Below are 461,373 nucleotides of genomic sequence, written 5' to 3'. Positions count from 1 at the left end.
TAAACGCGCTGCAAACGCGCTTCATTCCTTCGGCAACAACATTCGAATAGCTTTTCATGAGGCAAGCTTAGTCGTTGAGTTGATGCCTGCAACAGGTTCGAAACGGCGTTATCCCGCCCCCTCAATCCCCCCGCATCTCAGCCTTCAAATTCATAAACTCATGCAGCCCCCACGGCCCCAGTTCGCGGCCATGGCCGGACAGCTTCACCCCGCCAAACGGAGCCCCCGGCACCGATGCCAGCATCTGGTTCACCGCGGTCATCCCCGCCGCGATATCGCGCACCAGCCGCGCCTGTTCCTCGTCGTCGTTGGTCCACACGCTCGACCCCAGCCCATAGGGCACATCGTTTGCCAGCCGGATCGCGTCATCGATCGACTCCGCTCGGAACAGCATCGCGACCGGCCCGAAAATCTCCTCCTTCGCAAACTCCGCCGCGGGATCGACATCGGTCAGCACCCCCGCGCGCATCCACGCGCCCTCACGGTCGATCTTCTCCCCGCCATGCAGCGTCGCGCCAGCGGCAACCGCACGCTCAAGCTGCTCCAGCACCGTATCGCGCTGCTCGACGCTCGACAGCGGCCCCATCTCGAACCCGTCTTCCATCGGATCGCCGATCTTCACCGCCTCCATCGCCGCGACGAACTTCTCGGCAAAGGCGTCGTACACATCGGCATGCACGATCATCCGCTTGGCACAGATACAGCTCTGCCCGGCATTCTGGATGCGCGCCTTCACCGCCGTCTCCACCGCCGCGTCCAGATCGGCCGAGGGCATGACGACAAACGGGTCCGACCCGCCCAGCTCCAGCACGACCTTCTTGAGCGCGCGCCCGGCGGCTTCGGCCACCTTGGCCCCCGCCCCTTCGCTCCCGGTCAGCGTCACCGCGACCACGCGCTTGTCGGCGATGATCCGCGACACCTTGTCCGACTTGATCGGTAAATTCTGGAACAGCCCGTCCGGCGCCCCTGCGGCCTGCACCATTTGCTGGATCAGCGCGGCACACCCCTGCGTCAGCGACGCATGCTTCAACAACCCGACATTGCCCGCCAGAATCGTCGGCGCGAGCCAGCGCACCGCCTGCCAATAGGGGAAGTTCCACGGCATGATCGCCAGCACCGGCCCCAGCGGCAACCAATGCGTCACCACCCGCCCGGTCGGCAGCGCGATCTCCTCGCCCTTCAGAAAGTCCGGCCCATGCTCGGCATAGTAGCGGAACCCCGCGACGCATTTCTCGACCTCGGCCACCGCCGACGCCAGCGTCTTGCCCATCTCCCGCACCGCGGTTTCGGCAAGGTGGTCCTTCCCAGCCTCGAACCGGTCGGCAATCGCATTCAGCAATGCCACCCGCTGCGCCACCGGACTGACCCGCCACGACGCAAACGCCGCATCCGCGCGCACCAGCGCCGCCTCGATCCCATCGCCGTCCAGTTCTTCGAACCGATCGCCCGTTTCGCCCGTCGCCGGATTGATGCTGGTAAACATGCGCGCACTCCTTTGCAGGGCATATGGGAACGCTGGGGCAATCGCGGGAGGTTGAATTGGTTCCGCCGCCATCGCATAGCATCGCCATGACCGACCAGATCGACATCGCCGCCTTGTCCTTTGAGGACGCCCTTCGCGAACTCGAGCGGATCGTCGGACAGCTCGAAACCGGCGACGTCCCGCTCGATCATGCGATTACCCTGTACGAACGCGGCGACGCGCTGCGCCGCCAGTGTCAGGCGCGGCTCGACGCGGCGCAGGCGCGGATCGAACAGGTGCGCGCCGACGCCAGCGGCAACGTCACCGGCACCACCCCCTTCGCAGCAGGATGAGCGCGGACGTGGCCGACGCCAGCCAGACCCTCGAAACCGCGCTGCGCGATGTCGCGGCCGAGATCGACCGTCAGTTCGACCATTTCCTCGCCGTCCCGGCCGACCCGCGCGCCAAGCTCTATGAAGCGATGCGCCACGCCGCGATCGGCGGCGGCAAGCGGCTGCGCCCGCTGCTGACCTTCGCCACGGCGCAGCTGTTCGCGGTCGACCGCCGCTGCACCGCGCGTGTCGCGACGGCGATCGAGGCGATCCATGTCTATTCGCTGATCCATGACGACCTGCCCGCGATGGACGATGACGATATGCGCCGCGGCAAGCCGACGGTGCACCGTGCGTTCGACGAAGCGACCGCGATCCTCGCCGGCGACTGCCTCCACGCACTCGCGTTCGAAATCCTCGCCGATCCCGCCACCCATGCCGACCCGTTCGTCCGCGCCGAACTGATCGCCGATCTGGCGCAGGCGTCTGGCCCGTCGGGCATGGCGGGCGGGCAGATGATGGATCTGGTCGCCGAAAACACCAGCTTCGACCTCGCGACCGTCACCCGGTGCCAGGCGCTCAAGACCGGCGCGCTGATCGCCTGCTCAGTCGAGGCCGGCGCGATCCTCGGCCGCCTGCCACCCGAAGGCCGCACTGGCCTGCGCGGCTATGCCCGCGACATCGGCCTCGCCTTCCAGATCGCCGACGACATTCTCGACGTCGAGGGCGATCAGGACGCGGTCGGCAAACAGCTGCGCAAGGACGAGGCGGCGGGCAAGGAAACCTTCCTCTCGCTGCTCGGCATCGACCGCGCCCGCGAACAGGCGCGGCTGCTGGTCGATCAGGCGATCGAACACCTCCACAGCTACGGCCCCGAAGCCGACCTCCTGCGCGCCATCGCCCGCTTCGTGCTGGAACGCGACCGCTAACCCGTTTTTGGGAGCCTGAACGATGACCACCCGCACCGGCGTCTATCCCGGCACCTTCGATCCGATCACGCTCGGCCATATGGACATCATCCGGCGCGGCGCGAAGCTGGTTGACCGCCTCGTCATCGGCGTGACCACCAATCCGTCGAAAAACCCGATGTTCACGGTCGAGGAGCGGATGGAGATGGTCCGGCGCGAGGTTGCCGACCTCGACGGCGAAATCCATGTCGTCAGCTTCGATTCGCTGCTGATGGACTTTGCCGAGCGTGAAGGCGCGAACATGATCGTGCGCGGCCTGCGCGCCGTCGCCGATTTCGAATATGAATATCAGATGGCGGGAATGAACCAGCAATTGAACGGTCGGATCGAAACCGTCTTCCTGATGGCCGATGTCTCGCTCCAGCCGATCGCCAGCCGCCTGGTCAAGGAAATCGCCCTGTTCGGTGGCGAAATCCGCAAATTCGTCCCCGCGACCGTGCGTGACGAGGTTGTGGCGCGGGTCGAGAAGATCGGCCGCAAGGGCAGCTGACGCAAAAACCGCTTTCCTACACCCCCCCAACCGGCATAGCATCGAATCACGATGATCGGACGCCGCGCATCCGTGGCCCGAAACTGACAAAATCAAGTGCGTTGCCCGTAACTTTGTCAGCTTTCGGTGCGGTCGTGATCGCTGGTGTCGGCGCCCGCCGCATTCACTTTGCTGCAAGCGGCGATTTGCTCTAAGCCGCTTCCGTTCCAGAATCCGGTGGGGATATCGATGCGTTTTGTTGCCCTGTGTGTTGCCCTGCTCGGCGCGCTGTTCGCGATGCCAGCCTCCGCCCAGCATGTTCCGCCCCCGCCCGGCCGCGCCGCACCGCCCGCGACGACGGACAAGGAGAATCTGTGGATTCTCGACCTGTCGACCGGCGGCCGCGTCACCATCTGGCTGCGCCCCGATGTCGCGCCCAAGGCGGTCGAGCGGATCAAGGAGCTGACCCGCAAGCGCTTCTATGACGGCCTGATCTTCCACCGCGTGATCGACGGCTTCATGGCGCAGGGCGGCGACCCCAAGGGCGATGGCACTGGCGGCAGCGAGCTGCCTGACCTGCCCAAGGAGTTCAACTACCTCCCGCATGTGCGCGGCGCGGTTGCTGCGGCACGCGCGGAGGATGAGAATAGCGCGAACAGCCAGTTCTTCATCATGCTGAGCCCGCGTCTTCAGCTCGACCAGAAATACACCGTGTTCGGTCGCGTGCTCGAAGGCATGCAATATGTCGACGCGATCCCGCGCGGCGAGCCGCCGGCGGACCCCGCCCGCGTCGTCCGCGCCTACATCGCCGCCGACAATCCCCCGGCTTTTGTTGCCGCACCGGCGGAAGCACCGGCTGCATTGCCCGCAGGCCCGGCCAAGTGAACCCAAATCCTCCCCGGAACGGGGAGGGGGACCGCCGCGAAGCGGTGGTGGAGGGGGCCCGAGGCAAAGGAATCGCTTCGAGGAGGGCCCCCTCCGTCAGCGCTGCGCGCTGCCACCTCCCCGTGCCGGGGAGGATTGTGAGACTTTTCGAATGAACGTCGACCTGTTCGATTTCGACCTGCCGCCCGAGCGGATCGCGCTGCGCCCGGCGAGCCCCCGCGATTCGGCGCGTCTGCTGCTGCTCGACGGGCAAGCGACCGAAGACTGCAGCGTCGCCGACCTCCCCGCCCTGCTGCGGGCGGGCGACATGCTGGTGTTCAACGACACCCGCGTCATCCCCGCCCAGCTCGAAGGCATCCGGGGCGAGGCAAAGATCGGCGCCACGCTGCACAAGCGCGAAGGGCCGCGCCACTGGATCGCCTTCATCCGCAACGCCAAGCGCCTGAAGCCCGGCGACAGCATCGACTTCGGTAACGGCGTCACTGCAACTGCCGAAGCGCGGCATGACGATGGCAGCTTCACTTTGTTCTTCCCCGGCGACGAACCGGTCGAACTGCTGCTCGAGCGCGCCGGGCGCATGCCGCTCCCGCCCTATATCGCCGCCAAACGCCCGACCGACGCCCGCGACGCCGACGATTACCAGACGATGTTCGCCAACGAACCCGGCGCGGTCGCTGCCCCCACCGCCGCGCTGCACTTCACGCCGGAGCTGATGGCCGCGCTCGACGCCGCCGGGATCGGCCACACCACGCTGACGCTGCATGTCGGCGCGGGCACCTTCCTGCCGGTTAAGGCCGACGACACCGAAGACCACAAGATGCATGCCGAATGGGGCCGCATCGACGCCGCCACCGCCGACCGCCTCAACGCAGTCCGCGCCGCCGGAGGCCGGGTCATCGCCGTCGGCACCACCAGCCTGCGCCTGATCGAAAGCGCGGCAGGCGAGGACAATGTGATCCGCCCGTTCGAAGGCGACACCGCGATCTTCATCACCCCCGGCTACCGCTTTCGCGGCATCGACGGCCTCGTCACCAACTTCCACTTGCCGAGATCGACATTGTTCATGCTGGTCAGCGCATTGATGGGGCTGGAGCGGATGCAGGCCGCCTATGCGCATGCCATCGCGTCGGGCTATCGTTTCTACAGCTATGGCGACGCCAGCCTGTTGTTGCCGGAGGACCGCGCATGATCCTTACTTTCCTGCTCCTCGCCGCCGCGCAGCAATCGCCGGGTGGCGTCCCGAACCGGACGCGCGTGCCGGTCGCTGTCGATCTGAGCGGTCAGCAACAGCCGGCTGGCATGGCAACCCCGATCCCGCTGATGATCGCCGAGCCGGTCGCGATGGCCATCGCCGCGTTCGACGCCGACCATGACGGCATCGTCACCCGCGCCGAATTCGACGCTGGCGTCCGCCGCAGTTTCGAGGTCAGCACCAAGGGCCAGCCCGCAATGGGCTATATTGCGTTCGGCGACTGGTCGGAACGCTGGCTGGGCAACCGCAATGCCCTGCCCAGCCCGTTCGAAGTCGATGGCGACGGCGACAACCGCATCACCCTGCCCGAGCTGCAGGCGCGGTTCGATCTGTTCTTCACCCGCTTCGATGCCGACAAGGACGGATCGCTGCGGCGCAGCGAATTGCTGACGGTCCGGGCCCTGCCCCAGCCCGGTGCGCGTCCCGAGGACGGCGCAAAGCCCCGCGCGCGCAAGCGCTAATCATGTCCTAGCATCTCCCGCCGCACTGCGGCTAAGGTCACCGCAATGCACGGCGCGCACCATCATCACGGCCCGGCCGGGCACGACCATGCGGGGCATGGCCATGGCCACAGCCACGCACCCAAGGATTTCGGTCGCGCCTTTGCGATCGGCACCGTCCTCAATCTTGGCTTCGTGCTGGTCGAGGGGCTGGCGGGGATCGCGACCGGGTCGATGGCGCTGCTCGCCGATGCCGGGCACAATCTCTCCGACGTCCTCGGCCTGCTGATCGCCTGGGGCGGCGCGTCGCTCGCCAAGCGTCCCGCATCGCGCCGCTTCACCTATGGCCTGAGCAGCTCGACCATCCTCGGCGCGCTCGCCAACGCGGTGCTGTTGCTGTTCGCGGTCGGCGCGATCGCGCTGGAGGCAGTGCAGCGGCTCGGCTCGCCCGCCCCCGTTCCCGGCGCAGCGGTGATGATCGTCGCCAGCATCGGCATCGTGATCAACACCGCCACCGCCCTGCTGTTCATGCGCGGTAGCAAGGACGACCTCAACATCCGCGGCGCCTATCTCCACATGGCCGCCGACGCCGCAGTGTCCGCCGCCGTCGTGGTCGGCGGGGCGCTGATCCTGTTCACCGGCAAGGCGTGGATCGACCCGGCTCTCAGCCTGCTGATCGTCGTCGTCATCCTGTGGAGCACCTGGGGCCTGCTGCGCGATTCGGTGGTGATGGCGCTCCACGCCGTGCCGCCCGGGATCGATGCCGAGAAGGTCGAACAAACGCTGGCGACCCTGCCCGGCGTCACGCGCGTCCACGACCTGCACATCTGGCCGATGAGCACGACCCAGGTCGCGCTGACCGCGCATCTCCAGATGCCCGACGGCCATCCCGGCGACGCCTTCCTCAACGATGCCCAGCACCGGCTGGAGCATGATTTCGGCATCAATCACATGACGCTTCAGATCGAGATCGGCGACGGCGATCCGTGCCGGCTGCATGGTGGCCATGGAGCCGGACATGGCTGACCCCGCACCGCTCCGGCTGGTGATCTTCGATTTCGACGGCACGCTGTCCGACAGCGGCGGGTGGTTCCTTTCGGTCGTGGACCATTTGTCCGACCGCTATAATTTCCGCCGCGTCCTGCCCGAAGAGGTCGAGCCGCTACGCAAGATGACGTCGCGCGACGTGATCAGCCATCTGCGCATCCCGCGCTGGAAACTGCCGTTCATCGCGCGCTATGTCCGCAAGTTGTTCGGGCGCAACACCGACAAGGTCCACCTGTTCGCCGGCGTGACCGAAATGCTCGCCGCGATCGAGGCGATGGGCATTCCGCTCGCGCTCGTCACCTCGAACAGCGAGGCGAATGCCCGCGCCGTGCTGGGGCCGGAAAATGCTGCGCGGTTCAGCTGGTGGGCGTGCGGCGCGTCGCTGTTCGGCAAGGCACCCAAATTCCGCTCGGTCCTGAAGCAAAGCGGCATACCGCCCGAACAGATCATCTCGCTCGGCGACGAAACCCGCGACATTGACGCCGCGCGCGAAGTCGGTATCCGTGCCGCCGCCGTGCTCTGGGGCTATGCCGAGCCCGAGGCGTTCGCGCATCTCAACCCCGACCTCGCCTTCGCGACCCCCGGCGATGTCGTCGCCTATGTCGCCCGGTCAGCCAAGATGGACCGCCAGCCATAAGGTCGGCGCGTCGGGGTCGGTCCGCGTCACCCAGTGCCGCACGCCACCGGGGATAAAGACATGATCGCCGGGCGCCAGCGCTACCTCCGCCTGCTCCTCGATCCGCAGCGCCGCACTCCCGCGCAGCACCACCACCCACTCATCGGCGTCCTGCACGAACGGCGCATCCTGAGGCGTCGTCTGCCCATGCGACACGATCCGCTCGATCCGCACCCCACCACGCTCCAGCAACGGGGTGAACACCTCCCCCTCGCGCGCATCGGGTAACGGTGCGAAGAGATTGCCCCCTGTTTCAGCCATTGCCATTGCCCCCTCAACATCGCATCGAACGCCTATGTCCCGTTTCACCTTCACCATCCACGCCACCGACGGCAAGGCACGCACCGGCACCATCGCGATGCAGCGCGGCGAGATCCGCACCCCCGCCTTCATGCCGGTCGGCACCGCCGCCACGGTCAAGGCGATGAAGCCGCAGGATGTCCGCGCATCGGGCGCGGACATCATCCTCGGCAACACCTACCACCTGATGCTCCGCCCGACAGCCGAGCGCGTCGACCGCCTCGGAGGACTGCACAAGTTCATGGGCTGGGACCGCCCGATCCTGACCGACAGCGGCGGCTATCAGGTGATGAGCCTGTCCGACCTGACCAAGCGCAGTGAGGACGGGATCGTCTTCAAGTCGCACCTCGACGGTTCGCGCCATTTGCTCAGCCCCGAACGCTCGATCGAAATTCAGCGGCTGCTCGGATCGAACATCGTGATGGCGTTCGACGAGCTGGTCCCGACCACCTCGACGCGGGAAGTTCAGGCGGCGGCGATGGAGCGGTCGATGCGCTGGGCCAAGCGGTCGCGCGACGCCTTCGACTCAGGCGGTGACCATGCCGCCAACAACGCGATCTTCGGCATCCAGCAGGGCGCGCTTGACGAAGGGATGCGCAAGGCCAGCGCCGACGCGCTGCTCGACATCGGCTTTGACGGCTATGCCGTGGGCGGCCTCGCGGTCGGTGAGGGGCAGGAGGCAATGTTCGGTTGCCTCGACTACGCCCCCGGCCAGCTCGACGCGACCAAGCCGCGCTACCTGATGGGTGTCGGCAAGCCCGACGACATCGTCGGCGCGGTCGAGCGCGGGATCGACATGTTCGACTGCGTCCTCCCCACCCGCTCGGGCCGCACCGGCCAGGCCTTCACATGGGCCGGCCCGATCAACATCCGCAACGCGAAATTCGCCGAGGATCAGAGCCCGCTCGACCCCGACTCGCCCGTCGCCGGGTGGAGCAAGGCGTATCTCCACCACCTCGTCCGCTCGGGCGAGATTCTCGGCGCGATGCTGATGACCGAACATAATCTGTGGTTCTATCAGCGGCTGATGGCCGACCTGCGCGCCGCGATTGCAGAAGGGCGGCTGACCACCTTCGCCAACGCGTTCCGTTCGTCTTATTATGGCGGCCGCGACTGATTGCACCGGCCCCGCCCCTGTCCTACTCCTGTGCCACTAAGGAGTATCCAGTGACCGACAAGACCGACGCCACCGACGAGATCGCCAACGAAATCACTGCCGCTGCCCGCCAGGCGCGCGAGATTGCCGAACGCGCGGAAGGCACGCCCATGCCCGGCGACGCAAAGAAATGGCCGCTGGCGAAGATCGGCATCGGCATCGGCTCCGCCGCACTTGCCGCCGCGGTCATCTACGCCGCACGCAGCCGCAAGAAAGACTGACCTTCATGTCCCCCTCCCGCTCGCGGGAGGGGTTAGGGGAGGGCCTGTCCTCCCGATCCGGTTTCGACAGACCCTCCCCCTGCCCCTCCCGCAAGCGGGAGGGGAGTTTGAAGCCCACCGATCAGGAGACCCAAATGCGCCTGACCCGCACCGCGCTGTACCTCAGCGCCGCCCTGCTCCCCTTCGCCGCGCAGGCACAGCAGGCGGCTCCCGCCCCCGCCGCGCAGCCGCAGATCGCCGTCGCCCCGCTCAACTTCACCGAGCGGACTTTGCCCAATGGGCTCAAGGTCTATGCGATCCGCGACACCAGCACCGCCAACGTCTCGGTCCAGGTCTGGTACGATGTCGGCAGCAAGGACGATCCTGCAGGCAAGTCGGGCTTTGCCCACATGTTCGAACATCTGATGTTCAAGGGCACGAAGAACCTGGTCGATGAACAGATGGACCGCCTGACCGAGGACGTCGGCGGCTACAACAACGCCTCGACCGCGTCGGACTATACCAATTATTTCGAGGTCGTCCCGGCCAACCATCTCGAACGCCTGCTGTTCGCAGAAGCCGACCGGATGGCGAGCCTGGTGGTCGATGAAAAGGTGTTCGCCTCCGAACGCGACGTCGTGAAAGAAGAACTGCGCAGCCGCGTGCTTGCCCAGCCCTATGGCAAGCTGTTCTACGTCTATTTCCCCAACATCAGCTACGCGGTCCACCCCTATGCCCGCCCCGGCATCGGCAGCATCGAGGATCTCGACGCGGCGACGATCGGCGACATCCGCGCCTTCCACGCCACCTATTACCGCCCTGACAACGCCGTGCTGGTCGTCGCGGGCAATTTCGACCCGGCCCAGCTCAACAAATGGGTAGACAATTACTTCGCCCCGATCACCAAGCCCAACCGCCCGATCCCGCGCGTCACCGTCGCCGAACCGCCGCGTACGACCGCGGTGCGCAAGACCGTCTACGAAGCCAACACCCCGCTCCCCGCGGTGCTGCTGAGCTACCAGCTCCCGGCCGATAACCACCCCGACATCGCCGCCCTCACCGTCCTCAACGGCATCCTGTCGGGCGGCGAGAATTCGCGGCTCTACCGCAACCTCGTCTATCGCGATCAGCTGGCGGCACAGGCCAGCACCTTCCTCGATTCGCGCCAGTCGACCGGCGCCTATGCGATGTATGCGATCCTCGCCGGTGGAAAGTCGGCGGATGAGGGCGAAAAGGCGATGCGCCGCGAAATCGCCGAACTGCGCGACACGCCGGTCAGCGCCGCGGAACTGGCAGAGGCCAAGAACGAGATCCTGACCAGCGCGCTCAAGAGCCGCGAGACGGCGGAAGGCAAGGCATCGACCCTTGCCGCGTCGATCATCGTCAGCCGCGATCCCAAGGCGGCGGATCAGCAACTCGCCGCGATCGCCCGCGTTACCGCCGCCGACATTCAGCGCGTCGCCCGCCAATATCTCGGCGACAACCAGTCCGCCGCGATCGTCTACCTCCCCGACGCGATGGCGCAGGGGGCCAAGGGCGACAGCGTCGGCATCGCCGACACCGTCAAGGTCGCACCATTGGTCGTGCCCAAGGACATCGTGATCCACACCGCTGCGAGCGCAGAAACCCGCGTCGCAATCCCCGCCCCCGGTGCGCCGGTCTCGCCGACCATCCCCAACGCGGTCGAAACGAAGCTCGCCAACGGCATGCGCGTGATCGTGGTCGAAAAGCGCGACCTGCCGATCGTCACCGCCACCGTCGTCGCTCCCGCAGGCGGCGCGAGCGATCCCGCGGGCAAGGCCGGCACCGCCGCGCTCGCCGCGTCGCTGCTGACCAAGGGCACCACCACCCGCTCGGCCGAACAGATTGCGCAGCAGATCGAATCGCTCGGCGGGTCGATCGGTGCCGGGGCCGACTGGGACGCCGCGTTCGCGACCGTGACGGTCAAGGCCGATCAGGTCGAACCCGCGCTCACCGTCCTCGCCGATGTCGCGCGCAACCCGGCCTTCGCGCAGGAAGAGCTCGACCGCGCGCGCAAGCAGACCGTGGATGGCGTCACCGTCCAGCTCAAGGATCCCGCTGCCCTCGCCGGCATCGCCGCCAGCCGCGCCGTGTTCGGCGATCGCGCTTACGGCAATCTGCTGTCGGGCACCCCGACCTCGCTGCCGCGCATCACCCGCGAAAGCATCGTCACCGCCTATTCGCGCGCGTGGAACCCCGACCAGTCGGCGCTCGTCGTGGTCGGTGACATCGCGACCAAGGATGCGACGGCAATGGCGCAAACGCTGTTCGGCGACTGGAAGCGGGGCAACCTCAACGTGGTTGCCGCGCCGGTCACCGCGGCACCCAAGCCGCGCGTGATCGTCGTCGACCTGCCCGAAGCGGGGCAGGCGGGCGTCGTCGTCGCGCGTCCGGGGATCGCGCGCAGCGACAAGGATTTCTACGCGGCCCAGGTCGCCAACGCCACGCTCGGCGTCGGCTTCACCTCGCGCCTCAACCGCGAAATCCGCATCAAGCGCGGCCTCGCTTATGGCGCGGGCAGCAGCGTCGATGCACGCCGCTCACCCGGCATCGTCTCCGCCTCGACCCAGACCAAGAACCCCTCCGCGCCCGAAGTGGTCAAACTGATCGCCGAGGAAATGACCAAGCTGGGCGCCGCCCCGGTCCCCGCCGCTGAACTCGATTCGCGCAAGGCGGTGCTGATCGGCAGCTTCGGCCGCCGCATCGAACGCACCGACGGCATCGCCGGCGCGCTCGCCGACTATGTCGCCGACGGCGTGCCGCTCGGCACGCTGCAAAGCTACATCCCGTCGATCCAGAGCGTCGATCCCGCAGCGGTGCAGGCCGCTGCGAAGAAGGTGCTCGATCCCGCCAGCGCCAGCATCGTCGTAGTCGGTGATGCCAAGACGTTCGTCGACGAACTGCGCAAGACCTACCCCCAGCTGGAGGTGATCCCGGCCAGCGCGCTCAACCTCGACAGCGCGACGTTGAAGTGAGCATCTTTAGCCCCTCCCCTTCAGGGGAGGGGTTGGGGTGGGGCCTATCCGCACGCGCTACGGTTTCGACGGCGCAGTCACCAAAAGCTCAGATTTAGCTCATGACCCTCTCGAATGTGCCGCCTACCCGTTGGGCAGGCATTTGGAGGGCGCATGACGGCTGAAGGTATCGAACAATTTAAGCGCTGGCTGAAATGGTATGCCACGCTCGCCGCAGTACCGTTCTGCTTCGGCCTTCTCACAGTTTGGCTCCCATTCTTACTGAGCCTGCTGATGCTGATCGGCTTGGCAGGCGTCTATCTGGTCGGGATTGCCGTTACCGTTCGTTGGTCCATCGCCGCATGGCGCACCATGCCATTGGGCGACACGCCGATGCGTCGCGCCGGAGCGATTCTGATCCCGCCACTGATGCTCGCGCCCGCCATTCTCGCCTTCTTTCCGCTCGGACAAGCAGGCGGACGGATCGGTCTCATCGCGCAGATCGCGATCTATCATGAGCGGTTTGAGGAAATCATCGCCAAGGAGAAGGTCGCCCCATCCGCCGATGGTCGAGGCGAGTTCAAGGGAGTGTCCTACTGGGCCGATCCCGGACCACCGGTGCGTGTCGCCTTCTTTCCCGAGGGGTTGCTCGATAACTGGTCGGCGCTGATCTACGATCCGACTGGCGAGATGATGCAAGCCGATGGATTTGACACCTTAACCGGCAAATTCCGTGCACCCGATAACGTAACCAACCTGTTCGGCGGCGACCTTGTTTGGTGTCGCCCGGTGTGGGGGGACTATTACGAGTGCCGTTTCACCTGACGCCCCCGCATCCCTAACATTACCTTAACTATCAATCGTTTCACCCCGGGACGCGTCCAAATCCGAAGCAGAATTTAAACCCCCGCCACGCTATGGCGCAGGCTCGGGATTCTCCCGGTGGGACGAGCATGCTGCGGCGGATGACACGGGTACAGCTGAGGGGCCTTGCGGCGGCGCTGATTGCGTCGCTGATCGGTGCCGGCTTTTCCGCGCATGCCGGGCTGACCGCGCTGCACGCTTCGCAACAGGGCGCGCGCCTCGCCGGGCCGGAGCCGACCGGCTATGAGGCCGACGACCATTTCCCCGGCGCGGCCTTTTACCAGCTGGCCGATGACGACAGCGCGGCGCAGGCATCGGGCGCGACCGGTACGGTCGAGCTGCCCGACACGCCGGTGCCCGAAGGCGCAGTCGCCGACCCGACGATCCGCCCCGCCCCGCCCTTCGACCTGCGCGGATCGGCGCAGGACAAGGCACGCGCGCTGCAATGCCTGACCACCGCGATCTATTACGAAGCCGCGACCGAGCCAGATGACGGCCAGCGCGCGGTGGCGCAGGTGATCCTCAACCGCGCCCGCCACCCGACCTTCCCGGCCACGGTGTGCGGTGTCGTCTATCAGGGGTCGGAAAAATCCGGCTGTCAGTTCAGCTTCGCCTGTGACGGGTCGATGGCGCGCAAGCCGTCGCGCACCCATTGGGACCGCGCCGCGCGGGTCGCATCAGCGGCGCTGGCGGGCGAGGTCTTCGCGCCTGTAGGCATGGCAACGCATTACCACACCCACGCCGTCACCCCGCGCTGGAACAAGTCGCTGGTGATGACCGGCGTGTTCGGCGCGCATTTCTTCCATCGCTGGAAGGGCTATTGGGGCACCGGCGCCGCCTTCACCCAAAGCTATCGCGGCGGCGAACCCGTACCAGGCCCGAAAACACAGCTCGCAGCTGCGCCCGCGACCGATGGCGCAAAGCCGAACCCGGTGCCGGCGCCCGTCGCGGCAATCGGCGCAGTGCAGAAACCGGGCAATCCGCTGCTCCGCCCCACGCCCTCGGTCCCGATGCCCAGCACCGAACGCCGCGCCCCGCGCCGCGCCGAAGTCGAAAGCGGCGACGTCCTCCCCCGCTATGCCGAGCCGGCGGAGTCGCAAGTGCTCGACCGCTGGAAGGACAGCGGCAAGCCGATCCGCTGACGCGTTTTTATGGTGCGGCACCGGCCGCCGCACCGAAGTGCGAGGGCCGTAATCGTTACAGTTTAGCGCCGAGGCTTAGCGGCGATTCTGCCAGTCGCGACGCTCCCAGCGGATCTTGCGCGCCAGCACGTCGAAGCGACGGTCAAGATCGGCCCGCTCGGCCGTCGTCAGGCCAGGACGGCTCTGGCGATAGCGCGCCTCAAGCGAGACGATCCCGCGAAACTCCGCGCGCAGACGAACTGCCTCGGCGCGGGTCAGCTGGCCGCTCCGCACACCCTGGTCGATCCGGCGATCAAGGACCGCCTGACGCTGATTGATGTTCCACCAGCCATTGCCCGCGCCCTGATTGTCCTGACGCTCAATGCGGATCTTGCGCGACAGTGCGTCGAAGCGGCGGTCAAGGTCGCGACGCTCGGCCATCGTCAGGCCGGGAGCCGAACGGCGATAGCGGATCTCAAGGTCCGCAATGCCGCGGAACTCTGCGCGCACGCGCGCCGCCTCGTTCCGGTTGAGCTGGCCGCTGCGCACACCCTGATCGATCCGGCGATCGAGTTGCGTCTGACGCTGATTGATATTCTGCCATCCGGCCTGCGCAGTCGCAGCGGGAACGGTGGCGGCGGCGATGCCGAGACCGGCAATCATCAGTGCGAACTTCTTCATCGAACGTCTCCTCTTCAAATTCGTCGCCGCATCGGCGGCTGTGCTCTTTATCGGCAGTGGGTGTCGCAGCGATTTGGCGAGAATGTCGTTATTGTGTCGCGGCGTGTCGCACCTGCGACGGCTCCGTTCATAATCGTTAACACGACCCTAGTGTTCTATCTTGCCAAAACACCTTCAAGGAGCCATCTTGACGTCATGCTGAACCTTCTTTCGCTCGTCACCGGTGCCGTCGCGCTGCTCATTGCGCTGATCGGCATCTTGCCCATCCCGCTGTTGCCGCTGGTCAACTGGATCGCATTCCCGATCGCAGTCGTCGGCCTCGTCTTCGGCTTGTTGTCGAGCGGCACGGCCGGCCGGAACCTCAACATCGTCGTGCTGGTGATCAGCGGACTGCGCCTGTTCCTGACCGGCGGCCTCATCTGACCTGACGGACCCGCCCCGGCCATACCGGCCGGGGCGCTCCATCACTTCCGTTAGCGGCAGCGTACGTTGCCGCGATCGATCGACGCGCCGAGCGCCGCGCCACCTGCCGCACCGAGCAGCGTGCCCAGCACGTTCGACCGCCCGTTGGACAGCGTATTGCCCAGCAAACCACCGGCGATCCCGCCAACGATCAGGCCGGTCGTGCCGTCATTGCGGCGGCAATAATAACGTCCGTCGCGCCCGCGATAGATGCGGTCCTGACGGCTCAGGCGGCGCTCCTGATAATAGCGGCCGTCCCGATAATATTCGTCGGCATAATAAGCCCGCTGGCCACGCGCCGGGCGGTTCCAGTCGTAATTGCGATACTGGCGCCAGTCGCGGCGGTCTTCGCGGCGATCCTGGCGCGCGTCGCGCACTTCGCGCTGATATTCGCGCTGGGCGGCACGGCGCTCGGCGGGAGTATCGGCGCGGCGCAGGTCACGGCGATAGTCGCGCTGGGCATCGCGAACTTCTTCGCGATATTCGCGGTTCGATTCGCGCGGCGACTGCTGAGCCATCGCCGGGACCGGGGCCAGAGCCACCGACGCCAGGATGGCAGCGATCAGAGGGGTACGCATGGAACTTCTCCTGCATCTTGAGTGCCGGGGCTAAACGGCTCTGAAGGACAGGAAGTTGCGTGAACGGAAAACTACCCCGCGTTCATCGCCCGGCCAGCTTCACATGCGCGTATCGCCTGGATAGGCAAACAGCAGGTCGGCGTCCGGCGAGGCGGTCAGCACCGCGCTGCCACTGACGCTCAGGCAATCTCCGGCCCGCCACGCGACGCCATCGACCTCGCCAGTCCCGCGCACAGGCACCAGCCACCCAGTCTCCCCGTGCGGCAGCCGAATCATGCGATCCCCGCCGATCCACCGCTCCAGCACGAATTTCGGGCCCTCGACCAGCAGCGTCCGCCCATGCTCGACAATGCCGGGGCTCGGCTGCGGCTCCCATGGCTCGACCACCGCAACGTCAATCCCATCCTCAAGATGCAGTTCGCGCGGGCGGCCATAATCATAGAGGCGATAGGTGGTGTCGCTATTCTGCTGCACCTCGATCAGCGTGATCCCCGCACCGATCGCGTGCACCGTACCCGACGGCGCATAGAAGAAATCGCCCGCGCGCACCGGCTTCCAGTCGAGCAGGTCGACGATCGACCCATCCTGCGCCGCCGCCCGCAACGTCGCGGCATCGACCGGCTCGCGCGGCCCGATCGCAATCGTCGAATCAGGCTCGGCATCCAGAACCAGCCAGCACTCATCCTTCCCGCGCGGCAGCCCGCGGGCATGCGCAGCAGCGTCGTCGGGATGGACCTGAACCGACAGCTTCTCGCTGGTGAACAAATATTTGATCAGCAGGTCCGGCGCGGAATCACCCGGCGACTGAAACCACACCTCCCCCACCGGCTCGCCCTCGGGCGCGGGATCGTCGAAGCCCGGCCACAGCTGATGGCGGCCCCAGGGCTTTTCGACTCGGTGCATGGCGAGCAGTTGCGCGGGCATCGGTGCTTCCTGAATGAGAATGTCGGCGTCTCGCATCAACGCCCGGATTCTGGCGGTCGATCCCGTTCACCGCAAGCACCCCCAAAAAACATTTCGCCAGCGCGCAAGGCTCGGCTAAGAACCGGCGCGATGCGTATGCTTTCCTCCCGCTCGCTCGTGCTCGGCGCACTGGTTCTGGCCCTTCCGATCGCTGGTTGCGCCAGCGGTGGCGGAAAGCGTGCCGACCTTCCCTATGTCGCGCGCGACGTGGGCACGCTGTACACGACGGCCAAGGACCGGCTCGATCGCGGCCAGTACAAGCTCGCCGCTGCGCTGTTCGATGAGGTTGAGCGTCAGCACCCCTATTCGGTGTGGGCGCGCCGCGCGCAGCTGATGGGCGCCTTCGCCTATTATCTCGACAAAAATTACACCCAGTCGATCCAGTCGGCGCAGCGCTTCCTCGCGGTGCACCCGGGCAACCGCGACGCGCCCTATGCCTATTATCTGATCGCGCTCAGCTATTATGAGCAGGTCAGCGACGTGACCCGCGACCAAAAGATCACGCAGCAGGCGCTCGACGCGCTGGGCGAACTCAACCGCCGCTATCCCAACACCCGCTACGCCGCCGACGCGCGGCTCAAGATCGACCTCGTTCGCGATCATCTCGCGGGCAAGGAGATGGAGGTCGGGCGTTACTATCAGGTGCGCGGGCAATGGCTCGCCTCGGTCATCCGCTTCCGCACCGTGATCGACCAGTATCAGACCACGACCCATGCCCCCGAAGCGCTGATGCGCCTGACCGAGAGCTATCTCGCGCTCGGCGTGAAGGACGAGGCGAAGAAGGCCGCGGCAGTGCTCGGTGCCAACTATCCCGGCACCGAATGGTATGAGCGCGCGTACGAACTGGTGCAGAAGCATGGCGAGGCAGTGCCGGTTCCAGCGCTGGTGACGCCCGCGGCTCCCCCGGCGCGTGACGAAACGCCGACCCCAGCGCCCGCCACGAATTGAGCGCGCAGCGCCCCTGAACGATCCCCTCTCCCACAGCGGAACAAAAAGGGGTAATGCGGGCGCATGTTGACCGCGCTTTCCATTCGCGACGTGGTGCTGATCGAGGCGCTCGACCTCGATTTCGGTGCCGGCCTCGGCGTGCTCACCGGCGAAACCGGCGCAGGCAAGTCGATCCTGCTCGACTCGCTCGGCCTCGCGCTGGGTTCCCGCGCCGATAGCGGGCTGGTGCGGCAGGGCGCAGCACAGGCCGTCGTGACCGCCAGCTTCGAACCGTCAGACCTCGCCCCGATCGCCGCGCTGCTCGGCGACAGCGGCCTCGACCATGACCCGTCCGAACCGCTGACGATCCGCCGCCTGGTCAAGGCCGATGGCGGCAGCCGCGCCTATGTCAACGATCAGCCCGCCTCCGCCGGACTGCTGCGCGAACTCGGCGCGCTGCTGCTCGAAATCCACGGCCAGCATGACGATCGCGGCCTGCTCAACCCGCGCGGCCACCGCGCCCTCCTCGACAGCTTCGCCCGCGCCGATACCGGCGCCGTTACCGCCGCCCATCGCGCACTGCGCGACGCCGAAGACGCCCTCGCCGCCGCGCATGCCGAACAGGAAAGCGCCGCGCGCGATCGCGAATGGCTCGAACATGCCGTCGCCGAACTCACCAAACTCGCTCCCGAACCCGGCGAGGAAGCGGTGCTGGCCGAACGCCGCGCGACAATGCAGCGCGGCGAAAGGATCGCAGGCGAGCTTCAGGCGATCGCCGAACTCATCGATGGATCGGACGGCGCGCTCACCCGGCTGCGTCAGGCCGCGCGCATCCTCGAGCGAATCGCCGAGGACCATCCCGCCCTCACCGAAGCCCTCGCCGCGCTCGACCGCGCACTGAACGAGGGCAGCGCAACGCAGGAAGGGATCGATACCGCCGGTGACGCGCTCGCTTTCGACCCCGCCGCGCTGGAGGCGGACGAGGCGCGGCTGTTCGAACTGCGCGGCCTCGCCCGCAAGCACCGCGTTCAGCCTGACGACCTCGCCGAACTGACCGAAACGCTCGCGACACGGCTCGAACGGATCGAAGGCGGCGAAGGTCTGATCACGCGCCTCACCGCCAATCTCACCGCAGCCGAAAAGGCTTATGTCGCGGCCGCGGAAACGCTGTCGGCAACCCGCACCGCCGCCGCCGCACGGCTCGACGTGGCCGTCGCCGCCGAACTCGCCCCGCTCAAGCTCGACGCCGCCCGCTTCCGCACGACGGTCGACCCGCTGCCGCGCGACCAATGGTCGGCATCGGGCCGCGACCGGGTGGAGTTCGAGGTCTCGACCAACCCCGGCGCTCCGTTCGCGCCGCTGATCAAGATCGCCTCAGGCGGCGAGCTGTCGCGCTTCATCCTCGCGCTCAAGGTTGCGCTGGCGGAGGAAGGCGGCGCGCGCACGCTGATCTTCGATGAAATCGATCGCGGCGTCGGCGGCGCGGTGGCCAGCGCAATCGGCGAACGGCTGGCGCGGCTCTCGACCGGCGCGCAGTTGCTGGTCGTCACCCACAGTCCGCAGGTCGCAGCCCGCGGCGCGGCGCATCTACTGATCGCGAAAAGCCACGACGGCCTCGTCACCCGCACCGGCGTGCGCCAGCTCAACGAAGACGAACGCCGCGAGGAGATTGCCCGGATGCTGTCGGGGGCGCAGGTTACGGATGAGGCGCGAGCGCAGGCCGGAAGGCTGCTGGAGGCGGCGTAGTCGCGAACCGATAAACTACCGCGACTGAAAGATGGCTGAATGGCCTACTATGGGTGGTTAGCAGAACGCCGGCTTTTAGCGGGCGGCGGGCGAGCAGCGGACGTTAATGTAGCGCGGTCGCATAGCCGCCACTCCAACGCTGACGGCTCTACAACGCGCCGAAAAGCTGCATCCTTATCATATCGCCGCCAGCATCGAGACAGAGCAGCTTCGCAGCCGCCTCCCGGGCATCTCCAGCCGGTCCTCCACACTCCGCAACGATAGCGGGGATCGCGATTTGGTCACCACCGTCAGGCCGATCGCCTCGGGAGAGAGTTGCAATAACGGAGTGGGCGCGGCTGTTTTCCGCTCGAACTACGGCACATCTGGGCGGACCTGCACCACCTCACTGGGGCGTCACGTTGGTCTGACAGGGCGTTCACCCGCCATGATACGCGCCGCCATCGTCGGCCATGATTCGGAGAACCAACTGCCCGGATCTTCGGCGATAACCGTGGTTCCTTCGGCGAGGCAATCGGTCAGGATGACATCGCAGTGCTGGAGGAAGCGCGTCTCGACCGTCGAATAGAAGGTGCGAAAGACCGGATCCATGCCTTGACCCTTGTGCGGCAGCGTGACCGCGAGGCGATCGCCCAGGATGCGGACAAGCTTGCCCGCCGGATAGACGCCGATGCTGCCCATGAACCGAAACAGCAATGCACGATCGAACTGTCCGTCGGCCGACTCCATCTCCGTGACGGCTTCCAATGGCGATTTGCCAGCGGCGTGTGGGCGGATCGACGTCATGGCATCGTAGGCGTCGCAGATGCTGGCCATCCGCGTCGCTATGCTGATAGCCTCGCCCTTCAGGCCAAACGGATATCCCGATCCGTCGAGGCGCTCATGATGATGCTGGCAGACGTCCAGCGCCACTGCGGGCACCCCGGTTGTAGCCGACAGAATGGAGTGGCCCTGAACCGGATGTCGGCGCATCTCGATCGTCTCAGCCTCATTTAACGGGCCGGCCTTGAGCAGGATGTCCGGGGGGATTGTCGACTTGCCGATGTCGTGGAGAAGCCCTGCCATCCCAAGGTCCCGCGCGGCGTCGGTAGTATAACCGAGCTCGCGGGCAAGATTGATCATCAAGGCGCAGACGGCGACCGAGTGCGTATAAGTCTGGTCGTCCTGCGCTTTCAGCCGGGTGACGCTGATGAAGGCCGCCATATTGTTGAGCGAGCTCGCAATATCGTCGACAACCGCCAGGATCTCGGTGGTGGGCACGCCCTTGCCAAGCCGGCAGTCGGCAAACATCGCGTCGACTATGGTTTTTGAGCGCTGCGCGAGTTCGGTGGCTCGCACCTTATCCGCCCGGCCGAACCGCCCGGAAGCCCGCATGGGAGCAGGGCTAACCGGTGCACGGATGGATTGGGGGGGCGGGGCGTCCCGACCCTTTGCCGTATCGATGATGATCTCGCAATTGCTGGAGCGGATCCGTGTGAGTTCCTGCTCCGACGATATCAGAAGCCGCGATCGCCACAGGGGATGTGAAAGCCAGCCGCCGGAGAACGAGTGGACGTACATACCTAGTGTAGCCTGCTCTGACCTTATTGATTTAAGCAAGGATGCTCTCCGGCGGTACGATTAACGGAACTAAGAATGGCGCATCGCTCTAAACCCATCATCACACCCGACGTCTCGTCTTAGCCCATTGTAGATACGGGTGCTGCTACCTGTTTTTTGCCGGCGCCCAGATGTGGGCAATTTCCTTTATAGACGGGCAGGATGGCATATAGCGCGATTGAACGGCGAGTATTGGAAGTGAGAAGATCGAGCGAGCGAACGGCGCGGGGTCGTTTCCCGACAGACTGCTTTGACGAGACTACGCCCTAATTGCCCTTGTTCGCGATCAGGTCGATCTCTGTCCCGCCATCGCCGCGCGCCGACAGGAATACGACATAGGCCGAAGCGTCCTTCGCGCGCGTCCCGCCCAGCACATGCTGGCCATCCTTCAACTGATGCTCGGCCGAATAGCCGCCACGGACGGCGCGGGTGTAGTACCAGTCGATCATCGTCTGCAGCGGTTGGGGCGTCGAGAAGCTGACGACGCGCAGGCCGCATTGGCCGCCCTCTGCACCCGCCGCTTCGGTCACGCGGGCCTGCGGATGCAGGGGCATGTCGGCGGGGAGGCGCGCGGCCCAGCCGGCGGAGTAGTTCAGCTTTGCCGCGCAGTTGGCGGTGCGGCGGTCCTTTTGGCCCGCCGCGAGGCCGGCCAGCGTCACCGACTTGTCCTGGGCGTCGCAGGCGTCGCACTTGCCCTCGACCGGTGCCGGAGCCTTGAGCAATTCGCCTTCCGCCGGCATCGCCGCCTTGGCTGCGGCGACGGTGTCCGATGGGATCGGCGCCGAATAGGGCTGGCCCGGCGGGCGGATCGCATCCTTGTTCGATTGCTGGGCGAGCTGCGGATCGACCATGATCTGGTCCTGCAGCGCGCCCATCAGCGCCGGATCGGTCGTATTGCCGCCGATCTCATTGTCGAGCGCATCGACATTCCCGGCCTTGCCCCCGCCACAGGCGGCGAGCGCCAGCGGCATCAGCAGGATTGCAATTGCATTGACCCGACTGCTCATCATCACGCTCCGCACTCCGGCGAGTGACGCCGGATTTGGGCCGAAGGGATGACAGGCCAGGGTTAAGGAAGCGTTTTCCGGATCATCACCCCGCCTTGCCGACCCGCGCCTTTTCCGCCGCGATGAACGCGTCGATCTGCGCATCCAGCACATCCAGCGGCACCGCGCCCTGCTCCAGCACCGCGTCGTGGAAGCGTTTGACGTCGAACTCGACCCCCAGCGCCTGTTCGGCCCGCGCGCGCAGGTCGCGGATCTTGATCTCGCCCAGCTTGTAGCCCAGCGCCTGCCCGGGCCAGCTGATATAGCGGTTCACCTCCGCATCGATATTCGCCGCCGACAGCGCGGTGTTGTCGAGCATGAACTGGACCGCCTGTTCCTTGGTCCAGCCCTTGGCATGGATGCCGGTATCGACCACCAGCCGGCACGCACGCCACATTTCGTAGGACAGCCGCCCCATTTCTTTTTCGGGGGTGTCGTAAATGCCCATTTCGATCCCGATCCGCTCGGAATAGAGCCCCCAACCTTCGGTAAACGCCGTGAAATTGGCGAGGTAGCGGCGGAATTTCGACGTCTCCAGCTCCTGCTGCAGCGCGATCTGGTGGTGATGCCCCGGCACCGCCTCATGCGCGGTCAGCGCGGGCAGTTCGTACAGCGGGCGCTGATCGAGCTTCGAGGTGTTGACGTAATAATGGCCGGCCAGCCCCAGCTCGGGATTGCCCGGGCCGTAATAGGCGGTGGTCGTCCCCTCCGCCGTCTCCGCCGGGATGCGCTTGAGGCCATAGGGCAGCCGCGCCATGCGGTTGAAGAATCCCGGCATCTTGCCGTCGATATCCTTGGCCTGCACCGCGGCGGCGGCCATCAGTTCCTCGGGCGTCTTGGCATAGTATTTGGGGTTGGTGCGCAGCTCGGCGACGAACGCCTCACGCGTCGCAAAGCCCGCCTTCTTCGCCACCTCGACCATTTCGGAACGGATGCGCGCGACCTCGTCCAGCCCGATCTTGTGGATCTGCTCCGCCGACAGGTCGGTGGTGGTCAGCTGACGGATGCGGAAGGCGTAGTAGCGCGCGCCATCGGGCTGCGCCGACACGCCCACCGCCTTGGCGCATTTGGGGGCGTAGCTGGTGCGGTAGAACGCCGCTGCCTTGGCATAGGCCGGGTTGATCACTTCGGTGACGGTCTTTGCTGCCCGCGCCTGAAGCGCAGCCCACTCGGCATCGGTCGCATCGACCGGCTTCTTGCGGGCGAAGGGCGCGTAGAAGCGCGATTTGGTTGCATCCTGCTGGATCACACCGGTGATCGTCTGTTCGAAGCCGACCAGGCTGACGCAGGGCTGGATATAGCCGCCCTTCACCGCCTGTGCGGTGATCGCGATCAGCGTGTCGTTGGTGGCGGGAAATTGATCGAGCCGATCGAGATAATGGCTATAGTCGGCCTTGCGCCGGAACGCGGTGCGCTCGCCCTGCCCCGCCGCGCCCTGCCACGGGTTTGAGTAGCTGGTGAACAGGATCGTGCGCTGGCCGAAGCTGTTGCCCTCGATGCTCTCCGCCAGCAGGCGGCGCAGGATCGCCTTGTCGGTGCGTTGCGCCGGGGTGAGGCCGGAATCGGGGATGGCATCGAGCCGTTTCAGAAACACCGCCTCGGCTGCGGCGCGACGATCCTCCGCGGCGAGGCTGACATCGCCGACCGCGATCGGATCGATGTCGACGCCGACTGAGCGGGCAAAGCCGGGATTCTCCTTGAGCACCCAGTCGAAATGTTCGGCGAGCAGGGTACGAAAGTCATCCTGCGGCCCGGCGGCAGCCGGTCCGGCGGCCAGCGCAGCGGCAAGAGCAGCCCCGGCGATTACGCTGCGAACGGCCAAACTTACAGTTTTGACCCCGTGTACGGGGACATGTGCGGAGCGGCGAGCGCGGCGCTGCGTGATACCAAAAATTGCCATTGCGGGAGGCAAGCAGAGGAAATCCAACATTGCAAGCAAGCTGTGCGGTACCGAATCGCACATCTGAAAATTGGTTTGCGCCGTAAACTTGTTTTCAGGCAGCCGATGTCTAGATTTGTTTGGCTGGGGAGGTTTGCGATGAAGAAGTTCGACATCGATCAGATCGACGATGTAATCCACGCTCGCATGCGGCTTGGCATCATGGCTCATCTTGCCGATGCCGAAATTGCCGAGTTCAACGCGTTGAAGACGCTGCTCGGGGCGACGCAGGGCAATTTGTCGGTGCATCTGCGCAAGCTGGAAGCGGCCGGATATATCGCGATCGACAAGGGGTTTTCGGGCCGCAAGCCGCTGACCCGCGTGCGCATGACGCCGGCCGGGCGCAAGGCGTTTGCGGCCTATATTGAAGCGCTGGTCAAACTGATCGCATAAGGAACCTTGCCTCCCGGCGGTCCGTTGCCCCCGCAATCGACAGCCCGCTTCTCTCCGGAGACCTGCCCGATGCCGATCTCGTGACCCCTTCCGCAGCCCCGCGCCGTACGCTCCGCGCGGTCGATGTGTTCGCGCTGACCGTCGGCATCGTGATCGGCGCCGGCATCTTCCGCACTCCGGCGCTCGTCGCTGGCGTGGCGGGCGACGCGACGACGATGATCCTCGCCTGGGTGGCGGGGGGCGTGCTCTCGATCATCGGCGCGCTCTGCTATGCCGAAATGGCGGCGGCCTGGCCGCATATGGGCGGCGATTATCACTATATCGGGCGCGCATTCGGACAGCGGATTGCGTTCCTCTACGCCTGGGCGCGGCTGGCGGTGATCCAGACCGGGTCGCTCGCGCTGCTTGCGTTCATCGTCGGCGATTATCTTCAGATCCTGCTGCCGCTCGGCCCAATTGGCCCTGCGATCTGGGCAGGCATCGCGGTGGTCGCGGTGAGCGCGATCAACTGGCTGGGCGTGCGCTGGGGCACGCAGGCGCAGCGCTGGCTGACGCTGACGGAGGTTATCGGGCTGGTCGCGATCATCGTCGCCGGGTTTTCGCTCGCGCCTGCGGACGCGGTGCCCGCTGCACCGGGCGGCGGCGCGCTCGGGCTGGTGATGGTGTTCGTCCTGCTGTCCTATGGCGGGTGGAGCGAGGCGGTCTATGTCTCGGCGGAGATGAAAGACCCGCCGCGGCGCATCGCCGCGATTCTGTGTGCCGCGCTGGCGTTGGTCACCGCGCTGTATGTGCTGGTCAATCTGGCGCTGCTCAACGGGCTGGGCATGGCGGGGATGGCCGGCAATGACGCGGTGGCGGCGGAAGTCATGCGCCGCGCGTTCGGCCCGGCGGGTGCGGCGGCGATCAGCGCAGCGGTGGCGGTGGCGGCGCTGACCAGTGCCAATGCCACCGCGATTGTCGGGGGACGCACCGCCTGTGCGCTCGGACAGCGGATCAGGCCGCTGCGCTGGCTGGGCCACTGGGACCATCGCCGCGACACCCCCGGCAACGGACTGATCGCGCAGGGCGGAATCGCATTGCTGCTGGTCGCGCTGGGCGGATTTGCCCGCGACGGGTTTCGGGTCGCGGTCGAATATACCGCGCCAGTCTTCTGGCTGTTTCTGTTGCTCGCCGGGCTGTCGCTGTTCGTGCTGCGCCGGACCGAGCCGGCGACGCCGCGCCCGTTCCGCGTACCGCTTTATCCGGTTCTGCCGGGGATCTTCTGCGTCACTACTGCGTATCTGCTCTGGTCGAGCCTCGCCTATACCGGGTGGGGCGCGCTTGCCGGCGTCGCGGTTCTGGTCGTCGGCGCATTGATGCTGTTGGTCGTTACCCCTCAAGAGGAGCTCGCGCCATGAAGCTGTTGATCCTCGCTGCTGCCACCTTCGTCGCCGGAAGCGCGGTCACGCCGCCTCCGGCACCCGTCGCGGTGGCACCGAGCCAAACCCCCGATGTCATCTACGTCCCCACCCCGCCCGCTGTGGTCGAGGCGATGCTGGACATGGTGAAGCTGCGCGACGGCGATGTCCTGTACGACCTCGGCTCGGGCGACGGGCGCATCCCGATCGCCGCCGCCAAGCGCAAACAGGTGCGCGCGGTCGGCATCGACATCGATCCCGCGCGGATCAAGGAGGCGAACGCCAATGCCAAGGCGGCTGGGGTCGCCGGCGAGGTGTCGTTCAAACAGGCCGACCTGTTCACCAGCGACTTCAGCGACGCGACGGTGGTCACCCTCTATCTGCTCGACACGCTGAACGAGAAATTGCGCCCGAAACTGCTTGCTGAGCTGAAGCCGGGGACGCGGATCGTCAGCCACGCCTTCCGCATGGGCGATTGGGAGCCGGAGAAAGAAGAAACGATCGACGGCCGGACGATTTATTACTGGACCGTGCCGGAACGGTAGCTGGCGGGCCATGCCAATCCTCCCCGCCAGGGGGATCGCATATGGTGGGGCGGGTCGATGGCACCTCATTCCTCCCCTGCGCAGCAGGGGAGGTGGCAGCGCGTAGCGCTGACGGAGGGGCCGCCGTCGTCAGACGGCGGAGTTTTGCCGAGCTGGTCCCGGCCGTCTGCGCGGCCGCCCCTCCACCACCCGCTGCGCGGGCGGTCCCCCTCCCCTGAGACAAGCTCAGGGGAGGAATATCTCACACCCAATTCGAGCTTAGACCGCGGTCGCGATCTATATGCGATCCCCCTGCCCTGGCGGGGGAGGATTGGCGGACGATCCTCGGGAATCGACCCGGAGCGGTTTCCGCGCTAGGGCGGCGATATGCATCATCTGTTTCTCGTCATGCTGGGCGGCGCGATCGGCGCCGGCGCGCGGCATCTGGTTGGGCGCGCGGCGCTCGCACTTTGGGGGCCGGGGTTTCCGGTCGGCACGCTCGCGGTCAATGTGATCGGCGGGCTGGCGATGGGGCTGCTCGCGGGCTGGCTGGCGACGCGGGCGAGCGGGGATGAGGCGCTGCGCTATCTGCTCGGCGTTGGCGTGCTTGGCGGCTTCACCACCTTTTCGGCCTTCTCGCTCGAGACCGTGCTGATGATCGAGCGCGGCGACTTCGCGACGGCGCTCTTCTACATCCTCGCCTCGGTCGTGCTCGCGATCGGTGCGCTGTTTGCGGGGCTGCAATTCAGCCGGATGGTGGCGGCATGAGCACCGAGAATGTCCGCCAGTTCACCGTTGCGCTCGACGATGACGGCATCCGGCTCGATCGCTGGTTCAAGCGGCATTTGCCCGACACCAGCTTCAACATCGTCTCGCGCTGGGCGCGGACGGGGCAACTGCGCGTCGATGGCGCGCGCGCGACGCCGGGCGACCGCATCCAGGCGGGCCAGGTGATCCGCGTTCCTCCGGCGGACGCCGCGCAGGCAGCGGCGGTGGCGGCCAAGCCCAAGAAAGCGCGCCCGCAGCTGTCGCCCGAGCAGATGGAATTCGCCGAATCGATGGTGATCCATCGCGATGCGCAGGCGATGGTGATCAACAAGCCGCCGGGCCTTGCGACGCAGGGCGGCACCAAGACGCATGATCATGTCGATCAGCTGCTCGACGGCCTTTATTACGAGCTCGATGTGCGGCCCAAGCTGGTCCACCGGCTCGACAAGGACACGTCGGGCGCGCTGGTGCTGGCGCGGACGGCGCGCGCGGCGGCGTATTTCTCGAAGAGCTTTTCGGGGCGCACGGCGCGCAAGACCTATTGGGCGGTGGTGGTTGGTGTGCCCAGCATCGAGGACGGGTTCATCGAACTCCCGATCGGCAAGCAGCCGGGCACCGGCGGCGAGAAGATGCAGGTCGACGAGAAGGACGGCCAGGCCGCGCGCACCCGCTATCGCGTGATCGACCGCGCCGGCAACCGCGCCGCCTGGGTCGAATTGCAACCGCATACCGGGCGCACCCACCAGCTGCGCGTGCATATGGCGGCGATCGGCCACCCGATCGTCGGCGACGGCAAATACGGCATGGCCGAAGCGTTCCTGTCGGGCAGCATCAGCCGCAAGATGCACCTGCACGCGCGCCGCATCCGCATCGACCATCCCGATGGCGGCAAGCTGGACGTGAAGGCGGACCTGCCGACGCATTTCGCGGAGACGTTGGTCCAGCTCGGCTTCAACCTTGAGGATGGCGACAATCTGCCCTCCGACGAAAAGGCGCCGCCGACCAAGGAGCAGGAAAAGGCCTGGGCCAAGGCGCATGCCAAGACGGTGCGCAAGGAGCGCCGCGGCGAGCGACAGGGACGCCGCGACACGACGGTGAAGAAGGCCAAGCCGGTCAAGAAGGACGACAAGAAGGCGGAAAAGAAGGTCGATAAGAAGCCCGCGCGGAAGCCGATCAAGAAGCCATGATCCGGCTCGCCGTGTTCGACTGCGACGGCACTCTGGTCGATTCGCAGGCCAACATCTGCCGCGCGATGGAGGCGTGCTTCGTTGCGCACCGGCTCGCCCCGCCGACGCGCGAGGATATCCGGCGGATCGTGGGCCTTAGCCTCGTCCCGGCGATCGCGCAGCTGCTGCCCGACGGCGACGATGCGCTGCATGTCGAAATGGCGGAGGCGTACAAGCGGGCTTTCCATGCGATGCGGATCGACGCGGCGCTGGATCCCGAGCCGTTGTTCGATGGCGTGGCCGAGGCGATCGAGGCGCTGAGCGATGCCGGCTGGCTGCTCGGCGTTGCGACCGGCAAGTCGGATCGCGGGCTGGCGCTGATCCTCGAGCATCATCGGCTGACCGACCGCTTCGTCACGCTGCAGACCGCCGACCGGCATCCGTCCAAGCCGCATCCGGCGATGCTTCAGGCCGCCATCGCCGAGGCGGGCGGCGATCCGCTGCGCACCGCGATGATCGGCGACACCAGCTATGACATCGCGATGGCGGTGAATGCGGGGACCCATGCGGTCGGGGTTGCGTGGGGCTATCACGAAGCGCATGAATTGCATGCCGCCGGGGCGCATCATGTGACCACGCACGCATGCGAGCTGCCGGCGCTGCTGGAGGCGTTATGACCGAGGATCCCGCCCGCGGGCGCTACTTCGCGATGGTGTTCGTGCAGATGATCGCGGTGGCGGGCGCGGTGTTCGGCCTCGTTATCCTGGGCCGTACCGAGGATATGTGGCTGCGCATTCTGGGCGCAGCGATCCTGATTTCGGGCCTCTATTGCATCGCCGTGGTGCCGCGGGCGATGGCCCGGCGCTGGCGCACGCCGCCGACGGAATAGGATCATGCGACGGTTCTGGAAGCAGGTCGCGCTGGTCGCGGCTGATGGCGGGCATGACGTGCATCTCGACGGCAAGCCGGTGCGCACCCCCGGTCGCACGCCGCTGACCTTGCCCAATCCGGCGCTGGCGGATGCGGTGGCGGAGGAGTGGCGCGGCGTTGCTGAGACGATCGACCCGCGCGCAATGCCGCTCACCGGCCTTGCCAATGCGGCGATCGACCGGATCGCGCCCGCCCCCGCCGCCTTTGCCGCCGGCCTTGCCAAATATGGCGAGAGCGACCTGCTCTGCTACCGCGCCGACCATCCGCTGGAGCTGCAGCTGCGGCAGGCGGCAAGCTGGGACCCGCTGCTTGGCTGGGCGCGGGAGCGCTATGGCGCGGCGCTGATCCCGACCACCGGCATCATCCATGTCGCGCAGCCGCCAGAGGCCGTGACGGCACTGGCCGAGGCGGTTGCGGCGCGCTCGCCGTTCGAACTGGCGGGGCTGTCGCCGATCGTCACCGTCACCGGATCGCTGGTCGCGGCGCTGGCGCTGCTCGAACGCTCCGCCGACGCCGAAGACATCTGGTCCGCCGCCAATCTCGACGAGGACTGGCAGGCCGAACATTGGGGCGACGACCCGCTTGCGCTCAAGGCACGCGAAGCGCGGCGGGCGGACTATACGGCCGCAGTCACGTTTCTGCATTTGCTCTGATCGCACGGGCTGGTAGCGATGCCGGCCGGCCAGAGGGGGAGCGAAGAGGTGTTCGAGGATCTGCTGGCCGATACGTGGCGCGCGCTGGGCGACATTATGGGCGCGCACGGGCCGGCGGTGAACGCCGCGGCGAGCTTTACCCCGACCGACTACAGCATCCATTTCTTCCTGCAGCTCGCCCTTATCATTCTTGCCGCGCGTGTGGTGGGATGGCTGGGGCAGAAGTTCCTGGGCCAGCCACAGGTGGTGGGCGAGATGATCGCGGGCGTGGTGCTCGGCCCGTCGCTGTTCGGGCTGTTCTTCCCCGAGCTGCAGGCGGCGATCTTCCCCAAGGAAACCAGGAACGTCCTGTATGTCGGCGCGCAGTTCGGCGTCGGCCTGTACATGTTTCTGGTCGGCTGCACGCTGCACCTCGACCATTTCAAGACCAAGGCGAAGAGCGCGGCCAGCGTCTCGATCGCGGGCATCGCGACACCGTTCCTGATGGCCGCGCTGATCACACCGCTGCTGCTGACCGTCCCCGGGCTGTTCGCCGAGGGAATCAGCCAGTGGAGCGCGACGCTGTTCATGGGCGCGTGCATCGCGCTTACCGCCTTCCCGATGCTGGCGCGGATCATCAACGAGCGCGGCCTGGCCAAGACCTCGCTCGGCACGCTGTCGCTGACCGCCGGGGCGTTTGACGACGCGGTGTCGTGGTGCGTGCTGGCGATCGTGCTGGCGACGTTCGGCGGCGGTCCCGGCATCGCGGTGATCGCGATCATCGGGGGCGTCAGCTACGCGCTGTTCATGGTGTTGTTCGGCAAGCGCCTGCTCGCGCCGCTGGGCCGCGCGGTCGAGGCGCGGGGCGAGATGAGCAACACCGTGCTCGCGATCACGCTGATCCTGTTCTGCGCATCGGCATTCCTGATGGACGCGATCGGCATCCATGCGGTGTTCGGCGGCTTCCTGCTCGGCGCATTCATGCCGCGCGGGCTGTTCGTCGATGAGCTCAAGCGCAAGGTCGAGCCGCTGGCGGTAGTGATGCTGTTGCCAATGTTCTTTACCTATTCGGGGCTGAACACGCGGATGGAGATGGTCAACAGCCTGCCGCTGTTCGCCATTGCGCTCGGCATTCTTGCGGTGTCGATCCTCGCCAAGTTCGGCGCATGCTGGGCTGCGGCGCGGCTGTCGGGAGAGGATAACCGCACGGCGCTGGGCATCGGCGCGCTGATGAACTCGCGCGGGCTGATGGAGCTGATCATCATCAACATCGGCCTGCAAAAGGGCGTGATCGGGCCGACGCTGTTTTCGATGATGGTGCTGATGGCGATCGTTACGACGATGATGGCCGGGCCGCTGTTCGAGCTGGTCTATGGCAAAAAGGCGCGCGAGAGCGGAGAGCTGGATGCGATCAGCGGCGAGGACGGGGTTGCGCCAGGTGCCGCCACCCCGTCACGCCTTGCCTGAGCGCAGCTGCGCTCAGGTCTGTGGGGCAGCAGGCTTTGGCAGCATCCACGCGATCACCGCACCGGCAGCAAGCCAGCCAGCAACTTCGCTGATCCAGCTATAGATGAAATAGCCCCACGGCGCGTGGTTGAACACCGGCTGTCCCAGCTGGCTGTAGGCGGTGAAGGCAATTGCGAACAGGCCGACTGCGGTCAGCCGCTGGGCAAAGCTCATGCCGATGGTCAGCCGCGCAAGCGCGAAGGCGAGCAGACCTGCGCACAGGATGCCGAGCACCAGTCCGCCAACCAGAGCGGCGGTGTCGGGCAGCGCGAAGCCATTGGTGTTGAACAACACCATCGCGATCGGCCCTTCGCCATAGGCCTGCGTGCCGAGCGGGGTGCCGGGCCAGGGGATCGGATAGGCGCCGCTGCCATTGGGGCCGAGATGCTGTGCCAGCACCGCCTGAATCGCGACGCTCGCCGAATCGCCGGCGTTGCTGGTCGCCAGCATCGACAAGGGCGTGCCCCAGAAGATGAATCCGACGATCCACATCGCAACGCCGCCCAGCAGGCCGCCCAGCAAGATTCTTGTCATTTCGGCTCTCCCCGTTGTTTCGTTCAGCCTAACGCATTGGAACGCGGGAAGAAGCAGAAAATCAGCGCGTGGCGAGGCCCATTTCGATCGCCTCTTCGGCGCGTTCGCGGATGAAGCCGATCAGGCCGGGCTTGCGTGAACGCTTCTCGCGCTCAGCCTTGAGGATCGTGTGGACCTTCTCGAAGCACGCATCGAGATCGTCGTTGACGACGACATAGTCATAGCCGTCCCAGTGCGACAGCTCACGCTCGGCGCGCTTCATGCGATACTGGATCACATCTTCGCTGTCGGTCGCGCGGGCGCGCAGGCGCTTTTCGAGTTCGGCGAGCGACGGGGGCACGATGAAAATGCGGACGACGTCGCCGCCTTCAAGCTGGAACAGCTGCTGTGCGCCCTGCCAGTCGACATCGAACAAGACGTCCTGTCCATCGGCGAGCATGCGCTTCACCGGTTCGCGCGGGGTGCCGTAGCGATAGTTGAAGACGTGCGCCCATTCGAGGAATTCGTGGCGCGCTGCGGCGGCCTTGAAGTCGTCGGTCGACAGGAAGTGATATTCGCGGCCGTCCTGCTCGCCCGCACGGATCGGGCGCGTGGTCGCGGAGACCGAGACGCCCATGCCGGGCTCGCGTTCGAGCAACTTGCGCGCGATGGTCGACTTGCCCGCGCCCGAGGGAGAGGACAGGACGAACAGTACGCCCCTGCGGTCGAACTCATATTTGGAATCGCGATGCGCCATGCGCGCCATTGGCGCGGAGGGAGCGGTCACGTCAAGGTGACCAGAGCGATTCCCGTCCTGCGTTTGCCCTGAGCTTGTCGAAGGGCTGGGCAAGGCGGTCATCGAACGCGGGCTACGGCGCTTCGACAGGCTCAGCGCAAACGGAGTTCAGTATCGCCGTTTTCTGCCGGTCATAAACGACCACAGCAGGATCAGGCCGCCAACCACCCAGCCGAACGGACCCATGCGCGTCAGCGCGCGCTGGCCCATCGCGCCGATGATCGCGCCCTTCATCCCGCCGCGTCCATCGCGACGGTCAATCGCGCGACCGAGCAACGCGGCGAAGAGCGTGCGAATCATGCCGCGGTCCGCATGCGACGACGCAGATAGCGATAGCCGAATGCTGCTGCGCCGATCACGATCGCAGCGGGAACCACCGTCTTGCCGACGCGCCATGCGGCGATGCCGGCGATCGTGCCGAGCGTACCGCCCTCGCCATCGCTCTCATCGATTCGCTTGCCGATATAGCCTGCCACCAGATCGCCGATCATCGTCCAAACTCCTTGTCACCCGTGGCGAGGTCGAAAACCTCGCCCATGCCGCGCAGGCCGGTCCAGAACGCTGCGCCCGCACATGCGACCGCAACTCCGCCGAGCAGCGCACCGAAGATCGATCCGTCCATTAACCAGCCCTCCGTTGGTGGAGGAAAAGCGCGAGCGCCCAATGGGTTCCGCAGTGCGATGCGAATGGCTCTATCCTCCCCCGCCAGGGGGAGGTGGCGCCGAAGGCGACGGAGGGGGAGGACGGCTGTGCCCTATCGAACGTCATGCTTCCTCCCCCTCCGTCAGCGCTACGCGCTGCCACCTCCCCCTGGCGGGGGAGGGTTATGGAAGCATCCAAAACACCCGCTCAGACCATCGTTTCGGGGCGGACGAGGCGGTCGAAGGTCGCGGCGTCGACCAGGCCGAGCGCGAGGCCGGCCTCGCGCAGCGTCGTCCCCTGCTCATGCGCGGTCTTGGCGATCTTGGCGGCATTGTCATAGCCGATCTCGGGCGCGAGCGCGGTGACGAGCATCAGCGAGCGCTCGACCAGTTCGGCGATGCGGCCTTTGTTCGCGGTCATCCCCTCGACGCAGCGTTCGGCGAAACTCTCCATGCCGACGCTGAGCAGATGGATCGACCGCAGCACATTCGCGCCAATCAGCGGCATGAACACGTTCAGCTCGAAATGCCCCTGCATCCCCCCGACGGTGACCGCCTGATGGTTGCCGATCACCTGCGCAGAAACCATCGTCAGCGATTCGCACTGGGTAGGATTGACCTTGCCCGGCATGATCGAGCTGCCCGGCTCGTTCGCCGGCAACGACAGTTCCCCCAGCCCCGAGCGCGGGCCAGAGCCAAGGAAGCGGATGTCGTTGGCGATCTTGGTCAGCGCCACCGCCAGCGTGTTGAGCGCGCCCGAGAAGAAGACGAGGCCGTCCTTCGCTGCCAGTTGTTCGAATTTGTTGGGTGCGCTTTCGAACGCGGTGCCGGTAATGTCGGAAATGGCGGCGGCCATATCCTCGGCCCAGCCCGCCGGCGCATTCAGCCCGGTGCCGACCGCGGTGCCGCCGATGGCGAGCTTGCGCAGATTGCCGTTCAGCGCCCCCTCGATCCGCGCTTTGCAGCTGATCAGCTGCGCGGCGTAGCCCGAAAACTCCTGCCCCAGCGTCAGCGGGGTCGCGTCCTGCGTATGGGTGCGACCGATCTTGACGATATGCCCCCATGCCTCCGCCTTGGCGACGAGCGCGGTGGTCAGCCGGTCGAGCGCAGGAAGCAGTGCGTCGCGCGTCGCCAGCACGGCCGCGACGTGCAGGGCGGTGGGGAAGCTGTCGTTCGACGACTGGCTCATGTTCACATGGTCGTTGGGGTGGACGGGTGCCTTGCCGCCGCGCGTCCCTGCCAGCCGTTCATTGGCATAGCCGGCGATCACCTCATTGACGTTCATGTTGGTCTGGGTGCCGCTGCCGGTCTGCCAGATCACCAGCGGAAACTGGTCGTCGAGGTGCCCGGTGACGATCGCGCGCGCCGCATCTTCGATTCCCGCGACGATCTCCGGCGCCAGGCCGTGCTTCGCATTCACACGCGCCGCCGCCTGTTTGACGATTGCCTGCGCCCGCACGATGCCCATCGGCATCCGCTCGGTCGGGCCGAACGGGAAATTCTCGATGCTCCGCTGGGTCTGCGCGCCCCAATAGGCGGTGGCGGGCACCTCGATCGCGCCGATCGAGTCGGTTTCGGTGCGGGTATCGCTCATGCAGCCTCCATCATCCCAACCCAAGCTGGGATGCGCGGCCGCAAACGCAAGCCTTACTTCTTTCGCTTGAAGTCCACCGCGACGACGTTCGACCCGTCCTCAACCGGAGTCGCGACGGGGGGTTCGTCGTTTTCGGCTTCGTCATGCGGCTCGGGACCGTCGGGGTCCTCTGCAGCCTGGAAGCGCAGTTCGAAATTGACCGCCGGGTCGTGGAAGCCGGTGATCGCGGCGAACGGGATGATCAGCAGCGAGGGAATCTGGTTGAAGCTCAGACCCACCGAGAAGCGGTTGTCGTCGACCTTGAGGTCCCAGAAACGGTGCTGAAGGACGATCGTCATCTCGTCCGGGAAGCGTTCGATCAGCCGGTCGGGGATGTCCACGCCGGGCGCGCGCGTCTTGAACGTGATGTAGAAATGGTGCGCGCCGGGCAATGCCCCGGTCGCGGCGACCTGGTCCAGCACCCGGCCGACGACCGCGCGCAGGGCCTCCTGCACGATCTCGTCATAGGGAATCAAGCTATCGGGTACATTGCCGGTCATGTGCCCTGACCTAGCGACGCCAGCGGAGCGGTCAAGATTTGTTGCCATTCCCGAAAGTGCAGCGATGATTGCACGCGCCAGCGCAACCGCTATGGGAACCGCCATGCGTACCGCCACGATCAGCCGCAAGACCAGCGAAACATCGGTCGATGTGACCATGAACCTCGATGGCACCGGCACTTATGCGATCTCCACCGGGATCGGCTTTTTCGACCATATGCTCGAGCAGCTGTCGCGCCATTCGCTGATCGACCTCGACGTCAAAACGGTCGGCGACCTGCATATCGACCAGCACCACACGGTCGAGGACACAGGCCTCGCGATCGGCGAGGCGGTGGCCAAGGCGCTGGGCGACAAGCGTGGCATCCGCCGCTACGCCGATGCGCTGTCACCGATGGATGAGACGCTGACCCGCGTCGCGCTCGACATTTCCGGCCGCCCGTTCCTCGTGTGGAAGACCGAGTTCAGCCAGAAGCGCCTCGGCGAGATGGACACCGAGATGTTCGAACACTGGTTCCACAGCTTCGCCCAGACCGCTGGCCTGACGCTGCATGTCGAGACTTTATACGGCAGCAACAACCACCATATTGCCGAAGCCGCGTTCAAGGGCCTTGCCCGCGCGCTGCGTGAGGCGGTGGAGATCGACCCGCGCAAGGCGGACACGATCCCGAGCACCAAGGGAACGCTGTAGGCCATGGCCCGCCTGTCTGCCGCGCCGGTCTGCGTCATCACCCTGGCCTATGTCGCGCCGATCGAGCAGGTCGACGCGCAGATGGCGGCGCATGTCGCCTGGCTGGAAGCCGGTTTTGATGAAGGTCTGTTGCTGATCGCGGGGCGCCAGGTGCCGCGCACCGGTGGCATCATCCTGTGCCGCGGCCATCGCGCCGAGGTGGAAGCGTTTGCCGCGACCGACCCGCTCGTCAGCTCGGGCGTCGCGACGGCGGTCGTGACCGAGATCGCAGCGAGCTTCGCCGCCGACGCGCTGGCGCCGCTGCTGGCATGACCATCGCCCTGATCGATTACGGCGCGGGCAATCTTCATTCGGTCCACAATGCGCTGAAAGCCGCCGGGGCGGTGGGCGTCGCGGTTACCGCCGATCCCGACGCGGTGGCGCGGGCCGATCGCATCGTCCTGCCCGGCGTCGGCGCGTTCGGCGCGTGCGCGGCGGGGCTGCGTGCGATCCCCGGGATGGTCGAGGCGATGGAGCGTCGCGTGCTCGAACAGGGCGCGCCGTTCCTGGGCGTGTGCGTCGGCATGCAATTGCTCGCGACGCGCGGCGAGGAACATGGCAGCCATGATGGGCTTGGCTGGATGGACGGCGTGGTGCGCGAACTGCCGGCGGGCGATGTCCATGTCCCGCACATGGGGTGGAACGACGTGACCCCGCTCACCCCGCATGCGCTGATCGAGCCGGGCGAAGCCTATTTCCTGCACAGCTTTGCCTATTCGGGCAGTGGCGTGCTGGCGGTTACCCAGCATGGCGGGCCGGTGACTGCGGCGATCGGCCGCGACAATATTCTGGGGGTGCAGTTCCACCCCGAAAAGAGCCAGCGTTACGGGCTGGCGCTTCTCCAGCGTTTTCTAGGATGGAAGCCGTGATCGTTTTCCCCGCCATCGACCTCAAATCCGGGCAGGTCGTCCGCCTCGCCGAAGGCGATATGGCCCGCGCCACCGTCTATGGCGACGATCCCGCCGCGCAGGCGGCGCTGTTCGCGCAGGCCGGGGCCGAGTGGCTGCACGTCGTCGATCTCGACGGTGCATTCGCGGGTGAGTCGGTCAACGGCGTCGCGGTCGCGGCGATCGTCGACCGCTTTCCGGGCAAGGTCCAGCTGGGCGGCGGCATCCGCAACCGCGAGTCGGTCGAGCGCTGGCTCGATCTGGGCGTGACCCGCGTGGTGATCGGCACGGCGGCGCTGGAAGACCCCGATTTCGTCCGCGAGACGGCGGCGGCGCATCCCGGCCGCGTGGTCGTGGCGGTGGACGCGCGCGACGGCTTCGTCGCGACCAAGGGCTGGGCGGACGTGTCGAGCGTGTCGATCGCCGAACTCGGCCACCGCTTCGAGGATGCCGGGGTTGCGGCGTTGCTGTTCACCGATGTCGGCCGCGACGGGTTGCTCAAGGGCTGTAATGTCGAGGCGACGGTGGCGCTTGCGGCCGAGGTATCGATCCCGGTGATCGCCAGCGGCGGCGTGGCGGGAATCGCGGATATTCATGCGCTGGTTGGCCAGCCGGGGATCGAGGGGGTGATTACCGGCCGGGCGCTGTATGACGGGCGGCTGGATCTGGCCGAGGCGCTGGCGGTGGCAAAGCTCCCTCTCCCCTTCAGGGGAGAGGGTCGGGGAGAGGGGCAGATGGAATGAGCCCTCGACAGGCCCCTCTCCCCGGCCCTCTCCCCGCAAGCGGAGAGAGGGAGCAGAAGTGACCGTCCGCGCGCGCGTCATTCCTTGTCTCGACGTCGCCGGGGGGCGCGTCGTCAAGGGTGTGAACTTCGTTGATCTGGTTGATGCCGGCGATCCGGTCGAGCAGGCGCGCGCCTATGACGCCGCCGGGGCGGACGAGCTGTGCTTCCTCGACATCACCGCCAGCCATGAGGCGCGCGGCACGATCCTTGATGTCGTGCGCCGCACCGCCGAAGTGTGCTTCATGCCGCTGACCGTCGGCGGCGGAGTGCGCAGCGTCGAGGACGCGCGCGCGCTGCTGCTCGCCGGCGCGGACAAGGTCGCGGTGAACAGCGCGGCGGTCGCGCGGCCCGAGCTGGTCGCAGACATCGCCGAGAAAATGGGCAGCCAGTGCGTCGTCGCATCGGTCGATGCGCGGCAGGTCGCGCCGGGCCGCTGGGAAGTGTTCACCCATGGCGGGCGCAAGCCGACCGGCATCGACGCGGTCGAGCATGCGCTGAACCTCGCGCGGCTGGGCGCGGGCGAATTGCTCGTGACCTCGATGGACCGCGATGGCACGCGCGATGGCTATGACCTGGCGCTGATCCGCACGATCGCCGATCAGGTGCGCGTGCCGGTGGTGGCGTCAGGCGGCGTCGGCGGGCTCGCCGATCTGGTCGCCGGCATTGTCGAGGGGCATGCCAGCGCCGTCCTCGCCGCATCGATCTTCCATTTCGGTCAGGCGAGCATCGCCGACGCGCATGCCGCGCTGGCAGGAGCCGGGATCCCGGTCCGCACCGTCGGTTAATTTGACAGTTACCGGTTGCGGCGTTGGCGCGTTAACCCTCGACTCCCGCTGATCCGGCGCATTTGCACTCGCTGGCAGGCTTCTTGCTCCCTCCCCCGCTAACCACAGGGAACGGGAGAACCCCATGATTTGCACCAGCCTTCGCCTCGCCGCGCTTGCCGCCGCGTTCGCCGCCGCGCCGGCGCTTGCCTATGACAAGCCGCCGACCTCGACTCCGCCGGGATCGTCGTCGGGCGGCGGCACCGGATCGTCGGGCGGCAGCCCCACCTCGATCCCCGAGCCGGCCGCAATCGGCCTGTTCGCACTCGGCATTGCCGGCGCCGCGATCATGCGCCGCCGTCGCAAGCGCGAGGATTGATTTAAACCATTTGGCAGGGTCGCGGGGCTAGGCTTGCGCCCATGTTCCGCGCCCTGCCCCTGATCCTGCTGACCGCCGCCCCCGCATTCGCGGCGCATAGCGGCGAGATCAGCCGCCGGACGATGCCCGAGCTGTCGGACCTGGCGCTCGCCGCGATGGCAGCGGGCGGGCTGTGGCTTGCCCAGCGTGCGATGCGCCGCCGTGCCCGTGCGCGCCGCGAGGCCAGTTCACAGGATTGACACCAGCGCGCGGCTGACCGACTGCGCGACCATGGCCGACGACATCCTCGCGACGCTCGAAACCGTGATCCGCGACCGCCGCATGGGCGATCCGGCGTCATCCTATGTCGCCAAGCTCACCGCCAAGGGCCGCGCCAAGATCGCACAGAAGCTGGGCGAGGAAGCGGTCGAGGCCGCAATCGCCGCGGTGCAGGACGACCGCGCCGGGGTGACCGGAGAGGCGGCGGACCTGATCTTCCACCTGCTCGTCCTGCTCGCCGACATGGACCTGAGCCTCGATGATGTCCGTGCAGAACTCGCGCGGCGCGAGGGGGTGTCGGGGATCGACGAAAAGGCGGCGCGTACTTGATATTCCCTTCCGCGTGCGGAAGGGATGGCCGCACTTGATCTCCCCTCCCGCTTGCGGGAGGGGTCGGGGGAGGGCCTGTTCAATCGCTCGCGGAAGGTTCGGAGGACAGGCCCTCCCCTAACCCCTCCCGCCAGCGGGAGGGGGACTTATGCCCGTCGACGCCACTCAGCCCTATGACGACCAGAATATCTTCGCGAAGATCCTGCGCGGCGAGATTCCGGCCAAGCGCATCTATGAGGACGATTACGCCCTCGCCTTCCCCGACATCGCCCCGGTCGCGCCGACGCATATTCTGGTGATCCCGAAGGGCGCCTATGTCAGCTGGGACGATTTCAGCGCGCGGGCGAGCGATGCGGAGATCGCAGGCTTCGTGCGCGCGGTGGGCAAGGTCGCGCGCGACGCGGGACTCGTCGCGCCGGGATATCGCCTGCTCGCCAATGCCGGGGCCGACGCGCACCAGACGGTCGGGCATCTGCACGTCCACCTGTTCGCGGGGCGCAAGCTTGGGCCGATGCTGGTTGATCCCGGCACCGTCAACGCAATGCTCGCGCGCGGAGACGCGATCGGTTGAGGCACACAAGGGGGCCAATCACGCGCAATGCGTGATGCAACTGAGGGATTGCACCGTCCGGATTTGCGACTAGGCTCGCGCGGTTCGTATCATCGGCGACGAGGCAAAAGCCGCGCCGACCAAGGGGATGATTGCATGATTTTTGGGCGCGTTAAGCCTCTCGACGCCATATTGGCGACTGCGGAGAGCAAGTCTCTGCATCGCTCGCTGGGCGCTTTCCAGCTGATGCTGTTCGGCATCGGCTGCATCATCGGCACGGGTATCTTCGTGCTGACCGCCGCTGGCGCGCAAAAGGCCGGCCCCGGCCTGATGCTGGCCTTTGCGATCGCCGGACTGATCTGCATCGTCGCCGCACTCTGCTACGCCGAAATCGCGGCGATGATCCCGGTCGCCGGGTCCGCCTATACCTATACCTATTCGGTGATGGGTGAGTTGCTTGCCTGGACCGTGGGCTGGGCACTGGTGCTTGAATATGCCGTGGCGGCGAGCGCGGTGTCGGTCGGTTGGTCAGGCTATCTCAATGGTTTGATTACCGAATTCACCGGGGTCGGGCTACCCGCCTTCCTGTCCGGCGCGCCGCTGGCGCTGGGTGGGGTCGAGGGTGGCCTGGTCAACCTGCCCGCAGTGTTCATTGCCCTGCTGGTCACCGGCCTGCTGATGATCGGCACGTCGGAAAGCGCCAAGGTCAACGCGGTGCTGGTCGCGATCAAGGTGTCGGCGCTCACCGCCTTCATCTTTCTGACGCTGCCCGAAGTCGAGATGGAGAAGTTCAATCCATTCCTGCCCGCAGGCGTGTTCGGCGGGCTTGGCACGGGGCTTGGCGCAGTCGGCGCAGCGGCGACGATCTTCTTTGCCTATGTCGGATTCGACGCGGTCTCGACTGCGGCTGAGGAAACCAAGAACCCGCAGCGCAACGTACCGATCGGCCTGATCGGATCGCTGCTGTTCTGCACCGTCTTTTACATTCTGGTTGCAGCCGGCGCGATCGGCACGATCGGCGGCCAGCCGCTGATGGGTCCGAACGGCGTCCCCTTCCCCGCCGGGTCGGAAGAACTCGCGCGTCAGTGCGCGACCTTCTCCGCCAACAACCTGCCGCTCGTCTGCTCGGATGAGGCGCTGGCCCATGTGCTGCGCCAGATCGGTTTTTCGGGTGTCGGCAACATGCTGGGCATTGCGGCCTTTGTCGCGCTGCCCTCGGTCATCCTCGTGCTGCTGTTCGCCCAGACGCGCATCTTCTTCGTGATGTCGCGCGACGGCCTGCTGCCCGAGGGGCTGTCGAAGATCCATCCGAAGTGGAAGACCCCCTATGTCGTCACCGCGATCACCGGCGTGATCGTCGCGACTGCGGCGGCATTCCTGCCGGTGGGCAAGCTCGCCGACATCGCCAATGCCGGCACGCTGTTTGCGTTCATGATGGTGGCGATCGCGGTGATGATGCTGCGCAAGACCGAACCGAACCGCAAGCGGTCGTTCCGCACCCCGGCATTGTGGTTCGTTGGTCCGGCGACGGTCGCGGGCTGTATCTTCCTGTTCGTCAACCTGCCGTTCGAAGCGATGCTGGTGCTGCCGATCTGGGGAGCCATCGGCCTCGTGATCTATTTCCTCTATGGCTATCGCAGGAGCCATCTCGGCCGCGGCGTCGTCGTGGTCCATGAGAGCGAGGTTCAGGACATCGAACCGGGCATCCCGGGGGTGGACGACGAAGACCGCCGCTGACCGGCAAGGGGTCGCGAAAATGCGGGGCTGGAAGCAGATGCTTCCGGCCCCGTTTTCGTTGCAAAGCGCTTGCACCCGCCCCGCACTGCGCTAGCCTCCGCGCTTTCGGGGTAATCAGGGGGATATGATGAGCGCAGCCGCAGATAGTGCGACCGCAACGGTCGGACTGATCGACCATGTGACCAATGTATCGGACTTCATCTGGGGCGGCAGCTGGAATGGCGAGGCGGTGCTGCCGCTCCCGCCGATGGTCGTGATCCTGTTCGGGATCGGCCTGTATCTGATGATCGGGCTGCGCTTCTACCCGATCGTCAAGCTGGGTTCGGCGTTCAAGGGGCTGTTCAAGAAGTCGAGCGGCGGCGCGGGGGAAATTTCCCCTTTCGCCGCGTTGTCGACGGCGCTGTCGGGTCAGGTCGGCACCGGCAATCTTGCCGGCGTCGCGACCGCGATCACCCTTGGCGGGCCGGGCGCAATCTTCTGGATGTGGATTACCGCGTTGATCGGCATGGCACTGGCCTTTGCCGAAGGCGCTCTGTCGATCCGCTTTCGCGAACAGGCGGCGGACGGCACCTATCGCGGTGGCCCGATGAGCTACATCACCTACGGTCTCGGCCCGAAATGGAAGTGGCTGGCGACGGTCTTCTGTCTGGGCACGCTCTTCTCGGCACTGGTCACCGGCAACGGCATCCAGGCGAACAGCTTTGCCGATTCGGTCACCGAACTGACCGGGATGGAGGAATGGGTCGGCGGCCTGATCGCGGCGGTCGCGGTGTTCGTCGTCATCCTCGGCGGGATCAAGTCGATCGGCGCGGTCGCTGAAAAGGTCGTGCCGGTGATGGCGCTGAGCTACATCGCCCTCGCGGTCGTCGCGCTGGTGATGAATGCGAGCGACCTGCCCGAAACCTTCGGTCGCATCTTTTCGGGTGCGTTCAATCCGCAGGCGGCATCGGGCGGGTTTCTTGGTGCGGCACTGATCATGGCGATCCGTGCGGGCGTCGCGCGGGGCTTGTTCTCGAACGAGGCCGGTCAGGGCTCGACCCCGATCGCGCATGCGGTCGCGCAGACCAACGATCCGGCGTTGCAGGGCCGGTTCGCAATGATGGGCACGTTCATCGACACGATCGTGATCTGCACCATGACCGCGCTCGTCCTGCTGACCGTGCAGGGCAATTTCACCCATGCGGGCGCAGCGGTCGAGCATGCCTGGCAATCGGATCTCAGCGGCTTTGCGATGACCTCCGGCGCGTTCGCAGCGGCCTTTCCGACGCTGATCGCGGGCATTCCGCTCGGCACGCTGGTCGCGTCGGTTGCGCTGTTGCTGTTCGTGTTCACGACCTTGCTCACCTGGAGCTATTATGGCGAACGGGCGATCACGTTCGTCTACGACCAGTTTCCGGGCGCAACCCCGCGCGGCGAAAAGCTGCTGCACATCACCTGGCGGCTGCTGTGGTGCGTTGTGATCTTCGTCGCCAGCACAGTCGATCTCGAGCTGATCTGGCGGCTCGGTGACATTTCCAATGCGGCGATGGCGCTGCCCAACCTGCTGGCGCTCGCGTTGCTGTCGGGCGTCGTGTTCAAGCTGGCCAGGGGTCACCGATCGGCGGGCAAGGACCATGGTCGCGAGACACCGGCAGAATTGCGCGACGAACCGGCGGAGTAAGCGCTGGTTCGACCCAACAAAAAAGGCCGGGGGAGACCCCGGCCTTTTTCTTTTCAGCTGCGCGCCAGAACGATCAGCCGAGCTTCGCGGCGACGTCCTTGAGGTCTGCCTCAGGCCGCGCGCCATAGTGCGAGATGATTTCCGCCGCGCACACCGCGCCGAGCTTCAGCGACTTTTCGACATCCCAGCCCTGTGCCTGGCCGTGGAGGAAGCCTGCGGCGAACAGGTCGCCTGCGCCGGTGGTATCGACCACGCGTTCGATCGGCTCGGCCGCGACTGCGACGCGTGCGCCGCCCTGCACCGCAATCGCGCCATTTTCGCTGCGCGTGACGACGAGGGTCGGCACCTGCGCCGCAACCTGCTCAACCGCTGCGTCGAAATCCTCGACCTGCGCGAGCGCCAGCAGCTCATTCTCGTTCGCGAACAGGATGTCGACAAGGCCCTCGGCGATCAGCGCGCGGAAATCGTCGCCATGGCGGCTGATGCAGAACACGTCCGACAGCGTGAACGCGACCTTGCGGCCCGCGTCGCGGGCGATCCCGATCGCGGCGCGCATCGCCTGACGCGGTTCTTCCGGATCCCACAGATAGCCTTCGAGATACAGGATCGCGCCGCTGGCGATCAGGTCGCGGTCGAGTGCTGCCTCAGGCAGGAACTGCGACGCGCCGAGGAAAGTGTTCATCGTGCGCTGGCCATCCGGCGTCACGAAGATCAGGCAGCGCGCCGTCGTCGGCTGGCCCGGGCGGACCGCGGTGCCGAAATCGACGCCGGCGGCGCGCAGGTCATGGCCGAACACCTGACCCAGCTGATCGTCGGCGACCTGGCCGATGAACGCGGTGCGGCTGCCGAGCGCGGCCATGCCGGCAACGGTGTTCGCCGCCGACCCGCCCGAAACCTCGCGGCCCGGACCCATCCTGGAATAAAGGGCATCGGCCTCTTCGGGCGAGAACATGAGCTGCATCGAGCCCTTGGCGACGCCGATCTCTTCGATGAAGCTGTCTTCGGCCTGGGCCAGAATGTCGACGATGGCGTTGCCGATCGCGACGACGTCGTGGGTGGGTGCGGTCACTGCTGTCTCCGGAAAATAGATGTCGCGCGCCTATCCTGCGGCGCGGTGCGGCGCAACTGCGTTGACTTGGGGCAAGCGCACCCGCATCGATGCGCGTGATGATCCAGGCGCTGCTCCTTTCGATCGGCCAGCTATTCGACAAGCGCATCGTTGCGGTGTTCGCCAAGTCGATGCTGGTGACGCTGGCGATCTTTGCCGCACTGGGCGCGGGGCTGTGGTTCGGGATCGAATATCTCGTCGCGACCACTTTCGCCGCCAGCCAGAGCATGGCGAGCCTCGCCGCCGCCGCCGCGTTCCTGATCGCGCTGCTCGGCGCCTGGCTGTTGTTCCGCGTGATCGCGATCGCGGTGATCGGCGTGTTCGCGGACGAGGTGGTCCATGCGGTCGAGGCGAAGCACTATCCCGAACGCTTCGCTGCCGCGCGCGACGTCAGCTTCGCGCGCTCCGCCGCGATGGGGCTGCGCTCGGCGGGGCGGGCGCTGCTGGTCAACCTTGCGCTTTCGCCGCTCTATCTGATCCTGATGGTGACCGGCATCGGCACGCCGATCGCCTTCTTCATCGTCAACAGCTGGCTGCTCGGGCGCGATCTGGGTGATATGGTCGCGGTGCGCCACATGCCGGCGCGCGACGTGCAGCGTTGGCGCGGCTCCACCCGGCTCGTCCGATTTGCAACCGGTGCGGCTGGAACCGGATTGTTCTTCATCCCGTTCGTCAATCTGATCGCGCCGATCGTCGGCGCGGCGATGGCGACGCACATGTTCCACCGGAGAAGCCCCAAGTGAGAGTGATTGCGGCGCTGACCGCCCTTGCCCTGTTGTCCGCCTGTGGCGGCGGCGGCGTCATTCCCCCGCCCGGCCGCGCCGCGCCGGTGCCGGTGCCCCAGCCGGGCATGGCCGCGCTGACCACGGTGATGGGGGCGAGCGCCAATTCGCTGATCGCCCAGTTCGGCCGCCCGCTGCTCGACGTGACCGAGGGCAGCGCGCGCAAGCTGCAGTTCGGCGGGCCGATCTGCGTGCTCGACGCCTATCTCTACCCGCCCAAGTCCGGGCGCGGCGATCCGGTGGTGACCTTTGCCGAGACGCGCCAGCGCGACGGTGCGCCGATCGATCAGGCGAGCTGTGCCGCGGCGATCCGGGCGAGCCGGGCGGGGCGGTAACGTCGGCGAAAGAAGAAGAAGACCCTCCCCAACCCCTCCCGCTTGCGGGAGGGGCTAAGAGTGGCGTTAGGTTCGGACGCCCAGCAGCACGCGACGCATGTCGCCGCGCGCGGTGATCGTCAGCCACAGCAGGTAAGGCAGCAGGAATCCGGCGCCAGCGAAAAACGCGACCAGCGCCAGCGCCAGGCCACCGGCGGAAAAGCCGTTGCGCCACGCCGTCCACAGCGCGGACAGGACGAGGAAGCACATAAAGTCGAGGTTGAACTGCCCCGGCCACGCCAGCTTCGCCATGTCGCCGAAGAACACGGGCAACAGGTCGATGCCGTGTCGGGCAATCACGACGCCGGTGTAGACCACCAGCACGAGCCACAGTGCAATCAGCAAGAGTTGAAACAGGCGCATCGTCACCCCCCCCTATCCGCCGAGCTTCTTGAGCGCCCAGTCTGCTGCCTCGCTTACCACCGGATCGGGGTCGTCCACCAGCGCCGCGACCGCCGGACGCAACGCCGGATCGCCGCTGTTCCCCGCCGCGATCAGGCAGTTTCGCACCATGCGGTCGCGCCCAATGCGCTTGATCGGAGAGCCGGAGAACACCTGCCTGAACCCCGCATCGTCGAGCGCGAGCAGGTCGGCGAGTTCGGGTGCGGTCAGTTCGGCGCGCGGGGCGAAGGCCAAGTTGCGCGCGGCAACCTGCGCGAACTTGTTCCAGGGGCAGACTGCGAGGCAATCGTCGCAGCCATAGATGCGGTTGCCGATGCCTTCGCGAAATTCCTCCGGGATCGGCCCCTTATGCTCGATCGTCAGATACGAAATGCAGCGCCGCGCATCGAGTGTGTAAGGTGCGGGGAAGGCATCGGTCGGGCAGGCGCGCTGGCAGGCGTCGCACGACCCGCAACGGTCCCGCCCCGGGGCGTCGGGTGCCAGCTCCAGCGTCGTGTAGATCGCGCCGAGGAACAGCCAGCTGCCATGCGACCGGCTGACCAGATTGGTGTGCTTGCCCTGCCAGCCCAGCCCCGCAGCCTCTGACAGCGGCTTTTCCATCACCGGGGCGGTGTCGACGAACACCTTGAGGTCGCACCCGGCCTCCTGCGCCAGCCAGCGGCCGAGCGCCTTCAGCGCCTTCTTGACCACGTCATGATAGTCCGCGCCCTGCGCATAGACCGAGATGCGGCCGCGATCTCCCTCCCCCGCCAGCGCGAGCGGATCGTATGCGGGGGCGTAGCTCATGCCCAGTGCGATCACGCTGCGCACTTCGGGCCACAGGCCGGCGGGGCTTTCGCGGTGGTGCGCGCGCTCCTCCATCCAGATCATGTCGCCATGGCGGCCCTCGGCGAGCCATTCGCGCAGGCGCTTCCCGGCGAGCGGGGCAGCGTCAGCCGACGCGAATCCGCACGCGGCAAAGCCCAGCTCCGCCGCCGTTTCGCGAATGCGCTCTTCGAGCGGGCGGGTCAGCATAGCTGCCCCGCGCGGCACCGGCCCGCTCCCCCACCCGGCCACCCATAGGAGAGTTGCGCTGGGTGGCCGGGTGGGGGAGCGGGCCGGTGCCGCTTCCGCGAAGCGGAAAAGAATCGACGTGCCTTGCGCTCATGCATCACCCCCCGCTACCACGGTAAGCCAAGCGAGGGGATTCCAGTTGCATCACGAATTGGCGGTCACCGCCCAAGGCCTCGTCAAACGCTTCGGCGACCGCCGCGTGGTCGATGGCGTCGATATCGCGGTGCCCAAGGGCATGATCTACGGCGTGCTTGGCCCCAATGGCGCGGGCAAGACCACGACGCTGCGTATGCTTCTTGGCATCATCGAGCCGGATGAGGGCGAGCGCACCATGCTGGGCAGCGCGAACCCGCGCCAGATGAGCGACCGGGTCGGCTATCTGCCCGAGGAACGCGGCCTGTACCCCAGCATGAAGGCGACCCACGCCATCGCGTTCATGGGCGCGTTGCGCGGGTTGGACTGGAAGACCGGGCGCAAGCGCGCGGTCGAGTTGATGGAGGCGGCGGGCCTCGGCCACGCCACCGACCAGAAAATCCGCAAACTGTCCAAGGGCATGGCGCAGCTCGTCCAGCTGCTCGGGTCGGTGGTGCATCAGCCCGACCTGCTGGTGCTCGACGAACCCTTTTCGGGCCTCGACCCGGTCAATCAGGAGCGGCTGGAAAAGCTGATCCTCGCCGAGCGGGATCGCGGCGCGACGATCCTGTTCTCGACGCACGTCATGGCGCATGCCGAACGGCTGTGCGACCGGCTGACGATCATCGCGGGCGGCAAGGTGCGGTTCGAGGGCAGCATGGCCGACGCGCGCGCGACCCTGCCGCACAAGGCGCATTATGTGCCGCACCGCGCCGATGCCGGCATCGCGGCGTTGCTGCCCGCCGATGCGGTCGAGGACAGCGCCGGCGGCTGGCGCTTTACCATGCCGGATGAGGGGATCGAGGCGTTGCTGGTCAAGCTGATCGACGCCGGATACGGCATTTCGGGCCTGTCGATCGAACGGCCGTCACTGCACGACGTGTTCGTCAAGATTGTCGGTGCACAGGCATTGGAAGAGGCGGCAGCGGCATGAACGGTTTCACCCGACTGGTGCGCCAGACGATGACGATCGCCCGCCGCGATTTCGTGGCGACGGTGTTCACCCCCACTTTCCTTCTGTTCCTGCTCGCGCCGCTGATGATGCTGGCGTTCGGCACGATCGGTGGCCTCGGCGCCGCGACGATGGCGAAGAGCGGCGATTCGCAGTCGCGCATCGTGATCCTTGCCAGTGGCGAGCAGGCGCGCTCGGCAATCGCGATGGACAAGCAGATGCGCCGCCTGTTCCGCGCCAGCGAGCAGCCGGCCAAGCTGATCGTCGAAGCGCCGAGTGCCAATCCGCGCGCGCAGGCCAAGGCGATGTTCGAGCGCAAGGGCGTCGATACCTATGCCGTCCTCTACGGCCCGTTCGAACGGCCACAGATCCTGCATGTCCAGAATGGTCCGCGCTCGGCCGAATATCTCGCGGAGCTGGCCAATCAGGTCCTGCGCGCGAATCGCGCTGGCACCGATGCGCCGCTGAGCGAAGCGACCAAGACGGTAATCTCCCGAACCACCACCTCGGCGAGCGGGCAGGGTCAGGCGGCGTTCTTCACCGTCTTCGCGCTGTTCATCGTCTCGTTGATGCTCGCGGGGCAGGTTGTCGGCACGATGGCGGAGGAGCGGTCGAACAAGGTGATCGAAATCCTCGCCGCCGCCGTCCCGCTGGAAAGCGTGTTCTTTGGCAAGCTGCTCGGCATGTTCGGCGTGGCGATCCTGTTCCTGCTGTTCTGGGGGACTGTGGTCGTCAATGTCGGCGCGTTCCTGCCCGGCAGGCTCGCAATCGCCTTCTCCGACATCGGCCCGGCGGTCGGCACGACGGCCTATGTGCTGTTGTTCCTTGCCTATTTCGTGATGGCCTATCTGCTGCTCGGCGCGGTGTTCCTGGGGCTGGGCGCGCAGGCGGCGACGCAGCGCGAGTTGCAGATGATGTCGCTGCCGATCACCATCTTCCAGGTCGCGATGTTCGGCTTTGCCTCGGCGGCGGCGGCAAGCCCGGACAGCTGGGTCGCCACCGCGGCGGAGCTGTTCCCGTTCAGCTCGCCCTTCGCGATGGCGGCGCGCGCGGCGAACTCGCCTGAGCTGTGGCGGCATTTCGCGGCGCTCGCGTGGCAGGCGCTGTGGGTGATCATCACGGTGACGATCGCCGCTCGGCTGTTCCGGCGCGGGGTGCTGCAATCGGGGAGTCCGAAGCTGCGGCGGAAGAAGGTGGTGGTAGCATAGCGCATTGCCGGCGACCGGCTTCCAACATAGCGACCAGTATCCACCGACGTGCAGGGGGCAACGATGCGGAATTGGGCGATTGGAAGCGCGCTGTTACTGGCGCTGACGGGTGGCGCGGCGGTGGCGCAGGAGGAGCATCTGGCGCGCAGTCTGCAGAGCTGTGAGAAAAGCTACCAACGGGCCGCTCGTATGGTGTGCAGTGCACCGGGCCAAGCTGACAATCCCGCGCCGTACCAGGATTGTCTCAACAAGATTCGCGAAAATCGCACCCGGTGCATCTCTCAGGCGCATATGCGTAACGACGCCTGGCAGCGGCGGACGCAAACCTTTAGGCGCGCGCCCGGACATCGCGGGCGCGGCTATTGACATTCCTGTAAGTTAATTCACTCTCCCGGAAAGACAGAATCCGGGAGAGTATCGCCATGGCCACCCTTGCGCCCGAAACCACGCCTGCGGTCGATCCGCTCGATGTGACCCGGCCTGAACTCTACAGCGAGGATCGCTGGCACGAACCCTTTGCGCGGCTGCGGGCCGAGGCGCCGGTGTACAAGTGCGAGACTAGCGCGTTCGGCCCCTATTGGTCGATCTCGACCTACAAGCCGATCGTCGAGGTCGAATCGCTCCCCGAACTCTACTCCTCCGAAGCCGGCGGGATCGTCGTCGCCGACCTGATGCCCGAAGACATCCGCATGCCGATGTTCATCGCGATGGACCGGCCCAAGCACACCGGCCAGCGCCGCACCGTCGCTCCCGCCTTCACGCCGAGCGAGATGGTGCGGATGACCGGCGACATCCGCCAGCGCACCGCTGAGATCCTCGACGCTCTGCCGGTCGGCGAGACGTTCGATTGGGTCGACCGCGTGTCGATCGAGCTGACGACGCAGATGCTGGCGCTGCTGTTCGACTTTCCGTGGGAGGAGCGGCGCAAGCTGACCCATTGGTCCGACTGGGCCGGGGATATCGAGATCGCCAAGGATCCGGTGAAGAAGGAAGAGCGCCGCGAAATCCTGTTCCAGTGTGCGGCGGAATTCGGCGCGCTGTGGAACAGCAAGGTGGGCAAGGCGCCGACGCCGGACCTGATTTCGATGATGATCCATTCCGACGCGATGAAGGAAATGGATCAGTTCGAGTTCCTTGGGAACCTGATCCTCCTGATCGTCGGGGGCAATGACACCACGCGCAATTCGATGAGCGCCTATGCCTGGGCGCTGGAGCAGTTTCCCGACGAGCGCGCGAAGCTGGAGGCCAATCCCGAACTGATCGCCAACGCGACGCAGGAGATCATCCGCTGGCAGACCCCGCTCGCGCATATGCGGCGCACCGCGACGCAGGATGCCGAGCTGATGGGGCAGAACATCCGCGCGGGCGACAAGCTGATCCTGTGGTATCTGTCGGCCAACCGCGACGAGAGCGTGTTCGAGCGCCCCAATGACATCATCGTCGATCGCGCCAATGCCCGCCGCCATCTGTCGTTCGGGCATGGCATCCACCGTTGCGTCGGCGCGCGGCTGGCGGAGCTGCAGATCGGCGTGCTGATGGAGGAAATGGCCAAGCGTCGCCTGCGCCCCAACGTCGTGTCGGAGCCGGAGCGGGTCGCGGCCTGCTTCGTCCATGGCTATAAGGCGATGCCGGTGGAGCTTAGCCGGTACTGACGCAATCATCCGGTGCGGCGGGCATGGCGGCGGGTCGCTTGCGGCCCAAGGTCCAGTTGCCCTGCATCCGCACCAGCGGGTTGGGGGCGCACCAGATCTCGCCGCCTTCGTCGAGCGCGGTGACCCAGATCAGGTTATGCTCCGGCCCGTAATCGATGACGGCAAAGGCATAGCCCTTGCCCTTGTCGATCACCTGGACCGGGATCGGTGGATCAAGCTGTTGAAATGCCATATATCGCTCGCCGCTGCCCCCGTGCTGCATGAAAGCCGGGAGCGTGCGTTGGTTCCGGCGGCGGCCTGTCGCATCGGTTGAAACCAAATCGCGTTCCGCCACGTAACTGGTAGTGAAGGGAGAAGCATGATGCGCATTCACCGTCGCCAGTTCTTCGGCGTCGTCGGCTCGGCGATGATCGTCGGATGCAGTTCGGACGAGAGCGAGGCCGCAGCCCAGAAGTTCGAAGTCACCCTGAGCGATGCCGAATGGCGCAAGCGGCTGACCCCTGCACAATATCGCATCCTGCGGCAGGAGGGGACCGAGCGCCCGTGGACCAGCCCGCTCAACAAGGAGAAGCGCGCAGGCGTGTTCGCCTGTGCCGGGTGCGGGCTGCCGCTCTATTCATCCAAGACGAAGTTCGAGAGCGGGACCGGCTGGCCGAGTTTCTGGGCGCCGCTCGACAATGCCGTGCGGACCAAATCGGATTTCTCGCTGGGCATGGCGCGGACCGAAGTGATCTGTCGCCGCTGTGGCGGGCATCTTGGCCACGTGTTCGACGATGGACCGCGCCCGACGGGCAAGCGGCATTGCATCAATGGCGTGGCGCTGAACTTCCGCGCCGCCTGACGCTTACTTCTGCAGCGAGGTTTCGATCCCGAACTTCGACAGGTCGATCTGCGCGATCGTCTCGCCACCGAACGGTGCGGCGTTGTTGCGCGGAGCGTCGCCCGAATAGATGAAGCCGTTGACGGGGTAGGTCGAGGTGCCAAGGCCGTTGTTCGACGCGAACCACACCTTCACCCGGCTCCAGTCGCCCGCTTCCGACACATCGATCGCGATCACGTCCTTCTCGACGCCGCCGCGGCGCGACCAGTTGGCGTGGGTGAGCAGCACCTGGCGCTCGTTCAGCACCTTCGACACCATCGCGACATGGCCAAGGCGCATCTTCTGGGTGGGAGCGAACGACATCACCGCGCCTTCGACCGGGGCGTCGCCACGGGCATAGCGCCCCTCGGCCTGTGCCCACCAGGTGTGCGCATTGCCATAGATTTCGATGCCGGAGACCGCACGGGCAAAGGGGGCACACTGCCAGAACTGGGCCTGAGCCGGCGTGGCGATCGTCGCCAGGCAAAGCGCGGCCATGAGCGCAAAACGCGCTTTCAGCGTCTGAAACATGGTGGAAAACCCCTTCCCCGATCTCTTAGGATGGGGATTGGCAGGGCGGTCGCGGGCTGACCACCCCCCGCACCTGTATATCCGATGAATCGTTTCGTCGGGGCGATGACTTGCGGAACGCGGCGCGTTGCGACGCAACAGACGCTTACGGACGACTACCTATGCCGCGTGAATCCGCGTCGGGCGCGACCAGCCAGCCGCTCCGCGCCCTATGGTGAATGAACCGATCATCCACAACGGGTTCGGTCGCACTGTTCCGGGCGCAACATGGTTTGTTGCGCAAAAGCCGCACGCCGCGATCGTTTCAAAAGTGACTGACTCGGTTCGCCGCAGCCATGTTGCGTTGCAATAGATGCTGTGATCACATGCTTAACGCGAGGCGACGCACTGTTATCGCGTCGTTAACCATGCGGGGGGCATGATCGCGAGTGGGCAAATGAGTGGGGTGGGAGTGTAGTCAATGAGTGCACGGAGCAAGCCGGCCGAAGGGGCCATGACCCTCGCCGAGATGAAGGAATTTGCGGGGTTCGCCGCAGCGACGCAGCGCTATATCCGCCGCGCGCTCGACATCGGCCTCGACCGCGACGACGCCATGGAGCGCTGGTCGCGTGACGTGGTCGAAGCGGCAAGCATCCGTGCCCAGGCGCACATCTATGACCGGCTTCCCGAAATCCGCGCGCTGATCCCCGACGATACCGGCCTCGATGCGATGGAGCCGTTCCTTGCGCCGCTGATCACCGTCACCGCGTTCGACCTGTCGCAGGGGCGGCTGACCAGCTTCTCGGCCTATCGCTTCCTCTATGAGCGGCTGGTCGGGGCCGAGGTACGTCCGTGGCTTCCCGCTGCATTCTGTTCCGCCGCAGCGCTGCCGCATCTCCACCCGGACCTGCGCCGCAAGCTGCTCCAGTCGATCAGCGAAGCCGCCGCGACCGCATCGGGCTGGTCCAACCGCCAGCCGGCCTTTTACCCGCAATGGGTGGAGAAGGTTGAGGCAGGGGCGCTGCCGAATTGAGTTCCGATTGATCCTCCCCCTGGCGGGGGAGGATTTGGGGGCTAACGACACGCCCGCCACCCCATCGCGCCGCGCTCGGCCTGATCGAAGTGAAAATGGTCGCGATGGGCTTCGTTGTAGTCCGGTGACAGCACGGTCGCGAACAGGTCGCAGCCGCCATCGCGCACCGCGCGCAGGAATTGCGCCTTCTTCCCCTCCCCCGCCCAGTCGCCGATCAGGGTGATGCGCGTGCCGTCTGCCAGCCGGAAGGCGGCGATGTCGACGGCGTCGGCGGTGGCGTGCTCGCTCCAGCTTGCGCCTTCGCGATTATACATGCGGCGGCAATTGTAGCTGCCGAAATGCTCGATCTCCGCGACGCGCTGACCGAAGATGCGCTGGGCGGCGGGCTGGACGACTTCCCATTCCCATACCGAGAGTCCCGCCGCGACCGGGCAGGATACGCCCAAGTCAGCGGGCGCAAAACCGATCCGCCGCGCTCCGCCTTTGGTCAAGCGCACCGCGTCGGTATAGCCGCAGCCCTGGCCCTCCGTGCGTGCCGGCAGCGCGGTGTAGCGGATGCCAGCCTTGTCGAGCGCGGCGCGGCAGGCGGGGAAATCATCGGTCAGCGCGGTCAACTTGCGTCCGGTGAACATGCCGACGGGCTGGGACAGATCGACCTTCGTCCAGGGCAGATCCTGTGGCCGGTTGCGCAGCATCGCATAGACGAGCAGCGCCAGCGTCAGCAGCAGCGCGGCGATAACGATCGCGGCGATCGAAGTGCGCAGCGCCTTCATGCCCGCAGCGCGGCGCCCAGCGGTTGCGCGGTGACCGGATAGCCCAGCCCTTCGGGAATGCAGAGATGGTCCACGCCGTCGCGCGCCTCGATCCAGGGGGTGATGGTTTCGATCGGATGCGCCCGCGCGTCGGCGACCGCATCGTTGAAGCTGTTGAACAACGCCAGCCGCTCAAGGTTGCGTCGCGTGGGGAAGATCATCCGCACTTTGCCTGCGTCGGCAGCGGCAAGCGTGTCGCGCGCGCTCGACCAGAAGAGCTCGCTATTTTCATTGCCGTCCACCGCCGGCGCGGGCGCACCATCAGGCCAGCGGGTGAGGTAGAAGCGCGTGTCGAAGATGCGATGCGCGACACCCTGATGCGGCATCCAGCGGGCGAAGGGGACGAGCGCGGCGGCGTCAAACGCACCGCCCGCGATCACCTCCGCGAACGGAGTGCCATCATAGAGCGCACGCCGCGCGGCGGGCAGGTCGGGCAGGTCGACGCCGATCGCGACCCCCGCCTCCTCCACCGTCTCCCGCACCGCCGCCACCCGCGCGGCGAGATCGTCGGGGTCGCCATTGAGGGTCGCGGCAAAAGCGTGATCGCCCGCATCCACCCGCCCGCCGGGAAACACCACCGCCCCACCCGCAAACCGCATCGCCGCCGAGCGTTCGAGCATCAGCAGCTCGGGCGGTCCGTCGCTCCGTTCGCGGAACACGACCAGCGTCGCGGCGGGGATGGAGGTGAGGTCTTCGGGCATTGGGGACGGGTGTATGGCGTGGGGGGCGGATGAGCAATGCGCCGACACGTCCGCATCCACCCTGTTGCAGACCTAGAGGTTCAGGTGCAGCCTGCTGTCCGAAAGTTCTTTGGCTATTCGATGAGATTCGGAGTTGCTTGGATAAAATGGCGGGCACTTGGCAGTTAGCATTTGCGGCGACGTTTGCGACACTCGGTTCGAGTGCTGCTCAGAAAGATCCTATTGATCTGCTAAAGCCGGAAATGTTCGTCCGTTCGGAAGATCAGGAAAGAGCGCGACACATTGGCAAACCGTGTGCGGCGGCTGATGTTGGTCGGGGGTGCCATCGCTATAATGACGCACTTTGGCGGGACACACCGTGTTCCTACTTGATCGATGCCGACACAATCGGTTCACTACCGACCGATCAGTGCTTCAAAATGGAAGAAGCCCGTCGGTTTCGAGGCGTTTGGATCAACGATTTTGAAGGCCAAGCTTTTATTCCCGAAGGCACAAAGCCGCCCGAATGGCCAGCCGATAATCTTGATAAAACGCAATGGCGAAAACAGTTCGATGTTGCTCGCGCCCAAGCTATTTGGCTGGATATGAGCCGAGTTGAGGCAAGCGCTGGGCTTCGGACAAAAGCGCGAAAAGTGCTGGTCGAGTTTATCGGACGAAAGACAGCTTATCCTGGCTTTTATGGTCACATGGGCATGTCAGGACATGAGATAATCGTCGATCAGCTGATTTCTGCGAAGCCCGTTGAATAGAGCACGACTTCCATGTTGAAGTTCCCCATTCCGCTCTCCACTCGGAACGCCCCCTAAATCAACACCGCCTGCTCCCCACCCACCCGCTCGCGCGGCGCAGTCCGGAACGCCGCCGCATGGTCCACCAGCGGAATGTCCGGCCGCCGCCCGCGAAACAGGTCCTCGACCGTCAGGATCTGCATCCGCGCATAGCTCCGCCCGGTCGCCTCGCTATGAAACCGCCCCACCGCCGCCGCTTCGCGGAGCATCGGGGCGGAGGGGGGACAGCGGGTGATGATCACCCCGATCGGCGCACGCTCGCGCTCCATCGCCGAGTGGAGATCACGCACCACGCCCACGCCGACGCGCTCGCCGCTTTTCACCGACACCAGCGCCCGTGCGGTCTCACGGCCTTCGTGACGGAAATAGATGATGCCGTCGATCCCGCCATCCGCGCCCTTGCGCCGCCCGCCGAACGGCACCGCGTCGATCATCGCCACCGCCCACCATTGGAACTGATACGGGTCGCGTCGCGCGAGATCGGCGGCCGAGGCGCAGTCGCGCGGCGTCCCCTCGACCCGCAGCGCCACGCCGGGAAAGGCATCGCGCATCCGCTTTTCGATCAAACCGATAGCGAGGTGCGTGATGTCGATCCCCGCCCAGCGTCGCCCGAGCTTTTCCGCCGCATGCACCGCGGTGCCGCAGCCGCAGAACGGGTCGAGCACCAGATCGCCGGGGTCGGACGAGGCGGCGATGATCCGTTCGAGCAACGCGATCGGCTTTTGCGTGGGGTAGCATAGCCGCTCCTGCGCCTGCGAATTGAGCGCGGGGATGTCGCTCCACAGCGCCTGCACCGGCGACCCGCGCGCCTCGTCCAGATAGCGTTTGAGCCGGATGCCGCCGGTGCGGGTGAAGTGCAGCCGCTCCTCCCGGTCCAGCCGCTCCATCGTCTCGACCGGCATCCGCCAGTATGACGTCACACCCTTATAGGCATAGTGATAGCCACCGCCCGACAGCCCCTTGGCGGTCAGATTGTCGTCCATCCACAGCCGCCCGTCGGGATCGCGGTTGCGGAAGCGGGCGGCATAGTCGGCGTCATAGGGGGTGAAGAGCGGGTTCCAGCGCGGCTTTGCGCCCTTTGAATAGAACAGGATCGTGTCGGTGTTGCGCCCGTAACGGCCGCCATCGCTGTGCGCGGCGGTGCGCTTCCACGTGATCTCGTTGCGGAACCGCTCCGCCCCGAACACCGCGTCGAGCAGCAATTTGAGGTAGTGGCTCGCGGTCGGGTCGCAGTGGAGATAGAGGCTGCCCTCAGCCTTCAACACGCGGTGCAGTTCGATCAGGCGGATCGCCATCATCGCGAGATACGCCATCATGTCGTTGGTGCCGAGCGCGCTGCGGAAGGCGGCGAGCAGGTCGAACGCCTTGCTGTGGCCGCTCCGCATCACCTGATCGAAGGCGTCCGCCGCCGCGTCGTTCCAGTGCCAGCTGTCCTTGAATGCCTCGACCTGCGCATCGGCCTCGCCTCCTTCGGGCGAGCGGAACAGGATGTTATAGTTGGCGCGCGAGTTGAACGGCGGGTCGAGATAGACGAGGTCGACGCACCCGTCCGGGAAACTGGTCCGCAGAACATCCAGATTATCCCCATAGAACAGGGAGTTGGCGACACTCATCCGGTCCTCCCACCGCGTCGTGCGATCGGGGAACATTATCGGAACATGTGCGCGTCGGGGCGATGATCCCATCCGTTGCGGACCCATTTGCTGTGGGTGCAGCTTAGGTCGGCGGCGACGGCGGGGACGAGCGGAGATGGATCGAGAATGGAGCGTAATCGCGCCCGCTTTGGATCGGGTGCGTTAAGATTTTGGCGGCGCGGTCGAGTCGCGCACCGTCAGCGACGGCGTGACCACCACCGGCGTGTCGAGCGCCGCGCGGCAGGAGCGCGCGCCGATGATCAACTCGACCGCGCGCGCGGTCACCGCCGCAATCGGCTGCTCGATCGCGGTCAGCGGCGGGTGGGCGAAGCGGACCACTGGCGTATCGTCGAAGCTGACGATCGACAAATCGCCGGGCACCGCGAGGCCACGCGCCCGCGCCACCTCCAGCGTCGCCATCGCCATCTGATCGTTGCTGGCGATGATCGCGGTCGCGCCGGCGTCGATCAGTTCGGGCGCGCAGACGCGTCCGGATTCGATGCTGAAATCACCCTGCGCCAGCATCCCTTCGGTCGACAGGCCCGCCTCCGCCATCGCCGCGCGCCAGCCATCGACGCGCCAGCCGCTGAGCTCATATTCGAGCGACCCGGAAATGAAGCCGATCCGGCGATGCCCCAGCTCGACCAGATGCCGCGTCGCCATCGCGGCGGCGAGATCGTCGCCCATGGTCAGCCGGAACCCCGGCCCCGGCATCAGCGATCCGATCCGCGCCTGTTCGATCCCCGCAGCATCGAGCAGCGCCATGATCTTGGGATTGGCCGAGTGCGGCGGGGTCAGCAGCACGCCGTCGGGCTGAAGCGCGGCGATTGCGGCGGACAGTTCCCGCTCGATATGGTCGCTATGCGTGTCAACCAGCTCGACGATCAGGCGATAGCCATGTTCGGCGCAGGTCAGCATCCCGCCGAACAGCATCTGATCGACCCAGTCGGTGCCCTCGCGCGACTTCCAGCCGTCGATCGTGCGCTCGCGATCGTTGAGCGCCATGACCAGGTAGGAGCGCGATCCGCTCATCCGCTGTGCAGCGATCGACGGGACATAGCCCAGCCGCGCGATCGATTCCTGCACACGCGCCATCATCTCAGGCCGGACGTTCGGCTCCTTGTTGATGACGCGGCTCACCGTCTGCAGCGAGACCCCGGCGTCCGCTGCGACATGCTTGATCGTGACCGCCTGTTTCCTTCGCGCCATCAGGCAGCTGCGGGCTCAGCGGCGCCGCAATAGCGGGCGACATAGGCGGCATGGTCGGGAAGGCCAGCGACGGTGCGCGTCACATCCTGCCGGATCATGCCGAGCAGGCGGTCGAGCTCATCGTCGTTGAGCTTGCCCGCGATCGGGTGCCATGCGCGCGGCTCGATCCCCTGCCCCAGCATCACCTGCACCCAGCTATTCTCGGCGAACAGCTCCTCGTTCCGGCGGAACACGCGGGCGGTTTCGCGGAACAGTTCGATCTTCTGCGCCAGGCTGTCGGGCACGTCCATCGCGGCGCATTGCCGCCAGAAGGGCGAATCGCGGCGGTCGGTGGCCTTGTAGTGGAGGATCAGGAAGTCGCGGATCTGCTCCATGTCCTGGAACTGCTGGTCGTTGAATTCGGCGATGTCGCGCGGGCTGATCTCCCCCTGCGGCATCATCCGGACGAGGCGCAGGATCGCGCGCTGAATCAGGTGGATCGAGGTGGATTCGAGCGGCTCCATGAACCCGCCCGACAGGCCGATCGCGATGCAGTTGCGATGCCATTGCTTGCGCCGCGCGCCGGTCTGGAAGCGGATCTTGTTGGGCGCGGTCAGCGGCTCGCCCTCGATATTGCCGAGCAGCCGTTCGAGCGCAGCGTCATGGTCGAGATAGCGGCTGCAATAGACGATTCCGTTGCCGGTGCGGTGCTGCAGCGGGATGCGCCATTGCCAGCCGGCGTCATGCGCCATCGCGCGGGTATAGGGCACCGGCGGGCGGACATTGGGCGTCTGCAACGCGATCGCGCTGTCGCATGGCAGCCAATGGGTCCAGTCGTCATAGCCCGCGTGCAGCGCGCCTTCGATCAGCAGCGCGCGAAAGCCGGTGCAGTCGAGGAACAGGTCACCCTCGATCCGGCGGCCACCGTCCAGTTCCAGCGCGGCGATGTCGCCGCTTTCGCCGTTCAGCTCGACGCGCGCGATCTTGCCCTCGATCCGCGTGACCCCATCGGTTTCCGCCATCTGGCGCAGGAACCGGGCATAGAGGCCGGAATCGAGCTGATAGGCGTAGTTGACCTTGTTGTCGGGCAGCTGCGCGAACTTGCTCTGCAACGCGGCGACCAGCTCAAGGCAGTAATCGTCATAGGACTGGGTGTGCCCGCGGCTGCGCCCCTCCAGCCAATAATGCTGGAAGCCGGCCGCCCAATGGTCCTTCCCGGTATAGCCGAAGCTGTGGAAATAGCGGTCGCCCGGCTGTTTCCAATTGTCGAACAGGATGCCCAGCTTGAACGTCGCCTGGGTGGCGCGCATGAACTCGGCTTCGTTGATGCCGAGCAGGCGGTTATAGGTGACCAGCGGGGGGATCGTGGATTCGCCCACGCCGACGGTGCCGATCGCTTCGGATTCGATCAGCGTGACGCTGGCCGTGCGCCCCATGGTGCGGGCAATCGCAGCGGCGGCCATCCAGCCGGCGGTGCCACCACCGGCGACAACAATCTTCTTCATGCGACTTCCTTCATCGGCCAAGCTGCCGCAGCAAATAGGAACGCAGCCGCGACGCGGTCTCGGGCGTCAGCGGGTCGAGCACGCCGCGCCCGCCCTGCGGAATATGCGCGGTCACGCCGTCATCGGCCTCGAACACATAATGGTCGAACAACTCGCGCCAATGCACCTTGGCTTCCGGCGGCAGGTCGCGGATCGACAGGATCGCGTGGTTGAGCGCGTCCTGCGGCTGGCCGAGCCATGCCGGAGTCTCGCGCCACCAATAGTTTACGAGCACGTTGAACGGCTCCAGCCCCTCGACATGGTGATACCACATCGACGGGATGTGCAGCGTGTCGCCGGGTTCCAGCTCCACGGTTTGCGCATGCGCCAGCGCCTCGTGGAAGCGCGGATACTGGGCCAAGTCGGGCGCGTGGAAATCGACCATGCTGATCGTGCGCCCGGCCGGGGTATTGTCGATCGGGCCGAGATAGAGGTTGCGGAACTGGTCGGGCGGAAACAGCGTGAAGCGGCGGCGGCCCACCGCAACACAGGCGAGGTTGGCGGGCGTGTCGTTATGCGCCGCGATCCGCGTGCGCGTGCCGATCCAGATGCTCGCCAGGCACTGGCGATCGCCCAGATCGACATGGTTGGCCTGATGCAGCCCGGGAAAGAAATCATGGATGTCGATCGAGGCGAGATAGATCGGCGGCGCGGCGGGATAGGGTTCGATCGCGTCGATCTGCGCGAAAATCTCGGGCAGCTTGCCGCGCAGCTGGCGGAAATTCATGCCCATGCCGGCATCGTAGAACAGGCGCGGGTCGTTACCCGACGCGCCCACCGCAACGGTGAACGGCACGTCGCGACGATGGTGCAACAGATAGTCGCGCGCAGCCCGGCCCGACTCCAGCCCCGCGCGGACCAACGGCCAGTCCCGCACCAGCCCGCGCACCACGAACGGCGCGGTCGCAGCGCGCAAGTGCGCGTCGAGCGCGGCGGCATCGGCCACCGCGACCTCCGGCACCTGCGCCAGGCCGGTCAGGATGCCGGGATCGGCCTCAGCCATCCGCGACCCGCCGGTTCTTGCGCGCGACCAGCGCGGTGAAGTTGCCGATCGACGCGACCGCCATGAACAGCGGCATCAGATGTCCATCGCGATGCAGATCGGCGAGCGCGTCGCCATCAAGGCCGCGCAGCCGATCCTCGTTCACCGTGTGAAATCCGACCAGCCGGTTGACCGATCCGTTGTCGAGCGTGACCTCAAGTGTCAGCGCTTCGATCAGGTCGTGGCGGCGCAGCGCGGCGAAAAAGTCGGACGACCCCTGCCAGCCCGCGTCCAGCACGCCGAGCTGTTCGGCGATGGTCTCGAGATAAGGGGTCGGGCGGCCGGTATCGTCGAACACGCGCACGCCCTCCGCGTCGGCGATCCGCGGGCTGGCCAGATCGACATGCACCTGTTTGGGGGCATCCGCTGACCCCGATCCACCGATCAGGAATGGCTGAATGTCGATCGCCAGCGGGATATAGGCCGCATCCCACCGGTCGCCTTCAAGGAACAGGTTCTCGCCATCCTCGAACCCGAGCAGCGCGACCGCCAGAAACTCGTCGCGTTCGGTATTGCGACGAAACAGGATCGGGTAGTGCGCCTGCACCTGACGGAACTCGTCGGGCGTGGTCACACAGAACATCACCGCATCGCCCAGCGTGGCATCGCGCTCGCGGCGGACACGCAGGTCGCGATGGTCTTCGGCGGTCAACAGAACATGGTTGGTCATGAGGTCTCCAGCGCCGTGCGTGGCGCGGCGGCGCGCAACGCGTCAAGATAGGCGCGGTTGGTGGGAAGGCTGGCGGCGAGCGTGCGGCCGCGCTGCGCGGCTTGGGCGATGCCGCGCGTCACGGCTTCGGGGTCGCTCGCGATGACGGCGGGCGGCGGGACCGGAAAGCCCATGCCGTACAGCACGAACTGATAGCTGACGGCCGGAAAAATCTCGTCGACCATCGGAAAGTCCGCGATCGAGGGTGGCTGATGCCGCCACAGCTCCAGCAGCTCCGCCAGCCGGTCAGGGATGCTCGCGGGATCGCGATGCGCGCGCCAATAGGGGTCGGTGCGCGTGCTCGGCACATAATGGAGCTTGAGGAACTCGACGATCCGGTCCCAGCGATAGCGGAACAGCGCATTGAAGCGACGCGCATGAATGTCCATCGCACCGCGCGTCGTCGGGAAATTGTCGATCAGCGCATTGAGCGACAATTCGATCAGCACGATCGCCGACGCTTCGAGCGGTTCGAGGAAGCCGGCGGACAGGCCGACCGCGACACAATTACGCTCCCAGAAGCGTTCGCGATGGCCCGAACGGAAGCTCAGCTTGCGCGCGCCCAATTCAGCCGGATCGCGCCCGAGATAGGCGGCCAGCGTCTTTGCGGCCTCGTCGTCGTCCATGAAGGCAGAGGCATAGACGCACCCCACCCCGCGCCGCGTGGGCAGGCCGATGTCCCAGATCCATCCGGCGGCGTGCGCGGTCGCATCGGTCTGTGACGCGATCGGGCTGGCGGGATCGACCGGTACTTGTACTGCCAGCGCGCGGTCGTTGAACAGCACGTCGCTGCGATCGATGAACGGCACGCCGAAATGCCCGCCGAGGAGCATCGAGGCATGGCCGGTGCAATCGATGAACAGGTCACCCGCAATCGCCTCGCCATCGCGGATGCGGACTGCGGCGATGTCGCCATCTTCGGTCGCATCGATCCCGGTGACATGCCCGCGCACATGCCGCACGCCGAGCCGTTCGACCCCGTGGCGCGCGAGCAGCGCGGCGAGCTTCGCGGCGTCGAGATGATAGGCGTAGTTGAGCGCACCGCCATAGCCCGGCATCGCGCGCTGGCGCGGGGCGAGGTGCAGATCGCACACCCCCGGCTGGGGCGAGACCGCAGCCGCAAAGGGCTGGTCACCCGCCGCCTCGCGCCACCCCGCGATCAGCGCGTGCGCGTCGCCGTCGACCGGCGGGCTGAACGGGTGATAATAGGCGTCGTCAGCCGCGCCACTGGCCCAGCCGATGAAACGCGATCCCTGTTTGAACGATGCGTCGCAGGCGGTGAGGAACTCCGCCTCGTCAATCCCGATTCGCTGCAGCGTGTGCCGCATCGTCGGCCATGTCCCCTCGCCGACGCCGATCGTCGGAATGTCGGGGGATTCGATCAGGGTGACGCACACACCGCGCGCACGCGCCGCAATCAGGCACGCCGACAACCATCCGGCGGTTCCCCCACCGACGATGACGATCCGGACCCCTGCCTGTTCCACCACTTTATCCTGTCAGCTCCAATCACGACCGCGCACCGCGCGACCATCCTGCAACTTGTGCATCCCCCAAGAAAAAAGGGCCACCCTCGAATGAACGAGGGTGGCCTTGGGGGGGAGGTCAGAAGTTGAAGCGGACACCGCCCATGTAGCGGGCGAAGCCAGGCTGAGCGAAGGTCACCATATTTTCGTTACGGCGGTGACCGCGGCGCCCTTCGCCGGTCAGGTTGATGCCTTCGACATAGGCGGTGAGTCCGGGAATGAACTCATAGCTGATGCTGGCATCGAACTGGCCATAGGCTTCGACATAGGTCGGGTTGGGGTTGCCCCCAGCGTAGAATTTGTCGCGCCAGTTATACGCGACGCGCGCCTGCAGCCCGCCCTTGTCATAGTAGAGGACCGCGTTGGCGCTGTCGCTCAACCCCGCCAGCGCGAACTGGCCGATATTGGGGTTGGCGGCATTGTCGAACTCGGCATCGCCGCGCACGATCGTGTAGTTGAGCTGCGTACCGAAGCCGGTGTCCCAGAAGGCGTGCTGGATGGCGAACTCAAAGCCATACAGCGTTGCCGTCTGGTCCGAGTTGAACGGCGTGCCGACATTGAAGTCGACCAGGCCATCTTCCGGCAGGCCAAGAATGCGACCGGTGTAGTAGCCGTTCACATCAAGGATCGGATTACCCGATCCGTCTCGTGCGACCTCGACCCCGCTGGTGAAGTTGCGCAGGATGTAATTGCGGATTGCGCCAACATCGATGGTGCCACCAAGCGCCGCCTGTGCAGCACGGAAGCGCGGTCCATCTGCAGGATTGCGCAGATCGAACGCGGAACGCTCCACCTCCTGCGAGTTGATGAAATTGCTCACCTTTTTACGGAAATAGCCGGCCGAGACGTAGCTGGCAGGTGCGTAATACCATTCCGCCGAAAAATCGATGTTCTTCGACAGGAACGGAACCAGGTTCGGGTTGCCCTGAAGCCCGCCACCGCCGGTAATACCGAACTGGCGATTGAGCGTCAGACCACCCTGAAGGCTGGCATAATCCGCACGCGTGATCGTGTGGCTGTACGATGCGCGCAGTTTGACGTTGTCGATCGGCTCGATGTCGAAATCGATCGCCGGCAGCCAGTTGTCATAGCTGCCCTTGGTGGTCTGGAAATCAAGGACCGGATTGCCCTGAGTGTCGAGCTGGTAAACGACGTTGAACTCGCCGACCGCGCCCCACGACGTGCCAATCGCAACCGGCGTCAGCGAGGACGATGCCACCGTCGTCTGATCATAGCGCACGCCCGCGATGATATGCGCATCACGGTCGCCCACGGTGAATTTGGTATTGACCTGAACGAACGGCGAAATCGTCTTTTCGTGAATGCGCCGGTCGGTGTCGTAGTTGGCGAGGCAATTGCCATCACCGCCACAGATGCCGAACCGGTCGTCAAGCAGATCGACCATCCGTTCGAAATCGAACCGCAGATAGGACGGAATCATCCCATCCGAGCCCGAGAGACCCGGGAACTTGTCCGGCAGCGTCACCAATTCGTACAAGTCGTCGGGCAGATCCGCCGGGGTGCCAAGACCACCCCAGGTGTCATTCTGCACGAAGCCATAGGCCGAACGCACCTTGTTCTCGACGAACGAGAAGCCAAAGTCGATCGAGTCGAGGAAGCCGCCATCATGGTCATAACGACCGGTCAGCTGCGCCTGATTGATCTCGTCCTTGAAATAAGCGTTGCGGAACGAGTTGCCGGTCGCGTTGACTAGCGCTGCGTTGAGCGGGTTGATCCCCGGCTGCATCGTGTAGGACAGGACCGGCAGTTGCTGAGTGAAATCAACGGTCTGCGACGCGACGCCAAAGATTGCCGAACCGACCGAGGTGCTGGTGCCGAAGCGATTGGTCGGCTTTGATTCCGCCGTCGAGTGATGGCCGTCGAGCGTGATTGTCACCCCGCCCGGCGCTTCCCACTTGAGGTTACCGCCGAACGACTTGTTGACCGTCTCGTTCGCGGTCAGCGATCCGCTGTACGACAGATCCTTACCCGGGCCGAACCGCTCGGTGTAGAAGACCGGGCCAGCCGCCGGACCGTCCGTCCATTCGGTGCTGGTGTCGCCGAAGTTGAACCAGATGCCGACACTGCTGTCGCGCGCTTCCACGCGGTTGCGCGAATAGGTGAAGTCGAGCGTCGCGGTCAGCGAATCGATCGGGCGATATTGCAGCACGACCTGCCCGTTGATGCGCTCACGCTCAATGTCGGTGAGGTTGTACGCCGCGCTCTGCGGGATTTCATAGACCTCGGTCGCACCGGGGCGGTTGATGACGTTCGGCCCCTCCGGCCCGAGCGTACCCCAGTCATTCTCGTTACCCAGGAACGCGTTGCCAAACCCGACCGAACCGGTGTTCACGCTGGCGTTGCGCTTCTGATAGATGCCCGAGATCAGGATGCCGAACTGATCCGCATCGCCGAACGTCGTGCTGAAGATGCCCGATACTTCGGGCGTGATCTTGTCCCCGCCGTTGGTCGAGGTGTCGAGCACACCCTTGGCCGAGACCGACCCGCGCATGCCGGGACGATCCAGCGGGCGTGGCGTCTTGATGTTGATCGTCGAGCCGATACCACCGGAGGCGACGGCGGCGCGGCCGGTCTTGTAGACCTCAACCCCCGAAATGCCTTCAGAAGCGAGGTTGGCAAAGTCGAACGACCGCGTGGCCGGTGCGCTGGCACCATCGCCGAGCGACGAGGTCGGCATCTGACGGCCATTGAGGGTGACCAGGTTATATTCGGGACCAAAGCCGCGAACGGTGACGGTCGAGCCTTCGCCGTTCGAACGGTCGATCGACACGCCGGTGATGCGCTGAAGCGATTCGGCGAGGTTGGTGTCGGGGAACTTGCCGATATCCTCAGCGGAAATCGCGTCAACCACGCCCTGCGCGTCACGCTTGATGTCCACCGCCGCCTGAAGGCTGGCGCGGATGCCGGTGACGACGATTTCCTCGCCCTCATCGGCCGGTGCAGCCGCGTCAGTTTCTTGTGCAAATGCCGGCGCAGTCACGATTGCCAGCGTCGAAACGCCGATCACCAGTCGCGAAAGCGCGCGCGCCTTAAGGTCACGCATTCCCCAATCCTCCCCATCGAGCGGCACGCCATTCGTGCTCGCGTTGAGAACGTTCACTTGAACCCGTTGTACAACGTTGTCAAGCGGGGTCGGACATGGCATTCGGATGATGAAAGCGCGCAAATCTGCTATTGTGAACGTTCCCAATCTATGCTGTCTGAAGGATCAGTGCAGCTAGCGGGGAAACGCTCGGCGCACGGGTCTGGAGAGGAATTTCGATGTCGAGGATGATCGCCGCACTCTTGTCCGCGGCCGCAATCGGCGCATTCGCGACCACCGCCGGTGTCGCGCAACAGGCTCCGACGGCCTCCGCCAAAGCCGCTGTTACGCCCAAACAGGCCCGCGCCCGTGCCGATTCGATCGTCGCCAAGCTGACGCTCGATGAAAAGATCGCGCTGGTCCATGGCCTGTTCCCGCCGATGGCAGGCGGCAAGACGCAGGACGAACTGATCCCGTCGGCCGGGCATATCGACGGCGTGCCGCGCGTCGGCATTCCGGTCGTGCGCGAAAGCGATGCCTCGCTCGGCGTTGCGAATCAGGTCGAACAGCGCAAGGGCGATGTCGCGACCGCCCTCCCGTCCAGCCTCGCCACGGCCGCGACCTTCGACCCCGAAATTGCCCGCGCGGGCGGCGCGATGATCGGCGCGGAGGCGCGCGCCAAGCGCTTCAACGTGCTGCTGGCCGGCGGCGTCAATCTGACCCGCGACCCATGGGGCGGGCGCAATTTCGAATATCTCGGCGAAGACCCGCTGCTCGCCGGCGAGCTGGGCGGCGCGCATATCGCGGGCGTTCAGTCGAACCGCATCGTGTCGACCATCAAGCATTTCGCGCTCAACGCGCAAGAGACGGGCCGCATGGTCCTCGATGCGCAGATCGATGAGGCGGCACTGCGCGAAAGCGACCTGCTCGCCTTCCAGATCGCGATCGAAAAGGGCAAGCCCGGATCGGTGATGGCTGCGTACAACAAGGTCAACGGCCATTGGGCGTCGGAGAACGCCTTCCTGCTCAACACGGTGCTCAAGCGCGACTGGAACTATCCCGGCTGGGTGATGAGCGACTGGGGCGGCGTGCACACCACGGTGAAGGCGGCCAATGCCGGGCTCGACCAGCAGTCCGGGCAGGAGCTGGACAAGGCGATGTTCTTCGACGCGCCGCTCAAGGCTGCGGTCGAGAAGGGCGAGGTGCCGATGGCCCGCCTCAACGACATGGTCGCGCGGTACCTTACCGGCCTGATCCTGACCGGCGCGTTCGATACGCCCGCGCCCGCCACCGCCCAGCCGATCGATTACGCCGCCAATGCCGATGTCGCCCAGCGCGCGGCCGAGGCCGGCATCGTGCTGCTCAAGAATGACGGCGGCATCCTGCCACTGGCGGCGAGCGCGAAGAAGATCCTCGTCATCGGTGGTGGTGCGGATGTCGGCGTCCTGTCGGGCGGCGGCTCCAGCCAGGTCCGCTCGGTCGGCGGCGCGCCGATCGAAATCCCGCTCGCTTATGGCGGCTCGGCCTCGTTCGCACGGATCACCTACCACGCCTCCTCCCCGCTCGCCGCATTGCGCAAGGCAGTTCCCGGCGCGCAGGTCGACTTCACCGACGGCCGCAACATGAATGCGACGCTTGAAGCCGCAGCCAAGGCAGACATCGTCATCGTCTTTGCCACGCAATGGACGACCGAGGCCGACGACGTCCCCAATCTGCGCCTGCCCGATCATCAGGACGCGCTGATCGGCGGGGTCGCCAAGGCACAGCCCAAGACCGTCGTCGTGCTCAGCACCGGTGGCCCGGTGACGATGCCGTGGATCGAACAGGTCCCGGCGGTGGTGCAGGCGTGGTACCCCGGCCAGCGCGGCGGCGAGGCGATCGCCAATATCCTGACCGGCAAGGTCAATCCCTCCGGCCGCCTGCCGATCACCTTCCCCGCGCGCGAGGCACAGGCGCCACGCCCCACCCCGGTCGGCCTCGATCTGCTCACCGGCCTTGAGCGCGATGCCGCGTCGAACCCGGCAGCGGGCGGCGATTTCAGCCTCAAGACCTTCCCGGTGAAGTATCAGGAGGGCAGCGACGTCGGCTATCGCTGGTATGAGAAGCAGGGCAACAAGCCGCTCTTCGCCTTCGGCCATGGCCTCAGCTACACCAGTTTCGCCTATGCCCAGCCGCAGGTCACGGGAGGCAAGACGCTGACCGTCAGCTTCACCGTCACCAACACCGGCCAGCGCGCCGGCGCCGATGTGCCCCAGCTCTATGTAACCCGCGACGGATCGGGCAAGCCGATGCGGCTCGCCGGGTTCCAGCGTGTGAGCCTGAACCCCGGCGAATCGCGCCGCGTGACACTGACCGCCGAGCCGCGCATCCTCGCCGACTATGACACCAGCCTTCCCGGCTGGCGGATCGCGGGGGGCAGCTATCGCGTCGCCATCGCCCGCGATGCGACGGACCGATCGATGACGCTCACCACCACGCTCGACGCGGCGACGATGAAGCCCTAGCCATCGGCGAACGGTCCGCGCATCCATGCGGCCGAACGGGCGGAGAGGGTGACGACCGATAGCGGTTCAGGCGGCGCGGCACGGCGCGGGATGGGATTCATCCTGCTGGTCGCGCTCGCCAATGCGGGGGGCGTCATCGCCTTCCTGCCGCTGCTCAGCCTGTTGCTGCCGGTCAGGATCGCGGAGATTGCGGGTGAGGCGCGCATCGGCCTGTTCACCGCGACGGTGATCGCCGGGGCGCTGGCCGCCAGCATCGCGAACATCGCCTTTGGATGGGCCAGCGACCGCGCGCTCGCCCGGGGCAGACAGCGGCGCCCCTGGGTCGTGCTCGGCCTGATCCTGCTCGCCGCGTCCTTTGTCGCCGTGGCGCTGGCGCAGACCCCCGCCGCGATCATCCTCGCGATCATCCTGTTCCAGGTGGCGGTCAACGCGCTACTCTCGCCCATGTTCGCGATCATGGCGGATGAAGTGCCCGGCGCGCAGATGGGGCTTGCCGGCGGGCTGATCGCGCTGGGCTCTCCGCTCGCATCGGGGGTCGGCGCGCTGATGATCGGGCTCGGGCTCGCTGGAGTGGGGGCACAGCTCGGCTTCGTCTTCGCCGCGGTGCTGATCTGTGTCGTGCCGTTGCTCCGCGCACCGGCCCGCCCTGCAGCACCCGCGAGCGACGGCGCCCCGGCCCGCCTGCTCGGCCGCGATCTCGCCATCGCCTGGACCGCGCGGCTGCTCGTCCAGATCGCGGGCAACGTCCTCTCGCTCTATCTCGTCTATTATTTCGTCAGCATCGACCCCGATCTGTCCGCCGCGCAGCAAGTTGGCCCGATCGGCCAGTTGATGACGATCGCCTATCTTCTCCCCCTCCCCGTCGCGATCCTTATCGGGCGCTGGTCCGACCGGATCGGGCAACGCAAGCCCTTCCTCCTCGCCGCAGCGACCATCGCCGCGATCGGCCTGCTCGGCCTCGCGCTGGCCCGCGACTGGTCGTTCGCCGCCCCCGCCTTCGCACTCTACGCAATGGGCTCGTCGGTGTTCCTGTCGATCCATTCGGGCTTCGCAATGCAACTGCTCCCCAGCGCACAGAACCGCGGCCGCGACCTTGGCCTCATCAACCTCACCAACACCCTCCCCGCCCTGCTCGGCCCCGCCCTCGCCTGGGCGCTCGCAACACCACATGATTTCGGCCCGGTCATGCTGCTGCTCGCCGCGCTGACCCTGATCGGCGGCGGGCTGGTCCTGGGCATCCGCCAGCAGCGCTGAGGGGGAGGCGAGAAAAAATCGAAGCGCTACACAAATTTGCGGGCGATGGCGGTTGACAGCCGCGGGACGCAACCGTAGTTGCGCTCGCCTACCCCGTGCCCAGATGGCGGAATTGGTAGACGCACCAGCTTCAGGTGCTGGCGATCGCAAGGTCGTGGAGGTTCGAGTCCTCTTCTGGGCACCAGACACCCATTCGCAGCATCTCGCGCGAATGGGCTAAAACCCCGGAAAACCTAGACTTTTTCCCGATCAGGGTCCCGGCGCGTCCGCAATCATTCGCGTGCATTCAGGGGCTATGACAGGCGCCGCTTTGGGCCTGCGGCATTGCACGCTCGGGACCGGTTCAGCGACGCCCGTAGAGGACCCGAAATGACGCTTTAGCCGCTTGGCGGATCGGGTTAGAAACCGGCGATGGAAAGCTCTGAATTCAAAGCGGGCCGAGCCGAGGGTCTTCGGGACGCGCTCGAAATCGTCGAAGCGCTGCTCGCTGCCGAAGAGCTCAAGCTCGACCTGCCCGCGCCCTACCCCACCCGCACGGCGCGGCGTACTCGCTGGCAAGCCTATCGCAATGCGGCGTCGCGGTTACGGACACGGCTTACGCGCACCGCGCGCGAGACCCCGATCTCAAACCAGATCGATGCGAAGCTGAAGAAACTGGGCCTGTAAGCTAGCCGCCAAAAACGGTGCGGGGATGAGTCGCGCTCTCCGCAGCATCTTGTGCAAGCCCGGTAACAATTTCCCGCGCTGTACGTTACGGCGGGGGATTGGCGCGAAACGGAAGGCTGCGAACCATGAATGAGCGGGACTTGCTCAACCTTTCCCGGCGTGGTGTTCTCGCCGCCGGAGCCGCTGGTGTGGCCGCCAGCCAGGTTCGCAATGCGGCGGCGGCGCGCACTCAGGCCGTGGAGAGCAAGATGCCTGTCACTCTGACCGTCAATGGCAAGCTGCGCGAGTTGGACCTCGATGTCCGCACCACCCTGCTCGACGCGTTGCGCGAGCACCTCAAGCTCACCGGCACGAAAAAGGGCTGCGACCATGGCCAGTGCGGCGCGTGCACCGTCATCGTCAATGGTGAGCGGATCAACAGCTGCCTTACGCTCGCGGTGATGCATGACGGCGACGCGGTGACGACGATCGAGGGGCTGGGAACGCCCGAAAAGCTCCACCCGATGCAGGCGGCCTTCGTCAAGCATGATGGCTACCAATGCGGCTATTGCACGCCGGGGCAGATTTGCTCGGCGGTCGCGGTGCTCGACGAGATCAAGCGCGGTATCCCGAGCCATGTCCAGGAGGATGTAGCCGACAAGCCGCGCGCCACGAACATGGAAATGCGCGAGCGGATGAGCGGCAATCTGTGCCGCTGCGGCGCCTATTCGAACATCGCCGAGGCAATGGCGGACGTTGCAGGAGCCAAGGCATGAAGGCGTTCAGCTATGCCCGCGCCAGCTCACCCGCTGAGGCGGCGGCGATGGCGTCGCGGATTCAGGGTGCGCGCTTCATCGCGGGCGGTACCAATTTGCTCGACCTGATGAAGCTGGAGATCGAGGCGCCGACCCACCTGATCGACGTCAACCATCTCGGCCTCGACACGATCGAGTCGACCGACGATGGCGGACTGCGCATCGGGGCGATGGTGCGCAACACCGCGCTGGCCGCCGACAAGCGCGTGCGGCGCGACTATGCCGTGCTGACCCGCGCGATCGTGTCCGGCGCGTCGGGCCAGCTGCGCAACAAGGCGACAACCGGCGGAAACCTGCTCCAGCGCACCCGTTGCCCCTATTTCTACGACCCCAATCTGCCGTGCAACAAGCGCAAGCCGGGCAGCGGCTGTGCGGCAATCGGCGGGTTTTCGCGGCAATTGGGCGTGATCGGCACGTCCGAGGCGTGCATCGCGACCTATCCCGGCGACATGGCGGTGGCACTGCGCGTGCTCGACGCGGTGGTCGAAACGGTGAAGCCCGACGGCACGACCCGCGCGATCCCGATCGCCGACTTCCACCGCCTGTGGGGCGACACCCCGCATATCGAAACCGCGCTTGAGCCGGGTGAGCTGATCACGGCGGTGACGTTGCCCAAGCCGCTTGGCGGCAAGCATATCTATCACAAGGTCCGCGACCGCAGCTCCTATGCCTTTGCGCTGCTGTCGGTGGCGGCGGTGCTGCACAAGGACGGCACCGGCCGCGTCGCATTCGGCGGGGTCGCGCCCAAGCCGTGGCGGGTCGAGGAGGCCGACCGGCTGTTGCCAAAGGGCGCACGCGCGGTCGTTGCCCGCGCCTTTGCCGATGCCCGCCCGACCGAAGAAAACAAGTTCAAGATCACCCTCGCCGAGCGCACGCTCGCGGGCGTGCTTGCCGATGCGAGGAGCTGACCCATGGAGTTCAACGCCCCGGCCGGGACCAATTTGTTCGACAAGGCCAAGATCGTCGGCAAATCGACGCCGCGCATCGACGGCCCGCTCAAGACCACCGGCACCGCCCCCTATGCGGCCGAGCGCCACGACGTCGCCGCCAACCAGGCCTATGGCTTCATCGTCGGATCGGCGATCGCCAAGGGACGCATTACGTCGATGGACACCAGCGCCGCCAAAAGCGCGCCGGGCGTGATCGCAGTCGTCGCTGCGCCGGAGACCAAGCCGGTCGGCAAGCCGCAGTTCAACAATGCGCCGTTGTTCGGCGGCAGCGAGATTTCGCACTATCATCAGGCGATTGCCTGCGTGGTCGCCGAAACGTTCGAGCAGGCGCGCGCCGCCGCAGCGTTGATCCAGACCCGCTATGATCGGGCCGAGGGCGCATTCGACCTCGAAAAGGCGGCACCCGACGCGCCGCTGGCCAAGGGCAGCGGCGACAAGCCCGATCGCAAGACCCAGGGCGATTTCGACGCGGCCTTTGCCGCCGCCCCGGTCAAGCTCGACGCGCGCTACCACACCGCCGACGAAAGCCATGCGATGATGGAGCCGTTCGCGACCATCGCGGCATGGGAGGGCGACCAGCTGACGATCTGGACGTCGAACCAGATGATCAACTGGGCCAAGCGGTCGATGAGCCAGATCCTCGGCATCCCGGCGGAGAATATCCGCGTCGATTCGCCCTATGTCGGCGGCGGCTTTGGCGGAAAGCTGTTCGTCCGCGCCGACGCCGTGCTCGCCGCGCTCGCCGCCAAGGCAGCCGGGCGACCGGTCAAGATCGCGATGCAGCGCCCGCTGATGGCGAACAACGCGACTCACCGCCATGCCACCATCCAGCGGCTCCGCATCGGTGCGGAGAAGGACGGGCGCATCACCGCGATTGCGCATGAAAACTGGTCCGGAAACCTCAACGGCGAGGATGGCGAGAACGGTACGCTGCAGACGCCCAAGCTGTACGCCGGGGCCAACCGCCTGACCGCCAACTATATCGCGACGCTCGACCTGCCCGAGGGCAATGCGATGCGCGCACCGGGCGAGGCGCCGGGGCATATGGCGCTGGAAGTCGCGATGGACGAGCTCGCCGAAAAGCTCGGCATCGACCCGGTCGAACTGCGCATCCGCAACGAGCCGGAGACGGTGCCGAGCAATCCGCAGCGCAAATTTTCCGACCGTCACCTCACCCGCTGCCTGCGCGAAGGCGCCGACCGCTTCGGCTGGGGCAAGCGCAATGCCAAGCCCGGTGTGACGCGTGAGGGGCGCTGGCTGATCGGGATAGGCGTCGCCGCCGGCTATCGCGGTGCCCCGACGATGAAGTCGGCCGCCCGCATCAAGCTGGGCGCGGACGGGCGCATCACTGTCCAGACCGACATGACCGATATCGGCACCGGCAGCTACACGATCATCGCGCAGACTGCAGCGGAGACGATGGGCGTGTCGCTCAACCGCGTGTCGGTCGAGCTTGGCGATTCCGACTTCCCCGCCGCTGCCGGTTCAGGCGGGCAATGGGGCGCGGCGAGTTCGACCGCCGGCGTCTATGCCGCCTGCCTCGTGCTGCGCCGTGCGATCGGCGAAAAGCTCGGCTTCGATGGCGATGCTGCGGTGTTCGAGGACGGCAAGATCAAGCTCGGCAACCGCACCATCGCGCTGCGCGATGTCGGCGCGATGTCGGCCGAAGGCGAGATGAGCTACGGCGCGTTCAAGCGCGACTATGACGTCGGCACCTATGCCGGCCATTTCGCGGAGGTCGCGGTCGACGCCTATACTGGCGAGACCCGGATCCGCCGGATGCTCGCCGTGTGCGACGCGGGCCGCATCCTCAACCCGCTCTCGGCGCGCAGCCAGGTGATCGGCGCAATGGTGATGTCGGCGGGCGCCGCGCTGATGGAGGAACTGGCCGTCGACAAGCGCTTTGGCCTGTTCATCAACCACGACCTCGCCGGATATGAGGTGCCGGTCCATGCCGACATTCCGCATCAGGAGTGCGTGTTCCTCGACACGCTCGACCCGGTGATCGGGCCGTTGAAGGCCAAGGGTGTCGGCGAACTCGGCATTTGCGGACCCGGCGCGGCGGTCGCCAATGCGGTCTATAACGCAACCGGCATCCGCGTGCGCGAGTATCCGCTGACGCTCGACAAATATCTCGACAAGCTGCCCGCGATCGCCTGATCGCAGGCGCGATGTGAACCGGGTCAGCGCGCTTGTCCGGCCGGGCTCGCTCCCGTGCTGACCACGCGTTGCAGGCGCTCGCACAGCCATGCAAGGCCGCGATCCATCGCGCGGGCGCTGTGAAACTGCATCATCTCGCGCATCAGCGGGAGGGGAACCGGCGGCTCCTGAATCAGCAGGTTCAGTTGCGGGGCAAGTTCGCGGGCCAACCGTTCGTGCATCAGCGCGAGACGCGTGGTGCCCGGCAGGATCCACGGCACCTGCGAGAATGCCGCACAGGTGACCTCGACCCGCCGCTGCTCGCCCTGCCCGCGCAGATAGTTGTCGATGAACGTGCCGTCGCGCGACACGCTGGTCGCGACATGGCCGCTGGCGAAATAGGTCTCCGCATCCAGCGGACGCTGCATCGCCGGGTTGCTCGCGCATCCGACGACGACATGCCGCTCCTCGAACAGCAATTCGCGCGGATGGTCGGGGCTCAGAAACTGCTCGGGTGAGATCAGCAGGTCGATCTCGCCATCGTCGAGCAGTTCGAGAATGTCCGATCGCGGCAGCGTGATCTCGATCCGGATATGCGGCGCTTCCTTGTGCAGCATCCGCAGCGCCGGGCCGAGCAGCACGGTGGTGATGTAATCCGACGCGACGATGCGGAACGTGCGCTGCGACTGGGCGGGATCGAAGCGCATCCCGCTCGCCAGGATCGCGCGCATGTTGAGCAGCGCAGCGGACACGTCCGGGGCGAGCGACAGCGCTGCGGCGGTCGGCACCATCCGCTTGCCATGCTGGACCAGAATGTCATCGGCGAAGGATTCACGCAGCCGCTTCAGCGCCGCGCTCATCGCCGATTGGGTGAGGTTCAGTCGCTCCGCCGCACGCGTGACACTCCGCTCCTCGATCAGGACATCGAACGCAATCAACAGGTTGAGGTCGAAATGATCGAGGCGCATGCATCAATTCCATTTGTGAATTTTCGCCAGAACCAGTCGATATGCCGAGTCATCCCGCTTGGCTACTCATTCCGACGGCGAACCGATCGCTGCCAGCGCGGTCACCGGGGACGCCCAACTCAATTTCGCAAGCATGATGCTTGCACATCCATGAAATAATGCCATCACCACCGCTCAATCAGGGAGATGGTGGATGATCGCGACGACGCATGTGGGCAGCCTTCCGCGCGGTGACGAATTGACCCCGCTGCTGCTCGCCCGCGACAAGGGTGAGCCCTATGACGCGGCGCTGTTCGACACGCGCGTTCAGGCGGCGGTCGATGCCGCGGTGGCGCAGCAGGTCGCATGCGGGGTCAGCATCGTCAGCGACGGTGAATTGGGGAAGGTCGGCTATTCGACCTACATGATCGAGCGGCTCGAGGGATTTGGCGGGCATATCGACCGGCGCCCCGCCGCCGACCTCGCCGCCCACCCCGACCTTTCCCGCAAACTGTCTGCGATCATGGGCAGCCAGGAATTTACCCGCGCATCGTGCATCGGCCCGGTGCGGCTGCGCACGCTCGACCCGCTGCACGACGATATCCGCCGCTTCCGCCATGCGCTCGACAAGACTGGCGGCGGCGCGCGCGGGTTCATGAATGCCGCCTCGCCCGGCCTGATCACCGCGTTCCAGGTCAATCGGCATTACCCCTCGCACGAGGCATATCTCGCCGATCTGGTCGATGCGATGCGCCCGGAATATGAGGCGATTGTCGCCGCCGGGTTCGACCTTCAGCTCGACTGCCCCGACCTCGCCATGTCGCGGCACACCGGATTTCAGGACCAGAGCGACGCCGAGTTCCTGGCAACCGCCGCCGCCAATGTCGAAGCGCTCAACGCCGCCACCGCGAACATTCCCGCCGACCGGATGCGGATGCACGTCTGCTGGGGCAATTATGAAGGGCCGCATGATTGCGACATCGCGCTCGACAAGGTGATCGACATCGTCCTCGCCGCGCGCCCGGCGACGATCCTGTTCGAAGCGGCGAACCCGCGCCACGAGCATGAATGGACCGTGTGGCGCGACGCGGCGCTGCCCGACGATAAAAAGCTCGCGCCGGGGCTGATCGACACCTGTTCCAACTATGTCGAGCATCCCGAGTTGATCGCCCAGCGGATCGAGCGTTACGCGCGCATCGTCGGCAAGGACCGGGTGATCGCCAGCACCGATTGCGGCTTCGGCACCTTTGCCGGCTATGGCAAGATCGATCCGGATGTGACTTGGAAGAAGCTGCGCGCGCTGCGTGAGGGCGCGGATCTGGCGGACGCGCGGCTGTGACGCCGGACGCCGCCCGCGCGATCGAGGCCGACTGCGCCAGGCTGGTCGCGCGCTACGCCAACCTCAACGACGCCGCGCGCTGGGCGGAACTGGCCGACCTCTATGCCGAGGATGGCCGGATGAGCCGCCCGACCGCGCCCGATGACTGGATCGCGGGGCGTGGGGAAATCCTGGCGGCGTTCCTCGCCCGCCCCGCACGCACCACGCGGCATATCTGCTCCAATGTCGTGATCGACGTGATCGACGCGGATCACGCGATCGGCGAATCCGCGATGCTGCTGTTCACCGGCGACGGCGCGCCCAAGGTCGGCAGCTTCCACGACCGCTTCATCCGCACCGATGCCGGATGGCGATTTGCCGAGCGCCGGGGTAGTCTGACCTTCTGAACAACGGAAGCCGAATGACCAAACCCACCCAGCCGACGGTCAAGTCCGCGATGCGGACGCTCGACATCATCGAATATGTCGTCGGCAATCCTTCCGGCGTGGCGGCGCAGGACATTGCCGCCGCATTGCAGATCCCGGTCAGCAGCCTGTCCTATCTGCTCGCCACCCTGTGCGAGCGGACCTATCTGCGTCGCGAGGGTCGCCGCTACCTTGCCGGGGCGGGGCTGGACCGGCTGCGCATGCCTGCGAGCGCAATGTCGATCGAGGACCGCGTGGCGCCGCAGGTGCGCGCGCTGCGCCGGTCACTCAACGAAACTACGTCCTTCTTCACCGCCACCGATTGGGAGATTGAGGCGCGCGTGACCGAAACCGCCGAACAAGCGCTACGCTATTCGGTCAGCGTCGGCGCGCGCACGCCGATGCACTGCATGGCGGCGGGCAAGGCAATCCTGTCGAGCTTCGACGAGGCGACGCTGGCGCGCTATTTTGCCGAGGCCCCCCGCCCCCTATTCACCCCGCGCACGGTTGCCGACGAAGCGACGTTGCGCGCGCAGGTGGCGGCGGTGCGCGACACCGGCTTCGCGCTGACGGACGAGGAATATACGCTGGGAGTCTGCGGCATTGCCCGCGTGGTGCGGATCGATGGCGTCGCGGTCGGCGCGCTTGCCGTTGCGCTACCCAAGCTGCGCCACACGGCTGAGGCGCGCGCGCAGATCAAGGACCGCCTCACCGCCGCCTGCGCCGCGATCGACGCGGGGGCGTAAGCGGGGCGAGCAACGATTCCTCCCCTGCCCCGCAGGGGAGGTGGCAGCGAAGCTGACGGAGGGGCCGCCCCGCAGAGGGCGGAATTTTGCCGAGCTGTTCCCGGCCGTCTGCGCGGCCGCCCCTCCACCACGCCCTTCGGGCGCGGTCCCCCTCCCCTGAGACCAGCTCAGGGGAGGAATGAGACGATTATCACCCGCGCGTGCGCCAGCCCTCGGCGTAGGAATCGCGCGCGACTTCGGAATAGGGCGCGGGGGCGACGGTCGCCTTGATCTCGACCTGCACGTGCCGCTCGACCGTCGGCTTGCGCGTGCCGCCATCGGGCTCGCCCCACACGAAGGTCACTTCGGTGCCGGGCTCGGCAACGTCCGCGTCGACCATCGCCAGCGTTAGGAAGCGTCCTTCATTGGCGGTGTAGCCGATCCAGGTCGAAATGCCGACCGGGCGGCCATCCTTGAGCACCGCGTCATAGGGGTGCATCGCATAGACCGCGCTCGGGAAGTCGAGGAACTTCGCGCGATCGCCCTTTTGCAGCATCGAGCTCATCACGCGCAGCATATCCTGCGTATCGAGCGCCAGCGTCACCTTTCGGCGATGCGGCTGGTCCTTCATCCGCTCGAGCGCCTCGCGACCGATGAAATCATGGTCGAACTTGACCATGTGCCCATATCCCAGGTCCCACGGCGTCAGGTAATAATCCTCGATCTTCTCGGACACGAAGCTGCCGCCGACCGATGCCCCCGCCTCGTAGGATTTGGCCGACAGCCAGGCGCGATACTCGGCGAGCGAGTCGCCAGTGTAGATCGCCGGCAGCGGCGAGGGGATCCAGCCCGATTCCAGCGTGTTCGACGCATAGGTGCGCCCGCCGCACAGCGTCAGGCCGAAGTCCTTGCCTGCTTCGATCAGTGCATTGCGGACCGTGTCATAGTCCTTCCACGGGCCGAACAGCTCATAGCCCGGCTGGCCCACCATGCCGTGGCGCAGCGCGCGCACTTCGACGCCGGCGATCGTGATGGGGGCCATGTGGAAGAATTTGAGCTCGGGCGGGGTCGTGCCCATCGCCCGTTCCAGCACCTTCATCGCGTTCGGACCCTGCAGCTGGAAGCGATAATTGCGGCGATTGTCCTTGTCGGGCCGTGCGGCGGTGCGCTCGTCGCGCTCGACCGTCACGTCCCACTTGCCCGATGCTGCGTGGAACTCGACCCATTCGATCGACGGTGCGCGCCCGACCAGCTCGAACGTGTTCTCTTCGAGATAGAACAGGATCACATCGCCGATGACATAGCCATCGGGCGTGACCGGCGCGAACTGCTTGGCGCGGTTCGGCACGAAGCCCTTGAAGCTGTTGGGCGCGAGATAGTGCAGCATCTCGAACGCATCCGGCCCGGTGACAAGCAGGTCGACCATGTGGAAGCTCTGGTTGAACAGCACGGCAGCGTTCGCCCAGGACAGCTGTTCGTCGCGCCAGTTGGAATATTCAGCCGGCACGCCCGGATAGGCGTTGGGGCCAACCTGCTGGTTGCGCAGGAAGTCGACGATATTGCCCTGTTCATCGAGCAGGTTCTGAAGCGTCTTGTCGGTCATGGTCGTGCCTCTCCTAAGGTCAGGTTGTGAGGGGCGTGGCGGGGACGCGCGCGTCCAGCCATTCCCGGATCAGGGTGTTGAAATCTTCGGGCTTTTCGGCGGGTGCCATATGGCCGGCACCGGGAATGACATGGATCCGCGCCCCGGCGATCCGCGCGGCAATCGCTTCGTGCTGAGCGACGCTGGACCATTGATCCTCGGCACCGACCACCACCGCCACCGGACGGGCCAGCGCCTGCAGTACCGCGTCGGTATCGGGACGGTGCAACAGCGCGTGCGTCTGCGCCTCGAACACCGCTTGCCCGCCGCGCAGGCACATCGCCCGCAGCGAAGCCATCAGCGCCGCATCGGCGCGCGCGGCGTCACCGACCATCGGCGGCAGCCAGGCATCGACCAGCCGGTCGAACCCCTCGCGGCGGCCAAGATCGCGCAGCGCATGGCGGCTGTCTGCCTCACCCTCGCGCACGCCATGCACGCCGGTGTCGGCGATCATCAGCCGGGTGACACGATCGGGTGCGCGCGCGACCACCTCCAGCGCGACGCGCGCGCCCATCGAATGCCCGATCAGCGCGAAGCGGGCCGGCGCGAAGGCAAGCACATGCTCCGCCATCGCCCCGATATCGTCCGCACCGCGATAATGGTCGCCGATCGCGCGCGCCTGCGGGAACGCCGCCAGCGTCGCCGCGAACATGCCCGCGTCGCACATCAATCCCGGCAGGATCAGCAGGTCTTCGCGCAAGTCCGTTTCAATCCGCATACGTGAATTATTCGTCTATGCGAATTTGAGTCCGCGCGCTAGACGGCAAATGCCCGCAAAGTTCGCAGGGCGATGCTCCACTTAGGACGAGGATTCCGGTGCCCCCTCCCCTCATCCATCCCAACTGGTCCCGCCCCGCCACCTCGGCGATCGACGGCTATTCGATCGAGATCACCGCCAAGGATGCCGATGCCCTGCGCACGGTCGCGCCGCGCATCCCGCCGGCAACGCCGATCGCCATCGCCTTCCTGCCCGGCGAGACCCTCGACGCCCGGGTGCGCGCCGCGCAGACGATCCGCGCGCTGGGGTTCGAGCCGATGCCGCATTTCTCCGCGCGGCGGATCGGGTCGGGCGCGGAGTTCGAGGATTATCTGGCCGCCGTGGTCGAACAGGCCGGCGTGCAACGCTGCTTCGTCGTCGCGGGCGATCCGTCCACGCCCGCCGGGCCGTTTGCCGACAGCGCGTCGCTGATCGCGACCGGGGCATTCGAGCGCAGCGGGATTCGCGCGATCGGCGTCGGCGGCCATCCCGAAGGCCACCCCAACATGACGCAGGCCGAGTGTTTCGCGGTGCTCGACGGCAAATGCCATGAGATCGCGCGACGCGGCATGGCCCCGCTGATCGTCACGCAATTCGGCTTCGACGCCGATGCCGTGGTCCGCTGGCTCAGCGAGTTGCGCCGCGGGGGGATCGACGCGCCGGTGCGGCTGGGTGTGCCGGGACCGGCCGGGATCAAGACGCTGATGCGCTTTGCCGCGCTGTGCGGCGTCGGGGCATCGACCGCCGTGCTGCGCAAATATGGCCTGTCGCTCGGCAATCTGATCGGAAGCGCTGGCCCCGATCGCTTCGTCGCAATATTGGAAGCCGCGCTGACGCCCGATCACGGGCCAGTGCGACTGCATTTCTACCCCTTTGGCGGGCTCGCGCGCACGCTCGACTGGATCGACGGCTATGCGCGAGCGACAGGACTGGACCCGAGCGCATGACCGAGACCTGCACCATCACGCTCCACTGCACCGACCGGCAGGGCATTGTCGCCGCGGTCGCGGGGTTCCTGACCGACGCAGGCTGCAACATCGTCGAATCGCAGCAATATAATGACGCGATCACCGGCGGCTTCTTCATGCGCACCGTGTTCGACGCGCCAGCGGGCAAGGTCGCCGCGATCGAGGGGCGCTTTGCCGACCTAGCCGCAAACTGGGGCATGGAGTGGAAGTTCCGGGTCAATTCGCGCCCGACCCGCGTGCTGATGCTGGTCTCCAAATTCGACCATTGCCTCGGCGACCTGCTCTATCGCCAGCGCATTGGCGAGCTGACGATGGATGTCGTCGGCATCATCTCCAACCATCCGCGCAGCGCGCTCGCGACGTCGATGATCGGCGACATCCCCTATCACCACCTCCCGATCACCCCCGACACCAAGCCGGCGCAGGAGGCGCAGATCAAGGCGATCGTCGAGGAGACCGGCGCGGAGCTGATCGTGCTCGCGCGCTACATGCAGATCCTGTCCGACGATCTGTCCGCGTTCCTGTCCGGGCGCTGCATCAACATCCACCACAGCTTCCTGCCCGGCTTCAAGGGCGCCAAGCCCTATCACCAGGCCTATCAGCGCGGGGTCAAGATGATCGGCGCGACCGCGCACTATGTCACCGAAGACCTCGATGAAGGCCCGATCATCCATCAGGATGTCGAAGCGATCTCGCACGCCGACACGCCCGACGATCTGGTGCGCAAGGGCCGCGACATCGAACGCCGCGTGCTGGCAACCGCGGTCCGCTACCATCTCGAGGACCGCGTTCTGCTCAACGGCGCGCGGACGGTCGTGTTCAAGGCGTAATCAGCCCGGAGGCCCGCTAGCCTCAGGTTGAAACCCGGCTATGCTGGCCGTCCCATGACGACGACTTGCAGCAGACGGGGGCCGATCGCGGTCAGTCCGACGGAACCGGCCAGCGCGGGTCGGCGATGAGCCTCGGCCTGTCCTCCTTCTTCGCGCTGGCGCTGGTCCTGCTGATGTTCGCGGTGGCAGCGTTCGTCGAACGCAAGCCCGAGGGCATCGACCGGCCCCGGCTGCGTCGCCACGCCTATACGCTGGCGCTCGGGGTCTATTGCACGAGCTGGACCTTCTACGGCGCGGTTGGCAGCGCGGTGCGCGACGGGTGGAGCTATCTGCCGATCTACGCCGCCCCGATCCTGTTGCTGCTTGCTGCGCCGCGCCTGTTGCGCCGCCTTGCCGATGCAGTAGCGGAAGAGCGCGCGACGACGGTCTCCGACTTCATCGCGGCGCGGTTCGGCCACGATATCGTGGTCGCGCGGCTGGTGACGATGATCGCGCTGTGCGGCACGATCCCTTACATCGCGCTGCAGCTGCGCTCGATCGGCGCGGCGCTGTCGATCGTGTCGGGCGCGGATGTCAGTACGCAGACGATGCTGATCGCCGCCCCGGTGCTGGCGGTGTTCGCCGCGCTGTTCGGCGCGCGCAAGTTCGAGCTGGCCGGGCGCAGCGAGGGGCTGCTCTACGCGATCGCGCTGGAGTCGGTGATCAAGCTGATCGCGCTGGTGCTGGTCGCGGGCATCGCGGTCGCGGTGATCGTCAACGCCGACGCGGCGTCGCTCAATCGCGGCCTTGAAGGGTTCCAGCAAAGTTTCCGCGCCGATCGCATCTCACTGGAGGTCGCGGTCATCTTCCTGATCGCGATGCCCGCAATCCTGGTCCTGCCACGCCAATTCTATATGGGGCTGGTCGAGGCGCGCCGGCCCGATGATTTCGTCCGCGCCCGCTTTGGGTTCGCCGCCTATCTCGCAATCATGGCGCTGGTGGTCCTCCCGATCGCGCTGGCCGGAATCATCCTGCTCGACCCCGGCATCTCCGCCGATCTCTTCGTGCTGGAGCTGCCCGCCGCGCGCGGTCAGGCGCTGATCCTGACCGCGGCATTGCTGGGCGGCGTGAGTGCAGCCGCGTCGATGGCGATCGTCGATTCAACCGCGCTGGCGACGATGGTTTCGAACGACCTGCTCTTCCCAACCTTGATCCGCCGCCGGGGCCTCGGTTCAGCCGGGGAATCCGGCGCGATGGGCCAGCGGATGCTGTCGCTGCGCCGCCTCACCATCCTTGCCATCATGGCGCTCGGCCTCGGCTGGGCGCTGCTGGTGTCGTCGCAGGATTCACTCGCGTCGATCGGCCTGATCGCCTTTGCCGCGATGGCGCAGTTCGTGCCGCACCTGCTGCTCGCTGCGACCGGCAAGGGCCGCGATCCGCTGGCGGCCCGCGCGAGCCTGACCATCGGGTTCCTGCTGTGGCTCTACACGCTGGCGCTGCCCCCGGTCCTGCCCGCCAGCTGGATCGCCGCGCTGTCGGGCGGGCCGGCCGACCCGGTCAATCTGCTTGGCATCGGCGCCGCCTCGCCGCTCACCCATGGCGTGATCTGGAGCATCGGCGCTAATCTGATCGTGTTTGCCGCCATCGCGGCGCGCGGGATCGGCGCGCCGCAGCTACCGCGTCTGTTCGGCGCCGAGCGATCAATCAGCAACCAGCGCGACCTGATGCTGCTGACCGGCAGTTTCGTCGGACATGAGCGCGCCGAACGCGCGTTCGAGGACGTCGATCCGCTCGCGCCCGTGGATCGCCGCACCGCCAGCCGCGCGCGCGCACTGATCGCGCAGGTCGTCGGATCGTCCTCCGCCCGCGCGCTGGTCGCATCGGCGCTCGCCGGAAACCGGCTGAGCCTGCAGGATGTCGCCCGCCTGCTGGATGAGGGCGGCGCGAGCCTGCAGTTTTCCCGCAAGCTGCTCGCATCGACCTTCGAGAATATCGATTCCGGGATCAGCGTCGTCGATGCCGAGCTGAACCTCGTCGCGTGGAACAGCCGCTATCTCGACCTGTTCGACTACCCGCCAGAGCTGGTTCATGTCGGCGCGCCGATCGCCGACCTGATCCGCCACAATGCCCGGCACGGCGATTTCGGACCCGGCGATGTCGAATATCATGTCGAAAAGCGCCTTGGCCATTTGCGCTATGGCCAGCCGCACAGCTTCGAGCGCCGCCGCCACGACGGCAAGACGATCAAGACCGTCGGCGGGCCGATGCCGGGCGGCGGCTATGTCATGTCGTTCACCGACATCAGCGAGGAAGCGCGGATGCGCGCCGAGCTGCGCACCACGCTGGAAGAGCTGGAGCGCCGGGTCGAGCAACGCACGAGCGAGCTGAGCGAAGTCAACCGCCGCCTCGCGCTGGCCGACCGCGACAAGACGCGTTTTCTCGCAGCAGCTAGCCACGACTTGCTACAGCCGCTCCACGCCGCGCGCCTGTTCACCGGCGCGCTCGCCCGCGATGCCGCGCCCACGCAGCAGACGCTGGTCGCACAGGTCGAAAACTCGCTCGTCGCGGCGGAGGATCTGCTGCGCTCGCTGCTCGACATCAGCCGGCTGGATGCGGGCGGCGTGACCCCGGAGCCGGTCGCGATCGCGCTCGCACCGTTCCTGTCCGACCTGATCGACAGTTTCCGCCCGACCGCCGCAGCGCAGGGCCTGAAGCTGCGCGCCACAGCGCTGCGCGGCACCGTCCAGTGCGATGCCGGGCTGCTCCGTTCGGTGCTGCAGAACATCATCGCCAACGCGCTGCGCTACACGCAGGCGGGCGGCGTCGTGGTGGGGGTGCGGCGACGCGGCAGCCACTGGCGCATCGATGTGGCCGATAGCGGCGTGGGAATCGACGCCGCGCAAATCCCGCTGATCTTCAACGAATTCACCCGGCTGGGCGCGGTGGAGGTCGAGGGGCTGGGGCTCGGGCTGGCGCTGGTGCGGCGGATCGTCCCGCTGCTCGGCGGCGACATTGCGGTCCGCTCGCAGCCCGGACGCGGCAGCTGCTTCAGCCTGACCCTGCCTGCGCACGACGCTGCCCCTGACGCGCCCGCCGAGCCGGCTCCGGTGACGCAGGGCGCTGAACGCGCGCTCACGGTTCTGGTCGTCGATGACGATGCGCGGATCGTCACGGCGAGCATCGCGCTACTCGAAGCGCTCGGCCATCGCGGCGTCGGTGCAGAGACGATCGGCGACGCCCTGCACCATGTCGACCGGATCGACGCGGCGCTGGTCGATTATCAACTCGCGGGCGGAGAAACCGGCGTGACGCTGATCGCCCAGCTGCGCGCCGCGCGGGCCGACCTGCCAATCCTGCTGGTCACGGCGGAGACGACGCCGGAGGTGCGCGCTCAGGCCGGAGCCCTGGGGGTCGAGATGCTCACCAAACCGGCCACGCCGGCCGCGATCGATGCCTTCCTGCGCCGCGCTTCAGCCCTGTGAGTCGATCCCGAGTGAGCGCGCGACCAAAGCCGCCTGAGTGCGGGTGCGCACATCCAGCTTGCGCATGATCGCGGTCATGTGAACCTTCACCGTCGCCTCGCTGATGTCGAGTCGGTGCGCGATCTGTTTGTTCAGCTGTCCGTCGAGCACCGCGAGCAGCACCTTGAGCTGCATCGGCGTGAAGCCCGCGACGGTCTTGCGCACCTGATCCATCGGCCGGTCGCCAAGCGGCTGCTCCACCGGCGCATCATGGTTGAGCGCGCGCGCAATCGCCTGTTCGATCGTGCCGAGATCGCAGCCCTTGTGCAGGAACCCGACCGCGCCGAACGCGCGCGCCTCAGCCGCTGCCTCCGTGCCCGCGCTGGAGACGACCAGGATCGGCACCTTGGGGCATTCGGCGTGCAGCAAGGCGATCCCGGAATAGCCGACCGCGCCGGGCATCTTCAGGTCGAGCAGGATCAGCCGCAAATCCTGCGCCGAGGCGGCCGCGGCGGCGGCGGTTGCCAGCGTCCCAGCCTCGATCATGCGCGTGCCCGGGATGATCCGCTCGACCGCCAGCCGCAGCGCCTGCCGGAACAGCGGGTGATCGTCCGCGATAAGGACCGACCCGCTCAACCCGCGCGCTTCCGGCCCGACGCGCGGGCTTCCGGCTTGCAAAATACAGGCTGCGCCGCTGGCGTCATGCGTCCCTCCGTCCCCGTCGACCCGATCGACGATCCATAGGGTAGCGAATCGCCGGAGTCATGCTGAACGGGGATGAGATCGCGACAGGTCATGGACTTACGACTATGGTCGCAATCGCGCCGGAATGTAAGTTGTCCTACAATCCAGCTTGCCTCACGTCGTCAGCGACGCATAGAAGGCAGATCGATCGGGAGGGCGAACAGGCCAATGGCTCAGATGGATTACGGACGGATCGCCCACGCGATGATCGCCCCGCGCCTCTGCAGTTCACGCATGCCGACCGAACTGCATTCAACAGATTGAACGAACAGGCGACGTGCCGCGGGTCGTAAAACCATAATCGCGGATGACACCGGTATCAGATCGGCTCAGACACTTAGGGGAGTGACAGCATGAAGAAATTGGCTCTTGCGATCAGGGTCGCGGCGCTCGGTTCAACCGCGCTGATGCCCACGGCCTATGCGCAACAGACCGAAGCCACGCCTGCCGACGAACCCGAGCAGGAAGAGGAAGTGGTCGTCACCGGCATCCGCGCGTCGCTGGAAAACGCGCTCGATATCCGCCGCAAGGCCGATGTGATCCTCGATGGCATTTCCGCCGATGATATCGGCAGCACCCCCGACCTCAACCTGGGTGAGGCGCTGCAGCGCATTCCCGGCGTCCAGATCAACCGCTCCGCCGACCGGCGCGATGCGTCGATCAGCGTGCGCGGCCTGCCCAGCCAGTACACCAAGACCACGGTGATGGGGCAGAGCATCGCGACGCCGACCTTCGGCACACGCGGCAACGGCAATCCGTTCGGCATCTTCGACGCGGCGATCTTCAGCGGCGCGGACGTGATCAAGTCGTTCACCGCCGAGATTCCGGCGGGCGGCCTTGCCTCCAACGTCGACCTGCGCCTGCGCTCCGCCTTGTCGCGCAAGCAGGGGTTCGTCGCCCGCGCCGAGCTGCAATATGAAGAGACGACCGAGGATGCCAATCCCGGTTACTTCCTGTCGGCGGTCAAGCGCATCACCCCCAATTTCGGGGTCTATGCCACCGGCTCCTACGCCAAGCAGAGCTTCCGCCGCGACACGATCCGGGTCAATTCCTACACCTCGTTCAGCGCCGCGCGCCGCGCTCAGCTTGCGGCTGCAAATCCGGGGTTCGACATCCCCCTTACCGACACGAACGGGGTCGTGAACGACATCGTCTTCCCATCGGAAGTGCGGCAGATTTCGCAGACCAATCAGGGCTACCGCCTGTCGGGCGGCGCGGGAATGGAGTGGGAGATTTCCGATGCGCTGAAGGTGCGCGTCGACGGCATCTACACCCGCCGCGACCTGTCCGACGCCAATCTCGACCTGCTGATCGCCTTTCCGCAGGATGCGACCGGCATCGTTACCCCGCTATCGGCCCCGGTCTCGCTGGGCACGTTCGATCGCGGCTCCAATGGCTCGCTCGAGAATATCTATGTCGTCAACAACATCGCCGCGAGCGACTTTGCGATCCCGATCGGCAACCGCAATTTTCCCTCGATCGACCAGAGCTGGGCGATCTACCCCCAGGTCAATTTCCGCAACGATGACTGGGCGGTCGATTTCGTCGGCACCTGGTCAAAGGCGGTCGGCGACAAGCGTGAGTTCCTGTACGAACAGCGCATCCAGCCCAATACCGGCCGTGCCGACGTCAATGGCGACGGGATCGATGACGCGGGCAACGGCGCCTATGCGATCATCAACACCGGGCTTGGCAATTATGGTGACTTCCTGTTCGACCTGACCGTGCCGAGCGCGCTGCTCAATGTCGGCAACGGCACCTACACGGTCAGCGCAGGCAATGCGATTCAGGCGCGCAACTCGACCCGTCCGCAGAACGTGGTCTTCACCGCCAGCGGCAATGGCGTGCGGGTGCAGCGCGATATGCTCGCCGCCGACTTCAAGGTCGAGCGGTTCGTCGAGTTCGGTCCGTTCACCAGCGTGAAGGTCGGCGCCTATTATCAGCAGGAGACTGCGGATCAGACGTTCCAGGAAAACGCCAATATCGGCACGCAGCTCAACAATCTGACCAACAACATCTTCCGCCTGAACGACGCCGTCACCTCCGGCGGCACCTTCTTTGGCGGCGGCGCGCCGGGGGCCGAGTTCGGCAATTTCTACTCGCTCAACATCCGCAACATCGAAGCCGCGATCTACCCGGTCATCAGCACGGTTCCGCCGGGCGTCACCTTCGCGCCGACCGCGGCCCAGCTGGCAGCATTCTTCCCCGAACTGACCCCGGCCGCGCGCAGCCGGATCACCTATGCCAACATCCTCGCACTCGCCCCGCGCAACTCGCTGACCGGGTTCATCCAGCGTTTCCCGCTGAACCGGGTCGAGGGGCAGAACTTCAACTCCACACGCGACAATCTTGAGCTGTTCGCGATGACCAAGTTCGATCTGGAGCAGTGGAAGGGGCTGCCGGTGCGCGGCAATATCGGTATGCGCTATGTCCGATCGAACCTGTCGGGCGTGACCCGTGATCAGGCGCTCGATTTCTACACCGCGCTCGGTTTTACCCAGGCCGATTTCCGGCCCGGTTATTTCCTCCAGCCCGAACCCGCGACGGGCAAGTACAGCGCGTGGCTGCCCTCGGCCAACCTCGTCTTTGAAATCACACCCAAGCTGGTGGCACGCGCGGCCTATTACGAAACCTTCGAAGCATTCGATCTGGTCGAATTCAGCCCGGCCCCCACCCGCATCCTTGAGGATGTCGACCCCGAGGCTGGCGACACGGTCAGCGCGGTGCGCATCGACGTCAACCGCTTCGGGCTTCAGCCGCGCAGCTCGCGCGCGTTCGACTTCGGCGTGTCATGGTACAACCGCCCGGGCAGCGTGATCGCGCTTGGCTATTTCAACAAGCGCGTGACCAACGACATCCTCACCCTCAACAATTTCTGCCCCGCCGGACAGAGCTTCACGATCGAGGGCCAGACCTTCGGCCCGCTGTTCATCGACGGGTCGGGCCGGTGCCGGATCAATCAGGGCAACCCGATCGAAACCGCCAACCAGCGCATCACAATCAACCAGATCGTGAACAACCCCGACGCGATCACCGTCAATGGCCTGGAATTCCAGATCCAGCAGCGCTTCGATTTCCTGCCCGGCTTCCTGAGCAACACCGGCGGCGTGTTCAACTATACCCGCGTGCGTTCGGGCGGGGCCAATGGCACCAAGCTCTACAATGTCGCCAACGACACCTACAACATCATCGGCTATTATGAGGACCGCCTCGTCCAGCTGCGCATGGCGTACAACCACGCCTCGGAGATCGAACTGGCGGGCGGATCGACCTTCACCGGCAGCGCCAGCCGCGTGCGGCCGCGCGGGCAGCTCGACTTTTCGGGCGCGCTCAAGCCGAGCAAATGGCTCGAACTGCGGCTGGAGGTGTACAACATCACCAATTCGCGGCGTGAGGAATATGAAGGCGATCCGCGCCTCAACCGCGTCGCCGATTTCGATGGGCGCACGGGTGCGCTCAGCGTGACGGTGAAGTTCTGATGCGGGGAGCGGCACTGCTCGCGGGAGTGCTGCTAGCAGCCGCACCCGCCACTGCGACCCCGACGCTGGCACAGTGCAAGGGCGCGGAAGGCTACCTCGCCAGCGGGCAGCGCACGTTTCTGTGGCGGCCCGAATGGCTGGCAGCGCAGCGTGCCGCTGCCACAAGCGACCCGGCACTACGCCAGCGGCTGATCCGTGGCGCAGACGCGGCGCTGCGTCGCGGACCGTACAGCGTCACCGAAAAGCCGCGCGCGGCGGGCAGCGGCGACAAGCGCGATTATCTGTCGATCGGCCCCTATTGGTGGCCAGACGCGTCGAAGCCCGATGGCGAACCCTATCGCCGCCGCGACGGCGAGGTGAATCCGGAACGCAATGGCGACCGGTTCGACGTCCAGCGGCTCGGTGCGTTCAGCCGCGATGTCGAGACGCTGGCGCTGGCGTGGCACGCGACCGGCGACATCCGCTATGCCGAACATGCGGCAAAGCTGCTCCGCGCGTGGTTCGTCACGCCCGCAACGCGGATGAACCCCAATCTCGATTATGCGCAGGCGGTGCCCGGCGTCTCGGCCGGGCGTCCGGACGGGATCGTCGAGGCGACGCGCCTCGTTCCGGTGATCGAGGCGATTGGCGTGCTCGGCACCAGCAAGGCGATCACCGCCGAGGACCAGCGCGCGATTGAGGGCTGGTTCGGTGATTTCGCGACCTGGCTGGCGACCAGCCCCAACGGCAAGGGGCAGCGCGCGGCGAAGAACAACCACGGCGTCTATTACGATATGCTGCTCGGCCAGTTCGCGCTGTTCGCGCGGATGGACAGCGTGACCCAACGGCTGGCGCAGGACTTCCTCACCCGCCGCCTCGGCCCCCAGATCGACGCCGCCGGCACCCTGCCCGCCGAAACCGCCCGGACGCGCAGCTGGCATTACTCCGCCTTCGCACTGCGCGCCGGGGTCCAGATGGCGATGCTGGGCGAGTGTGTCGGCGTCGATCTGTGGCAGGGCGATGCGAAAGCCAATCCGCTGCGGCGGGGGGTGGACTATATCGCCGGCTATCGCGCGCGGCTCGACGCCTGGCCGTTCAAGGATATCGACCTCGCCGACCCCGGCCGCCGCGCGCGGGCGATGGCGGAGAGCGACACGATGCTGACCCTCGCGACCTGGGGCTTCCGCGATCCGCGCCTCGCCCCGCCAGAGGTGCCCGCGGCCGATTCCGGCTGGCTGGTCCCCTATCCGCGCTGATCGAATGAGAGTGACGATGACCCGAACCGCCCTGATCGCGCTCGCGCTGACCACCACGCCGGCGCTAGCCGGGCCGCTCACCGTTGCGCCGCATCTGTCGAGCCACATGGTCCTGCAGCACGGCAAACCCGCGCAGGTCCGGGGCGGCGGGGCGCAGCCGGGGGAAGAGGTCGCCGTCACCTTCGGCACAGCCACGGCCCGTGCGCGCGCCGATGCGCAGGGCAATTGGCAGGTCACCCTGCCCTCACTGCCACGCGGCCAGAGCGGCGCGGTCACGGTCCGGTCGGCCAGCGGCGCGTCGCTGCAACTCGACGATGTCGTCACCGGCGATGTCTGGCTGTGTTCGGGCCAGTCGAACATGGACCTGCCTGTATCGGGCAGCGCCAATCCCGACCGCACCGCGCGGGAGAGTACCGGGCTGCCGGTCCGGCTGCTCAAGCTCAAGCGTACCGCCGAGGCAAAGCCCGCACGCGACATCGTGCCGGAACTCGCCTGGTCGCGCGCGGCGCCCGACAATCTCGGCGGCTTTTCCGCCGCCTGCTGGCACATGGCGCGCGAAATCCTGCGCCACGATCCAAAGACCCCGCTCGGCCTGATCCACGCCGCCTGGGGCGGATCGACGATCGAGGACTGGATGTCGCCCGCAGCGTTGCGCACCGCCGGGGCATCGGCCGAGCAACTCGCGTGGCTCGACCGCTATGCTACCGACCCGGCGGCGGCGCTGGCTGCCGCAGTGGACGCGACCGACCGCTGGGCCGAACAGGTCGATCCCGGCTCGGCCGGCGCCGCATGGGCCGCGCCGGGCCTGGACGACAGCGGCTGGGAGCAGATCGCGGTGCCCGGCCAGTGGGAGCGGTCGGGCGTCGATGGCCTTGGCGGCTATGACGGGATCATGTGGTTCCGCACCAGCATCGCGCTGACCGCCGCTGACCTTGGCGATGGCAAGGACGTCGTGGTCCAGCTCGGTCGGATCGACGAACGCGACCGGGTGTGGATCAACGGCGTGCCGGTGGGCGCGCAACTCGTCGCCGCCGAAGCGCGCAGCTACCGCATCCCGGCCGGCGTGCTGCGCGCGGGTGAGAACAGCATCGCCGTGCGCGTGATCGACGAGATGGGCGGCGGCGGGTTCAGCAGCCCGGCCGACGCGCTCGCGCTGGTGCTGCCCGGCGGCGCACGCAAGCCGCTGGCCGGATCGTGGCGCTATCGCCGCGGCACCGCCGACAGCGCGTGGAAGGGCGCCCCGCCTGCAATCCCGTGGAGCATGCCGCGCGGCCTGACGATGGCGTGGAACGGCATGATCGCGCCGCTCGCCGGAACCGGCCTGCGCGGCATCGCCTGGTATCAGGGCGAATCGAACTCCAGCCGGGCCGCCGCCTATGCCGGCGCGCTGCGGGCATGGCGAACCTCATGGCGCGCGCATTTCGCCGATCCCGCGCTGCCGGTCGTGGTCGTTCAGCTGCCCGGCTATGGCCCGCGCAGCATCCGGCCCGTCGATGCCCCCTGGGCGCAGCTGCGCGAGGCGCAGCGCATCGTCGCCAACGAAGACGCCGGGACCGGGCTGGCGGTCGCAATCGACCTGGGCGTCGTCACCGACATCCACCCCGCGCACAAGGACGTGGTCGGCGAACGCATGGGTCAGGAGGCGCTGCGCGTCGCCTATGGCATCGCCCGCCCCGCCGCGCCCCAGCCGCTCAAGGCAAGCCGCACCGGCGAAGGCATCGCCATCACGTTGCGCTCCGCCGACGGACTCGCGGTGAGCGGCGCACTGGAGCCGGTCGGGTTCGAGCTGTGCGATGCGACCGGGGCGTGCCGCTTTGCGCGCGCGACCGTGCAGGGCCAGTCGGTGCTGGTCCTCGACGATGGCCGCCCGGCGAGCGAAGTCCGCTATGCCTGGCAGGGCAGCCCCGCGATCAACCTCTATGCAAAATCCGGCCTGCCGCTGGTGCCGTTCCGCATCACGATCGACTGACGGGCTCCCCTCCCCGCAATCTACCTGTATTTCTACGGGCATCGCATACGCGACTTTGCGGTTAGGATAGCCGGCTCGCGAAGGGGGAGCATGTCGAGAGCGCTGATCATCGAGGACGACGACGCACTGCGCGAAGAGCTGGTCGACCTGCTGGAGACCTGGGGCTTCGAAGCGGTCAGCGTTGCAACCGGCGAAGCGGCACGCGCGGCGGGCGATGGCCCGTACGCGGTGGTGCTGTGCGACTATAAGCTGCGGACCGAAAACGGCCTCGATGTCCTGCGATCGCTGAAGCTGCGCGGGTGCGGCGACGCACCGACGCCGCGCGTCTACCTGATGACCGGCCATCTCGATCTGACTGCGGCCGCGCGTGACGAGATCGCTACCCTCAGCCTCGGGCTGCTGCTCAAGCCGCTGTCGGCGGGCGCGCTGCGCGCCATCGTCACCGGGGACACCGCGTGATCGCGGGATCGCGCCAGTTCAACATCCCCGCGGTTTCCAGCCTGACCGCGGCGGCCGGCTGGATGGTCGCGCTCGCGGTGGCAGTATGGCTGTCGAGCAGCCGGTTCGTGCTGGCGCCGGGGTTCGAATTCTATCTCGGCCCCCTCTTCTATCTGGTCGCCTATCGCTGGTTCGGCATCCGCTGGGGTCTGGTCACCGCAGTGCTCACCATGGCGCCGTCGATCTGGTGGTGGGGGCATCCGGTATCGGTCCTGCTCGCCATCGGGCATGTCCTGGTGGTCGCGCGGTTTCGCCCGCGCCAGTTCAGTTTTTCGACCATCACCTTCTTCTACCAGCTGACCATAGGCACCGCCGTCGCAGGGGGCCTGGTCTACTGGCACTTCAACGCCCCGATCGAGGTGACGTCGGTCGTGCTGCTGCGCAAGATCCTGTGCGAGGTCACGCTGGCCGGGATCGCGGACATCGTCACGCTGCTGATCGTGCGCGACGGGAGCGACTGCCGGTTGCGCCGCGCACGGGTCGTGTCGCTCCAGCTTTCGCTCGACGCATTGGTGTCGGTCGCCGTGTCCGGCGCGGCCACGTTGTTCCTGATGGGCACCCTCACCAATTTCGGCAATCGGCTGACCATTCTTGAGGATCAGATCCGCGCCGTGGTCAGCGAATTGCACGCGAACGCGCCGACCAGGCCGCTGCCGGCCACCATCCACGTGGCCGGGTCCGAAGCTCCGCTCGCGCTGATCGCAGTGCCGACCGCCGAACTTGCCGCCGGCGCGCAACGGCTGGGCTGTTCGCGAACCGACCGCGGCATCGGCGGGCCGGACGATCGCAACACCTTCACCTTCTGGATGCGCGCATGCGTCGTCGCTGAAACGCGCGGTGGCGTGAGTATTCTGGTGGCGACCCGCCCGCTGGTACTGGAGATCTTCCGCACGATCCTCGCCGGACTGTTGCCGCTGATGGCGTATCTGTTGCTGGCGGAGGTCGTGCTGTTCGGATTCCGCCGCTCGCTCTCCCGCTCGATGCGGCTGTGGGACGATGCCGTGCAGGATTTCGCGGGCCGGCGGCGGATCGAGACGGTCGATGCGCCCTTCCTCGAATCCACCGCAGTGCTCAAGATGCTGCGCACCGCGACCGACGAATATCTCGACGCCGATCACGAGCGTGAGCGGCTTGCCCGCACGGTGGACGAACTGCGCAATGCGATCGACCTGCGGCTGATGAGCGGGCTGCGCATCGGCGACGACGCGCTGCATTATCTGGAGCTGACCCCGGGTGCGGGTGCGCGTGATGTCACCCTCCCGTTCAACCCCGCCGATCGCGGCGCGCTGACCTCGCTGCGCGGCACCCACGACATCATGGCCGAGTTCCGCGTGGCGGATTCAGAGGCGCAAAACTGGTTCCTGCTGCTCGCGCATGAGTATGACGCGGTGGCGTGCGAATGGCGCTTCGGCTGCCTCATCCGGTTGCGCGCATCCGAAGCGATGCAGACCAAGATGCTGCACAATGCGCGGCTGATCGAACTCGGCGGCATGGCCTCCGCGCTCAGCCACGAATTGCGCCAGCCGCTGTTCACCATTTCGCTCGCCGCCGAGAATGGCGCGGCGATGCTGCAACGCGATCCTCCCGCCTATGACCGGGCGAAACAGAAATATGTCCGCATCCTCGAACAGGTCGCGCGCGCATCGGCGATCATCGAGCGGACGTCGACCTACGCCCGCGAGGAGCGCGGCGACCGCGAGCCGACCGATCTGGTGCAGGCGATCCACGACGCCGCGCGCTTCATGCGCCCGGTGCTCCACGAACGCGGGATCGAACTGCGCATCGTCGCGCGCGGCACGATTGCCCCGCTGATGCTGCCCCGGATCGGAATCGAGCAGATCATCGTCAACGCGCTGCAGAATGCGGCGGACTCAATCGAGCAGGCGCGCGGCACCGGGGCAGTCGCGACATCGATCCGGATCGAGATCGCCAAGCGCGACGAGCATGTCGAAATCGCGATCCGCGACGATGGTGCCGGCCTGTCCGATTCGCTCGCCGAATCTCCATTCGACGCGTTCAGCACCTCCAAGCCTGCGGGCAAGGGGACCGGCCTTGGCCTTTTCATCTGCCGCCAGATCGTCGACGAAATCGGCGGCCGCATTGCGCTGTCCGGCAATGCGCCGGGGCCGGGTGCCACCTTGACGCTGACCTTCCCGCTTTCCTCACCATGGAGCCTTAAATGACCGCCGACGCGACGCTTGAGGACAAGGACCCGATCTACCTCGTCGATGACGATACCGACCTGCGCAACGAGCTGGCCGACGCGCTGGAGGATGCGGGGCATGTCGTCAGCGGGTTTGCCAGCGGCGAGGCATTTCTGGCGGTCGAGGCCGAGCTGCCCGCCGGCTGTGTCGTGCTCGACCTGACCATGCCCGGCATGAATGGGATGGAGGTCCACACGGCGCTGACCGATCGCAAGAGCGATCATGTCGTGGTCATGCTGACCGGCACCGGCAGTATCGCGACCGCCGTATCCGCGCTGCGCACCGGCGCGATCGACTTTGTCGAAAAGCCCGCCCAGCTCGATCTGCTCAAGTCCAGCATCGAAACCGCACGCGTCCGCCGGATCGCCGCCGCCGCGACCAATGAGCGGCTGACGGCGGCACGCGCGCGGTTCGCCGGCTGCACCCCGCGCGAACTCGACGTGCTGCACGGCATGGTGCTGGGGCTGTCGGCGAAGATGACCGCGCGCCGGCTCGACCTGTCGTTCCGGACGGTCGAAAGCTATCGCGCGAACCTGATGACCAAGCTCGGCGTCCGCTCGCTCGCCGAAGTGGTGCGCATGGCGATCGAGGCGAAGCTCGAACCCGAAGGCGCGATCCTCACCGACTAACGGCGGCCCCCGCAAATTGGTTAACGCACGTTCCCGTAATGCTACGGCGCGTAATTCTCCGAGATGCGCGCCACCGGCTGAAGGTCTATTCCCGTAACTGCGCCAACCCGATCTCTGTCGGGCCGCAGGACAGACCATCAGATCCGGGAGGGGACACCGTGCAGCAGCAATTTGCCACCTATTTCGAACGGCGCGCCCGTCAGGAACTCGGCCTCGCGCTCGGCGCCGTATCCCCGGCCCAGCGCTCAGCCCGCCTCGCCATCATGCGCGAGTTCGAGCGCCGCGCGACTCTGGCGCAGGAACGTCCCGTCTGGCCCTGAAACGCCGAGCGTTCAGCTTGATCGCGTAGCGTCGGTCACCGGATCCAGCTCGCGGGCATCGGGCAGCCGCCCCATTGGCAGCGATCCGGTCTGACGTTCGATCCGGCGGTGCACGACTGGCGCGATGCCATCGATCTGCAGTTCGCGCAGCGCCAGACTGTTCGCATCATCCGCACGCGTGCGGCGCTGATTGTGGCGGACATAGTCGGTCCAAGTCGGCACATGGTACCGCTCGATCCACAGCTCCGGCTCACCCAGATCACGCAGCAACGTCCAGTGCCGCGCGCCGTCGCGCCGGCGAATGCGGCGCCGTTCGCTCATCACGCTCAGGAACTGGGCGATATCGGCTTCGGCGATGCGGTGTTCGATCGTGATCACGATCGGCCCGCTACGCGGTTCGACCGGCACCCGGGTTTCGGGTTCGCGCCAGCTGTCGCGCGGATCGAGATCGAGCTGATTGATCTCCGGCACCGCGAGCCACAGCCCCACCGCGATCCCGACCAATTGCCCCAGCGCAGCGAGGAGCAGCGCACTGGCCAGCCCATGGTGCTGGGCAATCAGGCCGAACACCCAGCTTCCGGCCGCCATCCCGCCAAATGCCGCCATCTGGTACAGCGACAGCGCCCGCGCGACGACCCAGCGGGGTGATGCCATCTGGACGCTGACATTGAAGGTCGAGAGCGCGGTAACCCAGCCAGCACCCGCCAGCACCAGCGCGATCAGCGTCCCCACCAGCCCCGGCTGAAGCGCGACCAGCCCGGCCCCCAGCGCCAGCGCCAGCGCAGCCAGCCGGACCAGCGTCTCGGTCGACACCGCCTGACGCAGCCTCCGCGCACCGATCGCGCCGATCACCGCCCCGGTGCCAAAGCCGCCGAGCAGCAGGCCATAGGTCAGCGGACCGCCGCCGATCAGGTCGCGCGCGATGAGCGGCATCAGCGCCGGAAGTGCGCTCGCCGCGAACCCGAACAGCGCGGCACGCACCAGCACCACGCGAATGCTGGGCGACAGGCGGACATAGCGGATCCCCGCCGCCATCGCGACGCCGAGCCGCTCGCGCGGCAGCCTGCGCGCGGGCAGGTCCGGCTTCCACCGCAACAGGACCGCGATCAGCCCCAGATAGCTGACCGCGTTGACCAGAAACGCCGCCGCCGCCCCCGCCACTGCCACGATCGCACCGCCCAGCGCCGGTCCGGTACTGCGCGCGATGTTGAAGCCCATGCTGTTATAGGCGACCGCGTCGGGCAGCATCGGCCGTGGCACCATGTCCCCCACCGATGCCTGCCACGCCGGTCCGTTGATCGCCGTGCCGCACCCGATCAGAAAGGTGAACGCGAGCAGCGTCCAGGGCGTGATCCAGCCAAGCCACGCGCCGATGGCAAGGCCCGCCGACACCAGCAGCATGAAGCTCTGTGCGGCGAGCATCACCCGACGCCGGTCGAGATTGTCGGCCACCGCCCCCGCCCACAGCGACAGCAGCATGATCGGCAGGCTCACCGATGCCTGCACCAACGCGATCATCTGCGGCGATGCGCCGAGCCCCGTCATCATCCATGACGCCCCGACCGACTGGATCAGCCCGCCGAAGTTCGAGACGAGGCTCGCCATCCACACGGCGCGGAACAGCGAAACAGAAAATGGACCGGAAGACGGTTGCGGCATGACCCCCGCTCAATGCCGCAAATCGGCAAGCGATCCAATCGACTGGAAAATCCTGACAGGCGCGGCGCACGCCGTACGCGCAGACCATGATTGTCAGATGCGGATCGAAGCGCAGTCGCTATGGTCGCTCCAAATGCGCATTCTCCTGACTCTGGCCCTGCTTTCGATCTCGACCGGCGCGCTCGCGGCGGAGCGCGTCGCGGTGCCAGCGGCTGCCGAGGCGAGGCTGGCGGCCCGCGATTTTCCCGGAGCCGGAGCGATCATCCTCCCGGCGTTCGAGCAATGCATGGCGGCGCCCGATCCGGGCGACACCTGCCTCGACATCGTGATGTTCATGATCCGCATGGCCGACATGGCTGGCGATGCGCCCAATTACGACAAACTGCTGGCAGTCGCGCTGCACTATGCCGAACTGGTCCTGCCGCCGCAGGACCGCGAGCTCGCCGATTTGCGCAGCAAGGCCGCCGACCGCCGCTTCGTCGCTGGCGACTATGCGGCGGCGGAATCGCTCTATCGCACCGTGCTGGCGGCGCGACGGGCGGCGGCACCCGTGGACGACCCCGCGCTCGCACAGGCGCTGTCCGACCTGCACCTGACGCTGCGGCTGCTCAGGCGCTACGACGACGCCCTGCCGCTCGCGGTCGAGCGGACCGCGGTTGCGCGCCGCATCGGCGACCCCGCGAAGCTGGCCGACGCATTGTGGCGCGAAGGCCAGACCCTGTTGAACCTGACGCGCTATGCCGAGTCCGAGGCACGGCTGCGCGAATCCGCTGCGCTGGACGCGCGCGCTGGCGAGGGGCGACGGGCGGCAAGGCTGGCGACGCTCGACCTGCTGTCGCTCAGCCTGTTCGAACAGCGCCGCTTGCCCGAGGCCCGCACCGTGGCGGTCGAGGCGCTGGCGCTCGCGATCGCAGTCGAGGGCGCGCGCGGCGACACCACGCTGGACGTCATGGGCGACATCGCGATTTATGACCGCGATCTGGGCGATCTTGATGCCGCAGAAGCCGGACTTCGCGCCGCCATCCTCCGCGCCGATGGGACATCGCATGCGGCGGTCAAGGTGCGCGTCCGGCTATACTCGGCGCTTGCCACCGTGCTCTTGCGGCGCGGCCGCGCGCTCGATGCGGTTCAGATCATGGCCAGGCCGATCGACGAAATGGCGTCGTTGAGCACTGCCGAGCAGAACGACCTGTCCGACGTGCTACAAAACTATGCCGTATCCCTCTCCGAGATCGGACGGCTGGCCGACGCGGAGATCATGTCGCGCCGCGTGCTGACGATCCGCAGGGCGACACTGCGCGCCGACGATCCGCTGATCGCACGCGCACTCAGCACGCTCGGCTATATCCTAGACAAGCTCGATCGGCGCGAGGATGCGCTCGCCGCGCATATCGAGGCGACGACCCTGCGGTTGGGAGAGGGCAAGGATGAGGCCACGCTGGCGCGCGACGATTTGCTGATCGTGTCGGTCGGCAATGTCGCGGTCACGCTGGTGCAACTGGGTCGCCTCGAACAGGCGAAACCGTTTCAGGAACTGGCGTTGCAACTGTCCCAAGCACGCTTTCCCGCCGGATCGTCCGATCTGGCGACGGCGCTCAATCGCTGGGCACAATATCGCAAGGCGATGGGGGTGTGCGACGGGCTCGACGCGGCACGCGAGGCGCGGGCGATCTGGGCCCGAGAAGCCGGCACGGTGTCTCCGAACCGGGTGATCGGAAACATCAATCTGGCGCTGCACCTGCGCCAGTGTCGCGGCGATGCGGCGGAACAGCGGACCTATTGGCGCGACGCGGTGCGCTACCTCCTCGCCGATGCCGGGCAATCAACCGACTATGACGCCCGCGCCAAAACCGTCCTGAGCGACCGCCGCGTGGTGTTTCTCGGCAACGTCGACGCGAACTGGCAGCTGGCGCACGCGACAAAGCGCTAGACTCGGGTCCGCGCCTCTGCGGCGGCGCTGACCGGATTACGTCAGGCCGCGTTATGGCGCCGAGACCGCAACGATCCGGCTGCTCCGCCTGGCATCGGCGGAGCGGGTGCGGAGTTCGACCGGGCCGCGCACGGTCACCGGGCCGCCATAGCGCGTCCACTTCCCGCCGCGCTCGCGATATTCGATGATCACGCCCGGCAGGTCGCTGTTCGCCTCCAGCGTGCCGCCGATGATCCGCGCGCCCGGCGGGGCGACGCGATAGGCGACGCCCATCCGCTCGAGCGGTGCGAACTGCGCCGAAACCCGCCCGGCAAAATCGCGCCACTCGGCGGACAGCGCGGCGCGATCCACGCGCGGGTCATGCCATGCATAGGACTGGCCGGGGCGATAGGCGGGCGTCCACCGCGCCGCCGTCCAGCCGCGCTCGGCCAGCGCGAGCAGGCGGGGGAACAGCATGTAGTCGACCTGCGCGTCGGTGCGCACGGTTTCGCTCCACAGCTGCGCCTGAATCCCGGTGATGCGGCGGCCCGGTTCGCGGATCGGCTTGTCCTCGATCGACTGGGGCTGGGCGCTGATGTTGGGGATCAGCGCGGCATTGGCGGGGAGGTTGTCGGGCATGAAGCCGAACACCTGATGGCTGTCGACCCCGCGCGAGGCCCAGTAATAGCCGCCCTCATCCGGATGCGGCGCATAGGGCATGTCGAAATAGCCAAGGTCGGGGATCGACAGCACCACGTCCCATCCCCGGTTGAGCTGGTCATGCGCCTCACGGATCGCGCCGGTGTGGAGCACGCCCCAGATGTTGGTCAGCACGTTCGCCGGCATCCGCGCCGGATCGGTATGCCCCATGCCGTCGCTCCACCCGCCCGCGCGGATGCCTTTCGCCGCGAGCGTGGTGGCGACGCGCTCGATGAAGCGCGGGGTCAGGTTGCGTGCGTCGCTGCCATTCTCCGCAATCATCGCCTTGCACGCGGGCGAATTGACCCAGGCGCCCGCAGTCTCGTCCGCGCCGAGATGGAAGGTCTTGAGCGGTGCGCCCGCCGCGCCATGCATCGCCGCCAGCGCATCCACCACCGTGTCGACGAAGCGATAGGTGGCGGGGATGCATACGTTGAGCGTGTTGTCGGTATAATGCTGGATGCTGCGATATTTGGTCGTGTCGGCGGGGTCGATCAGGCGATAGGCATCGGCCTCCGCGCGCTTGCCCGCCGCTGCCAGCCGGTCATGGCGCCGCTCCATCGCGACGATCGCGGCGCGCGAATGGCCGGGCATGTCGATCGACGGGATCACCTCGATCCCGCGCGCCGCCGCCGCCCGGACAATTTCGACATAGTCGGCGGTGGTCAGATATCCGTTCACGCCAGACTTGCCGTCCGGCCCCGCGCCGAGTTGCGGGAGCAGGCAGGTTTTCTCCGCCGGATCGTGGCAGCGCACAGACCCGATCTGCGCCAGTTCGGGCAGCGCGGGGATTTCGATCCGCCAGCCTTCGTCCTCAGCCAGATGCAGATGCAGCTTGTTGAGCTTGTACGCCGCCATCGCCTCGACCAGCTTCAGGATCTGGTCGCGCCCATGGAAATTGCGGCCAAGATCGAGATGCAGCCCGCGATGCGGGTAGAGCGGCGCGTCCTCGACGGTGATGGGGCGCAGCTTGCGCTGTTCGAATGCAGCCTGTTGCGCAAGCGAGCGCAAGCCGTGGCTGGCCCCGGCAGCATCAGCGGCGGTGATCGCGATGCCGTCCGCGCGCGCGTCGAGCCGATAGCCTTCGGGCGCGATGCCGCTCGTTGGATCGACGCGGACGCGCAGCGGTAGCGCGCCGGTCTCATCGGTACCGAGCGCGGCCAGCGCGGGGGCGATTGCGGCGCGATCCACGCCGGTGAGCGTCAGCCGAATGCCTTTGGTCAGGTCGACTACCGCACCGTCATGCTGCGCAGCATGGCTCGGGCGCGGGAGGATCACGATCCCGCTGGCGGGTGCAGCCGCACGTTCGGCATTCTGCACGAACGCGCGCTCGGGGGTCAGCCACACCGTCTTGTCGCTGTCGCTTTTGCTCGTCAGCCGCGCCGCGTCGGTCATCGGCGCGACGAAGCGCAATGCGGGCAGGCCGGTATCGGGGTCGATGGTGTCGCGGGTCGCCGCGATCACCCGTGCCTGCCGGCCCTCTGCCACCAGATAGGCATTGGGCATCACCACCGCGCGCGACAGGTGCGAACCGACGCCCCACAGCTTGATCACATGCCGCGCACCCGGCCGCAGCACAGCGCCGGGCTTCAGCGTCAGCTGCTGCACATCGCCATTGATGTTGCGATAGTCGAACAGGTCGCTCTCGATCCGGTCGAGCGGATTGACGAAGCTGAAATAGAGCGAGAGGTCAGCGCCCTTGCGCAGCGAGGGCGGGAGCTGTTCCGGCAAGGTCAGGGTGATCGTCGCGAGGAAGCAGTTCGCAAGTCCCTCGGGACAGACCGGACGGTTGTCGACCACTTCGAACCGGTAATCGAGCCCGGCGGCGAGCTGGTCGAGCGCGGCCTGGGGCGGTGCGTTGCCCTGTGCGACGGCTGGCCCCGCCACGCTCAGCGCCAATGCCCCCATCCAGCCGATTCCGCGCATTCGCCTTGCTCCCTCTCGACGATTTGTATTTAAGTTGTCATATCGTTTGCAGAAGGTCAATCGCGGCAATTCGACCGCTTTGCGAGGGGAGATCGGACAGATGACGATGACAGCCACGATGCGCGCGGCGCTGATGAGCCTGATTGGTTTTGCATTAGTCCTATCCCCCGCACATGCCGCACCGCGCAAGCCGGTGATGGTCGGCTATGTCGCCGCGTTCAAGGGCATCGACATGACGATCGCGCGGACGCGACTGGATGATTACACCCATTTCAACATCGCCTTTGCCAATCCCGACGCGACCGGCGCGTTCGCTCGCGACGGGCAATTGACGTGCATGCCCGCCCCGTTCGGCGCAGCAACCACCGTCGCGGACCTGCGCGCGAAGGTGCAGCAGCTGGGCGCACAGGGTGCGAAGATACTGGTGTCGATCGGCGGCGGGGTCATCCCCGGCTGTTCGGGCGACTGGCGGGCCTTGCTCGCGCCCGAGCGGCGCGATGCGACGGTTGCTGCGCTGGTCGCACTATCCGATACGCTTGGGCTCGACGGGGTCGATGTCGATCTGGAGGGCGAATTGCTGACGGCGATCGACCGGGCGGGGGACTATACCCCGTTCATCGCCGCGCTATCGCGGGAACTGAAGGCGCGCGGCAAGCTGCTGACCTGCGCCACCGCATCCTATGAAGGCGGGATGATCCCGGTTTCGTCGGTCCCGTATTTCGATCTGGTCAACGTCATGTCCTACGACGCGATTGGGCCGGGCTGGGGGCCGGCGGGGGCCGAACATGCACCGCTGGCGATGGCCGAGCGTGATCTGAAGCTGTGGCGCGAACGCGGCGTCGCGCGCGAACGACTGGTGCTGGGCGTCCCCTTCTACGGCTATGGCTTCAACGGCCACGCGGCGAATTGGTCCTATCGCGAGCTGGTCGAGACCTTTCCGGAGGCGGCGAAGGCGGACGTGATCGGGAAGGCTTGTGCCGGTTGTCGCTACGTCACTTATAACGGCCCGACGACGATCGCGGCCAAGGCGCGCCTCGCCATGCGCCACGCCGCCGGGGTGATGGTGTGGGAATTGTCGCACGACAGCGCCGATCACGCGCTCGCCCGCGCCGCGCTCAAGGGACTTTCTGCGAACGAGTCGCGCGGCAGCGATTGACGCGACGATACCAATGCAACACATGTGGGTCGGGCGCCGATGCGCCCGGCCGAAGGTGGAGCAACGTCCTTGTCGCTGATCGAAATTGTGGGACCGCTCCACAAGGATGACCCCACCCCGCTCTATCTCCAGCTGCAAAAGATCCTGCGCGACGCGATCGACGGGCATGTGGTCAAGGCCGACGACGCGATCCCAACCGAGCGCGACCTGGCCGAAGAGTTCGACGTCTCGCGCATCACGGTGCGCAAGGCGATCGACGGGCTGGTCAGCGACGGGCTGGTCGCACGGCGACGCGGCGCGGGCACCTTCGTCACGCGGCCACGGGTCGAGAAGAGCTTCTCGAAACTGACCTCCTTCTCGCAGGACATGATCTCGCGCGGGCGGCGGCCGTATAGCGAGTGGGTGAGCAAGACTGCGGGCACGGTGACGCCGGAGGAGGCGCTGTCGCTCGGCCTGTCGCCGGGTTCGCTGGTCTATCGCTTTCACCGTATCCGCTACGCCGACGACACCTCGATGGCGCTCGAATATGCGACGATCCCGGCTTATTGCCTGCCCTCGGTCGAGGTGGTCGGGGACTCGCTCTATGCGGCGCTCGAGGCCAACGACCATCTGCCCGTGCGCGCGCTGCAGCGGTTGCGGGCGATCGCCTTCACCCCCGAACAGGCCGAAGTGCTGGGGATCGAGCCGGGCGCACCGGGGCTGTTCATCGAACGGCGCGGCTTTCTGTCGGACGGGCGCACCGCCGAGTTCACCCAGAGCTATTATCGCGGCGACGCCTATGACGTGGTCGCCGAACTCAACAGCAACTAGAGCATCGCGCGTAAAATCTGACCCACTTTGCCGTTTGTCCCCGGACTTGATCCGGGGTTGTCGAAGCACCTTTCCTGCGCTCAAAGAGGACAGTCTGCTGCCCTTCGACAAGCTCAGGGCAAACGGCTGTAGAGCGATCCAGATTAAACGCTGAACGCTCTAGCGCGCGAGACTAGCGAGATAGGCGGTGTGCGGGGGCAGTTCGGACAGCTGCTCGGCCACCCGCCCGCGTAAGGTCGCCAGCCTGCGCGCCAGTTCATCGGGCGCAAGGCCATCGGCGATCGGGTGCCAGCTTTGCGCCCGCACCCCCTGCCCCGCCAGCACGCAATACCAGTTGGTCGGGCCGAACAGGTCGCCCGGCTCGAACAGGATGTTGCCGGTCGCGCGGAACACCGCGATCCGCTCGGCCAGGCTGTCCGGGATCGGCGCGGCGGCAATGTCGCGCCAGAAGTCCGTGTCATCGCGCCCGGCCAGCGCATAATGCGCGATGACGAAATCGCGGATGCGCTCGACCTCGTTGATCGTCTCACGGTTGAAGCGCGCGGCGATGCCGGGGTCGAAGCCGTCGCGCGGCAGCAGTGCGAGCAGCCGGATGATCGCGGTCTGGATCAGATGGATCGAGGTCGATTCAAGCGGCTCGAGAAACCCGCCGGCGAGGCCGATGGCGACGCAATTGCGGTTCCAGATCACGCGCCGATGCCCCGCAACAAAACGCAGCCGATTGGGGTCGGCCAACGCCTTCCCGGGAAGCCGATCGGTCAGCTTCGCCACCGCATCGTCGTGATCCAGATGCGCGCTCGAATAGACATAGCCATTGCCGTCGCGATGCTGGAGCGGGATGCGCCATTGCCAGCCTGCCTCACGCGCGGTCGAGCGGGTGAAGGGCGGCGGGTCGCCCTGCCGCTCCGACGGCATCGCCACCGCGCTGTCGCACGGCAGCCAATGGCACCAGTCGACATAGCCGCTGTTCAGCGCGCCCTCGATCAGCACCCCGCGAAAGCCCGAGCAATCGACGAACAGATCGCCATCGATCGTGCGGCCGTCGTCGAGCAGCAACGTATCGATGAACCCATCCTCGGGATCGAGGCGCACCTCCGCCACCTTGCCCTCGACCCGCACCACCCCGCCTGCTTCGGCATGGCTGCGCAGGAAGCGGGCATAGCCGGCGGCGTCGAAATGCACCGCGTGATGCACCGGCCCGTGCCGCGTCGCGGGGGCGAAACGCCCGGCGCGTGCCGCCAGCGTTTCCAGATTATAGGGCGCATGATCGCCTGCGCCGCCCTGCGCCAGATGGCGCAGCCAGTAATGGTGGAAATGGATCCCGCCCATCTCGATGCCGAGATAGCCGAACGGGTGGAAATAGGAGGCGTCGCGCCCACCCCAGCCATCGAACTGGATGCCGAGCTTGATCGTGCCGTTGGTGGCGCGGAGGAACTCAGCGGGGTCGATGCGCAGATAGCGGTTGAAGTCATGAATCGGCGGGACCGTCGCCTCGCCGACGCCAACCGTGCCGATCGCCTCGGATTCGATCAGGGTGATGGCATGGCCCTGCCCCGCCAGCGCGCGGGCGAGCGCAGCGGCAGTCATCCACCCGGCGCTGCCCCCGCCGAGGATGACGATGCGGCGTATGGGCCGGGTCCGCGCGCTCATGCCGATCCTTCCTTCAACTGGGCGAGTGCCTGAGCATGGGTCGGCATCGCGCGCACTTCGGCGGCGATGGCGCGCAGCTGGCGCTGGAACTCCACCATCAACTGCTGTTCGTCGACCAGCATCGCCTGTGGGTCGGGGCTGCGCGGAACGATGCCATGGCCGGCCATGCATAAGGCCCAGCCATCCTCGACATGCGCCTCATGGTCGCCCTGCGCAAACATGCCGCGCGCGGCGAACAGGTCGCGCTTGGCCGCCAGCGCTGGCGAGACGGGGGCGGCACGTGCCGCGTCCCAAAACGCCCCGGTGCGACGGGCGAGGTGGAAATGCTGCGCGGAAAAATCGTCGATCCGCGCGCGCGTGCCCGCCAGTTCTGCGGTGTAGAGCGCCGCCTCCGGCATCGCATCGCGGTCGACCGGCCAGAGCAGGATCAGCTGAGCGATGGCGAGTTGGAGTTCGAGCAGTCCGGCGGCGGCGAAGGTCGCGGACTCGCCATCGGGTTCGGCGATCGTGACGCGGTTGCCGCTCCAGCCGGGCTGACGGCGAGCCTCGACCGGCTGCGGTGTGTCCGCATCGACCGACCCTCCCACAGCCTCCGCCATCGCCGCGCGGGCACCAGCGTCATCCATCTGCGCGCTCGCATAGTGGCATGCGACCGCCAGCCGGTCGCCGAGCGGGGTCAGCATTGTCCACCCCGCATCATGCGCGACGACGCGGCCGTAGAGCGGAACCGGATCGCGCCGCTCCGCCGAACCCAGGATCATCCGGTCACAGCGCGGCGGCGCCCCCGTTGCCGCAGCCGACCAGCCGCCATCAGCATCGACCAGCAGATCGGTGTCGGGCGGCGTATGCTGAGCGGGCTCGATCCGCACGCCTGCGCCGCCGCATGCCTCCCGCAGCAGCGCGGCGTAGCCCGCGGCGTCGAGGTGCCAGCCGTGCTTCACCGCCTGCCGCGTCGCCGGATCGTGCGGCTGACCGATCCGCCCCTGTTTCGCGGCGACGGCGGCGAGGCAGAATTCCTCCAGCGGCACCCCCAGCCCGGCATGCCGCGCGCGCGTCCAGTGCTGGACGAAGGGCCGTCCGGCAAAGGGCGTCCCGGCGTCGCCATAGGCGTGCAGGAACCCGCTCCCGTCCCCCGCCCATCCGGCATAAAGCTGCCCAAGGCTGAGTGTGCCCGCCGCCCGGTCGATCAGCGCCGCGTCGGAAAGGCCAAGCAAGCGGTGGAAGGTGACAAGATCGGGCGGCGCGGCGAGCGCGGCATGCGGCGCGGGCAGCGTTCCAGTGTCGTACCACGTCACCGCGACGCCCAGCCGTCCATAAGCGCGCGCAAGCGCCAGCGCCGCCATCGGCGCAGCAATGCCGCCGCCCAGCACCGCTACGCTCCGCACCGGACTCACAGCGCGGGGGCCGGGCAATAGCGCGCGACGAACTGCGCGTGCGATGGCGCGTCTGCGATCCCCTTCGCCACCGACGCGGCGAACCCGTCGAGCCGCTGCGCCAGCACGTCGTCGGGCATCGCATCGGCGAGCCGGTCGCCGGTTCGCGGCACGATCCCCTGCCCCACGAACACCGCCTGCCAGCTCGTCGGGCCGAACAGGCCGTCGCGATAGGCCGGGACATGCCCGCGATGCCGGAACGCCTCGATCCGCCCGTGGAGCGACTCCGGCAGCTCCATCGTCGTCACCGCTTGCCACAGCGGCGCATCGGCCTCGTTCGCGGCGTAGTGCAGGATCAGAAAGTCGCGGATGCGGTCATATTCGACATCCATCACGCGGTTGAATTCGGCGGGCAGCGCCGGGTCGATCGCGGGGCCGTCGGGCAGCAGCGTCAGCAGATGCATGATCGCCATCTGGACGAGGTAGATGCTGGTCGATTCGAGCGGCTCGAGAAACCCGCCGGCCAGCCCCATGCCGATGACATTATGCGCCCACGCCCGCCGCCGCCTCCCCGCCTTGAACCGCAGCACGCGTGGGTCGGCGAGCGCCGCGCCATCGAGATTGGCGAGCAGGGTCGCCGCCGCCTCATCGTCGGAGATGTGCGCGCTGGCATAGACATAGCCATTACCGGTGCGGTGCTGGAGCGGGATGCGCCATTGCCAACCCGCCGGGCGGCGGGTCGAGCGGGTATAGGGGGTGAAGTCGTCCGACCGCGCCGACGGCACCGCGACCGCGCTGTCGCAGGGCAGCCAGCGCGCCCAATCCTCCAGATCGACGCCAAGCGTCTGGCCGAGCAGCAGCGAGCGAAAGCCCGAGCAATCGACGAACAGGTCGCCGGTCACCTGCGCGCCCGATGCCAGCGTCACGCTCGCGATACCCCCGCTCTCCCCATCACGTTCGACGGTGACGATGCGTCCCTCCACCCGATCGACCCCGCGCTCTTCCGCCCAAAGGCGGAGGAAGCGGGCGTAGAGGAAAGCGTCGAGATGATAGGCGTAGGAAAACGCGTTGCGGACATCCCCCGCCGCACCATTGGGCAGCATGAAGCGATTGGCCCAGGCCATGGCGATGGCGATGCAATAGTCCGGCAGCGGCGCGGCGCGGCCCGCCGCATTGGCGCGCGCCCAATAGCTGAAGAAATCCGCCTCGCCGATCGGACGGCCAAAGGTGCCGAACGGGTGGATGTAACGATCCCCCTGACGGCCCCAGTTCACGAACTCGATCCCCAGCTTGAAGCTCGCCTGGGTCGCCGCCATGAACGCGACCTCATCGAGGCCGAGATAGTCGTTGAAATCCTTCATCTGCGGCAGCGTGGCCTCGCCAACGCCGACCGTCCCGATCTCTTCGGATTCGACCAGCCGGACGCGATAGCGCGCGGGGTCCAGCTTCGCCGCGCACGCCGCGGCGCACATCCAGCCGGCGGTCCCGCCCCCGACAATCACCAGATCGAACCGCTTGGTCATTGCCAAAGCTTACCGCCCCAAGGCGACGGCGCCAGCCCCGTCAGGAACTGGCGCCGCACCCTGCATCAGAAGTTCAACCGCAGGCCAAGCTGGAAGCGCCGGTCGTTCTTGAACCACGCGTTCGGCTTGAGCAGCCCGGCCGAGTCGACCTGCTGGTACAGAACCGTATCGGTGCTGAGCAGGTTCGAGCCTTCGAGGATGAACTCCATTTCCTTGGTCGCGCGGACCCGGATCGACGCGTCGAGATAGCCGGTCGCGCCCTGCCAGATCGGGAAGCCGACACAGCAATCGATCGCGGTGACCAGATATTTGGAGCGCCAGTTATACGCGACGCGCGCCGACACCTTCCCCTTTTCGTACATGCCGACCAGGTTGAAGCTGTGTTCCGACACGCCTTCGAGCGCGCGGGCCTTTACCGTCGTCGCATCATAGGAGATGCCGCCGCCGGACGTTCCAGCACCGGTCTCGTTGGTCAAATTGACCGTCTCGATCCCGTCATTCTTGACATAGGTGTAGTTGGCCTGGACGCCGAGGCCGTCGAACGGTCCGGGCAGGAAGTCGAAGAAGGTCTGGAACGCGACCTCCGCACCATAGATGCCGGCGCCTTCACCATTGACCGGACGGTTCAGGCGCACCTGCTCCGTCACGCCGTTGTTCGCGATGGTCAGGTTGAACTGGCCGGCCTGGATATAGTCGTAGAACTGCTTGTAGAAGCCGGTGACCGTCAGCGATCCGGCACGCGCGAAGTAATATTCAAGCGTCAGATCGACCTGATCCGCCGTGATCGGCTTCAGCCCCGGATTGCCCGACGTCCCGGTATATTGCCAGTTATACGCAGTCGGATTGCCCGCCGCGTCACGCGTGACATTGGGGTCGCTGCGATCCGACAAATTGGGCGACAGCCGGTTGATGTTGAGGAAGTTGCGCAGCAGCCCGATGTCCGGCCGCGACATCGCCCGCGAATAGGCAAAGCGCGACACCAGCTTGTCGGTCAGGTCGAACTTCATGTTGAAGCTCGGCAGTGCGTGGAAATGGTTGACGCGGGTCGTATCGCCCACCGTCGCACCATTGTTGAACGCAATTTCGGTCGGCGTGATGACGCAGCCCGCGGTTGCGGTCGGATTGCCCGCGCCATCGATGCCGCGCACACAGGTCAGATCGGTCGCATTGAACGGGTTGGCAAAGGTCGTCGCACCGACCGTCGCATCCTCTGTCCAGACCAGCCGGACGCCAAGGTTGCCCGAGATCTTCACGCCGCCGATCGCCAGACCGTCGCCGCCGAACTTCGCCATCGCATAGGCGGCGGCGGTGCGCTCGCTCACGCGATGGATTTCGCTGGGCAGATAACAGCCATAGTCGCCGGTGACGGTCTCACCCGCGCGATAGCCCGCATTCGAGCAGACCGGGAAATACTCGCCAACGCCAAGCGCGGGACGCCCCAATGTGCTCGCCAGCGTCGCGCGGTCGACCAGCCGGTCCATGTTGAAGAACACGAAGGAATGCTGGTTGGTCTGATTGCCCGCGAAGAAATCCTGCCCGAAGGTGTGGATCGCGTTGCTGCCACCGGGATAGACTGGCCGGTTAACGTTGAAATAGGGCGCCTGGGTGTAGGTCCAGGTGTTGGCGATATTGGCCCAGTTATACGCACCCCAGCGCACCGTCTGGTCGCGATCGGCATAGCGTGCGCCGACCTTGATCGCATCCAACCAGCTCGATTCCACCGCATATTCGGCGTCGAAGCGCAGCGCGATCTCCTCGCCATCGCTGTCCTCGGTGTGGTCGGTGATCGCGTAATAGTGATAGTTGCTGGCGTTGGTGAGACCACCGGGCGAGAGGTTGATATTGTCCGCAACCGGCGAGAATTCCAGGCGCGGATAGTCGCCGGTCAGGTCGACAAAGGTGTTGGCATAGGTGCGCGACAGGACCGATGCGTTATAGTTGTTGACGCTCGCATCGACATATTGCGCATCGAAGGTCAGGCGCAGCCGCTCGGCAATGTCCCAGCGGAAGTTGAGGCCATAATCCTGCGTGATCTGCTTGTTACGCAGCGCGTTGGCGGACGTATCGACCTGCGGCGCACGGCGGGCGTTGGTGCAGCCTTCCCATGCATAGCAGCGATTGTAGAACGCCTGCCCGGCCTCGTTCACGCCCAGGCCCAGATTGTCGTTGCCTTCGCCGACATAAGGACGCGGTGCCGACCACCAGCCGGACAGGAAATTCCCGTCCGAATCGAACGCGAAAGGTGCCGTGCCCTCCAACGGCGCGACCTGGCTGTTATCGCTGTACCGGAAGTCGCTCGGGCGACCATAAAGGTCCGGGTTGAAGGCGCTGGAGAACACCGAATGTTCGCGCCAGCTATTGTCATATTGCGAGCGGTTATACTGACCGGTCAGCTGCATCTTTTCGTCGAGCGATTTCCACTGCACCGCCGCCGCAACGCCGTACCGCTTGCGGTTATAGAGGTTGTCGCGCAGCGAAATGCCGCTCGGAATATATTGCGTGCCGGGGCCAAAGGCGCCGTCGAAGATGCCCATGCGTTCGAACTGCACGCCCTGGCTCGACGTGATCGCGTGCGAATAGGCACCGTTCACCATCACGCCGACCTCACCGATGCCGGTCATCCAGCGATCGGAGAAGATGCCCGACAGGTCCGCCGTCGGCTCTTCGGCAATGTCGCCATAGCTGCCCTTGATCGACAGCGAGATCAGACGCCCGGGGCTGTCGAACGGAACGCGCGTGCGCAGGTTGACGGTGCCGGCGATGCCGCCTTCGATCAGGTCGGCGGTCTGGTTCTTGTAGACATCGACGCCGCCAAGCAGTTCGGGCGAGATGTCCTGCCAGCTGAGCCCACGCGAGCTGTTCGCGCTGAACACGTCGCGGCCGTTGAATTCGGAGCGGACCTGGCTGAGGCCGCGGACGATGACACCCGACGGTTCGGCCGAGAAGTGCGACGTGTCGTCGGTGCCGGCAAAGCGCACGACCGTGATGCCGGGTACGCGCTGAAGTGCCTCGGCCACCGACTTGTCGGGGAAGGACCCGATATCCTCGGCGGTGATCGAATCGACCACGGTGTCGGCGTTGCGTTTGCGGTTCTGCGCCGATTCGAGGTTTTCGCGGATGCCGGTGATGACGATCGTGTCGCCGTCATCGGGTGCGGTCGTTTCCTGGGCCAGCGCCGGTGCGCTGATTGCGCTTGCCAGTGCGGCGATGCAGATCCCTTGCAGCAGGCGGCGCCCATGCGCAGCCGCGACTGTCCGTTCGATCATATGCCCTATCTCCCCATTTTTCCCCGGCCTCCGCTCGCTCCCTACGAACTTCGATGAGACCAATTACGCCATTGGGCTATTACCAATAGACTACAAATCCAAGATGCTGTCTATTGCAAATTTGCGACCGCGCATGAATTGTTCGTGGTCGGCGGGAGTGGCGATAGGGGGAGTGCGCGATGCGCCTGATTTCACTGGATGTGTTGCGCGGCCTAACCGTCGCGGGGATGATCCTGGTCAATTCGGCAGCGGCGATGAAATGGGGCGCAGAGGCCGATGTCGTAGGGATTCTGCTGCACAAGAGCTGGGATGGCCTGACCGTCGCCGACCTCGTCTTTCCCGGGTTTCTGACGATGGTGGGGATCGCCATCCCCTTCTCGCTGCGCGACTCGACGCCGGGGCAGCAAGGCCGCGCCTTGGCGCGCGCGGGTCGGCTGATCCTGCTCGGCCTGATGCTGTCCAACCTCTATTGGGCGGCAGACTTTGCCGCGTCCGAGTTTCGCGTGTTCGGCGTGCTGCAGCGAATTGGGCTGGTCTATGGCGCCTGCGCGCTGCTGTATCTCGCGTGCGGGCCGCGCGTGCGGATGGTGCTGATCGCGGTACTGCTGATCGGGTATTGGCCGCTCACATTGCTCCCCGCACTCGACGGACTACCCAATGATTTATGGCAGCGCGGGCATAATTTCGTCGCCTCGCTCGACCGCTTCGTGCTTGGCACGCATCTCTATGTGCAAGGGCCGGAAGGCTATGATCCGGAAGGAATTCTCGGCACCCTTCCCGCCATCGCCCAAGGGCTGATCGGCGTCGCGCTGGGCGAGATGTTGCGGGATCGCAGCGGCAGACGCACCCGCGCACTGGCGATTGCGGGTGGTGCGATGGTCGCACTGGGTGTGGCGTGGAGCTTTGCCTTCCCGATCATCAAGGACATCTGGTCGAGCAGCTTCGTGCTGGTCACCGCCGGCATCACGACGCTGGCGCTCGCTGCGCTCCATCCGCTGCTCGACCGCGAAGGCCGCGCACCCGGGCTCGCCGCGACCGCGATGATCGCGTTCGGGACCAATGCCATCGCCGCCTATACGCTGCACCAGGTGACCGCAGGGGTCGTGGCGTGGGACCTGTTGCTGACGCCCTTCCACGCGACGCGCGCGACGCTGGGCGATCCGCTGGCGTCGCTGACCCCGGTGGCGCTGTATATGGTGCTGATCTGGGCTGCGATGGAGTGGCTGCGGCGCAAGAACTGGATCATCAAAATCTGATGGAGGAATACCTCTTGATGAGACCAATATAACAACTATAGTACCAGAAGCGGACGCGGAATGCGTCACAATCGGGTAAGGAAGGGCGGCAATGGCGGGGGCAACGGCAATGGCCGAGCGCACCACCCTGATGGAGAGCGAAGCCGGTGAGGCGGCGGACGCGGTCACGCGCCTGCTCGACGTCAATTGCGCCGCCTTTGACCGGATCGCCGCGCGGCTGATCGCGCATCCGCCGGAGGCAGTCATCACCTGCGCGCGCGGGTCGTCCGATCATGCCGCGACCTACGCGAAATATCTGATCGAGACGCATATCGGCGTGCCGGTCGCGTCGGCGGCGCTGTCGGTCGCGACGTTGTTCGACGCACCCTTGGTTTCGGGCAACCGGCTGGTCATCGCTATCTCGCAATCGGGCCGCAGCCCCGACCTGCTCGCCACGGTCGCGATGCACCGGCGCGCGGGTGGCTATGTCGTAGCGCTGGTCAATGCCGAGGATGCGCCGCTGTGTGCGCTGGCGGATGAGGTGATCGCCCTGTCCGCCGGGACTGAGCGATCGGTCGCTGCGACCAAATCCTATATTGCCTCGCTCGCCGGTATCGCGGCGCTGACCGCTGCCTGGGCGCGCGACGCCGCGCTCGCGGCGGGGGTGGCGCAGCTGCCCGACACGCTGCGCGCCGCCTGGGCGCTCGACTGGTCGGCTGGCGTTTCGGCGCTGGTAGAGGCGGACAATCTGTTCGTGCTCGGCCGCGGTCATGGCTATGGCATCGCGCAGGAAGCGGCACTCAAGTTCAAGGAGACCTGTGCCCTGCATGCCGAGAGTTTCAGCGCAGCAGAGGTGCGGCACGGGCCGATGGCGATCGTCGGACGCGATTTTCATATCCTGGCGTTTGGCGGCAGTGATCGCGCGGGTGCGAGCGTGCGCGAAACTGCCAGTGAATTCCGCGCACGCGGCGCACGGCTGCTGCTGGCCGACCCCGTCGCCGCCGATGCCGACCTGCCCGCGCTGACCGCGCATCCGGCGATCGAGCCGTTGCTGATGGTGCAGAGCTTCTATGGCCTTGCCAACCGGCTGGCGCTGGCACGCGGGCTGAACCCCGACGCGCCGCCACACCTGCGCAAGGTGACCGAGACGTTATGATCGTTCGCATCGTCAACGGGCGCATCGCGACGCCGAAACAGGTAGTCGAGTCGGCCGATATCACCGTCGCTGGCGATCGAATCGCTGCGATCGGACCGGTCGCATCGGGCCGCGCCGACAGCATCATCGACCTCGACGGCGGCTGGCTGTTGCCCGGCTTTATCGATTGCCAGGTCAATGGCGGCGGCGGGGTGTTGTTCAACGACCATGCCGATCCGCAGGCGATCGCCGCAATCGGCGCAGCGCATGCCGGGTTCGGCACCACCGGCTTCCTGCCCACGCTGATCAGCGACACCGCGCCGCAGATCGCCGCCGCGCTCGACGCAGTCGATGCCGCGATCGAGCAAGGCGTTCCGGGCGTGCTCGGCATCCATATCGAGGGGCCGTTCATCAACGCTGTGAAGCGCGGCATTCACGAGGCGCACCGTATCCGCAAGCTCGACAGCGAGACGCTGGCGTTGCTCACCGCGCCGCGCCGCGGACGGGTGATGCTGACGCTCGCACCCGAGCAATGCGCGATCGAGGATATCGCCACGCTGACCCGCCACGGCGTGATCGTCAGCGCCGGACACAGCGACGCGACCTATGACGAGGCCAAGCGCGCGATCGGCGCGGGGCTGTCCGGGGTCACGCATCTGTTCAACGCGATGTCGCCTTTGCACCACCGCGCACCGGGGCTGGTCGGCGCGGCGCTCGATTCCAACATCTGGTGCGGACTGATCGTCGACGACGCGCATTTGCATCCGGCAGCGGTGCGGATCGCGGTCAAGGCCAAGGGCGTCGACCGGCTGATGCTGGTCACCGACGCGATGCCGACGGTCGGCACCGACGCGAGCGAATTCATGCTGCAGGGCAAGCGGATCATCGTGCGCAACGGCGTGTGCGTGTTCAGCGACGGTACGCTGGCGGGCACGCATCTCGACATGGCTTCGGCCCTGCGCAACACGGTCGAGGTCACGGGATTGTCCGTCCCCGATGCCGCGACGATGGCGAGCACGACCCCGGCGCACTTCCTGTCGCTCGGCGATCAGCGCGGCGCTCTTGCCACCGGGCTGCGCGCCGACTGGATCTGCCTCGACCGCGACCTGCGGCCGGCCGGCACCTGGATCGGCGGTATCCCGCTGGCCATCGACGCTCCTGCGCGCCTGCGCGCGTCTCAGTAACGAAAGGACCGGCGGCACGATGGCGCTGATCATCACCTCGCCGCTCCGGGGCTGGGCCGCCCCGCTCGATTCTGTTCCCGACCCGGTGTTCGCAGAGCGGATGATGGGCGACGGCGTCGCGATCCACCCGCTCGACGACACCGTCTGCGCGCCATGCGACGGGGTGATCGTGACGCTGCACGACTCGGCTCACGCGGTGTCGCTGCGCAGCGATGAGGGCGTCGAGCTGCTGATCCATGTCGGGCTGGAGACCGTGGCGCTCAACGGACGCGGCTTTACCCCATTGGTGGCGGCTGGCGCGCGCGTGCTGCGCGGCGACCCGCTGATCCGCTTCGACCTCGACGCCGTCGCGCTCGCCGCCGTGAGCCTGATCACCCCGGTCGTCGTGACCAATGCCGAAGCCTTCACGATCACGCGCCGCACGATCGACCGCGCGGTCGGCGCGTGCGAGGAGCTGATGGCGCTCGAACCGGTCGCGCAGGCGCCGCGCCGCTGGTCGGACGACGGCACCGTGATCGCGCAGACGGTGACGCTGCGCCTGCCCCACGGCATCCACGCCCGCCCCGCCGCACGGATCGCCGAATGCGCGCGCGGATTTGCGGGAGATGTGCATCTGGTGCTGGGCGACCGGCGCGGCGATGCGCGCAGTCCAGTCGCGCTGCTCGCGCTCGGCACGCGACTGGGCGACAGCGTGGTGATCGAGGCGCGCGGCGACGATGCCGAACACGCGCTGGCGGCGATGGTCGCGCTGCTCGAAAGCGATATGGGTGAGAGCGCGGCAGTCGCCACGCCCGCCCCGCTTGCCGCCACGTCGCTGGAGCCGGGCCAGATCGGCGGGGTGATCGCCTCGCCGGGGCTGGCGATGGGGCCGGTCGTGCGGATCGATCGATCGGCCATCGCCGTGCAGCGCGAGGGCGCCGGCGTCACCGTCGAGCGGGAGGCGCTCGCCGCTGCGCTGGTCGAGGTGGGCGCGGGAATCGCGGCGCGGATCGCCACGGGCAGCAGCCAGGTCGCGGCGGTGATGTCCGCGCATCTCGCCCTGCTCGATGACCCCGGCCTTGCGTCCGCCGCCGATGCGCGGATCGCCGAGGGGACCAGCGCCGGCTTTGCGTGGCGCGGCGCGGTGCATGACCAGATCGATATCCTGCGCGCGACTGGCAATGCCCATCTCGCCGAGCGGATCGATGATCTGATCGATATCGAGCGGCAGGTGCTGGCGGTGCTGACCGGCACCCCCGCCGACGCCGATGCAGCGCCGCCGGGGGCGATCCTGGTCGCCGACGACCTGCTGCCCTCGCAGCTGGTGACGCTGGCCGCATCGCGCCCGGCGGGACTGTGCCTCGCGCGCGGCGGGCCGACCTCGCATGTCGCGATTCTGTGTGCCGGGATGGGGCTGCCTGCACTGGTCGCGATGGGCGATGCGCTCGACGCGGCGCAGGGCGGCACCACGCTGCTGCTCGATGCCGAAGCGGGATGCGCGACGATCGCACCGAACGAGGCGGACAGCACTGCGTTTGCCGCGCGGATCGCGGCGCGCGACGTCCGCCGCAATGCCGCACGTTCGAACGCAGCCGAGCCGTGCCACACCGCTGACGGGGTGCGGATCGAGCTGTTCGCCAATCTCGGCAGCGTCGAGGACGCGGTTGCCGCCGCCGCGCAGGGCGCCGAGGGTTCGGGGCTGGTGCGCAGCGAATTCCTGTTCCTCGGTCGCGACTCCGCGCCCTCCGAAGACGAGCAGCACGCCGCCTATCAGGGGATTGCCGAGGCGCTTCCGGGACTTCCGGTGATCGTGCGCCTGCTCGACATCGGCGGCGACAAGCCCGCCGCCTATCTGCCCTTCGCCGCCGAGGAGAATCCGGCGCTGGGCCAGCGCGGTATCCGCGTCGGCCTCGCCCATCCCGAATTGCTGGCGACCCAGCTGCGCGCGATCCTGCGCGTCCGGCCAATCGGCCAGTGCCGCATCATGCTGCCGATGGTGGCGAGCGTTGCCGAGGTCCGCGCGGTGCGCGCGCTCACCGATCGGCTGCGCGGCGAACTCGGCATCGCCGACCCGGTCGAGATCGGCGTGATGGTCGAGACGCCGGCAGCCGCGATCACCGCCGACCTGCTGGCCGCAGAGGCCGATTTCCTGTCGATCGGGACCAACGACCTCAGCCAATATGTGCTGGCGATGGATCGCGGTAATCCGGCGGTCGCGGCTCAGGTCGATCCGCTCCACCCGGCAGTGCTGCGGATGATCGCCGAGACGTGCCGCCGCGGCGCGGGTGCCGGGCGCTGGGTCGGGGTATGCGGCGGGCTCGCCTCCGATCCGCTCGCCGTGCCGATCCTGATCGGACTGGGCGCGACCGAATTGTCGGCGGTCCCCGGCTTCGTCGCCGAGGCCAAGGCGATCGTCCGCGCACTCACGCTGGCACAGGCACAGGCGCATGCCCGCGCCGCGCTCGACTGTACCTCAGCTGCCGAAGTCCGCGCGCTTGCCCGCGCTTTTGCGGAGAGCCACACATGAAAAGGATTTTCGAAGCGCTCCAGCCGCTCGGCCGCGCATTGATGCTGCCGATCGCGGTGCTGCCGATCGCTGGCCTGTTGCTCCGGATCGGCCAGCCCGACCTGCTCGACATCGCCTTTATCTCAGCAGCCGGGGCGGCGATCTTCGACAATCTCGGCATCCTGTTCGCGATCGGCGTCGCGACCGGATTTGCGCGCGACGGCAATGGCGCGGCGGCGCTGGCGGGGATCACCTGCTATCTCACCACGACCACCGGGGCGCAGACATTCCTTGTCGCGCCGGCGGACATCGGCGCCGGCCTGCCCGAAGCGGCGACAGCGCTCGCCGCCAAAGCCTGGGCCACCGGGCAGATCGACCGGCTAGAGGTGCCGATTGGCATCCTGTCCGGCCTGATCGGCGGCAAATTCTACAACCGCTTCGCCACCATCGCGCTGCCCGAATATCTCGCCTTTTTCGGCGGGCGGCGCTTCGTCCCGATCGCGTCCGGGGTCGCCGGCCTGCTGCTCGCAGCGGTGATCGGCTATGGCTATGCGCATATCAGCGGCGGACTCGACGCGGCCAGCCGTGGCGTGGTGGGATCGGGCGAGCTCGGGCTGTTCGCCTATGGCGTGCTCAACCGGCTGCTGATCGTCACCGGGCTGCATCACATCATCAACAATGTCGCGTGGTTCGTGATCGGCGATTTCGGCGGCGTCACCGGCGATCTGCGCCGATTCTTCGCCGGGGATCAGAGCGCGGGGGCATTCATGTCGGGGTTCTTCCCGGTGATGATGTTCGGCCTGCCCGCCGCCTGCCTCGCCATGTACCACGAGGCGCGCCCGGAGCGGCGCAAGGCGGTCGGCGGGATGTTGTTCAGCCTCGCCTTCACCAGCTTCCTCACCGGCGTGACCGAGCCGATCGAGTTCAGCTTCATGTTCCTCGCGCCGCTGCTCTACGCGATCCACGCGGTGCTGACGGGGCTGTCGATGGCGCTAATGCACCTGCTTGGGGTCAAGCTCGGCTTCGGCTTCTCGGCCGGGCTGTTCGACTATGTCCTCAATTTCGGGCTGTCGACGCGGCCCTGGTTGCTGCTGCCGGTCGGCGCGGTCTATGCGCTGCTCTATTACGGCCTGTTCCGCTTCTTCATCCGCAAGCTCGACCTCGCGACACCGGGGCGCGAGCGGGAAGCGGCCAGTGCGAGCGAAAGCCCCGTCGTCGCGGGCGGACGCGGCGCACAGTTCGTCGCCGCGCTCGGGGGCGCGGGCAACCTGACCAGCGTCGACGCCTGCACCACCCGGCTGCGGCTGATGGTCGTCGACCAGGGCGCAATCGACGATGCCGCGCTGACCGCACTCGGCGCACGCGGCATCATCCGCCCCTCCGCCAACGCCGCGCAAGTCGTACTCGGCCCGCTCGCCGACCTGATCGCGGAGGAAATCCGGGCAGCGCTCGGCAAGCCGCAGAGCACGCCGACAAGCGCCCCGACGCAGGTCCCGTCGGCAGCACCCACGGCGCTCGACCCGGCCCTGGTCTCGGCGCTGGGCGGAGCGGCGAACATCATCGCCTGCCGCGCGCTGCATGGCAGGTTGCGAGTCGAGGTCGCGGTGGCCGAGCAGGTCGATCCGACGGCCCTTGCCGGCGCGACCCGCGGCATGGTTCAGCCCGAGGCCAGGGTCTTCCACCTCCTGCTGGGGTGATTTGGAGCAATCCCGGGTGTCCGGACACGGCGCCCGGCGCGTGCGTCCCGATACGCCCTCTGACGACGCGCCATGCCGCCGACGTCTCCGTCAGTAGATCGACTGGCGCAGTCAAGGTCGCGGGACGCAGTGTTGCCGATCGGATCGCTGAAGCCGTCGCCGACGGGCGACTGATCCGGGACACCGACGGTCGCTATCGCCTCAGCTCGGACGGTGTTGTATCCAGCCTGCTGAGCTCAGACACCCCGACATTGTCGACGCAAGGCACAGTCTCCGCGCCGTGCCACTTCCTCAACGCAGCCTTGTTCACGATCGCTTATGGCGAGGCTCAGGTGCCCTATGCCTGTCACGCCTGTTACAAGATCTGGGCCCGCCCGGACACGTTGCGCGCGTTGTTCGCGCTCAAGAACGTGCTCAAGATCAAGGTCGAGGTGCTAAATCCGGTCAGTCCCAACGTCTATCTCGGAATCGTCTATGGCGGCGATCTAGGAGCACTGCGGCGCCCGGGCCAGGCGCTGACGTTCCGATGGAGATCCGGCGCGGGTGCCAGAATTATGAGCGATTGTGCGGCCCCTCCGACCGCTACACGTTCGATCCGGCACTGATGCGATCATCGGCAGCAGCGTGTTCGCCGCCGATGCCAAAGACCCTACGGCGCCGTTCGACCGACGCGTGCGCGCGATGGACGCGCTACTGCTGGAATCGACAATGCGTCGCGAACTCGCGCACGCCCGCGACGGGGTCGAGCGGCGGGTCGCCGTGCTGCCACTGCCGGAAAGGCTCTCACGTCCCCTGGTTGGCGAAAGACCGCTGGTCCTGAGAGGGGGCGTGAAGCCGTGCGCTATGCCGGTGATCCCACCGTAAAATCCGATTACGCCATCCGCGTCAGGCGCAACCCCGATGGCGCGGTCGTCACCCGCACCCTGTCACCGCGCTGTAACCGGGCATCGATCGTCTGCGTGCCCAGCCGAACCGCAACCTTCGCATCGGACTGCGCAGTCAGCACTGCTTCCTCCAGCTGCCCCGCGCGCCAGGCGAGATCGACCCCGATATTGCCGCGCGCACGCAGGCCCATAACGCGCCCGCTCGGCCAGGCGCGGGGTAGCGCGGGGAGCAGGTGGATCGTGTCCGAATGGCTCTGCATCAGCATCTGGCCGATCCCCGCCGCCCCGCCCAGATTGCCGTCGATCTGGAACGGCGGATGCGCGTCGAACATGTTGGGATAGGTGCGGCTGGGCTGGAGCAGCATCTGCAGCACCTTGTACGCCCGCTCGCGCTGTTCGAGCCGCGCCCACAGGTTGATCCGCCACCCGATGCCCCATCCGGTCGCCTCGTCACCACGGATTTCCAGCGACCGTCGCGCCGCCGCCGCCAGCTCCGGGGTCCGCTGCAGCGTGATCTGCTGCCCGGGATACAGCGCATAGAGATGGCTGACATGGCGGTGGTCGATCTCGGGCGCATCCATATCCCAGTCGTCGAACCATTCCTGCAACTGCCCCGCCCGCCCGATCCGGTCAGGCGGCAGCTTCGCCCGCGCCGCCGCAATCTTGCCGCGCAGCTCGGCGTCGCGCCCGAGCACTTCAGACGCCGCCACGGTGTTGTCGAACAGATCGCGCAGCAACTGGCTGTCCATCGCCGGCCCGGCACAGATCGAGGCGCCCGGCCGGTGCGAATTTTCCGGCGAATTGGACGGGTTCATCACCAGCTCGCCCGTGCGCGGATGCGGCACCAGCGTGTCGAGGTAGAATTGGCAGGCCGACGCCATCAGCGGGTACAGCTCGGCCAGGAACGCGCGGTCGCGGCTATAATCCCAATGGTCCCACAAGGTGTTGAGCAGCCACGCCCCGCCCAGCGGCCACATTCCGTAAAAGGCGGAGGAGTTGACCGTCGTCTGCCGCCACAAATCGGTGTTGTGATAGACGACCCACCCGCGCGCACCCCAATCGTTGCGCGCGGTGCGCTGGCCGGTGATCGCCAGCTCCTTGGTCATGCGCAGCAATGGCTCGACCAGCTCGCCCAGATTGCCGCCGTCGGCGAGCCAGTAGTTCATCTCCGCGTTGATGTTCAGCGTCCATTTGGACTCCCATGGCGGCGCGGTCCGCTCGTTCCAGATGCCCTGCAGGTTCGCGGGCTGGCTCCCCGGCCGGGACGAGGCGATCAATAGATAGCGCCCGAACTGGTAATAGAGCGCGGCCAGCGCGGGATCGTCGAGCGCAGCCGACCGCGCGATTCGCTGGTCGGTCGATAGCTCCGCAGCCGGGGTGCGGCCTAGGTCGATCGACACCCGGCGGAACAGCGCACGATGGTCCGCCTGATGCGCGGCGAGCAATTCGCTCCAGCTCTTGCCGCGCGCCGCCGCAATATCGGCCCGCGCAATCGCCGCGGGGTCACCGCCGATATCGTCGAACCGGCGATAGCTGGTCGCGGTGGCAATGATCAGCACCACCTCGTCCGCGTCCTCGATCCGGATGCCGTCGCGACCATTGGTCTGACGGCCACCCTTGCGGCGCACCTGCACCCGCGTCTCAAAGCGGACACCGCCGGGGATGCCATGCTGCGCCGGGCCGATGCCGCGCATGACCAGCGTGTCGCCATCCTCGACATTGGTCTCGGCATCCTGCGGCGTGGACAGCGAAAGATTGACCGTGATCGCCCCCGCCGGAGCATCGCTCGACAGCCGCAGCGCGACGACGCGATCGACCGCGGAGGCAAACGCCTCGCGCAGATGCGTCACCCGGCGCAGCTTGAACCGCGTCGTCGCCAGCGCGCCATCCAGATCGAGCGTGCGGCGATAGTCCCGCGCATTCTCGATCCCCTGAAACAGCAGCAGCACGTCGCCGATCGGCTGGTACGACATCTGCCGCGCGGGCCGCCCGACCAAAGTCTCGTCGGCGAGGTCCTGCGCTTCCTTATACTTGCCCGCCCAGACGAGCTCACGCACGCGCGGCAGCGCCTCGCGCGCCTTGGGATTGCTACTGTCATAGGGCGATCCAGCGAAGAACGTGTCCTCGTTGAGCTGGATTCGCTCATTGGCGATGCCGCCAAAGATCATCGCGCCCAGCCGCCCGCTGCCGATCGGCAGCGCCTCGACCCATTCGCTGGCCGGCGTGTCGTACCATAGCAGCGTATCGGACGCCGCCGACCCCGCGCCCGCCGCCGGCAACGCACCGGCGATGGCGAGGCCAGCCCCCGCCTTCATCGCATCGCGGCGCGACAGCTTTGGCGTGTCCATCAGCCGCGCCGTCCCGCCAGCGTGAACAGCATCGCCGTCACCGGCGGCACCGTCACTCGCCGCGCCGGGCGGCGCGACACGGTCGTCAGCGTCGTCGCATCCTTCGCAGCCGCCGACGGCCCGGTCAGCACCATCACCCGCGCCTCGGGCGACGCAGGCAACTCGACCGTGACCGGTGCATCGCCCTGATTGATCAGCGCGATCCGGTCGCGACCGTTCTGGTGCAGCGCATAGTAGCCGAGATCAGGGTTAGGCACCGCATTGGCCTCCAGAAAGGTCGCGCCGTCGAGGTTCTGCGCGAACTGCGTTCCGAAATAAAGCGGACGGCGCGAATAGCCCTTGGATGGCGTGCCGACGATCGGCGAGTAATTGCCATAGCCCCCGCCATGCCAGTTGACCCCGATCCAGCCACGCCGCGCCCAATCCAGCATCCGGTTCGCGCCCCACACTGACGCCGCATGGACGTCCGACACACCGACCTTGCCGCCATCCCAGCAGCTATTGCCCTCCGACATGCGGTAGGGCAGCCCCGACACGCGCCGCGCATCCTCGACCACGGTGTAGCCCGCCTGCTTGAACGTCGCCGTCTTCGCCTCGGCCAGTTTGAGCTGGTCCAGCGTCGCCTCGGGCGATCCCGCCGGCCCCATCGCGTAATAATGGCCGGTCAGCATCGTCACATCGGGATAACGCGGCGCGGCGGCGGCAAAGGCGGTGAGATAGTCGAGCTTGTTCGAAATCCCCGGCCCGGCGAACTTCAGCCCCGGCGCGGCGGCGATGATCGCCGCATGGAAGCGCGCCCACTCCGCCACATAATCGGCGGGAGTCCAGGTCGGCGGGCGATAGCGGTTGCGGAACACGTCCGGCTCATTGCCGATCTGGATCGCCTGAAGTCGGGGGCCGAGGATACGTTGCACATCCGCCGCCTCACGCGCCGCCTCTTCCGGCGTCGCATGCGCCATGTTGAGGCCATAGAGGCAGCTCCACCCGGTCGCGTCCAGAAACCCGCGCAAATTCTGCAACGCCTTGATCGAGACGTTCAGCCCCTCGCGGTTGAGCTTGTTATGCTCCGGCCCGTGGATCTCGAACGTCGGCGGCACGGTGCGGTCGCCGATATAGGCGGTATGCTCGCCCGACGATCCGCCCAGCCGGATGCTGCCCGATGGCGACAGCCCCTGGATCAGGCGCACGAACGCCTTGTTCTCGGGGGAGAAGTAGCCGGGGTTGGACAGCTGCGCGCGCTCGAACGACAGGCCGACATAGTCGCGCGGGATCGTCGCACCGGTGCGCGTCGCATCATATTCCAGCGCAATCACCCGCTCGCCCGCGACCGCGATGCGGGGCAGTGCCGCCACGCCACTCGCCAGCGCCAGCATCTCGACGAACTCACGGCGCTTCATGCAGCCTCTCCAACTTTTCGCCGCGCCTGATGCGCAGTCATATGATTATCATATGTCTGAAAAACCTGTAAGACAAGCTCGGCCACAGGGGAGAGGACATGCGGCGCATCGGAAGGAACATTCGGTGGTCAACCACCGCGATTCTGGCGCTCGCCTGCGCCACTCCCGCCGCCGCGCAGCTCGACGGCAACTCCGACGAAGCGCAAGTCGCCCCCTACCAGCTCCCCGATCCGCTGATCGCCGCCGATGGCCACCGCGTCGCGACGCCGCAGGACTGGCGCAAGCGCCGCGCCGAGCTGATCGCGCTGTTTGAAGCGAACATCTACGGCGTCGCGCCCCAGCCACGGCGGCAACGCTATATCGTCGAGGAGCAGGGCAGCGCACTGGGCGGCCTCGCCGTGCGTCGCCAGATCACCATACTGCTCGACGGTCACCGCACTGGGCCACAGATGCGCGTGCTGCTCTATCTGCCCGCCGCTGCGCGCGGCCGCGTGCCGATATTCCTCGGCCCCAATTTCCACGGCAATCAGGCGATCCACCCCGACCCCGCAATCCACATCACCCCCGGCTGGGTCACCCCGGCACCCGGCATCCGCAAGGGCAGCGCCACGCTGCATTCACGCGGCATCGACGCATCCGAATGGCCGGTCGAAGCGATCCTGAAGGCAGGTTACGGCGTCGCCACCTATTTCACCGGCGACCTCTATCCCGATGGCGACGGTAAGGTTGCCGAAAGCATCCACCCTTTCTTCGGCACCAGCCCCTCAGACCCCCAACGCTGGGGCGCGATCGCGACCTGGGCCTGGGGCCTCAGCCGCGCGCTCGACTATCTCGCGACCGCCCCCGGCGTCGATGCGCAGCGCGTGATCGTGTTCGGCCATTCGCGCTACGGCAAGGCGGCGCTCTGGGCGGGCGCACGCGACCCGCGCTTCGCCATGGTCATCGCGAACAATTCGGGCGAGGGCGGCGCCGCGCTCTACCGCCGCAACTTCGGCGAGACGATCCGGGTGATGAACAGCTACTGGTTCGCCCCGCGCTTCAAGACCTTTGCCGAACGTGAGGCGGAGCTGCCGGTCGATGCCCACATGCTGATCGCCCTCGCCGCTCCCCGCCCGGTCTATATTGCCAGCGCCACCGAAGACTGGTGGGCCGACCCAAAGGGCGAATTCCTGGCCGCCAAAGCTGCTGACCCGGTCTATCGCCTGCTCGGTGCTGGCGGGCTGGATGCCAAAACGATGCCCCCGCCCGACCACCCGATCCACTCGCGCATCGGCTACCACCTCCGCACCGGCCCCCACGCCCTCACCACCAGCGACTGGACCCACTTCATCGCCTTCGCCGACCGCTGGCTCAAACCTTCTATCCTCCCCCGCCAGGGGGAGGATGAGTTTCCTAACTGCTGCGCGCACCCCCGATATTGACCCCATAGCGCGGCCATTCCGGCCGGATCAGGTGATGGCGGACATAGGGCGTGCCCGCGCAAGTCAGCTCGATCACCGTCGTCGGATCATCCGGCGCTTCATCGGGAAGCCCCGTCAGCCGCAGCGCAATCGCGTCCTGCGTGAACGCCACCGACTCCCCGGTCTTGAGCAGCCGCGCCGACAGTATCTTCGTCCGCACCCCGCCCACCGCGACGACGGTCTCGGGTTTCAGCGCGTCCAGAACCTGCGCCGCCGGACTCCCCGACGGCCAAAAATAGACATGGACGTAGAGCTTGTCCTTCGCCTTGGTGAAGTTGGTATAGTTGCCGAACGCCCCCGCCGCGCGCCCGTCGCAATCATAGATCGCCGCGCCGTTGGTACGCAGCCACGCGCCGACCTGCTCCAGCGTATCGACTGACGCGCGCGGCACCGATCCGTCCGCTTCGGGGCCGATGTTGAGCAGGTAATTGCCGCCCTGCTGCACGCACAAGGTCAGCTCATTGACCAGTTTGCGCGCCGGTTTCCATTCCTGATCGCTGCGCTGATAGCCCCAGCCATAGTTCATCGTCATGCACGATTCCCACGCGCGTTCGCTCGCGGTGATGCGGTGCTCGGGCGTCGCGAAATCGCCGGTCAGGCCGTTGCGGTTGTTGACGATGATGTCGGGCTGGAGGTCGAACACCATCCGGTTCATCGCGTCCGCGCGCCACTGCTCCGGCGTCAGCGGCCAGTCGACATCATACCACAATATGTCGATCTTGCCGTAGTTGCTCAGCAGCTCGCGGATCTGCGCATGGGTGTAGGCAACGAACCGCTCGCGCGCCGCCGCATCGTCCTTGCACCGCGCGCCATCGGGATGATGCCAGTCCATCAGCGAGAAATAGAGGCCGACCCCCAGCCCCTCCGCACGCGCCGCCGCGACGAACTCGCGCACGATATCGCGCTTCGCCCCCTGTTTCGCCGCGTTGTAATCGGTGGTGGCGGTGTCCCACAGGCAAAAGCCCTCATGGTGCTTGGTCGTCAGCACCATGTAGCGCTGCCCCGCCCGCTTCGCGAGCCGCGCCCATTCGCGCGCCGCACCCGGCTTGGGCATGAACCGGCCCGCCAGCTTCTCATAGTCGGGGATCGCAATCCCCTCGGATTCCATCACCCATTCCTGATGCCCGATGATCGAATAGAGCCCGTAATGGATGAACATCCCGAACTTCGCATCGTGCCACCATTTCATCCGGCGCGCGCGGCTATCCTCCTGATAGGGCAGCAGCGCCGTCGCGGTCGCGGCACTCGCGCCATCCGCCTCCTGCCCCGCCGCCGCAGCGGTCAGCAGCGGGAGCGCACCCGCGCCTCCGGCCACACCCAGGAAGCTGCGACGATCGATCGGGTTCATGCCTGTCTCTCCTGACGAACAAATGGCGGTCGTTGCGCGGGGACAGGCACCGGGTTACCACGCGGCATGACCGGTGAACCCAAGGGTGGCGACCGCAAGCGCAGCTACGCCGCGCCCGCGCTGGAAAAAGGCATCGAGATCATCGAGCTGCTGGCATCCGCCCCGACCGGGCTGACCGTCAGCGAAATCGCACAGGGCCTCGGTCGCTCGATCGGTGAGATCTTCCGCATCGTGATCGTGATGGAGGCGCGCAACTGGCTGCGCAAAGGGCCAAAGGACGATCGCTACACCGTCACCTATCGCGTGCTCGAGGCGGCGTTCCGGGCGACCCCGGCGCATGGCCTGACCATGGCGGCGGCGGTGCCGATGCAGGAGCTGACCGACGCGATCAACCTGTCCTGCCACCTCGTCGTCGTCGGCGACGGCTCCGGGTTGGTGGTCAAGCGTCAGGAAAGCCCCGGCCATGTCGGCTTCGGCGTCCGCCTCGGCGTCAGCGTCGATCTGGTGACGAGCTGCTCCGGCCATGTCCTGCTCGCCTTCATGCCCGAGGCGCAGCGCGAGGCGCTCGTCGCCGAGCTGGTCGGATCGAACCCCGCCGCCGAGAAAGTGCTGCGACAGCGCATCGCGGTCGTGCGCGCGCAGGGCTATGAGATGCAGCCCAGCGCACGGGTCGCGGGCGTGACCGATCTCAGCTGCCCGATCTTCGGGTTTGAGGGGCATGCGGTCGCCGCGCTGACCGTGCCCTATCTGATCATGATCGACGGCTCCCAGCCGACCGACATCGACCAGACCCGCGACCGGCTGCGCGAAACGGCGGAGCGGATCTCGGCGGACCTTGGCTGGGTGCCGGCCGTCCCGGTCTGACCTACCAATGAAACAGCCCGGCCTGCATGCAGACCGGGCTGACTCCATCGGATACATCCCGAACTTGACGGTCAGAATTTGAATGCGACGCCCGCAGTGAATTTCCGCCCCGTGAACGACGTGTAATAGGGGTCCTGACGCACCGAGTCGTAGTAATATTCGATCGCCTCGTTGGTCAGGTTCTGACCTTCGAGCCGGACGCTGATCTGCGGCGTGACCTGGTAGGATAAGACCGCGTCAACGAACACCGTCGATTTGGCCCCCTGCACGTCGTTCACGCCGGTCGTGCGATCAATGCGCGACGTCGGCACCGTCAGCAGATATTTATCGCGATAGGTGGCGCTCCCGCGAATGCTGAACTTGTCATCCTCGTAATAAAGCGTGCCGCCTACCGTATGCTTCGACAGGTTGATCAGGTCACGGACAATGGTGCCGTCGCCCGTGCAGGGTGTGCTGGTGCTTTTGCAATAGACGATCTCGGAATCCACGAACGTGTAGTTCGCCAACATGCCGAAATTGCGGAACGCATCGCCCAGAAAATCGAACCCGGTCTGCAAATTGACCTCGATTCCCTTGAGCGGACCGCCCGGCGTGTTCTGCCGGCTATTGACGGTGAACTCCTGGTCCGGCGTGTAGCCCGATCCCGCGATCAACGAGAGCGGCAAGCCGGTCTGGCTGAACGGCATCGACTCCCCGATCGACTGGATATAGCTGTCGATATCCTTGTAAAACGCACCGACCGAAATCAGCCCGCGATTGCCGAAATAATATTCCAGGCTCGCGTCCACCGTCTTCGCCCGGATCGGTTCCAGATAGAAGTTCGGCCCCGAAATTGTGCGCGTATTGAGCGCAATATTCACCCCGGCGGGCAGGATATGGTTCAGCTCGGGCCGCGCCATCACCTTGGCCGCGGCAAGGCGCAGGATCAGCTTGTCGGTAATGTCTGCGGTGAGCGTCGCCGAGGGCAGCCAGTCGTCATATTCGCGCGTCAGCACGCTGGTCGCGCCCGCGACCGTGCCGCGACCGCTCTGGCGGGTGTGGACATAGCGCACACCGATATTGCCGCGCAAACGCACCGGCAGCGCATCGGTGTCGAACTCGACCATGCCATAGGCGCCCGTCACCGCCTCGCGCAGCTGGTCGCTGATCGGGATCGCGGCGAGCGCATAGGCGCCGCTGTCGTCATTGGTAAAGTTGATCAGCCGGTCGATTGCATCATAATCCGGCGCCAGCCACGAACCGCCGACATCGCCCGGCATCGAGCTGCCAAAGCCGTCGATCAGCATCATCACCGAATTGAGCGCGGTCCCGGTGGGCAGCGCGCCGGTGGTCAGATTGCCGGCGCGGCTGCGCGTATATTTCTCGTAATTGGATTCGCGATACTGAACGCCGGTGCGCACCTTCAACCCGTCGAACAGCGCATAGGTCGCGTTGAACTCGGTCGTCAGATTCTCGGTATCTTCCTTGTTGTCGCCCTTGTTCAGCAGGTTGCGGAAGATGGTGACCCCGCCTCCGGCGACGTTCGGCGCGAACAGGTAATTGTTCGCATTGGTCGTGTCGAAGCCCCAGTTGATCACCGGAACGCTGCCGCCACCCCGGAAATCATAGGAGAAATTGTTGACGTCGTTGGCGAAGAAGCTGATCTGCGTCGACACCGGATTGTGCATCGTTGACAGCGACAGTCCGACAAACCCGTCAATCGTCAGCTTGCCCAACTCCTGCGAGAAGGTCGCGTTGATCTGACGGAAGGTCGTCGTATACTCGCGCCGCGCGGTGTCGTTCGAGATGTCGACCCCGTTGAACCGGCCATAATCGATGCTGCCCTGCGGATTGACCGCGATTTCGAGCACCGACGTGATCGGCTGGCCATGGTTGTTCGTGCCCCGCGCGAACGAATTGGCGGCGAAGGAATAATCCGTCCGCGTCACGTCATAGCGCGAATACAGCGCGTCGAGCGCGAATTTGGTCCCTTCGGCCGGCTCCGCCTCGAGCGTGACCGTCGCGCCGAGCCGCGAATAATCCTGCTCCGAGCGCAACCAGCGCGGGCTGCGATAGATGAATGCGTTGCGCGCCGCTTCATAGGTCGCAACATTCGCGGTCGTGCCGGGCAGGCGCGGCAGGCCCGTCGCGCAGTTCAGCGCATCGGTCCCGATCGTCGCATTATTGCCCGGATTCTGGGTGGCATAGCCGACCGGGGAACAGAACCCGCCCTGTTGGGTCCCGCGATACATCTCGACCGCTGACCATGCCTCTTCACGGGTATGCCGCTTGGTATAAGCGATCGACGCCGCGACCCCGAAGGTGCCATCGAGGAATTTCTTGGAAATCAGGCCGGTCACGCGCGGACTGACCTTCCCGCGCAAATCATCATAGGTGCCCTGCGCGCTCGCCGCGAAGGTGAAGTCTTCGGCATAGGCCAATGGGCGCGGCGTCTGCAGATCGACGGTCGCGCCGAGCGACCCTTCATCGATATCGGCGGAGTAGGTCTTGCGCACCGTCAGCTGGCTGAACAGCTCGGACGCGAACACGCTAAAGTCGAACGAGCGCGACGTGTTGAAACCGGCGCGGATGTCGGACGAGTTGGTCCCGCTCGACCCCTGCATGCCGTTGACGCGAACGCGGGTGAACTGGGCGCCAAGGCCGCGCACCGCGATGGTCTTGCCTTCGCCGCCGTCGCCGCGTGCCAGCGCGACGCCGGGAATGCGCTGCATCGATTCGGCCAGGTTCGAATCCGGGAATTTGCCGACATCTTCGGCCAGGATCGTGTCGACGACCCCGGTTTCCTCACGCTTCTGCGCGAGCGAGTCGCTCAGCGATTTGCGGAAGCCAGTGATGACGATTTCGTCCTCGCCCGCGCCGGGCGCGGTGGCCTCCTGCGCCAGTGCAGGCGATGCCGCACACAGGCCGATCGCCAATGCGACAACCGACGGATTCCACGCGACGTTCCGAAAATTCGCCATTCTCTACCTCCCCGTACATACAGCTTTTGGACTGCTTGACACGAAACCTGTAAGACAGTTTAAGCTGTCTGACAAGTCAGGTGCAATCATTTTTCACTGGTGGAAATTGGCTGCGAAACCAGGAGGAGAGGATTATGGAAACCCGTCGCGGATTGTTGTTGCGCGCGCCGTTGCTCGGCTTGCTCGCGCTGCCATCGACCGGGTTAGCGCGCGACCGAGTCGTCAATATCCGCAGCCATGGCGCGGTCGGGGATGGCAAGACGGTCAACACCCGCGCCATCCAGAAGGCAATCGACGCCTGCGCGGCGGCTGGCGGCGGGATGATCGTCGTCCCCGCCGGGGTGTTCGTCAGCGGATCGATCTGGCTCAAGCCCGGCGTCGGGCTTGAGCTGCGGCGCGGCGCGGTGCTGCGCGGATCGACCGACCTTGCCGACTATCCGCTGGTCATGCGCCGCTTTGTCGAGGCCTTCCCCGAACCTTTGCGCCTTGGCCTGATCAACGCGCGCGACAATCACGGCCTGCGCATCATCGGTCCCGGCACGGTCGATGGCGCGGGCGACCCGTTCTGGCGCCAGTTCTTCAGCGTCCCGGACGAGTTCGTCGAGGGGAACAAGGTGCAATACCACTTCCCCCAGCTCTGCTCGATCGAGGATTGCGACGACGTGCTGGTCAGCGGGGTGACGTTCAAGGACCCCGCTTTCTGGAACCTGCACATGTACCGCTGCCGCCGCTCGGTGGTCGAGGATTGCCGCTTCGTGGTGCCGCACAAGATCCGCGCGCCCAGCAGTGACGGCGTCGATCTCGACAGCTGTCAGGACATTGTCGTACGCCGCTGCTTCTTCTCGGTCGATGACGATTGCATCGCGCTCAAGGGCACGCAGGGGCCGGGCGCAGCCGCCTATGCCGAAGCACCGCCGGTCGAGCGCATCCACATCCATGACTGCATGTTCGAACATGGCCTGGGCTGCGTCACCTATGGCAGCAACGCGACGATCGTGCGCGACGTGCGGGTCGAACGCATCACCAATGTCGGCGACATCCCGACGATCCGGTTCAAGGTGCGCCCCGACACGCCGGGACAGGTCTATGAAAAGCTGCGGGTCAAGGGCGTCCGCCTCGCCGAAGCGCCCACCCCCTATGGCCCGCACTGGCACAATGGCGAGGTGTTCTACGACTATGGCAAGCCGAACTTCAGCGAGGGCGATCCCGCCGTCGGCCTCATCGTCAACGCCCGCCTGACCCATGGCACGCGCGTCGAACCGAAAATGCCGGGCGCGATCATCCGCGACGTGGTGATTGAGGATGTGAAGGGCACCACGCGCCGATTCGGCAACATCTCCGGCAGTCCGACGACCGCGATCTCGGACTTCCTGCTCAAGGATATCGATGTCCGCCTGACCGATTCCGGCGAGCGGCAAAAGCTGATCGCGCGCGACACGCGGAACATCCGCTTCAACAATGTCCGCGTCAACGGCGCGCCGGGCGAGATTATCACATAAATCCCCGATCCGGGCATTGATCATTCCTCCCCTGAGCGTGCTCAGGGGAGGTGGCAGCGCGTAGCGCTGACGGAGGGGCCGCCCTCGCAGAGGGCGGAATTTGCCGAGCTGTTCACGGCCGTCTGCGCGGCCGCCCCTCCACCACCGCCTGCGGCGGCGGTCCCCCTCCCCTGAGCAAGCTCAGGGGAGGAATATACAGTCACAACTTATACGCCGAGCGCACCAGATTATAGGCAAGGTCGGCGGCAACCGCCTGCGCCTCGTCCATCTCGATCCGGTGCTCGGCCACCAGCCGCGCCAGGAACGAGCAATCGACGCGGCGGCTCATGTCGTGCCGCGACGGGATCGACAGGAACGCGCGCGTATCGTCGTTGAATCCGACCGTGTTGTAGAACCCACCGGTCTCGGTCACCTGCTCGCGGAACCGGCGCATCCCCTCGGGGCTGTCATGGAACCACCATGCCGGCCCGATGCGCAGCGCCGGATAATGCCCCGCCAGCGGCGCGATCTCGCGCGCATAGGTGCTTTCATCCAGCGTGAAGAGGATGATCGTCAGGTCGCGCTCATTGCCGAACGCGTTGAGCAGCGGCTTGAGCGCATGGACATATTCGGTCCGCGACGGCCAGTCATCGCCCTTCGCCTCGCCGAACCGCGCCGCGATCAGCGGATTCTGGCTGCGCAGCGCCCCGGGGTGGATCTGCATCACCAACCCGTCATCCATGCTCATCCGCGCCATTTCGGTGAGCATCTGCCCCCGGAAACGCTCGGCATCCTTGGCATCGGCCTGCCCATTGGCGACGCGACCGTAGAGCGCCGCTGCCTCTTCCTGCGGCAGATTTTCGGTATGCGCAGTCGGATGACCGTGATCGGTCGAGGTGCAACCGCCATGCTCGATGAAGTAACGCCGCCGCGCGCGCAGCGCCGCGAGATAGCCGTCCCAGCTGCCGACATCCTCACCGGTGATCCGGCCGAGTTCGGGAAGGTCGGTCTTGAAGCGCGGATGCTCCGGATCAACCACATTGTCGGGCCGGAACGCGGTCAGCACGCGCCCGCTCCACCCGCTCGCGGTGATCGCGCGATGGTGGCGCAGATCGTCCAGCGGATCCTCGGTCGTCGCCAGCACCTCGATCCCGAACCGCTCGAACAGCGCGCGCGGGCGATAGTCATCCTGCTTCAGCTTCGCGTCGATCTGGTCGTAAATCTCGTCCGCGGTCTCGGGCGACAGCCGCTGCGGGATGCCCATGATCTCGTGCAGCGCATGGCCCAGCCACATCCAGCTCGGCGTCCCGCGCAGCAAATGGAAATGCTGCGCGAACAATCGCCAGATCTTGCGCGGATCGCTCTCGACCCAGCCGCCATCGATCCGCGGCACGCCCAGCTCCTCCAGCGGCACGCCCTGGCTGTAGAGCATACGGAAGATATAATGGTCGGGCACGATGAACAGCGACGCCGGATCGGCAAACGGATCGTTGGTCGCGAACCACGACGGATCGGTATGACCATGCGGGCTGACGATCGGCAGGTCGCGGACGGTGCCATAGAGTTCGCGCGCAAGCGCGCGGATGCCGGGGTCGGCCGGGAACAGCCGGTCTTCATGCAGTCGGTAGGGAATCGTCATCGTCAAAAGCCTTGCGAAGCGCCGCCATCGACCGGCAGCAGGACACCGGTCACGAACTTGGCGGCGGGGGAGCAGAGATAGACGGCGGCAAGGCCGATATCCTCCGCCTCCCCGAACCGCCCCATCGGCGTGCGTTGCAGGATGCGGTTCGATCGCGCGGGATCGCCGTCGAGCGCGCGGCGCAGCATCGGCGACTCGATCCAGCCGGGCGCGATCGCATTGACCCGCACCCCCTGCCCCGCAACCTCGCACGACAGCGCGCGGACCATGCCGACATAGGCCGACTTGGCCGCCGAATAAGCGATCACGCCGGGCATCCCGATCAGCGACGTCATCGACGCGGTGAACAGGATGCTGCCATGCCCCGCCGCGATCATGCGCGGCAGCACCGCCTGCGTCAGCGCATGCGCGGCCAGCACATGCGTGTCGAGCATGGTCGAAAACTCGTCGACCGACGTATCGATCGCCAGCTTCTTGAAGTTGATCCCGGCATTGTTGAGCAGGATCGACACCTTGCCGGTCTTCGCGATCACGCGCTCGACCAACGCGGGCAGCGCGGCGAAATCGGTGATGTCGGCGGCTTCCCAATGCGCGCCTTCGCCCAGTTCCTGAGCGGCGGCGCGGACCATCTCCTCACGGCGTCCGACCAGCACGACCTGTGCGCCAGCGGCATGCAGCGCGCGCGCCATGCCGAGGCCAAGGCCGCTGCCCCCGCCGGTGATCAGCGCAACTTCGCCATCAAGGCGGAACGGATCAGGCTGCCCAGATTCATGCGGCACTGCGGCACCCCCGATCCAGTTCCGGCGTGTCCTGGTGCTTGTACATCACGAAATACTCCCTGTGGCCCAGCGCCTCTGGCTTGCTGGGCGTGCCCGATGCGACATCGGCGACCATCGCCGCCAGCTCATCCGCCGCCGCATCGAGCGACAATTGCCCGGCGAGCACCCGGCCCGCATCGAAATCCATATCCTCTTCCATCCGCGCATAGGTGCGGCTGTTGCCCGTCACCTTGATCAGCGGCGCGACCGGCGATCCGATCACGCTGCCCCGCCCGGTGATAAACAGCACGATCTGGCTGCCCCCCGAAATCAGGTCCATGATCCCTTCGGTGTCGTTGGGATTGGTATAGCCGAACTGCATGAAGTGCGGATCGGGCACCGAATCCATGATCCACATGCCCGGCCAGGGCGGCGCTTCGCCGACCTTGATCACCCCCTGAATCGGGCGCGATCCGCTCTTGGCGAATGCGCCCATGCTCTTTTCCTCGATCGTGGTCAGCCCGCCGGCGAAGTTACCCGGCGAAACCGAGTACTGCCGGACGTCGCGGCAATAGGCTTCGGCCTTGGCATAGGCGGCCTCCAGCTCGCCGCGCGCACGATCGTCCACCGCGCGGGCGAGGATGATATCGCGCAGCCCGATCATCTCGACAATCTCTTCGGCAATCGCCGAACCGCCGGCATCGACGACCTTGTCGAACAACCGCCCGACCACCGGATTGCCGACCAGCCCGCTGGTCCCGTCCGATCCGCCGCATTCCGCGCCGAGCGTGAGATCGCCAAAGCCCATCTCGACCCGCGGTGTCTCGCGCCGGATGCGGTCGCGCAGCGCACGCACGCTGTCCTTGCCGCGCTCGACCGAGCTGCGCGTACCGCCGACATCCTGAATGAAAAAGGCATCGGCCGGGCGTCCGCTCCGCTCCACCGCCTCGGCGATCCGCGCCGGCTGGGTATATTCGCAGCCAAGGCCAACCGACAGCACCGCCCCGACATTGGGATGCCGCGCAAGGCTCAGCACCAGCCGGATCGCATATTGATTGTCGTAACAGCCGGGGAAGCCGATGACCTGCACGTCATCCTCCCCCGCCGCAATCGCATGGGCGACATGCGCCGCGCATTGCACGGTGTAGATCACCAGCACGATATTGCGCACGCCCTTGCGCCCATCCGGCCGCTGCCACCCGCTCCAGCGCCGCGCCGTCACGTCAGTCATAGGCCATGTCCTTCGCCGCGCCGGTGACGCCGTCGAAGCTGCCCGAGCGCGCATCGAACCGGCTTGCACAATTGTGCAGATGCACCCAGTCGCCGACACGGATCGCGCTACTGGCGATACCGATCGGAATGCCGAACTTCACCACCGCCGCGCCTTCCGCAATGTCGGCCAGGGCGACCTTGTGGCCCAGCGCGATCGGCTCTCGCAACACCAGGTCAGTGCCACCGACCACCGTCACCACCGCCGCCGCATCCTCCAGCAGCGTGGCAACATTGTCGTCAGGATGGATGCGGAACGCGCGGCTCATCGCATGCCTCACAGGATTCCGTATTTGGCGAACGCGTCGGTACTCGACATCCCGCCCTCGATCTCGCGCCGCACCAGCTTCTCGCCGCGCACCTTTTCCAGCGCGCGCTCGATCGCCTCGGCCTCGCAGTCGCGCGGGATGACCAGCACGCCGTCCAGATCGCCAAAGACCAGATCGCCCGGCTGCACCGTCACTGGCCCGACCTCGATCGGACAGCGAAAGTCGATCACCTTGGTCCGCACCCCCGAATCCTGCGCGAACCGCCCGCGGCTGAACACCGGCCAGTCCTGTTCCAGCACCTGCGGCGTGTCGCGGTGAAAGCCGTTGATCACCGCCCCCGCAGCGCCACGCTGCCGCGCCGTCGCGGTCAGGATCTCGCCCCAATAAGCAGAGCGCATCGCCCCGCCGCTCGCCAGATAGATGTCGCCCGGCTCCAGCTGGTCGAGCGCCTGTGTCAGCTTGCCGAACGGCTCGGCCTGCGGGCCATAGACGTCGATCATCACCACCGGCATCGCGCGCCCGATCAGCTTCATCGCCGTCCGCATCGGCTGGATCGGCTGCGGCAGGAACTGGTGCACCCGCCCCATACTGTCGAGAATATCGCCCACCACCGGCGTGTACAGCTCGGTCCGGAACAGCTCGAAAATCGCCTTGTCGTCCATGATCAGTCCACCGTTACAGTCTTGGTTGCGGGACGGCCCACGATCAGCGCCATCACCAGCACCGCCAGCGGGTAGGCAAGCGCCGCCCCGATAAAGAGCAGCTTGTAGTTCCCGCCGGTCGCATCGAGGATGCGCCCCACCGCCATCGCCACGAACATGCCGACGATCCCGGCCGCAAAGCCGCCCATGCCGATCACCGAACTCACCCCGCGCGACGGCACCGTGTCGGACGCCAGCGTGTAGAGATTGGCCGACATCCCCTGGTGCCCGGCGGCGGCGAGCGCGATCATCAGCACGGCGGGCCACAGGTCCGACACTCCCGCGATGAACGCGACCGGAAGCGGGCACAGCGCCATCAGGAACATCGTCGCCAGCCGCGCGGGTACCGGCGACATGCCGCCACGGATCATCCGCGACGAAATCCACCCGCCCGCGACACTCCCGACATCGGCGACCAGATAGATCACGACCAGCGGCGCAATCGCCCCCATCATGTCGATCCCGAACCGGTCGTGCAGGAACCCCGGCACCCAGTTGAGGTAGAACCACCACACCGGGCTGGTCATCAACATGCCCACGACATAGGCCCAGGTACCGCGATAGCGCAGCAGCGACAGCCACGGCACATGCGGCTGCGGCGCCGTGTCCTCACCCGCCTTGATATAGGCCAACTCCTCGGCCGACAGGCGGCTCTGCCGCTCGGGCTGCTCATAAAAGCGCCACCACAGCACCAGCCAGATCAGTCCCAGGCTGCCCGCGATCAGGAACGCCGCGCGCCAGCCAAATGCGGCGACCACGAACGGCAGCGAAATCGGGGTTACGATCGCGCCGATATTGCTGCCCGCATTGAAGATGCCGGTGGCAAAGGCGCGCTCCTGCGGCGGAAACCATTCGCGCACCGCCTTGATCGATGCGGGGAAATTGCCGCCTTCGGTAATCCCCAGCACGCCGCGCGCGATCTTGAACCCCAATACGGTCGACATCAGGCCATGCGCCGCCGCCGCAAAGCTCCACCCGAACACCGCGAGCGACAACCCCTTGCGCACCCCGATCCGGTCGATCAGCCGCCCGCCGAGCAGATAGCCAAAGGCGTACAGCAGCGAGAATGCGGCGATGATGTCGCCATAATCGGTCTCGCTCCACCCAAATTCGGCATCGAGCGTCGGCTTGAGCAGCCCGAAAATCTGGCGGTCGATGTAACAGATGGTGGTCGAGGTGAAGAGCAACGCGCAGATCACCCAGCGATAGCGTCCGCGTGGCTTTGCCGCAGTATAGTCCGCACCGGCCGCGCGGGTTTCGCTGGTCATGGTTCTGGCATCCCTCCGGTGCGGTGCGCGGCTCGAACGGCGACGCCCTTAATCCTGTAAGACAGGATTGATTGGTTTGAACCGGTATGACAAGTCCGTTTTTTCTGTAATGTGCAGTTTGATACGAATTCGGGGGCTCCCGAACCGACGGAGGATCTCTTGCAAGCGGCGAACGAAGACGACGGCACACCCGTAAAATCGGTCAGTCTGGTCGAACAGGTCATTGCCTATCTTCGCGAACATGTCGCGAGCGAACAGCTGCGCCCGGGCGCCCGCCTGCCCAGCGAAACGACGATCAGCGAAAAGCTGGGGGTCAGCCGCCCGGTCGTGCGCGAAGCGATGCGCACGCTCGCCGCGACCGGCCTGGTCGAAATGGCGGTGGGCAAGCGCGCGACGATCGTGCCGGTGGATGGCGAGATGATGTCGCGGGTGATCAGCAACGCGGTGCTGATCGGCCAGGCGAATGAACGCGATATTCTCGAGCTGCGGCGCGGCGTCGAAATCGCGATGGTGGCGCTCGCCGCGCAGCATCGCACCGAAGAACAGGCCGCCGAACTGCAATCGATCATCGCCGACATGGCGCGCGATATCGACGATGCCGACCTGTATCTCGCGCTCGACCTGCGGCTCCACGTGACGCTCGCCCAGGCGACTGGAAACCCGCTCTACTCGCTGCTGATCGACGCGCTGCGCCAGCTCATTCTGGTCGCGATGAGCACCGGGCGTGAGCGCTGGTCGCAGATTCACGGGCTGTCGCGCGTCCAGGAATTGCATGAGCAGATTGTGGCCGCCGTCGTCGCCGGCGATGCAGCCGCTGCTGCGGCGGCAATGGCGCAGCATTTCGACGATGCGCTGACGGTCATTCTGGCGCCGATCGCGGCCGAGGCCTCCGCCCCCCGTTGAACATCATCGCATTTTGCGCCACAATCCTGTCAGACAAGTTTGACGACGGACGGCAGCATGCGCATCGAAAAGTTTGAAACCTGGATCTGCAACCGCCCCAACGGGCTGTTCGACGAGGATCGCGAGGGCGCAGCGCCGATGCCATGGAGCTATGGCGTCGGGCGAATCGAAACGTCCGATGGGGTCGAGGGCATCGCAACCTTCTGGGCCGCGCGCTCCGGCGCAGTCACCGACGCCTATCTATCCGATGTGATCGCGCCGGTGATCCTCGGGCGCAGCATCCACGACCGCGAAGCGATCTGGCACGATTTCTGGAATATCGACCGCCACGGCGCATTCTTCCCCGTGTTCCTGCCCGGCCCGATCGACGTGGCGCTGTGGGACGCCGCCGCGCGCACCGCCGGGCTGCCATTGCACCGCTATATCGGCAGCTACCGTACCAGCCTGCCTGTCTATGCCAGCAGCCTGTGGCTGCCCGGCATCGACGATTATGTGCGTGAGGCGCTGGCGTACAAGGAACGCGGGTTCAAGGCGTATAAGGTCCATCCTTGTGGCCCCAGCAGCCTCGACATGGAAATCCACGCCGCCGTGCGCGCTGCGGTCGGCCCCGACATGATCCTGATGACCGATCCGGTCGCCGAATATTCGCTGCATGAGGCGATCAAGGTCGCCCGCCATCTCGAACAGCTCGACTATTACTGGTTCGAAGAGCCGTTCCGCGACTACGAGCTCGACAAATATGCCAAGCTCAGCGCCGCGGTGGACATCCCGATCGTCGGCACCGAAACCACGCGCGGCGGCCCATGGGGCGTGGCACAGGCGATCAAGGCCGATGCGGTCGACATGGTCCGCGCCGACGTGTCGTGGAAGGGCGGCATCACCGGCACGCTCAAGGTCTGCCACCTCGCCGAGGCGCATGGCATGAATTGCGAGCTGCACACCACGACGATGGGGCCGATGGATATCGCCAACATCCATGTCGCCTGCGCCGTCCGCAACTCGGAATATTTTGAGCTGTTCGTGCCCGAAGACACGTTCCAGATCCCGATGAAGCAAAGCCTGCGCGACTTCATGGACGCCGATGGCCGCATCCATGCGCCCGAGGGGCAGGGGCTCGGCATCGACATCGACTGGGATCTGGTCGATGCAAATTGCGTGTCGCACCGGACGTTCAAGGCCTGATCGCATATCATAATATGTCATACGTTAATTGACCTGATCGGTCGGACACCTACATAGGCTCCGACCGGTCGGGCGCGCGCACTTGCCGCCCGGCCACCAACCGATCTGACAAGGGCGAGACATCGATGCTGACCGGAGACTTGTTCATTGCCGGCGAACGCCGCGCGTCGCCGACCCGCTTCCACGCGCACGACCCCGCGCTCGACGCGGCGATCACCGACACCGGCTTTGCCGAAGCCAGCGCCGATGACCTCGCCGATGCCTGCGCCGCCGCCGACGCCGCGGCCCAGCCCTATGCCGCGCTCCCGCTCGACCGCCGCGCCGCGTTCCTCGACGCCATCGCCGATGAGATCGAGGCGCTGGGCGACGCGCTGGTCGAGCGCGCCTGCCGCGAAACCGGTCTGCCCGCCGCACGCATCACCGGCGAGCGCGGCCGCACCGCCAACCAACTGCGCCTGTTCGCGCGCGAGGTTCGCGATGGCCAGTGGCAGAAACTGCGCATCGACCATGCCGACCCCGCCCGCACCCCGCCACGCCCCGACCTGCGCCTGCGCATGATCCCGCTTGGCCCGGTCGCGGTGTTCGGCGCATCCAACTTCCCGCTCGCCTTCTCGACTGCGGGCGGCGACACCGCCTCGGCGCTCGCAGCGGGCTGCCCCGTCATCGTGAAGGGCCATCGCGCCCATCCCGGAACCTCGGAACTGATCGCCGGCGCGATCACCCGCGCAGCCGAAGCCACGGGGATGCCAAAGGGCGTGTTCAGCCTGATCAACGGCGCGCGCGCGATCGGCGAAGGCCTGGTCGCCGATCCGCGCATCCAGGCCGTCGGCTTCACCGGATCGCGCGCCGGGGGTGAAGCCCTCATGCGCATCGCCGCCGCCCGCCCGCGCCCGATCCCGGTCTATGCCGAAATGTCGGCGATCAACCCGGTCGTGCTGATGCCGCACGCCCTCGCAGCACGCGCCACCGCGCTGGCCGAGGGCTTCGTCGCCAGCCTGTCGATGGGCGCGGGCCAGTTCTGCACCAACCCCGGCCTGATCCTGGCCATCGACGGCCCCGACCTCGACACCTTCACCACCCGCGCGCGCGACGTGCTCGCCACACTGGCACCACAGGTCATGCTCACCCCCGGCATCTGCGCGGCGTTCGCAGAGGGCAAGGACCGGCTCGCGCAAAGCCCGCATGTCACCCCGGTCGGCGAGGGGGTCGCTCCTGCCACCCCCGGTCAGGGCAGCGCCGCCTTGTTCACCATCGCCGGGCGCGACCTGCTCGCTGACCCCGCGCATCTGCACGAAATGTTCGGCGCCGCATCGATCATCGTGCGCTGCACCGATCGCGCCGAACTGACCGCGATCCTCACCGCGCTCGAAGGCCAGCTCACCGCCACGCTGCACATCGACGCGGCCGATCATGACGCCGCGCGCGACCTGCTCCCGGTGCTGGAACGCCTCGCCGGGCGCATCCTCGCCAATGGCTGGCCCACGGGGGTCGAGGTGACGCATGCGATGGTCCATGGCGGCCCCTATCCCGCCACCTCCGATCCGCGCAGCACCTCGGTCGGCACGCTCGCCATCGACCGCTTCCTCCGCCCGGTCAGCTATCAGGACATCCCCACAGAGCTGCTTCCCGCCCCCCTGCGCGCGGGCGGACAGGCCGGCATGCTGGCCCGCATCGACGGAGTGTGGACCGTCTAACCCGGCACCGGCGCGTCGGCGCGGATCAGCCCCGCCGCGCGCAGGTCGCTCCAGAAGGCCGCCGGGATCGGATGACGGATCAGCGTCAGCGCGTCGTCCACTTGTCCCACCGTCCCCATCCCCGGCACCACCGCCGCGACCTGCGGATGCGCCAGCGGGAATTGCAGCGCTGCGGCAGCCAGCGGCACCCCATGCGCGGCGCAGACATCCTCGATCCACCCCACCCGCTCGACGATCGCGGCGGGCGCCGGTTCATAGTTGAAATTGGGGATGCCGCCCCCCCGCACACCCTTGGCCAAAATCCCCGAATTATACGGCCCCGCGATCACCAGCCGCACCCCGCGCGCCGCACACAGCGGCAGCAACCGGTCCAACGGATCCTGCTCCAGCAACGTATAGCGCCCGGCCAGCATCAGCAGGTCCACGTCACCCGCCGCCAGCATCTCCTCACACACCGCGACCTCGTTGACGCCCAGCCCAATCGCCGACACCGCCCCCGACGCGCGCAGCTCGCACATCGCGCGATAACCGCCCTCCAGAAACTCGGCGAACAGACGCGGATGATCGGCACCATGCGCAAAGCTGCCAATGTCGTGCGCATAGAGGATATCGATCCGTTCCCGCCCCAACCGCTTGAGGCTGGCCTCATGCGACCGCATCACCGCGTCATAGCTGTAATCGAACACGCTCTCATACGGCTCGGGCGTGACGAACGCCTGCCGCACCGCCGACAAATCGGCATCGGGCCGCGGATCGAGCCGCCGCCCGACCTTGGTCGAAATGATCGCGGTCTGATCCGGGTCCAGCTCCGCCAGCGCCGCGCCCAGCCTTTTCTCGCTCAGGCCAAAACCATAATGCGGCGCAGTGTCGAAATAGCGCACCCCCGCATCCCAAGCCCGCGCCACAACTGCCCGCGCCTGCTCATCCGGCACCGCTCGATACAGGTTCCCGATCGACGCCGCGCCAAACGCCAGCGGGCCAAGCGAACCGTTCACGCCAGAACCTGCACGTCGCCCAGCACCACGCCGCTGCTATCCTTCGCCGACACCGCCTCGCCACGCGGCTTGCGCGACGACAGCCCGTCGATCTGCGCCCCCGCGACATTGCGCAACGCAACCGTCGGCCGCGCATCCGGCACATCGGTCGTGAACCGACAGTCCCGCACCGCCAGCCGCTTCGCATGTCGCGCCCACAGCCCATGCGCGGGCAATGTCTTGAGGTAACTTACCTCCAGGCTCGTCTCACGCCGATATTCCGGCTCACGCGCCGCATCGGCGGCAGTCCCCCCGCCCGCCGACTGCACGTCGATGCCGGTAAAGCTCACATCCTCCACCGGCCCGTCCGCAAAGCCCTCGACCCCGCACGGATAGCGCGGATCGACGCCGGACGCCTGAATATCCTCAAACCGCACCCGCCGGATCGCCCCGACCGGCGTCCCCCTGGGTGCCCGCATCCGCGCCGCATGATGGACGAACAGCGGATGGTTGACCGGATCGCGCAGCACGATCCCCGAAATCGCGACATCCTCCATCACGCCCCCATCGACGATGCCGATCAGGATGCCGCGCGTATTGGTGCAGATACAGTCGGCAATGCGCACATTGCGGAACCCGCCATTGGTCTCGGTCCCCATCTTGATCCGCCCCAGCACCCCGATCTTGTCGGGCGCGGGATAGTCCGACAGGCGGTACGTCCCATCGAGCAGCGATCCCATCGCATACCCGCTGGTCTTGCACCCCTGGATCAGAATGTCCTCGCACATCACCTTGCGGCCCAGCGCATAGCTGCTCTTGAGCACCATCGCATCGTCCTTGGGCGCGTTGACCGTGCAATTGACCACGCGCACGTCGCGGCAGCAATCGATGTCGATCCCGTCGCGGTCGGTATCGATCACGATCCCGTCCAGCGCCATGTTGCTACAGCCATGCGCGATAATCCCGAAATGCCCCGCCTGCAGGATCGTGAAATCCTGCAACCGCACATTGCGGCAGTTCATCAACCCGATCGTCTTGTTCGCCCGCCCGACCTGCGCCGCCTCATTCGCGTCGCGCAGCATAAACTCCTTCGGGCTGATCCCCAGCGCCTTGGCCGACTGCCAGGTCTTGCGCTGCCACCAGCGGTCGCCCGGCCCTTCGCGATCGAGGCCCAGCCCGTGCAGCATCCCCGGCCCGACCACCCCGATATTCGACGCGCCATCGGCATAGATCAGGCTGTTATGGACATGGGTAATCCCGAAATCCTGGAACTGCTCTTCCAGATAATTTTCGGGCGGATCATAGTTGCGGCCATGGATGTCAGGATCGGCCGCCTCGATCACCGCGCCCGCCGACAGCGCCAGCGTGATGTTGTCGCGCAGCCGGATCGAAAAACTCAGATACCGGCCCGGCGGTACCAGCACGACACCCCCGCCACGCTTCGCCGCTGCGGCAATCGCCCGCGCAATTGCCGGGCTGTCGATCGTGCGCCCATCGCCGCGCGCACCATGGTCGCGGATATTCTCCACGCCATGCCCGGTCAGCGCGGATTGGGCGAGCGCAGGACTACCCAGCAACAAGGTGAGAAGCCCGATGGTCGAACGGCGATCCATGGGAAAGTCGGCGCTTGCGTGTCGATCAAACATAATTCATCATATGTTTGATCGCGGCATCTGTCCATGCCGCTTGTCCCGATTAGGAGAGAGTTTGATGGGCCGTCTGGAAGGCAAGGTCGCGCTGGTCACCGCTGCGGGCCAGGGGATCGGCCGGGCCACCGCGCAAGCCTTTGTCCGCGAAGGCGCGCGCGTGATCGCCACCGATGTCCGCGCCGAAGCGCTGGAGGGGCTTGAGGGTGCAGAGCTGCGCGTGCTCGACGTGACGAACGCCGCCGCGGTAAAGGCGATTGCGGCCGCCAATCCCGAAATCAACGTCCTCTACAACTGCGCTGGCGTCGTCCATGCTGGCACCATCCTCGACTGCGATGAGGAGCAATGGGACTTCGCCTATGCGCTCAACGTCACCGCGCAATATCGCATGATCCGCGCGGTGCTGCCCGGCATGATCGCGCGCGGCGGCGGGTCGATCATCAACATGTCGTCGGTCTGTTCGAGCATCAAGGCGGTCGCCAACCGCTTCGCCTATGGCGCGACCAAGGCGGCGGTGATCGGCCTCACCAAATCGGTCGCGATCGACTATGTCACCCACGGCATCCGCTGCAACGCGATCTGCCCCGGCACGGTCGAAACCCCGTCCCTCATTCAGCGGCTGCACGACACCGGCGACTTTGAAAAAGCCTATGCCGAATTCACCGCGCGTCAGGCGATGGGCCGGTTCGGGCGGGTGGATGAACTCGCCGCGCTCGCCGTCTATCTCGCCTCGGACGAAAGCGCCTTCACGACCGGCACGACCAGCGTCATCGATGGCGGCTGGGTGAATTAATGGAGAGGTTTCCCATGATCGCACGCTCGCTGACCCTCGCCGTCGCGCTGCTGTCCGCCTCCACCGCGATGGCGCAGGTGACGGTGCATGTCGCCCCGACCGGCGATGATCGCGCGCCGGGCACACAGGACCGCCCGGTCCGCACGCTCGAACGCGCGCAGGCTTTGGTCCGCACCCACAATGCGCGGCAGGACGTGACCGTGCTCCTCGCCGACGGCACCTATCGCCTGACCGCCCCGTTGGTCTTCCGCCGCGCCGATGGCGGGTTGAACGGCAAGCGCGTCGAATGGCGCGCCGCCGATGGCGCCAAGCCGGTGATCTCCTCGGGCATCGAGGTCGCGAACTTCACCCCGTACGACGCCGATCGCCGCATCTATGTCGCCGCCACGCCCAAGGGGCTGGATACGCGCCAGATCTGGGTCAACGGCACCGTCGCCGAACGCCCGTGGATCGAACTCAAATCCTCCGACGTGAAGTTCGGCCCGACCGGCTTTGAAATCACCAACCCCAAATATGACTATGTCGCCAAGCTCGCCCGGCCCGACCGGCTGGAGCTGGAAGCAACCGGCTTCTTCACCGACCGCTATTCGCCGGTAAAGGCGATCGACGGCATGCGCGTCACCATGCACCAGCCCGCCTGGGACAATAACACATGGGGCTATGACACGATCAGCAAGCCGATCTTCCCCGACGATTCGCGCCTGTTTCTGGTCAACGCGCTCGAATTCATCGGCAAGACCAACGACTGGCACGCGCGCTATCACCAATGGGTGATCGAGCCCGAAGCGGGCAAGCTGTACCTGCGCACCGGGATCGACGAAGACATCAAGGACCTCAAGGTCGTCGTCCCCACGCTCGAAACCCTGGTGTCGATCAGCGGCACGCCCGACGCGCCGATCGAGCGGATCAGCTTTCGCGGGATCACCTTCGCGCACAGCTCATGGCTCGGCGCGTCGCAGCCCACCGGCTATGCCAATCAGCAGAGCGGCGCCTATCTCAAGGACGTCTCCCCGATCCGGCCGAAGGATGCATGGTCAACATGCGGCTGGGGCTGTGTCGAGTTCGAATCGATGCGCCTCAAATGGCACCAGATGCCCGCCGCGGTTCAGGTCTCCGCCGCACGCGACGTGACGTTCGAGGGCAATCACTTCAATCAGCTCGGCCAGATCGCACTCGGCATCGGCAACGAACCGACAGCGCATCTCACCGGCGTCGGCCTCGCAACCAGCGGCGTCCGCGTCTCGCGCAACCGCTTCTCGGTGCTCGCGGGCGGGGCGATCATGGCCGGCGGCGTGCGCACCGATGCGCACCATCCGTCCAACGCCAACCTCACCAACCGCGACCTCGTCATCGCCGACAACACGCTCGTCACGGTCAGCCAGGACTACAAGGACAACGCCGCGATCCTGACCACCTATTTCGACGGCGCACAGATCCTGCACAACGACATCAGCGACGCACCCTATGACGCGATCGCGACCGGCTGGGGCTGGGGCTACAACGACGCGGGCGGCAACCCCAATTACGAGCAAAACGCCAAGGGCTATGTCCACAACCCCAAATTCACCACCCCCACCACGCTGCGCAACACGCTGGTCGAAGGGAACCGCATTCATGGCGTGAAGCTGTGGTATGAGGATGGCGGCGCGATCTACAATCTGTCGGCCAACCCCAATTCGGTGATCCGCAACAACCACATTTTCGACATCTCGAACCGCATCGCCATCTATCTGGATGAAGGCAGCAAGCACTTCACCGTCACCGGCAATGTCGTCGAGACCGGCGGCAAGTGGCTCAACATCAACACCGCCGGCAAGATGTACGCCCGCAAGATCTCGACCGACAATCGCGCGGTGGGCAACTGGCACAATTCGATGAGCACCGGCGGACGCTGGCTCCCCGAAATCGGCAACGACGCACGCGGCAATTTCCTGATCCCCGACCGCAACTGGCCCGCCGATGCGCAAAAGGTGATCGAGGCAGCCGGTCCGCGCGACTGAGCGTGTAATCGCAGGACATTCCTGCCCACAGAAGCGAACCGCGCCGCCGACAAATGGCGCGTTCTCCCGCGACATGTTCGCATCAGTCGTTTCGGACGAACCGGCAAAACGCGCCTACCCGGACCTGCCAACCCACGCATTTCCGCCAGTTCCACGCCATTCCACGTGAAACCTATTTGGTTATTTTAGCCGCACGATGGAAACCTCTGCGCCGATATAGCGGAACGCACCACCCCCAAAAAATGCCCACCGCGCGGCGTTCGCGCGGTGGGCCTGAGGAGAGATGGGTTCAAGGCCGGGTGGCGTAGCGCCAGGTCACCTGGTCGGTCAGCGTCTTGCCATCGGGGGTCCGCGCGCGCGCCTCGACGCGGTTCTCGCCCTTGGCCAGTTCGATCGTCCACTTGGCCATGCGATCCTCGACCGGCACCGTCTTCCACGCCCCGCCGTTCAGCCGCAGCTCGATGCTCGGCAGGTTCGAGAACGCCATCACCTTGACCTGCTGCGTCCGCTTGTCGGTGTCGCGGCGGCTGGTGATGTGCAGCATCGGCGTCTCGGCCCAATTGGCCTGATACCAGTAATAGGCATCCTTCTTCGTCTGCCGATCCTCGGTCACCAGCCCCTTGTCGTTGATCGCCGGACGATCGCCCTCGTTGCGCTTGAACGACGGGAAATCGATGCCCAGCCAGATAAAGGTCGACCACAGGAACGGCCGCTTCTTCATCTCCAGCCAATGCTTCACATGGAAGTCGGTCTGATATTGTTCGGGGTGCCAATAGCCGTTCGATTCCGGCCGCTTCACCACCGGGTCTTCCTGATGCAGGATCGACGCGCCGGCACCATATTCGCTGACCCCGATCGGGCGCGTCGGCATCTTGGCGTGCAGCTCGTCCGCCCACGGCCCGATGTCCTCCGACTTGGTCCAATACCAGCCGAAATAGCGGTTATACGACACGGTATCGCTGTGCAGCGCGATCGGGTCGTTATCGTCGAGACAGCAATGGGCGTAGGTCGTCGGCCGCAGCGGATCGAGCGTCTTGGCGGTGCTGTTGAGGTCCGCCAGAATGCGGTTCGACGCCGCATCCGACTTGCGGATCTCGTTGCCGATCCCCCACAGCGCGACCGACGGGTTGTTATAGGTCTGCGCGATCAGCTCGCGCATCTGCTGCACCAGATTGACGCGGAACGCATCCGACTGGTCGTGATCGTCGATCAGCGGCACCTCGGTCAGGATCAATATGCCCAGCTCATCCGCGCGGTCATAGACGCGCTGCGGGTGCTGCATATGCGCCAGGCGGATGCCGGTGACGCCCATCTCGTCAAAGATCTTCAGATCCTCGTCGATCTCCGCCTGCGTCACGATCGGCCCGCGCCCGAACCGTGTCGGCATCTGCAAATTGACGCCATACAGCGGGTAGCGCTGGCCATTGAGCAGGAACGTCCCGTCCGGCTTCACCGCAACGGTGCGGATGCCAAGCGGCGCGGTCTGGCGATCGATCGCCTTGCCGCCCGCGACGACCTCACTGGTCACACGATACAGATAGGGCGACTTCCGCCCCCCCCACAGCTTCGGCGATTTGAGCGTGAAGCGCTGGTCCGCCGTCCCCCGCGCGCCGGGCGCAAGCGTCAGCGGGCTGCGCTGCGTCGCCACCACCCGCCCCTGCGCATCGGCGATGCGGGTGACGATCTGAAATGTCGCGGGGACCGCGCGGTCGTTGACCACCGCAGAGGTCACGCCGACCGTTGCGCCCGCCTTGCCCAGTGCTTCAGTCCGCACCTTGATCCCCGGCCCGGCATGGTCGAGCCGGTCGAAATGCAGCTGCGGCGTCGCGATCAGCGTCACCTCGCGATACAGGCCGCCAAAGATATTGAAGTCGCCGTTGAGCGGCGAGATCTGCGGGTTCTTCGCATTGTCCACCCGCACCGCGAGCAGATTTTCGCCAGCCTTCAGCCGGCCGGTCACGTCAAAGCGGAACGCGGCATAACCGCCCGCATGGCTGCCCACCTTCTCACCATTCAGCCACACATCGGCCTTCAGCGTCGCTCCACCGAAGTGCAGCAGATAGCGGGTCGCCGCGCGCGGCGTGTGGTCGATCTTCAGCCGGTACCAGGCGGGACCGCGATAATAGACGCCCTCCGGCTCGCCACGCGCCTTCGCCCCGCCAATCCCGGAGTCCTCGGCATTATAGGTGTGCGGCACCGCGACCCGCGCCCAGCGCACATCGTCCAGACCGGGCCGTTCGGCGCCGCGGACGTCTTCCTTGACGAAGCGCCAGCCCTCGCTCAGCGGCACCGCCTCATCGGCCATTGCGGCCGGTGCCGCCAGCAGCGCGAGGCCTAGCAGGCCGCGTCGGATCAAGGTCATCATGGCTGTGCCTCCTTGGCAAAAACATGCACCGCGCCGACCGCGATATTGCGGCACGCGGCATCGGCGCGGATCGCCGCGTCGCGCGGCTTGGGGCTGGTCAGCCCCCCGGTCACCGCCCCATCGACATGTTCCAGCGCAATCGCCGGGCGCGCGTCAGGGGTTGCGGTGTCGAAACTCAGATCGGTCAGGCTGAGGTTGCGGACATGCCGGGCGTACAGCCCGTGCGCGGGCAGCGTCCCCATAAAGCTCGGCTCCAGGCTGGACGTGCGCCGCTCGGGCACCTGCCGCGCCGCGTCCTCCGCCGTACCGCCGCCCGCCGCCTGCACATGCACGCCGCGAAAGCTCACATCCTCGATGATCCCATCCGGGATGCCGACCACCCCGCACGGATACTCGCGCCGCGCCCCTGACACCTGAATGTCGGTGAAACGCACCCGCCGCACCTTCGCCACCCCCGCCCCGCGCGGCGCGCGGTTGCGCGCGGACAGGCGCAGGAAGATCGGGTGGTTGACCGGGTTGATCAGGTTGATGTCGCGAAACGTCACATCCTCGAGCACCCCGCCATCGATCGCCCCCAGCTGCAGCCCGCGCGTATTCTCACAGATACAGTCGGCGATCAGGACGTTGCGGAACCCCGCAATGGAATCAGTGCCAAGCTTGATCCGCCCCAGCACCCCAACTTTGTCGGTCGAAAGATAGGGCGAGCGCTGGTACGTCCCGTCGAGCAAGGTGCCGAGCAGATAGCCGCTGGTCTTGCACCCGATGACCTGCACATCCTCACAAAACCGCGCTTCCTGGAGGCCATAGCTGCTCTTGAGCACGATCGCGTCGTCCTTGGGCGCGTTGACCACGCAATTGGTCACGCGGACATCGCGGCAGCAGTCGATGTCGATCCCATCACGGTCGGTATCGACGGTCAGCCCGTCGATCCGCACATTGGTGCAGCCGATCACGTAGCACGCGAAATGCCCGCCCTGCCGGATCGAGAAATCCTTGAGCAACACGTTGCGACAGCGGATCAGGCCGATCGCCTTGTTGCCGCGCCCTTCATATTTCATCTCTTCGGGATTGGCGCGCCGCGCCGCATCCGCGCTCAGCCCCCGCTCCTTCGGCGATTTCCAGCCGGGGATGCCGTGCCACCCCTGCGGCGGCCCGGCGCGGTCGAGACCCAGCCCATGGATCAGCCCCTGACCGATGATCGCGACGTCGCTAACCCCGTCGCCATAGATCAGGCTGTTGTGAAAATGGGCGAGGCCGTAATCGACAAACTGCTCCTCCCACACCCCTTCGGGCAGGTCATATTGCCCGGCATGCGTATCGGGATTGGCCGCCTCGATCACCGATCCCGGCATCAGCACGATCGTGATGCGGCTGCGCAACCGGATCGAAAAGCAAAGATAGCGCCCCGGCGGCACGACGATGGTACCCCCGCCCTGCGCGCTTGCAGCATCAATCGCGCGCTTGAAAGCGACCGAATCGATCGCCTTGCCATCGCCCTTCGCGCCATAGTCGCGGACATTGTGAAACCCGGTCAGCGCCCCGGTTGCACGCACCGGCGTCGCCGCCGCGGCAAAGGCGGCCCCGATCCCGACAAGCGCCGCACGCCGCCCGAACTCGGCCTGGCTCTCCAGCATGTCCTCTCCCATCATCGTTTGTTGTATGATGACTGACCGATCAGCGGGACGCAACCTGTAAGTCAGGTTTTCAGACTCCGGTCGCGGTCGAGGTGGAGCGTGACGTCGGCCTCACCGGGCATCGTCCGCAGGATCGCGTGAGTCAGGCGCTCATAATGTTGCACAAACCGGTCGAGCGCCGCCTCGTCCATCGCCAGCGCCGGGTCACGTCCCTCCGCGCGCAACCGCTCCCGCAACGCAGCCTCCTGCTCGCCGCGCCACTGGCGCACGATCGCAAAGTCGGGCGCGGCGAGCAGGACCAGCCGATCCATCCGCTCGAACAAGGCGCGATACGGCCCCGCCAGCGCGGCATTCACCGCCGTGCGCCAAATCCCTTCAGGGTCTTCGTCGCGCTCAAGGGCGTTGGCCGGCGCAATCAGCTCGGCGGCTGGCTCCGGCCGCGCACCCACGCACCACCCCTCAAAGATCAACAGGTCCAGCACCCCCGGCGCATCCCAGGCGTCGGTCGGCAGCGGCGCATCGCTCGCCTTGTCGAAGCGCGGCAATTGCACCCGCACGCCCGCCTTGACCGCGTCGAGGATCGCACATCCCGCCGCGACATCATGCGTCAGCGGCACCCCGCGCGTCGCCAGCAATGGATGGATATCGCGCGCCAGCTCGGCCCGCGCAGTTTGTCCCAGATACAGATCGTCGAGCGACAGCGTCGCCGCGCGCACGCCTTCCGCACCAAACCGCGCGACCAGCGCCGCGGCCAGGGTCGACTTGCCGCTCCCCTGCGCCCCGCAAATGCCGAGGATCAGCGGCCCGCGCGCCGCGTCCAGCCAGCCCGCAATCGCCTGCGCGACCGGCTCAAGCGACGCGATCAAGCGGCGCTTCCCCGGCGAAGAACCGGTCGAGATTGTCCGCGACCTTCATCCCCATCGCCTCGCGCGTCTCGCGCGTCGCGGAGCCCAGATGCGGCAACAGCACGACATTCGGGAGCTCGATCAGCGCCGGATGCACGCGCGGCTCATCGGCATAGACGTCCAGCCCCGCGGCAGCGATCACGCCATCCGCCAGCGCGACGGCAAGCGCCGCCTCGTCGATCAGCGTCCCACGCCCGGTGTTCACCAGCACGGCGTCGCGCTTCATCACCGCCAGCGCATCACCATCGATCATATGCCGCGTCGCCGCGCCCCCCGGCGCGTGGAGCGACACGATGTCGGCAACGCGCAACAGGCTGTCGAGCGTCGCGTGATAGGTAGCAACCGGCACGTCCTCGGCCCGGCTGCGGCTATGCACCGCGACCTCCAGCCCGAACGCCCGCGCACGCTCGGCCACCGCGCGCGCGATCCGGCCATAGCCGACCAGCCCCAGAACCTTCCCGCGCAGCGACTGTCCCAGCAGATGCGTCGGCCGCCACCCGCTCCACGCGCCCGCGCGCAACTCGCGCTCCCCCTCGCCCGCACGGCGTGTCGCCATCAGGATCAGCGTCATCGCGATGTCGGCGGTCGCATCGGTGAGCACATCGGGCGTGTTGGTCACGGCGACGCCCGCTTCGCGCGCAGCGCCCAGATCGATATGTTCGAACCCCGCGCCGTAATTGCCGATGATCCGGGCTCGGCACCCTTCGGTCAGGATGATCTCGCGCGTGATCCGGTCGGTCACAGTCGGGCACAACGCATCATAGTCACGCATCGCTTGCGCCAGCGCCGCAGCGTCCATCGGCACATCGCCCGCATTGACCGTGATGTCATAGCTGGCAGCCAGCCGCGCCTCGACGGCGTTGGGCCAGCGACGGGTGAGCAGGATCCGGGGCTTGGTCATCCCGCCACCCTAGCGCCGCCGGAACACCGGCGCGCGCTTTTCGGCGAACGCTGCGCGCCCCTCCTGCGCATCCTCCGTGGCGAAGCAGATCGCCTGAAGGTCACGCTCATATTCGATCGCCTTTTCCCACGGCATGGTGTGCGCGGCGCGCAGGTTGAGCTTGCCCGTCTCCGCCGCGATCGGCGCGCGCGATGCGATCGTCGCGGCGATCTCCTGCGCGCGGGCCAGCAGCGCATCGGGCGCGACAACCTCGCTGACCAGCCCCCACGCCAGCGCCTGCTCGGCGTCGATCATGTCGCCGGTCAGCAGCATCATCGCCGCGTTGGACGTCCCCATCGCATAGGTCAGCCCCGCCGCCATCCCGCCACCGCCGATCCAGCCGAGCTTGATCTCCGGCGCAGCGAAGCGCGCATTGCTGCTGGCGATGCGGATGTCGGCGGCCATCGCCGTCTCCAGCCCGCCGCCCAGCGCATAGCCATTGATCGCCGCCACCACCGGCTTGCGACAGGCACGCAGCGCATCGCAGTAATCGTCGCGGTTGCGGAAGTCCCATGGCGTCGCATAGCCATCCAGCGTGGTGATATCGGACCCGGCGGAAAACGCCTTCTCCCCCGCGCCAATGATGACGACGCAGCGCACCGCATCGCTCGTATTGCATTCGGCCACCGCAGCGATCAGCGCCGCCGCCATCTCCGGCGTCAGTGCGTTCAACTTCGCCGGGCGGTTGAGCGTGATCGTGGCGACATGGTCGGCCACATCGAACAGCAGGTCTTGGGTCATGTCTCGGCTCCTGCCGGATGATGGGTGCGGTACAGGGTTTCAAGATCGTCCAGCACCGGATCAGCCGCCGCGCCCGCGATCAGCGCCGCGCGCAACCGCGCCGAGGCTGCGGTCTGAAACGCGATCGCCCCGTCGTGGCGGGGCCGCAGCAGCGCCTGCTCGACGCTCGCCAGCGTTGCGGCAAAGAAGTTGCCGGTGGCGGCGTTCACCGCCGCATCCTGCCACGCCGCGCGCAGGGCCGGTTGGCCCTCATGCTGCGGTATAAAACTCCGCTGCACCCTCTCCGACATCAGCCAGCGCAGATGGTCAAGCAAAGCGGGCGTCACCGCACATCGCTTCGACACGCCGATCCCGGTCCCGCCCAGCGTCGATCCGATGCGCCCATCCGGCCCGCGCGGCGCATCGGCGAACTCGACGCCGCGCGTCGCATAATTCACATAGCCATAGATCAGCGGGCACAGGTCAATCCCCTCCCCCCGCTCAATCGCGCCCAGCATCGCGATCGGGTTCAGCGCCTGCGCCTTCACCGTGACGTCGCCGGTCAGCGCCAGCATCAGCGCATAGCCCTCACGCCCGATCGCACGATCCATGAACGCGTCGCCTGATCGCGCCGCACCGAATGCCCCGCACACCGACTGAAAGCTCAGGATCGCGTGCGGTCCGGCCAGCGATAGCGCGACCGCGCGGCGCTGGCTCAGCGCCGGCAGCTCGACCCACGCCACCGGCGGCGCATCGATCCGGTCGCTGCGATAGGCCATGACCTGTGTCGCCGCATCGAGCGGTAGCGCCCAATGCTGGCCCGCAAAATGATAGCTCGCCAGCGATGGTCCGGCGACCGCCGCCTGCCAGCCCGCAATCTCGTCTGCCGCGAACAGCGCCTCGACCGGCACCAGGCAATCCGCCGCCACCGCCTCCCCGACATGCGGATGATCGAGCACGACCAGGTCATAGCGCGCGCACAGATCGGCAATCGGATGTGATTCGAACCCTTCGAGCGGATGCTTATCCCAATGCAGCGACAGCCCCTCAGCCTGCGCCGCTGCCGCCGCCAACGCATTAAATCCGCGCGGATGATCCCAGGTCAGGCCGCGCCAAACAGCTTCCGAGGCTCCGGGCGCGCTCATGCGTGCTGCTTGACCACGCCCGCCGCAATCAGCGCGTCGATCCGCGCCTCGTCGACCCCGGCTTCGCGCAGCACGTCGCGGCTATGCTCGCCGACCAACGGTGCGCCGCGTTCGATCGTCGAGGGCGTTTTGGAAAAGCGGATCGGAAAGCCCGGCACCTTGACCCGGCCTTCGGTGCGATGGTCATATTCGACAAAGGTGCCGTTGTGCGCGATCTGCGGATCGTCGACCAGCTCGGCATAGCCATAGACCGGCCCCGCCCAGATATCGCGCTCACGCATCGCCGCCAGCCACTCCGCCGTCGTCCGCGTCAGCAAGTTCTCGCGCACCCTGGCGAAAATCTCGTCGCGCATCGCCCAGCCATCGCGCTGGTCGTCGAGCGTGGCAAAGAACGGGTCATCGAACAGCTCGGCCAGCTTGGCATAGGGCGCCATCGCCAGCGTCATATGGCCATCAGCGGTCGCAAACACGCCATAGGGCGCGCGGATATAGCTGTGCGCATGCGGCTCGGTCGAGCGCGACTGCGGCTTGTTGCCTACAGTGAACACCGACAATTCCTGCATCTGGATCGTCGTGATCGCGTCGAGCATGTTGACTTGAACCAGCTGTCCCTCGCCGGTCCGTTCGCGGTGGAACAGCGCCGCAAGTGCGCCCTCGAACGCCGAATAGGCGGTGATCGCATCGACCAGATACTGGCCCGCGGGCGAAGGCGGCGCGCCCGCGACCCCGGCGGACAACATCGCGCCCGACATGCCCTGCAGCAACAAATCCTGACCCGGATAGAAGCGGTACGGCCCATCCTCGCCATAACCCGACATCGACACATAAATCAGCCGCGGGTTGATCGCCGACAGCGTCGCGTAATCGACCCCCAGCCGCTCGGCGACGCCGGGGCGGTAATTCTGCAGGAACACGTCCGCGTCCTTGACCATCTCCAGCAACAGCGCCTTGCCCTCGGGCGATTTGAGGTCGATCGCAAGGCTGCGCTTGTTGCGGTTGAGCGCCAGGAACGACACGCACACTTCATTGCCGGTCGCGCCGCCCGCCGGGGCATGGCGCTGCCATTCGCCGGTCACTGGCTCCACCTTGACCACATCGGCGCCCATGTCGCCCATGCGCTGCGCCGCGAACGGCCCGGCCATGGCGATCGAACAGTCGAGCACGCGAATGCCGCTCAGGATATTCTGCACAGGAAGTCCTTCTAGTTCATGGTCCAACCGCCGTTTACGTGCAGCGTCTGGCCGGTGATGAAACCGGACTCCTCGCTCGCGAAAAAGGCGATGGCGTTGGCGATGTCATGGGCGGTGCCACGGCGCTTGATCGACTGGGCGTCGAGCACCATGCGGCTATAGCCTTCGGGGTCGGGGTGGATCTTCTCGGCGTCGGTCGGAAAGGCGCCCGGCGCGATTGCATTGACGGTGACGCCATCGGGTCCGAACTCGCGCGCCCAGGCTCGCGTCAGCCCGATCAGCGCCATCTTCGACGCGACATAGGGCGACAGATTCGCCCAGCCGCCCGACACGGTGATGCTCGACACGTTGATGATCCGGCCAAAGCCCTTGGCGCGCATTCCCGGCAGCGCCGCCTGCACCGCGACGATGCCCGCATCGACATTGACGCGCTGCACCGCCTGGTGCTCCTCGATCGAATAATCCTCGAACGGTTTGGAGGGATAGATCGCGGCGTTGTTGATCACGATGTCGAACCCGCCGGTCTGCGCGACCAGCCGGTCAAGCGTTGCGCGAAACCCGGCGAGGTCGGACAGGTCGGCGGTCGAGACGATCAGCTCGCCCTTTCCCGCCGCTGCGTCCTGCAACGCCGCAACCTTGGCCGTGTCGTAGTCGATCGCGACCACCCGCGCGCCGCGCTCCAGCAGCAATAATGTGGTAGCGAGCCCCAGCCCGCCGGCCGCACCGGTGTAGAGGACGACCCGCCCCTTCACTTGACGCCCCCGATCGGCGGGTAAATGCCCGAAGGCGTCGGATATTCGTCCTCAGGCTGTCGCGCGACACCCTCGATCCGCTTCACAGCATCGGCCACAGCGTCCGCGTCCGGCAGGATGCGGAACACGCTGTCGTAACGGCGCTCATCACCATGCTCGAGCCAGATCAGCTCGCCACGCTCGCGCGCGAACTCCTTGCCCATAACATGATTGGTCGATGGCTCGATCCCCACGGCATAGTGACCGGCATGCAGGTTCTGCCATTCGTACATGGCGGGGAACTGATCCTTGCGCGTCTCGACCTCGAACCCGAACCCGATCGCCTCATTGACCACCGCAACATTGACCTTGCCCGCGGCGTCCGGCGCCATGTCGTGCTGCCACACCTGTTCGTGAAAATTGACGATCGGCGCAGGGAAGGTGCGGTATCCGGTCCCTTGATCGCGGTAGCTGTCGGCATGTGCCGCCCAGATCACGTCCCGGATCGGAGCGACATAGCGCGACCCTTCCGCGACGACCGGATGGCTGACATTGATGTGGTAGCAATACATGTGAGGCGTGCGGTAGAAACCGTGGTTGACCACCCGGTCGATCAGCCGGATTTCATCGCCACCGACATCCGCCTCGATCCGCCGGATCAGGTGCAGATCCTCGCCGAACACGGTCGATTGCTGGACGACCCCCTCGGCCCACAGCACGCACTCGTCGCCGTTCCACGTCTCGCCATAGCCGGTCAGTCGCGCAGGGATTGTCCCGACGCGGCCGTGCAGCGAGGACGACACCTTCTCACGCGGGCCATAGAAATAATGGCCCGCCGGGTCGTCGTGCATGAACAATGTGTGGTCGAGGCCGCACGTGATCAGCAGGCCCGACATCGACCGGAACCAGCTAAGCCCGCCCTCGCCCTCATACTCATGCAGCGCGGGGTTGCGGAAGCCGGACGGCGAGTGCCAGCCGACGGCGCGACCATTATGCTCGCATTCGGCAATGTCCATCGCGCGATCGACCAGCACGGTGAAGCGCAGGCCCGATCCGGTGCGAAACTCCAGGCAGCGGACGCCGCGCTCGACCCCGTCGCCCAGCGTCGACAGGCGCACCCCGGCAAACTGCGACAGCGCCCCGGATCGTGCCGCAAGGTCGCGCCGCGACATGCGTTCGCCATATAGCTGTGGCACCCATCCGCTCCGTCATTATGTTGTCAGACGTATGATGTTTAGGGCAGGGTGAGTGCCCGCGTCAATCGAGACCGCACGGAGTTTCTGAAATGCCACTTGTCCGCCGTTGCTTCGCCGTCGACCTGCATGACGATTCCGACCGCATCGCCGCCTATCGCAAATGGCACGCGCCGGGCGGCCCGCCCGCTGCCGTAACCGCGGCGATCCGGGCGGACGGGGTGACGGCGCTGGAGATCTGGCTGGTCGGCGACCGCATGTTCATGCTGATGGAGCAGGACACCGACCACGCCCCAGACGCGGAGACGAAGCGCGCACGCGACTCGGCCAATCCTGATGTCGCGGCGTGGGACGCGCTGATGGCGAGCTTCCAACGGCCCCTGCCCTGCGCCCCGGATCAGACCTGGGTCGAGATGGAGCGGATCTACGCCCTTCCCGAGCAGCCCTGAACGGGATCAGCCGCGCGGCTGTGCGCGGCGCTTTTCCCACGACCCGGCAATATGCTCGCGCATCGCGCGGGCCGCCGCGTCGGGATCGCCAGCAGCAATCGCCTCATAGACCTTGCGATGCGCTTCCTGCGTCGCACGTACATGCGCAACGCTCAGCTTGCCCGAATAGCCATGCGTGCGCAGCGCTTCGGACTGGATGCCGTCGATGATCGCCTTGCTCAGCCGGTCGCCGGACATGCGCATGATGATGTCGTGGAACTTCAGATCCTCATGCACATAGGCCGACGGCATCGGCACCAGCTCTTCCAGCTTTTCGATCTGCGCGGTCAGCTCGGTCAGCGATTCGGGCGTCGCGTTCGCCGCAGCCTTCGCCGCCATCGCCGATTCGAGCAGGCTGCGCACTTCCGACAGATTGTCGAGATAGCGCAGCCCGTCCTCACCTTGGAACAGGGCGGAGAGGATCATCGGGTCGAGCATGTTCCACGCCCGGCTGTCACGCACGATCGTCCCGCGCCCCTGCTGCGACACGACCAGCCCCTTTTCGGTCAGCGCGGTGGTCGCTTCGCGCACCACCGTGCGGCTGACGTCATAGATATCGCACAGGATATTCTCGGGCGGCAGCGCGGTGCCGATCGGATAGGTCCCCATCACGATCGAATTGACCAGATCCTCGACCACTGCGGTCGAAAGTCGCGGGCGGCGGCGAAGGCGCTGCGGCGCGACAGGCGGCTCAGTGTTCATTCGTCCTTCTCGCTCACCCAAATCATGCTGGCCCAACCGATGGAGCCGCAACCACCAAAGCGTCAAGGGCTTGCAGATTTTTAAAGATCATACATACTATGTTTAAATGCCGGGCGACGCAGCGCCCGTGCGGGGGATGCCAGTCGCATATGAAGATCACCGGATATCGCAGCCTGACGACGGTTCACGACTGGGGTCGCCCCGTCGGCGACGTCAACGGCGTCGTCAAAGCAGGCGTCACCGAAGTGCCGATCCTGCTGATCGAAACCGACGGGGGGCTGACCGGCGTCGGGCTGGGCCAGCATACCGACATTGCGCGCGTGTTTCCGGCAGTCGAGGGACAGGATCCGCGCGCAGTGACGGCCCTCTACGATTCGATGCTCGCGCATGTGTTCAAGAGCGGCCATGCCGGTGCCACCTATGGCGCGATCGCGGCGGTCGACATGGCGCTGTGGGACCTCAAGGCCAAGATGGCGGACGAACCGCTGTGGCGCACGTTGGGCGCGCTCGACCGGTTCGTGCCCGGCTATGCATCCGGCCTGTGCTACGGGCTGGAGGACGAGGCGTTCGCCACACACTACCGGACCTGGGCCGATCACGGCTTTTCCTCGGCCAAGATCAAGGGCGGCAAGGATCTCGATCGCGACATCGCCCGCCTGCTGGCCGCGCGTGAGATCCTGTCCGCAAACAGCGAGCGCCCGGCAATGATGCTGGACGTGAACGAAGCGTGGAACGTCAAACAGGCGGTGCGCCACCTTGCCGAGATCGAACGGCAGATCGACCTGACCTGGATAGAGGAGCCGGTGCGCCGCTGGGACGCGGCGGGCCATGCCGCGATTTCCCGCGCATGCCGGGCGGCGGTCGCGACCGGCGAAAATCTGACGGGGCTGGACCAATTCTTGCCGCTGTTCGATGCCGGGGCAGTCGATGTCGTTCAGGCCGGAAGCGTCTGGGGCATCACCCATTTCCTGCGCGTCGCGATGGCGGCGCATTCGCGCAACCTGCCCGTCTCCCCGGTCGGCTATGACGCGAACCCGATCGCGCATGCCGCCGCAGCACTGCCCAACATGATCGGGATTGAGGTACAGGATCTGAACTGGCCGGTTGGCCTGTCGGTCGATCAGCAGATCGGCGATGGCGGCATCCGGCTTGGCGATGCACCCGGCCTTGGCATCATCGTAGACGAGGCGGTGATCGGAAGCGGTAGCGGCGCGGGCTGGAGCAGCGAGGGCGGGCCGCACCGGCGCCCGCGTCAGGCCGGGCTGCGGCTGGTGCCGGAGCGCCCGCTTGTTTCCGAATGACGTCTAGCTCAATCCACGAAAAGCATAAGCACCGGAGAGACTGATGGCCACCGCGGCACCGACGCAGCCCTATGTACTCGGCCCGCAGCGGACGAAGCTCCAGCTGTCGCTGATGGTCAATTTCTTCCTGCTGATGGCGCTGTACAGCGGCGTACTCGGCGTGCTGCTGCCCAACCAGATCGCCGAGCTGGACGAGGGGTCGAAGGCGAACAACCTCGCTTTGCTGTTCGCGATCACTTCGGTCTTCTCGACCCTCACCACCCCGATCGCCGGTGCGTTGTCGGATCGCACGCGCAGCCGCTGGGGCCGCCGCTCGCCGTGGATCGCCATCGCGTCGCTGATCGGATCGCTGGCGCTGTTCGGCGTGTCGTGGATGACCAGCTTCTGGTCGCTGATGGTGCTGTGGGTGATGGCCGCTATCGCCTATAATTCGATGCAACCGGCGATGACGACGCTGATCGCCGATCGCTTTGCGCCGGAAACGCGCGGCGGAGTGTCCGGAATCGTCGGCGCGGGCATGACCGCGGGGCTGACCGCCGGCACCGTCGTCGCCGGTTATCTCGCCGGAGAGCGCGTGCTCGCTTATGGCCTGTTCGCCGGAGCCATCGCCGCATCGTGCATCGCGTTCGTCGCAATCAACCGCGAACCGCCAAGCGATGCGATGCCGCGCCGCCCGATACGCTGGGGCGAGTTTCTCAAGGGCTTCTGGATCTCGCCGCGCGAACATCCCGATTTCGCCTGGGCGTTCGCCAGCCGCTTCTTCATCTATATGGGCTATCAGGCGGTCGCCGCGTATCTGCTCTACATCCTGCGCGACTATATTGGCCTCGGCAATGCGGAGTCGAACATCGCGATTGCCAATATGGCGATCATCACGCTCGTATTCCTTGTCCTGTCCTCGCTCGGCTCGGGCTGGCTGTCGGATCGCTATCAGCGTCGCAAGCCGTTCGTGATCCTGGGCAGCCTGATCATGGGCTGCGCGATGGTCGCACCGCTCGTCGCCCCGACGATGCAGGGGATGTGGGTCTATGCCGCGATCATCGGGGTCGGGTACGGCATGTTCATGTCGATCGACATGGCGCTGATGACGCAGGTGCTGCCCAAGAGCGCGCTGGGCGACGAGGGCAAGGATCTCGGCATCCTGACCACTGCGGTGAACATCCCCCAGATCATCAGCCCGGTAATGGCCGCGATCCTGCTCAGCGCATTCGGCAATGATTATCGCGTGATTTTCTGGGCCGCCGTCGTGTTCGTTTTCGGGTCGGCGCTGTGCATATTCCCGATCAAGTCGGTCCGCTGATCAATATCATCATACATATTATGATAATTTGACATACGCATTTCTCTGCGGCATGAAACCGTCAAACAAAAAGCCAGGAGGGGAATGATGAATAACCGCATCACCAATGTTCGACGGGTCTTGCTGCTGTCCGCTGCCGGAGGCGCGGTCGCGCTTACCCAGCCCGCCTTCGCCCAGGACGCAGCAACGCCTGCGGCCGAAGAGGATGAGATCGTCGTCACGGGCATCCGCGCCGCCGAGCGCGCCGCGATCGACATCAAGCGCAACGCCGTCGGCGTCGTCGATTCGATCGTGGCCGAGGATTTGGGCAAGCTCCCCGACCAGAACGTCGCCGAGTCACTGCAACGCATCACCGGCGTCACGATCGAGCGCAACCGTGGCGAGGGCCGTTACGTCACCGTTCGCGGCTTTGGCCCCAAGTTCAACGCGGTCACCGTCAACGGCCGCACGCTGGCAACCGACAATAATGGCCGTGAATTCTCGTTCGACGTGATCCCGTCCGAGATCATCTCGGGCGCGGACGTGTACAAATCGCCACAGGCGAACATCAACGGCGCGTCGATCGGCGCGACCATCGACGTGCGCACGCTGCGCCCGCTCGACCAGAAGGAAGGCTTCAAGGTCGCCGCCGCCGCCACCGGCATGTGGTCGGAGAACGCCGATAGCTGGAACCCGGAATTCTCGGGCGTCGCGAGCTGGAAGAACCAGTCGGGTACGTTCGGCATTGCGCTGTCGGGCGTCTATTCCGAACAGGAAAACCGCATCGATGAGTTCACGATCGGCGCGGGGCATGTCCGCCGGTCGAGCACCGATTCCTACTACACCGCAGGCGGCGTCCCGGGCGCGCGCATCGGACCGAACGTCGCCCCTTTCTCGCGCGTCTCGATGCCGTCGAACCTCTCGCCATTCTTCTTTGAGCGCGACCTGACTCGCTGGGCGGTTAACGGCTCGGTCCAGATGCGTCCCAGCGACACGCTGACCGTGACGGTCGACACGCTCTACTCCAAGGCACGGTTCATCGAGCAGCAGACCGGCCTCGCCTATGATTTCTCGGGCGGCACGCTAGTCGAACAGGTCGTCGCGAATGGCGAGGCGGTGTATCAGCGCTATCAGGGCGGCTTTGTCGATCAGATCATCCAGTATGACGATCGCAACGTCACCACCGACCAGTTCGGCATCAACATCGATTGGCAGCCGACCGACGATCTGCGCGTCCGGCTCGACGGTTCGCTCTCAGACGCACGTCGTCGCGGCAAGGAGAACAACCTGTTCACCACCATCCGCCGCAAGAATATCGATCATTGGTTCGATCGCCGCAGCGGCAGCCCGATCTACGATTATGGCTTCACCAGCCCGAACTACGCCAACGCCGCGACGAACCCCCAGGGTATCACCGCGCACTATTACATCTGGGGCGGCGGTTCGAACATCGATGACGAGATCGAGGAATATAAGGCGGACATCGACTGGAATCCGAATGGCGGCGCGCTGACCTTCTATGCCGGCGCATTCAAGCAGAGCCGGATCAAGACGATCACCGCCGATGAAATGCCGTTCGGCGAGCAATGCGCCTATTGCGGGTCGGACCGCGTCCTGCCGCAGGCGCTGTTCTCGCCGACCAACCGCAATTTCTTTGGTGGCAATAACGGCGCTGACATCCTGACCGACTGGGTGATTTACGACCCGCGCGCGCTGGTGCTTCAGGTCGATCAGTTCGCGACCGCCGATGGCCGCGCCTTCAACCCCGCAGTTCCCTCCGCCACCGGCTCGTCGCAGGTGAACGAGAAGGTCTGGGGCGGCTATCTGATGGCCGAACTCAAGACCGACCTCGGCTCCATGCCGCTCGCGGTCAATATCGGCCTGCGCTACGAGGATACCGACTATACCTCCTCCGGCGCATCACGGACGGTGACCAGCGCCGTCCCGAACGGCCAGGGGCAGAACATCATCACCGTATCCCCGGTGGTCCCGGTCAGCTTCCGTGGCAAATATCGCGACTGGCTGCCCTCGATCAACGCACGCCTAAATCTGACCGACGACCTGCTGGTCCGCTTTGCCGCGTCAAAGGTGATGACGCGCCCGACCCTGTCCGACCTGTCGCCGCGCCAGACGATCCAGACCAATCCGGGTAACGAGACGATCCGTCGCGGCAACCCCGATCTGCAGCCGTTCCGCGCCAAGCAGGTCGAGGCCGGCGCCGAATGGTATTTCGCCCCCGGCGCGCTGCTCTCGGCGGCGGCGTTTTACAAGGACATCGAATCCTTCGTAACGCTGACCACCACCCCGCAGCTGGTCGACCAGGTGACCTTCCAGGTCACCGTGCCCGACAATGGTGAGGGTGCCACGGTCAAGGGCTTCGAGATCGGCTATCGCCAGTCGTTCGAAAACTGGTTGCCGGGCGCGTTGGGCGGCTTCGGCGTCCAGGCGAGCTACAACTACACCGACTCGAACGCGGAGTATCGCAACGCGGTCGCGAACGTGTCGTTCGGCCTCGAAGGGCTGTCGAAGAACTCGTACAGTCTGGTTGGCTTCTACGAGAAATACGGCATCACCGCCCGCGTCGCCTACACCTATCGCGATAATTTCCTTCAGGTCGCGTCGGGGCGTAACGGCGAGCCGGAATATTTTGACGCCTATGGCCAGCTCGACGTCAGCCTCTCCTATGATGTCAGCAGCAACTTCACGGTCTTCGCCGACGCGATCAACGTGAACAATGCCAAGGAGTTCATCTATTCGGTGAGCGAAGATCGCACGAAGGAATATCGCATGACCGGTCGCCGCGTTTCGGCAGGCGTCCGCGTTCGCTTCTGACGCCCTCCCCCTCGGATGCGTCTTCCTGCCCCGGCACGGTATCAACCGCGCCGGGGCTTCTTTTTTGACAGGTCAGATGCGCGGTGGCGCGGTGGCCGGCGATGTCAGGCGGTCGCGGAACCCGAACGCACGAAGCGATAGTCGCCGGTCGCTACGGCAAAGCGAACACGATCGGCCTCGACCTGCATACCCACAACGGCCGGGTGCTGCGCCAGCGCGATGCCACCGTCCCGCCACTCGCCCCCCGGCAGCTCGACATCGGCCACCGCATTGGGTGGCACCGTCAGGTCCAGTCGGGCTAGGCCGCCGGCATCGCCATCGGTCGAAGTCGCAATGGTGCCGACGAGCGAGTCGTAGCGGGTTTCCACCCGACCGACCTGTGGCAGCCACAAGGGCCGAACCGCGATGCGGCGAAACCCCGGCGCTGCGGGCGCGATTCCGCCAAGCCGCCGATAGAAAAAGCCGACCACCGCGCCGAACGCATAGTGATTATAGCTGTTCATCGACAGGTCGCCGGTATCGCCGTTCCAGCGTTCCCACACCGTGGTCCCGCCCTGTAGCGGCATATAGCCCCAGCTGGGATAGCCGGTCTGGAGCAACAGGCCCGATACCTCATCCATAAGCCCGGCATCAGCGAGCACGTCAAGCAGATAGGGCGTCCCGAGAAAGCCGGTCGACAGCTTCATCCCGCGCGCCCGGATATCGGCGGCGAGCACGGCAGCAGCTTTCGCGCGCAGGCGGGGCGGCACCAGATCAAAGGCGAGCGACAGGACCTGACTGGTCTGACTGCCATTGCCGCACACACCCTCGCGCCCGACGAACGCGTCGGCATAGGCAGCCCCGATCGCCGCACGCAGACAGTGATAGAGTTCGGCATCGACCATGCGCCCGCTCGCCGCCGCCATCTGCGCCATCAGGTCAGCGCACCACGCCCAACAGGCGGTCGCGCACAAGATGCGCGGCGTCGTCTCGTCGTCCGGCTTGATCGCATCGACCGACAGCCAGTCGCCCAGATCGAGCCCGCGATCGTTGCGCCAGACATTATCGGGATTGGACCGCGCGACGAACGCCATCCACGCCTGCATCGCATCCCAATTCTCGTCGATCACGGCGGTGTCGCCATAGCGCTGCCACAGCTGCCACGGCAGGATGATCCCGGCTTCGCTCCACCCGGCGGTGACGACGTCGGGATAGGACAGTGGCTGGGGCACGACGATCGGATAGCCGCCGTCTGGCCGCTGCGCCGCGCGTGCCTCGAGCAGGAAGCGGCGGATGAACGGATCGACCTCCATGTTGAAGGCAGCGGCGTCGAGGAACACCTGAATGTCCCCCATCCACCCCATCCGCTCGTCACGCTGCGGGCAGTCGGTCGGCACGCTGAAGAAGTTGCTGCGCTGACTCCACAGCGCGTTGTTCCAGATCGATTGCAGCAACGGCGCACCTCGGAAGCGCATCGCGCCGGTCTCGCGGCAGTCGCTGTGCACGACGACGCCCTCGACATCGTCCGCCGTCGGCACGCCGGGATAGCCGGTCACCTCGACATAGCGAAAACCGTGATAGGTAAAATGCGGCTCGAACGTCTCGGTCGCACCGCTCCCCGCCAGCGTAAACCGATCGGTCGCGCGGGCCAGCCGCAGATTGGCAAGGTCCGCCGTGCCATCCGCGTTGAGCAGCTCGGCAAATTTGGCGGTGATCGTCGTGCCCGCCGGACCGGTGGCGCGGATGCGGACCCAGCCGGAGAAGTTCTGGCCGAAGTCAAACACATATCGGCCCAGCAGCGGCTCGCTGACCGTCACCGCGCGGCGCGTGCCGGTGCGGCGCAGCGGCGGCGATGTCTGCGCGATCAGCGCGCACTCCGGTGCCTCCCCGACCCGCGCCATGGCCCAATGGCGATCGTCGAACCCCGGCGCGTCCCACCCCGGCTGCATCAGCCGCGCGTCGAACGTCTCGCCATCATAGATTTCGGACTTCAGCACCGGCGAAGGCGCAGTCCGCCAGTCCGGCCCGGTCGTCACCCAGTCGCGCGTCCCGTCGGCATAGTCGATCCGCAACATCGCCCGGAACCGGCGCGGTGCGGGACCGAAGCCATAGCGCTCGATCCGCCAGCCAAAGGGCGAAGCATACCAGCCATCGCCGATCAGCGCGCCGAGCACATTCGCACCGGGCACGATCCGGTCGGTAACGTCATAGGTCTGATACAGAACATGGCTCCGAGCCACGCTCATCTCCGGCGCAAGGATCGCGTCGGACACGCGCGCGCCATTCAAGTGGGCATCATAGGCCCCGAGCGCCGTGGCATAGAGCCGCGCGGCGCTCACCGGCTTCGCCACGTCGAACCCCGTGCGCAGCAGCATCGCCGGTTCGGCAGGGCGCGGATCGCCCTGCGCCCAGCTGGTGCTCGGCACCACTGCGCTCCATCTTCCGGCATCGAATACCGGATCGGTCCAGTCCGCCGGCGGATCGGGCATCACACGAAACGCGCTGCCGACGATCCGCTCGATCCGGCCATCGGCGCGGTGCAGCCGGATCAGCGCCGCGAAGGCGCCGCCATCGACCGGAAAGAACCCCTGCGTATCCGCCTCGACCAGCGCGCAAATACTGTTGCGGCCAGGCCGAACCTCACCTTCGTAACGGCCGAGCGTCCCCCAGAAGGGCAGATGGGTGTCCCAGTCGAAATGCCAGTCGAGCGGCGATTTGACGCCGTTGACCCACACGCCGCGCAGATGATCCTTGCCCGCGATCAGTATGTCCGCCGCAACCAGATCGTCCGGCGCGTCGAAATCGAGCCGGAAGCCATGCAGCCGCGCGTCGAGCGAGGTGTCGCCCCACACCCAGCTGACGCCAGCGGCACGGTCGGCAGCGGCGAGCGCGTCCTCCGCCTCGATCCACTCGCCGCGCCAGTCATCGGGAGACATCAATCCGGCTTCAATCGAGGCAGGTTCCGACCGCGCCGAACCCGCATCGCCGGTAACCGCGACCGTCCACCAGATGCGCTGCATCGACGCCAGCGGCGGGCCACCATAGGGGATGTCAAAACTCGCCGCGCCAACGACCGTCCCGCTGTCCCAGATCAGCTCTCCGGCATCCAGCGCCGCCGCATGCTCCGCCGCGCGGATGCGATAGCTGTGCTGCGCCCCTGCCCCCTCGATCCGCCAGGACAGGCGCGGGTGCCGGACCTGCGTTCCGATCAGATCGGTCGTGTATTCCGCGCGCAGATCGACAACGCGCATCGGATCAGAGGTCGATGCCAAGGCGATAGATGCGGTTGGCATTGCCCCCGAACAGCGCCGCCCGCTCGTCGGCGCTGAAATCGGCGGTGATCGCGTCATAAGCGTCGAAATGCCGGTCGAAGCTGCCGAACAGTTTGTCGGTCGGGAAATTGCTGGCGAACATCGCGCGGTCGGTCCCGAACAGCGCGATCGTCTCCAGCACATAGGGCCGCGCCTGTTCCGCATGCCATGGCCGCCAGGTGAAGCCCATGCCCGAAATCTTGACCGCGACATTGGGCAGCGCCGCGAATGCCGCCATCCCGCGCCGCCACACGCCCCACCCGTCCGCGTCGCCGGGCAGCGCCATGCCGGTGTGATTCAGGATCACCTGCGTATCGGGGTGCTTCGCGATCAGCGCGGCGAGATGCGCGAACTGGCCCGGATAGGCCTGAAGATCGAAGCTCAGCCCGAACTTCTTCAGCAGGCCAAAGCCACGCATCCACGCGCTGGTCGTCGTGACATCCGCGGGGGAATAGCTCCGCGCCGGATCGGGGTGCCAGTTGATGATGTGGCGGATGCCGCGGACATTGGCGTGGGTCACATGCGCGGCCAGCAAAGTCTCGACCTCCGGATTATCCAACGCCGCGAACGCAACGATGCCGTTCGGCATGCCGCGCGCGTCCGCCATCGCCTGAAGCCACTGCGTCTCCTTCAGCGCATCCGCCGGATCCGCCCCCGCATCGATATGCACGATGCCGCGCACGTCCCAGCGTCCCGCATCGGCGAGATAGGCGTCGAGCGGATAGTCTACCGCGATCGGCTCGACGCTGCCATTGGGATTGTCGCTGTCGAACGGCCCGGTCAGCCACGGATAGCGGAGTTGCTGCAAGTCCCACAGATGGACGTGCGGATCGACCAGGGGCGGACGCGCGGTCATGTCAGAAGGTCGTCCGTCCGCCCGAGGTATCGAAGGTCGACGCCGTGGTGAAGCTGCACTCCTCGCTCGCCATGAAGCAGATCATCGCCGCACTCTCATCGATCTCGCCCAACCGCCCCATCGGGATTTTGGAGCGCATATAATCGACCTGGCTCTGCGGCAGCTGGGCGAGGATCGGGCTTTCGAACGTCGCCGGAGTGATCGCATTGGCGATGACGCCCTTGCCCGCCAGTTCCTTGCCGAGCGACTTGGTAAAGCCGATCACCGCCGCCTTCGACGCCGAATAGGCGCTGGCGTTGGGATTGCCTTCCTTGCCCGCGACCGATGCAACATTGACGATCCGGCCATAGCCCTGCGCCAGCATCTGCGGCACGATCGCGCGGTTGCAGTAGAACAACCCATGAACGTTGATGTCGAACACGCGCAGCCAGCTATCGACCGGAAACTCGTGCACCGGAACGGTCGCGCCAGTGACCCCCGCCGAGCAGATCAGGACATCGACCGTGCCGCCCAGCGCGGCCGCACTGGCCTGCGCCGCCGCCTCGACCGCCACCTGATCGGACACGTCCAGCGCCTGCACATCACTCGCCCCAACCGCATCCTTCGCAGCGGCCAGCGCGCCGGCGTTCAGATCCCACAAGGCGACCCGCCCGCCCTCGGCAACGATGCGCGCAGCGACCGCCTTGCCCAGCCCCGACGCGCCGCCGGTGACGATCGCGCTGCGCCCGGCATAGCGCCCGGCGAACACGCTCACTTGGCCGGCGCCCATGCGACGAAATCCTGGCGCTGCTCGCCCAGCTTCTCGATGCCCAGCTCGACCACGTCGCCTGCCTTCAGATACCAAGGCTCCGGCTTCTGCCCCAGGCCAACGCCCGGCGGCGTGCCGGTGGTGATTACATCACCCGGCAACAGCGTCATGATCTGCGAGAGATAGGACACGATCTGCGCGACGGTGAAGATCATCGTCTTCGTATTGCCGTCCTGCACGCGCTTGCCATTGACCGACAGCCACATGCCAAGGTTCTGGACGTCGCCGACCTCGTCCCTGGTCACCAGCCACGGGCCAATCGGGCCAAAGGTCGGAAAGCCCTTGCCCTTGTCCCAGGTCATGCCGCGTTCGGTCTGCCAGTGGCGTTCCGACACGTCGTTGACCACGCAATAGCCGGCGACATGGTCGAGCGCGTCGTCCTCCGCGACATTGTTCGCGGCGGTTCCGATCACGATCCCCAACTCGACTTCCCAGTCGGTCTTCTTGCTGTCCTTGGGGATCGTGACCGGATCATTCGGCCCCTGAATGCAGCTGACCCATTTGTTGAACACCACCGGCTCCTCAGGGATCGGCAGGTTCGATTCATGCGCGTGGTCGACGTAGTTGAGGCCAATCGCGACAAACTGGCGCGTGCCACCGACACACGGGCCGTAACGGACCTCCCCTTCGGCCAGCGGCAGGCTGGCGGGATCAATCGCGGCGAGCCGGGCCAGCCCCTCCGTCCCGATCGCGTCGCCGGCAATGTCCGAGACCTGCGCCGACAGGTCGCGGATGCGGCCGTCCGCGTCGATCAGGCCGGGCTTTTCGGCGCCCGGGGCACCATAGCGACAGAGCTTCATGGGTCTTCCTTCAGTCTAGAATGTCAGGTGTTCGGACAGGGGCGGTGCAGCGCAATCTCGCGGTTCAGCTCAACACCGAATCCCGGCTTGTCGAGTTCGCTCGCGCGGATCTTGCCATTCACCGGAACCGGTTCGCCGAGCAGCTGCGGCGCGAACATCGGCACCACCTCGGTCGGTCCGGGATGCATCATCAGGAACTCGGCAAAGGGCGAGTTGTGGCGCGTGATGACGAAGTGGTAGCTGTACACGCTCGACCCGTGCGGAACCATCATCACGCCGCGGCTGTCGGCATAGTTGGCGATCTTGATGAGCTCGGTCACCCCGCCGCACCAGCCGACATCGGGCTGGATGATGTCGCAACACTCCATGTCCATCAGCATGCGGAAGCCCCAGCGGGTCGCCTCATGCTCGCCAGTGGTGACCAGCAGCCCGCGCGGGGCATTCTTCTTGAGCGCTGCATAGCCCCAATAATCGTCGGGGCTCAGCGCCTCCTCGATCCATTTCAGGCCGCATTCGTCCCACGCGCGTTGCGCCAGCCGCGTCGCATAATCGAGGTCGAGGCTCATCCAGCAATCGAGCATCAGCCAGAAATCATCGCCGCATTTGCTGCGCATGTCGGCGAGCGCGGCGATGTTCTTCTCCAGCCCCTCCAACCCCTCGGCCGGGCCGTGGTGGAGCGGCAGCTTCCCGCCGATGAACCCCAGTTCCTTGGCGACATCGGGCCGCGCGCCGGTGGCATAGAATTGCAACTCATCGCGCACCGCGCCGCCGAGCATGTGATAGACCGGCTCGCCCCGCAGCTTGCCGAGCAAATCCCAGATGGCGAGATCGACGCCCGAAATGGCGTTCACCACCAGCCCCTTGCGCCCATAATATTGGGTCGAGAAATACATCTGGTCCCAGATTTTCTCATAGTCCGCAGGGCTGCGGCCGATCAGGAAGCGGCTGAGGTGCTTCTCGACGATGAACGCCGCCGGCTCGCCACCGGTGGTCACCGCGAACCCGACCGTGCCGTCCTCGGCCTCCAGCTCGACCACCAACGTGCCGAGCACATTGATGCCGAAGCTCTGCCGCGACTGGCGATATTCTGGATAGCGCGCCATCGGCGTCGCGATGTGATCGTCGATCCAGTGGCCCGCGCCCTGATCGTGATAATCCGCCCCGCCCCCGCGCACGGTGTAGGCGCGGACATGCTTGATCTTGGACAGGCCGGTAAAGCTGGCAGCGGTCATTTCGCAATTCCGTCGAGAACGAGAACCCAGTCATTGCCCGGCCTAGTGTCGCCGGGCGGATCGAAGCGATGCTCGCCGCGATTTGCGAAGGTCCCAGCGGGCGTGGTGCTGCCGTCGCGCGGGGAAAACCAGCTGGCCTTGACCGATCGCCCGGCAATCACGCCGAGCCGCATCGTGAACGGCGCACCGGTATAGCTATAGGCAAAGGCGAAGTTGGCGCCACGACTTACGGCGACGCGGTCATAGCGGGTGCCATTGTCGGCGATCATCGCCTGATCCGGCACGCGGTCCAGCATCGGGCGCGATTCGATCAGGGCGCGCAGGTGCCGCATCTGCGTCGCGCCCTGCGCAGTCAGCGCCTGTTCCCAATGCTGGTTCGGCTCGAAATTCGCGTCCTTCGACCCCGCAGCGAAGAACTGCATGACGTGGTTCTCGCCATAGGTATGGCCGAACGCTCCCGCCATCACCGCCCACCAGCCATAACGCCGCGCATCGTCCGCACCCCAGCGCGGTTGATCCGGCTCGTGCAGCCCGTGCGGGATATTCTCGTAGCTTGGCTCCGCGTCGATCGTCGGCTTGGGCGGGGTGCGCGCAAGGTCCTGCTCGACATAACGCCAATTATCTTCGCCGATCGCGTTCGGCCCCTCCTGGCGATAGGCGCGGTGCCCCGACTGGAACATGTTAAAGTCCAGCCACGGCGCCTGATGCCATTGCCACGACGACGCGGTGCGGCCGATCGGGTGAAAGGTCATCAACTGGCGCGGCGCGATCGATTTGATCGTCGTGCCGAGCGCGTCCCATGCGGCGCTATTCTGTTCAGACCGCGTGTCGCCGCCATTTAGCCAGATGATGTTTGACCGCTTGCCATAGCGCTGCGCAAGGAAGCGACCATAGGTCGGAGCATTGGCGGCGGTCAGCTGTTTCTGCATCGCCAGATCGCCCCATGCGGGGACCAGCGCCAGATACATGCCATGCGCCGCCGCGCGATCGGCAACCCAGTCGAGATGGTCCCAGAAATCATACTCGCCGGGCTTTGTCGGGTCCGCCCCCGGCGTCGTGCGCGGGCGCGCCGGATCGCCGTCGATCAACGCGGGCGCATCGGTGCGGCTCTTCATCTGCGCGGTGTGCAGCACCATCACCTGGATGACGTTGAACCCCTGCGCGCGCCGGGTCGCGAGATAGCGTTCGGTCTCATCGCGATCGAGGCGGCTGAGCAATAGCCAGCCGGTATCGCCGAGCCAGAAGAAGGGCTTGTCGCCTGCGAGCAAATAGCGGTGGTTATCGGATACGCGCAGCGGCGGCGGTGCGCCCTGCGCCCCGACCGGCAATGCCATGAGGAGCGCGAACGTCAGGATCAAGCTGCGCACCATGCCGGTCATCCCACTCCACCTTTCGCACCGGCTCTATCGGCTACACCCCGATGAGGTCAACATACATATTATGAATTACTGGAGGTTCACGAACGCCCCGCCATCGACCAGCAGGGCCGCACCCGTCACATAGTTCGCCATGTCCGAGGCGAGGAAGATGATGGGCCCCGCCAAATCCTCCGCCTCGCCCAGCCGCCCAAGCGGAATGCGCGCGGTCATGCGGTCGCGCTTGTCCTGATCGGCGAGGTCGTCCCGGTTGATCTCGGTCAGGATCGTGCCGGGCAGCACCGAATTGCAGCGAATGCCATGTTTGCCGAGCGCAATCGCGGCGGACTGCATCAGCGAATGCACCCCCGCCTTGGTCGGCGTGTAGTGCGTCTGAAACTCGCCACCGACCAGCGCCGAGATGGAGGACACGGCGACGATCGCGCCCCCCTCGCCCTGCTTCACCATCTGGTTCGCCGCCGCCTGCACCATGTAATAGGCGCCGTGCAGATTGACGCGGAAGGTGCGATCCACCGTTTCGACCGGCATGTCGAGGAACGCGTGGAACGGACAGATACCGGCATTGGAGACCAGCACGTCCACCCGCCCGAATGCCGCAACTGCCTTGCCGACAAAGTCGCCCGCCGTCGCAGGATCGGCCACATCGCCCTTCACCGCCAGCCCGCGCCGTCCAAGCGCCTCGATCTCGGCCACACAGGATGCCGCCTTGTCGTCGCTCGACGCATAGTTGATCGCGACGTCAGCGCCGTGCCGCGCTGCACCGATCGCCGCCGCGCGACCGATCCCGGTCGACCCGCCGGTGACGAGCACGACTTTCCCCTCGAGCAGCCTCACTTCAAATCCTCCGCCAAAATCGAGCGGTCAATCGCCGCGATCCGGTTGACCCCGGTCAGCGTCATCGCGACCGTCATTTCCTTGGCGATCAGCTCGAGCAGCTTGGCCACCCCCGCCTCACCCTGCGCCGCCAGCGCATAGACCCACGCCCGGCCCAGCAGCACGCCATGCGCGCCCAGTGCCAGCATCCGCACCACATCGAGCCCGCTGCGCACCCCGCCATCGGCCAGCACGGTCAGCCGGTCGCCCACAGCCTCTGCAATCGTCGGCAGCGCGCGCGCGCTCGACAGCACGCCGTCGAGCTGTCGCCCGCCATGATTGGACACAACAATGCCGTCCGCGCCGATCGCCGCCGCCGCGCGCGCGTCATCGGGGTCGAGAATGCCCTTGATGATCAGCGGCCCGTCCCAGACCTCGCGGATCCAGTCGAGATCCTTCCACTGGATCGACGGATCGAAATTGCGCCCCAGCCAGCCCATATAATCGTTGAGCCCGCTGTCCTTGCCCAGCACCGGGAGCAGATTGCCGAGCATGTGCGGCCGCCCCCTCAGCCCCACGTCCCACGACCAGCGCGGCCGTCCGATCGCCTGTATCACCCGGCGCAGCGGGGCATAGGGCCCGGACATGCCGGCATGGGCATCGCGATAGCGCGATCCCGGCACCGGCATATCGACCGTAAATACCAGCGCCCGCGCGCCCGCTGCCTTCGCCCGCGCGATCAGGTCGCGCATGAACGCACGGTCGCGGATGACATAAAGCTGAAACCAGAACGGGTCGGCGACCCGCGCCACTTCCTCGATCGAACAGATCGACACGGTGGACAGGCAGGTCGGAATCCCCGCCGCCGCCGCCGCGCGCGCCGCCTGCACCTCGCCCCGTCGGGCATACATGCCGCTGATCCCGACCGGCCCGAGCGCGACCGGCAGGGCAACCTCTTGCCCGAACAGCGTCGTCTTCAGGTCGATGCTCGCAACGTCCTTCAGCACCCGCTGGCGCAGCGCGACGCCCGCCAGATCGCTGACGTTGCGGCGTAGCGTCTCCTCCGCATTCGCCCCGCCATCGGCATAGTCGAACAGAAAGCGCGGCACGCGCCGCCGCGCCGCCTCGCGGAAATCATTGGCAGAGGAGATGATCACGCTCAGTAGCTCGAAAACAATGCCGCGCGGGCGAGGTTGAGCGCGGTCACCGCGTCCTGCCGATCCTGCGCCGCCTGCATCGCCTCGAAATCCAGCTTGTCGAGCGCGCGCTCGACCGCCTTGAGGAACCCGATCGCGGAATTCGCCGCAGCGACGCTGTCCTCACGGAACGGGAACTGGTCGAGCTGCCACACGCCCTCCCACTTGTTCTTGCGCAGCGTGTAGAAGAACTCGAACAGCTCGATCGGGTGCACCGATCCGGCGATCAGATCATCGTCCCAGCTGCGCAGATTGTCGTTCACGTCCATCCCGAACAAGCGGCCATGGTCGATCGCGAGCTGCGCCGCATCCGCCGGGCTTTCCCCGCCATAGAGCGAATGGCCGAAGTCGAGCAGGATGCCGACATTGGGCACGCCCATCTTCTCGATGCCGAGCAGCGTCCGCGCGACGCTGTCATAGCTCATATGCACGCGCGGCTCGCGCGGCTTGTATTCGATCACGAAATTCAGGTCGGGATTCTGCCCGGCCAGCTCCGCCACCCCGTCGATGCTCATCTGCCACAATTTGCGGTGGTCGACCTGGAACGGATAATCCCAGCCATCCTGCCCCGGCCACAGCTTCACATAATTGGCCCCGAAGCGCCGCACGACATTCGCCGCGTCGTTGCACATTTCATTGGCGAGGCGGCGAATGCCCGGATCGGGATTGGTGAAGGCACCCTTGGCGAACTGCCGCGTGTAGATTTCCGGCGTGATGCCGATGACCGACAGCTTGTTGCGCGTGAGCGCCGCCTCAACGGCGTCCAGCGACAGGTCGGGATCGGCGAAGGGATAGTTGATGTCCACGACCGACAGGTCATCGACCTGCCCCGCCAGATCGATCATCTCGATCAGCGTGCGCGCCGGGCCATAGCCGTCGGTCGCATAGCGATCGACATAGGTCGCGAAGTGCCAGATGCCGGCGCCGTATTTCTGCTGTCCCACGGTTCGATCCTCGTTCTGGAAATAGGGGTTCAGGCGACCATCACCTCGACGCCCGCTTGTTCGATCGCGATCCGGTCCGCCGCCGCAATTCCGGCATCGGTGACCAGGACATCGACCAGTTCGATTCCGCCGAGCGCGGTGAAGGAGCGCCGACCGATCTTGCTTGTATCCGCGACCAGCACGACGCGCTCCGCCGCCTCGATCATCGCCCGCTTGACCGGAATGTCCGACAGCGCCGGATAGGTCAGCCCCGCACGCAGATCGACGGCGGCGGTGGCCAGGAACAAGGTCTGCGCGAACAGGCCACGGAAATAATCCGCCGAGCGGTCGCCCGACAGCGACAATGTCGGCGCCTTGAAATGCCCGCCCGACATATGGACGTCGAACCCCGGCTCCGCGCCCAGCATCAGCGCGATGTTGAGCGCATTGGTGATCACCGTCATGTCGCGCCGCCCGGGCAGCTGCGCCGCAACCTCGGTCGTGGTCGATCCCGAATCGAGGATGATCGTCTCGCCATCGCCAACCAGCGCCGCCGCGGCGCGCCCGATCGCGCGCTTGGCGTCCATATTCTCGGCATGCTGCAGCGCCATCGCGCGCACCTGTTGCGTCACCGATTTCAGGAACGCCCCGCCATGCTCGCGGACAATAAAGCCGTCGGCTTCCAGCTTCTCGAGATCCTGGCGGACGGTGACTTCGGACACGTCGAACGCTTCGGCGAGCGTGCGCACCCGCGCACTCCCCTCTTCCTGAAGCCAGGCTAGGATGCCCGCGCGACGCGTCTCGCCCAGCGCGCGGGCGCGCGACCCGCCGCTTGCGATCGACTGCGCTGATCCTGCCGGAGCGGCCTTTGTCATCATCCCTCCGCAAACCCGCATCGACCGGCGGGATTGAACGCGTGGTAGGGCCAACTTTCGATTGATGTCAATTGCTATCGCCGAACGCCGCTATTCGTAACTGATCGAAAGCAAATGCCTTGTCACCCGCCAAAAACGGGCGTACGCCTCACTGCGGAGAGGTAATACATGTCATCAATTAGCACGTCCGTGCCGACGCGCAATCCGGCTTCGCTCGACGCCCGCGCCACCCATGTCCGCGCGCGCGCCAACTGGATGCGGCGGCGGCTGCTCAAGATGATCGTCGATGCGGGTCAGGGGCATCCGGGCGGCGACCTGTCCGCGGCCGACATCATCGCCGCACTCTATTTCGATTCGCTGCGCATCGACCCCGCCGCCCCGAACGCGCCCGATCGCGATCGCTTCGTGATGTCGAAGGGGCATTGCACCGGCGCGCTCTACACCGCGCTCGCCGGTGCCGGTTTCTTCCCCGAGGATGAGCTCGACACCTATCTCCAGCCGCTCTCGCGCCTTAACGGCCACCCCAACCGCGCCTATCTGCCGGGAGTCGAGACCAATACCGGCCCGCTTGGTCACGGCTTTCCGGTCGCGGTCGGGGTCGCCGTTGCCGGCCAGATCGACCGCGCCGACTATCATGTCTTTGTCCTCACCGGCGACGGCGAGTTGCAAGAAGGCAGCATGTGGGAAGCGGCGATGTTCGCCGCGCACCGCGGGCTCGGCAATCTCACCGTGATTGTCGACCGCAACGGGCTGCAGCAGGGCGCAAAGACCGAGGATACCAACAGCCTCGAACCGCTGGCCGACAAATGGCGCGCATTCGGCTGGGAGGTCGTCGGCATCGACGGCCACGATCCGGCAACGATTCTGACGACGCTGGATGCCGCGCGCCAGCCGCGCAGCCGCCCGTGCGTGATCATCGCCGACACGCACAAGGGTCAGGGGGTCAGCTTCATGTGCGATCAGGCCGGCTGGCACCACGGCGTCCCCAATGCCGATCAATATGCGCAGGCGATCGCCGAACTCGAAGCGGAGATGCAGTAATGGGTGCCACCGCCCCCGCAACCGGCCTGTTCGACTGCCGCGACGCCTATGTTCGCGCGGTCGAGGAGCTCGCGGCACAGGACGATCGCATCGTCGCGGTGGTCAACGACTCGGTCGGATCGTCCAAGCTCGGCAAGTTCCGCGACCGTTTCCCCGACCGGCTGATCAATGTCGGCATCGCCGAACAGAATATGGTCGGTGTCGGCGCGGGTCTCGCCAATGGCGGCAAGATCCCGTTCGTCAGCGGCGCCTCCTGCTTCCTCACCGCCCGCGCGATGGAACAGATCAAGGCCGATTGTGCCTATAGCCAGCAGAATGTGAAGCTGTGCGGCATCTCCTCGGGCGTCGCCTATGGCGAACTCGGCGCGACGCACCATAGTATCGAGGACGTCGCCTGGCTGCGCGCGATCGACAAGCTCACGGTGATCGTCCCCGCCGACCCCTGGCAAACCGCCGAGGCGATCAAGGCGGCGGCGGGGCATGACGGCCCGGTCTATATCCGCATCAGCCGGATGCCCGTGCCCGAACTCGCCCGCGCCAACCCCGCCTTCACGATCGGCAAGGGCGAGGTGCTGCGCGACGGCGGCGACATCGCGATCATCGCCAATGGCACGCTGGTTCACCACGCCCTCGCCGCTGCCGAACAGCTCGCGCTGGAGGGCGTCGCCGCGCGCGTGATCAACATGGCCACGGTATCGCCGCTCGATACCGAATTGGTGGCAGCGGCCGCCGCGACCGGGGCGATCGTCACCGCCGAAGAGGGGCTGAAGCAAGGCGGCCTCGGCGGCGCGGTCGCCGAATTCTGCGCCGAGCACCACCCTGTGCCGATGCGCCGGATCGGCTTCCCCGGCTTCATGCCGACCGGGTCGGCGGCGTGGCTGATGGACCATTTCGGCCTGAGCGCAGCGGGCATTGCCACAGCCGCGCGCGACCTGCTGGCGACGCGAGGCGGATGATGTCGCGCCCCGTCATCCTCGCCATCGATCAGGGGACGACCAATACCAAGGCGCTGCTCGTCGCGGCGGACCGGACGATCGTGCAATCACGTTCGCGAGCCATGCAGGTCCACTATCCTCAGCCCGGCTGGGCCGAACAATCGCCTTCGGAAATCTGGGAGACGGTCGCCGCGCTGATCGCCAAGTTGGTCGCTGCTGCACCCGATGTCCGCATCGCCGGGCTCGCCATCTCGAACCAGCGCGAGACAATCGTCCTGTGGGACGCGCACACCGGACGGCCGATCGCACCAGCCGCGATCTGGCAATGCGCGCGCTCTGCAACGCGCTGCGCGGAACTGCGCGCGGCGGGGCTAGAATCCGACATCGTCGCGCGCAGCGGCCTCGGCATCGATCCGCTGTTCCCTGCGGCCAAGATCGGCCTGATGCTCGACGCGATCCCCGGCGCGCGCGACCGCGCGGCGCGGGGTGAGGTCCGCTGTGGCACGATCGACAGCTGGCTATTGTGGAACCTGACCGGCGGCGCGGTCCATGCGACCGACCACAGCAATGCCTCGCGGACCCAGCTGTTCAACCTCGAAACGCTCGACTGGGACCCCGAACTCGCCCGCATCTTCGAAGTACCCCTGGCGATGCTCCCGCGAATCCTGCCATCCGACAGCGGGTTCGGCCAAGTCGCGCGCGGCGTCACCGCGCTGCGCGACGATGTGCCGATTCAGGTGCTGCTCGGCGACAGCCATGCCGCGCTGTTCGCGCACGGCTTGTCCCAACCCGGCCGGGTCAAGGCAACGATCGGCACCGGCAGCTCACTGATGGCTGCGACCGCCGGGCGCGTCCATTCCTCGCATGGCCTGTCGAGCACGATCGCGTGGAGCCGCGTCGATGGCGGTGTCCAGCACGCGCTTGAAGGCAATATCTCGGTCTCCGGCCACGCGGCGGCGTTCGCCACCACCCTGCTCGGCCTGTCCGACGAAACCGCGCTGACCGCCTTGGCGATGCAGGTGCCCGACAGCGGCGGGGTGACCTTCGTGCCCGCGCTGGCAGGGCTCGGCGCACCGCATTGGCAGGCCGGCGCACGCGGCACGATCGCCGGCATGACGCTGGCGACGCGGCCCGCGCATGTCGCCCGTGCGACGATCGAGGCCATCGCGCTTCAGATCGGCGATGTGCTCGACGCCATCGCCGCCGATCTCGACCAGTCGGTCGCCGCGCTGTCGATCGACGGCGGCGCAGCGCGCAACGACCTGCTCGCCCAGATGCTCGCGGACGTTACCGGCCGCACCATCCTGCGCCCGACCATCGCCGAGGCAAGCGCGATCGGCGTGGCGATGCTGGCGGCAAGCGCGCTCGGCATCGACATGCGCCTCGGTGATCCGACGCCGGCGCGGTTCGATCCCATCATGCCGGGGCACGACCTCAGCCGGATCAAGCGAAATTGGCATCACGCGGTCGCCGGGACGATCGCACAAGCACAAGGCTGAGCAAGAACTCGGCGATCAAGGAGGGGAAGATGACCGACGCTGCGAGCGAACGCGAGGATTGGAAGAACACCATCCTTGCCGGCCTGGCCAATTATATCGACGCCGGTTCGATCGTCGCCGGTGCCGTCGCGCTGGCCCTGTGGAAGCGGGAATATGGCCTCGACGACAGCCTGCTCGGGCTGATCGCCGCGTTCGGACCCAATGCCATTGCGGCGGGGATCGGGGCATTGATCGGCGGACGGCTGTGCGACCTGTTCGGCCGCAAAAAGATCTACCAATATGATATGCTGTTCTACGCGTTCGGCATGCTGTGGCTGGTGTTCTCGATGAACGCCTGGATGGTGATCATCGGCTTCTTCCTCGTCGGCCTCGCGGTCGGTGCGGACATCCCCGCCAGCTGGTCGCTGATCGCCGAAATGGCACCCGACAAAAAGCGCGGCAAGCATAGCGGCGTGGCGCAGCTGCTCTGGTATCTCGGCCCCGTCGTCGTGCTGGTGATGGCGCTGGTGCTCGACCGCCTCGGCCTGCTCGGGGCGCGCATCATCTTCGCGCATCTCGCAATTCTCGCGATTGCGCTCACCTTCCTGCGCTCGAAAATGAAAGAATCGCAGCGCTGGGTGGATGCACAGCAAAGCGGCGAACACGCCCAGCGCGGGCGCTGGCAGGATCTGTTCACGCGCCAGCATATCGGCTCGATGACGTTTCTCGCGGGCACCTATCTGTTCTGGAACCTGTGGGCCGGAACCAACGGATTCTTCTTCCCCTATATCCTCAGCACCGTAGGCAGCCAGACCCAGGCGGTGTCGGTCGCGGTCCAGACGTTGAGCTTCGTGCTCGGCATGGCGTCGATCTTCTTCATCTTCATGAAGCTCGCCGACAAGGTGAACCAGCGGCTGCTGTTCGGGATTTCGGCGGTCACCCAGGTGATCGGCATGGCGCTGCTCGCAATCTTTCCGCTGACGCTCACCGTCGCGATCATCCATGTGTTCCTGATGTCGGTTGGCGGCGGGTTCGGCGCGCAGAGCTTCTTCCAGCTGTGGAGTTCGGAGATGTTCCCGACCGCGCTGCGCGCGACCGCACAGGGGCTGATGTTCGCGGTCGTGCGCATCGTGCTCGGCGTGTTCAGCTTCTTCGTCCCCGCGCTGGTGGCAACCGGCTTCCACACGCTCGCCTGGATTCTGGTGGGGTTCCTCGCGATCAGCGGGCTCATCGGCTTCATCTGGGCACCGCGTAACGAGGGCAAGTCGCTCGAGCAGCTTGAAGCCGAGCGCGCCTGATGCGCATGTCGCGCCGCACGATGCTGGGCAGCGGGCTGGCCGTCGCGGCCGCCCCCGCCCTCGCCCAGGCCAACCCCGGCCGGATCGAGCGCTGGGGCGTCCACGAACTCGCCCTACAGGGACCGTCAGGCGGCAACCCGTTCGTCGAGGTCGAGATTGCCGCAACCTTCCGCCAGGGCGACCGGTCGATCCGCGTCCCCGGCTTCTACGACGGCGACGGCACCTATCGCATCCGCTTCAGCCCACCCGAAACCGGGCCGTGGCACTGGACCACCCACAGCAGCGCCGCCGCGCTGAACGGCAAGGCGGGCCGCTTCGACTGCATCGCCCCGTCGCCCGGCAATCATGGCCCGGTGCGCGTCTCGCCGGACGGGTTCCACTTCGTCCATGCCGACGGCACCCCGTTCCGACAGATCGGCACCACCTGCTATAGCTGGGCGCTGCAGTCCGACGCCAAATGCGCGCAGACGCTCGAAACGCTGCGCTCGGCGCCGTTCAACAAGCTGCGGATGCTCGTCTTCCCGAACGTCCCGTCGGTCGCAACCAACCCCTTCGCCCGCACCGGGGACGGCCCGCGCGACTGGGACCCGACCCGCTTCGACCCGGCCTATTTCCGCCGGTATGAGGACCGCATCCGCCGCCTGCGCCAACTCGGCATCCAGGCCGATGTCATCCTGTTCCACCCCTACGACGAAGCGCGCGGCTATAACGACATGAACCGCGCGGATGACGCGCGCTATATCCGCTACGTCGCCGCGCGCTGGGGCGCCTATCGCAATCTGTGGTGGTCGATGGCGAACGAATGGGATCTGGTGAAGTCCAAAACGCTCGCGGACTGGGACCATCTGTTCGCCGTGCTGGTCGATGCCGACCCGCATGACCGGCTCCGCTCGATCCACCAGATCCGGCGCTATTACGACCACCGCAAACCGTGGATCACCCATGCCAGCGTCCAGAACGGACCCGCGGTGATGGACGACATCCGCGCCGCCCAGCACCGCGAGTTCGCGCTCAAGCCGGTAGTGTTCGACGAAGTCGTCTACGAAGGCGATTCCGACCAGCGCTGGGCCAATCTGACCGGGCAGCAGATGGTCGAGCGCTTCTGGTGGGGGCTGATCGGCGGCACTTATGTCGGCCACAGCGAAACCTTCGCGCCCGACCGCAACCCCGATTTCAGCTGGCTCGGCCAGGGCGGCGTGCTCAAGGGCACCAGCGCGCCACGCCTCGCCTTCCTGCGCCGGATCATGGAGGAGGGACCAGCCCCCGGCATCGACCCGATTGAACATTGGTGGGACTATCATCTCGGCGGCGTGCCGCACGCCTATTACCTAAAATATTTCGGGTCAGCGCAGCCGAAATCCTGGCGCGTGACGCTGCCCGGCCGCGACAAGGACCCCAAGCACAGCTTCCGCATCGACATCATCGATACCTGGAACATGACCGTCACCCCGGTGCCGGGCGTGTTCCGCATGCAGCAGCTCAACCAATATGACGTCCACGATCCGGACCGGCCCGAAATCGCGCTGCCCGGCACGCCGTGGATCGCCATCCGCCTCGTCAAAGTCTGACCGTATCCGACAGGAGCCCCCCCGTGCCGATTCTATTCGACCTTTCCGCTTTGCCTGCCGACCATGCGACCGCAACCCTGGCGGGGCGCGTGCAGTGTGCCGATGGTCCGGTGCCGGTGCTGCTGCGCGGCGGGCGCGTGATCGACGTGTCGGCAACCGCGCCGACCACCGCTGACCTGTTCGACCTGCCCGATCCGGAGCAGGCCGCCGGGCGCGACATGTGCGCGGTCACCGACCTGACTGTCGGCGGCGGCGCGTTCGAGCTGCTCTCGCCGATCGACCTGCAATGCGTGAAGGCGTGCGGCGTCACCTTCGCCGTCTCGGCGATCGAGCGGGTGATCGAGGAACGCGCGCGCGGCGACGCGGGCAAGGCCGCGACGATCCGCGGCGAGCTGGAGGACCGCATCGGCGGCGGCATCCGCACCGTGGTTCCCGGCAGCGACGAAGCGGCGCGGCTTAGGGCTGCGCTGATCGACGCCGGCATGTGGTCGCAATATCTGGAGGTCGCAATTGGCCCGGATGCAGAGGTGTTTACCAAGGCGCCGGTGCTCTCGACGCTCGGCTGGGGCGCGGACATCGGCGTTCGATCGGACTCGACCTGGAACAACCCGGAGCCTGAGGTGGTGCTGATCGCCAACGCCGCTGGCGCAGTCATCGGCGCGACGCTCGGCAACGACGTCAATCTGCGCGATTTCGAGGGGCGCAGCGCGCTGCTGCTCGGCAAGGCGAAGGATAACAACGCCTCCTGTTCGATCGGCCCATTCGTGCGCCTGTTCGACGCGGGGTTCACCATCGACGATGTGCGCAACGCCGAACTCGACCTGACGATCGACGGCCCCGAAGGCTATCGGCTCGAAGGGCATAGTTCGATGAACCAGATCAGCCGCGACCCGCTCGATCTCGTCGCCCAGACGCTCAGCGAGCATCAATATCCCGACGGCTTCGCGCTGTTCCTCGGCACGCTGTTCGCGCCAGTGCAGGACCGCGACGAGGCCGGGCGCGGCTTTACGCACAAGGTCGGCGACGTGGTGCGCATCCACGCGCCACGCCTGGGCACGCTCACCAACACCGTCACCACGTCAAAGGACGCGGCACCCTGGACCGTCGGCATCCGCGCGCTGTATCGCTCGATCGCAGCGCGCGCCGACTGATCTCAGCCTGCCAGCGGGGTTGCCTCCCAGCGGCGATCGGCAACGTCGCGCACCGCGTGCTCCAGCGCCGCCATCAGCGCGTCATCGGCCAGCATCGTGGCGGTCAGGCCAATATCCCGCTCCGCCAGCGCGCGGGCAAAGGCCGGGGCGTCAAGCTCGCCCGCAAGCTGCGCGATCGCCGCCGCATGCGGATCGGCGATCGGCGTGCCCGCACCCGCGCGCTCGTGCAGGAACACGATCCACCCGGCCAGCGCGGTGACGATATGCTCCGGCAGCACCCCCGCAGCGCGGTTAGCCGCGAGCGAATCGCCAAGGCGATAGGGGATCTTCTGCGACCCATCGATCGCGATCTGCTCCAGCCGGTGGACGATCGCCGGGTTGCGGAAGCGCTGCATCACATCGGCGCGATACTGATCGAGATCGAGCCCCGGCACCGTGCCGACAAAGGGCTGAATTTCATCGCGCACCATGTCGTCGGCGAAGCGCGCCAGCGCAGCGTCGCGCATCGCTTCCGCCACCGATGCCGCCCCGCGTAACAGGCCGAGATAGGCGATGCTGGAATGCGCGCCGTTGAGGATGCGCAGCTTGGCCCGCTCCCACGCCGCGACATCGCTGGTCAGGATCACCCCTGCCGCCTTGAGGTCAGGGCCAAAGTCGACGCCCAAATCCTCGACCACCCATTGCGCAAAGGATTCGCGCTGCACCGCCGCCGCGTCCTCCACGCCCAATTGCGCGGTCAGGTCGGACAGGAAGCTGGCATCGCTCGCTGGCGTGATCGAATCGACCATCGTGCATGGCACGGCGACCTCCGCCTTGATCCACGCCGCCAGTTCGGCATCGACCCGTCCGGCATAATCGACCAGCGCCGCGTGCAGCTTGCGCCCATTGTCCGCGAGATTGTCGCACGGCATCACCGTGAACGGCGCAACGCCGGCTGCACGCCGTGCCGCCAGCCCCTGGACGATCCAGCCGACCACCGATCGCGGCGTCCCGTCCTCCGCCAGATCATGGACGATGTCGGGATGGGCCAGGTCGAGCGTCCCGTCGGGCGCGAGGCAATAGCCCTTCTCGGTCACGGTCGAGGTGACCAGCCGCACCGCCGGATCGGCGAGCAGCGCGGCGGTCTGCGCCGCATCCTCCGGCCCCAGAAACGCGCTATGCGCAGCGATCACCCGCAGCGAAGGCGCCGCGTCGCGGACCGCCAGCGTGTACAGCCCGTCCTGCGCAGCCAGCGCATCGACTGTGCCGCGCGTCCGCATCGACACCGCCGCGATTCCCCAGCGGGAATCATCGGTCAGCAGGCGATCGATATAGGCGGCCTGATGCGCGCGGTGAAACGCGCCGGGACCGAAATGGACAATGCCAGTTTGCAGCGCAGGACGCCCCACTGGCGTCTCCACGGTCGCGGGCAGGCTGGACAGGGCGGCCCGGGAAAGAAAGGTCACAGGGTTACTCCACGTTTCCAGATGGCGATTTCGCGCTCGCCGTTGCGTTCTGCGGCGGTTTCTTCGCCCGATGCTATGGCGATAATTCGCTGCAGCAGCGCCGCGTCGGCCGCGTCCATTCCGGCATCGAGCACCATGCCGGCATCGAAATCGATCCAGCCGGGCTTGCGCGCCGCAAGGTCGTGGTTCGACGCGATCTTCACCGTCGGCACCGGAAAGCCGAGCGGCGTTCCGCGCCCGGTGGTGAACAGGATCGCCGTTGCGCCCGCCGCAGCCAGCGCGGTGGACGACACCGCGTCGTTGCCGGGAGCCTCCAGCAGCGTCAGCCCGCGCGCCGAAATCCGCGCGCCATATTCAATCACATCCGCAACCGCGCTCGTCCCGCCCTTCTGCACCGCGCCGAGCGACTTTTCCTCCAGCGTCGTAATCCCGCCCGCGACATTTCCGGGGGAAGGGTTTTCCGACACCGGTTCGCCATGGTCGATGAAATGCTGTTTGAACCCGTTCACCAGCGTCACGATCGCATCGAACGTCTCACGCGACGCCGCGCGCTCCATCAACAGATGCTCGGCCCCGAAAATCTCGGGGATCTCGGTGAGGATCGCGCTGCCCCCAGCCGCAGTCACATGATCCGCCATGCGCCCGACCAGCGGGTTGGCGGTCAGCCCCGACAGCCCATCCGACCCCCCGCATTTGACGCCCAGCACGAGTGCGTCGAGCCCGACCGCGCTGCGTTCGGCGGTCGCGGCCTGCGCCAGTTCCTCGACCAGCGCCACGCCCTCGGCCACTTCGTCCGCGCTTGCCTGCGCCACGAGGAAACGGACCGATCCGCGCCGCGCCTCGGGAATGGCATCGATCAGTGCCGCGACCTGATTCTCCTCGCACCCCAGGCCAATGATCACCGCACCCCCGGCATTGGGATGGCACGCCAGGCTGGCGAGGATCGCGCGCGTGCCGTCGAGATCGTGGCCGAGCTGCGAACAGCCATGCGGATGCGAAAAGGCGTGAACCCCGTCGACCAGATGCGCGACCCGCTCCCCCGCCTGCCGCGCGATCCGCTCCGCCGTCCGCGCGACGCAGCCGACCGTGGGCAGGATCCAGATTTCGTTGCGCGTACCCACGCGGCCATCGGCACGGCGATAGCCCATGAAGGTCGCGGCCGGCGCCGCCCGTCCGGGCACCGCAGCGGCTGCGGACGGAAAGTCATAGCTTCCCTGCCCGCCCAGCGCGGTCGCCAGATTGTGCGTATGGACGTGGTCGCCAGCGGCAATCGTCTGGCTCGCCCGCCCGATCGGAAATCCGAATTTGCGCACCGGCGCGCCGCACGCGATCGGGCGCAGCGCCACCTTATGCCCGCGCTGGACAGCATCGGCCAGCTGTACCGTACCGCCCTCAAAGGCTACGATGTCGCCCGCTGCGCCATCCTCCAGCATCGTCAGGACATCGTCAGGCGGGGCGATTTTCAGCGCCTTGGGCATTCCAGCAACTCCGGGATTAAGCAAAACAGACTTTAAACGAAACATCATTCATCATACAAGATGATGCTCGGGGTGAGCGGTGGGCAGGCGCCGTGACTCTAAACCAGTTTTTATCACAGAAAGTGGATTTTACCAGCGCCATGGCAAACACGCTTCAGCTCGATCCCGATCGCCTGTTCCCGGCCGACCCGCGCACCCGCGCCATCGCACGCGAACTCTATGGCCAGGTCGCGCATCTCCCGATCGTCTCCCCGCATGGCCATACCGACCCCGAATGGTTCGCGAACGATGCACCTTGGAACAACGCAACTGAGTTGTTCCTGGCGCCAGACCATTATGTCTTCCGCATGCTCTACAGCCAGGGCATCGACCTCGACGCGCTGCGCGTGCCGCGCAAGGATGGCGTGCCGGCCACCGACCCGCGCAGCGCGTGGCGGCTGTTCGCGGCCAATTACCACCTGTTCCGCGGCACGCCCTCACGCCTGTGGCTCGACCATGTCTTTGCCGAGGTGTTCGGGTTCGAGGTCGCGCTGGATGCAACCACCGCCGACAGCTATTATGACACGATCAACGCAGCACTCGCGACAGACGCCTATCGTCCCCGCGCGCTGTTCGACCGGTTCCGCATCGATTTCCTCGCCACCACCGAAGGCGCCGACGACCCGCTCCATCACCATGCCGCAATCCGCAACTCCGGCTGGCGGGGCCGCGTCGTCACCACCTACCGCCCGGATTCGGTGATCGATGTCGAGCATGAAAGCTTTGCCGACGCGCTCACGGCGTTCGCCGACCTGACCGGGGAGGATGTGCACAGCTGGACCGGCTATCTCGCCGCGCACGCCAAGCGCCGCGCCGATTTCCGCGCCGCCGGAGCCACTGCGACCGACCACGGCTTCGCCACCGCCCAGACTGCCAACCTCTCCACGCCTGAATGCGAGGCGCTGTTTGCGCGGATCGTCACCGGCAAATGGGATGCCGCCGACGCCGAGCTGTTCCGCGCGCAGATGCTCACCGAAATGGCCAAGATGAGCGTCGCGGATGGCATGACGATGCAGATCCACCCCGGCGCCTGTCGCAACCACAACGCCCAGCTGTTCCGCACCCATGGCCGCGACAAGGGCGCCGACATCCCGACCCGCACCGATTATGTCCATGCGCTCAAGCCGCTGCTCGACGTGGTCGGCAACGAACCCGACCTCACCGTCATCCTGTTCACGCTGGACGAGAGCAGCTACGCGCGCGAGCTGGCACCGCTCGCTGGCCATTATCCCTGCCTGCGCCTCGGCCCGTCCTGGTGGTTCCATGACAGCCCCGAAGGGATGCGCCGTTTCCGCGAGATGACGACCGAGACGGCGGGCTTCTACAACACGGTCGGCTTCAACGACGACACTCGCGCCTTCTTCTCCATCCCCGCCCGCCACGATGTCGCCCGCCGCGTGGACTGCGCATTCCTCGCGCGACTGGTCGCCGAGGGGCGCATGCGCGAATGGGAGGCGGCGATCCTCGCCTATGAACTGACCAACGGCCTGGCACGCAAGGCGTACAAGGTCGACGACCTCATGTTTGGAAAACAGGACCTGGCCCAAACAACCTCCAGCACGGAGAGGTGAGACTCAGCGTTCCATCGTGGAGTTGGTCGATATAGTCGGGCCATTCCACCCTATGCGCGCCGCGATGACAGGCAGGATCGGAAAAGGCGGATCAGGGCGAACTGGCGCGGACAGCCGATGGCCAATTTCACCAGCATTTCTGCGCGTTTGCGAGGATTCGGGACGCTTTCGAGGGGGTGAATGGTGCCCCACAGCGGACAAAACCGGGCACTCCGATCATTGGAGAATATCGGTTCGGCGCGCCTCGACACCGATCACATGCGTCCACCTTCGCACGTTCGGATCGGCAGCCGCATCGCGGCGCCCTGTTTTCTAATGCCTTCCATTATGCCAGTATATGGCCTCGGGGGGAATGACGATGAAGCGTATTGGCCTTGGACTGCTGGTCGTTGTAGCGCTGGTTGTCGCCGGAGCGTTCCTGTTTCAGAAGCCGATCGGGCAGTTCGCGTTCCAGCGCGCGGCGCAGCAAATGGTGGGGCGCGACCGGCTGGGCGGCCTTGCCAATGGCCTTCATGTCGGGCTTTGCGGCACCGGTTCCCCCATGCCAAATCCGCAGCGCGCGGGGCCCTGCAATGTCGTGATCGCGGGAAAGCAGGTGTTCGTTGTCGATATGGGCGAGAACGGCAATCGCAACCTCAACCTGATGGGGATCAATGCCGCCGATGTGGACGGCCTGCTGCTGACCCATTTCCACTCGGACCATATCGACGGGATCGGCCCGCTGATGCTGTATCACTGGACGCGCGGCACACGCACCGCCCCGCTGCCAGTCCATGGCCCCGAAGGCGTCGAGCAGGTCGTGGCGGGCTTCAATGCCACTTATGCTCTCGATCATAGCTACCGGATCGCACATCACGGCGAACAGGTCGTGCCGCGCAGCGGAGGCCTGGCTGCGGCGCGGCCGTTTGCGATTGCGGGTAACAAGGCGGTCGTGATGCAAGGCGGCGGCCTCACCATAACGGCCTTCAAGGTCGATCACGATCCGGTCAAGCCCGCAGTCGGCTACCGCTTCGACTACAAGGGGCGCGCGGTGTGCATCAGCGGCGACGCCGCCAAATCTGCCAACCTGATTGCCTCGTGCAAGGGGGCCGATCTGATTGTCCATGATGCATTGCAGCCACGGATGCTCAAGGAGGTCGAAGCGGCCTTTGCTGCGCAAGGCAGTGCCAACACCGCCAAGATCTTCCACGACATCCAAGATTATCACGCCACGCCCGAACAGGCAGCGGAGAGCGCGCAAGCAGCGGGCGCGCGCATGCTGGTGCTCTCGCACCTCGTTCCACCGCTGCCAGTCGCCTATCTATACCCGGCGTTTCTGGGCGATTCCGAAAGTCGGTTCGACGGCACGATCGTCGTCGGCGAGGATGGCATGTTGTTCTCACTTCCGCCCGGAACCAAGGCGATTGAGCGCCGCAGCTTGATGTAAGGCGACGTGCCCGGCTCGGCAGGGGAAAGCCGTTGCGCCGCCAAGATGATTAATGCATAACATTACACCATTGTACGGACGCTGTGGGGCTCTCCTGATGAAACGGCTTATGACGTATCTTGCGGTGGGGGCGTTGGCGTTGATCGCGCTGGTCTGGTTCGGTCTGCCTCCGGCCCTGACGGCCATGGGCCTGCATCCACAGTATCAGTCGCCCGCGATGAACCTGAAGGGCCAACGTGCGCTGATCATCACGACAAGCCATGCCACGCTGGATCCAAAGGGCGATGCCACCGGGGTCTTCGCGTCGGAAATGACGGCGCCCTATTATGCGTTTCTGGATTCCGGCATGGCCGTGGACATCGCCAGCATCAAGGGCGGCACTATTCCGATTGAGCCGGCCTCATTGCGCTGGCCGGTGATCTCGCCGCCAGATCGACGGTTTCAGGATGACCCGCAGTTCCAGTCGAAAATCCGCAGCTCTATGGCCATCGCGGCGGTCGATATCGGTGCCTATGACATCGTGTTCCTCGCGGGGGGCTGGGGCGCGGCGTATGATTTTGCGCAATCCGCCGTGCTGGGGGCGCAGATCAGCCAGGCCTATGCGCGCGGCGCGGTGATTGGCGGGGTGTGCCACGGTCCGCTCGGCCTGCTTCCGGCAAAGGCTCCAGACGGCAAGCCGCTGGTGCAGGGGCGGCGCATTTCTGCGGTGACGGACAAGCAGATTCGCGAACTTGGCGTCACATTCACCCCGAAACATCCCGAGCGCGACTTGCGTGTCGCCGGTGCGCGGTTCGAAGCCGACACCCGCTTCCGCGATTTCTTTGCCAATCATGTCAGCGTCGACGGCCGCCTGGTCACCGGGCAGAACCAGAATAGCGGTGCGGAAACCGCGCATCGGATGATGGAAGTCGCGCTGAAGCAGGCCAGTCCGCCCCTCCCTATCGCGCCGAAATAGACTCTGTCCCGGCCCCAGGTCCGAGGCCGTTCCGCACGACGCGAAAGCCGATATGGTCCGTGCCAAGGTCGCGTTCCTGGAACTGGCGGGCGGCGGGGCGGTAGCGCGCGCAGTAATTGGCGGCACACAGATAGGATCCGCCCTTGATCACAGTCACCGGCTGCCCCGGACGTGCTGCGCTGGTCGTCCATTCCCAGACATTGCCGATCATGTCGTGCAGGCCAAAGGCGTTGGCGGAAAAACAGCCGACCGGCGCGCGTCCGGTGAACCCGTCTTCGCCCAGATCGCGGGCCGGAAAGACGCCCTGATAGTAATTGGCGGTCGGCTTGCCCGACGCATCCTTGGGCTCGGCCAGCGCAGTTGCCCCGGCGCGCGCGGCAAATTCCCATTGCTCCTCGCTGGGCAAGCTCAGCCCGGCCCACCGCGCATAGGCGCGCGCGTCGTTCCAGGTGACCTGAACCACCGGATCATTGTCCCGGCCCGCGATCGTGCTGTGCGGCCCCGACGGGTGCCGCCAGTTCGCCCCCGGGACCCAGCTCCACCAATTGCCATTGTCAGGCGTGGGCACCCGAAACACCGCAGAGCCCGGTTGCAGCATTTCGGGCGGAGCACCGGCAAGCTGGGGCGGACGGCGCTCGGCGTCGGTGCGATAGCCGGTCGCCGCGACGAACTTGGCGAATTGCGCGTTGGTGACTTCGGTTTTGCTCATCCAGAAGCCGGCGACGTCCACCGCGCGCGGCGGTCCCTCTTCGGGATATCGGGCCTGTTCACCCATGGTGAAGCGACCGCCGGGGATCCAGACCATCGCCGGCTCGGAACGACCCTTGCAGGTGGCCCCGACGCGCTCATCGGCCTGTTGCGGCTCCGCCCCGCCACAGGCGGATAACGCAAGCATCAGCGGGAGCCAGCGCCGCTTCATGGCCGCGCGTCCACGCGCTGCCCGATGGCCTCGACACGCTGTTTCATGATCGCAACCGCCCCCGCCCCGGCATCTGACACGCCAATAGCTGCATCCCGCCGGTGACGCGATCAAGCATTTAATGCACTATATTGACGCTCTGAGCACTCTGATCTAGCAAGTTGGCGTCGGGATGGCGGCGATCGCGATGGACATTATTCGCTGCCACCCGCGTCTCGTCGCCCGGCCGGATTGCGGTCGATCGCCAGAGCGTCGGGCGCAACGCGCGGAGGGGCGGGACATGCGAAATGCGCAACTGAAACGCGTTCTGCCGATCGTCGCCGCCGCACTCCTGGTGGGTGCGGCAAAACCGGCACCCAAAGCGGTGACGCGTCCCAACGTCGTGGTCATCCTGGCCGACGACGTCGCGCTGATGGATTTCGGTGCCTATGGCGGTGAGGCGCGTACCCCGAACATCGACGCACTGGCCGGGCGCGGTGCGCTGTTCACCCAATTTCGTGCGTCGCCGCTCTGCTCGCCATCGCGGGCGATGCTGCTGACCGGGATGGACGCGCATCTGACCGGCGTCGCCACCATTCCCGAAGTGCTGCCCAAGGAACAGCGCGGCAAACCCGGCTATGCCATGGCGCTGGAGCCGGGCGTGCTGACGCTCGCCGACCGGTTGCGGGCGCAGGGCTATCGCACGGTGATGGCCGGCAAATGGCATCTGGGCGAAGCACCCGGCGAAATGCCACAGGCGCATGGCTTCGACCGCAGTTTCGCACTGGCGGCGTCGGGCGCGGACAATTGGGCGGACCGGTCCTACATGCCCTATTACAAGGACGCCCCCTGGTTCGAGAATGGCGTCGAAGCCAGCCTTCCCAAGGGCTTTTATTCCTCGCGCTTCATCGTCGACAAGCTGATCGCCTATCTTGGCGAAACCGATCAGACCAAGCCGTTCTTCGCCTATCTCCCCTTCCAGGCGATTCACATTCCGGTGCAGGCACCGCAGCAGTTCATCGACCGCTACAAGGGTCGCTATGACACGGGCTGGGAGGTGTTGCGCGCGGAGCGACACCGTCGCGCGCAAGCACTTGGCCTTGTTCCACGCGGCGCGCCGATGGCCGACCTGCCCCCCGGCTACCGCCGTTGGACCAGCCTGAGCGACGAGGACCGCGCCCTCTATGCCGCGCGCATGGCGGTGAATGCGGCGATGCTGGAGGCGATGGATTTCCATATCGGCCGGCTGATCCGGCACCTCAAGGCCAGCGGCGCGTATGACAACACCATCTTCGTCATCTCGTCGGACAATGGGCCGGAGCCGTCGCGCGGGGATGACGATCCCACCCTGCGCGCCTTTCACTGGCTGACCGGCTACGACATTGGCGCGGGGACGATGGGAGGACCGGGGCATTGGGGCTTTATCGGCCCGGAATGGGCCGCCGCCGCCGCGACCCCCGGTGCCTGGTTTAAATTCTACGCCACCGAAGGCGGAATCCGCGTGCCGCTCATCATGGCCGGCCCGGGTATCGCGCCGCGCCGCATCGCCAGCCCGGCCATGGTGACCGATATCGCCCCCACCCTGCTCGACTGGCTGAAGGTCGATCCCGGCGCGGCGGCGGGCAAGCCGATGACCGGTCGCAGCCTGCTGCCCGTGCTCGGCGGCAAGGTCGCGAGCGCCTATGCCGCCGATGAGCCCCGCGCGGTCGAGGTATCCGGCAACGCCGCGCTCTATCTGGGCGACTACAAGATCACCCGCAGCGTTCCGCCGGTCGGCGATGGCCAGTGGCGGCTGTACAATCTGGCGCGCGATCCGGGCGAGACCACCGACCTGAGCGCCCGCGAACCGGCGATCCGGCAACAGCTGCTGACTGCTTATGGTGCCTACGCCCGGCGGGTGGGGGTGCTGGAGATGCCGCCGGGCTATGATTCCAGGGCGCAGATTTCCCGGAATGTCGGCGCGCGCCTGTTGACCAACTACCCGTGGCTCTACCTTGTCCTTGGCGGAGTGCTGCTGGGGTTCCTGGCCATTGTCTGGATGATCCTGCGCGGGCTCCGCGCCCTCCTGCGCCGGCGCACGGCCACTCAATAGGCGCGGGTCGCGATGACGCACGTGCGCTTGAGGCCGTCGTCGCACTCGTCCAGCGCCCGGCGGTAGGCCGGGATTTGCTCCATGGCGAAGATGGCGGTCGGATCGGGATAGATCATGGCCGCCAAATCGTCCCAGTCGCGCTGCCAGTCCGGGTGTTGTGGCTGCACCAGCACGGCGGTGATCCGGCCCGCAAACAGGAACTGCCCGCCGACGGCGTGAACCGCCTTGAACGCCTCGCGCCCATAGCGAAGATAGGCGTCGCGCCCGTCCTTGGTGTCGCCCCGGGCGCGGGCGTAATATTCGAGAAAATTGACCATCGTCACCGGCGTGCGCGGCACATGGGCCTGGGCGCGGGCAATGCTTTGCGAGGTCGGTAGCAACTCCCGTCGTCCGTCGATGTGATCGACTGCGGTCGGCACCGGACCGGTCGGGCGCCGCGTCAGCCCAAGGCGATGCCGCAGCCGCAGCACGCCAAGCGCCAAGGCCGGGACCGGGGTCAGCTCAACCTGTGCCACATACAGGTCCGACAGGCCCGACTGGGTCGAGAGCCGGGAACCCGCCGACGGGTCGGGCGGCAGAATGGCGAAGTCGGTCCAATAGGCGTCCTCCGTGCCGATCAGCGGGAACAGCGTCCGCGATGTCCACAGCGCGCCTTCAGCAACAAAGCGCGTATCGGGACCGCGTCGCCGCGCCGCCACGAACAGGATCGTGGCATGGCGGTAGATGCGCTGCGACGGTTGCCGCCGCCCGGTCACGCTGACCGCCACGATGGCCAGCACGATGAACGCGCCAAGGATGGCCAGGCAGATGACGACGATGTTCATGCCGTCACGCCGCGCGCGCCGCACCCGGCATCAATTGGGCCACAGGACATATTCATCGCCTTTCGCAACGGGTTGATCGATGGTCTTGTCGAGCAAGATCGGGCTGATCAGGCTGTGCGGCCATAGCGAGCCGACCGACTTGGCATGGTGCGCCGCTAACAGCGCCTTCAGCTCGGCGACCTTGCGCGGCTCGCGGGCGACTAGGTTGGTCCGCTCGCTCGGGTCTGCGGCGAGGTTGAACAGCCAGCTCTTGTTCTGATTGCCGTCGACGTGCAGCTTCCAGTCGCCCGCGCGCACCACGCGGTAGGCGCCCGACTGCCAGAAGATCGCGTCATTTTTGCGCGTGACCCTACCTTTACCCGTAGCGGCGGGCAGGATGTCGACCCCGTCGATGATGCGGTCGCGCGGAAGCGCAGCCCCCGCCGCTGCGGCAAGGCTGGGGAACAGATCGATATGCGCGACGGGGGTCTGCACCACGGTGCCGGGCGCGATCCGCCCCGGCCATTTGACGAACATCGGCACGCGGATGCCGCCTTCGAACAGGGTGACCTTCCACCCTCTAAGCGGGGCATTGACCTCCGGAATGCCGATATAGCCCGGCGCGCCATTATCGCTGCTCAGCACCACGATCGTGTTGTCGGCCAGTCCCTCAGCCTCGAGCTTGTCGAGGATCCGCCCGACGCTGCGATCGACCGCGCGGATCATCGCGGCGTAGACGCGCTTGCGGTGCGGCTGGATGTTGCCGACCGCTTCATAGTCTTCGCGCGTCGCCTGGAGCGGTGTGTGCGGCGCCCAATGGGCAAGATTGATGAAGAAGGGACGGTGGCGGTTCGCCTCGATCACCCGCAGCGTCTCGTCGGTCCACCAGTCGGTCAGATATCCGCCCGGCTTGAACGGCTCGCCGCCATTGAACGAGGCGGCATAGCTGAGCGCGGCCCACAGAAACTTGTCGATCGGATCGAAATCGAGCCGCGCGTTGACCGCCCGCGGATCATCCTCGGGCAAATACAGGCCGCTGTGCATCAGCAGGCTTTCGTCGAACCCTTGCGCGTTCGGCAGGAAGTCCGGGCGGTTACCAAGATGCCATTTGCCGATATGGACCGTGTGGTAGTCGCGCTGCTTGAGCAGTTCGGCGATGGTAATTTCGGATCCCGGCAGGCCCTTGTCCCTGAACGGCAAAATGTCGTCGTTGATCGCCGGATTGACCTGCAGCGGGGGCAGATGGCTTTCCGGACGGTCTGAGTCAAAGGCGGCCAGCACATTGGTCATGCCATTGGGGGTCGGAGTGAACTCGAACCCGGTCCGCGTCGGATAGCGGCCGGTCATCAACATCGCGCGCGACGGGGCGCAGGTGCCGGTGCCCGAATAGGCCTGCGAATAGACCGCGCCTTGCGCTGCCAGCCGGTCGATATTGGGCGTCGGCACCTTCCCGTCGGCGACGCCGCCGCCAAACGTCGTGATGTCGTTGAAGCCGAGATCGTCGAGGAGGATGAAGACGATGTTGGGCGGGCGGTCGGCAAGCGGGGCGGTCGGCGCGGCGGGTCCCTTGCTCCACGGGACCGTCCGGGTGGGGCCGGCGTCGATCCGGTTCGCATACGCCCGTTGCAGCGCGATATATTGAATGATCGTAGCGCGGTAGAACCAACCGGCCGCGCCAAGCACCAGCACAATGGCAAGCCCGGCGATCGCAATCCTCTTCAACATCCTGCGCCCCTCCCCGCATGTGACCGGCGCGTCGCCGCATCAGCTTTCCCCGATAATTAATCTAATCCATTAAGTGGCGCAATCCATCGGCGTTGCCGATGATCTGCGCAGCGCGCCTTGCCCCAATCCACACCCGCGTTACGCGCGCCGCAACACCGCCCTTGCGGGCCGATTAATAATGTATACCATTAATACGGTCGATGAGCTGGTACAGAGTATGCCGGCCGCAGACTTTGGGAGGATGGCATGCTGCAAGCACAGACTCGAAAACTGCCCGTTATCCGTCGCTCGTCGCTGGCACTTGGTGTCGCGATGTCGGCGATGTTGATTTGCACTGGCACACCGCTCCGCGCGCAGGAGCAGGAAGCGCCCGACACCGCCGAGGAAAGCGCGCGGTCGCAGCGCGTCCCCGAGATTGTGATTACCGCGACCAAGCGTGAACAGACGCTGCAGGATACCCCCGTCGCGGTCTCCGTCGTCGGCGCGCAGGACATCGAACGTGCCGAGATCCAGGATCTGGCCGACCTCCAGACGCTGGTCCCCTCGCTCGCCGTGCGCCAGGGCCAGACTGCGGGCAACGCGACCTTCTACATTCGCGGCTTCGGCAATGGACAGAACGCGATCGGGCTTGAGCCATCGGTCGGCGTCTTCATCGACGGGGTGTATCGCTCGCGCTCGGCTGCATCGATTTCCGACCTGCCCAATCTGGAACGGGTCGAGGTGCTGCGCGGCCCGCAATCGACATTGTTCGGCAAGAACGCATCGGCGGGGGTGATCTCGGTCACCACGCGCAAGCCGCAATTCAAATTTCAGGGCGCGATAGAGGCCGGCATCGGCAATTATGATCTGCGCCGGATCGACGGTTATGTGACCGGGCCGCTGACAGATACGCTCGCCGCCTCGCTCTCGGGGAAGTTCAACCGCCGCGACGGCTTCTTCGAAGACCTCGGCACTGGCGCGCACTATAATGAGCGCAATCGCTGGGGCGTGCGCGGCGACATATTGTGGAACCCCGCGCCCGATATCAGTTTCCGCCTGATCGCCGATTATGACAAGATCGACGAGGCGTGCTGCGGCATCACCAACCTGATCGAGGGACCAACCGGTGCCAATGTCCGCGCGGTCGGCGGGCGCTTCGTCTCGCAGGACCCGTTCTCGTACAACGTCTACTATGACGTCGTCCCGGCCAACGTCATCGAGAATGCGGGCGTTTCGCTGCAGGGTGATTTCGATCTGGGCTTTGCCGCGTTGACGAGCATCACCGCTTTCCGCCGCAACGAAAGCAGGTCCGATTTCGACGCCGATGCCACCAGCGTCGCATTTTTCAGCACCGTCGGTCAGCAGAGTGACATCGAAACCTTCACCCAGGAAGTCCGGCTCCAGTCGGTCGGCAAGGGCAACCGGATCGACTGGACGATCGGCGGCTTCTATTTCGACGAGACGCTGAATGTCGCCAACCAGCTGATCAATGGCGCCGACTATCGACGCTATTTCGGATCGTTGCTCGGGTCCCCGTCGGTCGTTGCGTCGTTCGAGGCCTTTGCCGGCGTGCCGACGGGCACCTTCGCTGCGGCGGGACAGGGAATCACCGATTCCGGGAAGCAGGACAACAAGGCCTGGTCGATCTTCGCGACTGCCGATCTCAACATCACCGACCGGCTGACGGCGACGTTCGGCATCAGCCATACCGACGACGAAAAGCAGGTCGCGTTCAACGCGGTCAGCAACGAAGCGCTGTCGGCGGTCAATCTCGACCAGCTTGGCTACACTGCGACACTTGCAGGTATCCTCGCGCAACGGGGCGTCGCGCTGGCCAACCCGGCCTCGGTCGGCCCGTTCGTTCAGCAGAACCCGGCGCTGTACGCCCAGATCCAGCGACAGGCGCTGGCCGTCGCGCGGAGCACGGGCAACCCGTTCAATGCCTTGCGCGGGCTGCAGCAGTCCCCGCCATTCCTGAACTTTCCAAACGCGGTCGAGGACGGGAAGAGCCGCGACAACAGCACCGATTTCACCGCCCGGCTGGCCTATGAGGTGACCGACAATATCAACGTCTACCTGTCCTATTCGACGGGGTTCAAGGCGTCGTCATGGAACCTATCACGCCAGAGCCGGCCGTCCACGACGGATTTCGCTCCGGGCAATCGCGTGGTCGATCCGGTGACGCGCCAGGTCCTGTTCGCGACGCCGTCTTCGCCCGTTGCCGATGCCGGGCTGAGCCTGGTCAACCTCGCCTCGGGCACGCGACTGGCCGGTCCGGAGCGGGCGGAAGTCTATGAGATCGGTCTCAAAGCCAGCTTCGACACGCTGTCGTTCAATGTCACCGTGTTCGATCAGACGATCGACAATTTCCAGACCAATGTGTTCCTCGATAACGGCTTTGTTCTGGCCAATGCCGCCGAACAATCGACGTTCGGGGTCGAGCTCGACTTCATCTGGCGCCCGTCCCAGGCGCTCACGCTGTCCGGCGGCGCGACCTTCCTCGATCCGATCTATGACAGCTTCCCCAATTTCGGCGACGGAATCGATATCTCCGGTCAGCGGCCCCAGGGCATCGCCCGAACCCAGTTCAGCCTGGCGACCAATTATGCGTTCACGATCGGCAGCCTTGATGCCTTTTTCCGGACCGACTGGCAGCACATCGGCAACTCCCCCTTCTTCGACGACCCCGCGCAGCAAGCGGTCATCGACGCGGCGGATTATACGCGGGCGCAGAATCTGGTCAGCGCGTCGTTGGGCTTCAAGCTGCAGAGCGGATTGGCGCTGACGCTGTGGGCGCGCAACCTGTTCGACGACCAATATATCGTCTTCGCCACCCCTGCCGTCGCGCAGACCGGCTCGTTCAACGGAGCACCCGGCCAACCGCGCACCTTCGGCATGACGGTGCGCAAGGCCTTCTGAGCCACAACGGGGCGGGCCGGCCCCCGGCCGTGCCCGCCCGCGACGCCGGCATCATGATGCAACAGCCAATCTGGTGACGCGCCCCGTCATCGGGACTTCAGGAGGCCACCCATGGCAAGAGTGCTCAGGCTCATCGTTCAGCTGCCGCCATTGCTGCTCGCGCTCCTCTTCGGTGCTCAGGGGATGTTGTGGCTGGTGCGGCCGGCACTGGCGGCCCGGTTCTGGGGCTATGACCTGCCGGAGCGTGGATTGGCACTGAGTTCGATGATCGGTGCAACATCGAGTTGGTCGCTGACCATCGCCGTCTGCCTGCTGCTCGCGCTGATCCGCAAGGAGCGGTTCTGGTATTATCCACCGATGATGATCTTCGGCGTTCTCGCGTTCGGGCGGATCGTCGCGGGCGTCGCTTTTGGCGCACCGCATCTGCCGGAACGCTTCATCCCCGAACTGATCTTTGTGGGCCTGCTGTACCTTGCCGCGCGCGACACAGCTGCGCCGCGCGCTGCTTGATCGAAGCGCAGCAGCGTTGTAATGTACTACATTACCCGCCCGGATCGCGGTGCCGCCGGACGGTCATGGGAGAGCCTGGCATGATGACGAAGTTATTGATCGGCGCAGCTGTCATCCTGATCGTGGCGATGGCCATCGTGTTCTGGATGACGCGCGACGGGTCGGTCGTGACGCCGCAGGGTGCGGGCAGCATCGACATCGGGTCGGGGACGTTCGAGGCATTCCCCCTGCCCGACTATGCGGCAGAGGTGCTTCCGCGCGGCTACAAAAGTTATCTGGTCGAGGTCGAGCCGGGCATCAAAATCCATGTTGTGGAGGCCGGGTCAGGCGTCCCGGTCTATCTTCAGCACGGCAATCCGACCAACGGCCTGCTGTATCGCAAGATCTGGCAAGAACTTCCGACCGATCGGATGCGCCTGATCATGCCGACGATGGTCGGCCTTGGCTTTTCCACCAAGGTGCCCGCCAGCCAGCACACGCTCGAAAACCATATCCGCTGGATGAGCACGGCGCTGCGCAAACTGGGTCTGGATGGGGTCGTTTATGTCGGCCAGGACTGGGGCGGCGCGGTCGGGCTTGGCGCGCTGATGCGCTCGCCCGAGTTGCTCAAGGGCATGGTCATTCTCAACACCGGCTGGACCGCGCCCAAGGAGAAGTTCGAACTGTCGCGCCCTCATGCCATCGCCGCCACCCCGATCCTTGGCGAGATCTTGCTGGAGAATGTCGTCTCCGTGTTTGACCGGCTGCACCAAACACAGGGCGATCCGGCATCGATCCCAGCTGAAGTGGCGGCGCTCTATGCGCGCCCGGTCCGCGACAGCGGCAACAAAAAGGGACCGCTTGCGCTCATGCGGATGGTGCCCACAGGGCCTGACCACCCCACGTCAAAGCCGATGGCCGAAATCGAACGCTACGCCGCGACGCTGGACATCCCGACCGAGATCGTCTGGGGCATGCGCGATCCGATTCTGGGCCGTGTTCTGCCCACCATGAAGGCCATGTATCCGCACGCCCGGGTGACAGAAACCCAGGCAGGGCACTTCCTTCAGGAAGAGGTCCCGGTCGAGATCGCCGCAGCTATCCAGCGCGTCGTCACTGCGGTGACGTCCGCCGAAACCGCCGGCACGGCACGCCAGCCGGATTCGCGCTAGGCCGGGTGTGCGATACGATGCCGGTAACCCGCCCCTGCTTGCTATCGCGCTCGGGACAATGATAGGCCGGGCCGACCAGTCCGACGCCTTACATCAACAGTGAGTTTTATGGACGTTCCACCCCGTCAGGATACCAGGGCCGAACTGCTGCGATCGGCCGAGCGGCTGATTGCCGAGAAAGGCCTGGGTTCGGTGTCGGTCAAGATGATCACCACCGATGCCGGCGCGCGCAATCCCAGCGCCGTCCACTACCATTTCGGCAGCATCGAAAGCCTGATCAAGGAAGTGTTCGCGAAACGCTATCGCGAGATCGAGGAAGAACGGGCCCGTCGCCTCGAAAAGGTCGATCAGCGCGATCCGCAGCATCGGCTGGTGGCGCTGGTCGAAGCGGCGATCGGCCCATTTATCGAGGCATGCCTTGAAGAGAGCGGGCGAATGTATGCCCGCTTCTGTCTTCAGTTCGCCACCGATCCGCGCTTCGATTACTCGCTATTGACCGCGGAAGCTGGCGCGCCGTCCTTCGCGCGTCTGCACGAAGAGTTGCGTGCCTGCCTTCCTCAGGTGCCTGTTGCGACGGTGGCGTCGCGGTTACGCCATTGCTTCATGATTTCGCTGGTTCAGGCTGTCGACTACGCCGGCAAGGTCGAAGCGGGCACGGCACCTGCGGTTGACGCTGCCGTCAGCGAAGCAGCGGCGTGCATTGCCGCCTATCTGTCGACCCCCGTCTAGCGACCGCTCGCCGCCGCGCCGGATTGACAATTTAATGTAATGCATTAAACCTGCAACTCCGCAGCGTGCGGCGGTCTGCGCACTCAGCCGTCAGCCAATCGCTGCCTGACCCAGCCCCGGCCGGTGCAGTGGCGGGTCCAGGTGAGAGGCGTGCACAATGACGACGTTGCTCGACAAGGCGGACCTCAGGGCGAAATATGCCGCCGAGCGCGCGAAGCGGCTGCGCCCCGAGGGCAATGCGCAATATCAGCGGCTCGCCGGCAAGTTCGCATCGCTCGCCGCCGATCCCTATACGCCCTATGTCGAACGCGATCCGGTGGCCGACCATGTGACCTTTGCCTTTGTCGGGGCCGGCATGTCGGGGCTGGTGGTCGGCGCACGCCTCAAGGAAGCGGGGATTGGCGATTTCCGCCTGATCGACAAGGCCGGCGGTGTCGGTGGCACCTGGTACTGGAACCGCTATCCCGGAGCACGCTGCGATACAGCGGCGATGATCTACCTGCCGCTGCTGGAAGAGACCGGCTACATGCCGACCGAAAAATATGTGCGCGGGCCGGAGATTCTTGCACATTGCGAGCGGATCGCGCGCCACTTTGGCCTGTACGACAAGGCGCTGTTCCACACCGAAGTCTCGAGCATCGAATGGCAGGAGGCCGCCCGCGTGTGGCGGATCACAACCAATCGCGGCGACGACTTTACCGCCAAATATGTCGCGATCGGCACCGGGCCGCTGCACGTGGCAAAATTGCCGGGCATTCCGGGGATCGAGCAGTTCAAGGGCAAGTCATTCCACACCAGCCGCTGGGACTATGGCTATACGGGCGGCGATGCGGACGGCGCGCCGATGGCCAAACTCGCTGACAAGCGGGTTGCGGTGATCGGCACCGGGGCGACCAGCGTCCAGTGCATCCCGCATCTGGCGAAGACGGCCAAGCAGCTCTTCGTGTTCCAGCGCACCCCGTCCTCGGTCGATGTGCGCAACAACCATCCGATCGACCCGCAATGGTATGCACAGATCGCCAAGCCGGGCTGGCAAAAGCGCTGGATGGACAATTTCGTCGAGAATATGGGAGGCGGAATCCCGTCGGAAGACCTGATCGACGATGGCTGGACCGCGATCTCGCGCCGCATCCGCGAAAAGGCGCTGGGGGGCACGCCGCTATGGCTGGCGCGGATCGTGACGCGGCTGCGCAAGGCGTTCAACGCCTCGCCGGATCAAAGGACCACGGGACGCGTGCGCGCAGCGTTCGAGGACGCGGACATCGAGAAGATGGAGCAAATCCGCGCACGGGTGGACGCGGTGGTACAGGATCCGCAGACCGCCGCGCAGCTCAAGCCATGGTACGCGCAACTGTGCAAACGCCCCTGTTTCAGCGACGAATATCTGCCCGCCTATAATGCGCCGAACACCGTTCTGGTCGATACCGACGGCAAGGGCGTCGAGCAGATCACCGAAACCGGACTCGTCGTCAACGGCACGCTCTATGAGGTGGACTGCATCGTCTATGCGTCCGGCTTTGAATATGGTGCCAATTTCCAGCTCAAGACGGGCTTTGACCTGAAAGGGCGCGGCGGCCAGATGCTGTCCGACTATTGGTCGGACGGCCTGCAAACGCTGCACGGTCTGCACATGCACGGCTTCCCCAACGCGTTCGCCGTGCAGATGAACCAGGCGGCCAACATGGTCTCCAACATTCCGCACAACATCGTCGACCACGCAGCGACGATCGCACAGGTAGTCGCCTATGCCGAACGCCGTGGCTATGCCGAAGTCGAGCCCACGCAGGAGGCCGTGTCGCAATGGGTCAGCCTGATCATGACGACCGAGCCTTCGGTGATTACATCGACCGATTGCACCCCCGGATTCTGGAACAATGAAGGCCAGGGGTGGAACGAAACGTTCCGCCGCGCGCAAGGTCATCCCGGCGGTGCCGGGGGCTTCTTCACCCATATCGATGCTTGGCGTCGATCGGGGCGCTATGCGGGGCTGATGTTCAACCGGTAACGGATCAGGACGGGGCGCTTTGTCGCCGGTGACACATGATGCCAGCCAAGGGAGGATAGAGGAACATGCCGGAGCTCATCGACGTCTTCTGGTCGTTTCGCAGCCCCTATTCACGGCTGGTCACACCCGATCTGCTGGCGCTTCGACTGGACTATGATGTCGACGTGCAACTGCGCGTCGTGCTGCCCCTGGCCGTCAGGAATCCGGGGGCGCTGTTCGATCCGGCCAATCGCAAGCCACCCCGCTATATTGCGATGGACAGCATCCGCCGTGGCGAGATGCTTGGCCGCCCCGTGGTCCTGCCCGCCGACCCGGACCCGATCGTGCAGGATTTCCGCACGATGGCAGTCGCCAAGGACCAGCCCTATATCTATCGCCTGTCCAAGCTGGGCGTCGAGGCCAACCGCCGTGGCCGCGGCATCGAACTGGCTGATCGCGTTGCCGAACTGATTTTCGGTGGGACCAGAGGCTGGGACAAAGGCGATTTGCTCAAGGGCGCCGTGGCACAGGCCGGTCTCGACCTTGCGGAACTCGACGCCGCCATCACCGATGGCGATCATCTTGCAGAGATTGCGCGAAACCAGGAAGCGCTGGACGCGGCGGGACATTGGGGTGTGCCGACCATGGTGTTTCGCGGCGAGCCCTTTTTCGGCCAGGACCGGATCGAAACCCTGCGCTGGCGGCTCGACCGCGCCGGGATTGCCAAAGGCCGGAATTAACGCCGTCGTCACAAGCGCGCACGGTCGCGGTTAATGTTGTGCATTATATTTAGGCGAAGGGCACGGACGATCCCGCACGGCACGATCATCGATTCGCCGCCCGGACACATTGACGCTGGATATGATGGAGACTGCACGATGAAGACCCTCGCAAAGATCGCCCTGTTCACCGCAGCTGCGCTGGCACTCGCCCCGACTGCACAGGCCAATTCCTATCAGGCGCGGCTGACTGAGTTGCGGACGAAGTTCAATGCGTCCGACAAGAACCAGGACGGCAAGCTAAGTCGGGACGAGGCAAAAGATGGGGGAATGACGCGCATCGCGTCCAATTTCTCCCGCCTCGATACCGACAAGGACGGCTATCTCACACTGGCGCAGCTTGAGGCAGCGCTGGCCGCACGGTATAACTAAATCGGCTGTGGCGGAGCGCGTCGATCCGTTAAACCGGCCCGCTCCGCACCGCTGGTCGATTTTGGCCCAGCCAAGGCATCCATTGGAATGCCCTCCGAGCTCATTGTGATTCCTCGCGGGAATGGGCCTCAGAATCGAAGGTCGTTCGACCGCGTAGGGGCCGTTTGCGGACTCACCGTTTTTAGGCCCCGACCCCAAAAAGGAGACAGAGCGAAGTCCGCCGCCTGAACGGCTCTTAGAGGGCTGCATACAGGTTGTCGGCTTCCAAACCTGAAGCTTGGGAAGCAGCCACCAGCTAACACGACCGCGCAAGGTCGCGGGTCGCTAACCAGCGCTCCGCAAAATGGGGTCATTTATAAAGGTGGTCCCGACGAAGGCCGCCAACTGGCTGCCGATCTTCGCGAGTTTCAAGCTTGGCTGAAGCAGCGATTGCTAGCCGGTTGGGAAATGCATTCAACCTTGACTTCATTCTTAACTCGTGCGGATTGTTAGGTAACACCACCCCGCCCTAAAACATAGACAAACGTTGCGCGCAGGATTGGTTTCTAACAAGAAAAGGAGAGGGAGCATAGCACTAAAGCCAGGACCTAAGCCGATAGCAAAATCAACAGGGAAACCCGATCAGCGTCGCCGTGACAACAAAACCACACCAGGTAACACACCGTCCCTCAAACCCAGCAAATCTAGCAAGCCCCCCAAAAATAGAAATGAAAGAGCCGCCGATCGCTACGGTGCATGGGGATGACCGGTTTCGCTGAAACTGGTCATTCTTGGTCAGCGAATACGGGACCGACGATGACCGCGGATGGGCGGACAGGAGACTGTCCGGTTTGGATCACGGATATATTTAAGCCGACACTAGCCGCGTTACGGGATCAATGGACGCTTGATCGACACATCACTGAGGTCGAGTCCAACAGCGCCCGCCATGATTTCCATCTCAGCGGCCGTGTGTGGTCTCGCCAGACCGGGGCAAACGCACGCCGCGCAGCGAAAGGCCTGCCGTTTCCGGGGTGAACCGCAGCGCAACCGCGCCCACTGCGCACGCAGCCATCATCACATAGGCCGGCACCAGCTCGTCGCCCGTGACACCGATCAGCCAGCTGTTGAACGCAGGCGCTGTCCCGCCGAACAGCGACGTCGATACGTTATAGGCGATCGCGAATCCGGCAAAGCGGACATGGGTGGGGAACATCGCGGGGAACGTCGCCGAGATCGTGGCGAGCTGCGGCACATAAAGCAGGCCGAGCAGCGCGAAGCCAACAATTGCGCCAACCAGCCCGGTGGACATGAGCATATAGAGCGGCACCACCATGACAAAGAGTCCCGCCAGCGAGAACCACCAGAGCGGCTTGCGTCCCACGCGATCGGAGAGGGCACCGGCAAATGGCACCAGCACCATCATGAACAGCATGCCGATGATGGGCACGATCAGCGCCTGGTCCGCCGTGAGGCTTATGCGGCGCTGAAGATAGGTCGGCATATAGCTGAGCAGCGTATAATTGACGACATTGAGCGCCACGACCAACCCGCTCATCTCAAGCAATGGACGCCAGTAGCGCGTCAGCAAATGCCGGATTTCGACCGATGCGGCGGGCTCGCGCTGGTCCTGCGCCTCGATCTCGCGAAAGACCGGCGTGTCTTCCATACGCGAGCGCAGATACATGCCGACAAGCCCCATCGGCCCGGCGATCAGAAACGGGATCCGCCACCCCCAATCGTGCATCGCTGCCTCGCCAAGCAGCAGCGAAAAGCCGAGCATCAGCAACGCGCCGAGCGAAAAGCCCGCAAGCGTACCGAATTCGAGGAAGCTGCCGCAGAAGCCGCGCTTATCGTCGGGTGCATATTCGGCCATGAACGTCGCCGCACCGCCATATTCGCCCCCGGTCGAGAAACCCTGGATCATGCGGAGCAGGACCAGCAGCAACGGCGCCCAGAAGCCGATCGATTGATAGGAGGGGATCAGCCCGACACAGACGGTCGCGCCCGACATCAACAGGATCGTCATGGCCAGCACGGACTTGCGACCGTAGCGATCGCCAAGCGGCCCCCAGAACAGTCCACCGAGCGGCCGGACAAGGAACGAGATGGCAAAGGTCGCCAGCGCGAACAGCGTCGCCTGTTCGGTCTCGCCGGGGAACAGCGCCGCCGAGATATAGGTCACGCCATAGGCATAGATGCCATAGTCGAACCATTCGGTCGCATTGCCCATCGCGGAGGCGGCGATCGCCTTGCGCAGCACGCTTTTGGGTACCGCGTCGGTATCGCCCAAAGGGAGGTCAGCGCCGACGGTCGACGTTTCGTTGGACTTGGTGATCATGGCTTCTCTCTGGAATCGGCGCGGTCAGACGCGAGGGGATCGAGCGCAGCGGCCATCGGCGTCGTGCGCGGGAGAACCTGATAGCTTTGCTGCAATTCGGCCGGCACCGGCAAGCCGCGGAGCTGTCGCCACGCCCCGAACGCCAGCGCCATACCGGCGCAGGCACCGATCACCGCAAACAGGCCCGATGGCCCGATCAGGGTCATCGCCATGGCACCGGCGAGCGGGCCCATCGCGGCACCGATCGAGTAGAGCAGCACCAACCCGCCGCTGGCGGCGACGCGCTCCTCCGGCGCAAGATGATCATTAGTATGCGCGACGCACAGCGGATAGAGCGCGAAGCTCAGCCCGCCGAACAATGCGCCGAAGGTCAGCAGCAGCGGTCCCGGCCCATCGATCAGCGCAAGGGCAATGCTTGCAGCAAGCGCGCCCCCGAATGCGACCACGATCACGCGGCGGCGATCGAACCGGTCGGACAGTCTGCCGAGCGGCCATTGCAGCGCGATACCGCCGAGGATCACGATGCTCATGAACAGCGCCGTCTCGGACAGGTCCATGCCAAGCCGTCGGACATGAACTGCGCCCAGGGCATAGAAGGCGCCCAGCATCACGCCGGTCAAGGTGGCGCCCACGATCCCGAGCGGCGATGTCGCATAGAGCCGACGGATCGAAAGCGGGGTTCCTTCATCGGGTGGAGGCGCTGAAATCCGCGTCAGCACCACCGGGATAGCCGCGAGCGAGATCAGGATCGACGCGACCAGGAACGGCATCGACGGCTTCGTTTCGCTCAGATTCAGCAGGAACTGTCCGATCGCCTGACCCGCATAAAGTGCGATCATGTAGCTCGCGAGCACCGATCCGCGCGACCGCGCCTCGGCGCGCTCGTTCAGCCAGCTCTCGAGGCAGACGAACACACCGGCGACGCACAGCCCGTCGACGAAGCGCAGTCCCGCCCACAGCACAGGATCCTGGTGGATCGCATAGGTAAGCGTGCTGGCGGAGAAGAGCGAGACGAAGGCCGCAAAGGCGCGGATGTGGCCAACGCGGCGAATGAGCCGCGAAACCCGCAGGGACCCGATAACCAGCCCGAGAAAATAGGCAGTGCCGACCACGCCGATGAACAGCGCGCTGCTCCCCGCCCGCTCCAGCCGCACGCTGGTGAGGGTCGCGAGAAAACCGCTGCCCGCCATCAACATGAAGATGGCGAGCAACAGGCTGCGGACCGACAGCATCGCGCTCAACATAGCGTTGGACCAGAGATTCTGGAGGGGTTCATTACACGCAGATCAAGCGGCAGCGCGACCGCTCTTGGCGACCCCGGCCCCCTCGACCAACGCCGAGTGCAGCGCGCAGATCGCAGCATCGAAGGCATCGCAATCGACGATGAACTGCACATCGACATTGCGGATTTGATGCTGCATCGCGATCATCGTGATCCCCGCCTCATCGAGCGCCAGCAGCGCGCGCGGAACCAGGCCGGGTTCGGAGATGTCGCTGCCGATCACCGATACGATCGCCACCGGATGCGACGAAATCGCCGATGCGGGGAACGCGGATTCGAGGTCGGCGATCACGCGGCCTACCGTCGCGGCGTCGGTCGCCAGATAATGGGTGATCGTATTGGCGTTGGACGACTTGCTGACGATCCAGGCGCCGTGCCGGGTTAGCGCGTCCAGAATGGCGGCATCGAACCCCTTTTCGCCGACCATATCCTGGTCAAAGAACTGGAGCGCGTGAACGGTGCGCAGGCCCGTGACGATTTCAACGCGCGGTTTTTCCGTCACATAATCACCGCTGATCAGCGTCCCGGGGTCCAGCCGGTCAAAGGTGTTGCGAACCCGCAACGGGATCTCTGCCTGGCGCAGTCCGCGACCGGCACGCGGATGGATCGCCTCCATCCCAAGATTGGCGAGTTGATCCGCGACGTCGTAGCTGGTCCGGCCGATCTTGCGCGCGCGGTCTTCCCCGACCAGCCGGGGGTCCGCGCTGGAGAGATGAAACTCCTTGTGGATGATCGCCTCGCGCGCCTGTGTCAGCACAGCAATGCGTGAGAAGGTCATTTCCGAGTATCCCCGGGCATAGCGGCGCACCATCCCGCCCTCGCATCCGGCATAGCCAGTGACGATCGGCATCTGCGTCGCGAGATCGATCGGTTCGAGCGCTTCGCGGATGCGTGTGTCGAGCGTGTCCAAGCTGTCATGCATCCACATGGTCAGATCGACGAACACGGCATTGACGCCACGGTCGCGCAGCAACAGCGCTGTGCTGTGCGCGCTATGCGCCTCGCCCAGCCCGGCCAGCATCTCCCGAATGGTGACGAGCTGTTCCTTGAGGCAGAAGCGACCGTGCGCGCGCAGGCGGTCAAGATCGTTCAGGCATGCGCGCAGTCCATCGACCCGCCCCTCGACAAAGCGGTCGCATTCGGCGCGACTATCCTCGCGCACGAACATCTCGGCATTGCGCCGGATCATCGCCGCGCGCACGTCTTCCAGCGCGTCGCGCCAGCAGCGGTTGCCGTCGTTGAGCGCGAAACTCGCATAAACCCCCGGCACGCCGGTCTTTTTATGTTCGAGCAACAGGTCGGTCATCCCGGCATAGGCCGAGACGACGAAGATCCTGTTGTAGAGATCAGCACCACTGCGACCGGCGATCAGCACATTGTCAAAGACGGTGGCGGTCGCCGCCATCGACGTGCCGCCGATCTTCTCGACGCTGTGCTTCCCCGTCATGCCGGCTCCGCCGTCAGTTCACCCGAAACCGGCGTCAGCGGCGTGGCGTCGCGCGCGGCGATGAAGCGCGGACGCGGCTTAGATGCCGCAAACGGTGCCTGCAGCCGGTTCGACACGGCATTGTAGACCAGGAAGGCGTTGGCCCGCGGGAATGGCGTGATGTTGCCGTTCGAACCATGCATCATGTTGCAGTCGAAGATGATCACGGTCCCGGGCTTTCCGACCGGGGCAACGATGCCGTTGCGATGCGCGAGTTCGGTCAGGCTTTGCGCGTCGGGCACGCCATATTCCTGCTTCTTGAGCGACATCTTGTAGTGATCATCGGGCGCTTCGCCGGCGCAGGTGACGAACACGCGTTGCGAGCCCGGGATCAGCATCAGCGGACCGTTGTTCGGCGTATTCTCCGCGAGCAGCACCGACATCGACAATGCGCGCATGCGCGGCATGCCGTCCTCGGTGTGCCAGGTCTCGAAATCGGAATGCCAGTAGAATTCCTTGCCCTGGAATCCCGGCTTGTAGTTCAGCCGCGACTGGTGAACGTACACCTGATCGCCAAGCAGGAAGCGCGCAACGCCCGCCAGCCGCTCGTCGGCGGCGAGCCGCGCCATGAGGGCGCTTTGCGCGTGGATTTCGAAGATCGAGCGAATTTCGCTTCCGCCCGGTTCGGTGATGATCGTTTCGGCGTCGAGCGAGGATGGATCGCCCAGCAGGCGGGCCGTCTCGTCCTGAAGCGCCGCGATTTCGTTCGCCCCGAACACGTCCTCGAGCACGAGATAGCCGTCCTGATCGAACTGCTCGATCTGCTCACGGGCGATGGGCGCCCCCGGCCGCCAAACGGCGTGGGTGACCGGGTCGTGGCGGGGGAGCAGCACGCGTTCCGGCGCGCCGCGCGATGGATATAGATCTGTTGCCAATGCTCGTCTCCTTCAGCTGGCCATCGCGGCGTTTTCGAGCGCATCTTCGGCGGCGGGGTAGGCGCCGTTCTCATCATGCACCTCGCGGCCGGTAACCGGCGGGTTGAACACGCAGGCCGTCAGAATGTCGGTGGTCGGGCGAACGATATGCCGGTCGTTCTCGTTGAGCGCGTAGAGGATACCGGGCCGCAGTTCGTGAACCTCTCCGGTGCCCAGATCCTCGATGGTGCCGGTGCCCTTCAGGACCAGCACGGCCTCGAGATGGTTCTGATAATGCATCTTCAGTTCATGGCCGGCGAACAAGGTCGTCAGGTGGAATGAAAAGCCCATATCGTCGTCCTTGAGGAGCAGCCGGGCGCTCGCCCAGCCGTCGGACTTCACGTTGCGCTCGCTGGCGCGGACTTCTTTCAGGTTGCGAATGATCATGTGATTTCTCCTGGTTCAGGCGGCGACGCCGAGGGTGGGGGAAAGCGCGTTGCGGATGCTGCGCTCCAGGATGTCGAGGCCCGCGGCCAGCACCTCGTCGGCGATGACGAGGGGGGCGAGCACCTTGACGATTTCATCGTGCGCACCGCTGGTCTCGATGATCAGCCCGTGATCGAAACAGGCCGAGGTAATCGCGGCGGCGATTTCACCCGAGCCGACATCGATCCCGCGCATCATCCCGCGACCACGGGTCGTCAGGCCGTGCTCAGCCGCCATCTGGTCGAGCCGGCGTTCGAGAAGGCGCCCCCGCCGCTCGACATCGGCCACGAAGTCGCCCCCGCTCCAGAAATGCCGCAACGTCGCGGTCGCTGTCACGAATGCATGGTTGTTGCCGCGGAACGTGCCGTTGTGCTCACCGGGCGACCAGATGTCGAACTCCGGGCGGAACAGGGTCAGCGCGAATGGCAGGCCCATGCCGGACAGCGACTTGGCGAGGGTGACGATGTCTGGCGTGAAGCCCATCTCTTCAAAGCTGAAGAACCCGCCGGTTCGGCCACAACCCGCCTGGATATCGTCGATGATCAGCAATGCGCCGTGCGCCTTTGCGATCCGCGCCACCGCGCGCAGCCATTGCGGCGATGCGGCGTTGAGCCCGCCCTCGCCCTGCACCGTCTCGACCAGGATCGCGGCCGGCGCATCGAGGCCGCTCGACGGATCGGACAGCCGCTGCTCGAGCAGTTCGGCGGTATCGACGTCGGGACCATAATATCCGTCATAGGGTTCGTGCGCGACATGGCTCAGCGGGACCCCTGCGCCGCCGCGCTTGCCGGCATTGCCGGTGCACGCAAGCGCGCCCAGCGTCATGCCGTGAAAGCCGTTGGTGAAAGCGATGACCATTTCGCGCCCGGTAACCTTGCGCGCGAGTTTGATCGCTGCCTCGACTGCGTTGGTGCCGGTTGGCCCGGTGAACATCGCGCGGTAATCGAGCCCGCGCGGACGCAGGATCACATCCTCCAGAGTGCGGAGAAACTCGGCCTTCGCGTCGGTATGAAGATCGAGCCCGTGCGCGATGCCGTCGTTCGCAATATAGTCGAGCAGCGCCTGTTTGAGCACGGGATGATTGTGCCCGTAGTTGAGCGTCGAGCAGCCCGACAGGAAGTCGAGATATTTTCCGCCGTTCGCGTCATGCAGCCAGACATCCTGGGCACGATTGAACTGACGCGGGATCGACCGCGAATAGCTGCGGACGATGGACTCGCGGCGTTCGTAGATGCGCGTGTCCGGCGCGATATGGCTCGGCTCCGCAATTGCGGTCATAGGTGTTCTCCAGATCTATCGTTCAGTCGGTGGTCGGGAGCGGTCCGATGCGCGCTTCCCATTCGGTGTCGTGCGTGCCGCCCAGATGCGCATCGCGCTCGAAGCGTGGAGCCTTTGTCAGCGCGGCGCCGTGGCGGCGCGCGAAGGCGGCGAACAGCGCCCAGGACGCCGCGTTCGCCTCGGTGATGGTGGTGATCAGGCTGGTCGCCCCTGCAGCGGCGGGGCGCGCGATCAGCGCGTCCAGCATCCGCGCCGCCAGACCTTCGCCACGGGCGCTGGAATCGACGGCGACCTGCCACACGAAAATGGCGTCGGGCGTCGCGGGCGGACGATAGCCGGAGACCCAGCCAACGATCCTGCCACCCCGTTCCGCTACCACGCAGGTGTCGGCGAAGTCGGTGCATTGCAGGAGGTTGCAATAGGCCGAGTTGCGATCGAGCGGCGGGGCGGCGGCGATCAGCGCAGTGATCCGGGCGCCATCCTCGGCGCACGGCCTGCGCAATTCGATCTCGTCATGTGGCGTCCCTGACTGGACGTCCGGCACTGCCGTTCGGTCTGCTTGCGCCCCAAAGATGCTTCATACTCCGTATTAGTTTTTGGGCCCGCGCTGGGCGAGCCGCTCCCTGTGTTGGCGCGCTATATAGGGAATTACTGCGACTTTCTCAACCCGCCCGCCTTCTTCAAGCCATGCGGGTGCGTAACTTACTTCAATTTTGGAAGGTTATTCGCGGTGGCAGAGGCGCTGGCTTTGCAATATCACCACGCCGTGGAACGCGACCTCACCTCCCCGACCCTCAAGGCGCTGCGCCGCATCCTGCGCGCGTCGGATCTGGGCAGCCGACAGCTTGCCGCCGCAACCGGGCTGACCCCGTCGCAGTTGATCGTCCTGCATGAGATTGAGCAGCGCGGGGAAACGACTGCGAGTGTCCTGGCCGCCACGCTCCAGTTCAGCCAGGCGACGATCACCAACATCGTCGACCGACTCGAGGCGGGCATGCTGGTGAAGCGCGAACGCAGCCTGCGCGACAAGCGCCAGATCATTCTGCGGGCGACGGCGTCAGGCCGGGCAACGATCGAGAAAGCTCCTGATTTGCTACAGGCGCGCTTCAGCGACCAATTCCCCGCGCTCCCGGTCTGGGAACAGGCCATGATCCTGGCTGCACTGGATCGGCTGGGGAACATTCTCGGCGCAGATGCACTCGATGCCGCCCCCCTGCTTGATGCCGGCGCCATCGATCGAGCGACGCCGGCGCCATAGCGCCCCAGGACGCCATAAGCTCGGCTATGTCGCGCGACCAATGCCTATCACTATCGCCACCTTAGGCCTGAGTATCTTCGCGAGTTCGTGGACGGCGTGGAGTCGCTGTGGGACGACGTTGGCAAGCTAACCAAGGTCCATCTGCGATACCAGTGCGATACCAAAATAGTCGATATGGCGCCGCGCGTCAGGCCACCCTGAGAAAAATCATCATTTTTCAGATAGCTGGATGGTGCCGCTTACAGGACTCGAACCTGTGACCCCCGCATTACGAATGCGATGCTCTACCAACTGAGCTAAAGCGGCGTGCCCGGCGTGCGTAGCCGGGGAAGGTGGCGGCGCTTATCAGCCTTGTTCTTAGCTGACAAGCGTTGCCGAAGCGTTTCCGGCGCGGGATTTGACGATTGGGCGCCTTTACGCGGTGTTTACCACATGCGGCGCAGAGTCGGTGCGATCGAGGGTCACTTCCCTCTGTGGAGCATGCGCATGGACACCGCCCGCGGACTCGATGACCGCCCCGACACCGATCATGGCGACACCGGCGTCAGTGATTCGGCTCATGACGCGCATCGCCTGTCGATCGGCTCGGACGAGCGGCGCATGCATGTGCGCGCCTATAATCACTGGGTTTCGCTGCTGCATGGCCGCGCCTATCCGTCGATCGAGGATCTCGATCCGGGCAACATCGCCGATTTCGGGCCACACAGCGTGCTGCTCGATTTCAGCAAGGGCGTCGAAAATCCGGCGATTCGCTATCTCGGCATGTCGCTGCGCGGAGAATGCGGGGTCACCAGCGACATCACCCATGTCGGCGAAGTGCCCAGCCGCTCGCTGCTCTCGCGCCTGACCGACCATTATCTTCAGATCATCGCCAACCGCGCGCCGATCGGGTTCGAAGCCGAGTTCGTCGGCCAGCGCGGACATAATACGCTGTATCGCGGCATCCTGATGCCGTTCTCGTCCGACGCGGACACGATCGATTTCATCTATGGCGTGATCAACTGGAAGGAACTGGTCGACGCCGAAACCCAGGCGCGGCTGGAGCACGAGGTTGACGAAGCCCGTCGCACCGCCCCCACCCCGGTCGCCGCCGCCCCGGTCTGGGCCGACGGGCCGAGCGCCGGCTTTGGCGAAAGCGCGGAGCCTGAGCCCGAGCATGTGCTCGACACCGTCGACCTGCCCGCCCCCGAATCGCTGGCCGACCGGCTGGTGATCGCGCGCGAAACCGCGGCGGCCGCCCGCGCCGCCGATACGCGCAGCCGTTCGTCGCTCTACCGCGCCTTGTCGCGCGCCTATGATTTCGCCCGCGCGTCGGAAATCGATGCCGAGGACTATGCCGAGCTGCTCGCCGCTGCGGGGATCGCGGTGCAGGCGCGCGCGCCGATGACCGCCGCTGCGAAGCTCGTCTTCGGTGCCGATTACGACAAGACCCGCCTGACCGAATTCGCCGCGGTGATGAGCCATGCGCGTCGCCACGATGTCGCCGAGGGCGGGCTTGACGCGTTCATCAGCGCCACCGAGGGCGGCATCAAGGGGATCGTCAAGGCCGAGCGCGCGCTGCGCAAGCCTGCGCCCCAGCCCGACCTGTTCGACCAGGTCCGCGCCGAGTTGCGCGCGCGCCCGGCAATCGCGCATGTCCAGATGGCCGCAGGCGCGGAGGAATTCGTCCTGCTGCTCGCGCGTGCGGGTGCCGATGGCGAACTCGATATCGTCGCGCGGATCGAGGACGACGCCGCGCTGTCCAACCGCGCGCTGCGCAAGGCCGCCGCATGAACGTCTGATCCTTCCTGAAGCCTTCTCCCAAGCTGCGCGCGAACACGGTCAAAAAGACCGGTTCGCGCGCATTTTTTTGTGCCTCGGTACCGCTATCCCGGCAATTTAGTCTCAAATGTTACTGTGCGGTGCAGCAAGTCTTGAGCCGCGCCGCACACGGGCGCATAGCGCGGAGCCATGAGCAAGACGCCGATCAAGTCGCTCGCCGAGGCGCTGCATGCGCGCCTCACCGATGGGGCCCTGCCGGGGGAGCTGGAGGGGTTCGACGACACCGCCCGCGCCGCGGCCGCAAGGTTCGTGGCAGAGGCGGCGGCGACGCGTGCGCCCGGCACGCCGGGGGTGGCGCTCGAAACTGGCCTTGGTGAGGACAGCCGCGCGATGCGGCTCGCGGTCGTCAATGACGACATGCCCTTCCTGGTCGATTCGATCGCGGCAACGATCGCCGCGCACGACATCGCGATCCGGCGGATCATCCATCCCGTCGTGGCGGTCGAACGCGCGGGCGATGGCACGCTGGCCGGGATCGGCGCCGGCCGGGATGGCGGCGGATCGCGCGAATCGATGGTCTATATCGAGATGGAGCGCGCCGATGCGCGCGACCGCACCGGCCTGGTCCGCGATCTCGAGCGCAACCTTGCCCATGTCCGCGCCGCCGTAACCGACTGGACCGAGCTGCGCCGCGCAATGAACGACGACGCCAACCGCATCCCCGATGCGGAAGGGGCGGCGCTGCTGCGCTGGTTCCAGGGTGGCAGCATGACGCTGGTCGGGCATGAGACCTGGCATCGCGACGGCAGCGTCACCGATGCGGCGGGCATCTGCCGCGTCGATCTCGACACGCCGCTGCTGGCCGAAGCGTCGCGCCAGCTGGCGGTGGAATGGTTCGAACAGGGCGGACAGCCGCCCTTGCTGCTCAAGTCCAACTTCATCTCGACCGTGCATCGCCGTGCGCCGCTCGATCTGGTGCTGGTGCCGTTGCGCGATGGGCCGAAGGTCACCGGCCTGTCGGTCCATGCCGGCCTGTGGACCAGCGCCGCGCTGCATTCGACGCCGGATGAGGTGCCGATCCTGCGCTCGCGCATCGCCAGCCTCGAAACCAAGTTCGGCTTCGACCCGCGCGGCCATACCGGCAAGGCGCTGGCGCATGCGCTGAGCGGGCTGCCGCACGACCTGACCACCGCCTTCCCCAGCGCAGCGCTGGAGGAAATCGCGCTCACCGCGATGTCGGTGACCGATCGCCCACGGCCCAAGCTGGTGCTGATCCGCAGCCAGCTGGGGCGCCATCTGTTCGCGTTCGTGTGGCTGCCGCGCGACGACGTTTCGACCGGCCGCCGCGTCGCGATCGGCGAGATGCTGGAGGCGCGCGCCAATGCCTCGTTGCTCAGCTGGTCGATCGCGCTGGAGGACGGGCCGGTCGCGCTGCTGCGCTACACGCTCGACCTGCGCAATGACGGGCGCATGCCCGATGCCGCCGCGCTCGATGTCGAGCTTGAGCGGATGGTGCGCGGCTGGCTGCCCGCGGTCGAGCACGCCTTGCGTGAGGATGGGGCGACCCCGGCGCGTGCGGCACGGCTGGCGCTGCGTTATGCTCCGTGTTTCCCTTTCGGCTATCGCAACAGCAATGCGCCCGAAGAGGCGGCGCGCGACATCGTGCCGATCGCCGGGCTGGCCGACGCCAATGCGCGATCGGTGCGCATCTATCCGCAGGACGGCAAGCTGCGGATCAAGCTCTACCGCCTCGGCGGGCCGCTGCCGCTGTCCGACGCGGTGCCGGTGTTCGAGAATTTCGGGTTCCGCGTGATCGAGGAACTGCCGACCGCGCTGGCGGGCGATGCCGATGCCTATATCCATGATTTCGAGGTTGAGCTGCCCGCCGGCGGGACGCTGAAGGGCGAGACTGCGACGGTCGAAGGTGCGATTGCCGCCGTGCTGGAAATGCGCGCGGAGAATGACGCGTTCAACCGGCTGATCGTCGAGGCGGGGCTGGCCCCGGCGTCGGTGGTGCTGCTGCGCGCGTGGTTCCGTTACCTACGCCAGACCGGCCTGTCCTATGGCCTCGTCACCGTGGTCGAGGCATTGCGCCGCGCGCCTGCCGTCGCGGCTGCACTGGTCGACCGCTTCGCCGCCGCGCATGATCCGGCGCGCGCGAAGGATAGCGAAGCCGCGATCGCCGCCGCCGACGCCGCGATTGCTGCGGGTCTCGACGCGGTCAGCGCGATCGACGACGACCGCATCCTGCGCGCGATTTCCGGAGTGATCCGCGCGACGTTGCGCACCAACGCCTTTGCCCCCGCCGCCGCCGAAGCACTGGCGTTCAAGATGGACAGCAGCCGCGTGCCGAACCTGCCCGCGCCGCTGCCGTGGCGGGAAATCTGGGTCTATTCGCCGCGGGTCGAGGGCATCCACCTGCGCGCCGGCCCGGTCGCGCGTGGCGGCCTGCGCTGGTCCGATCGGCGCGACGATTTCCGCACCGAGATCCTCGGCCTGATGAAAGCGCAGCGGGTCAAGAACGCCGTGATCGTGCCGACCGGCGCGAAGGGCGGTTTCTATCCCAAGCAGCTCCCGAGTCCGGCAATCGACCGCGATGCGTGGTTCGAGGAGGGCAAGGAAAGCTACCGCATCTTCATCCGCTCTTTGCTGTCGATCACCGACAATATCGTCAGCGGCGCGGTGGTGCATCCCGACAGCGTCGTGATCCATGACGGCGAAGACCCCTATTTCGTGGTCGCCGCTGACAAGGGCACCGCGACGTTCAGCGACGTCGCCAACGCCATCGCGATCGATCGCGGCTTCTGGCTGGGCGATGCCTTCGCCAGCGGCGGGTCGGTTGGATATGACCACAAGGCGATGGGAATCACCGCCAAGGGCGCGTGGATCAGCGTCCAGCGCCACTTCCTGGAGATGGGCACCGACGTCCAGACCGACACGATCCGCGTCGCCGGTTGCGGCGACATGTCGGGCGACGTGTTCGGCAACGGCATGCTGTTGTCCAAGGCGATCAAGCTGGTCGCCGCGTTCGACCATCGCCACATCTTCCTCGACCCCGATCCCGATCCTGCGGCAAGCTGGGCCGAGCGTGAGCGCATGTTCAACCTGCCCCGGTCGAGCTGGGCGGACTATGATCCGTCGCTGATCTCCAGCGGCGGCGGCGTGTTTGCGCGGTCGGAAAAGTCGATCAAGCTCACCCCGCAAGTCCGCGCGGCACTGGGCATCGAGGTGGAGGAGATGGAGCCGAATGCGCTCATCTCCGCGATCCTCAAGGCCACGGTCGACCTGCTCTGGTTCGGCGGCATCGGCACCTATGTGAAGGCTGCGGGTGAAGCGCATATCGAAGTTGGCGATCCCGCCAATGATCGCCTGCGCGTCAATGCCGAGGATCTGCGTGCGCGTGCAATCGGCGAGGGCGCGAATCTGGGTGTCACGCAAGCGGCGCGCATCGCCTTTTCCATGAAGGGTGGGCGGATCAACACCGACTTCATCGACAATTCGGCGGGCGTCGATTGTTCGGATAATGAGGTCAACATCAAGATCGCGCTCAACCGTGAGGTGATCGAGGGTCGGCTCGACATGGCCGATCGCAACATCCTGTTGCCGGCGATGACCGACGATGTCGCGCATCTGGTGCTGGAGGATAACCGCCTGCAAACGCTGGCTTTGTCGTTCCTTGAGAATGACGGGCCGGTCGCGGTGCCGAGCTTCGTGCGGCTGACCGAAATCCTCGAAGCGGGCGGTCGGCTCGACCGCGCGGTCGAGGGGCTGGCGACCAATGAGGAATATCTGCGCCGGGCGCAGGACGGCGCGGGGCTGACCCGCCCCGAACTCGCGGTGTTGCTCGCGACCAGCAAGCTGGCGTTGCAGGATGCGATCGAGACCGGCGGGCTGGGCCTCGACCCGGCGCTGGAGAGCGACCTGATCACCGCCTTCCCGACGGCGATGCAGGAGCGGTTCAAGACCGCGATCCTCGAACATCGCCTGCGCGGTGAGATCGTTGCGACCAAGCTCGCCAACCGCATCGTCAACCGGCTCGGCGTGCTGCACCCGTTCGAACTGGCCGAGGAAGAAGGCGCATCGCTGCGCGACATCGCGATGATGTTCGTTGTTACCGAGCGGCTGTTCGGCCTGCAGCCTTTGTGGGAAGAGATCGAGACGGCAGCGATGAGCGAGAGCGCGCGCATCGCCGCGTTTGACGAGATCGCCGTCGCCACCCGATCGCAGATCGCCGATCTGTTGCGCGTGTGCCGTCCGGGCGAGGACATCGGCGCGGTGCTCCACCGCCTTAAGCCCGGCATCGACAGCCTCGACCGCCAGGCCAAGACGCTGCTCAAGGAAGAGGCGCTGGCGCAATCGGGCCGCATCGCCGCGCAGCTGGAGGCGGCGGGCGCGCCGACGGCTTTGGTCGCAAAGATCGTTCGCATCTTCGAACTCGACGGCGCGGTCGGGCTTGCCGATCTGGGCCAGCGGCGCGGGATCGGCGAGACCGAGCTGACGCATGCGTTCACCCATCTGGGACAGGCGCTCGGCCTTGACTGGGCGCAGGCCAATGCCGCGCGCATCGTCGCGGGCGATCCGTGGGAGCGGCTGCTGATCGCGGGCCTTGCGCGCGACTTCCAGCAGTTGCGGCTGGAGTTCCTCGCGCGCGGCACCGGCACGGATCCGCGCGCCGAGGTCGAGACCTGGCTGGCCGAACATGCCGCGCGGGTCGCGCAGTTCGTGGCGCTGGTCGAGCGCGCGAGAAAGGCACCGGCACCCAATGCGGCGATGCTGGCGCAGATTGCCGGGCAGGCACGGGTATTGCTGGGTAGATGAAATCGGAGGTGGGCGAGATCATGCGTCATGTGTGAGCTTGCCTCCTTCCGGCTGATACTCAATGCGGCCATTGTAACCAAATAGGTTATTGTAGGAAAGCGCGGCGCGTAAAGTGGCGGATTTCTGCGGGTTTTGGGCCGGTAGCAGGCACGTCAACCGAGCAGAAACGGGTAGGCATCGGGTCGATGAAGCCCGGGTCGCGGAACCACGCAATGCGAACATGTCGCGTGGGAGTGCGCCGTGGGGCTACGCGCGCATGCGACAAATCTCCTCGGGGATGTCGCAAAGGTCGTCACTCACGACTCCTCCCCTGAGCTTGTCTCAGGGGAGGGGGACCGCCGCCGCAGGCGGTGGTGGAGGGGCGGCCGCGCAGACGGCCGGTGGCAGCTCGGCAAAATTCCGCCCTCTGCGAGGGCGGCCCCTCCGTCAGCGCTGCGCGCTGCCACCTCCCCTGCTGCGCAGGGGAGGAATAGTAGCGCATTGTAATTGCGAATCACTCTCGCTAAGGCTGCGAACGAATCGCAATTAGGCTGTCCCTACCCCGATGCACGGAACCACCCCGACCGCGCCGCGCAAGCGCAGCCGCAAGGCCTTTTGGCTGAAGCAGCTGCACACCTGGCACTGGATCAGCTCGGCGATCAGTCTGGTCGGGTTGCTGCTGTTCGCGGTCACCGGGTTCACGCTCAACCACGCCGCCGAAATCGAAGGTTCGCCGCAGACGGTGGAGCGCGCGGCACAGCTGCCCGCGCCGCTGCTGCCCGCGATCAAGCCCGACGACGCAGCCGATACGAAGAAGCCGTTGCCTGCGCCGGTTGCGGAGTGGGTTGAGGGCAATCTCGACGTCAAACATGCCCGCGCCGACGCCGAATGGTCGGCGGACGAAATCTACCTCGCCCTGCCCCGCCCCGGCGGCGATGGCTGGGTCGCGATCGACCGGGCGAGTGGCGCGGTGACCACCGAGAGCACGAACCGCGGCTGGATCGCGTGGCTCAACGATCTGCACAAGGGCCGCAACAGCGGCACGGTGTGGAAGTGGTTCATCGACATCTTCGTGCTCGCCTGCATCGTGTTTTCGCTGACCGGGCTGGTGTTGTTGCAGATGCACTCCAAGAACCGCCCGAGCACGTGGCCGCTGGTCGGTGCGGGCCTCGTCATCCCCGCGATCCTCGCGATCTTCTTCATCCATATCTAAAGGGAGCCGCCGCTCATGCAGTTTCGCGTAACCGGATTGACCGCCACCGCGCTGGGCGCGGGCCTGTTCGCGCCGGGGATGGCGGCCGCACAGACGCTCGACGTTTCGGTCACGATTCCAAGGCTGACGGTTGCCGAATATCACCGGCCCTATGTCGCGATGTGGATCGAGAAGGAGGGCGGCCCGGCCCAGACCCTGTCGGTGTGGTACGACGTTGACCTCAAGAACAATGAGGGCACCAAATGGCTGCGCGACGTGCGGCAATGGTGGCGCGCGTCGGGCCGCACGATGCGCTTTCCCGCCGCGGGTGTGACCGGCGCGACCAAGGCGCCCGGCACCCACAAGGTCAGCTTCAAGCCGCAGCTGGGTGCCGGCAACTATACGCTGGTGGTCGAAGCCGCGCGTGAGGTGGGCGGGCGCGAGCTGGTCCGCATCCCCTTCTCGCTGCCCAAGGGCGGCACTGCCCGCGCCAGCGGGAAGACTGAGCTGGGCGCAGTAACTTTGACCGTGAAGCGTTGAACCAAGGGGCCTGACTATGAAGTTCCGCAATCTCCTCATCGCCACCGCCGTCGCGGCGGTCGCCATTCCCGCCAGCGTTCAGGCGCACCGTCAGTGGATGCTCCCGTCGATGACGGTCGTCTCGGGCGAGGGCGCAGACGTGTGGGTGACGGTCGACGCCGCCGTCTCCAACGACCTGTTCTATTTCGAGCATCAGCCGTTACGCGCCGACATCGCGGTGATGCTGCCCGATGGTACGGCGGGTGAGGTCAAGAACAAGGCAACCGGCCGCTATCGCACCACGCTCGACGTGCAGATCCAGCAGCGCGGCACCTACAAGATCTACTACGCCAGCGAAGGCGTAATGGGGTCGTACAAGCTGAATGGTGAGGAAGTGCGCATCCCGCGCGGCACCACCGCCGACAAGCTGGCGAGCGTGATCCCGGCGGGTGCAACCGATGTGCGCACGTCGATCAATAGCAACCGCAACGAGATTTTCGTGACGGCGGGCGAGCCGACCACGACGGTGTTCAAGCCGGTCGGCAAGGGCATCGAGCTGGTGCCGGTGACGCATCCCAACGACCTGATCGTCGGGGAGGATGCGACCTTCCAGTTCCTGCTCGACGGCAAGCCGACCCCGGGCCTGGCGGTCACGGTGATCCCCGGCGGCATCCGCTATCGCGACCAGCTGCATCAGCAGGATCTGAAGACCGGCGCCGATGGCAAGGTCACGATCAAGTGGAGCGATCCCGGCATGACCTGGATCAACGTCACCACTCCGCGCGCGGGCGGCGAAGAAGGCGCCCCGCCCGCCCCCGGCGCGCGCCGGGCGAGCTATGTCACGACGCTTGAGGTGATGGCACCCTGACCCCCGAGCCCCGCATCGCCATTCCCGCGACGCTGTCGCCCGCTGCCTTTCACCGGCGGCGGGCGCATGCGCGTGTCGAGCGGTTCGGCGGGGACACGATGGGGACGCGCTGGTCGGCGCAGATCGTCGCGCCGCCGCCGGGCGTTCAGGCGGCGATCGCGGGCGTGCTGGCGCACATCATTGCGCAGATGAGCCATTGGGAGCGCTGCTCGCAGCTCAGCCAGATCAACGCTGCCGCGCCCGGCGGCTGGCACGGCATCGCGCCGGAGTTCGTGCACGTCCTGGGCGTCGCGCTCGACATCGCGGCGCGATCGGGCGGGGCGTTCGATCCGGCGATGGGCGCGCTGGTCAACCTGTGGGGCTTTGGCCCGCCGGGGCCGCGTGGCGATGTGCCTGAGGATGGCGAGATCGATGCCGCGCGGGTTGCGGTCGGATTGGGGGCGATCGAACTCGATGCGCCGCTGCTGCGGCTGCGCCGGGTGCGCCCCGCGCGGCTCGACCTGTCGGGGATCGCCAAGGGCTATGCGGTCGACGCGGTCGCGGCGCGGTTGCGTGGGATGGGCTGCGCCGACTTTTTGGTTGAGATTGGCGGCGAGCTGGTCGGCGCGGGGATTCAGCCCGATGGTCAGCCCTGGTGGGTCGATGTGGAGGCTCCGCCGGGGGTGACGCTCGCCCCGCTGCGGGTCGCGCTGCACGGCCTCGCGGTGGCGACGTCGGGGGATTATCGCCGCAATTCAGCGGCGGGCAGCCACAGCATCGACCCGCGCACCGGCCGCCCGATCGCGCATGGCACCGCGAGCGTCACCGTGATCCACGCCGATTGCTGCCACGCCGACGCCTGGGCGAGCGCGTTGACGGTGCTGGAGCCAGACGCGGCGATGGCGCTGGCCGAGCGCGAGGGGCTGGCGGTGCAGCTGGTGGTGCGGGGCGAGGGCGAGTGGCTGTCGGACGCGTTGAGGGCGATGCTCGACTAGACCCTTTCGTCGGCCCGGGCTTGACCCGGGCCTGGGCTGCCTTGATCGGACGCTGGGAGGAAGAAGCCTTGGCCCGGGTCAAGCCCGGGCAGACGAGTGTATGGGGGCTACGCGTCCGCCCAACGCCTCAGCAGGTTGTGGTAGACCCCGGTCAGCTCGATCACGCTGCGATCCGTGCCGCCGAGCTGGCCGGTCAGCCGCTGGACGCTCTGGTCGAGGTCGAACAATATGCGCCGCGCGCCATCGTCGCGGACCATCGACTGGATCCAGAAGAAGGACGCGACGCGGCGGCCGCGCGTCACCGGCTCGACCTTGTGCAGGCTGGATGAGGGGTAGAGGATCGCGTGGCCGGCGGGTAGCTTGACGCGTTGGACCCCGAACTGATCCTCGATCACCAGCTCGCCGCCGTCATAGGCCGCGGGATCTTCGAGGAAGACGGTCATCGACAGGTCGCTGCGGATGCGGAAGTCGGTGCCGCGCTGGATGCGGATCGCGCTGTCGACATGCACGCCAAAGGTCTGGCCGACGCCGTAGCGGTTGAACAAGGGCGGGAAGACCTTGAGCGGCAATGCGGCCGCGAAGAACAGCGGCGAGCGGCCGAGCGCGTCGAGGATCACCTTCCCGCCTGCCTTGGCCGCGGCGCTGTCCTCGGGGAGCTGCTCATTCTGCTTGGCCAGTGCCGACTGGTGGCCCGACGTGGCGTTGCCGTCGATCCACTCGGCCGCGTCGATCGTGGCGCGCAAATCGGCGAGCGTGGCGGCGTCGAGCAAGTCGGGAATCGCGATCAGCATAGCAGCGCCTTCTAAAGGGGGGTCGGAGCGGATGATAGCGGGGGACAGGGATTGCCGTCACCCGCTCCTCCCCCTTTAGCCCTTAGAAGCGGTAGCCGACGGTCAGCACCGCCGAGCGCGCATCTCCGGGTGTGGCCCAGCCATTGTTGCGTATGCGGGTGTAGTAGAGCTCGTTGGTGATGTTCTTGACGTTCACCAGCACGCTGAGGTCGCGGGTGATGTCGTAGGAGATCGACGCATTGTGGACGAGGTAATCGTCCGCGCGATAGACCACCGCCGACGTTGCGGTCGGCAGGTTCAGCGCGAAGCTGCCCTGATAGGTGACGCCATAGCCCAGCTTCAGCCCGAACGGCAGCGTGTAAGTGGTGTAGAGGCTACCCGAATGGTTGGGGACATTCTGCAGCTCCGCACCCGCCGCAGGATCAGGGCTGCCGACCGCAACCGAGCGGATCAGCTTGGGCTCGAGATAGGTGTAGTTGGCGGTGATCGACCAGGCCGGGGTGATGTTGCCGGTCGCGCTGACGGCGATGCCATCGACGCGCGAATGGCCGTCGAGCACCTGATCGGGCAGCGTCGGGTCGTTTGACGGCACCTTGTACTGGTCGCGCTCGTTGCGGAACGCGGCGATGCTGAACAGCGCGCGACCGATCTCGGCCTTGGCGCCGATCTCGTAATTCTTCGCGGTTTCCGGATCGACGTTGCAGGTCAGCGCGGTGCAGCCGCCATTGACCGCGCTCTGCGACGGGGTCTGCGCGTTGCCATAGGCGGCGTAGAGCGTCACTGCCTCGACCGGCTTGTACACGAGGCCGATGCGGTAGCTGAACAGGTCGGCATCGTTGCGGAAGCGCGGACCGGTGACGATCGCTCCCTGCGGCGTCGTCACGGTCGCGGCGGTGCTGGTGTCGGTCTGGTAATTGCCCTCGTTACGCTCGTAGCGGACGCCACCGTTCAGCTCGAACTTGCCGAGCTTCATCGTGTCGAACAGATAGACGGCGTAGTTGGTCACCTCGCCCCGCTGGCGACCGCTTTCGAAGAAATTGACTGGGCCGGTATAGACGTTGCTGCCATAGTTGAAGCCCGCCGGACCGGCGACGACTTCGTTCGGGTTGGCCCAGTTGATCAGCGGATAGGGCGCGTTGGCGACGGTGCCGTTGGCGTTGCGATAGACGTTGCCGGTGGACAGGAAGAACTTCTCCCACCCCGCCGATGCGCCGACGACCAGGCTGTGTTCGACCGCGCCGGTGGCGAACTGCGCCGACAGGTCGACCTGATTGTACATCAGCTCGCTGGTCGTATCGCGGACGTTTCCGCGCGGGCCGCCGATCAGATAGTAGCCGGTGGGAACGGTCGCGGGGCAGGCAGCACCGGTGGGCGTGACCCCGCCGGTCAGACAGAACGTCCCCTGCGGCGGGCCGACGATCGTCAGCTGCTGCACCTGTTGCCAGCGGGTCAGGTTGCGGATCGACAGTTTGTCGCTGAATTCGTGCGCGAACGTCGCCGTCGCCTGATCGACGGTGATTTCCTGGGTATCGATGTTGCGGTAGCCGAAATAGTCGCTGCGATCGATGCCGGGCAGCGCGCCGTTGGACACGGCATTCTTGTAATAGGGCACGCCGTATTGCGGGATATTGGTTTCTTCCTGATGCAGATATTGCAGCGTCAGGCTGGTCGGTCCTTCGATCCCGATCGTCACCGCAGGCGCGACGCCCCAGCGCTCATAGCTTTCGACATCGCGGCCCGGCACGTCGTTCTGGTGCACCATCGCGTTGAGGCGCACCGCGATCAGGTCATTGGCGCGGACATTGGCGTCGATCGTGCCGCGATAATAATCGTCGGTGCCGATTCCGCCCTGCACCGCGATCGACGTTTCCGCCTGCGGACGCTTGGTCACGATGTTGATCGACCCGCCGACCGATCCCGACCCGTTATAGACCGAGTTCGCGCCGTTGGTGACCTCGACCTGCTCTAGGTTGAACGGGTCGCTGCGCGAATAGGGCGCGCTGTCGCGGACGCCGTCGGTGGTGATGTCGGACGATGCCGAATAGCCGCGCAGGGTGATCTGGTCGCTCGGCGCGATGCCGCCCTCGGCCGCGCCGAAGGTGATGCCGGGCACGGTCGACAGCACGTCGCGCAGTGTGAGGAGGTTCTGCTCCTCGATCACCTTGTTGGTCAGGATCGTGACGGTCTGCGGGGTGTCGCGCACCGGACGCGTGACCTTGGGGCTGGCCTGCTCCGAACGCACCTTTTCGCCGGTTACGGTGACATCGGCGCGGTCCTGCTCGGCCACCGGATCGGTCGGGTCGGCGGCATAGGCGGCGGGCGCCGATGCGACGAAACCAACCGCGGCGAGCGCGAGGAAAGCAGGCGCGGCGCGATGGCCGTCCGGCGAGGTGCGAGTCATGGAAGCCCCTTTACGTTATCGTTGGGGCGTCCGCTATTGAGAGTCGTTCTCACAGTCAAGACTAATGCGAATCGTTTTCATCATTGTCGCAACTTTGTCGCATCGATCAGAAGCCAGCTGCGCAACGCACTGGCAAGATTGGGGGGATCGTCGCCCTGAATGCGCAGATAATCGACCTGCGCGACCAGCGCGCTGAGCGGCAGGCCGCGTGCCGCGGCGGCGGCTTCCAGCGCGTCCCAGAATAGCGGTTCAAGGCTGATCGAGGTCGGATGCCCGGCGATCGTCATCGATCGCTTGACCGGCGGGTGGAACCCGCCCGGCGGCGGCGCGATGCCGCCGGGTGCGTCAGGCATCGAGGTCGAACAGCGACGCCAGCTGCTCGATCATCGTGCCCGCCAGCTGATCGACATCCATGATCGTTACCGCGCGGCTGTAATAGCGGGTCACGTCATGGCCGATGCCGATCGCAACCAGCCCGACCGGCGACTTGCTTTCGATCCACCCGATCACCTGACGCAGATGGCGTTCGAGATAGGAGCCGCTGTTCACGCTCAGCGTCGAATCATCGACCGGCGCGCCGTCGCTGATCACCATCAGGATCTTGCGATCCTCGTTCCGTGCGATCAGGCGGCTATGCGCCCACAACAGCGCCTCGCCGTCGATATTCTCCTTGAGCAGCCCTTCGCGCATCATCAGGCCGAGCGACTTCTTGGCGCGGCGCCACGGTTCGTCGGCCTGTTTGTAGACGATGTGCCGCACGTCGTTGAGGCGGCCGGGCTGCGCCGGACGCCCTTCGCCCAGCCACTTCTCGCGCGATTGCCCACCCTTCCACGCGCGGGTGGTGAAGCCGAGGATTTCGGTCTTCACCCCGACGCGCTCGAGCGTGCGCGCGAGAATGTCGGCGCTGATCGCCGCGATGCTGATCGGGCGACCGCGCATCGATCCACTATTGTCGATCAGCAGCGTGACCACCGTGTCCTTGAACTCGGTGTCCTTCTCGACCTTGTACGACAGCGACTGCATCGGGTTGACGATCACCCGCGCCAGCCGCGCGGCGTCGAGCAGCCCTTCGTCCTGATCGAAGTCCCAGCTGCGGTTCTGCTGCGCCATCAACCGGCGCTGGAGCCGGTTGGCGAGCTTGGTCACCACGCCCTGAAGGTTCGACAATTGCGTGTCGAGATAGGCGCGCAGCCGGGTCAGTTCCTCGTCGTCGCACAGGTCGGTGGCGGCGATCACCTCGTCATATTGGTTGGTGTAGGCGCCATATTCGAACTGCGGCGGGAAATCGGACCAGGGGCGGTTGGGGCGGACGGGCATCATCCCCTCATCCCCCGGATCGCCGGGCTCGCCCTCGCCGTCCTCGAACTCGCCCTGTTCCTGCTCGGTTTCCGGGCCGTCCTCGCCCTCACCCTCGCGCTGTTCGCCGCGCGCGTCGATCTCGCCCTCGCCGGTGTCGCCGGGCTCGTCGCCGGCATCGGCCTCGTCCTGATCGGCTTCGTCGGTGCCTTCGTCCTCGCCGCCGCCATCCTGCGATTCGTCGGGAACCAGATCGCCCTCGGTCAGCTCAAGATCGGCGAGCAGATTGCCGACCAGCCGCGCGAACGCCGCCTGATCGTCGATCGCCAGCGCCAGCGCGTCGAGATCCGCGCCGCCCTTGTCCTCGATCCAGTCGCGCACCAGCCCGAGCCCGAGCGCGGCGGCGGCGGGCGATTCGCGCCCGGTCAGCCGTTCGCGCACCAGCAACTGGACTGCGGTCGACAGCGGCACTTCGTCGCGCGTGCGCGCCCGGCTGATCGGGTCGGACCGCATCTTCATCTCGAGCGCATGGTCGAGATTATCGGCGATGCCGGCAAAGCCGCGCGACCCCAGCGCCTCGATGCGCGCGGTTTCCACCGCATCGAACACCGCGCGCGCAACCGGCTCCTTGGGCGCGCCTTTTAGGTGCGTGGCGGCGTCGTGCAGCCGCAAGCGCAGCGCATAGCCATCGGCAAAACCGCGCGCCTCCGCCACCTGTTCGGGCGGCAGATTGCGGCCGGGCATCGGCACCTTGATATGCCGGCCCGATTGCGCCGGCGCGTCGGCGGTAAAGGCGAGTTCCAGCTCCGCCTGATGCGACAGCGCCCGCGCGGTCCCGGTAAGCACGGACTTGAACTGATCGAGGGGAGAGTCGCTGGCCATCGGATTTCCATGCGCGGAGGCGCGCCGCGACACAAGCGTCCTGCGGGTCAGGTCAGGGTACAGATTCGCGCAGCGCCCGACCTTCGACGGTCGCACCAGCTATAATGCGGACGAATACTGCCCGGGAGATACTCCTTGTCCTACCTCGCCGAAACGCTTGCCAGTTCGAACCCGTTGCGTGCGCGCTTCGACCAGTTGTCCGTCGCGGGCAAGCTGATCGCGCTGTGCGCTGCGGCGATCTCGCTGCTGCTCGCGATCGGGTTTACCATCGTCACGCTTCAGGCGTCGTCCGTGGTCGGGCGCGGATCGAGCGAGACTGCCGAGGTGACGGCAGAGCGCTATGCGAGCGACATCGCGACGGACGTCAATGGCATCGTCGGGGCATCGCATGCGATGGCGCGGTCGATCTCGACCGACCTGACCGCCACCGGCTTCGCGCCCGATCGGACGGTATCCCAGCTGCGCGGCTTTCTCGCCTCGGCGCCAACCGTGCTTGGCGCATGGTCGATCCTGGAGCCGGAATATAACCGCCCCGAACTGGCCGGCACCCCCGCCTATAACGTTGCCGGCGGCTTCGCGCCGTATCTGACCCGCGACAAGTCCGGCAAGATCAACCAGCAGGACGCCAGCCCGCCCGAGGATTGGCAGAAGGATTATTATGCGCAGGGGCTCAAGCGCGGCGCCGGCCGCCTGAGCCTCCCCTACAGTTATCCGGTCGATGGCAAGCAGGTGCTGATGTTCAGCATCACCTTCCCGCTGCGGCGCGGTGATCAGGTGGTCGGCGTGTCAGGGTTCGACATCAGCCTCGATGACCTGTCCGCCGGCCTGATGAAGCAGAAGCCGCTGGGATCGGGCCGCGTGCGCCTGATCGCGCAGGACGGCAACTGGATCGCGCATGAGAATGCAGAGATGCGGATGAAGCCCTATGACGAAGGTCAGAAGGAGCTGATCGACGCGGTGATCAAGACCGGGACGCCCCAGCGCTTTGCCCATGTCGCCGCCGATGGCACGCAGTGGGCGCGCTTTGCGGTGCCGGTGGCCGTCAGCGGGATCGCCGATCGCTGGGCCGTCGTGGTCGATATTCCGCAGGCGGCGATTACCGCGCCTGCCAATGCCCTGACCTGGATGCTGGTCGTGATCGGAATTCTGGTGGTGGCCGGCGCGCTCGGCGCATTGTGGATGGCGTCGAAGCGCGTGGTCGGGCTGCCGCTCGGGCGCCTGTCCGACACGGTCGACCGGCTGGCCAAGGGCGAAGATCTGGCGGTCGGCGAAACCGACCGCGCCGATGAGATCGGGACGCTCGCCCGCGCCGCCGATGTCTTCCGCCTCGCCGCCGCCGAGCGCGAGCGGGAGCAGGCGCGCAACGCGCAGGAGCAGCGCCAGGTCACCGCCGCGATCGGCACCGGCCTTGCCGCGCTGCGCGAAGGCAAGTTGATCGCGCGGATCGATGCCGACTTCCCGCCGGCCTATGCGCAGCTCAAGACCGATTTCAACGCTACCGCGACCACGCTGCGCGACCTGATCGCCGCCGTGGTCGAACGGTCGGAGAGCATCCAGACCGGTTCGACCGAGATCGCCCGCGCCGCGCAGGATCTGGCGAGCCGCAGCGAGAGCAGCGCGGCGAGCCTCGAGCAGACCTCCGCCGCGCTATCGCAGATCGACGAGCGGCTGCGCGCCAGCGCCGCCTCCGCCGACGAGACGCTGAGCTGTGCCAAGCGCGCCAATACCAGCGTGGCGGGCGGGCGTGAGGTTGCTTCGGGCGCGGTATCGGCGATGCGCCGCGTGTCGGAATGCGCCAAGGGCATCGACGACGTGATCGAAGGGCTCGACAAGATCGCGTTCCAGACGCGCGTCCTCGCGATGAACGCGGCGGTCGAGGCGGGACGCGCGGGCGAAGCGGGCCGTGGCTTCGCGGTGGTCGCCGACCTCGTCTCCGCGCTCGCGATGCGCGCCGAGGAAGAGGCCAAGCGCGCCCGCGACCAGCTGACCGTGACGCAGGAAGAGGTCGGCAATGCGGTCGGCGCCGTGGGCGATGTCGACGGCGCACTGGTGCAGATCGCGGACATCTTCACTCAGGTCGATACGCTGGTCGGATCGCTGGTCGACGACAATCGCGTTCAGGCGATGTCGATCTCCGAAATCGTGATCGCGGTCAGCGGGATGGACAGCACGACCCAGCAAAATGCCGCGATGGTCGAAGAAACCTCCGCCGCCGCGCAACAGCTGCGCAACGAAGCGACCGAACTCGCCGGCCGCGCGTCGCAGTTCGACATCGACGGGACGCCGCAACGCCGGAGCTACGCCGCGGCGGCGTGAGGTGAACCGCGCACTCCGCCACCCATAGGGGCGGCGGAGTGGGTGGGCCGTTACCAGAGCGTCTCGCAGCCGAATGCTGCAATCTGACGATCACATGTGACGACGGTCATATCTTCCAAAAGCGCCTGTGCCGCGATCAGCCGGTCGAACGGGTCCTTGTGCGGTCCCGGTAGCGACCCTCCATGCACGCCGTGTCGCGCCGTTACGTCAAGATGACTGAAGCCATCACGCAGCACGTCATCGACAAATGACCCGATGCATCCAGCCAACTCAGGAAGCTGGTTCTTCCGCACCTTGGTTGCGATCTCCCAGGCGGAGGCGGCGCTTACGAACACCGCATTCGCCGGATCGGCCATTACCGACCGCGCAGCAGCCGGAAGTTGCGGGGCGTCATTCCACCACCAGAGCAACGCATGCGTGTCGAGCAGAAGCCGCATCGTCATTCGGGTGGAAAGAGGCTGGCATTCTCGATCTCGTCCAGCTCTTCCTCGGTGAAGCACGGTGCTAGAATCGCCTCGGGATCGACATCCTTCAACAGATGCTTGAAGCGGCCGGGCTGGCGGCGTGGCAAGGGTGTCGGCTCATATGCGATTAGCTTCGCATAGGGCTTGCCCGCCTTGGACAGGATGATTTCCTCGCCCGCATGCGCGCGGTCGATCAGCTTGGACAGCTGGGTCTTGGCATCGTGGACGTTGAACGTCTTTTGCGGATCTGCCTCGGCCATCGCGCGGCTCCTCGAGTGGACTAAGCTAACTTAGCTAAGTCCACTCGACGCTTCAAGCCTTGCTGACGACGCTTTCGGGCAGGTCCTTGCCGAACACGCGCTGGTAATATTCCGCCACCAGCGAGCGTTCCGCCTCGTCGCATTTGTTGAGGAAGCTCAGGCGGAAGGCGAAGCCGACATCCTTGAAGATTTCGGCGTTCTGCGCCCAGGTGATGACGGTGCGGGGGCTCATCACGGTCGAGATATCGCCGTTGATGAATCCGCGACGGGTCAGTTCGGCGACGCGGACCATGTTCTCGACCAGCTCCTTGCCGCCCGGCTTGTCATAGTCGCCGCTCTTGGCGAGCACGATCTGTGCCTCGACCGCGGCGGGGAGGTAGTTGAGCGTGACGACGATGTTCCAGCGGTCCATCTGGCCCTGGTTGATCTGCTGCGTCCCATGATACAGCCCGCTGGTGTCGCCCAGACCGACGGTGTTGGCAGTGGCGAACAGGCGGAACCACGGGCTCGGCCGGATCACGCGGTTCTGGTCGAGCAGCGTCAGCTTGCCCTCGGTCTCCAGCACGCGCTGAATCACGAACATCACGTCGGGGCGACCTGCATCATATTCGTCGAACACGAGCGCGGTCGGCGTCTGCAGCGCCCAGGGCAGCAAGCCTTCGCGGAATTCGGTGACCTGCACCCCGTCCTTCAGCACGATCGCGTCGCGGCCGATCAGGTCGATGCGGCTGATATGCGCGTCGAGGTTGATGCGAATGCACGGCCAGTTGAGGCGCGCGGCGACCTGTTCGATGTGCGACGACTTGCCGGTGCCGTGAAAGCCCTGAATCATCACGCGGCGATTGTGCGCAAAGCCCGCGAGGATCGCGAGCGTGGTGTCGGCATCGAACACATAGGCCGGGTCGAGGTCGGGGACGCGCTCGTCCGCCACGCTGAACGCCGGCACTTCCATGTCGATGTCGATGCCGAACAGGTCGCGGACGCTGACGGTCTTGTCAGGCGCCTGCAGGATCGTCGTCTCGCGGCTGTCGGGCTGGGTGTTCGGGATGCTGGTCATGGGGGCTTTCGGACTCGGTACGGGTCTTTTGCGGTGCGGTATCGGCTCGCGTGCCACTCCGCAAGCACGGGAGCGGCTCGGTGCCACAATCCGCGCCTGTCGGCCACACGCCCCAAAGGTCAGTCTCCGGAGCGAACGGCTAGGTCTCGGTCCACTTGGTCGGCAGCGGAAAGCGCGTCACGAACGCTTCCGCCAGCGCGTGGTCGCCCTCGATCCGCAGCACGCCGGCGACCTCGAGATCCGCCAGCGCGCCGCCATAAACTGCACCCGCAATCGCAGTAGGCGGGCCGTTGAAGATCACGTCCGCCCCGCTCGGATCGCCGCGCTTCAGGTCGATCCCGTCGCGATTGTAGCGGCCGACAAAGGCATCGTCGCCCATGCGAAACCCGATCACGAAATCGAGATCGGCGGTGAGCGCCGGATTGTGCATCGTCCGCAGCGACATCATCGCCGACGCCGCCGACAGGGGCAGCGTCGGATCATGTTCGGGCGACCGCACCGCCCAGGCGCCGAGCAGCTGGATCGGCTTTTCGGCCTCATAGCCCCAGGAGGTCAGCGCATAGACCTGAACGTTCGCCGGCGGGGGCAGCTTTTCGCGCGTCAGGATGCCGGACTCCTCCAGCCCCTCGAGCCGCTGGGTCAGCACATTGGCCGACAGTCCGGGCAGTGCCGCCTTGATCTCGCTGAACCGGCGCGGGCCGAACATCAGCTCGCGCACGATCATCAGCGACCAGCGCTCACCCACCAGCTCCAGCGCCATCGCCGTACCGCAGGCATCGTCATACCAACGCCGCCGTTCCTTTTTCACGCCGATCGCACCGCGCCGCTGGTATTGGTCACTTTTTCTAACTTCATAGTTGCTTTTACTAACTCGTGGGGGCATCAAACTCAAGCAGGTGATTCGGAACCGCAGCGTTTCCGGAATGCACGTCAGGAGAAGCGCGATGCCAAGAATGATCTTCGTAAATCTGCCGGTGAAGGACGTGGCGGCGTCGACCGCTTTCTACGAAGCGATCGGCTTCACCCGCGACCCGCGCTTCAGCAACGAAGTGGCGAGCGCGATGATGTGGTCGGACACGATCACGCTGATGATCCTTGGCCATGATTTCTATGCGACCTTCATCCCGCACAAGACGATCGCTGATTCCGCGCAGGTGAGCGAGGTGCTGCTGTGCCTGTCGTTCGACAGCCGCGCGGAAGTCGATGCGATTACGGAAAAGGCGGGCGCGGCGGGCGGCAAGGCTGATGTCCGGCCGCTGCAGGATATGGGCTTCATGTACGGTCGCAGCTTCGAGGATCCCGACGGGCACCTCTTCGAGCCGATGTTCATGGACATGGAGGCCGCGATGGCCGCCTTCCCCGAAGGACCGGCGCACGAACCGGCCTGAGCCCGGGCCTGAGGAGAGATGCGATGACCCGCATGACCACCTGCATCTGGAGCAACTACACCGCCGAGGAACAGGCGGCGTTCTACACGTCGCTGATCCCCGACAGCCGCATCATCCGGATCGAACGCACGCCGATCGACACGCCGAGCCAAAAGGCGGGCGAGGTGATCATCGCCGAGATCGAGCTCGCCGGGCACCGCTACCTGCTGCTCAACGGCGGCCCGATGTTCCAGCATAGCGAGGCGATGAGCTTCATCATCCACACGCCCGATCAGGCCGAGACCGACCGGCTATGGGCCGCGCTCACCGCCGATGGCGGGGCGGAGAGCCAGTGCGGCTGGTGCAAGGACAAATGGGGCGTCAGCTGGCAGGTCACGCCCGACCGGCTGATGCAACTGGTGTGGGACAATCCCGACAAGGCCGCGGCGCAGCGCGCGATGCAGGCGATGATGCCGATGAAAAAGATCGACATCGCCACGATCGAAGCCGCCGCCGCTGGCGTTACCTGACCGGAGACCGCGTATGTCGTTCCAGGCCTATCTCGACACCATCCAGCAAAAGACCGGCAAGACCCCGGCGGACCTGCGCGCACTGGGCCGCGAACGCGGCTGGACGCAGGGCGACACGCTCGCACCCGGCGTCAAGCCGATGGCGATCGTCGCGACGCTGAAGGACGAGCTGGGCCTTGGCCACGGGCACGCGATGGCGGTGGTCGCGCTGCTCAAGGGACACAAGAAGGAAGACGACGCCTGACCGGCGCGCAAGGAGATGTCATGACCGTCGAGATTACCGGGTTCGACTGGGTGCCCGATTTCGCCAAGGGTTTCGTCCGCGACCTGCGCCCGCGCTGGGCGTGCGAGGAGATCGGCCTCGCCTACGACATGCGGCTGATGGACCCGCGCAACCGGCCCGCCGCCTATTTCACCGAGCAGCCCTGGGGGCAGGTTCCCGCGCTGATCGATGGCGGCGTCCATCTGTTCGAGAGCGGCGCGATCCTTTTGCATCTGGGCGAGCGCGACGAACGGCTGTTGCCGCGCGATCCGCAAGCGCGCGCCGATGCGATCAGCTGGCTGTTCGCCGCCTATAACAGCGTCGAGCCGATGCTGTTCGAACTCGGCAATGTCGAGATTTTCGCGGCGGGCGAACCCTGGGCGGAACTGCGTAAACCGTCGCTGGTCGCGGCGATCGGGCAAAAGCTCGACCGGCTCGCGGCGGCGATGGGCGAGCGCGAGTGGCTAGCGGGGCAATTCAGCGTCGCCGACATCGCGATGGCGACGGTGCTGCGTCAGGCGGAGGGCAGCGGGCTGCTCACCGACCGCCCGGTGCTGCGCGCCTATCTCGAGCGCGCTATCGCCCGCCCCGCCTTCAAGGCCGCGCTCGCGGCACAGCTCGCCGATTTCAAACCCGAACACGCCCCCGCGTGAGGAGAGACGCCATGACCTATGTCGAAGGGTTCCTGACCCCCGTCCCCACCGCCAACAAGGCGGAGTATATCAAGCACGCCCATAGCGCGATCGACCTGTTCAAGGGGCTGGGCGCGACGCGCTTCGTCGAAGCCTGGGGCGATGATGTGCCCGATGGCAAGGTCAACGACCTCAAACAGTCGGTCGGCCTGAAGGACGACGAGACGGTGTTGTTCAGCTGGCTCGAATATCCCGACAAGGCGACGCGCGACGCCGCCAATGAGAAGATGATGAGCGACCCGAACGCGCTTGAAGGCATGAAGGACATGCCCTTCGACGGCAGCCGCATGATCTTTGCCGGGTTCGAGGGGATCGTCGACACCGGACCGGCCATCACCGCGCCGGGCTATATCGACGGCTATGTCCTTCCGGTGCCGACCGCCAAGCGGGACGCCTATCACGAACTCGCGGCACGGATGGCGCCGATCTTTCAGGCGCATGGCGCGCTGCGCGTGGTCGAGGCCTGGGCTGATGACACCCCCGATGGCACGGTCACCGACTATAACCGCGCGACGCACAAGCGGGCCGACGAGAGCGTCGTCTATGCCTGGATCGAATGGCCCGACAAGACGGCGCGCGATGCCGCCTGGGGCGCGATCATGGCCGACGACGGCAATCGCGAACCCGAGCCGCCGTTCGATGGCCAGCGGATGATGTGGGGCGGGTTCGCGCCGATCCTGGATACGGTGCGGGGCTAATTTCCGTTGTCACCCCGGCCCTGTGCCGGGGTCCACCGGAAGGCAAGCGCGACGCTGGAGCCGCTGCCGCAGGGCGACAGGCTGAGTGGACCCCGGCACAAGGCCGGGGTGACGGTTTTTTTGCGAGCATGATCGAAGGAGCGCAGGACATGACCAACCCGCACGGCAGCTGGATCTGGTACGAGCTGATGACCCCCGACGCGCAGGCATCGCGCGCCTTTTACGAGGCCGTGGTCGGCTGGCGCATCGACGCCGACTCCTATGCCCCGGGCGGCGCCGAATATCGCATCCTCCATGCGGCAGACGGCGATGTCGGCGGCATGCTGACGCTCGGCCCGGACATGATCGCGGGCGGCGCGAAGGCGGGCTGGCTTGGCTATGTCGGGGTCGATGATGTCGACGCCAGCGTGGAACGGCTCAAGGCGGCGGGCGGGTCGGTGCATGTGCCACCGACCGACATTCCGGGCGTCGGGCGGTTCGCGATGGTGGCGGACCCGCAGGGCGTCGTCTTCTACATGATGCGCGGCTCCAGCCCGGAGAGCAGCACCGCCTATGCCCGCTTTGGCGAGGGCCATGTCAGCTGGAACGAGTTGCAGACCAGCGATGCCGATGCGGGCTTTACCTTCTACTCCACCGTGTTCGGCTGGGAAAAGGCCGGTGCCATGCCGATGCCATGGGGCGAATACAGCTTCCTGCGCTGCAAGGATGCGGGCGATGCGATGGACGTCGTGTGGGGCGCGATGATGCCGCGCGAACAGGCCGAGCATCCGGTCGGCTGGACCTATTATTTCCGCGTGCCCGACATTGAAGCAGCGCATGCCAGGGTCAAGCAACTGGGCGGCACGCCGCATAGCGATCCGATGGAGGTGCCCGGCGGCGACCGCGTGTTTCACGCGACCGATCCGCAGGGCGCAGTGTTCGGACTGGTCGCGCCGAAATGAGCGACCTCCCCGACCTCTACGCCCACCCCTTTTCCTCCTATTGCTGGAAGGCGCTGATCGCGTTCTACGAACATGACTTGCCCTTCACGCTGCGCATGGTGTCGCCCGACGAACCGGAGAACAGCGCGCGCTGGGCCGAACTGTGGCCGTTCAAGCGCTTTCCTTTGCTGGTCGATGGCGATCTCGTGCTCGGCGAATCGAGCATCATTGCCGAGCATGTCGATCGCCGGTCGGGCGCGCCGCGGCTGATCCCCGCCGATCCTGATGCGGCGCTGCAGGTGCGGATGCTCGACCGGTTGTTCGACCAGCAGGTGATGGACCCCGCCGCGCGGCTGGTGTTCAACGCGATCCGGCCAGCGGACAAGCGCGACCCGCTGGCAGACGAGCAGGTCGCGGCGCAACTGGCCACCAGCTATGCCTGGTTCGATGCGCATCTGGCGGGTCGCACATGGGCGGCGACGGCGGAGTTCACCCTCGCCGACTTGTCCGCCGCGCCGGCGTTGTTCTACGCCGACTGGATCATCCCGATCCCCGAAGCCCATGCCAATCTGCGCGCCTATCGCGCCCGGCTGCTCGCCCGCCCCTCGGTCGCGCGCGCGGTCGATGGCGCGCGACCCTATCGCCACTTCTTCCCGCTCGGCGCGCCCGACCGCGACTAAAGGACCACAGACATGCCACGACGTATCATCGGCGCCGCCTTCCTCAGCCTCGACGGGGTGATGCAGGCTCCCGGCGGCCCGGAAGAGGACTGGACCGGAGGCTTCGATCAGGGCGGCTGGCTCGCGGCTTTGTTCGACGAGGGGATCGGCAATCAGGTCGATTCGGTGTTCAAGCCGCCGTTCGACCTGCTGCTCGGCCGCCGCACCTATGAGATTTTCGCGGCGCACTGGCCGTTCGCGCCGGAGGGGGACGAGATCGGCGACCTGTTCCGCACAATCCGCAAATATGTGCTGACCAGCCGCGATGCGCCGCTGGCGTGGGAAGGCAGCGAGCGGCTGGCGGGCATGGACGCGCTCGCCGCGCTCCGGGAGAGCGACGGGCCGAATCTGGTGATTCAGGGCAGTTCGACACTCTACCCGCAGCTTCTCGCGCACGGCTTGCTCGACCGCATCGTCACGATGACCGCGCCGGTGGTGCTCGGCACGGGCAAGCGGATGTTCGGCGACGGCACCCCGCCCCGCGCGCTCGAACTGGTCGAGCACCGCCTGACCCGCAACGGCATCGCGATGGCGACCTATGACGTGAAGGGCGCGGTCGAGATCGCCGATTTCCAATTCCCCGAACCCACCGCCGAAGAACTGGCCCGCCGCGCGCGGATCACTGCGGGTGAGGGTTGGTAGCGACTTGACAGATTCTCCTACCGTGATAGTAGGAGAATAGATGCGTGCAGCGGACCCTGTCCCAGCCCACACCGCCGACCACCCGGTCTGGCACCGCATCACCAGTCACCAAATCGGTCCCCCCGAAGCGGCGCTCTCCTTTTCCGCACGCCTGGCGCGCGAAAATGGATGGAGCGCCGCAACGGCGGAGCGGGTGATCGAGGAATATCGCCGCTTCGCCTTCCTCGCGGTGACCGGCGATGCGCCCGCGACCCCATCAGATGCAATCGATCAGGCGTGGCACCTGCACCTCACCTATACCCGCGATTATTGGGAGCATTTCTGCCCCGAAGTGCTGGGCCGCGCGCTGCACCACGGCCCCACCGCGGGCGGGGCAGACGAGCATCGCCGCTATTACCGCCAATATGCCGAAACGCTCGCCCGCTACGAGGCCGCGTTCGGCGCCTCGCCCCCTTCCGACATCTGGCCTTCAGCCGCCCGGCGGCTGAACGACGATCCCCGCGCGCGGCGGGTACACCCGCGCGACGCGTTCATCGTTCCGCGCTGGCAGGGCACGCTCTATGCGTCCCTGCTGACGGCGATGACCGCGCTCGCGCTCTATTTTGGAGTGACGTGACATGCCGATTGGTGTGTTCGACTGGACCGGTGGTCCCTTTCTCCTGCTCTACATCACCCTGTTGGCAATCGTGATCCTGCTCGGGGTCATCATCCCCGCCCGGATGCGGCCCGAGGGGCGGCGCCGCGCGGTGACCGATCCCGAACAGCTCGCCTATCTGTCCGGCGGCAGCACCCGGCTCGCCGACACCGTGACCGCGCGGCTGCTCGCGGCCAAGGCGGTGGCCGTCGGAGAGAAGGGACAGCTCGACATCCTCTCGCGCAACGCCGCAACCGCCGCCGAAACCGGCGTGCTCGCGCTCACCGCCCCGCTCGACTGGGCGCGGATCGAGGGTGCGGTGCGGCCCGAAGCAGCGCGCATCCAGACCGATCTGGAACGCGCCGGGCTGATGCTCGACCCCAGCGAGCGCGCCAATCTGCGCTACTGGGCGCTGCTCCCCTATGCGATGCTGCTGATGTTCGGCGCGACCAAGCTGGCGATCGGGGTCGACCGCGACCGGCCGGTCGGGTTCCTGATCGCGCTGCTGGTGGTGACGCTGGTCCTCGCGCTGATCCGCGCGGCGACGATCGCGCGCCTGACCTGCGCTGGCAGCGAAGCGCTGGCCACGGCACGCAAGACCGCCGACCGCGCCCGCCGCGCGCCGCTGCCAGCCGAGACCGGGCTCGCGGTCGCGCTGTTCGGCACTGCAGTACTGGTCGGCTCCGAGTTCGATGCGTTCCACAAGATGCGCGCCGGGAACGGCGACGGGGGAAGCGGCGGCGGCGATTCGGGCAGTGGCGACGGCGGCGGTGATGGCGGCGGCGGTGGCTGCGGCGGCTGCGGGAGCTAAGCGAACGCTGGCGAGCTCTTCAGCTGCTGATACGCCTCGATCACCTTTTGCAGCGCACCTTCATGGCTGCGGTCGCCGCCGTTGCGGTCGGGGTGATATTGGCGGACCAGATCGGAATAGCGGCGGCGCAGCGCCATGCGGTCGGCGTCGAGGTCGAGCGCGAGCACCTTCATCGCCTCCCGGTCCTTGCCCGATAGCGGCTTGCCGTCCTTGCGCTCGACCGGGCGTGCCGCACGGAACCGCGCGCCGATCGCGTCGAGCGGATCGGCAAAGTCCGCCCAGCGCGGCGGACGGTCGGCGCCGCCGGTGGCGGTGAAGGCGCGCGATTCGGCTTCCCACCCGGCATAGGGGCGCTGTGCCGCGTGGATTTCCTCCGGGCTCATGCCGGAAAAATAATTATAGCCCGAATTGAACGCGCGGACATGCTCGAGGCACAGGAAGCGATAGGCACCCGGCCCGTCGCCGCCGCGCGGCCCCGGCGCCACGGGTGCGCGAAACTCGCCCGGCTCGGCACAGCCCGGTTCGGCGCACAGGCGACCGGGCGCCTCCACGCGACCGTGGAAGCGGGCTTGGGGACGATCCTTGCGCGGCTCGCGAGACACTTAAACTCCGGGGCAAAAACGGCCTATATAGGAGCGATGACCGACACTGCTACCGGCCCCGTTGCCACCGAAATCGCCGCCCGCCTGACCGGCGCGCTCGCCCCCTCCAAGCTGGAGGTGATCAACGACAGCGCCAAGCACCGCGGCCATAGCGGCGACGATGGCAGCGGCGAATCGCACTTCACCGTGGTGATCGAAAGCGCGGCGTTCGCGGGCAAGTCGCGGCTCGACCGCCAGCGGCTGGTCAACCGCGCGCTCGGCGACCTGATGATCGAGCGCGTCCACGCGATGGCGATTCGCGCGAGCGCGCCGGAGGAGGCGTGACCACGCGGCGGCCCCGCCCGGCCGCGCGCATCCTGTTGACCGATCGCGCCGACCGCGTGCTGCTGTTCCGCTTCACGCCCGACGATCGACCCCCCTTCTGGTGCACGCCCGGCGGCGCGCTCGACCCCGGCGAGAGCTATGCTGAGGCCGCCCGGCGCGAGCTGCGCGAGGAAACCGGTCTCGACCTCGACTGCGGGCCGGAGGTCGCGCGGCGCGAGGCCGAATTCATCACGATCGAGGGTGATCCGGTCAGCGCCGACGAACGCTATTTCGCCGTCGTCACCGACGTGACCGAGATCGATTGCGGCGCGCACACCGCGCTCGAACAGCGCGTGATGCGCGAATGGCGCTGGTTCACCCGCGACGAACTCGCCGACCATGACGAACCCTATTTCCCCGAAGATCTGGGCGCGATGCTGGCGCTGCTGGAGACACGCTGATGACCGACGACCTGTTCATCCACACCATCCATCCGACCACGCACGACCTGGGCGGGTTCAAGGTGCATCGCACCCTCCCCTCGCGCCCGCGCACCATGGTCGGGCCGTTCATCTTCTTTGACCAGATGGGGCCGGCGCATCTGGAGGTCGGGACGGGCATCGACGTGCGCCCGCACCCGCACATCAACCTGGCCACCGTCACCTACCTCTTCGCTGGCGCGATCGACCATCGCGACAGCCTGGGCACGTTCGCGACGATCGAGCCGGGGGCGGTCAATCTGATGACTGCGGGCAATGGCATCGTCCATTCCGAACGCTCGCCCGCGGCCGAGCGCGCCGCCGGCCCGGAGTTGTCGGGGATCCAGACCTGGCTCGCGCTGCCTGAACGATTCGAGGAGATGGACCCGGCGTTCGAACATGTCGCCAAGGCTGACCTGCCCATGATCGAGGACGGCGGCGTGAAGGCGCGGATCATCATGGGGTCGCTCTGGGGGCAGCGCGCCCCGACCACGACCTATGCCGGGACCATCTATGCCGACATCCTGCTCGACCAGGGGGCATGCGTGCCGATCGACGCGGCGGCGGAGGAGCGCGCAGTCTATCTGGCGATGGGACAGGCGCGGCTGGATGGCGTCGAGCTGGAGCCACAGACACTCTACGTGCTGCGCCCGGGCATCGCCGCGCGGCTGAGTTCGATCGAAGGTGCCCGGGTGATGCTGTGCGGGGGCGACGCGTTCAGCACCCCGCGCCATGTCTGGTGGAACTTCGTCTCGTCCGACCGCGACCGGATCAACCAGGCCAAGGAAGACTGGAAGGCCGGGCTGTTCCCCACGGTGCCGGGCGACGACAAGGAATTCATTCCGATCCCTGAGGTGCCGAAGACGGTGAGTTATCCGTGAAAAATCCCCCTCCCGCTTGCGGGAGGGGTTAGGGGAGGGCATGTCTCCTCAAAAGCTGCGGGATAGATGGACAGGCCCTCCCCCTGCCCCTCCCGCAAGCGGGAGGGGAGTTTCCGATGGCCTTTGAACTTCAGCGAATCGCGCTGCCCACCGGGGTGGAGCTCGACGTCGCCACCGCGGGCGACCCCGCCGCGCCGGCAATCATCCTGCTCCACGGCTTCCCCGAATCGCACCGTACCTGGCGGCAACAGATCCCGGAGCTGGCCAAGACCCACTTCGTCATCGCCCCCGACCAGCGTGGCTTCGCGCGTTCGTCCAAGCCCGAGGGGGTCGACAAATACACCCCGGACAAGCCGGTCGCCGACCTGCTCGCGCTCGCCACGCATTTCGGCAAGGAGCGATTCGTGCTCGTCGGCCATGATTGGGGCGGGGCGATCGCGTGGATGGCGGCGCTGCAGCATCCCGACCGGGTCGACAAGCTGATCATCGTCAACGCGCCCCACCCGTTCGTCTTTCAGAAGTCGCTCTATGACGACATGGAGCAGCGCGCGGCGAGCCAGTATATCCGCGCCTTCCGCAACCCCGCGCTGGACGAACAGGTCGCGGCGATGGGGCTTGGGCGGTTCTTCGACACCAGCTTTGCCAAGCATGTCGATCCGGCGCTGGTCGCGTCCGAACGCGCCGCCTATCTCGACGAATGGGGCCAGCCGGGCGCGATCACCGCGATGCTCAACTGGTACCGCGCCAGCGCGATCGTGGTGCCCGCGATGGACGAGACGCCCGAGCGGCCCGCGTTCCTCGACGCCCCCTTCCCGCCGCTGCGCATGCCGGTGCTGGTGATCTGGGGGATGCGCGACACCGCGCTGCTGCCGGTCCAGCTTGAAGGGCTCGATGCGCTGATCCCCGATTTGTCGATCGTGCAGGTCGATGCCGGGCATTTCGTGCCTTGGGAGAAACCGCAGCCGGTGACGGATGCGATTCGGGAGTGGCTGGGCGCCTAATCCTTCGGGACGAGCGGTCGCCAGTCGCCGGTCAGCGGCGAATCGCGTTCGGCAACGAACGGAGCGCCCGGCCCGTCCGCCGCGATTCGCGCCTCCTCGGCCAAAGCCACGCGCAGCCGATCGCGCCAATGCGGGTGCGAAGGCGACTGGAATATGCCCGACCGCGCCTTGGCCACCGGATGCTGACGGAACCGGCTGGCGAGATCGGCCGGATAACCGGCGCGCGCGAGCAGATGGACGGCGAGGATATCCGCCTGCAACTCCGCCTGCCGGAAATAATCGGCGTTGCGACCAAAGCCCGACAGAAAGCCGAACTCGGCCCCCACCGCCTTCAGCCGCTCGCGATGGCGCAGGATATTGTGCGCCAGCTCATGCGCGATCACCACCGCCACCAGATCGACGTCGAATCGGTCATAATAGCCAGAGCTGATCCGCACCAGGTCGCCATTGGCGCTGGCCTCAAGCGCGGCGGTGATCGCCAGTTCGTACCGCGTCCGGCACGCTGGAACCGGCCGAATCGTCAGCGTCAGCGGCGTGCCGTTGCGAAGCAGCTCGACCCGAATCGGTGCAGCAGGCGGCAGCGCCGCGACGGCGGTCCACAACGCAACTAGCCGGTCGGTCGAGGGCGCGCCTTCACCCTGCGGCGCGACCGCGATCGTGCCGAACTTCACGATCGTATCGTCGGCGCGCACTCCCGCCTGCTCCGCCGGACCGCCCGCCACCACCCCCTCGACCGCAACCGCCCCGGCAAAGCCGAAATGCGCCGCCACCGCCGGGCGCGGGCGCGGGGCATATTGGTCGAGCGTATGGATCTGGATGCCATGCCCAGGCTCTTCCCGATCGCACAGCGCCGCATTGGCCGTGCTCAGCCGAAATCCGGTGGTCGCAAGGCGCATGTCGGCAGCGCGAAACCCTTCAAACAGCGCAGCATCGCCAGCGTCGCGCGCCGAAGCGATCGGTGCCAGCGCAACCATCAGGACGAACAGGAACAGCCGGGACAGGCGGAATACACAACGCATGCTGCGGCTTATGCCCGATCGCGGATCGCGGCAAAAGCAGCGCGCTGGCTCTGCGCACGTCCGCCGGACTCGCGCCCGATCCGCCCCTGTCCCGATTCGGAATGCCGCACTGCACGAAAAACCGTTGCCCCGCCGCCACAATCGCGCCCAAAACTGCCCCGTGCGCGACCGAACGAGTTGACTGCGGTGCCACAAAAACTTAACCCTCGTCATGCAAAGGCCGTCGTGGCTGTTGCTTGGTTGCCGATTTGGCGCGCGTGAAATCGCTCGACGGATAGGGAACTGGACAATGACTATGGCGTTCTAGCCTCGACCGGGGGTTGCTCGAATTAGGTGGTTTAACCTGTTGAGCTAATTCTACGGCTGTGGCATAGGCACGCGCTACAACACTGCGTGAAAGATAAGAGGGAGCAATTTATGCGGTTGGCGAAGTTGATGATGGCCGTTGCGGCCTGTTCGCTTGCAACGACCCCGGCGCTGGCCGCGCCCCAGGCGTCGGTTTCGAGTGCTGAGGCTGCACGCGTTGCGACCCCGGCTGGTGAGTCGAACGAGCAGGCGGGTGGTTTCCCGTTCCTGATCGTGTTCGTGGTGGTTGCAGTTGGCCTCGGCATTTATGCCGCGACCAGCGCTGACGACGAGCCCACCAGCCCGTAAGTCGGTCTGTAAAACGAGTTTTGAAATGGCGGCTTTCGGGCCGCCATTTTTTTGCCTGCCGCTCGGGCGAATCGGGTCGCGCCAGCACGCCACTTGTTCCGATCACGCGAATCGAATCGCAGTGATGGAGCGCAGGGCTTTCCTACAAGCGCCGCCTGAGCGCATACACTGGTCGATGCACCAGCGAATCGCCTCATCCCTCGCCCCGCCCGATGCGGCAGCCGGAAACCGGCGCGGACGCCGCAGCGGCGTGCGAATCAGACAGGGATCGCCTGACGCGTCCCGGATATGCCGCTATGTGTCAGCTTCGTCAGACGGCAAAGCTGACAGGATCAAGCGCGTTGCCCGTTACTTCGTCAGTTTCGCGCGCCGGGGCCGCCTCTACGACCCGTCAGCGAATCAGGCCGCGCGCAAATTCCAGAACCGCCGGGCCAATATCCGCACGCTCCAGCGCCAGCGCCAGATTGGCCTGCGCATAGCCCGCCTTGTCGCCGCAGTCGTAGCGCGTTCCCTGGAACGTCACGCCATGGAAGGGCTGGTCGCCGATCATCCGCGCCATCGCATCGGTGAGCTGGATTTCGCCGCCCGCACCGGCTTCCTGCGTCTCCAGCACGCGCATCACTTCGGGCTGAAGGATGTAGCGGCCGATCACCGCCAGGTTCGACGGCGCGGTGCCGGGCTTGGGCTTTTCGACCAGCCCGTGCACCTGCGTCAGCGTGCCGTCGCGCGTTCCCGGCGTGATCACGCCATATTTGTCGGTCTGCGATTCGGGCACCTCCTGCGCGCAGATCAGATTGCCGCCGACCTTGTTATACGCATCTACCATCTGCTTGAGGCAGCCCGGCTGCCCGACCATGAAGTCATCGGCGAGGAGCACCGCGAACGGCTCATCCCCGACAATGTCGCGCGCGCACCACACGGCATGGCCCAGGCCCATCGGCTCCTGCTGGCGAACATAGGCGATCGAGCCGGGCTTGAGCCGCGTATCCTCGAGAATCTCAAGCGACTTGCCGCGCGCCGACATCGTCGCTTCCAGCTCATAGGCGATGTCGAAATGGTCCTCGATCGCGGTCTTGCCGCGGCCGGTGACGAAGATCATCTGCTCGATCCCCGCCTCGATCGCCTCGTCCACCGCATACTGGATCAGCGGGCGGTCGACGACCGGGAGCATCTCCTTGGGCATCGCCTTGGTCGCGGGCAGGAACCGCGTACCGAGTCCGCCGACGGGAAACACGGCCTTGCGCAGCTTCTTGATCGTCATTCTCAAATCTCCTGACGGAGCGAATAGCCTATCAGGGCCGTAGAACAAGGCCGGGCTTTGGGTTACGCGCGCCGCACACCGCAAGGGAATGGATAAAGATGAACGATCTGACCAACCGCCGCGTCCTCGTCACCGGGTCTGCGGGCTTCATCGGTTTCCATACCTCGAGCCTGTTGCTCCAGTCGGGCGCGAAGGTGCTGGGGGTCGATAATTTCACCCCCTATTACGACCCTTCGCTCAAGGAACGCCGCAACGAAATCCTGTCCAACCATGCCAATTTCGAGCTGGCGCGCATCTCGATCGAGGATGGCGCGGCGCTCACGCAGGCGTGGCGGGACTTCGCCCCCGACGCGGTGATCCACCTCGCCGCTCAGGCCGGCGTGCGCTACAGCATCGATCACCCGGCGGACTATGTCGGCACCAACATCGTCGGCACCTTCAACCTGATGGAGCTGGCGCGGCACAATCCGGTCCGCCACTTCCTCGCCGCCTCGACCAGCTCGGTCTATGGCGCGAATACGGCGATGCCGTTCGACGAGATGCAGCGCACCCAGACGCCGATGAGCCTCTATGCCGCGACCAAGGGCGCGACCGAGCTGATGGGGCACAGCTATGCCCATCTGTTCGGCATCCCGATGACGTTCTTCCGCTTCTTCACCGTCTATGGCCCATGGGGCCGCCCCGACATGGCGCTGTTCAAATTCGCCGACGCGATGCTGCGCGACGAGGCGATCGACGTGTACAATAATGGCGAGATGGCGCGCGACTTCACCTATGTCGACGATCTCGTCCGCTCGATCGTCGATCTGGTCTCGGCGGTGCCCGGCAAGGAGCCGGTGGCGCATGACAGCCTGTCGCCCGCCGCTCCGTTCCGCGTCGTCAATATCGGCGGCGGCACGCCGACCCCGCTGATGGATTATATCGCCGCCCTGGAAAAGGCGCTGGGGATGACCGCGAAGAAGAACTTCCTGCCGATGCAGGCCGGCGACGTCCCCGCCACCGAAGCCTCACCGGAATTGCTGCGCGCCCTGACCGGCCGCGTGCCGGCGACCACGGTGGAGAAGGGCGTGGCGGAGTTCGTCCGCTGGTACCGCGAGCATGTCGCGGCCTGAATCTCCCCTCCCTGAAAGGGAGGGGTTGGGGGAGGGTGCGCGCGTCTGCGCGCCGCAAGGACTCAAACAGACCGTCCGGCAAAACAGCGGCAATCGAGGCATCGAGCCTCGCTTGCCGCTAGACCCACCCCCTGCCCCTCCCTTCCAGGGAGGGGAGAAAGTTCACCCACACACCCCGCTCTTCGCGACCAGTTCCAGCACCGGTGCCGCCCATTCGCGGCGACAGATGAGCAGGTCTGGCAGCGACAGCTCGGCTTCGTTGTAGCGGATCGGCGACCCGTCGATCCGCGAGACGTGCAGACCTGCGGCGGCGGCGACTGCGGCGGGGGCGCAATTGTCCCATTGATATTGCCCGCCGGAATGGAGGTAGATTTCAGCCTCCCCCAGCACCACCGCCATCGCCTTGGCTCCGGCCGATCCCATGCCGACCAGTTCGGCCCCGATCGCCGCCGCAACCTCGGTACAAAGCGGCGTTGCCCGGGTCCGGCTGACCAGCATCCGGGGCGTTGCTGCCGCCGACGGCAGTTCCGGCGGCTGCGCGGTGCAGAGCGTGATACCGCGCCGGGGCAGCGCCACCGCCCCGACTGCGGCAACGCCATCGATCGACAGACCGATATGCACCGCCCAATCGTCGCGCCCCTCACCAAACTCGCGCGTCCCGTCGAGCGGATCGACGATCCACACCCGCCGCGAATCGAGCCGCGCCGAATCGTCCGCCGATTCCTCCGACAGGATCGGATCCTCCGGCCGCGCGGCGCGCAGCAGGTCGAGGATCAGCGTATTGGCCTCACGATCCCCCCGCGCGCCATCCGCGCCATCGTCCTGGATCGCGCGCAGCAGCGCTCCGGCGGCGTCCGCGACCTGACGGGCCAGCACCGCATCATCGACTGCCATCGTCACAGCACCGGCGACCAGATGCCAAGGATATGCTCGACCACCAGATCGGCGGCGGCCTCGGGCGTCATGGCTTGCGTATCGATGCGAATTTCCGGGGTCATCGGGGCTTCATAGGGGCTGGAGATGCCGGTGAAATTGGCGATCTCACCCGCGCGCGCCTTTTTGTAGAGGCCCTTCACGTCGCGGCGCTCGGCCTCTTCCAGCGGGGTGTCGACAAAGATCTCGAAGAACTCGCCTTCGGGCAGCATCCGCCGCACCAGTTCCCGCTCCGCCCGGAACGGCGAGATGAAGGCGGTGAGCACGATCAGCCCCGCGTCGCACATCAGCTTGGCGACCTCGCCCACACGGCGGATATTCTCAACCCGGTCGGCGTCGCTGAAGCCCAGATCCTTGTTCAGCCCATGGCGGACATTGTCGCCGTCGAGCAGGAAGCTGTGCTTGCCCAGCGCGTGCAGCTTTTTCTCGACCAGATTGGCGATGGTCGACTTGCCCGACCCCGACAGGCCGGTGAACCACAACAAGCGCGGATGCTGCCCCTTTTGCGCGGCATGCGCCTCACGCGTAATTTCCAGCGCCTGCCAATGGACATTCTGCGCGCGGCGCAGCGAAAAGTTGAGCATCCCCGCCGCGACGGTGGCGTTGGTCAGCTTGTCGATCAGGATGAAGCCGCCAAGGTCGTGGCTGTCGGCATAGGATTCGAACACGACCGGACGGTCGGTATAGACCTCCGCCACGCCGATATCGTTGAGGGCCAGCGTCTTCGCGCTCAGTTCCGCCATGGTGTTGACGCAGATGACGTGGCGCGGCGGCTGCACCGTCGCACTGACCGTCTGTGTGCCGAGCTTGAGCCAATAGGCGCGGCCGGGGAGGAGTTCCTCCTGATCCATCCACACGATTGTCGCCTGAAACTGGTCGGCGACCTCGGGCGGGGAATCGGCCGCGACGATAATGTCGCCGCGCGAGCAATCGACCTCGTCGGTCAGCGTCAGCGTCACCGACTGGTCGCGTCCGGCCTCGGCCAGATCGCCGTCATAGGTGACGATCCGCGCGACATGGCTGGTGCGGCCCGAGGGGAGGATGCGCACCGCATCCCCCGGCTTCACCGACCCGCTGGCAATGGTGCCGGCGAATCCCCGGAAATCGAGATTGGGGCGGTTGACCCATTGCACGGGCATGCGGAACGGACGCGCCGCCGCGTCATCGCCGACCGGCACGGTTTCGAGATGCTCGATCAACGACGGCCCGGCATACCAGGGCGTGTTGGCGCTGGCGGCAGTGATGTTGTCGCCCTTGAACCCCGAAATCGGGATCGCGGTGAACGCGGCGATGCCGATGCTCTCAGCGAACGCGCGATAATCGGCGACGATGGCATCGAAGGTCGCGCGGTCATAGCCGACCAGATCCATTTTGTTCACCGCCAGCACGATGTGACGGATGCCGATCAGGTGCGCGAGGAAGCTGTGTCGCCGCGTCTGCGTGAGCACGCCCTTGCGCGCGTCGATCAGGATGACGGCGAGGTCGGCGGTCGATGCGCCGGTGACCATGTTGCGCGTATACTGCTCATGCCCCGGCGTGTCGGCGACGATGAACTTGCGCTTTTCGGTCGCGAAGAAGCGATAGGCGACGTCGATCGTGATCCCCTGCTCGCGCTCGGCGGCAAGGCCGTCGACGAGCAGGGCGAAGTCGATCTCCTGCCCTTGCGTCCCCACCCGCTTCGAATCGGCTTCGAGTGCGGCGAGCTGATCCTCGAAGATCATCTTCGAATCGTAAAGCAACCGCCCGATCAGCGTCGACTTGCCGTCGTCCACCGACCCGCAGGTGATGAAGCGCAGCAGCGATTTCGACTGATGCTGTTCGAGATAGGCGGAAATGTCGGACGCGATGAGGGCGTCGGGGCGGTAGCTGCTGCTCACATCCTCCTCCCGCTTGCGGGAGGGGTTAGGGGAGGGCATGTCTCAGGCGACGTCGGGGAGGACAGGCCCTCCCCCGACCCCTCCCGCAAGCGGGAGGGGAGATACTGCGCGCGCGTCAAAAGTAACCCTCCTGCTTCTTCTTTTCCATGCTCGCCGCCTGATCATGGTCGATCGCACGCCCCTGACGCTCGGAGGTCGTGGTCAGCAGCATCTCCTGAATCACATCGTCCAGCGTCGCCGCCTCGCTCTCCACCGCGCCGGTCAGCGGGTAGCAGCCGAGCGTGCGGAAGCGGATCGAGCGCATCACCGGCTCCTCGCCGTCGAGCGGGAAGCGGTCGTCATCGACCATCAGCGTGAGGCCACCGCGCACCACGGTCGGGCGCGGCGCGGCGAAATAGAGGGGCACGATCTCGATCCCCTCGGCGCGGATGTACTGCCAGATATCCAGCTCGGTCCAGTTGGACAGCGGGAAGACGCGGATGCTCTCCCCCTTGGCCTTGCGCGCATTGTACAGCCGCCACAGCTCGGGCCGCTGCGCCTTGGGGTCCCAGCGGTGGCTGGCCGAGCGGAAGCTGAACACGCGTTCCTTCGCGCGGCTCTTTTCCTCGTCGCGCCGCGCGCCGCCGAACGCCGCGTCGAAGCCGAACTTGTCGAGCGCCTGCTTCAGCCCCTCGGTCTTCCACATGTCGGTATGCAGACCGCCATGATCGAACGGGTTGATCCCGCGCGCCATCGCCTCAGGATTGTGGTGGACCAGCAGCTCCATGCCGGCATCGCGCGCCGCCTTGTCGCGCAGATCGTACATCGCGCGGAATTTCCACGTCGTATCGACATGCAGCAGCGGGAATGGCGGGGACGCGGGGAAGAACGCTTTCTTCGCCAGGTGCAGCATCACCGCGCTGTCCTTGCCCACCGAATAGAGCATCACCGGCCGCTCGGCCTCGGCAACCACTTCGCGCAGGATGTGGATGCTCTCGGCCTCCAGCCGGGCAAGATGTGTCAGGGAATTCATAGGCGGTCATCTATGCACCACGCCCGCCGCCTGCGATCTAGTATTTGTTTAGGCGGCCTTACGCACGATGCGCGCCCTTGCCTCCTGCCCTGCCAACGCCATTTTTGGGTCGCATGGCGCGGCTCGGCTGTGCATAGGGCGGCGGGCTGCCGCGACGAAAGGGATACCAAGCGTGCGTATTGCGATGATCGGCACGGGCTATGTCGGCCTGGTTTCCGGAGCGTGCTTCTCCGATTTCGGGCATGATGTGGTGTGCGTGGACAAGGACGCGCGCAAGATCGAGCTGCTGCATCAGAATGTCATGCCGATCTATGAGCCGGGGCTCGCCGAGCTGGTCGCGTCGAACGTCAAGGCCGGGCGCCTGTCCTTCACCACCGATCTTGCCGAAGGGGTCAAGGGCGCGGACGCCGTGTTCATCGCGGTCGGCACGCCCAGCCGGCGCGGTGACGGTCATGCCGACCTGTCCTATGTCTTCGCGGCGGCCGAGGAGATCGTCGCCGCACTCGACGGCCCGGCGGTGATCGTCACCAAATCGACCGTGCCCGTCGGCACCGGCGACGAAGTCGAGCGGATCGTCGCGCGAATCGCCCCCGACAAGGGCATCACCGTCGTCTCCAACCCCGAATTCCTGCGCGAAGGCGCGGCGATCGCCGACTTCAAGCGCCCCGACCGCGTCGTCATCGGCAGCGAGGATGAGGGCGCAAGCCAGGTGATGCGCGACATCTATCGCCCGCTCTCGCTCAACCAGTCGGCGCCGCTGCTGTTCACTGGCCGCCGCACTGCCGAGCTGATCAAATATGCCGCCAACGCCTTCCTCGCGGTCAAGATCACCTTCATCAACGAGATTGCGGACCTGTGCGAACAGGTCGGCGCCGACGTGCAGGAAGTGTCGCGCGGCATCGGCATGGACAACCGCATCGGGCGCAAGTTCCTCAACGCCGGCCCCGGCTATGGCGGATCGTGCTTCCCCAAGGATACGCTGGCGCTGCTCAAGACCGCCGACGACAATGAAACCCCGCTGCGGATCGTCGAGGCGACGGTGCAGGTCAATGACAGCCGCAAGCGCGCGATGGGGCGCAAGGTGATCAAGGCGATGGGTGGCGACGTGCGCGGCAAGACCGTCGCGATCCTCGGTCTCACCTTCAAGCCCAATACCGACGATATGCGCGACGCCCCCAGCCTGGCGGTCATCCAGACGCTGCAGGACGCCGGCGCGATCGTCCGCGCCTACGACCCCGAGGGCGTCGAACAGGCCCGCCCGCTGCTTAAGGACGTCGAATTCTCGGCCAGCCCCTATGCCGCCGCTGACGGCGCAGACGCGCTGGTGATCGTTACCGAATGGGACGAATTCCGTGCGCTGGACCTTGGGCGGATGAAGAAGCTGCTCAGCACGCCGCTGCTGGTCGACCTGCGCAATATCTACCCCGAGGCAGAAGCGGCGAATGCCGGCTTTACCCTGGTCGGCGTGGGGCGGACGCCGCCCGGCGGCTAACCGGACAGCCGCCCTTCAAGTCCCCGTCGTTAAGAGAGCGGAGCGACGGGAGATGGCGATACGGCGCGCCGGGGTGGCTCAGTTCCGCCAGATTCCGCGCGAATCATGCACCGCGAGCGACGCGAGCCGGGCCTGGTCGAGCGCCTTGAACGCGTCATGGTCGACCAGCAGGATCGCGCTGCCGCAGCTGTCGAGCGCCGCGTCGAGCGACACCAGCGTCGCGCCGCTATCGGCAAATGCAGCGGGCAGCGCGTCGATATAGGGTTCGACGATCCGCACGCGGCTTCCATATCGGGCGGCCAGGCGCAGCGCGACCTCGACCGCAGGCGAGCTGCGCAGATCGTCGATGTTGGGCTTGAACGCGAGGCCGAGCACCGCGATCGGCGCATCGCCGCCGCGCTCGACCTGCTCCACCGCGCGGGCGATGGTGAAGTCGATCTTGTCGTCATTCACTTCACGCGCGGTACGGATCAGCCGCGCATTCTGCGGATCGCTATGGACAATGAACCAGGGATCGACCGCGATACAGTGGCCGCCTACCCCGGGTCCCGGCTGAAGGATGTTGACGCGCGGATGGCGGTTGGCGAGGCGGATCACCTCCCACACGTCGAGGTCGAGGCCGTGGGAAATCACCGACAGCTCGTTGGCAAAAGCGATGTTGACGTCGCGGAACGCATTTTCGACCAGCTTCACCATTTCCGCCGTGCGCGCGGTAGTGAGCAGGCAATCGCCCTTAACGAAGCGCTGGTAGAAGCCGAGTGCGCGGGTTGCGCAGGCATTCGAAATGCCCCCGATGCACCGGTCGTTGGACACCAGCTCCTCAAGGATGCGGCCAGGAAGCACCCGTTCGGGGCAATACGCTACCGCGATATCTGCGTCATCGCCCGACGCATGCGGAAAGGTCAGATCAGGGCGCAATCCGGCAAGGATGTCGCGGATCGTTTCCGTCGTACCGACGGGCGAGGTCGATTCGAGGATGACGGTGTTGCCGCGCTCCAGCATCGGGGCGACCGCGCGCGCCGCTGCCTCGACATAGCTGATGTCGGGCGCGAACCCCTCCTTGAACGGGGTCGGCACCGCGATCACGAAAACATCGGCGCGCGGCATGTCGAGCGAGGCGGTCAGCGTCCCATTTGCCACGACCGCCTGGACGAGCGCATCGAGGTCATTCTCTTCGATATGGACGCGACCGGCGGACACCGTTTCGACAACATGCGCGCTGACATCGACGCCCCGCACCTGTGCACCGGTGCGCGCGACCACCGCCGCAGTCGGCAGGCCGATATAGCCAAGGCCGATGACGGCAATCGTCGGGGGCGTTTCAGAGGGCATCGAGGATCACCTTTGCAATGCGGCCGCTGGCGTGGCCGTCGCCGAATGGATTGTGCGCGCGCGCCATTGCCCCGTAGACGGCCTCGTCGTCCAGCAGCAATTCAACCGCAGCGACGATCTGTTCCTCGTGCGTCCCGATCAGCCGGGCGGTGCCGGCGGTGACGCCTTCGGGCCGTTCGGTCGTGTCGCGCATCACCAGCACCGGCTTGCCGAAGCCGGGTGCCTCTTCCTGCACCCCGCCGCTGTCGGTGAGGACGATGTGGCTTTGCGAGAGCAGCCGGACGAAATTGGGATAGTCGAGCGGGTCGATGATCTCGACATTGTCGCGCCCGGAGAGCAGCGCATTCATCGGGCCACGCACATTGGGGTTGGGGTGGATCGGGAAGGCGACATAGGTGTCGTCGCGCGCCGCGATCCGCGCGATTGCCCGCCCGATCGCCTCCATCCCGCCGCCGAAATTCTCGCGCCGGTGGGTCGTGACGACGATGATGCGACGCCCGGCTGCGCGCGCGAGCAGACCGTCCATCCCGGCGGCCAGCCCCGGATCGGCGGCGATCCGCGCGCGCATCGCGTGCAGCGCATCGATCACGGTATTGCCCGTGACATGGATCGTCGCCGGATCGACATTCTCCGCCCGCAGCGCCGCCGCCGAAGTCTCGGTCGGCGCAAAATGCTGGTCGGCGATGGTGCCGATGATCTTGCGGTTCACCTCCTCGGGCCAGGGGTGATAGAGGTTGCCCGACCGCAGCCCCGCCTCGACATGCGACACCGGGATGCGGCGATAATAGGCGGTTAGCGCGCCGACCATCGCGGTGGCGGTGTCGCCCTGGACGATCACCCGGCTGGGACGATGTTCGTCCATCACTTCACCCAGCGCGAGCAACAGGCGCGAGGTCAGGACGTCGAGCGACTGACCCGGCTGCATCAGGCCCAGATCGATGTCTGGGACGATCCCCGCCATCTCGAGCACCTGGTGCAACAGCTCGCGATGCTGCCCGGTCACGCAGACCAGAAGCTCGATCTGCGGGCACGCGCGCAACGCTTCGATGACCGGGAACAGCTTGATGGCTTCCGGCCGCGTCCCGAAGATGACGAGGACCCGTGATTTTTCAGCCTGCGTCATTCGCGATCATCCCCCAAAGATGCTGAACCGGCCTGCACCCCTGCCGGTTGAAATCGAGTCAGAGTTTGCGCAGCGCCAGCGAGTCCACCAGGACCGATGCAAGCGCCGCAGGATCGCTCGGCCCGGCGACCAGCCATAGCTGCTGTTCGAGACAGCTGTCCGGCACGGTCAGCGTCGCCGCAAAGCGGGTCCAGCGGTCGAGCGTCGGGTTTAGCGGGATCGACTGGACTGTCGTCCCGTCGCGGCCGCAGCGCAGGGTCCAGCGGAACTGGCCGGACATCACGCGATCCTGGCCCATCACCGTGCCGGTCAACTGGTAGCGCCCGGGCGCCAGCAACAGCTGCTGACCGGCAAACTCGACATCGCGGGTCCCCTCGAACGAGGCAAACAGCGCATGGCCGGAATCGGGGCGCCGCGCGATCTCCGCATAGACTTCCTGATTGGGATAGAGCGTCCAGGTAAAGGGCGGCGGGATATCGGGATATTCGAAACCACCATCGATCAGCAAACCTGAGCGCCCACCGTCCGGAAGCGTCACCAGCCGGTCCCAATGCCCCCGCAGCATCCGCGGATCTGCCTTGTCCCACGCCCGACGAAACAGCGGGGCGATCTCGCGGTTCGTCGCGGGACTGCCGAGCTGGCGGATCGCGCCAAGCAGCGCGAGCTTGTTCTCCAGGTTGCTCGCGTCCCAACCCATCGCGTCGAGGAAGGACGACCGCCACACCGGATCGCCGTCCAGTGCGCGCGCCAGCGGTGCGACGGTGCCACGGTTGGCGAGCAGCCCGACCATGATCGGCATCACCTGGGTATAATTGGACGTTCGTTGACGCATCAGCAGGTCCGCTTGGAAGACCGCGTCTGCCATGCGTCCTTCACGCTTACGTTCTTCCAGCAGCCACGCATGGGCAAGGAAGTCGCGGCGCGAGATTTTGCCGGCAATATCGACCAAGCCGACCGCTTCGCGTTTGCGCCCGGCGGCCTGAATCGCAAAGCCGAGGTTGCGGACTGCCAGCGGCGCCAGCGGGGCGCCGGCCACCGCTTCACGCGCGACCTGCTCCACCTGCTTTACAGCCGCGGCGCTGGTCGATGTCATCACCAGGAAATTGGCCTTGGCCGCCGCGACTTCGGGATTGCCCGGGTCGATGCGGTAGGCGAGCGCCGCCGCCGAACGGGCAAGGGTGAACCCAAGCCCCGTCTGCACGCTCAGCGCCAGCAGGATCAGCGCCAGCACCAGCACGCCAACCCGGCTCAGGCGGCTCCGGCTCGGGAGAACTACGTCAGCCATCGTCAGGCGTCGGACTTGCCGCTCCCCGCAGACCAGCGATCGTTGTCGCCATAGTTATAGCTGTAGGTGTAGCCGTAACCGTAGGCCGAATCCTTCTGGTCGAACTTCGTCAGGATGCCGCCGAGCAGATGGCCGTGTGCCCGCGCCAGGCGCTGCAGCGCGATCTGCATCGCCTTGACCGGCGTGTTGCGCGCGGCGACCACGAACACCGTTCCTTCGACACAGCTCGAAATCAACGGCGCATCGGCAAGGCCGAGGACCGGCGGACCGTCAACCACGATATGGTCGAAATGGCCGCGCAGCTCCTCCAGCACCTTGGCCATCTGGTCACCGGCCAGCAATTCGGCCGGATTGGGCGGCAGCGGACCGGCGGTCAGAACACTCAGATTGTCGTCGAGCGGGCGGATGCCATCCAGCGGGTTGCCGCCTGACAGCGCGTCGCTCAGCCCCTGGCTGTTGGCGATGCCGAGTCCGCGATGGATCGCAGGATTGCGCATGTCGCCGTCGATCAGCAGCGTCCGCGCGCCGAGCTTCGCAAAATTGCGTGCGATCGCGAAGCTGGTCGTCGTCTTGCCTTCGGCCGCGCGCGAACTGGTCACCAGAATGCTGCGTGGCGCGCCCGAGCGGGTGGTAAAACGCAAACTCGTCTGGATCGAGTTATACGCTTCGACCAGCGTCGACTGACGATCGTCCAGCTCGCCAAGTACATCGGTATTGCGCGCCAGCTTCGGTACGCTGCCCAGCAGCGGCAGGCCGACGCGCGATCCCAGATCGTGCGGGAAGCGGATGGTCTGGTCGAGCTGTGCGAGCAAGAACGCAATGCCGACGCCGACGATCAGGCCGAGCAGCGCGCCGATCATCACATTGAGCGTCCGACGCGGGGTGTAGGGCCCGCCCGGCGGCAGCGCCGTGTCGATGATCGAGACATTGTTGACCCCGACGCCACCGGCAACCGTGACTTCCTTGTAGCGCTGCAGCAGCGCCTGATATTGTTCGCGATTGGTGTCGGCTTCGCGCTGCAGGATGCCGTAGCGGATCGAACGATCCCGCACGCTGAGGACATCCTGCTTCAGTGCATTCACACGGGTCTGCAGCTGTTCCTCACGCTGGACGGCAGCGCGATAATCGGCCTGGACCGAGTCACTCACCGCACGGCGCATGCCGCCCATCTGGCGATCGATCTCGTCGATCTGGCGCTGCAGCGCGACCGCCGGCGGATAGTCGGGCTGGAACTGGGTCAGCAGCTTGGCCAGCTCCCCCGCCAGCGATGCCCGCGACTGGCGCAGCGCGCCGAGCGCGGTATCGTCCAGCTGTCGCTGCATCGTCGCACTGCCGCCACGGGTCTTTGCCTCGGCGGCGATACGATCCGCGCGCGCAACAGCGAGCGCCTCGTTCAGCGCGGCAAGATCGACCGAGGCCAGCGACTGCGACGAGGTTGCCCCCGTCTCGCTGGTGCGATCGAGCGTGATCAGCCGCTGCGAATTGGCATATTCGACCAGGTTGCGCTCGGACACCTCGAGCCGGCGACGGGCGGCCGCAAGCTCATTTTCGAGGAAGCGGCGCGCATAGGCCGTCGCGTCATAGCGCCGCGACAGATTCGTCGCGATGAAGTTCTCGGCGACCGAGTTTGCGACCTGCGCGGCCAGCTTGGGGTCGGCGCTCGAGAAGCTCACATCCACCAGGCCCGACCCGCGCACCGGCGAAACCACCAGGCCGCCGCGAACGGCACCGATTGCAATCGCCTCGCGCGCGCGGCGGTTAGCCATCAGCGCGGTATATCTGTCGTCCTCCGGGCGCCCGCGCGCACCGAACAACAGCGCCTCATTCTCGCTAAGCCGAAGGCGGCGCACCACGGTTTCGGCCAGCGCCCGGCTCTTCAACAGGCCGTATTGCGTCTGGTAGAATTCCTGAAGACCGATGTTAGCGGGCGGCTCGACTCCTCGCTGCTCGACAATTCGTGCCGCCTCCCGGTCGATCTGGATCGTCGCGGTCGCCCGGTACAGCTGGGGCATGCCGAGCGTGATCAGCACCGCCGCCACGATGCCCAGCAGCACCATCGAGAGGATCAGCCACTTCCGGCCGAGCATGATGTTGACATATTCGGTCAACGGCCGCTCTTCCTGGATGCGCGCGTCCCACTGAGACATCACATCCGGATCACGCCCTGCACCCTGCCGGTCAATTGCGCTTTCTTGCACGCTCATCATTAATCCCGGCTTATCTGAACAGGTAAAACATGCCGACAATCGGCGCCGCTTGCGCGATATCCTGAAGCAAGAGGCGCGAACGGTCGTCAGCGACGACGATCACGTCGTTGCCGAACACGGCCGGATCAGCGGCGCGCCCCCCGCGGATATCCCGCAGGCTGAACCGGGCGGCAAAACGCTGCCCGTCGATCGTGCGGAAAACGATCACTTCGCTGGTCCGCGCATTGTCGGCAGTCCCCTGCCCCAGCGCCAGCGCCTCGGTCAGCGTCGTCGGTCCGGCCAGCGCATAGCGACCGGGGTTGCGCACCGCGCCGTCCAGCGTCACGCGCCGGCTGGTCGCTTCGATCAGGGTAACGGTGACATTGGGATTGCGCACATAGCGCGCGCCGAGCTGGCCCGCGATGTCGGCCGCAAGCTCGCGCGTCGTCTTGCCCGTCGCCGGCACATCGCCGATCAGCGGCACAGTCACGGCCCCCGTCGGATCGACCGCCGTGTCGACATTGAAGTCCGGCGCACCGAATACGCGCACCGCGATCTTGTCCGATACGCCAAGCTGAAACTCACCCGAGCGCAGTTGCGTTTCCGCCAGCGTAGGCGCGGGCAGAGCCTCGCCTCCGACCGGGCGCACCGCCACCGCATCCTCCGGGCGAAAATTGTCGCCCGCACATCCAGCCAGACCCAATGCCAGCGCGGCACCCACCAAACGTCGCACTGCGATCCCCTTAAACCTCGGCACAAACCACCGTCCGGCGGCCAGACCCTTAACCGACCTACCGACCCTTCGCAACGCAATAACCGGTCAGCGTCGCGCGCGATCCTGCCGCAAAGCCCGCGTGTTAGCCGGCAGCATCAGCGCACAGAGCACCGCAAACACCACGGCTGCAGACGGCGTCCGCAACGGATAATCGACAAAGGAATGGATCAGGAACAGCGACGCGGACAGCATTGCGGCGCGGCGCAGCGTGACCTCCAGATCGGCCGGCTGCGCGCGCCACGCATCCCGCGCGCGGCGACCCCACCACACCGCAAAGCCCAGCATCAGCGCAGCGCCGAACAACCCGGCCTCGATCAACAGTTGCGCCGGTTCGTTATGCGCCTGGTTGAGGTAGCGCGGGTTGACCATGTCCAGCGTTTCATAGGTGCGGAATACCGGGTCGAAGCTGCCCAACCCCGAGCCGAACGGAACGAAGTCCAGCGCAATGCGCAGAAACACCGGAATATTGTCGACGCGCGCACCGCCCTGCTCACGCACGGCATCCTCGACCGCATCGGTGCCCAGCGTGACCATGCCCAGCGCCACCAGACCGCAAATGGCCAGCGCACCGACCACCAACAGCCGCCGCTGGGTCATCAGGCGACGGCGCCCGTCCGGAAGCAGGTCGGGCAGCAGCAGAATGCTTCCCACCGTCACGATCGCCAGAAACACCAACCCGGCACGCGACCAGGTGAGCAGCATGCCGACAGCAAGAAACACGATCACCGCCGCGAGTGCCGCGATCATCGGCGGCGGCACGAGGCCGCGGCGCGGCAGGCGCTCGATAAAGGCGACAACCGCCAGCGGCACCGCCGCCATCAGCAGCGTTGCCTGATGATTGGGGTTGGCAAAAAAGCCGACGCCCGCGTCATTCGCGGTGACGCGGAAGAAGCGCAGCACACTGCCCTCACCACCCGCGACCTGGAGCAAGCCGAGCAGCGCGCTGGCAAGTGCAAACGCGACGATGACCACGATCAACCGCTGACGCCCGCGCTGGTCCAGCTGCGCCGTAATCAGAAAGGCGCAAAAGGGCGCGATCAGGCCGAGTGCCGCGAGCAGCGTACGCCCCGGCGTGGTGCTGATCGGAAGCCAACCGTCCAGACCGGCGGCCTTGAATGCCGTCACTTCAAGCGCGCGGCCGGGCAGGTTTGACCAGATGCCAAAGGGCAGCGGAACGAGTTGCACCAGCGGCACCGCTACGCAGGCTGCAGCGAACCACAGCGCCCCGCGGTCGATCGCGAGCGCGCCCGGCGGCGTCACCCAGACCAGCCACACCACCGCCCCCAGCGCGACGATGGTCACAGCAAGCCAGCCGGGAACTTCCGCCCGCGATGCACCGCCGGCCAGAATCGCGATCACGATCACCAGCAACGCGGACGTCGTTGCCGCCGATCGAACAGAAGAAAGAAACGCCATCGGGCTGAAAAACGCCTAGGGTCGAATGGGGGAGGCAGGGTGATACTGGCCGCATTTCACGATTGCAAGGCAAACGCGGCAGGCCGCGCGGCACAGCGATAGCGCTTGAATTCTGGCCCTTGCCGTCTATTCCGGCGCCATGAAGACCAGCCTTCTCCTTCGACTCCTTGGCCGCAAGACTAGCTGGCGGCTTGGGCGGTCGCTTTACATGGCATCGCGTCAGGAGATCGGCAACGAGATTGCCGAAAATGGCGAGGCATTGCTGATCCGCCAGGTGATCGACGCCCATCGGCGCGTCGCCCCCGGGACACCGTTCCGCGCATTCGACATCGGCGCCAATCTGGGCGAATGGACCGCCGAAGTCGCGACGGTTGCCGGCCCCGCGCTCGACTGGTCGGTCGACCTGTTCGAACCGATCGAAGGCAGCTTCGCACATGTGTCGCGCCGCTTTGCGGACGCGCCGCGGGTCCGGTGCCATCAGATGGCGGTATCGAACCGGGTCGGCGCGGCCGAGATGGTCGTGGTCGGCGAAACCAGCGGCACCAACCATCTGGGCAGCGCGGGCGACGAAACCGGCACGCGCGCCGTCACGGTACCGCTGACCACGATCGAGACCCAGCTGGCCGCGCAGGGCATCGAGCGGGTCGACCTGATCAAGGTCGATACCGAAGGGCATGATATTGAAATCCTGCGCGCCATCCGGCCGCTGCTCGAGCGCGGCGCGATTGGCGTGATGCAGTTCGAATATAACTGGCGCTGGCTGCCCAATCGCGGAAGCCTGTACGAGGTGTTCCGCCTGATCGACGGGACCGACTATCAGCTCGCCCGAATCTATCCCGACGGGCCCGCCATCTTCCCGGCGTGGAATGCGGAGCTGGACCGCTATTTCGAGGCGAATTATGCGCTGATCCGCAACGACGTTGCGACGGCATTGGGCGCGGCACGCCTCAGCTGGGAAGCCAGCAACGTGGCCCTGCCCGCCTGATCCGGCGGCGCCCGGCATGCCGGGCGACCCCGGCGCCCATCCGTTGACAGGGAAGTATCGAACATGTCCGACACCAAGGCGCATGGCGCGCGCGGATCCGCCGGCCTGACCATCCTGCACCTGGCGACCGATGCCTATGGCGGCTATGGCGGGGTGGCGCTGTACAATCGCGACGCGATCGAGGGGATGTGCGCCGATCCTGCGGTGAAAAAAGTGGTGTCGGTGGCGCGCGTCCAGTCCGCGCCACTACAGCCGCTGCCCGACAAGCTGACCTATGACACGTCCGGCCTGGGCGGCGTTGCGGACTATCTGAAGGCGGTGTGGCGCCAGCTGCGCGCCAACCCCGACATCGACCTGGTCTATTGCGCGCACATCAACCTGGCGCCGGTGGCATGGGCGATTTCCAGATTGCGCCGCGTACCGTGGATGCTGTGCATCTATGGCATCGACGCCTGGCCGCAATATGCGACGCCGCGCGGCAAGTTCTTTGCCAGCCGCGCCGATCTGGTCTGTGCCGTCAGCGCGGTGACGCGCGACCGCTTTCGCAGCTGGTGCCCGGTGCCGCTCGAAAAGACCGAAGTGACGCCCAACGCGATCCACCTCGACGAATTCGGCATCGGTCCCAAGCGGCCCGACCTGCTCGCCCGCTACGGGCTTGAGGGGGCAAAGGTCATCATGACCTTTGGCCGGCTCGATCCTGCGGAAAAATACAAGGGCTTTGACGAGATCATCGAGCTTATGCCCGAAATGCTCGAGGAACGCCCCGAGCTGCGCTACCTGATCGTCGGCAAGGGCGATGACCGGCCCCGGCTGGAGGCCAAGGCGGCGGCGCTGGGCGTCGGCGACAAGGTGATCTTCACCGGCCCGATCGAGGAAGAAGAAAAGGCCGATATATACCGGCTGGTCGACGTCTATGCGATGCCGAGCAAGGGCGAAGGCTTTGGCTTCGTCGTGCTGGAAGCGCTGGCGTGCGGTGTACCCGCGATCGGCAGCAATCAGGACGGGACGCAGGAAGCGGTGCGCCAAGGCATGATCGGTCAGGTCGTCGATCCCGATAACCCCGCCCAGATCAAGGCGGCGATCTTCAAGGTGATCGATGCGCCGCGCGAGATTCCGGAGGGGCTTGCCTATTTCGCCCTGCCCGCCTTTACCGCGCGCTTGCAGGGGCTGATCCACCGGCTGGTGGGACGCTGAACCCTTTGCAACGCCCCGCGCCATGCCTATGAGCGCGGTGACGAGGCGTTGGGGAAATCTCCCCGTCGTTCGGTTCCACCATGACCAGAGGGCGCGACCGCACCGATGCGCAGGATAGTGCTGGACATGGCGAGCCAGGTCATGCCGCTGGCCAGCAACCTGATCGACCGCGTCATCCTGACGGCGGTAATGGTCCGCATATGGGGCATTACCGGGTTCGAATATTGGTCGATCCTGATGGCGGCGGTGACGATCTTCTCGATCATCGACATGGGATCGCAGATCAGCTTCAGCAACAAGATGGCGGAAGCGGCCCATGCCGGGGCCAAGGATCAGGCGGCGCGCATCTACGCCGAATCGAATATGATCTTCCTCGGCCTGGCGGCGACGGTCATGGGGCTGACCCTGCTGGTCGCGCTGCTCCCCCCGGTGCAGCAGCTTATGGGCCTCCCCGCCCCGCTCGGCACGCGCGATCAGATCGCGCTGCTGGCCTTGGGCTTTGCAGTGGCCGGGCGGATGGCGATGTCGAATCAGGCGGGCGTATACCGCGCCAATTCGGCCTTTGCGCGCGGGACGACGCTGATCGCGGGGATCGATCTGCTCCGCGTTCTGCTGACTCTGGGCACGTTGGCGTTCGGGTTCGACCTGATGGCGGCGGCGCTCGCGACCGCGGCATCCGTGGTGATCGGCAACATGCTGATGATGTCGCTCGACATCGCGCGGCGCTTCCCGCTGTTCCGCTATCGCGTCGCGCGCCCGACACCGTTTTCGACCAAGGGGCAGTTGCGCCTCGGCCTGCTCTACAGCGTCGGGTTCATCCCTTCCGTGGTCATGGTCCAGCTGCCGGTGCTGCTGATCGGATCCAGCGCGAGCGCCACCAACGGCGTATTGGCCAGCTATGTGCTGTTGCGGACGCTCAGCAACTTCCTGCGCACATCGATCTCCAAATTCACCTTCGTTCTGGCGATGGAGCTCGCGCGGTTGAAGACGCAGAAGCGCGACGATCTGTTCAATTCGACATATCGGCTGGTCACCCGCGCCGTTGCCTCCCTGTTCGGGCTGATGGCCGGAATGCTGCTCGGCTTCGGGCCTGACCTGATGCAGCTATGGGTGGGCAATGCGGAGCTGTTCGATCCAGTGATTCTGCTGCTGATGCTGTCTCCGCTGGTGGTGACGCCGACGGTGCAGATTGCCTCTCCCTATCTGATCTTTGCCAGCCGACCCGGCCCGGTCGCGAAAGCCGTGCTGCTGCAGAGCGCGGCCGCCGCGCTGCTCGCTGTGGCGCTGCCGATCGACAATATCGCGATCCGGCTGACCGTCGCGGTCTATTGCACCGAATTGTTCCCGCTTGCACTGGTCATCCTGCGCGCGGTGCATGTGCGCTGGTCGCTGCAGACGCTGTGGGATGAGGCGAGCGCGACGGCGCTTGCCATCGGCCTGCTCGTCGCGAGCTATGGCGCCAGCGTGGTGATCCGCCCGCTGTTCACCGGACAGATCATGACTTTAGCGGGTGGCGCCATGATCGGAGCTGCGTTCGGGCTAGCGCTGCTGGCCGGATTCTACCGCCCGTTCACGCGATGGAAGGCAAACCGATGACTAGCGATACGAACCTCCCGCTGATCTCGGTGATCTTCGTCACCTATAATCGCGCCCATACGCTGGTCGCGACCTATGAGACGTTTCTCGCGTTCACCGACTATCCGCGCGACCGGCTGGAGCTGATCCTCGCCGACGATGCGAGCGACGCCTATACCCAGCGTATCCTGGCACAGATTCCGTTCGACAAGCGCGCGGTGGCGGCGCGCAATTCCGGACTTGGCGCCAACCAGAATCGTGGCATCCGTGCGGCGAGCGGCGACTATATCCTGATGATGCAGGACGACTGGCTGATGGTCGGGCGTCGCGATTATCTGCGCGTGGCGCTGCAGGCGCTTGAGGAAAACCCCGATCTCGGCCTGATCCTGTTCCGCGACCGCGCCGAGCTGGACGTGGCGGAGGAGCGCCGGGTCGCCGGGCATCGGCTGGTCCTGCCCGCGCTCGGCACCGACGATGTCGCGACCATGGGGGTGCATCAGGGCACCTATTCCGACAATCCGCACCTCAAGCGGCGCGAATTCCATGACGTCATCGGCCTGTATCAGGAAGGCGTGCCGATGACGCGGATGGAGCTGGCCATGTCGCGCGCGGTGGCGGCGCAGAGCCGCTTCAAGGTTGCGTCGATCGACGGGTTCGAGGTGTTTCGCCATATCGGCGACCGCTTCACCTTCAACCCGGCCGAGCGGCGCTGGCAGCTCGAGCAGCGCATCGCGCGCTGGCCGGGCGGGACGCTGGCGCTGGCCATCGCCAAGCGTGTCCGCCGGCTGCTACGCGGCGGCTGAACCGCGCTCGATCAACGCGACGATCTCTGCCGCGCGCGCGTCCATGCTGTGATCGCGCCACGCGCGCGTATGACCGGCCTGCGCCATCGCCATGCGCTCCGCCGGATGGGCAAGATAATGGACGACGCGCTCGACCAGCTGCTCGGGGCTCGCGAAGCTGTCGAACTCTTTCCCGTGATCGAACAGGCCGCGCACCTCGGCATTGTCGATGTGCAGCATGAAGCCGCCCGCCGCCGGAATCTCGAAGGTGCGGGTCGACACCAGATCCTGCCAGCCGCTGGCGGTCGCCGGTCCCATATGCAGCGCGATGTTGATCTTGCTGACGCCGATCTCGCGCGAATAGAAGTCGCCTGCCATCGCACGGCCCAGCACATGCGGCGCGATCGCGGTGCCCGCCGCGACGTCGCTCCAGCGATGGCCGATCACGAACTTGCGCGCATGCGCCAGCGCCGGCGCCTCGAACAGCGGCAGCAGCCAGTCGCGCTTATAGGGCGAGGCATTGCCGATATAGACGATGTCGCGCTCGAACCCGGCATCGCTGTCGGGCACCGCCACGGCGCGGTGCGCCAGCGGCGAAAAACCGTGATGCACCAGCGCCACGCGATCCGCGCCGATCATCGTGCGCAGCGGTTCGAGGTGGAAACTTTTGGTGGTCGCGACCAGATCGTAACCGCGCAGTCGCTCGCGATCGAACCCGGCATATTCGAACTCGAAATCGGGATAATAGTTGACCGTGCGCACACCGCGCGCGCGCAACGCGTCGAGCGTCGCGACGTCGATCTCGCCACCCTTGACCGTCAGCATCACCGCCGCGTCATGATCGATCGCCGATTGCAGGATAGCGCGGTTATACTCACGCCGCTGCAACGGGCCGAGCAAACGCCCGGCAGCGCGCGCCGCCAGCGAGCGGCCGCGCGGGGCGTAATGGTGGACATCGACCTCATCGACTGCCCAGCCCTGTTCGCGAAATCCCTGAGCGAGGGATCGACCGTTGGCGCCGAACCAGAATTCGGTCGCGAAGACCGCGCGACGGTTCATCCGCGCCGCCCGCGCAGGCCCGCGATCATGGCGCGGCGAATGCCGTCGATGCTGCGCTGAACGTCGAGTTCGTCAAAGATCGCCAGCGAACGCGCCGACATCTGCGCGCGCCTGTCCGGATCGCCTGCCAGCTCGGCAATTCGCCCCGACAGCGCGTCGACATCGGCGACGGGGAAGATCAGCGCATTGTCGCCGGCGCGCGCGATGTCGGTCGGCCCTTCCGCACCGATCCGGTCGCTGAGCAGCATCGGCAGGCCAAGGCAGGCGGCCTCGGAACAGATCAGCGGGTGCGGATCCGCTTCGGAAGGGTGGACCAGCATATCGCTTGCCGCATAGATCGACGGCAGCCGGTCGACATTGACGAAGCCGAGGAAGTGCGCGGGGGCGCCATCGCGTGTCGCTGCCGCCTGCATTGCCGCCATCTCTTCGCCATTGCCGGCGAACACGGCATGGACCAGCGGGCCGCCGGCGTCGCGCAGCCGCGTGACCGCGGCGAGCAGGTCGGCGGGACGTTTGCGCGCCGACAGCTTGCCGACGAACAGCGCCAGGATCGCGTCATCGGCCAGCCCCAGCTCGCGCCGCAGCGCCGCGCGCGCCGCATCCTTCTGCGTCAGCTGCGCGCGATAGCGGTCCTCATCGATGGTGAAGGGCGAGCGGAAGATGCGGTCCGCCGGCACGCCATAATGGCGGTAATAGGCTTCGTTACAGTCGCCAACCGACAGGAAATTATCGATCCGCGCGTAGATTTGCGGGATCATCGCCGCCTTTATCCGCCCCAGCAGGCCGGTGCGCGGGCGGCGCAGTTCGCTGTCGCTGATCATCATCGCGTTGCGCCGGTTGCGCCGCGCCCAATGGATCGCGCGCAGCGCATTGGCCTGTGCATAGCCATAGATCATCACTGCATCGGGACCGAACGCATCGAGCGCGGCGGCAAGGCCGGGCGAATTGATCGACCGGAAATCGACCGCGGTGATCGCGTCCGCGCCGGGCAGGAATACGTGATCATAGCCCGACAGCATGTCCATCGACCAGGCGATCTGCGTCTTCATCTCCGGGTCGTAATAGCTTTGCAGGCCGATCCGGCTGGCAAAGAACACGCGCAGCTCGATATCCTCGGTCGCGGCGATCGCGCGGTACAGCGGTACGAAATGCTGGATCGGGTGCGACACCACGATCGCGAGGCGGCGGCGCCCCGCGGTGGATGATTGGGTCACGGCCGTGTGGCCTCCACGAACACGCTTTCGGGCGCACGCTCGGCGAGGTCCAGTGCGCCCGGATCGGGGATACGGGTTTCACCGGCGGGCATCACCGCGACATCGGCAAAGCCGGCATCAGCCAGGGTCTTTGCCAGCGACGGGCCATTATACATCCACAGATGATGCCGTTCGCCAACGATCAGATAACGCAGCTTCTGCAACAGCCCCTGGGGCGGCTCGCTCGCCATCATCAGGCCCGCGATCAGTCCGTCGGCGTCGCCCGTCTCGCGATAGATGCCGACATGATAATCGACGTCCGGCACCGCGATGCGCAGGATGCCGCCCGGCCGCAGCGCGCGCTTCGCCTCGTCCAGGAAGCGGGCGACCTCGGCGCGGGTCATATGCTCGACCATGTGGCTGGTATAGATCACCTCCGCCGCACCATCGGCCAGCGGCAGGCGCCCGGCGGCGTTGGCGTGACGAATATCGTGGTCGCGGATCGCCTGGACATAGCTGTCCTTGCCCCGGAACATCCCTGCCGCGCGCATCACCGCACCCAGCAGCGGGTTGCGGACGCCACGAATGGTCCAGCTATTGTCGAGGTTCAGCCACCCCTGGGTCGGCGTCGCGCCGCACCCGATATTGACCCGCTGTCCGCTCATCGTGCGTTCCCCTCAATCTCGCCCTGACGGACCATCACCTGCGTCACTACCGGCGCCAGTTCGACATCGGTCGCATAGACGAAGCGGATGAACCGCGCATGCAGCCCCCGCAATATGTAGCGCAGCGCCCGCACGGCGTCGCGCGCAACGCTGCCCGACGACACCCGCGCGGTCGCGCCATAGCGGATCGTGCGCAGGCCGGTGCCCGCCGCATATTGGTCGATCTTCGCCCGCGACAGTGCGACAATATGCGTCGCATCGGCGTGCAGCGGGTCCAGCCCGAACGGGCTTTGTCCATTGGGATAGCGCAGCACGAGCAGCCCGCCGGGCCGCAGCGCGCGGGCGATCGCCGCGAGCTTGGCAGGGATCGTGGCCGGATCGAGATGCTCGAACACATCGAACGCGACGACCGCATCCAGGCTGTTCTCGGCCAATGCGCCGTGCGCCTCGAAGTCCGGGGCGACCAGCGGGATCTGCGCCGTCTGCGCCGCAGCGACCGATGCCGGCGTGATCTCCGCCCCCATCACCCGCGCGCCCTTGTCGCGCGCCCAGCCGAGAAAGGCGCCACTGCCAAACCCGATTTCGAGAATGTCGAGCCCGGCCGGGTCGCGGCCCAACTCCGCCGCATAATAGCGCCCCTCTTCCGCATTCCAGCGGAACGGTTCGCCCCAGCCCTTCCAGGCGTCGTAATCGGCGTATAGCGCGCTCGTCTCGCTCATCGTCCCCCCGCAAGCTCATGATACAGCGCACGCATCTGCGCCAGCGCCGGGCTGGCCGCGACGAATCCCTCCGCAACCGCGCGCGCGCCGTCGCGCCACTGCTGTGCGGTGGCCGCGTCCATCGCCGCCAGCCGATCGATCGCTGCGGCAAGCGCGGACACATCGGCGAGCGGCAGGTCGAACCCCGCCCGACGCGCGGCAAGATCGCGCCACGGCGTCTTGTCACCGATCACCACCGGGGTACCGGCGGCGAGCGATTCGAAAATGCCGTGGCCGAAATTCTCGCTGAGCGAAGGCATCAGCATCAGGTCCTGCCGTGCCATCGTCTCGGCCACTGCGCTGTTGGCGATCTCACCCATCGCGACGACTTCGACGTGCGACGGCAGCGCAGCGATCAGCGCGGTGCAGCTGCGCCAATAGTCCGCATCCTGCACCGGCCCGTAAATCTCGAACCGCACCGGCGCCCTGACCTGTGCCAGTGCGCGCAACGCGATATCGACGCCCTTCACCGGCGAGATACGACCGACAAAGGCGATGCGGAAGCGTTCATCCGCGCGTCGCGCGACCGCAGCGGGCAGCGGGAAAATCGCGCGGGCGTTGGGGATCAGCTCGATGCGGTGGCGCGGAAAGGCGCGGCGCAGATCGGCCAGCTCGGCGTCGCTGGTGGCGTGGAGCACCACGTTATTGAGCAGTCCCGCACCGTTCGCAACCGCACGGTAGACCTGCTTCTTGAGCGCACCGAGCCCCAGCGCCTCGTCAGAAAACTCGCCGCGCGGCGACAGCAGCACGCCTTGCGACGGTCGGCGCAGGCGGCGCCGGACCAGGGCGGGGATGGTGAACTCCCGGTCGTGATAGCCATTGAGGTGCAGCACGTCGTGCGGCGTCGCGTCGAGCAGCGCGCCCAGCCCTTGCGCGCCGCGCCGCCCGATCGGCAGGTACCGCGCCCGGGCAAAGCCGATGTCATGCCATCGATCCTGCGCCGGCGGCGTGACGCTTGCCGCATCGGCGCCCAGCGGCAGGTCGCGCGCGACCATCAGGAACTCGAAATCCGCCCCCAGCTCGGTGGCCATCGAGCGGAAGCTCGTGTTCGGCCCCGAACTGTCATTGCCCGGCCAGTAGCAGCCGAGCAGATTGAGGATCACGGGCCGCGTCACCGGATCAGCCGATCGTCGCTGATGACCATGTTGTAGCGGTCCTTGAGCCAGGGCAGGAAGGAGTCCCGGCCATGCTGCGCAATCTGGCGCTGCGCCTCGTCGATCTTGGCGTCGATCAGCATGAACAGCCAGAATCCGTGCATGAAATGCCACACGAAGCCGGTCCGCCCGTCGAGAAAGCCGAGCCGAAAGACATAGCGGTAGATGAAGTAGAGGACACTGCGCAGATAGAGCGGCGCGCCGCCGAACACATCCTCGCGCAGCACCCGCTTCCACCGCGCGCGACGCTCGGTGGGGCGCGGTTCGGCGGCGATCACCCCGATGCTGCGCCCGACGAAATCGACCATGTGGCGGGTGGCGTAGTTGTTGTGCTTGGCGGTCCAGTCGCCGATCGTGCCGAGATTCTCGTCGACGAAATCGCCATCGGTGATCGTCACGCTGTCACCGTTGTGCAGCCGGATATGCTCATCCATCCAGCGCTGTTCGACATAGGCGCTGCCGGTGCGCCAGACGCGCAGCAGATAGACGGGATAATAGGTGCCGTGGCGGATCCAGCGACCGCGAAAGATCATCTTGCGGCGCAGCACCACGCCCTGAACCGTATCGGGCAGCTGCGACAGGCGCGCATGCAGCGTGGCGATCAGTTCGGGCTCACAATATTCGTCGGCGTCGAGGCGGATCGTCCAGGCGCTCGTCACCGTGACCGTATCGAGCGCCCATTGGAACTGATCGGCCTGGTTGACGAAGGGCCGCTGCAGCACCTCCGCCCCGAGGTCGCGGGCGATCTCGACCGTACGATCGGTCGAGAAGCTGTCGACCACGACGATCCGCTCAACCAGCGGCCATAGCCGCTCGATGCACCGCGCAATGTGCAGTTCCTCATTGAAGGTGAGGATGATCGCGGTGATCGATGGCTTGGCGACCGGTTCCATTCAGTCGCTGATCCCGGCGAGATCAAGCGTCGCGGCGGATACCGCGATCAGCGTGTCGAGCGCCACCGGCGCGGGCGCACCCTTGCGCGCGGCGTCGTAGAATGCCTTGACCAGCGCTGCCTGCCCCTTGTCCTGCGCGCTCGCCGACACGGTGCGGGTCTTGCCGCCCTGCGTGATGTGCAGCTTGCGGAAATCGTCGAGCCGGACGACCACGCCGCGCCCGAACGCCTCGACATATTCCTTGGGCAACGACGGGTCGCCCATCGACGCGTAGAGGATCGTACCGACCGAACCGTCGGCAAAGCGGATCACTGCAGCCAGGCTGTCGCCGACCCCGTCGGGGGACACACCCTCGACGCTCACCGGATCGGCGCCGCAGAGCGCGCTCAGCGTGTCGACGAAGTGGCAGACCTCACCCACGATGCGCCCGCCGCCCTCGCTGCCATGCACCCAGCTGTCGCCGGGGATATGGCCGGCGTTGATGCGATACTGCATCACCAGCGGCCCGCCGCTGCGCGCCAGCACGTCGCGCGCCTCGCGCACCATCGGCGCAAACCGGCGGTTGAAGCCGACCGCGAGCACGCCGGGTGCCGCATCCGCCGCCGCTGCGACCTCGGCAAGCTGCGCATGGGTCATCGCCAGCGGCTTTTCGACAAAGACATGCTTGCCGGCGTTCAGCGCCTGGATCGCCAGCGCGGCATGGCTGTCATGGCGGGTCGCAACGAACACGCAATCGGTCGTGGCGTCGTCGAGCAGCGCGCGCGCATCGGTCGACGCCTCGGCAAAGCCATAGCGCTCCGCAGCGCTGTGCGCAGAAATGCCGGTCGAGGTCACGACCTTGGTCAGCCGCGTTTCCCCCGCCTTTTGCAGCGCGGGGAGCAGCACCGACTTGGCGTAGTTGCCAAAGCCGATGAAACCACTGCCGCGCGCATCCCCGGCTGCCGCCGCGCCGACCGCAACCGTGCGCTCCGGCGCGCCTGGCTGCGCGTCATAAGTCAGCAGGATCGCGAGATACGGCTCGTCGCCGTCCATCATCGCATAGGCGGCTTCCGCCTCGGCAATAGGGAAGCGATGCGTCACCAGCTTCGACGGCGTCACCCGGCCCGCAGCGATCAGCTCGAGAAACGCCTCCATGTTGCGCTGCTCGGTCCAGCGGACATAGGCGATCGGGTAATCATGACCGTCGACCTCATAGGCCGGATCGTAACGGCCGGGTCCGTAGGACATCGACAGGCGCAGATCGAGTTCGCGCTTGTAGAAAGGCTCGCGGTCCATCGCCATGCCGGTCAGCCCGACCATGACCACGCGGCCCTTCATGCGGCTGATCTCGGCGGCCTTGTTCAGCGGGTCGCTCGACTTGCTCGATGCCGTGACAATCACCGCGTCGGCGCCATGCCCGCCGGTGAACGCAGCGACCGCATCGTCCAGATCGCCGGTGACTGCCCGGTCCGCGCCCATCTCCTCCGCCAGCTTCGCGCGCGCGGGATTGGGGTCGAACCCCAAAACGCGGCAGCCATTGGCCTTGAGCAGCTGCACGGTCAGCTGGCCGATCAGGCCCAGCCCCAGCACCACCACGCGCTCGCCCAGCGTCGGCGCGGTCACGCGGACGCCCTGCAGCGCGATCGCGCCGAGCGTCACGAAGCTTGCATCCTCGTCCGACACGCCCTCCGGGATCCGCACCGTCAGATTCTTCGGGACCGCATTGAATTCGGCGTGATTGGCAACGCCCGCCCCGGCACAGGCAACGCGGTCGCCGACGGTAAAGCCACCGGCATCGCTGCCCGTTTCGATCACTTCGCCAGCACAGCTATAGCCCAGCGGGATCGGCGTATCGAGCTTGGCAAACACCTTGCGCGCGGTCGGGATCAGCCCTTCCTGCCGCACCTTCTGCAGCGTCTTGCGCACCAGATCGGGGCGCGCCATCGCCTTGCCGGCCAGCGAGCTCTTGGCAAGGTCGATGATCTGCTTCTCGGTGCCGGCGCTGATCAGCGAAACCCGGGTCGCGACCAGATTGCGGCCCCGGCCGGCACCCGGCGCGGGCGCATCAATCAGGCGCAGCGCACCGCTGCGGTAATTTTGTTCGACTTGCTTCACATTGCCCCGCTCAAATCATCCGCCGACAGGCCGATCGCGAACGCGCCATCGGCTGAACCCCCTGGCCAAGTCAAGCGCAGCCGGGTCGTCGGCATCCGGTGCCCCATGTCGGGCCACCATTCCGCCGCCTCGACCGTCAAGGACAGCGCGCTTTTGACGAAAATTGTGACGGTTTCGCGATGGATAGCCGCGCCACCTGCAATCAGTTCGACCCGGCAATCGGGATGCAGCAACAGCCCGACACTGGCCGTCCGGTCGGTGGTGCCGACAATCCGGTCGATCACGCGGATACTGCGCGGCGACGCCGCGATCCGGCGCACCACGACCGGCTTGCCGGGGAGCCCCGTATAGCCGTCGTGCCGCCCCTCCAGCACAAAGCCGTCGTCGTTCGCCTCCCACCGATCGACCTGTACGCCGGGGCGGCGGCCGCAGCGGAATGCGCCGAAAAACTCTGCCTGGTCGGCGCCATCGAGCGCCAGCACGGCATGGGACGCGGCGGCGCGCGACTGGTCGCGGCGCGGGCCCGCGACATATTCATGAACGCCCTGATCGACGATGAAGCGCAATCCACCGGCTGACAGCTCGAAACTGCCGATATCGCCATGGGCATGGGCCGGAAGATCGTCCGGACCGATCCGCCCCATGTCGGCGACGATCGAAAGCTCCGGCCAGTGCGCCCCGAAATAGCCGGCATCGCGATAGGCAAATACGCGCTGCCGCGCTGCCCCGCCGGCCAGCGCCGCGCATTCGCCGGGGGCGTAGCACATGGTGAGCCCGGCATCGTTGAACAGCGCCGGAGTCCCATCGGGGTGAGCAAGGTCCGCGACCGCCTGTCCCATTGCCGCGATCGCTGCATCCAGCGCGCCGCCGAGCGGGTCACCGCCAAGCGCATGCCGCGTCTCGATCAGGTCGGCGAGCACCTGCGCATGATAGGAGGGTGAGCGTTCATAATGCACGCCGTCGGGAAGGATCTGGGTGCGCAGCTCCCGCGCCAGCAGGCGGATGGCGCGGGCACGCCACCCCTGCGCCTCGCCCCCGTCGAAGAACGCACCGGCCCAGGCCATCGCCTTGATGTTCTTCATCAGATGGTTGCCGCCCAGATCGCGCTCGAGATTGCGGACCAGGAAGCGCAGCTGCTGCGCCAGCGACATCGCGATATCGGCGGTCGCCGCGCCCTCCAGCCGGTGCCGCGCAAGGAACTGCATCCAGCACAGCACGCGCAGCGACAGCGTGTAGCTGTTCCAGCTGTCATGCCAGAACCCGGGCCGATAGGGCGGGTTCGCCGCGATCCACTGCCGGATCAGCGCAAGCCCGTCATCAGCGCCAAGCTCCTCGAGATACTCCATATAATGGAGGTTCATGCGCCACAGCTGGTCGCCCGGACCCGGTCCGGGCAGCGTCCAGTCGACCGGATCGCCGACGGCGAGGCTGCGCCCGATAAAGGTGAAGCACCAGCCAGCATCGGTGCGCGCGACCATGCCATTGCGCGGGGCGAAGACCGGGCCGGGCACGGCGGCTGACCGCGCTGGCGCGGCGCCCTCAAGCGACGGCGGCGCGCGCAGCGCCAGCCGGCGGGACAAGGTCAGCCACCCGCGCCACGCCAGCTTCTCCACCGGCATATGGCGCGCAAAACCGATGGAGCGACGCAGGCGGGCGATCATCGCCGCGCCCCGACCAGTGCCTCCACCTCCGCCAGATAGGCGAGCGCCAGCTTCTCGCGGTCGAACTCCGCCTCGACATGCGCCCGCCCGCTCGCCCCCAGCCGTGCCGCGAGCGCCGGATCGCCCGCGAGCTGCTCGACGGCGGCGGCAAGTTCGGCCCCGCTTTCGGGCGTGATCGCGATGCCGGCCCCGCCCGCCTCCATCAGCGCGCGCGCCTCGCCCGCGACCCCCAGGATCATCGGTATCTGCAACGCCATCGCCTCGAACATCTTGGACGGGATCACACTCTTGAACGTGTCCAGCCCGCGCAACAGGACCAGCGCGGCATTGCTCGCGCTCCATACCACCGGCATCATCGCCTTGGGCTGCTGCCCCAGCATGACAATGTTGGACAGGCCGCGTCGCGCCGCTTCGGCGGTCAGCCGCTCCTTCTCGGCCCCTGCCCCCACCATCAGGAACACGATGTCGCTGCGATCGCGCAGCCGTTCGGCGGCATCGATGACGGCATCGAGCCCGTGCGCCATGCCATGCGTCCCGACATAGGAGGCGACGAACTTGCCCTCCAGCCCGTGCGCGGCGCGAAACGCGGCGATCGCGTCCGGAGCGGCTGGCGCGAACAGCGACAGGTCAACGCCGTTCTTGACCACTGCAATCGGCCCGGCCGGTCGGTGCGCGCGGATATGCGTAACGAAGCTGTCCGTCACCGCGACCACCAGATCGGCCTTGCGGTAGGCATAGGCCTCGATCCGTTCGAGCGCGCGGATCAGCGCGCCGCGTTTCATCGCGCCGACGGCGATGATGCTCTCCGGCCACAGGTCGCGAATCTCGAGCACCCACGGACGCCGGCGGCTGCGCAACAACCGGCCCGCCAGGCCGCAGAAGAATTGCGGCGAGGTCGAGATGACGACATCGGCCGGCGGCAACCGCCAGCGCTGGAGCGCTACCGAAGCGAGATAGGACACATAATTGGCAATGCGCGGAAGGAACCCTTCATTCGCGGCAAGGAAGGTCCACAGCCGGATCACATCGACCCCGTCGATGGTTTCGCGCTGGAACAACCGGTTGCGATAGCCGGGATAGAGCTGTCCCGCCGGATGGTTGGGGGCGCAGGTCACGACCGTGACGTCATGCCCCGCCCGCACCCAGGCGCGCGCCATCTCGGACCAGCGCGACGCCGGCGCATTCACCTCAGGCGAATAATAGTGATTCAGGACCGTGATGCGCATCGTTCATTCCCCCCGGACGGCGCTTCAGGCGGCGTGCGGCAGGTTGCCGTCACCCAGCAGCGGGGCAAGAACGCGGGCCGACCAATAGCGTGAATCGCTGCGGTCGACGACGTGCCGCGCGCGTCCCCGCGCCCAGCTCATCACCGGCACGCTGAACCCGGTCTTGGGACGGTTGAGCACCGCGTCGGGCAGCGGCATCGACGGCGCGCTTGCCAGCACCGCCTTCCCCACGCCCGGTCGCAGCGCGTGCATCATCGGCGCGACCGCCCCGAGCAGCGTGTAATCGACCAGCGGCACGCGGATCTCGAGCGAATGGGCCATCCCTGCCCAGTCGGCATCGCGCAGCAGCTGGTTGCGCATGTACATCGCCGATTCGAGTGCTGCGACGCGACCGACATCATGGCCGGCATCAGGCGAGAGTGCACGGTCGATCAGCCCCAGGGGATCGAGCCGCGCCAGCCCTTCGGCCGCCAGCGCCGGATCCATCACGCCGTCCAGCTCGAACGGCAGCAGGACCGCGCGGCGCAGCAGATAGGTCCCCGCCCAGCTTGCCGGCAGGTCGAACAGGCCCGCCGCCTTGGGATTGCGGCGCAACAGACCAGGGGCCAGCGTGCGCAGCAACGTGCGCGCAGCACCCCCCGCAAAGGGGAGGCGGCTGAGCGCGCCGAACCGGCTATGCGTCGCGGGCACGGTCTGGAAGGTGCTGTAGCCGGCGAGCAGTTCGTCCCCGCCCAGTCCGGACAGCGCGACCTTAAGCCCGGCTTCGCGGATCGCCTTGCTGACGAACCAGCTGTTGATCCCGTCGACGCTCGGCTGGTCCATGGCATCGAAGATGGCGGGAAGGTCGGCGCGAAACTCGTCCGCGGTCACGGTGCGGATATGATGGCGCGCGCCATAGGTCGCCGCGCTGGCGGCAGCGAGCGCGGTTTCGTCGCTGTGCTGGCCTTCGAACTCCTCGAATCGCAAGGTCGCGGCCTGCGGCATCTGGCCGCAATCGTGCATCAGGCCGAGCACGGCGCCCGAATCCACCCCGCCCGACAGGAACACGCCGACTTCGACATCCGCGACCAGATGATGGCGCATACTGTCGCGCAACGCCGCATGGATCGCGTCGCGATCAAGCGGCTTGCGCCCGGCGGCGGCAATGCACCCGGCGACCGACGCAAAGGGTTCGGCCGCGCCGACACCGCGCTTGTCCACGACCATGCGATGCCCGGCGGGCACGGCGGAAATGGCGCGGTACAGGGTGAAGGGCTCGGGCACCGACCCGAACAGGTGGAACCCCGCCAACCCGGCTGGATCGATGTCGCGCGATATGGCGGGGTCGGCAAGCAATGCCTTGACCTGCGAGGCAAAACGCAGAACGCCGTCAGCAACGCTCACATAGAGCGGCTTGATCCCATAGGGGTCGCGCGCCAGCAACAACCGCTGGCGTTCGGTGTCCCAGATCGCAATCGCGAACATTCCGCGCAGCCGGTCGAGCATCGCGTCGCCGTCGCGGGCATAGAGCGCCAACAGCACCTCGGTGTCGGAATGGCCGCGAAAGCGAACGCCCTGCTCCTCCAGTTCGGCCTGCAGCGCGGCGTAATTATAGATCTCGCCGTTGAAGACGATGGCATGCCGTCCGTCGCCGCTCAGCATCGGCTGCGCGCCCGCTTCCGTCAAATCGATGATCGACAGGCGGCGATGGGCAAAGCCGACACGGCGATCATCGCTGGTCCACAGTCCGGCGCCGTCGGGACCGCGCAGCCGCATCCGGTCGCGGATCGCCGTCAGCGCGTCGATCGACGGCGGAACGGCCGAGTCACGAAAGGCGAAATAGCCGGCAATGCCGCACATCAGGCGCCTCCGTGCGTCAGCCGCAGCGGGCGTGCCCGCGCCGCCTTGCCCCGCAGCAGCAGTTCATTGCCGAATGTCAGCAGGAAATGCGCGAAGATCGCGAACGGGATCATCGGCACGAAGTCGGTCACGATCAACCCGTCGATACGCGACGCAACGCGAACACCGATCAGCGAAATGAACAGCAGATGCCACGCCCCTGCCTGCAGCGTCGCGATCGCGTAGATCGACCACAGGGCATAAACGACACCCATCAGAACCGCGAACCCGACCACGCCCGCCCAGCCATAGTTCCAATAACCCTCCGGCGGAATGCCCGGCGCGGATTGCGACTTGTCGTTGCCGGTGACCGCATAATTGAACTCGGCGAAGATCAGCGACATGTTGGGCTTGTCGGGATACACGACGCGCGGGACCAGGATCAGGAACACATTTTCCATCGTCGTGCCTGGCACGCCCTGATCATACTGGGAAATCGCGAAGCTGCCGGCGGTGATGTAGGTCAGTCGCGCCCAGCCGCCCTGAAACTCGCCCTCGTCCTGATTGCCGACGCGCCAGTCGTAGCGCGACGCGATCACGATCGAGCGTGACAGGGTCGTATCGATGCTGCCGGTATCGCGCGCTTCCTGCGAACGGCCATAGGCGGCGAATGGGGTTGCCACCGAATAGACCAGGAACAGGGCCACGCCACCGACCAGCATGCGCATCAGCGTCGCACGTTGAAACAGCACGCCGAGAAAGCTGAAGATCAACGGGAACAGCAGCTCGGTCTTGTTGAACATCAGCAAGCCAAGCGTGGATTCGATCAGGATGAACGGGATTGCCACAAAGAACGGCCAGCGCTGGCGGGTCGACAGCGCATGATAGATCAGCAGCGGATAAGCGATGTAGGACAGCATCCCGAACAGCGCGATCGAGTTCGGCAGGGAGAAGGGCACTCCTGTGACAAACGGGATCCAGCTCGACGGGATCTTGATTGGCAGGGACAGCGCCAGCGCGAGCAACCCGAACTGGCCAGCGTCCAGCGCCGATGGCTTGACCTTGAGCACAGGCCCTTCGCGCCGCCGCACATTCATGTCCACCAGCGCACAGCACACCCGCGCGGTAAACAGCATCACCAGCGTAAAGACGCAGATGACCGCATTGTACTTGGTCATGTCGGCTGGAAAGACGGTGAAGAACCGATCCAGCGCGCCGCGCGTCACGTCGTTGGCAAAAAACGGGACGAGCGATCCGATGCCCGAAAAGGCGATCATCACGATCCGCACCCAGAACAATGGCGCCCACACCGCGCGCGCCTCGCGCCGGATCAGCGCAAGTGCGCCCAGCGCCATCGCGACCGACAGCATGATCGGCGCCACCATGTTGATCCATTGCGGTACGTCCGGTCCCAGGCTGACACCGATCAGCGTCAGAATGCTGGCGGCGAGCAAAATCCCCATTTCTCCCCAGCCCGGGCGCACCGCTGCAATCGGCGCGAGCCGCGTGGCATCGTCGGATTTCAGGGGAGCGGTGCCGTAAATCATCGGTGGACGTTCGCCTGGCGGTGAGCAGGAGCCAAGTCCCTAGCTTCATTCAGGCAGCAGCGCCAGTATGCCCGGCGCAAGCGTGGTGCACTGCACAATTGTCGCGCGTGGCGCATTGCTCTAGAGGATCGGCGCGATCAATTTCCCTAGTGTAAGTTATTTTTCAATGGTCTTTTCCCTGTTTCGCCGCGCCACCCCCCGGCCGATGGCCGCGCCGCAGCGGGCGAGCGTGGACCAGGATCTGTGCGTCTATGCAATCGGCGACATCCATGGCCGTGATGACCTGTTCGCGCAGTTGCTCGAGCGGATCGACCATGACATCGCGGCCCGCGCTCCGGCCCGGGCGCGCATCATCCTGCTTGGCGACCTGATCGATCGCGGCCCTGCATCGGCGCAGGTCATCGATCGCTGTCTGACCCGTGACTGGGGGGGCGTCTCGGCCGATTTCATCGCGGGGAACCACGAAGAACTGATGCTGATGGCGCTGGGCGGCGACCTCGACGCGCTGCGCGTGTGGCGCCGTGCCGGCGGCGATGCGGCGATCCTGAGCTATGGCGTGCCGGAGCGGATTCTGGATCGCGGCATCGGAACCGAAATCCTGCGTGCGCTGACCGAACAGATCCCTCACGCGCATCTCGCCTTTCTGAACGCGATGGTCGATCACGTCGCGATCGGCGATTACTGGTTCGTCCATGCCGGGATCAAGCCCGGCGTCGCGCTGGAGCAGCAGCGTCCGGAGCATCTGCGCTGGATTCGTAGCGAGTTCCTGAACAGTCGCGCGCCCCACCCGGCGATCGTCATCCATGGACACACCGTGACGCGGGACGTCGATGAACAGCGCAACCGGATCGGCATCGATACCGGCGCCTATGCCAGCGGGATGCTGACCGCGATCGGGCTGCAGGGCGGCGAGCGCTGGTACCTGCGCACCAGCGCGCCACAGGCGACGCCGGCCGCTTGACGCGCGCGGCTTATTTCGCGCCGAACCCGCTGATCACGGTGGCGACGGTTCGGAACAGGATCAGCAGGTCGAGCCACGCCGAGAAGTTCTTGATGTAGAAAAAGTCGTAATGGAGCTTGAGGTTGACCGACGTCAGGTCGGCCACATGCCCCTGGTTGACCTGCGCCCAGCCGCTGATGCCCGGCCGCACGATGTGGCGATAGCGGTAGTGCGGGATTTCCGCCTCATACCATGCGGACAGCGGGATCGCCTCGGGCCGCGGCCCGATCCAGCTCATCTCGCCGCGCAGCACGTTGAACGCCTGTGGCAACTCGTCCAGCCGGCTGCGGCGCAGGAACCGCCCGAGCCGGGTGATGCGGTCGTCCTCGTGCATGGTCACGCAATCGTCGCGGCGCTGCATCTCCTCGCGCGGGCGCATCGTGCGGAACTTGATCACCGTGAACGGCTCGCCGCGAAAGCCCATGCGCTGCTGGGTAAAGAACACGGGCCCGCGCGAGTCGAGCCGGATGGCGAGCGCGATGGCGCCCAGCACCGGCAGCAGTACCGGCAAGATGAACAGCGTGCCGACGACATCGATCACGCGCTTGATCTTCACATAGGCCAGGTTCGGCATCAGCGAGCCGAAGCTGTTTTCCGACAGATGCTCGATCGCCACCCGTCCGGTGAGCGATTCGGCGACCTGCTTGACGTGATAGACGAGGTGGCCGCGAATCGCCGCTTCGGCCAGCATCCGCTCCCACGCATCGGGATGATCATGACGCAGATCGGCGACGATCACGGCGCGCCGCAACGTCGGCACTTCGGGGCTGAGCAGCGGGATCCATTCGACCTCAGGCGTCTGATCGACCACCGACATGTCGCCGGTCGTCACATAATAGAACCGCAGCGCTGTCGTCTTGTCGAGGTGGAAGCGAAGCGCGAACGCCACGCCAAGCGCGATCAGGAACGACGCGGCGAGATAGAGGCGGCTATAGTCAGCGCGCGCCAGGAACAAGGCGGCAAGCGCGATCCCGTAGGAGCTGACGAAGGACGGAATGATGTATCCGAACACCGTCGTTCCGGGAAACGCCGAGACCCGGCGCAACAGCACGACGCCCAGCGACACGCCGAACGCTGCCGCGACCACGGCATAATCCACCGGCCGCGCAGCGATGCCGGGCAGCAGATAGCGGCCGAGCAACGGCGCCGGGGCAACCACCGCCAGCACGAGCAGCAGGAGTAGTTCGACCCGCATTGATTCGAACAGGCTATTGCGTGGCCGATGCGTCAGCTCCGCATACATCTTCAACATCGTGGTCCCCCACAAGCCGGGCGACCGCGCAGCGTTACGCGCCTGTTCAAGTCGAGCCTCCCAAAGCCACTGGTTCCCCAATTCCAACCACAGTCGCCGGCTGCGCCATCCGGTCGCAGCGGAAACAGACTCGGCGGGTCTGGCGGTCGCGGATGTTAGCCGGAATTCGCCAAGATCGCCAATCGACAGAGTCGGCTATCGGTTCCACCCAGACCGGTAATCCCCCCGATTACCGAATATTCTTACGCCGCTGTGACGAAGCCGCCACAGCTTTGCTACTAAATGCGGCACCCGACCATCACCAGCAGCGTCTTGCTGCGATGTTCGCCCAGCGTTGCGAGCACGCCGTCGCCCGGAGGCGCGGCATAAAAATGATGCTCGACCGGCGCCACACCCAGCGCGCGGTACAAGGCCGCCAACTCGGTCGCGCTCGCCATTGATTTCACATGCGCAAAGTAGCGCGGTCGCCCGGTCAGCCCGAACGCGATCCGCTCCGCCTTGCGATACAGCGATTCGCTGTTCGGCATCGACAAGATCAATCGACCGCCCGGCTTGAGCAGCCGCACCAGCCGCGCCACCTCGCCCTTCAGATCGGGCAGATATTCGAGCACGCTGGAACTCAGCACCACATCGAACTCACCTTCCGGCCGCGCCGAAAGGCTGTCCAGCAACGCGACCTCGAAACCGATATCGGTCAGCCCCAGTTCCTGCTGACGCGTGCGCGCAAGCTTCACCATCGCCGCGCTGCCGTCGATCGCGTTCACCGATGCGCCGACCCGCGCCGCTTCGAAGCTGAACGTGCCCGCGCCGCATCCCGCGTCGAGCACGCGGTCACCCGCGCCGACATGGCGGCCGATCAGGTCGCGCCACAGCGCCAGTCGCTCGCGGAAGCGCGGCGAATGATCATATCCGGCCTGAAACGATTCGGCGATCGACTCGTGCCAATCCACCGCATCGGCTGTCTTGGCTGTCACGGGACGTCGCCTCCAATCGGCGTGGCGTTTAGGGTCGGGGACGACGGATATCAAGGCTTTCTGCGCCCTCACTAGGGTCTGTACGCAATCAGAACGGGGTCGAGACGGAGCGGATTTTGGCGCAGGGCGAGGAGCGAGGAGGGCGCGATGCTGAAGCATCGTGACCGACGAGGGACGACGCCCTGCGCCAAAAGGCGCCCGCCGCTGCGCGGTTACCCGGTCTGATTGCGCACAGACCCTATGCTTGCCATCCCCCCGGCACTTTGCGAAAGGGCGCGCCACACCTGCCCCGTCGGGCATGGGCGGGGGACCGTGAATGTCGGCACAGACTCAGGTTACAGTCGTCGGCCTCGGCTATGTCGGGCTGCCGCTGGCCGTAGCGCTGGCAAAGTGCTTCGATACCGTCGGCCTCGATATCGACACCGGGCGGATCACCGAGCTTCAGGACGGCCATGACCGCACCGGCGAGATCAACGCTGATCGCCTTGCGGCTTCAAGCCTGAAGCTGACCAGCGATCCCGCCGATTGCCCGCCCGCAGACTTTATCATCGTCACCGTCCCGACCCCGGTCGATGCGAACAACAAGCCGGACCTGCGCATCGTGATGGCTGCAACCCGCACCGTCGCGGGGATGATCGACGCGACCCGCGCCCCGGTGATCGTCTATGAAAGCACCGTCTATCCCGGCGTGACCGAGGAATTGTGCGGGCCGGAGATCGAGCGGATCACGGGCCTCAAGTCGGGCAAGGACTTCTTCCTTGGCTATTCGCCCGAGCGGATCAATCCGGGCGACCGCGAGCATACGATCGACAAGATCATCAAGGTCGTGTCCGGGCAGACGCCCGAAGTGCTCGACCGCGTCGCTGCGCTTTATGAGCAGGTTACGACCGGCGGCGTGTTCCGCGCGGCGTCGATTCGCGCCGCCGAAGCCGCCAAGGTGATCGAGAACGCACAGCGCGACATCAACATCGCCTTCATGAACGAGATCACGCGCATCTTCTCGGCGATGGACCTGTCGATCTGGGACGTGCTGGAAGCGGCGCGGACCAAGTGGAATTTCCTGCCCTTCCATCCCGGCCTGGTCGGCGGGCACTGTATCGGCGTCGATCCCTTCTACCTCAGCCACAAGGCCGAGATGCTGGGCTATGACCCGCAGGTGATCCTGGCAGGACGCAGCACCAATGATTCGATGGCGGCATGGATCGCCGAGCGGCTGCACGGCCTGCGCGGTGGCACCGCCGGGCGCGCGCTGGTGCTGGGGCTGACCTTCAAGGAAAATGTCCCCGACCTGCGCAATTCCAAGGTCGCCGACCTGATCGCGCGGCTTGCCGAGCTGGGCCATGCGGTCACCGTTCACGACCCGCTCGCCGATGCGGCGGAGGCACGACACGAATATGGGCTGGAACTGGCGGGCGAGGCTGCGCTGGCCGAGCAATACGACCTCGTCCTGCTCGCGGTGACGCATGACGACTATGTCGCGATGGGGGCCGACAAGCTCTCCGCGCTGGTCGCGCCGGGCGGACTGTTCGCGGACCTCAAGAATGCTGTTCCGGGCGCTGGGGCAGCAACGGGGCGCTGGACGCTCTGAGACTGCCCGCGCACGAACGACGGCAGGTCATTCCCAACCTCCGTTTGCCCTGAGCCTGTCGAAGGGCGTGTCCTGAGCTTGTCGAAAGATGCCAACCCGGCACCAACAAGTGCAGGGATCGTGCTTCGACAAGCTCAGCACAAACGGGGTTGAGTCACCAATCGCAGCGCCAGAAATAAAAAAGGCGAGGCTTGCGGCCTCGCCTTTTTCATTTCGACAGTCGGATGCGCCCGATCAGTTGCCCGGCGGCGGCGGAGCGGCTCCGCCCGGTGCGCCGGGGGCGCCGCCGGGGGCACCGCCCATCTGCTGCTGCATCATCTGCTGATAGACGCTCATCGGCAGGAATTCGAGCAGCTCGACCTCAAAGATCAGCAGCGAATCGGCGGGGATGATGTCGCGCCCGCTGCGCGGATCCTTCTTCGCCTCGCTGCCATAGCCCAGCTCCGGCTTGATCCAGATGCGGTACTTGCCGCCCTTCTTCATCAGCTTGAGCGCTTCGGTGAAGCCCGGGATCATGCCAGCGACGGGCAGCGGGGTTGGCTGCTGGCTGGCGTCGAATTCCTCGCCGTTGCGCAGTGTGCCCTTGTAGTTGACCAGCGCGACGTCGCTGTCGGTCGGGCTGGCGCCCGCGCCTTCGGTGATCGTCTGGATCTGCAGGCCCGAGGCAGTCTCGGTCACGCCGCTCTGCGCTTTGTTGCGCGACAGGAACGTGGCGTTGTCGGCGCGTTCGGTCACGACCTTGTCGGTCCCGGCCCAGGCAAGCGCCACCGCACCTGCAATCGCCACGACGATGCCGAGCCAAAGCCAGACAAGATAGCTGCGCTTGGTCGGCGCGATCGGCACGGCGGTGACGGATGACATGAGTCAGCGATCCTGCAGGGGCCGGCCCGCGGCGCGGCGGAAGGTCACAAAAGTCGCACTGCCAATGTGCGCGCGGCGCACATTGGCAGCGAATCGGGCCTTAACGGGCGCCGTCGCGCTCCATGCGCTTGCGCTCGAGCTTGCGTGCGCGGCGGACCGCAGCGGCACGCTCGCGCGCGCGCTTCTCGCTCGGCTTCTCATAGTGACGGCGCAGCTTCATCTCGCGATAGACGCCCTCACGCTGCAGCTTCTTCTTGAGCGCCCGCAGCGCCTGGTCGACATTATTGTCGCGAACGATGATTTGCATAAGTCCGTCTCAACTCCAGAATCTTATTCAACAGAACAGGGATCGCCGAAGCTCCTGCCCCGGGCGTTGGGACGCGCCCCTAGCAAAGGGATGATGCAAAGACAAGGCAAAGCGGCGATTTCAACGTTCGATCGACGATTCTGTCACCGCCTTGTGCATCGGCCGGACCTCAACGCGTGCGACGATCAGCATTTTACGCATGACGGACGTTTGCTGTTGCGATAATCTGCCACCATGACGCGTCATTTTACCTATCGTTCGCAACGGCTTACGACAACCGTCGCAGCCCTGTCCCTGTTGTCCGCGTGCGGCGGTGGCAGCGGAACGATCAGTACGGGCGGTGGCGGAACCGGTTCAGCCCCCACCCCAACGCCGTCGGGCACCTGCGCGCTCAGTTCGCGCCAGGCCTGGGTCGCACAGCAACTCAACGAATGGTATCTTTTCCCCGAGACGTTGCCGGCCAGCCTCAATGCCGCATCCTATGCCACGGTCCAGGACTATATCGACGCGCTAACCGCCACCGCGCGCGCGCAGAGCAAGGACCGGTATTTCACCTACATCACCTCGATCGCCGAGGAGAATGCCTATTATAACTCCGGCTCCAATGCCGGGTTCGGCTTTCGCCTGACGCTCGATTCGACGGCGCGACGCCTGTTCATCGCCGAATCATTCGAGAACACCCCGGCGCTGACCGCTGGAATCGATCGCGGCACCGAAATCCTGGCAATCGGCGCCAGCACCGGCGCGCTGCGGAACGTCAGCGATATCCTTGCGACCGAAGGTACGGCGGGGCTGAACACAGCGCTGGACGGCAACACGCGCACCTTCCGTTTCCGTCCGGCCGGAGGCGCCGAACAGACCGCGACGGTCACCAAGGCGGACTACACGCTGACCCCGGTGTCCGCGCGCTATGGTGCCAAGGTCATCGACGATGGCGGCAAGAAGGTCGGCTATCTCAACCTGCGCACGTTCATCAACACTGCCGAATCGCCACTGCGCGCCGCCTTCGCCGATTTCCGCGCGCAAGGCGTGAGCGAGGTGATCATCGACTTGCGCTACAATGGCGGCGGGCTGGTCTCGGTCGCCACGCTGATCAACAATTTGCTCGCGCGCGACAAGACGACGAGCCAGGTCGCGAACTACACCACGTTCCGCGCGTCCAAGGCGGCGAACAACGAAACCGCATTTTTCAATCCGCAACCCGAATCGATCGCCCCGACGCGTATCGCGTTCATCGGCACCGGCGGCAGCGCATCGGCGAGCGAGCTGGTGATGAACACCTTCATCCCCTATCTCGGCAATCGCGCCGCGCTCGTGGGAACCAACACCTATGGCAAGCCGGTGGGCCAGATCGCGATCGACCGCAGCGCGTGCGATGATCGTCTGCGGGTCGTCGCCTTCGCCACTGAGAATAGCGCTCGACAAGGCGCCTATTACACTGGCCTTGCCGGATTCATGGGTGCGACGTGCCAGGCAAGCGACGACATTACCCGGCCGCTGGGTGACCCGCAGGAAGCATCGATCAAGGCGGCGCTCAATTTCCTGGGCGGACGCGCCTGCACGCCGATTGGCGCAGTCGCGACCCTGTCGGCGGACCGAACCCCGATAGCGACGACTCGTTTCGAACTGCTGAGCCCGACCCGCCCGAGTACGGCGCAACGCGAAGTGCCGGGATCGTTCTGACGACAGGCCGTTCTGACGGCAGACAGCGCGCGAACGGGGGTTCGGGCGCAGACGAATTCTGGGGGTGACGGGTGCCAATGCTGCGGGCTGCGACTGATGCGACAGGTGCCTTCGGGTTCCTGGCCGCCGCGTGCCGCTGGCCCGACGATGCCGCGCGCCGCGCCGCGCTCAACGCCGCCGCACTTCAGGTCAGCGACTGGGATGCGGTGTTCATCGACGCCACGCGGCACCGGGTCATGCCGCTGGTCGCCCCAGCGCTGCGCGGGGTTCCAGCCGTGCCCGCTGCAATTGCCGATCGCAGTGCCGCGATCGCGCGCCGCGACGGGATGCTTGCGATGGTGCAAACCGCCGAACTGTGGCGCATCGGCGCGGCGTTTACGGAACGGGGAATCGACTGGATCACGGTCAAGGGCCCGGCGCTGGCGCTGCTTGCCTATGGCAATGTCGGGGCCAAGGCATCGCACGACATCGACCTGCTGATCGACCCCGCCGCACGCGCCGATGCGTTCGCGGCGATGCAGGCGCTGGGCTATGTCTCGCTCGACGGACAGGACCGCGCCGCGCCCGGCTCGCTCGACCATGTGCTCAAGGACAGCGGCTGGCGCCACCCCGGCAACAGGGTGATGGTCGAACTCCACACCCGCCTGTTCATCAACCCCGCGCTGATCCCCGAACTCGGCATCCGCTCGCCGCGCGAGTCGGTTGCGTTCGGCGAGGCGCGATCACTCCCCACGCTCGCCCGCCCCGAGCTGCTCGTCTATCTCGCGGTCCATGGCGCGAGAACCAACTGGCACCGGCTCAAATGGATCGCGGATTTCGCCGCGCTGAACCGGTGCAGCAGTGATGAACAGCGCGACGCCGCCCGCGCCTGCGCCGCGCGACTTGGTGTCGGCGATATCCATGACAGCGCGCTGGCACTTGCGGCAACTTTGTTCGGCGACTCCGCCTGCCCGCCGCCCGGTACGCTGTCGCCCCAGGCGCAGCGGTTGGCGCGCGCGGGCCTGCGCGACCTGACCGCGCCGCATGAATCGACGCTGCGTGAGGTCGACTGGGACCGCAGCATTGTGGTCTATCTCGACAAATTGCGGTTCATGCCGGGCTGGGCCTTTCGCCGCGAGGAATTGCGCCTGATGCTGATCGAAGCCTCGTCCTACACCCCCGACGCCCCTTGGTGGCGGCGCTGGACCGCACCGCTCGCGTTGGCCGGGCGCTTTGCCCGCCGCAAGCTTGCACAGGCGGTGGGCCGATGAGCGAAGCCCTGGACACGCGCCGCCGGCTCAAGTCGATCTTCGGCGGATCGGCGGGCAATCTGGTCGAATGGTATGACTGGTACGCCTATGCCGCGTTCAGCAGCTATCTCGCCCCGCATTTCTTCCCCAAGGGCGATCCGCTGGCGCAGGCGCTCAACGTCTGGGCGATCTTTGCGGTCGGCTTTTTCATGCGCCCAATCGGCGCGTGGCTGATGGGAATCTATGGCGACCGGCGCGGGCGCAAGGCCGGGCTGACGCTGTCGGTGACGTTGATGTGCGGCGGATCGATGCTGATCGCGGTGACGCCCAGCTATGACAGTATCGGCGCTTGGGCGACCGTCTTGCTCGTGATCGCACGGCTGATGCAGGGTCTGTCGGTCGGCGGAGAATATGGCGCGAGCGCGACCTACCTCTCCGAAATGGCGGGCAAGGAGCGGCGCGGCTTCTTTTCCAGCTTCCAATATGTCACGCTGATTTCCGGCCACCTCGTCGCGCTCGCCGTCCTCCTGTTGCTGCAATGGGCGATGGCGGACAGCGCGCTGGCTGAGTGGGGCTGGCGCATCCCCTTCTTCATCGGCGGCGTGCTCGCGGTCGGCGTGTTCTGGCTACGCCGCAATTTGCCCGAGACGCAGAGCTTCGCCAACCGCAGCACCGCTGCCGAGCATCGGTCGAGTTTCGGCGCGCTGTTCCTGCGCCACCCGCGTGAGGCTGCACTGGTGATGCTGCTGACCGCCGGCGGCACGCTCGCCTTCTACGCCTACTCCGTCTACCTGCTGACCTTCCTCAGCGGCACCGGGGCGTTCACCAAGCAGGTCTCGACCCAGATCAGCGCCGCCGCTTTATTCGTGTTCATGTGCCTGCAGCCACTCGCCGGCGCGCTGTCCGACCGAATCGGGCGCAAGCCGCTGATGATCGCGTTCGGTGTGCTGGGCGTTGCCTTCACCTGGCCGATCTTCACCACGCTCGAAAGCGTGCAGACCCCGCTCGCCGCCTTCCTGATCATGTCGGGCGCGCTGGTGATCGTCACCGGCTACACCTCGATCAACGCGGTGGTGAAGGCCGAGATGTTCCCGGCCCATATCCGCACGCTCGGCGTCGCCCTGCCCTATGCGCTCGCCAACGCCATCTTCGGCGGCACCGCGCCCTATGTCGCCTTGTGGTTCAAGGATCAGGGGATGGAGCGCGGCTTCTACTGGTATGTAACCGCGATGATCGGCGTGTCGCTGGTCACCTATCTGCTGATGCGCGACACGCGCGTGCATTCGCAGATTTTGGAGGACTAAATCTCCCCTCCCGCTTGCGGGAGGGGTCGGGGGAGGGCCTGTCCTCCTCAACCCGCTTCGCCGCCTGCGGACAGGCCCTCCCCTAGCCCCTCCCGCTTGCGGGAGGGGAACTTGATTCCCCTGCCTCTAGAACCACGCTAAAGCCCCCCGATGACTCCCGTGCTCAACGTCCATAGTTCGATCCTCGGCCAGGCATGGCGCTGGCGGGGGCTGGCGGCGGATGCGCGCGACCCCGGCTTTGCGCCCGACGATCTGGTGACGCAGCTGCTGCTGACCCGCGGCTGTCCGCGCGAGGAGCTGGAGGCGCATCGCAACCCCAGCATCCGCGCGTTCATGCCCGACCCGTCGATCTTCCGCGACATGGACCGCGCCGCCGAGCGGCTCGCCGATGCGGTCAAGCGCGGCGAGAAGGTCACGGTGTTTGGGGATTACGACGTCGACGGCGCGACCTCGGCGGCGCTGCTGATCCGGCTGCTGCGCGATCTCGGCCTCGATCCGCAGGCTTACATCCCCGATCGCCTGATGGAGGGCTATGGCCCGTCGGGCGAGGCGCTGGTGCGGCTGAAGCGCGCGGGCGCGGACCTGATCATCACCGTCGATTGCGGCGCAATGGCCTATGACGCGCTGGCCGAGGCCAAGGCCGTCGGCGCGGAGGTGATCGTGGTCGATCACCATAAATGCGCGTCGGAACTCCCAGTAGCGCTCGCGCTGGTCAACCCCAACCGCCTCGATGAGGACGAAGGGCGCGCCCACGGCCACCTTGCTGCCGTCGGCGTCGCCTGGCTGCTCGGCGCGGCTTTGGTCCGCCTGCTGCGCGCGCGCGGCTTCTTCGCCAGCCGCGCCGAACCGCGTCTGCTCGACCTGCTCGATCTGGTCGCGCTCGGCACCGTCGCCGACGTGGCGTCGCTCAAGGGCCTCAACCGCGCCTTCGTCGCACAGGGCCTCAAGGTCATGGCCCAGCGCCGCAATATCGGCATGAACGCGCTGATCGAGGCGAGCCGCCTGACCCGCGCGCCCACCTGCACCGATCTCGGCTTTGCACTGGGGCCGCGAATCAACGCCGGTGGCCGCGTCGGCAAGTCCGACCTCGGTGTCCGCCTGCTCACGACCGAGGACATGGACGAGGCGCGCGGCATCGCGCAGGAGCTCGACCGCCTCAACGAAGAACGCCGCGCGATCGAGGCGGAGGTCCAGCAATCGGCCGAGGCGATGGAGCCCGAAGGCGCAGTCGCGGTCGTCGCCGCGCGCGGCTGGCATCCCGGCGTGATCGGCATCGTCGCCGGCCGGCTCAAGGAAAAGCATGGCCGCCCGGCCATCGTCATCGCGATCGGCGAGGACGGGATCGGCAAGGGCTCAGGCCGCTCGATCTCCGGCGTCGATCTCGGCGCGGCGATCATCGCGGCCAAGGAAGCGGGCCTGCTGATCGCGGGCGGCGGCCATGCGATGGCGGCGGGCGTGACCGTGGCCGAGGAGCAGATCCCGGCATTCGTCGCATTCCTCAATGCCAAGCTCGCCGATGCGGTCGAGCGGGCATCGGGCGATCGCGCGCTGTTGCTCGACGCGGTGCTGGCGCCGGGCGGGGTCAATCCCGACCTCGTCACCGCGATGGAGGCCGGCGGCCCCTATGGCATGGGCTGGCCCGCGCCGCGCGTCGTTGCGGGTCCGGTGCGGCTGATCAAGTGCGATATCGTCGGCAACGGCCATGTCCGCGCGATTGTCGCGGGCGATGACGGGCGCAGCATCAAGGCGATGGCGTTCCGCGCCGCCGACACCCCGCTCGGCCTCGCGTTGCTCGGCGCGCCGCGTGACCGCAAGCTGTGGATCGCGGGCCGCGCCAAGATCGACGACTGGGGCGCCCGGCCCGCAGCAGAAATTCATCTCGACGATGCCGCCTGGGCCGACTGAACCGCACGATTCGCCCTTGACCGCGGCGAAAGCTTTGCCTAACCGGCGCCCTCGCCTTCACGGCCCCTTCGTCTAGCGGTTAGGACGCGGCCCTTTCACGGCTGAAGCACGGGTTCGATTCCCGTAGGGGTCACCAGGCTGCCTTCCCAAGGCATCCCAAAACGTGCCGTAAACGGCTGTTTTCTGCGGTTTTTTGTGGTATACCCATCCCAGTTGGACCGGTGAAAAGCCACTCCATACCAACAATCTGATGGTATATCTGATGGCACGTCGCCGGTCGCTTCGATGGAGATACCATCATGGCGTTGTCGGTTGTGGCGATCAAAGCGGCCAAGAGTCGCGACAAGGCGTACAAGCTCAGTGACAGCGACGGGCTCTACCTGCTCGTGACGCCTGCGGGCGGTCGCTACTGGCGAATGAACTACCGTCATTTGGGAAAGCAAAAGACTCTCGCTTTCGGCGTATGGCCGGAGACCGGCCTCGCCGAAGCGCGCGCGGAGCGCGACGCAGCGCGAAAGGTACTCGCGCGCGGCGATGATCCAGCCGAGCGGATCAAGCTCGATCGGATTGCGGCGGCGGTCGCGGCCTCGAACAGCTTTCAGGCTGTCGCCGACGAATGGCTCTCCAAGGTCGAGAAGGAAGGCCGTTCACCGGTCACGATGAATAAGCTGCGCTGGCTGCTGGGGTTCATCAACGCGGCGATCGGAAAGCGCCCCATCGCCTCGATCTCCGCGCAGGAGCTCTTGTTGATGCTCCGCAAGATGGAAGGCAAAGGCCGATACGAGACCGCCAAGCGGCTGCGCAGCACCTGTTCGCAGGTGTTTCGGTACGCCATTGCGACGGCGCGTGCCGACCGGGATGTCGCAAGCGACCTGCGCGGCGCTCTGATCGTGCCGAAGCCCGTCCATCGCGCCGCCATCACGACGCCCCGAGAAGCTGGCGCTCTACTGCGTTCGATCGAAGCGTTCAAAGACAGCGCCAATGTTCACGCGGCACTGCGATTGTTGCCCCATGTCTTTGTGCGCCCTGGCGAGCTGCGCTTCGCCGAATGGGCCGATATCGACCTCGACAAGGCGGTCTGGACCATCCCGGCGCACAAGACAAAGATGCGGCGCGCTCACAGCGTCCCCCTCTCCCGCCAGTCGCTCGCCATCCTCCGTTCAATCGAGCATGACGCGGACGACAAAGGCTTCCTTTTTCCCTCGCGAACGTCGGTCAATCGACCGATGTCGGAGAACACGATCAACGCCGCCCTTCGCCGCATGGGCTATGCTCAAGACCAGATGACCGGACACGGCTTCCGGGCGATGGCTGCAACCCTGCTCAATGAAATGGGCCTGTGGCACGCTGACGCGATCGAGCGACAGCTCGCCCACTGCGACAACAACGCGGTTCGCCGCGCCTACACCCGCGGCGAGTATTGGGACGAGCGCGTGCGCATGATGCAGCACTGGTCCGACCATCTCGATTTTCTCCGCGACGGAGCGACGGTGCTCAAGGGAAATTTCGGCTAGGCCGAGGCGCCATAGCAGGCGCGGCGCGCCGGTCAGGGTGCGAGGATGTCTTCTCGCTCCAATGCCAGACGCAAAGCTTCGAACGCAGCCGAAATTCAGGCAGCGGATGCTCGTGCTCAGGAAGTCGTACCTGCATTGGTCCGCGCGGTGGGCGCTACTGCATCACCCGCAGTGGCAATTAGCGATACGGCGTATAAGCCACGAGGAAGGCCAGAACCGGCGAGACGGAGGCACCTCTGAGTGTCAGCTAACACTCTGTGATCGCAGTGATTTTCTACGAGCCAACTTCGTCTACCCCACACTTTCCCCCACATCGGGTCGGAGATGTAATGGATCGCGCTGGAATCTAGTGGCCGCTTTGCGCCCAAACCCAGTCGTTCAGCGACCACCGATGCAATCCTGGAAGCCGCCGTTGGTACAGCTTGGTTGCTCTGGATTCCAGCGGATCGGGTGAGGTCTTCGCACTGGAAAATGCGGCTCAATAGCCCAATCATGCGCTGCGCCTTCAGGCATGTTTGGCGTGTTTCGTAAATGCGGTCATCAGACTTGCACACCCAAATGCTGGAAGACCAATTATTGGTCGGCGGTTTGTCGCTTTGCCTCGACGGCTCCCGAGCGATGGCTTCGAGCAACCGGTCAAGTGGCGTCGGCTTATACAATATTTCGATGTCCTCACGCGCCGCAGCGGGCATAGGTCGTCACCCCGCCGCTCTCCGCGCTGGCCAGAATGATCATGACGAACGACATCTGCCCCGGCGTGGCGTGCGGCGCGACCAGCCAGATCGGGCTGCCCCAGCCGGCGGCATCGGGTTTCTGGCTGAGGATTGGACGCCGGGCCATGCCCACCGGATTCCGCTCGATACTCTCTTTTAACAAGAACCCCCGCATTTCGGCGACGGTGTCAGCTTGAGCGCGATCTGCCCCCCCATCCAGATCAGGATCGGTCAGCCCTGATTGTGCAGCAAAGATTGTGAGTTGCGTAATTGGCGTTCCCGTACCTCACGCATCGCAGTCGTCAGCTTCTCAGCTGCTGTTCCATCGGTACTAGCGATGGTTCTGTAGATCGACTAAACCCAATATGATGATTGGTAGATCCTTGTAGCTGTGCGCACGTGCCATGCTAAGCGCACTTAGTGATCTTCCACCATATCTCCGGGTTGATAATTTCCTCGGAGACCGGCTGGTCGCTGAGCTTTTGGCTCATGTCGCAGCGCACGAGCCTAAATTTATGACCGCGCGTGTTGCTGACGCGAGGTTGGATCGGTCGATCCGCCGCTCATCGATCATTCGCGACCTTGGCGAGGTGCGAGAGGCCGTGGCGACGCGATTGGGCGCGATAGCCGAGCGCGCGACGCGCAAACTGAATCTGCCGCCTCTTGCCGCCGAGTCGCTCGAACTCGAGCTCGCCGCGCATGGCGACGGCGCATACTACCGCGAGCATATCGACACCGCGACCGGCAACCCCGGATCAACAACCGCGCGCGCGCTGGCCGGTGTTTGTTACTTCTACCGGCAGCCCAAGGCGTTCAGCGGCGGCGAACTTCGCATCCACGCCATCGCACCAGCGAGAGGAGGTGAACGCATGTTCGCCGACATCGTACCCGATTGCGACCTTCTCTTGCTGTTTCCGGCATGGGCGCCGCACGAGGTCCGCCCGGTGAACGTGCCGAGTGGCGCGTTTCTGGACAGCCGCTTTGCGATCAACTGTTGGTTTCACCACCAATGGGACGGCGCGATGGGGCGCTGATCGGCGGCGGGGCGACGTCTTGTCACACGTCACGAAACTTCTATCCCCTGCGCCGAAGAATTGCAGAGCCCGACTGCGGTAGATGGAGACCTGACGATGCCGCCTGAAACCCTGACGCCCACGCATCGCGTCTCACATGGTCAACAACTGCTGACCGCAGCTGCCGGAGCGGAAGTACTGATGCTGAGCATTGACCACTCCGTCTATTGCGGGCTTGACGAGATCGCCAGCGATGTGTGGGCCAGGCTGGCGCAGCCCATGACAATTGCCGAGCTGTGCGACTCAATGTGCATGGACTATAGCGGCGAGCGGGATCAAATTTTAGCCGATCTCATCGAGTTGCTTACCGAATTGCGCGCCCATGGGATCATTGATGTCGTCTGATAGCGCTGCGGCGGCACAGGACAGGCTGCTGTTCGGATGGCGTGTCCGCACGGACATCGCACTGCCCGAATGTGCACCCTGGACAGGCGACGCGCGCGCGCCGGACTTGCGGATCACGATTGGGCCGGTGCCGCCACTGTTAACCGATGCGGAGCACCTTTCACCGCTGCTGCAAGTCAACCCGAACCGCGAGGCACGGCTCACGATCGACGGGGTCGCAACCTTCTGGCTGCGATCGGCATGCGAGATCGTCATCGACCCACACATTCACGCCGACAGGCCAGATGTGCGGACATTCCTGTACGGCACGATCCTTGGGCTGCTGTGTCACAACCGGGGCCTGTTCCCGTTGCACGCGTCGTGCGTCGTGGTCGATCGCCGCACCATTGCAGTTTCGGGTGCGTCCGGCGCCGGCAAGTCGACGCTCGCCGCAGCGCTGGTACGGCGCGGGCACAGGATGGTAGCCGACGATATTTGCGCGATCGACCCTTTTGCGACCGGTGGCCCGCTGGTGCGCCCGGCGTTTCCGCGCGCCAAACTTTGGCAGGACTCGTTGAATGCGATCAACGTAGATGCACAGGGGCTCGAAGCCAATCGTTTCGGCCAACAGAAGTACAACCTGCGATTTGCCGACGCCGCGCAATTTCAGGCTGATCCGTTGCCCCTGAATTCGATCTACCTGCTCGAACCGGCTGCTGCGCCGATCATGGGACGCCCGGATATCGAGCGTCTGGCTTTGGTGCGCGCCGCGACGGGGGTACATGAGCACATATACCGTCGGCGGACAGCGTTGCACTGGGGTGGGGCGGCGGAACTGTTCAAGATGGTCGGGCACATCGTCGGGACGGTGCCGGTTCACCGGCTGACGCGCGGTCCCGATCTGGCGACACTGGATGATCTGGTGCGGCGACTTGAAGGGCACGCTTCGCAGTGAACCAGTTACGCCTGCTCGCTTCTTATCCGCGATCGGGCAATACGTGGGTGCGGGCAGTGCTGTCGGGACTGCTGAACGAATATGGTGCAGTCGCGCTCAATGCGCTTGGCGGGGTGGTGGCCGCTGACCGGGCACTGATCGACGAAGCGCTCGAGATCGAGACCTCGGACCTGCTCCCCGAAGAGGAAGCGCGGCTGCGTGCCATGGCGTTTCGCAACTGGCAGCCAACGAGCAGCTTTCCGCTCAAGACCCATGATGCATGGCTGCCGGCACCGGGTGCCGATACCCCGCCCTTCGCGCGAGATCAGATCGCTGCCATTGTCCTGATCGTGCGCGATCCGCGCGACGTCGTGCTTTCGCTCGCGCGCTATTTCGGGCTGGCACTCCCCGACGCAATCGAGGCGCTGGGTCATCCCCGCTTTTCGCTCGGGATCAGCGAGATGGGCCTGCGCCCGCACGTCGCCCAGCTTGTGTCGAGTTGGAGTGACCACGCCCGGAGCTGGCTCGACGCCGACCTGCCGCTCACGCTGGTTCGGTATGAGGACCTGGTTGCCGCACCGCGTGACGGCTTCGCAGCGATCGCGCGCGCCTTCGATATTCCGGCGCCCCCCGACCGGCTGGCGCGTGTCGTCGAGACCACCCGGCTTGATCGGCTCGCGGCGGCGGAGGCGCAGACGGGGTTTCGCGAATCGTCACGCTTTGCACCAAATCGCTTCTTCGGGGCCGGAACTCCCGGGGCATGGCGAGACGTCTTAACCCCGGCCCAGGCAGCGCAGATTGTCCGCGATCACGGTGCAACCATGAATCGGCTGGGCTATATCGAGGATTAGGGGCGGTTGTTCTGCAGCCCCCGATCGGCTAGGCAAATGGCCCGATCAATGGGTGAATGGGGGACAAGCGTGCAAGACGAACGTGCGGTCGAAGCGACTTCGGAAACGGCAAAGGTAGAAGCGCCGACGAAGGATTGGCGCAAGCCGACGGCAGAGTTCGTTCCAGTGCGTGATACGATGAACAGCCCCGGCGGATGGCCAGATGCCGGCATCAACTATTCCTGAGCGCAGGGTCGATCAGAGTCGGATTCAGCTACGCTGAACAAACTCTAGGCGTTTGAGCCCTCGAAGCGCCGCAGGAAGCGACCCGTCGCCACGGCCCGCATCAGCGCCAATCGATAGCTTTGCGCGACGTCGTAACGATCCCAACCGGTGCTCGGCCAATCGCGCAACAGCGCGTGCAGGCGCGGCAGGTCCAGACAAGCGCTGGCGAGTCCACTGCTTTCCAGCCGATCGATTTCAGCGGCGATCTCGGTGCGCGCGGCGTTGACGTGGATCGCCCAGTCGGCGCCCTGCAATCCGGTGCGCGTCTCCAGCCGCACCGCGTCGGGCAATAGCCCAGCCATTGCGCGCCGCACCAGCGACCGGCTCTCACCGTGCAGCAGATATTGTTCGACCGGGATGGCGAGGCAAAATTCTACCACGCGCCGGTCCGCCGTCGGATCGCAGTGAATATAGCCAAAGCGCCGCCGTTCGGCGCGCAATGCCATCGCTGGATCGGTCCGCCGGATGACGGCAAGGCGCGGATCGCCGCCCGGTGCCAGATTAGCAACATTGCCGGCCATGCCTTCCGCCTGATCGATCACGTCAAGCCTCACCGCAAAATCGCGACGTAGCGCCGAGAATTGATGCAATTGATCTTCAGGTCGACCGGCGAGGATTCGGATCCTGCGGCGCAGTCGCGGCGGCAAGGCGGGCAGGATCGCGCGGCTGGCGAGCGCACGCCAGCTATGTCCGTTCCGATGCAGCGCCGACATGTGTTGCGCGAGCCTGACCCACTGCCCTCGCTGCGCCCATCGGGGCAACGCGTCGAGCCCATGATAGCTGATCGACATATTGCCCATGCCCCCGCCCAGCATCACGGTGATCCCACGGTCCTTCGCCGCCAACCCGATTGCATCGACCCAAGCCTGGTTGACCGGGTTCATCGCGGCCATGCCGGCCGTCGCCGCGACGCGATCGAGAATGTCGAACAGCGGTGGACCGCCGTTCGGCACCCGCACATGATCGATATTTGGCTCGGCCCCGGCAACGATCGCGGCCAGCGGCCCTTCGTCGCAAATGCGATGGCTCGGGCCGCTGCCGTCATACCCCGCCGACGGCACTGCAGTGAAGCTGGTAAGGCGCAGACCCTGCGTGGCGAGTTGGCGCGCGGTGAGCAGCGTGACGCTGGAACTGTCGAGTCCCGCGCTCAAGGTACTGCCGACCGCGCTGTGCCCGGCGATACGACAACGGACCGCTTCATCAAGCAGGTTGCGCATCGTTTCGGCATAATCGGCGTCGCGCGGTAGCTCGATTCTTGCGAGTGCTTCGGGCTTCCAGAAGGGGGTCTGTCGATGCCCTTGCTGGTCAAAGTGCGCGACATGCCCCGGTATAACCCGCTCAATCCCTTGATATGCGGTACGGGAATCGCTCTGCGGCAGCAGCGCCAGCCAGCGCGCAACCCAGGTTTCGTCAATCCCGCGCGGGACGTCGGGCTCCGCCAAAAGGCCCTGTGGTTCGGTCGCGAAGCGCAACGCCTCACCGTTACGCCAGTAGAATAGCGGTTGCGCAGCAAAAGGATCGCGCGCCAGCAGCAACCTTTGCGCCGCGCTGTCCCAGACCGCGCACGCGAAGTCACCGATCAGCCGCGCGGCAAAGTTCTCACCCCAGCGGCGATAGGCACGTGCGACGATCTCGGCGGCCGACCGCCCCGTGACGCCGCTGGCATCGTCGAGGCGGCCATGGAACAGCGCGACGACGGCACCATCAATTGCAAGCGTGGCGTCGTCACACACACCCAATGTCGCGCCCGGCGCATCGTGGACGCGACCCTTGCCCGACCCCAAGGCCATCGCCTTCAGAGATCGAGCGAGATCGACTGGCGATCCAATAATGTGCAGCGCGCCTGCGATGGCCAAGACAACGACCTCGAACGGATCAGATCGCCGACCAACTGCCCGAATTGTAGCAGGCCGTCAAAGTCGGGGGCCAATGGTTGCCGCAGTCTACTGCCTGTCTGTAAATACCCCTAGCAAGATTGCCGCAGCTTCGATGCCGCCAGACGCCGCCCCGAGGCCGCGCGAAAGCCGACCTGCCGCTATAGCCAGTTCTTGGCCAGGACCTGCCGTTCAGCAACCGGCCCAGTTCCTGCCATTCGGCTGCCGTAGGGGTCACAAGGCCATTGTTTTCTATGGCTTGCGCTGTCGATCATACGACTTGTTTATCGCATAATCCGACATTTTGCTGCGCCGCTTATCTGAGCTACCTCGAGAGCAACGCGGCGCATTGGACCGTTGTCGCCGCGCCTGCCCTGACGGACAATTCCCCGCGACGGGAGGGACACTCTGTAGGCCATAAAGTCCGTTGGTCGCGACCTTCTGAAGATGGCTATGTTTCATGTCGGCTATGCGTTTCTCAGTATCGGCCCCCTCTGCCAGGCTTCGGATCGCGCCCTCGCGGCTTTCGGCCCCGCTACTTGGGGACGATTCGCGGCATGCTGGCGATTGGTTCGACCGTGATGTTGCGGAACCAAGTTTCGGCGCCTTCTGACTGAAGCTGAATCCGGCCGTGCGTCAGCGGTCGGCGAGACCCGTCCGGCGCGATCGTGGCGATATCCCGGACCTGCGCCACCGGCACCCCATTCACGACATGCACCGCGCGGTCGCCGACCACGTACAGGTCAAGCGTGTTCCACTGTCCGATGGGCAGTTCCTCATCCCGCGCCGCCTCGACATTCCATGTGGGAGTGCCGTTGACCATGTCCACCTCGTGCCCGCCAAGCTGAAAGCGCAGGTGCGGTTCGATCAGTCGCGCGTCATGGGCGGCCGTGGTACGGCCACGAACAGTCTTGCCGACGGCAACCAGCATGCCAGTCGAGCCACGCATGATCTCGAACTCCATCGCGGGCGACCAGGTACCGAACACCGTGCCCGGCTCTCCATGTGTGTGATAGAGAAGGCCGTTGTTTCTCGGCAATGATTTACGGGGTGCGTACGTCTCCTCGCCCCACTTGAACTCGAGACGCAGATGGTAATCGCGGAGGTCGTCGCGGTGGACCAGGCTCCCCCAGGTTTCGCCCTTGATCCAGATTGCCGGCGCACCGTCGATCATGCGCACTGCGAAATCGCCACTCCTGTCGCGGCTGGTGCCGATCGCCAATGCGCCGGGATCGTCGCGATAGGTGACGGCCGGGTCGGGGTAGCCAAGCCAGCTGTCCCAGTCGCTGAGGTCGCGGCCGTTGAACAGGCTGCGGGCCGGGCCGGTGGGCGTGGGTACATCGACAAGTCGGAGTTGTTGCAGCGTAGCGGAGCGGCCGGCACTCACTACGCGTGCACGGTTCAGCGACGTGGCCTCAGGCGTGCTTGCGGGCTCGGGCGCCGGAACGCACGCGGCACATGTCAGGGCCAGCGCGGTCATTGTGACTTTCGGTCCCACAATAAACTCCCCCATTCGCAAATGGTCACCGCGATCGTGGAATCGTCGCCGCACTCAATCCGCGCGCTACCCATTTGGCAGGATGCCCGCTTGCATCCTCTTCAGGCGACGTCACTATGCCGATGTGTTCGAGTCAATACCCACTACCGCGATACGCGATGTCGGATTTCACCTGCTCGGTCGTCTGGGTAGCTGAGGGCGTTCGATCGATGCCGACATTGGCAGAGATGATGGCAAAGGCCCGGCGCGCCGTATTGCGGCAGGGCATCTCAGATCAGGACGCCGACGAATTGGTTCAAGACGCATTTCTTAAAGTGGAACAGTATCAGCAAACGACCATCGGGCGCTCGCAGGAGGCGCTGCTGATCACCGCCGCAGTCAACCTGTCGATTGACCGCCATCGCCGCAACGCGCGCGCGCCCTTCGCGCATCGCGACGATCTGCGCGATATCGCGGACAGCACGCCCGGTCCGGCGGAGATCGTCGAGGAACAGGCACGACTGCGCCATGCTGCGCGCGGCCTGGAACGGCTCCCTGAACGGACTCGACGGATTCTGCTAAGCCGGCGGCTGGACAATATGAGCTATGCCGAGATCGCCAGGGCAGAGCAGATGAGCGTGGCCGCCGTGGAGAAGCAGGTCGCTCGCGCTACACTGCAATTGATGGACTGGATGGCGAGCTGGTGAGCGGAAAACCCCATCCCGCGTCGATCGATGCAGAAGCGGCGGCGTGGGTCGCGCGTCTCCAAGGCGAGCGCACCGACAGTATCGAGCGCGGACTACACGCCTGGCTCGAGGCCGACCCGGCGCATTGCGCTGCCTTCGAGCGCGCAACCGAAATATGGACGCTGCTGCCGGGCGCCGTGCGTTGTATGGACGCAGAACGCCGCATGCACGCGCGCGCGCCGGGCGGCGTCCCAGCTTGGCGGTCGGTAACGCGCCGTTCGGCGCTGGCGCTCGCAGCGTCGGTGCTGGTTGCGTTCGGCGTTGGCACCACTTGGATGTTAGTCGCCCCCGAGCAAGGCTACGCGACCGCGGTCGGCGAGCAGAAGGTCGCCGTGCTGGAGGATGGCAGTCGCATTGCGCTCAATACCAACAGCCGGGTCGACATCGACTTTACGCCGGGAACCCGCACCATCCGCCTCGACCATGGCGAGGCAATGTTCGAAGTTGCTCATAACGCCACGCGGCCTTTCATCGTCACGGCAGGCGACAAGCAGGTGCGCGCGATTGGAACGGTATTCCTAGTCCGGCGCGAGGGTGATTCGGTCACCGTCACGCTGATTGACGGAAAGGTTGCGGTTACCGAGCTGTCGCCCCGGACCGGCACTGCCGCACAGGCAAGCGCTATCCTCGCGCCTGGGGAGCGGTTCACTGCATCGGGCGCGAGACAGCCGGTTATCGACACCGAATCTGCCGAAGTGGCCACTGCCTGGCGGCACGGCCAGGCGATTTTCCGCGATACGCCGATGGCCGAGGCGGTCGCCGAACTGAATCGCTATGGTGGCGCAAAGCTTGTGGTCACGGACCCAAGGCTGGCGGCCCTTCCCATCTCGGGTGTTTTCGCCACGAACGAGACGCGCGATTTCGCCGAGGCAATGGCGGCGCTGCACGGACTTCATGTCCGAAAACAGGGCGAAACGCTTCAAATCGTTCCCTGAACCAACCGATATTGCATTTTTATAACGAAGCGATGTCGGTTTTGCGCTGCAGCATCGTCTACCTTTTCGGAGCGTCATGGGGGTCGCTCCGGATTGGGGGAATTTTGCAGGTGTCCAAACTGACTATCGCAGTGCTTGCCGTCGCCACGAGCGCGCTGACCATTCCCGTCGCTCAGGCACAGGCCCGCTACAGTTTCGACCTTCCATCTCAGTCGCTCGAAATCTCGTTGCGCGCGGTCGCGGCGCGCACCAGCACGAACATCGTCTTTTCGGGCAATGCCGTGCGCAACCACAAGGCAGTGGCACTGCGCGGCGCCCATACGGCACGGTCCGCTTACGAAGCGCTGATCAGCGGTACCGGCCTGTCTCTAACCGTCACTGGTGGCGGTTCCTTCGTCGTTGCCGCCGCGACCGCGCCGGCACGGACGGGGCAAACGGGCGACGGCGCACTTAGTGGGCATGTCACCGGACCCGACGGCACGTCGCCCATCACTGGCGCCCTTGTCCGGATCGTCGAGACCGGTGAGACGACCCGCGTCGACGATTTTGGCAATTTCCGGTTCCCTGCGCTCCGCGCCGGCTCTTACACGCTGGAAATCACCTATCTGGGCTATGCCCCGCTGACCCGCACCGTAACGGTAAGCGGCGGTGATCGCGCCCAGCTTACGCTCGCGCTCGCCGAGGCAATCGACGATAGCGACGCGCCGATCGTCATCTACGGATCGCGCAGCGCTCGCGCCACCGCGCTCAACATCCAACGGACGGCGGAGAACAGCGCCGACGTGATCTCGGCTGACGATCTCGGCAACTTCACCGGCACGACCTTTTCGGAAGCGCTGCGACGCGCGCCCGGCATCTCCTTCGAGCGCAACAGCGTGACGGGCGATGGTACCAACGTGATCGTCCGCGGCATGGAGCCGGACATGAACGCAGTGAAGCTCAATGGGCTTAATCTCCCGGTCGGCAATGGCGTAGGGCGTTCGGCCGACCTGTCCAACCTTCTCGCGGATTCGGTCAGTCGCATCACCATTCACAAGTCGCTGATGCCCAGCCAGGACAGCTCGGGGACCGGCGGCCTGATCGAGATCGAAACGATGTCGCCGCTGGATCGCCCCAAGCGCTATGCCAATCTCCTGGTCGAAGGCGGCGGCATTCCGGAGGATTTCGGTACCGACTTTCTCGCCTCGGGAACGGTGTCGGCCAAGTTGACCGACAATTTCGGCCTCAGCGTCTCGGGCCAATATCGACGTCACAATACGCGCTCGATCGCGTATGACGCGGGCAGCAATGGCGGCCGGATGAACTTCGGGCGCTATCTGCCGGTCGGCCCCGGCGGCGTCCCTGCGCTGACCGAGGAGGCGGTCGATCCGCTCCTGGATTTCCCGTTCGTCGCGGGATCCAATCAATATTATCCCAGCGGCCTGGCGACGAAATTCTATCATAATGAGAATGAGGTGTTCGCGGCGACGCTCTCGGCAGAATGGCGCGTTGGCAACCACACCAACCTGAAGTTCGACGCCCAGCACTCGGAATCGATCAACAGCTTCTTTTCACTCACCGACACCTTCGCCACTGCTGCTGAATATTCGGTCATCCCCGGAGGCACTCCGAACGCCGAGTTGAACCTTGATCTCACGCCCGGCAATCAAGGCATTTTCCGGTCGCAGACCTATTCGTACAATCCCGACTCCAAAAAGGTCACCGACACCTACAGTCTGAACGGCAAGACGCAGCTCGGCGCCTTCGAGATCAAATATCTGGCCGGCTATGCCAAGGGGACCGAACGAAGCCCGCGCAGCTTTACGACCGAGTTGCGCATGGCGGACAGCGATGCGAGCGCGGCGCTGTTCCTGCCCGAAGCGATCGACCCGTCGACCGGCCGGATCGTCACCGGATTCGCGCCGCGCGCGGGGAGTGGCATCCCGTTGCCGCTGTTGAGCACGGCTGGCTGGGCGTTGATCAACGATCCCAGCAATTTCACGATCGACAACGCCAGCGGCCAGATCGACGATGCGATGGGTAGCAACGACCGCTACACCGCGAGCGGCAGCGTCCGCTGGGATGCGAAAGCCGGCCCGCTCTCCTATGTCGAACTTGGCGCCTATTACGAACGGACGTCGTTCCAGAGCGATGTCAGGCGGACGCAAATCGGCGGGAACGTGCCGGCCGAGTCGGTTGGACTCGAATTCGCACCGTCGGGTCTGACGCGCATCGGCATTCGCAATCCGGGCCTGACGGTGATCAGCGAAGCATCGCTGCGCAACTTCGTCGCGAAAATCACGACCCTGGCAGGCACGACCGGTCTGACGCTTAGCCCGATCGCTCCGATCCCTGGCCAAGACGACGAAAACACAAAGGAAACCAACTTCGCCGCCTATCTGCAGAGCAAGCTGCAGTTCGGCAAGCTGGAGGTCATCGGCGGCGTTCGCTACAATCGCACGAAGCTGGCGGCGACCAATCTCAATTTTCCCAGTTATATCGGCCCGATGCTGAACGGCATGATCGGCAACGACACCGATTTTCAGGCGCAATTCTCGAAGCTTGTGACGAACAGCGCCGTGGCTGAGGATTTTCTGCCGCGTATCCTGTTCAATTATCGCGAGAGCGACGACCTGATTTTCCGCGGGGGCTATTTCCTGTCGGTCGCGCGCCCCTCGATCGGCCAGTTGTCGAGCGAGACGCGGATCGCCTTCATCAACTTCCCGATACCCGGGCCCGAAGGCGTCAAGCCGATCCTGCAGATCAACAGCGGCAACCCCGACCTGAAGCCGGCGATCACGCACAATTTCGACCTCAGCGCGGAATATTATTCCGGCGTCGGGATCTTCAAACTGAGCGGCTTCTACAAGCGGACCAATAATCTGCTGCAGACCAACATCACCAATGGCCCGGCGGCACTCGAAGCGGTGACGCTTCCTGATCATCCTTATTTCCAGGGGGCGCCCTATTTCGACCCCGCCAATCCCGGTTCGGTCTTTGTCACCGGTGGCACGCCGGCGAACAGCGACGCCCCCGCGACATTGTGGGGGATCGAAGCGCAGGCCGAACGGCGTTTGGACTTCTTGCCGGGAATATTGAGCGGCTTTGGCGTCTTCCTGAACTACACCTACACGCACAGCTCGCGGACCGACCGGTACAAGTGGAATTACGATCCCGATCCCGACCACGTCTTCGAGTTTCCGGGCCTGGCCTATACCCAGCAGCCCAAGCATTCGGGTACGGCGGCGCTGACCTACAACAAATATGATATCGACGCGACGCTGACCTATGGCTTCCAGTCGCGCTCGCTCGCCCAGCTCCGCCCCCGCGCGCTCAGCGTCTATAACGAAGGCGTGCAGACGCTGGACTTACGCGCTGAATATTATCTCCGCCCGAAATTCGGAAAATTCCGAATCTATATCGAGGGGACCGATCTCCTCAACGGGACCCGTGATCCTGATGTCGAACAGACATTCGGCGGCGAGCGCGGATCGCCCAAGGTGTTCACTCAAGCCACCTATCTTGGCGGCCGCGGTTTCAAGATCGGCGCTTCCGCCAATTTCTGATCGTCCTCGATTCTCGACCGGCCGGTGCAGCTATCGCGCGTCGGCCGGTTCTGTTCTGGAAAGCTTTCCATCATGACTTTGCTCAAGTTTCTGCTCGCTTCGACAGCGGCGGCGCTCATCATCCCGACGGCCACCGCACAGACCGCGCCGAAACAGAAGGCTGGGGTGACAGCAGCCTCCCCAGCAGCGAGCGCACCGATCCCCTATCATACGTTCACCCTGCCCAATGGTCTGCGCGTCGTGGTGCATGAGGATCATTCGGTGCCGAAGGTCGCGGTTGCCGTCTGGTATGGCGTGGGATCGATGAACGAGCCGGCGGGCAAGAGCGGCTTTGCGCATCTGTTCGAACATCTGATGTTCAACGGATCGGAGCACCATGACGACGAATATATGCCGCCGCTGCAGGAGATCGGCGTGTCCGGCGTCAATGGGGCAACGTCGCTCGACCAGACCTATTATTATGAAGTGGTGCCAACCGGCGGGCTCGAGCGCGTGTTGTGGCTCGAAAGCGATCGCATGGGCTATCTGCTCGGCGCGGTGACGCAGGCCAAGCTCGACGAGCAGCGTGGTGTCGTGAAGAACGAGAAGCGCACCTATGAAAACCAGCCCTATTCGATGATCCCGGAAATGCGGGCGCGCGGGCTGTTCCCGGTCAACCACCCCTATTATCATCCGACGATCGGCTCGATGGCCGATCTGGACGCAGCGAAGCTCGACGACGTCAAGGAATGGTTCCGCAGCTATTATGGCGCGACCAATGCCGTGGTGACGATCGCGGGCGACGTGACGCTCGATCAGGCGCGCACGATGGTCACCAAATATTTCGGCAGCGTCCCCGCCGGCCGCCCGGTCTCGCGCGTCCAGGCGTGGGTCCCCACGCTCGATCGCGTGCGCACCGAAGTGGTGCAGGACAATGTCCCCCAGACGGCGTTGTCATGGAGCTGGGCGGTTCCCGGCAATGACGCGCCGGAAAGTGCCGCGTTGCGCATGGCGGCAATGGTGCTGGGGCGCGGGCGGTTGTCGCGCCTCAATCAGGCACTGGTGATCGACCATCCCTATGCCACCAATGTCGACGTCAATTACCAGGGCGCGGCGGTCGCCGGCATGTTCACCATCGACATGCGGCTGAAGCCAGGCGTCGATCGCGCCGAGGCCGAGACGGCGCTCCAGCGCGAGCTCGATCGCTTCATCGCCGGGGGCCCGACGCCAGCGGAGCTCCAGCGCTACAAGACGATCGCCTATGGCGACAATGTCCGCTCACGCGAGTCGCTGTTTATCCGTGCGATGATGCTGTCGGGCGGAATGCTCTTCAACAACGACCCCGGCCGCTACGCCGCCTCCGAAGCGGAGTTTGCCGCGCTGACGTCAGCCAGGGTGCAGGGCGCGGTGCACGCGTGGGTCGCGCGGCCCAATTACCGGCTAACGGTCGAGCCGTTCGGCCAGTATCGCTCGATCCCCGACGGCGCCGATCGCAGCAAGCTGCCCGCGCTCGCCGAAATGAGCTCCTTCACCCTGCCCGAGCGACGCGAGACCAAGCTCTCCAACGGCATGCGCGTCGTCTTCTCGCACAAAAAGGGGACGCCGACGGTCGAGTTGGTTGCGGCCTTCGACGCAGGCGGCGCGGCCGACGTGACCGCCAAGCCCGGGTTGCAGGGCTTCATGCTCGACGTGATGGGCGACGGCACGCAGGCACTGACCGGTAGTCAGTTCGCCGAGCGCAGCGAGATGCTCGGCGCGCGGATTTATGCCTATGGGGACTCTGATACGAGCAATTTCGCGGCCTCGGCGCTGGTGCCCTCGCTCGACGAAACCGTCGCCCTGTGGGCCGACATGATCGAAAGTCCCGGCTTTCGTGACGCTGACCTCGAACGCGACCGCCAGAACGCGCTCAACGGGCTGCAACAGGCCAAGGCCGACCCCGGCAGCATCGCGGCGAACACATACAAATATGCGATGTACGGCCCCGACCATGCCTATGGCACCCGGCTTGCCGGTCGCGCCGACACCATCGCATCGTACAGCCGCGCGGACCTGACCGCCTTCCACACGCGCTGGATCCGCCCCGACAACGGCACGATCTACGCCGCTGGCGACGTCGATTTCGACACGCTGATCGCGACGCTGGAACGGCATATCGGGACCTGGAGGGCACCCGTGATGGCCAAGGGCAGCAAAACGCTCGTCCCGCTGACCGCGCAGACCGCCCCGCGCGTGGTGCTGGTCGACAAGCCCGGTGCGATTCAGTCGGTGATCCGCGTCGGCCAGATCATGCCCAACGGCCTGGATCCAGCCAATTTCGATCTCGAGGCGCTGAACGGCGTACTGGGAGGCGGCTTCACCGCGCGGCTCAACATGAACCTGCGCGAGGCCAAGGGCTGGACCTATGGCGCAGGCAGCGGGATCGGCGGCGGGGTCGGGCCGCAGACCTTTACCGTCAGCACAAGCGTGCAGACCGACCGGACCGCCCCCGCATTGTCGGAAATCGCCAAGGAACTGCACGGGATCACCGGCAAGCAGCCGGTAACGACGCAGGAACTCAATCTGTTCGTGCGCGGCCGGGTGCTGACGCTGCCCGACCAGTTCGAGACGAACAATGCGATGGTCGGGTATCTGCACTGGGTCGATCAGTACGATCGGCCCTATGACTGGCTCACCACCCTTCCCCAGCGCTACGCCGCGCTGACGCCGGAGACACTGGCGAAGACCGCGACGATGCTGAACCCCGATGCGATGACCTGGGTGATCGTTGGAGACCTGTCGAAGATCGAAACGGCGGTTCGCGCGCTCAGCCTCGGCCCGGTTGAAGTGTGGGACTCCGACGGTAAAAGACTGCGCTGAAGCGATGATCCGCCCGCGCCGTTGGGGGCCGTCACTCCTTCAAGCGCCGCGACTAGTACGCTCAGCATCGCTTCGCCACGCCTCCGTCAAGCGTCGCCTTTTCAGGCAGCCGTAGGCAAAGTGCATCCGCGATTCCATCGCATACGGCAGGGCAAATTCCTCTGGCATTCGAAAATTGCGCGTCAATCAGACCCACGCTAGGGTCGTGTTCAGCTTCGCTGAATCAGCACTAGCCTGCTGAAACCGACGCGCGGCCTTGGGGCTGCACAACCAGAATAAGGCGGCAAAGGATGAGATTTCTGATAACCGGCGGCCATGGCATGCTCGGCGGCGATATGGCGCGCGAGATTGCTGCGGTTCCTGGACTGACCGTAGCCAATCCCGGCAAGCATGATCTCGACGTGCGCGATGGCGCAGCGATGCGTGCCGCCGTCGGCCATGCTGAAAATGGCTGGCTCGTTCATTGCGCAGCGATGGTGAATGTCGAGGGGTGCGCGCGAGATCCAGAGGGCGCGCGCGCCACCATAGTGGACGGTACCGTTGAAGCGATAGGCCTGGCAAAAGCGGCAGGTGCGCGGCTGTTCTACCCGCAAACGTTCCTGACCCATGATGGACGGTCGAACCCGATCTCCGAAACTGAGGATCAACGCCCCCTCTCCCTCTATGGGGAGCTCAAGCTGGAAGCCCAGAACCGCATCGAAGATGCTTTTGGTGAGGATGCACTCATTGTCGTGATGGCAGGCTTCTTTGGCGGGGAAGCCGCAGACAAGAATTTTGTAGGACGCATCATTCCCGCCATGCATGCTGCGATCCAGCGGGGAGAGCGCGAGTTCGAGGTAGGAGATCGGGTCTGGCAGCCGACTTGGACGCGTGATCTCGCTCTCAACTCCCTCCATTTGATGCTCGCCGGATGTCGCGGGCGTTACCAGATGGCCTGCCACGGCGAAGCGAGCTTTGCTGAACTCGCGCACGAAATCGTTTGCGCGCTGGGTTGGCAGGACCGGCTGCGTGTAGTGCCGGTCGATGCCGCCAGCGTCGCCGGCAACGAGTTGGGCCGTCGCCCCGATCGCGCGGTATTGAGCTGTGATCGGTTGAAAACAGAACGTCTTGACCTGCAACGCGATTGGCGGGCAACGCTGCATGCCTATCTACGCCACCCCCATTTCGACCAGTTCCGGTTCAGCTGAGAGAGTTTTTTCATGCAAAAGTTGTTTCAGGCGCTGACTGAGCCAGGCTTCATCCCGCTGCGTAACCGGTTGGTTATGTCGGCGATGAGCCGCAGCTTTGCAGACGCCGACCGGTGCCCGACCGAAGAGATGGTTCGCTATTATGAGCGGCGGGCACAGGGCGGGGCAGGTCTCATTCTCACCGAAGGCACAATTATCCACTCCACCGGCGATGGCTGGGTCAACGCCCCCTATATCGCCGAAGACCGCCACGCGCGTGCCTGGCGTCCAGTGATCGATGCGGTTCACGCCGCAGACGGGGCGATCGCCTGCCAGCTCTGGCACATGGGGCGGATTTCGCATGAGGATTTCACCGGCGGACCGCCGGTGAGCGCAACGGCCCGCGCTGCAGCGGGGCACAACCGCCAGAACGACAAGCCGTTCGGAACGCCGCGGGCGCTTGATGCTGCAGAGATGCCGCAGATCTACGCGCAATTCGTTACTGCGGCACAACGTGCGCTCGACGCAGGCTTTGATGCAGTGGAACTTCATATGGGGCATGGCTATCTACCCGACCAGTTCCTGGATGGGCAGGTAAACGACCGCACCGACCAATATGGCGGCTCAGTCGAAAACCGGTGTCGGTTTGCGCTGGAGCTGGTTGAAGCCGTCACCAAGGCTGTGCCCGGACGGCAGGTCATGGCGCGCATTTCTCCCTCGCGTTTCATGGGCGGACTTTATGAATGGCCCGACCTTGACGAGATGATCGGCCATTTAACTCCAGCTCTAAGCGAACTGGGCCTGGGTGGAATTGACGTCAGCTGCGCCAATTCGGACTATTTCGCCACGGCAGGCCGGATGGTGCGCAAAATCCGTCCGCTGTACACCGGCGTTATCGTCTCCGGGGCGTCGCTGACGCCCGAACAGGCGGAGGCGGAGCTGCAAAGCGGGATGGTTGATGCCATCACCTGGGGCCGAGCCTTCATCGCCAATCCCGATCTCGCCGAACGGATCCGCACCGGCGCAGACCTTGTCCCGTTCGACGATTCGATGCGTGCGACCCTGATCTAAGCAGTTCGGTCGTGGGGGAGATCACTGCGTGTTGAGCGGGGTCCAGGGGCGACGTCGCGACAACCTGTTGTTTCTGGCAGTGCTCGCCATCGGCGTGGCCCTGCGCCTCCACGGCATCGCGTTCGGGTTGCCAGCGCTAAACGATCCCGACGAACTCATGTTCGAAATGGGTGCCACCAAGATGCTGACCGGTGGCGCCATGAATCCCGGATGGTTCGGCCATCCGGCGACGACCACGATGTATGTGTTGGCGCTGGTCAACTCCGCGACCTTCGGCGTTGGATGGCTGCTGGGCAGTTTTTCGACGCCGACCGAATACTTGCAGGTGATCTACAAGGATCCATCAATCGTCATCCTCCCGGGGCGACTGGCGATCGCGCTGTTCGCCATGGTGACGATTTGGCAGGTTTGGCGGATGGGGCGCGATCTGGGCGGGCCGATTGCCGGGTTGATCGCCGCGCTTCTGCTCGCCTGCAGTCCGGTTCATGTGACCTATTCACAGATCATTCGATCGGACATGATGGGCACGGTGTTTCTGCTGATGACCATATCGGCAGCGCTGCGCATCGCCCGCGACGGCAAGGCAGCCGACTATCGCTGGGCTGCACTTGCTCTAGCGCTGGCCGTCTCATCAAAATGGCCTTTCGCGATTGCAGGCGCCGCAGTCGCGGGTGCGGTGGCAGTGCGCCTCTTTGAACGGGGGCGGATTGCACGCGCTGACTTGCGCAATTTCGGGGCCTTTCTTGTGCTCGCGCCGATCCTGCTGGTGCTGATCTCGCCCTATTTGGTGCTCGACCATCAAACGGTGCTTCGCAACCTGACCGGAGAAGCCCGCACACAGCATCTGGGCGCAACCGGCGGGGGTTTTCTTGACAATGCCTGGTGGTATCTGAGCGGTCCGCTCCTCAACGGCCTTGGCGCGATCGGACTCGCACTTGCAGGGGCGGGGCTGGTGGTGATGACGCGTACCCGGGCGATCGCATGGGTCGTGCTGCCCGTGCTGGTCGCCCATATTCTGATCATCTGCCTGCATGGCCTGCGTTGGGAGCGCTGGGTATTACCGGTGTTGCCGCTGCTCGCGCTGGCTGCGGGCTTGGCCGGGGCAGCGGGTATCCGAATGGCGCAGGCGCGATGGCCGACCGGGCGTGCAGGTGTCTTGGCCGGAGCGTTGATGTGCGCCGCCACAATCCTGCTGATCCCGTCAGCTTGGACCAAGGCTGCGGCGCGAACCAACGACACCCGCCAGGCGGCAACGCGCTGGGCCGCAACCCACGTACCGCCCGGTAGCGTCGTCATGATCGAGCATTTCGCATTTGATGTCGTAAGCCAGCCCTGGACGGTAATTTTTCCGATGGGTGACGCCGGATGTATCGACGCCAAGGCGATGCTCGACGGAAAGACCGACTATCGCGAGATCGAGGCCGCACGTGGGGCACGTTCGAACGTGGATTACGGCACGGTCGCGCGCTCGCGTCGCGCGACTTGCCGGGCGGATTACGCGATCCTGATGGAAATGGCCCGCTATCAGGACGAGCGCGCGCGCTTTCCCGCCCAAGCCGCCGCCTATGACGCCCTGCTGCGCGACATGAAGATCGAAGCGATCTTCCGTCCCGAGCCGGACAAGCGCGCCGGACCGGTCATGATCGTGCTCAAGGCGAAATCAGCTCCGAACTGAGCCCCCGCCCTATCGCGACGGCGTACAGACGAGGAGCGGGATCTCCGACCCCAGCTGTGGAACCGTTTCGCAGCGATAGCCGAACGCCTCCAGATCCCGGGTCACCTTCTCCGTGCTCATGCGGCCATCGACAAGATGTGGCTCGACCACGATGCGCGGCGAATATCGCGCGAAAAAGTCGCGATCTTCAAAAATGAACGCCTCGCCGCCTTCGATGTCCGCCTTGATGAAGTCGACCGAAGGCAGATTGTAGCGGTCGGCGATGGCTGACAGGGTAAAGGACGGCACGGTCAGGGTTTCGCCGCGTCCCGAACCGACGATCGAGGCAGCGGACGATCCCATGTTGCCTTCCGTCGAAAAGCTGAGCCCGTGATTATCCCGCCACACTGCGCCGAACAGCAGTTCGACGCTTTCGCCGCTGACCGTCTTGTAGAGCGCGAGGTTGCGCTCGACCGCTGCCAAATTCTGCTGATCGGCTTCGACCGCCAGGACGGTCCCCGCGCTTCCGACCTTGTCCTTGAACGCAATTGCGCTGAGCCCGGAATATGCACCCAGGTCGATCGCCACCTGGCCCGGCGAGAGCTGCGCGAAATCCAGATATTGCTGCGTCGTGATGAATGGCTCGGAAAAACTGGGGAAAAACACGGGGATCAGATCGTAGCCGAGCACCTCGTGATAGGAAGGTCGCGAATAGTCGACGATATTCATTCCACCGACCCGTGCAGGCCGAACCGCATCGAAATAATAATCGAATGAATTGATCACATCGAAAACATACAGGATGTGATGTCGCGCCATCCGCAACACATCCTTACCCCGCCGGATTTCAATAAGTCCGCCGGACAGAGATGCGTGCAAGCCTTGACGTTTGGCAGCCAACCGAACGCCCAGCGGGGCTCCCACTGACATGCCAAGTGAGCGCAAGATCTTGTTCTGACGCGCCAGCGCCTTGAGTTTTCCGGACATAGTCTGATGGTCGGATGTCATGCGTTCTTCCGTGTCTACACTACAAAGCTATTACTAACTGGTTTTAAATAAGCGGGAAATGAATACACTTCGCAACGTCAGTCAGTATCAGTGACCGGATACGGCTTCTTCAGATCGCCACGGCCATATATATTGCGGCGCAGTTCATTCAGCGTACTGAGCGACAGCGCCCAGCAAATCGACATGATCATAAGCGGACGAAGGAGCGGCCCAATCGAAATTGTTTGGGAAATCAGAATCGTGGAGTCGGTGAAATACGTGTCGTAAGGGGTTTCCGACAACCTGTCGATTGGGACATCGAACGGGAATGCCAGAATGTAGCACATCACAATCGCCCAAATTCGTCCAAACCCTCTCCACGGCTCCATCAAGACGAACAGGACGAAGAAGATTTGGGTGTACATGCCCGCTTCGGAGCTCACCAGCGCCATCAGCGTACCCAGGGCGATCGCGCGGTGCGGCGTGAAGTCTCCCGGCCGTAGCCAGATCCCAAGCGCGGCGAGCAACAGCAGGAGTTGTGTGATCATGCCAAGCACAGGAAGCAGGACCAGAAGGCGCTCCACCCATAGCGAGCCGATGATCGATGTGAGCGGAAATGACCCCGTTTCCAAAATAGAGATCAAATGCTGATACGTCATCGAATGCCACAGATCGAGTATCTGTCCGGCACCGCCCCCTGAAAACGTCCGAATATTCTTAAGGATAGCGCTTGGTGACCCCGCCCCGTACATCGCCAGCGTAACAAGATAGATCAAAGCGGTCGCCAGCAACGCGCCTTCCACCCAACGCCAGCGCCGCTTCAACAACAGCGCAACGAACGATGCGACCAGGTAAACTTTGAAGTTGATGGCCAAGCCAGCGAAAAACCAGCGCAACCGGGCCGATGACAATAGCGGGCCGGCAGCGAGCAGGACGCATGTATAGGTGATGAGCAGCAGATTGCCGCGCTCCAGTCCGTTGAGCATGGGCATTCCCAGCGCAAGACAGATCGTACGCATCGGAGCGGTTCGGACATCAATCTTGCGGAACGTCTTCCACGTCAGCACCACGTTGAGCACAAAGATGGCGCCCATCACCACAAGGCCGAGCCAGTCGCAATCGCGCGCAGCCAGACCCGCGCTGGGATCGAACGGGCGGAATTGCGGGTAGCAGCGATCTATTCCCAGATAGCGTATGAACACGAAGGAAAGCGGTGGATAAATCGTCGCCCACGTCTCGTACGCATCCGACCGCCGCGCCCAAAAGGCGGTGTTGAACCAATCCGCAAACGTGTCCGAAGGCACGAAAAAGAACGGCGCCGGAAGATATCCATACTGCGCAGCATGGATCGCACAGTAGACAATACCTACTAGTATCACTGCCGCGAGGAAACGCTCGACCCATGTACCAACTGCAACCGATGTGGGCTGGACCAGCATGGCGTTAAGTTACGCCTTGACCGATTCGCGAAACACCAGCCGCTTGAGGACGAAATAGTTCAGGAGCGAAACCGAAACGGTCGCCGCGAGACCGGCCGCATAGGGGGAATGGAACAGTTTCAACCCCACCCAAAGCAGGGCGACGCCGCTAACGTAATTTGCGACGTATGACAGAATATATGAGGACTTGTTAGCCTTCTTATCGGAGAATGTGTAGCGGCTGTACGTAAAGAAGTTGAACACAACTCCGACGACATAACCCAATGCTTGAGCGACGAATGCGTTCAGCCCTAACGCTATTAATGCTGCAAACAGAATGTAAGAAAAGATCAAGTTTGCGACGCCAGCCACGTAGTAGCGAAACAACTCCAACCATTCTTCTTTTCTGCGCCAATCAAACATCGTCAATATCCGTCCGGGAAATTGACCCGTTCCTTCTCAAGTACCAGCGCCTGGTTTCGCGTCCGCTCAGAAATCAGCTTTATCTGCACTCCGATCAGACCGACAAAGAGAAACAGCAGGCAGAACTGCCCCTCGAGCGCGGCTGCAAGCAGCCAAAGCTGCACCGACCGGCCGGCAAAGGCAGCGAACAGAGCCCCGCCAAGACAGAACGCGGTCAGCAGCCCCAGCAGAAAGGCGATGTAAAGCGGCGCCCGAAGAAGGTTCTTCGACGAGCCGGCAAGTCCGTTTAACGCGAAGTCGAGCAGCGTAAAGAAGTTGTTGTTCGAACTCCCGCGCGCGCGCGGCGGCCGACGATATGGAATGGTCTTGATTTCGAACCCGGTCTCGACAAGCAGCCCACGAAAAAAGGGCTCAGGTTCGTTCATCGTGCGGATGGCGTTCACCACCTTGCGATCGTACAAGCCAAAGCCGGTGGCATTGGGAATGGCCTTATAGTCGCCGAAACGATGCTGAAGTTTGTAGGACAGGTTTCTGAAGAAACTGAGCAGCGGACCGGACTTCTCACCCTCCCGTATGCCCAGCACGATCGGCGTGCCCGCGCGCCACAAGCGGACGAATTCGGGAAGTAGTTCAGGCGAGTCCTGAAAGTCGGCGCACATCCCGACAACGGCCTCGCCCCGCGCCGAGAAAATGCCATGGGTCGGTGAACGCATCTGACCAAAGTTGCGGCTGTTGACGATCAGCCGGATACGTGGGTCCCGTGCGCACATCGCGGTCACGACTTCCACCGTCCGGTCGGTCGACTCATTGTCGATGAAGATGATGTCGAACGAGCGCGTCACCGACTCCAATTGCTCGATCACCGCTTGCGCGATACGGGGCGCGTTCTCTTCTTCATTTCGGCAGGGGATGACTACCGAAATTTCCGGCGCGACCATTTCGGCGTCATCAGGCACGTTAGCCATTGTGCGCGACCTTCTTGAACGCGGCCCCGCCCGGGGGCGGTCGCAGGCGATACGCCTCGATTGCGATCCATATGAGCAGGATAGCCAGCGCCAACGCCAGGGCCGGCAACCAGATTTGGCGCTTCGTATCGACATGCGGCTGTTCAAGAACGCGAAGATTGGCGTCAGCTGTCAAGTCCTCGACCGACGTGCCGCGCAGATACCGCACATAATTGTTGTACAGCGCCTTCGCGATCTCGAGGTCGCGTTCGAGCTGGTACAGTCGGCTAGAGTTCTGAATGAGCTCCGCAACGCCTTGATCTTGTGTAGGGGACGTAGACTTCGCGTCGGCGAGTTGCCTGCGCAGCTCTGCGAGCTCTGCGGCGATCTGCTGAACTGTCAAATTGTTCTCGGTAAACACCTGGCGCGCGGTAGCCAGCTGGATTTGCTTGCTCCGGATCGCCGTTTCGAGCTGCGGGATCCGGTCACCAAAAGCGCTCATCGCCGCGCGCGGTTCGGCGTAACGATTGCGCAGGCGGAATGCGTCATAAGCAGCCTGGGCGGTGCCCAACTCAGCGGAAGCGTCCTTCACCAGCTTGGCCAGCACGTTACGCTTGTACGCGGTCTGTCGGCGGCTCACTTCGCCAAGTTCAGCCTGAACCGCCGTCTGATAGGCTGTCACGATCGCCCGCGCCAACTCCGCATCGCGATCCTGCATTTCGATAACGATGATGCCGCCGCGTAGCGAACGTACCTCCACCCGCTTTGACAGGTAGCGTTGCAACGGCACTCGCCCTTCGGTGTTCAGTCGGGTCTTGAGAAGGGGGGTGGCCGCGATGACCTTGTCACGCACGTCGTCACTGTTTCCGATCCGCAGCGCCACTTCCACCGCAGCTTGGTTGCCGAACACACTGCTTAGAGCGCCAAGCTGCCCCAACGTGCCGCTCAAGCCCAGCGCGTCGCGGTCACTCGGTGTGAAGGAACTGCTCGCGAGGTGACGCTCAGGGAAATAGGTGAGAACCAGGAACAGCGCCGCCGCACCGCCCATCAGCAGCGCGCGCCAGTGAAACTTGGATAAGAACCGCAGTTGGGCGACCCGCCCGACAATGCTCAACCGAGGCGTCATTGGATCGAATTCACTGCGGCCGCAGTCACGCCCAACTGGAATACGATTGCCGTGATATCCCTTATCCGCTGCCAGATATCCGTCTTTGACGTGCGAAGCGGGACGAATACCACATCGCCTGGCAGCGCGCGGGCTTTCATCATTCCATTCTTCCGGGTCAGCACGTCGCCATTTGCGCGCACCACGAAGATCCTGCGCGAGTCACCCGCCCGCTGGAGCCCGCCCGCTCGCTCCAGATACTCTCTGAGCATCAGGGGGCGATCCTCGATAAGGAAGGATGCTGGCCGATACACCGCTCCGAACACACCGACCGTGGTCGGACGCGGCGGAATCACCAGGCGATCCTGATGCTCGAGAAGCAGCTCACCCGGCAAAGCCGGGGAATTGGCCTCAATGCTCATCACCACACGTCCATCCGGCTCGCGCTGGCGAAGAAGATCGAGCACCTGCCGCGCACTCGCCATTTCTGCCGCAGCCCGGCTTTCGCTAACCGTGCCGCTGGTCACCAGCGGGGCAGAGGCGAGAGCGAATTCAAGCTGGCGGATCGCTTCGGCAAAACTGTCGCGCTGCTGTTCGCGGACCGATCGGCGCTCCAGCCGAGACCCGAAAACATAGGCGCGCGCGGTGGCGCCGCCTGCGAGCGCCATGACATCCGCCAAAGGCGTGTTCGGCGCGACATAGTAATCGCCAGGATTGTTGACCTCGCCTTCCACCCGCACCAACACCGATTGGCGGGCGATCGGCTGGACCAGCGTTCCCCGGGACAGCACGTGGAGAATGTCGCCGCCCTTGGCGGCATAATCGGCGTAGTCGGACACCGGGATCTCGATCGGACCGCGCCGGATGGTATCGCTTGTACGATACAGAATCATCCGGTCTGGATCGGCCAGGTCATTCCCCCCGCCGGCAAGCGCAAGAGCCTCGGCAAGGCTCTCCCCCGGCTTCAACTCGTAAATCGCCTCTTGCTCGACACTGCCCAACACCGCGACTTGCTGCCCCGCTGGCGGGATAAACAGCACATCCTCGTTCTGCAGGACTTCATCACCGATGCGATTTCCGCCGCGCAGAAGGGTATACAGATCGAAATCACCGACCTCGCGTCCATTCCGATACAGCTTGACCGTACGGAAGCTGCCCCCGGACGCAGGTCCGCCTGCCTGCAAAACGGCGTTGGCCATGGTCGACAGGCTGTTCAGGGTGAAGGCGCCGGGATTGTTGGCGAACCCGGTCACGTAGACCCGAATGCCCCTCAACGATTTGATCGACACACCGACATTGAAAACGCGGTACTCCTGTCCGATCGCGCGGACGACCGTACTGCGCAGGTCGCCATAGCGCACGCCGGCAACGCGAATCGAGCCGACGCTGGGCAGGAAAATATTGCCATTGGTGTCGATTTCGCGCTCGACCGTTCCGCCAACGGAGCCGGTGAGATAAAGCGTCACGGTGTCCCCGACATTGAGCGTGTAGTCGGGCGGAACGGTTGATGTCGCGGGAACTGCAAAATCCCGGCTGCCAGGAAGCAGAAGATTGTGGCCGAACCGCGGGATCGGCCGGTCGGCGACCGTGCTCACATAGCGCTCGAACTCTCCCGGCTCGGGCGGAGGCCGCAGGGCCATGTTCCGGCTCAGCGTGTTATCCTGCTCCCGTGCGCGCCGTTCGATGTTGGGCTCGCTGCTCGCGCTGGCGGGACCCAGAGCCGTCGGTTCGAATACCTGGCCGGCAGGGGATTCGATTTCGCCAGGATTGACGGGCTCGCGAGAGGCTTCGTCCCGGCGATCGTCTTGCGCCTCCCGCGGATCGACAGGAGACCCGAGCGGGATGTTCTGCGCCGCCACTCCGAGTGGATAGCTCAATCCGAGAAGTAGCGGCAGGACGCCACAGATGCGCACCGCGCCGTAACGGAAATTCAAGGGGTACGTCATGCAGTGATATCCGTCAGGGGCACAGGCCGATTCAAGTCCGGTGACCTTCGCGATGCGGTCGAGAACAAGGTTCGATGCGGCTAGCATATCCACGGGCACAAAAGAATGCCATCCGACCCCAAAAGCCCTTTTAGTTCAGGCGGCAAGGCCCGGCCGATGGCGCACAAGCTCACCCACCAAAGCGGTGAAATGATCGAAGACGGCACCGGTGGGGGGAGACCAGCCGGCCTCCGCATACCCATGAGTCAAAAAGTAGAACGGTATCCCCGCACGGTCGGCCACGGCATGATCGAGCTCGCTGTCGCCCACGTAAAGGCATTGGTCCGCATCGACGTCCAATCGAGCGAGCACCGCGTCGAGCAGGTCAGGGGCCGGCTTGGGCGTCAATCCCGCCGCACCGCCAACCACCGCCACAAACCGGTCAGCAATACCGGTGTCGTTGAGCACCTTCTCGCATAATGGCAGTGGCTTGTTGGAGCAGATCGCAAGGGTGAATCCGCGGGCCCGCAAGCTACTCAGCCCGGCGGCCACCCCGTCGTAAAGCGAATCAGCCGGTGTCAGCCAATCGTGATATCGGCTGCGAAATTCAATGAGGTCCGCCGCCGGATCGCGACAGGCGTCTCCCAGCAGGGCTGCGACCATCATTTCGCCGCCACGGCTCATTAATGGGCGGGCAAATTCGTGACAGATCGCCCGATCGACCCCGCGATCGCGCAGCATCCCTTGGAGAATGGTGACGCACACGCCACAACTATCAACCAATGTCCCGTCAAGATCGAAGATGATCGCCTGTTTCATCGCAGAATCCCGCATGGCGCCATGGCATCTTTCAGCGCTTCGTCGCTGAGGAAAGGCACAAGATCCTCGAGCGGCGAAGATACCATAGAGCCGTCTTCCAAACGGCGGGACGAGAGCTTGGGAGCAAATTGCTGCCGTTTGTCGATCATGACTTCACACAAATGCGGCCCACTGGTGTCGAGAGCCGCGCGGACCCCCGCCGACAAGTCGGCATCCCGCTCGATCCGCGACGACGAAATGCCAAAGCCGTTTGCCAGGCGCGTGAAGTCCGGGAATGTCAGGCCGCTGTCGGGACCACATCCGACGATATTGTCCGCAAAATGATTCTGCTGCGCCTGACGGATGGAATGATAGCCGTCATTGTTCAGGACGAATATCTTTATCGGAATCTGCAGCCCGACGATGGTCTGCAACTCCTGCAAGTTCATCATAATGCTGCCATCGCCTGCGAGACAGACGATCCGCGATGCATCCCCAGCATACCATGCGCCGATCGCGCCGGGCAGATCATATCCCATCGAGGCACAGCCCGAATTCGTATACAAACGCTGGCCGGTCTTGATCTCAGCCGCCTGAAAAACGGTGACGCAAGCGGTGCCGTCGCCCGAGACAACGATCTCACCCTCGTCCAGTTCTTCGAACAGCTTTTGGGCGAAGATATATGGATTGATGGGGCCCGCCTCCGAAGCATATTCGGGAAGCACGACCGGATATTGGGCTGCCCGTTCGCGACTGCGTTGGAGAGACGCGCTGCGCAAAGCTGCCCGATCGCCCTCGGGCATCGGGAGGCGCTCCGCCACCGAGAAAAAGTCCCGCAGGTCCGCATGAATCGGGCGATGGAGCGACAAGGTCGGCTTTTCGAGTTCGGCCCGGTCGATGTCGACCATCGCCACCCGGGCGTTGCGGGCAAAGCTTTTCCAATTGTAGCTTATCTGTCGGAGATTGCAGCGACATCCCAAAATAAGGACATAATCCGCAGATTGGACCGCGAAGTTACCACCCCGATCCCCGACCGATCCGGGACGCCCGACGAACAACGGGTGCGCGTTCGGGATGACGTCATGGGCGTTCCACCCGGTGACAACCGCAACGCCGAGACGCTCGACAAACGCGAGAAAAGCAGCATGCGTACCGGACAATCTGACGCCTGAACCGGCCAGCACTACCGGACGCTCGGCCGCGCAGAGTTCGCCCAGCATCGCAGCAATTTCCGCTTCCAGTGCCCCCCCTTCGAGCGCACCGAGTTCCGCGGCGGTGTTGGGCACCTCGCCATGCCGATCATCCGCCGCGGGATCGTAGCCCTCAAGCGTGTCGGGATCGACCGGCGCCGCCTGGACATCGATCGGAACATCGATCCAGACAGGCCCCGGGCGCCCACGCGTGGCAAGGCAGATCGCCTTTTCGACGACTTTGCGCACCTGGCTGGGATCGTCCAGCACAACCGCATATTTTGTGATGCCGCGCACCATGGCGACGATGTCGACTTCCTGATCGCCCAATTGCCGCAGCGGCACGCCATAGTTGAACGCACAGGTCTCGCGTTTGACTTGCCCGGACACCACGATCATCGGGATCGAATCAACATAGGCGCCATAGACCCCGTTGAGCGCATTGACGCCCCCGGGCCCGGTGGTGACGTTGACCAATGCCGGGCGACCGGACAAGCGCGCATAACTTTCCGCCGCGATTGCCGCGCTTTGCTCATGATGCGTGAAGATCTTGCGCAAGCGTCGCTCACGCCCGAACGCATCGTTGAGGTGCATCGCCCCCCCGCCAGTCAACATGAAGCAATCGCTTACTCCATGCGTGGCGAGAAGGTCTGCCATCACATCGGAAACGCGGACTTTAGGCATTATTACGCAACCTTCGCGTTCTGCCGCGCTTCCATCATGGCAATGCGCGTCTCATCTTCAGCCGCGATCGTGCGGTAATAGTTGCGCTTGTTCTGAAGCCAGAGCAGTTCGAATTCGATCGCCGCTTCCATTCCTTGACGGACGGGGCCACCATCGAGGATCGCGGCGTCGAAGATAACCTTACGGGTCTCGAACCGGTCCAGACGCACTTCACGGATGCGACGCAGCGGCTCGATGGAATCCGGGCTAACCCCGCCCCCAACGACCAGCTCGAGGTCGTGCTGCTGTGCCAGCTTGGCGACGGAACACACATAGTCCGTCATCTCTTCCGTATTCACGAAGTCGCGAGCCCGGCCCATGGAGCCGGCGAAATCGACCCGGCCGAACACCATTCCCACGCGCCCCTTGGCGGCGACATCGGCGAGCTTTTCGATCCGGTCGAAGGTTTCGCGCGTTTCCACGTTAAACAGAAAACCGACATCTTCCTGCTCGTCGGAGGAATAGAAATTGTCCTTCCCGGCAACGAATTTCGAGAGCGCGTAGGGTGATTCCACCATCGGCGCGATGATATAGTCTGCGCCATACTGCCGACATTCGATGAGGTCGCGAATAGCTTCGCAACCGCCGATCTTGAGACCGACCTTCACATTGGCCTTACGCGCAATCTCGAGCAGGCGAAGCAACTCGTCGACACGGGTTCCCTCGGCTTCGAACTCCGCCTTGACGGCAACGACGCCGAATTCGTCACGCGCACGCGACAGAACTTCGAGCATCCGCTTTTCATAACTATTCACTGTCACCTCCAATGGGGCAGGACTGACTTCAGCCCAATCCCCGCAAACTCACTCACGTGGCCAAAGCCCTAGGACTAGCTTGCCCCTCTAAGTCGCGAATCCAATTCACCGTATCGCGCACTTGCATTTGGGCAGGCGATAGTCGAACCGAAAGTCGCGCTGCCAAAAGCCAAGTATCTATCGCACGCCCGAGATATTCCGACCAATCGTCGAAATGCAACGGCAGGCGGCTCACTGGGATATCTGGTTCGACCTCTCGAGCGACGAGTTCGGCAATATCCTGCATTTCAAGCAGCTCGGCACCGCACAGATCCAAAGGGCGATCGGAATTCAGCCGCTGTTTCGCTGCGCGCAGCACAATCCGGCACAGATCCTCGACATGAAGGAAGCTGCGAAACACCGGCTGCGTTGCCGCGATCTTGATGTGCCCGTCTCGCAGCGCCTGTACCGCGAAATTCGACACCGCATAGGCGTCAAGCTTGTTGATGTGCGGGCCGGCCACGTTGAAGATCCGACCGCACAGGGTCGGCACGCCGGATTCGCGCGCCCAGTCAAGATACCGCCGCTCCTGCTCAAGCTTTGCCATCCCATAGGGATGCTCGTCCTGCCCCGACTGCGCCAGATGGGCAGCGCCAGATGATGCAACGAACAGGCTCGCCGGCTTCGCGGCCGTGATCGCGGACATCAGTGCGTCATCGATCGCCCTGTTAGCACGATAGAATTCGGCGTCACCCAGCCCCGCGACCTTGTCCTTTGTGAGGTAGGCGAGATGGATGACATGCGCCCCGGCCACGTCACTGGGCGTGATCTGCGCCAGGGCGCGAACCGCAAGCTCTGGCCCCCCGGCTACAGTAACGGTCCCCTCGCCCGAGCCAAACAGAGAGAGTTCATCCGAGCCGCCTACAGAGTCGATGTCACCTGCCCGATGCATCAACGCCAGCAATGCGCGCCCGATCCAGCCCGTTGGGCCGGTCAGAACAATACGCGCATGTTTGCTGTGCGTCGAAGTCATTCGAAGTCAACCGCGGGTCCTGTGACCAGCGACGAACCCGGAAAGCGTGTCGACGGCGTAGCTCAGATGATCTTCGGTAAGGCCGGGGAAGAGACCCAGCCAGAAGGTGTGCGTCGTGGTGATATCGGCATTGGCCAGTTCGCCCACGACCCGATAATTCCGGTCCTTCATGTAGGGCTGCCGAAGCAGATTGCCCCCGAAGAGCAGACGGGTGCCGATGTTCTTTTCGTTAAGGTACTCGACCAGCTTCTCACGGTTGATCCCGCTCTCCGGCCGGATTGTGATAGGATAGCCGAACCAGGACGGCTCACTATTCGGCGTTGCCTGGGGCAGGATCAGGACATCCTCAAGTGGGCGCAGCAATTCGGTCAGGATCGCGAAGTTGCGCGCGCGAGCGGCGATGAAATCCTCAAGCCGATCCAACTGGCCGAGACCCACCGCTGCCTGCATGTCGGTGATCTTCAGATTATAGCCGCAATGGCTATAGGTGTATTTGTGGTCGTAGCCGAACGGCAGCGTGCCAAGCTTGCGGCAAAAACGCTTGCCGCACGTATTGTCCTCGCCTGGCGCGCACCAGCAATCCCGGCCCCAGTCGCGCATCGATTCCATGACCCGCTTCAGCCGGGGCTTGTCGGTGAACACCGCGCCGCCCTCACCCATCGTGATATGATGGGCGGGGTAAAAGCTCAGCGTTCCCATATGACCAAAGGTCCCGACGTTCTGTCCGTCATATTTGGCACCGAGCGCGTCGCAGCAATCCTCGACGACGAACAGGTCGTATTTTTCCGCCACCCGCATGACCTCAGCCAGGTCGAAGGGGTTACCCAGCGTATGAGCGATCATGATCGCGCGCGTGCGAGAACTCACCGCCGCCTCGATCATCTCGGGCTTGATGTTGTAAGTGGGGATATCGACATCGACGAAGACCGGCACGATGCCATATTGCAGGGCCGGATTGACCGTCGTCGGAAAACCGGTTGCAACCGTAATCATCTCATCGCCAGGCTTGAGAGCCTCGCCACGCAGATAGTGACTGGTCAGCGTGGAGAATGCGACGAGGTTGGCAGACGAGCCCGAGTTCACCGTGATCGCGTGCTTCACGCCGATCCGCTCGGCCAGCCTTTGCTCGAACTGGGCATTGAAACGCCCGGTCGTCAGCCAGAAATCGAGGCAGCTTTCCGCAAGGAGCTGCATCTCTTTTTGCCCATATACCTTGCCCGACACCGGGACGGGGCTCTCGCCGGGAACGAAGGGACGCGGCTGATGATGCAGATTTGCATATTCACCCACCAGATCCACAATCATTCGGCGAAAATCCTGCTCCGAAAGATCGTGCAGGTTGGGATGAATTGCGTCGATAGTTCGGTTCATTGATTACTGCCTTGCGTCAACGCTGCATCGAACAGCGCCATATAGTTCAGGATCTGCTTACGGGTCAGCTGGAGGGCGTCCGCCCCCTGATCAACCTGCTTGTGCCAATCCACAATCCAGTCGATCGTGCGTGCTAGATCGAAAGCGGGCCGCCAACCAAGCTCGGAATACGCTTTCGTGCAGTCCAGCTTGAGAAGGTGCGCCTCATGGCGCTGTGGCGCGTCATCGATCTCGAAGCTGCCCTGCCCCCAGCGATCGATCATCTTGCGGACGATCCAATCGACCGGGCGCGTATCTTGGGCGGCCGGTCCGAAGTTCCAAGCCGACGCCGCCCAACGCTCGCCGAGCGCAAGATGCTGAGCGATCAGGATGTAACCCCCGAGCGCCTCCAACACATGCTGCCACGGGCGAATCGCCTTGGGCGCGCGAATTTGGACGCTGCGGTGCTCGATGATCGCACGCACGATATCGGGCACCAGCCGGTCCTTGGCCCAATCCCCGCCGCCAATGACATTGCCGGCCCGCACAGACGCGAGCAATGGCGAGCCGGGGGCATCGAAAAACGAGTTGCGATAGGCGGAAATCGCGAGTTCCGCCGCCCCCTTGCTCGCGCTGTAGGGATCGTGACCACCCATCGGATCGCTTTCACGATAGGGCCAGACCCACTCGCGATTCTCATAGCATTTGTCGCTCGTGACGGCGACGATCGCGTCCAGCCCTTCGACGCGGCGACACGCATCGAGCACGTTCACGGTACCCACCACATTGGTCGCGAACGTCTCGCGCGGGCAATCGTAGGACAGTCGAACAAGCGGCTGCGCCGCAAGATGGAACACGGTCTGGGGCCGGGCGCGCGCGATCACGTCATCAACCAGCCCCGCATCGCGGATGTCGCCGACGACATGATCGATCAAATTGCCGAGAGCCGCCTGAGAGAAGAGACTCGGCTCCTCCTGCGCAAGCGCAAGACCCGTGACCTCCGCCCCCATCTCACGGAGCCAGAGACTCAGCCAGACACCCTTGAACCCGGTATGCCCGGTAACAAGAACGCGACGGCCAGCCCAGTGCGCGGGATCTACCAGCACTTCCAAGGCGCGCCTTGCGTCCAAAGCTCTTCAAGGTGGTTCTTGTCGCGCAACGTGTCCATCGGCTGCCAGAACCCGTCGTGACGAAAACCGTGGAGCTCGCCGTCCGCAGCCAACCGCTCCATCGGATCCCGTTCCCAAATCGTGTCGGGCCCAGCAACGTAATCGTCAAGCACCGAGGGATCTGCGACAAAGAAGCCGCCATTGATCAGCCCGCCGTCCCCGGCCGGCTTCTCGCGGAACCCCGCAACGCGGTCGCCATCGAACTCAAGCGCGCCGAACCGACCGGGAGGCGCAACGGCAGTGACCGTCGCTTTGTCGCCATGGGCGCGGTGAAACGCCACCAACGCACCGATGTCGATATCAGCCACGCCATCGCCATAGGTGAAGCAAAAGGGCTCCCCGTCGTCGAGATGGTGACGCACAGCCTTCAGCCGCCCGCCGGTCATCGTCGTATCTCCGGTCTCGACGAGCGTGATACGCCACCCCTCGCTCCAGTTGCGGTGCACATCCATGCTGTTCGCGGCGAGATCGATCGTCACATCGGCGGTGTGGAGGAAATAGTTCGCGAAATATTCTTTGATTATATAGCCCTTATATCCAAGGCAGATCACGAAGTCGTTGATCCCGTGATGGGAGTAAATCTTCATAATGTGCCAAAGGATGGGCTTCCCCCCCACCTCGACCATTGGCTTAGGGCGGACCCAGGTTTCCTCACCCAGCCGCGTACCAAGCCCCCCTGCCAAAATAACTGCCTTCACAGCGGCGGCGCCCCTACTTTTCCTCGCCGGGATCCCTCAGGCCGTTCTACCTGAAATGAGGATTGCACCGATCTTGCCTCGGCAGATAAAATAAGGCGTGAGTGGGATCAACCCGAAATGTCCCGCAAAAAAAATCAGTTGCGAACAATTCTCGACCAGCCGGCGGCACGACATTCTTTCGCTTGGGCCGAGCGCAGGCGCCCGATAAACCGTCAGCAGCGACTGCCGAGCCCTTCGGCCGATGTCGGTCGCGGCGATGCCTCACCAGAAGTATAAACGGCAGTGCGCGGCTGAATACGGACTCGCTATTCGGGGAAGGTACTTCTGCTCAGCGCGGCTATCCGCCCTCAACCATCAACGGATCGGCAGCGCCTGCTAAGGTTCAGCTATTCGCGTGCCGCAATTTGCTTCTGCGCCGACCATAGGCAACGTAGATGCCGATGCCGATCGCGTTCCACGCCAGGCACCACAGCAACGTATCACTGGGCAAGCTGAAGAACAGATACATGCAGCCGCCGATCGTACCTAGCCCGACGATCAGCGGCGCCCGCAGCCGAAACGGGCGCGCGGCAGCGGGCTCGCGCCGACGCAGCACCAGCAGGCAGACGCCAACCGCGATAAAGGCGATCAGCGTCCCGGCATTGGCGAGTGCCGCGACCTTCCCGATGGGCAACAGCCCCGCGAGCACCGCAACGATAGCGGCCGTCATCAGCGTAATTCGAGTGGGCGTGCCGCGCGATGAAATTGTTGCCAAACGCTGGGGCAAGAAGCCGTCCCGCGCCATCGCCAGGAAGATGCGGCTCTGCCCGAACAGGAACGCCAGCAGCACGGTCGGGAGCGCGATGACCGCCGCGGTCGCGACGATCCGCGCCACGGTATCTTGGCCGATTGATCGCAGGATCAGAGCAAGCGGTTCCGGGCTGTTCGCGAACTGGGTGAACGACACCGCGCCCACGGCGGTTGCTGCCACGATCATATAGATCAGCGTGCAGGCCGCCATCGAGCCGATGATCGCGATCGGCAAGTCCCGAGCCGGTCGCTTGGTCTCCTCGGCGGCCGTAGAAATCGCGTCGAAACCATAAAAGGCGAAGAAGATGATTGCAGCAGCCGCCATGATGCCGCGATCGACGCCATCGCTGTCGACATGCGCGGCATAGCCAAAGGGCATGAACGGATCGAAATTGGCAGCGTCGAAATAGGGCAGCGTACAGCCAACGAACAGCAGCAGCGTGACGATCTTAACGACCACCAGGATCGAGTTGACGCGTGCGCTTTCCCGCGTCCCCAGCAGCAGCAGCCCGGTGACGATCGCGATGATCGCGACTGCCGGCAGGTTGATCAGCCCGCCCAGTTCGGGGCCCTGCGTCAGCGCCGCAGGAAAGCCGACCCCCATGAGCAAGGGCGAGGCATAGCCCGACCATCCGACCGCGACGGTCGAGACGACAAGCGAATATTCAAGGATGAGGCTCCATCCGACCACCCACGCGATCACTTCACCGAGTGCCACATAGGAATAGCTATAGGCGCTGCCTGCCGTCGGCATCATCGCCGAAAGCTCGGCATAGGCGAGAGCCGCGCATGCGCACACCGCCCCGGCGATCGCGAACGAGATCAGAACCGCCGGGCCAGCCCGATCGACCCCGACCCCGATCAACGTCAGGATGCCGGTGCCGATGATCGCCCCCACGCCCATCGCCATCAGCTGTGGCCAGGACAGGCTGGGCGCCAGCGCGTCGGCGCTGCGCTCATGTGACGACACGATGGGTTTGCGGCGCGCCCAATTGTTCACGATGTTCCTCCCCGATAATTCTGGTCATGCCGTCCGACGCCGGCATTTTTTCTAGGCGTTACGGCTTCTCGTTGGGAAACAGCAGCAGCCAGTCCGCTTCGGCCTGGATGCGCGCGAAGAAGCTCCAGCTGTCGACATTGATCGACCGCTTGAGCCACGGCCTGGCCTTTTCCGGCTCGCCGCGCAGGATGTAGTAGTTGGCAAGGCTGTAGGCGGTCGACGCGGCGACACCATCGGCGGTTGCAAAGGCGCGGCCGCCATCCTTGTCGCTGAAGAAACTGTCAGCGGCACGATGCCCCTTGAACAGCTGAAGCCCGTCGAAATAGGTGTCGGAACCACCCTTGGGGTGAACTTCGAACAGCGTCAGATCATAGCTATCGAGCACCGCATTGGCCTCACGCAAGTTACCGCCACGCGCGTGCGACAGATACTCCCAATAGCCATTCGCCGTGCGCGCATCGAGATCGTGGGTGAAGGCAGCGGCTTCGGCCGACTTGCCGAACCACTTGGCCGCGTTGGCGAAATCATGCTTGGCGAAATAGGCTTGGCCGAGATGGTAGTAGAGGTAATATTGCACCACATCGGGGTCGCCGGGGAAGTAATCGGGACCTGGCTTTTCGCGCTCCAGCGGCTGCCCTTCGTACAGCTTGGCTGCCTTCAGCCCTAGCTCGATCGACTTGTCGAACTCGCGCAGCGAAAACGCGCGATGCGCGCGGTGGCGCAGCAGCTTGCCCGAATTGGGGAACCGCTTGAGCGCCGCATCGTAAACTGCCGCCGACTCCTTGGTATAGCCCTGGTAGAACAGCACGCGACCGTACCAGGTGGCGTTGTCGACAGTCATGCCGGCATCGTACGCCGCCTTGGCTTCGCGCGCGGCGCGTTGCAGCGTTTCGACCGCGGCGACATTCGCGTTGCGCGCAGGGCCGGTGTACATCGGCTGGCCGAGCAGCGACGTGCCCTGAAAGCTGCCGTCCTGCTGCTGCGCGGTCGCCGGAAGCGGCGCGGCGACGAGCGCGAGCCCGAGCGCCGCGGCACGTACAATATAATTGGGGGTCATCATCATCTCTCCCGGATGGGTGGCTATGGTTATTCGATGTCGAGGTCGAACTTCACACCCTGCGCCAGCGGGAGCGAAGTCGAGTAGTTCACCGTCGCGGTCGCGCGGCGCATATAGTTCTTCCAGCTGTCGGAGCCCGATACGCGGCCACCACCGGTGACCTTTTCGCCACCGAACGCGCCGCCGATCTCCGCGCCGCTGGTGCCGATGTTGACGTTGACGATGCCGCAATCGCTGCCGACCGCCGACTGGAACGTCTCCGCCTCGAGCACATCGCGCGTGAAGATGCAGGACGACAGCCCCTGCGACACGCCATTCTGCAGCGCGATCGCTTCATCCAGGGTCGCATAGGACATGACGTACAGGATCGGGGCGAAGGTTTCCTCGCGGACGATGTCGGTTTGCGCCGGCATCTCGACGATCGCCGGCTGGACATAATAGGCGTCGGGCGCGCCTTCGATCTCGATCCGCTCTCCGCCGTGCACGGTTCCGCCTTCGCGCCGCGCCTGTTCGAGCGCGCGCTGCATGCCATCGAACGCGGCCTTGTCGATCAGCGGCCCGACATGCGTCAGATCGTTCAGCGGGCTGCCGATGCGCAGCGTGCCGACGGCGCCGATCAGCCGCTTGACGAACGAGTCGCGGATGTCCTGATGCACGATCAGACGGCGCAGCGTCGTGCAGCGCTGGCCGCACGTCCCCGTGGCGGCAAAGATCGTCCCGCGCAGCGCGAGCGACGTGTCGGCGCTGGGTGCAATGATCGCGGCATTGTTGCCGCCAAGCTCCAGGATCGAACGGCCAAAGCGGCGTTGAACCCGCACGCCGACATCCTGCCCCATCGGCACGCTGCCGGTCGCGCTGACGATGGCCACGTCACGATGGTCGGCCAGTGCGCCGCCGCATTCGGCTGCGCCGATGGCGACTTGCACCAGATGCTCGGGAGCGAGCTCATAGTCCGCCGCCACTTTCTGCAGCAGACCGGCAAAGGCGAGCGCCGTCAGCGGCGTCTTTTCCGAGGGCTTCCAGATCGCACTGTCGCCGCAGACCAAAGCGACCGTGGTGCCCCAGGCCCAAACGGCTGCGGGGAAATTGAACGCCGAGATCAGCCCAACCACGCCAAGCGGATGCCAATATTCGGTCAGTCGATGTTCGGCGCGCTCCGACGCAATGGTCAGGCCGAACAGCTGGCGCGAAAGGCCGACCGCATATTCGCAGATATCGATGACTTCCTGCACCTCGCCGCGCGCTTCGGTGAGGATCTTGCCATTTTCGATCGTCAGCAGGCGCGACAGCGTTTCCTTATGCTCTCGCACCATCTGGCCATAGCGGCGGACGAGTTCGCCACGATGCGGCGCGGGCACGGTCCGCCATGCTAGGAAGGCGCCCCGCGCCCGCGCCACCATCGCGTCCACGTCCGCCGCGCGTTCGGTGCGCAGCGTTGCAAGCGCCGCCCCGTCGATCGGTGAATACACCGCCAGGTCGGTGCCACGACGATCCTGGAACGTCAGGCCCAGCGCGCCAAACAACTCCTCAACAGCAGGCGCAAAGCCGGGTGGTACGGCAGTGTCATCGATCGCAGTCATCTTGGCGGGCACGTCCATTTTGAGATCCATGGGAAAAGTGAAAAGGTTCAGGTGCGGTCAGCGCGGATCATGCCTGACGATCTTACCATCCTTAACGACGGTCGATACATGCTCCAGCAGCGTGATATCGGCATATGGATCGCCGGCGACGGCGATCAGATCCGCCGATTTCCCGACGGCGAGCGTGCCGATCCGTTCCGACTGATCCAGCAGCACGGCCGCATCGACCGTCGCCGAGCGCAGCGCCTGCATCGGCGTCATCGGCCCTTGTTCGACCATGTGGCGAAACTGGCGCGCATTCTGGCCGTGCGGCGAAACGCCGGCGTCGGTGCCGAACGCGATCTTCACCTTGTACTGCACGCCGAGGCGAATGTTGCGGCCCTCGACCGTGCGCGCCTGAGCGATCTTCGCGCGGACGGCGGGGCTGGCTTCACGCTTCTCACGGTCCTCGAGCAGGCCGAGTGTGGGAACCAGCCAAATGCCGCGCGCGGCCATTTCCTTGGCCGTCGGCACATCCAGATACGTGCCGTGCTCGACCGAATCGACCCCGGCCCGCACCGACGCGGCAACCCCTTCACTGCCATGCGCGTGCGACGCCACCTTCAGGCCCAGGCCATGCGCGGTGGTGACGATCGAGGTCAGCTCCGCGTCGCTCAGATGCTGGCCAAGGCCGCGCGCTTGCTGCGACATGATCCCGCCGGTCGCGGTCACCTTGATCAGATCGGCGCCATATTTGGCCGCCTCCCGCACGCGCAGCGCACATTCCACCGCGCCCGTGCAAGCCCCGGTATAGTCATACGGATACAGCGCTTCCGTGGCCTTGCGATTGAGGCCCGACATGTCGCCATGGCCACCGACGATCGAAAGCGACGTACCCGAAAGGAAAATGCGCGGGCCGATCACGCTGCCGTCATTCACGGCGTCGCGCAACGCGTGGATCGCGTAGCCGTCGGACCCCACGTCGCGCACGGTGGTAAAGCCCGCCTCCAGCGTCTTCCTGCCATTGGCATAGGCGAACAGCGCGACATCTTCGGGCGTGTCGACCGCCGCTGCGGTCAAACTGGTCTCGGGTGAAAAACTGAGATGGACATGCGTATCGATCAGCCCGGGAAGAACCATGCGATCCTTCAGATCCAGTGTCCGCGCGGCCGGGCGCTCGACATGGCCCGCTTCGATCGCAGCGATCCGCCCACCCTCGATCACGATGGTTGAAGGGCCAAGCGGCTCTTCGCCAGGGACCGCAATGACGCCGCCAGCATGAATGACGAGCCGCTCGCCCGGCGCCGACTGCGCGTGCGCGGGCTGGCCGAGTGACACGACCAGGCCAGCCATCGTGCACAGCGCCAGAGTTTTGCCCGTCCGCGTCAATCGACCCCCTCATCTGCGACAGCCGCCGCATCGACAATCAAAGGCTTAGAAAGTTTATCGACCTTGGGCAATAAATTTTATTATAGGAAAAGTGTCAGCGATCTGCCACATATCGGAAATCGGCCCACGGCCGGATGTGGACTTTTGGGGTTCAGAGGAGGGACATATGTCGAAATTGATTTCGCGGCTGCTGCTGTCGTCGGCGGTGGGGCTGGCCATCGCGTTGCCAGCGCATGCACAGACCAACGTTGCGGACAGCGAGAACGTCGAAACCGCCACCGAAGCAGACAAGGACATCGTCGTCATCGGCACGCGGCGCAAGGACCGTTCGGTCACCGACAGCGCGGTTGCGATCGACGTCATTTCGCCCGAGCAGATCAGCACGACGGGGTATACCGACGTCAACGACGCGCTGCGCACGCTGGTGCCCGCGTTCAACGCGCAGCGCTTGCAGGGGAATGACGGATCTTCGTTCGTGCGCCCGATCACGCTGCGCGGCTCGCCGGCCGACCATGTCCTGCTGCTGATGAACGGCAAGCGCCGCCACCGTGCGTCGATCGTGCAGATCGGCACCGGGCACGCATCGACCTCGGGCTCGCAAGGTCAGGATTTCAACGTCATTCCGCCGATCGCGCTGTCCAGCGTCGAAGTGCTGCGCGATGGCGCGTCGGCGCAATATGGATCGGACGCCATTGCCGGCGTGATCAACCTTGAGCTCAAGCGCGCGCGCACCGGCGGCTCGGTCATCGCGCAGGTCGGCGAATATTATGAGACCGGCGGCCGCACCTATGACATTCAGGGCCATGTCGCGGTCCCGCTGGGTGATCGCGCCTATCTCAACCTGGCGGCGCAATATACGGATCAGGCCAAGGCGTATGCGTTCAAGGCGGTACATGCCGGTGCGGCCGCACTGCGCGCCGCCAACGTGCCCGGCGTGCCAGCGCATCCCGAAGGCAATCTCGACCCGCTTTATCGCGCATTCAAGGGTGTGTTCAACGCCGGCGTCGAACTGGGAGACCAGCTCGAACTCTACGCTTTTGGCAACTACATGATGGGTGAAAGCTCGGTCACGTTCGGCTTGCGTCAGCCGTTCGCAGCGGGCGGCCTGAGCGGTCACAGCACCTATGGAAATTCGGCGTTTGACCTGACCCCGGCCCATCCGCAGCAGTTCAACCTAGCGGCGATCTATCCGGGCGGGTTCACCCCGGAATTCGGTGGTGACCTTGAGGATGCAAGCGTGCTTGTGGGTCTGCGCGACGAGCAGGGGCGCCTGAAATGGGACCTGTCGGCCCGCTACGGCCGCAACACCGCCGACTATACGATCACCAATACGATCAACGCGTCGATGGGCGTCAACTCGCCGACCGCCTTCAAGCCAGGGTCGCTCACGCAGCGTGAAATTCAGTTCGACGCGGAAGTCTCGTACGAACTGACCGACTCGATTCTGGCATTCGCAGGCGCCAGCTATCGCAAGGAAACCTATGTCATCGGGCAGGGCGACCGGGCGAGCTACATTACCGGCCCGTTGCGCGATTTGCCGGCCGGATCGAACGGCTTCCAGGGCTTCTCCCCCGAATTCGCGGGCAGTTTCGATTCAAACAGCTATGCGGTGTTTGGTGAGGTCGATGCCGACATCACGCCGTGGTGGAACCTGTCGGTCGCCGCGCGCTTTGAGGACTACGACCAGTTCGGTGACAATTTCAGCTACAAGGCGGCGACGCGGTTCGAGCTGAGCGAAGCGTTTGCGCTTCGTGGGTCGGTCAGCACCGGCTTTCGTGCACCGGCCGCTGGCCAGGTGTTCGGCACCAGCCTGACGTCGCAGCTCGACGGCATGGGCGGCTTCATCCTCGACGCCGTGCTGGTGCCGGGATCGCCCGCAGCGCAGGTGTTCGGATCACAATCGCTCGTGCCCGAAACCTCGTTCAACATGTCGGCCGGTATGGTGTTCACCGGGTTTGAAGGCTTCCTGACGACACTCGATTTCTATCAGATCGATGTCGACGATCGCCTGTTGCTGACGCCCTCTCGCAACACGACCGCGACGGAGCGCGCGGGGCTGGCGGCGATCGGCTTCCCCAACGGCATCGATATCCAGCAGGTCCGCTATTTCCAGAACGAGATGGATACCCGCGTGCGCGGCTTCGACCTGGTCAGCACCTATCGCCATCGCTGGTCGACGGTCGCCTCGACCGACTTCAGCCTCGCGGTGAACTATAACGAGCAGCATCTGCGGGGTTCGCCGCCCCCGGGGTTCAGCCCGGCGATCGTGACCGAGTTCGAACGCGGCACGCCGCGGTGGCGCGGCAACTTCTCGACCACGACCAAGGTCGGCGATGTGGCGTTGATGGCCCGAGCGGTTCACTACGGGGCCTGGCGACGCCTGGACGGCGCGACCTTCCTGCCGCGCAAGGCAGTGACGCTGTTCGATGCGGAAGTAACCTACTCGGGTATCCGCAACGTCGATCTCAGCATTGGCGCGCGCAACCTGTTCAACATCTTCCCGCCGGATCGCGGCGCGGCACGTGCCCGCGCTGGCCTGATCTATGACAATCACAGCGTGTTCGGTGTGGCCGGTGGCTTCTATTATCTGAACGCGAAATTCAGCTTCTAATCTAACCGTTTGAGAGCGTGAGAGTTTCCAATGGGCATGCAGGCAAGAATCTGGCCTGCATAGCCTATTGGAAATTCTGCTATATACGGTCTGCATAACCCCGGCCCGCCGTCCCGCGGCGGTCGATCGACAGAACCGTGCTAGCTGAGGAAATGAATATGCGGTCCGGCAATGGGGACGAGGCCACGCTTCTCGACGCAGCGCGGATGGGCCGGCGGCGGCGGACCGACCCGTTTCACCTGGGAAAGCGGCTGCGCGAGCTCCGCCGGGAGCGTCAGTTGACGCTGGAGGATGCCGGCCGGATGACCGGTCTGGCCGCCTCGACCCTGTCGAAGATCGAGAACGATCAGATGTCGCCGACGTTCGACGTGGTGCAGAAGCTGGCGGTCGGATTCGACATCGACATTACCGACCTGTTCGCGGGTCACTCCAGTCAGGATGCAGCCGGTCGCCGCAGCGTCACCATGGCTGGTGCCGGTCGATTGATGGAGACACCGGTCTATCGCCACCGCCTCATCGCGACCGAGCTGAAGAACAAGAAGATCCTTCCCTTCGTCACCACGATCAAGGCACGCGCGCTCGGCGATTTCGAGAATTGGTCGGAACATAGCGGGGAAGAGTTTCTCTACGTCCTTGAGGGCGAGATCTGCTTTCAGACCGAGCATTACGAGCCCGTGACCCTGGGGGTCGGCGACAGCATCTATATCGACAGCAGCATGCAGCACGCGTGCTATACGACGAGCGAAAAGGACGCCGTCGTACTGTGGGTCAATACCGGCTGATCCAGCCCTTGCCTCTTCTGTCGTATCGGATATACATTTTCCGATAGGCAAAAATGGAGAGGTCGATGCACAGGCGAGATTTCATTCTTTCGGCAACGGCGGGCGTCGCATCGATGGCGATCTCGCCAGCGCTTGCCACCACGCCGAAACGCCGCCCGCTGACCTTCGACGCGATGGGCGAAGTGCGGTTCGAATATGACGCAGCATTGATCGCGCAGATGCGCGACAGCGGCCTCGACGCGATCACGATTACCTTGTGCGATCCCAAAAGCTACGAGGGCGCGGCGTATGAGGAGGCGATCCAGGCCGTCCTCGATCACGACGCCCATATCGCAAAACATCCGCAACTGTTCCTCAAGGCCACACGGACGAGCGACATCGACGCCGCGCGGAACAATGGTCAGATCGCGCTTTTCTATCTCTTCCAGAACAGCACGCAGTTCGGTCGCGATCTGGACAATGTCGACCTGTTCCACAAGCTGGGCGTCCGGTCGGCGCAGATCACGTACAACGATCAGAATTGGGCCGGTGCCGGCTGCAAGGAGCTTGGCAGCAACGGGCTGACCCACTTCGGGCGCGAGCTGGTCGCCAGGATGAACCAGCGCGGCATGCTGATCGATCTGTCGCACGCCAACATGGCGACGATGGCGGACACGATCACGGCATCGCGAGCGCCCGTAATCGTGTCCCACACCGCCTGCATGGCGGTGCACAGCAACACGCGCAACACGACGGATGCCAATCTGCGCCTGTTGGCCGATCGCGGCGGGGTTGCCGGCATCTGCCAGATGCGCCCGTTCCTGACGACGAAGCGCAAGGACGCCCTGCCCGAATATTTCCGTCACATCGCCCACGCCGTCAACGTGATGGGCGCCGATCATGTCGCCATCGGCAGTGATCGCGATCATCGCATTGTCGAAATGACCGATGCCTATGTCGCCGAGCTGAAGCGGGAGGAAGGCGCCAACTTCAACGAGGCCGACTGGCCGCTGTTCATCGACGAGCTGAACGGACCGCGTCGCATGGAGGTCGTCTGGGATGGCGTGCGCAAGCTCGGTTACCCGTCAGGCACGGTCGAGAAGATCATGGGCCTCAATGTACGCCGCATCTATCAAGAGGTGATCGGATGAACCGCATCTTGCTGCTTGCCGGAGCTGCATTCGGCATCGCCGCCAGCCCGGCCGCATCGGCGCAAACGCCGGTGCCTGCTGCGGAGCTGTGCGCGACCAGCCTGATCGGCACGCCGCTGACCATTCCACGCTACCCGGCTGCGACGCAGAAGATCCTTGATGAGGACATCGCGATTGCCGCCGCCGCGCTGCGGATCGCGCCCGACCGGGAGGACTCTCATATCTGGTACGGTCGGCGGCTCGATTATGCTGGCCGCGTCTGCGAGGCGGTCGACGCATTCAGCGCGGGGATCAGCCGCTTCCCGAACAGCTACAAGCTCTACCGCTTCCGCGCCCGCGATCTGACGCGCGCGCGACGTTTTGACGAAGCGCTGGCCGACTATGCCAAGGCGCTGGCGCTCATGGGCGATACGCCGGACACGTTCGAGCCCGATGGCATGCCCAACCCGCTGGGGCTGACGATCAGCACCTACCGCGGGAACATCGTCTATTATCACGCCCAGACCAGCTTCGCGACCGGCGACTATCCGACCGTGGTGTCCGGCATGGCAAAGTCGCTGGAGCTTGCCGCCGATTTCGCGCGCGACGACATGCGCGTGCCGACGGCCTATTGGACGTACCTCGCCTATCGCAAAATGGGTCAGCACGAGAAGGCACGCGCGATCATCGACGCGATTGAGCCGGGGCTGAAGCTGATCGAGAACGAGTTTTACTATCAAGCCGTGCAGATCATGCAGGGGCGGCTCAAGCCCGACCAGTTCGCGGATACGCGCGACAGCACGATCAAGTTCGCGATTGCAATGGAACGCCGCTTTGGCGGGGACGAGGCGGGTGCGAAAGCAATGCTGACACAGATCGTGCGCGAGAACCCGCAGGGCCATTGGCCTTCGGAGGCCGAACTGGCTGATCCAGACCGTCGACCCGCCGCGAAATCGCCGGGCGGTTGATGCGACCGCACGGACGCAAACGACAAGGGCGCATCGATCATGCGCCTGCTCCACGACCCATGCCCGTCGCGGCAGGAGATGATATGCCCCTTGATCACACCGCGCCCGGCGCCAGACTGGTGGCGCGCCTGTTGGGTGCACGCGCCGCGCCCGTGCTGGCGACGATAGACCTGGACGCGCCGCTCAGCGCGACCGGACCGAATGGCACCGTGCCCCGTGCCGGTCTGGCCGCAGCCTTGAACGTGCTGCTGTTCGACGACCTGCTGGCGCGCGTACCGACCGGTGCCGCGTTCGTGGCCGAGCAGCGCGCCCGCGATGAACGGATCCGGTTCGACCATGGCGCGATCCGCACGGTTCGCCTGGTGGGCGGTGACACGGGCGCGCTGCCAGCCGGGCAAGCCGCGATGGCAAGGATCCTGCAGCCGCTGGGCTATGCGGTTCCCGGCATCTATCCACTGCCACGGCTGCGCATGACGGGGCACGCATGGGCACATCGCGATCAGCCGGAGCTGCTACCCCAGTTTTTTGTCAGCGAATTGCATGTCGATCAGTTCGACGCCCAGTTCCAGGACGTGGCGCAGCGCGTCTTTGGCACGAGCAGCGATCCGCTGAGCGAAGCCAGCCGGGCAGCCTTGCTGCAACTGGAGCGAGACGAGAGCATCCCGTTCCAGATGGCGCTGGACGTCCTGCCGAACCTCCTGTCCGCGTTCGGTCGTCAGCATGAAACACCATCGCTACGCGACTATGAGGCGCTGCTATCCCAATCGGCCGAAGCGGCGTGGATCGCGACCGAGGGCAACGCCTTTAATCACGCGACCAGCCGGGTCGCCGACATCTATGAAACCGCGGACCGTCAGCGCGCGCGCGGGGTGCCGATCAAGGATGCCGTCGAGGTCTCGCAAAACGGCCGAGTCAGGCAAACCGCGTTTCGCGCTGATCCCGTGGAGCGGCCGTTCGCGGTCGACGGGTCGGAGATTACCCGTCGTGTTCCTGGATCGTTTTACGAAATCATCAGCCGCGACATCGACCCGGGGACCGGCGCGCTCGACCTCAGCTTCGACACTGGCAACGCAACCGGCATCTTTGCGATGACCCGCGCGGCATGAACGATCGGGATCTGGTTGCCGAGCTGCGCCGCATCGTTGGCTGCGGGCACGTCCTGACCGATCCGTCCGACCTGGCGGGGCGCGACCATGACGGGCGCGGGCCAGCGGGGCGATCACGCGCGCTGGTCCGCCCGCACACCCCCGAAGAAGTCGCGGCGGTGGTTGCGGTGGCGGTACGCGCCGGGGTCAGGCTCGTACCGCAAGGTGCGCGCACGGGGCTGGTTGCCAGCGGTGTCGCCGACGAGAGCGGTGGCATGATATTGCTATCGACAGAGCGGCTCAACGCGGTGGCGATCGATCCCGTCAATCGCACTGCCCGCGTCGGCGCCGGCGTGCCACTATCGACCCTGAACGCGCAGGCGGCGGCGCACGATCTGTTCTTCCCGATCGACCTTGGCGCCGATCCCACTATGGGCGGAATGATCGCCGCCAATACCGGCGGCGCGCGGTTCATTCGCTATGGCGACGTCCGCCGCAACCTGTTGTCGCTCGAGCTCGTCACCAGCAATGGGCCCGCAACCATCCTGCAACTGGGTCGCGACTGCTGGAAGCAGAATGACGGCCTGGATCTCAAGCAGCTGGCGATCGGCAGCGGCGGTGCGATGGGGATCATCACGGCGGCGACAGTGGCCCTCCAACCCACGCCCCAGCACGTGATCACGGCACTGATCGCACTGCGCGATCCCATGGCGCTCGACCGGCTTCTGCTGACGTTCGAGCGCAGTTGGGGAATGCTGTTCACCGCCTTTGAGGGCATCTCACGACCGGCCTATCTGGCGGCGTTGCATCACGTTGCGCATCTCCGCCGGCCGTTCCCGGTCGACACCGAACATCCCTATTTCGTACTGATCGAACTCGCCGCCGGCGCGGCATTCGATGCCATGGTGCTGGAAGACGCTCTGACGGGTGTCCTTGCGGAGATGATGGAGGCACCTGCCTCGCCAATCGCCGACGTGGTCGTGGATCACGGCGCGGACCTGTGGGCGTTGCGCCATGCCGTTCCGGACGGCCTGCGCGCCATGGGCACCACGATCGGCTGCGACATCGCCGTGCGGCGCGGAGATGTCGCCAGATTTCGGCGCGAAATGGCCGCTGAGATCGCGCGGGATTATCCTGGGCTGCTAGTGTGCGATTTCGGTCATATCGGCGATGGCGGGATACACTTCAATCTGGTCTGGCCGACCGAGCAGGGGCCGCTGCCGTCTGGTTTGGCGGAGGCCGTGCGGATGCGGATATTTGCCGTGGCGGTCGAGCGCTATGGTGGCAGCTTCAGCGCCGAACATGGCGTGGGGCCACGTAACATCGCTGCCTATCATCGGTTTACCCCGCCCGCCGTCCAGCAACTGGCCGGCGCTGTTCAGACGCTTTTAGCCCCGGTGCCGATCAGCCGGGTGTGGTATGGCGGCCATCAGACAAGAACCCCGCTTCCGCAAGCCCCAGACGCTTCTTCCCCTGAACTGTTCCGGGTCCATTACCCTGCCTCAAGGGATGATGCCTCGTCAGTCACCATGCGACGTTAACCCGCCCGGACGCTCAGGCGGTCGCCGGGCAATCAGCCGGCGACCGCCTGCGTCTCGACGCGGCCGAGCGGCTAATCCAGTCCGAGCCGAATTGTCGCGCCGATCGTTCGGGGCCTTGTCACGGAACCGGCGAACGAGAATGGCGCGTTCAGGATGCCATATTGGTTGAACAGGTTCTTGGTGAACAGTCCCAGTTCGATCTTCTCGGCCACCGTGATCGATCCGTTCAGATCCACGATGTTGAAGTCGCCTTTCTCCAGCGTCGCCCCGAACGCGACCGGCGCGCTCGACAAATAACGGTGCGCGATGCCAAAGCGCGGCTTCAACCCACTATCCGGGAAGCTGAAATCGAGGGTGTTGGAGATCGTCCAGTCGGACGCACCCGGCAACACGCTCCCCTTGGCATAGCCGCCGCCGGGCGCGAACGAGTCCGGCAGCAGGCTGGAAAGCCGCGCATTGTTGTAGGAGACGTTGGAGGCAAAGGTGATGTTGCGCGTAGGGCGCATCGTCAGGCTGAATTCCACGCCATCGATATCGGCGCCGCCGCCATTCGTCGTGTAGGAGCGGAACGTGACCGGCGTGAACAGCCGCGCCTGAATGTTGTTCCAATCGATATGATAGGCGGTCACGTCGAGCGTCAGCGCCCCGCCGACCAGATCGATCCGCGTGCCGACTTCGTAACTCTGCGTGGTGTCGCCATCGTACGTCAGCGGCAGGCCGGGCGTCGCCAGCGAAAACACATTCACCCCGCCGATGCGGAACCCTTCTGAATACAGCGCATAGATGCGGACATTGCTGTTGGGCTGGAACGCCAGCGACACCTTCGGGATGAAGTCCGACTTTTTCTGGGCGGTCGGGGCGTAATCGAACGGCGCGATGAGGTTAGCATTGGGCAGATACTGAGCCCGCGGTTGCGTCTTGTATTCGAAGTAGCGCCCGCCCAGCGTGAGTGTGACGCTGTCGACGATGTCGAATTCCGCTTCGCCGAACACCGCCTTTTCGGTGACCCGGTTGCTGCTCACCGTGCGTTCCGCCAGGTCGCCGGGTGCGAGCGTGGCGCCCGACTGTCCCCCGAACAGGGCGGGGTTGCGATCGATATAGGTCGCGATGCCCTGGATCGACGTCGCATCTGTGGCCGTCGATCGCATCCGGGTATAGTTGGCGCCCAGCAGCCAGCGGAACCGGCCCTGATCCGGCGACGTCAGGCGCACTTCGCCATAATGGGTCTCTGACGTACCGAAGCCGGTCGCCAAAGGCGGGGTGTCGGTGCGCGGATCATTGCCGCCGAACACCGAATTGTCGAACGCCAGATCATTCTTCTTTTCGGTATAGCTCCCGACCGCCGTCAGCGTCGCGAATCCGAGATCCTGTTCCAGCCGCAGGCTGTGCAGCATGACCTGGGTATGCTGGAACTCGGCGACGTTGGTCGCGCGGGCATAGGTGCGCGGCGGCCCGAACAGGACATAGGTCTGATCGTCCAGATCATATTCCTGGTACATGCTAAGCGCCGAGATGCGCGTACCCTCCGCCGGGGTGAACACGATCGATCCGCGCAGCCCGCGCACGCGCAGGTCGTTGCTGCCCTTGCGGCCCAGCAGCGTGTTGTCGAGATAGCCGGCATCGACGCGTTGGAGCGCGACGACGCGGACGGCCAGCTTGTCGTCGATGATCGGCACATTGATCATCGCCTTGGCGGCATAGCTCAGTTGGCCATCGGCGCGCTCGGTGGTGGAGACCATTCCCTCCCCGCCCGCATCGAACTTGGTCGCGTCCGCCTCGTTCACGACATAGTTGATCGCGCCGCCCAGCGATGACGACCCGAACAGAGTGCCCTGCGGACCACGCAGCACTTCAACGCGATTCAGGTCGAAGCTGTCGATGTCGGGGATGACGAGCGGGAAGCCCGGCTCAAGCAAGGGAAGCTCGTTGAGGTAGTAGCCCGTCGTCGACTGGTTAGCTTCGTGATAGGTGGTCGATGCCACGCCGCGAATGACCACTTCCGACACGCCGGGCTGATAGTCGTTGAACACCACGCCCGGAACGCGGGTGATATAGTCCGACAGGCTCTGCGCGTTCAGTCGCTCCAGCGTTGCCTGCCCCACCGCAGAGACCGAACCGCTGACGTCGCGCGCCGACTGTTGGCGCTTGTTCGCGGTGACGACGATCTCGGTGTCGTCGCTTGCGTCGGTCACTTCATCCTGCGACGCGCGCGCCGTCGTCTGCGCCGCCGCCGGCATTGTGAGCGTCAGCAGCGTGCCTGCCAGCGCGGTCGTCGTCGAGAATCGCTTGATCATGTCCCACCCCTTCGTGTGGCGACGGACGCACCCGCCCGCCGCTTCGTCCTGTGTCTGCTCCCCGCGTGCGGCGTGTCCGGTCTTGCGCCGACATTCCTTTAACGCGCCGCCCCGCCAAGGCCGGCCGTTCGAGCGAGTCCGACGCTGGGTTTCCCCCGCGGCGCCTGGCAGGGTTCAGGCTAGACAAGGAGGGCCGCATGTCCAGCAACTGTGCGGCGAAGGCACGTCATTGGAAAATAACGTAAATACCTCGAATATCCGGCTTTTTCGCAGCTTGATCGCGGCAATTACTGAACGTTGTGCGTCCCAGGCTGGTCACTTCCGCGAAATATTCGCGTGCATGCGGCTGGCACTGGTCACCACTGGTCGCGGTCGCACCGTAGCCGGTGCCGGCCGGCGTAGAAATTTGTGCTTGCCGCGTTGCGCCGGGGCGGGAAAAGATGACTGATCCGGCGTGCCCCGGCGCCGTTGAAAGGAAATTCGTGCAGCTCGACAAGCGCGACCTCAAGATTCTGCACGAGCTGCAGGCAGATAACACCATCACCTATCGCGAACTGGCGAACCGCGTTGCGCTCTCGCCCAGCGCCTGCGTCGCGCGCGTCAAACAACTTGAGGATCAGGGCTATATCCTCGGTTATCACGCGGCGATCGCGATCGAACGCGTACGGCCCACCTTCGTGATGGTTGCCGAAGTATCGATGGCGTCGCACGTGCCCGACGACCTTGCGCAGTTCGACGCGCTGCTGATCTCGATGCCCGAAGTGATCGAGGTGCTGCGCGTCAATGGGCCGTTCGACTATATCGTCAAGTTCCTGCTGTCCGACGTGCGCGAGTGGCAGGGCTTTGCCCACCGCCTTCTCGCCCCGCAGAACCGGGTCGAGAAGATGGTGAGCCATGTCGTGATGCAGGAGCTCAAGCCCTTTCGCGGCTATCCCATCCCGCAGCGTTGACAGCGGCGGCCGCGCGCGCGGATCAGGCCGCGCGCTTGAGCATGCCGAACAGATCGCGAGGATCGTCCGGGTCGGCCAGCATGTCGATCTTCTGGAAGAAGTCGGTCCCGTCCAGCTTGCCGTGGATGTAGCGCAGGGCGGAGAAGTCCTCCGTGGCAAAGCCGACGCTGTCGAACAGCGTGATCTGCCGCGCGTCACGACGGCCCGGCGCGATGCCGTCGAGCACCTGGTAAAATTCGGTGACGGGATAGCTCGCATCCATCTGCTGGATCTCGCCCTCGATCCGGGTCTGCGGCTCGAACTCGACGAAGGTCGCGGCGCGGTTCAGAATGTCCTTGTGCAATTCGGTCTTGCCGGGACAATCGCCGCCGATCGCGTTGATGTGAATGCCGGCGCCCACCATGTTGTCGGTCAGGATCGTGGCATAGGCCTTATCGGCGGTGCAGGTGGTGACGATGTGTGCGCCCTCGATCGCTTCCTGCGCGCTGCCGCATTTGACGATGGTCAGGCCGCTGTCCGCCAGGTTGCGTGCGGCCTTCTCGATCGCCTGCGGGTCGATGTCATAAAGCCGGACCGTGTCGATGCCGACCACAGCCTTCATCGCCAGCGCCTGGAATTCGGCCTGCGCGCCATTGCCGATCAACGCCATGACCCGCGCGTCACGGGGCGCGAGGTACCGCGCCACCATCGCCGACGTCGCCGCAGTGCGCAGCGCCGTCAGCAGCGTCATTTCGGCGAGCAGGATCGGATAGCCGGTATCCACGCGCGCCAGCAGGCCAAAGGCGGCGACCGTCTGATACCCCTTCGCCGTATTGCTGGGATGGCCATTTACATATTTGAAGCTGAACACCTCACCATCCGATGTCGGCATCAATTCGATCACGCCCTCGCGCGAATGCGACGCGAGCCGCGGCGCCTTTTCGAACAATGCCCAGCGCCGATAGTCCTGTTCGACCGCATCGGTCAGTTCACGCAACACCCGCTCGATGCCATGATGGTGCACCAGTCGCATCATGTTTTCGACGCTGACAAAGGGGACGAAGGCGAGTTCGGAGGGGGCCGGTGGCATGGCGTTTCCTTTGTGAGGTGCGTGGTGCCGCAAATGCTATGCCGCGTGCCTGTGCTGGCGAAATCGCAATGCTGTCCTAAAAAGCTCCATTATCTGGGCAGAATGATCAGTCCGACTGCACAGATCGTCAGATCAAACTGCGCAGGAATCAATCCATGCATGTCGCGAAATACGTCCCGGATGAACTGGATCGTCGCATCATCGCGCATTTGCGAAGCGATGGCCGGGCACCGCTGACCAGCTTGGCGGAGGCGCTGGGTGTCGCGCGCGGCACGGTTCAGAATCGGATCGACCGACTGCTCGCAACCGGAGCCGTCCTTGGGTTCACCGTCCGCATGCGCGAGGATTACGACGATCTGACCGTGCACGCGGTGATGATGATCGAGGTCATCGGCAAATCCACCACGCAGGTGGTGCAGCGTCTGCGCGGGATCCCTGAAATTCGGCGGCTGCATACGACCAACGGCAACTGGGATCTCGTCGCGGATATCCAGACGGCCAATCTGCCCGATTTCGATCGCGTCCTTCGCGAAGTCCGGATGATCGATGGCGTGGCCAATAGCGAAACCAGCCTGTTGCTGAGCAGCGTGTGAGCGGGGTGGCCATCCCAGCCAACTTCAACAGAACGCACTGATCGCGGGGCTCAATTAGAACATTGGACGCATATTGCGGCCCGGCACTGACGGTTGTGCGGCAAGGACCATGAAATAGTCGAAACTTCAAAGCCTTAGTCGACATCAGGCGATCTTGGACAGGCCGAGCCTGGCGGCGCTAGCGTTGGACAACGCCCAACAGGAAGCATCGATGCTCGTTTATCATTCGTCCGCCGCGACGCGTCACGACCCCCGTATTTTTTACCGCCGTGGAAACCCGATCGATCACCCGGAATCGGCTGGCCGCTATGCGGTGCTGAAGACGGCGGTCGTTGAGGCCGGTTACGCGCTGGTCGATGCGCGCACGCACGACATGGCCCCGATCGCGGCGGTGCACGACACCGGCTATCTCGACCTGTTGTCCAGCGGATGGGCGCGCGCCATCGCGGCCGATCCGGCCATCGAGGAAATCCTGCCAACCCAATTCGCACCCTGGACGCCGCACCGGCGGCCAGAAGGGCTGCTCGGCCAGCTGGGCTATCACATGGCCGACACCTCAACGCCGCTGCGCGCGGGGACGTGGGACGCGATCACCGGCGCGGCCTATGCGGCGATCGATGCGGCTGATGCGGCGCTTGATGGCAAGACTTCCTACGCGCTCACGCGGCCACCGGGCCACCATGCGTCCGGCGCTCACGCCGGCGGCTTCTGCTACCTCAACAACGCCGCAATCGCCGCCCAGCGGGTCGTCGCCGCGCGCGGGTCTGCGGCGGTCCTTGATATCGATGTGCATCACGGCAACGGCACCCAAGCGATCTTCTATGACTCGCCGGACGTGCTGGTGATGTCGCTGCATGCCGAAACGTCGAACTATTACCCCTATTTCACGGGCTATGCCGACGAAACCGGCACCGGCGCGGGTGCCGGCTACAACCTCAACCTGCCGCTGCCCTTGGGTTCGGCGGACGAGGTGTTTCTCGACGCGATCTCGCAGAGCCTGGACCGTATTGCGCAGTTCGACCCGCCCGCGCTGATCCTCTCGCTTGGCCTGGACGCGGCGGTAGACGATCCGATCGGCGCGATGGCCGTCACCACGCAGGGCTTCGAGCGGGCCGCCGCGCTGATCGCCAGCTTCGGCTGTCCCACCGCGATCATCCAGGAGGGCGGCTATCTCTGCGAAGCCCTGCCGCGCAACCTGACCGCCTTCCTCGCCAGTTTCGACGCCGCCGCCTAGCGTCGTTTTCAATTAGGCGGCACCAGCCCGCTCCCCCACCCGGCCACCCATAGAATACACTGTCGTTGGGTGGCCGGGTCGGGGAGCGGGCCGGTGCCGGTTCAGCTTTGCTGAAAACAACCCTAGCGTACGCAGTTCATCGCGAACGCCCAGAACCGGGCCATCTCGTCGAACTCGGCGCGCTGGTCGCCACTCGATTGATGGCCCGCATCGGGATCGACGAGCAGAATGGCGGGATTGCCGCTGGTCGATCGCTGGCGCACCTGCGCGACCAGCTTGGCCGGCTCCCAATAGCTGACGCGATCATCTTTCAGCCCGGCCGTGCATAGCAGCGGCGGATAGGCTGCCCGCCGCACATTTTCATAGGGAGAGATCGAGGCGATATAGTCATAGGCCGTGGGATCGGCGAGCGGATCGCCCCAGTCCGGTCGGAACAGCGGCACCAGCGGATGGTCGCCGTCGCTCATCGTATTGAGCATGTCCACGAACGGAACCTTGGCGATCACCCCGCCCCATAGCGTCGGGTCGAGGTTCATCGCCCCGGCCACCAGTAGGCCGCCCGCGGACAAGCCGAACGCGACGACCCGCTCTGGCGCGCTGTATCCCGAACTGCACAGCGTCCGGGCGCAGGCGACGAAATCGGTCATCGAATTGCGCTTGGCAAAGCGTCGCCCGTCGAGAAACCAACGCCGCCCCTTTTCGGACCCGCCGCGCACATGTGCGATCGCAATTCGCCAACCGCGATCGATCAGCACCGTCGCCGGCAGCGAAAAGACCGGATCGCTCGAAACGCCATAAGCGCCGTAACCATATAGCAAGAGCGGCGTGCTGCCGTCTTTCGGCGCGTCGCGTCGCGAGACGAGCGTGATCGGCACGTCCATCCCGTCCGGCGCTTTCGCGCTCAAGCGCTCGACGACATAATTGTCCGGATCGAAGCCGCGCAGGCGTTCGGCCGCGACTTGCGTCTGGCGCCCGGTCGCCAGATCGATGTCCAGCCAGCGTCGCGGCCGGACGGGCGATTGATGGACGATCTGAACCGATGTCGCGCGATAATCCTGCGCCTCCGGGACCTCCAGCGCATAGGCCGCCTCCTGAAAGGCAATCGCCTGCTCCCGCCCATCGGCTTGCCGCACGATCACGCGATGCAGGCCATCCTCGCGCTCGAGCCGCACAAGGGCGTCGGCAAAGGGGATCATCGCCAGGATCGGCACGCCGGGGCGGTGCGGCACCAGCGTCGCACCGGCGGTGAAGGACCCTGCGTCGAGCTGGACGATCTTGCGGTCGAACGCTCCGTCCGCGTCGGTGACCATGAGCAACGCGCCACGCCATTCGTCGACCTCATACGTCACGCCCTGCTGGCGCGGACGCACGATCCGCGGCGCTGCCGTCTCATCGCTCGCCGCGATCAACCGGACTTCCGCCGTGTCGGGGCCGGCAAGGGTCAGCCGCACAAAGCCGTCTGCGGCGGTTCTGCCGACCTGCATGAAGATCGCGGGGTCGGCTTCCTCATGGACCAATGCCGGCTGGCCTCCCGCTACCGCCGTGCGATAGAGCCGCGTCGGTCGGTTGCGCGCGTCGCGCCAGATCCAAAACATCCACGCAGAGGACGGCGAGAATACAAGGCCGCCATAGCCATAGGCATCGGCTTCGACGCGGATCGACACCGCGCCAGTGCGCGTATCGAGCAGGCAAATCCGGTGCCGGTCATCGCCCACGATGTCCTCTGCCCAGGCGAAATAGCGGTGGTCCGGGCTCGGCTGGTGGCCGGTTGTGCGGTAATAGGCATGGCCATTGGCGCGCTGCCCCTCGTCCAAGAGGATTTCTTCGGTGCCGTCCTGGCGTACGCGATAGTGCACGGTATGTTCGCCGCCCGGCGGCACCCGGCTGCCATAACGCCACGCGCCCCGCGACAGGCCCGGCGCCTCCACCCCACCACCAGCGCGATCGAGCATCGCCGCCAGCAGATCGCCCTGCTTGGGTGCAAGCGGGGACAGCATGCTGGTCGCATAGCGGGTTTCGGCCTCAAGCTGCGCCCGGATCATCGGCGGCATGGTCGGAAGGCTACGCGCGCCTTGCGCTGGAACATATCTCAACCAGGCAAACGGATCGTTGCGGGTTCGTCCCAGCTGCCGAATGACATGATCGCGTTTGGCGACAGGCGGCGGCGGCACCGCTGGCCAGCGGGAGCTTACCGTCGCGGCACGCGCCAGTCCGGTCACCTGCACGAGCGTAGCGGCAATCGTGCCGCCCAAAAGATCGCGACGTCTGATGCGTATGCTATCGCTCACAAAGCCTCCAACCGATGTCGCGCAAACCGCCGTTTTCGGCGCGATTGACCGCTTTTGCTAGCGCGTTACGGCCCAGCCTGTCCAATTGCCCGATTGCTGTTCAACTATCTGATTCATCCTCGTAAAATCATGCCCGCCGAACGTCTGACGGCGCTCCCGCCGGTGAACAGTGATTTATGCGGCGCGCATAGACCAAACCGTTCGTTGTTGCTTGGTCAGTACCCATTGCGGGCCGCAAACCCCTGCGGATTTACTGCCACGCCGGCTTACCACTGAACGTCGTGGATCGGTGACGATGACTGGCAGCAGGGTCGTCCTTGTTATGGTGCCAAGTTCTGCCGGCACTTCGCCGATGCGGATCGAGAGGTCGGGCGCCCTTTTGCCACAAGCTTGGGGATCGGCCACTCGCGCCGCAAACGCCAGCTACACAGAGAGAGCAATTCAGCGCCGAACCAACATCGATCGGGTGGTTAACCTAGCGCGCCACCGCCTCAATGCCGAACAGGCTCGCCGCGCTGTCGAGCAAGGTCGTCGGCGCAAACGGCTTGGTCACCACCACCACCCGGTCGAACTGCGCGGGCAGATGCTCGCGGCCATAGCCGCTGACGAACAGGAACGGGATGTCGCGCGCGGCGAGCGCGGCGGCGATGTCGTCGACCATCTCGCCCTGCAGATTGCCGTCGAGCAGCGCCGCGTCGATCTCCGCCCGCCGCGCCAGCTCCAGCGCGTCCGACCGCGCCGACGCCTGCCCCGCCACGACCGCGCCCGCCCCGCCGAGCAGGTCGACCAGTTCCAGCATCACCAGCGGCTCGTCCTCGACGATCAGGAAGCGCTTGCCCGCAAGCACGCTCTGCCCGCCCGCCGGAGCCAGCGCCGCGCCCCGCGCAATCGCCCGCTGTGCCGGCCCGACGCGCGGCTTGCCGGTGAACGGCAGGTCGAGCGTCCAGCGCAACCCGTCGGGCGCATAGGTCGAAATCGCAACCCCGCCCTCGGCCTTCAGGCTGCGCTCGATCAGCGCGGTACCAAAGCCACGCCGCGTCGGCGCGACCACCGGCGGCCCGCCGCTCTCGATCCATTCAAGCCGCAGCGTGCCATCGGCCAGCTGCCAGCGCATATCCGCGCGCCCCTCGGGCACCGATAGCGATCCATATTTATGCGCGTTGGTCACCAGTTCATGCAGCACCAGCGCCAGATGCAGCGCGGGTTCGGGCGCCAGGTCAAGCTCCGGCCCCTCGATCCCCAACCGGTCGGGCGAGATCGCGCCGATCCGCAACTGCCCCTCTATCAGCTCACGCAGACGCGCGCCTTCCCACGTCGCGCTGCTCAACAGCGAATGCGCCTTGGCGAGCGCATGGATGCGCCCGATAAAGGTCGGCGCAAAGTCCGACGGCCCGGTCGAATGGCGCAACGTCTGCGTCGCGATCGCCTGCACCGATGCCAGCGTGTTCTTCACGCGATGGTTGAGCTCGCCGATCAACAGCCGCTGCGTCTCTTCGCCCCGCTTGCGCGCGCTGACGTCGAGAATCTGGACATTGACCGAGGCCAGCCGACCCGCCGCATCGTGCAGCGCCGAGCAATAGCATTCGCAATCGAGCATCACGCCTTCGGTCGTGCGCATGCGCAGCGGCTGCATCTCACGCAACCGCGCGCCGCCGATCATGTCGGCGATCAGCGCAGCGAACGCCGGACCATGTTCTGGCGCGATCCACTCGAACTCGCTCGGGCGGAACCCGCACACTTCATGCGCGCGCCATCCGAACAGCCGCTCCGCTCCGTTCGACCAGCCAAGGATGCGTTGCTCACCATCCAGCTCGACGATCGCCAGCGGCGAATTGTCGCCATGCGCCTTCAGCTTCCCCAGCGCATCGGACAACGCGTCACGCTGCCGCGCAATCTCGCGCCGCTGGTGGTACAGTTCGACGAATACGCCGACCTTGTTGCGCACGATCTGCGGATCGACCGGTTTGAGCAGATAATCGACCGCGCCCGCCTCGTACCCACGAAACTTGCGCGTCTCGTCGGTCGCCACGGCGGTCAGGAACATGATCGGGATGCGCCGCGTGCGCTCGGTCCCGCGCATCAGTTCGGCCAGCTCGAACCCGTCCATCCCCGGCATCTGCACATCCAGCAGCGCGACCGCGAACTCGCGCTTGAGCAGCAGTTCGAGCGCCTCGGCCCCCGAGCGCGCCTTGACCAGCTCGACCCCCTCCCCCGTCAGCAACGCATCGAGCGCCGCGAGGTTTTCGGGGATGTCATCGACAGCAAGGACGGGAACGGGTTCAGGCGGCATCGCGCACTCCGTCTAGCAGCTTCGCGTTGCGACGGAAAATCTTCTCGGGCAGGTCGAAATCGTCGAACCCGTCGGAATGGGACGAAAAGCGCAGCGTCTCCTTCGACCCCAGCCCCAGAAACCCGCCCCGCACCAGTGAATCGCCGAACAGGCCGAGCGCGCGATCCTGCAGCACGCGATCGAAATAGATCAGGACGTTGCGGCTCGACACCAGTTGCGCCTCGGTGAACACCGAATCACTGGCGAGGTTATGCTCGGCAAACACCGCGCGGCGGCGCAGGCTCTTGTCGAACACCGCCGCGCCATAAGCGGCGGTATAATAGTCCGACAGCGACGACTTGCCGCCCGCCAGCCGATGGTTCTCGGTAAACTGCTGGATCCGGTCGAGCGCGAAAATCCCGGCCTCCGCCTTTTGCAGCGCCGCCGGGCTGATATCGGTGCAGTAGAAGATCGTGCGATCCTCCAGCCCCTCTTCGCGGAACAGGATCGCGAGCGAGTAGAATTCCTCGCCATTGGCACATCCCGCGATCCACACCTTTAGCGACGGGTAAGTGCGCAGATGCGGGATCACCCGCTCCCGCAGCGCGCGGAAATATCCGGGATCGCGAAACATCTCGCTGACCTGGATGGTCAGGAACGCCATCAGCTCATCGAACACCGCCGGCTCACGCAACAGCCGGTGCTGCAACTGCGACAGGCTCTCGCAGTCGAACCGCTGCTGCGCGCGCTCCATCCGCCGGTGCAGCGATGCGCGCGAATAGCCGCGAAAGTCGTAATGATGGTGCCGGTTGATCGCCTCCAGCAACAGATCGAGTTCGATCTCCTCGTACGGGGCGAACACCTCCTTCATCGGGGCATCCACACGCGCACCAGACTGAGCAGTTTGTCGACGTCGAGCGGCTTGGCGAGATAGTCGTTGGCCCCCGCGTCGAGACATTCCTGCTGGTCGCGCGCCATCGCCTTGGCGGTCAGCATGATCACCGGCAGGTCGCGGCCCCAGCTCGCCTTTCGCAGTTCGCGCGTCGCGGTCAGGCCGTCCATTTCCGGCATCATCACGTCCATCAGCACCAGATCGATCGACTGCTCGCCGCCCGCCGCAGTCTCCAGCGCGGTCAGGGCCTCGCGCCCGTTGCGCGCGATGCGGACATCGACGCCATGCGGTTCGAAGATGCTGGTGACGGCATAGACGTTGCGAATATCGTCCTCGACCAGCAGCACCCGCCGGCCCTCAAGCGCGGCATCGCGGGTCAGCGACTTGGCGATCAGCGCCTGTTGCGGCTCGGGCAGGTCGGACACGACCTGATGGAGGAACAGCGTCACCTCATCGAGCAGCCGTTCGGGCGACTTGGCGCCCTTGACGATGATCGACTTGGAATATTTGCGCAGCCGCAATTCCTCGTCCGCGCTCAGGTCGCGGCCCGTGTAGACGATCACCGGCGGGAAGCCGAGGCTCTCGTCCCCGCTGAGCCGTTCGAGCAGGTCGAAGCCCGAGGCGTCGGGCAGGTTGAGGTCGAGCACCATGCAGTCGAACGTCTGGCTGCCGAGCAACTCGATGCACTGCGCCGCGCTATGCGCTTCGAGCGTTTCGACCTCGCGGCTGGCGAGCAGCAATTTGACGCTCTCCGCCTGCTGCGCATCATCCTCGACCACAAGCACGCGGCGCATCCGCTGCGCCATCCGCGCTTCCAGCCCTTCGAGCATGTCGACCAGCTGTTCGCGCTTCACCGGCTTGAACAGATACCCGATCGCCCCGCTCGACAGTGCCGCCCGGCTGTCGTCATCGACCGACACGACATGGACCGGAATATGCCGCGTGCGCACGTCGCGCTTGATCCGGTCGAGCACCGACAGGCCGGTGTGATCGGGCAGGTTCATGTCGAGGATCACCGCGTGCGGGATATATTGCCGCGCCATCAGCGCGCCCTCGTCGGCAGTGCCGGCGATCAGGCACTGGAAGCCCTGTTCATGCGCAATGTCGCACAGGATGCGCGCGAACACGGGGTCGTCCTCGACGATCAGGATGACGCGCGCGTCCCCGGACAGCCGCTCGCGGTCATCCTCGGTCGCGACGACGCCGCGCTTCTTGCCTGGCTTGGGATTGGACGGACGCGCGCGCGCCGGGGCGGGCGTCGGCGCGGGGCCGACCGCGACTGGCTCATAGGTTTCGGGCAGGATCAGGGTGAACGCGCTGCCCTGCCCCGGTGCGCTGGCGACACTCACCTCGCCACCGAGCAGATGGGCGAGTTCGCGTGAGATCGACAGGCCAAGCCCGGTGCCGCCATATTTGCGGCTGATCGTCCCGTCGGCCTGACGGAACGCCTCGAAGATGACGTGCTGCTGTTCGGCGGGAATGCCGACGCCGGTGTCGCGCACGGTGAACGCGATCCGCCCATCGTCGCGCGCCGCCGTCTCGAGCGTCACCGTGCCGCGCTCGGTGAACTTGATCGCGTTGGACACGAAATTCTTGAGCACTTGCTCCAGCCGCTGCGGATCGGTCTCGATCTCGGTTGGCGCGCCGGGCGTAACCGAAACGTCGAGCGACAGGCCCTTGGCCCCGGCGGCGGGCTGGAACAGCGTCCGCAGCTTGTCGAGCGTCGGCGCGATGCGGAAGCGGCGCGGTTGCAGCTCGAGCTTGCCCGCCTCGATCTTCGAAATATCGAGGATATCGTTGATCAGCGACAACAGGTCGTTGCCAGACGTCTCGATCGTCTCGGCATGCTTGACCTGCGCCGACGACAGATTGCCGTCGCGATTCTCGGCGAGCAGCCGCGCCATGATCAACAGCGAATTGAGCGGCGTGCGCAATTCGTGGCTCATATTGGCGAGGAATTCGGACTTGTAGCGGCTCGCCTGTTCCAGATCGCTCGCCTGCGCCTCCAGCGAGGCCTGCGACCGCGTCAGGTCGTCGCGCTGGATTTCCAGCTGGCGCGCCTGTTCCTCCAGCTGGGCGTTGGTCTGCTCCAGCTCGCTCTGCTGCACCTCGAGCCGCTCGGCCGCCTCCTGCAACTGGCGGCTCTGCTGCTCCAGCTCTTCGTTGTTGGCGCGCAGTTCCTCGCTCTGGACCTGCAATTCCTCGCTCTGTTGCTGCGTCTCTTCGAGCAGTTCGCGCAGCTGGGTACGATATTTGGCCGACCGGATCGCGACGCCGAGCTGTTCGGCAACCCGCTCGAACAGCGCCAGCGCGTCCTGCGGCACCGTACGGAAGCCCAGCTCGATCACCGCATTGGCCGCGCCATCGACGCTGGTCGTGGCGATCAGCAGGTTGGCGGGCTTCGCGCTGCCCAGCCCCGAACCGAAATAAAGATAGTCGTCGGGCACATCGGTGATGACGAAGTTGCGCCGGTCCGCCGCCGCATCCGCCAGCAATCCGTCGCCGGGGCCAAAACGCTCGGGCACGCGCGCATCGGCGGGCACGCCTTGCGTCGCATAGCGCTTATACCCGTCGCCATTGCGGATGAACACCGCACCCGCCCGCGCGCCCAGATACTCGACCAGAAATTTGAGCGCGTTGGTCCCCAGTTGCTCGAGCGGCTGCTCGCCGCCCACGGCCTTGGACAGACCGACCTGCCCGCCCTGCAACCACTCCTCGCGCTGAACGGCGAGGCGGTTGCGTACGAACAGGAACCCGGTGATCGCCAGAATCCAGGTGACGGTGATGCCGAGCGAGCGGTTGAACACCGCGATCGACGGATCGACCCCGGCCGGCGCGAGCGTGAAGCCCAGGATCGTGAGCAAGGTCGCGAGCGCTGCCATGATCGGCGGCACCACCGGGCGCGGCGCGAGATAGGCGAGAACTGTGGGCAGCATATAACCGACCCACACCGAACTCCCCAGCGGGTAGTTCAGGTCGGCGATGAACGGCACCGCCAGAAGCACGGCCAGGGCACCATACAGCCACGCCGTCCGATTGGGCTTTTGCCCATGCATGCTTACGCTCAAAACGCTCTTCCCACCCAGTGCCCCGAAGCAACCCTGCCCAACGCGCGATGACGTTTCGAGTTCCGGGCACAACAATATTCACGTCAGATCAAGCGGGGATATAGACCCCGTCCTCGCGTCGCTATGCTGTTGGTGCGCCGGGCTCCGCCCAGATGCGCATCGCGATCTGGGTATGCGCGCCATGGACCCGCATGACCGTGCCGGATGACACCGTTCCGACCGCAAAGGGGTAGAAGAGGCACGCCCAGGACGAGTTGGGTCCGCGCGAAGGCGCATTCTCGTACGTCACGCCTTCGACCAGATCGATATGGATCCATTGGATAACGCCGTTGGCGTTGCCGTCGCGCACGGTCAGCTCGGTACTGGTCCGGCCCGGACCATATGGCCCACCCGACGCAAAGTCCCAGCTGAACAGGTCGACCGGCTCGCTGCGCAGGACGAGCGACGGGTCGTTCGACGATGCTTCCAGCGGATAGCGGGCGAGCGTGGCGTAGGGCGACAGGTCGAACCCCTCGACACTGTCGAGCTCGCGCGCCCTGGCATGCGGCCAGTAGGCAAGCGCCGCGCGCACCTGCGCACGCTCAGGCACCACGCGCCCGCCGGGCTTCAGGAAGCGCGGCACCGCATCGGCGAGCGCGGGCAACACACCTTCGCACAGCATGTCATGGGCGATGATCTCCTGCACGATCACATCGACGCGCTCGCCCAGATCGCGCTCCAGCTCGACCTCGGTCGAATAGCGCGGCACGATCGTGATGCGGTCGGCAAAGCCGTTATGCGCGACGGTGCGCACCGCAGCGTCGGCAACGGCCGGATTGACCTCGCACGCCGTCACCTGCGCCGCCCCCGCGCGCGCCGCGATCATCGACAGCAGGCCGCTACCCGCACCGATATCGAGCACGCGGTCGCCCGGGCGAACCACTTGTTCAAGCGCCGCGCGGTAGGCCGCATTGCGCTCCAGATCGCGCAGGATATTGTGATGCCAGCTCGGCACCCCGGCGGCCATTGCCCGCGCGGTCACCGCGCGCACCTGCGCATCGTCGGGCGCCAGATTGCGCGCCATCGTCGCGATCTCCAGCGCGCGCGTCCGCAGCCCATGTTCCTGCGCCGCAGCGGCCAGCCCAGCCAGCGTTCGCGCATTTTCCTTCGCCGCCGCGACCAGTGCATCAAGCGCAGCCGCAAAGCGCGCCCGGTTCGGCGATTCTGATTCCGGCAAGTTCATGTGTCAGCGGCGCTCCAGCGTCCGGATCGCCCCGGCGAGGCGACCTCCAAGCCGCACCATAGCGCTATCGTCACGCCCGTCGATCCGCAATTCGAGCCGCGCGTCCAGGCCGAAATCGCGCTCACGCCGACAATCCGCGGCTCCTTCGCGCGACCTGCGCTATTCAACGGTCTTGCGCAATCACTGCCCGCCGGTGCGTTCGGTCTGCCAGCTGAAGCGCAGTGCGGACACCGCGGTCGGCTTTTTGGCCGGGCCGCTGCGCGTGGTCGATCCGACCAAAGCGGAATCGATCAGTTCCTCGATCCCCGTCCCTGCACCGCCATTGTTGCGCATCCGCGTTCCGGCGAGCGTCGGCCCGGCAGCGGTGGCACAGGCCGCGCCGTCTTCCGGCCCCGGCACCACAGGACATTGCGCGAGCCGCGCGTAGCTCGCCGGCACGCCATCGGTGACGTCGCTTACCAACAGCACAAGATCGTCGCGCAGGTCGCCGCCGGGGCTGGCGTCGGTCAGGCTGTACTGCAGCACACCGCTCTCGCCAGCGCGCAGCCGGGTCGGGTTGTCGGCCTTGAGCCCGATCCGCCCGTCGCGTCCATCAATCAGCAGGATACCGCCATCGGGCGAGAAGATCAGCGGATTGACGTACAGGTCGGTCTTGCCGGTATTGGTCACCTTGACGAACAGCCAGTCGCAGCGCTGGAAACGGAACGCCCCGGCCTCGCTGCCATCGCCGCCGACACGTCGTGCGTCCTTGTCGACCGCATAATAATCGGCGCTCGTATCGGGGCAGGCCGCGCCCGCAGCCAGCGCCTTGGGCCGCCCGACATAGAATTCGACCGCGACATTCTTCGCCGGGTCTTCACCCGACTCCCCGGTCGCCAGCGCGGGGCTGGCCAGCACGCGCTGGAGGCGGCTGAACCGCGTCGCCTTGACCAGCGCGGCGCCGATCGCGAAGCGCACGCGGATCGTCGGATTGCTGCCATCCTGCGCCAGCGCGGCGGCGAGGTCGATCGAACCGAAATCGGCGGTCACCTGTCCCGGCGGCTGGGTCAATGCGAGCTTGTCGCCCTTGAACGCCAGCACCAGATCCGCCGCCTCGCCCGGCTGGACGAAGCTCGCGCCGATATCGGCGGGCTTGATCTCCTTGAGCGCCGCCAGCGCCGCCGCCTGTGCCTTGCTGGGGCTGGCGGGCACGGCCGGCAGCGCGATGCGATAGTCGAGCTGAACCGGCTGCTGCTCGATCGTCGCGACCAGCCGCACTTCGCGCGACAGCGGCTTGCCATCGATGTCGCGAACATCGTTCCACGCTTCCGCCGCGATGTCGCCGAATGCGGTGGGGACGAGGATCGCCTTGTACGCGTCAGCCTTGTCGACCCGGCCATACAGGATCGTCTTGTCTCCCGCGGGCGAGGTGAGCGCGAGGCCGATGATCGTTCCCTCGATCACGCCCTGCAACTGTCCCGCGCTCATTTCGAGCTGTTCGAGCTTCACCGGGTCGGTCGATTTGGTGTCGGCGGTGAACACGCGCGCGGGCTTGTACACCGCCCAGCTGCCACCGCCTGCGGCTGCGACTGCGGTCTTCATCAGGCCACCCATCACCGGCCGGTCGAGATCGCCGTCGAACTCGGGGCGCGGCGATTTGTGTCCGTCGATGCCCGCGGTGATGCGGTTGGCGAGGTCGCGATAGGAATAGACGCGCGGGTTGTTCCAATTGGCCATCGCATAAACGGTCAACAGGCCATGCGCCGCCTGCTCCAGCGGGTCGGCGTAGCGTGGCGCCTGATATTGCTTGGCCTGCTGCGCCGATGGCACCGCGAGCAGCCCGACATAGGCGCCCCAGCCGGCCTTGCCCTTCGACGTCTCGACCGCGAGATCGCGCACGAAATTGCCGTCGCTGACCGTCGCGAACTTGCGGCTGACCTTCAGGCCCAATTTGGTCGAGGTCGGCGCGCCATTGTCCTTGCCCGCCGCGTCGCGGTTCGAATCGCCCGAATGGCAGAAATCGGCGATGTAGGTGACGTTGCCGCCCTTGGCCCGGATCGCGTCGATTACCGCGCCGATCTCGTCATCGGTCACCGCATTCTGAATCCTCTCCGATCCGTTGGCGGGCCCGGTGTCGTAGGGCAGGAACACCTCGTCCAGCCCATCCGGCTCGGACCCGGCCACCGCCTCATTCTGCTGCATCCCATGTCCGGAAAAGGCGAGCAGCACCTCGTCCCCCGGCTTGGTCGTATCGACGATCCGCTTCATCGCGGCGAGGATATTGGCGCGCGTGCCGACTGCGTCGGGCTTGACCTTGGTCTGGCGCATCCGCGGATTGCCGCGCGCCGCCAGCAACTCGGGCGTCGGCGGGTCGAGGAGCAACGTCACGTCCTCGGCCTTGGCACCTTCGCGGATCAGCGTTTCGGCGATCAGCACCGAATCGTTGAACGCGCCGATCATCGGCGATGCGATGCCGTCCTTGTAATTGACCACGCCAATGACGAGCGCACGGATGCGGCCCTTCGCCTCGGGCGCAGGCGCGGGCGCGGATGGCATCGATGCGGCGATGAGCCCCAGGGCTCCCAGCGCGAGCATGATCTGCCTCAACATCATCCGTCCCCTGATCTTAGTTCGAAACCAATATGGCGCGCGTCCACACGCGGCCCTTGTTCTTCAATGTGATTCGATATTCCTCGGTGCGTCCGGGGGTCCAGCGACACAGCAGGTCGCGACGCGCCACGCCGGATGTCACCGCCGGGCGATCGGTACAGGCCACTCGCCCGCTGGAGTCGGTGACCGCCAGCTCCAGCGCCGCATCGCCATCGCCGCGCACCCGCACCAGCGCCAGCCGCCCGCCCTCCGCCCGCGCGCGCATCGTCAGCGCGCGGTCGGCGGGCAGATCATGGGTATAGACGATCGCGGCGGGCAGGATGCCCTTGCTCGCCTCGGCCAGCGCCGCCTCGATCGCCACGAGCGTGTCGGCATCACCACCGGCCCAGTCGCGCGCTTCGATCAGCAACGCCGAGGGCGCAGTGACGGGCAACTCCTCACCCGTGCGCGCGCGCCCCAGCACCATCGGCGCATTCTCCGCACGCACCAGCACGAAGTCCCCCGTCGCCAACATCCGCGCGGCGACGATCATCATATCGACATCGCGATCGGCTCGCGCACGCGCGATCAGGTCGCGGACCAGCTCGGCCCGCTCGATCACCGCATCGGGCGTCGTCGCATCGGCGTGACCGTCATGCAGCACCGGCGCGGCGGCAACCGGCAGCGCGGCAAGGATCAGGGCGAGGGGAAGCATCACACGCATCGGGAAGACTGGTTTCCTGCCGGATTGAACTGCGCGCACTGTGGCCCCCGCTTCACCCCGGCGCGACCGACAGTCTCTGACATCGCGGTTCGCGCCAGCCTCAGCGGCGTAGGCCAGAAGCGCCGCGCGCCCACCTCACTTGCCCGGTTCGCCGACCAGCGTGAACGCCGCCCAGTATTTCGGGCTGACGAACTGGCCGGTGCCTTCGCTGCGCACCGTCTTCATCGCCGCCTGCAGCGCACGCGCACGTCCGGCGACATCGCCCTTCTGAATGTTGCCGAACGTCTGCTGCATCAGCAGAGATGTCGCCGCGTCGCTGACCGCCCAATGGCTGACCAGCAACGAACGGGCACCGGCGAACAGGAACGATTTGGCGAGGCCCGACAGGCCGTCCGCGCTCTTCCCGTCCCCTGCCGCCGTGTTGCACGCGGACAGCACGACGAGGTCGGCGGGGATCTTGAGCTGCGAGACTTCGGACGCGGTCAGCAGCCCGTCATCGAGTTCGCTCGCCTGCTTTGGCGGGGTGAACACCAGTCCCGGTTCGGCATTGTCGCCAACTTCGGTCGCGAGCAGGCCATGGGTCGAGAACACCACGAAGCGCGCCGCGGGCAGCGCCTTGCTCGCCTTCACCGCAGTTTCGGTCGCCGCGTCGCCGATCACCACGCTCGATTGCCCGCCAAACGACTTTTGCAGGCTTTCCAGCTCCGCCTTGGCCTGGGGCAGATAGGCGAGTGCGCGCAGTTTCTCTGGATCGGCGAGCTTGCCCTTGTACATCTGGCCGGCAAGGCCCGGCGTCACGCTGCGTCCCGTCTCCGGCGTGTACGCACCAGCCAGCGTCGGGGCACCATAGGCGGCGAGCGCGACCCCGCCCCCACGCACCTGCGCGTAGCTGGCCGAACCCGATTTCGTGTCGCAACCGGGATGCGCATCGGCGGGCTTTTCAATGAGCAGGCACCGCAGCGAGCGCAACGCCGAGACCGACGGCAATTCCGCCAACGCATATTTGTCGATCAGCCAAGGGCTGGTCGCCACGGCCGCCGGATCGGTGTCCGCCCCCTGTGGCGGCGCAGTGACCAGCAGCGCGAGCGGCAATGAGGTCAGCGGGCCACTGACATTGGTCAGCAACACCTGCTTGCCCTTCAGCACGCCCTCAACCGGCGCGAGCAGTTCCTTGTAAATTTCGAAGGCGAGCTTGCGGTCGAACGCCTTGCCCTGCGGCGTAACGGCGGCAGCACCGGCTTTGGGCGGGGGCTGGCGACCCGATCCGCGCGCGCCGTCCACTTCCATGCTCGCGCGCAGCAGATTGACCTTCGCCGCGAGCGCATCCTGCTTCATCACCTCCGACCGCGACCAGGTCGATCCCTCGCGCGTCACCGCCCAGGTATAGCTCGCGTCGTCGGACACGAGGATGACGACCATCGCCTCATCGGGGTTGAGCAGCTTCTGCACTGCGGCGATGTCGAGCGCCTTGGGGCGCGTCAGGTCGAAATATTGCGGGAAATCCTTGGCGATCTTCGCCTCGATCGCATCGACTTCGGTGCGCAGCGCGGCGCGGCGCTGGGTCAGCGCGCGGCGTTCTTCCTCGGGCACCTGTGCGCCGCGTTCGATCAGCGCGCTGAACTGGCGATCGACCGCCTCGATCTCGGCGAGCTTCTTGTCACGCTCCTGCTCCAGCACGGCGAGCGGTCCGCCACCCGCGGCAAAGCGCGCAGTCGTGCGGTCGAGCGCCGCAGCTGCGCCGGAAATCTGGGCATATTGCGCCGCCTCGAACGCCTCGGACCGCAGCACATCGGGCGACGGCACCGGTTCGATCTTGATGTCGGGCGTGGTCTGGGCGGACAGCAGGGCCGCAACCAGTGGCAATGCCAGGGTTCGTGAAAGGGCGCGCTTCATGCCGGGTCTCTCCCCTGCGGCGCGGGCCACGCATTGGCGCGGCGATCCGGCCGATTAGCTCTGGCCGGAAAAACCGCCGCCCCGAAGCGATCTGCTCCGGGGCGGCCAGTCTTTCGGCTTAGTTGGTCACCAGCGCGACGCCGGTGCCATAGCCACCATAGTTGATCGCACGAACCGAGAAGGGGCCGGTCCAGATCGGGTTGACGCGGCAATACAGCGTCACGTTGCCCGACATGTCCTGGCACACCTGGTTGCCATTCTCGTCGAAGATCTTGAGCGCCAGCGGCGTCGCCGAGTCACGACGCAGTCCGACGACCAGCGGCTCACCGCCACGGGCGGCGAAGCGGACGGTCCAGGTCGTGTTGCCCGGGACATACTGCACGGTGCGGATCGCACCGCCGACAACGCCCTTCGAGGTTTCGGCCTGAGCCGCTTCCACTGCCGCCACGATGTCGGCGTCGCCACCGGCCAGCGTCTTGGCCTCGGCGAACAGGTCGGCCGACGTGGTCACCTTGGCGGTGCCGGTGCCCTTGCCGGTGCCCTCGATCGAACCCTTGTCGGTGCCTTCCTTGACGGTGACCGAATCGACCATCTTGGCTGCGACGATCATCGCGCGCGCATCCTTGGTGGTGCGGGCATAGTCGGCCAGACGATAGCCAAGTGCCAGCGTGTCGACCGCCTTCGAGCTTTCAGTCGCGGGAACTTCCTTGTCGCCAAGGTTCGTGCCCTTCTTGTCCTGCGCGATCGCCGGCGAAGCCAGCATGCTTGCAGCAACCAGCGCCATCGCCATCTTCTTGTTGAGCGTAACCATTACCTTCGTCTCCTCACTCTCCGGGCCTGCTCCCAAGCCGGCCTCGCGAACTGATCCCTCGATCAGGCAGGTTCGTCTTTAATGTCGCCCCCGCCCGCGCGACACTAACAGTTTCAGTCTTCGTTGCCATCTCAAACTTGGCGCGAAGTCGCTGATTCGCGGCTGTTTAGGGACAGACTTCGCTTGACTACGTACGTATTTGCCGAAGGGAGTCGGCGACTCCACGGCACTTGCTTACCCAAGTTGAGGAAAGGCGCCGGGACTATCCCGACGCCTTTCCGTCTCACCGTTCCAGCTTGAGCTGGATCAGACTGTTGCCCCGCGCCACGAACAATACTGCACCACCGGCAACATTCTGGAACGCACGGGCAAGTTCCGCCGCGCTCTGCACTTGTTCGCCATTGACGCCGACGATGATGTCGCCGACCGCCAGACCCGATCGCGCCGCCGCCGAACCCGGCTGGACGCTGGCGACCACCCCGCCGCGCAGCTGCTCGGGCACCTTGTCGCTTGCGTTGACGTCGCGGAACGTCGCGCCCAGTGCCGCCAACCCGGCGCCGCCGGTCGTCGGTCGCGTGACCTGAACCGGGCGGGGTGCCTCGACCGTCACCTGCGCCGTGCCGGTCTGGCCGCCACGGCGATAGCCCAGTGCAATCGTCTTGCCCGGCTCCAGCACACCGAGAATCGCGGTCAGATTACCCGGCCCCTCGATCGACCGTCCATCCGCTGACGTGATGATGTCGCCCGATTTGAGGCCCCCGCGCGCTGCCGGGCTGTCGGGCGAGACTTCGGCGACCAGCGCGCCGCGCGTCGACCCGCTGCCCGCCGCCTCGACCGTCACCGGGCCGACCGTCACGCCGATCCGCCCGCGCTTGACGCTGCCGTTGCGGCGCAGCTGATCGGCGACTGCCATCGCCATGTTGATCGGCACGGCAAAGGCGATGCCGCTATTGTCGCCCGACTTGGACCAGATCGCGGTGTTGATGCCGATCAGCCGCCCACGGCTGTCGATCAGCGCGCCGCCCGAATTGCCGCTGTTCACCGCGGCATCGGTCTGGATGAAGTCCTGCAAGCCATCGCCGATCCCCGAGCGTCCAAGGCCGGAGATCACACCCATCGTCAGCGTCTGGTCGAACCCGAACGGATAGCCGATGGCAAAGGCCAGGTCGCCGACCTCGATCTTGCCGCTGTCGCCAACTTCGATCGCGCGCAGCCCGCTCGCCTTGACGCGGAGCAGCGCGATGTCGGTCTGCGGATCGCGGCCGACCACTTCGGCATCGACGACGCGGCCGTCATAGAGCTGGATCTTGAATGCGGTCCCCTTCTCGACGACGTGGTTGTTCGACAGGATTTCGCCACGGGCGGCATCGATGATGACCCCCGATCCGCTGCCGATCGGCTGGGGAGCGCCCTGCTGGCCCTGGGGTTGCTGGCCCTGTACCTGCGCCGATGTCGCCTGACCACGGAACGGGTCTTCGCCCTGTCCCTCGCGCGCTGCGGTGCGATCGCCCTCGGCCTGTTTGTGGCCGAGCACGATCACCTTGACCACCGTTGGCGCGACTGCCTTGAGGTCGCGGGCATAGCTATAGACGCCGCGCGCGCTGTCATAGGGCGCGGTCTGCGCCGCCGCACTCACGGCCAGCGGCGGCGACCCCAGCATCGCGATTGCCGCCACCCCGGCGAGCAATCGCCCGTGAAAACTAGACCTCATTATTTCCCCTTTCCCTGTGGTGCGCTGGATCGTCGTCCTGCGCGGGCAAACTGATCTCGATGCGAAACCCGCCCGCGCGGTTGAATGCCTGAACATTGCCGCCCGCGCGCAGCGCGACGGTGCGGACAAAGGCGAGCCCCAGCCCATGGCTGTCGGCCCCGCCGCTCGAATAGCCGGGCTCGAAGATGCGCTCGACCTTGCCGGGGTCGATCCCCGGCCCGTCATTATCGACCGCGACGGTCACCGTGTCGTCGTGGCGCGCGACGGTGCAGCGGATCGTGGATTCCGGGGTGGCGAACTTGACGGCATTGCCCAGAATATTCTCGATCATCCGGTCAAACAGATCGCCCGCGACCCGCACCCGCGCATCGACCGCCTCAAGCGCGAATTCCAGATCCTTGTCATCGCCCAGATAGACGAACATGTCGTCGATCAGCTGGCGGATGCGCGCGCCCGGATCGACGCAGTCCGCCTCGTGCCGCCGCGACACTTCGGCGTCGATGATGCCGAGCAGCATCCGGCAGCGTTTGTCCATCGTCACCAGCTTGGCGTCGGCATCGGCGATCAGAGGCTCATCCGGCACTTTCACCGCCAGCGCCTCGAGATGCTTGCGCGCGACCATCACCGGGCCGCGCAGATCATGCGCGACGTGCCGATGCAGCCGTCGTAGCCCGCCGATCATATCCTCCGACCGCGCGAGCAGCGCATTGAGATGCTGGGCGAGCAGGCGAAATTCGGGCTGGCCATCATCCGCAGGCGCGCGTTCGGAGAAGCCGGTGCGATCGGCGCGGTCGAGCAGTGCGTTGAACGCATCGAGCCGCGACCGCCATCCGCGCATCAACGCCCAGGCGAGCAGCCCCGCAAGCAGCAGAAAGGCGATGCCGACGCCCGCCGCGAGCAGATAGGCACGCGTCACCAATCGCGGATCGGGACTGAAGATGCGCGCGCTCAAAAACGCCCGTCCCTCGCCCAGATCGACCACCGTCCCGACCGCAGTCGCCTCCGCGCGCTGGCACGCGGTTCCGGCGGGCACGCGCAACCGCACCTCGCCCCGGCCCATCGGCCAGTCGAGCTTCGGCGTCCCGGTCAGTGCCCCGTCCGCACCGCGATAGAGGAACAGCGCCCGCGCCCGCTCGCCGCTGTCGCAGCGCCCGCCATCGGTCGCCTCGGTCGCGCGCGCGACGACCATCGTCAGCACTTCGGCGTCGCGCTCCTCGGCGGACAGGCCGGGCGCGAAGCTGTCGATCTTGCTCGACAGCACCGCCGCATCCGCCTGCGCGCGCACCATCGCCACCTCGCGCGCGTTCATCGACACCATCTGGAGCAGGCCGAGCGTCAACCCGACCAGCGCCACGGCGGCAAGCGCGCCGATGACCAACGTCGTACGAAGCGGAAGCCAGCGAAGCATGCGAGCTAGCGACCACCCTCCATGCCGGCGAGGTTGCGCAGCGCGAACCCCTGTGCCCAGATGTTAGTCACCAGCGGATGGAAATCGTCCGGAATGTCCGGGCATTGCCGCTTCAACGACTTGCGCAGCCGCTTGATCGCCTGATCGACCGTATTGGCGAACTCCTCGGGGAAGTGGCTCCACCCCTTGCCGATCCAGCAGCGGTCCCACAGCATCGATTGGCTGAGCGGGTTGCCGCGTTCCTTGTACAGCTCGACCAAGATGTCCGCCTCGCGGCTGGTCAGTTGGAGCAGCCGGCCGTTGCAGCGCACATCCTTGGTATCGGCGTCCACTTCCAGCGGCGCGCAGGTCCAGCCTTTGCTGCGCATCGTCGGTTTGCGGCGGCGCAGCTGCGCGGCGACGCGCGCGACCAGTTCCTCGCTCGTCGCGGGCTTGGGCACATAATCGTCCGCCCCGCGCGCGATCAGCCCGTGGATCCGCTGATCCTCACCGCCGAGCAGCGAATAGACGAGTGCGGGCACATCGGGGTCGGTCTTGAGCCCGTTGGGGCGGCGGCGCACGCGATCGAGCACCTCCAGCCCTTCGATCCCCGGATTGATCCGGTCGAGCACGAGCACGTCATAGGCCTCGGCCTCAAGCGCCTCGAGCGCGGCGTCGCCGGTCTCGACCAGGTCGACGCTCTCGCATCCCGCGGCTTCCAGCGCGGCCTTCATCTCCGCGCCGATCTCGTCCTCCAGGATCAGCGCGCGGCACCCTGCAAAGGTGTCGGCGATATTCTGCGCCGCTTCCGCGTCCAGTTTCAACACGCTCATCGTCAATGTCTCCGTCATAGCGGCCCCCGCGGGAAGCGGCGCGGGACGCCGGGTCGCCGCGCCTTCGCGGCCTCGGCGCTGAGCGGGAGCGCGACGTGGAGCGTCCCCTGCCCTGCGCGCTGAATTCGCAGCACGGCAACGTCGCGCTTCGATGCCTTGATCGCGGCCATCGCCGCCGCCGCGTCGCGCGGTGCGACGCCATCGACCGCGAGCAGCTCATCGCCTTCGTACAGGCCGTACATCTGCCCGATCGACGCCTCTTCGACCTTGCCCACCGTCACCCGGCCCGCCGCATCGCTGCGTAACGCAAAGCCGAGCGTGAACGGGCCGCCCACAGCGCCGCTCATGTCCATCGCCAGCGCCGCGACCTTGCCACGTTCGCCGGCCAGATCGTCGTCGGCCTCCAAGGCAACGGCGAGCGCGAGCGTCTTGCCGTCGCGAACGATCTCGACCTTCACCTTGTCGCCGGGCTTGCTGTCGATCAGTGCCATCGACAGGTCGCGGACCACCTCCAGCTTGCGCCCTTCGACGCTCAGCAACAGGTCGCCGATCTTCAGGCCGCCCTGCGCCGACACCGCGTCGATGATCAGGCCGGATTTACCCGGTGCGCCCAGCGCTTCGGCCATGCCGGCGTCGGCACTGCTCGCAGTCACGCCCAGCCGGCCGCGCACGACCTTGCCATCGGCGGCGAGCTGCGCCGCGATCTTTGCGGCGAGTTCGGCCGGAATCGCCAAGCCAATGCCGATGTCGAAGATGGTCTCAGGCGGCGTCGCCGTGTTGATCCCGATCACTTCCCCCTCCTCGGTGATCAGCGGCCCCCCGCTATTCCCTGGATTGAGCGCCGCATCATGCTGGATGAAGTTCACCGGCCATGCGACGTCATAGGCGCGGTCATAACCGCTTATGATCCCGGAAGTAACCGAGAAACGGTTGCCCATCGGATTGCCCAGCGCAAAGACTTTCGCGCCCAGCGGCAACTTCGACGACTTCGCCAGTTTGAGTACCGGTAGCGGCGCTTCTGCGTCGATCTTGACGATCGCAAGATCGGTTCGCCCGTCGCGCCCGATCACCTTGCCCTTGTAGCGTTTGCCATTGGCGAAGGTCACTTCGACCACATCGAGCTTGGCGACGACATGCGCATTGGTCAGGATCAGGCCGGACGCGTGGATCACGAAGCCCGATCCCCCCGCCGCTTCGGTATCGCCATTCTGCTTGCGCGCCGCTTCGTCCTGCGGGCTGATCGCGACCACCGCCTTCATCGCGCGTTCGATCGCGGTTTCAGACTGAGCGGCGGAGGCCACCTTGGGCGTCTCGGGCATCGCCGCGGCCCGCGCGGTAGTCGGTAGCGCAACGCCAAGGCAGAGTGCGGCACCGAGGAACCAGCCGAGCGTGCGGCGGGTCAGGTTCACGGATGGATTGGGGTTCATGGAAGTTCCGGATACTGACTTCAGACACCCCGTTCCTGTCATTTGGTTCAGGTGAAAGCGACGGTCAGGATCAGACGGACAGCGGTCAGGACGGCGGCTGAGCCAGGCTCCAAGCCGCGCGGACCTGATCGCGGAAAACGCGGGTAAGGCGCCCCATCTCGGCTTGCGCTTGCGCGTCGAACCCCTGACCGCTCGCCATGCGCGCCAGCGTCTGGTTTCCCGCTTCAAGCAGCAATGTCCGCGCGAGCGGCAATGCGTCGTCCTCGCCGATCAGGAAGTTGCCGTAGCTCCAGCCTAATAGAATGCGGTGGATATGATCGGGGCGGAACGCCGCGCGCGAATCCGCATCGGCGCGCGCAAACCACAGACGCGCCTTCGCTGCATTCCCTTCGCGGTCGAGGAACGCCGCCAGGCTGCTCGCGGTCCGCGCGGCGATTTGCCGGCCCGCGGCGCCAAGCGCCGTGGCCGCGGCGTAGTTGGTTTCCAGCAGTGCAATCGCCTCAGCATGGCGACCTGCGCCGCCTAACGCCGCCCCCAAATTATTGCGTGCCATCACCGCGCGAACATGGCCGGGGCCAAAGGCGCGTTCGGCATAATCCAGCACCTGGCGCTGGACGTCGATCGCCGGACCCGTTTCACCAAGGCGGACGAGTACGTTGGCAAGGTTGGTCAGGATCGCGATCATTTCGTCGATATTGACGACGCCGGATGCCTTGATGACCTCGACCGAGCGGCCATACATCTCGGCGGCGGCTTCGATCTGTCCCGATTCCATCAGGACCAGGCCAAGATTGTTGTAGGCAAGCCCCGTGAAGTTGCTCGCTTCGCCGAAAAATCGCAGGCGTATCGCCAGCGCCTCGCGCGCCGCCGCTTCTGCCTCTCGATACTCCCCCGTGCGGACGAGCAGTACGCTGAGGCCCGAAAGGCTGTCGGCAAGGTTGGGACTATCACCCTCCGCCCGGCGCAGCGCCACGGTCTCACGCCACAGCGCAAGTGACTCGGTTGTGCGGTTCTGCTGCTCCAGACACTGCGCCAGTGCCTCGCGTGCGCGGATGCTCTGCGTGGCACGCGATCCCATCAGCGCGTCCAGCCGCGCGACCGCGATCCGCAGCGTCGCTTCCGCTTCGGTCAAGCGCCCGAGCCCGGACAGCGCCGTCCCCTCCATCATCCGGAACACCGCGCCTTCGACCGTGTCGCCAGCCATTTCGACCGCACGGCGCGCGAGTGGCAGGGCTTCGGCATGGCGTCCCTGCATCACCAGATTGTTGGCGCGGCGGCCGAGATAGTTTGCGAGCAGCGGGTCGCCGGCAAAAACCACTTCGGCCGCGGCCAGCGCGGCGATGAATTCTGGCTCCGCTTCGCCATGCCGACCGATCCGTTCGAGCGCGGCGCCGAGCATGAACCGGGCATTCATGCCCATCCCGCTCGCTTCTTCAAACGTGGCTGCGATCGCAACTGCGCGTCTGGCGGTGGCCACCGCCTCCTGCACACGCCCGGTCTCACCCATCACCAGCGACCACATTGAGATCAGCATCACGCACGGGCGCAGTTGCTCAGGCGCGGCCCCGTCGCCGCCGTTACCGGCAATGCACGCCTTCACATCGGGTTCAAGGAGTGCGAGCGCCTTGCGCGCGTCGCCCGCATCCATCGCGGCGTCGAACTCCGGGCTGGTCTGGATGACGTCGACGTCGACCACCGCCGGAGCACCGTCCTGGGCGGTCAACACGACGGCGGCGAGCGCAAGCGGGTAGAGCATCATTTCCCCCTTCCACCGAGCCTCCTCCTCTCGACGGCCCAATGCAAGGTACAAGCGCGAGGCCACCCCGCGCAATTTAGTATCATTTGACACCAAATGGGCGTCGGGTGTAATGCCTCCTCAACTTACGGAGGCTGCGCGCATGACCGACCCGACCAATCCCTTGGGCCTCAACGGCTTCGAGTTCGTCGAATTCACCTCGCCCGATCCGGACGCGATGGCGCGCCAGTTCGAGCAGCTCGGCTTCGTGCCCTCGCACCGCCACCCGACCAAGAACATCACCCGCTTCAAGCAGGGGCGCATCAATCTGATGCTCAACCGCGACGAGAGCGGCCGCGTCGCCGAGTTCCGCGCGGCGCACGGCCCTTCGGCCAGCGCGATGGCGTTCCGCGTCGCCGATCCGGTGGTCGCGATGGAGTGGGCACTGAAGAACGGTGCGGAGCGCACCGCCGAGGACGATACCTGCATCATCGGCATCGGCGGATCGTACCTCTACTTCATCCAGGACGGCACCGACCTCTATGCCGATTGGGACGAAATCCCCGGCTGGCAGCAGGCGGAGGCGGAGAACAATGTCGGCCTCGACCTGCTCGACCACCTCACCCACAATGTCCGGCGCGGCCAGATGCGGGTGTGGTCGGAATTCTACAAGACGCTGTTCGGCTTTGAGGAACAGAAGTATTTCGACATCAAGGGTCAGGCGACCGGCCTGTTCAGCCAGGCGATGATCGCGCCCGACAAGGCGATCCGCATCCCGCTGAACGAGAGCCAGGACGACAAGAGCCAGATCGAAGAGTTCATCCGCGAGTATAAGGGCGAGGGTATCCAGCATCTCGCGCTGACCACCCCGGACATCTTCGACACGGTCGAGCGGCTGCGTGCGCGTGGCGTCAAGCTGCAGGACACGATCGAGACCTATTACGAACTGGTCGACAAGCGCGTCCCCGGCCATGGCGAGGATCTTGAGCGGCTGCGCAAGAACCGCATCCTGATCGACGGAAATGTCGGCGACGAGGGCATTCTTCTGCAAATCTTCACCGAAAACATGTTCGGTCCGATTTTCTTCGAGATCATTCAGCGCAAGGGCAATGAAGGATTCGGTAACGGAAACTTCCAGGCACTTTTTGAGTCGATTGAACTCGATCAAATCCGTAGAGGCGTCATTCAAGTCGACGCATAACGAGGTTGGAGAGGAGAGCCGGGACAACCGGCCCCATACCTTCCGAAGGGGGAAGGAACGCAGGAGGATGAGGGAGGCGGCCTTAGACCGCCCCCTCATCCGACTACACGCCAGAGTGCGCTTTAGGGTCTGACCTATGACCGACTATTTCCCGGGTTTCGGCAATCACGTCTCGACCGAGGCGGTCGCGGGCGCGCTCCCGATCGGGCGCAATTCGCCGCAGCGGCCTGCTTATGGCCTGTACGCCGAACAGCTCTCCGGCACCGCCTTCACCGCACCGCGCCACGAGAATCGCCGCAGCTGGCTCTACCGGATGCGCCCGAGCGCCGAGCATCCGCCCTTCGCGCCCTATGAATCCGCCGCGCGTTTCCTGCCGCAGCCGGACCCCGCGCCACTCGCGCCCAACCGCCTGCGCTGGGGACCGATTGCCGATCCTGCGCCGGGCACCGACCTGATCGACGGCATGACGAGCATGCTCGTCACCCGCGACCCTGCGGATCTCGAGGGCGTTGCGGTGCATGTCTATGCCGCGAACGCCGACATGGACCGCCGCGTGTTCTTCGACGCGGATGGCGAACTGCTGTTCATCCCGCAGGCCGGACGCCTGACGCTGCTGACCGAGCTGGGGCGGATCGACATTGCTCCCGGCCAGATCGCGCTGATCCCCCGCGGCGTGCGCTTCCGCGCGCTGCTGCCAGACGGCACCGCGCGCGGCTATGTCGCGGAGAATCACGGCGCGCTGTTCCGGCTGCCCGATCTCGGCCCGATCGGCGCCAACGGCCTCGCCAACCCGCGCGATTTCGAGACCCCCGCGGCATGGTATGAAGATCGGGACGAGCGCTTTGAGGTCGTCCAGAAATCGCTCGGCCAGCTCTGGACCACGACGATCGACCACAGCCCGCTCGATGTCGTCGCCTGGCACGGCAACCTCGCGCCATGGCGCTATGACCTGTCGCGCTTCAACACGATCAACACGGTCAGCTTCGACCATCCCGACCCGTCGATCTTCACCGTGCTGACCTCGCCGAGCGACGTTCCGGGGCGCGCCAATGCCGATTTCGTGATCTTCCCGCCGCGCTGGATGGTGGCGGAGGACACGTTCCGCCCGCCCTGGTTCCACCGCAACGTGATGAGCGAGGCGATGGGCCTGATCCACGGCGCCTATGACGCCAAGGCCGACGGCTTCGTCCCCGGCGGGCTGTCGCTGCACAATCTGATGGCCGGTCACGGCCCCGATGTCGCCAGCTGGGACGGCGCGAGCAATGCCGATCTCAAGCCGCACAAGATCGACGGCACGATGGCATTCATGGTCGAAACCTGCTGGCCCTACCGCCCGACCGCATATGCGATAGCGACGGCGCAGTCGGATTACGACGCGGCGTGGGCGGGCTTCCCCAAGGCCAAATTGCCGCAGTGAGGAAGTACCCAACATCCGTTTGTGCTGAGCTTGTCGAAGCACGATTTCCGTCAAACAGCTGCATGCCACGGCCCTTCGACAAGCTCAGGGCAAACGGCGTTGGTTGAACGCCTCACCACCACCCCGCCCGGCGTGCGCCTCGGCCCGCTCGACCTGATCGCCGACGGCGCCGCGCGCAATTTCGTGCTGGAGATGAAGGCGGGACGCTTCCACGGCTTTGCCGTCCGCAGCGGCGGCAGCGTGTCGGGCTATGTCGATCGCTGCCCGCATATGGGCCTGCCGCTCGCGCAACAGCTCGACGCCTATCTCACCGGCGATAGCGGCATGATCCAATGCAGCTGGCACGGCGCTTTGTTCCGCATTGCGGACGGAATGTGCGTAGGCGGCCCCTGCACCGGCGCCGCGCTCACCGCGTGGCCGCTTGAAGTCCGCGACGGCGCAATCTACACCGCTTAGGCGGCGGCGATGTCGTTATCCGCCGGGATTGGCGCAGGGACTTCCTGTCCCATCAGCGCATCGGTGAACAGGCCGCGCCACCACACCACATCCTCGGCCTCGACATTGTCCATCATCGACCGCCAGCGCCGCTTGCGCTCGTCCAGATCCATGCGCAGCGCCTGCATGATCGCGTCCGACACCTCATCCGCGCTGTACGGATTAACCAGCACCGCGTCCTTGAGCTGCGCCGCCGCCCCGGCAAAGCGCGACAGGATCAGCACGCCGGGATCATCTGGATTTTGCGCCGCGACATATTCCTTCGCGACCAGATTCATGCCGTCGCGCAGCGGCGTCACCAGCCCGATCCGCGCCGCGCGATAGATGCCCGCCAGCACATCGCGCGGATAGCCTTGATTGACGTAGCGGATCGGCACCCAGTCGGTGTCGGCATAGGCGCCGTTGATCTGCCCCGACAGCCCCTCGAGCGCGGTGCGGATCTTCTTGTAGCTCTCTACCGCCCCGCGCGACGGAGGCGCGATCTGGAGCAGGAACACTTCCTTGCGCTCTTCTGGATGCTCGGCAAGGAAGCGCTCGTAGCCGGCGAAGCGCTCTTCCAGTCCCTTGGAGTAATCAAGCCGGTCGACCCCGACGATCATGTCGCGCCCGACCGCGCTGTCGCGCATCCGGCGATACGCCATCTTGGCGGCGGGGCTTGCCGCACCCTCGACGAACTCCTTGCAGTCGATCCCGATCGGCGCGACGATCGCGCGCAGCCGCCGCTCGCCCAGCACCAGTGTGTCGCCCTCGATCGTGGCGCCCAGCTCGTAGGTCGCATAGTCGCGGAATGACTCCAGCCATTCCTGCGTGTGGAAGCCGACCAGGTCATAGGCGAACATCGTCCGCACCAGCTCCTGCGCCTCGGGCATCGTCGCCAGCAACCGTCGCGGTGGCCAGGGGATGTGGAGGAAGAAGCCGATGCGGTTCTTGACGCCGCGGTCGCGCAAACACTGGCCGAGCGGGAACATGTGATAGTCCTGCACCCACAAAATGTCCTCGCCCTCGACCAGCGGTCGCAGCGTATCGGCGAAGCGTTCGTTCACCCGCTGATAGCCCCCGGCAAAGCCGCGCTCATATTCGGCAAGGTCGATGCGATAGTGGAACAGCGGCCACAGCGTGCGGTTGGCGTAGCCGTTATAATATTCCTCGATGTCCTGCGGCTCCAGATCGACCGTCGCGGTGGTCACACCCTGCGCGCGCTGGAAATTGATCTGGCCGGTAAACTCCTCGACCGTGTCGCCCGACCAGCCGAACCAGATGCCGCCAAATTCGCGGATCGCCGCCTGCAGGGCGACGGCAAGACCACCCTGCGCACCGGCGTGCGAGTCCTTCGGGGCTGACACGCGGTTCGAGATAATGATCAGGCGGCTCATCGGATGGCGCTCCACGGTTTGCTCAGCAGGACGGCGCAATTGATCATGCCGACCAGCGAGTAGGTCTGGGGGTAGTTCCCCCATAGTTCCCCGCTCACGGGGTCGATATCCTCGGACAGCAGGCCGGCGGCGGTGCGACGGTCGAGCATCTCGGCGAACAGCGCGCGCGCATCGGCGTCGCGGCCGGTGAAGTGCAGCGCCTCGATCAGCCAGAAGGTGCAGACGTTGAATGCGGTTTCGGGCAGGCCGAAATCATCCTCGGTCGCGTAGCGCAGCATATGGCTGCCGCGCCGCAGCCCCTGCTCGACCGCATCGAGCGTGCCGCGGAACCGCGCGTCATCAGGTGACATGAAGCGCATGTCGAGCAGCTGGATCAAGCTGGCGTCGAGATCGTCGCCGCTGAACGTCGCAGACATGCGGTTGGTCTCGGGCCGCCAGGCGGCTTCCTCGATCGCGCGGCGCATCCGGTCGGCGCGCTCTTGCCAAACCAAGCGATCGCTATCCAGCCCCAGCCGCTCGGCGGCATTGGCGAGCCGATCACACGCCGCCCAGCACATCGCGGCGGAATAGGTGTGGACGCTCTGCCGCGTTCGCAGCTCCCACAGCCCTGCATCGGGTTTGTCGAACAATTCGACCGCGCGTTCACCGACCCGCGCCAGCGCCTCGAAATCCTCGCGCCCCGCCATGCGGAACAGGCGCTGGTCGAAAAACGCCTGCACATTCGACAGCACGATCTGGCCATAGGCATCGTGCTGGATCTGCTCATAGGCCTGATTGCCGACCCGCACCGGCCCCATGCCGCGATAGCCGGCTAGGCGCGGTGCCTCGCTCTCGATCAGCACGCTCTCGCCCTGCACGCCATAGAGCGGCTGGATATGCCCGCCCTTGGCCTGATCAACGATGTTGCGCAGATAGGCGAGATAGCCCTCGAGCACATCGAGTGCGCCGACGCGGTTCAGCGCCTGGACGGTGTAATAGGCGTCGCGGATCCAGCAATAACGATAGTCCCAGTTGCGCCCGCTATCGGCATGTTCGGGGATCGAGGTGGTGAGCGCGGCGACGATCGCGCCGGTTTCCTCATGCTGGCACAACTTCAGCGTGATCGCGCTGCGGATCACGACATCCTGCCATTCGAACGGCGTCGCCAGCCCGCGCGCCCAGTTCTGCCAGTGATAGCGGGTATAGTCCGCCATCTCGTCGACGGTCGTCGCAAGGTTGCCGGCGAAACTCTCATCGGGACCGAGGAAGAAATGCAGTGGGCGCTCGACCCGAAAGCAGCGTTCGTCCTGCAACAACCCGACCGGCGCGTTAGTCGACAGGCGCAGTTGCATCCCGTCGAGCAGATAGCGGATATGGTTCGACCCCGCCGTGGTCAGCACCGCCGGATCGCCCCAGTTGCGCGTCGGGCGCAAGCGCACACAGATGCGCGGCGAACCCGCCACCGGCCGCACGATCCGCGCAAAGGCAACCGGGCGGTACATCCGCCCCAGCCGCTCGAATCGCGGGCAGAAATCGGTGATCTCGATCGCGCTGCCGTTGCTGTCGGTCATCCGCGTGACCAGAATCGGCGTGTTGGTCAGATAATGCTGCTCGACGCTGACACGGTCCTCCAGGTCGATCGCCCACAGCCCGACCGCATCGCCGGAACGCGGGTCGCGACCGTCGAGCAGCGACGAGAACAGCGGATCGCCGTCCACCTTCGGCGCGCACGCCCAGACGAAGCGCCCGGCGCGATCGATCAGCGCGCTGACCTGACAATTGCCGATCGGCCACAGGTCGAGATTGGGCTTCATACCGCGTCCTTCGCAATCGTTTCGAGCCACCGCAGCGCGGTTGCGACATCAGGCACACGATAGACCGCCTCGGTTTCGCGGGCCGGGCCGACCAGCACCCCCGCCCCACCCAGCCGGGCGACGGTGGCAAAGCCGGGCTCGTCGGTCAGGTCATCGCCCAGAAACACCGGACGCGACCCGGCAAAGGGCATGGCGCTCATCAGCGCGGCGATGGCACGGCCCTTGTCGCCCGGCGCGCGTAGTTCGAACACCATCTTGCCGCGCTGGAGCGTCAGGCCGGTCGCTGCGGCTAGTTCCTCGGCGAGCGCGCAGGCTTCGGCCTCGGCAGCGGGCACGCCGCGATAATGCAGGCCGACCCCGAGCGGCTTGATTTCGACGACTAATCCAGGGAGCGTTTCGGCGAGCGCATAAAACTGTGCCGCGACGTCATCGAGCGCGACCGGGCGCTCGGGCATTTCGGCATGCTCGAGACCGCGGAGTTCCGCGCCATGACTGCCAGCGATCGGGCAATCGAGGCCGCCGAACAGCGCGTCGATCTCCGCCGCGCCGCGCCCGCTGACGATCGCCACGCGCCCTTCGAAGCGCTTCGCCAGCGTCGCGATCAGGTCGCGCAGCCGGGCATCGACGGCGACCGCATCGGGACGCGGCGCGATTTCGACCAGGGTTCCGTCAAAATCCAGGAACAGGCTGGCGCCATTCGCCAAATCCGCCGGAGGCGGCGCAAGCAGCGCCGCCACATTCATTTCCGCAAGCTTGGACATCCCAAGGCCAATGCATTCGGAACGCATTCGTTCCGAAACTTCTGCTGCAATGCGGGACAAAAAGCCGCACTCGAACCACGCCAGTCCCATCGTCGTCCCGGCCTTGAGCCGGGACAGGGCTTTTCTTGAAGCGGCGGGAAAGAAGCCCGGCCCCGGCTCAAGGCCGGGGCGACGAAGAGGTGGCCGGTTCTTTTACGCCAGCTCGCGCACCCGCGCCGGTTCGGGGTTGGAAAACTCCATTCCCGCATCGATCCCGCCGAACTTCAGGTCGATCAGGTCGAGCGTGTAATTCTGATGCACCCGCCACGGGCGCTTGTCGCCCTGTTTGGGAAAGCGGTCGATCGCGCGCTGGACATAGCCGGAGGTGAAGCTGAGGAAATCCTCGCGCGTCACATCCGCGCCCACGCGCGGCGTCGCCTGACGCATGCCGCGCTTCTTCATGGTGTTGAGTAGGCGCGCGACATAGGCGCAGGTCAGGTCCGACTTCAGCGTCCAGCTGGCATTAGTGTAGCCGAAGGACGAGGCGAGGTTCGGAATGTCCGAATACATCATCGCCTTGTAACCGAGCGACTGCGCCGGCTCGACCCGCGCGCCATCGACGGTGAACGGCACCCCGCCCATCAGCTGCAGGTCCAGCCCGGTCGCGGTGACGATCACGTCGGCGGGCAGCAATTCGCCCGACTTCAAACGGATGCCGTCTGCCTCGAATCGCTCGATATGGTCGGTGACCACCGACGCCGCACCTTCGCGGATCACGGCGAACAGATCGGCATCGGGGACAAGGCAGATGCGCTGGTCCCACGGATTGTAGCTGGGGGTGAAATGGGTCGCGACGTCATAGTCCGGCCCCAGCTCGTCGCGGACCATCTGAACGATCCGCTCCTTGGTCTTTTCCGGCTTCTTGCGTGCGATGCGGTAGAAGAACTGGCCGAGCGCAATGTTCTTGATCCGGGTCAGGCGATAAGCGAGCCCGCCGGGCAGCTTCGCGCGAAGCCAGTTGGCGATGCCATCCTCGCTCGGCCGCGAGACGATATAGGTGGGCGAACGCTGCAGCATCGTCACATGCGCCGCGATCTTCGCCATTTCCGGCACCAGCGTCACCGCGGTTGCGCCCGACCCGATCACCACCACGCGCTTGCCGGCGTAATCCAGGCCCTCGGGCCAATGCTGCGGATGGACGATCGTGCCCGCGAAATCCTCGCGCCCCTCGAAATGGGGCAGATAGCCGGCCTCGTAATTATAATAGCCCGAGCACATGAAGAGGAAGTTGCAGGTAAACTCCACCCGCTCCCGCTCCGCCCCGCGCTCGACCGTCACGCTCCAGCGCGCATCGGGGGTGGACCAGCTGGCGGCGACGACGCGATGCTGGTGCCGGATATGCTGGTCGATGCCATGTTCGCGCGCGGTTTCGTCGAGGTAGCGCAGGACCGACGGCCCATCGGCGATCGCCTTCGCCTGTGTCCACGGCTTGAAGCTGTAGCCGAGCGTGTACATGTCGCTGTCAGAGCGGATGCCGGGATAACGGAACAGGTCCCACGTCCCCCCGCTCCGCGCGCGCCCTTCGAGGATCACATAGGAGCGGTCCGGGCAGTCGCGCTGCAGGAAATAGCCCGCGCCAATGCCGGAGATTCCGGCACCCACCACCACCACGTCGAAATGCTCGGCCATCGCGCTCTCCTGAGCCCGATACTTACATGCGTGTAAGTTGAGCGCAATGGCCTCCGGGCGGCGGCTTCACTTCGCGCCCGGCACCTTCGCAGTCTTCACATAGGTGTCGAACCAGTCGAACATCTCGTCGAGCGTGTGCAGCACGGATTCGCGTCCGCGATAGCCATGGTCCTCGTGCGGCAGCATCACCAGCCGCGCGGTGCCTCCGGTGCCCTTGACCGCCGCGAACATCCGTTCCGACTGTTCGGGGAAGGTGCCCGGATTGCTGTCATTCTCACCATGGATGAACAGGATCGGCTCGTTGATCTTGTTCGCCGCCATGAACGGGCTCAGCCGGTAATAGGTGTCGGGCGTGTCCCAGAATACCCGCCGCTCCGACTGGAAGCCGAACGGCGTCAGCGTGCGGTTATACGCGCCCGATCGGGCGATCCCGGCCCGGAACAGGTCGCTCTGCGCGAGCAGATGCGCGGTCATGAACGCGCCATAGCTGTGGCCGCCGACGCCGACGCGAACCCCGTCGCCAAAGCCGCGCTGCACGGTGAAGTCCACCGCCGCCTTGGCGCTCGCGACGATCTGTTCGATGAAACTGTCGTTGACCGTTTCCGGGTCGGCACCGACCACCGGCATCGCCGCACGGTCGAGCACTGCATAGCCTTGGGTCAGAAAGAACAGATGCGACATGCCGCTGATGCGGGTGAATCGATAGGGGGAGTCGCGGTTCTGCCCGGCGGTCGCCGCGTCATTGAACTCGCGCGGATAGGCCCAGACCACGACCGGGAGCTTGTCGCCGGGCTTGTAGCCGGGCGGCAGATAGAGGGTCGCGGTCAGATCGACGCCATCGGCACGCTTGTAGGTGACCAGCTCGCGCTTGATCCCGGTCAGTTCGGGATGCGGATCGGGGAAGTTGGTCAGGAAGCGCGCGGTCCCGCCCGCATGGAGCTTCAGATTCCCCGGATCGGTCGGGCTTTCATAGGACGTGATGAAGCTGCGTCCGTCATCGGACACCACATCGAGCACCGATTCGAGCTGTTCCCCCGAATTCCGCCAGATCTCTTCGGTCTTGAGCGTCGCGAGATCGAAGCGGCGCAGGAACGGGCGCAGCCCGTCGGGCGTCGCGCCTGCGCCCGACAGGAGCAGCTTGCCATCGCTGCTGCGCGCGACGTCGAAACCGCTCCCGGTGACGGTCGTCAGCGGGCTGCCGGGGTCGGCATAGGCATCCTGCACGTTGCGGATGCTGAGCTGGCGCGGCGCGCTGCCCCCCGTCACATCGACCAACGTCTCGCGCATTTCGCGGGTGTCACGATCATAGTCCTGCACGATCAGATCGTCCGACTTCTCGATCCCGACCATACCGGCAAGACGGTCCTCGAGCCGCGCGAGCAGGCGGGGCGCGCCGGTGAACGGCGCGGCGAGCGCCAACAGATTGTCGCGATTGGCGGATTTCACACGCGGATCGCCGCCATCCTGCGCCTCGCTCCACAGCAGCAGCGCGCCTTCCGTCGGATGCCACTCGATGTTGCGGCGACCGGTTACGACCCCCTGCACCGGCAGCGCATCGGCGAGCGGCTGTTTCGCGACCGTCTGCACCAGCTTGCCGTCGCGGGTATAGACCGCGCTGGTTACCGGAAACCGGCTCCATGGCACCTGATAGGAGAAAGGCCGCTCGAGCCATTCCATCAGCAGATACTTGCCATCAGGCGACGCCGTGACCGATGTGTAGATGCGCGGAACGCCGACCGAGCGCCGGGTGCCATCGGCTGCGACAATCACCGGCTGGCTGGTCGCGAGCCAGGCGAACATCGCTTCGTCATGCGGGTTCTGAAGCAGGTCCTGATAGGTGCGCGTCTGCGCCGCCTTGCCACCCGCAGCATCCTGGATCGCCGGGCCGACCGGGGTCAGCGAGCGGGTCGGCATCGGTCCGCGCTGTTCGGGGATGGTCAGCACCAGCAGCGAGCCGTCGGCCAGCCAGCGCGCATTCTGGAAGATCGGGTTGACCCCGCCCGTCATCACCTTGCGCGCCTGCGCCGTCTTTGAATCGAGGGTGTAAAGATCAATCGCGTCGGCGCGGGTGTTCGTGAAGACCAGCTTCGACCCGTCCGGCGCCCAGGCGACGTCCGAGATATCGGGGTCGGCCGGGAGGGTCACGCGGCGCACGGTACCGCTGGCGATGTCCTGCAGCGACAGGCCAACTGAGGCGCGCGTGCCGTGGCGATCATTGGTCGACGGATCCAGCCGCAACCCCGCGAGCTTCTCCATCGGCTTGGCAAGATCGGCGACCGGCGGCAGCGCCACGCGCTCCATCAACAGCATCTGCTTGCCGTCCGGCGATACCGACACGCCAGGGCTGGGCGCGCGGGTGACGATGTCGGTCACGGCCTGGGGCGGGGTCTGGTAGCCCTGTTGCGCGAGGGCCGGGGCGGCAAGCCCGACAGCGAGTGCGAACGACGAAATAACAACAAGCGATCGGTGCATCGGGGACCCTCCGTTGCGCCTGCCTAGGCGCAACGGAGCCGATTGATCAACCGCGTCCTGTCGCGCGGAGGCGTGGCCAAGCCGCTCAATAATCCTTGGAATATTTGAGGCCCGCGCGCGATCCGCCGAACGACCCGGTCGCCGACAACAGGCTAAGCGCACGGGTCAGCGCGATCTCCAGCTGGACCGCAGTATAGCCGCGTGCGTCGGTGATGATCTCGACATAGATGTCGTCGGTCAGATACTGACCTGCTGCCAGCGCCATGCCGCGCCCGGTGGTGTCGTCCTCACCCAGGATGCGCAGTCGGTCGATGCCCGCCGCCGAGCGCAGCTGCCCAAGCGGATTGAGCCCGCCGCCCGTCGCGCGGAGCGAGTTCAGCGCGGCGGCAAGCTGGATCGCCTCGGTCGCCGACAAATTGGTGACCGAGCTCCCGAACAACAGACGCGAGAGCACTTCGTCCTGCGGCAGGCTGGGGGTTGAGCTGAACGCGATGCGCGGTACCTGTCCGCTGCCCGAAATATTGATGTTCGCCGTGACTCCATCGGCGGTGGTGGTCGCGGCGATGTTGATCTGCGGATCGGCGAGCGGGCCGCCTTCGAAGCTGACGATGCCGCGGGTCAGTTCGAACCGCCGGCTGGCAAAGCTATAGGTGCCGCGCACCACGCGTGCCTCGCCCGTGACGATCGGTGCGGCGGAGGTGCCGGTCACCTGCATCCGCGCGCTCCACTCGGACTCCAGCCCCATGCCCGACACGAACAGGCGGTTGTCCGCGACGATGCTGACATTGAGGCGGAAGATGCCCGCTGGTTTGACGCGGGTCGGGCGCTTGCCATCCTCGGTCAGCTCGCTCTTGCGATAGACGCCGGTCAGCTCAGGCACTTCGGCGGCGCCCTGCCGGATGATCTGGTAGCGCGCTTCGGGGATGATGATCCTCCCCTCGATCAACCCGCCGTCGAGCCCGTTGGTGATGCGCAGCTGCCCCGTCGCAGTCGCGCCGAGCGCGTTGCTGCGGGCGAGGCGCGCGTTGCGGAAGCGTGCAGTGATATCGACCGGGAAACCCTGTTCCGCCGAAAGCCCGATCGTCCCTGACGCGCTCACCCGGCCGGTGCCCGCGACCGCCTCAAGCTGCCCGATTTCCAGCGTGTCATTGTCGAACTGCCCGGTGACGGTCATCTGCGACAGCCGCGTGCCCCAGGTCTCGTTCTCATAGGTCAGCTTCTCGCCGCGCAGCTGCCCGGTGAGTTGCGGTGCGCGGACCTGACCCGAGAAATCGGCGGCGACCGCGACCGGCCCGGACAGGCTCTGATTGGGGAAGCCCGCCATCGAGAACAGCACCGAGGACGGGCCGTTATAGCGGATGCCGCCAGACAGCGGCGCCGCCATCAGGCGCGTGGTCCAGCTGCCTGCGCCCGGGCCGAGCGGCTGGAGGCTCGCCACCATCCGCCCGATCGTGGTCGGTCCGCGCTTGATCAGCGCGCGCGCGTCGCCGCCATCGGGCAGCAGCCGCCCGACGAAGCTGATATCGACCGGCGACGACACGCCGCCGAGGCTCGACCGGGTGAAGTTGCTGACGTTGAGCCGCGCGATCGCCTGCGGGAAGGTCGCGTCGCTGGCCTGACTGAAATCGAGCGCGCCAGTGACCGTGCCGCCCAGCCCGGCCGTGCGCGACAGCGCATTGGCCAGCGACAGATCGAGCTTGTCGAGCCGCGCCTGAATACGCATCGCCTCGCCCCAGCTGCCCGACAGCCGGATGCTGCCCTGATCGAAATCGATTCGCGCCGGGGCGAGGGTATAGGTCGATCCGCTGACTGCGATCTGCGCCGGTTGCGCGGTCTTGAAGCCGATATTGTTGGCGTTCCCGGACAGCGCGACGCGCCACAGTTCCGGCTCGAACCGCGCATTGGCGGCGATACGGAACGGCACCGCCGACGATCCTTCGGCGAACGCCTGCGCGCTGCCCTTGCCGCCGCGATAGTCGATCTTCGCCCGCGCGCGGCTCAGCGTGAATTGCGCGTTGCGCAGGTTGGCGACCTGCGCCTCGCCGGTGATCGCGGGAGCGTCGTCATAGAGAATCATGGTGCCGTTGATGATCGCGCGCCCGATCGTCAGCTCCATGTCGCCGGGAATCTTGGCGTTGTTCGCGGTCGCGCGCACCACCGCCTGCTGATATTTGCCCGCCGCCGACAGATCGATCGCGCCGTCCAACCCGGACCCGGCAAAGGTCAGGTCGCCGTCGAACGGGCCAGCGGCAGTCTGCACGAGCTGGCCCTTGAAATCCGCCCCGGCAAAACGCCCGGCGCGCACATCGATCGCCAGCCGCGCGCCGGTGCGGACCAGCACGTCAGCGGTGAACGGGCCATAGCTCGTCTCACCCTTGGCATCGACGGCGTAGGCGCCATTGTCGCCCACGATCCGCGCCTCAAGGTCGGTAAGGCCCACGCCCACGCCCGGTCGCGGCGCACGCAGGTTCACCACCGGCCGCGTCAGGCTGCCGGTTACCCGCGCCGACAACGGACCATAGGCGTTGGACCAGGCGTCGGCGGTCAGGCTGAGCGGTCCGGCGGGGTCATAGCGGCCCGAGCCACGAATGACGCGGAACAAGGGTGCGGCAACCTTCAGGTCACTGAACCGGATGATCCCGTCTGGCCCGAAATCGAGCGACACACGCGCCACGGCATTGCCGCCAAGGAAGCTGCGCACCCCGTCGTTGAACAGCCGCGTGCTGCGCCCGACGATCCGGCCCTTGATCCCCCAGCCACCGTCAGCGGCAGCATAGAGATCGGCATCGGTCTCCAGATTGACGATGCCGATGCTGTCGATCTGATAATCGTTGACCCGCCCCTTGAGCGCGCCGGTGTAGCGCCCGGTGCTCACGTCGGCGGCGAGGATCGCGGTCGCGTCGATCCGGTCAGACCGGATGCGCAGGTTCTCCGACAGGATCTGGTCGCCGGTGATCGCGAGATCGCCCGCGAGCGTGACATTGGTCAGCAATCCGCCCGCGGCGGCATTAAGGCCCGATATCCGCGCCGCCTGCGCCTTGACCGGGATCAGGATGCGATCGGCATTCACCGTCGCCAGCCCTTCGGCATAAAGCCGCTCGACCACCGTCTCGCCAAAGCCGAGCGCGGCAGCGCGCAGCTTGTAATCGACCGTCGGCGTCGCGAACGGGCCGTTGAGCGCGACTTCGCCCGCCACCGACCGGCCATTGAGGTTCGGCGCAATCGCGCCGGGGGTGAGCAGCATCGCCTCCACCCGGAACTGATCGAAGCGGCTCTGCCCCAGATCGATTGTGCCGCTGGTCATCAGCGCCATCGCCTTTGACCGCAACCGCAGCCGCGTGTCGGCGCGCCGCTGGTCGAGTGTCGCATCGAGCGCGACCTGCATTCCGCCTGCGGTCAGCCGCTCGACCGGCCCCTTGAGATACAGGCCCGGCCGGGTCGTGCCGCGCACCTGCACTGCGCCGTTGCGCGCGGCGATGCGCAGATTGGCGAGTTCACCCGCGCCAAGCCGCCCGATCGCGCGCCCCTGCCAGTTCGACCAGCTTCCCGCGCCGCGCACGCGCACCGCGAGCGGCGCTTCGAGCTTCGCCAGCCCCGCGATCAGCCCGCCGACCGGCGCGTTCAGATCGGCGCGCAGGTCGAGCTTGTCGTCATCGGGCACCGCATCGAGCACCAGCGCAAGCGCGTCCCCGCCCGTCCGCCCCAGCGTGCGGCCATTGACGATCACCCGCGCGCGGCGGTCGGCGATCTTCGCTTCCGCCGTCAGCGTCGCGATGTGGCGCTGTCCCGCGACCGGCGCTTCCAGCACCAGCCGGTCGATGTTCAGCCGCGCGATATCTATATCGAGATCGGGCAGCATCGGCGCATTGGGATCACCGGGCTTGAGTTCTGGCAGCCGCGCCACGCGCACCAGCGGGCTGGTCGCCGAGCGCACATCGACATGATTGTTGAGGAACGCGAACGGCCGCCAGTCGACCGCAACCCGTGGCGAGGTCGCGAATACGCCCTTGGGATCACTGACCCGCACATCGCGCAGCACCATCGCGCCATAGACCGACCCTTCGATCCGCCCGACCTTGATGTTGAGACCCGACGCAGTGGTGTAGCCCGCCAGCCGATCCGCGATGAAGCGATGCCCGACCCCGGTATCGAGGATCGCGACCGCAGCGAGCAGCAGCGCGACCAGACTGGCCAGCCCGATCGCGGTCCACTTCGCAACGCGCTGCCACAATGGTGCGCGTTCGACGACGACTACCGTCGTTTCCGGCGTCTGCGCGGGCGTATCCTCAGCCATCAGAATGCTTGCCCGATCGAAATGTACAGCGCGACCTTGCTCTCGCCCGGCTTGCGCGCGATCGGGGTGGCGACGTCCAGCCGCATCGGGCCGAAATTGGTGTAGAAGCGGCCGCCGATGCCCGCGCCAAAGCGCAGCCGGCTCAATTGCGGAAGCGATTCCTCATACACCTGCCCGGCGTCGAGGAACGGCACGATCCCGAAATTGCCAAAGCGATAGCGCGCCTCGACCGCGAATTCGTTGAAGCTGCGCCCGCCCACCGGCTTGTCGTCCGGCGTACGCGGCCCAAGCTCCTGATAGCCAAAGCCGCGCACCGATCCGCCGCCACCCGCATAATAGCGCCGCGACGGGGCGAGGTCATTGCGGTCAATCCCCTGGATCGTCCCGAACCGCGCCCGGCCCGCCAGCACAATGCTGTCGGTTACCGGCTGATAGATCGTGCCCTCCACCTGCGCACGGGCATAGGGCCGCGCGGTGCCGCGCACCGAGGTTTCGGGGCTCACGTTCAGCTTCAATCGCCAGCCGCGCGTCGGGTTGAGCAGATCGTCGGACTGATCCCAGCCGGCGAACAGCGGCAGTGCGGCGATGAAATACACCCCGCGCTCGCGCGCGCCGCGCGTGAAGTCGAACCGATCCTCGCTCGTCCCGACCAGCTCGACGCCATAGGCGTAGGTCAGCTTCTTCTGCCAGATCGGCGTCGAATCATACGAAACCCGCGCCGACAGCGTGCCGGTCAGGCCGGTAAACGCCTCGACGTCGGAGCGCAGCGCAGAAGCGACGATCTGGAACGTTCGGTCGCGCTGCCCGGCATTGGATCGGCGGAAGGTCGCCGACGCGCCCTGTTCCTGCGTGCCGAGCACGCCCGTCGCGATCAGCGCGCCTTCGGGCGGGAACAGGTTGCGATGCGTCCAGCTGACCTCCGCCCGGAAGCCCTGCCCCGTGCTGAACCCGACTTCGCCGGCCAACGTGCGCGGCGGCCCCTTGGCCTGGCGTACGAGCAGATCGACCGCCTCGGTCCCGTCGGCATTGGCCTCGCCAGTCTTCACCGGCTCGACCGAGACGGTTGAGAACAGGCTGGTCGCGATCAGCGCGTCGCGCAAATCATCGACCTTGCGGCTATCGTACAGCTCGTCGCGGTCAAACCGCGTCAGCACATCGATATGATCGGGCGTGAACACCGCGTCGCCCTCGGTACGGATCCCGCGAAAGCGCGCGCGCGGCCCGGTGGTAACGGGCAAGGTATAATCGCCGGTGCGCGTCGTCTCATCGAGCAGGATGTCGCGCTGCCCGACCTCGGCAAAGGGGTACCCATTCTGCGGCAACGCGACGCTGACCGCCGCCTCCGCCGCCTGCACGCGCACCGCGTCGATCGGCTCGCCGGTGCGCAGCTTGAGATTGTCGGCGATCAGCGTGGGCGGGAGCGTGGGATCGGCCTCGACCCGGATTTCGCCGAATTTGTAGAGCGGCCCGGGCACCGCCGCGATCGTCGCCGTAACGGGTCGATCACCCTGCGGCGTCTGTTCGATCGTCGAGATAGCGGTCGCGTCGTAATAGCCGAGCGACTTCATGAGCCGCACCGCCAGCCCTTCATCCTCGCGTGCCCGCGCCCCGATGATCGCGGCATTGGCCGCAACCCCGTCGCCATCCTCCAGCGCCGACAGGTCGCGGAACTGATCCTCAAGGTCGATTTCATCGAGCCCGGTAACGCGCGTGGCGTAGCGGATTTCGACCGCCGCCTCGTCATTGCCCGCGACGGGTTCGGCAATCGGGGTGGTGTCGAATTCGGCGAGCGGTGGCAGCGGCGCGGCAATCTCCGCCTCGGTCCCTGCGTCATCGAGCGGGGGCGCATCCTCGATCGGCTCGACCGGGGCGATCGGCGGCGCCGGCGGCGTCATCTGCTCGAGCGGCGCATCCATGTCGTCGGACAGCTGCGGGAGCGCGTCGGAGAATTCGTCATCGGTGACGATCGGCTTTGGGTCCTGCGCGGGAACGGTGCGCTCGGCTTCACGCTCCAGCGTCTTCGGATCCCCGGCGGGCGCACCCTGCCCCGGCTTACCCACGCCACTATCGATCTGCGCCACCGCGACGCCCGGAACGAACGCAGCGCTTGCCAACAACAGGATTACCACACGCACGCCCGAAATAGTCCCGCCTCCCGATGGGATCGCGCCATGTTCAGACAGCACGTACCCCGACCGCTAGCGCAACGTGCCAGCGGGCGGAAGGTTCAATGGCTTAGCCCCGCGCTTTCGCCTTCGCGCGAAATGCATGTAGCGGCGGCTCGGTATAGCCACTGGGCTGAACGACACCTTCGAACACCAGTGCCCGTGCCGCCTGCAATGCGAGGCTGTCGGGATCACCGACCATCGGGCGATAAAGCGGATCGCCCGCATTCTGCGCATCGACCTTCGCCGCCATGCGCGCGAACGCCGCGTCGACATCCGCCGGGGTGGCGACGCCATGGAGCAGCCAGTTGGCGATATGCTGCGAGGAAATGCGCAACGTCGCGCGGTCCTCCATCAGGCCGATATCGTGAATGTCGGGCACTTTGGAACAGCCCACACCCTGATCGATCCAGCGCACGACATAGCCAAGAATGCCCTGCGCGTTATTGTCTAGCTCACGCGCGACCTCTTCCGCCGTCCAGTTGCGTCCCTGCGCGACCGGGATCGTCAGCAGCGGGGCCAGCGCCGGGATCGCCTCACCCGCAATCTCCTGCTGGCGCGCGAACACATCGACCCTGTGGTAATGCATCGCGTGCAGCGTCGCGGCGGTCGGCGATGGCACCCAGGCGGTGTTCGCGCCGCTCAGCGGATGGCCGATCTTCTGGTCCATCATGTCGGCCATGCGATCGGGCGCGGCCCACATGCCCTTGCCGATCTGCGCCTTGCCCGACAGCCCGTGCTTGAGGCCGATGCGGACATTGCGGTCCTCATAGGCCTTGATCCACGCGCTGCCCTTCATCTCGGCCTTGGGGATCATCGGCCCGGCGCGCATCGACGTGTGAATCTCGTCCCCGGTGCGGTCGAGGAAGCCGGTGTTGATAAAGGCGATCCGGCCCTGCACCGCATGGATGCACGCGGCAAGGTTGGCGCTGGTCCGCCGCTCCTCGTCCATCACCCCGACCTTGATCGTGTGGCGGGCAAGGCCGAGCAGATCCTCGACCGCGTCGAACAGGTCGTTGGTGAAGGCGCATTCGTCCGGCCCGTGCATCTTGGGTTTGACGATATAGATGCTGCCGGTGCGGCTGTTGCGGGTGCGGCCCAGCCCCTTGAGGTCATGCAGCGCGATCGTGCTGGTGACGATCGCGTCGAGGATGCCCTCGGGTGCCTCCGCGCCGTCGATGTGGATCGCAGGGTTGGTCATCAGGTGACCGACATTGCGCACGAACAACAGGCTGCGGCCCGGCAGCGTCAGGTCGCTCTGGTTCGGCCGCTGATAGACCCGGTCAGCGGCGAGTTCGCGGGTCAGCATCTTGCCGCCCTTGTCGAACGTCTCGGTCAGGTCGCCGCGCATCAGGCCCAGCCAGTTGGCATAGGCCGCGACCTTGTCATCGGCGTCCACCGCCGCGATCGAATCCTCCAGATCGACGATCGCCGTCAGCGCGCTTTCGAGCAGCACGTCGGCAATCCCCGCCGGATCGCTCGCGCCGATCGGGTGGGTGCGATCGACCAGCACCTCGATATGCAGGCCGTTATGCGCGAACAGCATCGACTCGCCACGCGTGCCGACGAACTGCCCGGGATCGGCGAGCGGCAGGTCGCCGCCGGAGAATTCTGCCCAGCGCATGCCGGTCAGCGGCACGGCTTCATCCAGAAACGCCTTCGCCGCCGCGATCACCTGCGCGCCGCGTTCCGCATCATAGCCGCCGGCCTTCGCCGAACCGGGCAGCGCATCGGTGCCGTACAGGGCATCGTACAGGCTCCCCCAGCGCGCATTGGCGGCGTTGAGCACGAAGCGCGCGTTGAGCGCGGGAACGACCAGCTGCGGCCCCGCCAGCATCGCGATCTCCGCATCCACGTCGCTTGTGCCGATGGTGAAGTCGCCCGGCTCGGACACCAGATAGCCGATCGCGCGCAGGAACGCCTCCTGCGCCGCCGGGTCGGCCGCGCGCACCGGGTCCGCCGCGCACCATGCATCGATCTGTGCCTGGAGGTCTTCGCGGCGTGCCAGCAAGTCGCGGTTGCGCGGGGCAAAGCGCGCGAAGATCTCCGCCGCGCCCCCCCACCAATTGTCAGTCGAGATCCCCAGCGGCGGCAATACCCGATCCTCGACGAACCGGACGAGCGGCTCGGCGACGGACAGGCCGGCGCGAATCTGGGTGGCGGTCATGGAATCCTCCTGGCTAGCAACATCGACTGCCCTGGGGAGGGATGGCTCGATTAGGCGAGAAAGGGGGGCCGGATCAAGCGCCTAGAATCCGGGCGAGATCGCCGCCGCCGCCGCCTCCACCCGCTCGAGCATCTTGCGCAGTTGCGCCTGCTCCTCGTCGTTCAGGCTGGCAAAGATACGGCGTTCGAACTCGAGCGCCTGGGGCGCAATCTGGCGGTACAGCGCCCAGCCCTCAGGGCTGAGGTCGAGCAGATGCGAGCGCTGATCGTCGGGATTGGGGGTGCGCGTCACCAACCCACGTTCGTGCAGTGAGATCGCCGCGCGGCTCACCGTCACCTTGTCCATCTGGGTGCGCCCGCACAGCGCCTGCTGGCTCATCGACCCGAACTCGGCGAGCACCGTCAGCAGCCGCCATTCGGGGATGCGCAGCCCGAACCGCGCCTGATACGCGCCCGCAATCGTCCCCGACACGCGGTTCGATGCGACCGAGAGCCGGTAGGGCAAAAAGGCGTCGAGCTTGAGTGTTGCCGTCATAGGACAGTGATGGCGCGATCGGTGCGGCGATGCAATGTTAGCATTGCTTCATTGCGCAAAAGGGGGCGGAGGGGGACAGGAAATGTCGCCCTCCGCCCGTTTATCAGACCGAAACCCGCGTCAGGCGCGGCGAGAGCAGGTGGATCGCCCCGACCGCGAGGAAATAGACCACGGTGCACGCCGCGAAGATCAGCGTGTAATTCCCGTCGGTCGCGTCGAGCACGAGGCCGGTGGACTTGGCCATGATCATGCCACCGACACCGCCGCAAAAGCCGCCAAGCCCGATCACCGACCCCACTGCGCGCTTCGGGAACATGTCCGGCGGCAGCGACAGCAGGTTCGTCGAGAATGCCTGATGTCCGGCGAGCGCCAGCCCGATCAGAACCACGGCCAGCCACATATTCTCAAGCTGCGTCACGAACAGCAGCGGGAGGACACAGCAGCCCGCGATGATCATCGTCACCTTGCGCGCGGCGTTCGGCGTCCAGCCCTTATGGATCAGGTTCGACGACAGCCACCCGCCCGCGATGCTGCCGACATCCGACAACAGATACATGACTATCATCGGCAGCAGCACGACCTTGAGATCGACATTGTAGGTGCTGGCGAAATATTTGGGCAGCCAGAACAGCATCAGGAACCAGACCGGGTCGGTCAGGAACTTGGCCACCGCGAACGCCCAGGCTTCGCGGAGCCGCACGACGCGGCTCCAGCCGATCTTCTGGATCTGCTCGGGCGGATCATGCTCGATCCAGGCGAGCTCGCCCTCGCTGACTTTCCCGCTCTCACGCGGGTTGCTGTAGAATTTGAGCCACAGCACCAGCAGCACGACGCCGAACAGGCCGGAATAGATAAACGTCTCGCGCCAATCGAGGCCGAGCCAGGTCATGAAGATCCACAAGGTCGGCGCGGTCAGGATCACACCGATCGTGGTCGCGGAGTTGACCCAGCCGATCGCATAAGCGCGTTCCTTTTGCGGGAACCACTCGCTGCTCGCACGGACGACCGAGGGGAAATGCCCCGCCTCGCCAACGCCCAGCACCACGCGCGCCGCCATGAACGACGCGACCGTGCTGGCAAAGCCGTGCATCACATGGCCGACGGTCCACACGCCGATCGCGATGGCATAGCCGATCTTCGGCCCGAACCGGTCGACCAGCCAGCCCATGAGCAGGAAGCCGAGCGCATAGGCCGCCTGGAACGCCGTGACGATGTTGCCATAGTCATTCTCGTTCCAGCCCAGTTCCTTGCCCAGATCCGGCGCGAGCAGGCCCAGCATGGTGCGGTCGATATAGTTGACGGTGGTCGCGAAGAAGAGGATCGCGATGATCATCCATCGATAGCGCCCGGTGCGAGGCACCGGCCCCGCGCGGGGTGATTCGCCGCCGGTTTCGGCCTGCGTCGCGTTCATCCATACTCTCCCTAAGCGGCGGGTCTGGCGGCCTCGATCGTGCAGCTCACCCGCATGGTTCCGAACGTGGCAGTAACCTGCGCGTTTGGCGATACCTCATGGACGCCGGTGACGGCGCCCGACGAAATCCACTGCCCCGGCCGCAACGCGATACCGCGCGCAGCCAGCGTTTCGAAGAGGAAGCGCGCCGCGCCGACCGGCCCGTCGAGCATCGTGCGTGCAGCTGCCGCGCCAATCTCGACCCCATCGATGCTCAGCGTCACCGGCCAGTCGAGAAAGCCCGAATTGCGCCAGTCGGGGATCGCATCGCCGACCACCAGACCGTGATTGTTGCCGAAGTCCGAGATCGTGACGAGCGGGCCATGCGCGTTGATGCCCGGAAAGGGCGAACTGGCGATTTCAAGTCCGACATGGACCGCGTCGATCAGGTCGGCGGCCTCGTCCAGCGTGTAACTGGTCTTGGCGGGATCGGGCGCGGTGCCGATGCGCAGCAGAAACTCCGCCTCCGCCGCGCCAAAGCCTTCGCCGAAGACCGGCATCGCGGGTGCCGGGTCGCCCTGCTGCACAAAGCCCGTGAAGATCGGCCCGGCGAGCCGGTTCGTGCCGAGCTGCCCGTCGAGCGGCGGATTGATCCGGCCGACCTTCCACCCGGCGACCTCACTACCGGTCAGCGCGAGCGCGCGGTCCTGAATCGCATAGGCGTCCGCGAGCGTGGCGGGCACGGCGCCGGGATATTCGGGGAGGCCGCGGGCATCGCGGCGCGCGGCGACAAAAGCCTCCGCAATCACGTTCAGGTCGCTCATCCACCCCTCGCTTCTATTCTTGCCGCACCGCTAGTGGAAACCGGTGTCAATGGCAAGACATCGGTTACCGCGATAACAAATTTGCCCGATAGCCCGCGAAAGCAGGCGGTTGCAACAGCGCCAGATCCCGCCGCGCCATGTCGCGGCTCCCCGTTCACCCACCCCGAATGAAACCGGTGTCATCCACTGCCTAGCGCACCGATTGGCGGCGAGCCGGTTGCGCGCTATGCACACGCCATGAAGAAAAGCGCTCAGGCGACGATCAACGATGTCGCGCGGCTCGCCGGGGTTTCCAAGAAAACCGTCAGCCGCGTCATCAACCGCTCCACCCTGCTCAACGAGGAGACGCGCGAGCGGGTCGAGAAGGTCATCGCCGAAATCGGCTATGTCCCCAACCCCCAGGCGCGCGCGCTGGCGCTGCGCCGCAACTTCCTGATCGGCCTGATCCACGACAACCCCAATCCGCACATGGTGCTCAACGTGCAGCAGGGGTTGCTGGAGGTGCTGCGCGATACCGAGTTCGAATTGATCGTCCATCCGGTCGACCGCGGATCGCCGACGATGCTCGACGATATCCGCCGCTTCCTCGAGCGCCAGCGCCCCTATGGCGTCATGTTGCTGCCGCCGATCTGCGAGAATGATTCGATCGCCGACCTCTGCAGCGAGATCGGCACCCGCTATGTCCGCATGGGTTCGGCATCGTTCGACGACCCCGAACATATGGTCGCGTCGAACGACCGTGAGGTGGTGCGCGGCGCAGTTGGGCACCTGGTCGAGATGGGGCATCGCCGCATCGGCCTGGTCCTCGGCCCGCACGGCTTCCGCTCGGCATTCGAACGCAGTCAGGGCTATGAGGCCGCGCTCGACGATGCCGACATTCCGGTGCAACGGACGCTGATCGCGCAGGGCGATTATACGTTCGAATCGGGAATGCGCGCGGCCGAGCGGCTGCTCGACCTGTCGCCGCGCCCCACCGCGGTGTTCTGCTCCAACGACGCGATGGCGGCCGGCGTCCTGCACACCGCGCGCCAGCGCGGGCTGGACGTGCCGCGCGACCTGTCGATCGTCGGTTTCGACGATACGACCATCGCCTCCTATCTCTGGCCGCCGCTGACGACGGTGCGCTGGCCGATCGCAACGATGGCGCGCGCCGCCGGCCTGAAGCTGATCGGCGATGGCGAGGATGAGGAGAGCGCCGAATCGCTGTTCGTCTCGACCCTGATCCGCCGCGCCTCGGTCGCGCCGCCAGGGGAGTGAGACGGGCAACATGACAAGCCCGTTCGCACCGTCCACCTTGCATCGCAACCTGACACCGGTTACCTAGAACCCATTGCCATCATGCTTTATGGGGACGCGCAACGCGGCCGGAATCGCCCGCTACCCCGCCACCCCCGATTACGAGAGGATTTGAGATCATGAAGATCGCGCTGATTACCGAGAACAGCCAGGCTGCCAAGAACGGCGTCATCCACGACGCGCTGACCGCCGTTGCCGAGCCGCTGGGCCATCAGGTGTTTAACTATGGCATGTATTCGGCCGAGGACAGCGCGTCGCTGACCTATGTCATGAACGGCCTGCTCGCCGGCATCCTGCTTAATTCCAAGGCGGCGGATTTCGTCGTCACCGGTTGCGGCACCGGCATGGGTTCGATGCTCGCGTGCAACGCCATGCCCGGCGTGTTCTGCGGCCTGGTGATCGACCCGACCGACGCGTTCCTGTTCGGCCAGATCAACGACGGCAACGCCATCTCGATGCCCTATGCCAAGGGCTTTGGCTGGGCCGCCGAACTCAACCTGCAGGACGTGTACCGCAAGCTGTTCGACGGCGAGCGCGGCCTTGGCTACCCCAAGGAGCGCGCCGAGATCATGCGCAAGAACCGCGGCATCCTGGCCGACCTCAAGGCGACCACCTGTCACGACATGCTGACCGTGCTCAAGAATGTCGATCAGGACCTGCTGCGCGCCGCGATCGCGGGAGAGAAGTTCGCCGAGCTGTTCTACGCCAATTCGCAGGATGACGCGATCAGCGCCTACCTCAAGAGTGTGACCGCGCAGCCCGCGCTCGCCTGATCGCGACCGCATCAGCACCCTGAACGGAGAGGCCATGTTCGACCGCACCTATTACGCCACGCATCCCGACATGATGGAGTGCGTGTCGAACGACGAGCTTCGCGACCGCTATCTGATCACGGACCTGTTCCGTGAAGGCGAATGCGTGCTCAACTACACCCATGCCGATCGCATGGTGATCGGCGGGGTGCTGGTCGGGTCGGGCGCGGTCAAGCTGCCCGACCAGACCGAGCCGCCGTCGGCGGCGGGGCATCCGTTCCTTGAGCGGCGCGAGCTGGGCATCGTCAATGTCGGCGCGATCGAGGGTGTCGTCACCGTCGATGGACAGGCGTTCACGCTGGGCAACAAGGATTGCCTGTACGTGACGATGGGCGCGGCGGACGTGCAATTCACGGGCGCAGGGGCACGCTTCTACCTCGTCTCCTGCCCCGCGCATCAGGCGTTCGCGACGCGTCAGCTGGGCATTGCCGACGCCAACCGGCTCGATCGCGGTAGCCTCGCCGAATCGAACGAACGCTCGATCTATCAGCTGGTGATCCCCGGCGTGTGCGACAGCGCACAGCTGGTGATGGGCCTGACCGTGCTCAAGGAAGGCAGCGTGTGGAACACCATGCCCCCGCACATCCATGAGCGCCGCAGCGAGATCTATTTCTACTTCGAGCTCGACAATGCCGACACCGACCGCGTGATGCACTTCATGGGTGAGGGCGAGGCGACCCGCCACATCGTGATGCAGAATGAAGAGGCCGTGATCTCGCCGCCCTGGTCGATCCATATGGGCGCGGGGACCAAATCCTATGCCTTCATCTGGGCGATGGCGGGCGAGAATCAGGACTATACCGACATGAACGTGCTGGACATCTGCCAGCTGGCGTGAACCTCCCCTCCCGCTTGCGGGAGGGGCCGGGGGAGGGCCTGTCCGCCCGCCTCCACATTCGAAACGCCTTCCCCTAACCCTTTCCGCCAAACGGGAGGGGAATTGGAGTTAGACATGACCAATCCCTTCGATCTCACCGGCCGCGTCGCGGTCGTCACCGGCGCGAACACTGGCATCGGCCAGGGCATCGCCCTCGCGCTGGCACAGGCGGGCGCGGACATCGCCGCAGTCGGCCGCTCCGCCGCCACCGAAACCGTGGAAAAGGTCCGCGCGCTCGGCCGCAAGGCAGAGATCATCAGCGCCGACCTGTCCTCGATCGAGCCTGTGGGCAGGATTGTGGACGAAACTGTGGAAAAGCTCGGCGGGCTCCACATCCTCGTCAACAATGCCGGCATCATCCGCCGCAACGACAGCGTCGATTTCACCGAAGAAGACTGGGACGCGGTGATGGACACCAATCTGAAATCGGTGTTCTTCCTGTGCCAGGCGGCGGCGCGCCACATGATCCCCAATGGCGGGGGCAAGATCATCAACATCGCCTCGATGCTAACCTTTCAGGGCGGCATCCGCGTGCCAAGCTATACCGCGTCGAAGAGCGGCGTCGGCGGCCTGACCAAGCTGCTGGCGAATGAATGGGCGGGCAAGGGCATCACCGTCAACGCGATCGCGCCCGGCTACATCGCCACCAACAACACCGACGCGCTGAAAAAGGACGAGACGCGCAACCGCCAGATCATGGAGCGCATCCCGGCAGGCCGCTGGGGCGATCCGGCGGATCTGGGCGGCGCGGCAGTTTTCCTCGCGTCGCGCGCATCGGACTATGTGCAGGGACATATCCTCGCGGTAGACGGCGGCTGGCTGGCGCGCTGACGCCGGTTTAGCTGAGGAGACATCATGGCCGGCCGTATCGTTTGTTTCGGAGAATTGCTGCTCCGCCTGACCGCTCCGGGGCGCGAGCTGTTGATGCAGACCGGCAGCCTCGACGTGTATGTCGGCGGTGCGGAGGCCAATGTCGGGATCGGCCTCGCCAATCTCGGCCATGACGTGTCGATGGTCAGCGCGGTGCCGGACAATCCGCTCGGCCAGGCGGCGATCCGCTTCGTGCGCGGACAGGGCGTCGATACGCGCAATGTCCAGCTGCGCGACGGGCGCATGGGACTGTATTTCCTGTCGGTCGGCGCCGGGCTGCGCGCATCGGACATCGTCTATGACCGTGCCGGATCGAGCTTCGCCACCGCGCCCGCCGATGCGTTCGACTGGGCCGCGATCCTCGACGGCGCGGCGATGCTGCACCTGTCCGGTATCACCCCGGCGCTTGGGCCGGCAACCGCACAGGCGGTGCTCGCAGCTGCGCGTGCCGCCAAGGAGCTGGGTGTCGCGGTCAGCTTCGACGGCAATTATCGTGCGCGCCTGTGGGAAGCATGGGACAGCGATCCGCGCGCGATCCTGAGCGAATTGGTGAGCCTTGCCGACACGATGTTCGGCAACCATCGCGACGTATCGCTGCTGCTCGGCAAGACCTTCTCGGGCGATGGCGCGGATCGCCGCCGTGAGGCCGCCGAAGCTGCGTTCGCCGCCTTCCCCAACCTTCAGCGCATCGCTTCGACCGCGCGCCATGTCGACGACGCCGACAGCCACCGCATCGCCGCCCGCGTCGATACGCGCGAACGCGGCTATCAGACCGACGAGGTCGTGGTCGCGGGCATCGTCGACCGCATTGGCGGCGGCGACGCGTTCGCGGCGGGCATCCTCCACGGCGTGCTGTCGGGACAGGATCTGGAGGCGACCGTCGCCTCGGGCCTCGCGCTCACCTGCCTCAAGCATTCGCTCCCCGGCGATGCCAGCCTGTTCGGGCAGCGCGACATCGACGCGTTCCTCGAAGGCGGACTGGACGTGCGCCGGTGATGGCCAAATGAGCATCGGGCGCCGGACGCTGCTGGGGGCGGGAGCGGCGCTGTCCGCCCTCCCCTCCGCTGCATTCGCCAAGGGCGATCCGGTCGCCACCGGCACCACCGGCCGCTGGCAGGGCAAGGCCGATGGCGCGACCCAGGCGTTTCTCGGTATCCGCTACGGCAGCGACACCAGCCGCACCCGCTTCCGCGCCGCGACCGCCCCGGCCCGCCTGCGCGACACGCTCCGCGCGACCGACTTCGCGGTAAACTGCCCCCAGCGCAGCAATCTGCCCAATCAGGCCGAGGACTGCCTGTTCCTCAACGTCTGGACGCCGCAAACCAACCCGAACGCGCGCCGCCCGGTGATGGTCTATTTCCACGGCGGCGCTTACTCGAACGGCACCGTGATCGAGCCACAGGTGTTCGGCGCAAAGCTCGCGGAACAGGGCGATGTCGTTGTCGTCACTGTCAACCACCGGCTCAACGCGCTCGGCTATCTCTCCCTCGCCCGGCTCGACCCGCGCTTTCCCGACAGCGGCAATCTGGGCCAGCTCGACCTCATCCTCGCCCTGCAATGGGTGCGCGACAACATCATCGGATTCGGCGGTGATCCCAACCGCGTGATGGTGTTCGGCCAGTCCGGCGGCGGCGCCAAGATCGCCACGCTGATGGGCATGCCCGCGGCCAAAGGCCTGTTCCACAGCGCGGCGACGATGAGCGGACAACAGGTAACGGCGAGCGGCCCGCTCAACGCTACCGCGCGCGCCAAGGCGTTGCTCGCCAAGCTCAACGCCACCCCCGGCGACCTGATCGACATGCCGGTGCAGCGGTTGATCGAGGGGCTCTCCGCCGAAGACCCGATCCTGGGCGGCGGGGTCTATATGGGGCCGGTGCTCGACATGAAGTGGCTGACCCGCCACCCCTTCTGGCCCGACGCGAATCCGCTCGGCAACGGCATCCCGCTGATCCTCGGCAACACGCGCGACGAGACCCGCGCGTTCATCGACCCGAAGGGCGAGGCGGTGCGCACGCTCGATTGGTCCAACCTCGCCGACCGCATCGCTCCGCAATTGCGCATCGATGCGCACCCCGAATGGGTCGTCGCCGAATATCGCGCGCACTTTCCCGACTGGACCGCGCAGGACATTTTCTACGCCAGCACCACTGCCGGACGCAGCTGGCGCGGGCAGGTGATCGAGGCGGAGGAGCGCGCCAAGGCGGGCGTCCCCGCCTGGGTCTATCAGCTCGATTTCCAGTCCCCGGTCGCGCCCGAACGCGGCGCGGCGCACACCCATGACATCACGCTGGTGTTCGGCACGATCGGCGCGGAGGGGACGGTCTCCGGCACCGGCCCCGGCGCACAGGCGGTGTCGGCGGCGATGCAGCGCGCCTTCGTCAACCTCGCGGCCAAGGGGGACCCCAATGGCGCCAGCGTGCCCGACTGGCCGAAACACACCCTGCCCGAGCGGCAGACAATGATCTTCGACGCCAGCAGCCACGTCGAGAACGACCCGCGGCAATGGCAACGCGAGCTGTTCGCCCGCATCCCCTATATTCAGCCGGGAACCTGAGCGACCAGGACTGGCGCCAGCACCAGCCGGTCGAGCATCGCGGCGACATCATCCGCCGCCGTCTCCGGCGCGCGGTCGAGCCACCAGGTCAGGATCGTCAGCGTCGCGCCGACCAGATGCGTCACCGCCAGCTCGCGCGGCAGCCCGCCGGGCGTATCGGTCGGCGCGGCCATCGCCTGATCGATCGCGCGCTGCGTAATCGTCTGCCGCATCGAATCCCCCGCCCCGGTCAGCAGCGCATGGGCCAGCTGCCGCCGCGCCGCTACTTCGGCGGTCAGTGCGCGCATCACCGCCAGCCCGTCGCGTGCGCGCAGCAGCGGCACCAATAACTCCAGCAGCTCGGCGATCAGCCCATCAGCAACTTCGGCGAGCACCGCCGACAGATCGGGATAATGGCGAAAGAAGGTCGCATAGCCGACCCCCGCCCGCTCGGTCAGCGCCGCGACGCTGATCTCGGCAAAGGGCCGCTCGCCGACCATCTCGACCAGCGCCGCCCGGAGCGCCGAACGCGACCGGACAACGCGCGCATCGCTTGAAACCGCACCGCGCTTCGCTATCTTATGATCCATAGTGTATCATATTTCGGAGTTCGCCATGTCCGCCCAGCTGCAACCCTCATCGGGCCGATGCCCGATCGACCATGCGCGCGACGACCGCAAGTCCGCAAGCGCGGCGCAGGGCGGCCTGCTCGCCGCACCCGAAGTCACCAGCTTCGATGCGGTCCGCGCCGTGCTGCGCGACACCGATGCGCGCCAGGCGGGGTTCAAGGCCGAAGTGATCCTGCGCTATCGCGGTCGCGCGCGCCCGCCGATCCTGTATCTGCATGGCGAGGCGCATCGCCGCCAGCGCAGCGGCACCGCGCGCTTCTTCACCCCGCGCGTGGTCGAGACCCGCTATCGCGACCTGATGGAGCGGACCAGCGACGCGCTGCTCGCACGCCTCGTCCGCGATGGCAGTGCCGATCTCGACCGGTTGTCGCTCGAAATGGCGGTGACGGTGGCGGCGGAAATCGTCGGCCTGACGGAGAGCGACATCGCGGGCATGAGCCGCCGGCTCGACGCGTTTTTCAGCACCACGTTCCAGACCGGGCGCGGCAAGTTCGCTGAGCTGATGAGCTTCGTGCTCGGCCAGTGGCGCATGCGCCGCTTCTACGCCAAGGACGTGAAACCCGCGATCGCGGCCCGCCGCGCCGCCCCGCGCGAGGACGTGATCTCGCACCTGTTGAGCGAGGGCTATACCCCGCTCGACATCCTCACCGAATGTTTCACTTATGGCGCAGCGGGGATGGTGACGACGCGCGAGTTCATCACCATGGCCGGCTGGCATCTGCTCGAACGACCGGAACTGCGCGCGCAGTTCCTTGCCGCGGATGCCGACGGACAGATCGCGATCCTTGAGGAAATCCTGCGGCTCGAACCCGTGGTCGGCACGCTGTATCGCCATGTCGAGGGCGGGACCGTGGCGCTCGACATCCGCGCGGCCAATGGCGACGCGACTGCGGTCGGCACCTGCCCGCACGCGCTCGACCCGGAGCGCGTGCGCGCGCCGCGGGTCACCGGCCCGGGGCTGGCATTCGGCGATGGCGAGCATCGCTGCCCCGGTGCGGGCGTGGCGCTGCACGAATCCGCCGTGTTCCTCGACCGGCTACTGCGTATCCCCGGCCTGAAGCTGGAGCGCGCGCCCGATGTCGGCTGGAACCCGCTGGTCGCCGGTTACGAGCTGCGCAACTGCCGCCTGGTCGTCGACCCAACCTAGGAACCGCTGCGCAGCGCCCCGATCAGCGTGACCATGTGATCGATATAGGTGCCGGTCGAAATCCCGATCGGCCCGTCCTTCACATCGAATGGTGAGGTGTCGCTGCTGTCGCCGACATTGGTCGATCGGAAATCGCCCGGCGCCACTTCCTTCGATCCGGGGCCGCGATACGGGTGGCTGATCGCCTTGAGCTGGGTCGGCCACCAGCCCTCTGCGTTGAGCGAAGCGACCAGTTCGGCCGCGCTCTTGCCACCCGCGACATTCATGTCCGACCCCGGCTCGACCGCCGCGACCCAATAGGGCGACAGCGGCTGCCGCCCCTTGAGCAGTGGCGAATCTTTCGACACCGGCCCGCCCGGGATCGCGCGCAGCTTTTCATACTCCCGGCGCAGCTTCGGCACATCGACCGAGCGGCGCGGATTGTAATGGCCGATCGTGTTCGCGGGATCGTGATCGACATAATATTCGCCGTTGACCACGTTGGATCCCCGACGATGCACCCAGAGCGGCTTGTTGGTGCCGATCTCGACAAAGGTCGGGAAATGCCGGTTCCCCACGCGCAATGCCTCGGGCAGCCGCACACTGTCGAGCCAGTCGAGCGCCGCCGGGATCGGCGCCAGATATTTGGCATTCCCGGTGAGGCGGTAGAATTCCATCAAGTCTTCGACGTTCGACGCCGTGGTGTGCGTGACCAGCGCCTCGGGCTCATAGGTCCGCGCACCGGCAGGCGAGAAATCCGCGCGATGCTGCAGCCCCCAGCCGGCCTGTGGCGCGGGCTGCTGGGTCTTCAAATAAATGTCCATCGCCCGCTCGATCGCCGGCAGCACGCGTGGGTCGCCGATCGCCTGGTGATAGGTCAGCAGCACGTCGATATTGTCGTGGATCACACCGTCGTTAAACGTGATCAGCCCGGTGTAATCGGGCTTTCCGTGCAGCCCGCCGTCCCGCACCCGCGGCCAGCGCTGCGGCCACCCGCCATTGTCGAGCTGGCTGGCGAAGATGAAGTTGATCGCCTTGTCGAGCCCGCGCTTGAACCGCTGTTCGCGCTTTTCGACATAGAGCCGGATCAGGAAGCGGATCGCCTCGCCGGTGCCCTGATCGTCGAACGTGGCGTTGCCCCAATGGTGCTGGAATTCCTCCATCCGCCACGCGTTCTTGCCGATCGTCTCGTACCAGCGCCTGGTCGAGGCCGGACCGCCAAAGTCGATGAAATAACCCCAGCCGCCGGTCGGCAACTGCCCGTCGATCAGCGCCTGCGCCGCCTTCGCCGCGGCCTGATAATAATATTCGTCGCCGGTCGCATGATAGGCGTCGAGGTACAGATGCCCCATCGTCGCGGTGCCGGGCGGCTGCACCCACACCATCGTCTTGTACCCTTCCAGCTCGCCCCAGACGCGCGAGCGGTCGGGCAAATACGACCAGAGATACCCGCCGCGATAGGCGAGCTTTTCGACCATGAACTGCGTCGCGCGCTTCATCGTTGCCGCGATTTCGGCGCTCGCCGGCGCCTGCGCGCGCGCCATTGCGGGGGTCAGCATCAGTGCGGCGGATGCGGCGAGCAGCTGGCGGCGGGCAATCATTTACGCGGTACTCCTTCAAGCGGATAGGCGACGATCAGCACCAGCGGCGCCTCGCCGATCTGGCGAATACCGACGTGTGCGCCGGTGTAGAGATAGGCCGTCATTCCCGGCTTCAGCCGCGCGGTCGTGCCGTCGGAGCTGACATCGCCCTCGCCGGAGACGACCGCATAGACCTCGTCATGGTCGATCGGATGCACGCCGATCGCCGCGCCCTTGTGCAGCGCGCGCTTGCGATACTCCATCATCCGGCCGGGCACGCCGTCGGTGATGCGCCATGCGGTGCTCATGCCGATGCGCCCATGCGGCGGCGGCTCCTGAACGCGCTTGGCCGCCTCGTCGATCACCACCATCGGCCGCGCGCCGCGCTTCGCGGCCCAGTCGATCCCGCCCATGACATGATCGACCACGCGCGGATCGCTCCACGATTCCTTCGTATGGCCAAGGCCGGTGTAAAAGACCTGCCCGCCCTCGAACCGATGCGCCCAGGCCACGGGACGCGGATTGACGCCCTTCTCCCCGATCGACGCCGGATCGAGCGTCAGCAGCGGGCGCAGGCGCGGGTCGAGATCGTCGAACCAATACCACTCGTCCACCAGTTCGGCGGTATCCGGAAAGGTGCGGATCGCGGGATGATCGAGTGGCGCGCGGGTCACGATGCCCTTGGGCGTCCCCGCCGGATGCCGGGCAAAGCGCGCCCCCATCATCCGCCCATACCAGTCCCAATGGTAATGCGAATCCGCCGCGCCATGCACCCCGACGATCCCGCCGCCGCCGCGCACATAGGCCATCAGCGTCTCGCGCCGCGCGCCGGTGAACCACTCGCTGGCCGCATCCTTGGACTTGGTCGTGGTGGAGATCAGCACGATCGCAGCAAATCGCTTCACCCGCGCCGCATCGTCGAACAGCGCGGGGTCTTCGCTTGCCACGACATGATAGCCCTTGGCCTGCGCGGCTTTGGTCAGCGCCGCAACCGCGGGCTCGATCGAGTCATGCCGCCAGCCGGTCGTGTGGCTGAACAGCAGAACTTCCGGCGGTGGCGGAGGCAGCGACGCACCGCCGAGCAGGATCGCCGCCAGCAGCGTCAGGATCGCCCGCATGTCCCACTCCTTCAAACGCACACCCACTGGCCGCTACTCTGCGGCGCGCGGGGCCTCAGCCCCCGGCCAGCTCGTTCAGATAATCCTCGACATCGCTATAGCCGTTGCCATCGCGGTCGCCCGCAGAATCGTCGCGCTTCGGGTCCAGCCCGCGTTTGCGCTCCCACGCATCGGGCATGCCGTCGCCGTCACTGTCCTGCGGCGCGGTGCCGCTTCGCAGCACTGGCCAGCCGCCGACGTCGCTCTGGCGGTCGATCTGCTTCCCGGTGCGGGTGCGGACGCCCTCGACCACCGCCGCATCGACGCTGTCGCGGCTGTGCGATGCACCGGCGCGCGCCAGCACCGCCGCCTCGACGCTCGCGGCCCCGGCACAACCTACCTTCGGCATCTCGACCGGAGCTGCCAGCTTCTGCGCCGGATCGGTGATGCCGCTCACCAGCGACCACGGATCGGCCGGGACCACCCCATCCATCGCATTGTCGGCGAAGAAGGATTTGGCGACCGGATTGCCTTCGTTGAAGGCAATCGCCTTGGTCGATTGCGGACCGCGGACATAGGCATTGCCGACGAAATTATACCGCGACAGGCTATCCTTGTCGGCATTGTAGCCAGACCGCCCGCCGCCCCAATTGTAGAACAGGTTGCAGCGGAAATCGAAAAACGCGCCGTCGGGATCGCTCGCCGCCGGGGCGTAATTCCCCGGCCGCGGCATTCGCGCGCTGTGATTGGCCCACAGGTTATGGTGAAAGCTCGCCCGCGCCCCGCGCCCGCCGCGCACCAGGCTGCCATAGCCATGCTCGCCCTTGGCATGGAGCGATTTGGTCAGCGAATCCGCGATGATCGACCATTGCACGGTGACATCGTACCAGCCTTCGCCCGGCTCGGCATAATTGCCCGACACCGACAGCGTCTCGTCCACCGACCAGCTCGCCGAGACATGGTCGAGGATGATGCGCCGCCCTGCGCGGACCCAGATCGCGTCAGCCTCGGTCTTCGATTCATCGCCGAGGCGCGACCGGATGAAGCGGATCACCACATCATCGGCCTGCACCACCAGCGGGTGATCGCGCAACGTGATGCCATCGCCCGGCGCACTCTGCCCCGCGATCGTCACCCGCCCCTCACGCACCGTCAGCGGCTTGGTCAGCTGGATCGTGCCGGAGACCGCGAACACGATGATCCGCGGCCCCTTCGCCTCGACCGCCGCGCGCAGGCTGCCCGGCCCGCTATCGGCGCGATTGGTGACGGTCAGCACCTTGCCGCCGCGCCCGCCCTGCGCCAGCGCCCCCGCCCCTTCCGCGCCGGGAAAGGCGGGGAGCGAAGACCCCGCCCCGGTCGCGGCGGACATCAGGAGCAGCGCACCCAGCATCAGAACGCCGCGCGCACGCCGAACGTCACGATCCGGCCCGTGCTGGCATAGCTGCTCGACACCGGGTTCGCCTCGTACATGGTGCGATACTGCGCGGTGTTGGTCAGGTTGCGCCCCTCGAGCGAGAAGCGGATCTCCTTGGTGACCGCGTACGACATCGAGAAGTCGAGGTTGAACGTGTCCTCGTTATACCCGAAGTCCGCGACGACCGGCGAGTTGCACACGCCGCCGCCATTGGTGGTCGTCCCGACCGCGCACGTGCCCGAGGACAGCGGGAAGCGGTTCACATATTCCTTGCGATACGCCCCCGACACGCGCGCCTTGAGCGGGCCATGCTCGTAATAGAGCGTCGCATTGAACGAATGCGGCGAGGTGTTGAGGAAGGGCGCGGTCGCGAACGCGTTGACGGCGGTTGATCCGGTCTGGCCCTGCGTGGTCGAGAGCGCGGTCCCGGTCAGATAGTTCAGCTCAGACTTGATGTACGTGTAATTGGCGGTGACGCCGAACCGCTGCAGGAAGCCCGGCAGGAAGAAGAAGTTGGACTGGACGTTCAGCTCCAGACCCTGGATCTTGCCGCCCGGCGCATCGTTGAACTGGCGCACCGCGAACACGCCGCCATCGGTGATGTACTGTGCCAGCGTCGGGCTGGTCACGCTCGCCAGGATCTGATCGATCAGCGCCGGCTCATACACGTCCTGCAGCGCGAATTCGCCCGCGACCTGCTGCGGGAAGGAGTTGATATCCTTCTGGAACAGCGCGAGCCCGACAAAGCCGTTGGTGCCCCAATAATATTCGAAGCTGAGGTCGAGGTTGGTCGAACGGAACGGGCTGAGATACGGGTTGCCGACGGTGATCGACGGTGCCGCACCCGCAGCATTGAGCCCGGTCGGGAACGAGGTCGTACCCGGAGTCAGCGCCGAAAGCTGGGGCCGCGACATGGTCTTGGCCGCTGCGAAGCGGATCTGCAGGTTGTCGCTCACCTCGTAGGTCAGGTTACCCGCCGGCAGCACATCGGTATATTCGTTGCGCGCGGTCACGACGGTGCCGAGCACGCCATTGCCCGCGCCGCCGACCGATCCGGTGCCATCGACGCGGGTATTGGCGACGCGCACGCCAACATTGCCACGCAGGCGGCGGTCCATGACATCGAGGTCAAAGTCCATCTGGACAAAGCCTGCCATGTCGCGCTCGGTCACCGCATTGCGCTCGCGCCCGTCAGTTTGCGCGCGATAGTCGCCCCACTGGTTGATGCAGTTGCAGTCAATCGAGAAATAGCGGCGGAACGCGTCGAGATTGGGCGCATAGAAGCTTGTCGGCGTTCCCGCCGGCACGTTCAGCCCCTGGCCGAACCCGACCGTCTGGCCAAGATCAGTGATCTGCAGCCCTGCCTCGACCAGCGTCGGGTTGATCGCCTCGATCCCCGAATTGCGGCGTCCGCCCAGGCTGTCGAAATTGAACGTCTTGTAGGTGCCGCCGAACTGCAATGTGAATTGTTCGGACAGGTCCAGTTCGAAATTGGCGCGACCGACGCGGAATTCGTTACTCACCTCATTGGTGAAGTAGCGGATCGTCGACAGACCCTTGACCAGCGTCCACTGGGTCGGATCGGCAACGTTAAAGCCGGGGTTGAACACCGGCATATTGCCGCCGCCGCGCTCGTCGAACACATAGCCATCGCGGTCGATCGCGTTGAATTCGACCAGCATGCCCTCGGCTCGGAACTCGGATTTCGACCAGCCGCCGGTCACCGCGACGCGGAAATTGTCGCTGAACTCATGGTTCACGTTCAGCGTCGCCTGCTTGAAATCGGTCTGGCCGATCTGCGCATCGGCAAAGCTGCGCCAGTCGACATTGTCGAGCACCAGATAGTCCGCCTGGCCGGCCGCATTGACATGCGCCGCGCGAATCTGGGTCGAGGGGCGACCGATCAGTTCATCGTAAAAGGCGATGCTGTTGGCGTTCGGGATATAGCCCCGCGACACCGTCGAGTTGTAATAGTCGAACGGGTCGAGATTATTTGGATTGTAGCTCGCACGCGTTCCGGCAACCAGCGTGTTGCCGTACAGCGACTGACCGCAATCGAGCGAAGCGTTGGCGTCACAGCGGGCGTAGAGCGCACGCCGGTCCGCAAGGCCGTTGGCGGTGTTGAGCGCACGCAGCGTATTCTGCGCGGCACGGGTATTGGTGCCGTTGCGATTGAGACCGATCGTGGTGATGCCCTGCGAATTCGATTCCTGGCGATAGCGCGAATAGACGAAGTCGCCGATCACTTCGGTGCGCGACGTTGGCTGCCACTGCGCGGTAAACGTCACGCCCAGCCGGTCATATTCCAGATCCTGCCGCCCGATCGAGGGGAGCGCGGGAATGATCGTCTCCGGCGTCACCAGCGCATAGGCGGCGGGGTCCGAACCAAAGGTCGCGCCAGTGCCAGTGCCGGTCGGGCGCGCAAAGCCGAATACGTTGGGCGACACGCCGGCATGCTGCGAATTGCGATAGGCGAATTCGAACTGGCCGGGATTGCGGCGATAAGAATCGATCTGCTGGCGCTGATCCTGGAAGGCGACCGTGCCGAGAATGCCGAAATTATCCGCCAGCTTCTTCGAGAACAGCGCGGTCAGACGCGGGTTCCAGCTGTCACCATTCTCGCGATACTCGGCCTCCGCGCCAACCGCGATGCGGTCGCCCTTATAGGCGAGCGGACGGCCGGTGATCAGGTCGATGATCGCGCCCAGCGACCCTTCCTCGTTCGATGCAGTCACCGACTTGGTGATCTTGACCCCGCTGAACAGCTCCGAGGCAAAGGTGTTGAAGTCGAAGCCGCGCGAGCGGTTGGCGCCCGCGTCCGACTGGTTGCCGCCCGAGATGTTCTGCGCGTCCGCGCCGTTGAGGAACACGCTCTGAAAATCGCCGCCCAGCCCGCGCACGGTAATCGACCGACCCTCGCCATTGTCGCGATCAATCGAGATGCCGGGAAGGCGCTGGATCGACTCCGCAATGTTCGCGTCGGGGAAGTCGGCAATGTCTTCGGCGGTGATCGAATCGACGATCTGGTCGGCCTTGCGCTTGTCGCTCAAAGCATTGGCGAGGCTGGCGCGGAAACCGGTGACCACCACTTCTTCGCTGTCGGCATCCGACTGGGCATCCGCAGCCGCACCATCGGTCTGCCCGGCCCAAGCCGGGCCCGCCGCAGCAAGTGCCAGCGCAAGCGCCAACCCGGAGCTCGAGCGACGCACGATATGAAGATGACGAACGGCCATGGGATCCCCTCTCTGATGTCACATCGCGGACATGTTGCCTGTCCGTCGTATGACACCGGTATCAGGGAGTTTTGGGCTTTTCAATCGTCAATCGCGATGCGTAACGACCTTGCTCACTGAAATGGTGCACATTTGTGCGCCACTCCCGCTCGCAACATCGGCCCGACTAGCGGGCTTCCCCGGCTTGACACCTGGAAAGGAATGGCAGAGAACCGCGATGACACCGGTTTCTCAAGCGTGAAACCCGTGTTCGACCGTGAGAACACGGCGAATTTGGAGAGGATCAGGCCGACGGGACGCGATTCGCGACCCGGCTCCCCCTCCGCACCGACATCCGGCCTCGGGCGATCCGCCAGGCCATTTGCAGCTACCGGTGTCATCGACACCGTTTGAGAGGGGAATTTCAATGCGGTTCACTGTTCGCCGTGGCGGCGCCCGCCTGCTGGCAGCCACTTCCGCCCTTGTTATCGCTACCGCCGCCCAGGCGCAGGACGCTCCGGCCGATCCCGCGGCCGCCGAGGACGAGGAAATCGTCGTCACCGGCTTCCGCGCCTCGCTCGACGCCGCGCTCACCGTGAAACGCGATTCGGTCGCCGCGGTCGATGCGATCGTGGCCGAAGATATCGCCAAGTTCCCCGACCAGAACCTGGCCGAATCGCTTCAGCGCATTCCCGGCATCGCGATCCAGCGCGACGGCGGCGAAGGGCGTGCGATCACGGTACGCGGCCTCAGTTCGCAATTCACGCGCGTCCGCGTCAACGGGCTCGAAACGATCACCACCAGCCATGACGGCGCGGCGTCCAACCGCGACCGCGCATTCGACTTCAACGTGTTCGCCTCGGAGCTGTTCAGCTCGATCGTCGTCCACAAGACCGCTTCGGCAGAGCTCGACGAAGGGTCGCTGGGCGCTGTGGTCGATCTCAACACCGGCAACCCGTTGAAGGGCAAATACGGCCTGACCTTCGCCGCCTCGGCGCAGGGCAGCTATAACGACCTGTCCGACACCTGGGGCCCGCGCGTTGCCGGCCTGATCGGCTGGAAGTCGCCCGACGGCACACTCGGCGCGTCGATCTCCGCCGCCTATCAAAAGACCAAGACCAAGGAGGTCGGTAACAACACCGTCCGCTGGGTCCAGACGCGGTTCGATTCGGTCAACGGCACGGCCTGCTACACCACGCCGAACCGGGGCGGCACGGCTGTGTCGAACGCGGCATGCAACGAAGCCGCCCTCGCCTTCCATCCGCGCATCCCGCGCTATGGCGAAATCTCGCACGATCGCGAGCGCCTTGGCCTGACCGGCAGCATCCAATGGTCGCCGAGCGACGCGACCCAGGTCTCGATCGACGGCCTCTATTCCAAGTTCAAGGCTGATCGCCGCGAGAAGTGGGGCGAGGTTCTGCTGCGCTCGAACGAGCGGTCGATCGACGTGGTAAACCCGGTCTATGACAATGACGGCAACATGATTGCGGCGACGCTCAACGACGCCTGGGTCCGCACTGAGCACTATCTCAAGCAGAGCGAGACCGAATTCTATCAGATCGGCGCGACCTGGGATCAGGACGTTACCGACAATTTCCGCTTCACCCTGCTCGGCGGCTATTCCCGCTCCAATGCCGATGTGCCGGTCGAAACGACGATCGTGTTCGATGACCGCGATGCGCAGGGCTATAGCTATGACTATCGCAACATGCAGTTTCCGACGCTGACCTTCGGCACCAGCGTCACCAATCCGGCGAACTTCCAGCTCGCCGAAATTCGCGATCGTCCGTCGAACGTCCTCAACCAGTTCCGCACCGCGCAGTTGCGCACCGAATGGGACGTGACCGAAGGCTTCACGGTCAAGGCGGGCGCGGCGTGGCGGCGCTATAACTACGACATCGTGGCCTTCACCCGCGACACGGCGGTGTGCGGCAATGGCGGCACCGATCTCGTCCTGGGCACGATCACCTGCTCGGCCAATACCGTGTTCGGCCCGACTGCCATCTATGGCTTCCAGGCGACCCCGGCCCTGTCGGAACTGTTCACGCTGACCGGCGCCAACGCTCCATCGGGGACCACCACCGAGTGGCTGATCCCCAATCTGGAAGCTGCCACTGCCTATACCGGCCTCTACAACCGCACCGCGCGGATCGACGCCGGCAACAACCGCGGCGTCGAGGAAGAAACCAAGAGCGCTTATCTCCAGTTTGATGCCAAGGGCACTTTGCTCGGCCTCGATTACGCACTCAACGCGGGTATCCGCTACGCTCGTACCGACCAGTCGTCGTACGGCATCAACAGCGGCGTCGTGGTGACGGTCGAGCGCGACTATGAAGACTGGCTGCCGTCATTCAACCTCGCGCTCTACCCGGCGCAGGACATCATCATCCGCGGCGCGATTGCCAAGGTGATGACCCGCCCGTCGCTCGGCACGCTGACGCCGGGCGGTTCGGCGGACGGCTTCAACTATCGCGTGACCAGCGGCAACCCGTTCCTCGAGCCGTATCGCGCCACCAATTTCGACCTCGCGCTCGAATGGTATTTCGCGCCGCAGTCGATCTTCTCGGTCGCGCTGTTCAAGAAGGATGTGGCGAGCTTCCCGGTGTCGCAGCCGCGCACGGGCACCTTCACCGAAACCGGTCTGTCGCCATCGGTGCTGGTCCCCTCCTCGCCTGCCGCGCTCGATCCCTCGCTGCAAAGCGCTCCGATCTGGACGCTCCAGTCGACGATTAACGGCGAAGGGGCCACCTTGAAGGGGGCCGAAATCGCGATCCAGGCACCATTCAAGTTCCTGCCCGGCTTCCTGTCGAACTTTGGCGGCATCGTGAACGCGACCTTTGTCGACAGCACGGCGATCTACTCGCAACAGGGGCCTGCCGTATTGCCAGGCGGGTCGCTTCAGCCGGTGACGCTGGAAAACACCTTCTACGGCGTCTCGAAAGAGCAATACAACGCGACCCTCTATTATGAGGACAGCAAGTTCAGCGCGCGCGCCTCGATCGCCTATCGCGGCCCGTTCACCGATGCCGGTTCGGGCACCGGCAATATCTTCGAAGGGTATTCGGGGATTACCAATGTCGATGCCTCGATCCGCTACAAGCTGACCGACTATCTCGAAGTCTCGGTCGAGGGCACCAACCTGACCGACGCCTATCGCGAACGCTGGGTCGATACCGACTCGCGCCGCAACTATGAAAACAACAGCTTCGGCCGCACGATCCTGGTGGGCGCGCGGATCAAGATGTGACCGAGAGAGGGGACATGGCGGCCGGGAGTGAAGCTCCCCTTCGGCTCGGCCGCCGTGAATTTCTCGTAACCGCCACGGGCGGCGCGGCGCTGATCGCGTCCGCCGCGCGTGGCCAGACTGCACCGCCGGCCACCGGAACGCCGGGGCCGGCGGGGCTTCCCGATCCGCCCGAGACGATCGATCTGTGGCCAAAGGGCGCGCCGGGCCTGCCCGCCACGCCCCCGGTCGAAACCGTCACCGAACGCAGCACCGACCGCGACCTGTCCGATCGCGCCGTGCTCGGCATCACCCGTCCGCGCATGGTCGTGTTCCGCCCGAATCGCCCCAATGGCGCGGCGGTGATGATCACCCCGGGCGGCGGCTATCGCCACATCGTCATCGATAAAGAGGGCTATGAGCTCGGCCGCTGGCTGTCGGCGCGCGGCTTCACCGTGTTCGTCCTCTTCTACCGCCTGCCCGGCGAAGGCTGGGCCGCCGGACCGAACGTGGCGCTCGCCGATGCGCAGCGCGCGATGCGCCTGATCCGCCACCGCGCGCGCGACTATGGCATCGATCCCCAGCGCGTCGCCGCGATGGGCTTTTCCGCCGGCGGGCACCTGTGCGCAGACCTGCTCACCCGCTTCGACGCGCGCGTGTACGACCCCGTCGACGCCGCCGATCGCCACAGCGCCCGCCCCGATGCCGCCGCCCCGATCTACCCCGTCATCACCATGACCGCGCCGCACGCCCATGCCGGATCGCGCAATTTGCTGATCGGGGCCGGTGCCGATGCCGCGCGGGAGGCAGCGCATTCGCCCGACCGCAACGTCCCCGCCAACGCCCCGCCGGTGTTCCTGCTCCATGCCGAGGACGACAACGTCGTGCCGGTCGAGAACGCCCTGCTGCTCCGCGCGGCACTGCGGGCGAAGGGCATTCCGGTCGAAACCCACCTCTTCGCCCATGGCGGCCATGGCTTTGGCCTGCGCAAGACGCTCGGCAAACCCGTCGCCGCCTGGCCCGACTTGTTTCTCGCCTGGGCCGGCGGCATCCTCGTCTGAACAAAAAGGGAAGTACCCATGCGTATGAACCGCCGCGACCTGATCGGCGCAGCCTCGATCGGCAGCGCGCTTTCGACCCTTCCTTCGGCGCTGGCGGCGCAGACCCCGAAGCCAGCAGCTCCCGACTGGAAGCGCGGCTTCGACAATCAGCGCATCCCGGATCTTGGCGATGGCCGCTTCCTCAACCCGCTGATGGCGGGCGACCATCCCGATCCGACGATCCTCAAGGACGGGAAGGACTATTACATGACCTTCTCGACCTTCGATTCCTATCCGGGCCTCGTCATCTGGCACTCGCGCGACCTGATCAACTGGCAGCCGGTCGGCGCGGCGCTGACCAAGAACATCGGATCAGTCTGGGCGCCGGAGCTGTGCAAACACAATGGCCGATATTTCCTCTACATCCCGACCAAGGGACCGAACACCAGCTGGGTGATCTGGGCGGACAAGATCGAAGGACCGTGGAGCGAGCCCGTAGACCTAAAGCTCCCCAACCATATCGACCCCGGCCATGCGGTGGGCGAGGACGGGTCGCGCTGGCTGTTCCTGTCCGGCGGCGACCGCGTGCGCCTGTCCGACGACGGCCTCAGCCGCATCGGCGAGCCCGAGCATGTCTATGACCCGTGGCGCTATCCCAAGGACTGGATCGTCGAGGGTTTCGCGCCGGAGGGGCCGAAGATCACCCGCCATAAGGGCTGGTTCTACATGATCACCGCCGTCGGCGGCACCGCCGGTCCTCCGACCGGGCACATGGTCATCGCCGCACGCTCACGCTCCATTCACGGGCCCTGGGAGAATTGCCCCGCCAACCCGCTGGTCCGCACGACGTCCTTGCAGGAAAAATGGTGGTCGCGCGGCCATGCGACACTGGTCGAAGGGCCGGCGGGCGACTGGTGGAGCGTCTATCACGGGTTCGAGAATGGCTATTGGACGCTCGGCCGTCAGGCGCTGCTCGATCCGATCGAATGGACCGACGACGGCTGGTTCCGCATGAAGGGCGGCGACCTGTCGCAGCCGCTGGCCAAGCCCAAGGGCGGCGACAAGACCGGCCCCCACGGCATGGCGCTCTCGGACGATTTCTCGACCCTCGCCATCGGCACCAAATGGAATTTCTTCCGCCCAGCCCCCGATGAGCGCAGCCGTGCGCGCGTCGCGAACAATGTCCTGCACCTCGACGCACGCGGCACTGCGCCGTCCAGCTCCTCGCCGCTGCTGCTGATCGCGGGCGACCCCGCCTATCGCTTCGAATGCGATATCGAGATCGCAGCGGGTGGCACCGCCGGCCTGATCCTGTTCTACGACGACAAGCTCTATTGCGGCCTCGGCTTCGACGAAAAGCGCTTCGTCACCCACCAGTACGGCATCGAGCGCGGCCGCCCCGCCAACCCGCACGGGCGCAAGATGCGGATGCGCGTGACCAACGACCGCCACATCGTCACCTATGACACCAGCGCCGATGGCGGAAAGACCTGGCACCGCTTCGACCGCGGCATGGAGGTGTCGGGCTACCACCACAATGTCCGCGGCGGCTTCCTGATGCTGCGCCCCGGCCTCTATTCCGCAGGTGCGGGCACGGCGAAGTTTGCCAATTTCCGATTCGAGGCGCTGGGCTGAGGGCCAGCACCTCAGTCGCGATGTGATCCCAGCTGATCCCTGCCCTGGAGCGCCGCCCGGGCCACCTCTCCCCGGTCGAAGACCGCGAGTGACGCGTCGGGCACATCGCTATCCCAATGCTCGGCCTCGGCGTAAAAGCGCAGCGCGAGTTCGAGGCGCAGGCGGTCCGCATGTGACGCGGTCAGCGCGAGGCGGGCGACCTCGACTTCGGGGAAATCATCGCCCCCGCCGGAGCTTACGATCGCTGCATCCGCAGCGCGCCCGCGGTTCTTCAAAGCCTGGGCAGCGAGCGCGCGGATCTGGTCGACATCGGGCCTTGCCATCGCCGTATCAGACCAGCGGAGACATGTTGGCCGGCGCGCACGCATAGCCCTGAAGCGTCAGAAGAGCGATCTTCAAGCGATCGAGCGAGATCGCGCCGCCGAATGATACCCGGACGGCTTCGGGACCGGCATCCCCCACCGCAAACCGCTCGGACGGGATGACCGCGAGACCGGTCGGACGCATAAGGTCGGCAATGTCCCGTCCGCTCAAATGCGGCGGCAGACGCAACCACAAATGATACCCTTCCGGGTGGCTCGAGACATCGAGGTCGCTCAGGAGTTGCGTCGCCAGCATCTGGCGCCTCGCACTCTCCTCCCGCATTTTCGCCAGCAGCAGATCGAATGTGCCGTTGGATATCCAAGCGCTGACCATCGCGACGTTCAGCGGAGGTGCCATGATCGTTGCCGCATGCAGCTCGGACGCGAGCCGCAGGCTGGCGGCGATGTTCGGCGCGCGCACGAACGCGACGCGCAGCGCGGGCGAGATGATCTTGGACGTGCTGACGATATGCCATGTGCGATGCGGAACATAGCTGGCCAGCGGCGCAATCGGGGCTGAGGCAAGCGCACCATAGGCGTCGTCCTCGATAATCTGGATGCCATGATCCTCGGCAACCTCAGCCAGCGCCTGCCGGTCCGATGCGGTCAGGGTGACTGCGGTGGGATTGTCGTTGGTCGGCACCAGATAGAGCGCCTTGATCGCCTCGCGCGCACACGCGCACCGCAGCGTGTCCGCATCCATCCGATGCAGCGCGATCAGCCGCAGGCCCAACCGCTCGGCGATCGCCCGAAACCCCGGATACACGAACGCTCCGCAGGCGATCGCGTCACCCGCTTCGAACATCGCATTCATGATCGCGAACAGCGCGCTCTGCCCGCCCGAGGTAATCAGCACGTCGTCGTCGACCGACGGAACGCCCATCCGCGTCAGCAGCTCGGCGCCTGCAACCCGATCCTCCCGCGCGCCCCCAGCCGGCTGGTATTGCAGGCTCGACGCCGCGTTGTGCGACATCAGCTGATCGATCGTCTGGGCGATCGTTCGGCCAAGAATGCCACGCGGCAATTCCGGGGGCATGTTCATGCCGGCATCCAGCGCCTGACGCCGGGGCGCTTCGATCCGCGATGGATCGCGCACATAGCTGCCAGAGCGGCCTCGCCCTTCGATCAACCCGCGCACCCGTGCGGCTTCATAGGCACGGGTGACCGTCGTCAGATCGACGCCCAGCCGCGCAGCAAGGTCCCGCTGCGGCGGCAGCCGGTCGCCTGGCTTCACAACGCCCTGATCGATCGCCGCCCCCAGCGCGTCGGCAATCGCGACATATTTGACGCCACTGATGGCGGTGAGGTCAGGAATCCACTGGTGGTTCATCTGACTCGCTCTTCTTCGCCGCAGTCTTGTTGAGCTTGGCCCACAGCTCCGCCGTCCCCGCCTCCTGCGCGTTGTTTGCGAACTGCGATGCGACCAGCCAGCCCTTGAGCGGTCGGAGCGGAAGCACACAGCCGATCACCATCAACGGGATCGTCGTCAGCATATGAACCCACATGGGCGGCTCGAAAGCGACCTGGAACCACACGCCCAGAAATGTGAGCGGAAACGCGACGAAGCACAGCGAGAAAAAGGCAGGGCCGTCATCCGGCGACGCCCACTCATAGCCCAGGCCACAGTTCTCGCAGCGATCGGTGATCTGCAACCACGACTTGAACATCGCGCCCTTCCCGCAGCGCGGACACAGCCCATGCCACCCCGAATGAAGGATCCACTTCCACTTTGCGTCACCTTCGAATGCCGGTTCCATCATGTCACTCCATACATAACGCATACATAAGTGCTTTGTATGGACTTGCAAAGATTGGATGGGTGAAGGCGGAGAGAAAGATCCGCATGGCCGGAGGCACCCGACGTTGCTATCGATCAGGCGTGCTCAAGACCATGAACTTCAAGGGGCAATGGCGCGACTATCAGGCGCGTGTTCTTGAGGAGATGGACGCGCACCTGAATGACCGGCGTCTGCATGTGGTCGCAGCACCGGGCGCGGGCAAGACGGTCCTCGGCCTCGAGATCGCCCGGCGGATCGGCAGGCCAACGCTCGTCTTTGCGCCCACGATCGCGATCCGCGATCAGTGGGAGCAGCGTCTGTGCCCGATGTTCCTCGATGTACGACCGACCGCCGGATCGATTTCGTACGACCTCGCCGCCCCCGGACAGTTGACGCTCACGACCTATCAGGCGCTCGACAGTTTGCGCCGCAGCGATACGCTGGACGCGCTGATCGAAACGCTAAATGGTCATGGCCCGCTCACGCTGGTGCTAGACGAGGCGCACCATCTGCGCAGGGAATGGTGGAAGTGCCTGCTCGACCTTGCGAGCAGGCTGGAGGATGTTCGGCTGGTCGCGCTGACCGCGACGCCGCCCTATGACGCGAGCTTCGCCGAATGGTCGCGCTACGAGGAATTGTGCGGGCCGATCGACCTCGAAATCGGCATCCCCGAGCTGGTGCGCAATGGCGACCTCTGCCCGCATCAGGACCATTTGATCCTGTCCACTCCGCATGAGGACGCGCTTGACCTGCTCGAGCGGCGGCGCAGGGCACATGGCGAGCTTGCGGCTGACCTGCGCAGCGACGATGCCCTGCTCGACTGGCTCGCCGCGCACCCCTGGCTGACCGATCCCGAAGCACACATCGAAGCCATTCTCGACGCGCCGGAAATGCTCTCCGCAGTGCTGGTGTTTCTGGCATCGGCCGGGCGCAAACTCCCGAAACCTCCACTCAAGCGGCTTGGTGTCGCCGCGCGCGATGTACCCGCGCCATCGCTGTTCTGGTTCGAGCGCCTGCTCGACGGGCTCGTCACACAGCATGCCGCCAGCTTTCCGCTCGATCCCACGCGGCACAAAAGCCTTCGCGACAGACTGCATCGCCACGGCCTGATCGAGGGTGGCCGGGTGCGGCTTCATCACACGCGCTCGGTGTTCAAGCTCATGTCGTCCAGTCTCGCCAAGCTCGACTCGATCGTGACGATAGCCCGGGCAGAGACGGAGGCACTGGGCAATGACTTGCGGATGGTCGTCCTGTCCGACCATATCCGCGCGGGCGAGCTGCCGTCACGCGCCGACGCCGACTATGCGCCTGCGAAGCTCGGCGTCGTGCCGATCTTCGAAACGCTTCGGCGCTCAGCGATCGACGCGCATCATCTCGGCGTGCTCACGGGCAGCCTGGTCCTGATCCCGAAGGCGGCTCTGAACGCGATGAACGGGCTCGCTACGGAACTTGGCCTCGCCCCCGGCAATTTCCGGTTCATCGATCTGCCCGGCTGCCCGGATCATGTCCGCGTGGAATGCCGGACGGGAGGTTCGGCTGCACTCGTGCGCGTGGTCACTGCACTGTTTATCCGCGGCGACCTCCACATTCTGGTCGGCACCCAGTCGCTGCTCGGCGAGGGCTGGGACGCGCCGGTGCTCAACAGCCTCGTGCTGGCGAGCAACACCGCATCTTTCATGCTCTCGAACCAGATGCGCGGGCGCGCGATCCGGATCGACCCGTCACGGCCGGAAAAGGTCGCCAATATCTGGCACCTCGCGACGATCGATCCCGCCGACCGCGAAAACTGGGACACGCTGGCAACCAGCCTGAATTGGGGCTTCCTCAATGACGACGCGCCCTCCGAGGTTTCGGATCTCCACGTCGTTGCGCGCCGCTTCAAGGCGTTCGAGGGGATATCCAATGGCGCGTCGACGCTGATCGAGGATGGGCTTGCGCGGCTCGGAATCGCCAGTTCGACACCCAGCGCGGCCAGCAATCTGCGCACCTTTCGCATCGCGGCCGACCGCCCCGCAATTGCCGAGCGCTGGCGGGTTTCGCTTGGTCAGGGGGCACCACGGGCGAGGGCGCGCGAGACCGCCGCCGCCACGCATGCCCCGCGCGCGCTGAGCTGGTTCGACACCCTGCACGCGCTCGGCTGGAGCGCAATAGGCAGCGGGGCGATGGCCGCGGCGAATGAGTTGCGCGCCGTCCACTCATTTGAGGATATCGGCCTGGTCGGCATGGGAATTGCCGGGGTGGCGACGCTCGCCAGCCTGCCGCGCCTTCTGAAGGCCGGGCGGTTGCTATGGCGCAACGGCTCGCTGGAGGGATCGTTGCGCGAGGTCGCATGGGTCACGCTCCGGGCGCTCGTCGACGCCGATGTCGTCAGCGGCCGGGAACTGGATCACGCTGCATTTGAAATCCGTACCAGTCTCGACGGGCGCAGGGATGTCATTCTAACCGGAGTGAGCCGGGCAGCCGAACGCCAGGTAATGCAGGCGATCGCAGAGATCCTCGGGCCGGTGCAGAATCCGCGTTATGTGCTGGTGCGCCGGACCTGGCTCGGACCAAGAAGGCGGGTCGATTACCATGCGGTCCCGGTGGCCTTGGGTACCCGCAAGGAAGTCGCGGAACGCTTTGCCGAGCTCTGGCGGGAGCGGATCGGCTCATCCGATCTCGTCTTCGCACGCACCGCTCAAGGGCGTCGGCTTCTGCTGCGGGCAAGGGCCTCATCCTTCGCCGCCGGGGTCCAGCGGAATGTGGATCGCCGCTCGGTATGGCTTTGAAACTGGCAGCCAAGCATCATCGGGGCACCGAGATGATCGACACATATGATCAACGCGGCTTCTTTGTCCCAAGACATCCAGAGAATTCCCGCAGAGCGGGCAAACCGGGACCTGGAAACGGCGATTGGCCGATCCAGCGCAACTACCGCCACCTGCGTCCCGACCACCTCAAGGAACTGATTGACACGGTGGAGGAGCTGGGCGGGAACTCGGGCAGAAAGGCCGATAACGCCGGATCGGTACGTTTATGATCCCGTTATGATCCCAAGATCATCTTTTCAGCGGACACCTCCCGCCCGGTGAGCGGGATGTTATTCAATGATATCAAGGACATGGTCTGGTGGAGCTGAGGGGAATCGAACCCCTGACCTCTGCAGTGCGATTGCAGCGCTCTCCCATCTGAGCTACAGCCCCGCTCCACGTTCGGCAGCGCCGAACGGACGCCGATTTAGCTTTCCGCCACTCGCTTTGCAACGGCAAACCCGCCCGGCGGGAAGCCGCGCACGGGTCCGCCGGTCACTCGGGAATCGGCTCGGCCGAAAGGATCTCGATCGCCTCGGGCCGGTCGTTGAAGTCGATCAGTTCGCCCTCCTCCGCGCCGATCATCGCCGCCGCAAGCGGGGCCTGGAACGCGATCCGGCCCGCCGCCGGATCGGCCTCGTCGTGCCCGACGATCTCGATCTCCCGCTCGCGCCCGCCCATGCGAAAGCGTACGCGCGACCCGATCGCCGCCACGCCTGCTTCGGGCAACGCGGCGACTTCCGCCGTCGTCTGCCGCGTGTGCCAGTAGCGCAGGTCGCGCAGCAGTGCCGCACGCGCTTCCTCGCCCTCCAGCCCATCCAGCTGCGCCTCAAGATCGCGCACCTGATCGTCGATCAGCGCGCGACCCCGCGCGGTGACGATGTTCGGCCCCGACGGGATCGGCAGTTCGAAGCGGGGCTCCTTATGCTCCTCGTCGCTCTCACGACGGAATGCGACGCTCATCGAACCATGCTCATACCGCGCCGCTGAACGTGTCGCACGCCGCCGGGCTGCCGCTCTCAAGCCCGCGCTTGAGCCACTTCATGCGCTGTTCCGACGTGCCATGGGTAAAGCTCTCGGGCACGATCGTCCCGCGCGCCTGTTTCTGCAGCGTATCGTCGCCGATCGCCTCGGCCGCGCGCAGCCCTTCCTCGACATCGCCCGCTTCCAGCCGATCGCGATTCTGCGCCGCCCACACGCCGGCATAGCAATCCGCCTGCAGCTCGACCCGCACCGACAATTCATTGCCCTCGACCTGGGTCATCCGCGCCTGACGGGCGCGCACCTGCTCCATCGTGCCGGTGACGTTCTGGATATGGTGGCCGACCTCATGCGCGATCACATAGTTCTGCGCGAAATCGCCGGCCGCGCCGAACCGCGTCGCCAACTCGCGGAAGAAGGCGGTATCGAGGTAGATGCCGCGATCCGCCGGGCAGTAAAACGGCCCCGCCGCCGAGGTCGCCTGACCGCAACCCGACTGCACGCCACCCTCATAAAAGTTGAGCACCGGCGCGGGATAGCGTTGCCCGTCCGCCGCGAATAACTTGGTCCAGGTCTGTTCGGTGCTGGTCATCACCCGGCATGCCTGCAGCTCCTCGGGCGTGTCGCATGCCTTTTGCTGCGCCACTTGCTGCCCGCCGCTGCCGGTCGTGGTGCCGCCACCGCTCAGCAACGCGCCGCCACCACCAACCGTCATGAAGATCGCCGCGCCAATCCCGATCAGCGCGATCGTGCCACAGCCAAGGCGACTGCCCAGCAGCATCGGCAGCAGCGCGAACAGGATGTTGCCACCCCCACCGCCAAAACCGCCGCCACCGCCCGAGCCCAGATCGCGGACATTGTTACTGGGATCGAGATCGTCGAGCCGCATGGCCCATCCCCTTTTATCGTTTCCTTCCCGCCACAATGCCCCAAGCGGCATCGCGTTGCATGAAGAATCCCGCATTGCCCTTCGCGCCGCGTTGCACCACATGTTCGCCATGGCCGATGCCGATCCACAGCGAAGCAGGAAAGTGGGCCGCGACGCCCCGCTCCCCCTCCCCGGCTGCGTTGCGCTGGTGCTGCAGGGCGGCGGCGCGCTCGGCAGCTATCAGGCCGGGGTGATCGAGGCGCTGGCGATCGCGGATATCGAACCCGACTGGGTCGCCGGCATCTCGATCGGCGCGATCAACGCCGCGATCGTCGCAGGCAATCCGCCCGAACGCCGGGTCGAGCGGCTCGAGGCCTTCTGGAGCCGCGTCACCAGCGGCCTGCCCAGCTTTCCGATCTTCCCGCAGGATCAGGTGCGCGAGCTGGTCCATGAATGGTCCGCCGCAGCGGTGCTGATGCAGGGCGTTCCCGGCTTCTTCCACCCCCGCACCGTCCCGCCCTTTCTCGCGACGCCGGGCAGCTGCGCCGCGCTGAGCTATTATGACAGCGCCGCCCTGCGCGAGACGCTGGATTCGCTGATCGACTGGGATCTTCTCAACACCGGCCCGGTCCGCCTGTCGGTCGGCGCGGTCGAGATCGAGAGTGGCAATTTCCGCTATTTCGACACCACCACCGACCGCATCGACGCGCGCCACATCATGGCCTCGGGCGCGCTGCCCCCCGGCCTGCCCCCGGTCGAGATCGACGGCAAATTCTACTGGGACGGCGGCATCGTCTCGAACACCCCACTGATCCATGTCCTCGATCACCAGCAAAGTGCGATGCTGGTGTTCCAGATCGACCTGTTCTCCGCCGCCGCGCCGATGCCGCACACGATCACCGACGTGATGGCGCGCGAAAAGGAAATCCGCTTCTCCAGCCGCACCCGCCAGGTCAGCGACGAGCGGCTGAAACTGCGCAAGGAGCGCGAGCTGATCCGCAAGGTGCTCGCCAAGCTGCCCGACTCGCTCGCCGACGATCCCGATGTCGCCGCGCTGCGCAAGGCGGCGGATGAAAAGCCGGTCAGCCTCGTCCACCTGATCTACCGCGCCAATGCGTGGGAGGGCGGCAGCCGCGACTTCGAATTTTCCGCGCGGTCGATGCGCGAACATTGGCAGGCAGGCGGCGACGATGTCGCGCGCACCATGGCCAATGCCCGGCTGATCGCCAGCAACATCGCCGACGGCCGCACCGCTGCCTTCGACCTCGCCAAACGCTAATCAGGAGTATCCCATGTTCCTCAAGGGCAAGTCCGCCATTGTCACCGGCTCCACCTCCGGCATCGGCCTCGCCATCGCCAAGGCGCTGGCCGCCGACGGCGCGAGCGTGATGATCAACGGCTTTGGCGACGCCGCCGCGATCGAAACCGAGCGCGCCGGGCTTGAGGGGATCAGCGGCACGAAGGCGCTCTACGACGGCGCCGACATGAGCAAGCCCGACGCGATCTACGCGATGGTCGAACGCTGCCATGCCGAGCTTGGCGGGCCGGACATCATCGTCAACAATGCCGGCATCCAGCATGTCGCGAAGATCGAAGAGTTCCCACTCGAGAAATGGGACGCGATCATCGCGATCAACCTGTCCTCGGCCTGGCACATGATGCGCGCGGCGGTGCCGCATATGAAGGCCGCAAATTGGGGCCGCATCATCAACACCGCCTCGGCCCATTCGCTCGTCGCCAGCCCCAACAAGTCCGCTTATGTCGCCGCCAAGCATGGCGTGGCCGGCCTGACCAAGACGATCGCGCTCGAAACCGCGACCGACGGCATCACCGTCAACTGCATCTCGCCCGGCTATGTCTGGACCCCGTTGGTCGAGAACCAGATCCCCGACACGATGAAGGCGCGCGGCATGACGCGCGAGCAGGTGATGAACGACGTCCTGCTCGCCGCCCAGCCGACCAAGGAGTTTGTCCTGCCCGAACAGGTCGCGGCGTTGACGCTGTTCCTGTGCGGCGATGCGGCGCGCTCGATCACCGGGGCCAACTATGCGATGGACGGCGGGTGGACTGCGGCATGACCCGCACCACGCTCCTCGCCCTGCTCGCCGGCGTCGCGCTCTCGGCATGCGCCCGCGACGGCCTCAGCCTGGTCGAAACCCCGCCGGAGACGCGCTGGCGCGCCGTCACCACCGATCAGGACCGCGACCGGCTGCGCGACTGGCGCAAGGCCTGGGTCGCCGCCCTGCCCGCCGCCCGCACCGCCGACAATGGCGTCATCGCCCGCGAGGGCGCGCTGTTCGAGCCCGACCGGGCGATGGCCAATGCCATGCCGCCCGCCGGCGACTATCGCTGCCGCACCTTCAAGCTCGGCGCGCGGCGCGCGGATTTGCGCAATTTCGCGATGCTGCCCTGGGCACGCTGCCGCATCGGGCGCGACGGCGAGATGCCGGTCTTCGCGGTGCTGGAGGGCGACCAGCGCCCGTCGGGCACGCTCTATGCCGAGTCCGACGCGCGCGTGATCTTCCTCGGCGCGCTCGAACTCGGCGATGAGACCAGGGCGCTGACCTATAGCCAGGACCGCAAGCGCGACATGGCCGGCTATATCGAGCGCGTCGCGATCGGCCGCTGGCGGCTGGTGCTGCCCTATCCCAGTTTCGAATCGCAGATCGACGTGATCGAGATGGTCCCGGCGGGGTAACCCGTCTTGGCCGTTGCGTCGCGGCGGGGTCGGGTTACGGTGGCGGCATGAAGACCCTCTTTGCCGCCACCGCCGCGACCCTCACGCTCGCCCTGCCCGCCGCCGCCGACAGCGTCCGCGACGCCACCACGCGTGAGCTGCCGTCGCTGATGACGCTGTACCGGGACCTCCACGCCAACCCGGAGGTCAGCCTCGCCGAGGTCAAGACCGCCGCCAAGCTCGCCGCCGAAGCGCGCAAGGCCGGCTATACCGTCACCGAACAGGTCGGCGGGACTGGCGTGGTTGCGGTGCTGAAGAATGGCGACGGCCCGGTGGTGATGATCCGCGCCGATATGGACGGCCTGCCGGTGACCGAGGAGACCGGCCTCCCCTTCGCCTCTAAGGTTCGCACGCGCACACCCGAAGGGGTCGAGAGCGGCGTGATGCACGCCTGCGCGCACGACACCCACATGACCGCCTGGGTCGGCACGCTGCGCAACCTCGCCGCGATGAAGGACCAGTGGCGCGGCACGCTCGTCATGGTCGCGCAACCGGCCGAGGAAAGCAGCGGCGGCGCAATCGCTATGCTCAACGACGGCCTCTACACCCGCTTCCCCAAGCCAACCCACGCCATCGCCTTCCACAACAGCGCCGCGCTCCCCGCCGGAACGATCGGCATCCGCAGCGGCCCAACCTTCGCCAGCGTCGATTCGGTCGATATCGTGGTGAAGGGCGTCGGCGGCCATGGCGCCTACCCGGCAACGACCAAGGACCCGATCGTGCTCGGCGCGCGCATCGTCTCGGCGCTCCAGACGCTGGTGGCGCGCGAGATCGACCCGCTCGACTCCGCCGTGGTAACGGTCGGCAGCTTCCAGGGCGGTACCCGCCACAACATCATCCCGGATCAGGCGCTGCTGCTGCTCACCGTGCGCGCCTATACGCCGGAGGTGCGCAAGCAGCTGCTCGACGGCATCGCGCGCATCGCCAAGGGCGAAGCGATCGCCGCCGGGGTACCTGAAGACCGGATGCCGCTGGTCACGGTGCGCGAGCCCTTCACCCCGCCCGCCGTCAGCAACCCGGCGTTTGCAGGCCAGCTCAAGACGCTGTTCACGACGCGCTTCGGCGACGCCCGCGTGCAGGACATTGCCCCGACCATGGCGGGCGAGGATTTCGGCCGCTACGCCATCGCCGACACCTCGATCCAGAGCGTGATCTACTGGGTCGGCGGCGTGCCGCAGGACCAGTGGGCCAAGGCGCAGGCCAATGGCGGCACCGGCCTTCCCTCGCTGCACAGCCCCAAATGGGCGCCCGATGCCGAGAAGGTCATTGGCACGGCTGCCGAAGCGATGACTGCTGCGGCGCTGGATGTGATGAAGCGTTAGGACGGGAACACCCCCGTTTGCCCTGAGCCTGTCGAAGGGCCGAAGCCACCGCTGTCAGTAGCCGCCCTTCGACAAGCTCAGGGCAAACGGCGTGTTCAGTTACTCCGCCTCAGCCTCATCCTTCTTCTTCGCCAGCTCGGCCTCCTTCTCGGCATCATAACCAGTCGAAGGCACCGCATGATGCGCGTGAATCGGCTGCGTCCCCGAAGGCGGGTCCGACGCATCCATCGATTCATCCAGTGCGCGGTCGAGCCGCGCCTGCTTGCTCTCGGGGTTCTTCTCCAGCCGTTCCGCGATGCTCTCGTCGGTCCCGGCGTCGCCGCGCTTCTTGTCGTCTTCCATGATCCTGCTCCCGATGGGGTGGATCATCGAAACGCGCGCCGCGCCGACTGCGTTCCGCTCCCGAAACGCAGAAAGGCCCGACCATTGCTGGCCGGGCCTTTCACAAATCAGTCCTGACGCAGCGATCAGTCGCGCGAGGTGCCGATGATGCTGAGGATGAACTGGAACATGTTGATGAAGTCCAGATACAGCGTCAGCGCGCTCATGATCACGGCCTTGCCGACCATGTCGGTGCCGGCGACATACTGATACATGCTCTTGATCCGCTGCGTGTCATACGCCGTCAGACCCGCAAAGATCAGCACGCCCGCGATGCTGATGATCAGCGCCATGGTGCTCGACTGGGTGAAGATGTTGATGATCGACGCAACGATGATGCCGATCAGGCCGACGATCAGGAAGCTGCCCATGCCGGACAGGTCCTTCTTGGTCGAGTAGCCATAGAGGCTCAGACCCGCAAAACCGGCTGCGGCAGCGAAGAACGCCTGTGCAACCGAGGTGCCGGTGTAGCGCAGCAGCAGCGTCGAGAGCGACAGGCCCATCAGGACCGTAAAGCTCCAGAACATCCCCTGCAGCGCGGGCGTCGAGAACTTGTTCTGCCCAAAGCTCATCGCCAGCACGATCGCCAGCGGCGACAGGATGATCAGCCAGACCAGCGGCCCGCCGCTGGAGAACACCGAATAGGCGATCGATTCGCGACCGCCCCAGCTGAACATCAGCGCGACGATACCGCTGAGCAGCACGCCCGACGCCATATAGTTGTAAACCGAAAGCATGTAGGACCGCAGCCCCGCATCATACGCGGCGCTATCCCGCGTACCTGCGGCCGTCGCGTACGGCGCGGCGGTCGTGTGGGGGTCAGACCAGTTAGCCATCTCAAACTCCTTTGCCCGGCGGTCTCTGGATATCGGCCGCCCGGATGTTACCGAATATCATGGTTCTGGCGCACAGATTCAAGGAAAACCGGAATCGCCGATTCTGACGAAGTGGGTTAACGCGCTCCACCATGCACCGCTTGTTTGTCGCTCTACGGCCTCCAGCCGCGATTCGTGACCTGCTCATCGACCTGATGGACGGGGTTGATGGCGCGCGCTGGCAGGACGATGACCAGCTTCATTTGACCGTGCGCTATATCGGTGAGGTCGATTCGCGCACCGCCGATGATGTCGCCGCCGCGCTGACCAGCATCCGATTCGACCTGCCCACCCTACGCCTGTCGGGCTGCGGCATGTTCGATACGCGCGGCAGGCCCAATGCGCTGTGGGCCGGGGTAGCGCCGCGCGAACCGCTCGCGATTCTGCACAAAAAGGTCGATCAGGCGCTGATCCGGGCGGGACTTGAACCCGAACATCGCGCCTATGTCCCGCACATCACGCTGGCGCGGCTTCCCGGATCGGCGGGGCCGGTCGACGGCTTCCTCGCCCGCAACGTTGCGCTGACCAGCGCAGACTTTTCGATCGCGCACATGACGCTCTACGAAAGCCATCTCGGCAGCGCCGGGGCAAGCTACGAGCCGGTCGAACGCTACGCGCTGACCGGCCCGTAACCATTAGATCATCCCGCCGCGAACACGCCGCATGCAACGCGGTCGCCGCTATCGCCCGACGGGTCGGTCTTCTGATCGTCCTTGCCCGCATGGACCACGAACGCCGATCCATCGGCGTCGAGCAGCTGCGCCATCGTCCCCGAACGCAGCGTAAAGCTCAGCGTGCCGGTGCCGTCATCGGCAACATTCAGGTTCGGCATGTCACCGGCATGCGCGCCCTGCGGGTTGTCGAGCCCGTGCTGGGTCGATGCCGGGTTCCAATGGCCGCCCGCAGTGGTGAAGCCGGGCGCGTCGCACTTGCCGGACATATGCACATGCACGCCATGCTCACCCGGCGTGATCCCGGTCACCGAAACGGTCACCGTCAGCCCTTCCGGTGTCGCAGTCGCAACCGCGCTACCCGCCGCGCTGCCGTCCGCCTTGGCCAGCGCGGCCGTCGCGCTTTCGCTGGCGCCGCTCCCATTCTCGATCGGCAGAGCGACATTCTCCATCATCATCGCGTCGTTGGCGGGCGCCGCCATATTGGTGGTGCCACCGCCGCACGCTGCGGTCAGTGCAAGCGCGGCAATCGCGCATCCGGTCCGGATCATCATGTCTCTCCTGTTATGCTATCCCGCGACCCCAATGGGCGAGCGCGAAAAGGGTTCCGGACTCACGCGCGCGGATGGGCGTTGCGATAGACGTCGAGCAGATGCGCCGCGTCCACCGCGGTATAGATTTGCGTCGAGCTCAGGCTGGCATGGCCCAGCAATTCCTGCAGCGCGCGCAAATCCGCCCCCCGCCCCAGCAGATGCGTCGCAAAGCTGTGGCGCAGCGCATGCGGCGTCGTCCGCTCGGGCAGCCCCAGCCGCACCCGCGCCGCCCGCACCGCCCGCCGCACCAAAGCCGGATCGAGCGGCCCGCCACGCGCCCCGCGAAACAGCGGTGCGCCGGGCGCGGTGCCATAGGGGCATTGCCGCACATAGTCCTCCACCGCCGCGCGCACCTGCGGCAACAGCGGCACGATCCGCGTCTTGTCGCGCTTCCCCGTGACCCGCAGCGTCTCACCCAGCGGCAGCGCCGACCCGGTCAGGGCCATCGCTTCGCCGATGCGCAGGCCCGCACCATAAAGCAGCAGCAGCACCGCCAGATCGCGCGCGCCAATCCACGGCTCGCGCGCATCGTCCGCCACCTCCTCGGCCAGCGCCACCGCCTCGTCGGGCGAAACCGGGCGCGGCACGCCCTTGCGCACGCGTGGGCCCCGAAGCCGGGGCAGTTCGGCGTCTTCCCCGCTCGCAAAGTTCAGAAACGCCCGCACCGCCGACAGCTCGCGCGCGGCGCTGGCATTGCCGATCCCGTCATTGCGCCGATGCGCCAGATAGGCGCGCAGATCCGCCGCGCTCACCTTGGCCAGCGCCGCCCGATCGACCGCCCCGCCCCAATGCCCCGACAAAAACGCGATCAACCGCGCCGCGCTCGCCTCATAAGCCCGCACCGTATGCACCGACCGCCGCCGATCCCGCGCCAGATGCGCACCAAACAGCAGGGGAAGCGGGCGATCGTCCATGACGGCACCCTAGCCACGCGGGACACGCGCGTCATGGTTCAAAGCGCACCAAAGGCCCTATCAACCTTCCGTTCCCCTCCCTGAAAGGGAGGGGCTAGGGGTGGGTTTAGCGGCAAGCGAGGCTCGATGCCTCGATTGCCGCTGTTCTGCCGCGCGGTCAGTTTGAGTCTGTTCGGCGCGCCGACGCGCGCACCCACCCCCAACCCCTCCCTTTCAGGGAGGGGAGTGAAGGTCGTAAAATCTGCCGATGCTCTCTAAACCCCCTCCCATGATCAACACCGCTGGCCACCGCCTCGCCTATCGCCACAGCCCCGGCACCGGGCCGACGATCATCTTCCTCCCCGGCTATGCCTCCGACATGAGCGGGAGCAAGGCGGTCGCGATCGAGGACTGGGCGCGATCCACCGGCCGCGCCTTCCTGCGCTTCGACTATGCCGGCTGCGGCGAGAGCGAAGGCGCGTTCGAGGATCAAACGCTGGCGAGCTGGCGCGACGACGCGCTGCTGCTGATCGATCGCCTGATCGAAGGACCGGTGGTGCTGGTCGGATCATCGATGGGTGGTTGGATCATGTTGCTCGTCGCGAAGGCGCGGCCCGACCGGATCGCGGGCCTGATCGGCATCGCCGCCGCCCCGGACTTCACCGACTGGGGCTTCACCCAGGCGCAGAAAATGACGTTGCTCAACGAAGGCCGCCTCGAACAGCCATCCGATTATTCGCCACAGCCCACCGTCACCACCCGCGCCTTCTGGTCCTCGGGCGAGGCGAACCGGCTGATGCACGGACCGATCGACCTGCCCATGCCCGCGCGCCTGATCCACGGCCAGCGCGACCCCGATGTGCCATGGGCGCGCAGCGTCACGCTTGCCGGCCTGCTGCGTTCAGACGATGTGCAGACACTTCTCGTCAAGGACGGCGATCACCGCCTGTCGCGCCCGCAGGACATCGCCCTGATCCTGCGCACCCTTGAGGACCTGCTCCCCACATCATGATGCTCCTCCTTCTCGCCGCCGCCGCCCAGACCGTCACGCCACCCACCCCCGTCGGCCCGCCCTCGCCCGAGGAACAGCGCTGGGAACGCTGCGTCGAACTCGCCGTCGACGACCCCGCAGCGGGCATCGCCGAAGCCAATCGCTGGCGCATGGCGGACGGACGCTTCCTCGCGGAACAGTGCCGCGGCATGGCCTATGCCCGGCAACAGCGCTGGGTCAGCGCGGGCGGCGCGTTCGAAACCGCCGCGCGCGAAGCCGAAGTCGCGCGCGATCGCCGCGCGTCGAAATATTGGGCACAGGCGGGCAATGCCTGGCTCGCCGCCGGTGAAGCCGCCAAGGCCCGCACCGCGCTGGACGCCGCGCTGGCGACCGGCACGCTCGAAGGGCTGGAGCTCGGCGAGGCGCATCTCGACCGCGCCCGCGCGCTGGTCGCATCGGGCGACCTTGCCGGCGCGCGCAGCGACCTCGACAAGGCGTTGGTTCATGCCGCGAAAGACCCGATGGCGTGGCTGCTTTCCGCCAATCTCGCGCGCCGCACCGGCAACATCCCGCTCGCCCGCGACCATATCGCCCGCGCGCTGGAAAAGGCCGGCGACGACGCGTCGGTCCAGCTCGAAGCGGGTAACATCGCCGCCGTCGCGCGCGACGAAGCCACCGCCAAAGCCGCCTGGACCCGCGCCGCGCAGCTATCGCCCGACGGCCCGATCGGCGCCTCCGCCCGCGCCGCGCTCCAACAATTTGCCGAGCAGGAATAGACTCCCGCCTCATCCTCCCTATCTCTGGCGCGAACCAGGACAGGGACTCCCGATGCACTATCTCCACACCATGATCCGGGTGACCGACCCGGACGCCTCGATCCGCTTCTTCGAACTGCTCGGCCTCAAGGAAACCCGGCGGATGGAAAGCGAGAAGGGTCGCTTCACGCTGATCTTCCTCGCCGCCCCCGGCGACATCGCGGCGGACACGTCCGAAGCCGATGGTCGGCCCCGCGCCGAGGTCGAGCTGACCTATAACTGGCCGCCCGAGGATGGCAGCCCCGCCGAAAGCTACACCGGCGGCCGCAATTTCGGCCATCTTGCCTATCGCGTCGAGAATATCTACGAATCCTGCCAGCGGCTGATGGACGCGGGCGTCACGATCAACCGCCCCCCGCGCGACGGCCATATGGCGTTCGTGCGCAGCCCCGACGGCATTTCGGTCGAGCTGTTGCAGGACGGTCATCTCGAACCCGCCGAACCCTGGGCGTCGATGCCCAACACCGGGGTGTGGTGAGTTGCCAAGGGCGGACATCCTTTACGGTTGGTCCGTCCGGGAATTTTTCCGGCTGACCGGAGCGCGGGTGCCGATCATACAGGCACCGATGGCTGGCGCGAGCGGAGTCGCACTCGCCGCCGCAGCAATCCGCGGCGGCGCGGTCGGCTCGCTCCCCTGCGCGATGCTCACCCCCGATCAAGTGCGTGAGCAGATAGCTCAAGTCCGGGCGCAGGCGGACGGTCCGCTCAACCTCAACTTCTTCTGCCACCATCTGGACGATGCGCCCGACGAAACCGCGTGGCGCGCGCTGCTCCAGCCCTTTTATGACAAGGAATGCGTCGGCCCGCTCGCCACCCCGCCGCCGCTACGCGCGCCGTTCGATGAGGCGATGTGCGCGGTGGTCGAGGAGCTAAGACCCGAACTGGTCAGCTTTCATTTCGGCCTACCCTACCCCGCCTTGCTCGACCGGGTGCGCCGCGCGGGCGCGTTGATTGTCGGCAACGCCACAACACGCGCCGAGGCAAATTTCCTTACCGATCATGTCGATCTCGTCATCGCCCAGGGATTCGAGGCTGGCGGCCATGCCGGCTATTTTCTCGACGGCTACCGCCCCGAGGGCACGCTGGCGCTGGTACGGCAGGTCGCGCTCGATGCCGATCTGCCGCTCGTTCCTGCTATCGCTGCGGGAGGCATCGCGGATGCGGCGGGTATCGCAGCAGCACTTCAGTTGGGCGCAGGCGCAGTCCAGCTCGGCACCGCCTATCTTCACACGGCCGAGGCGACGATCTCCTCCGCCCATCGCGCAGCGCTGCGCACCGGCGAGACTGTCGTCACCAACCTCTTCTCCGGCGGCCTCGCACGCGGCATCCGTAACGCGCTGATCGACGCAATCGGCCCCGTCCACCCCGCCGCCCCGCGCTTCCCCTATGCCTCCGCCGCGCTCGCCGAATTGCGCCGCGTGGCCGAGGCGGACGGGCGCGGCGACTATTCCCCGCTCTGGGCCGGACAGGCCGCGTCGCTCGGCGCCCCGCTCCCCGGTCAGCCGCCCGAGGGCGCACAGGCGCTCACCGAACGGCTGGCGCGCGAACTTTTCGAACTGCTAGGAGAGTCCGATGATCGAAGTGGTCCGCATCCCAGCGTTAAGCGACAACTATATCTGGATGGCGCATGACGCCGCGTCGGGCGAGACCATCGTCGTCGATCCCGCCGTCGCCGACCCGGTGCTGGGGGCTGCCGTCGCGCGCGGCTGGACGATCTCGGCGATCTGGAACACCCACTGGCACCCTGACCACACCGGAGGAAACGCCGCGATCAAGGCCGCCACCGGCTGCACCATCATCGCCCCCGCCGCCGAGGCCGCGAAAATCCCCACCGCCGATCGGCTGGTGGCGGAGGATGACACGGTGATGCTGGGCGGGTTCAAGGCGGAGGTGATCGACGTCCCCGCCCACACCGCCGGCCATATCGCCTATCACCTCCCCGAAGCGGAGATCGTGTTCGTCGGCGACACGCTGTTCGCAATGGGCTGCGGCCGCCTGTTCGAGGGGACGGCGGCGCAGATGTTCGCAAACATGCAGCGGCTCGCCGCGCTACCCGGCGAAACCACCGTCTATTGCGCGCACGAATACACCCAGTCGAACGGCCGCTACGCACTGGTCGCCGAGCCGGATAATGAAGCGCTCGCCGACCGGATGGCACAGGTGGATGCACTACGCGCCCAAGGCCTGCCCACCGTCCCGACCACCATCGCACTCGAACGCGCAACCAACCCGTTCATGCGCGCCGCGTCGGCAGAGCAACTCGCCGAACGCCGCGCGGCGAAGGACAGCTTTCGGGGTTAAGCCAACCCTCCCCCCGCTTGCCCTGAGCTTGTCGAAGGGCCGCAAGCGAAACGTCGGTTGTAGCTGGCCCTTCGACAATGATCAGGTGGAACGTCCCCCGGACGTTCCAGCCAAAGCCGGGGGCTTTGGCGACCTGATCATCAGGGCAAACGGATGTTGGCAATCAGCGCACCCGGCGCTTCCAAGTCACCACACGATAGGCCCAGGCCACCACCACCAGCACCGACGTGCCGATCGCCACCGGCCCGACATAGACCTGCAGTTCCTCGAACCGCGAACCCAGCAACAGCCCGGCATAGGCCAGCACCGCATTCCAGATCGCGCTGCCGACAAAGGTCGCGAGCAGGAAGCGTGGCATCCCCATCTTCGCCATGCCTGCGGGCAGCGAGATCATCGTGCGGAAGGTCGGCAAGAAGCGGAACACGAACACGACCCACCCGCCGTGCCGGTGAAAGAAGTGGTTGAGCTTCTCGACATCGTCCCAGGTCATCGTCAGCCAGCGGCCATGGCGATCGACGAACGGCTTCAGCCGCGCAATCCCGATCCAGCGCCCGACGCCATACCAGAACACATTGCCCAGCGTCGTCCCCAGCGTCGCCACGATCAGCAACGGGGTCATGTCCATGTCGCCGCGAGCCACCGCCATCCCGCCCAGGCCCATGATGACCTCCGACGGAATCGGCGGAAACACATTCTCGAGCGTCATCAGGATGAAGATCCCGATATAGCCGCCCCAGGCGATCAGGTTGAGGATGAACTCGGTCATGCCACGCTCGCCTTGGCATCGCGATTGCGATAGGCAACATCCTCATGACGAGCCATTTCTCCGAGGTCGAAGCCGTTCGCGCCATCCCGTCGGTCGACGCGATGCTCGCGGAGGTATGCCAGATTACCGGCATGGGGTTTGCTGCGGTTGCGCATGTGACGAGTGAACGCTGGGTCGCGTGTCAGGTTCTCGACAAGATCGAATTCGGCCTCAATCCCGGCGACGAACTGAAGATTAAAACGACGATCTGCGACGAAATCCGGGCGAGCGGACAGGCGGTCTTCATCGATGAAGTCGCGTCCGACCCGCATTGGCGCGCGCACCACACGCCCGCGCTCTATGGCTTCAAAAGCTATGTCTCGGTACCGATCGTGCTTGAGGATGGCCGCTTTTTCGGAACGCTCTGTGCGATCGATCCAGCACGATCGAGCGTGACGCTGTCGACCGTGCTGCCCCAGATCGAGGCCCATGCGCGTGAGATCGCGCGAGCGCTGAGCCATCAGGGTGGGCACGCCTGATCGCCTAGCGCGCAGCAACCCGGCGCTCGATCGCATCCCAGATCATCGCAGCCGTATCCGTGCCGTTGAACTTGTCGATCGCGACGATCCCCGTCGGCGACGTCACATTGATCTCGGTCAGCCATTCCCCGCCGATCACATCGATCCCGACAAAGATCAGCCCGCGCCGCTTGAGCTCGGGCGCCAGCGCGGCGCAGATTTCCTGCTCCTTCGCGGTCAACTGCGTCTTCGCCGCGGTCCCGCCGACCGCCAGGTTCGACCGGATCTCGCCCTCGCCCGGCACACGGTTGACCGCGCCCGCCACCTCGCCATCGACCAGCACGATGCGCTTGTCGCCCTTGGCCACATCGGGAAGGAACGCCTGCACCATATGAGGCTCGCGCCACGCAGTGTTGAACACCTCGATCAGCGACGACAGGTTCGCGCCGTCGCTGTCGATCTTGAAGATCGCCTTGCCGCCATTGCCGTGCAGCGGCTTGACCACGATCGCCCTGTGCTTGGCCAAGAACGCCTTCGCCTCATCATAGTCGCGCGTGATCAGCGTCGGCGGCATGAAGCGCGCATAATCGAGCACCCAGACCTTCTCGGGCGCGTTGCGCACGCTGGCCGGATCGTTGACCACCAAAGTCCGGTCGGCAATCCGCTCCAGCAGATGCGTCGCGGTGATATAGCCAAGGTCGAACGGCGGATCCTGCCGCATCAGCACGACATCGGCTTCATCGCCCAGATCGAGCGACACCGGATCGCCAAATTCGAAATGACTGCCCGCCACCCGCTGCACGGTCACCGGATGCGCCTTGGCCCACACCCGCCCATCGGCATAATTCAGCGCCTCGGGCGAATAGTGGAACAGCCGATGCCCGCGCGCCTGCGCCGACAGCATCAGCGCAAAGGTCGAATCGCCCGCGATATTGATCGAATCGAGCGGGTCCATCTGGACGGCGACGGTCAGCGGCAAGCGATCCTCCTGTGTCATCGCGCGGAGGTAGGGATGCCGGACCGGATTGTCACCCGATCCACGCATTCTCAATATGTCGCGGCCGCACGCCGGGCGCGAGCAGCAGGACGTCGACCCGGATATCCTCGCCATGCGTCGCATAGCGCGGCATCAGAACCTCCGCCGCCGCCGCCACCCGCGCCAGCCGCCGCTCGTCGATCGCAAAGTCCAGCTCCGCCGCCGTCTTGCGCGCCTTGACCTCGACAAACGCGATCAACTTGCCCCGCTTGGCGACCAGATCGACCTCCCCCGCCGGCGTCCGCACCCGCCGATCAAGAATCCGCCACCCCCGCAACCGCAAATACCACGCCGCCCGCGTCTCCCCGTCGCGGCCCGATTGCTCGGCAAGGCGGCGGTCGTGGGCCATTAAAATTCCTCCCCGGCACGGGGAGGGGGACCGCCGAAGGCGGTGGAGGGGCCGCCGCGCAGACGGCGGTGTCGCTTGCCGCACGCACCGCCCTCTTCGGGGCGGCCCCTCCGTCGCCGCTTCGCGGCGCCACCTCCCCGTGCCGGGGAGGAATTAGCCACCCTTCATCTCCATCGCCCGCGCATACAGCGCCTTGCGATCCAGCCCCAGCCGCTTGGCCACCTCGCCCGCCGCCTTCGACACCGGCAGCCGCGTCAGCGCCTCGGCCAGCGCCGCATCGGCATCCTCCGCGCTCGCCGGCGCCGCCTCGCCGGGCGGGGCGACCACCACGACGATCTCGCCCTTCGGCCCGCCTTCGGCATAGCGCGCCGACAGCTCGGACAGCGATCCCGTCACGCATTCCTCGAACTTCTTGGTAATCTCGCGCGCCACCGCCGCCTCGCGATCTCCCAGCCCCTCGGCCAGCGCCGCCAGCGCCGCCGAAAGCCGCGGCCCGCTCTCGTAGAACACCAATGTCGCGCGCACCCCCGCCACTTCGGCAATGGCTTCAGCCCGCGCCTGTTGCTTGCTCGGCAAAAACCCCATGAACAGGAACCGGTCGGTCGGCAGCCCGGCCAGCGTCAGCGCCGCGATCCCCGCGCATGGCCCGGGAATCGTCACCACCGCATGCCCTGCCGCGCGCGCATCGCGCACCAGCTTATAGCCGGGGTCAGAGATCAGCGGTGTCCCCGCGTCCGACACCAATGCCACCGCCTGAGTCGCCATCCGCGCGACCAGCCCCGGCCGCACGGCCTCGGCATTATGGTCGTGATAGGGGGTCATCGGTCGCTTCGCCCCGAGGTGCCGAAACAGCCCCGCTGTCACACGCGAGTCCTCGACCGCAACCACATCGGCGTTCAGGAGTATTTCAGACGCACGGGGAGACAGATCGCCGAGATTGCCGATCGGCGTCGCGACGATGTAGAGGCCGGGCTCGAGAACAGAAGTCATTGGGGAACGTCATGGCAGAGGCAGCACATAAACGCCAACCGGGCATGTCGAGGATCATTCGCGGGATCGTCATCGGCGCCGCACTTGCGCTGTCCGCCTGCGTCCGTCCCTCCGGCCCGCCGCCCGAACCAGTGCGCCCCGGACCGACCCAGCCGGTCCGCCCGACGACTCCGCCGCCGGTCCGTCCCGGCATGCCTGAAGCCGATACGCAGCGGCATCGCGTCGCTTTGCTCGTGCCGCTGTCGGGCACCAATGCCGGGATCGGCCGCAGCCTCGCCAACGCGACCCAGCTCGCGATCCTCGACCTCAAGGCGGATAATGTCCGCATCACCACCTACGACACCGCGCTCGGCGCGACCGCGGCGGCAACCCGCGCGCTCGCCGATGGCAACAAGCTGATCCTCGGCCCGCTGCTGGCCGAAGACGCGCGCGCCATCGCCCCGCTCGCGCGCCGCGCCGGGGTGCCGGTGCTCGCCTTCTCGAACGACACCGGCGTCGCCGGCAATGGCACCTACGTCATGGGCTATGCCCCCGCCCAGTCGATCGAGCGCGTGGTCGACTATGCCCGGCGCAGCGGTGTCACCGATTTCGCCGGCCTGATGCCCACCGGCCTGTATGGCGAGCGCGCCAGCACCGCCTTCCTCCGCGCAGTCGAAGGAGCGGGCGGCAAGGTCACCGCACTCGAAACCTATAACCGCGGCGCGCCCGCGATGAACGCCGCGATCGCCCGCCTCGCGCGCTCGCCCTTCCAGGCGGTGCTGATCGCCGACAGCGCGACCGGCGCGGTCACCGCAATCCCCGCCATCCGCCGCGCCAACGCCAATGCCAAGGTGCTCGGCACCGAATTGTGGAACAGCGATTCGGGCGTCGGCGGCATGACCCCGCTGACCGGCAGCTGGTTCGCCAGCGTTTCGGACACGCTCTACCGCACCTATGCCGGCAAGTACCGCGCCCGCTTCGGCGCGGCGCCCTATCGCCTGTCGACGCTCGGCTATGATTCGGTGCTGCTCACCGTTCGCATCGCGCGCGACTGGCGTCCGGGCGACGCCTTCCCGACCGACCGCCTTGGCGATCCCGGCGGCTTTGGCGGCATCGACGGCGCCTTCCGCTTCGGCCGCGACGGCGTCGCCGAACGCGCGCTGGAGGTACAGGAGATTCGCGGCGGGACTACCGTGACGGTGTCGCCTGCACCGCAAGGCTTCGGACGGTAACCAATTCCTCCCCCAGCTTGCTGGGGGAGGGGGACCGCCCGCGTAGCGGGTGGTGGAGGGGCGGCCGCGCAGACGGCCGTAGACAGCTCGGCAAAATTCCGCCCTCTCCGGGGCGGCCCCTCCGTCATTGCTACGCAATGCCACCTCCCCCAGCGAGCTGGGGGAGGAACCTAAACCACCACCTCGCGCAAGATCCCCTCCAGCACCGGCATCCCCGCATCGGTAACCCGCAGCCGCTCGCCTTCGCGCACGATCAACCCATGCGCCGCGAGCCGCTCCACCGCAGTCAGATCGACAAACCCCGCCCCAATCCGCGCCAGATCGACCCCCTCGGCCAGCCGCAAGCCCATCACCAACGCCTCGGTCGCACGTTCGGCAGCCGTCAGCGCAACCTCCTCCTGCATCCCATGCCCGTTGCGCGCCACAGCGCCGATCCAATTCTCCGGCTTCTTGTGCCGCACCGTGGCGCACCCGCCGCGCCGCCCATGCGCCCCCGGCCCGACCCCGGCATAATCGGTGTAGCGCCAGTAGCTCAAATTATGCCGGCTCTCCGCCCCGCGCCGCGCATGGTTCGACACCTCGTACAGCGGCAGCCCCGCCGCCCCGGTCAGCGCCTGCGTCACGTCCCACAGATCCGCCGCTGCATCGGCATCCGGGATCACCAGATCGCCCTTCGCCGCCAGCGTCGCAAAGCGCGTCCCCGGCTCGATCGTCAGCTGATACAGCGACAGATGCTCGGTCCCGAAGGCCAGCGCACGGGCCAGCTCCGCCTCCCACGCCGCCACCGACTGCCCCGGCCGCGCATAGATCAAATCAAAGCTCACCCGCCCGAAATGCCGCTGCGCCGTCGCCAGCGCGCCCAGCCCCTCGGCCACGCCATGCGCCCGCCCCAGAAACGCCAGCGCATCATCGTCAAGCGCCTGCAGCCCCAGCGACACGCGATTGACCCCCGCCGCCGCCAGATCGGCGAACCGCGCCGCCTCGACCGATGACGGATTGGCCTCCAGCGTCACTTCCAGATCGCCCTGCGGCGCCCATGCCGCCACCGCCGCATCGATCACCGCCGCCACCGTCTCGGGCGGCATCAGCGACGGGGTACCACCCCCGAAAAAGATCGACCCCAACCGCCGCCCCGGCAGCAACGCCGCCTCATAGGCCAGGTCCGCGAGCAGCGCCTTGCGCCACGCCTCCTGGTCCACCACCTCGCGGACATGGCTGTTGAAATCGCAATAGGGACATTTGGACACGCAGAACGGCCAGTGGACGTAGAGCGCCAGCGGCTCGGCATCGTTCGGTTGGGCAACGTTCATCTGGCGCGCGCTATGCGCCGGATCGAGGTTTTCCGAAAGATGCTGCTGCTCCCCCTCCTGATCCTCGCCGCCTGCTCGCCGCAGAGCGAAGCGCCCAAGACCGAAGCGCCCAAGGAATTCGTCGAGCGCCGCAAATCGATGACCCCCGCCCCGCGCGGAGCCGAACGCCTGCGCACCGCGATGCTCGACGCCCACAACGCCGCCCGCGCCGTAGTGAAGGTGCCCCCGCTGACCTGGGACGAGGCGCTCGCCCTCGACGCCGCCAGCTACGCTCGCGACCTCGCCCGCAGCGGCAAGTTCGAACATGCCAAACAGCCGCGCGGCCCCGCCGCACAGGGCGAAAATCTCTGGAAAGGCACGCGCAGCGCCTATCGCTACGAAGAAATGGCCGGCCACTGGGTCGCGGAGAAGCGCGACTATGTCAACCGCCCGATCCCCAACATCAGCGCCACCGGCCGCTTCGTCGATGCCGGCCACTATGCCCAGATCATCTGGTCACGCACCACCCGCGTCGGCTGCGCGCTGGCGAGCAACGCGCGCGAGGACGTGCTGGTCTGCCGCTACTCCCCTGCCGGCAATGTGATGGGACAGGTGGCGTTGCCGTAGTGCGGGTCAGAGGGGTGGGACTATCCAACCACCGTTTGCCCTGAGCTTGTCGAAGGGCCGAAGCCACCGCTGTCCGGGATCGCCCTTCGACAATGATCAGGTGGAACGTCCCCCGGACGTTCCAGCCAAAGCTGGGGGCTTTGGCGACCTGATCATCAGGGCAAACGGATCGGGGAGCTCAATCCCGCCGCGCCCGCACCCTCAACCGCTCCACCCGCGCAAACGAAGCTTCCTCCCGCCCGAACAGCTGGAACTTCGGCGTCCGCCCCGCCGCCTCATCCGACTCCAGCCGCCGCTCCAGCTTGCGAATGCCGAAACTCCCCTTGAGGCAGCACACGCAACCGCACGGCGGCGTCCCATTGGCCCCCGGCATATACCGCCAGCCAGTGACCTGCGGCAGCATCTTGAAGCGCAGGATTTCGCTCCGCGCGATCGGCCGCCCGATCGTCACCTGAAACCCCTCGGGTGAGGATGGCAGCACGCGCCTGCGCTGCACCGCCTTCGACGCCTTGTCCGCCACCCGCGCCGCAGCCGGATCGCGCTGCTCGGCGGCCATCATCAGCGCTACCGCCTCCGCCGCGCGCATCGCCACCGGGGTGCCGTTGAAGTGCGACACCTCGACCATCTCGTCATCGGGAATGCGGAAATAGACGCCCGCGATCGTCCCGCCGCCCATCCGCCGTAACTCGCGCAGCCATTGATGCGCGATGTTGAACTCGCGCGTCACCGGCAGCGCATAGATGCGGTCGGGCCGCCATCCGTCCGTCTTGACGAAACCGATCCCGCCGCGCCGGATACCGGGCAGATTGCGGTGGCTGGTCAGGTGGACAAAGGTCGCCATTCGCCCACCCTAACCCGTTTAGAACACTGCGGCGACCAGCTGACTGAAAGCGTCGGCGCGATGGCTCATCGCGTGCTTCGCCGCCGGGTTCATCTCGCCAAAGCTGCGGTCATGCCCCTCGGGCACGAACATCGGGTCATAGCCAAAGCCACGGTCGCCACGCGGCGGCCAGATCAGCGTGCCGTCGATCCGCCCCTCGAACCACTCGACATGGCCATCGGGCCAGGCGAGCGCCAGCGCGCACACGAAATGCGCCGCGCGCGACGTGCCCTCGGGCAGCGCCTCCAGCAGCGTGTTGACCCGCCGCATCGCCCGGTCGAAATCGCGCCCTTCACCCTCCTCGGGCGCCAGCGCGGGAATGCCCGGATCGGGCAGCCCCCAGCGCGCCGAGAAAATCCCCGGCTCACCGCCCAGCGCATCGACGCACAGGCCGCTGTCATCGGCCAGCGCCGGGAGGCCCGACAGGTCTGCCGCCTGCATCGCCTTCAGCTCGGCATTGGCGACGAAGGTCGTGCCCGTCTCTTCGGGCTCAGGCAGGTCGAGCGAGGCCGCGCTGATCGGCTCGATGCCAAAGGGGGCGAGCAGCTCGCGGATCTCGCGCACCTTTCCCTCATTGTGGCTGGCGATGACCAGCTTGCCGGGGACCAGCTTGCGAATCGCCTGCGGCTCCCGGCCCTCGCCGCTCATCGCCCCGCCGCCTTCAACTGCGCCGCAAAGATGTCGGTGCACCCGATCCGCGCGAGCCGCAGCAGGCGCAACAGACCTTCCTCGTCATAGGTCGCGCCCTCGGCGGTCGCCTGCGCCTCGGCGATCTTGCCGTCGGCCAGCAGCACGAAGTTCGCATCCGCATCCGCCGCGCTATCCTCGTCATAGTCGAGGTCGAGCACCGGATTGCCCTGATAGATGCCGCACGACACCGCCGCGACCTGCTGCATGATCGGATCGGTCGTCAGCTTGCCCTCGGCCATCAGCTTGTCGACCGCGAGCCGCAGCGCGACCCATGCGCCGCTGATCGCCGCCGTGCGCGTGCCGCCATCGGCCTGGATCACGTCGCAATCGAGCGTGATCTGCCGCTCGCCGAGCAGCTTGAGGTCGGTCACCGAGCGCAGCGACCGCCCGATCAGCCGCTGAATCTCCTGCGTCCGCCCCGACTGCTTGCCTTTCGCCGCTTCGCGATTGCCACGGGTATGCGTCGCGCGGGGCAGCATGCCGTATTCGGCGGTCACCCAGCCCTCACCCTTGCCGCGCAGCCATGGCGGCAACCGCTCCTCGACGCTCGCAGTCACCAGCACCTTGGTATTGCCAAAGCTCACCAGCACCGATCCTTCGGCATGGATGGTGAAGTTCGGTTCGATGGCGATGGGTCGCATCTGATCGGGGGCGCGGCCGCTGGGGCGCATAGGGTATTCTCCAAGTTTCAATTCGCACCGGACCTAGACGCGATGGAACCAGCGCGCCAGTCTGACGCTTCGCTCCGTCGGAGAAACGACATGAAACGGCTTGGACTGATCATCGCGCTGGGACTGGCCATTGCAGGCTGCGCACGCACGCCCGCGCCAGAGGCCCCGCCACCCGCCGCCGCAGTGACACAAATCCGCTACAGCACCGGCCCCTGCTTTGGCGCCTGCCCAGTCTATGCCTTCACGGTTCAGGCGAATGGCGGTGGCAGCTTCGAAGGCAAGCGCTTCACCCAGACCGGCGGCACCAAGGCGTTCAAACTCACCCGCGCCCAATTCGACGGGTTCGCCGCCGCACTCGCCCCCTACCGCCCCAAGCCCGGCACAAGCCGCCGCTATGCGCACGGCGAAAAGGGCTGCGAGCGCGCCGCGACCGACATGCCCAGCGCCGAAGTTAGCTGGACCGGCCCAGCGGGTGCCAGCCAGCTCTATTACTATTTCGGCTGCGACCGCGACGCCAACCGCGCGATGGCTGACGCGATCGGCAACGCCCCCGACCTGATCCCCGCCCTCGCCCCGCTGATCGGTGAGCGGCCCTAACGCACCCCTCCCCCGCTTTCGCGCGGATGACGGATGTGTAAAACCGCCGCATCGTGCATAGATTGACCGCATGACCACCCCGCCCATCACCGAGCTGACCGACCGCGCGCGCGATATCTTCCGCGTCGTGGTGGAGTCGTATCTCGACGTCGGGCAGCCGGTCGGGTCGCGCACCATATCGCGCGCACCCGGCCTCAACCTCTCCCCCGCCTCGATCCGCAACGTCATGCAGGATCTCGAGGAACTCGGCCTGCTCGCCGCGCCGCATACCAGCGCGGGGCGGATGCCGACCGATCTCGGCCTGCGCCTGTTCGTCGATGGCATGATGCAGGCCAACGAACCCTCGGCCGAGGAGCGCGCCGCGATCGAATCGCGCGCCGCCACGCGCGGCCCGGTCGAGGAGGCGCTCGCCTCCACCACCGCCGCGCTCTCCGGCCTCTCCGCCTGCGCCGGCATGGTGCTGGTGCCCAAGGCCGAACGGGTGCTGCGCCAGTTCGGCTTTGTCCCGCTCGGCAACGACCGCGCACTCGCGGTGCTGGTGGGGGAGGACGGATCGGTCGAGAACCGCGTCGTCGATCTGCCCCCCGGCCTGCCCCCCGGCGCACTCGAACAGGCCGCCAACTATCTCACCGCCACCCTGGGCGGCCTCACCCTCGCCCAGGCGCGCGCGCGCCTGACGCATCAGATCGCGAGCGAACGCGCCGCACTCGATGATGCCGCACGCGCGCTGGTCGAGCGTGGCCTTGCGGTGTGGTCGCAGGATGGTGACGACCGCCCCGTCCTGATCGTGCGCGGTCAGGCGCGCCTGCTCGACAGCGCCGCCGCCGAGGATCTCGACCGCGTCGGCCGCCTGCTCGACGAGCTGGAGGGCAAGGAAGAGATCGCCCGCCTGCTCGACAGCGCACGCGAGGGCGAGGCGACCCGCATCTTCATCGGCAGCGAGAACAAGCTGTTCGCCCTTTCCGGCTCGTCGGTGATCGCCAAGCCGGTGCGCGCGCTCGACGGTCGCGTCGTCGGCGTGGTGGGGGTTATCGGCCCGACGCGGTTGAACTATGCCCGCGTCGTGCCCATGGTGGATTTCACGGCATCAACCCTGGCCAGATTGCTGGCCTGAACCATAAGAAAACACGCAGGAACCATGACCGAAGAAAGCAAGACCGAAGCGACCGACGACCTCCGTCAGGAAACCGCCGAGGCCGCCCCCGAAGTGGCCGAACAGGACCGCGTCGCCGCGCTTGAGGCGGAACTCGCCGAAGCCAAGTCCGCAACCCTCTACGCCCGCGCCGAGGCCCAGAACCTGCTGCGCCGCGCGCAGAAGGAAGCGGAAGACGCGCGCAACTACGCCGCCACCGGCTTTGCCCGCGACATCCTCTCGGTCGCCGACAATCTCGGCCGCGCGCTCGCCGCAATCCCTGAGGAGCTGCGCGAGGACGACAAGATGAAGGGGCTGATCATCGGCCTCGAAGCGACCGGGCGCGAACTCGACAGCGTCTTCGCCCGTCACGGCATCTCCAAGATCACCGCGCTCGGCGAAGCACTCGACCCCAATCGCCACCAGGCGATGATGGAAATGCCCAGCGCCGACGCAGAACCCGGCACGATCGTGCAGGAAATCCAGTCCGGCTACATGATCCGCGACCGCCTGCTCCGCCCGGCGCTGGTGGGTGTGGCGAAGAAGCCGGATTGATCGCAATTCCTCCCCTGAGCTTGCTCAGGGGAGGGCGACCGCCCGCGCAGCGGGGGGTGGAGGGGCCGCCCCGTAGAGGGCGGAATTTTGCCGAGCCGCTTCGGCCGTCTGCGCGGCCGCCCCTCCGTCAGCGCTGCGCGCTGCCACCTCCCCTGCGAGGCAGAGGAGGAATTAGCGAGCCGCCTAGCGCCCGCCCCACATCTCCCCTATCTCCCCCTCATGTCCGGCCGCTTTGACTCCATCCATCACCGCCGCGCGATCGTCGACCGGCGGGCGCTGGCGGACGACCTTGCCGCGCTCGATGCGCCCGATACGATGCGGCTGCGTCAGGCTGCGGCGCTCCGCCTCAAGCAAGCGCTCGAAGAGGGCCGCGCCGAAATCGCCCGCCGCCTGATCGATCACCCGGCCAAGGGGCATGAAAGCGCGGCGAGCGGCGCGTTCCTGATGGATCAGCTGCTACGCACTCTGTGGGACTTCACCCTCGCGCGGCTCTACCCCAACAGCAACCCGACCGCGTCCGAACGCATGACGCTGATCGCGGTCGGCGGCTATGGGCGCGGCGAAATGGCGCCGCACAGCGATGTCGATATCGGCTTCATCACCCCGTGGAAGCAGACCGGGTGGAGCGAGCAGGTCATCGAATCGATGCTCTATTCGCTGTGGGACATGGGCCTGAAGGTCGGCCACAGCTCGCGCTCGCTCGACGAAATGGTGCGCGAAGCGCGCGGCGACATCACCGTGCGCACCGCCCTGCTTGAGGCGCGCTATATCTGGGGCGACACCGTGCTCTATGACGAGGCGGCGGCGCGCTTCAAGGCCGAGATCCAGAATGGCAGCGCGCGGGACTTCATCGCGCAAAAGCTCGTCGAGCGCGACGAGCGCCACCGCAAGATGGGCGACAGCCGCTATGTCGTCGAGCCGAACATCAAGGAGGGCAAGGGCGGCCTGCGCGACCTCCACACGCTGTTCTGGATCGGCAAATATGCCCATGGCGTGCGCGAACCCGCCGATCTGGTCGAGGTCGGGCTGCTCACCAAACTCGAATATCGCCAGTTCCGCCGTGCCGAGAATTTCCTATGGGCGGTGCGCTGCCACCTCCACAACCTCGCCGGGCGCGGCGAGGACCGCCTCACCTTCGACTATCAGCGCGAGATCGCCGAGCGCATGCGCTACGCCGACCGGCCGGGCAAGTCGAAGGTCGAGCGCTTCATGCACTTCTACTTCCTCCAGGCAAAGATGGTCGGCGACCTCACCGGCGTCTTCCTCGCGCATCTGGACGAGAAGTTCGCCGCGCGCGGCAGCCGCTTCGGTTTTCCCCGCATCCGCCGGTCCCCCCGCAAGCTCAAGGGCTTCGTGCTCGATCGCGGCCGCCTCGCGCTTCCGAACGACGACTTTTTCCGCGAAGACCCGGTCCGGCTGGTCGAGCTGTTCCAGCTCGCCGACCTGCACAAGCTCGAAGTCCACCCGCTCGCGATGCGCGCCGCAAACCGCGATGCCAAGCTGATCGCCGACTGGCGCGACGACCCGCGCGCCAACGCGCTGTTCATGGACGTGCTGACGTCGCCGCGCGATCCCGAAACCGTGCTGCGCTGGATGAACGAGGCCGGGGTGTTCGGCCAGTTCGTGCCGGACTTCGGCCGCGTCGTGGCGCAGATGCAGTTCGACATGTACCACCATTTCACGGTGGACGAACACACGATCCGCGCGGTCGGCCTGCTCAACCGCATCGAAAAGGGCGACCTGAAGGAGGATCACCCGCTCGCCAGCGGCATCCTCGATCAGGTCGCCTCGCGCCGCGCGCTCTATGTCTCCGTGCTGCTGCACGACATCGCCAAGGGGCGCGGCGGCGACCATAGCGTGATCGGCGCAGAGATCGCGCTCAAGCTCTGCCCGCGCTTCGGCCTGACCGCGGCGGAGACCGAGACCGTATCGTGGCTGGTCCGCTATCACCTGCTAATGTCCGCCACCGCGTTCAAGCGCGATCTGTCGGACTTCAAGACGATCCTCGACTTCACCGCCGTCGTCCAATCGCCCCAGCGGCTGATGATGCTGCTGATCCTCACCGTCGTCGATATCCGCGCGGTCGGCCCCGGCGTGTGGAATGGCTGGAAGCGCCAGCTGCTCACCAACCTGTTCGACAGCGCCGAAGAAGTGCTGCGCCTCGGCCACAAGCAGAAGGGGCGCGGCGAGCGGATCGCCGCGAAACAGGCGGCGCTGAGCGATGCGCTCGGCGCAGATGTCGGCGATTTCGTCCGCCGCCTCGCCGATCCCTATTGGGTGGCCGAGCCCGAGGATGTGATCGAACGCAACGCCCGCTTCATCGCCCGCGCGGGCGACGCGCAGCTATCGGTCGAAGCGACGGTCTATCCCGATCGCGGCGCGACGCTCGTCACCGTCTATGCCGCCGACCATGCCGGGCTGTTCTACCGCATCGCCGGCGCGATCCATGCGGCCGGCGGCAATATCATCGACGCGCGCATCCACACCACGCGCGACGGCATGGCGCTCGACAATTTCCTCGTTCAGGACCCGCTCGGCCGCCCGTTCGACGATCCAGGCCAGCTCGCCCGCATCGAAACCGGCATCGCCGAGGCGCTGGCCAACCGCGCCAAGCTCACCGAACGCCTCGCCGCCAAGCCGCTCCGCCTGCGCGCCGACGCCTTCACGATCGAGCCGAACGTCTTGATCGACAACAAGGCATCGAACCGCTTCACCGTGATCGAGGTGCAAGCGCGCGACCGCCCGGCGTTGCTCCACCACCTCGCCTACGCGCTGTTCCAGTCGAAGGTGACGATCCACAGCGCCCACGTCGCCACCTATGGCGAGCGCGCAGTCGATACCTTCTACGTCACCGACCTGACCGGCGACAAGATCAACGCGGTGCTCCGCCTCAAATCCCTCGAACGCCGCCTGCTCGACGCCACCTCGGGCCAGGGCGAGTTTGCCAGCGCGGCGTGAACGACAGGGTTGCACCGCGCCAAAGGGTGAGTTAGTCCGACAATACACTCAGATTCGGACACCCTTCATGCACAGCCACGCTCTCGAAACCGTACCGCCAACCCCTGTCCGCTCGGGATGGCGCGGGGCACTGCGCAACCGCTGGGTCCGGCTCCCCGCCGCGCTGGCATCGCTCGCGTTCGGCGTTTTCATCACGCTCAGTATCTGGGCCGAACCCGGCTCCCCGGTCGTCGTCGATGGCAGCAAGCTGGTGGCGAGCAGCCGGCTGCATCAGGTCCTGAACGACCCGTCGCTCGGCACGCGCGAGGGGAACCCCAGCGTCGGCGCGCGCTTTACCGACAAGTCCGGCCACAGCTGCCACCCCTTCGCCCAGGGTGCGGTCAATGGCACGGTCTGCCAGATCGAAGGCGACTGGCGCGTGACCGAAGTGCGCCAGCGCTGACACTGGCCAGCCGCGCCGGGAACGCCTAAACTGGCCCTCCAACCGCGAGGAGCAGGCAATGGGTGTACTCGGCATGGGCGGACTGTTCTTCCGGGCGCAGGACCCCGAAGCGCTCAACACATGGTATCGCGAACATCTCGGCATCGGCGCCGGCTGCGTCGCCGAGGATAGCGGAGGCGAGGTCAATGAATGGACCTGGCATACGCAAGGCGGCCCGATGGTGTTCGCCCCGTTCAAACAGGCAACCGACTATTTCGCCGCCGACAAGCAATTCATGATCAACCTGCGCGTCCGCGATCTCGAAGGGATGCTGGAACAGCTCAACGCGGCGGGGATCGACATCGTCACCAAGCCCGAATGGGACTCCCCCGAAACCGGCAAATTCGCCCGCATCCACGATCCCGAAGGCAACGCGATCGAGCTGTGGGAGCCACCGGTATGAACCCCGTCTGGATCGCACTCGGCGCGGTGGCGATCGCGCTGATGACGGTGTTCATCTCGCTCAACGCAGCGAAGGAGGCCAAACGCAAGAAGGATAGCGGCGACGGCGGCACCTCCTCCGCCAGCGACACGGGCGACCGCGACCGCACCGATAGCGATTCCGGCGGCGACAGCGCCGGAGACGGCGGCGGCGGCGGAGACTAATAAATCCTCCCCGGAACGGGGAGGTGGCAGCGCGGAGCGCTGACGGAGGGGGCCCTCCGCGAAGGGACGCCCCTGCCTCGGGCCCCCTCCACTACCGTCTGCGGCGGCGGTCCCCCTCCCCGTTCCGGGGAGGATTTGAACACACCCCATCGTCAGCCCGGCCTTGAGCCGGGCCAAGGCTTCTTCTCTTCAACGGTGCAAGAAAAGCCCAGCCCCGGGTCAAGCCCGGGGCGACGAGAGGATTACATCGCGACCATCGCCCCCGCGACCGGCACTCCATCGCCAGGCCATCGATATGCGGCAAGCGCCTCCGCATCTCCCCAATGCAATTCGTCGCCATCGATCCAGATATTCAGTATCGCGCTGGCAGAGAACTCCATCCGCACGCCGATATCGTCGCCATCAAGGGTCAGCGCTTGAAGGGACGTCACCTCCGCGCCTCGCAAATGCGCGCCGATCATATCGGTGACATCGGCAGCATCGACCTGCCCATATTCTGCCATGTCGAACGGCGGATCGAGCGGCAACCGATCGATCATCGCCCGAAACCCGTCTCCCGCAACCCCGATCCGGAGCGAACAGCTGTCTGCGAAACGCAGCAATAGCCGGATCGGCTTGCCGCTCGGCTGACCCTCAAAGAGATGACGGTTGGCGTCGATTGCGGTCAGCTTCAAACAGCCCCTCAATCCCGCTGCCACACCCGCACATAATCCACTTCCATCGCCGCCGGGAACGCCTTGGGGTCGATCCCCTTCTGTCCGCCCCAGCCGCCGACCGCGACGTTCAGGATCAGATATTCGGGCGTTCCGAACGGCCAGGTCTGCGGATCACCCTTCTTGTCATTCTCGAACCGCATATGCGCGCGGCCGTCGATCCCGATCAGGATACGGTCCGCATTCCAGTCGAGCTGATAGGTGTGGAACGCCTCGCACACATCGGGGATAACGACATTCGATCCCTTTTGCGTATTGGAAACATGGTTGTACGCGCCGGTGTGCACCGTGCCATGGACGCGACCATTGTCCCAGCCGACATGCTCCATGATGTCGATCTCGCCCATCGCCGGCCAGCCCTTGCTGTCATCCGACGCCAGCATCCAGATCGCCGGCCAGATGCCGCGCCCGCACGGCAGCTTGGCGCGGATCTCGAAAAAGCCGTAGCGCCAGTCCGCGATCCCCTTGGTGAACAGCTTGGTCGAGGCATAATCCTGCCCGCCATGATCGGGCTTGTCCGCCAGCCGCTCGGCCGTGGCAGTGATGATCAGCCGTCCGCCCTCGACCCGCACGTTTTCGGGCCGCGCGTCGGCGTAATATTGCTTTTCTTCGTTGTGCCAGCCGAGCTTGTTGCGGGCCGTGTCATACGCCCAGCGTTTGCGATCAGGCAGGCCGTCGGTGTCGAACTCGTCCGACCAGACCAGCTTGGCATCCGCCGGACGGACGAGCGGTTCGTCCGTCCCGGCGGTGATCGGCGGGCTGTGCACCACCTGCGCAGCGACCGGAACGCTTCCCAGCGCCAGCAGCGCGGCGCACAGCATCGCCACCCTCATTTGGGCGACAGCACCATCAGCATCTGCCGGCCTTCCATGCGCGGATAGCTCTCGACCTTGGCTACCTCGGCGCTGTCCTCCTGAACGCGGCGCAGCAGGTTCATGCCCAGCTGACCATGGCTCAGCTCACGCCCGCGGAAACGCAGCGTGATCTTCACCTTGTCGCCCTCGCCGATGAACTTGTGGACCGCTTTCATCTTGGTCTCATAGTCATGGTCGTCGATGTTCGGACGCATCTTGATCTCCTTGATCTCCTGCGTCTTCTGCGACTTGCGCGCGAGGTTGGCCTTTTTCTGCGCCTCGTACTTGAACTTGCCGACGTCGAGATACTTGGCGACGGGCGGATCCGCGTTCGGCGACACCTCGACCAGGTCGAGGCCCAGCGCCTGCGCCTGTTCCATCGCTTCGCGCGTGAGCATCACGCCCAGATTCTCACCCTCATGGTCGATCACGCGAACCTTGGGGGAAACGATGAATTCATTGTGGCGCGGGCCGGTCGGCACCGGGGGCGCGAAGCCGCGCCGGGACATGGGAGGACGTATAGGAACAGCTCCTGTTATAATTTCGACGACTTACGATAACGCAGAAACGCGCGAACGGGTAGCCCCGCCGCGCGATCCTGCCGAAAAAGCCACGCACTGTGGCGGTCGGGTTACGCTCGCATATCGGGTGCGCGCGCCTGATCTGCAAGCATCGCGATGGCCTCGTCGAGCGACATCACCTTCTGCCCCTCGCTGCCCAGAGTACGCACGGCGACGGTGCCCTCCTCCGCCTCACGCTTGCCGACCACCAGCAGGTGCGGAACCTTGGCCAACGAGTGCTCGCGCACCTTGTAGTTGATCTTCTCGTTGCGCAAATCGCTCTCGACCCGGATCCCCGCCGCCTTCAGCTTGGCGACCGCGTCCTTCGCATAGTCGTCGGCATCCGACACGATCGTCGCCACTACCGCCTGCACCGGCGCCAGCCACACCGGCAAGCGCCCGGCGAAATGCTCGATCAGGATGCCGATGAACCGCTCATACGATCCAAAGATCGCCCGGTGCAGCATCACCGGCCGATGCCGCTCGCCATCCTCGCCGACATAGGACGCATCCAGCCGCTCGGGCAGCACGCGGTCCGACTGGATCGTGCCCACCTGCCACGTCCGCCCGATCGCGTCGGTCAGGTGCCATTCCAGCTTCGGCGCATAAAACGCCCCCTCGCCCGGCAGCTCTTCCCAGCCATAGGCCTCGGTCGCCAGCCCCGCGCGCACCACCGCGTCGCGCAGCTCATTCTCCGCCTTGTCCCAATCGGCCTCGGACCCGAAACGCTTCTCGGGCCGCAGCGCCAGCTTGATCGAATAGGTAAAGCCAAAGTCGCGATACACCCGATCCGCCAGCTCACAGAACGCCTGCACCTCGGCGACGATCTGGTCCTCGCGGCAGAAGATATGCGCATCGTCCTGCGTGAACTGCCGCACCCGCATCAGCCCGTGCAGCGCGCCATGCGGCTCGTTGCGGTGACAGCAGCCATTCTCGTACAGCCGCAGCGGCAGCTCGCGATAGCTCTTCAGCCCCTGCCGGAAAATCAGCACATGCGCCGGGCAGTTCATCGGCTTGAGCGCCATCCAGTCGGCCTCGCCGCTGATCACCGGCCCTTCATCGTCGACGTTCGGCACCTCGTCGGGGATCACGAACATATTCTCGCGATACTTGCCCCAATGGCCGGACTGCTCCCACTGGCGCGCGTCCATCACCTGCGGCGTCTTGACCTCGCGATAGCCCGCCGCGTCGATCGCGCGGCGCATATACGCCTCGAGCTGGCGCCAGACCATATAGCCCTTGGGGTGCCAGAACACGCTGCCATGCGCTTCGGCCTGCAGGTGGAACAGGTCCATCTCCGCGCCCAGCTTGCGATGGTCGCGCTTGGCCGCTTCCTCGAGCTTCAACAGATGCGCGTCGAGCTGCTTCTTGTTCAGCCAGCCGGTGCCATAGATGCGCGTCAGCTGCGCATTCTTCTGGTCGCCGCGCCAATAGGCGCCCGCGACGCGCATCAGCTTGAACGCCTGCGGATCGAGCTTGCCGGTCGATGCCAGATGCGGCCCGCGGCACATGTCGAGCCAGTCGTCGCCCGACCAATACACCGTCAGCTCCTCGCCCTCGGGCAGCTCGGCGGCCCACTCGGCCTTGAAGCTCTCCCCCTGCGCACTCCACCGATCGATCAGCGCCTGCCGGCTCCACACCTCGCGGCGCAGCGGCTTGTCCGCGCGGATGATCTCGCGCATCTTCTCCTCGATCGCGGGCAGATCCTCCATCGAGAAGGGCGCACGCGACGCCGGAGCCATCACATCATAATAAAACCCGTCATCGGTCGCCGGACCGAAGGTGATCTGCGTGCCGGGAAACAGCGCCTGCACCGCCTCGGCCAGGATATGCGCAAAGTCATGCCGCGCCAGCTCCAGCGCATCCGCCTCGTCCCGCGCCGTCACCAGCGCCAGTTGCGCGTCGCCCTCCAGCGGCCGGTTGATGTCGCGCAATTCGCCATCGACCCGCGCGGCAATCGCCGCCTTGGCCAGCCCCGGCCCGATCGCGGCGGCAATGTCGCCAGGCGTAGTCCCCGGCGCGACCTGCCGCACGGAGCCATCGGGAAGCGTGATCGAAAGAAGCTGCGCCATATCCATCCTGCAAGTTTGACGTGCCTATGCACGGGGCAGCGCTGTAGGAAAAGAGGCAGGATCACAGGGGAGCAGCGCCATCTCACCCGATCCCGGGCAAGAGGGCGACGCCGCGGTTCTAGCCGCGCACGCCAAACCCTCCCGCCGCGGCGGGAGTAGTGGTGCTAGTGCTGGCAAAGCGAACGGCCATACGCGGGATATAGCGGCACAGGGTTAACAACGCCAGAGCCGCCATGATCACTCCCGCAACCGGCACTGCGCGTGGGTAGCGGACCCATTGACCGCATCGCGCACATCGCGCTCGGCTGCGGCGGTATCGGTAAAATCGGGCTCCTCCACCCGGAAATGTTCGCGCCCGGCTCGCCATTCGGCCCGCCACCATGCGCTGCCGCTCCGCGCATCGATCCGGGGCAGCACCGCCCGCGCATGCGCCAGCAGCGCATCGGGCAGGATCAGCGCGCGCCCATCGGCCACCGCGCGCGACAGGTCCTTGGCGATGTCGACATTCGGCACCGTCGCCATCGCGGCAGCACGCCGTTCCAGCTCGCCAGTCAGCGTGTCCCGCGCCGCCGCCCATTCCGCTTCGCTGAAACCGGATCGCACCAGATCGCAACTGGTCCGCCGCAAGTGCTGGACCGCCGGCGACCATTGGCCGGCGTCATAATGGTCCCACAGCATCAGCTGGCGATGCCCCTGCTCGCCCGTCTCGATCAGCGCGCCGACCTTGCCCGGCGGACTGTTCGGCTGCGCGGTCCGCAAACGGCTGGTGATGGCCGTGATCGCCATCTGGTCCAGCAGCATCGCGCGCGCCTGCGCGGCGACCGTATCCGCGGGACGGGGAGTCGGCATCACCACCGTGACCAGCGCCGCCCGCCGTCCACCGGGCGTCGCCGCGACGCTCACCGGGCGAATGCGATCGCGCACGAACTGCGGATGCCCCACCGGCGCAGAGGCGGAGTCACGCGCAGCCCAGCTGCCGAACCGCGCCGCGATAGCCGCTTGGGTCGCTGCGACATCGACGTCACCGACCACAACGACGACCATCGCCGCCGGATGATACAGCCGGTGATACAGGTCACGGATCGTCGCGATGCTCGCGGTCGGGACGTCATCCGAATTCTGCGCATCGATCACATCGGTCGGCGATCCCGGCGCGATCGCCGCGATATAGCTGGCGAACAGCGCATTCCCCGCGCGCTTCTCCGCCATCTCCTTCATCACCTCGGCCCGCCCGGCATCGACCGCGTCCTCCCGGAACGTCAGCTCGGTCGCCGCCTCGCGGAACAGCGCCAGCAAAATGTCGAGGTCGCCCGGGTCCGTCCTGCGCGTGGACAGGAAATAGTTCGTCTCCCGCCACGAGTTGGTCGCCGCACTCGGCGCGCCAAAAGTCAATGGAAGCCCGACCGCGACAAACCGCCGATAGGTTTCTGGCGCAGCGCGCGTCGGGCTCAGAAACACCAGATGCTCGATCAAATGGCTCAGGCCGCGCTCGCCCGGCCGCCGCTCGGCGATGAACCCGCCCTCATTGCGCATCAGCACGCCCGCACCCGGCTCGGCACTCTTCCGCTTCAGGATCGCATAGCGCAGCCCATTGGCGAGCCGACCCACGGTCATCGCCGGAGCCTCCTGCACGGCCGGCGACGGGTCAGGCCGCGCATCCTCCTGCGCAAACCCCGGGGCCGCCATCAACCCAAGCGCACCAACCAGGCAGAGGGAACGCGAAACCTGTCGAAATGCCACTCTGCGTATCTCCACCCGTCCGGATCGATCCCGTGCGAACCGTCGGCACCCAATGGGGCGCGAGTGAGGCATGCGCGACGAGCCCCTTCTCTTCCTGAGCCGCGACGCTACCCTCGCCCAATGACCCAGGATCACCGCATCACCGCCATCCTCCCCTGCCGCGACCTGCAGGCCAGCACCGACTTCTACCAGCGCCTCGGCCTCACCCTCGACAGCGACTGGGGTCATTACCGCATCTTGAGCGACGGCAAGGGCTGGCACCTGCACCTGCGCCATGAACCCAACACGCCCCAGGCCCCCGACAATCCCTTCGGTCTGTACCTCTACGCCGAAGACATCGACGCCATCGCCGACCGCGTCCGCGACGCGATCATCGAACCCGGCGCACCGCATTTGAAGCCGTGGGGCATGTATGAGTTCGCGGTGAGCGACCCTGACGGCACGCTGGTGCGCGTGGGGCGGGAGGGGTGAGCGCCGCGCGCATTCTCGCGCTCCTCGCCGCCGCCCTCGCGGTCGCGGCCTGCGAGCAAAAGGTCGACACGATCGCGCAGCCCGACTCATCGAACGCCACAGCGTCGATCGCTCAGCCGTTCAAGGATCGCCGCGTCAGCAACCCCTTCCCTCAGGCAACCCAGCTGCGCCTGTTCGTCGAAATCGGCTATACCAAAGCGAACAAGCCGATCCCGAGCTAGGCAAGGGGCGTGCTGCTCAACACCGCCCAGCGCAAGGCGTTCGAGAACAGCCTGAAGATCATCGCCGCGCCCGAATACGAGGCGGCGTGCTTCATCCCGCACCATTACTTTCGCTATTATGATGCGAGCGGAAAAGAGGTCGGCGATGTCGCGGTCTGCTTCTGTTGCGACGGAGTCGCGGCTTCCGGCAGCAACGTGCTGAAGCCTTCCTCGGGAGCGATTCTCAGTGCCGACTATCGAAAAGTGAAGGCGCTCGTCGCAGCGCTCGGTGAACCGACCGACGTGCTCTGCGATTAAGCAAACCGGCAATCTTTAGCCCCTCCCGCCTTCGCGGGAGGGGTTGGGGAGGGTCTTCTTCTGCTTCGTCTTTAACGCACGATCGCCGCACCAGCCCCCATCGTCACCCCGGCCCCCGTGCCGGGCTCCACCCCGCCACGACCCCCACGACCGAGGCTCGACAGGACCACCTCCGCCCACCCGTCATGCTGAACTCGTTTGGCTTGCGCCGTCCTGCGGTTCAGCATCCACAGCACCACAAGCGACGCAATCGCGTGAGGACGGGTGGACCCTGAACCAGGTTCACGGTGACGGAAGAACCGGAAGGGCTTTCCTACAAACCCCCAAAAAGCGCATAAACTGGTCGATGCGCAAACCGCCCGACACCACCCGCCCGACACGCGGCTCGCCACCGTCGCACACCCGTAGGGCCGGTGTCGCGTCGCGGTCGCATACCAGTCGCCCCACCGTCGCGCCCCGGTCGCACCAAAGTCGCGCCGATGGTGTCACCCCGTCGCCCAGCTGTCGCGTCACAGTCGCCTACCCGGCGCAAACCGGTCGCATCCCGGTCGCTTCCGCCCAATACACGCCCATTTTCGTCAGGATCGTCGGACGCCTGTCAGCCCCGACCTCACACCACCCCGAACGGCACCACCCGGTTGAGCGCAATATGCCCGATGCCCGACCGCCCCAGATACGGCACCCCCATCTCGCGGCACCAGCGGATGATGATCTGTTCCAGCGACTCGCCGAACGGCACGTCATTGTCGACCATGTCGGTCACCGCGCCCAGCCGCACCCCGGCGATGCCCTGCAGCTGCGTGGCATGCGCCATCTGGAAAAGCATCCGGTCGATCCGGTACATCGGCTCGCCGACCTCCTCGATATGCAGGACATGGTCGGTCAGGTCGGGCAGCCAGGGCGTGCCGATCATCGCCGCCAGGATCGACAGGTTGAATGCCGCCGCCGGGCGCCCGTCCAGCGTCGGTTCCAGCCCGTCGCGCTTGCCGTCGATCAGCCAGCTCAGCACCCAGCCGGCATCGGTGCCCTTGTCGTTGACCCCCATGGCGCTCGCCATCGACCCATGCGCCTGCCGCCCGATCCGCCGCGCATAGAGCGCACCCAGCATGAAGCCCATGTCGGAATAGCCGATATAGGTCTTGCTGCGCGCCGCCGCGCCCAGCTGCGGCATCGCGACATCGAGGATGCGGTTGGAGCCATAGCCACCCCGCGCGAACCAGATCGCGTCGAACGCGGCGTCATTGGCGAACTCCAGAAACGCCGCTGCGCGAACCTCATCCGGCCCTGCAAAATGCCCTTCGGTCATGAAGCATTGCGGGTGGAACACGATCTCGTGCGCCGGCCAATACAGCGCCATGAACGCCTGCATCCGCGCCGCCGATTCTGCGCTGACTGTCCGTGCCGGTGCGACGACGCCTATCCGCATATTCCTGCAACCCCCAACCACCACCATCGTCACCCCGGACTTGTTCCGGGGTCCACCGCGCCGCGGGCTGCACATTCTCCTGTGGAACGGCGCACCCCGAACCCGGCTCGGCGGGACGAAAACTGGGACAGGCGATGCCTTGCCCCACTCACGATAACTCGCGATAGCCTGTGACAATGCACAACGGCAAACCCCATTTTTTCGTCGGGATCGGCGGCAGCGGCATGATGCCGCTCGCGATGATCCTTGCTGGCCAGGGCGCAAGCGTCGCCGGCTCGGACCGCAGCCTCGATTCCGGGCGCCTCCCCGCAAAGTTCGACGCGCTGCGGTCGCTCGGCATCGACCTGTTCGCTCAGGACGGCAGCGGCATCGTCTCGGCGGACCAGGTCGTGATCGCCTCCGCTGCGGTTGAAGACAGCGTCCCCGACATGGTTCAGGCGGCCAAGCTCGGCTGCCCCCGCATGACCCGCGCCGAATTGAACGCAAAGCTGTTCAACGCCGCCCCGCTGTCGATCGGCGTCGCCGGGACCAGCGGGAAGTCGACCGTCACCGGCATGATCGCCTGGATCCTGCACCGCCTCGACCGCGATCCCACGGTGATGAACGGCGCGGTGATGAAGAATTTCGTCCGGCCCGAAGCACCCTTTGCCAGCGCGCTGGTCGGCGGCGGCGACCTCTATGTCAGCGAAGTGGACGAGAGCGACGGATCGATCGCGCTCTACACCCCGCACGTCGCGGTGCTCAACAATGTCAGCCTCGACCATAAGAGCTTGGAAGAACTGCGCGCCCTGTTCGGTGATTTCGCCGGGAAGGCGCGCACCACCATCGTCAATATCGGCGACGCCGAAAGCGCGGAACTGGCAAGGGCGCTCGACCCGACCCGCACGCGAACCTTCGCCATCGATGCCGACGCCGACCTCTCTGCCCGCAACCTGACGCCCGAACCCTTCGCGATCAGCTTCGACCTTGAGATGGGCGGCACCACCCGCCGCATCCGCCTGTCGGTCCCCGGCGCACACAATGTCGCCAACGCGCTCGCCGCGATCGGCGCGTGCATCGCCGCCGGCCTCGACGCCGATTCCGTATGTGAAGCGATTCAGGGCTTCACCGGCCTGCGCCGCCGCTTCGAGCTGGTCGGCACCGCCAACGGCGTCGCGGTGATCGACGATTTCGGGCACAACCCCGACAAGATCGGCGCGACGCTCGACACGCTGCACGCCTTTCCCGGCCGCATCCTCGCGCTGTTTCAGCCGCACGGCTATGGCCCGCTCAAGGTGATGCGCCGCGAACTCGTCGCGATGTTCGCCGAAAAGCTCAGCGCCGGCGACCAGCTGATGCTCCCCGATCCGGTCTATCAGGGCGGCACCGTCGCGCGCGAAGTGACCAGCGCCGACATCATCGCCGACATCGCCGCCACCGGCCGCGACGCCCGCCACATCCCCGACCGCGCCGCCGCCGCCGCCCACCTCGCCGCGATCGCCCAGCCCGGCGACCGTATCGTGATCATGGGGGCAAGGGATGACACGCTCAGCCTGCTCGCGCAAAGCGTGCTGGACGATTTGGAAAGGAACGCAGTCAAATAGGAAAGCACGCTTGACATGGGCGGACGACTCGACGTAAAGCTCACTTGTCATTTGAACAAGGGAGCTTTCCAATGCCGACCACCGCCGCAAAGCGCTACACCCACCGGTTCACGATCGTGATGACGATCTATTGCCTGATGATCGGCGCCAATGTTGCGATCAGCCGGATTCTCGAACCGGGCGCAGTGGTGCTGGCGACGATGGCGGTGCTGACCGCCCTGCCGATCATCGCGATGCTCGGCGTGCTCGGCATCTACCTGAAGGAGGAGACCGACGAGTTTGTCCGCGACCGCATTGTCGTCTCGATGCTGATCGGACTTGGCTTCCTGCTCTCGCTCACCTCGATCCTGGGCTTTCTCCAGTTCGAGGATCTGGTTGGCGACTTGCCCGTCTTCCTCGCCTTCCCGATCTGGTGCGGAGCCTGGGGCGTGACACAGGGCATCCTCAGCTGGCGCGACAAGCGTGCGGACGGTGCGGCATGAAGAACCGCCTCCGCGTCCTCCGCGCCGAGCGGGCATGGAGCCAGCAGGATCTGGCCGAACGCCTCGAAGTGTCCCGGCAGAGCGTCAATGCGATCGAAACCGGCCGCTACGATCCCTCGCTGCCGCTGGCCTTCAAGATCGCCGACCTGTTCGGCCTGACGATCGAAGACATTTTCACCAACCCCTCGAAGGAGGACTAAGCCATGTTCCGCCTGATCGCCCTCGCCGCCATGGCCACAGCCTTCCTTGCTCCACCCCAGCACTGCCACGCCCAGACGGCCCCGGTCGCCGCCGAACAGCGGATGCAGCACATCTCGATCGTCGCCCTTGGTGAAGCCAAGCCCGGCCGCGAGCCGCTCTACCTGATCCCCGGCCTGTCCAGCCCCCGCCAGGTCTGGGACGGCATCGCCCCGGATCTCGCCAAGGACCGACAGGTGCTGCTGGTTCAGGTCAACGGCTTCGGCGGCGATGACCTCGGCGCGAATGGCAAGCCCGGCATGACCGACGGCATCATCGCCGACCTACTCGCCGATGCGACGAAGCGCGGCGCCAAGCGGCCCGCAGTGATCGGCCACAGCTATGGCGGCCTGATCGGCATGATGCTCGCCGCCCGCCACCCCGACCGCGTCGGCCGGTTGCTGGTGGTCGACACCCTGCCCTTCTTCGGCCGGTTGTTCGACTCCGCCGCAACCCCGGCCAGCGTCAAGCCGCGCGCCGAACAGCTGCGCAGCATGACGATCGCCGCGGCCGAGCTGACAAAGGCAATGCCGCCGATCACCAGCGACCCCGGCGGCATCTGGTCGAACACGGCCGAAGGACGGATCAAGGTCGCCAACTGGACCCGCCTCGCGAACCAGACCGCCGTCGCTCAGGCGCTGTACGAGGACCTGATCACCGACATCGGCCCGGAACTCGGCAAAGTGACCGCCAAGCCCTTCACCATCCTCTACGCCGCCGGCGTCGGTGAGGCGCAGGCCAAGGCCGTTTGGGAACCCGCCTATGCCGGAACCCCGGCCCGGCTGGTCGCAGTCCCCGACAGCTACCACTTCATTATGCTCGACCAACCGCAGCGCTTCGCAGCAGAGGTGAAGGCATTCCTCGCCGAGTAACTCCAACCAAGAAGGGCCGCCCCGGCATCCCGGGACGGCCCTTCCTCATTTCGCGTAGCCGAAATCAGGCGATCGTCTGACCCGTCTTCGCCCAGTCGGCCATGAAGCCTTCAATCCCCTTGTCGGTCAGCGGATGC

Annotated in this window: 395 protein-coding genes, 4 tRNA genes and 1 pseudogene (2 of these 400 cut by a window edge); 202 read left to right on the top strand and 198 right to left on the bottom strand. The window is 65.8% G+C overall.

The features are described from left to right. Together VGN66_RS06280 and VGN66_RS06275 are read right to left on the bottom strand one after the other, a co-directional pair. Positions 1–58 carry the start of a hypothetical protein gene (locus VGN66_RS06280; RefSeq protein ID WP_327517995.1) on the bottom strand. It extends 359 nt beyond the left edge of the window, so the window shows 58 of its 417 coding nt (coding positions 1–58); its start codon is at positions 56–58; its stop codon lies off the left edge, out of view. 63 nt (positions 59–121) lie between these two features. Further along, complete coding sequence (locus VGN66_RS06275) at positions 122–1,483, bottom strand: NAD-dependent succinate-semialdehyde dehydrogenase (protein WP_327517994.1); 1,362 nt, start codon at positions 1,481–1,483, stop codon at positions 122–124. An 86-nt stretch (positions 1,484–1,569) separates the two neighbouring features. Between VGN66_RS06275 and VGN66_RS06270 the strand changes: the two genes are divergently transcribed. From VGN66_RS06270 to VGN66_RS06235, 8 genes are all read left to right on the top strand, one after another. Beyond that, complete coding sequence (locus VGN66_RS06270) at positions 1,570–1,815, top strand: exodeoxyribonuclease VII small subunit (RefSeq protein WP_327517993.1); 246 nt, start codon at positions 1,570–1,572, stop codon at positions 1,813–1,815. Next, entirely contained in the window at positions 1,812–2,723 is a 912-nt protein-coding gene (locus tag VGN66_RS06265; protein ID WP_327517992.1) for a farnesyl diphosphate synthase, read from the top strand. The genes VGN66_RS06270 and VGN66_RS06265 overlap by 4 nt, the downstream gene beginning before the upstream one ends. Positions 2,724–2,745: 22 nt before the next feature. Further along, positions 2,746–3,252, top strand: coding sequence for a pantetheine-phosphate adenylyltransferase (gene coaD / locus VGN66_RS06260; RefSeq protein ID WP_327517991.1), 507 nt, complete (start codon positions 2,746–2,748; stop codon positions 3,250–3,252). Between the two features lie 228 nt (positions 3,253–3,480). Further along, positions 3,481–4,116, top strand: a complete 636-nt coding sequence (locus VGN66_RS06255) for a peptidylprolyl isomerase (RefSeq protein WP_414713181.1) — start codon at positions 3,481–3,483, stop codon at positions 4,114–4,116. A gap of 151 nt (positions 4,117–4,267) precedes the next feature. Further along, positions 4,268–5,305 carry a tRNA preQ1(34) S-adenosylmethionine ribosyltransferase-isomerase QueA gene (gene queA / locus VGN66_RS06250; protein ID WP_327517990.1) on the top strand — a complete coding sequence of 346 codons (1,038 nt, stop codon included), beginning with the start codon at positions 4,268–4,270 and terminating at the stop codon, positions 5,303–5,305. Beyond that, complete coding sequence (locus VGN66_RS06245) at positions 5,302–5,829, top strand: EF-hand domain-containing protein (RefSeq protein ID WP_327517989.1); 528 nt, start codon at positions 5,302–5,304, stop codon at positions 5,827–5,829. Before queA ends, VGN66_RS06245 begins: the two co-directional genes overlap by 4 nt. A gap of 45 nt (positions 5,830–5,874) precedes the next feature. Beyond that, positions 5,875–6,834: a cation diffusion facilitator family transporter gene (locus VGN66_RS06240; RefSeq protein ID WP_327517988.1), complete on the top strand. Its 960-nt coding sequence runs from the start codon at positions 5,875–5,877 to the stop codon at positions 6,832–6,834. Further along, the gene (locus VGN66_RS06235; protein ID WP_327517987.1) at positions 6,827–7,492 is read left to right on the top strand and encodes an HAD hydrolase-like protein; all 666 of its coding nucleotides are present in this window, start codon (positions 6,827–6,829) and stop codon (positions 7,490–7,492) included. Before VGN66_RS06240 ends, VGN66_RS06235 begins: the two co-directional genes overlap by 8 nt. On the opposite strand, the gene VGN66_RS06230 is transcribed toward VGN66_RS06235, so the two are convergent. Next, positions 7,466–7,792, bottom strand: a complete 327-nt coding sequence (locus tag VGN66_RS06230) for a cupin domain-containing protein (protein WP_327517986.1) — start codon at positions 7,790–7,792, stop codon at positions 7,466–7,468. The genes VGN66_RS06235 and VGN66_RS06230 overlap by 27 nt on opposite strands. Positions 7,793–7,826: 34 nt before the next feature. Between VGN66_RS06230 and tgt the strand changes: the two genes are divergently transcribed. From tgt to VGN66_RS06205, 5 genes are all read left to right on the top strand, one after another. Continuing rightward, entirely contained in the window at positions 7,827–8,948 is a 1,122-nt protein-coding gene (gene tgt, locus VGN66_RS06225) for a tRNA guanosine(34) transglycosylase Tgt (protein WP_327517984.1), read from the top strand. A gap of 50 nt (positions 8,949–8,998) precedes the next feature. After that, complete coding sequence (locus VGN66_RS06220; protein WP_224921397.1) at positions 8,999–9,208, top strand: hypothetical protein; 210 nt, start codon at positions 8,999–9,001, stop codon at positions 9,206–9,208. A gap of 134 nt (positions 9,209–9,342) precedes the next feature. Further along, positions 9,343–12,183: a pitrilysin family protein gene (locus tag VGN66_RS06215; protein ID WP_327517983.1), complete on the top strand. Its 2,841-nt coding sequence runs from the start codon at positions 9,343–9,345 to the stop codon at positions 12,181–12,183. Between the two features lie 153 nt (positions 12,184–12,336). Continuing rightward, positions 12,337–12,987 (top strand): hypothetical protein, encoded by a 651-nt coding sequence (locus VGN66_RS06210; RefSeq protein WP_327517982.1) that lies wholly within the window; start codon positions 12,337–12,339, stop codon positions 12,985–12,987. A gap of 128 nt (positions 12,988–13,115) precedes the next feature. Then, entirely contained in the window at positions 13,116–14,168 is a 1,053-nt protein-coding gene (locus VGN66_RS06205) for a cell wall hydrolase (protein WP_327517981.1), read from the top strand. Between the two features lie 75 nt (positions 14,169–14,243). On the opposite strand, the gene VGN66_RS06200 is transcribed toward VGN66_RS06205, so the two are convergent. Then, complete coding sequence (locus VGN66_RS06200) at positions 14,244–14,828, bottom strand: hypothetical protein (protein ID WP_327517980.1); 585 nt, start codon at positions 14,826–14,828, stop codon at positions 14,244–14,246. 195 nt (positions 14,829–15,023) lie between these two features. On the opposite strand from VGN66_RS06200, the gene VGN66_RS06195 reads away from it, so the two are divergent. Beyond that, positions 15,024–15,251 (top strand): hypothetical protein, encoded by a 228-nt coding sequence (locus VGN66_RS06195; protein ID WP_224921392.1) that lies wholly within the window; start codon positions 15,024–15,026, stop codon positions 15,249–15,251. Positions 15,252–15,301: 50 nt separating this feature from the next. Here VGN66_RS06195 and VGN66_RS06190 read toward each other — a convergent pair whose 3' ends face one another. After that, positions 15,302–15,868 (bottom strand): glycine zipper 2TM domain-containing protein, encoded by a 567-nt coding sequence (locus VGN66_RS06190; RefSeq protein WP_327517979.1) that lies wholly within the window; start codon positions 15,866–15,868, stop codon positions 15,302–15,304. Between the two features lie 99 nt (positions 15,869–15,967). Next, complete coding sequence (locus VGN66_RS06185; RefSeq protein ID WP_327518565.1) at positions 15,968–16,792, bottom strand: class I mannose-6-phosphate isomerase; 825 nt, start codon at positions 16,790–16,792, stop codon at positions 15,968–15,970. Between the two features lie 129 nt (positions 16,793–16,921). Here VGN66_RS06185 and VGN66_RS06180 point away from each other — a divergent pair, with 129 nt between their 5' ends. Continuing rightward, positions 16,922–17,779: an outer membrane protein assembly factor BamD gene (locus VGN66_RS06180; protein WP_327517978.1), complete on the top strand. Its 858-nt coding sequence runs from the start codon at positions 16,922–16,924 to the stop codon at positions 17,777–17,779. Between the two features lie 63 nt (positions 17,780–17,842). After that, positions 17,843–19,504 carry a DNA repair protein RecN gene (gene recN, locus VGN66_RS06175; protein ID WP_327517977.1) on the top strand — a complete coding sequence of 554 codons (1,662 nt, stop codon included), beginning with the start codon at positions 17,843–17,845 and terminating at the stop codon, positions 19,502–19,504. Between the two features lie 396 nt (positions 19,505–19,900). Here the strand turns inward: recN and VGN66_RS06170 are convergent, their stop codons facing one another. The 3 genes from VGN66_RS06170 to VGN66_RS06160 form a co-directional block, all read right to left on the bottom strand. After that, the gene (locus tag VGN66_RS06170) at positions 19,901–21,103 is read right to left on the bottom strand and encodes an HD-GYP domain-containing protein (RefSeq protein ID WP_327517976.1); all 1,203 of its coding nucleotides are present in this window, start codon (positions 21,101–21,103) and stop codon (positions 19,901–19,903) included. Positions 21,104–21,369: 266 nt separating this feature from the next. Next, positions 21,370–22,110 carry a hypothetical protein gene (locus VGN66_RS06165; protein WP_327517975.1) on the bottom strand — a complete coding sequence of 247 codons (741 nt, stop codon included), beginning with the start codon at positions 22,108–22,110 and terminating at the stop codon, positions 21,370–21,372. A gap of 85 nt (positions 22,111–22,195) precedes the next feature. After that, the gene (locus VGN66_RS06160; protein ID WP_327517974.1) at positions 22,196–23,971 is read right to left on the bottom strand and encodes a DUF885 domain-containing protein; all 1,776 of its coding nucleotides are present in this window, start codon (positions 23,969–23,971) and stop codon (positions 22,196–22,198) included. Positions 23,972–24,187: 216 nt separating this feature from the next. Between VGN66_RS06160 and VGN66_RS06155 the strand changes: the two genes are divergently transcribed. The 9 genes from VGN66_RS06155 (at position 24,188) to VGN66_RS06115 (ending at position 31,365) form a co-directional block, all read left to right on the top strand. Next, complete coding sequence (locus VGN66_RS06155; protein ID WP_327517973.1) at positions 24,188–24,481, top strand: transcriptional regulator; 294 nt, start codon at positions 24,188–24,190, stop codon at positions 24,479–24,481. A gap of 80 nt (positions 24,482–24,561) precedes the next feature. After that, positions 24,562–25,878: an APC family permease gene (locus VGN66_RS06150; protein ID WP_327517972.1), complete on the top strand. Its 1,317-nt coding sequence runs from the start codon at positions 24,562–24,564 to the stop codon at positions 25,876–25,878. Continuing rightward, positions 25,875–26,423, top strand: coding sequence for a class I SAM-dependent methyltransferase (locus VGN66_RS06145; protein ID WP_327517971.1), 549 nt, complete (start codon positions 25,875–25,877; stop codon positions 26,421–26,423). The genes VGN66_RS06150 and VGN66_RS06145 overlap by 4 nt, the downstream gene beginning before the upstream one ends. Before the next feature lie 366 nt (positions 26,424–26,789). Beyond that, positions 26,790–27,170: a fluoride efflux transporter CrcB gene (gene crcB, locus VGN66_RS06140; protein WP_327517970.1), complete on the top strand. Its 381-nt coding sequence runs from the start codon at positions 26,790–26,792 to the stop codon at positions 27,168–27,170. Further along, the gene (locus VGN66_RS06135) at positions 27,167–28,357 is read left to right on the top strand and encodes an RluA family pseudouridine synthase (RefSeq protein ID WP_327517969.1); all 1,191 of its coding nucleotides are present in this window, start codon (positions 27,167–27,169) and stop codon (positions 28,355–28,357) included. Before crcB ends, VGN66_RS06135 begins: the two co-directional genes overlap by 4 nt. Then, complete coding sequence (locus VGN66_RS06130) at positions 28,354–29,013, top strand: HAD-IA family hydrolase (protein ID WP_327517968.1); 660 nt, start codon at positions 28,354–28,356, stop codon at positions 29,011–29,013. Before VGN66_RS06135 ends, VGN66_RS06130 begins: the two co-directional genes overlap by 4 nt. Continuing rightward, entirely contained in the window at positions 29,010–29,225 is a 216-nt protein-coding gene (locus VGN66_RS06125; protein WP_327517967.1) for a hypothetical protein, read from the top strand. The genes VGN66_RS06130 and VGN66_RS06125 overlap by 4 nt, the downstream gene beginning before the upstream one ends. A 4-nt stretch (positions 29,226–29,229) precedes the next feature. Then, entirely contained in the window at positions 29,230–29,919 is a 690-nt protein-coding gene (locus VGN66_RS06120; protein WP_327517966.1) for an ATP12 family chaperone protein, read from the top strand. Positions 29,920–30,015: 96 nt separating this feature from the next. Continuing rightward, the gene (locus tag VGN66_RS06115; protein ID WP_327518564.1) at positions 30,016–31,365 is read left to right on the top strand and encodes a cation:proton antiporter; all 1,350 of its coding nucleotides are present in this window, start codon (positions 30,016–30,018) and stop codon (positions 31,363–31,365) included. 12 nt (positions 31,366–31,377) lie between these two features. On the opposite strand, the gene VGN66_RS06110 is transcribed toward VGN66_RS06115, so the two are convergent. From VGN66_RS06110 to VGN66_RS06080, 7 genes are all read right to left on the bottom strand, one after another. Next, complete coding sequence (locus VGN66_RS06110) at positions 31,378–31,938, bottom strand: hypothetical protein (protein WP_327517965.1); 561 nt, start codon at positions 31,936–31,938, stop codon at positions 31,378–31,380. Positions 31,939–31,999: 61 nt separating this feature from the next. Next, positions 32,000–32,674 carry a guanylate kinase gene (gene gmk / locus VGN66_RS06105; protein WP_412103450.1) on the bottom strand — a complete coding sequence of 225 codons (675 nt, stop codon included), beginning with the start codon at positions 32,672–32,674 and terminating at the stop codon, positions 32,000–32,002. A gap of 147 nt (positions 32,675–32,821) precedes the next feature. Then, entirely contained in the window at positions 32,822–33,013 is a 192-nt protein-coding gene (locus tag VGN66_RS06100; RefSeq protein WP_294018395.1) for a hypothetical protein, read from the bottom strand. Further along, positions 33,010–33,204: a hypothetical protein gene (locus VGN66_RS06095; RefSeq protein ID WP_294018396.1), complete on the bottom strand. Its 195-nt coding sequence runs from the start codon at positions 33,202–33,204 to the stop codon at positions 33,010–33,012. Before VGN66_RS06095 ends, VGN66_RS06100 begins: the two co-directional genes overlap by 4 nt. After that, positions 33,201–33,335 carry a hypothetical protein gene (locus tag VGN66_RS06090; protein ID WP_263622440.1) on the bottom strand — a complete coding sequence of 45 codons (135 nt, stop codon included), beginning with the start codon at positions 33,333–33,335 and terminating at the stop codon, positions 33,201–33,203. The genes VGN66_RS06095 and VGN66_RS06090 overlap by 4 nt, the downstream gene beginning before the upstream one ends. Before the next feature lie 227 nt (positions 33,336–33,562). Next, entirely contained in the window at positions 33,563–34,948 is a 1,386-nt protein-coding gene (gene fumC / locus VGN66_RS06085) for a class II fumarate hydratase (protein ID WP_327517964.1), read from the bottom strand. Positions 34,949–35,001: 53 nt separating this feature from the next. Continuing rightward, positions 35,002–35,487 carry an SspB family protein gene (locus tag VGN66_RS06080; protein WP_327517963.1) on the bottom strand — a complete coding sequence of 162 codons (486 nt, stop codon included), beginning with the start codon at positions 35,485–35,487 and terminating at the stop codon, positions 35,002–35,004. A gap of 103 nt (positions 35,488–35,590) precedes the next feature. On the opposite strand from VGN66_RS06080, the gene hisB reads away from it, so the two are divergent. The 11 genes from hisB (at position 35,591) to VGN66_RS06025 (ending at position 43,566) form a co-directional block, all read left to right on the top strand. Beyond that, the gene (gene hisB / locus VGN66_RS06075; protein WP_327517962.1) at positions 35,591–36,178 is read left to right on the top strand and encodes an imidazoleglycerol-phosphate dehydratase HisB; all 588 of its coding nucleotides are present in this window, start codon (positions 35,591–35,593) and stop codon (positions 36,176–36,178) included. A gap of 3 nt (positions 36,179–36,181) precedes the next feature. Beyond that, complete coding sequence (locus tag VGN66_RS06070; RefSeq protein WP_327517961.1) at positions 36,182–36,490, top strand: YciI family protein; 309 nt, start codon at positions 36,182–36,184, stop codon at positions 36,488–36,490. After that, positions 36,487–37,086, top strand: coding sequence for an imidazole glycerol phosphate synthase subunit HisH (gene hisH, locus VGN66_RS06065; RefSeq protein ID WP_327517960.1), 600 nt, complete (start codon positions 36,487–36,489; stop codon positions 37,084–37,086). Before VGN66_RS06070 ends, hisH begins: the two co-directional genes overlap by 4 nt. Then, on the top strand, positions 37,074–37,847 hold the full coding sequence (gene hisA / locus VGN66_RS06060; RefSeq protein WP_327517959.1) for a 1-(5-phosphoribosyl)-5-[(5-phosphoribosylamino)methylideneamino]imidazole-4-carboxamide isomerase: 774 nt from the start codon (positions 37,074–37,076) through the stop codon (positions 37,845–37,847). The genes hisH and hisA overlap by 13 nt, the downstream gene beginning before the upstream one ends. 58 nt (positions 37,848–37,905) lie before the next feature. Beyond that, entirely contained in the window at positions 37,906–38,673 is a 768-nt protein-coding gene (gene hisF, locus VGN66_RS06055) for an imidazole glycerol phosphate synthase subunit HisF (protein WP_224921366.1), read from the top strand. Positions 38,674–38,797: 124 nt separating this feature from the next. Next, complete coding sequence (locus VGN66_RS06050) at positions 38,798–39,031, top strand: PEP-CTERM sorting domain-containing protein (protein ID WP_327517958.1); 234 nt, start codon at positions 38,798–38,800, stop codon at positions 39,029–39,031. A gap of 41 nt (positions 39,032–39,072) precedes the next feature. Next, positions 39,073–39,270, top strand: a complete 198-nt coding sequence (locus VGN66_RS06045) for a hypothetical protein (RefSeq protein WP_327517957.1) — start codon at positions 39,073–39,075, stop codon at positions 39,268–39,270. A 31-nt stretch (positions 39,271–39,301) separates the two neighbouring features. Next, positions 39,302–39,619: a phosphoribosyl-ATP diphosphatase gene (locus VGN66_RS06040; RefSeq protein ID WP_327517956.1), complete on the top strand. Its 318-nt coding sequence runs from the start codon at positions 39,302–39,304 to the stop codon at positions 39,617–39,619. A 148-nt stretch (positions 39,620–39,767) separates the two neighbouring features. Then, complete coding sequence (locus VGN66_RS06035) at positions 39,768–40,190, top strand: histidine triad nucleotide-binding protein (protein WP_327517955.1); 423 nt, start codon at positions 39,768–39,770, stop codon at positions 40,188–40,190. A gap of 135 nt (positions 40,191–40,325) precedes the next feature. Further along, on the top strand, positions 40,326–41,906 hold the full coding sequence (locus VGN66_RS06030; RefSeq protein ID WP_327517954.1) for an amino acid permease: 1,581 nt from the start codon (positions 40,326–40,328) through the stop codon (positions 41,904–41,906). Between the two features lie 127 nt (positions 41,907–42,033). Continuing rightward, the gene (locus VGN66_RS06025; protein ID WP_327517953.1) at positions 42,034–43,566 is read left to right on the top strand and encodes an amino acid carrier protein; all 1,533 of its coding nucleotides are present in this window, start codon (positions 42,034–42,036) and stop codon (positions 43,564–43,566) included. Between the two features lie 73 nt (positions 43,567–43,639). Here VGN66_RS06025 and VGN66_RS06020 read toward each other — a convergent pair whose 3' ends face one another. Continuing rightward, positions 43,640–44,635, bottom strand: coding sequence for an adenosine kinase (locus VGN66_RS06020; protein ID WP_327517952.1), 996 nt, complete (start codon positions 44,633–44,635; stop codon positions 43,640–43,642). A gap of 98 nt (positions 44,636–44,733) precedes the next feature. Between VGN66_RS06020 and VGN66_RS06015 the strand changes: the two genes are divergently transcribed. Continuing rightward, positions 44,734–45,417, top strand: a complete 684-nt coding sequence (locus VGN66_RS06015) for an EI24 domain-containing protein (protein WP_327517951.1) — start codon at positions 44,734–44,736, stop codon at positions 45,415–45,417. Then, positions 45,414–45,791 carry a hypothetical protein gene (locus VGN66_RS06010; protein WP_327517950.1) on the top strand — a complete coding sequence of 126 codons (378 nt, stop codon included), beginning with the start codon at positions 45,414–45,416 and terminating at the stop codon, positions 45,789–45,791. Before VGN66_RS06015 ends, VGN66_RS06010 begins: the two co-directional genes overlap by 4 nt. Before the next feature lie 66 nt (positions 45,792–45,857). On the opposite strand, the gene VGN66_RS06005 is transcribed toward VGN66_RS06010, so the two are convergent. Continuing rightward, a complete protein-coding gene (locus VGN66_RS06005; protein WP_327517949.1) occupies positions 45,858–46,193 on the bottom strand; it encodes a hypothetical protein in 336 nt (111 codons plus the stop codon). A 12-nt stretch (positions 46,194–46,205) separates the two neighbouring features. After that, on the bottom strand, positions 46,206–47,246 hold the full coding sequence (gene queG / locus VGN66_RS06000) for a tRNA epoxyqueuosine(34) reductase QueG (protein ID WP_327517948.1): 1,041 nt from the start codon (positions 47,244–47,246) through the stop codon (positions 46,206–46,208). 178 nt (positions 47,247–47,424) lie between these two features. On the opposite strand from queG, the gene VGN66_RS05995 reads away from it, so the two are divergent. From VGN66_RS05995 to VGN66_RS05985, 3 genes are all read left to right on the top strand, one after another. Further along, positions 47,425–48,351 (top strand): ABC transporter ATP-binding protein, encoded by a 927-nt coding sequence (locus tag VGN66_RS05995; RefSeq protein ID WP_224921356.1) that lies wholly within the window; start codon positions 47,425–47,427, stop codon positions 48,349–48,351. Further along, a complete protein-coding gene (locus tag VGN66_RS05990) occupies positions 48,348–49,577 on the top strand; it encodes an ABC transporter permease (protein ID WP_327517947.1) in 1,230 nt (409 codons plus the stop codon). Before VGN66_RS05995 ends, VGN66_RS05990 begins: the two co-directional genes overlap by 4 nt. Positions 49,578–49,999: 422 nt before the next feature. Next, positions 50,000–51,229 (top strand): cytochrome P450, encoded by a 1,230-nt coding sequence (locus tag VGN66_RS05985; protein ID WP_327517946.1) that lies wholly within the window; start codon positions 50,000–50,002, stop codon positions 51,227–51,229. On the opposite strand, the gene VGN66_RS05980 is transcribed toward VGN66_RS05985, so the two are convergent. Next, positions 51,216–51,461 (bottom strand): hypothetical protein, encoded by a 246-nt coding sequence (locus VGN66_RS05980; RefSeq protein ID WP_327517945.1) that lies wholly within the window; start codon positions 51,459–51,461, stop codon positions 51,216–51,218. The two genes, VGN66_RS05985 and VGN66_RS05980, sit on opposite strands and share 14 nt — an antisense overlap. A gap of 129 nt (positions 51,462–51,590) precedes the next feature. Between VGN66_RS05980 and msrB the strand changes: the two genes are divergently transcribed. Next, positions 51,591–52,070, top strand: a complete 480-nt coding sequence (msrB, locus tag VGN66_RS05975; protein ID WP_414713180.1) for a peptide-methionine (R)-S-oxide reductase MsrB — start codon at positions 51,591–51,593, stop codon at positions 52,068–52,070. Positions 52,071–52,073: 3 nt separating this feature from the next. Here the strand turns inward: msrB and VGN66_RS05970 are convergent, their stop codons facing one another. After that, on the bottom strand, positions 52,074–52,586 hold the full coding sequence (locus tag VGN66_RS05970; RefSeq protein WP_327517943.1) for a CHAP domain-containing protein: 513 nt from the start codon (positions 52,584–52,586) through the stop codon (positions 52,074–52,076). 493 nt (positions 52,587–53,079) lie between these two features. Here VGN66_RS05970 and VGN66_RS05965 point away from each other — a divergent pair, with 493 nt between their 5' ends. Beyond that, the gene (locus tag VGN66_RS05965) at positions 53,080–53,631 is read left to right on the top strand and encodes a hypothetical protein (protein WP_224921350.1); all 552 of its coding nucleotides are present in this window, start codon (positions 53,080–53,082) and stop codon (positions 53,629–53,631) included. Between the two features lie 41 nt (positions 53,632–53,672). Here the strand turns inward: VGN66_RS05965 and VGN66_RS05960 are convergent, their stop codons facing one another. Together VGN66_RS05960 and VGN66_RS05955 are read right to left on the bottom strand one after the other, a co-directional pair. After that, on the bottom strand, positions 53,673–54,404 hold the full coding sequence (locus tag VGN66_RS05960) for an extensin family protein (protein ID WP_327517942.1): 732 nt from the start codon (positions 54,402–54,404) through the stop codon (positions 53,673–53,675). Further along, positions 54,401–55,144 (bottom strand): NUDIX hydrolase, encoded by a 744-nt coding sequence (locus VGN66_RS05955; RefSeq protein WP_327517941.1) that lies wholly within the window; start codon positions 55,142–55,144, stop codon positions 54,401–54,403. Before VGN66_RS05955 ends, VGN66_RS05960 begins: the two co-directional genes overlap by 4 nt. 368 nt (positions 55,145–55,512) lie before the next feature. Between VGN66_RS05955 and VGN66_RS05950 the strand changes: the two genes are divergently transcribed. Beyond that, positions 55,513–55,893 (top strand): hypothetical protein, encoded by a 381-nt coding sequence (locus VGN66_RS05950; RefSeq protein WP_327517940.1) that lies wholly within the window; start codon positions 55,513–55,515, stop codon positions 55,891–55,893. Between the two features lie 53 nt (positions 55,894–55,946). Here VGN66_RS05950 and VGN66_RS05945 read toward each other — a convergent pair whose 3' ends face one another. The 7 genes from VGN66_RS05945 to VGN66_RS05915 all read right to left on the bottom strand — a co-directional run bounded on the left by VGN66_RS05945 (position 55,947) and on the right by VGN66_RS05915 (position 66,639). Beyond that, on the bottom strand, positions 55,947–57,545 hold the full coding sequence (locus VGN66_RS05945) for a DNA methyltransferase (protein ID WP_327517939.1): 1,599 nt from the start codon (positions 57,543–57,545) through the stop codon (positions 55,947–55,949). Positions 57,546–57,728: 183 nt separating this feature from the next. Continuing rightward, the gene (locus tag VGN66_RS05940) at positions 57,729–58,775 is read right to left on the bottom strand and encodes a LacI family DNA-binding transcriptional regulator (protein ID WP_327517938.1); all 1,047 of its coding nucleotides are present in this window, start codon (positions 58,773–58,775) and stop codon (positions 57,729–57,731) included. Beyond that, entirely contained in the window at positions 58,775–60,259 is a 1,485-nt protein-coding gene (locus VGN66_RS05935; RefSeq protein ID WP_327517937.1) for a tryptophan halogenase family protein, read from the bottom strand. The genes VGN66_RS05940 and VGN66_RS05935 overlap by 1 nt, the downstream gene beginning before the upstream one ends. A 10-nt stretch (positions 60,260–60,269) precedes the next feature. Further along, complete coding sequence (locus VGN66_RS05930) at positions 60,270–61,301, bottom strand: cupin-like domain-containing protein (RefSeq protein ID WP_327517936.1); 1,032 nt, start codon at positions 61,299–61,301, stop codon at positions 60,270–60,272. Next, positions 61,294–62,010, bottom strand: a complete 717-nt coding sequence (locus VGN66_RS05925; RefSeq protein WP_327517935.1) for a SapC family protein — start codon at positions 62,008–62,010, stop codon at positions 61,294–61,296. The genes VGN66_RS05930 and VGN66_RS05925 overlap by 8 nt, the downstream gene beginning before the upstream one ends. After that, entirely contained in the window at positions 62,007–63,536 is a 1,530-nt protein-coding gene (locus VGN66_RS05920; protein ID WP_327517934.1) for a tryptophan halogenase family protein, read from the bottom strand. Before VGN66_RS05920 ends, VGN66_RS05925 begins: the two co-directional genes overlap by 4 nt. 118 nt (positions 63,537–63,654) lie before the next feature. After that, complete coding sequence (locus tag VGN66_RS05915; protein ID WP_327517933.1) at positions 63,655–66,639, bottom strand: TonB-dependent receptor; 2,985 nt, start codon at positions 66,637–66,639, stop codon at positions 63,655–63,657. Between the two features lie 218 nt (positions 66,640–66,857). On the opposite strand from VGN66_RS05915, the gene VGN66_RS05910 reads away from it, so the two are divergent. The 7 genes from VGN66_RS05910 (at position 66,858) to paoC (ending at position 74,946) form a co-directional block, all read left to right on the top strand. Further along, positions 66,858–69,122 (top strand): beta-glucosidase, encoded by a 2,265-nt coding sequence (locus tag VGN66_RS05910; RefSeq protein ID WP_327517932.1) that lies wholly within the window; start codon positions 66,858–66,860, stop codon positions 69,120–69,122. Between the two features lie 48 nt (positions 69,123–69,170). Continuing rightward, positions 69,171–70,376, top strand: coding sequence for an MFS transporter (locus VGN66_RS05905; RefSeq protein ID WP_327517931.1), 1,206 nt, complete (start codon positions 69,171–69,173; stop codon positions 70,374–70,376). Between the two features lie 97 nt (positions 70,377–70,473). Continuing rightward, positions 70,474–70,560, top strand: a tRNA-Leu gene (locus VGN66_RS05900). A 227-nt stretch (positions 70,561–70,787) separates the two neighbouring features. Then, positions 70,788–71,042 (top strand): hypothetical protein, encoded by a 255-nt coding sequence (locus tag VGN66_RS05895; protein WP_327517930.1) that lies wholly within the window; start codon positions 70,788–70,790, stop codon positions 71,040–71,042. A gap of 125 nt (positions 71,043–71,167) precedes the next feature. Then, positions 71,168–71,797, top strand: a complete 630-nt coding sequence (gene paoA / locus VGN66_RS05890; protein WP_327517929.1) for an aldehyde dehydrogenase iron-sulfur subunit PaoA — start codon at positions 71,168–71,170, stop codon at positions 71,795–71,797. After that, positions 71,794–72,744 (top strand): xanthine dehydrogenase family protein subunit M, encoded by a 951-nt coding sequence (locus VGN66_RS05885; RefSeq protein WP_327517928.1) that lies wholly within the window; start codon positions 71,794–71,796, stop codon positions 72,742–72,744. Before paoA ends, VGN66_RS05885 begins: the two co-directional genes overlap by 4 nt. Positions 72,745–72,747: 3 nt before the next feature. Continuing rightward, complete coding sequence (gene paoC, locus VGN66_RS05880; RefSeq protein WP_327517927.1) at positions 72,748–74,946, top strand: aldehyde oxidoreductase molybdenum-binding subunit PaoC; 2,199 nt, start codon at positions 72,748–72,750, stop codon at positions 74,944–74,946. Between the two features lie 23 nt (positions 74,947–74,969). Here the strand turns inward: paoC and VGN66_RS05875 are convergent, their stop codons facing one another. Continuing rightward, positions 74,970–75,893: a LysR family transcriptional regulator gene (locus tag VGN66_RS05875; protein ID WP_327517926.1), complete on the bottom strand. Its 924-nt coding sequence runs from the start codon at positions 75,891–75,893 to the stop codon at positions 74,970–74,972. A gap of 193 nt (positions 75,894–76,086) precedes the next feature. Between VGN66_RS05875 and VGN66_RS05870 the strand changes: the two genes are divergently transcribed. The 3 genes from VGN66_RS05870 to VGN66_RS05860 are packed head-to-tail and all read left to right on the top strand — an operon-like array spanning position 76,087 to position 78,361. Beyond that, positions 76,087–77,211, top strand: coding sequence for a cobalamin-independent methionine synthase II family protein (locus VGN66_RS05870; protein WP_327517925.1), 1,125 nt, complete (start codon positions 76,087–76,089; stop codon positions 77,209–77,211). Further along, positions 77,208–77,597: a nuclear transport factor 2 family protein gene (locus tag VGN66_RS05865; protein WP_327517924.1), complete on the top strand. Its 390-nt coding sequence runs from the start codon at positions 77,208–77,210 to the stop codon at positions 77,595–77,597. Before VGN66_RS05870 ends, VGN66_RS05865 begins: the two co-directional genes overlap by 4 nt. A 14-nt stretch (positions 77,598–77,611) precedes the next feature. Beyond that, the gene (locus VGN66_RS05860) at positions 77,612–78,361 is read left to right on the top strand and encodes an IclR family transcriptional regulator (RefSeq protein ID WP_327517923.1); all 750 of its coding nucleotides are present in this window, start codon (positions 77,612–77,614) and stop codon (positions 78,359–78,361) included. Positions 78,362–78,551: 190 nt separating this feature from the next. Here VGN66_RS05860 and desA read toward each other — a convergent pair whose 3' ends face one another. Together desA and VGN66_RS05850 are read right to left on the bottom strand one after the other, a co-directional pair. Beyond that, the gene (gene desA, locus VGN66_RS05855; RefSeq protein WP_327517922.1) at positions 78,552–79,943 is read right to left on the bottom strand and encodes a syringate O-demethylase; all 1,392 of its coding nucleotides are present in this window, start codon (positions 79,941–79,943) and stop codon (positions 78,552–78,554) included. Between the two features lie 19 nt (positions 79,944–79,962). Then, entirely contained in the window at positions 79,963–80,682 is a 720-nt protein-coding gene (locus tag VGN66_RS05850) for an alpha/beta hydrolase (protein ID WP_327517921.1), read from the bottom strand. Positions 80,683–80,798: 116 nt separating this feature from the next. Between VGN66_RS05850 and VGN66_RS05845 the strand changes: the two genes are divergently transcribed. From VGN66_RS05845 to VGN66_RS05835, 3 genes are all read left to right on the top strand, one after another. Continuing rightward, positions 80,799–81,686, top strand: a complete 888-nt coding sequence (locus tag VGN66_RS05845; RefSeq protein ID WP_327517920.1) for a methylenetetrahydrofolate reductase — start codon at positions 80,799–80,801, stop codon at positions 81,684–81,686. Beyond that, positions 81,683–82,537, top strand: coding sequence for a formyltetrahydrofolate deformylase (purU, locus tag VGN66_RS05840; RefSeq protein ID WP_327517919.1), 855 nt, complete (start codon positions 81,683–81,685; stop codon positions 82,535–82,537). The genes VGN66_RS05845 and purU overlap by 4 nt, the downstream gene beginning before the upstream one ends. A 65-nt stretch (positions 82,538–82,602) precedes the next feature. After that, on the top strand, positions 82,603–85,998 hold the full coding sequence (locus tag VGN66_RS05835) for a PAS-domain containing protein (RefSeq protein WP_327517918.1): 3,396 nt from the start codon (positions 82,603–82,605) through the stop codon (positions 85,996–85,998). On the opposite strand, the gene VGN66_RS05830 is transcribed toward VGN66_RS05835, so the two are convergent. Next, positions 85,987–86,613 (bottom strand): response regulator transcription factor, encoded by a 627-nt coding sequence (locus tag VGN66_RS05830; RefSeq protein WP_327517917.1) that lies wholly within the window; start codon positions 86,611–86,613, stop codon positions 85,987–85,989. The genes VGN66_RS05835 and VGN66_RS05830 overlap by 12 nt on opposite strands. A gap of 461 nt (positions 86,614–87,074) precedes the next feature. Here VGN66_RS05830 and VGN66_RS05825 point away from each other — a divergent pair, with 461 nt between their 5' ends. From VGN66_RS05825 to VGN66_RS05795, 7 genes are all read left to right on the top strand, one after another. Continuing rightward, on the top strand, positions 87,075–90,200 hold the full coding sequence (locus VGN66_RS05825) for a TonB-dependent receptor (RefSeq protein ID WP_327517916.1): 3,126 nt from the start codon (positions 87,075–87,077) through the stop codon (positions 90,198–90,200). After that, positions 90,200–91,435, top strand: coding sequence for an alginate lyase family protein (locus tag VGN66_RS05820; protein ID WP_327517915.1), 1,236 nt, complete (start codon positions 90,200–90,202; stop codon positions 91,433–91,435). The genes VGN66_RS05825 and VGN66_RS05820 overlap by 1 nt, the downstream gene beginning before the upstream one ends. A 16-nt stretch (positions 91,436–91,451) precedes the next feature. Next, entirely contained in the window at positions 91,452–93,404 is a 1,953-nt protein-coding gene (locus tag VGN66_RS05815) for a sialate O-acetylesterase (RefSeq protein WP_327517914.1), read from the top strand. 90 nt (positions 93,405–93,494) lie between these two features. Continuing rightward, positions 93,495–93,863: a response regulator gene (locus tag VGN66_RS05810; protein WP_327517913.1), complete on the top strand. Its 369-nt coding sequence runs from the start codon at positions 93,495–93,497 to the stop codon at positions 93,861–93,863. Next, on the top strand, positions 93,860–96,085 hold the full coding sequence (locus tag VGN66_RS05805) for a HAMP domain-containing sensor histidine kinase (protein ID WP_327517912.1): 2,226 nt from the start codon (positions 93,860–93,862) through the stop codon (positions 96,083–96,085). The genes VGN66_RS05810 and VGN66_RS05805 overlap by 4 nt, the downstream gene beginning before the upstream one ends. Next, a complete protein-coding gene (locus VGN66_RS05800; RefSeq protein ID WP_327517911.1) occupies positions 96,082–96,735 on the top strand; it encodes a response regulator transcription factor in 654 nt (217 codons plus the stop codon). Before VGN66_RS05805 ends, VGN66_RS05800 begins: the two co-directional genes overlap by 4 nt. Before the next feature lie 158 nt (positions 96,736–96,893). Continuing rightward, positions 96,894–97,055 (top strand): hypothetical protein, encoded by a 162-nt coding sequence (locus VGN66_RS05795; protein ID WP_327517910.1) that lies wholly within the window; start codon positions 96,894–96,896, stop codon positions 97,053–97,055. 12 nt (positions 97,056–97,067) lie between these two features. On the opposite strand, the gene VGN66_RS05790 is transcribed toward VGN66_RS05795, so the two are convergent. Next, a complete protein-coding gene (locus tag VGN66_RS05790) occupies positions 97,068–98,714 on the bottom strand; it encodes an MFS transporter (protein WP_327517909.1) in 1,647 nt (548 codons plus the stop codon). A 133-nt stretch (positions 98,715–98,847) separates the two neighbouring features. Between VGN66_RS05790 and VGN66_RS05785 the strand changes: the two genes are divergently transcribed. Continuing rightward, complete coding sequence (locus VGN66_RS05785) at positions 98,848–100,644, top strand: tetratricopeptide repeat protein (RefSeq protein ID WP_327517908.1); 1,797 nt, start codon at positions 98,848–98,850, stop codon at positions 100,642–100,644. A 51-nt stretch (positions 100,645–100,695) separates the two neighbouring features. Here the strand turns inward: VGN66_RS05785 and VGN66_RS05780 are convergent, their stop codons facing one another. Then, complete coding sequence (locus tag VGN66_RS05780; RefSeq protein ID WP_327517907.1) at positions 100,696–103,248, bottom strand: family 20 glycosylhydrolase; 2,553 nt, start codon at positions 103,246–103,248, stop codon at positions 100,696–100,698. Between the two features lie 100 nt (positions 103,249–103,348). Here VGN66_RS05780 and VGN66_RS05775 point away from each other — a divergent pair, with 100 nt between their 5' ends. After that, a complete protein-coding gene (locus VGN66_RS05775) occupies positions 103,349–104,404 on the top strand; it encodes a glycosyl hydrolase family 18 protein (protein ID WP_327517906.1) in 1,056 nt (351 codons plus the stop codon). Positions 104,405–104,473: 69 nt separating this feature from the next. After that, positions 104,474–105,214 carry a GntR family transcriptional regulator gene (locus VGN66_RS05770; protein WP_224923093.1) on the top strand — a complete coding sequence of 247 codons (741 nt, stop codon included), beginning with the start codon at positions 104,474–104,476 and terminating at the stop codon, positions 105,212–105,214. Positions 105,215–105,373: 159 nt separating this feature from the next. Here VGN66_RS05770 and VGN66_RS05765 read toward each other — a convergent pair whose 3' ends face one another. The 4 genes from VGN66_RS05765 to VGN66_RS05750 all read right to left on the bottom strand — a co-directional run bounded on the left by VGN66_RS05765 (position 105,374) and on the right by VGN66_RS05750 (position 113,026). Next, positions 105,374–106,864 carry a tryptophan halogenase family protein gene (locus tag VGN66_RS05765; protein ID WP_327517905.1) on the bottom strand — a complete coding sequence of 497 codons (1,491 nt, stop codon included), beginning with the start codon at positions 106,862–106,864 and terminating at the stop codon, positions 105,374–105,376. Then, positions 106,861–108,258 carry a tryptophan 7-halogenase gene (locus VGN66_RS05760; RefSeq protein WP_327517904.1) on the bottom strand — a complete coding sequence of 466 codons (1,398 nt, stop codon included), beginning with the start codon at positions 108,256–108,258 and terminating at the stop codon, positions 106,861–106,863. The genes VGN66_RS05765 and VGN66_RS05760 overlap by 4 nt, the downstream gene beginning before the upstream one ends. Beyond that, complete coding sequence (locus VGN66_RS05755; RefSeq protein WP_327517903.1) at positions 108,255–109,760, bottom strand: tryptophan halogenase family protein; 1,506 nt, start codon at positions 109,758–109,760, stop codon at positions 108,255–108,257. The genes VGN66_RS05760 and VGN66_RS05755 overlap by 4 nt, the downstream gene beginning before the upstream one ends. 65 nt (positions 109,761–109,825) lie before the next feature. Further along, complete coding sequence (locus tag VGN66_RS05750) at positions 109,826–113,026, bottom strand: TonB-dependent receptor (RefSeq protein WP_327517902.1); 3,201 nt, start codon at positions 113,024–113,026, stop codon at positions 109,826–109,828. Positions 113,027–113,205: 179 nt separating this feature from the next. Between VGN66_RS05750 and VGN66_RS05745 the strand changes: the two genes are divergently transcribed. From VGN66_RS05745 to VGN66_RS05720, 6 genes are all read left to right on the top strand, one after another. Continuing rightward, positions 113,206–114,282 carry an acyltransferase family protein gene (locus VGN66_RS05745; RefSeq protein ID WP_327517901.1) on the top strand — a complete coding sequence of 359 codons (1,077 nt, stop codon included), beginning with the start codon at positions 113,206–113,208 and terminating at the stop codon, positions 114,280–114,282. A gap of 91 nt (positions 114,283–114,373) precedes the next feature. Next, positions 114,374–115,417 carry an SIS domain-containing protein gene (locus VGN66_RS05740; RefSeq protein ID WP_327517900.1) on the top strand — a complete coding sequence of 348 codons (1,044 nt, stop codon included), beginning with the start codon at positions 114,374–114,376 and terminating at the stop codon, positions 115,415–115,417. Continuing rightward, positions 115,414–116,580 carry an N-acetylglucosamine-6-phosphate deacetylase gene (gene nagA / locus VGN66_RS05735; RefSeq protein WP_327517899.1) on the top strand — a complete coding sequence of 389 codons (1,167 nt, stop codon included), beginning with the start codon at positions 115,414–115,416 and terminating at the stop codon, positions 116,578–116,580. The genes VGN66_RS05740 and nagA overlap by 4 nt, the downstream gene beginning before the upstream one ends. 19 nt (positions 116,581–116,599) lie before the next feature. Continuing rightward, a complete protein-coding gene (gene ptsP / locus VGN66_RS05730; protein WP_327517898.1) occupies positions 116,600–119,086 on the top strand; it encodes a phosphoenolpyruvate--protein phosphotransferase in 2,487 nt (828 codons plus the stop codon). Continuing rightward, positions 119,083–120,762 (top strand): N-acetylglucosamine-specific PTS transporter subunit IIBC, encoded by a 1,680-nt coding sequence (gene nagE / locus VGN66_RS05725; RefSeq protein ID WP_327517897.1) that lies wholly within the window; start codon positions 119,083–119,085, stop codon positions 120,760–120,762. The genes ptsP and nagE overlap by 4 nt, the downstream gene beginning before the upstream one ends. Positions 120,763–121,013: 251 nt before the next feature. After that, entirely contained in the window at positions 121,014–121,367 is a 354-nt protein-coding gene (locus VGN66_RS05720) for a hypothetical protein (protein WP_327517896.1), read from the top strand. Between the two features lie 266 nt (positions 121,368–121,633). Here VGN66_RS05720 and VGN66_RS05715 read toward each other — a convergent pair whose 3' ends face one another. Continuing rightward, a complete protein-coding gene (locus tag VGN66_RS05715) occupies positions 121,634–123,994 on the bottom strand; it encodes a glycoside hydrolase family 95 protein (RefSeq protein ID WP_327517895.1) in 2,361 nt (786 codons plus the stop codon). Then, the gene (locus tag VGN66_RS05710) at positions 123,994–125,391 is read right to left on the bottom strand and encodes a hypothetical protein (protein ID WP_327517894.1); all 1,398 of its coding nucleotides are present in this window, start codon (positions 125,389–125,391) and stop codon (positions 123,994–123,996) included. Before VGN66_RS05710 ends, VGN66_RS05715 begins: the two co-directional genes overlap by 1 nt. A gap of 98 nt (positions 125,392–125,489) precedes the next feature. On the opposite strand from VGN66_RS05710, the gene VGN66_RS05705 reads away from it, so the two are divergent. Continuing rightward, positions 125,490–126,812 carry a hypothetical protein gene (locus VGN66_RS05705; protein WP_327517893.1) on the top strand — a complete coding sequence of 441 codons (1,323 nt, stop codon included), beginning with the start codon at positions 125,490–125,492 and terminating at the stop codon, positions 126,810–126,812. Here VGN66_RS05705 and VGN66_RS05700 read toward each other — a convergent pair. Continuing rightward, positions 126,784–128,199 (bottom strand): alpha-L-fucosidase, encoded by a 1,416-nt coding sequence (locus VGN66_RS05700; RefSeq protein WP_327517892.1) that lies wholly within the window; start codon positions 128,197–128,199, stop codon positions 126,784–126,786. The genes VGN66_RS05705 and VGN66_RS05700 overlap by 29 nt on opposite strands. Positions 128,200–128,265: 66 nt before the next feature. On the opposite strand from VGN66_RS05700, the gene VGN66_RS05695 reads away from it, so the two are divergent. Then, positions 128,266–129,063, top strand: a complete 798-nt coding sequence (locus VGN66_RS05695) for an IclR family transcriptional regulator (protein WP_327517891.1) — start codon at positions 128,266–128,268, stop codon at positions 129,061–129,063. Between the two features lie 71 nt (positions 129,064–129,134). Here VGN66_RS05695 and VGN66_RS05690 read toward each other — a convergent pair whose 3' ends face one another. Next, positions 129,135–132,023 carry a TonB-dependent receptor gene (locus VGN66_RS05690; protein ID WP_327517890.1) on the bottom strand — a complete coding sequence of 963 codons (2,889 nt, stop codon included), beginning with the start codon at positions 132,021–132,023 and terminating at the stop codon, positions 129,135–129,137. 134 nt (positions 132,024–132,157) lie between these two features. On the opposite strand from VGN66_RS05690, the gene VGN66_RS05685 reads away from it, so the two are divergent. Then, positions 132,158–133,522, top strand: a complete 1,365-nt coding sequence (locus VGN66_RS05685; RefSeq protein ID WP_327517889.1) for a glycoside hydrolase family 28 protein — start codon at positions 132,158–132,160, stop codon at positions 133,520–133,522. 199 nt (positions 133,523–133,721) lie between these two features. Here the strand turns inward: VGN66_RS05685 and uxaC (VGN66_RS05680) are convergent, their stop codons facing one another. The 6 genes from uxaC (VGN66_RS05680) to VGN66_RS05655 are packed head-to-tail and all read right to left on the bottom strand — an operon-like array spanning position 133,722 to position 139,405. Next, entirely contained in the window at positions 133,722–135,140 is a 1,419-nt protein-coding gene (gene uxaC / locus VGN66_RS05680) for a glucuronate isomerase (RefSeq protein WP_327517888.1), read from the bottom strand. Positions 135,141–135,142: 2 nt separating this feature from the next. Further along, complete coding sequence (locus tag VGN66_RS05675; protein ID WP_327517887.1) at positions 135,143–135,919, bottom strand: SDR family NAD(P)-dependent oxidoreductase; 777 nt, start codon at positions 135,917–135,919, stop codon at positions 135,143–135,145. Continuing rightward, a complete protein-coding gene (locus VGN66_RS05670) occupies positions 135,909–137,129 on the bottom strand; it encodes a UxaA family hydrolase (protein ID WP_327517886.1) in 1,221 nt (406 codons plus the stop codon). Before VGN66_RS05670 ends, VGN66_RS05675 begins: the two co-directional genes overlap by 11 nt. Further along, the gene (locus tag VGN66_RS05665; protein WP_327517885.1) at positions 137,122–137,436 is read right to left on the bottom strand and encodes a UxaA family hydrolase; all 315 of its coding nucleotides are present in this window, start codon (positions 137,434–137,436) and stop codon (positions 137,122–137,124) included. The genes VGN66_RS05670 and VGN66_RS05665 overlap by 8 nt, the downstream gene beginning before the upstream one ends. 8 nt (positions 137,437–137,444) lie before the next feature. Continuing rightward, positions 137,445–138,098 carry an RraA family protein gene (locus VGN66_RS05660; protein ID WP_327517884.1) on the bottom strand — a complete coding sequence of 218 codons (654 nt, stop codon included), beginning with the start codon at positions 138,096–138,098 and terminating at the stop codon, positions 137,445–137,447. Between the two features lie 2 nt (positions 138,099–138,100). Further along, a complete protein-coding gene (locus VGN66_RS05655; RefSeq protein WP_327517883.1) occupies positions 138,101–139,405 on the bottom strand; it encodes an MFS transporter in 1,305 nt (434 codons plus the stop codon). A gap of 111 nt (positions 139,406–139,516) precedes the next feature. Between VGN66_RS05655 and VGN66_RS05650 the strand changes: the two genes are divergently transcribed. From VGN66_RS05650 to VGN66_RS05640, 3 genes are all read left to right on the top strand, one after another. Further along, complete coding sequence (locus VGN66_RS05650; protein ID WP_327517882.1) at positions 139,517–140,308, top strand: FadR/GntR family transcriptional regulator; 792 nt, start codon at positions 139,517–139,519, stop codon at positions 140,306–140,308. 57 nt (positions 140,309–140,365) lie between these two features. Continuing rightward, positions 140,366–141,490 (top strand): enolase C-terminal domain-like protein, encoded by a 1,125-nt coding sequence (locus VGN66_RS05645; RefSeq protein WP_327517881.1) that lies wholly within the window; start codon positions 140,366–140,368, stop codon positions 141,488–141,490. 125 nt (positions 141,491–141,615) lie between these two features. After that, a complete protein-coding gene (locus VGN66_RS05640) occupies positions 141,616–143,184 on the top strand; it encodes an aldehyde dehydrogenase (NADP(+)) (protein ID WP_327517880.1) in 1,569 nt (522 codons plus the stop codon). Here VGN66_RS05640 and VGN66_RS05635 read toward each other — a convergent pair. After that, a complete protein-coding gene (locus VGN66_RS05635; protein WP_327517879.1) occupies positions 143,181–144,179 on the bottom strand; it encodes an aldo/keto reductase in 999 nt (332 codons plus the stop codon). The genes VGN66_RS05640 and VGN66_RS05635 overlap by 4 nt on opposite strands. After that, positions 144,176–145,771, bottom strand: coding sequence for a rhamnogalacturonidase (locus VGN66_RS05630; RefSeq protein WP_327517878.1), 1,596 nt, complete (start codon positions 145,769–145,771; stop codon positions 144,176–144,178). The genes VGN66_RS05635 and VGN66_RS05630 overlap by 4 nt, the downstream gene beginning before the upstream one ends. 97 nt (positions 145,772–145,868) lie before the next feature. Here VGN66_RS05630 and VGN66_RS05625 point away from each other — a divergent pair, with 97 nt between their 5' ends. Together VGN66_RS05625 and VGN66_RS05620 are read left to right on the top strand one after the other, a co-directional pair. Then, on the top strand, positions 145,869–146,597 hold the full coding sequence (locus tag VGN66_RS05625; protein WP_327517877.1) for an SDR family oxidoreductase: 729 nt from the start codon (positions 145,869–145,871) through the stop codon (positions 146,595–146,597). 14 nt (positions 146,598–146,611) lie between these two features. After that, complete coding sequence (locus VGN66_RS05620) at positions 146,612–148,597, top strand: right-handed parallel beta-helix repeat-containing protein (RefSeq protein WP_327517876.1); 1,986 nt, start codon at positions 146,612–146,614, stop codon at positions 148,595–148,597. 289 nt (positions 148,598–148,886) lie between these two features. Here the strand turns inward: VGN66_RS05620 and VGN66_RS05615 are convergent, their stop codons facing one another. From VGN66_RS05615 to VGN66_RS05575, 9 genes are all read right to left on the bottom strand, one after another. Continuing rightward, the gene (locus tag VGN66_RS05615) at positions 148,887–150,962 is read right to left on the bottom strand and encodes a glycoside hydrolase family 2 protein (protein WP_327517875.1); all 2,076 of its coding nucleotides are present in this window, start codon (positions 150,960–150,962) and stop codon (positions 148,887–148,889) included. Beyond that, on the bottom strand, positions 150,959–152,596 hold the full coding sequence (locus tag VGN66_RS05610) for a rhamnogalacturonidase (protein WP_327517874.1): 1,638 nt from the start codon (positions 152,594–152,596) through the stop codon (positions 150,959–150,961). Before VGN66_RS05610 ends, VGN66_RS05615 begins: the two co-directional genes overlap by 4 nt. A 62-nt stretch (positions 152,597–152,658) precedes the next feature. After that, positions 152,659–153,462: a kinase gene (locus VGN66_RS05605; protein ID WP_327517873.1), complete on the bottom strand. Its 804-nt coding sequence runs from the start codon at positions 153,460–153,462 to the stop codon at positions 152,659–152,661. Further along, a complete protein-coding gene (locus tag VGN66_RS05600) occupies positions 153,446–154,402 on the bottom strand; it encodes a D-glycerate dehydrogenase (RefSeq protein ID WP_327517872.1) in 957 nt (318 codons plus the stop codon). Before VGN66_RS05600 ends, VGN66_RS05605 begins: the two co-directional genes overlap by 17 nt. A 9-nt stretch (positions 154,403–154,411) precedes the next feature. Further along, the gene (locus VGN66_RS05595; RefSeq protein WP_327517871.1) at positions 154,412–155,182 is read right to left on the bottom strand and encodes an enoyl-CoA hydratase/isomerase family protein; all 771 of its coding nucleotides are present in this window, start codon (positions 155,180–155,182) and stop codon (positions 154,412–154,414) included. Further along, positions 155,179–156,306 (bottom strand): carbohydrate ABC transporter substrate-binding protein, encoded by a 1,128-nt coding sequence (locus VGN66_RS05590; RefSeq protein ID WP_327517870.1) that lies wholly within the window; start codon positions 156,304–156,306, stop codon positions 155,179–155,181. Before VGN66_RS05590 ends, VGN66_RS05595 begins: the two co-directional genes overlap by 4 nt. Continuing rightward, positions 156,303–157,496, bottom strand: coding sequence for a CoA transferase (locus VGN66_RS05585; RefSeq protein ID WP_327517869.1), 1,194 nt, complete (start codon positions 157,494–157,496; stop codon positions 156,303–156,305). The genes VGN66_RS05590 and VGN66_RS05585 overlap by 4 nt, the downstream gene beginning before the upstream one ends. A gap of 11 nt (positions 157,497–157,507) precedes the next feature. Beyond that, positions 157,508–158,248 carry an SDR family NAD(P)-dependent oxidoreductase gene (locus tag VGN66_RS05580; protein WP_327517868.1) on the bottom strand — a complete coding sequence of 247 codons (741 nt, stop codon included), beginning with the start codon at positions 158,246–158,248 and terminating at the stop codon, positions 157,508–157,510. Next, positions 158,245–159,423 carry an aldose 1-epimerase family protein gene (locus tag VGN66_RS05575; protein ID WP_327517867.1) on the bottom strand — a complete coding sequence of 393 codons (1,179 nt, stop codon included), beginning with the start codon at positions 159,421–159,423 and terminating at the stop codon, positions 158,245–158,247. The genes VGN66_RS05580 and VGN66_RS05575 overlap by 4 nt, the downstream gene beginning before the upstream one ends. An 89-nt stretch (positions 159,424–159,512) precedes the next feature. Between VGN66_RS05575 and VGN66_RS05570 the strand changes: the two genes are divergently transcribed. Continuing rightward, positions 159,513–159,869: an L-rhamnose mutarotase gene (locus VGN66_RS05570; RefSeq protein WP_327517866.1), complete on the top strand. Its 357-nt coding sequence runs from the start codon at positions 159,513–159,515 to the stop codon at positions 159,867–159,869. A 6-nt stretch (positions 159,870–159,875) separates the two neighbouring features. On the opposite strand, the gene VGN66_RS05565 is transcribed toward VGN66_RS05570, so the two are convergent. Next, positions 159,876–160,610: a FadR/GntR family transcriptional regulator gene (locus tag VGN66_RS05565; protein ID WP_327517865.1), complete on the bottom strand. Its 735-nt coding sequence runs from the start codon at positions 160,608–160,610 to the stop codon at positions 159,876–159,878. Positions 160,611–160,759: 149 nt separating this feature from the next. Here VGN66_RS05565 and VGN66_RS05560 point away from each other — a divergent pair, with 149 nt between their 5' ends. From VGN66_RS05560 to VGN66_RS05550, 3 genes are all read left to right on the top strand, one after another. Continuing rightward, complete coding sequence (locus VGN66_RS05560; RefSeq protein ID WP_327517864.1) at positions 160,760–161,911, top strand: mandelate racemase/muconate lactonizing enzyme family protein; 1,152 nt, start codon at positions 160,760–160,762, stop codon at positions 161,909–161,911. Between the two features lie 43 nt (positions 161,912–161,954). Beyond that, the gene (locus tag VGN66_RS05555) at positions 161,955–163,211 is read left to right on the top strand and encodes an MFS transporter (RefSeq protein ID WP_327517863.1); all 1,257 of its coding nucleotides are present in this window, start codon (positions 161,955–161,957) and stop codon (positions 163,209–163,211) included. 87 nt (positions 163,212–163,298) lie between these two features. Next, positions 163,299–166,022, top strand: a complete 2,724-nt coding sequence (locus VGN66_RS05550; protein WP_327517862.1) for a TonB-dependent receptor — start codon at positions 163,299–163,301, stop codon at positions 166,020–166,022. 104 nt (positions 166,023–166,126) lie between these two features. On the opposite strand, the gene VGN66_RS05545 is transcribed toward VGN66_RS05550, so the two are convergent. The 10 genes from VGN66_RS05545 to VGN66_RS05500 form a co-directional block, all read right to left on the bottom strand. After that, on the bottom strand, positions 166,127–169,294 hold the full coding sequence (locus VGN66_RS05545) for an alpha-L-rhamnosidase (RefSeq protein ID WP_327517861.1): 3,168 nt from the start codon (positions 169,292–169,294) through the stop codon (positions 166,127–166,129). Continuing rightward, positions 169,257–170,168, bottom strand: coding sequence for an amidohydrolase family protein (locus VGN66_RS05540; protein WP_327517860.1), 912 nt, complete (start codon positions 170,166–170,168; stop codon positions 169,257–169,259). The genes VGN66_RS05545 and VGN66_RS05540 overlap by 38 nt, the downstream gene beginning before the upstream one ends. A gap of 1 nt (position 170,169) precedes the next feature. After that, complete coding sequence (locus VGN66_RS05535) at positions 170,170–170,922, bottom strand: SDR family NAD(P)-dependent oxidoreductase (protein WP_327518563.1); 753 nt, start codon at positions 170,920–170,922, stop codon at positions 170,170–170,172. Then, positions 170,919–171,776: a fumarylacetoacetate hydrolase family protein gene (locus VGN66_RS05530; RefSeq protein ID WP_327517859.1), complete on the bottom strand. Its 858-nt coding sequence runs from the start codon at positions 171,774–171,776 to the stop codon at positions 170,919–170,921. The genes VGN66_RS05535 and VGN66_RS05530 overlap by 4 nt, the downstream gene beginning before the upstream one ends. Positions 171,777–171,799: 23 nt before the next feature. After that, a complete protein-coding gene (gene rhmD, locus VGN66_RS05525) occupies positions 171,800–173,008 on the bottom strand; it encodes an L-rhamnonate dehydratase (RefSeq protein WP_327517858.1) in 1,209 nt (402 codons plus the stop codon). Further along, entirely contained in the window at positions 173,005–174,387 is a 1,383-nt protein-coding gene (locus VGN66_RS05520; protein WP_327517857.1) for a glycoside hydrolase family 140 protein, read from the bottom strand. Before VGN66_RS05520 ends, rhmD begins: the two co-directional genes overlap by 4 nt. Before the next feature lie 66 nt (positions 174,388–174,453). Continuing rightward, positions 174,454–175,218 carry an SDR family NAD(P)-dependent oxidoreductase gene (locus VGN66_RS05515; RefSeq protein WP_327517856.1) on the bottom strand — a complete coding sequence of 255 codons (765 nt, stop codon included), beginning with the start codon at positions 175,216–175,218 and terminating at the stop codon, positions 174,454–174,456. Continuing rightward, positions 175,215–176,354 carry an FMN-dependent L-lactate dehydrogenase LldD gene (gene lldD / locus VGN66_RS05510; RefSeq protein ID WP_327517855.1) on the bottom strand — a complete coding sequence of 380 codons (1,140 nt, stop codon included), beginning with the start codon at positions 176,352–176,354 and terminating at the stop codon, positions 175,215–175,217. Before lldD ends, VGN66_RS05515 begins: the two co-directional genes overlap by 4 nt. Positions 176,355–176,356: 2 nt before the next feature. Continuing rightward, entirely contained in the window at positions 176,357–177,337 is a 981-nt protein-coding gene (locus VGN66_RS05505) for a sugar phosphate isomerase/epimerase family protein (RefSeq protein WP_327517854.1), read from the bottom strand. A gap of 29 nt (positions 177,338–177,366) precedes the next feature. Continuing rightward, the gene (locus VGN66_RS05500; RefSeq protein ID WP_327517853.1) at positions 177,367–178,191 is read right to left on the bottom strand and encodes a DeoR/GlpR family DNA-binding transcription regulator; all 825 of its coding nucleotides are present in this window, start codon (positions 178,189–178,191) and stop codon (positions 177,367–177,369) included. A gap of 168 nt (positions 178,192–178,359) precedes the next feature. Here VGN66_RS05500 and VGN66_RS05495 point away from each other — a divergent pair, with 168 nt between their 5' ends. Genes VGN66_RS05495 through VGN66_RS05470 form a run of 6 tightly spaced genes read left to right on the top strand, consistent with a single transcriptional unit; the run spans position 178,360 to position 185,662 of the window. Beyond that, positions 178,360–179,232 carry a transketolase gene (locus VGN66_RS05495; RefSeq protein ID WP_327517852.1) on the top strand — a complete coding sequence of 291 codons (873 nt, stop codon included), beginning with the start codon at positions 178,360–178,362 and terminating at the stop codon, positions 179,230–179,232. Beyond that, positions 179,232–180,188: a transketolase family protein gene (locus VGN66_RS05490; RefSeq protein WP_327517851.1), complete on the top strand. Its 957-nt coding sequence runs from the start codon at positions 179,232–179,234 to the stop codon at positions 180,186–180,188. Before VGN66_RS05495 ends, VGN66_RS05490 begins: the two co-directional genes overlap by 1 nt. Continuing rightward, positions 180,188–181,666, top strand: a complete 1,479-nt coding sequence (locus VGN66_RS05485; protein ID WP_327517850.1) for an FGGY family carbohydrate kinase — start codon at positions 180,188–180,190, stop codon at positions 181,664–181,666. Before VGN66_RS05490 ends, VGN66_RS05485 begins: the two co-directional genes overlap by 1 nt. 29 nt (positions 181,667–181,695) lie before the next feature. Next, positions 181,696–182,943 carry an MFS transporter gene (locus VGN66_RS05480; protein ID WP_327517849.1) on the top strand — a complete coding sequence of 416 codons (1,248 nt, stop codon included), beginning with the start codon at positions 181,696–181,698 and terminating at the stop codon, positions 182,941–182,943. Beyond that, complete coding sequence (locus VGN66_RS05475) at positions 182,943–184,511, top strand: DUF5060 domain-containing protein (RefSeq protein ID WP_327517848.1); 1,569 nt, start codon at positions 182,943–182,945, stop codon at positions 184,509–184,511. The genes VGN66_RS05480 and VGN66_RS05475 overlap by 1 nt, the downstream gene beginning before the upstream one ends. Before the next feature lie 23 nt (positions 184,512–184,534). Then, positions 184,535–185,662: a fumarylacetoacetate hydrolase family protein gene (locus VGN66_RS05470; protein WP_327517847.1), complete on the top strand. Its 1,128-nt coding sequence runs from the start codon at positions 184,535–184,537 to the stop codon at positions 185,660–185,662. A 2-nt stretch (positions 185,663–185,664) separates the two neighbouring features. Here the strand turns inward: VGN66_RS05470 and VGN66_RS05465 are convergent, their stop codons facing one another. Next, a complete protein-coding gene (locus VGN66_RS05465; protein WP_327517846.1) occupies positions 185,665–187,107 on the bottom strand; it encodes a mannitol dehydrogenase family protein in 1,443 nt (480 codons plus the stop codon). Further along, complete coding sequence (locus tag VGN66_RS05460; protein WP_327517845.1) at positions 187,104–188,585, bottom strand: altronate dehydratase family protein; 1,482 nt, start codon at positions 188,583–188,585, stop codon at positions 187,104–187,106. Before VGN66_RS05460 ends, VGN66_RS05465 begins: the two co-directional genes overlap by 4 nt. Positions 188,586–188,725: 140 nt before the next feature. On the opposite strand from VGN66_RS05460, the gene uxaC (VGN66_RS05455) reads away from it, so the two are divergent. The 3 genes from uxaC (VGN66_RS05455) (at position 188,726) to VGN66_RS05445 (ending at position 192,576) form a co-directional block, all read left to right on the top strand. Continuing rightward, entirely contained in the window at positions 188,726–190,195 is a 1,470-nt protein-coding gene (gene uxaC / locus VGN66_RS05455; RefSeq protein ID WP_327517844.1) for a glucuronate isomerase, read from the top strand. 358 nt (positions 190,196–190,553) lie between these two features. Continuing rightward, positions 190,554–191,621, top strand: a complete 1,068-nt coding sequence (locus tag VGN66_RS05450; RefSeq protein ID WP_327517843.1) for an MBL fold metallo-hydrolase — start codon at positions 190,554–190,556, stop codon at positions 191,619–191,621. 139 nt (positions 191,622–191,760) lie between these two features. Continuing rightward, complete coding sequence (locus tag VGN66_RS05445; protein ID WP_327517842.1) at positions 191,761–192,576, top strand: type 1 glutamine amidotransferase domain-containing protein; 816 nt, start codon at positions 191,761–191,763, stop codon at positions 192,574–192,576. On the opposite strand, the gene VGN66_RS05440 is transcribed toward VGN66_RS05445, so the two are convergent. Further along, positions 192,560–193,495 (bottom strand): formylglycine-generating enzyme family protein, encoded by a 936-nt coding sequence (locus tag VGN66_RS05440; protein WP_327517841.1) that lies wholly within the window; start codon positions 193,493–193,495, stop codon positions 192,560–192,562. The two genes, VGN66_RS05445 and VGN66_RS05440, sit on opposite strands and share 17 nt — an antisense overlap. Positions 193,496–193,775: 280 nt before the next feature. Here VGN66_RS05440 and VGN66_RS05435 point away from each other — a divergent pair, with 280 nt between their 5' ends. Continuing rightward, positions 193,776–195,566: an arylsulfatase gene (locus tag VGN66_RS05435; protein ID WP_327517840.1), complete on the top strand. Its 1,791-nt coding sequence runs from the start codon at positions 193,776–193,778 to the stop codon at positions 195,564–195,566. Here the strand turns inward: VGN66_RS05435 and VGN66_RS05430 are convergent. Further along, entirely contained in the window at positions 195,560–196,390 is an 831-nt protein-coding gene (locus tag VGN66_RS05430) for a hypothetical protein (protein WP_327517839.1), read from the bottom strand. The two genes, VGN66_RS05435 and VGN66_RS05430, sit on opposite strands and share 7 nt — an antisense overlap. A 30-nt stretch (positions 196,391–196,420) precedes the next feature. Further along, a complete protein-coding gene (locus VGN66_RS05425) occupies positions 196,421–198,094 on the bottom strand; it encodes a sulfatase-like hydrolase/transferase (protein WP_327517838.1) in 1,674 nt (557 codons plus the stop codon). 246 nt (positions 198,095–198,340) lie between these two features. On the opposite strand from VGN66_RS05425, the gene VGN66_RS05420 reads away from it, so the two are divergent. From VGN66_RS05420 to VGN66_RS05390, 7 genes are all read left to right on the top strand, one after another. Further along, the gene (locus tag VGN66_RS05420; protein WP_327517837.1) at positions 198,341–200,992 is read left to right on the top strand and encodes a TonB-dependent receptor; all 2,652 of its coding nucleotides are present in this window, start codon (positions 198,341–198,343) and stop codon (positions 200,990–200,992) included. 111 nt (positions 200,993–201,103) lie between these two features. Beyond that, complete coding sequence (locus tag VGN66_RS05415) at positions 201,104–201,502, top strand: hypothetical protein (RefSeq protein WP_327517836.1); 399 nt, start codon at positions 201,104–201,106, stop codon at positions 201,500–201,502. 80 nt (positions 201,503–201,582) lie between these two features. Further along, a complete protein-coding gene (locus tag VGN66_RS05410; RefSeq protein ID WP_327517835.1) occupies positions 201,583–202,653 on the top strand; it encodes an alpha/beta fold hydrolase in 1,071 nt (356 codons plus the stop codon). A gap of 108 nt (positions 202,654–202,761) precedes the next feature. Then, positions 202,762–203,382, top strand: coding sequence for a TetR/AcrR family transcriptional regulator (locus VGN66_RS05405; RefSeq protein ID WP_327517834.1), 621 nt, complete (start codon positions 202,762–202,764; stop codon positions 203,380–203,382). Positions 203,383–203,539: 157 nt separating this feature from the next. Then, a complete protein-coding gene (locus tag VGN66_RS05400; RefSeq protein ID WP_327517833.1) occupies positions 203,540–205,387 on the top strand; it encodes an NAD(P)/FAD-dependent oxidoreductase in 1,848 nt (615 codons plus the stop codon). A 65-nt stretch (positions 205,388–205,452) separates the two neighbouring features. After that, complete coding sequence (locus VGN66_RS05395; RefSeq protein ID WP_327517832.1) at positions 205,453–206,106, top strand: 2-hydroxychromene-2-carboxylate isomerase; 654 nt, start codon at positions 205,453–205,455, stop codon at positions 206,104–206,106. A gap of 138 nt (positions 206,107–206,244) precedes the next feature. Further along, positions 206,245–206,517 (top strand): hypothetical protein, encoded by a 273-nt coding sequence (locus VGN66_RS05390; protein ID WP_327517831.1) that lies wholly within the window; start codon positions 206,245–206,247, stop codon positions 206,515–206,517. Between the two features lie 940 nt (positions 206,518–207,457). Here the strand turns inward: VGN66_RS05390 and VGN66_RS05385 are convergent. The 7 genes from VGN66_RS05385 to ectA form a co-directional block, all read right to left on the bottom strand. Next, on the bottom strand, positions 207,458–208,729 hold the full coding sequence (locus tag VGN66_RS05385) for an MFS transporter (protein ID WP_327518562.1): 1,272 nt from the start codon (positions 208,727–208,729) through the stop codon (positions 207,458–207,460). A 104-nt stretch (positions 208,730–208,833) separates the two neighbouring features. Next, positions 208,834–210,081, bottom strand: a complete 1,248-nt coding sequence (locus VGN66_RS05380; protein ID WP_327517830.1) for an MFS transporter — start codon at positions 210,079–210,081, stop codon at positions 208,834–208,836. A gap of 42 nt (positions 210,082–210,123) precedes the next feature. Further along, on the bottom strand, positions 210,124–211,566 hold the full coding sequence (locus VGN66_RS05375; protein ID WP_327517829.1) for an aspartate kinase: 1,443 nt from the start codon (positions 211,564–211,566) through the stop codon (positions 210,124–210,126). Beyond that, positions 211,563–212,480 carry an ectoine hydroxylase gene (thpD, locus tag VGN66_RS05370; RefSeq protein ID WP_327517828.1) on the bottom strand — a complete coding sequence of 306 codons (918 nt, stop codon included), beginning with the start codon at positions 212,478–212,480 and terminating at the stop codon, positions 211,563–211,565. Before thpD ends, VGN66_RS05375 begins: the two co-directional genes overlap by 4 nt. A gap of 12 nt (positions 212,481–212,492) precedes the next feature. Continuing rightward, complete coding sequence (locus VGN66_RS05365; RefSeq protein ID WP_327517827.1) at positions 212,493–212,906, bottom strand: ectoine synthase; 414 nt, start codon at positions 212,904–212,906, stop codon at positions 212,493–212,495. Between the two features lie 15 nt (positions 212,907–212,921). Next, on the bottom strand, positions 212,922–214,223 hold the full coding sequence (ectB, locus tag VGN66_RS05360; RefSeq protein ID WP_327517826.1) for a diaminobutyrate--2-oxoglutarate transaminase: 1,302 nt from the start codon (positions 214,221–214,223) through the stop codon (positions 212,922–212,924). A 22-nt stretch (positions 214,224–214,245) separates the two neighbouring features. Continuing rightward, positions 214,246–214,725: a diaminobutyrate acetyltransferase gene (gene ectA / locus VGN66_RS05355; protein ID WP_327518561.1), complete on the bottom strand. Its 480-nt coding sequence runs from the start codon at positions 214,723–214,725 to the stop codon at positions 214,246–214,248. A 228-nt stretch (positions 214,726–214,953) separates the two neighbouring features. On the opposite strand from ectA, the gene VGN66_RS05350 reads away from it, so the two are divergent. Continuing rightward, complete coding sequence (locus tag VGN66_RS05350; protein WP_327517825.1) at positions 214,954–215,481, top strand: MarR family winged helix-turn-helix transcriptional regulator; 528 nt, start codon at positions 214,954–214,956, stop codon at positions 215,479–215,481. Between the two features lie 230 nt (positions 215,482–215,711). Here the strand turns inward: VGN66_RS05350 and VGN66_RS05345 are convergent. Beyond that, a tRNA-Thr gene (locus tag VGN66_RS05345) sits at positions 215,712–215,787 on the bottom strand. Positions 215,788–215,967: 180 nt separating this feature from the next. Between VGN66_RS05345 and VGN66_RS05340 the strand changes: the two genes are divergently transcribed. The 6 genes from VGN66_RS05340 to VGN66_RS05315 all read left to right on the top strand — a co-directional run bounded on the left by VGN66_RS05340 (position 215,968) and on the right by VGN66_RS05315 (position 225,592). Continuing rightward, positions 215,968–217,254 (top strand): hypothetical protein, encoded by a 1,287-nt coding sequence (locus VGN66_RS05340; RefSeq protein ID WP_327517824.1) that lies wholly within the window; start codon positions 215,968–215,970, stop codon positions 217,252–217,254. A gap of 177 nt (positions 217,255–217,431) precedes the next feature. Further along, complete coding sequence (locus VGN66_RS05335; protein ID WP_327517823.1) at positions 217,432–222,060, top strand: NAD-glutamate dehydrogenase; 4,629 nt, start codon at positions 217,432–217,434, stop codon at positions 222,058–222,060. 544 nt (positions 222,061–222,604) lie between these two features. Next, positions 222,605–223,252: a PepSY-associated TM helix domain-containing protein gene (locus tag VGN66_RS05330; RefSeq protein WP_327517822.1), complete on the top strand. Its 648-nt coding sequence runs from the start codon at positions 222,605–222,607 to the stop codon at positions 223,250–223,252. Between the two features lie 15 nt (positions 223,253–223,267). Continuing rightward, on the top strand, positions 223,268–223,771 hold the full coding sequence (locus VGN66_RS05325; RefSeq protein ID WP_327517821.1) for a DUF2271 domain-containing protein: 504 nt from the start codon (positions 223,268–223,270) through the stop codon (positions 223,769–223,771). A gap of 16 nt (positions 223,772–223,787) precedes the next feature. After that, entirely contained in the window at positions 223,788–224,618 is an 831-nt protein-coding gene (locus tag VGN66_RS05320; RefSeq protein WP_327517820.1) for a DUF4198 domain-containing protein, read from the top strand. A 98-nt stretch (positions 224,619–224,716) separates the two neighbouring features. Next, positions 224,717–225,592, top strand: a complete 876-nt coding sequence (locus tag VGN66_RS05315; RefSeq protein WP_327517819.1) for an FAD:protein FMN transferase — start codon at positions 224,717–224,719, stop codon at positions 225,590–225,592. A 107-nt stretch (positions 225,593–225,699) separates the two neighbouring features. Here the strand turns inward: VGN66_RS05315 and VGN66_RS05310 are convergent, their stop codons facing one another. From VGN66_RS05310 to cobT, 4 genes are all read right to left on the bottom strand, one after another. Continuing rightward, positions 225,700–226,383, bottom strand: coding sequence for a Fe2+-dependent dioxygenase (locus VGN66_RS05310; RefSeq protein ID WP_327517818.1), 684 nt, complete (start codon positions 226,381–226,383; stop codon positions 225,700–225,702). 82 nt (positions 226,384–226,465) lie between these two features. Next, positions 226,466–228,784 (bottom strand): TonB-dependent siderophore receptor, encoded by a 2,319-nt coding sequence (locus VGN66_RS05305; RefSeq protein ID WP_327517817.1) that lies wholly within the window; start codon positions 228,782–228,784, stop codon positions 226,466–226,468. Between the two features lie 80 nt (positions 228,785–228,864). After that, positions 228,865–229,137 (bottom strand): ribbon-helix-helix domain-containing protein, encoded by a 273-nt coding sequence (locus VGN66_RS05300; RefSeq protein WP_327517816.1) that lies wholly within the window; start codon positions 229,135–229,137, stop codon positions 228,865–228,867. Next, positions 229,130–230,962, bottom strand: coding sequence for a cobaltochelatase subunit CobT (gene cobT, locus VGN66_RS05295; protein ID WP_327517815.1), 1,833 nt, complete (start codon positions 230,960–230,962; stop codon positions 229,130–229,132). Before cobT ends, VGN66_RS05300 begins: the two co-directional genes overlap by 8 nt. Positions 230,963–231,097: 135 nt before the next feature. On the opposite strand from cobT, the gene VGN66_RS05290 reads away from it, so the two are divergent. Further along, on the top strand, positions 231,098–233,278 hold the full coding sequence (locus VGN66_RS05290; protein ID WP_327517814.1) for a methyl-accepting chemotaxis protein: 2,181 nt from the start codon (positions 231,098–231,100) through the stop codon (positions 233,276–233,278). A gap of 50 nt (positions 233,279–233,328) precedes the next feature. Here the strand turns inward: VGN66_RS05290 and VGN66_RS05285 are convergent, their stop codons facing one another. From VGN66_RS05285 to VGN66_RS05270, 4 genes are all read right to left on the bottom strand, one after another. Continuing rightward, a complete protein-coding gene (locus VGN66_RS05285; RefSeq protein WP_327517813.1) occupies positions 233,329–233,721 on the bottom strand; it encodes a type II toxin-antitoxin system VapC family toxin in 393 nt (130 codons plus the stop codon). Further along, a complete protein-coding gene (locus VGN66_RS05280; protein WP_327517812.1) occupies positions 233,718–234,002 on the bottom strand; it encodes a type II toxin-antitoxin system prevent-host-death family antitoxin in 285 nt (94 codons plus the stop codon). Before VGN66_RS05280 ends, VGN66_RS05285 begins: the two co-directional genes overlap by 4 nt. 52 nt (positions 234,003–234,054) lie before the next feature. Next, on the bottom strand, positions 234,055–235,059 hold the full coding sequence (cobS, locus tag VGN66_RS05275; RefSeq protein WP_224923017.1) for a cobaltochelatase subunit CobS: 1,005 nt from the start codon (positions 235,057–235,059) through the stop codon (positions 234,055–234,057). Positions 235,060–235,198: 139 nt separating this feature from the next. Continuing rightward, on the bottom strand, positions 235,199–235,867 hold the full coding sequence (locus tag VGN66_RS05270; RefSeq protein WP_327517811.1) for a helix-turn-helix domain-containing protein: 669 nt from the start codon (positions 235,865–235,867) through the stop codon (positions 235,199–235,201). A 136-nt stretch (positions 235,868–236,003) separates the two neighbouring features. On the opposite strand from VGN66_RS05270, the gene VGN66_RS05265 reads away from it, so the two are divergent. The 10 genes from VGN66_RS05265 to VGN66_RS05220 all read left to right on the top strand — a co-directional run bounded on the left by VGN66_RS05265 (position 236,004) and on the right by VGN66_RS05220 (position 242,334). Beyond that, entirely contained in the window at positions 236,004–236,447 is a 444-nt protein-coding gene (locus VGN66_RS05265; protein WP_327517810.1) for a VOC family protein, read from the top strand. Between the two features lie 23 nt (positions 236,448–236,470). Further along, entirely contained in the window at positions 236,471–236,956 is a 486-nt protein-coding gene (locus VGN66_RS05260) for a VOC family protein (RefSeq protein ID WP_327517809.1), read from the top strand. Positions 236,957–236,969: 13 nt separating this feature from the next. Then, positions 236,970–237,200 carry a DUF4287 domain-containing protein gene (locus VGN66_RS05255; RefSeq protein ID WP_327517808.1) on the top strand — a complete coding sequence of 77 codons (231 nt, stop codon included), beginning with the start codon at positions 236,970–236,972 and terminating at the stop codon, positions 237,198–237,200. 20 nt (positions 237,201–237,220) lie between these two features. Further along, on the top strand, positions 237,221–237,871 hold the full coding sequence (locus VGN66_RS05250; protein WP_327517807.1) for a glutathione S-transferase family protein: 651 nt from the start codon (positions 237,221–237,223) through the stop codon (positions 237,869–237,871). Between the two features lie 11 nt (positions 237,872–237,882). Then, complete coding sequence (locus VGN66_RS05245; protein WP_327517806.1) at positions 237,883–238,608, top strand: DUF1428 domain-containing protein; 726 nt, start codon at positions 237,883–237,885, stop codon at positions 238,606–238,608. Positions 238,609–238,757: 149 nt separating this feature from the next. Further along, positions 238,758–239,549 carry a VOC family protein gene (locus tag VGN66_RS05240; protein ID WP_327517805.1) on the top strand — a complete coding sequence of 264 codons (792 nt, stop codon included), beginning with the start codon at positions 238,758–238,760 and terminating at the stop codon, positions 239,547–239,549. After that, a complete protein-coding gene (locus tag VGN66_RS05235; RefSeq protein ID WP_327517804.1) occupies positions 239,546–240,208 on the top strand; it encodes a glutathione S-transferase family protein in 663 nt (220 codons plus the stop codon). The genes VGN66_RS05240 and VGN66_RS05235 overlap by 4 nt, the downstream gene beginning before the upstream one ends. Before the next feature lie 12 nt (positions 240,209–240,220). After that, the gene (locus VGN66_RS05230; RefSeq protein WP_327517803.1) at positions 240,221–240,889 is read left to right on the top strand and encodes a dihydrofolate reductase family protein; all 669 of its coding nucleotides are present in this window, start codon (positions 240,221–240,223) and stop codon (positions 240,887–240,889) included. Positions 240,890–240,929: 40 nt separating this feature from the next. Continuing rightward, a complete protein-coding gene (locus VGN66_RS05225; RefSeq protein ID WP_327517802.1) occupies positions 240,930–241,505 on the top strand; it encodes a hypothetical protein in 576 nt (191 codons plus the stop codon). 1 nt (position 241,506) lies between these two features. Then, a complete protein-coding gene (locus VGN66_RS05220; RefSeq protein WP_327517801.1) occupies positions 241,507–242,334 on the top strand; it encodes a TIGR04222 domain-containing membrane protein in 828 nt (275 codons plus the stop codon). Here the strand turns inward: VGN66_RS05220 and VGN66_RS05215 are convergent. Continuing rightward, positions 242,331–242,936: a J domain-containing protein gene (locus VGN66_RS05215; protein WP_327517800.1), complete on the bottom strand. Its 606-nt coding sequence runs from the start codon at positions 242,934–242,936 to the stop codon at positions 242,331–242,333. The genes VGN66_RS05220 and VGN66_RS05215 overlap by 4 nt on opposite strands. A gap of 36 nt (positions 242,937–242,972) precedes the next feature. Here VGN66_RS05215 and VGN66_RS05210 point away from each other — a divergent pair, with 36 nt between their 5' ends. From VGN66_RS05210 to VGN66_RS05195, 4 genes are all read left to right on the top strand, one after another. After that, positions 242,973–243,260: a BolA family protein gene (locus VGN66_RS05210; protein ID WP_327517799.1), complete on the top strand. Its 288-nt coding sequence runs from the start codon at positions 242,973–242,975 to the stop codon at positions 243,258–243,260. Continuing rightward, a complete protein-coding gene (locus tag VGN66_RS05205; protein ID WP_327517798.1) occupies positions 243,257–243,700 on the top strand; it encodes an NUDIX hydrolase in 444 nt (147 codons plus the stop codon). The genes VGN66_RS05210 and VGN66_RS05205 overlap by 4 nt, the downstream gene beginning before the upstream one ends. Continuing rightward, a complete protein-coding gene (locus tag VGN66_RS05200) occupies positions 243,700–244,599 on the top strand; it encodes a pirin family protein (protein WP_327517797.1) in 900 nt (299 codons plus the stop codon). The genes VGN66_RS05205 and VGN66_RS05200 overlap by 1 nt, the downstream gene beginning before the upstream one ends. Before the next feature lie 116 nt (positions 244,600–244,715). Next, entirely contained in the window at positions 244,716–245,600 is an 885-nt protein-coding gene (locus tag VGN66_RS05195) for an alpha/beta hydrolase (RefSeq protein WP_327517796.1), read from the top strand. On the opposite strand, the gene VGN66_RS05190 is transcribed toward VGN66_RS05195, so the two are convergent. Further along, on the bottom strand, positions 245,597–246,619 hold the full coding sequence (locus tag VGN66_RS05190; RefSeq protein WP_327517795.1) for a peptidase M48 family protein: 1,023 nt from the start codon (positions 246,617–246,619) through the stop codon (positions 245,597–245,599). The genes VGN66_RS05195 and VGN66_RS05190 overlap by 4 nt on opposite strands. A gap of 417 nt (positions 246,620–247,036) precedes the next feature. Here VGN66_RS05190 and VGN66_RS05185 point away from each other — a divergent pair, with 417 nt between their 5' ends. Further along, positions 247,037–247,273, top strand: a complete 237-nt coding sequence (locus VGN66_RS05185) for a hypothetical protein (RefSeq protein WP_327517794.1) — start codon at positions 247,037–247,039, stop codon at positions 247,271–247,273. A 391-nt stretch (positions 247,274–247,664) separates the two neighbouring features. On the opposite strand, the gene galU is transcribed toward VGN66_RS05185, so the two are convergent. Beyond that, positions 247,665–248,534 (bottom strand): UTP--glucose-1-phosphate uridylyltransferase GalU, encoded by an 870-nt coding sequence (gene galU, locus VGN66_RS05180; RefSeq protein ID WP_327517793.1) that lies wholly within the window; start codon positions 248,532–248,534, stop codon positions 247,665–247,667. Between the two features lie 98 nt (positions 248,535–248,632). On the opposite strand from galU, the gene VGN66_RS05175 reads away from it, so the two are divergent. Continuing rightward, a complete protein-coding gene (locus VGN66_RS05175; RefSeq protein WP_327517792.1) occupies positions 248,633–249,646 on the top strand; it encodes an NAD-dependent epimerase/dehydratase family protein in 1,014 nt (337 codons plus the stop codon). Between the two features lie 162 nt (positions 249,647–249,808). Here VGN66_RS05175 and VGN66_RS05170 read toward each other — a convergent pair whose 3' ends face one another. The 3 genes from VGN66_RS05170 to cysD form a co-directional block, all read right to left on the bottom strand. Beyond that, complete coding sequence (locus tag VGN66_RS05170) at positions 249,809–250,540, bottom strand: 3'(2'),5'-bisphosphate nucleotidase CysQ (protein ID WP_327517791.1); 732 nt, start codon at positions 250,538–250,540, stop codon at positions 249,809–249,811. Positions 250,541–250,542: 2 nt separating this feature from the next. Then, the gene (gene cysN / locus VGN66_RS05165; protein ID WP_327517790.1) at positions 250,543–252,456 is read right to left on the bottom strand and encodes a sulfate adenylyltransferase subunit CysN; all 1,914 of its coding nucleotides are present in this window, start codon (positions 252,454–252,456) and stop codon (positions 250,543–250,545) included. A 115-nt stretch (positions 252,457–252,571) separates the two neighbouring features. After that, a complete protein-coding gene (gene cysD, locus VGN66_RS05160; protein ID WP_327517789.1) occupies positions 252,572–253,468 on the bottom strand; it encodes a sulfate adenylyltransferase subunit CysD in 897 nt (298 codons plus the stop codon). A gap of 172 nt (positions 253,469–253,640) precedes the next feature. On the opposite strand from cysD, the gene VGN66_RS05155 reads away from it, so the two are divergent. Continuing rightward, on the top strand, positions 253,641–254,960 hold the full coding sequence (locus tag VGN66_RS05155; protein WP_327517788.1) for a UDP-glucose/GDP-mannose dehydrogenase family protein: 1,320 nt from the start codon (positions 253,641–253,643) through the stop codon (positions 254,958–254,960). A 78-nt stretch (positions 254,961–255,038) separates the two neighbouring features. Here the strand turns inward: VGN66_RS05155 and wecC are convergent, their stop codons facing one another. The 6 genes from wecC to VGN66_RS05125 all read right to left on the bottom strand — a co-directional run bounded on the left by wecC (position 255,039) and on the right by VGN66_RS05125 (position 263,077). Next, positions 255,039–256,292, bottom strand: a complete 1,254-nt coding sequence (gene wecC / locus VGN66_RS05150) for a UDP-N-acetyl-D-mannosamine dehydrogenase (RefSeq protein ID WP_327517787.1) — start codon at positions 256,290–256,292, stop codon at positions 255,039–255,041. Next, complete coding sequence (wecB, locus tag VGN66_RS05145; protein ID WP_327517786.1) at positions 256,282–257,415, bottom strand: non-hydrolyzing UDP-N-acetylglucosamine 2-epimerase; 1,134 nt, start codon at positions 257,413–257,415, stop codon at positions 256,282–256,284. The genes wecC and wecB overlap by 11 nt, the downstream gene beginning before the upstream one ends. Positions 257,416–257,473: 58 nt before the next feature. Then, complete coding sequence (locus VGN66_RS05140) at positions 257,474–258,700, bottom strand: hypothetical protein (protein ID WP_327517785.1); 1,227 nt, start codon at positions 258,698–258,700, stop codon at positions 257,474–257,476. Between the two features lie 2 nt (positions 258,701–258,702). Next, positions 258,703–260,847 (bottom strand): polysaccharide biosynthesis tyrosine autokinase, encoded by a 2,145-nt coding sequence (locus VGN66_RS05135; RefSeq protein ID WP_327517784.1) that lies wholly within the window; start codon positions 260,845–260,847, stop codon positions 258,703–258,705. 70 nt (positions 260,848–260,917) lie between these two features. After that, the gene (locus VGN66_RS05130; RefSeq protein ID WP_327517783.1) at positions 260,918–261,619 is read right to left on the bottom strand and encodes a polysaccharide biosynthesis/export family protein; all 702 of its coding nucleotides are present in this window, start codon (positions 261,617–261,619) and stop codon (positions 260,918–260,920) included. Between the two features lie 87 nt (positions 261,620–261,706). Next, positions 261,707–263,077, bottom strand: coding sequence for an O-antigen ligase family protein (locus VGN66_RS05125; protein WP_327517782.1), 1,371 nt, complete (start codon positions 263,075–263,077; stop codon positions 261,707–261,709). A gap of 139 nt (positions 263,078–263,216) precedes the next feature. Here VGN66_RS05125 and VGN66_RS05120 point away from each other — a divergent pair, with 139 nt between their 5' ends. The 4 genes from VGN66_RS05120 to VGN66_RS05105 all read left to right on the top strand — a co-directional run bounded on the left by VGN66_RS05120 (position 263,217) and on the right by VGN66_RS05105 (position 267,634). Then, entirely contained in the window at positions 263,217–264,062 is an 846-nt protein-coding gene (locus tag VGN66_RS05120; RefSeq protein ID WP_327517781.1) for an FkbM family methyltransferase, read from the top strand. Between the two features lie 63 nt (positions 264,063–264,125). Beyond that, positions 264,126–265,256, top strand: a complete 1,131-nt coding sequence (locus tag VGN66_RS05115; protein WP_327517780.1) for a glycosyltransferase family 4 protein — start codon at positions 264,126–264,128, stop codon at positions 265,254–265,256. A 126-nt stretch (positions 265,257–265,382) separates the two neighbouring features. Next, the gene (locus VGN66_RS05110) at positions 265,383–266,852 is read left to right on the top strand and encodes a hypothetical protein (RefSeq protein ID WP_327517779.1); all 1,470 of its coding nucleotides are present in this window, start codon (positions 265,383–265,385) and stop codon (positions 266,850–266,852) included. After that, positions 266,849–267,634 carry a glycosyltransferase family 2 protein gene (locus tag VGN66_RS05105; protein WP_327517778.1) on the top strand — a complete coding sequence of 262 codons (786 nt, stop codon included), beginning with the start codon at positions 266,849–266,851 and terminating at the stop codon, positions 267,632–267,634. Before VGN66_RS05110 ends, VGN66_RS05105 begins: the two co-directional genes overlap by 4 nt. Here VGN66_RS05105 and VGN66_RS05100 read toward each other — a convergent pair. Genes VGN66_RS05100 through VGN66_RS05050 form a run of 11 tightly spaced genes read right to left on the bottom strand, consistent with a single transcriptional unit; the run spans position 267,620 to position 281,681 of the window. Beyond that, complete coding sequence (locus VGN66_RS05100; protein ID WP_327517777.1) at positions 267,620–268,672, bottom strand: CgeB family protein; 1,053 nt, start codon at positions 268,670–268,672, stop codon at positions 267,620–267,622. The two genes, VGN66_RS05105 and VGN66_RS05100, sit on opposite strands and share 15 nt — an antisense overlap. After that, positions 268,669–269,886, bottom strand: a complete 1,218-nt coding sequence (locus VGN66_RS05095) for a glycosyltransferase family 4 protein (RefSeq protein ID WP_327517776.1) — start codon at positions 269,884–269,886, stop codon at positions 268,669–268,671. Before VGN66_RS05095 ends, VGN66_RS05100 begins: the two co-directional genes overlap by 4 nt. Beyond that, entirely contained in the window at positions 269,883–270,530 is a 648-nt protein-coding gene (locus VGN66_RS05090) for a class I SAM-dependent methyltransferase (protein ID WP_327517775.1), read from the bottom strand. Before VGN66_RS05090 ends, VGN66_RS05095 begins: the two co-directional genes overlap by 4 nt. Next, positions 270,527–271,249 (bottom strand): class I SAM-dependent methyltransferase, encoded by a 723-nt coding sequence (locus VGN66_RS05085; protein WP_327517774.1) that lies wholly within the window; start codon positions 271,247–271,249, stop codon positions 270,527–270,529. Before VGN66_RS05085 ends, VGN66_RS05090 begins: the two co-directional genes overlap by 4 nt. Then, positions 271,246–272,403, bottom strand: coding sequence for a glycosyltransferase family 4 protein (locus VGN66_RS05080; protein ID WP_327517773.1), 1,158 nt, complete (start codon positions 272,401–272,403; stop codon positions 271,246–271,248). Before VGN66_RS05080 ends, VGN66_RS05085 begins: the two co-directional genes overlap by 4 nt. Then, positions 272,400–273,335 carry a glycosyltransferase family 2 protein gene (locus VGN66_RS05075; protein WP_327517772.1) on the bottom strand — a complete coding sequence of 312 codons (936 nt, stop codon included), beginning with the start codon at positions 273,333–273,335 and terminating at the stop codon, positions 272,400–272,402. The genes VGN66_RS05080 and VGN66_RS05075 overlap by 4 nt, the downstream gene beginning before the upstream one ends. Then, entirely contained in the window at positions 273,336–275,429 is a 2,094-nt protein-coding gene (locus VGN66_RS05070; protein ID WP_327517771.1) for a bi-domain-containing oxidoreductase, read from the bottom strand. After that, positions 275,426–277,090, bottom strand: coding sequence for an alginate lyase family protein (locus VGN66_RS05065; RefSeq protein ID WP_327517770.1), 1,665 nt, complete (start codon positions 277,088–277,090; stop codon positions 275,426–275,428). Before VGN66_RS05065 ends, VGN66_RS05070 begins: the two co-directional genes overlap by 4 nt. Then, entirely contained in the window at positions 277,087–278,316 is a 1,230-nt protein-coding gene (locus VGN66_RS05060; protein WP_327517769.1) for a glycosyltransferase family 4 protein, read from the bottom strand. Before VGN66_RS05060 ends, VGN66_RS05065 begins: the two co-directional genes overlap by 4 nt. A gap of 24 nt (positions 278,317–278,340) precedes the next feature. Beyond that, complete coding sequence (gene asnB, locus VGN66_RS05055; RefSeq protein ID WP_327517768.1) at positions 278,341–280,155, bottom strand: asparagine synthase (glutamine-hydrolyzing); 1,815 nt, start codon at positions 280,153–280,155, stop codon at positions 278,341–278,343. Continuing rightward, positions 280,155–281,681 carry a hypothetical protein gene (locus VGN66_RS05050; RefSeq protein ID WP_327517767.1) on the bottom strand — a complete coding sequence of 509 codons (1,527 nt, stop codon included), beginning with the start codon at positions 281,679–281,681 and terminating at the stop codon, positions 280,155–280,157. Before VGN66_RS05050 ends, asnB begins: the two co-directional genes overlap by 1 nt. Before the next feature lie 166 nt (positions 281,682–281,847). Here VGN66_RS05050 and VGN66_RS05045 point away from each other — a divergent pair, with 166 nt between their 5' ends. Then, positions 281,848–282,642 carry a metallophosphoesterase gene (locus tag VGN66_RS05045; RefSeq protein WP_327517766.1) on the top strand — a complete coding sequence of 265 codons (795 nt, stop codon included), beginning with the start codon at positions 281,848–281,850 and terminating at the stop codon, positions 282,640–282,642. Between the two features lie 10 nt (positions 282,643–282,652). On the opposite strand, the gene VGN66_RS05040 is transcribed toward VGN66_RS05045, so the two are convergent. Further along, positions 282,653–283,933: a sugar transferase gene (locus VGN66_RS05040; RefSeq protein ID WP_327517765.1), complete on the bottom strand. Its 1,281-nt coding sequence runs from the start codon at positions 283,931–283,933 to the stop codon at positions 282,653–282,655. Between the two features lie 278 nt (positions 283,934–284,211). Next, entirely contained in the window at positions 284,212–284,907 is a 696-nt protein-coding gene (locus VGN66_RS05035) for a class I SAM-dependent methyltransferase (RefSeq protein WP_327517764.1), read from the bottom strand. 316 nt (positions 284,908–285,223) lie between these two features. Here VGN66_RS05035 and VGN66_RS05030 point away from each other — a divergent pair, with 316 nt between their 5' ends. Then, complete coding sequence (locus VGN66_RS05030; protein ID WP_327517763.1) at positions 285,224–286,495, top strand: nucleotide sugar dehydrogenase; 1,272 nt, start codon at positions 285,224–285,226, stop codon at positions 286,493–286,495. Between the two features lie 234 nt (positions 286,496–286,729). Here the strand turns inward: VGN66_RS05030 and VGN66_RS05025 are convergent, their stop codons facing one another. Together VGN66_RS05025 and rpsU are read right to left on the bottom strand one after the other, a co-directional pair. Beyond that, positions 286,730–287,356, bottom strand: a complete 627-nt coding sequence (locus tag VGN66_RS05025) for an FKBP-type peptidyl-prolyl cis-trans isomerase (RefSeq protein WP_327517762.1) — start codon at positions 287,354–287,356, stop codon at positions 286,730–286,732. Between the two features lie 100 nt (positions 287,357–287,456). Continuing rightward, complete coding sequence (gene rpsU / locus VGN66_RS05020) at positions 287,457–287,663, bottom strand: 30S ribosomal protein S21 (protein WP_010162663.1); 207 nt, start codon at positions 287,661–287,663, stop codon at positions 287,457–287,459. A 234-nt stretch (positions 287,664–287,897) separates the two neighbouring features. Between rpsU and VGN66_RS05015 the strand changes: the two genes are divergently transcribed. The 6 genes from VGN66_RS05015 (at position 287,898) to VGN66_RS04990 (ending at position 295,298) form a co-directional block, all read left to right on the top strand. Beyond that, positions 287,898–289,346, top strand: a complete 1,449-nt coding sequence (locus tag VGN66_RS05015) for a S41 family peptidase (protein ID WP_327517761.1) — start codon at positions 287,898–287,900, stop codon at positions 289,344–289,346. Positions 289,347–289,423: 77 nt separating this feature from the next. Continuing rightward, positions 289,424–290,596 (top strand): nucleotidyltransferase family protein, encoded by a 1,173-nt coding sequence (locus VGN66_RS05010; protein WP_327517760.1) that lies wholly within the window; start codon positions 289,424–289,426, stop codon positions 290,594–290,596. After that, positions 290,593–291,879, top strand: a complete 1,287-nt coding sequence (locus VGN66_RS05005; protein WP_327517759.1) for an MFS transporter — start codon at positions 290,593–290,595, stop codon at positions 291,877–291,879. The genes VGN66_RS05010 and VGN66_RS05005 overlap by 4 nt, the downstream gene beginning before the upstream one ends. A 150-nt stretch (positions 291,880–292,029) precedes the next feature. Continuing rightward, positions 292,030–293,784 carry a single-stranded-DNA-specific exonuclease RecJ gene (gene recJ / locus VGN66_RS05000; protein ID WP_327517758.1) on the top strand — a complete coding sequence of 585 codons (1,755 nt, stop codon included), beginning with the start codon at positions 292,030–292,032 and terminating at the stop codon, positions 293,782–293,784. 61 nt (positions 293,785–293,845) lie between these two features. Beyond that, positions 293,846–293,920 (top strand) — tRNA-Glu (locus VGN66_RS04995). Positions 293,921–294,083: 163 nt separating this feature from the next. Next, a complete protein-coding gene (locus VGN66_RS04990) occupies positions 294,084–295,298 on the top strand; it encodes a tyrosine-type recombinase/integrase (protein ID WP_327517757.1) in 1,215 nt (404 codons plus the stop codon). Between the two features lie 672 nt (positions 295,299–295,970). Here VGN66_RS04990 and VGN66_RS04985 read toward each other — a convergent pair. Then, complete coding sequence (locus VGN66_RS04985; RefSeq protein WP_327517756.1) at positions 295,971–296,138, bottom strand: hypothetical protein; 168 nt, start codon at positions 296,136–296,138, stop codon at positions 295,971–295,973. A gap of 388 nt (positions 296,139–296,526) precedes the next feature. Here VGN66_RS04985 and VGN66_RS04980 point away from each other — a divergent pair, with 388 nt between their 5' ends. The 5 genes from VGN66_RS04980 (at position 296,527) to VGN66_RS04960 (ending at position 299,418) form a co-directional block, all read left to right on the top strand. Next, entirely contained in the window at positions 296,527–297,045 is a 519-nt protein-coding gene (locus tag VGN66_RS04980; protein ID WP_327517755.1) for a 2OG-Fe(II) oxygenase, read from the top strand. A 96-nt stretch (positions 297,046–297,141) separates the two neighbouring features. After that, a complete protein-coding gene (locus VGN66_RS04975; RefSeq protein ID WP_327517754.1) occupies positions 297,142–297,429 on the top strand; it encodes a PqqD family protein in 288 nt (95 codons plus the stop codon). After that, positions 297,419–298,363: a hypothetical protein gene (locus VGN66_RS04970; RefSeq protein ID WP_327517753.1), complete on the top strand. Its 945-nt coding sequence runs from the start codon at positions 297,419–297,421 to the stop codon at positions 298,361–298,363. Before VGN66_RS04975 ends, VGN66_RS04970 begins: the two co-directional genes overlap by 11 nt. After that, positions 298,360–299,193, top strand: coding sequence for a sulfotransferase domain-containing protein (locus VGN66_RS04965; RefSeq protein WP_327517752.1), 834 nt, complete (start codon positions 298,360–298,362; stop codon positions 299,191–299,193). The genes VGN66_RS04970 and VGN66_RS04965 overlap by 4 nt, the downstream gene beginning before the upstream one ends. A 69-nt stretch (positions 299,194–299,262) precedes the next feature. Then, positions 299,263–299,418 carry a hypothetical protein gene (locus VGN66_RS04960; protein WP_327517751.1) on the top strand — a complete coding sequence of 52 codons (156 nt, stop codon included), beginning with the start codon at positions 299,263–299,265 and terminating at the stop codon, positions 299,416–299,418. A gap of 44 nt (positions 299,419–299,462) precedes the next feature. Here VGN66_RS04960 and VGN66_RS04955 read toward each other — a convergent pair whose 3' ends face one another. Continuing rightward, positions 299,463–301,313: an asparagine synthetase B family protein gene (locus VGN66_RS04955; RefSeq protein WP_327517750.1), complete on the bottom strand. Its 1,851-nt coding sequence runs from the start codon at positions 301,311–301,313 to the stop codon at positions 299,463–299,465. Positions 301,314–301,866: 553 nt separating this feature from the next. Then, positions 301,867–302,811 carry a DUF1080 domain-containing protein gene (locus tag VGN66_RS04950; protein ID WP_327517749.1) on the bottom strand — a complete coding sequence of 315 codons (945 nt, stop codon included), beginning with the start codon at positions 302,809–302,811 and terminating at the stop codon, positions 301,867–301,869. 176 nt (positions 302,812–302,987) lie between these two features. On the opposite strand from VGN66_RS04950, the gene VGN66_RS04945 reads away from it, so the two are divergent. From VGN66_RS04945 to VGN66_RS04915, 7 genes are all read left to right on the top strand, one after another. Continuing rightward, the gene (locus VGN66_RS04945) at positions 302,988–303,515 is read left to right on the top strand and encodes a sigma-70 family RNA polymerase sigma factor (protein WP_327517748.1); all 528 of its coding nucleotides are present in this window, start codon (positions 302,988–302,990) and stop codon (positions 303,513–303,515) included. After that, a complete protein-coding gene (locus VGN66_RS04940; protein WP_327517747.1) occupies positions 303,512–304,489 on the top strand; it encodes a FecR family protein in 978 nt (325 codons plus the stop codon). Before VGN66_RS04945 ends, VGN66_RS04940 begins: the two co-directional genes overlap by 4 nt. Before the next feature lie 110 nt (positions 304,490–304,599). After that, a complete protein-coding gene (locus VGN66_RS04935) occupies positions 304,600–308,034 on the top strand; it encodes a TonB-dependent receptor (protein WP_327517746.1) in 3,435 nt (1,144 codons plus the stop codon). 72 nt (positions 308,035–308,106) lie between these two features. After that, positions 308,107–310,872 (top strand): pitrilysin family protein, encoded by a 2,766-nt coding sequence (locus VGN66_RS04930; RefSeq protein WP_327517745.1) that lies wholly within the window; start codon positions 308,107–308,109, stop codon positions 310,870–310,872. Positions 310,873–311,162: 290 nt separating this feature from the next. Further along, the gene (locus tag VGN66_RS04925; RefSeq protein WP_327517744.1) at positions 311,163–312,059 is read left to right on the top strand and encodes an SDR family oxidoreductase; all 897 of its coding nucleotides are present in this window, start codon (positions 311,163–311,165) and stop codon (positions 312,057–312,059) included. A gap of 12 nt (positions 312,060–312,071) precedes the next feature. Next, entirely contained in the window at positions 312,072–313,109 is a 1,038-nt protein-coding gene (locus VGN66_RS04920) for an alkene reductase (RefSeq protein ID WP_327517743.1), read from the top strand. 79 nt (positions 313,110–313,188) lie between these two features. After that, complete coding sequence (locus VGN66_RS04915) at positions 313,189–314,784, top strand: glycosyltransferase family 39 protein (RefSeq protein WP_327517742.1); 1,596 nt, start codon at positions 313,189–313,191, stop codon at positions 314,782–314,784. Positions 314,785–314,793: 9 nt separating this feature from the next. On the opposite strand, the gene VGN66_RS04910 is transcribed toward VGN66_RS04915, so the two are convergent. The 17 genes from VGN66_RS04910 to VGN66_RS04830 all read right to left on the bottom strand — a co-directional run bounded on the left by VGN66_RS04910 (position 314,794) and on the right by VGN66_RS04830 (position 335,018). Then, positions 314,794–315,771, bottom strand: coding sequence for an FkbM family methyltransferase (locus tag VGN66_RS04910; protein ID WP_327517741.1), 978 nt, complete (start codon positions 315,769–315,771; stop codon positions 314,794–314,796). A 77-nt stretch (positions 315,772–315,848) separates the two neighbouring features. Continuing rightward, the gene (locus VGN66_RS04905; RefSeq protein WP_327517740.1) at positions 315,849–317,189 is read right to left on the bottom strand and encodes a hypothetical protein; all 1,341 of its coding nucleotides are present in this window, start codon (positions 317,187–317,189) and stop codon (positions 315,849–315,851) included. A 9-nt stretch (positions 317,190–317,198) separates the two neighbouring features. Further along, positions 317,199–317,591 carry a GtrA family protein gene (locus tag VGN66_RS04900; RefSeq protein ID WP_327517739.1) on the bottom strand — a complete coding sequence of 131 codons (393 nt, stop codon included), beginning with the start codon at positions 317,589–317,591 and terminating at the stop codon, positions 317,199–317,201. Between the two features lie 2 nt (positions 317,592–317,593). Then, positions 317,594–318,556 (bottom strand): glycosyltransferase family 2 protein, encoded by a 963-nt coding sequence (locus tag VGN66_RS04895; protein WP_327517738.1) that lies wholly within the window; start codon positions 318,554–318,556, stop codon positions 317,594–317,596. Next, complete coding sequence (locus VGN66_RS04890) at positions 318,549–319,649, bottom strand: hypothetical protein (RefSeq protein WP_327517737.1); 1,101 nt, start codon at positions 319,647–319,649, stop codon at positions 318,549–318,551. The genes VGN66_RS04895 and VGN66_RS04890 overlap by 8 nt, the downstream gene beginning before the upstream one ends. Positions 319,650–319,657: 8 nt before the next feature. Then, positions 319,658–321,586, bottom strand: a complete 1,929-nt coding sequence (locus VGN66_RS04885) for an SLBB domain-containing protein (RefSeq protein WP_327517736.1) — start codon at positions 321,584–321,586, stop codon at positions 319,658–319,660. A 135-nt stretch (positions 321,587–321,721) separates the two neighbouring features. Next, complete coding sequence (locus VGN66_RS04880; protein ID WP_327517735.1) at positions 321,722–322,384, bottom strand: HAD-IA family hydrolase; 663 nt, start codon at positions 322,382–322,384, stop codon at positions 321,722–321,724. Next, complete coding sequence (locus VGN66_RS04875) at positions 322,381–324,237, bottom strand: thiamine pyrophosphate-binding protein (RefSeq protein WP_327517734.1); 1,857 nt, start codon at positions 324,235–324,237, stop codon at positions 322,381–322,383. The genes VGN66_RS04880 and VGN66_RS04875 overlap by 4 nt, the downstream gene beginning before the upstream one ends. Before the next feature lie 2 nt (positions 324,238–324,239). Continuing rightward, positions 324,240–325,010, bottom strand: coding sequence for an aldolase/citrate lyase family protein (locus VGN66_RS04870; RefSeq protein WP_327517733.1), 771 nt, complete (start codon positions 325,008–325,010; stop codon positions 324,240–324,242). 73 nt (positions 325,011–325,083) lie between these two features. Continuing rightward, a complete protein-coding gene (locus VGN66_RS04865) occupies positions 325,084–326,043 on the bottom strand; it encodes an NAD-dependent epimerase/dehydratase family protein (protein WP_327517732.1) in 960 nt (319 codons plus the stop codon). Between the two features lie 6 nt (positions 326,044–326,049). Further along, complete coding sequence (gene rfbH, locus VGN66_RS04860; protein WP_327517731.1) at positions 326,050–327,414, bottom strand: lipopolysaccharide biosynthesis protein RfbH; 1,365 nt, start codon at positions 327,412–327,414, stop codon at positions 326,050–326,052. Then, complete coding sequence (rfbG, locus tag VGN66_RS04855; protein WP_327517730.1) at positions 327,411–328,499, bottom strand: CDP-glucose 4,6-dehydratase; 1,089 nt, start codon at positions 328,497–328,499, stop codon at positions 327,411–327,413. The genes rfbH and rfbG overlap by 4 nt, the downstream gene beginning before the upstream one ends. Further along, a complete protein-coding gene (rfbF, locus tag VGN66_RS04850) occupies positions 328,490–329,260 on the bottom strand; it encodes a glucose-1-phosphate cytidylyltransferase (RefSeq protein WP_327517729.1) in 771 nt (256 codons plus the stop codon). The genes rfbG and rfbF overlap by 10 nt, the downstream gene beginning before the upstream one ends. 382 nt (positions 329,261–329,642) lie before the next feature. Then, positions 329,643–331,049 (bottom strand): amino acid permease, encoded by a 1,407-nt coding sequence (locus VGN66_RS04845; RefSeq protein ID WP_327517728.1) that lies wholly within the window; start codon positions 331,047–331,049, stop codon positions 329,643–329,645. A gap of 58 nt (positions 331,050–331,107) precedes the next feature. Next, positions 331,108–332,106, bottom strand: a complete 999-nt coding sequence (locus tag VGN66_RS04840) for a hypothetical protein (RefSeq protein WP_327517727.1) — start codon at positions 332,104–332,106, stop codon at positions 331,108–331,110. Between the two features lie 29 nt (positions 332,107–332,135). Then, positions 332,136–333,686: an aldehyde dehydrogenase family protein gene (locus tag VGN66_RS04835; protein WP_327517726.1), complete on the bottom strand. Its 1,551-nt coding sequence runs from the start codon at positions 333,684–333,686 to the stop codon at positions 332,136–332,138. Positions 333,687–333,743: 57 nt separating this feature from the next. Then, positions 333,744–335,018 (bottom strand): amidohydrolase family protein, encoded by a 1,275-nt coding sequence (locus VGN66_RS04830; protein WP_327517725.1) that lies wholly within the window; start codon positions 335,016–335,018, stop codon positions 333,744–333,746. A gap of 202 nt (positions 335,019–335,220) precedes the next feature. Here VGN66_RS04830 and VGN66_RS04825 point away from each other — a divergent pair, with 202 nt between their 5' ends. The 6 genes from VGN66_RS04825 (at position 335,221) to VGN66_RS04800 (ending at position 343,150) form a co-directional block, all read left to right on the top strand. Further along, positions 335,221–337,665 (top strand): TonB-dependent receptor, encoded by a 2,445-nt coding sequence (locus tag VGN66_RS04825; RefSeq protein ID WP_327517724.1) that lies wholly within the window; start codon positions 335,221–335,223, stop codon positions 337,663–337,665. 158 nt (positions 337,666–337,823) lie between these two features. Beyond that, positions 337,824–338,447 carry a helix-turn-helix domain-containing protein gene (locus VGN66_RS04820; protein ID WP_327517723.1) on the top strand — a complete coding sequence of 208 codons (624 nt, stop codon included), beginning with the start codon at positions 337,824–337,826 and terminating at the stop codon, positions 338,445–338,447. A 65-nt stretch (positions 338,448–338,512) separates the two neighbouring features. Further along, positions 338,513–339,577, top strand: a complete 1,065-nt coding sequence (locus VGN66_RS04815; protein WP_327517722.1) for a dipeptidase — start codon at positions 338,513–338,515, stop codon at positions 339,575–339,577. After that, positions 339,574–340,524 carry a hypothetical protein gene (locus VGN66_RS04810; protein ID WP_327517721.1) on the top strand — a complete coding sequence of 317 codons (951 nt, stop codon included), beginning with the start codon at positions 339,574–339,576 and terminating at the stop codon, positions 340,522–340,524. Before VGN66_RS04815 ends, VGN66_RS04810 begins: the two co-directional genes overlap by 4 nt. A gap of 83 nt (positions 340,525–340,607) precedes the next feature. Beyond that, entirely contained in the window at positions 340,608–341,630 is a 1,023-nt protein-coding gene (locus tag VGN66_RS04805; RefSeq protein ID WP_327517720.1) for a 2-oxoadipate dioxygenase/decarboxylase family protein, read from the top strand. Next, positions 341,627–343,150: an FAD-binding oxidoreductase gene (locus VGN66_RS04800; protein ID WP_327517719.1), complete on the top strand. Its 1,524-nt coding sequence runs from the start codon at positions 341,627–341,629 to the stop codon at positions 343,148–343,150. The genes VGN66_RS04805 and VGN66_RS04800 overlap by 4 nt, the downstream gene beginning before the upstream one ends. Positions 343,151–343,221: 71 nt before the next feature. Here the strand turns inward: VGN66_RS04800 and VGN66_RS04795 are convergent, their stop codons facing one another. After that, positions 343,222–345,444: a TonB-dependent receptor gene (locus VGN66_RS04795; protein WP_327517718.1), complete on the bottom strand. Its 2,223-nt coding sequence runs from the start codon at positions 345,442–345,444 to the stop codon at positions 343,222–343,224. A 482-nt stretch (positions 345,445–345,926) separates the two neighbouring features. Here VGN66_RS04795 and VGN66_RS04790 point away from each other — a divergent pair, with 482 nt between their 5' ends. After that, positions 345,927–346,394, top strand: coding sequence for an Lrp/AsnC family transcriptional regulator (locus VGN66_RS04790; RefSeq protein ID WP_327517717.1), 468 nt, complete (start codon positions 345,927–345,929; stop codon positions 346,392–346,394). A gap of 22 nt (positions 346,395–346,416) precedes the next feature. Here the strand turns inward: VGN66_RS04790 and VGN66_RS04785 are convergent, their stop codons facing one another. After that, a complete protein-coding gene (locus VGN66_RS04785; RefSeq protein WP_327517716.1) occupies positions 346,417–347,463 on the bottom strand; it encodes an ornithine cyclodeaminase in 1,047 nt (348 codons plus the stop codon). Positions 347,464–347,618: 155 nt separating this feature from the next. Here VGN66_RS04785 and VGN66_RS04780 point away from each other — a divergent pair, with 155 nt between their 5' ends. Next, the gene (locus VGN66_RS04780; RefSeq protein ID WP_327517715.1) at positions 347,619–348,056 is read left to right on the top strand and encodes an Lrp/AsnC family transcriptional regulator; all 438 of its coding nucleotides are present in this window, start codon (positions 347,619–347,621) and stop codon (positions 348,054–348,056) included. Positions 348,057–348,267: 211 nt separating this feature from the next. Beyond that, positions 348,268–349,290: a histone deacetylase family protein gene (locus VGN66_RS04775; protein ID WP_327517714.1), complete on the top strand. Its 1,023-nt coding sequence runs from the start codon at positions 348,268–348,270 to the stop codon at positions 349,288–349,290. Positions 349,291–349,412: 122 nt separating this feature from the next. Here the strand turns inward: VGN66_RS04775 and VGN66_RS04770 are convergent, their stop codons facing one another. From VGN66_RS04770 to VGN66_RS04705, 14 genes are all read right to left on the bottom strand, one after another. Continuing rightward, positions 349,413–351,461: a S9 family peptidase gene (locus VGN66_RS04770; RefSeq protein ID WP_327518560.1), complete on the bottom strand. Its 2,049-nt coding sequence runs from the start codon at positions 351,459–351,461 to the stop codon at positions 349,413–349,415. Between the two features lie 592 nt (positions 351,462–352,053). After that, entirely contained in the window at positions 352,054–353,868 is a 1,815-nt protein-coding gene (locus tag VGN66_RS04765; protein WP_327517713.1) for a response regulator, read from the bottom strand. Continuing rightward, on the bottom strand, positions 353,858–354,718 hold the full coding sequence (locus VGN66_RS04760) for a CheR family methyltransferase (protein WP_327517712.1): 861 nt from the start codon (positions 354,716–354,718) through the stop codon (positions 353,858–353,860). The genes VGN66_RS04765 and VGN66_RS04760 overlap by 11 nt, the downstream gene beginning before the upstream one ends. Next, the gene (locus VGN66_RS04755; RefSeq protein ID WP_327518559.1) at positions 354,715–357,795 is read right to left on the bottom strand and encodes a response regulator; all 3,081 of its coding nucleotides are present in this window, start codon (positions 357,793–357,795) and stop codon (positions 354,715–354,717) included. The genes VGN66_RS04760 and VGN66_RS04755 overlap by 4 nt, the downstream gene beginning before the upstream one ends. 133 nt (positions 357,796–357,928) lie before the next feature. After that, the gene (locus VGN66_RS04750; RefSeq protein WP_327517711.1) at positions 357,929–359,029 is read right to left on the bottom strand and encodes a 50S ribosomal protein L11 methyltransferase; all 1,101 of its coding nucleotides are present in this window, start codon (positions 359,027–359,029) and stop codon (positions 357,929–357,931) included. A gap of 180 nt (positions 359,030–359,209) precedes the next feature. After that, entirely contained in the window at positions 359,210–361,618 is a 2,409-nt protein-coding gene (locus VGN66_RS04745) for a caspase family protein (RefSeq protein ID WP_327517710.1), read from the bottom strand. Between the two features lie 16 nt (positions 361,619–361,634). Continuing rightward, positions 361,635–362,312, bottom strand: a complete 678-nt coding sequence (locus tag VGN66_RS04740) for a hypothetical protein (protein ID WP_327517709.1) — start codon at positions 362,310–362,312, stop codon at positions 361,635–361,637. A 144-nt stretch (positions 362,313–362,456) separates the two neighbouring features. Then, positions 362,457–364,214 carry a CHAT domain-containing protein gene (locus VGN66_RS04735; protein WP_327517708.1) on the bottom strand — a complete coding sequence of 586 codons (1,758 nt, stop codon included), beginning with the start codon at positions 364,212–364,214 and terminating at the stop codon, positions 362,457–362,459. Between the two features lie 118 nt (positions 364,215–364,332). Further along, positions 364,333–365,025 (bottom strand): hypothetical protein, encoded by a 693-nt coding sequence (locus VGN66_RS04730; RefSeq protein ID WP_327517707.1) that lies wholly within the window; start codon positions 365,023–365,025, stop codon positions 364,333–364,335. Positions 365,026–365,308: 283 nt separating this feature from the next. Continuing rightward, positions 365,309–366,736: a trypsin-like peptidase domain-containing protein gene (locus tag VGN66_RS04725; RefSeq protein ID WP_327517706.1), complete on the bottom strand. Its 1,428-nt coding sequence runs from the start codon at positions 366,734–366,736 to the stop codon at positions 365,309–365,311. Then, positions 366,726–368,144: a HAMP domain-containing sensor histidine kinase gene (locus VGN66_RS04720; protein WP_327517705.1), complete on the bottom strand. Its 1,419-nt coding sequence runs from the start codon at positions 368,142–368,144 to the stop codon at positions 366,726–366,728. Before VGN66_RS04720 ends, VGN66_RS04725 begins: the two co-directional genes overlap by 11 nt. 5 nt (positions 368,145–368,149) lie before the next feature. Beyond that, positions 368,150–368,956 carry a response regulator transcription factor gene (locus VGN66_RS04715; protein WP_327517704.1) on the bottom strand — a complete coding sequence of 269 codons (807 nt, stop codon included), beginning with the start codon at positions 368,954–368,956 and terminating at the stop codon, positions 368,150–368,152. A gap of 14 nt (positions 368,957–368,970) precedes the next feature. Next, complete coding sequence (locus tag VGN66_RS04710; RefSeq protein WP_327517703.1) at positions 368,971–370,383, bottom strand: S1C family serine protease; 1,413 nt, start codon at positions 370,381–370,383, stop codon at positions 368,971–368,973. Positions 370,384–370,468: 85 nt separating this feature from the next. Next, complete coding sequence (locus VGN66_RS04705; protein ID WP_327517702.1) at positions 370,469–372,139, bottom strand: tetratricopeptide repeat protein; 1,671 nt, start codon at positions 372,137–372,139, stop codon at positions 370,469–370,471. Between the two features lie 142 nt (positions 372,140–372,281). Here VGN66_RS04705 and hppD point away from each other — a divergent pair, with 142 nt between their 5' ends. The 3 genes from hppD to VGN66_RS04690 all read left to right on the top strand — a co-directional run bounded on the left by hppD (position 372,282) and on the right by VGN66_RS04690 (position 375,192). Further along, entirely contained in the window at positions 372,282–373,319 is a 1,038-nt protein-coding gene (hppD, locus tag VGN66_RS04700) for a 4-hydroxyphenylpyruvate dioxygenase (RefSeq protein WP_327517701.1), read from the top strand. A 136-nt stretch (positions 373,320–373,455) separates the two neighbouring features. After that, complete coding sequence (gene hmgA / locus VGN66_RS04695) at positions 373,456–374,736, top strand: homogentisate 1,2-dioxygenase (RefSeq protein WP_327517700.1); 1,281 nt, start codon at positions 373,456–373,458, stop codon at positions 374,734–374,736. Positions 374,737–374,835: 99 nt separating this feature from the next. After that, a complete protein-coding gene (locus tag VGN66_RS04690; RefSeq protein WP_327517699.1) occupies positions 374,836–375,192 on the top strand; it encodes a Rieske (2Fe-2S) protein in 357 nt (118 codons plus the stop codon). Here VGN66_RS04690 and VGN66_RS04685 read toward each other — a convergent pair. The 11 genes from VGN66_RS04685 to VGN66_RS04635 form a co-directional block, all read right to left on the bottom strand. Further along, positions 375,189–376,604 (bottom strand): alpha,alpha-trehalose-phosphate synthase (UDP-forming), encoded by a 1,416-nt coding sequence (locus tag VGN66_RS04685; RefSeq protein ID WP_327517698.1) that lies wholly within the window; start codon positions 376,602–376,604, stop codon positions 375,189–375,191. The two genes, VGN66_RS04690 and VGN66_RS04685, sit on opposite strands and share 4 nt — an antisense overlap. Beyond that, positions 376,601–378,397: a glycoside hydrolase family 15 protein gene (locus VGN66_RS04680; RefSeq protein WP_327517697.1), complete on the bottom strand. Its 1,797-nt coding sequence runs from the start codon at positions 378,395–378,397 to the stop codon at positions 376,601–376,603. Before VGN66_RS04680 ends, VGN66_RS04685 begins: the two co-directional genes overlap by 4 nt. Continuing rightward, on the bottom strand, positions 378,394–379,158 hold the full coding sequence (gene otsB / locus VGN66_RS04675; protein ID WP_327517696.1) for a trehalose-phosphatase: 765 nt from the start codon (positions 379,156–379,158) through the stop codon (positions 378,394–378,396). Before otsB ends, VGN66_RS04680 begins: the two co-directional genes overlap by 4 nt. A 192-nt stretch (positions 379,159–379,350) precedes the next feature. After that, positions 379,351–380,826, bottom strand: coding sequence for an NAD(P)/FAD-dependent oxidoreductase (locus tag VGN66_RS04670; protein ID WP_327517695.1), 1,476 nt, complete (start codon positions 380,824–380,826; stop codon positions 379,351–379,353). 66 nt (positions 380,827–380,892) lie between these two features. Next, positions 380,893–383,298: a S9 family peptidase gene (locus VGN66_RS04665; RefSeq protein WP_327517694.1), complete on the bottom strand. Its 2,406-nt coding sequence runs from the start codon at positions 383,296–383,298 to the stop codon at positions 380,893–380,895. 85 nt (positions 383,299–383,383) lie between these two features. Next, complete coding sequence (locus VGN66_RS04660; protein ID WP_327517693.1) at positions 383,384–387,592, bottom strand: translocation/assembly module TamB domain-containing protein; 4,209 nt, start codon at positions 387,590–387,592, stop codon at positions 383,384–383,386. Next, entirely contained in the window at positions 387,592–389,706 is a 2,115-nt protein-coding gene (locus VGN66_RS04655; protein ID WP_414713193.1) for a BamA/TamA family outer membrane protein, read from the bottom strand. Before VGN66_RS04655 ends, VGN66_RS04660 begins: the two co-directional genes overlap by 1 nt. Positions 389,707–389,827: 121 nt before the next feature. Further along, the gene (locus VGN66_RS04650; RefSeq protein WP_327517692.1) at positions 389,828–391,924 is read right to left on the bottom strand and encodes a malate synthase G; all 2,097 of its coding nucleotides are present in this window, start codon (positions 391,922–391,924) and stop codon (positions 389,828–389,830) included. 81 nt (positions 391,925–392,005) lie between these two features. Continuing rightward, a complete protein-coding gene (locus VGN66_RS04645) occupies positions 392,006–392,458 on the bottom strand; it encodes a MarR family winged helix-turn-helix transcriptional regulator (RefSeq protein ID WP_327517691.1) in 453 nt (150 codons plus the stop codon). 103 nt (positions 392,459–392,561) lie between these two features. Next, positions 392,562–393,869, bottom strand: coding sequence for an MFS transporter (locus VGN66_RS04640; protein ID WP_327517690.1), 1,308 nt, complete (start codon positions 393,867–393,869; stop codon positions 392,562–392,564). Between the two features lie 11 nt (positions 393,870–393,880). Beyond that, on the bottom strand, positions 393,881–394,672 hold the full coding sequence (locus VGN66_RS04635; RefSeq protein WP_327517689.1) for a 2-keto-4-pentenoate hydratase: 792 nt from the start codon (positions 394,670–394,672) through the stop codon (positions 393,881–393,883). 237 nt (positions 394,673–394,909) lie between these two features. On the opposite strand from VGN66_RS04635, the gene VGN66_RS04630 reads away from it, so the two are divergent. From VGN66_RS04630 to VGN66_RS04605, 6 genes are all read left to right on the top strand, one after another. Then, positions 394,910–395,929: a LacI family DNA-binding transcriptional regulator gene (locus tag VGN66_RS04630; protein WP_224923134.1), complete on the top strand. Its 1,020-nt coding sequence runs from the start codon at positions 394,910–394,912 to the stop codon at positions 395,927–395,929. A 158-nt stretch (positions 395,930–396,087) separates the two neighbouring features. Next, a complete protein-coding gene (locus VGN66_RS04625) occupies positions 396,088–396,741 on the top strand; it encodes an RpiB/LacA/LacB family sugar-phosphate isomerase (RefSeq protein WP_327517688.1) in 654 nt (217 codons plus the stop codon). Between the two features lie 34 nt (positions 396,742–396,775). Beyond that, entirely contained in the window at positions 396,776–397,618 is an 843-nt protein-coding gene (kduI, locus tag VGN66_RS04620; protein ID WP_327517687.1) for a 5-dehydro-4-deoxy-D-glucuronate isomerase, read from the top strand. Between the two features lie 114 nt (positions 397,619–397,732). Beyond that, on the top strand, positions 397,733–398,488 hold the full coding sequence (gene kduD / locus VGN66_RS04615) for a 2-dehydro-3-deoxy-D-gluconate 5-dehydrogenase KduD (RefSeq protein WP_327517686.1): 756 nt from the start codon (positions 397,733–397,735) through the stop codon (positions 398,486–398,488). A 24-nt stretch (positions 398,489–398,512) separates the two neighbouring features. Further along, positions 398,513–399,523, top strand: coding sequence for a sugar kinase (locus VGN66_RS04610; RefSeq protein ID WP_327517685.1), 1,011 nt, complete (start codon positions 398,513–398,515; stop codon positions 399,521–399,523). 7 nt (positions 399,524–399,530) lie between these two features. After that, positions 399,531–401,081: a carboxylesterase/lipase family protein gene (locus VGN66_RS04605; protein WP_327517684.1), complete on the top strand. Its 1,551-nt coding sequence runs from the start codon at positions 399,531–399,533 to the stop codon at positions 401,079–401,081. Here the strand turns inward: VGN66_RS04605 and VGN66_RS04600 are convergent. Continuing rightward, complete coding sequence (locus VGN66_RS04600) at positions 401,066–401,650, bottom strand: TetR/AcrR family transcriptional regulator (protein WP_327517683.1); 585 nt, start codon at positions 401,648–401,650, stop codon at positions 401,066–401,068. The genes VGN66_RS04605 and VGN66_RS04600 overlap by 16 nt on opposite strands. A gap of 1 nt (position 401,651) precedes the next feature. Between VGN66_RS04600 and VGN66_RS04595 the strand changes: the two genes are divergently transcribed. After that, entirely contained in the window at positions 401,652–402,836 is a 1,185-nt protein-coding gene (locus VGN66_RS04595; RefSeq protein WP_327517682.1) for a cytochrome P450, read from the top strand. Here the strand turns inward: VGN66_RS04595 and VGN66_RS04590 are convergent. The 5 genes and pseudogenes from VGN66_RS04590 to VGN66_RS04570 all read right to left on the bottom strand — a co-directional run bounded on the left by VGN66_RS04590 (position 402,833) and on the right by VGN66_RS04570 (position 410,139). After that, positions 402,833–404,416: a pectate lyase gene (locus VGN66_RS04590; protein WP_327517681.1), complete on the bottom strand. Its 1,584-nt coding sequence runs from the start codon at positions 404,414–404,416 to the stop codon at positions 402,833–402,835. The genes VGN66_RS04595 and VGN66_RS04590 overlap by 4 nt on opposite strands. Continuing rightward, the gene (locus tag VGN66_RS04585; RefSeq protein ID WP_414713192.1) at positions 404,413–404,808 is read right to left on the bottom strand and encodes a cupin domain-containing protein; all 396 of its coding nucleotides are present in this window, start codon (positions 404,806–404,808) and stop codon (positions 404,413–404,415) included. The genes VGN66_RS04590 and VGN66_RS04585 overlap by 4 nt, the downstream gene beginning before the upstream one ends. Next, positions 404,800–405,513 (bottom strand): annotated as a pseudogene (locus tag VGN66_RS04580) (ThuA domain-containing protein); the annotation flags it as partial. The gene VGN66_RS04585 and the pseudogene VGN66_RS04580, both read right to left, overlap by 9 nt. A gap of 55 nt (positions 405,514–405,568) precedes the next feature. Further along, positions 405,569–406,882 (bottom strand): pectate lyase, encoded by a 1,314-nt coding sequence (locus VGN66_RS04575; RefSeq protein ID WP_327517680.1) that lies wholly within the window; start codon positions 406,880–406,882, stop codon positions 405,569–405,571. Continuing rightward, positions 406,882–410,139 (bottom strand): TonB-dependent receptor, encoded by a 3,258-nt coding sequence (locus tag VGN66_RS04570; protein ID WP_327517679.1) that lies wholly within the window; start codon positions 410,137–410,139, stop codon positions 406,882–406,884. Before VGN66_RS04570 ends, VGN66_RS04575 begins: the two co-directional genes overlap by 1 nt. Before the next feature lie 406 nt (positions 410,140–410,545). Between VGN66_RS04570 and VGN66_RS04565 the strand changes: the two genes are divergently transcribed. From VGN66_RS04565 to VGN66_RS04555, 3 genes are read left to right on the top strand one after another with little or no spacing between them, the layout of a single operon-like run. Then, a complete protein-coding gene (locus VGN66_RS04565) occupies positions 410,546–413,365 on the top strand; it encodes a TonB-dependent receptor (RefSeq protein ID WP_327517678.1) in 2,820 nt (939 codons plus the stop codon). A 14-nt stretch (positions 413,366–413,379) separates the two neighbouring features. Continuing rightward, positions 413,380–414,402, top strand: a complete 1,023-nt coding sequence (locus VGN66_RS04560; RefSeq protein ID WP_414713191.1) for an alpha/beta hydrolase — start codon at positions 413,380–413,382, stop codon at positions 414,400–414,402. A gap of 18 nt (positions 414,403–414,420) precedes the next feature. Beyond that, the gene (locus VGN66_RS04555) at positions 414,421–416,016 is read left to right on the top strand and encodes a family 43 glycosylhydrolase (RefSeq protein ID WP_327517676.1); all 1,596 of its coding nucleotides are present in this window, start codon (positions 414,421–414,423) and stop codon (positions 416,014–416,016) included. 11 nt (positions 416,017–416,027) lie between these two features. Here VGN66_RS04555 and VGN66_RS04550 read toward each other — a convergent pair whose 3' ends face one another. From VGN66_RS04550 to VGN66_RS04540, 3 genes are read right to left on the bottom strand one after another with little or no spacing between them, the layout of a single operon-like run. Then, positions 416,028–416,339, bottom strand: a complete 312-nt coding sequence (locus tag VGN66_RS04550; RefSeq protein ID WP_327517675.1) for a hypothetical protein — start codon at positions 416,337–416,339, stop codon at positions 416,028–416,030. 7 nt (positions 416,340–416,346) lie between these two features. Continuing rightward, positions 416,347–417,708 (bottom strand): PLP-dependent aminotransferase family protein, encoded by a 1,362-nt coding sequence (locus VGN66_RS04545; RefSeq protein WP_327517674.1) that lies wholly within the window; start codon positions 417,706–417,708, stop codon positions 416,347–416,349. Further along, complete coding sequence (locus VGN66_RS04540; protein WP_327517673.1) at positions 417,686–418,135, bottom strand: DUF983 domain-containing protein; 450 nt, start codon at positions 418,133–418,135, stop codon at positions 417,686–417,688. Before VGN66_RS04540 ends, VGN66_RS04545 begins: the two co-directional genes overlap by 23 nt. Before the next feature lie 122 nt (positions 418,136–418,257). Between VGN66_RS04540 and VGN66_RS04535 the strand changes: the two genes are divergently transcribed. After that, positions 418,258–420,924, top strand: coding sequence for a DEAD/DEAH box helicase family protein (locus VGN66_RS04535; RefSeq protein WP_327517672.1), 2,667 nt, complete (start codon positions 418,258–418,260; stop codon positions 420,922–420,924). Between the two features lie 32 nt (positions 420,925–420,956). Beyond that, the gene (locus tag VGN66_RS04530; RefSeq protein WP_327517671.1) at positions 420,957–421,175 is read left to right on the top strand and encodes a hypothetical protein; all 219 of its coding nucleotides are present in this window, start codon (positions 420,957–420,959) and stop codon (positions 421,173–421,175) included. 87 nt (positions 421,176–421,262) lie between these two features. Here VGN66_RS04530 and VGN66_RS04525 read toward each other — a convergent pair. The 3 genes from VGN66_RS04525 to ypfJ all read right to left on the bottom strand — a co-directional run bounded on the left by VGN66_RS04525 (position 421,263) and on the right by ypfJ (position 422,815). Continuing rightward, positions 421,263–421,338 (bottom strand) — tRNA-Ala (locus VGN66_RS04525). Between the two features lie 102 nt (positions 421,339–421,440). After that, complete coding sequence (locus VGN66_RS04520) at positions 421,441–421,908, bottom strand: GreA/GreB family elongation factor (protein ID WP_327517670.1); 468 nt, start codon at positions 421,906–421,908, stop codon at positions 421,441–421,443. A 10-nt stretch (positions 421,909–421,918) separates the two neighbouring features. Beyond that, entirely contained in the window at positions 421,919–422,815 is an 897-nt protein-coding gene (gene ypfJ / locus VGN66_RS04515) for a KPN_02809 family neutral zinc metallopeptidase (RefSeq protein WP_327517669.1), read from the bottom strand. A gap of 109 nt (positions 422,816–422,924) precedes the next feature. Here ypfJ and VGN66_RS04510 point away from each other — a divergent pair, with 109 nt between their 5' ends. Genes VGN66_RS04510 through VGN66_RS04495 form a run of 4 tightly spaced genes read left to right on the top strand, consistent with a single transcriptional unit; the run spans position 422,925 to position 426,853 of the window. Then, complete coding sequence (locus tag VGN66_RS04510) at positions 422,925–424,073, top strand: patatin-like phospholipase family protein (RefSeq protein ID WP_327517668.1); 1,149 nt, start codon at positions 422,925–422,927, stop codon at positions 424,071–424,073. A gap of 13 nt (positions 424,074–424,086) precedes the next feature. Next, positions 424,087–424,872, top strand: coding sequence for a 3-hydroxybutyrate dehydrogenase (locus tag VGN66_RS04505; RefSeq protein WP_327517667.1), 786 nt, complete (start codon positions 424,087–424,089; stop codon positions 424,870–424,872). Then, positions 424,869–425,492 (top strand): DUF4893 domain-containing protein, encoded by a 624-nt coding sequence (locus tag VGN66_RS04500; protein ID WP_327517666.1) that lies wholly within the window; start codon positions 424,869–424,871, stop codon positions 425,490–425,492. Before VGN66_RS04505 ends, VGN66_RS04500 begins: the two co-directional genes overlap by 4 nt. Before the next feature lie 47 nt (positions 425,493–425,539). Next, positions 425,540–426,853: an amidohydrolase gene (locus VGN66_RS04495; RefSeq protein ID WP_327517665.1), complete on the top strand. Its 1,314-nt coding sequence runs from the start codon at positions 425,540–425,542 to the stop codon at positions 426,851–426,853. Positions 426,854–426,952: 99 nt separating this feature from the next. Here VGN66_RS04495 and VGN66_RS04490 read toward each other — a convergent pair whose 3' ends face one another. Both VGN66_RS04490 and VGN66_RS04485 read right to left on the bottom strand, forming a co-directional pair. Then, a complete protein-coding gene (locus VGN66_RS04490) occupies positions 426,953–427,195 on the bottom strand; it encodes a hypothetical protein (protein ID WP_327517664.1) in 243 nt (80 codons plus the stop codon). 125 nt (positions 427,196–427,320) lie between these two features. Continuing rightward, complete coding sequence (locus tag VGN66_RS04485; protein WP_327517663.1) at positions 427,321–428,070, bottom strand: Bax inhibitor-1/YccA family protein; 750 nt, start codon at positions 428,068–428,070, stop codon at positions 427,321–427,323. A 131-nt stretch (positions 428,071–428,201) separates the two neighbouring features. On the opposite strand from VGN66_RS04485, the gene thpR reads away from it, so the two are divergent. Then, positions 428,202–428,741, top strand: a complete 540-nt coding sequence (gene thpR / locus VGN66_RS04480; protein ID WP_327517662.1) for an RNA 2',3'-cyclic phosphodiesterase — start codon at positions 428,202–428,204, stop codon at positions 428,739–428,741. An 8-nt stretch (positions 428,742–428,749) separates the two neighbouring features. Here thpR and VGN66_RS04475 read toward each other — a convergent pair whose 3' ends face one another. Beyond that, complete coding sequence (locus tag VGN66_RS04475) at positions 428,750–429,331, bottom strand: superoxide dismutase family protein (protein ID WP_327517661.1); 582 nt, start codon at positions 429,329–429,331, stop codon at positions 428,750–428,752. A gap of 62 nt (positions 429,332–429,393) precedes the next feature. Continuing rightward, entirely contained in the window at positions 429,394–430,287 is an 894-nt protein-coding gene (locus VGN66_RS04470; protein WP_327517660.1) for a tyrosine recombinase XerC, read from the bottom strand. Between the two features lie 268 nt (positions 430,288–430,555). Here VGN66_RS04470 and VGN66_RS04465 point away from each other — a divergent pair, with 268 nt between their 5' ends. From VGN66_RS04465 to gloB, 5 genes are all read left to right on the top strand, one after another. Next, positions 430,556–431,278 (top strand): alpha/beta hydrolase, encoded by a 723-nt coding sequence (locus VGN66_RS04465; protein ID WP_327517659.1) that lies wholly within the window; start codon positions 430,556–430,558, stop codon positions 431,276–431,278. Next, positions 431,275–432,033, top strand: coding sequence for a hypothetical protein (locus tag VGN66_RS04460; protein WP_327517658.1), 759 nt, complete (start codon positions 431,275–431,277; stop codon positions 432,031–432,033). Before VGN66_RS04465 ends, VGN66_RS04460 begins: the two co-directional genes overlap by 4 nt. A gap of 52 nt (positions 432,034–432,085) precedes the next feature. Then, positions 432,086–432,550: a VOC family protein gene (locus VGN66_RS04455; RefSeq protein WP_327517657.1), complete on the top strand. Its 465-nt coding sequence runs from the start codon at positions 432,086–432,088 to the stop codon at positions 432,548–432,550. A gap of 67 nt (positions 432,551–432,617) precedes the next feature. After that, the gene (locus VGN66_RS04450) at positions 432,618–433,703 is read left to right on the top strand and encodes an NAD(P)H-dependent flavin oxidoreductase (RefSeq protein ID WP_327517656.1); all 1,086 of its coding nucleotides are present in this window, start codon (positions 432,618–432,620) and stop codon (positions 433,701–433,703) included. Then, positions 433,645–434,373: a hydroxyacylglutathione hydrolase gene (gloB, locus tag VGN66_RS04445; RefSeq protein ID WP_327517655.1), complete on the top strand. Its 729-nt coding sequence runs from the start codon at positions 433,645–433,647 to the stop codon at positions 434,371–434,373. The genes VGN66_RS04450 and gloB overlap by 59 nt, the downstream gene beginning before the upstream one ends. Positions 434,374–434,536: 163 nt before the next feature. Here gloB and VGN66_RS04440 read toward each other — a convergent pair whose 3' ends face one another. Further along, positions 434,537–435,139 (bottom strand): DedA family protein, encoded by a 603-nt coding sequence (locus tag VGN66_RS04440; RefSeq protein ID WP_327517654.1) that lies wholly within the window; start codon positions 435,137–435,139, stop codon positions 434,537–434,539. A 44-nt stretch (positions 435,140–435,183) separates the two neighbouring features. Here VGN66_RS04440 and VGN66_RS04435 point away from each other — a divergent pair, with 44 nt between their 5' ends. Continuing rightward, the gene (locus tag VGN66_RS04435) at positions 435,184–435,657 is read left to right on the top strand and encodes a GAF domain-containing protein (protein ID WP_327517653.1); all 474 of its coding nucleotides are present in this window, start codon (positions 435,184–435,186) and stop codon (positions 435,655–435,657) included. Between the two features lie 4 nt (positions 435,658–435,661). On the opposite strand, the gene gshB is transcribed toward VGN66_RS04435, so the two are convergent. The 3 genes from gshB to rsmI form a co-directional block, all read right to left on the bottom strand. Beyond that, a complete protein-coding gene (gene gshB, locus VGN66_RS04430; RefSeq protein ID WP_327517652.1) occupies positions 435,662–436,615 on the bottom strand; it encodes a glutathione synthase in 954 nt (317 codons plus the stop codon). A gap of 49 nt (positions 436,616–436,664) precedes the next feature. Next, complete coding sequence (locus VGN66_RS04425) at positions 436,665–437,021, bottom strand: YraN family protein (protein WP_327517651.1); 357 nt, start codon at positions 437,019–437,021, stop codon at positions 436,665–436,667. Between the two features lie 153 nt (positions 437,022–437,174). After that, a complete protein-coding gene (rsmI, locus tag VGN66_RS04420; protein WP_327517650.1) occupies positions 437,175–438,011 on the bottom strand; it encodes a 16S rRNA (cytidine(1402)-2'-O)-methyltransferase in 837 nt (278 codons plus the stop codon). Between the two features lie 44 nt (positions 438,012–438,055). On the opposite strand from rsmI, the gene VGN66_RS04415 reads away from it, so the two are divergent. Next, positions 438,056–439,222 (top strand): penicillin-binding protein activator, encoded by a 1,167-nt coding sequence (locus tag VGN66_RS04415; RefSeq protein WP_327517649.1) that lies wholly within the window; start codon positions 438,056–438,058, stop codon positions 439,220–439,222. A gap of 170 nt (positions 439,223–439,392) precedes the next feature. On the opposite strand, the gene hemW is transcribed toward VGN66_RS04415, so the two are convergent. Beyond that, complete coding sequence (gene hemW, locus VGN66_RS04410) at positions 439,393–440,532, bottom strand: radical SAM family heme chaperone HemW (RefSeq protein WP_327517648.1); 1,140 nt, start codon at positions 440,530–440,532, stop codon at positions 439,393–439,395. 39 nt (positions 440,533–440,571) lie between these two features. Between hemW and VGN66_RS04405 the strand changes: the two genes are divergently transcribed. Then, positions 440,572–441,138 (top strand): CAP domain-containing protein, encoded by a 567-nt coding sequence (locus tag VGN66_RS04405; RefSeq protein WP_327517647.1) that lies wholly within the window; start codon positions 440,572–440,574, stop codon positions 441,136–441,138. A gap of 178 nt (positions 441,139–441,316) precedes the next feature. Here the strand turns inward: VGN66_RS04405 and VGN66_RS04400 are convergent, their stop codons facing one another. From VGN66_RS04400 to rph, 3 genes are read right to left on the bottom strand one after another with little or no spacing between them, the layout of a single operon-like run. Then, positions 441,317–441,979, bottom strand: a complete 663-nt coding sequence (locus VGN66_RS04400; protein ID WP_327517646.1) for a hypothetical protein — start codon at positions 441,977–441,979, stop codon at positions 441,317–441,319. 18 nt (positions 441,980–441,997) lie between these two features. Then, positions 441,998–442,666, bottom strand: coding sequence for an RdgB/HAM1 family non-canonical purine NTP pyrophosphatase (rdgB, locus tag VGN66_RS04395; RefSeq protein WP_327517645.1), 669 nt, complete (start codon positions 442,664–442,666; stop codon positions 441,998–442,000). Continuing rightward, positions 442,663–443,379, bottom strand: coding sequence for a ribonuclease PH (gene rph / locus VGN66_RS04390; RefSeq protein ID WP_327517644.1), 717 nt, complete (start codon positions 443,377–443,379; stop codon positions 442,663–442,665). Before rph ends, rdgB begins: the two co-directional genes overlap by 4 nt. A 90-nt stretch (positions 443,380–443,469) precedes the next feature. Between rph and VGN66_RS04385 the strand changes: the two genes are divergently transcribed. From VGN66_RS04385 to VGN66_RS04355, 7 genes are all read left to right on the top strand, one after another. Then, positions 443,470–443,976: a DUF6438 domain-containing protein gene (locus VGN66_RS04385; protein ID WP_327517643.1), complete on the top strand. Its 507-nt coding sequence runs from the start codon at positions 443,470–443,472 to the stop codon at positions 443,974–443,976. 70 nt (positions 443,977–444,046) lie between these two features. Continuing rightward, complete coding sequence (gene hrcA, locus VGN66_RS04380) at positions 444,047–445,090, top strand: heat-inducible transcriptional repressor HrcA (RefSeq protein ID WP_224923184.1); 1,044 nt, start codon at positions 444,047–444,049, stop codon at positions 445,088–445,090. 24 nt (positions 445,091–445,114) lie between these two features. Next, entirely contained in the window at positions 445,115–445,663 is a 549-nt protein-coding gene (gene grpE / locus VGN66_RS04375; protein ID WP_327517642.1) for a nucleotide exchange factor GrpE, read from the top strand. 219 nt (positions 445,664–445,882) lie between these two features. Next, positions 445,883–448,621, top strand: coding sequence for a [protein-PII] uridylyltransferase (locus VGN66_RS04370; protein ID WP_327517641.1), 2,739 nt, complete (start codon positions 445,883–445,885; stop codon positions 448,619–448,621). Between the two features lie 67 nt (positions 448,622–448,688). Then, positions 448,689–449,063 (top strand): hypothetical protein, encoded by a 375-nt coding sequence (locus tag VGN66_RS04365; RefSeq protein ID WP_327517640.1) that lies wholly within the window; start codon positions 448,689–448,691, stop codon positions 449,061–449,063. 58 nt (positions 449,064–449,121) lie between these two features. Beyond that, on the top strand, positions 449,122–449,505 hold the full coding sequence (locus VGN66_RS04360; protein ID WP_327517639.1) for a VOC family protein: 384 nt from the start codon (positions 449,122–449,124) through the stop codon (positions 449,503–449,505). Further along, positions 449,502–449,708, top strand: coding sequence for a hypothetical protein (locus VGN66_RS04355; protein WP_327517638.1), 207 nt, complete (start codon positions 449,502–449,504; stop codon positions 449,706–449,708). Before VGN66_RS04360 ends, VGN66_RS04355 begins: the two co-directional genes overlap by 4 nt. A gap of 242 nt (positions 449,709–449,950) precedes the next feature. Here VGN66_RS04355 and VGN66_RS04350 read toward each other — a convergent pair whose 3' ends face one another. The 5 genes from VGN66_RS04350 to VGN66_RS04330 form a co-directional block, all read right to left on the bottom strand. After that, positions 449,951–450,382 (bottom strand): hypothetical protein, encoded by a 432-nt coding sequence (locus VGN66_RS04350; RefSeq protein ID WP_327517637.1) that lies wholly within the window; start codon positions 450,380–450,382, stop codon positions 449,951–449,953. Between the two features lie 8 nt (positions 450,383–450,390). Beyond that, positions 450,391–451,254 (bottom strand): glycoside hydrolase family 16 protein, encoded by an 864-nt coding sequence (locus tag VGN66_RS04345; RefSeq protein ID WP_327517636.1) that lies wholly within the window; start codon positions 451,252–451,254, stop codon positions 450,391–450,393. Beyond that, positions 451,251–451,784 carry a translation initiation factor IF-3 gene (gene infC / locus VGN66_RS04340; protein ID WP_224923194.1) on the bottom strand — a complete coding sequence of 178 codons (534 nt, stop codon included), beginning with the start codon at positions 451,782–451,784 and terminating at the stop codon, positions 451,251–451,253. The genes VGN66_RS04345 and infC overlap by 4 nt, the downstream gene beginning before the upstream one ends. Positions 451,785–451,906: 122 nt before the next feature. Continuing rightward, the gene (gene thrS, locus VGN66_RS04335; protein WP_327517635.1) at positions 451,907–453,907 is read right to left on the bottom strand and encodes a threonine--tRNA ligase; all 2,001 of its coding nucleotides are present in this window, start codon (positions 453,905–453,907) and stop codon (positions 451,907–451,909) included. A 237-nt stretch (positions 453,908–454,144) separates the two neighbouring features. After that, positions 454,145–455,593: an insulinase family protein gene (locus VGN66_RS04330; protein ID WP_327517634.1), complete on the bottom strand. Its 1,449-nt coding sequence runs from the start codon at positions 455,591–455,593 to the stop codon at positions 454,145–454,147. Between the two features lie 174 nt (positions 455,594–455,767). On the opposite strand from VGN66_RS04330, the gene VGN66_RS04325 reads away from it, so the two are divergent. From VGN66_RS04325 to VGN66_RS04315, 3 genes are read left to right on the top strand one after another with little or no spacing between them, the layout of a single operon-like run. Continuing rightward, a complete protein-coding gene (locus VGN66_RS04325) occupies positions 455,768–456,118 on the top strand; it encodes a VOC family protein (RefSeq protein ID WP_327517633.1) in 351 nt (116 codons plus the stop codon). Further along, the gene (locus VGN66_RS04320) at positions 456,115–456,339 is read left to right on the top strand and encodes a hypothetical protein (RefSeq protein ID WP_327517632.1); all 225 of its coding nucleotides are present in this window, start codon (positions 456,115–456,117) and stop codon (positions 456,337–456,339) included. Before VGN66_RS04325 ends, VGN66_RS04320 begins: the two co-directional genes overlap by 4 nt. A gap of 9 nt (positions 456,340–456,348) precedes the next feature. Beyond that, positions 456,349–456,636: a hypothetical protein gene (locus VGN66_RS04315; RefSeq protein WP_327517631.1), complete on the top strand. Its 288-nt coding sequence runs from the start codon at positions 456,349–456,351 to the stop codon at positions 456,634–456,636. A 610-nt stretch (positions 456,637–457,246) separates the two neighbouring features. On the opposite strand, the gene VGN66_RS04310 is transcribed toward VGN66_RS04315, so the two are convergent. Then, positions 457,247–458,062, bottom strand: coding sequence for an LD-carboxypeptidase (locus tag VGN66_RS04310; RefSeq protein ID WP_327517630.1), 816 nt, complete (start codon positions 458,060–458,062; stop codon positions 457,247–457,249). 176 nt (positions 458,063–458,238) lie between these two features. Between VGN66_RS04310 and VGN66_RS04305 the strand changes: the two genes are divergently transcribed. The 4 genes from VGN66_RS04305 (at position 458,239) to VGN66_RS04290 (ending at position 461,236) form a co-directional block, all read left to right on the top strand. Continuing rightward, positions 458,239–459,645, top strand: a complete 1,407-nt coding sequence (locus tag VGN66_RS04305) for a UDP-N-acetylmuramate--L-alanine ligase (protein ID WP_327517629.1) — start codon at positions 458,239–458,241, stop codon at positions 459,643–459,645. Between the two features lie 71 nt (positions 459,646–459,716). Beyond that, a complete protein-coding gene (locus tag VGN66_RS04300) occupies positions 459,717–460,127 on the top strand; it encodes a hypothetical protein (protein WP_327517628.1) in 411 nt (136 codons plus the stop codon). Further along, positions 460,124–460,327, top strand: coding sequence for a helix-turn-helix transcriptional regulator (locus tag VGN66_RS04295; protein WP_327517627.1), 204 nt, complete (start codon positions 460,124–460,126; stop codon positions 460,325–460,327). The genes VGN66_RS04300 and VGN66_RS04295 overlap by 4 nt, the downstream gene beginning before the upstream one ends. A 3-nt stretch (positions 460,328–460,330) precedes the next feature. Further along, entirely contained in the window at positions 460,331–461,236 is a 906-nt protein-coding gene (locus tag VGN66_RS04290) for an alpha/beta hydrolase (protein ID WP_327517626.1), read from the top strand. 64 nt (positions 461,237–461,300) lie between these two features. Here the strand turns inward: VGN66_RS04290 and fsa are convergent, their stop codons facing one another. Beyond that, positions 461,301–461,373, bottom strand: the 3' end of a protein-coding gene (gene fsa / locus VGN66_RS04285) for a fructose-6-phosphate aldolase (protein WP_327517625.1). 581 nt of this gene lie beyond the right edge of the window; only the last 73 of its 654 coding nucleotides appear in the window; the start codon falls outside the window, past its right edge; its stop codon occupies positions 461,301–461,303.

Source organism: Sphingomonas sp. (genome assembly GCF_035998645.1).
Lineage (GTDB): Bacteria > Pseudomonadota > Alphaproteobacteria > Sphingomonadales > Sphingomonadaceae > Sphingomonas.
Note: the sequence above shows the minus strand (reverse complement) of the source record. Positions and strands in the feature narration are given on the sequence as shown.

Coding starts and splice junctions, on each gene's coding strand:
- VGN66_RS06275 (WP_327517994.1), bottom strand. CDS start 1,483: ATGTTTACCAGCATCAATCCGGCGACGGGCGAAACGGGCGATCGGTTC.
- VGN66_RS06270 (WP_327517993.1), top strand. CDS start 1,570: ATGACCGACCAGATCGACATCGCCGCCTTGTCCTTTGAGGACGCCCTT.
- VGN66_RS06265 (WP_327517992.1), top strand. CDS start 1,812: ATGAGCGCGGACGTGGCCGACGCCAGCCAGACCCTCGAAACCGCGCTG.
- coaD (WP_327517991.1), top strand. CDS start 2,746: ATGACCACCCGCACCGGCGTCTATCCCGGCACCTTCGATCCGATCACG.
- VGN66_RS06255 (WP_414713181.1), top strand. CDS start 3,481: ATGCGTTTTGTTGCCCTGTGTGTTGCCCTGCTCGGCGCGCTGTTCGCG.
- queA (WP_327517990.1), top strand. CDS start 4,268: ATGAACGTCGACCTGTTCGATTTCGACCTGCCGCCCGAGCGGATCGCG.
- VGN66_RS06245 (WP_327517989.1), top strand. CDS start 5,302: ATGATCCTTACTTTCCTGCTCCTCGCCGCCGCGCAGCAATCGCCGGGT.
- VGN66_RS06240 (WP_327517988.1), top strand. CDS start 5,875: ATGCACGGCGCGCACCATCATCACGGCCCGGCCGGGCACGACCATGCG.
- VGN66_RS06235 (WP_327517987.1), top strand. CDS start 6,827: ATGGCTGACCCCGCACCGCTCCGGCTGGTGATCTTCGATTTCGACGGC.
- VGN66_RS06230 (WP_327517986.1), bottom strand. CDS start 7,792: ATGGCTGAAACAGGGGGCAATCTCTTCGCACCGTTACCCGATGCGCGC.
- tgt (WP_327517984.1), top strand. CDS start 7,827: ATGTCCCGTTTCACCTTCACCATCCACGCCACCGACGGCAAGGCACGC.
- VGN66_RS06215 (WP_327517983.1), top strand. CDS start 9,343: ATGCGCCTGACCCGCACCGCGCTGTACCTCAGCGCCGCCCTGCTCCCC.
- VGN66_RS06210 (WP_327517982.1), top strand. CDS start 12,337: ATGACGGCTGAAGGTATCGAACAATTTAAGCGCTGGCTGAAATGGTAT.
- VGN66_RS06205 (WP_327517981.1), top strand. CDS start 13,116: ATGCTGCGGCGGATGACACGGGTACAGCTGAGGGGCCTTGCGGCGGCG.
- VGN66_RS06200 (WP_327517980.1), bottom strand. CDS start 14,828: ATGAAGAAGTTCGCACTGATGATTGCCGGTCTCGGCATCGCCGCCGCC.
- VGN66_RS06195 (WP_224921392.1), top strand. CDS start 15,024: ATGCTGAACCTTCTTTCGCTCGTCACCGGTGCCGTCGCGCTGCTCATT.
- VGN66_RS06190 (WP_327517979.1), bottom strand. CDS start 15,868: ATGCGTACCCCTCTGATCGCTGCCATCCTGGCGTCGGTGGCTCTGGCC.
- VGN66_RS06185 (WP_327518565.1), bottom strand. CDS start 16,792: ATGCCCGCGCAACTGCTCGCCATGCACCGAGTCGAAAAGCCCTGGGGC.
- VGN66_RS06180 (WP_327517978.1), top strand. CDS start 16,922: ATGCGTATGCTTTCCTCCCGCTCGCTCGTGCTCGGCGCACTGGTTCTG.
- recN (WP_327517977.1), top strand. CDS start 17,843: ATGTTGACCGCGCTTTCCATTCGCGACGTGGTGCTGATCGAGGCGCTC.
- VGN66_RS06165 (WP_327517975.1), bottom strand. CDS start 22,110: ATGAGCAGTCGGGTCAATGCAATTGCAATCCTGCTGATGCCGCTGGCG.
- VGN66_RS06155 (WP_327517973.1), top strand. CDS start 24,188: ATGAAGAAGTTCGACATCGATCAGATCGACGATGTAATCCACGCTCGC.
- VGN66_RS06145 (WP_327517971.1), top strand. CDS start 25,875: ATGAAGCTGTTGATCCTCGCTGCTGCCACCTTCGTCGCCGGAAGCGCG.
- crcB (WP_327517970.1), top strand. CDS start 26,790: ATGCATCATCTGTTTCTCGTCATGCTGGGCGGCGCGATCGGCGCCGGC.
- VGN66_RS06135 (WP_327517969.1), top strand. CDS start 27,167: ATGAGCACCGAGAATGTCCGCCAGTTCACCGTTGCGCTCGACGATGAC.
- VGN66_RS06130 (WP_327517968.1), top strand. CDS start 28,354: ATGATCCGGCTCGCCGTGTTCGACTGCGACGGCACTCTGGTCGATTCG.
- VGN66_RS06125 (WP_327517967.1), top strand. CDS start 29,010: ATGACCGAGGATCCCGCCCGCGGGCGCTACTTCGCGATGGTGTTCGTG.
- VGN66_RS06120 (WP_327517966.1), top strand. CDS start 29,230: ATGCGACGGTTCTGGAAGCAGGTCGCGCTGGTCGCGGCTGATGGCGGG.
- VGN66_RS06115 (WP_327518564.1), top strand. CDS start 30,016: ATGGGCGCGCACGGGCCGGCGGTGAACGCCGCGGCGAGCTTTACCCCG.
- VGN66_RS06110 (WP_327517965.1), bottom strand. CDS start 31,938: ATGACAAGAATCTTGCTGGGCGGCCTGCTGGGCGGCGTTGCGATGTGG.
- gmk (WP_412103450.1), bottom strand. CDS start 32,674: ATGGCGCATCGCGATTCCAAATATGAGTTCGACCGCAGGGGCGTACTG.
- VGN66_RS06100 (WP_294018395.1), bottom strand. CDS start 33,013: ATGATTCGCACGCTCTTCGCCGCGTTGCTCGGTCGCGCGATTGACCGT.
- VGN66_RS06095 (WP_294018396.1), bottom strand. CDS start 33,204: ATGATCGGCGATCTGGTGGCAGGCTATATCGGCAAGCGAATCGATGAG.
- VGN66_RS06090 (WP_263622440.1), bottom strand. CDS start 33,335: ATGGACGGATCGATCTTCGGTGCGCTGCTCGGCGGAGTTGCGGTCGCA.
- fumC (WP_327517964.1), bottom strand. CDS start 34,948: ATGAGCGATACCCGCACCGAAACCGACTCGATCGGCGCGATCGAGGTG.
- VGN66_RS06080 (WP_327517963.1), bottom strand. CDS start 35,487: ATGACCGGCAATGTACCCGATAGCTTGATTCCCTATGACGAGATCGTG.
- hisB (WP_327517962.1), top strand. CDS start 35,591: ATGCGTACCGCCACGATCAGCCGCAAGACCAGCGAAACATCGGTCGAT.
- VGN66_RS06070 (WP_327517961.1), top strand. CDS start 36,182: ATGGCCCGCCTGTCTGCCGCGCCGGTCTGCGTCATCACCCTGGCCTAT.
- hisH (WP_327517960.1), top strand. CDS start 36,487: ATGACCATCGCCCTGATCGATTACGGCGCGGGCAATCTTCATTCGGTC.
- hisA (WP_327517959.1), top strand. CDS start 37,074: ATGGAAGCCGTGATCGTTTTCCCCGCCATCGACCTCAAATCCGGGCAG.
- VGN66_RS06050 (WP_327517958.1), top strand. CDS start 38,798: ATGATTTGCACCAGCCTTCGCCTCGCCGCGCTTGCCGCCGCGTTCGCC.
- VGN66_RS06045 (WP_327517957.1), top strand. CDS start 39,073: ATGTTCCGCGCCCTGCCCCTGATCCTGCTGACCGCCGCCCCCGCATTC.
- VGN66_RS06040 (WP_327517956.1), top strand. CDS start 39,302: ATGGCCGACGACATCCTCGCGACGCTCGAAACCGTGATCCGCGACCGC.
- VGN66_RS06035 (WP_327517955.1), top strand. CDS start 39,768: ATGCCCGTCGACGCCACTCAGCCCTATGACGACCAGAATATCTTCGCG.
- VGN66_RS06030 (WP_327517954.1), top strand. CDS start 40,326: ATGATTTTTGGGCGCGTTAAGCCTCTCGACGCCATATTGGCGACTGCG.
- VGN66_RS06025 (WP_327517953.1), top strand. CDS start 42,034: ATGAGCGCAGCCGCAGATAGTGCGACCGCAACGGTCGGACTGATCGAC.
- VGN66_RS06015 (WP_327517951.1), top strand. CDS start 44,734: ATGATCCAGGCGCTGCTCCTTTCGATCGGCCAGCTATTCGACAAGCGC.
- VGN66_RS06005 (WP_327517949.1), bottom strand. CDS start 46,193: ATGCGCCTGTTTCAACTCTTGCTGATTGCACTGTGGCTCGTGCTGGTG.
- queG (WP_327517948.1), bottom strand. CDS start 47,246: ATGCTGACCCGCCCGCTCGAAGAGCGCATTCGCGAAACGGCGGCGGAG.
- VGN66_RS05990 (WP_327517947.1), top strand. CDS start 48,348: ATGAACGGTTTCACCCGACTGGTGCGCCAGACGATGACGATCGCCCGC.
- VGN66_RS05985 (WP_327517946.1), top strand. CDS start 50,000: ATGGCCACCCTTGCGCCCGAAACCACGCCTGCGGTCGATCCGCTCGAT.
- VGN66_RS05980 (WP_327517945.1), bottom strand. CDS start 51,461: ATGGCATTTCAACAGCTTGATCCACCGATCCCGGTCCAGGTGATCGAC.
- msrB (WP_414713180.1), top strand. CDS start 51,591: ATGCGCATTCACCGTCGCCAGTTCTTCGGCGTCGTCGGCTCGGCGATG.
- VGN66_RS05970 (WP_327517943.1), bottom strand. CDS start 52,586: ATGGCCGCGCTTTGCCTGGCGACGATCGCCACGCCGGCTCAGGCCCAG.
- VGN66_RS05965 (WP_224921350.1), top strand. CDS start 53,080: ATGAGTGCACGGAGCAAGCCGGCCGAAGGGGCCATGACCCTCGCCGAG.
- VGN66_RS05960 (WP_327517942.1), bottom strand. CDS start 54,404: ATGAAGGCGCTGCGCACTTCGATCGCCGCGATCGTTATCGCCGCGCTG.
- VGN66_RS05955 (WP_327517941.1), bottom strand. CDS start 55,144: ATGCCCGAAGACCTCACCTCCATCCCCGCCGCGACGCTGGTCGTGTTC.
- VGN66_RS05945 (WP_327517939.1), bottom strand. CDS start 57,545: ATGAGTGTCGCCAACTCCCTGTTCTATGGGGATAATCTGGATGTTCTG.
- VGN66_RS05940 (WP_327517938.1), bottom strand. CDS start 58,775: ATGGCGCGAAGGAAACAGGCGGTCACGATCAAGCATGTCGCAGCGGAC.
- VGN66_RS05935 (WP_327517937.1), bottom strand. CDS start 60,259: ATGAAGAAGATTGTTGTCGCCGGTGGTGGCACCGCCGGCTGGATGGCC.
- VGN66_RS05930 (WP_327517936.1), bottom strand. CDS start 61,301: ATGGCTGAGGCCGATCCCGGCATCCTGACCGGCCTGGCGCAGGTGCCG.
- VGN66_RS05925 (WP_327517935.1), bottom strand. CDS start 62,010: ATGACCAACCATGTTCTGTTGACCGCCGAAGACCATCGCGACCTGCGT.
- VGN66_RS05915 (WP_327517933.1), bottom strand. CDS start 66,639: ATGCGTGACCTTAAGGCGCGCGCGCTTTCGCGACTGGTGATCGGCGTT.
- VGN66_RS05910 (WP_327517932.1), top strand. CDS start 66,858: ATGTCGAGGATGATCGCCGCACTCTTGTCCGCGGCCGCAATCGGCGCA.
- VGN66_RS05895 (WP_327517930.1), top strand. CDS start 70,788: ATGGAAAGCTCTGAATTCAAAGCGGGCCGAGCCGAGGGTCTTCGGGAC.
- paoA (WP_327517929.1), top strand. CDS start 71,168: ATGAATGAGCGGGACTTGCTCAACCTTTCCCGGCGTGGTGTTCTCGCC.
- VGN66_RS05885 (WP_327517928.1), top strand. CDS start 71,794: ATGAAGGCGTTCAGCTATGCCCGCGCCAGCTCACCCGCTGAGGCGGCG.
- paoC (WP_327517927.1), top strand. CDS start 72,748: ATGGAGTTCAACGCCCCGGCCGGGACCAATTTGTTCGACAAGGCCAAG.
- VGN66_RS05875 (WP_327517926.1), bottom strand. CDS start 75,893: ATGCGCCTCGATCATTTCGACCTCAACCTGTTGATTGCGTTCGATGTC.
- VGN66_RS05870 (WP_327517925.1), top strand. CDS start 76,087: ATGATCGCGACGACGCATGTGGGCAGCCTTCCGCGCGGTGACGAATTG.
- VGN66_RS05860 (WP_327517923.1), top strand. CDS start 77,612: ATGACCAAACCCACCCAGCCGACGGTCAAGTCCGCGATGCGGACGCTC.
- desA (WP_327517922.1), bottom strand. CDS start 79,943: ATGACCGACAAGACGCTTCAGAACCTGCTCGATGAACAGGGCAATATC.
- purU (WP_327517919.1), top strand. CDS start 81,683: ATGACCGAGACCTGCACCATCACGCTCCACTGCACCGACCGGCAGGGC.
- VGN66_RS05825 (WP_327517916.1), top strand. CDS start 87,075: ATGAAGAAATTGGCTCTTGCGATCAGGGTCGCGGCGCTCGGTTCAACC.
- VGN66_RS05820 (WP_327517915.1), top strand. CDS start 90,200: ATGCGGGGAGCGGCACTGCTCGCGGGAGTGCTGCTAGCAGCCGCACCC.
- VGN66_RS05815 (WP_327517914.1), top strand. CDS start 91,452: ATGACCCGAACCGCCCTGATCGCGCTCGCGCTGACCACCACGCCGGCG.
- VGN66_RS05810 (WP_327517913.1), top strand. CDS start 93,495: ATGTCGAGAGCGCTGATCATCGAGGACGACGACGCACTGCGCGAAGAG.
- VGN66_RS05800 (WP_327517911.1), top strand. CDS start 96,082: ATGACCGCCGACGCGACGCTTGAGGACAAGGACCCGATCTACCTCGTC.
- VGN66_RS05790 (WP_327517909.1), bottom strand. CDS start 98,714: ATGCCGCAACCGTCTTCCGGTCCATTTTCTGTTTCGCTGTTCCGCGCC.
- VGN66_RS05785 (WP_327517908.1), top strand. CDS start 98,848: ATGCGCATTCTCCTGACTCTGGCCCTGCTTTCGATCTCGACCGGCGCG.
- VGN66_RS05780 (WP_327517907.1), bottom strand. CDS start 103,248: ATGCGCGGAATCGGCTGGATGGGGGCATTGGCGCTGAGCGTGGCGGGG.
- VGN66_RS05775 (WP_327517906.1), top strand. CDS start 103,349: ATGACGATGACAGCCACGATGCGCGCGGCGCTGATGAGCCTGATTGGT.
- VGN66_RS05765 (WP_327517905.1), bottom strand. CDS start 106,864: ATGAGCGCGCGGACCCGGCCCATACGCCGCATCGTCATCCTCGGCGGG.
- VGN66_RS05755 (WP_327517903.1), bottom strand. CDS start 109,760: ATGACCAAGCGGTTCGATCTGGTGATTGTCGGGGGCGGGACCGCCGGC.
- VGN66_RS05750 (WP_327517902.1), bottom strand. CDS start 113,026: ATGATCGAACGGACAGTCGCGGCTGCGCATGGGCGCCGCCTGCTGCAA.
- VGN66_RS05745 (WP_327517901.1), top strand. CDS start 113,206: ATGCGCCTGATTTCACTGGATGTGTTGCGCGGCCTAACCGTCGCGGGG.
- VGN66_RS05740 (WP_327517900.1), top strand. CDS start 114,374: ATGGCGGGGGCAACGGCAATGGCCGAGCGCACCACCCTGATGGAGAGC.
- nagA (WP_327517899.1), top strand. CDS start 115,414: ATGATCGTTCGCATCGTCAACGGGCGCATCGCGACGCCGAAACAGGTA.
- ptsP (WP_327517898.1), top strand. CDS start 116,600: ATGGCGCTGATCATCACCTCGCCGCTCCGGGGCTGGGCCGCCCCGCTC.
- nagE (WP_327517897.1), top strand. CDS start 119,083: ATGAAAAGGATTTTCGAAGCGCTCCAGCCGCTCGGCCGCGCATTGATG.
- VGN66_RS05715 (WP_327517895.1), bottom strand. CDS start 123,994: ATGGACACGCCAAAGCTGTCGCGCCGCGATGCGATGAAGGCGGGGGCT.
- VGN66_RS05710 (WP_327517894.1), bottom strand. CDS start 125,391: ATGAAGCGCCGTGAGTTCGTCGAGATGCTGGCGCTGGCGAGTGGCGTG.
- VGN66_RS05705 (WP_327517893.1), top strand. CDS start 125,490: ATGCGGCGCATCGGAAGGAACATTCGGTGGTCAACCACCGCGATTCTG.
- VGN66_RS05700 (WP_327517892.1), bottom strand. CDS start 128,199: ATGAACCCGATCGATCGTCGCAGCTTCCTGGGTGTGGCCGGAGGCGCG.
- VGN66_RS05695 (WP_327517891.1), top strand. CDS start 128,266: ATGACCGGTGAACCCAAGGGTGGCGACCGCAAGCGCAGCTACGCCGCG.
- VGN66_RS05690 (WP_327517890.1), bottom strand. CDS start 132,023: ATGGCGAATTTTCGGAACGTCGCGTGGAATCCGTCGGTTGTCGCATTG.
- VGN66_RS05685 (WP_327517889.1), top strand. CDS start 132,158: ATGGAAACCCGTCGCGGATTGTTGTTGCGCGCGCCGTTGCTCGGCTTG.
- uxaC (WP_327517888.1), bottom strand. CDS start 135,140: ATGACGATTCCCTACCGACTGCATGAAGACCGGCTGTTCCCGGCCGAC.
- VGN66_RS05670 (WP_327517886.1), bottom strand. CDS start 137,129: ATGACTGACGTGACGGCGCGGCGCTGGAGCGGGTGGCAGCGGCCGGAT.
- VGN66_RS05665 (WP_327517885.1), bottom strand. CDS start 137,436: ATGAGCCGCGCGTTCCGCATCCATCCTGACGACAATGTTGCCACGCTG.
- VGN66_RS05660 (WP_327517884.1), bottom strand. CDS start 138,098: ATGGACGACAAGGCGATTTTCGAGCTGTTCCGGACCGAGCTGTACACG.
- VGN66_RS05655 (WP_327517883.1), bottom strand. CDS start 139,405: ATGACCAGCGAAACCCGCGCGGCCGGTGCGGACTATACTGCGGCAAAG.
- VGN66_RS05645 (WP_327517881.1), top strand. CDS start 140,366: ATGCGCATCGAAAAGTTTGAAACCTGGATCTGCAACCGCCCCAACGGG.
- VGN66_RS05640 (WP_327517880.1), top strand. CDS start 141,616: ATGCTGACCGGAGACTTGTTCATTGCCGGCGAACGCCGCGCGTCGCCG.
- VGN66_RS05630 (WP_327517878.1), bottom strand. CDS start 145,771: ATGGATCGCCGTTCGACCATCGGGCTTCTCACCTTGTTGCTGGGTAGT.
- VGN66_RS05625 (WP_327517877.1), top strand. CDS start 145,869: ATGGGCCGTCTGGAAGGCAAGGTCGCGCTGGTCACCGCTGCGGGCCAG.
- VGN66_RS05620 (WP_327517876.1), top strand. CDS start 146,612: ATGATCGCACGCTCGCTGACCCTCGCCGTCGCGCTGCTGTCCGCCTCC.
- VGN66_RS05615 (WP_327517875.1), bottom strand. CDS start 150,962: ATGATGACCTTGATCCGACGCGGCCTGCTAGGCCTCGCGCTGCTGGCG.
- VGN66_RS05610 (WP_327517874.1), bottom strand. CDS start 152,596: ATGCTGGAGAGCCAGGCCGAGTTCGGGCGGCGTGCGGCGCTTGTCGGG.
- VGN66_RS05600 (WP_327517872.1), bottom strand. CDS start 154,402: ATGACCAAGCCCCGGATCCTGCTCACCCGTCGCTGGCCCAACGCCGTC.
- VGN66_RS05595 (WP_327517871.1), bottom strand. CDS start 155,182: ATGACCCAAGACCTGCTGTTCGATGTGGCCGACCATGTCGCCACGATC.
- VGN66_RS05590 (WP_327517870.1), bottom strand. CDS start 156,306: ATGAGCGCGCCCGGAGCCTCGGAAGCTGTTTGGCGCGGCCTGACCTGG.
- VGN66_RS05570 (WP_327517866.1), top strand. CDS start 159,513: ATGCCACTTGTCCGCCGTTGCTTCGCCGTCGACCTGCATGACGATTCC.
- VGN66_RS05565 (WP_327517865.1), bottom strand. CDS start 160,610: ATGAACACTGAGCCGCCTGTCGCGCCGCAGCGCCTTCGCCGCCGCCCG.
- VGN66_RS05560 (WP_327517864.1), top strand. CDS start 160,760: ATGAAGATCACCGGATATCGCAGCCTGACGACGGTTCACGACTGGGGT.
- VGN66_RS05555 (WP_327517863.1), top strand. CDS start 161,955: ATGGCCACCGCGGCACCGACGCAGCCCTATGTACTCGGCCCGCAGCGG.
- VGN66_RS05550 (WP_327517862.1), top strand. CDS start 163,299: ATGAATAACCGCATCACCAATGTTCGACGGGTCTTGCTGCTGTCCGCT.
- VGN66_RS05545 (WP_327517861.1), bottom strand. CDS start 169,294: ATGCCAACCGCATCTATCGCCTTGGCATCGACCTCTGATCCGATGCGC.
- VGN66_RS05540 (WP_327517860.1), bottom strand. CDS start 170,168: ATGACCGCGCGTCCGCCCCTGGTCGATCCGCACGTCCATCTGTGGGAC.
- VGN66_RS05530 (WP_327517859.1), bottom strand. CDS start 171,776: ATGAAGCTCTGTCGCTATGGTGCCCCGGGCGCCGAAAAGCCCGGCCTG.
- rhmD (WP_327517858.1), bottom strand. CDS start 173,008: ATGACCGCTGCCAGCTTTACCGGCCTGTCCAAGATCAAGCATGTCCGC.
- VGN66_RS05520 (WP_327517857.1), bottom strand. CDS start 174,387: ATGACCGGCATGGTGCGCAGCTTGATCCTGACGTTCGCGCTCCTCATG.
- VGN66_RS05500 (WP_327517853.1), bottom strand. CDS start 178,191: ATGACAAAGGCCGCTCCGGCAGGATCAGCGCAGTCGATCGCAAGCGGC.
- VGN66_RS05495 (WP_327517852.1), top strand. CDS start 178,360: ATGTCATCAATTAGCACGTCCGTGCCGACGCGCAATCCGGCTTCGCTC.
- VGN66_RS05490 (WP_327517851.1), top strand. CDS start 179,232: ATGGGTGCCACCGCCCCCGCAACCGGCCTGTTCGACTGCCGCGACGCC.
- VGN66_RS05485 (WP_327517850.1), top strand. CDS start 180,188: ATGTCGCGCCCCGTCATCCTCGCCATCGATCAGGGGACGACCAATACC.
- VGN66_RS05480 (WP_327517849.1), top strand. CDS start 181,696: ATGACCGACGCTGCGAGCGAACGCGAGGATTGGAAGAACACCATCCTT.
- VGN66_RS05475 (WP_327517848.1), top strand. CDS start 182,943: ATGCGCATGTCGCGCCGCACGATGCTGGGCAGCGGGCTGGCCGTCGCG.
- VGN66_RS05460 (WP_327517845.1), bottom strand. CDS start 188,585: ATGCCCAAGGCGCTGAAAATCGCCCCGCCTGACGATGTCCTGACGATG.
- uxaC (WP_327517844.1), top strand. CDS start 188,726: ATGGCAAACACGCTTCAGCTCGATCCCGATCGCCTGTTCCCGGCCGAC.
- VGN66_RS05450 (WP_327517843.1), top strand. CDS start 190,554: ATGAAGCGTATTGGCCTTGGACTGCTGGTCGTTGTAGCGCTGGTTGTC.
- VGN66_RS05440 (WP_327517841.1), bottom strand. CDS start 193,495: ATGAAGCGGCGCTGGCTCCCGCTGATGCTTGCGTTATCCGCCTGTGGC.
- VGN66_RS05435 (WP_327517840.1), top strand. CDS start 193,776: ATGCGAAATGCGCAACTGAAACGCGTTCTGCCGATCGTCGCCGCCGCA.
- VGN66_RS05430 (WP_327517839.1), bottom strand. CDS start 196,390: ATGAACATCGTCGTCATCTGCCTGGCCATCCTTGGCGCGTTCATCGTG.
- VGN66_RS05425 (WP_327517838.1), bottom strand. CDS start 198,094: ATGTTGAAGAGGATTGCGATCGCCGGGCTTGCCATTGTGCTGGTGCTT.
- VGN66_RS05420 (WP_327517837.1), top strand. CDS start 198,341: ATGCTGCAAGCACAGACTCGAAAACTGCCCGTTATCCGTCGCTCGTCG.
- VGN66_RS05415 (WP_327517836.1), top strand. CDS start 201,104: ATGGCAAGAGTGCTCAGGCTCATCGTTCAGCTGCCGCCATTGCTGCTC.
- VGN66_RS05410 (WP_327517835.1), top strand. CDS start 201,583: ATGATGACGAAGTTATTGATCGGCGCAGCTGTCATCCTGATCGTGGCG.
- VGN66_RS05405 (WP_327517834.1), top strand. CDS start 202,762: ATGGACGTTCCACCCCGTCAGGATACCAGGGCCGAACTGCTGCGATCG.
- VGN66_RS05400 (WP_327517833.1), top strand. CDS start 203,540: ATGACGACGTTGCTCGACAAGGCGGACCTCAGGGCGAAATATGCCGCC.
- VGN66_RS05395 (WP_327517832.1), top strand. CDS start 205,453: ATGCCGGAGCTCATCGACGTCTTCTGGTCGTTTCGCAGCCCCTATTCA.
- VGN66_RS05390 (WP_327517831.1), top strand. CDS start 206,245: ATGAAGACCCTCGCAAAGATCGCCCTGTTCACCGCAGCTGCGCTGGCA.
- VGN66_RS05385 (WP_327518562.1), bottom strand. CDS start 208,729: ATGGGCAATGCGACCGAATGGTTCGACTATGGCATCTATGCCTATGGC.
- VGN66_RS05380 (WP_327517830.1), bottom strand. CDS start 210,081: ATGTTGAGCGCGATGCTGTCGGTCCGCAGCCTGTTGCTCGCCATCTTC.
- VGN66_RS05375 (WP_327517829.1), bottom strand. CDS start 211,566: ATGACGGGGAAGCACAGCGTCGAGAAGATCGGCGGCACGTCGATGGCG.
- VGN66_RS05365 (WP_327517827.1), bottom strand. CDS start 212,906: ATGATCATTCGCAACCTGAAAGAAGTCCGCGCCAGCGAGCGCAACGTG.
- ectB (WP_327517826.1), bottom strand. CDS start 214,223: ATGACCGCAATTGCGGAGCCGAGCCATATCGCGCCGGACACGCGCATC.
- VGN66_RS05340 (WP_327517824.1), top strand. CDS start 215,968: ATGGACACCGCCCGCGGACTCGATGACCGCCCCGACACCGATCATGGC.
- VGN66_RS05335 (WP_327517823.1), top strand. CDS start 217,432: ATGAGCAAGACGCCGATCAAGTCGCTCGCCGAGGCGCTGCATGCGCGC.
- VGN66_RS05330 (WP_327517822.1), top strand. CDS start 222,605: ATGCACGGAACCACCCCGACCGCGCCGCGCAAGCGCAGCCGCAAGGCC.
- VGN66_RS05325 (WP_327517821.1), top strand. CDS start 223,268: ATGCAGTTTCGCGTAACCGGATTGACCGCCACCGCGCTGGGCGCGGGC.
- VGN66_RS05320 (WP_327517820.1), top strand. CDS start 223,788: ATGAAGTTCCGCAATCTCCTCATCGCCACCGCCGTCGCGGCGGTCGCC.
- VGN66_RS05315 (WP_327517819.1), top strand. CDS start 224,717: ATGGGGACGCGCTGGTCGGCGCAGATCGTCGCGCCGCCGCCGGGCGTT.
- VGN66_RS05310 (WP_327517818.1), bottom strand. CDS start 226,383: ATGCTGATCGCGATTCCCGACTTGCTCGACGCCGCCACGCTCGCCGAT.
- VGN66_RS05305 (WP_327517817.1), bottom strand. CDS start 228,784: ATGACTCGCACCTCGCCGGACGGCCATCGCGCCGCGCCTGCTTTCCTC.
- VGN66_RS05300 (WP_327517816.1), bottom strand. CDS start 229,137: ATGCCTGACGCACCCGGCGGCATCGCGCCGCCGCCGGGCGGGTTCCAC.
- cobT (WP_327517815.1), bottom strand. CDS start 230,962: ATGGCCAGCGACTCTCCCCTCGATCAGTTCAAGTCCGTGCTTACCGGG.
- VGN66_RS05285 (WP_327517813.1), bottom strand. CDS start 233,721: ATGACGATGCGGCTTCTGCTCGACACGCATGCGTTGCTCTGGTGGTGG.
- VGN66_RS05280 (WP_327517812.1), bottom strand. CDS start 234,002: ATGGCCGAGGCAGATCCGCAAAAGACGTTCAACGTCCACGATGCCAAG.
- cobS (WP_224923017.1), bottom strand. CDS start 235,059: ATGACCAGCATCCCGAACACCCAGCCCGACAGCCGCGAGACGACGATC.
- VGN66_RS05265 (WP_327517810.1), top strand. CDS start 236,004: ATGCCAAGAATGATCTTCGTAAATCTGCCGGTGAAGGACGTGGCGGCG.
- VGN66_RS05260 (WP_327517809.1), top strand. CDS start 236,471: ATGACCCGCATGACCACCTGCATCTGGAGCAACTACACCGCCGAGGAA.
- VGN66_RS05255 (WP_327517808.1), top strand. CDS start 236,970: ATGTCGTTCCAGGCCTATCTCGACACCATCCAGCAAAAGACCGGCAAG.
- VGN66_RS05250 (WP_327517807.1), top strand. CDS start 237,221: ATGACCGTCGAGATTACCGGGTTCGACTGGGTGCCCGATTTCGCCAAG.
- VGN66_RS05245 (WP_327517806.1), top strand. CDS start 237,883: ATGACCTATGTCGAAGGGTTCCTGACCCCCGTCCCCACCGCCAACAAG.
- VGN66_RS05240 (WP_327517805.1), top strand. CDS start 238,758: ATGACCAACCCGCACGGCAGCTGGATCTGGTACGAGCTGATGACCCCC.
- VGN66_RS05235 (WP_327517804.1), top strand. CDS start 239,546: ATGAGCGACCTCCCCGACCTCTACGCCCACCCCTTTTCCTCCTATTGC.
- VGN66_RS05230 (WP_327517803.1), top strand. CDS start 240,221: ATGCCACGACGTATCATCGGCGCCGCCTTCCTCAGCCTCGACGGGGTG.
- VGN66_RS05225 (WP_327517802.1), top strand. CDS start 240,930: ATGCGTGCAGCGGACCCTGTCCCAGCCCACACCGCCGACCACCCGGTC.
- VGN66_RS05220 (WP_327517801.1), top strand. CDS start 241,507: ATGCCGATTGGTGTGTTCGACTGGACCGGTGGTCCCTTTCTCCTGCTC.
- VGN66_RS05210 (WP_327517799.1), top strand. CDS start 242,973: ATGACCGACACTGCTACCGGCCCCGTTGCCACCGAAATCGCCGCCCGC.
- VGN66_RS05200 (WP_327517797.1), top strand. CDS start 243,700: ATGACCGACGACCTGTTCATCCACACCATCCATCCGACCACGCACGAC.
- VGN66_RS05195 (WP_327517796.1), top strand. CDS start 244,716: ATGGCCTTTGAACTTCAGCGAATCGCGCTGCCCACCGGGGTGGAGCTC.
- VGN66_RS05190 (WP_327517795.1), bottom strand. CDS start 246,619: ATGCGTTGTGTATTCCGCCTGTCCCGGCTGTTCCTGTTCGTCCTGATG.
- VGN66_RS05185 (WP_327517794.1), top strand. CDS start 247,037: ATGCGGTTGGCGAAGTTGATGATGGCCGTTGCGGCCTGTTCGCTTGCA.
- galU (WP_327517793.1), bottom strand. CDS start 248,534: ATGACGATCAAGAAGCTGCGCAAGGCCGTGTTTCCCGTCGGCGGACTC.
- VGN66_RS05175 (WP_327517792.1), top strand. CDS start 248,633: ATGAACGATCTGACCAACCGCCGCGTCCTCGTCACCGGGTCTGCGGGC.
- VGN66_RS05170 (WP_327517791.1), bottom strand. CDS start 250,540: ATGGCAGTCGATGATGCGGTGCTGGCCCGTCAGGTCGCGGACGCCGCC.
- cysD (WP_327517789.1), bottom strand. CDS start 253,468: ATGAATTCCCTGACACATCTTGCCCGGCTGGAGGCCGAGAGCATCCAC.
- wecC (WP_327517787.1), bottom strand. CDS start 256,292: ATGCCCTCTGAAACGCCCCCGACGATTGCCGTCATCGGCCTTGGCTAT.
- wecB (WP_327517786.1), bottom strand. CDS start 257,415: ATGACGCAGGCTGAAAAATCACGGGTCCTCGTCATCTTCGGGACGCGG.
- VGN66_RS05140 (WP_327517785.1), bottom strand. CDS start 258,700: ATGGCTGACGTAGTTCTCCCGAGCCGGAGCCGCCTGAGCCGGGTTGGC.
- VGN66_RS05135 (WP_327517784.1), bottom strand. CDS start 260,847: ATGTCTCAGTGGGACGCGCGCATCCAGGAAGAGCGGCCGTTGACCGAA.
- VGN66_RS05125 (WP_327517782.1), bottom strand. CDS start 263,077: ATGGCGTTTCTTTCTTCTGTTCGATCGGCGGCAACGACGTCCGCGTTG.
- VGN66_RS05120 (WP_327517781.1), top strand. CDS start 263,217: ATGAAGACCAGCCTTCTCCTTCGACTCCTTGGCCGCAAGACTAGCTGG.
- VGN66_RS05115 (WP_327517780.1), top strand. CDS start 264,126: ATGTCCGACACCAAGGCGCATGGCGCGCGCGGATCCGCCGGCCTGACC.
- VGN66_RS05110 (WP_327517779.1), top strand. CDS start 265,383: ATGGCGAGCCAGGTCATGCCGCTGGCCAGCAACCTGATCGACCGCGTC.
- VGN66_RS05105 (WP_327517778.1), top strand. CDS start 266,849: ATGACTAGCGATACGAACCTCCCGCTGATCTCGGTGATCTTCGTCACC.
- VGN66_RS05100 (WP_327517777.1), bottom strand. CDS start 268,672: ATGAACCGTCGCGCGGTCTTCGCGACCGAATTCTGGTTCGGCGCCAAC.
- VGN66_RS05090 (WP_327517775.1), bottom strand. CDS start 270,530: ATGAGCGGACAGCGGGTCAATATCGGGTGCGGCGCGACGCCGACCCAG.
- VGN66_RS05085 (WP_327517774.1), bottom strand. CDS start 271,249: ATGAGCGAGACGAGCGCGCTATACGCCGATTACGACGCCTGGAAGGGC.
- VGN66_RS05075 (WP_327517772.1), bottom strand. CDS start 273,335: ATGGAACCGGTCGCCAAGCCATCGATCACCGCGATCATCCTCACCTTC.
- VGN66_RS05065 (WP_327517770.1), bottom strand. CDS start 277,090: ATGATCGCCCGCCTGCGTCGCTCCATCGGTTTTGCGCGCCATATGCCG.
- VGN66_RS05060 (WP_327517769.1), bottom strand. CDS start 278,316: ATGCGCATCACGGTCCTGAATCACTATTATTCGCCTGAGGTGAATGCG.
- asnB (WP_327517768.1), bottom strand. CDS start 280,155: ATGTGCGGCATTGCCGGCTATTTCGCCTTTCGTGACTCGGCCGTTCCG.
- VGN66_RS05050 (WP_327517767.1), bottom strand. CDS start 281,681: ATGATTTACGGCACCGCTCCCCTGAAATCCGACGATGCCACGCGGCTC.
- VGN66_RS05045 (WP_327517766.1), top strand. CDS start 281,848: ATGGTCTTTTCCCTGTTTCGCCGCGCCACCCCCCGGCCGATGGCCGCG.
- VGN66_RS05040 (WP_327517765.1), bottom strand. CDS start 283,933: ATGTTGAAGATGTATGCGGAGCTGACGCATCGGCCACGCAATAGCCTG.
- VGN66_RS05030 (WP_327517763.1), top strand. CDS start 285,224: ATGTCGGCACAGACTCAGGTTACAGTCGTCGGCCTCGGCTATGTCGGG.
- VGN66_RS05025 (WP_327517762.1), bottom strand. CDS start 287,356: ATGTCATCCGTCACCGCCGTGCCGATCGCGCCGACCAAGCGCAGCTAT.
- rpsU (WP_010162663.1), bottom strand. CDS start 287,663: ATGCAAATCATCGTTCGCGACAATAATGTCGACCAGGCGCTGCGGGCG.
- VGN66_RS05015 (WP_327517761.1), top strand. CDS start 287,898: ATGACGCGTCATTTTACCTATCGTTCGCAACGGCTTACGACAACCGTC.
- VGN66_RS05010 (WP_327517760.1), top strand. CDS start 289,424: ATGCTGCGGGCTGCGACTGATGCGACAGGTGCCTTCGGGTTCCTGGCC.
- VGN66_RS05005 (WP_327517759.1), top strand. CDS start 290,593: ATGAGCGAAGCCCTGGACACGCGCCGCCGGCTCAAGTCGATCTTCGGC.
- recJ (WP_327517758.1), top strand. CDS start 292,030: ATGACTCCCGTGCTCAACGTCCATAGTTCGATCCTCGGCCAGGCATGG.
- VGN66_RS04990 (WP_327517757.1), top strand. CDS start 294,084: ATGGCGTTGTCGGTTGTGGCGATCAAAGCGGCCAAGAGTCGCGACAAG.
- VGN66_RS04985 (WP_327517756.1), bottom strand. CDS start 296,138: ATGGCCCGGCGTCCAATCCTCAGCCAGAAACCCGATGCCGCCGGCTGG.
- VGN66_RS04980 (WP_327517755.1), top strand. CDS start 296,527: ATGACCGCGCGTGTTGCTGACGCGAGGTTGGATCGGTCGATCCGCCGC.
- VGN66_RS04975 (WP_327517754.1), top strand. CDS start 297,142: ATGCCGCCTGAAACCCTGACGCCCACGCATCGCGTCTCACATGGTCAA.
- VGN66_RS04970 (WP_327517753.1), top strand. CDS start 297,419: ATGTCGTCTGATAGCGCTGCGGCGGCACAGGACAGGCTGCTGTTCGGA.
- VGN66_RS04950 (WP_327517749.1), bottom strand. CDS start 302,811: ATGACCGCGCTGGCCCTGACATGTGCCGCGTGCGTTCCGGCGCCCGAG.
- VGN66_RS04945 (WP_327517748.1), top strand. CDS start 302,988: ATGTCGGATTTCACCTGCTCGGTCGTCTGGGTAGCTGAGGGCGTTCGA.
- VGN66_RS04930 (WP_327517745.1), top strand. CDS start 308,107: ATGACTTTGCTCAAGTTTCTGCTCGCTTCGACAGCGGCGGCGCTCATC.
- VGN66_RS04925 (WP_327517744.1), top strand. CDS start 311,163: ATGAGATTTCTGATAACCGGCGGCCATGGCATGCTCGGCGGCGATATG.
- VGN66_RS04920 (WP_327517743.1), top strand. CDS start 312,072: ATGCAAAAGTTGTTTCAGGCGCTGACTGAGCCAGGCTTCATCCCGCTG.
- VGN66_RS04910 (WP_327517741.1), bottom strand. CDS start 315,771: ATGACATCCGACCATCAGACTATGTCCGGAAAACTCAAGGCGCTGGCG.
- VGN66_RS04905 (WP_327517740.1), bottom strand. CDS start 317,189: ATGCTGGTCCAGCCCACATCGGTTGCAGTTGGTACATGGGTCGAGCGT.
- VGN66_RS04900 (WP_327517739.1), bottom strand. CDS start 317,591: ATGTTTGATTGGCGCAGAAAAGAAGAATGGTTGGAGTTGTTTCGCTAC.
- VGN66_RS04895 (WP_327517738.1), bottom strand. CDS start 318,556: ATGGCTAACGTGCCTGATGACGCCGAAATGGTCGCGCCGGAAATTTCG.
- VGN66_RS04885 (WP_327517736.1), bottom strand. CDS start 321,586: ATGACGTACCCCTTGAATTTCCGTTACGGCGCGGTGCGCATCTGTGGC.
- VGN66_RS04880 (WP_327517735.1), bottom strand. CDS start 322,384: ATGAAACAGGCGATCATCTTCGATCTTGACGGGACATTGGTTGATAGT.
- VGN66_RS04875 (WP_327517734.1), bottom strand. CDS start 324,237: ATGCCTAAAGTCCGCGTTTCCGATGTGATGGCAGACCTTCTCGCCACG.
- VGN66_RS04870 (WP_327517733.1), bottom strand. CDS start 325,010: ATGCTCGAAGTTCTGTCGCGTGCGCGTGACGAATTCGGCGTCGTTGCC.
- VGN66_RS04865 (WP_327517732.1), bottom strand. CDS start 326,043: ATGACTTCGACGCACAGCAAACATGCGCGTATTGTTCTGACCGGCCCA.
- rfbH (WP_327517731.1), bottom strand. CDS start 327,414: ATGAACCGAACTATCGACGCAATTCATCCCAACCTGCACGATCTTTCG.
- VGN66_RS04840 (WP_327517727.1), bottom strand. CDS start 332,106: ATGACCCCCAATTATATTGTACGTGCCGCGGCGCTCGGGCTCGCGCTC.
- VGN66_RS04835 (WP_327517726.1), bottom strand. CDS start 333,686: ATGACTGCGATCGATGACACTGCCGTACCACCCGGCTTTGCGCCTGCT.
- VGN66_RS04830 (WP_327517725.1), bottom strand. CDS start 335,018: ATGGCTGGCCTGGTCGTGTCACTCGGCCAGCCCGCGCACGCGCAGTCG.
- VGN66_RS04825 (WP_327517724.1), top strand. CDS start 335,221: ATGTCGAAATTGATTTCGCGGCTGCTGCTGTCGTCGGCGGTGGGGCTG.
- VGN66_RS04820 (WP_327517723.1), top strand. CDS start 337,824: ATGCGGTCCGGCAATGGGGACGAGGCCACGCTTCTCGACGCAGCGCGG.
- VGN66_RS04815 (WP_327517722.1), top strand. CDS start 338,513: ATGCACAGGCGAGATTTCATTCTTTCGGCAACGGCGGGCGTCGCATCG.
- VGN66_RS04810 (WP_327517721.1), top strand. CDS start 339,574: ATGAACCGCATCTTGCTGCTTGCCGGAGCTGCATTCGGCATCGCCGCC.
- VGN66_RS04805 (WP_327517720.1), top strand. CDS start 340,608: ATGCCCCTTGATCACACCGCGCCCGGCGCCAGACTGGTGGCGCGCCTG.
- VGN66_RS04800 (WP_327517719.1), top strand. CDS start 341,627: ATGAACGATCGGGATCTGGTTGCCGAGCTGCGCCGCATCGTTGGCTGC.
- VGN66_RS04795 (WP_327517718.1), bottom strand. CDS start 345,444: ATGATCAAGCGATTCTCGACGACGACCGCGCTGGCAGGCACGCTGCTG.
- VGN66_RS04785 (WP_327517716.1), bottom strand. CDS start 347,463: ATGCCACCGGCCCCCTCCGAACTCGCCTTCGTCCCCTTTGTCAGCGTC.
- VGN66_RS04780 (WP_327517715.1), top strand. CDS start 347,619: ATGCATGTCGCGAAATACGTCCCGGATGAACTGGATCGTCGCATCATC.
- VGN66_RS04775 (WP_327517714.1), top strand. CDS start 348,268: ATGCTCGTTTATCATTCGTCCGCCGCGACGCGTCACGACCCCCGTATT.
- VGN66_RS04765 (WP_327517713.1), bottom strand. CDS start 353,868: ATGCCGCCTGAACCCGTTCCCGTCCTTGCTGTCGATGACATCCCCGAA.
- VGN66_RS04760 (WP_327517712.1), bottom strand. CDS start 354,718: ATGAAGGAGGTGTTCGCCCCGTACGAGGAGATCGAACTCGATCTGTTG.
- VGN66_RS04755 (WP_327518559.1), bottom strand. CDS start 357,795: ATGCATGGGCAAAAGCCCAATCGGACGGCGTGGCTGTATGGTGCCCTG.
- VGN66_RS04750 (WP_327517711.1), bottom strand. CDS start 359,029: ATGAACTTGCCGGAATCAGAATCGCCGAACCGGGCGCGCTTTGCGGCT.
- VGN66_RS04745 (WP_327517710.1), bottom strand. CDS start 361,618: ATGTTGAGGCAGATCATGCTCGCGCTGGGAGCCCTGGGGCTCATCGCC.
- VGN66_RS04740 (WP_327517709.1), bottom strand. CDS start 362,312: ATGCTTCCCCTCGCCCTGATCCTTGCCGCGCTGCCGGTTGCCGCCGCG.
- VGN66_RS04735 (WP_327517708.1), bottom strand. CDS start 364,214: ATGAAGCGCGCCCTTTCACGAACCCTGGCATTGCCACTGGTTGCGGCC.
- VGN66_RS04730 (WP_327517707.1), bottom strand. CDS start 365,025: ATGGTTACGCTCAACAAGAAGATGGCGATGGCGCTGGTTGCTGCAAGC.
- VGN66_RS04725 (WP_327517706.1), bottom strand. CDS start 366,736: ATGAGGTCTAGTTTTCACGGGCGATTGCTCGCCGGGGTGGCGGCAATC.
- VGN66_RS04720 (WP_327517705.1), bottom strand. CDS start 368,144: ATGCTTCGCTGGCTTCCGCTTCGTACGACGTTGGTCATCGGCGCGCTT.
- VGN66_RS04715 (WP_327517704.1), bottom strand. CDS start 368,956: ATGAGCGTGTTGAAACTGGACGCGGAAGCGGCGCAGAATATCGCCGAC.
- VGN66_RS04710 (WP_327517703.1), bottom strand. CDS start 370,383: ATGAACCCCAATCCATCCGTGAACCTGACCCGCCGCACGCTCGGCTGG.
- VGN66_RS04705 (WP_327517702.1), bottom strand. CDS start 372,139: ATGCTCTACCCGCTTGCGCTCGCCGCCGTCGTGTTGACCGCCCAGGAC.
- hppD (WP_327517701.1), top strand. CDS start 372,282: ATGACCGACCCGACCAATCCCTTGGGCCTCAACGGCTTCGAGTTCGTC.
- hmgA (WP_327517700.1), top strand. CDS start 373,456: ATGACCGACTATTTCCCGGGTTTCGGCAATCACGTCTCGACCGAGGCG.
- VGN66_RS04685 (WP_327517698.1), bottom strand. CDS start 376,604: ATGAGCCGCCTGATCATTATCTCGAACCGCGTGTCAGCCCCGAAGGAC.
- VGN66_RS04680 (WP_327517697.1), bottom strand. CDS start 378,397: ATGAAGCCCAATCTCGACCTGTGGCCGATCGGCAATTGTCAGGTCAGC.
- otsB (WP_327517696.1), bottom strand. CDS start 379,158: ATGTCCAAGCTTGCGGAAATGAATGTGGCGGCGCTGCTTGCGCCGCCT.
- VGN66_RS04670 (WP_327517695.1), bottom strand. CDS start 380,826: ATGGCCGAGCATTTCGACGTGGTGGTGGTGGGTGCCGGAATCTCCGGC.
- VGN66_RS04665 (WP_327517694.1), bottom strand. CDS start 383,298: ATGCACCGATCGCTTGTTGTTATTTCGTCGTTCGCACTCGCTGTCGGG.
- VGN66_RS04660 (WP_327517693.1), bottom strand. CDS start 387,592: ATGGCTGAGGATACGCCCGCGCAGACGCCGGAAACGACGGTAGTCGTC.
- VGN66_RS04650 (WP_327517692.1), bottom strand. CDS start 391,924: ATGACCGCCACCCAGATTCGCGCCGGCCTGTCCGTCGCCGAGCCGCTC.
- VGN66_RS04645 (WP_327517691.1), bottom strand. CDS start 392,458: ATGACGGCAACACTCAAGCTCGACGCCTTTTTGCCCTACCGGCTCTCG.
- VGN66_RS04640 (WP_327517690.1), bottom strand. CDS start 393,869: ATGAACGCGACGCAGGCCGAAACCGGCGGCGAATCACCCCGCGCGGGG.
- VGN66_RS04635 (WP_327517689.1), bottom strand. CDS start 394,672: ATGAGCGACCTGAACGTGATTGCGGAGGCTTTTGTCGCCGCGCGCCGC.
- VGN66_RS04630 (WP_224923134.1), top strand. CDS start 394,910: ATGAAGAAAAGCGCTCAGGCGACGATCAACGATGTCGCGCGGCTCGCC.
- VGN66_RS04625 (WP_327517688.1), top strand. CDS start 396,088: ATGAAGATCGCGCTGATTACCGAGAACAGCCAGGCTGCCAAGAACGGC.
- kduI (WP_327517687.1), top strand. CDS start 396,776: ATGTTCGACCGCACCTATTACGCCACGCATCCCGACATGATGGAGTGC.
- kduD (WP_327517686.1), top strand. CDS start 397,733: ATGACCAATCCCTTCGATCTCACCGGCCGCGTCGCGGTCGTCACCGGC.
- VGN66_RS04610 (WP_327517685.1), top strand. CDS start 398,513: ATGGCCGGCCGTATCGTTTGTTTCGGAGAATTGCTGCTCCGCCTGACC.
- VGN66_RS04605 (WP_327517684.1), top strand. CDS start 399,531: ATGAGCATCGGGCGCCGGACGCTGCTGGGGGCGGGAGCGGCGCTGTCC.
- VGN66_RS04600 (WP_327517683.1), bottom strand. CDS start 401,650: ATGGATCATAAGATAGCGAAGCGCGGTGCGGTTTCAAGCGATGCGCGC.
- VGN66_RS04590 (WP_327517681.1), bottom strand. CDS start 404,416: ATGATTGCCCGCCGCCAGCTGCTCGCCGCATCCGCCGCACTGATGCTG.
- VGN66_RS04585 (WP_414713192.1), bottom strand. CDS start 404,808: ATGGGCGGGATCGACTGGGCCGCGAAGCGCGGCGCGCGGCCGATGGTG.
- VGN66_RS04575 (WP_327517680.1), bottom strand. CDS start 406,882: ATGCTGGGTGCGCTGCTCCTGATGTCCGCCGCGACCGGGGCGGGGTCT.
- VGN66_RS04570 (WP_327517679.1), bottom strand. CDS start 410,139: ATGGCCGTTCGTCATCTTCATATCGTGCGTCGCTCGAGCTCCGGGTTG.
- VGN66_RS04565 (WP_327517678.1), top strand. CDS start 410,546: ATGCGGTTCACTGTTCGCCGTGGCGGCGCCCGCCTGCTGGCAGCCACT.
- VGN66_RS04560 (WP_414713191.1), top strand. CDS start 413,380: ATGGCGGCCGGGAGTGAAGCTCCCCTTCGGCTCGGCCGCCGTGAATTT.
- VGN66_RS04555 (WP_327517676.1), top strand. CDS start 414,421: ATGCGTATGAACCGCCGCGACCTGATCGGCGCAGCCTCGATCGGCAGC.
- VGN66_RS04550 (WP_327517675.1), bottom strand. CDS start 416,339: ATGGCAAGGCCCGATGTCGACCAGATCCGCGCGCTCGCTGCCCAGGCT.
- VGN66_RS04545 (WP_327517674.1), bottom strand. CDS start 417,708: ATGAACCACCAGTGGATTCCTGACCTCACCGCCATCAGTGGCGTCAAA.
- VGN66_RS04540 (WP_327517673.1), bottom strand. CDS start 418,135: ATGGAACCGGCATTCGAAGGTGACGCAAAGTGGAAGTGGATCCTTCAT.
- VGN66_RS04530 (WP_327517671.1), top strand. CDS start 420,957: ATGATCGACACATATGATCAACGCGGCTTCTTTGTCCCAAGACATCCA.
- VGN66_RS04520 (WP_327517670.1), bottom strand. CDS start 421,908: ATGAGCGTCGCATTCCGTCGTGAGAGCGACGAGGAGCATAAGGAGCCC.
- ypfJ (WP_327517669.1), bottom strand. CDS start 422,815: ATGCGGCTCGACGATCTCGATCCCAGTAACAATGTCCGCGATCTGGGC.
- VGN66_RS04510 (WP_327517668.1), top strand. CDS start 422,925: ATGGCCGATGCCGATCCACAGCGAAGCAGGAAAGTGGGCCGCGACGCC.
- VGN66_RS04505 (WP_327517667.1), top strand. CDS start 424,087: ATGTTCCTCAAGGGCAAGTCCGCCATTGTCACCGGCTCCACCTCCGGC.
- VGN66_RS04500 (WP_327517666.1), top strand. CDS start 424,869: ATGACCCGCACCACGCTCCTCGCCCTGCTCGCCGGCGTCGCGCTCTCG.
- VGN66_RS04495 (WP_327517665.1), top strand. CDS start 425,540: ATGAAGACCCTCTTTGCCGCCACCGCCGCGACCCTCACGCTCGCCCTG.
- VGN66_RS04490 (WP_327517664.1), bottom strand. CDS start 427,195: ATGGAAGACGACAAGAAGCGCGGCGACGCCGGGACCGACGAGAGCATC.
- VGN66_RS04485 (WP_327517663.1), bottom strand. CDS start 428,070: ATGGCTAACTGGTCTGACCCCCACACGACCGCCGCGCCGTACGCGACG.
- thpR (WP_327517662.1), top strand. CDS start 428,202: ATGCACCGCTTGTTTGTCGCTCTACGGCCTCCAGCCGCGATTCGTGAC.
- VGN66_RS04475 (WP_327517661.1), bottom strand. CDS start 429,331: ATGATCCGGACCGGATGCGCGATTGCCGCGCTTGCACTGACCGCAGCG.
- VGN66_RS04470 (WP_327517660.1), bottom strand. CDS start 430,287: ATGGACGATCGCCCGCTTCCCCTGCTGTTTGGTGCGCATCTGGCGCGG.
- VGN66_RS04465 (WP_327517659.1), top strand. CDS start 430,556: ATGATCAACACCGCTGGCCACCGCCTCGCCTATCGCCACAGCCCCGGC.
- VGN66_RS04460 (WP_327517658.1), top strand. CDS start 431,275: ATGATGCTCCTCCTTCTCGCCGCCGCCGCCCAGACCGTCACGCCACCC.
- VGN66_RS04455 (WP_327517657.1), top strand. CDS start 432,086: ATGCACTATCTCCACACCATGATCCGGGTGACCGACCCGGACGCCTCG.
- gloB (WP_327517655.1), top strand. CDS start 433,645: ATGATCGAAGTGGTCCGCATCCCAGCGTTAAGCGACAACTATATCTGG.
- VGN66_RS04440 (WP_327517654.1), bottom strand. CDS start 435,139: ATGACCGAGTTCATCCTCAACCTGATCGCCTGGGGCGGCTATATCGGG.
- VGN66_RS04435 (WP_327517653.1), top strand. CDS start 435,184: ATGACGAGCCATTTCTCCGAGGTCGAAGCCGTTCGCGCCATCCCGTCG.
- VGN66_RS04425 (WP_327517651.1), bottom strand. CDS start 437,021: ATGGCCCACGACCGCCGCCTTGCCGAGCAATCGGGCCGCGACGGGGAG.
- rsmI (WP_327517650.1), bottom strand. CDS start 438,011: ATGACTTCTGTTCTCGAGCCCGGCCTCTACATCGTCGCGACGCCGATC.
- VGN66_RS04415 (WP_327517649.1), top strand. CDS start 438,056: ATGTCGAGGATCATTCGCGGGATCGTCATCGGCGCCGCACTTGCGCTG.
- hemW (WP_327517648.1), bottom strand. CDS start 440,532: ATGAACGTTGCCCAACCGAACGATGCCGAGCCGCTGGCGCTCTACGTC.
- VGN66_RS04405 (WP_327517647.1), top strand. CDS start 440,572: ATGCTGCTGCTCCCCCTCCTGATCCTCGCCGCCTGCTCGCCGCAGAGC.
- VGN66_RS04400 (WP_327517646.1), bottom strand. CDS start 441,979: ATGGCGACCTTTGTCCACCTGACCAGCCACCGCAATCTGCCCGGTATC.
- rdgB (WP_327517645.1), bottom strand. CDS start 442,666: ATGAGCGGCGAGGGCCGGGAGCCGCAGGCGATTCGCAAGCTGGTCCCC.
- rph (WP_327517644.1), bottom strand. CDS start 443,379: ATGCGCCCCAGCGGCCGCGCCCCCGATCAGATGCGACCCATCGCCATC.
- VGN66_RS04385 (WP_327517643.1), top strand. CDS start 443,470: ATGAAACGGCTTGGACTGATCATCGCGCTGGGACTGGCCATTGCAGGC.
- hrcA (WP_224923184.1), top strand. CDS start 444,047: ATGACCACCCCGCCCATCACCGAGCTGACCGACCGCGCGCGCGATATC.
- grpE (WP_327517642.1), top strand. CDS start 445,115: ATGACCGAAGAAAGCAAGACCGAAGCGACCGACGACCTCCGTCAGGAA.
- VGN66_RS04370 (WP_327517641.1), top strand. CDS start 445,883: ATGTCCGGCCGCTTTGACTCCATCCATCACCGCCGCGCGATCGTCGAC.
- VGN66_RS04365 (WP_327517640.1), top strand. CDS start 448,689: ATGCACAGCCACGCTCTCGAAACCGTACCGCCAACCCCTGTCCGCTCG.
- VGN66_RS04360 (WP_327517639.1), top strand. CDS start 449,122: ATGGGTGTACTCGGCATGGGCGGACTGTTCTTCCGGGCGCAGGACCCC.
- VGN66_RS04355 (WP_327517638.1), top strand. CDS start 449,502: ATGAACCCCGTCTGGATCGCACTCGGCGCGGTGGCGATCGCGCTGATG.
- VGN66_RS04345 (WP_327517636.1), bottom strand. CDS start 451,254: ATGAGGGTGGCGATGCTGTGCGCCGCGCTGCTGGCGCTGGGAAGCGTT.
- infC (WP_224923194.1), bottom strand. CDS start 451,784: ATGTCCCGGCGCGGCTTCGCGCCCCCGGTGCCGACCGGCCCGCGCCAC.
- thrS (WP_327517635.1), bottom strand. CDS start 453,907: ATGGCGCAGCTTCTTTCGATCACGCTTCCCGATGGCTCCGTGCGGCAG.
- VGN66_RS04330 (WP_327517634.1), bottom strand. CDS start 455,593: ATGGCGGCCCCGGGGTTTGCGCAGGAGGATGCGCGGCCTGACCCGTCG.
- VGN66_RS04325 (WP_327517633.1), top strand. CDS start 455,768: ATGACCCAGGATCACCGCATCACCGCCATCCTCCCCTGCCGCGACCTG.
- VGN66_RS04310 (WP_327517630.1), bottom strand. CDS start 458,062: ATGCGGATAGGCGTCGTCGCACCGGCACGGACAGTCAGCGCAGAATCG.
- VGN66_RS04305 (WP_327517629.1), top strand. CDS start 458,239: ATGCACAACGGCAAACCCCATTTTTTCGTCGGGATCGGCGGCAGCGGC.
- VGN66_RS04300 (WP_327517628.1), top strand. CDS start 459,717: ATGCCGACCACCGCCGCAAAGCGCTACACCCACCGGTTCACGATCGTG.
- VGN66_RS04295 (WP_327517627.1), top strand. CDS start 460,124: ATGAAGAACCGCCTCCGCGTCCTCCGCGCCGAGCGGGCATGGAGCCAG.
- VGN66_RS04290 (WP_327517626.1), top strand. CDS start 460,331: ATGTTCCGCCTGATCGCCCTCGCCGCCATGGCCACAGCCTTCCTTGCT.